This window comes from Streptomyces stoeckheimensis (genome assembly GCF_045822005.1).
In the GTDB taxonomy this organism is placed as follows: domain Bacteria; phylum Actinomycetota; class Actinomycetes; order Streptomycetales; family Streptomycetaceae; genus Streptomyces; species Streptomyces stoeckheimensis.
In genome coordinates, this window is sequence record NZ_CP169550.1 from 6,395,222 (window position 1) to 6,847,554 (window position 452,333).

414 protein-coding genes, 2 tRNA genes, 3 pseudogenes and 3 riboswitches (2 of these 422 running past the window's edge) are annotated in these 452,333 nt (G+C 72.2%); of the genes and pseudogenes, 255 read left to right on the forward strand and 164 right to left on the reverse strand.

What is annotated here, in order from left to right; translation table 11 throughout:
* Nucleotides 1–415: the 5' portion of a hypothetical protein gene (locus tag ACE1OC_RS28940; RefSeq protein ID WP_407839480.1), read on the reverse strand. 194 nt of this gene lie to the left of the window's left edge; only the first 415 of its 609 coding nucleotides appear in the window; the start codon lies at nt 413–415; its stop codon lies beyond the left edge, outside the window.
* Nucleotides 416–577: 162 nt separating this feature from the next.
* On the opposite strand from ACE1OC_RS28940, the gene ACE1OC_RS28945 reads away from it, so the two are divergent.
* From ACE1OC_RS28945 to ACE1OC_RS28955, 3 genes are all read left to right on the forward strand, one after another.
* On the forward strand, nt 578–1,285 hold the full coding sequence (locus ACE1OC_RS28945; RefSeq protein ID WP_407839481.1) for an NADPH-dependent F420 reductase: 708 nt from the start codon (nt 578–580) through the stop codon (nt 1,283–1,285).
* The gene (locus ACE1OC_RS28950) at nt 1,282–2,208 is read left to right on the forward strand and encodes a 2-dehydropantoate 2-reductase (RefSeq protein ID WP_407839482.1); all 927 of its coding nucleotides are present in this window, start codon (nt 1,282–1,284) and stop codon (nt 2,206–2,208) included. Before ACE1OC_RS28945 ends, ACE1OC_RS28950 begins: the two co-directional genes overlap by 4 nt.
* 184 nt (nt 2,209–2,392) lie before the next feature.
* Nucleotides 2,393–3,505, forward strand: coding sequence for a serine hydrolase domain-containing protein (locus ACE1OC_RS28955; RefSeq protein WP_407839483.1), 1,113 nt, complete (start codon nt 2,393–2,395; stop codon nt 3,503–3,505).
* Here the strand turns inward: ACE1OC_RS28955 and ACE1OC_RS28960 are convergent.
* Nucleotides 3,502–3,873, reverse strand: a complete 372-nt coding sequence (locus ACE1OC_RS28960; protein ID WP_407839484.1) for an ArsC/Spx/MgsR family protein — start codon at nt 3,871–3,873, stop codon at nt 3,502–3,504. The genes ACE1OC_RS28955 and ACE1OC_RS28960 overlap by 4 nt on opposite strands.
* A 106-nt stretch (nt 3,874–3,979) precedes the next feature.
* Between ACE1OC_RS28960 and ACE1OC_RS28965 the strand changes: the two genes are divergently transcribed.
* Nucleotides 3,980–4,243: a hypothetical protein gene (locus ACE1OC_RS28965; protein WP_250743574.1), complete on the forward strand. Its 264-nt coding sequence runs from the start codon at nt 3,980–3,982 to the stop codon at nt 4,241–4,243.
* 32 nt (nt 4,244–4,275) lie between these two features.
* Here ACE1OC_RS28965 and ACE1OC_RS28970 read toward each other — a convergent pair whose 3' ends face one another.
* Together ACE1OC_RS28970 and ACE1OC_RS28975 are read right to left on the reverse strand one after the other, a co-directional pair.
* Nucleotides 4,276–4,584, reverse strand: a complete 309-nt coding sequence (locus tag ACE1OC_RS28970) for a hypothetical protein (protein WP_407839485.1) — start codon at nt 4,582–4,584, stop codon at nt 4,276–4,278.
* 121 nt (nt 4,585–4,705) lie between these two features.
* Entirely contained in the window at nt 4,706–5,869 is a 1,164-nt protein-coding gene (locus ACE1OC_RS28975) for a PP2C family protein-serine/threonine phosphatase (protein WP_407839486.1), read from the reverse strand.
* Between the two features lie 76 nt (nt 5,870–5,945).
* Between ACE1OC_RS28975 and ACE1OC_RS28980 the strand changes: the two genes are divergently transcribed.
* From ACE1OC_RS28980 to ACE1OC_RS28990, 3 genes are all read left to right on the forward strand, one after another.
* Complete coding sequence (locus ACE1OC_RS28980) at nt 5,946–6,653, forward strand: VIT1/CCC1 transporter family protein (RefSeq protein WP_407839487.1); 708 nt, start codon at nt 5,946–5,948, stop codon at nt 6,651–6,653.
* Nucleotides 6,654–6,770: 117 nt separating this feature from the next.
* Nucleotides 6,771–7,664, forward strand: a complete 894-nt coding sequence (locus tag ACE1OC_RS28985; RefSeq protein ID WP_407839488.1) for a TIGR01777 family oxidoreductase — start codon at nt 6,771–6,773, stop codon at nt 7,662–7,664.
* A gap of 186 nt (nt 7,665–7,850) precedes the next feature.
* Nucleotides 7,851–9,101 carry an FAD-dependent oxidoreductase gene (locus tag ACE1OC_RS28990; protein WP_407839489.1) on the forward strand — a complete coding sequence of 417 codons (1,251 nt, stop codon included), beginning with the start codon at nt 7,851–7,853 and terminating at the stop codon, nt 9,099–9,101.
* Between the two features lie 130 nt (nt 9,102–9,231).
* Here the strand turns inward: ACE1OC_RS28990 and ACE1OC_RS28995 are convergent, their stop codons facing one another.
* On the reverse strand, nt 9,232–10,716 hold the full coding sequence (locus tag ACE1OC_RS28995; protein ID WP_407839490.1) for a regulator: 1,485 nt from the start codon (nt 10,714–10,716) through the stop codon (nt 9,232–9,234).
* Between the two features lie 173 nt (nt 10,717–10,889).
* On the opposite strand from ACE1OC_RS28995, the gene ACE1OC_RS29000 reads away from it, so the two are divergent.
* From ACE1OC_RS29000 to ACE1OC_RS29020, 5 genes are all read left to right on the forward strand, one after another.
* The gene (locus tag ACE1OC_RS29000) at nt 10,890–11,231 is read left to right on the forward strand and encodes a hypothetical protein (protein WP_407839491.1); all 342 of its coding nucleotides are present in this window, start codon (nt 10,890–10,892) and stop codon (nt 11,229–11,231) included.
* Nucleotides 11,232–11,319: 88 nt separating this feature from the next.
* Complete coding sequence (lipB, locus tag ACE1OC_RS29005) at nt 11,320–12,117, forward strand: lipoyl(octanoyl) transferase LipB (protein ID WP_351440767.1); 798 nt, start codon at nt 11,320–11,322, stop codon at nt 12,115–12,117.
* Nucleotides 12,118–12,236: 119 nt separating this feature from the next.
* Nucleotides 12,237–13,184 (forward strand): lipoyl synthase, encoded by a 948-nt coding sequence (gene lipA / locus ACE1OC_RS29010; protein WP_250743564.1) that lies wholly within the window; start codon nt 12,237–12,239, stop codon nt 13,182–13,184.
* Nucleotides 13,185–13,451: 267 nt separating this feature from the next.
* A complete protein-coding gene (locus ACE1OC_RS29015; RefSeq protein ID WP_250743563.1) occupies nt 13,452–13,649 on the forward strand; it encodes a hypothetical protein in 198 nt (65 codons plus the stop codon).
* A gap of 10 nt (nt 13,650–13,659) precedes the next feature.
* Nucleotides 13,660–14,358: a DUF4191 domain-containing protein gene (locus ACE1OC_RS29020; protein WP_407839492.1), complete on the forward strand. Its 699-nt coding sequence runs from the start codon at nt 13,660–13,662 to the stop codon at nt 14,356–14,358.
* A gap of 91 nt (nt 14,359–14,449) precedes the next feature.
* On the opposite strand, the gene ACE1OC_RS29025 is transcribed toward ACE1OC_RS29020, so the two are convergent.
* Nucleotides 14,450–14,917: an RDD family protein gene (locus ACE1OC_RS29025; protein WP_407839493.1), complete on the reverse strand. Its 468-nt coding sequence runs from the start codon at nt 14,915–14,917 to the stop codon at nt 14,450–14,452.
* 185 nt (nt 14,918–15,102) lie between these two features.
* Between ACE1OC_RS29025 and glnA the strand changes: the two genes are divergently transcribed.
* Both glnA and ACE1OC_RS29035 read left to right on the forward strand, forming a co-directional pair.
* The gene (gene glnA, locus ACE1OC_RS29030; protein WP_274552255.1) at nt 15,103–16,512 is read left to right on the forward strand and encodes a type I glutamate--ammonia ligase; all 1,410 of its coding nucleotides are present in this window, start codon (nt 15,103–15,105) and stop codon (nt 16,510–16,512) included.
* Nucleotides 16,513–16,628: 116 nt separating this feature from the next.
* A complete protein-coding gene (locus tag ACE1OC_RS29035; protein ID WP_407839494.1) occupies nt 16,629–16,946 on the forward strand; it encodes a MazG-like family protein in 318 nt (105 codons plus the stop codon).
* Nucleotides 16,947–16,957: 11 nt separating this feature from the next.
* On the opposite strand, the gene ACE1OC_RS29040 is transcribed toward ACE1OC_RS29035, so the two are convergent.
* Nucleotides 16,958–17,611: a TetR/AcrR family transcriptional regulator gene (locus ACE1OC_RS29040; protein WP_407839495.1), complete on the reverse strand. Its 654-nt coding sequence runs from the start codon at nt 17,609–17,611 to the stop codon at nt 16,958–16,960.
* 86 nt (nt 17,612–17,697) lie between these two features.
* On the opposite strand from ACE1OC_RS29040, the gene ACE1OC_RS29045 reads away from it, so the two are divergent.
* Nucleotides 17,698–18,468: an SDR family NAD(P)-dependent oxidoreductase gene (locus tag ACE1OC_RS29045; protein ID WP_407839496.1), complete on the forward strand. Its 771-nt coding sequence runs from the start codon at nt 17,698–17,700 to the stop codon at nt 18,466–18,468.
* Between the two features lie 16 nt (nt 18,469–18,484).
* On the opposite strand, the gene ACE1OC_RS29050 is transcribed toward ACE1OC_RS29045, so the two are convergent.
* Nucleotides 18,485–19,003 carry a DUF4240 domain-containing protein gene (locus ACE1OC_RS29050; RefSeq protein ID WP_254383940.1) on the reverse strand — a complete coding sequence of 173 codons (519 nt, stop codon included), beginning with the start codon at nt 19,001–19,003 and terminating at the stop codon, nt 18,485–18,487.
* Between the two features lie 126 nt (nt 19,004–19,129).
* On the opposite strand from ACE1OC_RS29050, the gene ACE1OC_RS29055 reads away from it, so the two are divergent.
* The gene (locus ACE1OC_RS29055) at nt 19,130–20,380 is read left to right on the forward strand and encodes a serine/threonine-protein kinase (RefSeq protein ID WP_407839497.1); all 1,251 of its coding nucleotides are present in this window, start codon (nt 19,130–19,132) and stop codon (nt 20,378–20,380) included.
* A gap of 4 nt (nt 20,381–20,384) precedes the next feature.
* Here ACE1OC_RS29055 and aceE read toward each other — a convergent pair whose 3' ends face one another.
* From aceE to ACE1OC_RS29080, 5 genes are all read right to left on the reverse strand, one after another.
* Entirely contained in the window at nt 20,385–23,069 is a 2,685-nt protein-coding gene (gene aceE, locus ACE1OC_RS29060) for a pyruvate dehydrogenase (acetyl-transferring), homodimeric type (RefSeq protein ID WP_250742549.1), read from the reverse strand.
* A gap of 244 nt (nt 23,070–23,313) precedes the next feature.
* On the reverse strand, nt 23,314–23,937 hold the full coding sequence (locus ACE1OC_RS29065) for a GntR family transcriptional regulator (protein WP_250742568.1): 624 nt from the start codon (nt 23,935–23,937) through the stop codon (nt 23,314–23,316).
* A 232-nt stretch (nt 23,938–24,169) separates the two neighbouring features.
* Complete coding sequence (gene sucB, locus ACE1OC_RS29070; protein ID WP_407839498.1) at nt 24,170–25,915, reverse strand: 2-oxoglutarate dehydrogenase, E2 component, dihydrolipoamide succinyltransferase; 1,746 nt, start codon at nt 25,913–25,915, stop codon at nt 24,170–24,172.
* 54 nt (nt 25,916–25,969) lie between these two features.
* Entirely contained in the window at nt 25,970–27,358 is a 1,389-nt protein-coding gene (lpdA, locus tag ACE1OC_RS29075; RefSeq protein WP_407839499.1) for a dihydrolipoyl dehydrogenase, read from the reverse strand.
* Between the two features lie 296 nt (nt 27,359–27,654).
* Nucleotides 27,655–29,190, reverse strand: coding sequence for a leucyl aminopeptidase (locus tag ACE1OC_RS29080; RefSeq protein WP_407839500.1), 1,536 nt, complete (start codon nt 29,188–29,190; stop codon nt 27,655–27,657).
* 345 nt (nt 29,191–29,535) lie between these two features.
* On the opposite strand from ACE1OC_RS29080, the gene ACE1OC_RS29085 reads away from it, so the two are divergent.
* From ACE1OC_RS29085 to ACE1OC_RS29105, 5 genes are all read left to right on the forward strand, one after another.
* Nucleotides 29,536–31,560 (forward strand): hypothetical protein, encoded by a 2,025-nt coding sequence (locus ACE1OC_RS29085; protein ID WP_407839501.1) that lies wholly within the window; start codon nt 29,536–29,538, stop codon nt 31,558–31,560.
* Between the two features lie 122 nt (nt 31,561–31,682).
* Nucleotides 31,683–33,197, forward strand: a complete 1,515-nt coding sequence (gene pelF / locus ACE1OC_RS29090; protein ID WP_407839502.1) for a GT4 family glycosyltransferase PelF — start codon at nt 31,683–31,685, stop codon at nt 33,195–33,197.
* The gene (locus ACE1OC_RS29095; RefSeq protein ID WP_407839503.1) at nt 33,194–34,819 is read left to right on the forward strand and encodes a hypothetical protein; all 1,626 of its coding nucleotides are present in this window, start codon (nt 33,194–33,196) and stop codon (nt 34,817–34,819) included. Before pelF ends, ACE1OC_RS29095 begins: the two co-directional genes overlap by 4 nt.
* 49 nt (nt 34,820–34,868) lie before the next feature.
* Nucleotides 34,869–35,564, forward strand: a complete 696-nt coding sequence (locus tag ACE1OC_RS29100) for a spherulation-specific family 4 protein (RefSeq protein WP_407839504.1) — start codon at nt 34,869–34,871, stop codon at nt 35,562–35,564.
* The gene (locus tag ACE1OC_RS29105; RefSeq protein ID WP_407839505.1) at nt 35,561–36,439 is read left to right on the forward strand and encodes an endo alpha-1,4 polygalactosaminidase; all 879 of its coding nucleotides are present in this window, start codon (nt 35,561–35,563) and stop codon (nt 36,437–36,439) included. Before ACE1OC_RS29100 ends, ACE1OC_RS29105 begins: the two co-directional genes overlap by 4 nt.
* Before the next feature lie 48 nt (nt 36,440–36,487).
* Here ACE1OC_RS29105 and ACE1OC_RS29110 read toward each other — a convergent pair whose 3' ends face one another.
* From ACE1OC_RS29110 to ACE1OC_RS29130, 5 genes are all read right to left on the reverse strand, one after another.
* Nucleotides 36,488–37,669, reverse strand: a complete 1,182-nt coding sequence (locus tag ACE1OC_RS29110) for a sensor histidine kinase (RefSeq protein ID WP_407841710.1) — start codon at nt 37,667–37,669, stop codon at nt 36,488–36,490.
* 71 nt (nt 37,670–37,740) lie between these two features.
* On the reverse strand, nt 37,741–38,484 hold the full coding sequence (locus ACE1OC_RS29115; protein WP_407839506.1) for a hypothetical protein: 744 nt from the start codon (nt 38,482–38,484) through the stop codon (nt 37,741–37,743).
* Nucleotides 38,481–40,214 (reverse strand): phosphatidylglycerol lysyltransferase domain-containing protein, encoded by a 1,734-nt coding sequence (locus ACE1OC_RS29120; protein ID WP_407841711.1) that lies wholly within the window; start codon nt 40,212–40,214, stop codon nt 38,481–38,483. The genes ACE1OC_RS29115 and ACE1OC_RS29120 overlap by 4 nt, the downstream gene beginning before the upstream one ends.
* A 310-nt stretch (nt 40,215–40,524) precedes the next feature.
* Entirely contained in the window at nt 40,525–41,586 is a 1,062-nt protein-coding gene (gene cobT, locus ACE1OC_RS29125) for a nicotinate-nucleotide--dimethylbenzimidazole phosphoribosyltransferase (RefSeq protein WP_407839507.1), read from the reverse strand.
* A gap of 94 nt (nt 41,587–41,680) precedes the next feature.
* Entirely contained in the window at nt 41,681–42,886 is a 1,206-nt protein-coding gene (locus ACE1OC_RS29130; protein WP_407839508.1) for a bifunctional adenosylcobinamide kinase/adenosylcobinamide-phosphate guanylyltransferase, read from the reverse strand.
* A 104-nt stretch (nt 42,887–42,990) separates the two neighbouring features.
* Here ACE1OC_RS29130 and ACE1OC_RS29135 point away from each other — a divergent pair, with 104 nt between their 5' ends.
* Nucleotides 42,991–43,203: a hypothetical protein gene (locus ACE1OC_RS29135; protein ID WP_250742535.1), complete on the forward strand. Its 213-nt coding sequence runs from the start codon at nt 42,991–42,993 to the stop codon at nt 43,201–43,203.
* Between the two features lie 93 nt (nt 43,204–43,296).
* Here the strand turns inward: ACE1OC_RS29135 and ACE1OC_RS29140 are convergent, their stop codons facing one another.
* Together ACE1OC_RS29140 and ACE1OC_RS29145 are read right to left on the reverse strand one after the other, a co-directional pair.
* The gene (locus ACE1OC_RS29140; protein ID WP_407839509.1) at nt 43,297–44,019 is read right to left on the reverse strand and encodes a class I SAM-dependent methyltransferase; all 723 of its coding nucleotides are present in this window, start codon (nt 44,017–44,019) and stop codon (nt 43,297–43,299) included.
* Nucleotides 44,020–44,108: 89 nt separating this feature from the next.
* A complete protein-coding gene (locus ACE1OC_RS29145; protein ID WP_382971828.1) occupies nt 44,109–44,708 on the reverse strand; it encodes a DUF3043 domain-containing protein in 600 nt (199 codons plus the stop codon).
* Between the two features lie 241 nt (nt 44,709–44,949).
* Here ACE1OC_RS29145 and ACE1OC_RS29150 point away from each other — a divergent pair, with 241 nt between their 5' ends.
* Complete coding sequence (locus ACE1OC_RS29150; protein WP_250742532.1) at nt 44,950–45,744, forward strand: PspA/IM30 family protein; 795 nt, start codon at nt 44,950–44,952, stop codon at nt 45,742–45,744.
* 13 nt (nt 45,745–45,757) lie between these two features.
* Nucleotides 45,758–46,036 (forward strand): PspA-associated protein PspAA, encoded by a 279-nt coding sequence (gene pspAA, locus ACE1OC_RS29155; RefSeq protein ID WP_407839510.1) that lies wholly within the window; start codon nt 45,758–45,760, stop codon nt 46,034–46,036.
* A gap of 31 nt (nt 46,037–46,067) precedes the next feature.
* On the opposite strand, the gene ACE1OC_RS29160 is transcribed toward pspAA, so the two are convergent.
* A complete protein-coding gene (locus ACE1OC_RS29160; RefSeq protein ID WP_407839511.1) occupies nt 46,068–46,835 on the reverse strand; it encodes a hypothetical protein in 768 nt (255 codons plus the stop codon).
* 70 nt (nt 46,836–46,905) lie between these two features.
* On the opposite strand from ACE1OC_RS29160, the gene ACE1OC_RS29165 reads away from it, so the two are divergent.
* The 3 genes from ACE1OC_RS29165 (at nt 46,906) to ACE1OC_RS29175 (ending at nt 51,823) form a co-directional block, all read left to right on the forward strand.
* Entirely contained in the window at nt 46,906–47,727 is an 822-nt protein-coding gene (locus ACE1OC_RS29165) for an adenosylcobinamide-GDP ribazoletransferase (RefSeq protein ID WP_407839512.1), read from the forward strand.
* 37 nt (nt 47,728–47,764) lie between these two features.
* The gene (locus ACE1OC_RS29170; RefSeq protein WP_407839513.1) at nt 47,765–48,481 is read left to right on the forward strand and encodes a response regulator; all 717 of its coding nucleotides are present in this window, start codon (nt 47,765–47,767) and stop codon (nt 48,479–48,481) included.
* Between the two features lie 210 nt (nt 48,482–48,691).
* The gene (locus tag ACE1OC_RS29175; protein WP_407839514.1) at nt 48,692–51,823 is read left to right on the forward strand and encodes an efflux RND transporter permease subunit; all 3,132 of its coding nucleotides are present in this window, start codon (nt 48,692–48,694) and stop codon (nt 51,821–51,823) included.
* Between the two features lie 102 nt (nt 51,824–51,925).
* Here ACE1OC_RS29175 and nadA read toward each other — a convergent pair whose 3' ends face one another.
* Nucleotides 51,926–53,128, reverse strand: a complete 1,203-nt coding sequence (gene nadA / locus ACE1OC_RS29180; protein ID WP_250742525.1) for a quinolinate synthase NadA — start codon at nt 53,126–53,128, stop codon at nt 51,926–51,928.
* Nucleotides 53,129–53,446: 318 nt separating this feature from the next.
* On the opposite strand from nadA, the gene erpA reads away from it, so the two are divergent.
* Nucleotides 53,447–53,803, forward strand: coding sequence for an iron-sulfur cluster insertion protein ErpA (gene erpA / locus ACE1OC_RS29185; RefSeq protein ID WP_136217385.1), 357 nt, complete (start codon nt 53,447–53,449; stop codon nt 53,801–53,803).
* 118 nt (nt 53,804–53,921) lie between these two features.
* On the opposite strand, the gene ACE1OC_RS29190 is transcribed toward erpA, so the two are convergent.
* Complete coding sequence (locus ACE1OC_RS29190; protein WP_407839515.1) at nt 53,922–55,406, reverse strand: hypothetical protein; 1,485 nt, start codon at nt 55,404–55,406, stop codon at nt 53,922–53,924.
* 82 nt (nt 55,407–55,488) lie between these two features.
* On the reverse strand, nt 55,489–55,707 hold the full coding sequence (locus tag ACE1OC_RS29195) for a hypothetical protein (protein ID WP_407839516.1): 219 nt from the start codon (nt 55,705–55,707) through the stop codon (nt 55,489–55,491).
* A 132-nt stretch (nt 55,708–55,839) separates the two neighbouring features.
* Here ACE1OC_RS29195 and ACE1OC_RS29200 point away from each other — a divergent pair, with 132 nt between their 5' ends.
* The gene (locus ACE1OC_RS29200; RefSeq protein WP_407839517.1) at nt 55,840–56,817 is read left to right on the forward strand and encodes a carbohydrate kinase family protein; all 978 of its coding nucleotides are present in this window, start codon (nt 55,840–55,842) and stop codon (nt 56,815–56,817) included.
* A gap of 178 nt (nt 56,818–56,995) precedes the next feature.
* Here ACE1OC_RS29200 and ACE1OC_RS29205 read toward each other — a convergent pair whose 3' ends face one another.
* A complete protein-coding gene (locus ACE1OC_RS29205; protein ID WP_407839518.1) occupies nt 56,996–58,378 on the reverse strand; it encodes a cysteine desulfurase/sulfurtransferase TusA family protein in 1,383 nt (460 codons plus the stop codon).
* 303 nt (nt 58,379–58,681) lie between these two features.
* On the opposite strand from ACE1OC_RS29205, the gene coxB reads away from it, so the two are divergent.
* The 4 genes from coxB (at nt 58,682) to ACE1OC_RS29225 (ending at nt 63,164) form a co-directional block, all read left to right on the forward strand.
* Nucleotides 58,682–59,656, forward strand: a complete 975-nt coding sequence (gene coxB / locus ACE1OC_RS29210; RefSeq protein WP_407839519.1) for a cytochrome c oxidase subunit II — start codon at nt 58,682–58,684, stop codon at nt 59,654–59,656.
* On the forward strand, nt 59,653–61,383 hold the full coding sequence (gene ctaD / locus ACE1OC_RS29215; protein ID WP_407839520.1) for a cytochrome c oxidase subunit I: 1,731 nt from the start codon (nt 59,653–59,655) through the stop codon (nt 61,381–61,383). The genes coxB and ctaD overlap by 4 nt, the downstream gene beginning before the upstream one ends.
* Nucleotides 61,380–61,778 (forward strand): cytochrome c oxidase subunit 4, encoded by a 399-nt coding sequence (locus ACE1OC_RS29220; RefSeq protein WP_407839521.1) that lies wholly within the window; start codon nt 61,380–61,382, stop codon nt 61,776–61,778. The genes ctaD and ACE1OC_RS29220 overlap by 4 nt, the downstream gene beginning before the upstream one ends.
* Before the next feature lie 138 nt (nt 61,779–61,916).
* The gene (locus ACE1OC_RS29225) at nt 61,917–63,164 is read left to right on the forward strand and encodes a L,D-transpeptidase (protein ID WP_407839522.1); all 1,248 of its coding nucleotides are present in this window, start codon (nt 61,917–61,919) and stop codon (nt 63,162–63,164) included.
* 156 nt (nt 63,165–63,320) lie between these two features.
* Here the strand turns inward: ACE1OC_RS29225 and ACE1OC_RS29230 are convergent, their stop codons facing one another.
* Entirely contained in the window at nt 63,321–63,722 is a 402-nt protein-coding gene (locus ACE1OC_RS29230; RefSeq protein ID WP_250742508.1) for a hypothetical protein, read from the reverse strand.
* 212 nt (nt 63,723–63,934) lie between these two features.
* Between ACE1OC_RS29230 and ACE1OC_RS29235 the strand changes: the two genes are divergently transcribed.
* The 8 genes from ACE1OC_RS29235 (at nt 63,935) to ACE1OC_RS29270 (ending at nt 71,884) form a co-directional block, all read left to right on the forward strand.
* Nucleotides 63,935–64,555: a cytochrome c oxidase subunit 3 gene (locus ACE1OC_RS29235; protein WP_008738823.1), complete on the forward strand. Its 621-nt coding sequence runs from the start codon at nt 63,935–63,937 to the stop codon at nt 64,553–64,555.
* Nucleotides 64,556–64,632: 77 nt separating this feature from the next.
* A complete protein-coding gene (locus ACE1OC_RS29240) occupies nt 64,633–65,442 on the forward strand; it encodes a c-type cytochrome (protein ID WP_254383464.1) in 810 nt (269 codons plus the stop codon).
* Nucleotides 65,439–66,497 (forward strand): Rieske 2Fe-2S domain-containing protein, encoded by a 1,059-nt coding sequence (locus ACE1OC_RS29245; protein ID WP_407839523.1) that lies wholly within the window; start codon nt 65,439–65,441, stop codon nt 66,495–66,497. Before ACE1OC_RS29240 ends, ACE1OC_RS29245 begins: the two co-directional genes overlap by 4 nt.
* Nucleotides 66,494–68,122, forward strand: a complete 1,629-nt coding sequence (locus tag ACE1OC_RS29250) for a cytochrome b (RefSeq protein ID WP_407839524.1) — start codon at nt 66,494–66,496, stop codon at nt 68,120–68,122. Before ACE1OC_RS29245 ends, ACE1OC_RS29250 begins: the two co-directional genes overlap by 4 nt.
* Before the next feature lie 212 nt (nt 68,123–68,334).
* Nucleotides 68,335–69,399 carry an anthranilate phosphoribosyltransferase gene (gene trpD, locus ACE1OC_RS29255; RefSeq protein WP_407839525.1) on the forward strand — a complete coding sequence of 355 codons (1,065 nt, stop codon included), beginning with the start codon at nt 68,335–68,337 and terminating at the stop codon, nt 69,397–69,399.
* A gap of 115 nt (nt 69,400–69,514) precedes the next feature.
* Nucleotides 69,515–69,631: riboswitch (SAM riboswitch) on the forward strand.
* Nucleotides 69,632–69,880: 249 nt separating this feature from the next.
* Nucleotides 69,881–71,278: an aminotransferase class V-fold PLP-dependent enzyme gene (locus tag ACE1OC_RS29260; protein ID WP_407839526.1), complete on the forward strand. Its 1,398-nt coding sequence runs from the start codon at nt 69,881–69,883 to the stop codon at nt 71,276–71,278.
* Between the two features lie 13 nt (nt 71,279–71,291).
* Nucleotides 71,292–71,660, forward strand: a complete 369-nt coding sequence (locus ACE1OC_RS29265; protein ID WP_407839527.1) for a ferredoxin — start codon at nt 71,292–71,294, stop codon at nt 71,658–71,660.
* Complete coding sequence (locus ACE1OC_RS29270; RefSeq protein ID WP_407839528.1) at nt 71,612–71,884, forward strand: hypothetical protein; 273 nt, start codon at nt 71,612–71,614, stop codon at nt 71,882–71,884. Before ACE1OC_RS29265 ends, ACE1OC_RS29270 begins: the two co-directional genes overlap by 49 nt.
* Nucleotides 71,885–71,888: 4 nt before the next feature.
* Here the strand turns inward: ACE1OC_RS29270 and ACE1OC_RS29275 are convergent, their stop codons facing one another.
* Both ACE1OC_RS29275 and ACE1OC_RS29280 read right to left on the reverse strand, forming a co-directional pair.
* Nucleotides 71,889–72,170, reverse strand: coding sequence for an Lrp/AsnC family transcriptional regulator (locus ACE1OC_RS29275; RefSeq protein WP_250742500.1), 282 nt, complete (start codon nt 72,168–72,170; stop codon nt 71,889–71,891).
* Entirely contained in the window at nt 72,167–72,889 is a 723-nt protein-coding gene (locus ACE1OC_RS29280) for a rhomboid family intramembrane serine protease (RefSeq protein WP_407839529.1), read from the reverse strand. The genes ACE1OC_RS29275 and ACE1OC_RS29280 overlap by 4 nt, the downstream gene beginning before the upstream one ends.
* Before the next feature lie 147 nt (nt 72,890–73,036).
* Between ACE1OC_RS29280 and ACE1OC_RS29285 the strand changes: the two genes are divergently transcribed.
* From ACE1OC_RS29285 to ACE1OC_RS29315, 7 genes are all read left to right on the forward strand, one after another.
* Nucleotides 73,037–73,276, forward strand: coding sequence for a hypothetical protein (locus ACE1OC_RS29285; protein ID WP_008738811.1), 240 nt, complete (start codon nt 73,037–73,039; stop codon nt 73,274–73,276).
* Between the two features lie 39 nt (nt 73,277–73,315).
* A complete protein-coding gene (locus ACE1OC_RS29290) occupies nt 73,316–74,680 on the forward strand; it encodes an NYN domain-containing protein (RefSeq protein WP_407841712.1) in 1,365 nt (454 codons plus the stop codon).
* A gap of 259 nt (nt 74,681–74,939) precedes the next feature.
* Nucleotides 74,940–75,971 (forward strand): C40 family peptidase, encoded by a 1,032-nt coding sequence (locus ACE1OC_RS29295; protein ID WP_407839530.1) that lies wholly within the window; start codon nt 74,940–74,942, stop codon nt 75,969–75,971.
* Nucleotides 75,972–76,225: 254 nt separating this feature from the next.
* Nucleotides 76,226–77,278, forward strand: a complete 1,053-nt coding sequence (locus ACE1OC_RS29300; protein WP_407839531.1) for a C40 family peptidase — start codon at nt 76,226–76,228, stop codon at nt 77,276–77,278.
* Nucleotides 77,279–77,303: 25 nt separating this feature from the next.
* Entirely contained in the window at nt 77,304–78,467 is a 1,164-nt protein-coding gene (locus tag ACE1OC_RS29305; protein ID WP_407839532.1) for a hypothetical protein, read from the forward strand.
* A gap of 431 nt (nt 78,468–78,898) precedes the next feature.
* Nucleotides 78,899–80,041: a glycosyltransferase family 4 protein gene (locus ACE1OC_RS29310; RefSeq protein ID WP_407839533.1), complete on the forward strand. Its 1,143-nt coding sequence runs from the start codon at nt 78,899–78,901 to the stop codon at nt 80,039–80,041.
* Between the two features lie 193 nt (nt 80,042–80,234).
* Nucleotides 80,235–81,851 carry a GMC oxidoreductase gene (locus ACE1OC_RS29315; protein WP_407839534.1) on the forward strand — a complete coding sequence of 539 codons (1,617 nt, stop codon included), beginning with the start codon at nt 80,235–80,237 and terminating at the stop codon, nt 81,849–81,851.
* A 16-nt stretch (nt 81,852–81,867) separates the two neighbouring features.
* Here the strand turns inward: ACE1OC_RS29315 and ACE1OC_RS29320 are convergent, their stop codons facing one another.
* Nucleotides 81,868–83,664, reverse strand: coding sequence for an AMP-dependent synthetase/ligase (locus ACE1OC_RS29320; protein ID WP_407839535.1), 1,797 nt, complete (start codon nt 83,662–83,664; stop codon nt 81,868–81,870).
* Nucleotides 83,665–83,892: 228 nt separating this feature from the next.
* Here ACE1OC_RS29320 and ACE1OC_RS29325 point away from each other — a divergent pair, with 228 nt between their 5' ends.
* The 6 genes from ACE1OC_RS29325 to ACE1OC_RS29350 all read left to right on the forward strand — a co-directional run bounded on the left by ACE1OC_RS29325 (nt 83,893) and on the right by ACE1OC_RS29350 (nt 89,428).
* Nucleotides 83,893–84,687, forward strand: coding sequence for a metallophosphoesterase family protein (locus ACE1OC_RS29325; protein ID WP_407839536.1), 795 nt, complete (start codon nt 83,893–83,895; stop codon nt 84,685–84,687).
* A gap of 84 nt (nt 84,688–84,771) precedes the next feature.
* Entirely contained in the window at nt 84,772–85,230 is a 459-nt protein-coding gene (locus ACE1OC_RS29330) for an SRPBCC family protein (RefSeq protein WP_407839537.1), read from the forward strand.
* Between the two features lie 564 nt (nt 85,231–85,794).
* Nucleotides 85,795–86,943: an ArsA family ATPase gene (locus tag ACE1OC_RS29335; RefSeq protein ID WP_407839538.1), complete on the forward strand. Its 1,149-nt coding sequence runs from the start codon at nt 85,795–85,797 to the stop codon at nt 86,941–86,943.
* Nucleotides 86,944–87,046: 103 nt separating this feature from the next.
* Nucleotides 87,047–87,583, forward strand: a complete 537-nt coding sequence (locus ACE1OC_RS29340; protein WP_407839539.1) for a DUF5304 domain-containing protein — start codon at nt 87,047–87,049, stop codon at nt 87,581–87,583.
* 61 nt (nt 87,584–87,644) lie between these two features.
* Nucleotides 87,645–88,586 (forward strand): ROK family glucokinase, encoded by a 942-nt coding sequence (locus ACE1OC_RS29345; RefSeq protein WP_382981363.1) that lies wholly within the window; start codon nt 87,645–87,647, stop codon nt 88,584–88,586.
* Between the two features lie 86 nt (nt 88,587–88,672).
* Nucleotides 88,673–89,428 (forward strand): endonuclease/exonuclease/phosphatase family protein, encoded by a 756-nt coding sequence (locus ACE1OC_RS29350; protein ID WP_407839540.1) that lies wholly within the window; start codon nt 88,673–88,675, stop codon nt 89,426–89,428.
* 474 nt (nt 89,429–89,902) lie between these two features.
* Here ACE1OC_RS29350 and ACE1OC_RS29355 read toward each other — a convergent pair whose 3' ends face one another.
* Together ACE1OC_RS29355 and ACE1OC_RS29360 are read right to left on the reverse strand one after the other, a co-directional pair.
* On the reverse strand, nt 89,903–90,499 hold the full coding sequence (locus ACE1OC_RS29355) for a hypothetical protein (protein WP_407839541.1): 597 nt from the start codon (nt 90,497–90,499) through the stop codon (nt 89,903–89,905).
* Nucleotides 90,492–91,271, reverse strand: coding sequence for an alpha/beta hydrolase (locus ACE1OC_RS29360; protein ID WP_274552301.1), 780 nt, complete (start codon nt 91,269–91,271; stop codon nt 90,492–90,494). Before ACE1OC_RS29360 ends, ACE1OC_RS29355 begins: the two co-directional genes overlap by 8 nt.
* Before the next feature lie 163 nt (nt 91,272–91,434).
* Between ACE1OC_RS29360 and ACE1OC_RS29365 the strand changes: the two genes are divergently transcribed.
* The 5 genes from ACE1OC_RS29365 (at nt 91,435) to ACE1OC_RS29385 (ending at nt 96,503) form a co-directional block, all read left to right on the forward strand.
* Complete coding sequence (locus ACE1OC_RS29365) at nt 91,435–92,226, forward strand: lysophospholipid acyltransferase family protein (RefSeq protein ID WP_407841713.1); 792 nt, start codon at nt 91,435–91,437, stop codon at nt 92,224–92,226.
* Nucleotides 92,227–92,264: 38 nt separating this feature from the next.
* On the forward strand, nt 92,265–93,473 hold the full coding sequence (gene macS / locus ACE1OC_RS29370; protein WP_407839542.1) for a MacS family sensor histidine kinase: 1,209 nt from the start codon (nt 92,265–92,267) through the stop codon (nt 93,471–93,473).
* A gap of 68 nt (nt 93,474–93,541) precedes the next feature.
* Nucleotides 93,542–94,186 (forward strand): response regulator, encoded by a 645-nt coding sequence (locus tag ACE1OC_RS29375; RefSeq protein WP_250743819.1) that lies wholly within the window; start codon nt 93,542–93,544, stop codon nt 94,184–94,186.
* Nucleotides 94,187–94,367: 181 nt separating this feature from the next.
* Entirely contained in the window at nt 94,368–95,396 is a 1,029-nt protein-coding gene (locus tag ACE1OC_RS29380; protein WP_254383951.1) for a 6-phosphofructokinase, read from the forward strand.
* 105 nt (nt 95,397–95,501) lie between these two features.
* Nucleotides 95,502–96,503: a 2-hydroxyacid dehydrogenase gene (locus tag ACE1OC_RS29385; RefSeq protein ID WP_407839543.1), complete on the forward strand. Its 1,002-nt coding sequence runs from the start codon at nt 95,502–95,504 to the stop codon at nt 96,501–96,503.
* A gap of 212 nt (nt 96,504–96,715) precedes the next feature.
* Here ACE1OC_RS29385 and ACE1OC_RS29390 read toward each other — a convergent pair whose 3' ends face one another.
* Nucleotides 96,716–98,629: an anthranilate synthase family protein gene (locus ACE1OC_RS29390; protein ID WP_407839544.1), complete on the reverse strand. Its 1,914-nt coding sequence runs from the start codon at nt 98,627–98,629 to the stop codon at nt 96,716–96,718.
* 303 nt (nt 98,630–98,932) lie between these two features.
* Between ACE1OC_RS29390 and ACE1OC_RS29395 the strand changes: the two genes are divergently transcribed.
* Both ACE1OC_RS29395 and ACE1OC_RS29400 read left to right on the forward strand, forming a co-directional pair.
* The gene (locus ACE1OC_RS29395) at nt 98,933–100,297 is read left to right on the forward strand and encodes a class II 3-deoxy-7-phosphoheptulonate synthase (RefSeq protein WP_407839545.1); all 1,365 of its coding nucleotides are present in this window, start codon (nt 98,933–98,935) and stop codon (nt 100,295–100,297) included.
* Between the two features lie 163 nt (nt 100,298–100,460).
* Nucleotides 100,461–100,739 carry a (2Fe-2S)-binding protein gene (locus ACE1OC_RS29400; protein WP_407841714.1) on the forward strand — a complete coding sequence of 93 codons (279 nt, stop codon included), beginning with the start codon at nt 100,461–100,463 and terminating at the stop codon, nt 100,737–100,739.
* Between the two features lie 2 nt (nt 100,740–100,741).
* Here the strand turns inward: ACE1OC_RS29400 and bfr are convergent, their stop codons facing one another.
* A complete protein-coding gene (bfr, locus tag ACE1OC_RS29405; protein ID WP_112446344.1) occupies nt 100,742–101,218 on the reverse strand; it encodes a bacterioferritin in 477 nt (158 codons plus the stop codon).
* 173 nt (nt 101,219–101,391) lie between these two features.
* Between bfr and ACE1OC_RS29410 the strand changes: the two genes are divergently transcribed.
* The gene (locus tag ACE1OC_RS29410) at nt 101,392–102,024 is read left to right on the forward strand and encodes a sulfite oxidase-like oxidoreductase (protein ID WP_407839546.1); all 633 of its coding nucleotides are present in this window, start codon (nt 101,392–101,394) and stop codon (nt 102,022–102,024) included.
* 17 nt (nt 102,025–102,041) lie between these two features.
* Here ACE1OC_RS29410 and ACE1OC_RS29415 read toward each other — a convergent pair whose 3' ends face one another.
* From ACE1OC_RS29415 to thiO, 6 genes are all read right to left on the reverse strand, one after another.
* On the reverse strand, nt 102,042–102,575 hold the full coding sequence (locus ACE1OC_RS29415) for a DUF4396 domain-containing protein (protein WP_407839547.1): 534 nt from the start codon (nt 102,573–102,575) through the stop codon (nt 102,042–102,044).
* 105 nt (nt 102,576–102,680) lie between these two features.
* The gene (locus tag ACE1OC_RS29420) at nt 102,681–103,556 is read right to left on the reverse strand and encodes a deoxyribonuclease IV (protein ID WP_407839548.1); all 876 of its coding nucleotides are present in this window, start codon (nt 103,554–103,556) and stop codon (nt 102,681–102,683) included.
* Nucleotides 103,557–103,565: 9 nt separating this feature from the next.
* The gene (gene pknB, locus ACE1OC_RS29425; RefSeq protein WP_407839549.1) at nt 103,566–105,518 is read right to left on the reverse strand and encodes a Stk1 family PASTA domain-containing Ser/Thr kinase; all 1,953 of its coding nucleotides are present in this window, start codon (nt 105,516–105,518) and stop codon (nt 103,566–103,568) included.
* Nucleotides 105,519–105,669: 151 nt separating this feature from the next.
* Nucleotides 105,670–106,464: a thiazole synthase gene (locus ACE1OC_RS29430; protein ID WP_407839550.1), complete on the reverse strand. Its 795-nt coding sequence runs from the start codon at nt 106,462–106,464 to the stop codon at nt 105,670–105,672.
* A gap of 4 nt (nt 106,465–106,468) precedes the next feature.
* Entirely contained in the window at nt 106,469–106,669 is a 201-nt protein-coding gene (thiS, locus tag ACE1OC_RS29435; RefSeq protein ID WP_243330100.1) for a sulfur carrier protein ThiS, read from the reverse strand.
* Nucleotides 106,666–107,895: a glycine oxidase ThiO gene (thiO, locus tag ACE1OC_RS29440; RefSeq protein ID WP_407839551.1), complete on the reverse strand. Its 1,230-nt coding sequence runs from the start codon at nt 107,893–107,895 to the stop codon at nt 106,666–106,668. Before thiO ends, thiS begins: the two co-directional genes overlap by 4 nt.
* Nucleotides 107,893–108,005: riboswitch (TPP riboswitch) on the reverse strand. (Overlaps the previous gene by 3 nt.)
* A 149-nt stretch (nt 108,006–108,154) precedes the next feature.
* On the opposite strand from thiO, the gene ACE1OC_RS29445 reads away from it, so the two are divergent.
* The 5 genes from ACE1OC_RS29445 to ACE1OC_RS29465 all read left to right on the forward strand — a co-directional run bounded on the left by ACE1OC_RS29445 (nt 108,155) and on the right by ACE1OC_RS29465 (nt 113,049).
* The gene (locus tag ACE1OC_RS29445; RefSeq protein ID WP_407839552.1) at nt 108,155–109,399 is read left to right on the forward strand and encodes an NAD(P)/FAD-dependent oxidoreductase; all 1,245 of its coding nucleotides are present in this window, start codon (nt 108,155–108,157) and stop codon (nt 109,397–109,399) included.
* Nucleotides 109,400–109,923: 524 nt separating this feature from the next.
* The gene (locus ACE1OC_RS29450) at nt 109,924–110,289 is read left to right on the forward strand and encodes an Rv2175c family DNA-binding protein (protein ID WP_243330105.1); all 366 of its coding nucleotides are present in this window, start codon (nt 109,924–109,926) and stop codon (nt 110,287–110,289) included.
* A gap of 121 nt (nt 110,290–110,410) precedes the next feature.
* A complete protein-coding gene (gene thiE / locus ACE1OC_RS29455) occupies nt 110,411–111,061 on the forward strand; it encodes a thiamine phosphate synthase (RefSeq protein ID WP_407839553.1) in 651 nt (216 codons plus the stop codon).
* A gap of 123 nt (nt 111,062–111,184) precedes the next feature.
* Nucleotides 111,185–112,099 (forward strand): methylenetetrahydrofolate reductase [NAD(P)H], encoded by a 915-nt coding sequence (gene metF / locus ACE1OC_RS29460; protein ID WP_250743730.1) that lies wholly within the window; start codon nt 111,185–111,187, stop codon nt 112,097–112,099.
* Between the two features lie 53 nt (nt 112,100–112,152).
* Nucleotides 112,153–113,049 (forward strand): hypothetical protein, encoded by an 897-nt coding sequence (locus ACE1OC_RS29465; protein WP_407839555.1) that lies wholly within the window; start codon nt 112,153–112,155, stop codon nt 113,047–113,049.
* Nucleotides 113,050–113,094: 45 nt separating this feature from the next.
* Here the strand turns inward: ACE1OC_RS29465 and ACE1OC_RS29470 are convergent, their stop codons facing one another.
* From ACE1OC_RS29470 to ACE1OC_RS29490, 5 genes are all read right to left on the reverse strand, one after another.
* Entirely contained in the window at nt 113,095–114,495 is a 1,401-nt protein-coding gene (locus ACE1OC_RS29470) for a phytoene desaturase family protein (protein WP_407839556.1), read from the reverse strand.
* Between the two features lie 9 nt (nt 114,496–114,504).
* Nucleotides 114,505–115,119 (reverse strand): DUF4126 domain-containing protein, encoded by a 615-nt coding sequence (locus ACE1OC_RS29475; RefSeq protein ID WP_407839557.1) that lies wholly within the window; start codon nt 115,117–115,119, stop codon nt 114,505–114,507.
* A 140-nt stretch (nt 115,120–115,259) separates the two neighbouring features.
* Nucleotides 115,260–115,661: a DUF3040 domain-containing protein gene (locus ACE1OC_RS29480; RefSeq protein ID WP_407839558.1), complete on the reverse strand. Its 402-nt coding sequence runs from the start codon at nt 115,659–115,661 to the stop codon at nt 115,260–115,262.
* Between the two features lie 285 nt (nt 115,662–115,946).
* Nucleotides 115,947–116,705 carry a class I SAM-dependent methyltransferase gene (locus tag ACE1OC_RS29485; protein WP_407839559.1) on the reverse strand — a complete coding sequence of 253 codons (759 nt, stop codon included), beginning with the start codon at nt 116,703–116,705 and terminating at the stop codon, nt 115,947–115,949.
* A gap of 70 nt (nt 116,706–116,775) precedes the next feature.
* Complete coding sequence (locus ACE1OC_RS29490) at nt 116,776–117,273, reverse strand: SAV_6107 family HEPN domain-containing protein (protein ID WP_407839560.1); 498 nt, start codon at nt 117,271–117,273, stop codon at nt 116,776–116,778.
* 240 nt (nt 117,274–117,513) lie between these two features.
* Between ACE1OC_RS29490 and ACE1OC_RS29495 the strand changes: the two genes are divergently transcribed.
* Genes ACE1OC_RS29495 through ACE1OC_RS29505 form a run of 3 tightly spaced genes read left to right on the forward strand, consistent with a single transcriptional unit; the run spans nt 117,514 to nt 121,180 of the window.
* Complete coding sequence (locus ACE1OC_RS29495; protein ID WP_407839561.1) at nt 117,514–118,455, forward strand: ATP-binding cassette domain-containing protein; 942 nt, start codon at nt 117,514–117,516, stop codon at nt 118,453–118,455.
* Nucleotides 118,427–120,511, forward strand: coding sequence for a YhgE/Pip family protein (locus tag ACE1OC_RS29500; RefSeq protein ID WP_407839562.1), 2,085 nt, complete (start codon nt 118,427–118,429; stop codon nt 120,509–120,511). Before ACE1OC_RS29495 ends, ACE1OC_RS29500 begins: the two co-directional genes overlap by 29 nt.
* Nucleotides 120,512–120,532: 21 nt before the next feature.
* Nucleotides 120,533–121,180 carry a TetR/AcrR family transcriptional regulator gene (locus tag ACE1OC_RS29505; RefSeq protein WP_323182688.1) on the forward strand — a complete coding sequence of 216 codons (648 nt, stop codon included), beginning with the start codon at nt 120,533–120,535 and terminating at the stop codon, nt 121,178–121,180.
* Between the two features lie 653 nt (nt 121,181–121,833).
* Here ACE1OC_RS29505 and ACE1OC_RS29510 read toward each other — a convergent pair.
* The 4 genes from ACE1OC_RS29510 to ACE1OC_RS29525 all read right to left on the reverse strand — a co-directional run bounded on the left by ACE1OC_RS29510 (nt 121,834) and on the right by ACE1OC_RS29525 (nt 127,414).
* Entirely contained in the window at nt 121,834–124,260 is a 2,427-nt protein-coding gene (locus ACE1OC_RS29510; RefSeq protein ID WP_407839563.1) for a transglutaminaseTgpA domain-containing protein, read from the reverse strand.
* Nucleotides 124,257–125,675 (reverse strand): DUF58 domain-containing protein, encoded by a 1,419-nt coding sequence (locus tag ACE1OC_RS29515; protein ID WP_407839564.1) that lies wholly within the window; start codon nt 125,673–125,675, stop codon nt 124,257–124,259. Before ACE1OC_RS29515 ends, ACE1OC_RS29510 begins: the two co-directional genes overlap by 4 nt.
* Nucleotides 125,675–126,685, reverse strand: coding sequence for an AAA family ATPase (locus ACE1OC_RS29520; RefSeq protein WP_407839565.1), 1,011 nt, complete (start codon nt 126,683–126,685; stop codon nt 125,675–125,677). Before ACE1OC_RS29520 ends, ACE1OC_RS29515 begins: the two co-directional genes overlap by 1 nt.
* A gap of 177 nt (nt 126,686–126,862) precedes the next feature.
* Complete coding sequence (locus ACE1OC_RS29525) at nt 126,863–127,414, reverse strand: beta-class carbonic anhydrase (RefSeq protein WP_407839566.1); 552 nt, start codon at nt 127,412–127,414, stop codon at nt 126,863–126,865.
* A 341-nt stretch (nt 127,415–127,755) separates the two neighbouring features.
* Between ACE1OC_RS29525 and rsmH the strand changes: the two genes are divergently transcribed.
* From rsmH to ACE1OC_RS29605, 16 genes are all read left to right on the forward strand, one after another.
* On the forward strand, nt 127,756–128,685 hold the full coding sequence (gene rsmH, locus ACE1OC_RS29530; protein WP_407841715.1) for a 16S rRNA (cytosine(1402)-N(4))-methyltransferase RsmH: 930 nt from the start codon (nt 127,756–127,758) through the stop codon (nt 128,683–128,685).
* A complete protein-coding gene (locus tag ACE1OC_RS29535) occupies nt 128,682–129,203 on the forward strand; it encodes a hypothetical protein (RefSeq protein WP_407839567.1) in 522 nt (173 codons plus the stop codon). Before rsmH ends, ACE1OC_RS29535 begins: the two co-directional genes overlap by 4 nt.
* 312 nt (nt 129,204–129,515) lie before the next feature.
* The gene (locus ACE1OC_RS29540; protein WP_407839568.1) at nt 129,516–131,525 is read left to right on the forward strand and encodes a peptidoglycan D,D-transpeptidase FtsI family protein; all 2,010 of its coding nucleotides are present in this window, start codon (nt 129,516–129,518) and stop codon (nt 131,523–131,525) included.
* A gap of 46 nt (nt 131,526–131,571) precedes the next feature.
* On the forward strand, nt 131,572–133,281 hold the full coding sequence (locus ACE1OC_RS29545; RefSeq protein ID WP_407839569.1) for a UDP-N-acetylmuramoyl-L-alanyl-D-glutamate--2,6-diaminopimelate ligase: 1,710 nt from the start codon (nt 131,572–131,574) through the stop codon (nt 133,279–133,281).
* The gene (locus ACE1OC_RS29550) at nt 133,278–134,696 is read left to right on the forward strand and encodes a UDP-N-acetylmuramoyl-tripeptide--D-alanyl-D-alanine ligase (protein ID WP_407839570.1); all 1,419 of its coding nucleotides are present in this window, start codon (nt 133,278–133,280) and stop codon (nt 134,694–134,696) included. The genes ACE1OC_RS29545 and ACE1OC_RS29550 overlap by 4 nt, the downstream gene beginning before the upstream one ends.
* The gene (gene mraY, locus ACE1OC_RS29555) at nt 134,693–135,763 is read left to right on the forward strand and encodes a phospho-N-acetylmuramoyl-pentapeptide-transferase (RefSeq protein WP_250743750.1); all 1,071 of its coding nucleotides are present in this window, start codon (nt 134,693–134,695) and stop codon (nt 135,761–135,763) included. Before ACE1OC_RS29550 ends, mraY begins: the two co-directional genes overlap by 4 nt.
* Nucleotides 135,745–137,172, forward strand: coding sequence for a UDP-N-acetylmuramoyl-L-alanine--D-glutamate ligase (gene murD, locus ACE1OC_RS29560; RefSeq protein WP_407839571.1), 1,428 nt, complete (start codon nt 135,745–135,747; stop codon nt 137,170–137,172). Before mraY ends, murD begins: the two co-directional genes overlap by 19 nt.
* 77 nt (nt 137,173–137,249) lie before the next feature.
* On the forward strand, nt 137,250–138,656 hold the full coding sequence (ftsW, locus tag ACE1OC_RS29565) for a putative lipid II flippase FtsW (protein ID WP_407839572.1): 1,407 nt from the start codon (nt 137,250–137,252) through the stop codon (nt 138,654–138,656).
* A 6-nt stretch (nt 138,657–138,662) separates the two neighbouring features.
* The gene (murG, locus tag ACE1OC_RS29570; protein ID WP_250743753.1) at nt 138,663–139,757 is read left to right on the forward strand and encodes an undecaprenyldiphospho-muramoylpentapeptide beta-N-acetylglucosaminyltransferase; all 1,095 of its coding nucleotides are present in this window, start codon (nt 138,663–138,665) and stop codon (nt 139,755–139,757) included.
* A 31-nt stretch (nt 139,758–139,788) separates the two neighbouring features.
* Entirely contained in the window at nt 139,789–140,664 is an 876-nt protein-coding gene (locus ACE1OC_RS29575; RefSeq protein WP_407839573.1) for a cell division protein FtsQ/DivIB, read from the forward strand.
* Nucleotides 140,665–140,944: 280 nt separating this feature from the next.
* A complete protein-coding gene (gene ftsZ, locus ACE1OC_RS29580) occupies nt 140,945–142,144 on the forward strand; it encodes a cell division protein FtsZ (RefSeq protein ID WP_243330151.1) in 1,200 nt (399 codons plus the stop codon).
* Nucleotides 142,141–142,875 (forward strand): peptidoglycan editing factor PgeF, encoded by a 735-nt coding sequence (pgeF, locus tag ACE1OC_RS29585; protein WP_407839574.1) that lies wholly within the window; start codon nt 142,141–142,143, stop codon nt 142,873–142,875. The genes ftsZ and pgeF overlap by 4 nt, the downstream gene beginning before the upstream one ends.
* 3 nt (nt 142,876–142,878) lie before the next feature.
* The gene (locus ACE1OC_RS29590) at nt 142,879–143,598 is read left to right on the forward strand and encodes a YggS family pyridoxal phosphate-dependent enzyme (RefSeq protein WP_407839575.1); all 720 of its coding nucleotides are present in this window, start codon (nt 142,879–142,881) and stop codon (nt 143,596–143,598) included.
* A 151-nt stretch (nt 143,599–143,749) separates the two neighbouring features.
* Entirely contained in the window at nt 143,750–144,370 is a 621-nt protein-coding gene (locus tag ACE1OC_RS29595; RefSeq protein ID WP_407839576.1) for a cell division protein SepF, read from the forward strand.
* A gap of 60 nt (nt 144,371–144,430) precedes the next feature.
* A complete protein-coding gene (locus tag ACE1OC_RS29600) occupies nt 144,431–144,727 on the forward strand; it encodes a YggT family protein (RefSeq protein WP_030707331.1) in 297 nt (98 codons plus the stop codon).
* Between the two features lie 82 nt (nt 144,728–144,809).
* Nucleotides 144,810–146,057 carry a DivIVA domain-containing protein gene (locus ACE1OC_RS29605; protein WP_407839577.1) on the forward strand — a complete coding sequence of 416 codons (1,248 nt, stop codon included), beginning with the start codon at nt 144,810–144,812 and terminating at the stop codon, nt 146,055–146,057.
* Between the two features lie 404 nt (nt 146,058–146,461).
* On the opposite strand, the gene ileS is transcribed toward ACE1OC_RS29605, so the two are convergent.
* Nucleotides 146,462–149,620 (reverse strand): isoleucine--tRNA ligase, encoded by a 3,159-nt coding sequence (gene ileS, locus ACE1OC_RS29610; protein WP_407839578.1) that lies wholly within the window; start codon nt 149,618–149,620, stop codon nt 146,462–146,464.
* 572 nt (nt 149,621–150,192) lie between these two features.
* Here ileS and ACE1OC_RS29615 point away from each other — a divergent pair.
* The 6 genes from ACE1OC_RS29615 (at nt 150,193) to ACE1OC_RS29640 (ending at nt 155,999) form a co-directional block, all read left to right on the forward strand.
* Complete coding sequence (locus ACE1OC_RS29615) at nt 150,193–151,011, forward strand: TraR/DksA family transcriptional regulator (RefSeq protein WP_407839579.1); 819 nt, start codon at nt 150,193–150,195, stop codon at nt 151,009–151,011.
* A gap of 289 nt (nt 151,012–151,300) precedes the next feature.
* Nucleotides 151,301–151,864: a signal peptidase II gene (lspA, locus tag ACE1OC_RS29620; RefSeq protein ID WP_243330189.1), complete on the forward strand. Its 564-nt coding sequence runs from the start codon at nt 151,301–151,303 to the stop codon at nt 151,862–151,864.
* Nucleotides 151,865–151,940: 76 nt separating this feature from the next.
* The gene (locus ACE1OC_RS29625; RefSeq protein WP_250743762.1) at nt 151,941–152,882 is read left to right on the forward strand and encodes an RluA family pseudouridine synthase; all 942 of its coding nucleotides are present in this window, start codon (nt 151,941–151,943) and stop codon (nt 152,880–152,882) included.
* Nucleotides 152,879–153,364 (forward strand): GNAT family N-acetyltransferase, encoded by a 486-nt coding sequence (locus tag ACE1OC_RS29630; protein ID WP_407839580.1) that lies wholly within the window; start codon nt 152,879–152,881, stop codon nt 153,362–153,364. Before ACE1OC_RS29625 ends, ACE1OC_RS29630 begins: the two co-directional genes overlap by 4 nt.
* A gap of 219 nt (nt 153,365–153,583) precedes the next feature.
* On the forward strand, nt 153,584–155,176 hold the full coding sequence (locus ACE1OC_RS29635) for a Na+/H+ antiporter (RefSeq protein WP_407839581.1): 1,593 nt from the start codon (nt 153,584–153,586) through the stop codon (nt 155,174–155,176).
* A 124-nt stretch (nt 155,177–155,300) separates the two neighbouring features.
* Nucleotides 155,301–155,999, forward strand: a complete 699-nt coding sequence (locus tag ACE1OC_RS29640; protein ID WP_407839582.1) for a DUF4328 domain-containing protein — start codon at nt 155,301–155,303, stop codon at nt 155,997–155,999.
* A gap of 27 nt (nt 156,000–156,026) precedes the next feature.
* On the opposite strand, the gene ACE1OC_RS29645 is transcribed toward ACE1OC_RS29640, so the two are convergent.
* Entirely contained in the window at nt 156,027–157,085 is a 1,059-nt protein-coding gene (locus ACE1OC_RS29645) for an SDR family NAD(P)-dependent oxidoreductase (RefSeq protein WP_407839583.1), read from the reverse strand.
* Nucleotides 157,082–158,296 carry a UDP-N-acetylglucosamine--N-acetylmuramyl-(pentapeptide) pyrophosphoryl-undecaprenol N-acetylglucosamine transferase gene (locus ACE1OC_RS29650; RefSeq protein WP_407839584.1) on the reverse strand — a complete coding sequence of 405 codons (1,215 nt, stop codon included), beginning with the start codon at nt 158,294–158,296 and terminating at the stop codon, nt 157,082–157,084. The genes ACE1OC_RS29645 and ACE1OC_RS29650 overlap by 4 nt, the downstream gene beginning before the upstream one ends.
* A 72-nt stretch (nt 158,297–158,368) precedes the next feature.
* On the opposite strand from ACE1OC_RS29650, the gene ACE1OC_RS29655 reads away from it, so the two are divergent.
* Both ACE1OC_RS29655 and ACE1OC_RS29660 read left to right on the forward strand, forming a co-directional pair.
* Nucleotides 158,369–159,055 (forward strand): response regulator transcription factor, encoded by a 687-nt coding sequence (locus tag ACE1OC_RS29655; protein WP_274552347.1) that lies wholly within the window; start codon nt 158,369–158,371, stop codon nt 159,053–159,055.
* On the forward strand, nt 159,052–160,488 hold the full coding sequence (locus ACE1OC_RS29660; protein ID WP_407839585.1) for a sensor histidine kinase: 1,437 nt from the start codon (nt 159,052–159,054) through the stop codon (nt 160,486–160,488). The genes ACE1OC_RS29655 and ACE1OC_RS29660 overlap by 4 nt, the downstream gene beginning before the upstream one ends.
* A 108-nt stretch (nt 160,489–160,596) precedes the next feature.
* On the opposite strand, the gene ACE1OC_RS29665 is transcribed toward ACE1OC_RS29660, so the two are convergent.
* Entirely contained in the window at nt 160,597–161,646 is a 1,050-nt protein-coding gene (locus ACE1OC_RS29665; protein ID WP_407839586.1) for a mechanosensitive ion channel family protein, read from the reverse strand.
* 50 nt (nt 161,647–161,696) lie between these two features.
* On the opposite strand from ACE1OC_RS29665, the gene ACE1OC_RS29670 reads away from it, so the two are divergent.
* The gene (locus ACE1OC_RS29670) at nt 161,697–162,266 is read left to right on the forward strand and encodes a dienelactone hydrolase family protein (RefSeq protein WP_407839587.1); all 570 of its coding nucleotides are present in this window, start codon (nt 161,697–161,699) and stop codon (nt 162,264–162,266) included.
* A gap of 93 nt (nt 162,267–162,359) precedes the next feature.
* Here ACE1OC_RS29670 and ACE1OC_RS29675 read toward each other — a convergent pair whose 3' ends face one another.
* The 5 genes from ACE1OC_RS29675 to ACE1OC_RS29695 all read right to left on the reverse strand — a co-directional run bounded on the left by ACE1OC_RS29675 (nt 162,360) and on the right by ACE1OC_RS29695 (nt 168,243).
* Entirely contained in the window at nt 162,360–163,301 is a 942-nt protein-coding gene (locus ACE1OC_RS29675; RefSeq protein WP_407841716.1) for a zinc metalloprotease, read from the reverse strand.
* Between the two features lie 222 nt (nt 163,302–163,523).
* Nucleotides 163,524–165,203, reverse strand: coding sequence for an alkaline phosphatase D family protein (locus ACE1OC_RS29680; RefSeq protein ID WP_407839588.1), 1,680 nt, complete (start codon nt 165,201–165,203; stop codon nt 163,524–163,526).
* Between the two features lie 112 nt (nt 165,204–165,315).
* Nucleotides 165,316–166,113 (reverse strand): DsbA family protein, encoded by a 798-nt coding sequence (locus ACE1OC_RS29685; RefSeq protein WP_407839589.1) that lies wholly within the window; start codon nt 166,111–166,113, stop codon nt 165,316–165,318.
* A gap of 64 nt (nt 166,114–166,177) precedes the next feature.
* Nucleotides 166,178–166,867, reverse strand: coding sequence for a hypothetical protein (locus ACE1OC_RS29690; RefSeq protein WP_407839590.1), 690 nt, complete (start codon nt 166,865–166,867; stop codon nt 166,178–166,180).
* A 50-nt stretch (nt 166,868–166,917) separates the two neighbouring features.
* Complete coding sequence (locus tag ACE1OC_RS29695; RefSeq protein ID WP_407839591.1) at nt 166,918–168,243, reverse strand: DUF2252 domain-containing protein; 1,326 nt, start codon at nt 168,241–168,243, stop codon at nt 166,918–166,920.
* 158 nt (nt 168,244–168,401) lie between these two features.
* On the opposite strand from ACE1OC_RS29695, the gene dnaE reads away from it, so the two are divergent.
* Nucleotides 168,402–171,947: a DNA polymerase III subunit alpha gene (gene dnaE / locus ACE1OC_RS29700; protein ID WP_407839592.1), complete on the forward strand. Its 3,546-nt coding sequence runs from the start codon at nt 168,402–168,404 to the stop codon at nt 171,945–171,947.
* An 82-nt stretch (nt 171,948–172,029) separates the two neighbouring features.
* Here the strand turns inward: dnaE and ACE1OC_RS29705 are convergent, their stop codons facing one another.
* Nucleotides 172,030–172,200 (reverse strand): hypothetical protein, encoded by a 171-nt coding sequence (locus ACE1OC_RS29705; protein WP_250743777.1) that lies wholly within the window; start codon nt 172,198–172,200, stop codon nt 172,030–172,032.
* A gap of 229 nt (nt 172,201–172,429) precedes the next feature.
* Here ACE1OC_RS29705 and ACE1OC_RS29710 point away from each other — a divergent pair, with 229 nt between their 5' ends.
* Genes ACE1OC_RS29710 through ACE1OC_RS29725 form a run of 4 tightly spaced genes read left to right on the forward strand, consistent with a single transcriptional unit; the run spans nt 172,430 to nt 176,392 of the window.
* The gene (locus ACE1OC_RS29710; protein WP_407839593.1) at nt 172,430–173,776 is read left to right on the forward strand and encodes an NYN domain-containing protein; all 1,347 of its coding nucleotides are present in this window, start codon (nt 172,430–172,432) and stop codon (nt 173,774–173,776) included.
* A 28-nt stretch (nt 173,777–173,804) separates the two neighbouring features.
* Entirely contained in the window at nt 173,805–174,845 is a 1,041-nt protein-coding gene (locus ACE1OC_RS29715) for an ABC transporter ATP-binding protein (protein WP_407839594.1), read from the forward strand.
* Entirely contained in the window at nt 174,842–175,648 is an 807-nt protein-coding gene (locus ACE1OC_RS29720) for an ABC transporter permease (protein ID WP_407839595.1), read from the forward strand. The genes ACE1OC_RS29715 and ACE1OC_RS29720 overlap by 4 nt, the downstream gene beginning before the upstream one ends.
* Before the next feature lie 51 nt (nt 175,649–175,699).
* Nucleotides 175,700–176,392 (forward strand): hypothetical protein, encoded by a 693-nt coding sequence (locus ACE1OC_RS29725; protein WP_407839596.1) that lies wholly within the window; start codon nt 175,700–175,702, stop codon nt 176,390–176,392.
* Between the two features lie 115 nt (nt 176,393–176,507).
* On the opposite strand, the gene ybaK is transcribed toward ACE1OC_RS29725, so the two are convergent.
* From ybaK to ACE1OC_RS29740, 3 genes are read right to left on the reverse strand one after another with little or no spacing between them, the layout of a single operon-like run.
* The gene (ybaK, locus tag ACE1OC_RS29730) at nt 176,508–176,996 is read right to left on the reverse strand and encodes a Cys-tRNA(Pro) deacylase (RefSeq protein WP_407839597.1); all 489 of its coding nucleotides are present in this window, start codon (nt 176,994–176,996) and stop codon (nt 176,508–176,510) included.
* Between the two features lie 10 nt (nt 176,997–177,006).
* The gene (locus tag ACE1OC_RS29735) at nt 177,007–177,744 is read right to left on the reverse strand and encodes an LON peptidase substrate-binding domain-containing protein (protein WP_250743782.1); all 738 of its coding nucleotides are present in this window, start codon (nt 177,742–177,744) and stop codon (nt 177,007–177,009) included.
* A 34-nt stretch (nt 177,745–177,778) separates the two neighbouring features.
* Nucleotides 177,779–179,383 (reverse strand): oxidoreductase, encoded by a 1,605-nt coding sequence (locus ACE1OC_RS29740; RefSeq protein WP_407839598.1) that lies wholly within the window; start codon nt 179,381–179,383, stop codon nt 177,779–177,781.
* Nucleotides 179,384–179,530: 147 nt separating this feature from the next.
* Between ACE1OC_RS29740 and hisD the strand changes: the two genes are divergently transcribed.
* The 9 genes from hisD to ACE1OC_RS29785 are packed head-to-tail and all read left to right on the forward strand — an operon-like array spanning nt 179,531 to nt 186,552.
* On the forward strand, nt 179,531–180,853 hold the full coding sequence (gene hisD, locus ACE1OC_RS29745; protein WP_407839599.1) for a histidinol dehydrogenase: 1,323 nt from the start codon (nt 179,531–179,533) through the stop codon (nt 180,851–180,853).
* Nucleotides 180,850–182,001 carry a histidinol-phosphate transaminase gene (locus ACE1OC_RS29750; RefSeq protein WP_407839600.1) on the forward strand — a complete coding sequence of 384 codons (1,152 nt, stop codon included), beginning with the start codon at nt 180,850–180,852 and terminating at the stop codon, nt 181,999–182,001. Before hisD ends, ACE1OC_RS29750 begins: the two co-directional genes overlap by 4 nt.
* Nucleotides 181,998–182,591: an imidazoleglycerol-phosphate dehydratase HisB gene (hisB, locus tag ACE1OC_RS29755; protein WP_215035049.1), complete on the forward strand. Its 594-nt coding sequence runs from the start codon at nt 181,998–182,000 to the stop codon at nt 182,589–182,591. The genes ACE1OC_RS29750 and hisB overlap by 4 nt, the downstream gene beginning before the upstream one ends.
* 1 nt (nt 182,592) lies before the next feature.
* Complete coding sequence (locus ACE1OC_RS29760; protein WP_266909496.1) at nt 182,593–182,760, forward strand: hypothetical protein; 168 nt, start codon at nt 182,593–182,595, stop codon at nt 182,758–182,760.
* Between the two features lie 5 nt (nt 182,761–182,765).
* Nucleotides 182,766–183,407 carry an imidazole glycerol phosphate synthase subunit HisH gene (hisH, locus tag ACE1OC_RS29765; protein WP_407841717.1) on the forward strand — a complete coding sequence of 214 codons (642 nt, stop codon included), beginning with the start codon at nt 182,766–182,768 and terminating at the stop codon, nt 183,405–183,407.
* On the forward strand, nt 183,407–184,141 hold the full coding sequence (priA, locus tag ACE1OC_RS29770; RefSeq protein ID WP_407839601.1) for a bifunctional 1-(5-phosphoribosyl)-5-((5-phosphoribosylamino)methylideneamino)imidazole-4-carboxamide isomerase/phosphoribosylanthranilate isomerase PriA: 735 nt from the start codon (nt 183,407–183,409) through the stop codon (nt 184,139–184,141). Before hisH ends, priA begins: the two co-directional genes overlap by 1 nt.
* On the forward strand, nt 184,138–184,542 hold the full coding sequence (locus ACE1OC_RS29775; RefSeq protein ID WP_407839602.1) for a RidA family protein: 405 nt from the start codon (nt 184,138–184,140) through the stop codon (nt 184,540–184,542). The genes priA and ACE1OC_RS29775 overlap by 4 nt, the downstream gene beginning before the upstream one ends.
* Nucleotides 184,539–185,294 carry an imidazole glycerol phosphate synthase subunit HisF gene (gene hisF, locus ACE1OC_RS29780; RefSeq protein WP_250743792.1) on the forward strand — a complete coding sequence of 252 codons (756 nt, stop codon included), beginning with the start codon at nt 184,539–184,541 and terminating at the stop codon, nt 185,292–185,294. Before ACE1OC_RS29775 ends, hisF begins: the two co-directional genes overlap by 4 nt.
* 28 nt (nt 185,295–185,322) lie before the next feature.
* Complete coding sequence (locus ACE1OC_RS29785; RefSeq protein WP_407839603.1) at nt 185,323–186,552, forward strand: MFS transporter; 1,230 nt, start codon at nt 185,323–185,325, stop codon at nt 186,550–186,552.
* A gap of 212 nt (nt 186,553–186,764) precedes the next feature.
* Here ACE1OC_RS29785 and ACE1OC_RS29790 read toward each other — a convergent pair whose 3' ends face one another.
* Nucleotides 186,765–187,397 (reverse strand): TIGR03085 family metal-binding protein, encoded by a 633-nt coding sequence (locus tag ACE1OC_RS29790; RefSeq protein WP_407839604.1) that lies wholly within the window; start codon nt 187,395–187,397, stop codon nt 186,765–186,767.
* An 84-nt stretch (nt 187,398–187,481) separates the two neighbouring features.
* Here ACE1OC_RS29790 and hisI point away from each other — a divergent pair, with 84 nt between their 5' ends.
* From hisI to lgt, 11 genes and pseudogenes are all read left to right on the forward strand, one after another.
* Nucleotides 187,482–187,871: a phosphoribosyl-AMP cyclohydrolase gene (hisI, locus tag ACE1OC_RS29795; RefSeq protein ID WP_250743796.1), complete on the forward strand. Its 390-nt coding sequence runs from the start codon at nt 187,482–187,484 to the stop codon at nt 187,869–187,871.
* A 31-nt stretch (nt 187,872–187,902) separates the two neighbouring features.
* On the forward strand, nt 187,903–189,393 hold the full coding sequence (locus ACE1OC_RS29800; protein WP_407839605.1) for an anthranilate synthase component I: 1,491 nt from the start codon (nt 187,903–187,905) through the stop codon (nt 189,391–189,393).
* 14 nt (nt 189,394–189,407) lie between these two features.
* Complete coding sequence (locus tag ACE1OC_RS29805; protein ID WP_407839606.1) at nt 189,408–190,082, forward strand: TIGR02234 family membrane protein; 675 nt, start codon at nt 189,408–189,410, stop codon at nt 190,080–190,082.
* Nucleotides 190,083–190,221: 139 nt separating this feature from the next.
* Nucleotides 190,222–190,473: an HGxxPAAW family protein gene (locus ACE1OC_RS29810; protein ID WP_407839607.1), complete on the forward strand. Its 252-nt coding sequence runs from the start codon at nt 190,222–190,224 to the stop codon at nt 190,471–190,473.
* A 72-nt stretch (nt 190,474–190,545) separates the two neighbouring features.
* Entirely contained in the window at nt 190,546–191,016 is a 471-nt protein-coding gene (locus tag ACE1OC_RS29815) for a DUF2752 domain-containing protein (RefSeq protein WP_407839608.1), read from the forward strand.
* Nucleotides 191,017–191,178: 162 nt separating this feature from the next.
* Nucleotides 191,179–191,988, forward strand: coding sequence for an indole-3-glycerol phosphate synthase TrpC (gene trpC / locus ACE1OC_RS29820; protein WP_250743801.1), 810 nt, complete (start codon nt 191,179–191,181; stop codon nt 191,986–191,988).
* Nucleotides 191,989–191,997: 9 nt separating this feature from the next.
* Nucleotides 191,998–192,207, forward strand: a complete 210-nt coding sequence (trpM, locus tag ACE1OC_RS29825) for a tryptophan biosynthesis modulator TrpM (protein ID WP_250743802.1) — start codon at nt 191,998–192,000, stop codon at nt 192,205–192,207.
* A gap of 196 nt (nt 192,208–192,403) precedes the next feature.
* The gene (gene trpB, locus ACE1OC_RS29830) at nt 192,404–193,669 is read left to right on the forward strand and encodes a tryptophan synthase subunit beta (RefSeq protein WP_407839609.1); all 1,266 of its coding nucleotides are present in this window, start codon (nt 192,404–192,406) and stop codon (nt 193,667–193,669) included.
* On the forward strand, nt 193,666–194,478 hold the full coding sequence (gene trpA, locus ACE1OC_RS29835) for a tryptophan synthase subunit alpha (RefSeq protein ID WP_250743804.1): 813 nt from the start codon (nt 193,666–193,668) through the stop codon (nt 194,476–194,478). Before trpB ends, trpA begins: the two co-directional genes overlap by 4 nt.
* A gap of 140 nt (nt 194,479–194,618) precedes the next feature.
* Nucleotides 194,619–195,404: pseudogene (locus ACE1OC_RS29840) on the forward strand (DsbA family protein); the annotation flags it as partial.
* A 333-nt stretch (nt 195,405–195,737) separates the two neighbouring features.
* The gene (gene lgt, locus ACE1OC_RS29845) at nt 195,738–196,703 is read left to right on the forward strand and encodes a prolipoprotein diacylglyceryl transferase (RefSeq protein ID WP_407839610.1); all 966 of its coding nucleotides are present in this window, start codon (nt 195,738–195,740) and stop codon (nt 196,701–196,703) included.
* A 66-nt stretch (nt 196,704–196,769) separates the two neighbouring features.
* Here the strand turns inward: lgt and ACE1OC_RS29850 are convergent, their stop codons facing one another.
* From ACE1OC_RS29850 to ACE1OC_RS29885, 8 genes are all read right to left on the reverse strand, one after another.
* Entirely contained in the window at nt 196,770–197,273 is a 504-nt protein-coding gene (locus ACE1OC_RS29850) for an SRPBCC family protein (protein ID WP_407839611.1), read from the reverse strand.
* 38 nt (nt 197,274–197,311) lie between these two features.
* A complete protein-coding gene (locus ACE1OC_RS29855; RefSeq protein WP_407839612.1) occupies nt 197,312–198,133 on the reverse strand; it encodes an HpcH/HpaI aldolase/citrate lyase family protein in 822 nt (273 codons plus the stop codon).
* The gene (locus tag ACE1OC_RS29860) at nt 198,130–199,428 is read right to left on the reverse strand and encodes a CaiB/BaiF CoA transferase family protein (RefSeq protein WP_407839613.1); all 1,299 of its coding nucleotides are present in this window, start codon (nt 199,426–199,428) and stop codon (nt 198,130–198,132) included. Before ACE1OC_RS29860 ends, ACE1OC_RS29855 begins: the two co-directional genes overlap by 4 nt.
* Nucleotides 199,425–200,426: a ribokinase gene (gene rbsK / locus ACE1OC_RS29865; protein ID WP_407839615.1), complete on the reverse strand. Its 1,002-nt coding sequence runs from the start codon at nt 200,424–200,426 to the stop codon at nt 199,425–199,427. The genes ACE1OC_RS29860 and rbsK overlap by 4 nt, the downstream gene beginning before the upstream one ends.
* Entirely contained in the window at nt 200,423–202,075 is a 1,653-nt protein-coding gene (locus ACE1OC_RS29870; protein WP_407839616.1) for an ADP-ribosylglycohydrolase family protein, read from the reverse strand. The genes rbsK and ACE1OC_RS29870 overlap by 4 nt, the downstream gene beginning before the upstream one ends.
* Entirely contained in the window at nt 202,072–203,283 is a 1,212-nt protein-coding gene (locus tag ACE1OC_RS29875) for an ADP-ribosylglycohydrolase family protein (RefSeq protein ID WP_407839617.1), read from the reverse strand. The genes ACE1OC_RS29870 and ACE1OC_RS29875 overlap by 4 nt, the downstream gene beginning before the upstream one ends.
* Entirely contained in the window at nt 203,280–204,593 is a 1,314-nt protein-coding gene (locus tag ACE1OC_RS29880; RefSeq protein WP_407841718.1) for an ADP-ribosylglycohydrolase family protein, read from the reverse strand. The genes ACE1OC_RS29875 and ACE1OC_RS29880 overlap by 4 nt, the downstream gene beginning before the upstream one ends.
* Nucleotides 204,594–205,471: 878 nt before the next feature.
* Entirely contained in the window at nt 205,472–206,458 is a 987-nt protein-coding gene (locus ACE1OC_RS29885; RefSeq protein WP_250743815.1) for an ADP-ribosylglycohydrolase family protein, read from the reverse strand.
* Nucleotides 206,459–206,726: 268 nt separating this feature from the next.
* Between ACE1OC_RS29885 and ACE1OC_RS29890 the strand changes: the two genes are divergently transcribed.
* From ACE1OC_RS29890 to ACE1OC_RS29900, 3 genes are all read left to right on the forward strand, one after another.
* Entirely contained in the window at nt 206,727–207,458 is a 732-nt protein-coding gene (locus ACE1OC_RS29890; protein WP_250743816.1) for a VIT1/CCC1 transporter family protein, read from the forward strand.
* Nucleotides 207,459–207,835: 377 nt separating this feature from the next.
* Nucleotides 207,836–212,386 carry a glutamate synthase large subunit gene (gene gltB / locus ACE1OC_RS29895; protein ID WP_407841719.1) on the forward strand — a complete coding sequence of 1,517 codons (4,551 nt, stop codon included), beginning with the start codon at nt 207,836–207,838 and terminating at the stop codon, nt 212,384–212,386.
* The gene (locus ACE1OC_RS29900) at nt 212,379–213,839 is read left to right on the forward strand and encodes a glutamate synthase subunit beta (protein ID WP_250744911.1); all 1,461 of its coding nucleotides are present in this window, start codon (nt 212,379–212,381) and stop codon (nt 213,837–213,839) included. Before gltB ends, ACE1OC_RS29900 begins: the two co-directional genes overlap by 8 nt.
* Nucleotides 213,840–214,056: 217 nt before the next feature.
* On the opposite strand, the gene ACE1OC_RS29905 is transcribed toward ACE1OC_RS29900, so the two are convergent.
* Complete coding sequence (locus ACE1OC_RS29905; protein ID WP_407839618.1) at nt 214,057–214,839, reverse strand: GntR family transcriptional regulator; 783 nt, start codon at nt 214,837–214,839, stop codon at nt 214,057–214,059.
* On the reverse strand, nt 214,836–215,384 hold the full coding sequence (locus ACE1OC_RS29910; protein WP_407839619.1) for a GntR family transcriptional regulator: 549 nt from the start codon (nt 215,382–215,384) through the stop codon (nt 214,836–214,838). The genes ACE1OC_RS29905 and ACE1OC_RS29910 overlap by 4 nt, the downstream gene beginning before the upstream one ends.
* Before the next feature lie 149 nt (nt 215,385–215,533).
* Here ACE1OC_RS29910 and ACE1OC_RS29915 point away from each other — a divergent pair, with 149 nt between their 5' ends.
* The 3 genes from ACE1OC_RS29915 (at nt 215,534) to ACE1OC_RS29925 (ending at nt 219,619) form a co-directional block, all read left to right on the forward strand.
* Entirely contained in the window at nt 215,534–215,923 is a 390-nt protein-coding gene (locus ACE1OC_RS29915; protein ID WP_407839620.1) for an ATP-binding protein, read from the forward strand.
* Between the two features lie 175 nt (nt 215,924–216,098).
* Nucleotides 216,099–218,660 carry a molybdopterin-dependent oxidoreductase gene (locus ACE1OC_RS29920; RefSeq protein ID WP_407839621.1) on the forward strand — a complete coding sequence of 854 codons (2,562 nt, stop codon included), beginning with the start codon at nt 216,099–216,101 and terminating at the stop codon, nt 218,658–218,660.
* Nucleotides 218,657–219,619 carry an FAD binding domain-containing protein gene (locus ACE1OC_RS29925; protein ID WP_407839622.1) on the forward strand — a complete coding sequence of 321 codons (963 nt, stop codon included), beginning with the start codon at nt 218,657–218,659 and terminating at the stop codon, nt 219,617–219,619. Before ACE1OC_RS29920 ends, ACE1OC_RS29925 begins: the two co-directional genes overlap by 4 nt.
* 43 nt (nt 219,620–219,662) lie before the next feature.
* On the opposite strand, the gene ACE1OC_RS29930 is transcribed toward ACE1OC_RS29925, so the two are convergent.
* Nucleotides 219,663–220,577, reverse strand: a complete 915-nt coding sequence (locus ACE1OC_RS29930; RefSeq protein WP_407839623.1) for a GlxA family transcriptional regulator — start codon at nt 220,575–220,577, stop codon at nt 219,663–219,665.
* Between the two features lie 228 nt (nt 220,578–220,805).
* On the opposite strand from ACE1OC_RS29930, the gene ACE1OC_RS29935 reads away from it, so the two are divergent.
* The 4 genes from ACE1OC_RS29935 (at nt 220,806) to ACE1OC_RS29950 (ending at nt 224,797) form a co-directional block, all read left to right on the forward strand.
* A complete protein-coding gene (locus tag ACE1OC_RS29935; RefSeq protein ID WP_407839624.1) occupies nt 220,806–221,723 on the forward strand; it encodes an NAD-dependent epimerase/dehydratase family protein in 918 nt (305 codons plus the stop codon).
* 100 nt (nt 221,724–221,823) lie between these two features.
* Nucleotides 221,824–222,048: a hypothetical protein gene (locus ACE1OC_RS29940; RefSeq protein ID WP_407839625.1), complete on the forward strand. Its 225-nt coding sequence runs from the start codon at nt 221,824–221,826 to the stop codon at nt 222,046–222,048.
* Complete coding sequence (locus ACE1OC_RS29945; protein WP_407839626.1) at nt 222,045–223,133, forward strand: hypothetical protein; 1,089 nt, start codon at nt 222,045–222,047, stop codon at nt 223,131–223,133. The genes ACE1OC_RS29940 and ACE1OC_RS29945 overlap by 4 nt, the downstream gene beginning before the upstream one ends.
* 176 nt (nt 223,134–223,309) lie before the next feature.
* Nucleotides 223,310–224,797, forward strand: a complete 1,488-nt coding sequence (locus tag ACE1OC_RS29950; RefSeq protein WP_407839627.1) for a DUF1906 domain-containing protein — start codon at nt 223,310–223,312, stop codon at nt 224,795–224,797.
* Between the two features lie 32 nt (nt 224,798–224,829).
* On the opposite strand, the gene ACE1OC_RS29955 is transcribed toward ACE1OC_RS29950, so the two are convergent.
* From ACE1OC_RS29955 to ACE1OC_RS29970, 4 genes are read right to left on the reverse strand one after another with little or no spacing between them, the layout of a single operon-like run.
* A complete protein-coding gene (locus ACE1OC_RS29955; RefSeq protein WP_274552389.1) occupies nt 224,830–225,351 on the reverse strand; it encodes a pyridoxamine 5'-phosphate oxidase family protein in 522 nt (173 codons plus the stop codon).
* Between the two features lie 36 nt (nt 225,352–225,387).
* Complete coding sequence (locus tag ACE1OC_RS29960; RefSeq protein ID WP_407839628.1) at nt 225,388–226,116, reverse strand: vWA domain-containing protein; 729 nt, start codon at nt 226,114–226,116, stop codon at nt 225,388–225,390.
* Between the two features lie 51 nt (nt 226,117–226,167).
* The gene (locus ACE1OC_RS29965) at nt 226,168–227,313 is read right to left on the reverse strand and encodes an acyl-CoA dehydrogenase family protein (protein WP_407839629.1); all 1,146 of its coding nucleotides are present in this window, start codon (nt 227,311–227,313) and stop codon (nt 226,168–226,170) included.
* Nucleotides 227,310–228,971, reverse strand: a complete 1,662-nt coding sequence (locus tag ACE1OC_RS29970; RefSeq protein WP_407839630.1) for an AMP-binding protein — start codon at nt 228,969–228,971, stop codon at nt 227,310–227,312. The genes ACE1OC_RS29965 and ACE1OC_RS29970 overlap by 4 nt, the downstream gene beginning before the upstream one ends.
* A 120-nt stretch (nt 228,972–229,091) precedes the next feature.
* On the opposite strand from ACE1OC_RS29970, the pseudogene ACE1OC_RS29975 reads away from it, so the two are divergent.
* Nucleotides 229,092–229,481, forward strand: a pseudogene (locus tag ACE1OC_RS29975) (flavin reductase family protein); the annotation flags it as partial.
* Between the two features lie 47 nt (nt 229,482–229,528).
* Here the strand turns inward: ACE1OC_RS29975 and ACE1OC_RS29980 are convergent.
* On the reverse strand, nt 229,529–230,188 hold the full coding sequence (locus ACE1OC_RS29980; protein WP_407841720.1) for a PadR family transcriptional regulator: 660 nt from the start codon (nt 230,186–230,188) through the stop codon (nt 229,529–229,531).
* Between the two features lie 114 nt (nt 230,189–230,302).
* Between ACE1OC_RS29980 and ACE1OC_RS29985 the strand changes: the two genes are divergently transcribed.
* Genes ACE1OC_RS29985 through ACE1OC_RS29995 form a run of 3 tightly spaced genes read left to right on the forward strand, consistent with a single transcriptional unit; the run spans nt 230,303 to nt 233,055 of the window.
* Nucleotides 230,303–231,433 carry an LLM class flavin-dependent oxidoreductase gene (locus ACE1OC_RS29985; protein ID WP_351375522.1) on the forward strand — a complete coding sequence of 377 codons (1,131 nt, stop codon included), beginning with the start codon at nt 230,303–230,305 and terminating at the stop codon, nt 231,431–231,433.
* Between the two features lie 3 nt (nt 231,434–231,436).
* On the forward strand, nt 231,437–232,168 hold the full coding sequence (locus ACE1OC_RS29990; RefSeq protein ID WP_407839631.1) for an SDR family NAD(P)-dependent oxidoreductase: 732 nt from the start codon (nt 231,437–231,439) through the stop codon (nt 232,166–232,168).
* Nucleotides 232,165–233,055 (forward strand): alpha/beta hydrolase, encoded by an 891-nt coding sequence (locus ACE1OC_RS29995; RefSeq protein ID WP_407839632.1) that lies wholly within the window; start codon nt 232,165–232,167, stop codon nt 233,053–233,055. Before ACE1OC_RS29990 ends, ACE1OC_RS29995 begins: the two co-directional genes overlap by 4 nt.
* Before the next feature lie 4 nt (nt 233,056–233,059).
* On the opposite strand, the gene ACE1OC_RS30000 is transcribed toward ACE1OC_RS29995, so the two are convergent.
* A tRNA-Ala gene (locus ACE1OC_RS30000) sits at nt 233,060–233,141 on the reverse strand.
* A 134-nt stretch (nt 233,142–233,275) separates the two neighbouring features.
* Here ACE1OC_RS30000 and ACE1OC_RS30005 point away from each other — a divergent pair.
* Nucleotides 233,276–233,530 carry a hypothetical protein gene (locus ACE1OC_RS30005; protein WP_407839633.1) on the forward strand — a complete coding sequence of 85 codons (255 nt, stop codon included), beginning with the start codon at nt 233,276–233,278 and terminating at the stop codon, nt 233,528–233,530.
* Here the strand turns inward: ACE1OC_RS30005 and ACE1OC_RS30010 are convergent.
* From ACE1OC_RS30010 to ACE1OC_RS30030, 5 genes are all read right to left on the reverse strand, one after another.
* On the reverse strand, nt 233,460–234,752 hold the full coding sequence (locus tag ACE1OC_RS30010) for an MFS transporter (RefSeq protein WP_407839634.1): 1,293 nt from the start codon (nt 234,750–234,752) through the stop codon (nt 233,460–233,462). The two genes, ACE1OC_RS30005 and ACE1OC_RS30010, sit on opposite strands and share 71 nt — an antisense overlap.
* A 244-nt stretch (nt 234,753–234,996) precedes the next feature.
* The gene (locus ACE1OC_RS30015) at nt 234,997–236,154 is read right to left on the reverse strand and encodes an acetyl-CoA C-acetyltransferase (protein WP_407839635.1); all 1,158 of its coding nucleotides are present in this window, start codon (nt 236,152–236,154) and stop codon (nt 234,997–234,999) included.
* Nucleotides 236,155–236,209: 55 nt separating this feature from the next.
* Nucleotides 236,210–236,821 carry a TetR/AcrR family transcriptional regulator gene (locus ACE1OC_RS30020; protein ID WP_407839636.1) on the reverse strand — a complete coding sequence of 204 codons (612 nt, stop codon included), beginning with the start codon at nt 236,819–236,821 and terminating at the stop codon, nt 236,210–236,212.
* Nucleotides 236,822–236,836: 15 nt separating this feature from the next.
* The gene (locus tag ACE1OC_RS30025) at nt 236,837–237,631 is read right to left on the reverse strand and encodes an SDR family oxidoreductase (RefSeq protein WP_407839637.1); all 795 of its coding nucleotides are present in this window, start codon (nt 237,629–237,631) and stop codon (nt 236,837–236,839) included.
* The gene (locus tag ACE1OC_RS30030; RefSeq protein ID WP_407839638.1) at nt 237,628–238,776 is read right to left on the reverse strand and encodes an acyl-CoA dehydrogenase family protein; all 1,149 of its coding nucleotides are present in this window, start codon (nt 238,774–238,776) and stop codon (nt 237,628–237,630) included. Before ACE1OC_RS30030 ends, ACE1OC_RS30025 begins: the two co-directional genes overlap by 4 nt.
* Nucleotides 238,777–238,822: 46 nt before the next feature.
* Between ACE1OC_RS30030 and ACE1OC_RS30035 the strand changes: the two genes are divergently transcribed.
* From ACE1OC_RS30035 to ACE1OC_RS30045, 3 genes are read left to right on the forward strand one after another with little or no spacing between them, the layout of a single operon-like run.
* Nucleotides 238,823–239,677 carry an enoyl-CoA hydratase gene (locus ACE1OC_RS30035; RefSeq protein WP_407839639.1) on the forward strand — a complete coding sequence of 285 codons (855 nt, stop codon included), beginning with the start codon at nt 238,823–238,825 and terminating at the stop codon, nt 239,675–239,677.
* Nucleotides 239,677–240,822 (forward strand): acyl-CoA dehydrogenase family protein, encoded by a 1,146-nt coding sequence (locus ACE1OC_RS30040; RefSeq protein ID WP_407839640.1) that lies wholly within the window; start codon nt 239,677–239,679, stop codon nt 240,820–240,822. The genes ACE1OC_RS30035 and ACE1OC_RS30040 overlap by 1 nt, the downstream gene beginning before the upstream one ends.
* On the forward strand, nt 240,822–241,805 hold the full coding sequence (locus tag ACE1OC_RS30045; protein ID WP_407839641.1) for an acyl-CoA dehydrogenase family protein: 984 nt from the start codon (nt 240,822–240,824) through the stop codon (nt 241,803–241,805). The genes ACE1OC_RS30040 and ACE1OC_RS30045 overlap by 1 nt, the downstream gene beginning before the upstream one ends.
* Here ACE1OC_RS30045 and ACE1OC_RS30050 read toward each other — a convergent pair.
* The 3 genes from ACE1OC_RS30050 to ACE1OC_RS30060 are packed head-to-tail and all read right to left on the reverse strand — an operon-like array spanning nt 241,787 to nt 243,737.
* The gene (locus ACE1OC_RS30050) at nt 241,787–242,161 is read right to left on the reverse strand and encodes a YrdB family protein (RefSeq protein ID WP_407839642.1); all 375 of its coding nucleotides are present in this window, start codon (nt 242,159–242,161) and stop codon (nt 241,787–241,789) included. The two genes, ACE1OC_RS30045 and ACE1OC_RS30050, sit on opposite strands and share 19 nt — an antisense overlap.
* Before the next feature lie 54 nt (nt 242,162–242,215).
* A complete protein-coding gene (locus ACE1OC_RS30055; protein ID WP_407839643.1) occupies nt 242,216–243,028 on the reverse strand; it encodes a class I SAM-dependent methyltransferase in 813 nt (270 codons plus the stop codon).
* 55 nt (nt 243,029–243,083) lie between these two features.
* Complete coding sequence (locus ACE1OC_RS30060; RefSeq protein WP_407839644.1) at nt 243,084–243,737, reverse strand: response regulator transcription factor; 654 nt, start codon at nt 243,735–243,737, stop codon at nt 243,084–243,086.
* Nucleotides 243,738–243,965: 228 nt separating this feature from the next.
* Between ACE1OC_RS30060 and ACE1OC_RS30065 the strand changes: the two genes are divergently transcribed.
* From ACE1OC_RS30065 to ACE1OC_RS30080, 4 genes are all read left to right on the forward strand, one after another.
* Nucleotides 243,966–245,108 carry a peptidoglycan DD-metalloendopeptidase family protein gene (locus ACE1OC_RS30065; RefSeq protein WP_407839645.1) on the forward strand — a complete coding sequence of 381 codons (1,143 nt, stop codon included), beginning with the start codon at nt 243,966–243,968 and terminating at the stop codon, nt 245,106–245,108.
* Nucleotides 245,109–245,233: 125 nt separating this feature from the next.
* On the forward strand, nt 245,234–246,439 hold the full coding sequence (locus tag ACE1OC_RS30070) for a sensor histidine kinase (protein WP_407839646.1): 1,206 nt from the start codon (nt 245,234–245,236) through the stop codon (nt 246,437–246,439).
* 127 nt (nt 246,440–246,566) lie between these two features.
* Entirely contained in the window at nt 246,567–246,770 is a 204-nt protein-coding gene (locus tag ACE1OC_RS30075; RefSeq protein WP_112447913.1) for a cold-shock protein, read from the forward strand.
* Nucleotides 246,771–246,890: 120 nt separating this feature from the next.
* Complete coding sequence (locus tag ACE1OC_RS30080; protein ID WP_407839647.1) at nt 246,891–248,585, forward strand: DEAD/DEAH box helicase; 1,695 nt, start codon at nt 246,891–246,893, stop codon at nt 248,583–248,585.
* Nucleotides 248,586–248,671: 86 nt separating this feature from the next.
* On the opposite strand, the gene ACE1OC_RS30085 is transcribed toward ACE1OC_RS30080, so the two are convergent.
* From ACE1OC_RS30085 to ACE1OC_RS30095, 3 genes are read right to left on the reverse strand one after another with little or no spacing between them, the layout of a single operon-like run.
* Entirely contained in the window at nt 248,672–249,604 is a 933-nt protein-coding gene (locus ACE1OC_RS30085) for a tyrosine-protein phosphatase (protein ID WP_407839648.1), read from the reverse strand.
* 31 nt (nt 249,605–249,635) lie between these two features.
* The gene (locus ACE1OC_RS30090) at nt 249,636–250,742 is read right to left on the reverse strand and encodes an NAD(P)H-dependent flavin oxidoreductase (protein WP_407839649.1); all 1,107 of its coding nucleotides are present in this window, start codon (nt 250,740–250,742) and stop codon (nt 249,636–249,638) included.
* 3 nt (nt 250,743–250,745) lie between these two features.
* Nucleotides 250,746–251,486 (reverse strand): CoA-transferase subunit beta, encoded by a 741-nt coding sequence (locus ACE1OC_RS30095; protein ID WP_407839650.1) that lies wholly within the window; start codon nt 251,484–251,486, stop codon nt 250,746–250,748.
* A 143-nt stretch (nt 251,487–251,629) separates the two neighbouring features.
* Here ACE1OC_RS30095 and ACE1OC_RS30100 point away from each other — a divergent pair, with 143 nt between their 5' ends.
* Nucleotides 251,630–252,853: an RNA-guided endonuclease InsQ/TnpB family protein gene (locus ACE1OC_RS30100; protein WP_407839651.1), complete on the forward strand. Its 1,224-nt coding sequence runs from the start codon at nt 251,630–251,632 to the stop codon at nt 252,851–252,853.
* Nucleotides 252,854–252,864: 11 nt separating this feature from the next.
* Here ACE1OC_RS30100 and ACE1OC_RS30105 read toward each other — a convergent pair whose 3' ends face one another.
* Both ACE1OC_RS30105 and ACE1OC_RS30110 read right to left on the reverse strand, forming a co-directional pair.
* Nucleotides 252,865–253,716, reverse strand: a complete 852-nt coding sequence (locus tag ACE1OC_RS30105; protein WP_407839652.1) for a CoA transferase subunit A — start codon at nt 253,714–253,716, stop codon at nt 252,865–252,867.
* The gene (locus tag ACE1OC_RS30110; RefSeq protein ID WP_407839653.1) at nt 253,713–254,492 is read right to left on the reverse strand and encodes an enoyl-CoA hydratase family protein; all 780 of its coding nucleotides are present in this window, start codon (nt 254,490–254,492) and stop codon (nt 253,713–253,715) included. The genes ACE1OC_RS30105 and ACE1OC_RS30110 overlap by 4 nt, the downstream gene beginning before the upstream one ends.
* A gap of 56 nt (nt 254,493–254,548) precedes the next feature.
* On the opposite strand from ACE1OC_RS30110, the gene ACE1OC_RS30115 reads away from it, so the two are divergent.
* The 9 genes from ACE1OC_RS30115 to ACE1OC_RS30155 all read left to right on the forward strand — a co-directional run bounded on the left by ACE1OC_RS30115 (nt 254,549) and on the right by ACE1OC_RS30155 (nt 262,603).
* Entirely contained in the window at nt 254,549–255,313 is a 765-nt protein-coding gene (locus tag ACE1OC_RS30115; protein ID WP_351437070.1) for an SDR family oxidoreductase, read from the forward strand.
* 1 nt (nt 255,314) lies between these two features.
* A complete protein-coding gene (locus tag ACE1OC_RS30120; RefSeq protein ID WP_407839654.1) occupies nt 255,315–256,223 on the forward strand; it encodes an SDR family oxidoreductase in 909 nt (302 codons plus the stop codon).
* 81 nt (nt 256,224–256,304) lie between these two features.
* A complete protein-coding gene (locus tag ACE1OC_RS30125; protein WP_407839655.1) occupies nt 256,305–257,123 on the forward strand; it encodes a hypothetical protein in 819 nt (272 codons plus the stop codon).
* Nucleotides 257,124–257,344: 221 nt separating this feature from the next.
* Nucleotides 257,345–258,127, forward strand: coding sequence for a 2-keto-4-pentenoate hydratase (locus ACE1OC_RS30130; protein WP_407839656.1), 783 nt, complete (start codon nt 257,345–257,347; stop codon nt 258,125–258,127).
* Nucleotide 258,128: 1 nt separating this feature from the next.
* Nucleotides 258,129–259,046 carry an acetaldehyde dehydrogenase (acetylating) gene (locus ACE1OC_RS30135; RefSeq protein WP_407839657.1) on the forward strand — a complete coding sequence of 306 codons (918 nt, stop codon included), beginning with the start codon at nt 258,129–258,131 and terminating at the stop codon, nt 259,044–259,046.
* Nucleotides 259,043–260,089, forward strand: coding sequence for a 4-hydroxy-2-oxovalerate aldolase (dmpG, locus tag ACE1OC_RS30140; protein WP_407839658.1), 1,047 nt, complete (start codon nt 259,043–259,045; stop codon nt 260,087–260,089). The genes ACE1OC_RS30135 and dmpG overlap by 4 nt, the downstream gene beginning before the upstream one ends.
* 51 nt (nt 260,090–260,140) lie before the next feature.
* Complete coding sequence (locus ACE1OC_RS30145; RefSeq protein WP_407839660.1) at nt 260,141–261,280, forward strand: Rieske 2Fe-2S domain-containing protein; 1,140 nt, start codon at nt 260,141–260,143, stop codon at nt 261,278–261,280.
* Nucleotides 261,280–261,510, forward strand: a complete 231-nt coding sequence (locus ACE1OC_RS30150; protein ID WP_407839661.1) for a hypothetical protein — start codon at nt 261,280–261,282, stop codon at nt 261,508–261,510. The genes ACE1OC_RS30145 and ACE1OC_RS30150 overlap by 1 nt, the downstream gene beginning before the upstream one ends.
* Nucleotides 261,503–262,603: a 2Fe-2S iron-sulfur cluster-binding protein gene (locus ACE1OC_RS30155; RefSeq protein ID WP_407839662.1), complete on the forward strand. Its 1,101-nt coding sequence runs from the start codon at nt 261,503–261,505 to the stop codon at nt 262,601–262,603. Before ACE1OC_RS30150 ends, ACE1OC_RS30155 begins: the two co-directional genes overlap by 8 nt.
* An 85-nt stretch (nt 262,604–262,688) precedes the next feature.
* Here ACE1OC_RS30155 and ACE1OC_RS30160 read toward each other — a convergent pair whose 3' ends face one another.
* Complete coding sequence (locus tag ACE1OC_RS30160) at nt 262,689–263,570, reverse strand: IclR family transcriptional regulator (protein WP_351375604.1); 882 nt, start codon at nt 263,568–263,570, stop codon at nt 262,689–262,691.
* Nucleotides 263,571–263,835: 265 nt separating this feature from the next.
* Between ACE1OC_RS30160 and hsaA the strand changes: the two genes are divergently transcribed.
* The 5 genes from hsaA to ACE1OC_RS30185 all read left to right on the forward strand — a co-directional run bounded on the left by hsaA (nt 263,836) and on the right by ACE1OC_RS30185 (nt 269,095).
* Nucleotides 263,836–265,032, forward strand: coding sequence for a 3-hydroxy-9,10-secoandrosta-1,3,5(10)-triene-9,17-dione monooxygenase oxygenase subunit (hsaA, locus tag ACE1OC_RS30165; RefSeq protein WP_407839663.1), 1,197 nt, complete (start codon nt 263,836–263,838; stop codon nt 265,030–265,032).
* Nucleotides 265,029–265,907, forward strand: coding sequence for a 4,5:9,10-diseco-3-hydroxy-5,9,17-trioxoandrosta-1(10),2-diene-4-oate hydrolase (gene hsaD, locus ACE1OC_RS30170; protein ID WP_407839664.1), 879 nt, complete (start codon nt 265,029–265,031; stop codon nt 265,905–265,907). The genes hsaA and hsaD overlap by 4 nt, the downstream gene beginning before the upstream one ends.
* Nucleotides 265,908–266,010: 103 nt before the next feature.
* Nucleotides 266,011–266,916 (forward strand): VOC family protein, encoded by a 906-nt coding sequence (locus ACE1OC_RS30175; protein ID WP_407839665.1) that lies wholly within the window; start codon nt 266,011–266,013, stop codon nt 266,914–266,916.
* Complete coding sequence (locus ACE1OC_RS30180; protein ID WP_407839666.1) at nt 266,904–267,431, forward strand: flavin reductase family protein; 528 nt, start codon at nt 266,904–266,906, stop codon at nt 267,429–267,431. The genes ACE1OC_RS30175 and ACE1OC_RS30180 overlap by 13 nt, the downstream gene beginning before the upstream one ends.
* On the forward strand, nt 267,428–269,095 hold the full coding sequence (locus ACE1OC_RS30185; protein WP_407839667.1) for an FAD-dependent oxidoreductase: 1,668 nt from the start codon (nt 267,428–267,430) through the stop codon (nt 269,093–269,095). The genes ACE1OC_RS30180 and ACE1OC_RS30185 overlap by 4 nt, the downstream gene beginning before the upstream one ends.
* Here the strand turns inward: ACE1OC_RS30185 and ACE1OC_RS30190 are convergent.
* Nucleotides 269,092–269,742 carry an HAD family acid phosphatase gene (locus tag ACE1OC_RS30190; protein ID WP_407839668.1) on the reverse strand — a complete coding sequence of 217 codons (651 nt, stop codon included), beginning with the start codon at nt 269,740–269,742 and terminating at the stop codon, nt 269,092–269,094. The two genes, ACE1OC_RS30185 and ACE1OC_RS30190, sit on opposite strands and share 4 nt — an antisense overlap.
* A gap of 138 nt (nt 269,743–269,880) precedes the next feature.
* Nucleotides 269,881–270,774, reverse strand: coding sequence for a hypothetical protein (locus ACE1OC_RS30195; RefSeq protein ID WP_407839669.1), 894 nt, complete (start codon nt 270,772–270,774; stop codon nt 269,881–269,883).
* A gap of 143 nt (nt 270,775–270,917) precedes the next feature.
* Here ACE1OC_RS30195 and ACE1OC_RS30200 point away from each other — a divergent pair, with 143 nt between their 5' ends.
* The 9 genes from ACE1OC_RS30200 to ACE1OC_RS30240 all read left to right on the forward strand — a co-directional run bounded on the left by ACE1OC_RS30200 (nt 270,918) and on the right by ACE1OC_RS30240 (nt 281,281).
* Nucleotides 270,918–271,700: a serine protease gene (locus ACE1OC_RS30200; RefSeq protein ID WP_407839670.1), complete on the forward strand. Its 783-nt coding sequence runs from the start codon at nt 270,918–270,920 to the stop codon at nt 271,698–271,700.
* Nucleotides 271,701–271,974: 274 nt separating this feature from the next.
* Entirely contained in the window at nt 271,975–272,661 is a 687-nt protein-coding gene (locus tag ACE1OC_RS30205) for a response regulator (RefSeq protein WP_407839671.1), read from the forward strand.
* A gap of 399 nt (nt 272,662–273,060) precedes the next feature.
* Complete coding sequence (locus tag ACE1OC_RS30210) at nt 273,061–274,248, forward strand: sensor histidine kinase (protein ID WP_407839672.1); 1,188 nt, start codon at nt 273,061–273,063, stop codon at nt 274,246–274,248.
* A 74-nt stretch (nt 274,249–274,322) separates the two neighbouring features.
* Complete coding sequence (locus tag ACE1OC_RS30215; protein WP_407839673.1) at nt 274,323–274,907, forward strand: DUF2975 domain-containing protein; 585 nt, start codon at nt 274,323–274,325, stop codon at nt 274,905–274,907.
* Nucleotides 274,907–275,143 (forward strand): helix-turn-helix domain-containing protein, encoded by a 237-nt coding sequence (locus ACE1OC_RS30220; RefSeq protein WP_407839674.1) that lies wholly within the window; start codon nt 274,907–274,909, stop codon nt 275,141–275,143. Before ACE1OC_RS30215 ends, ACE1OC_RS30220 begins: the two co-directional genes overlap by 1 nt.
* A gap of 70 nt (nt 275,144–275,213) precedes the next feature.
* Complete coding sequence (locus ACE1OC_RS30225; RefSeq protein WP_407839675.1) at nt 275,214–275,555, forward strand: chorismate mutase; 342 nt, start codon at nt 275,214–275,216, stop codon at nt 275,553–275,555.
* A gap of 40 nt (nt 275,556–275,595) precedes the next feature.
* Nucleotides 275,596–278,127 carry an aminopeptidase N gene (gene pepN, locus ACE1OC_RS30230; RefSeq protein ID WP_407839676.1) on the forward strand — a complete coding sequence of 844 codons (2,532 nt, stop codon included), beginning with the start codon at nt 275,596–275,598 and terminating at the stop codon, nt 278,125–278,127.
* Nucleotides 278,128–278,474: 347 nt separating this feature from the next.
* Nucleotides 278,475–279,875 carry a pyridoxal phosphate-dependent decarboxylase family protein gene (locus ACE1OC_RS30235; protein WP_407839677.1) on the forward strand — a complete coding sequence of 467 codons (1,401 nt, stop codon included), beginning with the start codon at nt 278,475–278,477 and terminating at the stop codon, nt 279,873–279,875.
* On the forward strand, nt 279,872–281,281 hold the full coding sequence (locus ACE1OC_RS30240) for a lysine N(6)-hydroxylase/L-ornithine N(5)-oxygenase family protein (protein WP_407839678.1): 1,410 nt from the start codon (nt 279,872–279,874) through the stop codon (nt 281,279–281,281). The genes ACE1OC_RS30235 and ACE1OC_RS30240 overlap by 4 nt, the downstream gene beginning before the upstream one ends.
* Nucleotides 281,282–281,339: 58 nt before the next feature.
* Here ACE1OC_RS30240 and ACE1OC_RS30245 read toward each other — a convergent pair whose 3' ends face one another.
* Complete coding sequence (locus ACE1OC_RS30245) at nt 281,340–283,151, reverse strand: bifunctional metallophosphatase/5'-nucleotidase (RefSeq protein ID WP_407841721.1); 1,812 nt, start codon at nt 283,149–283,151, stop codon at nt 281,340–281,342.
* Between the two features lie 140 nt (nt 283,152–283,291).
* On the opposite strand from ACE1OC_RS30245, the gene ACE1OC_RS30250 reads away from it, so the two are divergent.
* Nucleotides 283,292–283,990, forward strand: a complete 699-nt coding sequence (locus ACE1OC_RS30250; protein ID WP_407839679.1) for an SIMPL domain-containing protein — start codon at nt 283,292–283,294, stop codon at nt 283,988–283,990.
* A 145-nt stretch (nt 283,991–284,135) separates the two neighbouring features.
* Nucleotides 284,136–285,563 carry a pyruvate kinase gene (gene pyk, locus ACE1OC_RS30255; RefSeq protein ID WP_407839680.1) on the forward strand — a complete coding sequence of 476 codons (1,428 nt, stop codon included), beginning with the start codon at nt 284,136–284,138 and terminating at the stop codon, nt 285,561–285,563.
* Nucleotides 285,564–285,580: 17 nt separating this feature from the next.
* On the opposite strand, the gene ACE1OC_RS30260 is transcribed toward pyk, so the two are convergent.
* Nucleotides 285,581–286,153 carry an RBBP9/YdeN family alpha/beta hydrolase gene (locus ACE1OC_RS30260; protein ID WP_407839681.1) on the reverse strand — a complete coding sequence of 191 codons (573 nt, stop codon included), beginning with the start codon at nt 286,151–286,153 and terminating at the stop codon, nt 285,581–285,583.
* An 86-nt stretch (nt 286,154–286,239) separates the two neighbouring features.
* On the opposite strand from ACE1OC_RS30260, the gene ACE1OC_RS30265 reads away from it, so the two are divergent.
* Together ACE1OC_RS30265 and ACE1OC_RS30270 are read left to right on the forward strand one after the other, a co-directional pair.
* Nucleotides 286,240–286,857 carry a TetR/AcrR family transcriptional regulator gene (locus tag ACE1OC_RS30265; protein ID WP_407839682.1) on the forward strand — a complete coding sequence of 206 codons (618 nt, stop codon included), beginning with the start codon at nt 286,240–286,242 and terminating at the stop codon, nt 286,855–286,857.
* Between the two features lie 57 nt (nt 286,858–286,914).
* Nucleotides 286,915–287,373, forward strand: coding sequence for a MarR family transcriptional regulator (locus tag ACE1OC_RS30270; protein WP_407839683.1), 459 nt, complete (start codon nt 286,915–286,917; stop codon nt 287,371–287,373).
* Here ACE1OC_RS30270 and ACE1OC_RS30275 read toward each other — a convergent pair.
* Both ACE1OC_RS30275 and ACE1OC_RS30280 read right to left on the reverse strand, forming a co-directional pair.
* Nucleotides 287,370–288,092 (reverse strand): helix-turn-helix domain-containing protein, encoded by a 723-nt coding sequence (locus ACE1OC_RS30275; protein WP_407839684.1) that lies wholly within the window; start codon nt 288,090–288,092, stop codon nt 287,370–287,372. The two genes, ACE1OC_RS30270 and ACE1OC_RS30275, sit on opposite strands and share 4 nt — an antisense overlap.
* 152 nt (nt 288,093–288,244) lie before the next feature.
* Nucleotides 288,245–288,317 (reverse strand) — tRNA-Leu (locus ACE1OC_RS30280).
* Nucleotides 288,318–288,416: 99 nt separating this feature from the next.
* Between ACE1OC_RS30280 and ACE1OC_RS30285 the strand changes: the two genes are divergently transcribed.
* Nucleotides 288,417–289,076, forward strand: coding sequence for an ANTAR domain-containing response regulator (locus ACE1OC_RS30285; RefSeq protein WP_250744985.1), 660 nt, complete (start codon nt 288,417–288,419; stop codon nt 289,074–289,076).
* Between the two features lie 85 nt (nt 289,077–289,161).
* On the opposite strand, the gene ACE1OC_RS30290 is transcribed toward ACE1OC_RS30285, so the two are convergent.
* The 9 genes from ACE1OC_RS30290 to ACE1OC_RS30330 form a co-directional block, all read right to left on the reverse strand.
* Nucleotides 289,162–289,878, reverse strand: coding sequence for an ABC transporter ATP-binding protein (locus tag ACE1OC_RS30290; RefSeq protein WP_250744986.1), 717 nt, complete (start codon nt 289,876–289,878; stop codon nt 289,162–289,164).
* Nucleotides 289,875–290,810 (reverse strand): ABC transporter ATP-binding protein, encoded by a 936-nt coding sequence (locus ACE1OC_RS30295; RefSeq protein WP_407839685.1) that lies wholly within the window; start codon nt 290,808–290,810, stop codon nt 289,875–289,877. The genes ACE1OC_RS30290 and ACE1OC_RS30295 overlap by 4 nt, the downstream gene beginning before the upstream one ends.
* Nucleotides 290,811–290,814: 4 nt before the next feature.
* Nucleotides 290,815–292,647 carry a branched-chain amino acid ABC transporter permease gene (locus tag ACE1OC_RS30300; protein ID WP_407839686.1) on the reverse strand — a complete coding sequence of 611 codons (1,833 nt, stop codon included), beginning with the start codon at nt 292,645–292,647 and terminating at the stop codon, nt 290,815–290,817.
* 5 nt (nt 292,648–292,652) lie between these two features.
* Nucleotides 292,653–293,582 (reverse strand): branched-chain amino acid ABC transporter permease, encoded by a 930-nt coding sequence (locus ACE1OC_RS30305; protein ID WP_250744988.1) that lies wholly within the window; start codon nt 293,580–293,582, stop codon nt 292,653–292,655.
* A 140-nt stretch (nt 293,583–293,722) separates the two neighbouring features.
* Complete coding sequence (locus ACE1OC_RS30310) at nt 293,723–294,952, reverse strand: branched-chain amino acid ABC transporter substrate-binding protein (RefSeq protein WP_274552447.1); 1,230 nt, start codon at nt 294,950–294,952, stop codon at nt 293,723–293,725.
* 301 nt (nt 294,953–295,253) lie between these two features.
* Entirely contained in the window at nt 295,254–295,922 is a 669-nt protein-coding gene (locus ACE1OC_RS30315) for a Tat pathway signal sequence domain protein (protein WP_407839687.1), read from the reverse strand.
* Complete coding sequence (locus ACE1OC_RS30320) at nt 295,919–296,320, reverse strand: hypothetical protein (protein WP_407839688.1); 402 nt, start codon at nt 296,318–296,320, stop codon at nt 295,919–295,921. Before ACE1OC_RS30320 ends, ACE1OC_RS30315 begins: the two co-directional genes overlap by 4 nt.
* A 38-nt stretch (nt 296,321–296,358) precedes the next feature.
* Nucleotides 296,359–296,838, reverse strand: coding sequence for a PaaI family thioesterase (locus ACE1OC_RS30325; protein ID WP_274552450.1), 480 nt, complete (start codon nt 296,836–296,838; stop codon nt 296,359–296,361).
* A 54-nt stretch (nt 296,839–296,892) separates the two neighbouring features.
* The gene (locus ACE1OC_RS30330; RefSeq protein WP_407839689.1) at nt 296,893–299,163 is read right to left on the reverse strand and encodes an FdhF/YdeP family oxidoreductase; all 2,271 of its coding nucleotides are present in this window, start codon (nt 299,161–299,163) and stop codon (nt 296,893–296,895) included.
* Nucleotides 299,164–299,345: 182 nt separating this feature from the next.
* Between ACE1OC_RS30330 and polA the strand changes: the two genes are divergently transcribed.
* The gene (polA, locus tag ACE1OC_RS30335) at nt 299,346–302,069 is read left to right on the forward strand and encodes a DNA polymerase I (protein WP_407839690.1); all 2,724 of its coding nucleotides are present in this window, start codon (nt 299,346–299,348) and stop codon (nt 302,067–302,069) included.
* Nucleotides 302,070–302,106: 37 nt separating this feature from the next.
* Here the strand turns inward: polA and ACE1OC_RS30340 are convergent, their stop codons facing one another.
* Nucleotides 302,107–303,006, reverse strand: a complete 900-nt coding sequence (locus tag ACE1OC_RS30340) for a DUF4184 family protein (RefSeq protein WP_407839691.1) — start codon at nt 303,004–303,006, stop codon at nt 302,107–302,109.
* A gap of 260 nt (nt 303,007–303,266) precedes the next feature.
* Here ACE1OC_RS30340 and ACE1OC_RS30345 point away from each other — a divergent pair, with 260 nt between their 5' ends.
* The 3 genes from ACE1OC_RS30345 (at nt 303,267) to ACE1OC_RS30355 (ending at nt 305,887) form a co-directional block, all read left to right on the forward strand.
* Nucleotides 303,267–304,577 carry a lytic transglycosylase domain-containing protein gene (locus ACE1OC_RS30345; protein ID WP_407839692.1) on the forward strand — a complete coding sequence of 437 codons (1,311 nt, stop codon included), beginning with the start codon at nt 303,267–303,269 and terminating at the stop codon, nt 304,575–304,577.
* Between the two features lie 177 nt (nt 304,578–304,754).
* On the forward strand, nt 304,755–304,895 hold the full coding sequence (locus ACE1OC_RS30350) for an SPW_0924 family protein (protein WP_243338278.1): 141 nt from the start codon (nt 304,755–304,757) through the stop codon (nt 304,893–304,895).
* A gap of 14 nt (nt 304,896–304,909) precedes the next feature.
* The gene (locus tag ACE1OC_RS30355; protein ID WP_407839693.1) at nt 304,910–305,887 is read left to right on the forward strand and encodes a DUF3068 domain-containing protein; all 978 of its coding nucleotides are present in this window, start codon (nt 304,910–304,912) and stop codon (nt 305,885–305,887) included.
* Here ACE1OC_RS30355 and ACE1OC_RS30360 read toward each other — a convergent pair.
* Nucleotides 305,877–308,501: an ATP-dependent RNA helicase gene (locus tag ACE1OC_RS30360; protein WP_407839694.1), complete on the reverse strand. Its 2,625-nt coding sequence runs from the start codon at nt 308,499–308,501 to the stop codon at nt 305,877–305,879. The genes ACE1OC_RS30355 and ACE1OC_RS30360 overlap by 11 nt on opposite strands.
* Nucleotides 308,502–308,505: 4 nt before the next feature.
* Nucleotides 308,506–309,354, reverse strand: a complete 849-nt coding sequence (locus ACE1OC_RS30365; protein ID WP_274552457.1) for a class I SAM-dependent methyltransferase — start codon at nt 309,352–309,354, stop codon at nt 308,506–308,508.
* A 358-nt stretch (nt 309,355–309,712) separates the two neighbouring features.
* Between ACE1OC_RS30365 and rpsA the strand changes: the two genes are divergently transcribed.
* The 4 genes from rpsA to ACE1OC_RS30385 all read left to right on the forward strand — a co-directional run bounded on the left by rpsA (nt 309,713) and on the right by ACE1OC_RS30385 (nt 313,655).
* Nucleotides 309,713–311,230: a 30S ribosomal protein S1 gene (rpsA, locus tag ACE1OC_RS30370; protein WP_266876946.1), complete on the forward strand. Its 1,518-nt coding sequence runs from the start codon at nt 309,713–309,715 to the stop codon at nt 311,228–311,230.
* Nucleotides 311,231–311,446: 216 nt separating this feature from the next.
* Nucleotides 311,447–312,385: a PAC2 family protein gene (locus ACE1OC_RS30375; protein ID WP_382979678.1), complete on the forward strand. Its 939-nt coding sequence runs from the start codon at nt 311,447–311,449 to the stop codon at nt 312,383–312,385.
* A gap of 109 nt (nt 312,386–312,494) precedes the next feature.
* Nucleotides 312,495–313,103, forward strand: a complete 609-nt coding sequence (coaE, locus tag ACE1OC_RS30380) for a dephospho-CoA kinase (RefSeq protein ID WP_407839695.1) — start codon at nt 312,495–312,497, stop codon at nt 313,101–313,103.
* A 156-nt stretch (nt 313,104–313,259) separates the two neighbouring features.
* Nucleotides 313,260–313,655, forward strand: coding sequence for a tetratricopeptide repeat protein (locus ACE1OC_RS30385; protein WP_266958771.1), 396 nt, complete (start codon nt 313,260–313,262; stop codon nt 313,653–313,655).
* Between the two features lie 48 nt (nt 313,656–313,703).
* Here the strand turns inward: ACE1OC_RS30385 and ACE1OC_RS30390 are convergent, their stop codons facing one another.
* Nucleotides 313,704–313,967: a DUF6343 family protein gene (locus tag ACE1OC_RS30390; protein ID WP_407839696.1), complete on the reverse strand. Its 264-nt coding sequence runs from the start codon at nt 313,965–313,967 to the stop codon at nt 313,704–313,706.
* A gap of 70 nt (nt 313,968–314,037) precedes the next feature.
* Nucleotides 314,038–314,667: a hypothetical protein gene (locus tag ACE1OC_RS30395; RefSeq protein WP_407839697.1), complete on the reverse strand. Its 630-nt coding sequence runs from the start codon at nt 314,665–314,667 to the stop codon at nt 314,038–314,040.
* Nucleotides 314,668–314,822: 155 nt separating this feature from the next.
* Between ACE1OC_RS30395 and ACE1OC_RS30400 the strand changes: the two genes are divergently transcribed.
* From ACE1OC_RS30400 to ACE1OC_RS30410, 3 genes are all read left to right on the forward strand, one after another.
* Nucleotides 314,823–316,121, forward strand: coding sequence for a helix-turn-helix domain-containing protein (locus ACE1OC_RS30400; RefSeq protein ID WP_407839698.1), 1,299 nt, complete (start codon nt 314,823–314,825; stop codon nt 316,119–316,121).
* Between the two features lie 269 nt (nt 316,122–316,390).
* Complete coding sequence (locus tag ACE1OC_RS30405; protein WP_407841722.1) at nt 316,391–319,294, forward strand: DEAD/DEAH box helicase; 2,904 nt, start codon at nt 316,391–316,393, stop codon at nt 319,292–319,294.
* Nucleotides 319,291–320,499 (forward strand): SWIM zinc finger family protein, encoded by a 1,209-nt coding sequence (locus tag ACE1OC_RS30410; protein ID WP_407839699.1) that lies wholly within the window; start codon nt 319,291–319,293, stop codon nt 320,497–320,499. Before ACE1OC_RS30405 ends, ACE1OC_RS30410 begins: the two co-directional genes overlap by 4 nt.
* On the opposite strand, the gene ACE1OC_RS30415 is transcribed toward ACE1OC_RS30410, so the two are convergent.
* Nucleotides 320,480–321,025, reverse strand: a complete 546-nt coding sequence (locus ACE1OC_RS30415) for a hypothetical protein (RefSeq protein WP_407839700.1) — start codon at nt 321,023–321,025, stop codon at nt 320,480–320,482. The genes ACE1OC_RS30410 and ACE1OC_RS30415 overlap by 20 nt on opposite strands.
* Nucleotides 321,026–321,152: 127 nt before the next feature.
* Between ACE1OC_RS30415 and ACE1OC_RS30420 the strand changes: the two genes are divergently transcribed.
* The gene (locus ACE1OC_RS30420) at nt 321,153–321,893 is read left to right on the forward strand and encodes a chaplin (RefSeq protein WP_407839701.1); all 741 of its coding nucleotides are present in this window, start codon (nt 321,153–321,155) and stop codon (nt 321,891–321,893) included.
* On the opposite strand, the gene ACE1OC_RS30425 is transcribed toward ACE1OC_RS30420, so the two are convergent.
* Nucleotides 321,886–322,569, reverse strand: a complete 684-nt coding sequence (locus ACE1OC_RS30425; protein ID WP_407839702.1) for a DUF2293 domain-containing protein — start codon at nt 322,567–322,569, stop codon at nt 321,886–321,888. The two genes, ACE1OC_RS30420 and ACE1OC_RS30425, sit on opposite strands and share 8 nt — an antisense overlap.
* 140 nt (nt 322,570–322,709) lie before the next feature.
* Here ACE1OC_RS30425 and ACE1OC_RS30430 point away from each other — a divergent pair, with 140 nt between their 5' ends.
* Nucleotides 322,710–323,099, forward strand: coding sequence for a cupin domain-containing protein (locus ACE1OC_RS30430; protein ID WP_407839703.1), 390 nt, complete (start codon nt 322,710–322,712; stop codon nt 323,097–323,099).
* A 105-nt stretch (nt 323,100–323,204) separates the two neighbouring features.
* Here ACE1OC_RS30430 and ACE1OC_RS30435 read toward each other — a convergent pair whose 3' ends face one another.
* Nucleotides 323,205–324,650, reverse strand: coding sequence for a WGR domain-containing protein (locus ACE1OC_RS30435; protein ID WP_375956144.1), 1,446 nt, complete (start codon nt 324,648–324,650; stop codon nt 323,205–323,207).
* 92 nt (nt 324,651–324,742) lie between these two features.
* Here ACE1OC_RS30435 and ACE1OC_RS30440 point away from each other — a divergent pair, with 92 nt between their 5' ends.
* The gene (locus tag ACE1OC_RS30440) at nt 324,743–325,423 is read left to right on the forward strand and encodes a uridine kinase (RefSeq protein ID WP_407839704.1); all 681 of its coding nucleotides are present in this window, start codon (nt 324,743–324,745) and stop codon (nt 325,421–325,423) included.
* 223 nt (nt 325,424–325,646) lie between these two features.
* Entirely contained in the window at nt 325,647–326,288 is a 642-nt protein-coding gene (locus ACE1OC_RS30445; RefSeq protein WP_407839705.1) for a hypothetical protein, read from the forward strand.
* Nucleotides 326,289–326,311: 23 nt separating this feature from the next.
* On the opposite strand, the gene ACE1OC_RS30450 is transcribed toward ACE1OC_RS30445, so the two are convergent.
* Nucleotides 326,312–327,280: a carbohydrate kinase family protein gene (locus tag ACE1OC_RS30450; RefSeq protein WP_407839706.1), complete on the reverse strand. Its 969-nt coding sequence runs from the start codon at nt 327,278–327,280 to the stop codon at nt 326,312–326,314.
* Complete coding sequence (locus ACE1OC_RS30455; RefSeq protein ID WP_407839707.1) at nt 327,277–328,221, reverse strand: pseudouridine-5'-phosphate glycosidase; 945 nt, start codon at nt 328,219–328,221, stop codon at nt 327,277–327,279. The genes ACE1OC_RS30450 and ACE1OC_RS30455 overlap by 4 nt, the downstream gene beginning before the upstream one ends.
* 353 nt (nt 328,222–328,574) lie before the next feature.
* On the opposite strand from ACE1OC_RS30455, the gene ACE1OC_RS30460 reads away from it, so the two are divergent.
* Complete coding sequence (locus tag ACE1OC_RS30460) at nt 328,575–328,946, forward strand: cupin domain-containing protein (RefSeq protein WP_407839708.1); 372 nt, start codon at nt 328,575–328,577, stop codon at nt 328,944–328,946.
* Here the strand turns inward: ACE1OC_RS30460 and ACE1OC_RS30465 are convergent.
* The 3 genes from ACE1OC_RS30465 to ACE1OC_RS30475 form a co-directional block, all read right to left on the reverse strand.
* Complete coding sequence (locus ACE1OC_RS30465; protein WP_407839709.1) at nt 328,940–330,247, reverse strand: MFS transporter; 1,308 nt, start codon at nt 330,245–330,247, stop codon at nt 328,940–328,942. The genes ACE1OC_RS30460 and ACE1OC_RS30465 overlap by 7 nt on opposite strands.
* Nucleotides 330,248–330,383: 136 nt before the next feature.
* Complete coding sequence (locus ACE1OC_RS30470) at nt 330,384–330,944, reverse strand: methylated-DNA--[protein]-cysteine S-methyltransferase (RefSeq protein WP_407839710.1); 561 nt, start codon at nt 330,942–330,944, stop codon at nt 330,384–330,386.
* A 40-nt stretch (nt 330,945–330,984) separates the two neighbouring features.
* Nucleotides 330,985–331,869, reverse strand: coding sequence for a glycerophosphodiester phosphodiesterase (locus tag ACE1OC_RS30475; RefSeq protein ID WP_407839711.1), 885 nt, complete (start codon nt 331,867–331,869; stop codon nt 330,985–330,987).
* 243 nt (nt 331,870–332,112) lie between these two features.
* Between ACE1OC_RS30475 and uvrB the strand changes: the two genes are divergently transcribed.
* The 5 genes from uvrB (at nt 332,113) to ACE1OC_RS30500 (ending at nt 339,590) form a co-directional block, all read left to right on the forward strand.
* Complete coding sequence (uvrB, locus tag ACE1OC_RS30480) at nt 332,113–334,272, forward strand: excinuclease ABC subunit UvrB (RefSeq protein WP_407839712.1); 2,160 nt, start codon at nt 332,113–332,115, stop codon at nt 334,270–334,272.
* A gap of 86 nt (nt 334,273–334,358) precedes the next feature.
* Nucleotides 334,359–334,937: a TerD family protein gene (locus tag ACE1OC_RS30485; RefSeq protein WP_250753038.1), complete on the forward strand. Its 579-nt coding sequence runs from the start codon at nt 334,359–334,361 to the stop codon at nt 334,935–334,937.
* Nucleotides 334,938–335,064: 127 nt separating this feature from the next.
* Nucleotides 335,065–337,032, forward strand: a complete 1,968-nt coding sequence (locus tag ACE1OC_RS30490; RefSeq protein ID WP_407839713.1) for a TerD family protein — start codon at nt 335,065–335,067, stop codon at nt 337,030–337,032.
* 266 nt (nt 337,033–337,298) lie between these two features.
* Nucleotides 337,299–338,285, forward strand: coding sequence for a TerC family protein (locus tag ACE1OC_RS30495; protein ID WP_407839714.1), 987 nt, complete (start codon nt 337,299–337,301; stop codon nt 338,283–338,285).
* Between the two features lie 75 nt (nt 338,286–338,360).
* On the forward strand, nt 338,361–339,590 hold the full coding sequence (locus ACE1OC_RS30500) for a serine hydrolase domain-containing protein (RefSeq protein WP_407839715.1): 1,230 nt from the start codon (nt 338,361–338,363) through the stop codon (nt 339,588–339,590).
* 12 nt (nt 339,591–339,602) lie between these two features.
* Here ACE1OC_RS30500 and ACE1OC_RS30505 read toward each other — a convergent pair whose 3' ends face one another.
* From ACE1OC_RS30505 to ACE1OC_RS30515, 3 genes are all read right to left on the reverse strand, one after another.
* A complete protein-coding gene (locus ACE1OC_RS30505; RefSeq protein WP_407841723.1) occupies nt 339,603–340,919 on the reverse strand; it encodes an MFS transporter in 1,317 nt (438 codons plus the stop codon).
* A 218-nt stretch (nt 340,920–341,137) separates the two neighbouring features.
* Nucleotides 341,138–341,794, reverse strand: coding sequence for an MBL fold metallo-hydrolase (locus tag ACE1OC_RS30510; protein ID WP_407839716.1), 657 nt, complete (start codon nt 341,792–341,794; stop codon nt 341,138–341,140).
* 9 nt (nt 341,795–341,803) lie between these two features.
* The gene (locus ACE1OC_RS30515) at nt 341,804–342,499 is read right to left on the reverse strand and encodes a maleylpyruvate isomerase family mycothiol-dependent enzyme (RefSeq protein ID WP_407839717.1); all 696 of its coding nucleotides are present in this window, start codon (nt 342,497–342,499) and stop codon (nt 341,804–341,806) included.
* A 187-nt stretch (nt 342,500–342,686) separates the two neighbouring features.
* Between ACE1OC_RS30515 and uvrA the strand changes: the two genes are divergently transcribed.
* Nucleotides 342,687–345,665: an excinuclease ABC subunit UvrA gene (uvrA, locus tag ACE1OC_RS30520; RefSeq protein ID WP_407839718.1), complete on the forward strand. Its 2,979-nt coding sequence runs from the start codon at nt 342,687–342,689 to the stop codon at nt 345,663–345,665.
* Between the two features lie 55 nt (nt 345,666–345,720).
* Here uvrA and ACE1OC_RS30525 read toward each other — a convergent pair whose 3' ends face one another.
* Nucleotides 345,721–346,371: an NAD(P)-dependent oxidoreductase gene (locus tag ACE1OC_RS30525; RefSeq protein WP_407839719.1), complete on the reverse strand. Its 651-nt coding sequence runs from the start codon at nt 346,369–346,371 to the stop codon at nt 345,721–345,723.
* Nucleotides 346,372–346,468: 97 nt separating this feature from the next.
* On the opposite strand from ACE1OC_RS30525, the gene ACE1OC_RS30530 reads away from it, so the two are divergent.
* Nucleotides 346,469–347,074, forward strand: a complete 606-nt coding sequence (locus tag ACE1OC_RS30530) for a TetR/AcrR family transcriptional regulator (RefSeq protein WP_407839720.1) — start codon at nt 346,469–346,471, stop codon at nt 347,072–347,074.
* Here ACE1OC_RS30530 and ACE1OC_RS30535 read toward each other — a convergent pair.
* Entirely contained in the window at nt 347,049–347,948 is a 900-nt protein-coding gene (locus tag ACE1OC_RS30535; RefSeq protein WP_407839721.1) for a carbohydrate kinase family protein, read from the reverse strand. The genes ACE1OC_RS30530 and ACE1OC_RS30535 overlap by 26 nt on opposite strands.
* Nucleotides 347,949–348,033: 85 nt before the next feature.
* Between ACE1OC_RS30535 and ACE1OC_RS30540 the strand changes: the two genes are divergently transcribed.
* Nucleotides 348,034–348,465, forward strand: coding sequence for a Rieske (2Fe-2S) protein (locus ACE1OC_RS30540; protein ID WP_407839722.1), 432 nt, complete (start codon nt 348,034–348,036; stop codon nt 348,463–348,465).
* A gap of 12 nt (nt 348,466–348,477) precedes the next feature.
* On the opposite strand, the gene ACE1OC_RS30545 is transcribed toward ACE1OC_RS30540, so the two are convergent.
* Complete coding sequence (locus tag ACE1OC_RS30545) at nt 348,478–349,476, reverse strand: hypothetical protein (RefSeq protein WP_407839723.1); 999 nt, start codon at nt 349,474–349,476, stop codon at nt 348,478–348,480.
* Nucleotides 349,477–349,725: 249 nt separating this feature from the next.
* On the opposite strand from ACE1OC_RS30545, the gene ACE1OC_RS30550 reads away from it, so the two are divergent.
* From ACE1OC_RS30550 to pgi, 13 genes are all read left to right on the forward strand, one after another.
* Nucleotides 349,726–350,367 carry a papain-like cysteine protease family protein gene (locus tag ACE1OC_RS30550; protein ID WP_407839724.1) on the forward strand — a complete coding sequence of 214 codons (642 nt, stop codon included), beginning with the start codon at nt 349,726–349,728 and terminating at the stop codon, nt 350,365–350,367.
* Nucleotides 350,368–350,371: 4 nt separating this feature from the next.
* A complete protein-coding gene (locus ACE1OC_RS30555; protein ID WP_407839725.1) occupies nt 350,372–351,223 on the forward strand; it encodes a hypothetical protein in 852 nt (283 codons plus the stop codon).
* A 141-nt stretch (nt 351,224–351,364) separates the two neighbouring features.
* On the forward strand, nt 351,365–353,416 hold the full coding sequence (gene uvrC, locus ACE1OC_RS30560) for an excinuclease ABC subunit UvrC (RefSeq protein WP_407839726.1): 2,052 nt from the start codon (nt 351,365–351,367) through the stop codon (nt 353,414–353,416).
* Entirely contained in the window at nt 353,413–354,408 is a 996-nt protein-coding gene (gene rapZ, locus ACE1OC_RS30565; RefSeq protein WP_250742326.1) for an RNase adapter RapZ, read from the forward strand. The genes uvrC and rapZ overlap by 4 nt, the downstream gene beginning before the upstream one ends.
* Nucleotides 354,405–355,469, forward strand: a complete 1,065-nt coding sequence (locus ACE1OC_RS30570) for a gluconeogenesis factor YvcK family protein (protein WP_407839727.1) — start codon at nt 354,405–354,407, stop codon at nt 355,467–355,469. The genes rapZ and ACE1OC_RS30570 overlap by 4 nt, the downstream gene beginning before the upstream one ends.
* Nucleotides 355,460–356,461, forward strand: a complete 1,002-nt coding sequence (gene whiA / locus ACE1OC_RS30575) for a DNA-binding protein WhiA (RefSeq protein WP_112449750.1) — start codon at nt 355,460–355,462, stop codon at nt 356,459–356,461. Before ACE1OC_RS30570 ends, whiA begins: the two co-directional genes overlap by 10 nt.
* Before the next feature lie 159 nt (nt 356,462–356,620).
* On the forward strand, nt 356,621–359,578 hold the full coding sequence (locus ACE1OC_RS30580; protein WP_407839728.1) for a M14 family metallopeptidase: 2,958 nt from the start codon (nt 356,621–356,623) through the stop codon (nt 359,576–359,578).
* 208 nt (nt 359,579–359,786) lie between these two features.
* Complete coding sequence (gene gap / locus ACE1OC_RS30585; RefSeq protein ID WP_243338363.1) at nt 359,787–360,791, forward strand: type I glyceraldehyde-3-phosphate dehydrogenase; 1,005 nt, start codon at nt 359,787–359,789, stop codon at nt 360,789–360,791.
* Nucleotides 360,792–360,931: 140 nt separating this feature from the next.
* Nucleotides 360,932–362,143: a phosphoglycerate kinase gene (locus tag ACE1OC_RS30590; protein ID WP_266958817.1), complete on the forward strand. Its 1,212-nt coding sequence runs from the start codon at nt 360,932–360,934 to the stop codon at nt 362,141–362,143.
* A gap of 6 nt (nt 362,144–362,149) precedes the next feature.
* Nucleotides 362,150–362,938: a triose-phosphate isomerase gene (gene tpiA / locus ACE1OC_RS30595; protein ID WP_274552492.1), complete on the forward strand. Its 789-nt coding sequence runs from the start codon at nt 362,150–362,152 to the stop codon at nt 362,936–362,938.
* A gap of 149 nt (nt 362,939–363,087) precedes the next feature.
* The gene (secG, locus tag ACE1OC_RS30600) at nt 363,088–363,318 is read left to right on the forward strand and encodes a preprotein translocase subunit SecG (protein ID WP_243338594.1); all 231 of its coding nucleotides are present in this window, start codon (nt 363,088–363,090) and stop codon (nt 363,316–363,318) included.
* Between the two features lie 178 nt (nt 363,319–363,496).
* Nucleotides 363,497–363,832 carry an RNA polymerase-binding protein RbpA gene (locus ACE1OC_RS30605; protein ID WP_078904317.1) on the forward strand — a complete coding sequence of 112 codons (336 nt, stop codon included), beginning with the start codon at nt 363,497–363,499 and terminating at the stop codon, nt 363,830–363,832.
* Between the two features lie 156 nt (nt 363,833–363,988).
* Nucleotides 363,989–365,641: a glucose-6-phosphate isomerase gene (pgi, locus tag ACE1OC_RS30610; RefSeq protein ID WP_407841724.1), complete on the forward strand. Its 1,653-nt coding sequence runs from the start codon at nt 363,989–363,991 to the stop codon at nt 365,639–365,641.
* An 81-nt stretch (nt 365,642–365,722) separates the two neighbouring features.
* Here pgi and pgl read toward each other — a convergent pair whose 3' ends face one another.
* From pgl to tkt, 5 genes are all read right to left on the reverse strand, one after another.
* A complete protein-coding gene (gene pgl / locus ACE1OC_RS30615) occupies nt 365,723–366,505 on the reverse strand; it encodes a 6-phosphogluconolactonase (RefSeq protein WP_250742322.1) in 783 nt (260 codons plus the stop codon).
* 250 nt (nt 366,506–366,755) lie between these two features.
* On the reverse strand, nt 366,756–367,799 hold the full coding sequence (opcA, locus tag ACE1OC_RS30620) for a glucose-6-phosphate dehydrogenase assembly protein OpcA (RefSeq protein ID WP_407839729.1): 1,044 nt from the start codon (nt 367,797–367,799) through the stop codon (nt 366,756–366,758).
* Nucleotides 367,796–369,325, reverse strand: coding sequence for a glucose-6-phosphate dehydrogenase (zwf, locus tag ACE1OC_RS30625; RefSeq protein WP_250742320.1), 1,530 nt, complete (start codon nt 369,323–369,325; stop codon nt 367,796–367,798). The genes opcA and zwf overlap by 4 nt, the downstream gene beginning before the upstream one ends.
* Nucleotides 369,326–369,330: 5 nt before the next feature.
* Complete coding sequence (tal, locus tag ACE1OC_RS30630; protein WP_407839730.1) at nt 369,331–370,449, reverse strand: transaldolase; 1,119 nt, start codon at nt 370,447–370,449, stop codon at nt 369,331–369,333.
* A 35-nt stretch (nt 370,450–370,484) separates the two neighbouring features.
* On the reverse strand, nt 370,485–372,572 hold the full coding sequence (gene tkt, locus ACE1OC_RS30635) for a transketolase (protein WP_407839731.1): 2,088 nt from the start codon (nt 372,570–372,572) through the stop codon (nt 370,485–370,487).
* Nucleotides 372,573–372,840: 268 nt separating this feature from the next.
* On the opposite strand from tkt, the gene ACE1OC_RS30640 reads away from it, so the two are divergent.
* The 3 genes from ACE1OC_RS30640 to ACE1OC_RS30650 all read left to right on the forward strand — a co-directional run bounded on the left by ACE1OC_RS30640 (nt 372,841) and on the right by ACE1OC_RS30650 (nt 375,470).
* Nucleotides 372,841–373,788 (forward strand): heme o synthase, encoded by a 948-nt coding sequence (locus ACE1OC_RS30640; RefSeq protein WP_407841725.1) that lies wholly within the window; start codon nt 372,841–372,843, stop codon nt 373,786–373,788.
* An 80-nt stretch (nt 373,789–373,868) separates the two neighbouring features.
* Nucleotides 373,869–374,219, forward strand: coding sequence for a hypothetical protein (locus ACE1OC_RS30645; RefSeq protein WP_250742317.1), 351 nt, complete (start codon nt 373,869–373,871; stop codon nt 374,217–374,219).
* Nucleotides 374,220–374,360: 141 nt separating this feature from the next.
* Nucleotides 374,361–375,470, forward strand: coding sequence for an amidohydrolase (locus tag ACE1OC_RS30650; RefSeq protein WP_407839732.1), 1,110 nt, complete (start codon nt 374,361–374,363; stop codon nt 375,468–375,470).
* A 44-nt stretch (nt 375,471–375,514) separates the two neighbouring features.
* On the opposite strand, the gene ACE1OC_RS30655 is transcribed toward ACE1OC_RS30650, so the two are convergent.
* From ACE1OC_RS30655 to ACE1OC_RS30670, 4 genes are all read right to left on the reverse strand, one after another.
* Nucleotides 375,515–376,504, reverse strand: a complete 990-nt coding sequence (locus tag ACE1OC_RS30655; RefSeq protein ID WP_407839733.1) for a COX15/CtaA family protein — start codon at nt 376,502–376,504, stop codon at nt 375,515–375,517.
* 4 nt (nt 376,505–376,508) lie between these two features.
* Nucleotides 376,509–377,645 (reverse strand): hypothetical protein, encoded by a 1,137-nt coding sequence (locus ACE1OC_RS30660; protein WP_407839734.1) that lies wholly within the window; start codon nt 377,643–377,645, stop codon nt 376,509–376,511.
* A gap of 225 nt (nt 377,646–377,870) precedes the next feature.
* Entirely contained in the window at nt 377,871–378,638 is a 768-nt protein-coding gene (locus tag ACE1OC_RS30665; protein ID WP_407839735.1) for an ABC transporter permease, read from the reverse strand.
* Entirely contained in the window at nt 378,635–379,561 is a 927-nt protein-coding gene (locus ACE1OC_RS30670) for an ABC transporter ATP-binding protein (protein ID WP_407839736.1), read from the reverse strand. Before ACE1OC_RS30670 ends, ACE1OC_RS30665 begins: the two co-directional genes overlap by 4 nt.
* Before the next feature lie 133 nt (nt 379,562–379,694).
* Here ACE1OC_RS30670 and ACE1OC_RS30675 point away from each other — a divergent pair, with 133 nt between their 5' ends.
* From ACE1OC_RS30675 to ACE1OC_RS30725, 11 genes are all read left to right on the forward strand, one after another.
* Nucleotides 379,695–380,486 carry a formate/nitrite transporter family protein gene (locus ACE1OC_RS30675; RefSeq protein ID WP_407839737.1) on the forward strand — a complete coding sequence of 264 codons (792 nt, stop codon included), beginning with the start codon at nt 379,695–379,697 and terminating at the stop codon, nt 380,484–380,486.
* 101 nt (nt 380,487–380,587) lie between these two features.
* Entirely contained in the window at nt 380,588–381,367 is a 780-nt protein-coding gene (locus tag ACE1OC_RS30680; protein ID WP_375953899.1) for a helix-turn-helix transcriptional regulator, read from the forward strand.
* Nucleotides 381,364–382,779 carry a Fe-S cluster assembly protein SufB gene (gene sufB, locus ACE1OC_RS30685; RefSeq protein ID WP_250742310.1) on the forward strand — a complete coding sequence of 472 codons (1,416 nt, stop codon included), beginning with the start codon at nt 381,364–381,366 and terminating at the stop codon, nt 382,777–382,779. The genes ACE1OC_RS30680 and sufB overlap by 4 nt, the downstream gene beginning before the upstream one ends.
* Before the next feature lie 59 nt (nt 382,780–382,838).
* Complete coding sequence (gene sufD / locus ACE1OC_RS30690; RefSeq protein ID WP_250742309.1) at nt 382,839–384,017, forward strand: Fe-S cluster assembly protein SufD; 1,179 nt, start codon at nt 382,839–382,841, stop codon at nt 384,015–384,017.
* Nucleotides 384,017–384,334 carry a bifunctional 3-phenylpropionate/cinnamic acid dioxygenase ferredoxin subunit gene (locus ACE1OC_RS30695; protein ID WP_250742308.1) on the forward strand — a complete coding sequence of 106 codons (318 nt, stop codon included), beginning with the start codon at nt 384,017–384,019 and terminating at the stop codon, nt 384,332–384,334. The genes sufD and ACE1OC_RS30695 overlap by 1 nt, the downstream gene beginning before the upstream one ends.
* 7 nt (nt 384,335–384,341) lie before the next feature.
* Nucleotides 384,342–385,109, forward strand: a complete 768-nt coding sequence (sufC, locus tag ACE1OC_RS30700; RefSeq protein WP_250742307.1) for a Fe-S cluster assembly ATPase SufC — start codon at nt 384,342–384,344, stop codon at nt 385,107–385,109.
* The gene (locus ACE1OC_RS30705) at nt 385,106–386,362 is read left to right on the forward strand and encodes a cysteine desulfurase (protein ID WP_250742306.1); all 1,257 of its coding nucleotides are present in this window, start codon (nt 385,106–385,108) and stop codon (nt 386,360–386,362) included. Before sufC ends, ACE1OC_RS30705 begins: the two co-directional genes overlap by 4 nt.
* Nucleotides 386,363–386,391: 29 nt before the next feature.
* Complete coding sequence (gene sufU, locus ACE1OC_RS30710) at nt 386,392–386,853, forward strand: Fe-S cluster assembly sulfur transfer protein SufU (protein WP_250742305.1); 462 nt, start codon at nt 386,392–386,394, stop codon at nt 386,851–386,853.
* Nucleotides 386,850–387,194 carry a metal-sulfur cluster assembly factor gene (locus tag ACE1OC_RS30715; RefSeq protein ID WP_030009139.1) on the forward strand — a complete coding sequence of 115 codons (345 nt, stop codon included), beginning with the start codon at nt 386,850–386,852 and terminating at the stop codon, nt 387,192–387,194. The genes sufU and ACE1OC_RS30715 overlap by 4 nt, the downstream gene beginning before the upstream one ends.
* A gap of 201 nt (nt 387,195–387,395) precedes the next feature.
* On the forward strand, nt 387,396–388,781 hold the full coding sequence (locus ACE1OC_RS30720) for a DUF3616 domain-containing protein (RefSeq protein ID WP_407839738.1): 1,386 nt from the start codon (nt 387,396–387,398) through the stop codon (nt 388,779–388,781).
* On the forward strand, nt 388,778–390,169 hold the full coding sequence (locus tag ACE1OC_RS30725) for a DUF3616 domain-containing protein (RefSeq protein WP_407839739.1): 1,392 nt from the start codon (nt 388,778–388,780) through the stop codon (nt 390,167–390,169). The genes ACE1OC_RS30720 and ACE1OC_RS30725 overlap by 4 nt, the downstream gene beginning before the upstream one ends.
* On the opposite strand, the gene ACE1OC_RS30730 is transcribed toward ACE1OC_RS30725, so the two are convergent.
* Nucleotides 390,156–391,049 (reverse strand): hypothetical protein, encoded by an 894-nt coding sequence (locus tag ACE1OC_RS30730; protein WP_407839740.1) that lies wholly within the window; start codon nt 391,047–391,049, stop codon nt 390,156–390,158. The two genes, ACE1OC_RS30725 and ACE1OC_RS30730, sit on opposite strands and share 14 nt — an antisense overlap.
* Before the next feature lie 227 nt (nt 391,050–391,276).
* On the opposite strand from ACE1OC_RS30730, the gene ACE1OC_RS30735 reads away from it, so the two are divergent.
* A complete protein-coding gene (locus tag ACE1OC_RS30735) occupies nt 391,277–391,600 on the forward strand; it encodes a DMT family transporter (protein ID WP_266876882.1) in 324 nt (107 codons plus the stop codon).
* A 49-nt stretch (nt 391,601–391,649) separates the two neighbouring features.
* Here ACE1OC_RS30735 and ACE1OC_RS30740 read toward each other — a convergent pair whose 3' ends face one another.
* Nucleotides 391,650–393,308 (reverse strand): hypothetical protein, encoded by a 1,659-nt coding sequence (locus ACE1OC_RS30740; protein ID WP_407839741.1) that lies wholly within the window; start codon nt 393,306–393,308, stop codon nt 391,650–391,652.
* 197 nt (nt 393,309–393,505) lie between these two features.
* Here ACE1OC_RS30740 and ACE1OC_RS30745 point away from each other — a divergent pair, with 197 nt between their 5' ends.
* The gene (locus tag ACE1OC_RS30745; protein ID WP_407839742.1) at nt 393,506–394,054 is read left to right on the forward strand and encodes a TetR/AcrR family transcriptional regulator; all 549 of its coding nucleotides are present in this window, start codon (nt 393,506–393,508) and stop codon (nt 394,052–394,054) included.
* Nucleotides 394,055–394,084: 30 nt separating this feature from the next.
* Here the strand turns inward: ACE1OC_RS30745 and ACE1OC_RS30750 are convergent, their stop codons facing one another.
* Nucleotides 394,085–394,957, reverse strand: a complete 873-nt coding sequence (locus ACE1OC_RS30750; RefSeq protein ID WP_407839743.1) for a winged helix-turn-helix transcriptional regulator — start codon at nt 394,955–394,957, stop codon at nt 394,085–394,087.
* Between the two features lie 76 nt (nt 394,958–395,033).
* Here ACE1OC_RS30750 and ACE1OC_RS30755 point away from each other — a divergent pair, with 76 nt between their 5' ends.
* On the forward strand, nt 395,034–395,309 hold the full coding sequence (locus tag ACE1OC_RS30755) for a hypothetical protein (RefSeq protein WP_407839744.1): 276 nt from the start codon (nt 395,034–395,036) through the stop codon (nt 395,307–395,309).
* A 216-nt stretch (nt 395,310–395,525) separates the two neighbouring features.
* A complete protein-coding gene (gene dapD, locus ACE1OC_RS30760; protein ID WP_407839745.1) occupies nt 395,526–396,506 on the forward strand; it encodes a 2,3,4,5-tetrahydropyridine-2,6-dicarboxylate N-succinyltransferase in 981 nt (326 codons plus the stop codon).
* Between the two features lie 110 nt (nt 396,507–396,616).
* On the opposite strand, the gene ACE1OC_RS30765 is transcribed toward dapD, so the two are convergent.
* From ACE1OC_RS30765 to ACE1OC_RS30775, 3 genes are all read right to left on the reverse strand, one after another.
* Nucleotides 396,617–396,871 (reverse strand): hypothetical protein, encoded by a 255-nt coding sequence (locus tag ACE1OC_RS30765; protein ID WP_250742297.1) that lies wholly within the window; start codon nt 396,869–396,871, stop codon nt 396,617–396,619.
* 120 nt (nt 396,872–396,991) lie between these two features.
* Nucleotides 396,992–397,471: a GNAT family N-acetyltransferase gene (locus ACE1OC_RS30770; protein ID WP_407839746.1), complete on the reverse strand. Its 480-nt coding sequence runs from the start codon at nt 397,469–397,471 to the stop codon at nt 396,992–396,994.
* A 59-nt stretch (nt 397,472–397,530) separates the two neighbouring features.
* Nucleotides 397,531–399,372, reverse strand: a complete 1,842-nt coding sequence (locus tag ACE1OC_RS30775; protein WP_407839747.1) for an endonuclease/exonuclease/phosphatase family protein — start codon at nt 399,370–399,372, stop codon at nt 397,531–397,533.
* Nucleotides 399,373–399,612: 240 nt separating this feature from the next.
* Here ACE1OC_RS30775 and ACE1OC_RS30780 point away from each other — a divergent pair, with 240 nt between their 5' ends.
* Both ACE1OC_RS30780 and ACE1OC_RS30785 read left to right on the forward strand, forming a co-directional pair.
* Nucleotides 399,613–401,157: a hypothetical protein gene (locus tag ACE1OC_RS30780; RefSeq protein ID WP_407839748.1), complete on the forward strand. Its 1,545-nt coding sequence runs from the start codon at nt 399,613–399,615 to the stop codon at nt 401,155–401,157.
* 166 nt (nt 401,158–401,323) lie between these two features.
* Nucleotides 401,324–402,784: an alkaline phosphatase PhoX gene (locus ACE1OC_RS30785; RefSeq protein ID WP_407839749.1), complete on the forward strand. Its 1,461-nt coding sequence runs from the start codon at nt 401,324–401,326 to the stop codon at nt 402,782–402,784.
* A 108-nt stretch (nt 402,785–402,892) separates the two neighbouring features.
* On the opposite strand, the gene ACE1OC_RS30790 is transcribed toward ACE1OC_RS30785, so the two are convergent.
* The 3 genes from ACE1OC_RS30790 to ACE1OC_RS30800 form a co-directional block, all read right to left on the reverse strand.
* Nucleotides 402,893–403,060, reverse strand: coding sequence for a hypothetical protein (locus ACE1OC_RS30790; protein WP_243338429.1), 168 nt, complete (start codon nt 403,058–403,060; stop codon nt 402,893–402,895).
* Nucleotides 403,061–403,162: 102 nt separating this feature from the next.
* Nucleotides 403,163–404,428 (reverse strand): TerD family protein, encoded by a 1,266-nt coding sequence (locus ACE1OC_RS30795; protein WP_407839750.1) that lies wholly within the window; start codon nt 404,426–404,428, stop codon nt 403,163–403,165.
* Nucleotides 404,429–404,509: 81 nt separating this feature from the next.
* Nucleotides 404,510–404,737: a hypothetical protein gene (locus tag ACE1OC_RS30800; RefSeq protein ID WP_407839751.1), complete on the reverse strand. Its 228-nt coding sequence runs from the start codon at nt 404,735–404,737 to the stop codon at nt 404,510–404,512.
* 42 nt (nt 404,738–404,779) lie between these two features.
* Here ACE1OC_RS30800 and ACE1OC_RS30805 point away from each other — a divergent pair, with 42 nt between their 5' ends.
* Together ACE1OC_RS30805 and ACE1OC_RS30810 are read left to right on the forward strand one after the other, a co-directional pair.
* Complete coding sequence (locus ACE1OC_RS30805) at nt 404,780–404,983, forward strand: hypothetical protein (RefSeq protein WP_407839752.1); 204 nt, start codon at nt 404,780–404,782, stop codon at nt 404,981–404,983.
* Between the two features lie 11 nt (nt 404,984–404,994).
* Nucleotides 404,995–405,363, forward strand: coding sequence for an SHOCT domain-containing protein (locus tag ACE1OC_RS30810; RefSeq protein WP_407839753.1), 369 nt, complete (start codon nt 404,995–404,997; stop codon nt 405,361–405,363).
* Between the two features lie 6 nt (nt 405,364–405,369).
* Here ACE1OC_RS30810 and ACE1OC_RS30815 read toward each other — a convergent pair whose 3' ends face one another.
* Nucleotides 405,370–406,893 carry an aldehyde dehydrogenase (NADP(+)) gene (locus tag ACE1OC_RS30815; RefSeq protein ID WP_407839754.1) on the reverse strand — a complete coding sequence of 508 codons (1,524 nt, stop codon included), beginning with the start codon at nt 406,891–406,893 and terminating at the stop codon, nt 405,370–405,372.
* 157 nt (nt 406,894–407,050) lie between these two features.
* Here ACE1OC_RS30815 and ACE1OC_RS30820 point away from each other — a divergent pair, with 157 nt between their 5' ends.
* From ACE1OC_RS30820 to ACE1OC_RS30855, 8 genes are all read left to right on the forward strand, one after another.
* Nucleotides 407,051–407,836: an IclR family transcriptional regulator gene (locus tag ACE1OC_RS30820; RefSeq protein WP_274552515.1), complete on the forward strand. Its 786-nt coding sequence runs from the start codon at nt 407,051–407,053 to the stop codon at nt 407,834–407,836.
* 116 nt (nt 407,837–407,952) lie between these two features.
* Nucleotides 407,953–408,948 (forward strand): hypothetical protein, encoded by a 996-nt coding sequence (locus ACE1OC_RS30825; protein WP_407839755.1) that lies wholly within the window; start codon nt 407,953–407,955, stop codon nt 408,946–408,948.
* An 11-nt stretch (nt 408,949–408,959) separates the two neighbouring features.
* A complete protein-coding gene (locus ACE1OC_RS30830; RefSeq protein ID WP_407839756.1) occupies nt 408,960–410,348 on the forward strand; it encodes a sensor histidine kinase in 1,389 nt (462 codons plus the stop codon).
* A 95-nt stretch (nt 410,349–410,443) separates the two neighbouring features.
* On the forward strand, nt 410,444–411,067 hold the full coding sequence (locus ACE1OC_RS30835; RefSeq protein WP_407841726.1) for a response regulator: 624 nt from the start codon (nt 410,444–410,446) through the stop codon (nt 411,065–411,067).
* A gap of 62 nt (nt 411,068–411,129) precedes the next feature.
* Nucleotides 411,130–412,584: a peptidoglycan D,D-transpeptidase FtsI family protein gene (locus ACE1OC_RS30840; RefSeq protein ID WP_407839757.1), complete on the forward strand. Its 1,455-nt coding sequence runs from the start codon at nt 411,130–411,132 to the stop codon at nt 412,582–412,584.
* A 44-nt stretch (nt 412,585–412,628) separates the two neighbouring features.
* Entirely contained in the window at nt 412,629–413,123 is a 495-nt protein-coding gene (locus ACE1OC_RS30845; protein WP_407839758.1) for a GNAT family N-acetyltransferase, read from the forward strand.
* Nucleotides 413,124–413,213: 90 nt separating this feature from the next.
* A complete protein-coding gene (locus ACE1OC_RS30850; RefSeq protein WP_407839759.1) occupies nt 413,214–413,924 on the forward strand; it encodes a DsbA family oxidoreductase in 711 nt (236 codons plus the stop codon).
* 83 nt (nt 413,925–414,007) lie between these two features.
* On the forward strand, nt 414,008–415,072 hold the full coding sequence (locus ACE1OC_RS30855) for an aminotransferase class V-fold PLP-dependent enzyme (RefSeq protein ID WP_407839760.1): 1,065 nt from the start codon (nt 414,008–414,010) through the stop codon (nt 415,070–415,072).
* Nucleotides 415,073–415,170: 98 nt separating this feature from the next.
* Here ACE1OC_RS30855 and ACE1OC_RS30860 read toward each other — a convergent pair whose 3' ends face one another.
* Nucleotides 415,171–416,259, reverse strand: coding sequence for a pyridoxal-phosphate-dependent aminotransferase family protein (locus tag ACE1OC_RS30860; RefSeq protein WP_407839761.1), 1,089 nt, complete (start codon nt 416,257–416,259; stop codon nt 415,171–415,173).
* Between the two features lie 97 nt (nt 416,260–416,356).
* On the opposite strand from ACE1OC_RS30860, the gene ACE1OC_RS30865 reads away from it, so the two are divergent.
* Nucleotides 416,357–417,472, forward strand: coding sequence for an amidohydrolase family protein (locus ACE1OC_RS30865; protein ID WP_407839762.1), 1,116 nt, complete (start codon nt 416,357–416,359; stop codon nt 417,470–417,472).
* Between the two features lie 305 nt (nt 417,473–417,777).
* Nucleotides 417,778–418,701 (forward strand): SCO1860 family LAETG-anchored protein, encoded by a 924-nt coding sequence (locus tag ACE1OC_RS30870; protein WP_407839763.1) that lies wholly within the window; start codon nt 417,778–417,780, stop codon nt 418,699–418,701.
* A gap of 21 nt (nt 418,702–418,722) precedes the next feature.
* Here ACE1OC_RS30870 and ACE1OC_RS30875 read toward each other — a convergent pair whose 3' ends face one another.
* Nucleotides 418,723–419,961, reverse strand: coding sequence for a CapA family protein (locus ACE1OC_RS30875; protein ID WP_407839764.1), 1,239 nt, complete (start codon nt 419,959–419,961; stop codon nt 418,723–418,725).
* Between the two features lie 114 nt (nt 419,962–420,075).
* A complete protein-coding gene (gene cobC / locus ACE1OC_RS30880; RefSeq protein WP_407841727.1) occupies nt 420,076–421,491 on the reverse strand; it encodes an Rv2231c family pyridoxal phosphate-dependent protein CobC in 1,416 nt (471 codons plus the stop codon).
* A gap of 161 nt (nt 421,492–421,652) precedes the next feature.
* Between cobC and ACE1OC_RS30885 the strand changes: the two genes are divergently transcribed.
* Nucleotides 421,653–422,399, forward strand: coding sequence for a ZIP family metal transporter (locus tag ACE1OC_RS30885; protein WP_407841728.1), 747 nt, complete (start codon nt 421,653–421,655; stop codon nt 422,397–422,399).
* A 26-nt stretch (nt 422,400–422,425) separates the two neighbouring features.
* Here the strand turns inward: ACE1OC_RS30885 and ACE1OC_RS30890 are convergent, their stop codons facing one another.
* The 7 genes from ACE1OC_RS30890 to ACE1OC_RS30920 form a co-directional block, all read right to left on the reverse strand.
* Entirely contained in the window at nt 422,426–423,853 is a 1,428-nt protein-coding gene (locus ACE1OC_RS30890; RefSeq protein ID WP_407839765.1) for a cobyrinate a,c-diamide synthase, read from the reverse strand.
* Nucleotides 423,847–424,446 (reverse strand): cob(I)yrinic acid a,c-diamide adenosyltransferase, encoded by a 600-nt coding sequence (cobO, locus tag ACE1OC_RS30895; protein ID WP_250742265.1) that lies wholly within the window; start codon nt 424,444–424,446, stop codon nt 423,847–423,849. The genes ACE1OC_RS30890 and cobO overlap by 7 nt, the downstream gene beginning before the upstream one ends.
* The gene (locus ACE1OC_RS30900) at nt 424,446–426,545 is read right to left on the reverse strand and encodes a putative cobaltochelatase (protein WP_407839766.1); all 2,100 of its coding nucleotides are present in this window, start codon (nt 426,543–426,545) and stop codon (nt 424,446–424,448) included. Before ACE1OC_RS30900 ends, cobO begins: the two co-directional genes overlap by 1 nt.
* Nucleotides 426,546–426,894: 349 nt before the next feature.
* Entirely contained in the window at nt 426,895–428,418 is a 1,524-nt protein-coding gene (locus tag ACE1OC_RS30905) for a cobyric acid synthase (RefSeq protein WP_407839767.1), read from the reverse strand.
* Complete coding sequence (locus ACE1OC_RS30910) at nt 428,415–429,392, reverse strand: cobalamin biosynthesis protein (protein WP_407839768.1); 978 nt, start codon at nt 429,390–429,392, stop codon at nt 428,415–428,417. Before ACE1OC_RS30910 ends, ACE1OC_RS30905 begins: the two co-directional genes overlap by 4 nt.
* A gap of 58 nt (nt 429,393–429,450) precedes the next feature.
* Nucleotides 429,451–429,542, reverse strand: a riboswitch (cobalamin riboswitch).
* Nucleotides 429,543–429,706: 164 nt separating this feature from the next.
* Complete coding sequence (locus ACE1OC_RS30915; RefSeq protein WP_243338472.1) at nt 429,707–429,928, reverse strand: hypothetical protein; 222 nt, start codon at nt 429,926–429,928, stop codon at nt 429,707–429,709.
* 28 nt (nt 429,929–429,956) lie between these two features.
* Nucleotides 429,957–431,225, reverse strand: coding sequence for an inorganic phosphate transporter (locus tag ACE1OC_RS30920; RefSeq protein WP_407839769.1), 1,269 nt, complete (start codon nt 431,223–431,225; stop codon nt 429,957–429,959).
* Between the two features lie 322 nt (nt 431,226–431,547).
* On the opposite strand from ACE1OC_RS30920, the pseudogene ACE1OC_RS30925 reads away from it, so the two are divergent.
* A pseudogene (locus ACE1OC_RS30925) lies at nt 431,548–432,698 on the forward strand (alpha/beta hydrolase family protein).
* Between the two features lie 153 nt (nt 432,699–432,851).
* On the forward strand, nt 432,852–434,375 hold the full coding sequence (locus ACE1OC_RS30930; protein WP_407839770.1) for a hypothetical protein: 1,524 nt from the start codon (nt 432,852–432,854) through the stop codon (nt 434,373–434,375).
* A gap of 48 nt (nt 434,376–434,423) precedes the next feature.
* Here ACE1OC_RS30930 and ACE1OC_RS30935 read toward each other — a convergent pair whose 3' ends face one another.
* Both ACE1OC_RS30935 and ACE1OC_RS30940 read right to left on the reverse strand, forming a co-directional pair.
* Complete coding sequence (locus ACE1OC_RS30935; RefSeq protein ID WP_250742259.1) at nt 434,424–434,819, reverse strand: VOC family protein; 396 nt, start codon at nt 434,817–434,819, stop codon at nt 434,424–434,426.
* A gap of 70 nt (nt 434,820–434,889) precedes the next feature.
* The gene (locus tag ACE1OC_RS30940) at nt 434,890–435,780 is read right to left on the reverse strand and encodes a neutral zinc metallopeptidase (protein WP_407839771.1); all 891 of its coding nucleotides are present in this window, start codon (nt 435,778–435,780) and stop codon (nt 434,890–434,892) included.
* Between the two features lie 298 nt (nt 435,781–436,078).
* On the opposite strand from ACE1OC_RS30940, the gene ACE1OC_RS30945 reads away from it, so the two are divergent.
* The 8 genes from ACE1OC_RS30945 (at nt 436,079) to ACE1OC_RS30980 (ending at nt 441,607) form a co-directional block, all read left to right on the forward strand.
* Nucleotides 436,079–437,677, forward strand: coding sequence for an ABC-F family ATP-binding cassette domain-containing protein (locus ACE1OC_RS30945; RefSeq protein ID WP_250742257.1), 1,599 nt, complete (start codon nt 436,079–436,081; stop codon nt 437,675–437,677).
* Between the two features lie 353 nt (nt 437,678–438,030).
* Entirely contained in the window at nt 438,031–438,252 is a 222-nt protein-coding gene (locus ACE1OC_RS30950) for a helix-turn-helix domain-containing protein (protein WP_204357858.1), read from the forward strand.
* A gap of 169 nt (nt 438,253–438,421) precedes the next feature.
* Nucleotides 438,422–439,201 carry an enoyl-CoA hydratase/isomerase family protein gene (locus ACE1OC_RS30955; RefSeq protein WP_407839772.1) on the forward strand — a complete coding sequence of 260 codons (780 nt, stop codon included), beginning with the start codon at nt 438,422–438,424 and terminating at the stop codon, nt 439,199–439,201.
* A gap of 287 nt (nt 439,202–439,488) precedes the next feature.
* A complete protein-coding gene (locus ACE1OC_RS30960) occupies nt 439,489–439,923 on the forward strand; it encodes an Asp23/Gls24 family envelope stress response protein (protein ID WP_274552534.1) in 435 nt (144 codons plus the stop codon).
* Nucleotides 439,924–439,933: 10 nt separating this feature from the next.
* Nucleotides 439,934–440,176: a hypothetical protein gene (locus tag ACE1OC_RS30965; RefSeq protein ID WP_407839773.1), complete on the forward strand. Its 243-nt coding sequence runs from the start codon at nt 439,934–439,936 to the stop codon at nt 440,174–440,176.
* Nucleotides 440,173–440,535 carry a hypothetical protein gene (locus ACE1OC_RS30970; RefSeq protein WP_407839774.1) on the forward strand — a complete coding sequence of 121 codons (363 nt, stop codon included), beginning with the start codon at nt 440,173–440,175 and terminating at the stop codon, nt 440,533–440,535. Before ACE1OC_RS30965 ends, ACE1OC_RS30970 begins: the two co-directional genes overlap by 4 nt.
* Complete coding sequence (locus ACE1OC_RS30975; protein ID WP_407839775.1) at nt 440,532–441,062, forward strand: DUF6286 domain-containing protein; 531 nt, start codon at nt 440,532–440,534, stop codon at nt 441,060–441,062. Before ACE1OC_RS30970 ends, ACE1OC_RS30975 begins: the two co-directional genes overlap by 4 nt.
* A complete protein-coding gene (locus ACE1OC_RS30980) occupies nt 441,059–441,607 on the forward strand; it encodes an alkaline shock response membrane anchor protein AmaP (RefSeq protein WP_407839776.1) in 549 nt (182 codons plus the stop codon). The genes ACE1OC_RS30975 and ACE1OC_RS30980 overlap by 4 nt, the downstream gene beginning before the upstream one ends.
* A gap of 21 nt (nt 441,608–441,628) precedes the next feature.
* Here ACE1OC_RS30980 and ACE1OC_RS30985 read toward each other — a convergent pair whose 3' ends face one another.
* The 6 genes from ACE1OC_RS30985 to ACE1OC_RS31010 all read right to left on the reverse strand — a co-directional run bounded on the left by ACE1OC_RS30985 (nt 441,629) and on the right by ACE1OC_RS31010 (nt 448,142).
* Nucleotides 441,629–442,384 (reverse strand): SDR family oxidoreductase, encoded by a 756-nt coding sequence (locus tag ACE1OC_RS30985; RefSeq protein WP_407839777.1) that lies wholly within the window; start codon nt 442,382–442,384, stop codon nt 441,629–441,631.
* A 10-nt stretch (nt 442,385–442,394) separates the two neighbouring features.
* A complete protein-coding gene (locus ACE1OC_RS30990; protein WP_407839778.1) occupies nt 442,395–443,192 on the reverse strand; it encodes an SURF1 family protein in 798 nt (265 codons plus the stop codon).
* A 112-nt stretch (nt 443,193–443,304) separates the two neighbouring features.
* A complete protein-coding gene (locus ACE1OC_RS30995; RefSeq protein ID WP_112453882.1) occupies nt 443,305–443,538 on the reverse strand; it encodes a hypothetical protein in 234 nt (77 codons plus the stop codon).
* 166 nt (nt 443,539–443,704) lie between these two features.
* On the reverse strand, nt 443,705–444,685 hold the full coding sequence (locus tag ACE1OC_RS31000; protein ID WP_407839779.1) for a DEDDh family exonuclease: 981 nt from the start codon (nt 444,683–444,685) through the stop codon (nt 443,705–443,707).
* A 43-nt stretch (nt 444,686–444,728) separates the two neighbouring features.
* A complete protein-coding gene (locus ACE1OC_RS31005) occupies nt 444,729–447,374 on the reverse strand; it encodes an MXAN_6230/SCO0854 family RING domain-containing protein (protein WP_407839780.1) in 2,646 nt (881 codons plus the stop codon).
* Nucleotides 447,375–447,515: 141 nt separating this feature from the next.
* Nucleotides 447,516–448,142, reverse strand: a complete 627-nt coding sequence (locus ACE1OC_RS31010) for a TetR/AcrR family transcriptional regulator (protein WP_407839781.1) — start codon at nt 448,140–448,142, stop codon at nt 447,516–447,518.
* A 141-nt stretch (nt 448,143–448,283) separates the two neighbouring features.
* Here ACE1OC_RS31010 and ACE1OC_RS31015 point away from each other — a divergent pair, with 141 nt between their 5' ends.
* The 4 genes in view from ACE1OC_RS31015 to ACE1OC_RS31030 are tightly spaced (at most 23 nt apart) and all read left to right on the forward strand, a layout consistent with a single transcriptional unit that may run on beyond the window.
* A complete protein-coding gene (locus ACE1OC_RS31015; RefSeq protein WP_250742246.1) occupies nt 448,284–449,081 on the forward strand; it encodes an acetoacetate decarboxylase family protein in 798 nt (265 codons plus the stop codon).
* A complete protein-coding gene (locus ACE1OC_RS31020) occupies nt 449,081–449,965 on the forward strand; it encodes an SDR family NAD(P)-dependent oxidoreductase (protein ID WP_407839782.1) in 885 nt (294 codons plus the stop codon). The genes ACE1OC_RS31015 and ACE1OC_RS31020 overlap by 1 nt, the downstream gene beginning before the upstream one ends.
* A 12-nt stretch (nt 449,966–449,977) precedes the next feature.
* Nucleotides 449,978–451,264 carry an amidohydrolase family protein gene (locus ACE1OC_RS31025; protein WP_407839783.1) on the forward strand — a complete coding sequence of 429 codons (1,287 nt, stop codon included), beginning with the start codon at nt 449,978–449,980 and terminating at the stop codon, nt 451,262–451,264.
* Between the two features lie 23 nt (nt 451,265–451,287).
* Nucleotides 451,288–452,333, forward strand: partial view of an amidohydrolase family protein gene (locus ACE1OC_RS31030; RefSeq protein ID WP_407841729.1) — the 5' portion only. Its footprint extends 178 nt past the window's final position; 1,046 of the gene's 1,224 nt are visible here — the first part of the coding sequence; the start codon lies at nt 451,288–451,290; its stop codon lies beyond the right edge, outside the window.

Here is a 452,333-nt window from a genome sequence, read left to right on the forward strand (position 1 = left end):
CGAGCAGGAGCAGGACCGTGGGCAGGGTGGCCGCGATCATGGGCCACTCGTTCCACAGCGCCCGCCCGAGGATCCGCCACCGGTGCCCGGCGGAGCCGGCCTGATGGGTGCTCATGTGGTGCGAGTACCCGTGCGCGAGCCCGGCGGTGGCGGCGGTGACGAGCACCCAGCTGGCGTCGTAGAAGGGGGTGTACTCCCCGCCCTTCTGGTCGAGCGCGGCCAGCAGCCCGGACGCGAGGACGGTCCCGTACACCCCGCCGAACATCCAGTCGGCGCCGCGCCGGGGCGGCGGGAGCGGGGGGATCGGGGACGCGGGGAGGCCGGGTGGTGCGGGCGGCGCGGGCGGTACCGGCGGCGACGGCGGCACCGGAGGCTCGCCGGGCGTGGTGGGCCGCGGGTGCTGCTGCTCGTTCACGATGGATCCTTTGATGCGGTACGTCCCCTTTGTGCTGGCCCCACCCTACGAGGCGCGGGGTGGGGTCGAGGTGAAGGGCCCTGGCGGGAGCGGGGAGGGCGGGGCCTCACTCCGGTGCCGCAGCGGTGGAATACCGTGGATCGCGGGCGACTTGAACCCCGCATGGCAACTCTTGGACTCATCGGAAGCGGCAACATCGGAAGCACCCTCGCGCGGCTCGCCGTGGACGCGGGGCTGGACGTGGTCCTCAGCAATTCCAGGGGACCGGAGACACTGGACGCTCTGGTCGCCGAGCTCGGCCCGCGGGCCCGGGCCGCCACTGCGGCCGAGGCGGCGGCCGCCGGCGACTGGGTCGTGGCCACCATCCCGCTCGGGCACTACCGCGAGCTCCCCGCCGAGGTGCTGGCGGGCAAGGTCGTGCTCGACACGCTCAATTACTACCCCCAGCGAGACGGGGTGTTCCCCGCCCTGGAGGCGGAGGAGGCCACCACCAGCGGGCTCGTCCAGGAACACCTGGCCGGGGCGCAGGTCGTCAAGGCGTTCAACAACATCTACTTCAAGCACCTGCTCGCCCTCGCCCGCCCGGCCGGCTCCCCGGACCGCTCGGCCCTGCCGATCGCCGGCGAGGATCCGGCCGCCCGCGCGTCCGCCACCCGCCTCCTCGACCTGCTCGGCTACGACGCGGTCGACGCGGGGGAGCTCGCCGAGAGCTGGCGCTTCCAGCGGGACACGCCCGTGTACGTCCTCCCGTACGCCGAGGACCTTGCCCGTCCGGGGGGTCTCGCCGAGGACCCCGGGACCGTGGCCGACGCCGCGGCCGTCCGCACCGCCCTGGCCAAGGCGGTCCGGCCCACGGGCTCCGCCGGATGAGGGTCCTGACGGTCGGAGCCGGCGCCGCGGGCGGCTACTTCGGTGCGCGCCTCGCCCTGGCGGGCCGGGACGTCACCTTCCTGGTGCGCCCCCGGCGGGCCGAGGCCCTGCGGGCGCGCGGGCTGCGGGTGAGCGGGCCGGGGGAGGAGATCGTGCTCGACCCGAGGCTCGTCACCGCCGACGCGCTCGAGGGGACGTACGACCTCGTCCTGCTGTCCGTGAAGTCCACCTCCCTCGAAGCGGCGGTCCGGGACCTCGCGCCGGCGGTCGGACCCGGGACGGCGATCCTGCCCCTGCTCAACGGAATGGCCCACCTCGACCACCTCGCGGACCGGTTCGGGGACGGGGCGGTGCTCGGCGGCGTGGCCAAGGTGGTCACCACCCTGAACGAGCGCGGCGACATCCTCCGCATGGCTCCGCCCACCGTGGTGCTCACCGGCGAACGCGACGGCCGCCCCTCGGCGCGGGTGGACGCCGTGCGCGAGGTGCTGGCCGGTGCGGGGATCGACACCCCCGAAGTGCCCGACATCATCGGCGCCATGTGGCACAAGTGGGTGTTCATCACCACGCTGGTGGCGGTGACCTGCCTGGCGCGGGGAGCCGTCGGCGAGGTCAACGCCGTGCCCGGCGGGACCGAGTTCGGCCTCGCGGTCCTCGCGGAGGCGGCCGCCGTGTCGGCCGCCGCCGGGTACCCGGTGCCGGAGTCGGAACTCGGCTTCACCGCCCGGACGCTGGCCACCCCGGACTCGCCGCTGACCCCGTCGCTGTACCGGGACCTGCTCGCCGGTCACCCGACCGAGGTCGAGCACGTGCTCGGCGACCTGTCCGCCCGGGCCCGCGCTCTCGCCGTCCCCACCCCGCTCCTCGACCTCGCGGCCGTCCAACTGCGGGTCCACGAGCGGCGGGTGGCGGCGGTCGGGTAGGTCGATCGGGGAGGGCGGCGGGCAGGGCGGCCGGGGTCTGCGCGACCGGTCTCCGGGTTGGTCGAACGGTCCCCTTCGGGGTGGCCTCGGGGTCTGGTCAGGGTGATCACCGATGGGCAACGAGCTGTGGGTGGCGGAGTGTTGGTGTCAGAGCCCACCGAGTCGCCTTCTCCAGGAGCCACCGATGAACGCACGCCCCCGCACCCTCCGCCGGATCGCCGTCACCGGCATCGCCCTGGCGGCCCTCACGGTGGGCGTGGGCGCCCCGGCCGCACTGGCCGCGCCCGTAGGGTCCGCGGGCTCCGCCGCGACCGCGGCCCACGCCGAGCGGGCGGCCGCCCAGGACCCCGCCGCGCTGCGGGCCCTGTTGGCCTCCCTGCCCGACGAGGTCTCCACGGGGGCCCTGGTGCGGCTGTCCGGTGCGGGGCTGCGCACGCCGTGGACCGGGACCGGCGGGCCGGTCGCCGCGGACGCGGACGTCCCCGTCGGCAGCGTCACCAAACTGTTCACGAACGCCCTGGTGCTGCGGCTCGTCGCGGAGCACCGGATCGAGATCGACGCGCCGGTGCGCCGCTACCTGCCCGACCTGATACCCGATGCCTACGCCGGAGTGACCGTACGGCAGCTCATGGACCACACCGCCGACCTGCCGATGCTCACCAGCGAGTCCGCGGATCCGCGCACCATGGTGCTCGACACGTTCGCGGCGGACGCGGCCGCCCGTCCGGGCCGCACGCCCGCGCCGGGCACGGTCCAGCAGTACAACGGGACGAACAGCTTCGTCGCGGGCCTGCTCGTGGAGCGGATATCCGGCCGGAGCTACGGGGAGGAGCTGCAGCGCCGCATCGTGCACCCCCTGGGGCTGCGTCAGACCCGGATGTCGACGGATCCGCGGATGGCCAGGTTCTGGGCGGAGGGCGGCCTGGTCTCCAGCGCGGCCGACCTGGACCGCTTCATGGCGGCCCTGCTGGGCGGCCGGCTGCTGCCGCCCGCCCAGCAGCGGCACCTCTACGAGGTTCCGGACGTTCCCAACGCCAAGGGGAACACCTGCCTGTCACCGAGGGCCTGCTTCAGCGCGGCCGGCCTGATGCGCCACGAGACGGCCGGCACCGTGGTCTGGGGCAAGACGGGCTCCGGCCCCGGCTGGTCGACCGGGGTGTTCGCCACCGAGCAGGCCGGCCGCCGCCTCGTCTACGCCCACAACCCGAGGCCCGGCACGTCCAAGGACCAGCAGATCGGACGGGTCGTGGAGTTCGCGAACGCGGGCTTCACGGGCTCTGCGGCCTCCGCGGGCTAGGCGGTGCGGGAGAGGGCGTCGCGGACGGCCTCCTCCGAGCGGGCCACCACCGCCGTGCCGTCCTCCGCCGTGATGATCGGGCGCTGGATCAGCTTCGGGTGGGCCGCCAGGTGGCTGATCCAGGCCCCGCGGGCCTCCTCGGTCTCCTCGCGCGGCAGGTCCCGTACGCCGGTCTCCTTGGCCAGCGGGTCCGAGGTGCGGGTGATGTCCCAGGGCTCCAGGCCCAGCCGGCCCAGGACCTCGCGGATCTCGGCCTCGGAGGGCACGTCCTCCAGGTAGCGGCGGACGGTGTACTCGGCGCCCTCCGCGTCCAGCAGGGTCAGTGCGCTACGGCACTTCGAGCAGGCGGGATTGATCCAGATCTCCATGCCCGAAAGCTTAGCGAGGCGCCGCCTGGCCAGGTCCTTTGTCAGTGGTCGCCGGTAAAATTCAAGGAGAAGGACAGGACGCCAACTTGCCTTTGGGAGGCTGTAGATGGCCACTGCCATGACCCTGCACACCATCGAGCCCGTCAAGAAGAAGCCGCTGCCGGCGGGGTTGCCCCGCGAGTGGTACGAGAGCCACAACCGGCGGCTGAAGGCCATGCGGCTGGCGATATCGCTGCTCGACTCGGGCACGTATGACGCTCAGCGCGCCACCAACCGCAAGATCCGCACGATGGCCGTCCGGACGGGCATCCGCCGGCCGTCGAACGTCACCTGCAAGATGGTCCGCTCCTTCATCCGCGACGCCGGGTAGGCGGGGTGGCGGGGGAGGGGGGCCGGTAAGTCTCAGCCCGCCTCGGGGGCCTTCGGGAAGCTGAGGCCGTAGCTCTGTTCGTTGAGCCGCGGCAGCAGCTTTTCGAGGGCCTCGACCGACTGGGAGCGGTCGCCGCCCCCGTCCTCGGCCGTGCGCGTCAGGGCCGAGCAGACCATGAGCGGGGCCGGGGCCTCGATCTGCTGGTTCTGCGTCGCATCCGGTTCCGCCGCCGCGTCTTCCCCGGCAAGGCCGAGCACGATCGAGCCGGTGATCAGGGCGACGGCTCCGGCCGCCGCGATGACCGCCGTGATCCGCTGGTTGTGCTTGTACGGTGCGCGCATCGAATGGGCCTCGGTTTCCTTGCTCGAAGGGCTGGAAGACCCGAGCGAAACATGGAAATTGACCCAAATGGGCGATTGCCGTCGTTTGTTGTCGTTTCGTCACGTGATCAGTACGGTGTGGTCACCGCACGCCGGGGCCGCGCTTCTTCCCGCTCTGCGCCCCGTTCCGTGCCGCGTCCCCTGCCCCGTCCCGCGTTCCGTCCCGCTCCGCGGTGAGGGACAGCACCAGCAGGGCCACGTCGTCGCGCGGGCCGCCCCCGGTGAAGGACCGCAAGTCCCGCCACACCGCCGGGGCCAGCCCCGCGGGATCGGTCGCGAGGACGGGCACGCGCGCGGCCAGCGGATAGAAGTTCCCCGCCGCGTCCCGGGCCTCGGTCACCCCGTCCGTGTACATCACGAGCCGGTCCCCGGGGGCGACCCGGAGCTCGGCCGGTTCCGTCGGGGTGGGACCGGCCAGGCCCAGGCCCAGCGGAGGCCCCGGGTCCACGTCGACTTCCGAGACCGTGAAACCCCGTAGCAGCAGGGGCGGGGGATGCCCGCACGACACGATCCGTACGAGGTCCAGCCCGGGCGGGAACTCCACCAGCACCGCCGTCGCGAAGAGCTCCGCGTGCGCCACCGACTCGGCCGCCGCGTCCGCCAGCAGCCGCCGGTCCAGCCGGGCCGCCACCGTCGCGAGCTCCGCGTCGTCCAGCACCCCCTCCCGGAAGGCGCCGAGCAGCGAGGCCACGGTGCCGACGGCGGCCAGGCCGTGGCCCTGGACGTCGCCGATCAGCGCGCGCACGCCGTAGGGCCCGACCCGTACGTCGTACAGGTCCCCGCCGACCAGGGTGCCGTGCTGGGCGGCCCGGTAGAGGCCCGCGCAGCCGACCGCGCCGACCTGTTCGGGGACCGGCGGCAGGACCGCGAGCTGCGCCGCCTCCGCGACGGTGCGCACGCTCACCAGCTGGGCGTCGCGGCGTTTTCGGACCCAGGCGACCACCACGCTGAGCAGCCCGATCACCGCGACGGTCGCGAGGTCGGAGCCCCGGGCGTGGGCGATCCCGAGCGAGGGCAGGCCGACGAGGACCAGCACCACCGCGGCGAAGACGGCCGTCCCGGCGGCTCCGTAGGCGAAGGCGGCGACGGGGGGGAGCCCGGCCAGGAAGTAGCCCAGTTCGACGTCGCCCGGGGTGATGCGCTGGACGAGCACCAGCACCACGAGGGCCACCGCGGGCGCGAGGCGGGCCCAGCGCGGCGGCGGCGCCCCGCGCAGCCAGCCCGGCTCCTCGCGTCGGCGTCTCACCCCTCCACCCTGATCCCGGCATCGGGGGCGCGCACGCCGGGTGGCTCCTTCCGGCGGCGCCCGCGACAGTGGTGGCGTGACAGAAGCGGATGGTGCGGTGGCGCAGAGCGCGGCGATCAGTACCCGGTTGAACTGGCTGCGCGCGGGGGTGCTCGGCGCGAACGACGGGATCATCTCCACCGCGGGCCTGGTGGTCGGCGTGGCCGGGGCCACGACCTCGCGGACGGCGATCCTGGCGGCGGGCGTCGCCGGGCTGCTGGCGGGCGCGCTGTCGATGGCGGCGGGGGAGTACGTGTCGGTCAGCTCCCAGCGGGACTCGGAGAAGGCGGCGCTGGACCTGGAGCGGCGGGAGCTGGAGGAGTCGCCGGAGGAGGAGCTGGAGGAACTGACGGGGCTGCTGGTGGGCAGGGGGCTGAGCGAGCCGGTGGCGCGGGAGGCCGCGGAGCAGCTGACGGAGCGGGACGCGCTGCGGGCGCACGCACGGGTGGAGCTGGGGATCAACCCCGACGAGCTGGCCAATCCCTGGCACGCGGCGGCGGCGAGCCTGGTGGCGTTCACGGTCGGGGCGCTGCTGCCGCTGCTGGCGATCGTCCTGCCGGGGGCCTCGCAGCGGGTCCCGGTGACCGTGGCCGCGGTCCTGCTCTCCCTGACCCTGTGCGGGGTGCTCAGCGCACGGCTGGGCGGCGCGCCCGCGGCCCGGGCGATCCTGCGCAACGTCGCCGGCGGAGCCCTGGCCATGGCGGTGACCTACGCGGTCGGCACCTGGCTGGGCGCGGCCACCTGACCCGGTGGGGCCGGAGGGGTGCCGAGGGCTGCGCCGAGCTTCCGGGGCTCCGCTCCGGACCCCGCTCCTCACACGCCGGAGGGGCTGGATTTCGGTCGGCGCTGCCAAGATGGGCCCATGCGTATCGCAGTCACCGGTGCCACCGGGCTCATCGGCAGCGCCCTCGGGCGGTCACTGAAGGCCGACGGACACGAGGTCGTCCGCTTCGTGCGGCGCGAGCCCGCCGGACCCGGTGAGGCGCGGTGGGACCCCGCGCGGGGGTACGTGGACCCGGCCGGACTCGCCGGCTGCGAAGCCGTCGTGCACCTCGCCGGCGCCGGGGTCGGGGACCACCGCTGGACGGCCGCCTACAAGCGGGAGATCCGCGACAGCAGGGTCAAGGGCACGGCCGCCATCGCCGCGGCGGTCGCCGCCATGGACGAGCCGCCCGCGACGCTCGTCTGCGGCACCGCCATCGGGTACTACGGAGACACGGGCGACCGGATGGTCGACGAGGACGCCCCGGCGGGGGAGGGGTTCCTCTCCGAGGTCTGCATCGCGTGGGAGGCCGCCGCCGCGCCCGCCCGGGAGGCCGGGGTCCGGACCGTCTGCGCCCGTACCGGACTGGTCGTCTCCGCCGAGGGCGGGGCCTGGGGGAAGCTGTTCCCGATCTTCAAGGCCGGGATCGGTGGCCGCCTCGGCAACGGCCGCCAGTACTGGTCGCACATCTCGATGCACGACGAGATCGCCGCCCTGCGCCACATCCTCGACACGCCCGCCCTGACGGGGCCGGTGAACCTGACCGCCCCCGAACCCCTGACCAACCGCGAGGTCACCGCCGCGATGGGCCGGGTCCTGCACCGCCCGGCGGTGTTCGCCGTGCCCGCGCCGGTCATGCGCGTGGTGCTCGGGGAGTTCTCCCAGGACGTGCTGGGCAGTCAGCGGGTGCGCCCCGCCCGGCTGCTGGACTCCGGGTTCGTCTTCCGGTACCCGGGGATCGAGGAGTCGATCAGGGCCGCGCTGGAGGCCTGAAACGCCCCGGAGCTCCGGGGGGAGCGCCCCGGCGCACACATCGAGGCGCATGTGAGCCGAATGCGACCGTCGTGCGACCGGAGTTGACCGCATCACCCGTAATGGTCCGCCCAACTCGGGTTCCGCTGGACCCCGTTGGGGGAAGGAGGTTCCCCACACAGCCGGGCCGACCTCGGGGAGGGGCACGTGCTCAACAGCGCACACGCACACCATGCGGACGTGGTCATCGTAGGAGCCGGGGTCTCCGGACTCGCGGCAGCGCACCACCTGGTCGCGGCCGGGGTCACGGTCATCGTCCTGGAGGGCGCGGCCGACGCCGGCGGCCGGATGGCCACCGAGACCGTGGACGGCTTCCGGCTCGACCGGATCGGCCAGTTCCTCAACACCGCCTACACCGAACCGGCCCGCACCCCGGGCCTGGAAGGCCTGGTCCTCAAGACCTTCGCGCCCGGCGCCCTCGTCCACAGCGACGGCAGGACGCTGCGCGCCGGCGCCCTCACCCCCGCCCGCGCCCTGACCAGCGGCTCCCTCGACCAGGCCCGGATCGGCGCGGCTCTCGCCCGCCTCGCCGCCCTGCCCGAGGAACGCCTCCTGGCCCGCCCCGAGCGCACCGCGCACGCCGCCCTGAGCTCCAGTCGCCTCGGTACGACGCTGCGCCCGCTCCTCGCCGCGCTCCTGCGCGACCCCGCACTCACCACCTCCAGCCGCGTTGCGGACCTGGCCCTGCGCACCTTCGCGCGCGGCCGCCTCGCCGTACCCGAGGGCGGCGCCGCCACCCTGCCCGGACTGCTCGCCGCCGCGCTGCCGCCCGGCACCGTGCGCACCGGGGTCCGGGTCCGCTCCGTCGCCACCAACCTGGTCACCACCGAGGAACACGGCGACTTCAGCTGCCGCTCCGCGGTCTTGGCCACCGGTGCCCGGGCCGCCGCCGAACTGCTCCCGGGCCTGCGCGTGCCCGCCTTCCACCCGGTGACCGTGATCCACCACGCCACCACCACCCCGCTCCCCTGGGACGGCTCGCTGCTCCTGGACGGGGACCCGGACTGGCCCGTCGCCCACACCGCGGTGATGAGCGCGGTCGACCCGACGCGCGCTCCCGCCGGCCGCAGCCTGGTCACCACCACCGTGCTCGGCCCGCCGCCGCCCACCCGGACGGTCGCCTCGCGCCTCGCCCGGCTCTACGAGACCGCGACCCGGGACTGGGAGCTGCTCGCCGTCCACCACACCCGCGAGGCCGTACCCGCCATGCCACCGGGACAGGACACCCGGCGCACCGTCAGGGTCCTGGCCGGGCTGTACGTGTGCGGCGACCACCGGGACACCAACACCGTCGAGGGGGCCCTGCGCTCCGCCCGCCGCGCCGCCGCCGCCGTCCTGCGCGACTTCGGCATCCCCGTCCCGACCGCCCCGGAAGCCACCCTCCCGGTGGCAGCCTGAGCCGGCCGGCGGGGCTGGCAAAACCAGCCCCGCCGGCGTTTGAGGCGCGGGGTCCGGGGCGGAGCCCCGGGAGCGGACCCGCAGGGGCACCACGGCGCAGCCCCTGAGCCCCCGCAGCCGACCCGCAGGGTCAGGACAGCGCGGCCACCCGGTCCCGGTACCCCCGCACCGCCGCCGCGTCCCGGTACGGCTCCAGCCGCCGCTCGAAGTCCCGTACGTACTCCACCGCCCGCACCGACCGCATCTCCATCGCCTGCTGCGCCGCCTCCGCGCCCAGCGCGCACGCCTGGTCCAGCTCGCCCAGCCCCAGTCGCGCCGTGGCCAGCACCACTCGGCAGAACAGCCGCGACCGCGCGTACGAGGGCGCCCGCGACTGCAGGGACCGCTCCGCGTGCTGCGCCGAGGCCCGGTACTGCTGCAGGTCCCGGTGGCAGTGTCCGAACTCGTCCGCGAGCTGCGCCTCGTCGTAGTCGCGCGCCCAGTGCGGTACGTCGTCCCCCGGCCGGGCCGCGCCCAGCGCCCGCTCGGCCCGCACCAGCGAGGCCGTCGACGCCCTGACCTCCCCGAGCACCGCGTGCCCGCGCGCCTCCGCCGAGTGCAGCAGCGCCTGCACCACCGGCGGCGGCCCGGAGCCCACGCCCTGCTGCGCCACCCGGGCCAGCTGCACCGCCTCCCGGCCGTGGCCGAGGTAGACCGCCTGCCGGCTCATCGTGATCAGCACGTACGCCCCGTACGGCCGGTCCCCGGCGGCCTGGGCCAGGCGCAGCGCCTGGACGAAGTACCGCTGGGCGAGCCCGTGCGCGGCGATGTCGTACGAGGTCCATCCCGCGAGCCGGGTGAGGTCGGCGGCGGCGGAGAACAGCCGGCGCCCGGTGGTCTCCCCGTAGGTGCCGCGCAGCATCGGCTCGGCCTCGTGCTCCAGGTACCGCACCAGGGCCTGGCGGGCATGGCCGCCCCCGTAGGCGTGGTCGAGGGTGCGGAACAGCTCGCCCACCGATCTGAGCGCCGCGATGTCACCGCCCGTGACCCGCTGCCCGGGACCGCGGTCGATCTGCCGCTGCCGGGGCACCGAGGTCCGGCCGGACACGGGACGACCCGGATCGAGGCGGCCCTGTTCGGGACGGCCCTGCTCGGGAACGCGCAGGGCGGCCTGCTCCGCGCCCCGGCCGACCCGCTCGTCGGCCCGCCCGATCAGCCAGTCCCGGCTGGGCACCACCAGCCCGGCCGGAGTGAAGGCGATCTTGCGCAGTTCGGCGTGCGAGCCGGAGTCCTTGCGCCACAGGCCGCTCGCGATGTCGACGGCCTCCTCGGGTGTGGCCGCGAACTCCAGCCCCGCGTACACCGGGGCGCACGCGTCCAGGCCCAGGTCCTGGGCCGACAGCCGCCGTCCCAGGCGCCGGGTGAACACCTCCGCGATCAGCGCCGGGGTGGTGCCGCGCGGCTGCTGCCCGCGCAGCCAGCGGGTCACGGAGGTCTTGTCGTACCGCAGATCGAGACCGTGCTCCAGACCGAGCTGGTCGACACGGCGGGCGAGCCCGGCGTTGGAGAACCCGGCCTCGGCGATCAGTGCCGAGAGCTGCCGGTTGGGGACACGCTGGGCAGGTCGTTCCGTCATCGGCTCCACGGTCTCCTGACGTGACGGACCGGAGACCCGGCCCTGTGAACGGCGTGAATGTAGCGGCGAACCCCGCCCGTACCGCCCTCTCTGTCCCACATTCATCCGATCGTGTGCAGAACCGGTGGGTCTCTTTACGGACCGACCCCCTCCACCCGCGTACGCTGCGCCCCATGACCCGCCGGCCCACCGGGGAGCCTCACCCCGGCAGCTGCGAGCGCCCCGACGGCGACGGCAGCCACGCAGAGTCCACGGCTCTGCCGCACGTGCCCGAGCTGGCCGCGCCCGAGCTGACCGAGGCGGAGTGCCGGCGCTGCGGGACCTACATCGCGGGTCTCGACGGGCGCTACGCGTGCGGGGTCTGCGGCTGGGTGAACGACCATTCCGAGGGGCACCGCCGGCTGCCCCGGGCGGACGAGGACCCGGACCGGCCGCCGAAGGGCCGCAGACGGCCGAAACAGCTCCCCGGACCCCCGGATCCCGGGCTTTGGGCCGGGTCCGGGACGGGCGGCTGACGGGGCCCGCGGGGGCCGCCGTACCCTTGCCTGGTGCGATAGGTGCACACAGCAAGTTCGTCGGCAGGTTCAACGAGGAGGCGCCGCGGTGGCTGAGCTTGGGTTTGTCCGCATGGGCTTCGGTCCGGAGGCCGTCGAGTACACGGTGGCCTGGGAAGAGCAGCGCCGGGTGCACGCGGCCCGTTTCGCGGACGAGATCGAGGACACCTGCCTGCTGCTGGAGCACCTGCCGGTCTACACGGCCGGCCGGCGCACCGCCGAGAACGAGCGCCCGCTCGACGGCACGCCCGTCGTGGACGTGGACCGCGGCGGCAAGATCACCTGGCACGGCCCGGGCCAGCTGGTCGGCTACCCGATCATGAAGCTGCCCCGCCCGGTCGACGTGGTCGCCCACGTCCGCCGCCTGGAGGACGCGCTGATCCGCACGGCCGCCGAATTCGGCCTGGAGACCACCCGCGTCGAGGGGCGCAGCGGGGTCTGGGTGCTCGGCGACCCGGTGGAGGAGCGCCCGAAGATCGGCGGTCTCTCGCTGGACTTCGACCCGAGGCTGCACGACGAGGAGTTCGACCCCCGGCTGAACGGCCCCGAGTACGCCCCGTCCAACGCAGGCCAGCGCCGCGAGGACCGCAAGCTCGCCGCCATCGGCATCCGGGTCGCCAAGGGCGTCACGATGCACGGCTTCGCGATCAACGTGAACCCCGACAACACCTGGTTCGACCGGATCGTCCCCTGCGGCATCCGCGACGCCGGTGTGACCTCGCTCTCGTACGAGCTGGGCCGCGAGATCACCATCGCCGAGGTGCTGCCGGTGATCGAACGGCACCTGAAGGACGTACTGGAGCAGGCGGAGCTGCGGCCGCGGGAGATAGAGCCCGCCGCGGGCTGATCCCGGGGGGACGCCGGGGAATGGGTCGGGCCGCCCGCAGGTTGGCCGACGTAAGAGCGTATGAAATTACGGGCGTACCCTGGTGGGCGCCGAAGAATCGAAGTCACAGGGAGCCGGTCGTGTCCGCAGTCGCACCCGACGGACGCAAGATGCTGCGCCTAGAGGTCCGTAACGCCCAGACGCCCATCGAGCGCAAGCCCGAGTGGATCAAGACGCGGGCCAAGATGGGTCCCGAGTACACCAAGATGCAGGCCCTGGTGAAGGGCGAAGGACTGCACACGGTGTGCCAGGAAGCCGGCTGTCCGAACATCTACGAATGCTGGGAGGACCGCGAGGCCACCTTCCTCATCGGTGGCGACCAGTGCACCCGGCGCTGCGACTTCTGCCAGATCGACACGGGCAAGCCCGAGGCGCTGGACCGCGACGAGCCCCGCCGCGTCGGCGAGTCCGTCGTCACGATGGACCTGAACTACGCCACCATCACGGGCGTCGCGCGCGACGACCTGGCGGACGGCGGCGCCTGGCTGTACGCGGAGACCGTGCGCCAGATCCACCAGCAGACGGCGGAGCGCGCGGCCGGCCAGACCAAGGTCGAGCTGCTGGCCCCGGACTTCAACGCGGTCCCGGAGCTGCTGGAGGAGGTCTTCGCCTCCCGCCCCGAGGTCTTCGCCCACAACATCGAGACGGTGCCGCGCATCTTCAAGCGGATCCGCCCCGGTTTCCGCTACGAGCGCTCGCTGGACGTCATCACGCAGGCGCGTGCGTACGGCCTGGTCACCAAGTCCAACCTGATCCTGGGCATGGGCGAGGAGCGCGAGGAGGTCAGCCAGGCGCTGAAGGACCTCCACGAGGCGGGCTGCGAGCTCATCACCATCACCCAGTACCTGCGGCCCTCGCCGCGTCACCACCCCGTCGAGCGCTGGGTGAAGCCGGCCGAGTTCGTGGAGCTGGCGCAGGAGGCCGAGGAGATCGGTTTCTCCGGAGTCATGTCCGGTCCGCTGGTGCGCTCCTCGTACCGCGCCGGCCGCCTCTACCAGCAGGCGATGGAGAAGCGCGCGACCGTCTGAGGAGCGGGCGCGTGAGGCGTGCGAGGCACGCGTGACGCGTGGTGCGGGTGGTATGTGAACTCGCGCACAAAGTCTTACTTACGGGTAACACCGCATCGATGCGGCCCCTAGGCTCTTGCTAGCGAGAGTCCGGTGGGCCGCATCAAGGTTTCATCACTGTTTGACCAGTCGGTCACGCCCTGGTAACACCAGTCGGTGACGATTGTTCGACGCACCGCACACACGCTTGGCCACCCCCGACGTGAGCACCGTGAAAGGGTCGACACCATGCAGGCCGCGCCCGTACGCGCCATCGCCATTCCTTCCTTCACCGACGCCGTCCGCGGCCTGGAGTCGCTGCTCATGAGCGGCGCCCGCCGGAACGCCTGGACGGCCGTCCTCGAAGACCGCCGCAGGGCCAAGGACCGGGTCGAAACCGAGCACGTACTCGAGGCCGCGGCGACCCGGACCGAGAAGGCCACGTAAACTTCGCTGCATGGCGAGGAAGTCAAACGCAGAGACTGCTGCGAACCCCGGGCGACTGAAGCAGATCGCCCTGACGTACAAGATGACGCGCAAGGCCGACCCGAAGGTCGGTCTGATCGTCGCGGGCGTGGGAATCGTCACCTTTGGTGTCTTTCTTGCGATCGGCTTCCTGATCGACCACCCGGTCTACCTGGGCATCCTGGGCTTCCTGGTGGCGTTCCTGGCGATGGCGATCATCTTCGGACGGCGAGCCGAGACGGCCGCCTTCGGACAGATGGAGGGACAGCCGGGCGCGGCCGCGGCCGTACTGGACAACGTGGGCCGGGGCTGGACCACCACCCCCGCCGTCGCGATGAGCAAGCAGCAGGACATCGTCCACCGTGCCGTGGGCAAGGCCGGCGTGGTCCTGATCGCCGAGGGCAACCCGAACCGGGTGAAGCCGATGCTCGCGAACGAGAAGAAGAAGCTGGCCCGGATCATGCCCGACATCCCGGTCCACGACTTCATCGTGGGCAAGGGCGAGGGCGAGGTGCCGCTCAAGAAGGTCCGCACGACCCTGATGAAGCTGCCCCGTGTGCTCTCCGGGCCCCAGATCACCCAGGTCAACGACAGGCTGCGGGCCATGGGCGACTTGCTGAGCAACATGCCGATCCCGAAGGGCCCGATGCCCAAGGGGATGCGCATGCCGCGCGGCGGAAAGATGCGCTGATCCGCTTTTCGTATACGACACGGAGGGGCGCCCCGGGCCGATGGCCCGGGGCGCCCCTCCGTTTTCGTCCTGCTGTTGTCGTTCCTGCGTCTCAGATCCTGACCTGGACGGCGCGGCTGAGGCGGTCGTGCAGGCCGCGGCCGTCGCGGTCCCAGACGAGGGCGGGGATCAGCAGGGCGAGCAGTGCGGTGCGGAGCACCACCCGGCCGAATCCGAGCGGGCCGCCATCCTGCGAGACGACCCGGAGGCCCAGAATCCGCTTCCCGGGGGTAAAGCCCACGGTGCCGACCGTCAGGATCACCAGGGCGACGAAGACCGCCAGCGTCCAGTTCCCCGAGCCGTTCCAGTCACGGCCCGTGATCAGGCCGTACGCGATGAGCTGGCAGGCGATCCAGTCGATCGCCACGGCGCCGAGCCGGCGGCCGAAACGGGCCACCGAGCCGGGCCCCTGCTGCGGCAGGCCGAGCTGTTTGCCGGGGTACCCGAAGTCGGCACCCATCTCCTCGGCGGCCTCGCGGGGGCCGGAGAGCCAGGATCCGATTGCTTGCCTCTTGTCCACGCGAACACGGTACCTGTGCCGCTCGACGCCGTTCCGGCGGGACCCTGGTTAACTTGTGCGAAACAAATGGGTCATGCTTGAGAAACCCCGTCTGCTTATGGTCGGGTCAGCGTGCGGCACCGCACTGACGCACCACTAGCTATAAAACCCGCCCCTGCCCCGGGGCCGGGAGTAGGAGGAGTTGGATGTTCAAGAACGCCGACGAAGTGACGCAGTACATCCAGGAGAACGACGTCAAGTTCGTTGACGTCCGCTTCTGCGACCTGCCTGGTGTGATGCAGCACTTCACCATCCCGGGGCGGGCGTTCGACCCGAACGAGGAGCTGGCCTTCGACGGCTCCTCGATCCGCGGCTTCCAGGCGATCCACGAGTCCGACATGGCGCTGCGTGCCGACATCACCACCGCGCGCCTGGACCCGTTCCGCAAGGACAAGACGCTCAACATCAACTTCTTCATCCACGACCCGATCACGGGCGAGGCCTACAGCCGCGACCCGCGCAACGTCGCGAAGAAGGCCGAGGCGTACCTCGCCTCCACCGGCATCGCCGACACCGCGTACTTCGGCCCCGAGGCCGAGTTCTACGTGTTCGACAGCGTGCGCTTCGCGACCTCCGCGAACGAGAGCTTTTACCACATCGACTCCGAGGCCGGTGCCTGGAACACGGGCTCCGAGGAGAACAACCGTGGTTACAAGGTCCGCTACAAGGGTGGTTACTTCCCCGTAGCCCCGGTCGACCACTTCGCCGACCTGCGCGCCGAGATCTCCCTCGAGCTGGATGCCCAGGGCCTCCAGGTCGAGCGTCAGCACCACGAGGTCGGCACCGGTGGCCAGGCCGAGATCAACTACAAGTTCAACACGCTGCTCGCCGCGGCCGACGACCTGATGCTCTTCAAGTACATCGTGAAGAACGTCGCCTGGCGCAACGGCAAGACCGCGACCTTCATGCCGAAGCCGATCTTCGGTGACAACGGCTCGGGCATGCACGTGCACCAGTCGCTGTGGGCGAACGGCGACCCGCTGTTCTACGACGAGGCCGGCTACGCGGGCCTGTCGGACACCGCGCGCTACTACATCGGCGGCATCCTCAAGCACGCCCCGTCGCTGCTCGCCTTCACCAACCCGACGGTGAACTCGTACCACCGCCTGGTCCCGGGCTTCGAGGCGCCGGTCAACATGGTGTACTCGCAGCGCAACCGCTCCGCCGCGATGCGCATCCCGATCACCGGCTCGAACCCGAAGGCCAAGCGCGTCGAGTTCCGCGCCCCGGACCCGTCCTCGAACCCGTACCTGGCGTTCGCGGCGCTGCTCCTCGCGGGCCTCGACGGTGTGAAGAACAAGATCGAGCCGATGGAGCCGATCGACAAGGACCTCTACGAGCTCTCCCCGGACGAGCACGCGAGCGTCCCGCAGGTCCCGACCAGCCTCGAGGACGTCCTCAAGGCCCTCGAGGAGGACCACGAGTACCTCCTGGCCGGCGGTGTCTTCACCCCCGACCTGATCGAGACCTGGATCGACTACAAGCGCACCCACGAGATCGCCCCGATCGCGCAGCGCCCGCACCCGCACGAGTTCGAGCTCTACTTCGACCTCTAAGCCGTGCCGTGCTGACGCACTGATCACCTGAAGCCCCGCCCCTTCCTTCCGGAGGGGGCGGGGCTTCGGTCTTGTGCCGCGCATGCCTCACCGGCGCGTCGTCCTAGGCTCGGGGGATGGACGAATCCTGGAAGACCATCGGGGCCCTCGCGGCACGGTTCGACGAGCACGACCGGGAGCGCGGGGTGGAGCACGAGGAGAGCCTGACGCTGCAGATCCTGAAGATCGGGGAGGAGTTCGGGGAGGCCGCGCAGGCCGTGATCGGGGCCAAGGGGACCAATCCGCGGAAGGGGAACTCGCACACCTGGGGGGATGTGGAGGCGGAGGTCGCGGACGTCATCGTCACGGCGATGGTCGCGCTGGCCCGGATGCGGCCCGACGCCCCCGCCTTCTTCGCGGAGCACCTGCGGGAGAAGTCCGCCCGGTTCCTCTGACCACCACGGGCTCAGCGCGTCAGCGGCATCGCGCCCGTGAGGTCGCGCAGGCAGCGGATCGCGAGTTCCGCGGGGGAGCCGGGGCCCGCCGGCGAGGCGTCCGTGGTGGACCAGAGTTCCAGGGCGATGCGGATCGCGTCCGTGGCCGCCGCGGCGAGGAGGCGTACGGCGAGGGGTTCGGCGTCCGGGCCGGCGAGCCGGGCCACGACCGGGACCAGGCGCTCCTCGGACTCCTGGTTGACCCGGTACCAGACGGCGCGCAGCGCCTCGTCGTTCGCGGCGGCGCGCAGCAGGCCGCGGGTGACCTCCAAGCCCTCCTCGAGGGCCTGCGGGCCCGTGAGGGAACGGGTGACGGCGCGCTCCAGGGCCTCGGTGAGCGGGGTGCCGGGGTCCTCCTCGGCGAGCAGCGCGCGCCAGGCGTCGCCGCCGCCCGCGAGCAGGGGGGCGACGGCTTCCTGCTTGTTGCGGAAGTAGCGGTAGAAGGTGCGCAGCGCGACGCCCGCGCGGTGGGCGATGTCCTCGGCGGTGGTGCCGTCGGGGCCGTGCTCGGCGAAGAGTTCGCAGGCGGCGCGGGCGATGTCGAGCTGGGTGGCCGCCTTGCGGCGCTCGTTCAGCGACTGGGCTCCGGGGCCGGCCTGGGGAGAGTACGGACGAGGGGATCTCACCGGGGAAGGATACCTCGGGCCCGAGAGGCAAATGCATGTTTTGACAGGGTGGCAAAACGTGTCATCGCGGGAGTACGCTCCTCCCCATGAACCGTTACGAAGGACGTCGCGTCCTCATCACCGGCGGCGGCTCCGGCATCGGCCAGGCCACCGTCCACCGCATCCTGTCCGAGGGCGGCCGCGTCCACACCGTGGACGTCAACGAGGCCGGCCTCAAGGCCACCGCCGACCAGGCCGCCGCCGACGGGCACGCGGACCGCCTGACCACCGCGGTCCTGGACATATCCGACGAGGCCGCGGTCAAGGCGGGCATCGCCGCCGCCGTCGACTCCCTCACCGGGATCGACGTACTGGTCAACGCCGCGGGCATCCTGCGTTCCTCGCACACCCATGCGACCACGCTCGAGTTCTGGAACAAGATCATCGCGGTGAACCTGACCGGTACGTTCCTGGTCATCCGGGAGTCGCTCCCCGCGCTGCTGGCGGGCGACCAGCCGGTCGTCGTCAACTTCAGCTCCACCTCGGCGTCCTTCGCCCACCCCTACATGTCCGCCTACGCGGCCAGCAAGGGCGGCATCCAGTCCATGACCCACGCCCTCGCCGCCGAGTACAGCAAGCAGGGCCTGCGCTTCGTCGCCGTCGCGCCCGGGTCCATCGAGAGCGGCATGACCACCGGCACCGGCCCCGGCCTGCCCGAGGACACCGACTGGAGCCTGTTCGCCAAGCTCGCCCCGGCCCTCGGCCAGGGCTTCGCCGGCCCGCAGACGGTCGCCGGCGTCGTCGCCATGCTGGGCTCCGAGGACGGCGCCTTCATCACCGGCACGGAGATCCGCATCGACGGCGGCACGCACTACTGACCGAGACGAAGGGGCGTCAGCCCCTGAAGCGGTCCCACAGCCGGGGGAAGCGCTCCGCGAGCACGGCTTCGTTCTCGAAGTCCAGCGCGGCGCCCTCCGGCTCGGCCGCCTGCAGCGGGATCCCCAGATCCGGCGCGACCGCCCCGGTCAGCTGCTCGTACGCCTCGTCCGCCGCGTACCCCAGCTCCTCGCCGTCCCCGTCGATCTCCTCGTCGAACTCGTCGAGGAGCTCCGCCAGCTGGTCGGGATCGTGCACCCCGCCCTCGAAGACCTCCCGGCCCTGGCCGATCAGCCAGCACCGGAAGTAGTCGAACGCGTCGTCGCTCGCCCCGTCGAGCAGCACCCACGCCGCGCCCCACAGGTCCCAGGTGTACGCCCGGTTGTACCGCGACTCGAAGTGCCGGGCGAAGTCCAGGACGGAGTCCGGGTCGAGCTGTGCCAGCCGCTCCACGAGCAGCTCGGCGTGTTCCTCGGGGTCGCCCTCGGCGGCCTCGCGGGTACGGTCGACCATCTCCCAGAACTCCGTCTCGTCCATCACCGCTCAAGCATCACGGGTACGCCCCCTCGCCGCCACCGCGCATACGGCCAAAGGCCGGTGGTTGCCCCCCAACCGGCCCCATACTCGGATCCGGACCGCGGGTGTCGAGTCGGGGAGGACCGGATGAGGGGGGAAGTACTGGAAGGCCGGTACCGACTCGAGGACCGCCTCGGCGGCGGGGGCATGGGCGAGGTGTGGAGCGCCTGGGACGAGCGGATGCAGCGCCGGGTCGCCGCCAAACTGGTCTCCGCCACTCCGATGCTGTCCGGCATGGACGCCGAGGAGATCGAGAGTCGCTTCCTCGCCGAGGTCCGCTCGGCCGGCAACCTCCCCCACCGGCACACCGTGACCGTCCACGACTGCGGGGAGGCGGAGATCGGCGGTCGCCGCATCCTCTACATGGTCATGGAACGCCTGGACGGCCGTACCCTCCACGAGGCCTTCCGGGAATCGGGCCGCGTCCCCTGGTACGTGCTCGTCGACTGGGCCGGGCAGGTGGCCGCCGCACTGGCCGCCGCACACGAGCGGGGCGTGATCCACCGGGACATCAAACCGTCCAACGTGATCCTCACCGCCGACGGCGTCATCAAGGTCCTCGACTTCGGCATCGCCAAGTTCCTGGGCGAGACCCTCTACCGCGCGGGACGCACGGTCACCGGTGCCACCCTGGGCACCCCCGAGTACATGTCCCCCGAGCAGGCCCGCGGCGAGCCCGACATCGACCAGCGCAGCGACCTCTACTCCCTGGGCTGCCTCATGTACCACGGCTTGGCGGGGGAGCCCCCGTTCCGGGCCGACAGCCAGCTGGCCGTCCTGCACCGGCAGATCTCCGACGCCCCCGCCGCCCTCGCCCCGCGGGTGCGCGGTCTGCCCGAGGAGCTGGACGTCCTGATCGCCGGGCTCCTGAGCAAGTCCCCCGCGGACCGGCCCGAGAACGCCGCGAAGGTGCTCCGCGCACTCCGGCTCATCCCGGGCATCGCGGGCAAGCAGCACTTCAGCTGGTCCGACGAGGGCCGGCAGGCGGTGGCACTGATGGACGAGGCCCGCGTCGTGGCCGCGGCGGTGCGCCGGGAGGCGGTCGGCAAGGCGGAGGGGCTGCTCAAGGAGGCGGAGGCCAAGTCCGCCGAACTGGAACGCCGGGCGGCGGCACTGCTCGACGAGGCCCGGGCCGAGGCGGCCGAGATCCGCGCGGGGCTCGCCGCGGTGGAGGACCGCCGCCGCAGGGCGGCGGACCACCTCGCGCGCCTCGGGGAGCTGCTCGCCGACGACCGGGCGGTCTCCCTCCGGGAGCACGGCTCGGGGACGCGGCCCGCAACGCCGCGAGGCGGCCCGCCCCCTCAGGGGCGGACCGCCTCACGGTCGGATCGCTCGTGACGCCTTACAGGCCGTAGCGCTCCCGGGCCTCCTTGATGGAGGACGCCGGGACCTCGCCGCGGCGGGCGAGCTGGGCCAGCGCGGCCACCACGATCGACTGGGCGTCGACACCGAAATGGCGGCGGGCGCCCTCGCGGGTGTCGGAGAGGCCGAAGCCGTCCGTGCCCAGCGAGGTGTAGTCCTGCTCGACCCACTGGCTGATCTGGTCCGGGACCTGACGCATCCAGTCGGAGACGGCGAGCACCGGGCTGGTGACGCCCTCCAGGGCACGGGTGACGAACGGGGTGCGCATCTCCCCGCGCAGCAGCGCCTCGTCGCACTCCAGCGCGTCGCGGCGCAGCTCGCCCCAGGAGGTGGCGGACCAGACGTCGGCGGCCACGTTCCAGTCGGCGGCGAGCAGCTTCTGCGCGTCGAGGGCCCAGTGGATGGCCGTACCGGAGGCCATCAGCTGGATCTTCGGGGCGTCGGCGGCCGGGGCCGCCTCCGCCAGGTCCGCCGCCGTGTTGAAGCGGTAGAGACCGCGCAGGATGCCCTCTTCCACGCCCTCGGGCATGGCCGGCTGCGGCTTCGGCTCGTTGTAGACCGTCAGGTAGTAGAAGACGTCTTCCGGCTTCTCGCCGTACATCCGGCGCAGACCGTCCTTGACGATCACCGCGATCTCGTACGCGAAGGCCGGGTCGTAGTTGAGCGACGCCGGGTTCGTGGACGCGATCAGGTGCGAGTGGCCGTCCGCGTGCTGCAGACCCTCACCCGTCAGGGTGGTGCGGCCGGCGGTGGCGCCGACGATGAAGCCCTTGCCGAGCTGGTCGGCGAGCTGCCACATCTGGTCGGCCGTGCGCTGCCAGCCGAACATCGAGTAGAAGATGTAGAACGGGATCATCGGCTCGCCGTGCGTCGCGTACGACGTACAGGCGGCGATGAAGTCGGCCATGGCGCCGGCCTCGGTGATCCCCTCGTTGAGGATCTGGCCGTCCTTGGCTTCCTTGTAGTACATCAGCTGGTCGCGGTCGACCGGCTCGTACGTCTGGCCCAGCGGCGAGTAGATGCCGGCCGACGGGAAGAGGGACTCCATACCGAAGGTACGGGCCTCGTCCGGGACGATCGGAACCCAGCGCTTGCCGGTCTCCTTGTCCCGCATCAGGTCCTTGACGAGCCGGACGAAGGCCATGGTGGTGGCCATCTCCTGCTTGCCGGAGCCCTTGAGCAGCGGGGCGAAGGAACGGTCCGCCGGAGCCGGCAGGGCCACGTGCTTGACCTTGCGGGCCGGGGCCGGGCCGCCGAGCGCCGCGCGGCGCTCGTTCAGGTACTGGACCTCGGGGCTGTTCGCGCCCGGGTGGCCGTACGGGACCTGGCCGTCGGCGAAGGCGCTGTCCGGGATCGGGAGCCCAAGGAGGTCACGCATGTCCTTGAACTCGTCGATCGTCAGCTTCTTCATCTGGTGGTTCGCGTTCTTCGACTCGAACCCGGCGCCCAGCGTGTAGCCCTTGACGGTCTGCGCGAGGATGACCGTCGGAGCACCCTTGTGCTCCAGGGCGGCCTTGTACGCGGCGTAGACCTTGCGGGGCTCGTGGCCGCCGCGGGAGGTGTGGAAGCACTCGGCGATCTTCGCGTCGGAGAGCACACCGGCCAGCTGCACGAGCTCGGCGTTGGCGCCGAAGAAGTGCTGGCGGATGTAGGCCACGTCGCGGGTCGCGTACGTCTGGAACTGCGCGTCGGGTACCTCGCGCAGGCGGCGTACCAGGGCGCCCGTGGTGTCGAGCTGGAACAGCTCGTCCCAGGCGGAGCCCCACAGCGACTTGATGACGTTCCAGCCGGCGCCGCGGAACTGGGCTTCCAGCTCCTGCACCACGCGGAAGTTGGCGCGGACCGGACCGTCGAGGCGCTGCAGGTTGCAGTTGATGACGAAGGTCAGGTTGTCGAGCTGCTCGCGGGAGGCCAGGGCCAGGGCGGCGGTCGACTCGGGCTCGTCCATCTCGCCGTCGCCCAGGAAGGCCCAGACGTGCGAGTTGGCGGTGTCCTTGATGCTCCGGTTCTGCAGGTAGCGGTTGAAGCGCGCCTGGTAGATCGCGGAGAGCGGGCCGAGGCCCATGGAGACCGTCGGGAACTCCCACAGCCACGGCAGGCGCCGCGGGTGGGGGTAGGACGGGAGGCCGTTGCCGCCGGCCTCCTGGCGGAAGTTGTCGAGCTGCTGCTCGGAGACCCGGCCGTCGAGGAAGGCGCGGGCGTAGATGCCGGGGGAGGCGTGGCCCTGGATGTAGAGCTGGTCACCCGATCCGTCGGCCTCCTTCCCGCGGAAGAAGTGCTGGAAGCCGGTCTCGTACAGCCACGCGGCGGAGGCGAAGGTGGCGATGTGGCCGCCGACGCCGTACTTGGAGCCGCGGGTCACCATGGCGGCCGCGTTCCAGCGGTTCCAGGCGGTGATCTTGGCTTCCATCGCCTCGTCGCCGGGGAACTCGGGCTCCGCGGCGGTGGGGATGGTGTTGACGTAGTCCGTCTCAAGGAGCTTCGGCAGCGCGAGACCGGCGGCCTCGGCGTGCTGAAGGGTGCGACGGAGCAGGTATTCGGCGCGGCGCGTACCGGCGGCCTTGGCGACTGCGTCGAGCGAGGCCGCCCATTCGGCGGTCTCCTCGGTGTCGCGGTCCGGGAGCTGGTCGAGCTCGCTCGGAAGCTTTCCTACGGGGTCGGACATCGGTGTGCGCCGCCTTCCGGACAAAGGAGAGGTGGTGAAGAAATCCCTGACGGGCAGGACAGGGTCGTTGGACCCGGGTGGGGTCCGCGGATGACTGTAAGGCGCTGATCGATGATCGATCAAATGAAAGTGACGAAGAAACGTCAATCTGACAAAAGTCGGCACCGGGTGCCATGAAAATGGGCACCCAGTGCCGGTCAAAACGGGACGAGACGGGCGCTCGAGCGCGTCTCGAAGGGCGAGATCAAGCCCGCGGCGCGCACCCCAGAACGTGCCGCTTCACGAGCAGGCCGATCTCCGGATCCTGATTGCGGAAGGCGTCCACAAGGGCTTCGTGCTCTTCGGCGTAGGACTTCTGGACGGTTCCCAGCCACCGGATGGACAGGGCCGTGAAGACCTCGATGCCCAGGGACTCCCAGGTGTGCAGCAGCACGCTGTTCCCGGCGGCCCGCACCATCTCCCGGTGGAAGCCCACGGTGTGCCGCACCTGGGCCGTGCCGTCCGCGCTGCGGTCGGCCTCCCACAGGGCCGCCACGTGCGGTTCCAGGGCCGAGCAGTCGGCCGCCAGCCGGGGCGCGGCCAGCTCGGCCGCGATCTGCTCCAGGCCCGCCCGGACCGGATAGATCTCCTCCAGGTCCGCCGCCGACAGGTTCCGTACGCGCACGCCCTTGTTCGGCGCCGACTCGATCAGCCGCAGCGTCTCCAGCTCGCGCAGGGCCTCGCGCACGGGCGTCTGGCTGACCTCGAGCTCCACGGCGATCCGGCGCTCCACGATCCGCTCACCGGGCTTCCAGCGCCCGCTGACGATCCCCTCCACGATGTGCTCGCGGATCTGCTCGCGCAGCGAGTGCACGACGGGTGGGGTGATCATCGGGGCTTCATCTCCTGAGGGGTGTGCAGGGGCATGCGGGGCCTTGATGCGTAGACAATACGGCGGAGCCGCTCGTCGCGATGCGTTCCTGGTCAGGGGCGCAGCGTGAGGCTGGTTACAGCGGCCGGCCGGAGGGGCTCAGGGTACGACGACGGCGCCCCCGCCCGGGACGTACATCCCGGGCGGGGGCGCCGTGCGCGACAGACGTGGAGCGCTGCCGCAGAGAGCCTTACAGGCCGAGCTCGACCTCGAACTCGCCGGCCTCGAGGATCGCCTTGACGGCCGAGAGGTACCGGGCCGCGTCCGCGCCGTCCACCAGGCGGTGGTCGTAGGACAGGGTCAGGTACGTCATGTCGCGGATGCCGATGTTCGTGCCCTCGGCGGTCTCGATGACCACCGGGCGCTTGACCGTCGCGCCGATGCCCAGGATGGCGACCTGGTTCGGGGGCACGATGACCGTGTCGAACAGCGCACCGCGCGAGCCGGTGTTGCTGATGGTGAAGGTCGCGCCCGACAGCTCGTCCGGCGTGATCTTGTTGCCGCGGACCTTGGAGGCCAGGTCGGCGGTCGCCTTGGAGATGCCCGCCAGGTTGAGGTCACCGGCACCCTTGATGACCGGGGTCATCAGGCCCTTCTCGGAGTCCACGGCGATGCCGATGTTCTCCGAGTCGAAGTAGGTGATGGTGCCCTCGTCCTCGTTGATCCGGGCGTTGACGACCGCGTGGGCCTTCAGCGCCTGGGCCGCGGCCTTGACGAAGAACGGCATCGGGGACAGCTTGACGCCCTCGCGGGCGAGGAAGCCGGCCTTGGCCTTCTCGCGCAGCTTCATGATCTTGGTGATGTCCACCTCGACCACGGAGCTGAGCTGCGCCTGCGAGTGCAGGGCCTTCATCATGTTGTCGCCGATGACCTTGCGCATGCGGGTCATCTTGACGGTCTGACCGCGGAGCTCCGAGACGGCAGCGACCGCGGCCTTGGCGGCCGGAGCGGCAGCGGCCGGGGCGGCAGCGGCGGCCTTGGCGGCCTCGGCGGCGGCCAGGACGTCCTGCTTGCGGATGCGGCCACCGACACCGGTGCCCGAGACCGCGGACAGGTCGACGCCGGACTCCGTGGCGAGCTTGCGCACCAGCGGGGTCACGTAGGCGCCCTCGTCACCGGCGGAAACCGGGGCGGCGGGAGCGACCGGAGCCGGGGCGGCGACCGGAGCCGGAGCGGCCACGGGAGCCGGAGCGGCAACCGGGGCGGCGACGGGCGCCGGAGCGGCCGCGACCGGAGCCGGGGCGGCCACGGGGGCCGGAGCGGCAACCGGGGCAGCCGCGACCGGAGCCGGGGCGGCGGCGGCCGGAGCGGCCGCGGGAGCCGCGCCCGCCGCGCCGATGACGGCCAGACGCGCGCCGACCTCGGCGTTCTCGTCCTCGGCGACCAGGATCTCCAGCAGGACGCCGGCGACCGGGGCGGGGATCTCGGTGTCGACCTTGTCGGTCGAGACCTCCAGCAGCGGCTCGTCGGCCTCGACCGACTCGCCGACCTGCTTCAGCCAGCGGGTGACGGTGCCCTCGGTGACGGACTCGCCCAGGGCGGGGAGCACGACATCGGTACCGGCGGCGGCCGGAGCGGCGGCGGCCGGAGCGGCCGGGGCCTCGGCGACCGGGGCGGGGGCCGCGGGGGCCTCCACGACCGGAGCCGGAGCGGCCGGGGCCTCGGCGGCCGGAGCGGCGACCGGGGCCGGCGCGCCCGAACCGTCGTCGATGACGGCCAGCTCGGCGCCGACCTCGACGGTCTCGTCCTCGGCGACCTTGATGGAGGCCAGGATGCCCGACACGGGGGACGGGATCTCGGTGTCGACCTTGTCGGTCGAGACCTCGAGCAGCGGCTCGTCGGCCTCGACGCGCTCGCCCTCGGCCTTCAGCCAACGGGTGACAGTGCCCTCAGTGACGCTCTCACCGAGCGCCGGAAGGGTTACGGAAACCGACATGGTTTCAGTTGCTCCTAACGAATGTGCGGAAGTGGTCGTCGCGCCCAGTGACGATTAGTCGTGTGCGTGCAGCGGCTTGCCGGCGAGTGCCAGGTGAGCCTCGCCCATCGCCTCGTTCTGCGTCGGGTGCGCGTGGATGAGCTGCGCGACCTCGGCCGGCAGGGCTTCCCAGTTGTAGATCAGCTGGGCCTCGCCGACCTGCTCGCCCATCCGGTCACCGACCATGTGGACGCCGACCACGGCACCGTCCTTGACCTGGACGAGCTTGATCTCGCCCGCGGTCTTCAGGATCTTGCTCTTGCCGTTGCCCGCCAGGTTGTACTTGAGGGCCACGACCTTGTCCGCGCCGTAGATCTCCTTGGCCTTGGCCTCGGTGATGCCGACGGAGGCGACCTCGGGGTGGCAGTACGTGACGCGCGGGACGCCGTCGTAGTCGATCGGGACGGCCTTGAGGCCGGCCAGACGCTCCGCGACCAGGATGCCCTCGGCGAAGCCGACGTGCGCGAGCTGCAGGGTCGGGGCGAGGTCACCGACGGCCGAGATGGTCGGCACGTTGGTCTGCATGTACTCGTCGACCACGACGTAGCCGCGGTCCATCGCGACGCCCTGCTCCTCGTAGCCCAGGCCCTGGGAGACGGGGCCGCGGCCGATCGCGACCAGCAGCACCTCCGCCTCGAAGGTCTTGCCGTCGGCCAGGGTGACCCGCACACCGTTCTCGGTGTACTCGGCCTTGTCGAAGAAGGTGCCGAGGTTGAACTTGATGCCCCGCTTGCGGAACGCGCGCTCCAGCAGCTTGGAGCTGTTCTCGTCCTCGACCGGCACGAGGTGCTTGAGGCCCTCGACGATGGTGACGTCGGTGCCGAAGGACTTCCACGCCGAGGCGAACTCGACGCCGATGACGCCGCCGCCCAGGACGATGGCGGACTCGGGCACGCGGTCCAGGACCAGCGCGTGGTCCGAGGAGATGATGCGGTTGCCGTCGATGGTCAGGCCCGGCAGCGAGCGCGGTACGGAGCCGGTCGCCAGGAGCACGTGGCGGCCCTGGATGCGCTGGCCGTTCACGTCGACGGACGTCGGCGAGGAGAGGCGGCCCTCACCCTCGATGTAGGTCAGCTTGCGGGAGGCGACCAGACCCTGCAGACCCTTGTACAGGCCCGCGATGATGTCGTCCTTGTACTTGTGCACACCCGCGATGTCGATGCCCTCGAAGGTGGCCTTGACACCGAACTGGGCGGCCTCGCGAGCCTGGTCCGCGATCTCGCCCGCGTGCAGCAGAGCCTTCGTGGGGATGCAGCCGTTGTGCAGGCAGGTGCCGCCGAGCTTGTTCTTCTCGATCAGGGCAACGTCCAGACCCAGCTGGGATGCGCGCAGTGCCGCGGCGTAGCCGCCACTGCCGCCACCGAGGATCACTAGGTCGAAAACGGTGCTGGCGTCGTTCGCCACGTCACGTCCTCCATGCATGTGCGCCGAGCACCGGTCCTCTGTGACCGGGCGGCGGCTGGTATACGGCCGCTTTTTCTTCGGCCCTGTGGTGGGGGCCCTGTCCTGCCGAGAACCCATCTTCGCATTTGTCGGCGGAACGCGGGACGCCGGGCCTGCCCTCAGTCAGGTCGTTCTGCCCGAACCGGGGGTTACCGCAGCGTAGAAACCTACGGATTTCGTTGGCAGCGAACGGGCCCCGGCCGCGATCAGAAAATCTGATCATGGCCGGGGCCCGTGTGGAGCCGGGACTCCGGGTGTCAGCCCAGGTCGCCCGTGGCGGTGCGCTCGGCCAGCCGGACCAGGGTCCGGACGGCGGAGCCGGTGCCGCCCTTGGGGGTGTAGCCGAACGGGGCGCCCTCGTGGAAGGCGGGGCCCGCGATGTCGAGGTGGGCCCAGGTGATGCCCTCGCCGACGAACTCCTGCAGGAAGAGGCCGGCCACCAGGCCGCCGCCCATCCGGACACCCATGTTGGCGATGTCGGCGGTGGGGGAGTCCATGGACTTGCGCAGGTCCTCGGGGAGCGGCATCGGCCAGGAGGCCTCGCCGACCTCCTCGGCGATCTCGTGGATGGAGGTGCGGAAGGCGTCGTCGTTGGCCATGATGCCGAAGGTGCGGTCGCCCAGGGCCATCACCATGGCGCCGGTCAGGGTCGCCACGTCGACGATCGCGTCCGGGTTCTCCTCGGAGGCCTTGGTCAGCGCGTCGCCCAGGACCAGACGGCCCTCGGCGTCCGTGTTGAGCACCTCGACCGTCTTGCCGCTGTACATGCGCAGCACGTCGCCGGGCTTGGTGGCCGAGCCGGAGGGCATGTTCTCGGCGAGCGCGAGCCAGCCGGTGACGTTGACCTGGAGGCCGAGCTTGGCGGCCGCGACGACGGAGGCGAAGACGGCGGCGGCGCCGGCCATGTCGCACTTCATCGTCTCGTTGTGGCCGGCCGGCTTCAGGGAGATGCCGCCCGAGTCGTAGGTGATGCCCTTGCCGACGAAGGCGAGGGTCTTCTCCGCCTTGGCGTGGGTGTAGGAGAGCTTCACCAGGCGCGGCGGGTTCTCGGAGCCCTTGCCGACGCCCATGATGCCGCCGTAGCCACCCTTGATCAGGGCCTTCTCGTCCAGGACCTGGACCTTGATGCCGTTCTCCTTCGCGGTCGCACCGGCGACTGCTGCGAAGGCCTCGGGGGTGAGGTCGTTCGGCGGGGTGTTGACGAGGTCACGGGCGATGTTGATCTCGGTCGCGACGATCGTGGCGCGCTCGGCCGCGGCCTTGTGCTCCTTGTCGCGCGGCTTGGCGCCGAGCAGGGCGATCTCGGCGAGCGGCTGCTTCGGGCCGCCGTTCTTGGAGCCGGCGGCCTTCTTCTCGCCGCCCTGGTAGGCGGTGAAGGCGTACGCGCCCAGCAGCGCGCCCTCGGCCACGGCCGTCACGGCGGAGGCGTCGTCCAGGGGGAGCGCGAAGGCGGCCTTCTTGGTGCCGTGCAGGGCACGGGCGGCGGCGCCGGCGGCGCGGCGCAGCGCCTCCTCGTCGTAGGACTCGTCCACGTCGGGAAGGGAGCCCAGCCCGACCGCCAGCACGACCGGGACCTTGAGGCCGTCCGGGGCCGGCAGCTTGGTGGTCTCGCCTTCGGCGCCCGAGGCACCGAGCGCGTCGAGCACGGCGGCGAGCTTGCCGTCGTACGCCTTGTCCACGGCCTCGGCGCCCGCGGCGACGACGGGGCCCTTGGGGCCCTTCGCCACGCCGACGACGAGGACGTCGGCGCGCAGCGTCGCCGGTCCGGCAGTGCTGAGAGTCAGAGCAGTCACGGTGGTGAATTCTCGCTTCCGTTTTGGTGGTGTGGGCCGAGTGGGTGGACGGCCGTCCGTAGCGATCGTATTCGGGCCCGATGGCCGCCGGAAACGAGCCTACGCGTACGTACTGGTCCGCACGTCACTCGAAGGTTTGGCAAGTTGTTCGATCTAGAGGTCGCCGGGTTCACCCATCTGTGGACTCTGTTCCACGTTTGCCTCTTAGACCTGACGAGGTCCGAAACACTCGGACCACTCTCGCAAGGGGACGCGGGGTCCCTTTGCATCATTTCCACAGAAGCCTCCCCGGTCTGGCCCCATGCCACAGGCCGAAGTCGAGGATCTGCGGGGGGAAAGGCCGAAATGGTCCACAAGAACCGGATGAACAGGCTCGCCGCCGTCTGCCTCGCGGCCGCCATAGCATCCGTCGCGGTACCGGGAGCAGCCGCGCAGGCCGCGGTGACTCCGAGGATCGACCTGCGGGTGCTCGTCGTCGACGACGGCGGGAGCTCGGTCGAGGCGATCACGGCGGAGCTCCGCGACACGGGGGTTCCGTACACCCGCATCGACCTGGGCAGCGGGAGCCGCCCGGTCGTCAACGCGGCGTTCCTCGCCGACACGGTCGACGGCCGGCCGCGCGCCAAGTTCCAGAGCGTGGTGCTGCCGAACGAGGATCCGTTCGGAGCGGGTTCGGCCGAGATGGCCGCCCTCGCCGCGTACGAGACGACGTACGGGATCCGCCAGGTCGACGCGTACACCTGGGCGCACCCGGGCGTCGGCCTGGAGTACACCGACAACGGCGGCTACAGCGGGACCCTCGACGGCACCCGGGCCGCCGTCACCGCCGCCGGCAAGGCGGGCCCCTTCGCCTACCTCGGGGGGCAGGTGGACTTCGAGGACAACTCGCCGCTGATCCCCGAGAGCTACGGGTTCATGGCCAAGCCGCGGACCGGCTACACCAGCTACCTCGACGCCCCGGTCGGCTCCGGACGGGCCTCGCTCGTCGGCGAGTACACCCACGACGGACGCAGCGAACTGGTCGTCACCTTCGGCTACAACCAGTACCAGCAGCAGTTCCGGCTGCTGGCCCGGGGCATCGTCGAGTGGATGACCCAGGGCGTCCACCTCGGCCAGGAGCGCAACTACTTCGCGGTCCACGTCGACGACGTCTTCGCGCCGGACGCCCGCTGGAACAAAGACCTGAACTGCACCCCCGGCGACTACGCCTGTGCCGGCGGCGAGGGCCAGGAGTCCACGATCCGGATGACGGCCGCCGACGCCGTGTACGCGGCGCAGTGGCAGACGTCCAAGAACTTCAAGCTCGACATGCTCTTCAACGGCGGCGCCGGTGAGGAGTGGAAGGCGGAGAACGGCGGAGTCGACGCCCTGACCGCCCAGCTGGTCGCCGACCGGGCGAAGTACCGGTGGATGAACCACACCTACACCCACCCGTTCCTCGGCTGCGTCCAGGACACCACCACCATCCCGTGGACCTGCACGAAGAACAGCGCCGGCGCGATCAACTACATGAGCCGCGCCGAGATCTCGGCCCAGATCCGGGACAACAACAACTGGGCCGCCGCCAAGGGCATCACCACCGACCGCACCGAACTGGTCACCGGTGAGCACTCCGGCCTCAAGACCCTCCCGCAGCAGCCCCAGGACAACCCCAACCTGGCCGGTGCGCTCGCCGACAACGGCGTGAAGTGGGCGGGCAGCGACAACTCCCGCGAGCCCGTGCAGCGGCCCGTGGGCTCCTCACTGACCGTCCCCCGGTACCCGATGAACGTGTACTACAACACGGGCACCAACGCCGAGATGGCCGACGAGTACAACTGGATCTACACCAGCCGGGCCCACGGCGGCAGCGGCATCTGCGAGGACAACCCCGGCACCTCCACCTGCCTGCCGGCCCCGCTCGACGCGGCCACGGGCTACCTGGACTACATCGTCCCGGCCGAGGCCAGGACCGCCATGCGGCACGTCCTCAACAACGACCCGCGCCCGCACTACGTCCACCAGTCCAACCTCGCCGAGGACCGCACCCTCTACCCGGTGCTCAACCAGGTCCTCGACACCTACCGCACCCTCTACGCGCCCTCCGCGCCGATCGTGAACCAGAGCATGAAGGACACCGGCATCGAGCTCCAGCGCCGCGCGGCCTGGAACGCCGCGGTCGCCGCCAACCAGGTCACCGCCTACCGCATCGGCAAGGTCGTCACCGTCAAGGCGCCCTCCGGAGTCGTGGCCCCGGTCACGGCGCCCACCGGCACCAAGAAGCAGCTCCTGCTGGGCACCGCGGACTTCGGCACCGCCTACGCCGGCTCCCGCTCAGCCTGGACGGCTCCCGAGCTGCTCCAGAGCGCCGTCACGCTGAACACGCCCTGACGCTCCGCCTGCCCTGACCAGCCGGGCACGCACGTACAAGACAGCCACGCGTACCACCTAGCGCCGGCGCTCCGCGAACCACGGGCGCCGGCCCCTTTTCCGTCCTTGGGGGGACACACCGCATGAGCCATGGGCGCCATGTCACCATGCTCACCGAAGGCACCTACCCGCACGTCCACGGGGGCGTCAGCACATGGTGCGACCAACTGGTCCGCGGCATGCCGGAGGTCGACTTCAACGTCATAGCCCTGACCGGCTCCGGACGCGAGCCGGTCACCTGGGAACTGCCGCGCAACGTCTACCGCCACACCAGCGTTCCCCTCTGGGGCGCCCCGCCGGCCCGCAGACTGCGTTCCGGCCTGCGGGGCAAGACCAAACGCGGTTTCGCCGAGACCTACGAGACCTTCCTGCTCTCCCTGCTCGACCCCGCGCGCGGCGGATTCTCCGAATCCCTGCGCGAACTGGCCCTGCTGGCCCGCTCCGGGCGCCTCGCCGCGGCCCTGCGCTCCGAATCGGTCCTGCGCCTGCTGATGACCGTCTGGACCCGCCCCGGCCTGGTCACCGCCGCCGCCGAGCCCACCATCCACGACGCGCTCACCGCCACCGACCTGCTGGAACACGCACTGCGCCCGCTGTCCGTACGGATCCCGCCCGACAGCGTCGCGCACGCCGTCAGCAGCGGACTGGCCACCCTCCCCGCGCTCGCCGCCAAGTACCTCGACCAGGTGCCCTTCCTCCTCACCGAGCACGGCATCTACCTCCGCGAGCGCTACCTCGGCTACCGCAGCGCCGAACAGCGCTGGCCCGTCAAGGCGCTCATGCTCGGCTTCTACCGCGAGCTCAACACCGAGGGCTACCGGCAGGCCGACCTGATCACCCCGTGCAACCAGTACAACCGCCGCTGGGAGGAGCGCGGGGGCGCCGACTCCGAGCGGATCCGCACCGTCTACAACGGCGTCGACCCGCACGCCTTCCCCGAGGCCGGCCCCGAACCCGAGGTACCCACCCTCAGCTGGTGCGGCCGCATCGACCCCATCAAGGACCTCGAAACCCTCGTCCGCGCCTACGCGTTCATGCGCGAGGAGCTCCCCGCCCTGCGACTGCGCCTCTTCGGCCCGGTCCCGGCGGGCTGCGAGGACTACAAGCTCAAGCTGGAGAAGCTCGCCGCCGAACTGGGCGTGAGCGACGGGATCACCTACGAGGGCCGCATCGACGACGTGGCCCGGGCCTACGGAGCCGGCTCCGTCGTGATGCTCTCCTCCATCAGCGAGGGCTTCCCCTTCTCCATCATCGAGGCCATGTCCTGCGGCCGCACCACCGTCTCCACCGACGTGGGCGGGGTCCGCGAAGCCGTCGGTGACACCGGGCTCGTCGTCCCGCCGCGCGAGCCCGAGACCATGGCCCGCGCCACCCTCGCCCTGCTCCGCGACGACGAACGCCGCGCGGAACTGGGCCGGATGTCCCGCAAGCGGGTGGTGGAGAAGTTCACGCTCCACCAGTCCGTGGACGGCTTCCGCCACATCTACCGCGAGCTCGCCGGCCAGCCCGTCCTGCCCGTCCACGTGGGCGACGAATGGACCCAGCGGCTCGCCGACCCCTGGTACAAGGAACTCGCCGCCGACGGGAGCCTGTGGTGAGCGGATCCCTCTGGCTCAAGCCGCCCGGCCCGGACGGGAGCTGGGTGGCCGTCGGCCACGCCGCGGCCGCCGGGCGCGGTACGGCGCCCGCCGCCGACGCGGCCGACGCCCTGCCCGGCATCCCCCGGCCGCGCCGCGAAGGAGGCGAAGGACGCGACGGACGCGACGGGCCGGCCGCCGACCCGATGGACGAACTCGCCGAGCGCCTAGCGGTGTTCATCGCCGCCGCCGTCCACCCCGACGAGATCGCCGCCGTCCTGGAATCCGACGGCATGACCGACGAACACATCCGCCTCGCCTACGGGCGCCAGGACTCCTTCGGCCTCGCCGAGGAGCTCTACGCGCGGGTGCCGCGCTCCTTCCCGGAGCCCGACCGGGTCCCCGACCCCTGGAAGGTGCCCCTCACCGCCTGCCTCCTGCGCGGGGTGATCTTCGCCCTGCCCGGGCTCGCCTACCTGCTGGGCGCGCCCCTGCTGGAGGGCCCCAAGGACCGGCTGGGCCTGCCCGCCGGGACGCTCACCCTGCTCGCCGGGGCGCTCATCGGCTGGGTCTGGGACCAGACCCTGTCCCACCGGGCGTACTCCTGGCTCGGCCTCGGCGACCGGGCCGCCGCCGGGCGGACCCTGCTCGCCGGAGCCCCCGCGGGGGCCCTCCTCGGTACCGCCGCCGCGCTGGCGGTACCCGGCGGGCCCCCCTTCTCCTACGCCTTCGCCGCCGGTCAGGCCCTGTACGTCGGGGCCGCCACCGTGCTGCTCGTCCTCGGGCGGGAGCGGCTGCTGCTGGCCGCGCTCGCACCGATGGCCGCCGGGGCCCTGCTCACGCTCCTCGTGGAACTGCCCGTCCCGGTCCGGGTGCTCCTGCTGACGGCCTCCCTCCTGGCCGCCTGCGCCCTGGCCGTACGGGAACTGCCGCTGGCCGACGGCGTACGGGCCCTCGTGCTCCGCGTCCGCGGCTGGACGGAGCGCCGGCCGGGCGAACGGGGTCCCGTGCGCTGGCAGATGCTGCGCGGCGCCGAGGAGGAGTACGGGCCGCGCGGGCCCCGGCTCGGGGACTCCGTCCCGTACGGGGTGTTCGGCCTGGGCACCGGTCTGCTCGTGCTGTACGCGGCCCTGGGCGAGGTGCTCGCCGGGGGCCCCGCCGAGGCGGTCGCGGCCCCCTCGGCCGTGGCGCTCACCCTCAGCATGGGCCCCGCCGAATGGCTGCTCCACCGGTTCCGCAGCGGCAGCCTCGCCGGGCTGCGCGCGGCGCGCTCGCCCCGCCAGTTCCGGCTGCGGATGCTCTCCACCCTGACCCGGTGCCTCGCCACCTACCTGGCGGTGCTGCTGGCCCTCGGCCTCACCGGAACCCTGCTCTGGCCCGGCGCGCCCGGCCTGACCGGGGTCCGCGTCGCCACCCTGCTGCTGCTCGGCGCCGTGATGTGGACCGGGCTGCTCCTGCAGTCCTTCGGAGCGGTCCGGCCCGCCGCGGTGGTCTGCGCCTCGGCCGCCTTCGCGCAGAGCCTGGCCCTGCTCCTGGGCCTCGGGCAGCCGCGCGCCGTGCAACTGGCCGTCGCCGGAGCCGCGGCGCTCGCGCTGGGCACCCTGGTCTGCCTGCTCCTCGGCCGGGCCACGGCCCACCGCTGACGGGGACCGCGCAGCCCGAGCAGCGAACACCGCACACCGCACACCCCCGATGCACGTGAACCCGTACGAGAAGAAGGACCTCATGCTCCTGGTGCCCCTCTACGAGCACCCCGCCGACCGCCCCGAGTACTGGGAGCGGCTCATCCGCTCCGCGGGCCGGCTGCACTCCGTGGTGCTCAACCCCGCCAGCGGGCCCGGCGAGGCCCCCGACGAGCGGTTCGCCGCCGTCGCGGAAAGGCTGCGCGGGGCCGGGGTGCCCGTCCTGGGGTACGCCGACACCGACTACGGGCGGCGCCCGCACGCCGCCGTGGTCCAGGACCTGCTGCGCCACCGCGACTGGTACGGCACCGACGGGACCTTCCTGGACCAGGCCGCGGCCGGCCCGGAGTTCCTGCCGCACTACCGGCGGCTCGTCGTCTCGGCGCGGGCCGCCGGGGCCCGTACCGTCGTCCTCAACCACGGAGTGCACCCGCACCCGGGCTACGCCGAACTCGCCGACCTGCTCGTCACCTTCGAGGGGCCCTGGGACGCCTACCGGGACGCGACCGCCGTGCCCCCGTGGACCGCCGACCACCCCGCCCACCGGTTCTGCCACCTCGTCTACGCCGTCCCGCCGGGCGGCCAGGCCGCCGAACTCGCCGAGCGGCTGGCGGCCCAGCGGGGGGCGGGGGTGCACTGCGCGGTCCCGGGGACCGGCGCGCACCCGTGGGGAACCCTGCCGTACGCCCTGGAGGCCGCCGGATGAGACCTGTGCCGACCCGTCAGCCCGCCCGTCAGCCCGCCGGCCGGTCGCCCCGCCGGTCCGCCCGCCGCCTGCTGGCCCTCGGGGCCGTCGCCGTCCTGCTCCTGGCGGCCTGCACCTCGGCCCCGGACGACGACGAGGAGCAGCCGGAGGACTTCTCGCCCGCCCCGGCGCCCGGGGAGCGCTGGCAGCCGGCCCCCGGGGTCAGCTGGCAGTGGCAGATCACCGGGAAGCTCGACACCTCGGTGAAGGCGGCGGTCTACGACATCGACGGGTTCACCACCACCAAGGAGCAGGTCGCCGAACTGAAGGCGGCCGGCCGGCGGACCATCTGCTACCTCTCCACCGGCGCCTGGGAGGACTTCCGGCCGGACGCCGGGGCCTTCCCGCCGTCGATGCGGGGCGAGGGCAACGGCTGGGAGGGCGAGCGCTGGCTGGACATCCGGCGGCTCGCGGAACTGGAACCGCTGATCGCCAAGCGGTTCGACATGTGCCGGGACAAGGGCTTCGACGCGGTGGAGCCGGACAACATGGACGCCTACCGCAACAAGTCCGGCTTCCCCCTCACCGCCGGCGATCAGCTGAACTACAACCGGCTGATCGTGCGGCTCGCCCATGACCGGGGGCTGTCGGTCGGCCTGAAGAACGACCTGGACCAGATCCCGGAACTGGTGGGGGACTTCGACTTCGCGGTCAACGAGCAGTGCGCCCAGTACGACGAGTGCGCACGGCTGACCCCGTTCGTCGTGGCCGGCAAGGCCGTCTTCCACGTGGAGTACGAGCTCCCGGCGAGCCGGTTCTGCGCCGCCTCGCGCGCCCTGAAGCTCAGCTCGCTGGAGAAGAAGTACGACCTCGGCGCCTGGCGGAAGGCCTGCTGAGCGGTGCGGTGCGGTGGCGCAGGGCCGCTCAGCCCACCGGGAGGCCCCTCAGCCCACCGGAAGGATGGCGTGCACCCGGTAGCCGCCCCCGAAGCGGGGCCCGGCGAAGCAGGAGCCGCCCAGGGCCACGGCCCGCTCGCGCATGCCGAGCAGGCCGTGCCCGCCGCCGGGGTCGCGGGGCTCCGGCGCGGGGTCCGGCGCGGAGCCGCCGTCGTCCAGCACGGTCACCTCCACCGAGCCGCCCACCCGCACCACGCTGACCTCGGCACCGGCCCCCGGACCCGCGTGCTTGCGGACGTTGGTCAACGCCTCCTGGATCACCCGGTAGGCCGCCAGGTCCACGGCGGCGGGCAGCGGAACGGCCGCGGCAGGGCCCAGCTGGACCATCACCTTCACCGGGAGCCCGGCGTGCCGGAAGGTGTCCACCAGGTCGTCGAGGACGGCCAGGCCGGGCGCCGGTTCGGTCGGCGCCTCCGGGTCGCCGGACTGCCGCAGCAGCCCGACGGTCGCCCGCAGCTCGTTCAGGGCCGACCGGCTGGCGTCCCGTACGTGGGCCAGGGCCTCCTTGGCCTGGTCCGGACGCTTGTCCATGACGTGCGCGGCCACCCCCGCCTGCACGTTGACCAGGGCGATGTGATGGGCCACCACGTCGTGGAGGTCCCGGGCGATCCTCAGCCGCTCCTCGGCGACCCGGCGCCGGGCCTCCTCCTCGCGGGTCCGCTCGGCGCGCTCGGCCCGCTCCTGGATGGCGTCGATGAACGCCCGCCGGCTGCGCACCGCGTCCCCGGCGGCCGCGGCCATGCCGGTCCAGGCGAAGATGCCGAGGTTCTCCTGCGCGTACCAGGGCAGGGGTCCGGCGAGCATGGCCACGCCCGTCAGCCCGGCCATGGTGAGCAGGCCGAGCTTCCAGGTGGTGGGCCGGTCGGTGCGGGAGGCCACCGTGTACAGGGCGATCACCGTGCACATGGCGACGGGCGCCCGCGGCTCCCCGGTGGTCAGTTCCAGCAGCGAGAGGCCGATGGTCAGCGCGAGCACCATGCGCGGCCGCCGGCGCCGCAGCACCAGGGCGCCCGCGCCGAGCACCATGAGGACGAGCGAGAACGGCTCGGGGGTGCGGGTCCCGAAGGTCGGCCCGTGCTCCCCGTGCGGGTCGGCGAAGGATCCGACGACCATCGCGACGAGCGCCCCGAGCGCCAGTACGGCGTCGGTGGCCAGCGGATGGTCCCGCATCCACTGCCGTGTGGGGGCGAGCGGCCCGAGGTGTGTCGTCACCCCGATACGGTACGGCCCCGCGCGCGTTCTCAGACCCGGGGCGGCGGGACGGGAGGCGTCCCGGGCGGGGCCGGGGGAGGGGCAGCGGCCGGGGGACGCCCCAGCGGGGCGCGGGAGCGCTCGGGTCCCCACTTGGCGCGGACCAGGCAGATCAGCATCACCGAGGCGATGGCGGCCAGGTGTTCCTTGCCCGCCAGGTTGTCCTTGAAGAGCAGCTCGCCGATCATCACCAGGATCACGAGCGAGCCGGTCAGGTAGGCCCGGTAGCGCCAGCAGACGTAGACGGCGAGTCCGACCACCGCGGCCGAGGGCCCCGTGTCGTTGACGATCCTGTCCGACACGGGCAGGCCGAAGGGGTGGTCCGGACCGAGCGAGAGCCCGATCCGCGCGTACGTGGTCCCGGCCAGGGTGGCCACGTAGCCGATGACCAACGTGCGCCACCAGCCGATGCAGATCTCCGCGATCCCGAAGACGAGGAGGATCTGCGCGAGCGCACCCCACACGGGCAGGTCCAGCGCCGGGACGAACAGCGACAGCGGGGTCCGCAGCAGGGCCAGCCAGAGCGGGTCGACGGCCTTGACCGACCCGAGGTCCTGCACCGGCTGGAAGCCCCATGACGTCTGCTGCACGATCTGGAAGACGGCGGTCAGGCAGACCGCGCCGAGGGTCATCGGGATCGCCCGCCACGTGTCGCGGACGAGCGCGTCCCGGACCGTCCGGTACAGGGGCCCCCACTCGCGGCGGGCGAACCGCCGCAGTGAGGCAGTGGTCAACGCTTGCTCTCCAGATGTCTGCGGTGCATCCACTTCGGCAGCCCGGGTGCTTCCAGGAAGCCCTCGGCCCGGCCCGCGGCGATCCCGATCCGCAGCAGGTCCGAACTCTTCTCGAAGAGCATGAACCGCGGTTCCCAGATCGGCCGGTATTTGGCGTTGGCCCGGTAGAGGGACTCGATCTGCCACCAGCGCGAGAAGAAGCTCAGCAGCGAGCGCCACAGACGCAGCACCGGACCGGCGCCGAGCTTCGACCCGCGCTCGAAGACGGAACGGAACATCGCGAAGTTCAGCGAGACCTGTGTGACCCCGATCTCCTTTGACCGCTCCAGGAGTTCGATGACCATGAACTCCATCAGACCGTTCTCGGAATCCCGGTCACGGCGCATCAGGTCCAGCGACAGGCCCTTGGGTCCCCAGGGGACGAAGGACAGCACGGCGCGCAGCTCGCCCTCGCCGTCGAAGCACTCCAGCATCACGCACTGGCCGTCGTCGGGATCGCCCAGCCGGCCCAGTGCCATGGAGAAACCGCGCTCGGTCGCGCCGTCGCGCCAGTCGTCGGCGCGCAGCAGGAGCACGTCCATCTCCTCGGCGGGGATGTCGGCGTGCCGGCGGATGCGGACGGTGTACCCGGCACGCTTGACGCGGTTGTACGCCTGGCGGACGGTGCGCATGGCGCGGCCCTCCAGGGTGAACTCGTCGGTCTCGACGATGGCCTCGTCGCCCAGCTCCAGCGCGTCCAGGCCGTGCCGGGCGTAGATCTGCCCGGCTTCCTCGCTCGCGCCCATCACGGCGGGCACCCAGCCGTGCTCGCGGGCCTCGGCCAGCCAGGGGTCGATGGCGCCGGGCCAGGCCTCGGGGTCGCCGATCGGGTCGCCGGAGGCCAGCGAGACCCCGCCGACGACGCGGTAGGTGACCGCGGCCTTGCCGGTGGGGGACCAGATGACGGACTTCTCGCGGCGCAGCGCGAAGTAGCCCAGCGAGTCGCGGTCGCCGTGCCGGGCGAGCAGCAGGCGCAGCTTCTCCTCGTCCTCCTCGGTGATCGGGTCCACGGCGCGGCGCGAACGGAAGGCCGCGAACAGGACGGCGAGCAGCAGCAGCGTGGACATGACGTTGATGGCCACGTCCACCCAGCCCGGGGTGGTGATCGCGTTGTACGCCTTGTCGTCCGGTGCCAGGGTGACCAGCCGCATCACGCCGTACCGCCAGCGGGCCAGGAAGGTGGCGTCCGCGGCGTCCGGGTCGGTGTTGGTCGCGCCGACGAGCAGGGCGGCGACCAGCGAGGTCACCAGCAGGCCGACGGAGGCGACCAGGCTGGCCAGCAGCGGGTTGGAGCGGTCGCCCTTGGCGTAGAACTCCCGGCGGCCCAGCAGCAGGGCGCCGACGAAGAGCGCGGTCAGCCCGAAGGCCACCCAGTTCTGCGGGTGGACGCGGAACTCCGGGTAGCAGAACTCGTACGAGCCCCCCGAGCACGGGGTGAAGGAGGCGACGGCGGCCATCGCGAAGGCCGCCAGCAGCAGCCCGCTGAGCACCAGGTTCAGGATCCAGGCCGCGCGCTTGCGGCGGCCCATGGTGACGGTGAGCAGCAGCGAGAACGCCGCGGAGGCGAAGCCCGCCGTGAGCAGGTACGGAGTGTAGAAATCGGCGGTGCTGTGCCGGCGCAGGTCCTGGCCGAGCGAGAACCACACCGCGCTGAGCAGGTTGACGAAGGTGACGGCGCGCAAGTACCACACCGCGAAGGTGGCGCTGCGCCGCGAGCGTACGCTTCCGCGGCCGGTGCTCCGGGTGGCCCCCTGGCCGGCCGGTGCGGCTCCCTGGGCGTTCCCCTGGGCGTTCGCCGGGGTGTTGGCCTGGGCGTTCCCCCGCCCGCCCCCCGGATTGTTTCTGCCGTTCGGATCCCCACCGGTTCCTCGGTCGGTCTTCCGATCGGTCTCTGCGCTGGTCAAACGGACCTCTCCCATAAAAAGCGATGATATGGGGCATCGCGGTCCGTGCTGGGGTCCCGAGGGCCGCGGCCTGGTCAGGACCGCGGGCCCCGGTGACTCATTCGGTCGGCTCGGCCGCTCGTTCGGGGAGTTCCGCCGCGAGTGCGGCGGCCGCCTGGACGAGGGGAAGAGCCAGCAGCGCCCCGGTTCCTTCTCCCACAGTGACGCCGTGGTCGAGCACGGGGTTGAGTGCCATCCGGTCCAGCGCCTTCGCCTGGCCGGGCTCCCCGCTGGCCTGTCCGGCCAGCCACCAGTCCGGGGCCCGGAAAGCGGCCCGCTGGGCCACCAGCCCGCAGGCCGCCGAGACCACCCCGTCGAGGATCACGGGGGTGCGGCGCACCGCGCACTGGAGCAGGAAGCCGGTGATCGCCGCGACGTCGGCGCCGCCGACGGTGGCGAGCAGCGCGACCTGATCCCCGAGGACGGGCCGGGCGCGTCGCAGCGCGTCGCGGATCGCCGCGCACTTGCGCATCCAGGTCAGGTCGTCGATCGGCATGCCGCCGCGGCCGGTGACCACGGAGGCGTCGGTGCCGCACAGGGCGGCGACGAGGGTCGCGGCGACGGTGGTCCCGCCGACGCTCAGGTCGCCGAGGACGACCAGGTCGGTCCCGGAGTCGGCTTCCTCGTCGGCGATCTGGATGCCGAGGAGCAGCGCGGCCTCGGCCTCCTCGGTCGTCAGCGCGTCCTCGACGTCGATGCGCCCGCTGCCGCGCCGGACGCGGTGCTTGGTGATCTCCTGGGGCAGCAGGTCGAGATGGCAGTCCAGGCCGGCATCGACGATCCGTACGGAGGCGCCGAGCCGCTCGGCCAGGATCGCCACCGGGCTCCGGCCGTCCAGGACGGCCCGTACCAGCTCGTGGGCGCCGCCGGCGGGACGTGCGGAGACCCCCTCGGAGGCCACCCCGTGGTCGGCGGCGAACAGCACGACGCGCGGCCGCTCGATCGGCTTGACCGGCACCCGTCCCTGGGCGGCGGCGAGCCACTCGGCCAGTTCGTCGAGCCGCCCCAGCGCCCCGACCGGTACGGCCAGCCGTTCACGGCGTTCCTCGGCGTCACGCCGGACGCCCCCGTCGGGGCGCTCGATCAGATCGGAGAAGTCGTCGAGATTCAGCGTGGTCATTTGCCAGAGGGTACAGCGGAGCCCTGCGGGGCTTGAACGGTCCTCGCACCCCGGGGCGTTGCCGTCGCCGGGCGGAGCCGCGTGCGGCGCGCGGCTATTGCTTCAGGGTCAGTGCCTGCCCCGCCACCACCAGGAGGACGTGCTCGCACTCCCCGGCGACCCCGGCGTTCAGCCGCCCCAGCTCGTCGCGGAACCGGCGCCCCGAGGCGGTCGGCGGGACCACGCCCGAGCCGACCTCGTTGCTGACCAGCACCACCGGCCTGCGGGTCGTGCGGACGGCCGCCACCAACTCCGCGGTGCGCTCCCGCAGCTCCGCGGCGCCCTTGTCCGCCCACACCGCGTCGTCCCACGCACCGACCCGGTCCATGGCGTCCGTGAGCCACAGCGCCAGGCAGTCGATGAGCAGCGCCGGCCCCTCCTGCGCCAGCAGCGGCACCAGATCGCAGGTCTCCACCGTCCGCCAGGACGCGGCCCTGCGCTCGCGGTGGAGCCCGATCCGCGCGGCCCATTCCGGGTCGCCCTCGCGGGTACCGCCCGTGGCCACGTACACGACCTCCGGGTAGCCGGTCAGCCGGCGCTCGGCCTCGTACGACTTGCCCGACCGGGCGCCGCCCAGGACCAGGGTCCGCCGCGGCACCTCGGGCGCCGGCCGGTACTCCCCGGCCGCCACCGTGGTCCCGTCCGGCACCGTCCGCGCGCCCGCGGCGGCGCACCGGCGCTCCAGTTCCGCGCCCGGCGGGGTGTCGTGGTCCAGGTGGACGGCGACCACGTCCGTCGCCGGGCCCACCGCCCCGCTGGCCCGCAGGCGCGCCAGCGCCTCCGGCCGGCCGAGCACGTCCGCGAGGACCACGTCGTACGGGCGCCGCCCGCTGGTGCCAGAGGTCCCGGCCGGGGCGCCGCCCGGCGGCAGGTACAGCATCCGGGCACCGTCCGGCCCGGTCACCTCGTACCCGGTGCCCGGCGCGTCCATCGGCACGGCCCGCACCCGGTGCCCGGAGATCACCGCGAGCTCCCGTCCGTCCGGCACCCGCCCGGCCGCCGGCAGCCCCGGCGGCAGCTCGACGGCGGGGCCGTCGTGCGGGTGGGTCAGCAGGACCTGCCGTACGGCGGCCAGCGAATGCCCCGCCCGGGCGCCGGCGAGCACCGCCCCGGGGGTCAGGTCCAGCAGCAGCGCCCCGTCCACGAGCACGGAGGTGGCGGCGCGCGCGCGGGGCCCCACGGAGAGCGCGCACGCGGCGCAGGGACAGCCGGGGCGGGGCAGTCCTTCGGGTGTGCCGGTGCCGAGCAGAGTGAGTTCCACAGGATGATCCTCCCGCGTCGCCGGGACTGCTGCGCGCCCGGTTAGTCTGCGGGCACACTCAAGGCGAGAAGCGTGTGAGAAGCGGACGAGCAACGGAGGCGGACATGGCGTGGACGTGGCGGTTCGAGACGGCCGACGGCAGTGAGACGAGCCCGTCGGTGGTGCCGGAGGAGTTCACCACGCAGGGGGACGCCGAATCCTGGATCGGCGAGTACTGGAAGGACCTGCTGGAGGGCGGTACCGAACAGGTGAAGCTGTCCGACGACAACGGGGTCCAGCTCTACACGATGAGCCTGCGCGAGGCCGCGGAACTCTGACCGGCGCTGCCCGGATCGGATCGGGTACGCGAGAGCCCGGACCCTCGAGGGTCCGGGCTCGGCGGTGTCCGCGGCGGCCCTGCGGCCCGGGGCTCAACCCCGTACGCCGCACAGGTGCAGCAGCGCGGCGACCCCGCGGTAGGGGTCGGTCCGCCCGGCGCGGTCCTCGGCGGCGAGCAGCCGCTCCAGTTCCGCGTCGGCGGGGAGCTTGTCGGCCGCCTCGGTGCCGTCGGTGAAGACGCGCACCCCGTACCAGGTCTGCAGCGGGGCGCCGATCCCCGACAGGGTCGCGGTCAGCGTGGACAGCCGGTCGGCCCGCACGTCCAGGCCCAGCCGGTTCGTGTAGTCGACGCCCTCGAAGGCCGCCAGCGCGCCCGTCCAGTCACCGTGCAGGCCCGGCCGCATGGCGAGGGCGTCGCCGTTGCGCACCAGCAGGGACAGCAGCCCGCCGGGGGCCAGCATCCGGGCGAGCCCGGCGAGCATGGCGTCCGGCTCGGGCACGTACATGAGGACGCCGTGGCAGAGCACGACGTCGAAGCTGCCCGGCAGGAAGTGCGCACCGGTCTCCCGGCCGTCGCCCTCCATGAGGCGGACGCGGTCCCGGATCCCGGGGGGCTCGCCGGCCAGTACCTCACGGGCGACGGCCAGCATGGCCGGATCCTGCTCCAGCCCGGTCACCATGTGCCCGGCGCGGGCCAGGCGCAGCGCCTGGGTGCCCTGGCCCATGCCGACGTCGAGGACGCGCAGCCGCTGCCCCACGGGGAAGCGGTGCGCGATCTGCTCGTCGACCTGACGGCCGACGAGCTCCTGGCGCACCGCGTTGCGGAGCCCGCCCAGGCCTTCCAGCCACAGCCGGGCCCCGTCCGCGAAGCCACCCCCGCCGAACGCTCCGGGCGTTCCTGGGCTCAGGGCCGTTCCCCGCGCTTGACCTGCGGCTTCGGCAGACGCAGCCGGCGCATCTGGAGGGTGCGCATCAGGCCGTACGCGACGGCGCCGCGCTTGGGCTCGTCCGGGAAGCGCTGGTTCAGGGCCTTGCGCAGGCGGATGAACATGCCGATGGAGTCGACGATGATCAGCGCGATGACGCCGAGCCACAGCAGGAGCGCGATGTTCTGGATGGACGGCACCCGCACCATGCTCAGCACCAGGATGATCACGGCCAGCGGCAGGAACATCTCGGCGACGGAGAAGCGGGAGTCCACGAAGTCGCGCACGTAGCGGCGCACGGGACCCTTGTCGCGGTTGGGCAGATAACGCTCGTCGCCATTGGCGAGGGCCTCGCGCTGCTTGGTCATCTCGACCCGGCGGCGCTCACGAGCTCGCTTGGCATCCTCCTTGCGGTTGCCGGTCGAAGCCACCACGGCCTTGCGCTGCGACTGGGCCACAGCACGCTTCGGCGTCGGGCGGCCCTTCGGGGCCTGAGGGTCACGGGACTGCGAGAGGTCGGCGCTCACCTTGTCGGTGGCGGCGTCCTTCTCTTCCTTGGAGGATCGGCTACCAAACACAAACCCAAGGGTACGTGGTTGTGGCCACGGGCCCCATCCCCGCCGGGAACGATCCGGCAACGGCGGGCGTCCTTCCTGAGGGAAGCACCTACTCCTTACGCCTGACACGGCGGACGAGCAGTCGTCCTGGAGGAGGAGCGCATCCCCGCTCGAACAGTGCGGTAATAGAGACAGGGCCCGTACTGTGGGTCTTGTTGGTGACCTGGAGCACAGTCCGTCTAGAAGGGGGCGCGCGAAGCCCATGAGCGGTGTCATGAAGCGTATGGGGATGATCTTCCGCGCGAAGGCGAACAAGGCCCTGGACCGGGCCGAGGACCCGCGCGAGACCCTCGACTACTCGTACCAGAAGCAGCTCGAGCTGCTTCAGAAGGTGCGCCGCGGCGTCGCCGACGTGGCGACCTCCCGCAAGCGGCTGGAGCTGCAGCTCAACCAGCTCCAGGGCCAGTCCAGCAAGCTGGAGGACCAGGGCCGCAAGGCGCTGGCCCTGGGCCGCGAGGACCTGGCCCGCGAGGCCCTGTCCCGCCGCGCCTCGCTGCAGCAGCAGGTCAGCGACCTGGAGGTGCAGCACCAGACCCTCCAGGGCGAGGAGGAGAAGCTGACCCTCGCCGCGCAGCGGCTGCAGGCCAAGGTGGACGCCTTCCGCACGAAGAAGGAGACCATCAAGGCCACGTACACGGCCGCCCAGGCGCAGACGCGGATCGCCGAGTCCTTCTCCGGCATCTCCGAGGAGATGAGCGACGTCGGCCTCGCCATCCAGCGTGCCGAGGACAAGACGGCGCAGCTCCAGGCCCGCGCCGGCGCGATCGACGAGCTGCTCGCCTCCGGCGCGCTCGACGACCAGAGCGGCCTCGGCTCCAAGGACGACATCCAGGCCGAGCTGGACCGCCTCTCCGGCGGGACGGACGTGGAGCTGGAGCTCCAGCGCATGAAGGCCGAGCTGGCGGGCGGCCCCTCCGCCCAGCAGTCGGCCATCGAGGGCGGCGCCCCGGGCGCCGGCCAGCAGTCGCAGACCCAGCACCGGTTCGACAAGCAGTAGGACGGGGCCCGTCATGATTGTCCGCATCATGGGGGAAGGTCAGGTGGAGCTGGCGGACAGCCACTTCGCCGAGCTCAACAAGCTGGACGACGAACTGCTCGCGGAGATGGAGAGCGGCGACGAGGAGGGCTTCCGGCGCACGCTGGGCGAGCTGCTCGCCGCCGTACGGCGGCTCGGCGAGCCGCTGCCCGACGAGGCGCTGGAACCGTCCGAGCTGATCCTGCCCGCGCCCGATGCCTCGCTGGACGAGGTGCGGGAGATGCTCAGCGACGACGGGCTGATCCCGGGCTGATCCCGCACTGACCCCGGGTCCCGGCCCGGGGTCAGTGCGGCTCCTCCTTGGCCGCCTTGCGCTCCGGGTCGGGGGTGCCGCCGATGAAGTTCTCGAACTTGCGCCGCGGCGAGGCCCACCGCCGGTCGTGGTGGAAGGCGCGCAGCTGCGCCTTGGCGCGGGCCTTCGGCCGGTTCGCGTAGAACTTCGTCGCGTACGGGGAACCGGGCCGGGCGAGGCGGATCGCCCCGATGAGCGCCACGAAGGGGATGACCACGCCGAAGAACGCGGTGCGGGCCTTGCCCTTCCACAGGGCGATCAGCGCGAGGAAGAAGTTGGTCGCCGTGTTCATGGCGACCAGCCCGCGGTTGTGCCGTTCGTCCTCGGTGAGGTCGTTGACCCCGAAGGGCAGGAAGCCGCCCAGCACCAGCGCCACGATCGCCGCCGTCAGGACCACGATCTCCACGCTCTTGCGGCCCTGCTCGCTCCAGTAGACGTCGTCCAGGTGCAGGATCAGCGCGAACTCGTCCAGCACCAGCCCCGCGCCCAGCCCGAAGATCACGGCCGACAGGCCCGCCCCGAAGCTGTGCCGGGCGCTCCCGATCGCACCGAAGCCGCCGATGATCACGAGGATCACGCCGGGGACCACGTGGTGGATGTGCAGGCCGCCCGGGGTGACGTTCTTGAAGGGCCCCCGGCCCGCCCGGATCATGCGGGTGATCATGCGGGTGACCAGGAAGGACAGGACGAAGGAGACCAGCGCGAGGAGCAGCGGGAGCTTCCCGGGCTCCACGATGTTGCGATACCACCAGTGACCCATGCCACCACCTCCCGATTTGGGGCGTTATGGGTAACTTACCGGTCTCGTCGAGCAGGTAGCGTTCGCGCCGATGACAGATTCGTACGACGGCCCGTCCCCGACGCCGCCCCCGGAGCGCGCCTCGCTGCTCGACGGGGTCCGCTTCGCCTTCGGCACGCTCACCGTGCTGCCCACCCGCATCACCCGCTGGGACCGTCCCGCCGCCCGCACCGGCATGGCCTGCGCCCCGCTCGCCGGGCTCGTCGTGGGGCTCCTCGCGGCCGTGCCCGGCGTGCTCCTCCTGGTCTGCGGCGGAGGGCCGCTGCTCGCCGCGGCCGTCACCGTCGCCGTACCGGCGGCCCTGACCCGCGCCCTGCACCTGGACGGCCTCGCCGACACGGTGGACGGACTGGGCAGCGCCAAGCCGGCCGACGCCGCGCTGCGCATCATGAAGCAGTCCGACATCGGCCCGTTCGGGGTGGTGGCGCTGGTGTTCGTGCTGCTGGCCCAGGTCGCGGCCCTGGCGAACGTGTACGCCGACAGCTGGATCCGGGGCGCCCTGGCCGCCGTGCTCGCCGCCGTCACCGCCCGGCTCGCCATGACCCTGGCCTCCCGCGACGGCGTCCCCCCGGCCCGCCCCGAGGGGCTGGGTGCGGCCGTGGCCGGAGTCGTCCCGCGCGGGGCGGCCGCCGCCGTCGCCGCGATCGTGCTGGTCCTGTCCGCCGCCGTCGCGCTGCCGCTGGGCCTGCCGGCCGCCGCGCAGCACGCGGTGGCGGTCCTGGCGGCCCTGCTGGCGGCCGAGGCCCTGCTCCGCCGGTGCGTGCGCCGCTTCGACGGGGTCACCGGTGACGTGTTCGGAGCCCTGGCCGAGGTCTCGGCGACGACGGCCCTGGTCGTACTGGCCCTGGGCTAGGGGGTGTCCGCCGCGCGGGGCGACGTAGGGTCAGGGCGTGGAAACGACCCCGAACCAGGACCCGACGCCCATCCGGGTGCTCCTCGCCGACGACCAGGCCCTGCTGCGCAGCGCGTTCAAGGTGCTCGTCGACTCCGAGGCCGACATGTGCGTCGTCGGGGAGGCCTCCGACGGGGCGCAGGCCTTCGAGCTGGCACGCACGGTCCGGCCCGACGTCGTGCTCATGGACATCCGGATGCCCGGCACCGACGGCCTCGCCGCCACCCGGCTGATCAGCGCCGACCCCGAACTGACCGGCGTGCGCGTGGTGATGCTGACGACCTTCGAGGTGGACGAGTACGTGGCGGCGGCCCTGCGGGCGGGCGCCTCCGGCTTCCTCGGCAAGGGCGCCGAACCCGAGGAGCTGCTCAACGCCATCCGCGTCGCGGCCGCCGGCGACGCACTGCTCTCCCCGGCCGCCACCAAGGGGCTCATCGCCACCTTCCTCGCGCAGGGCGGCGGCGCCGGGGACGCTCCCGCCGGAGGCGCCGCCCACGTGCAGCGCCTGGCCGCGCTGACCGGACGCGAACGCGAGGTCCTCGTCCTCGTGGCCGCGGGCCTGTCCAACGACGAGATCGCCCGCCGGCTGGAAGTCAGCCCGCTCACCGTCAAGACCCACGTGAACCGGGCCATGTCCAAGCTCGGCGCCCGCGACAGGGCGCAATTGGTGGTCATCGCGTACGAATCGGGACTGGTCCGGCCCAGGGCCGAGTAGACCGGAGGACGTCCGGAGCCGTCCCGAGCGCTTCGGAGTAGTCCCGCCTACTGCGGACGCGGTATGCCCCGGATAAGGACGAGACCTGGGGGCGACGTCGGCGCACCCGTGCGCACGAGAGGCTGAGGGGCCCCGCGCGTGCCCGAAGGCACGGCTGCCCGTCATGCCTCGTCGACGTCACCGCGTCCCTGCAGAGAGATCCCCATAGCCATGTTCCGGCTGTCCCGCTTCAGCCTCGCCCAAAGGGCGCTGATCGGCCTCGTGTCGCTCGTCGCGCTCCTCTTCGGCGCCATAGCCATCCCGCAGCTCAAGCAGCAGCTGCTGCCCTCCATCGACCTGCCGATGGTGACCGTGCTCGCGCCGTACCAGGGCGCCTCGCCCGACGTGGTGGAGAAGCAGGTCGTCGAACCGATCGAAGCCATGCTCAAGGGCGTCGACGGCATCACCGGCATCACGTCCACCGCCAGCGAGGGCAACGCCCTGATCATGGCGACCTTCGACTACGGCGACGACGGCACCAAGCAGCTCGTCGCCGACGTCCAGCAGGCCGTCAACCGGGCCCGCGTACGGCTGCCCGCCGAGGTGGACCCGCAGGTGATCGCCGGTTCCACCGACGACATTCCGACCGTGGTCCTCGCCGTCACCTCCGACAAGGACCAGCAGGCGCTGGCCGACCAGCTGAACAAGTCCGTGGTCCCCGTTCTGGAGGACATCGCGGGCGTCGGCCAGGTCACCGTCGACGGGGTCCGGGACCTCCAGGTCACCGTCACCCCCGACGACGCCAAGCTCGCCGCCGCCGGCCTCGACGGCGCGGCCCTGGCCCAGGGCCTCCAGGCGGGCGGCGCCACGATCCCCGCCGGCTCCTTCGACGAGGCGGGCAAGAACCGCACCGTGCGCGTCGGTTCGGGCTTCACCTCGCTCGCCCAGCTGGAGGACCTGCGCCTCACCGCCGGACCGGGCAAGCCCGCCGTCCGCCTCGGCGACGTGGCGGGCGTGAAGCAGGAGCCGGCCAAGGCCGACTCCCTCACCCGCACCAACGGCAAGCCCAGCCTCGCCCTCGTCCTGACCATGGACAAGGACGGCAGCGCCGTCGCCATCTCGGACGCGGTCAAGGACAAGCTGCCCGAGCTCCGCACCACCCTCGGCTCCGGCGCCGACCTGACCGTGGTCAGCGACCAGGGCCCGGCCGTCGCCAAGTCCATCTCGGGCCTGACCACCGAGGGCATGCTCGGCCTGGCCTTCGCGGTCATCGTGATCCTGGTCTTCCTCGGCTCGCTGCGCTCGACGCTGGTCACCGCGGTGTCCATCCCGCTGTCCGTCGTCCTCGCGCTGATCGTGCTGTGGACCCGCGACCTGTCCCTCAACATGCTGACGCTGGGCGCGCTCACCATCGCCATCGGCCGGGTCGTCGACGACTCGATCGTGGTCCTGGAGAACATCAAGCGCCACCTCGGCTACGGCGAGGAGCGCAGCAGCGCGATCATCACCGCGGTCAAGGAGGTGGCCGGCGCGGTCACCTCCTCCACGCTCACCACCGTCGCCGTCTTCCTGCCGATCGCTTTCGTCGGCGGCATGGTCGGCCAGTTCTTCGGCCCGTTCTCCATCACCGTCACCGCGGCCCTGCTGGCCTCGCTGCTCGTCTCCCTGACGGTCGTGCCGGTGCTCTCGTACTGGTTCCTGCGCGCGCCGAAGGGCGTCAGCGAAGGGGACGCCGAGAGCATCGAGAAGGCCCGCCGCGAAGCCGAGGAGAAGGAGTCCCGCAGCAAGCTCCAGCGGTTCTACGTACGGGCGCTGGACCTGGTCACCCGCCGCCGGATCGCCACCCTGGTCGTGGCCGTCGTGGTGTTCGTCGCGACGCTGGGCATGACCCCGCTGCTCAAGACGAACTTCTTCGACCAGGGCGAGCAGGAAGTCCTCAGCATCAAGCAGCAGTTGCCGCCCGGCACCTCGCTGGCGGCCGCCGACGAGGCGAGCCGCAAGGTCGAGAAGGTCCTGGAGGGGACCGACGGGGTCAAGGACTACCAGGTCACGGTCGGTTCCTCCGGCTTCTTGGCGGCCTTCGGCGGCGGTACGGGCTCCAACCAGGCCTCGTACCAGGTCACGTTGGAGGACTCGGGGAAGACCGAGTCCGCCAAGAAGCACATCGAGACCGCCCTCAAGGGGCTCGACGGCATCGGCGAGACCACCATCGCCGCCGGCGACGGCTTCGGCAGCCAGAACCTCAGCGTCGTCGTCAAGGCCGGTGACGGGGCCGTCCTGGCCCGGGCCGCCGAGCAGGTCCGCGCCGAGGTGGCGAAGATCGAGGACGTCACCGACGTCCAGAGCGACCTGTCCCAGTCCGTACCCCGGATCTCGGTCACCGCCACCCCCAAGGCGGCGGAGTTCGGCCTGAACCAGGCGGCGCTCGGCGCCATCGTCGGCCAGGCCGTACGCGGCAACCCGGCGGGCAAGGCCGTACTGGACGACACCGAGCGGGACATCGTCATCAAGTCCGCGCAGCCGGCCACCACCCTGGCCCAGCTGCAGGCGCTGCCCGTCGGCCCCGTGAAGCTCGGCGACATCGCCGAGGTCAAGGAGGTCCCCGGCCCCGTCGCGATGACCCGGATCGACGGCGCCCGCGCCGCGACCATCAGCGCGAAGCCGATCGGCGACAACACCGGCGCCGTCAGCTCCACCCTGCAGTCGAAGATCAAGGCCCTGGACCTGCCCGCGGGCGCCACCGCCACCATCGGCGGCGTCGGACAGGACCAGAGCGAGGCCTTCGGCCAGCTGGGCCTGGCCATGCTCGCGGCCATCGCGATCGTGTTCATGCTGCTCGTCGCGACGTTCCGCTCGCTCGTCCAGCCGCTGATCCTGCTGGTCTCGATCCCGTTCGCCGCGACCGGCGCGCTCGGCCTGCTCCTGGTCACCGGCACCCCGCTCGGCGTCCCGGCGCTGATCGGCATGCTGATGCTCATCGGCATCGTCGTGACCAACGCGATCGTCCTGATCGACCTGGTCAACCAGTACCGGGCCCAGGGGTACGGCGTGATCGAGGCGGTCGTCGAGGGCGGCCGCCACCGTCTGCGCCCGATCCTGATGACGGCACTGGCGACGATCTTCGCGCTGCTCCCGATGGCGCTGGGCGTCACCGGCGAGGGCGGCTTCATCTCGCAGCCGCTCGCGGTGGTCGTCATCGGCGGCCTCATCAGCTCCACCCTGCTGACCCTGCTCCTGGTGCCGACCCTCTACACGATGCTGGAGCTCCGCAAGGAGCGCCGCAGCGCGAAGAAGAGGGCCCGCCTGACCGTGGTCCCGGCCCCGGCCGCCCCGGCGGAGGACGAGAGCCCGGTCAAGGTCTGAGCACCGTCCGAGCGCGGGCGTCCGTACGCACGCACACGCCGAAGGGCCGCCCCTCGCAGGAGGGGCGGCCCTTCGGTCGTGTCGTCGTACGGCCGGACCGGGCTACGGAAGCGCGAGCATCCGCTCCAGGGCGAGCTTGGCGAAGCTCTCGGTCTCCTTGTCGACCTGGATCTGGTTGACGAGGTTGCCCTCGGCCAGGGACTCCAGGGTCCACACCAGGTGGGGGAGGTCGATGCGGTTCATCGTCGAGCAGAAGCAGACCGTCTTGTCGAGGAAGACGACCTCCTTGTCCTCCGCGGCGAATCGGTTCGCCAGCCGCTGGACGAGGTTCAGCTCGGTGCCGATGGCCCACTTGGAGCCGGCCGGGGCCGCCTCCAGCGCCTTGATGATGTATTCGGTGGAGCCGACGTAGTCCGCGGCCGCCACGACCTCGTGCTTGCACTCCGGGTGGACCAGGACGTTCACGCCGGGGATGCGGGCGCGCACGTCGTTGACCGAGTCGACCGAGAAGCGGCCGTGCACCGAGCAGTGACCGCGCCACAGGATCATCTTGGCGTTCCGCAGCTGCTCGACGGTCAGGCCGCCGTTCGGCTTGTGCGGGTTGTACAGCACGCAGTCGTCGAGGGACATGCCCATGTCGCGGACGGCGGTGTTGCGGCCCAGGTGCTGGTCCGGGAGGAAGAGGATCTTCTCGCCCTGCTCGAACGCCCACTCCAGGGCCTTCTTGGCGTTGGACGAGGTGCAGATCGTGCCGCCGTGCTTGCCGGTGAAGGCCTTGATGTCGGCCGAGGAGTTCATGTACGAGACGGGGACCGTGACTCCGGCGACACCGGCGTCGGTCAGCACGTCCCAGCACTCCGCGACCTGCTCGGCGGTGGCCATGTCGGCCATCGAGCAGCCCGCGGCCAGGTCCGGCAGGACCACCTTCTGGTCGTCCGAGGTGAGGATGTCCGCGGACTCGGCCATGAAGTGGACGCCGCAGAAGACGATGTACTCGGCCTCCGGCTTGGCGGCCGCGTCCTTGGCGAGCTTGAAGGAGTCACCGGTGACGTCGGCGAACTCGATGACCTCGTCACGCTGGTAGTGGTGGCCGAGGATGAAGACCTTGTCCCCGAGCTTCTCCTTGGCGGCGCGGGCGCGCGCCACGAGGTCCGGGTCCGACGGCGAGGGCAGGTCGCCGGGGCACTCCACCCCGCGCTCGCTCTTGGGGTCGGCTTCGCGGCCGAGCAGCAGCAAGGCAAGGGGCGTCGGCTGGACGTCCAAGGGCTGGTTGTCCAAAGGCTGGGCGGTGGTCACGACACGCACCCTTTCTGTTCTTCGACAAGGGACTTCTGAAGCCACTCTGAAGCCGCAGCTTCGACTTCTCGTCTATTTGACGCTATCTATCATAACTGCTTCACGTCACTTTGACGATGCCGATAGTGTCGATGTGACGAATTCGCCCGCCCGTCGCCGCCGCCTCGCGGGGACACACCACCGCGCGGTGGTGTGCGAGCATGGAATTTCTGAAACACGCGTCGGGTCCCGGAATGAATCCGCGGTCCCGCTCGTTGCCACCGACGGCAAGAGTCCGACGTTTCCCCGCTCCCGGCGGGGAGCCGCCCACTTCGGGAGTGAATGCAGATGTCCGTACAGGACGAAAAGACCACCGTGAGCGACGGCATCCTCCTGTCCGACGCCGCCGCCGAGAAGGTCAGGACCCTCCTGGAGCAGGAAGGCCGCGATGACCTGGCGCTGCGCGTCGCCGTCCAGCCCGGCGGCTGCTCCGGCCTGCGCTACCAGCTCTTCTTCGACGAGCGCTCCCTCGACGGCGACGTCGTGAAGGACTTCGACGGTGTGAAGGTCGTCACCGACCGGATGAGCTCCCCGTACCTGCACGGCGCGTCGATCGACTTCGTCGACACCATCGAGAAGCAGGGCTTCACGATCGACAACCCGAACGCCACGGGCTCCTGCGCCTGCGGCGACTCCTTCAGCTAAGCCAGGCACAGCTCTGAGGGCGCTGACGGCCCGGCCGGCCATGACGGGCCCTTAGAGCAGACGAGAGGGGCCCGACCGCGGACATCCGCGGTCGGGCCCCTCTCGTGCGTCCCGGCGCCTACTGGCGGGGGACGGCCTTGCCCGTGGTCGCGTCGATCACCTTGCGGTCGCCCAGCGGCTGCTGGAGCGTGCCCGTCACCGTCATCTCCTGCGCCAGCATGATGCAGGCCTGCCCCGGCTTGTTCGGCGTGTCCGTGATCTTCACCATCACCGATTCGGGCTGCTCCCGGACCTCCAGGGCGTACGTGCTGCACACCCCGCCCCAGAAGTTCACGGTCAGCGTCCGGTCGGCCGAGGCGTACGAGAAACCGGGCACGGTCTGTCCCTTCGCGGGCGGGTCGACCGGGGTGGGCAGGTCGACCGGGGGAGTCTCCTCATTCAGGGCCGCCGACTGGGCCACCGTGTGGCCCGGGCCGCCGCCCTTGCCGGCCACCTCGAACAGCCAGCCCGGCACCAGGCCGCGGGCCCCGTCGACCGTGCCCGGAACCAGCCCGAGCTTGGCGCCCCGCACCGATTCCGTCCGCGTCGGCTTCATCGGCCGGGGGTCCGGGTTGCACGGCAGCGTGTCCGTGGCGCCGTCCGGGGAGTCCGGAGTCAGCGGGACGCTCGTGGCGCAGCCGCTCGGGCCGGGGTCCGTGGCACCGGAACCCCGTGCCTTGTCGTTCAGCCGGGCCAGCGCGTCGACGGCGCCGATCACCGGCTGCTCGGCGGCCCGTGCCGGAACCTTCAGCTCGCCACTGCCCGACACCACCCGGGAGTCCACCCCGACACCGATCCGGGTGGACCAGCCCTGCGTGGGCAGGCCGCCGATCACCGGGTCGGCCGTCACCACGCGAACGGAGCCCTGCGCGAGCCGCGCGTCGAGCGCGGCCGAGCCCTGCCCGACGGCCGCCAGCACGGGCGCGGCGGCGGCCTTGGCGGCCTCCTCGGAGACGGGCGTCCCGGTGGTGCCGCCGTGCTCCTGACCCAGATCCTGGGGGAGGGTGGCGGGGCCGCAGGTGTCCTTGCCGCGCACGCAGTCGTCGCCGGTGCCGCCGACCTGGAAGCGGGAGAAGTTCCAGGTCCCGGGAGCCTTCAGGTTCACCGTGAGCCGGGGCCCGGAGCCGTCCGCGCCCTCCCCGGCCTGCCAGGTCTCCCCGGCGAGCCGGGGCGCGCCGGAGATCCCCAGCGCCGTCGCGAGCCGGGCCACCTCCGCGGAGGTCACCTCACCGCCCGCCGCGAAGGCCGGGGCGGTGGCCGGGCCCTCCGGGAGCGGGACGTCGGCCGTGTACGTGACCCCGCCGCCGGACGGGTCGGGCTCGCCGGGGGCGATGCCGGGCCCCGGCGGAGTGACCGCCGCGCGGGGCGCGGAGGCCGCGCTGTCGCCCGTACGCTCCTCGCCGCGGGCCGTGGAGGCCACGTACGCGGTGCCGCCGGCGGTGAGCAGGACGGCGGCCGCGATCGAACCGACGACCCAGGCCGGCCGCCGTCGTGCGGCACGTGACGCACCGGGAGTGCCGGATGCATCGGGTGCTTCCAATGGATCGGGATGTTCGCTGGTCACCGCATCGCTCCTTTGCCCGTCCCGCAGGGGGTGATGCGGGTGTGACGGAACAGACGCGGATCCGGTTCCGCCCGGGCCCGGCCTAGTACCCGTAGACCGCCGTGGAGGCGATGAGACGGGCCGAGGCGGCCGGGACGCGGATCCCGATGATCTGCGAGGGAGCGACCCGATCCGGCCGCGGATCCGTGGGAACCGGCCAATGCGGGGCCATCCGTGCGCAGTCGCCCAGCAGCTGTTCGAACTCGGTGCCCGCCGCGTTCCCGGAGGTCTGGACGTGCCCGAAGCCATCGGTGTAGGTCATGGGGCACGGTAGGCACGGCATCGCGAGGGAAGAAAGAGCTACTACGGGGTAGTTTCTGCCGGTCGGCCTCCGGGCTGCCGAGCGGGTAGTTTTGACTGTCCCCTTGCCTTCCCTCGCAGGAGCGTCCACGCCGTGCGTATCGCAGTCACCGGCTCCATCGCCACCGACCACCTCATGACCTTCCCCGGCCGCTTCGCCGACCAGTTGGTCGCGGACCAGCTGCACACGGTCTCCCTCTCCTTCCTCGTCGACAACCTCGACGTGCGGCGCGGCGGCGTCGGCCCGAACATCTGCTTCGGCATGGGGCAGCTCGGTGCCCGGCCGATCCTCGTCGGAGCCGCCGGCTCCGACTTCGACGAGTACCGCGCCTGGCTCGACCGGAACGGCGTCGACACCCAGTCCGTGCGGATCTCCGAGGTCCTGCACACCGCGCGCTTCGTCTGCACGACGGACTCGGACCACAACCAGATCGGCTCCTTCTACACGGGCGCGATGAGCGAGGCCCGCCTGATCGAGCTGAAGGCGGTCGCGGACCGGGTCGGCGGCCTGGACCTCGTCCTGATCGGCGCGGACGACCCCGAGGCGATGCTGCGCCACACGGAGGAGTGCCGCACGCGGGAGATCCCCTTCGCGGCGGACTTCTCGCAGCAGATCGCCCGGATGGACGGCGACAACATCCGCACCCTGATGGAGGGGGCGACGTACCTCTTCTCGAACGAGTACGAGAAGGGCCTCATCGAGGCGAAGTCCGGCTGGACCGACGCGGAGATCCTGGCGAAGGTCGGCACCCGGGTCACCACGCTCGGCTCGAACGGCGTCCGCATCGAGCGGGTCGGCCACGACCCGATCGTGGTCGGCTGCCCGGAGGAGACCGCGAAGGTCGACCCGACGGGCGTCGGCGACGCGTTCCGCGCGGGGTTCCTGACGGGCCTGGGCTGGGGCGTCGGCCTGGAGCGGGCCGCGCAGGTCGGCTGCATGCTGGCCACGCTCGTCATCGAGACCCTCGGCACCCAGGAGTACACCCTGGCCCGCGCCCACTTCATGGAGCGCTTCACGAAGGCCTACGGCGACGAGGCGGCGGCGGAAGTCCAGTCCCACCTCCCGGCGTAGCCCCTCGCGGCCCGGTGGACGCCTACCCGGCCCTCAAACGCCGGCGGGGCTGAAATGGCGCTTCGCGCCATCCAGCCCCGCCGGCGTTTGAGGCGCGGGGTCTGGGGCGGAGCCCCAGGGAACGGGCGAAGGGCGGGTGGGGGTCAGCCCCGCAGGGTCGCCCCCGACGCAGCCCGGGTCAGACCGCCCGGCGGACCGTGTACGCAGTACCGGCGGGACGCGGGGCTTCGCCCACGTACACCTGCCCCCGCATCGCGCACCACGCCGGAATGTCCAGCCGCGCGACCTCGTCGTCCGACAGGACGGTCACCGTGCCCCCCACCGGAACCCGGCCGATGGCGCGGGCCAGCTCGATCACCGGCTGCGGACACCGCAGGCCGAGGGTGTCCAGCTCCAGGGACTCCGCCTCCGGATCGACGGCCATCACCGCTTCCACCGCGCCGAGTTGCTCGCGCACCCCCGCCACCAGCCCCGGCAGGACCTCCAGGAAGCCGTTGACCTCCGCCGCCGTCGTCCCGGCGGGCAGGGACACCCGTACGTTTCCCTCCGACAGCACCCCCATGGCCCGCAGGACATGGGACGGCGTCAGCGTCGAGCTGGTGCACGAGGAGCCGGAGGAGACGGAGTAGCCGGCCCGGTCCAGCCCGTGGAGCAGGGTCTCCCCGTCCACGTACAGGCAGGAGAAGGTGACCAGGTGCGGGAGCCGGAGGTCGGGATGGCCCACCACCTCCACGTCCGGCACCAGGCGGGCCACCCGCCGCCGCAGCCGGTCCACCAGGATCCGCAGGCGGGCCGACTCCGCCTCCGCCTCGGCGCGCACCGCCCGCAGGGAAGCCGCCGCGGCGACGACCGCGGGGAGGTTGACGAAGCCGGGGGAGCGCCCCGACTCCCTTTCGTCGGCGGGGCCTTGGGGGGCGAAGCGCACGCCCTTGCGGACCGCCAGCAGCCCGACCCCGGCCGGGCCGCCCCATTTGTGGGCGCTGGCGCACAGCACGGACCAGTTCCCGGAGACGGGCCCCCAGCCCAGCGACTGCGCGGCGTCCACCAGCAACGGCACCCCGGCGGCGGCGCACACGTCGGCGACCTCCGCCACGGGCTGGACGGTGCCCACCTCGTGGTTGGCCGACTGGAGACAGGCCAGCGCGGTGGAGTGCCCCAGGAGTTCCCCGTAGGAGGAGGGGGAGACGCGGCCGAACCGGTCCACCGGGACCTCCTCCACCCGCCCGCCGCCCGCCGCGTGGACCTCCGCCGCATGCAATACGGAACTGTGTTCCACCGCCGATACGACCAGATGCCCGCCGACGCGCCGACGCCCCGCCAGCACCCCGGCCATGCCCGAGTGAACCGCGTGCGTCCCCGAAGGAGTGAACACGAGCTCGTCGGGGCGGCAGCCCACCGCCTCCGCCGCAGCCTCCCGCGCCGCGTCCAGCAGCAACCGGGCCCGGCGCCCTTCGCGGTACAGCCGGGCCGGGTCGGCCCAGCCTTCGTCAAGGGAGGCCTGGAGCGCCTGCCGGGCCACGGGGTGCAGCGGGGCGGCGGACGCGGTGTCGAAGTACGGCATCCGGTCACGCTAACCGGCCGCCACGCCGACGCCGCGACCGGCTTCGGGCCTGTCGTCGAACTGCCGTCAGATGCCGCCGGGACCCCGCCATTCGGGGTCCGTTGGGCCGTCCCCCGTACGGCGGATCCATCCCTTCGGGGTCAGTAACGGCGCGTTGGGCACCCTCCCCGCGCGACCCCAAATAGCGTCCAGTAGGGTTTGGTCCGCATAAACATCCAAACCCCTGCCTGCGTCAGGGCCGGCGACCGACCCGAATGCGGCCGCGGCCGGCCGCGCGGGCCGAGACTCTCGGGAAGGCGCTACGTGAGTCCCTACGGCTCCGACCGCTCGCCGCGGCGCCCGATGCGGCGGAAGCTGCTGCAGGCGCTGACTGCGGGCGTGGTCCTGGCGACCGCCACTGGTTGCTCGTATACATGGAAAGACTTCCCCCGCCTCGGATTGCCCACCCCGGTCACTGAAGAGGCGCCTCGCATCCTCTCCCTGTGGCAGGGGTCCTGGGCGGCCGCTCTGATCACCGGCATCCTCGTGTGGGGCCTGATCATGTGGAGCGTCATCTTCCACCGGCGTAGCCGGACCAAGGTCGAGGTTCCCCCGCAGACCCGGTACAACATGCCCATCGAGGCGCTGTACACCGTGGTCCCGCTCATCATCGTCTCGGTGCTCTTCTACTTCACCGCGCGCGACGAGTCGAAGCTGCTCTCCCTCTCCGCCAAGCCGGCGCACACGATCAACGTGATCGGCTACCAGTGGAGCTGGGGCTTCAACTACGTCGAGAACGTCGACGGCGATGCGGCGACTCCGAAGGCGGGCGAGGTTCCCAAGGAACTCGCCACGATCCCGGACCGCTACACCAAGGACTTCCCGGCGGGCGCCGAAGGCGTCTACACCAAGGGCGTCCCGAGCGACCGGAACGCGGAGACCGGCAACCCGGGCCCGACGCTCTGGCTGCCGAAGGGTGAGAAGGTCCGCTTCATCCTGTCGTCGAACGACGTCATCCACTCCTTCTGGGTGGTCCCCTTCCTGTTCAAGCAGGACGTCATTCCGGGGCACACCAACGTCTTCGAGGTCACCCCGACCGAAGAGGGCGTCTTCATGGGCAAGTGCGCCGAGCTCTGCGGTGTCGACCACTCCCGAATGCTCTTCAACGTCAAGGTCGTCTCCCCGGAGGCGTACAAGGCGCACCTGAAGGAGCTCGCGGAGAAGGGTCAGACCGGCTTCCTTCCGGCCGGTATCAAGCAGACCGACCCGGCCCGCAATGCTGAGGTGAACAAACTGTGAGCATCCTCAACCAGCCTCAGGGTGCCGAGGCCGACTCGTACGAGAACGAGTTGCCGGTACGGAGCAAGCAGCCGGGCAATGTCGTCGTGAAGTGGTTGACCACTACCGACCACAAGACCATCGGCACGATGTACCTGCTCACGTCGTTCGTGTTCTTCCTGATCGGCGGCCTCCTCGCGCTCTTCATGCGCGCCGAGCTGGCCCGTCCGGGTACGCAGATCATGTCGAACGAGCAGTTCAACCAGGCGTTCACCATGCATGGCACGATCATGCTGCTGATGTTCGCCACCCCGCTCTTCGCGGGCTTCGCGAACTGGATCATGCCGCTGCAGATCGGCGCGCCCGACGTGGCGTTCCCGCGGCTGAACATGTTCGCGTACTGGCTGTACCTCTTCGGTTCGACCATCGCGGTGGCCGGCTTCGTCACCCCCTCGGGTGCCGCCGACTTCGGCTGGTTCGCCTACTCCCCGCTGTCGGACGCCGTCCGTTCGCCGGGCATCGGCGCCGACATGTGGATCATGGGTCTGGCCTTCTCGGGCTTCGGCACGATCCTCGGTTCGGTCAACTTCATCACCACGATCATCTGCATGCGCGCCCCTGGCATGACGATGTTCCGCATGCCGATCTTCACCTGGAACGTGCTGCTGACCGGTGTTCTGGTCCTGCTCGCCTTCCCGGTCCTGGCCGCCGCGCTCTTCGCGCTGGAGGCCGACCGCAAGTTCGGTTCGCACATCTTCGACGCCGCTAACGGCGGCGCCCTGCTATGGCAGCACCTCTTCTGGTTCTTCGGACACCCAGAGGTGTACATCATCGCGCTGCCGTTCTTCGGAATCGTTTCCGAGATCATTCCGGTCTTCTCGCGCAAGCCGATGTTCGGTTACATCGGCCTGATCGCCGCGACGATCTCGATCGCCGGCCTTTCGGTGACCGTGTGGGCCCACCACATGTACGTCACCGGCGGTGTACTGCTGCCGTTCTTCTCCTTCATGACGTTCCTCATCGCGGTTCCGACCGGTGTGAAGTTCTTCAACTGGATCGGCACCATGTGGAAGGGCTCCCTGTCCTTTGAGACCCCGATGCTCTGGACGATCGGCTTCCTGGTCACCTTCACCTTCGGTGGCCTGACCGGCGTCATCCTGGCTTCGCCCCCGATGGACTTCCACGTCTCCGACTCGTACTTCGTCGTCGCGCACTTCCACTACGTCGTCTTCGGCACCGTGGTCTTCGCGATGTTCGCGGGCTTCCACTTCTGGTGGCCCAAGTTCACGGGCAAGATGCTGGACGAGCGCCTCGGCAAGATCACCTTCTGGACGCTGTTCATCGGCTTCCACGGCACCTTCCTGGTGCAGCACTGGCTGGGCGCCGAGGGCATGCCGCGTCGTTACGCGGACTACCTCGCGGCGGACGGCTTCACGCTGCTGAACACGATCTCGACGATCAGCTCGTTCCTGCTGGGCCTGTCGATGCTGCCCTTCATGTACAACGTCTGGAAGACGGCGAAGTACGGCAAGAAGATCGACGTCGACGACCCGTGGGGCTACGGCCGTTCGCTCGAATGGGCGACGTCTTGCCCGCCGCCGCGGCACAACTTCCTCACCCTGCCGAGGATCCGGTCCGAATCCCCGGCATTCGATCTGCACCACCCCGAGATCGCGGCCCTCGACCACCTTGAGGACCACTCCGTGGCCGCCAAGGCCGTCGCTGGTGGCAAGGAGGCCGGCAAGTGAAGATCCAGGGCAGGATGTTCCTGTGGCTCGCCGTCTTCATCCTGATCATGACCGTCGTGTACGGCGTGTGGTCGAAGGAGCCGGTCGGCACCACCGCGCTCGCACTGGCCTTCGGCCTGAGCGCCATGATCGGCTACTACCTGGCCTTCACGGCCGCGCGCGTCGACGAGATGGCCCAGGACAACCTGGAGGCCGACGTCGCCGACGAGGCGGGCGAGCTGGGGTTCTTCTCCCCGCACAGCTGGCAGCCGCTCTCGCTGGCCATCGGTGGCGCCTTCGCCTTCATGGGCGTCGTCTTCGGCTGGTGGCTGATGTACTTCTCGGCGCCGCTGATCCTGATCGGTCTGTGGGGCTGGGTGTACGAGTACTACCGCGGCGAGAACCAGAACCAGTAGCCGCACCCGCGCTGCCACCCACGGTGGCGGCCACCGCGTGAGACCAGGGGCCCGGACACCTCCAATGGAGGAGTCCGGGCCCCTCGTTTGCAGTCACCCCGCGCGCCGTAATTGTCATATCTTCATAGCGTTGGCTCCATGAACCAGTCACCGCGTCTTTGGACGGTTATCGGCTGCTCCCTGCTGGTCGCGTCCCTCGGGGCCGGCGCCACCGCATGCGGGTCGGGCGACGACAACCCGCTGTCCGCCCGCCCCTACGACGCGGGCGACCAAGTCGCCCTCAATCACCCCACGGGCAGCCGCCCGGTCGACCCGGACCGGCCCCTGGAGGTCACCGCCAAGAGCGGCGACGGCCGGATCACCGACGTGAGCGCCGTGGACACCCACGGACGCCGCCTGGCGGGCGAGTTGTCCGCCACCGGCGACCGCTGGCACAGCACCGTCCCGATGGCCGCCGGCGTCCGCTACACCGTCCTCGTGAGCACCGAGGACGAGCGGGGCGCCCCCGGGCAGCGCACGCTCACCTTCGACACCACCCCGGCCCAGAAGGTCCTCAAGGTCGAATTCGGCCCGGACGAGGGCAAGTACGGCGTCGGACAGCCCCTCACGGCCGAACTCAACGAACCCGTGAAGGACAAGGCCGCCCGCGCCGTCATCGAGCGGGGCCTGGTCGTCGACGCCCCGCCGGAGGCCGTGGGTGCCTGGCACTGGGTGGACGACAAGAAGCTCCACTACCGGCCCAAGGACTACTGGCCCGCCAACACCACCGTGTCCGTCCGGAGCAACCTGGAGGGCATCAAGATCTCCGACGACCTGCACGGCGCCGCCTCCAAGCCGTTGAAGCTGGAGATCGGCGACCGCGTCGAGGTCACCACGGACGCCTCCTCGCACTGGATGACGTTCAAGCGCAACGGAGAAGTGATCAATTCCATCCCGGTGACCACCGGCAAGCCCGGGTTCTCCACCCGCAACGGCATCAAAGTGGTCCTAGGCAAGCAGTACTACGTCCAGATGCGCGGCGACACGGTGGGCATCGGCGGCAGCGAGTACTACAACCTGCCCGTCTACTGGGCGACCCGCGTCACCTGGAGCGGTGAATACGTCCACGCCGCGCCGTGGTCCATCGGCTCCCACGGCTACGCCAACGTCAGCCACGGCTGCACCGGCATGAGCACGGGCAACGCCGCCTGGTTCTACGAGAACATCACCGAAGGCGACATCGTCCGCGTCATCAACAGCATCGGCGACGACATGGACACCTTCGGCAACGGCTACGGCGACTGGAACATGGACTGGAAGGACTGGCGCGAGGGCAGCGCCCTCCTCAAGGGCACCCAGGAGGGCCGCAGCCCGGTCGACCAGGCGCGCCTGCGCCCGCAGGTGTAACCACCGGGCCAGGAGCGCAGGGAGAGCCGGAAGCGCCGAGAGAGGCGCGAGAGCCGGAAGAGGCCACAACCGGGGCACGGGTGCCCGTACGGACCGTACGGGCACCCGTGCCCCGGTATGCGCCGGTAAGGCGCTGTGCGGGGCGCACAGCCCCCGTTACGCCGCCGGGGAGAGCCGTGCGCGCAGCAGACCCGCCAGGGCCTGCGCGAAGTCCACCGGATCAACCGGAAGGGTGACGGCGGCGTCCGCGCGGCTCCAGGTGGCCAGCCAGGCGTCCTGCGGACGGCCCATCAGGAGCAGTACGGGCGGGCACTGGAAGATCTCGTCCTTGATCTGCCGGCACACCCCCATGCCCCCGGCCGGAACCGCCTCGCCGTCCAACACGCACACGTCGATGCCGCCCGCGTCCAGTTCCTTCAGGACGGCCGGCAGCGTGGCGCACTCCAGGAACTCCACCGGCGGCAGGTCGGCGGCCGGCCTGCGCCCGGCCGCCAGCCGCACCTGCTCCCGGGTGCCCGCGTCGTCGCTGTAGACCAGAACCCGCGCAGTCGCCCGCATTTCGTTCCTCCACGTGTCCCGTGAATCACGTTGATGTTGCGCGGGATGCTACTCCGTCCGACCCGGTGTCAACATCGGTTCGCACAGCCTCGCCCGAGGGAAGGCCGGCGGGCGTCCGAAGGGCGATCTGATGGGCCGTTCGGGCCTTGCACACGCCCCTGACACTCCGAACGGCACCCCCCGGGGTGAGGGCGGGATAAGGGACCGACATAATGTCGGTCGTGGCGACAGCAACGACAGTAGATACCGGGCACGCGCACCCGACGGTCAACAGGCCGAACCTCGTCAGCGTGGGAACCATCATCTGGTTGAGTTCCGAGCTGATGTTCTTCGCGGCCCTCTTCGCGATGTACTTCACCCTGCGATCAGTGACAGGCGCCGAGTACTGGACAGAACAGGCTTCGGCCTTGAATCTGCCCTTCTCGGCGACGAACACGACGATCCTGGTGCTTTCCTCGCTCACCTGCCAGCTCGGCGTATTCGCCGCCGAGCGCGGTGACGTGAAGAAGCTCAGGACGTGGTTCATCATCACGTTCGTCATGGGTGCGATCTTCATTGGCGGCCAGGTGTTCGAGTACACCGAGCTGGTCAAGCACGAGGGCATGAGCCTCTCGTCCGGTCCGTACGGCTCGGTCTTCTACTTGACCACCGGCTTCCACGGTCTGCACGTGACGGGCGGTCTCATCGCCTTCCTGCTGGTCCTCGGCCGGACGTACGCGGCCAAGAGGTTCACCCACGAACAGGCCACGTCGGCCATCGTCGTGTCCTACTACTGGCACTTCGTCGATGTCGTCTGGATCGGCCTCTTCGCAACGATCTACCTGATCAAGTAGCGAACACGTCGCCGGGCCCGTGCCCGGCACTCCATCCAGACACACCGACGCAGAAGATCCTGACACCGGGGTAATCCGTGAAAAAGCTCTCCGCACGACGACGCCATCCGCTGGCGGCGGTCGTCGTTCTACTCTTCGCGCTGGCGGTTACCGGGGGGCTGTACAGCGCCTTCGCGCCCGCGGGCAATGCGAAGGCCGACGAAACCGTCCAGTCCCTCGCCATCGAGGAGGGCCAGAAGCTCTACGCCGTCGGCTGCGCAAGCTGCCACGGAACCGGCGGTCAGGGTTCCTCTGACGGCCCCAGCCTGGTAGGCGTCGGCTCCGCTGCCGTCGACTTCCAGGTGATGACGGGCCGTATGCCCGCCCAGCAGCCCGGCGCCCAGGTGCCGAAGAAGCCCGTCATCTACACCCAGGCGCAGGCCGACCAGCTCGCCGCGTACATCGCCTCCCTCGGAGCCGGCCCGATCACGCCGACCGAGAAGCAGTACGACCCGGCGGGTGCCGACATCGCGAAGGGTGGCGAGCTGTTCCGCAACAACTGCGCGCAGTGCCACAACTTCACCGGTGAGGGCGGCGCACTGACGAACGGCAAGTACGCCCCCAACCTCGAGGGCGTCGAGCCGAAGCACGTCTACGAGGCCATGCTCACCGGCCCGCAGAACATGCCCTCCTTCCCCGACAGCACCATGCCGGAGAAGCAGAAGAAGGACATCATCGCGTACCTCCAGCACGTCAACGGCGAGAAGTCGACCAACCCCGGTGGCCTCAAGCTCGGTGGCCTCGGCCCCGTCTCCGAGGGTCTCTTCGGCTGGATCTTCGGACTGGGTGCGCTGATCGCTGTCGCCGTCTGGGTCGCGGCCCACACCGCTAAGGCCAAGAAGTCATGAGTAGCCAAGAGATTCCCGAAGAGAAGCACCTGCCGAGCGAGCAGGGCGACGCGCACCACGGTGCCGTGGCAGTGGCGGACGACCCGTTCGCCGACCCCGGTCTGCCGGTTCACCGGCCGCGGATCCAGGACATCGACGAGCGGGCCGCGAAGCGCTCCGAGCGCACGGTGGCCCTGCTGTTCACCCTGTCGATGCTGGCCACGGTCGCCTTCATCGCCTCGTTCGTGATCCTGCCGGTCGACAAGATCGTCTACATCTTCCCCATCGGGAAGGTGAGCGCGCTCAACTTCGCCCTCGGCGTGAGCCTCGGCGCGGCCCTCTTCTGCATCGGCGCGGGCGCGGTCCACTGGGCCCGCACCCTGATGTCCGACGTGGAGGTCGCCGCCGAGCGCCACGAGATCGCGGCCCCGGCCGAGGTCAAGGCGCAGGTCCTGCAGGACTTCGCGGACGGCGCGCGCGAGTCGGCCATCGGCCGCCGCCCGCTGATCCGCAACACGATGTTCGGTGCGCTGGCCCTGCTGCCGCTCTCCGCCGTCGTGATCCTGCGCGACCTGGGCCCGCTGCCCGAGGACAAGCTGCGCAAGACCATCTGGGCGAAGGGCAAGATGCTCATCAACCAGAACACGATGGAGCCGCTCCGCCCGGAGGACATCGTCGTCGGGTCGCTGACCTTCGCCATGCCGGAAGGCCTGGAGGAGGACGCGCACGACTTCCAGACGCAGATCGCCAAGGCCGCCCTGATGATCGTCCGCATCCAGCCGGAGAACATCAAGGACAAGAAGGAACTGGAGTGGTCCCACGACGGGATCGTGGCCTACTCCAAGATCTGCACCCACGTCGGCTGCCCGATCAGCCTGTACGAGCAGCAGTCGCACCACGTGCTCTGCCCGTGCCACCAGTCCACCTTCGACCTCTCCGACGGCGCCCGAGTCATCTTCGGCCCGGCTGGTCACGCGCTCCCGCAGCTGCGGATCGGCGTCAATGACGAAGGTTTCCTCGAGGCGCTCGGCGACTTCGAAGAGCCCGTCGGTCCCTCTTTCTGGGAGCGCGGATGAGCACTGCCACCGAAACCAAAGAGCGCAAGGCTCCGGCCGGCGAGCGCGTAGCCGACTGGGCCGACGGCCGGCTGGGCATCTACAGCCTCGCCAAGGCCAACATGCGCAAGATCTTCCCGGACCACTGGTCCTTCATGCTGGGCGAGATCTGCCTCTACAGCTTCATCATCCTCATCCTCACGGGTGTGTACCTGACGCTGTTCTTCCACCCGAGCATGAACGAAGTGCACTACGACGGTTCGTACATCCCCATGCAGGGTGTCGCGATGTCGGAGGCCTTCAAGTCGACCCTGGAAATCAGCTTCGACGTCCGCGGCGGTCTGCTCATCCGGCAGATCCACCACTGGTCGGCGCTGATCTTCATCGCGGCGATGCTCGTGCACATGATGCGCGTGTTCTTCACCGGCGCGTTCCGCAAGCCCCGTGAGGTCAACTGGGTCTTCGGCTTCCTGCTGCTGGTCCTCGGCATGTTCACCGGTTTCACCGGTTACTCCCTGCCGGACGACCTGCTCTCGGGCACCGGTGTCCGCTTCATGGAAGGCGCGATGCTGTCCGTGCCGATCGTCGGCACGTACCTGTCGTTCTTCTTCTTCGGCGGGGAGTTCCCCGGCGGCGACTTCGTGGGCCGGCTCTACTCGGTGCACATCCTGCTGCTGCCCGGCATCATGATGGGCCTGCTGGTGGCCCACCTGATCCTGGTCTTCTACCACAAGCACACCCAGTTCGCGGGCCCCGGCAAGACCGAGAAGAACGTCGTCGGCATGCCGCTGCTCCCGGTCTACATGGCCAAGGCCGGAGGCTTCTTCTTCCTGGTCTTCGGCGTCATCGCGCTGATCGCGGGCATCGCCTCGATCAACCCGATCTGGGCGCTCGGCCCGTACCGTCCGGACCACGTGTCCACCGGTGCGCAGCCCGACTGGTACATGGGCTTCTCCGAGGGCCTGATCCGTGCCATGCCCGGCTGGGAGATCAACCTGTGGGGCCACACCCTCGCCCTGGGCGTGTTCATCCCCTTCACGATCTTCCCGCTGGTCCTGGCCACCATCGCGGTCTACCCGTTCATCGAGTCCTGGGTCACCGGGGACAAGCGCGAGCACCACATCCTGGACCGCCCGCGCAACGCCCCGACCCGTACGGGCTTCGGTGTGGCATGGCTGACGTGGTACGTCATCCTGCTGATCGCCGGTGGAAACGACATGTTCGCGCAGTACTTCCACCTGTCGATCAACTCGATCACCTGGTTCGCGCGCATCGGGTTCTTCGTCGGCCCGGTCATCGCCTTCATCATCACCAAGCGGATCTGCCTCGGCCTCCAGCGCCGGGACCGGGACAAGGTGCTGCACGGTCGCGAGACCGGCATCATCAAGCGCCTGCCGCACGGTGAGTTCGTCGAGGTGCACGAGCCGCTCTCGCAGGGCAAGCTGCACACGCTCACCTCGTACGAGCAGTACGAGCCCGCCGAGATCGGCCCCACGGTCGACGAGAACGGTGTCGAGCGCAAGGTGAAGCCGCTGGAGAAGCTCCGCGCCAAGCTCAGCAAGGGCTACTACGGGGAGAACAACCAGATCCCGAAGCCCACGGTCGAGGAGTACAAGGAGATCCAGAGCGGCCACGGCCACCACTGATCTCCCGCATCACGGCTTCACACGCATCACACGCTTCACGCAGTACGCACCACGCATGACTGCTTGAGGGACTGATTTAGGTCAGTCCTGGTGTCGCCACGGCGAGAGCCCCGTCCAGTGTCTGGACGGGGCTCTTTGCCGTCCCCGGGGCTGGATAGGCTGAAGCCCTTCGCATTCGACGTGGAATCCTCGATGAGCAGCAGGAGCGGACCATGAACCTGGTGACCCCGGCAGGCGGCGACAGCGCGGCGGCCCGCGGCTGGCCGGGCGTTCTGGAGGCCCTGCTGACCGGCCGTGACCTCGGCGCCGACGACACGGCCTGGGCCATGGACCGGATCATGCGCGGGGAGGCCACCGACGCCCAGATCGCCGGCTTCGCGGTCGCGCTGCGGGCCAAGGGCGAGACCGTCTCAGAGATCAACGGCCTGGTCCGCGCCATGTACGAACACGCCAACCTCATCGAGGTGCCGGGCCGGACGGTGGACATCGTCGGCACCGGGGGCGACGGGGCCAAGACGGTCAACATCTCCACGATGTCGGCGATCGTGGTGGCCGGTACGGGCGCCAAGGTCGTCAAGCACGGCAACCGGGCCTCGTCCTCCGCGAGCGGCTCCTCGGACGTCCTGGAGAAGCTGGGCGTCAACCTCGACCTCACCCCCGCACGGGTCGTGGAGGTGGCCGAGGAAGCCGGGATCACCTTCTGCTTCGCGGTCAAGTTCCACCCCGCGCTCCGGCACGTGGCGGCGGCCCGCCGGGAGCTCGGCATCCGGACCACCTTCAACTTCCTCGGCCCGCTGACCAACCCGGCACGGGTCCGGGCGCAGGCCACCGGCGTGGCCGACGCGCGGGTGGCCCCGATCGTCGCGGGCGTCCTGGCGGAGCGGGGCTCCTCGGCCCTGGTCTTCCGCGGTGACGACGGGCTCGACGAGCTCACCACCACGGCGACCTCCCGGGTCTGGTGGGTCCGCGACGGCGAGGTCAGGGAGCAGGGCTTCGACCCGCGCGACATCGGCATCCCGCTGGTCCCGGTCTCGGCCCTGGCCGGCGCGGACGCCTCGTTCAACGCGGACGTTGCCCGCCGCCTGCTGGCCGGCGAGACCGGCCCGGTCCGAGACGCCGTACTCCTGAACTCGGCGGCGGCCCTGGTCGCGCTGGACCCGGGTACGGGCACCCTGGAGGAGCAGCTCGCCGCCGGCGTCCTCCGTGCGGCGGAGTCGGTGGACTCCGGCGCGGCCCGGGCCGCGCTGGCCCGCTGGGCGGCGGCGAGCAACGCGTAGGCGCTGCGACGCGCCGCCGTTCCGACGGGATCCGGCCAAGATCAGCCAACGACCCCGGTCCGCCATGTGGACCGGGGTCTTGCGTTCGGAAGATCATGTGGCAGGATGCTCCTCAGGTCACGAGTGACAGCGTTTAGGCCCCGGCTTGCTGTCCGGCAACCCTCCTTCCGTGGCGGGGTGCCCCGGGTGATGACCAGGTCGTAGGCAGTGAGGTCTACGGCAAGCGCGGATCCCTCGAACACCAGGGGTCCTGGTCTTCTGAGGAGCGTTTTCCGTGAGCAAGCGAATGCGATAGGGCGACTCCGCCCCTTCTTCACCCCTCGGAACAGGGTCACTTCCGCGTACCCGCAGCACATCTGCGTACGCCGGACCGATCCGCATTCCGGGGCACTCCCGTACCCCGAACGGCCGCAGCGCCGTAGCCGTGTCGGCGGACGGGCACACCGAAGCCATTCAGACCTGCCTGCCGGGAGATACCGCCATGTCCGCAACCCTGAACACCACCGCTGTCACCGCCGCCACCGCCTTCGACCCTGCCTGTGTCGAGCCGCTGCCGGTCCTCGGCCGTGACGTCACCGTCCCGCTCGTCACCGGTGGCGAGGTCACCTACGCCGCCCTCGACTACGCGGCCAGCGCCCCCGCGCTGCAGCGGGTCTGGGACGACGTGGCCGCGTACGCCCCGTACTACGGCAGCGTCCACCGCGGCGCCGGCTACCTCTCGCAGCTCTCCACCGACCTGTTCGAGCAGAGCCGGGTCACGGTCGCCGAGTTCCTCGACTGCCGCCCCTCCGACCAGGTGATCTTCACCCGGTCCACCACCGACTCCCTCAACCTGCTCGCCGCCGTGATCCCGGCCGACTGCCAGGTCTTCGTCTTCGAGACCGAGCACCACGCCTCGCTGCTCCCGTGGACGAACGCGCAGGTCACCTACCTCAACGCCCCCCGCACCCCGGACGAGGCCGTCGCCACCCTGGAGCGCGCCCTGGCCGACCGCGACCCCTACGGCCCCGCGCTGGTCTGCGTGACCGGAGCCTCCAACGTCACCGGCGAGCTGTGGCCCGTCAAGGAGCTCGCCGCCGCCGCGCACGCCCACGGCGCCCGCATCGTCCTGGACGCCGCCCAGCTGGCCCCGCACCACCCCGTCTCGGTCCAGGACCTCGACGTGGACTGGGTCGCCTTCTCGGGACACAAGCTCTACGCGCCTTTCGGCTCGGGCGTGCTCGCCGGCCGCGCGGACTGGCTGCAGGAGGCGGACCCGTACCTCGCGGGCGGCGGCGCCTCCCGCAAGGTGACGCGACGCGTCAGCGGGGAGGATGCCGGCGGCGTGGACGTCGAGTGGCACACCACCGCCGCCCGCCACGAGGCCGGCTCCCCGAACGTCATCGGCGTCTACTCCATCGCCTCCGCCTGCAAGGCCCTGAACGAGGCCGGCTTCGAGAACCTCGTCGCCCGCGAGCAGCACCTCATCGCCAAGGTCCGGGAGGGTCTCGCCGAGGTCCCGGCGGTCCGCGTCCTGTCCCTCTTCGGCGACGACGCCCCGCGCGTGGGCGTCATCTCCTTCGTCGTCGACGGCTGGAACAGCTCGCACTTCGCCGCCGCGCTCTCCGCCGAGTACGGCATCGGCGTCCGCGACGGCCTGTTCTGCGCCCACCCGCTGGTCCGCACGCTCCTCGGCAGCGAGCCGCAGGCCCAGGGCGAATGCGGAGCCCCCGAAGCGGCCCCGGGCGAGCGGTCCCTGAACGCGATCCGCGTCAGCTTCGGCGCCGGCACCCCCGACGAGCACGTCGAGCGCTTCGTCCGCGCCGTCAAGGAGCTCGTCACGGACGGCGCCAAGTGGCAGTACCGCACCGAAGAGGGCCGCTGCGTCCCGGCCGTCTGAGAGGCTGCGGGGCATGACGTATTGGGATCCGATACCGGCCGCGCGGGCCGCGGAGGCCGGGCCGCTGCCCGATCCGGACGGTGGCACCTGGGTGCCCGACCCGGAGCACGTCGTGCTCTGGAACCCCCGGCCCGACCGGTGGTCGGAGCGCGACTGGCGCAACGTGCCGGGGCCGTTCTACGGGGCGGGCACCGACACGTGCTGGATGGGCCGGCTGATCGCGCCCGACAACGTGCTCTACGACGACGACTGGGGCGCGGAGTTCGTCTACCGCCAGCCCCGGAGCCCCGCGGAAACCCTCGCCGTCCTGGGCGCGCCGCCGCTCAGGATCCGATGGTGGGCCATGCCCGGGACGGTGACGACCACTGGACCCCGGAGCTGATCCGCGGGTGGTGGAGCGACCGGGCCCGCGTGCGGGAGTGGGCCGTGGCCCTGGACCGGAAGTGGTCGGTTTCGCGCCGGGAGGACGAGCGGGAAGCCGCCGGCGGGGCCCGCGCGTACGTCGCCCACATCGACGGGGACCTCGCCGGCCACCTGCGCGGCTATCTCTTCCGGCAGGAAGAGGGCCGCCCCGCCCGGCCGGGCGAGGCGTTGCCCGCGCTCTGAACCGCTACGCGTCGAGGCCGATCGCGAACGCCGCTTCCAGGTCGTGCTGGGAGTAGGTGCGGAACGCCACGTGGGTGTCCGTCGCCTCCACGCCCGGGATCTTGCTGATGCGGCCGGGGATGATGTCGGCCAGGTCCTCGTGCCGGGACACCCGGACCATCGCGATGAGGTCGTACGTACCCGTGACCGAGTAGACCTCGCTGACGCTGTCCAGCGCGGCGATGGCCTCGGCGATCTCGGGGATCCGGTCCACGCTGGTCTTGATGAGCACGAGTGCGGTGATCACGGTTGGCTGTCTCCCTCGCCTACTGTCACTGGTCGACCCACTCTAGTCCCACCCCGGTAGCGGGCCCATGCATAGAGGAAGCCCACCGAGAAGCCCACCACGTGGGCCAGATAGGCGACTCCGGGGCCGCTCGCCGCGCGGTGCGCCGCCAGCCACTGGAGCCCGAACCAGAACATCAGCACGAGCCACGCCGGGAAGCGCAGCGGCAGGAAGAACAGGAACGGGAACAGGCTCGTCACCCGGGCCCTGGGGAACAGGTACAGGAAGGCTCCCAGGACCGCGGAGATCGCCCCGGAGGCCCCGACCAGGGTCTGGTCCGAGGAGGCGTAGGCCGCCGCGTACGCGGCCAGGGCCAGGTAGCCCGTACAGACGTAGAAGCAGAGGAACCACGCCCGGCCCATGCGCCGCTCCGTCATCGCCCCGAAGACGTAGAGGAAGAGCATGTTGCCCAGCAGGTGCAGCCAGCTCCCGTGCACGAACAGGGCCGTGAGGGGGGTGAGCGCCGCTCGCCCCGAGCCGGTGAACAGCTCGTCCGGGACCACGCCCCAGCGCCGGAAGTACGCCGTGCCCGTGGCCAGGAGCTGATCGCCCGTCCCGTAGACCGGGTTCAGCCCCGACGCCGGGCTCAGCACGAACACCACGCAGCAGCCGGCGATCAGCGCGTGCGTGACCACCGGGCCCCGGGCGGCCTCGCGTACGGCCTGCCACCTTACGATCATGCGAACGAGCATGACCCAGCCGGGCCCACCAGCGGGTGCGGCAGGCCGTAGGGTTACGAGCTACGCACGCACGCGCGCGCCACCCGTGACGACACGGGAGGGTGCGGCGCTTGCGCCATGTGAGCGATAGAAGGAGAGAGCGGCCTGATGACGGTTCCCCTGCCGACCGACACCACCCGGTGGCGCTGCACCCTGTGCGGCAACCTCACGCGCTTCGACGTCACCCGTTCGTCGAAGGTCGTGGAGTACGTCCACCTGGACCTCGCCGGGGAGCCCAAGGTCGAGGAGCGCGAGGTGGTCAATGAGACCATCGAGTCGGTGCGCTGCCGCTGGTGCAACGCGGTGGACCAGATCGAGCTGGTCGACAGGCCGGGCGCGGACTCCTAAGGAGCCCCGCCCACAGGTGAATGACGGTAGGGGTGACGGATTGTGGAGCCAGCAAGCGGCGCTGAGCCGGCCGATGCGGCCGGCGACGCCGCGGAGGTCCTCGACCGCCCGCTGCCGGAAGGCGTGCGGCGCCGGGTCGTCGCGCTCGTCTCGGACGCCTTCGGCGGGCTGACGGTCGCGGACCTCCCGGCGCAGCTGCGCCAGTACGCCCGTTTCACCCCGACGCGGCGCGCCAAGTTCGCGGGCAACGCCATGGCCACGGCCGTGGAGAGCGACCCCGTCTTCCGGGGCCGGGTCGCCGAGAAGTTCCGCGAGGCGCAGGCCGACCTGGCCTCCGCGCTGGAGTCGGGCGCCCCGCCCGCCGCCGCCGATCCGCTGGACGTGGCGGCCGCCGCGTACGTGCTGCGGCCGGCCGGCTGGGTCAAGCTCGTCGCCGCCGCCGGCGAGGAGGCGCAGCGCGCCGACGCCGAGCGGGTCGACGAGGAGGCCCGCCGCGAGATGGAGCGGCTCCGCGAGGAGCTGGCCCACGTACGGGAACTGCAGCGCACGGGTGCCGACCAGGTACGGGCCGAGCTGGACGCGGCGCGCAAGGAAGCGGAATCGCTTCAGCGCAAGCTGCGCAGTGCCCTCAGCGACGTCAAGCGGGGCGACGCCGCCCTGCGCAAGATCAACTCGGAGGTCGACGGCATCCGCGCCGAGGCGGCCGCCCAGGTGACCACCGCGGAGAGTGAGACCCGGCGGCTCAAGTCCCGCCTCGCGGAGGTGGAATCGGCGCTGGAGACCTCGCGCCGGGCCACCCGCGAGGGGCGCAGCATCGAGGACATGCGGCTGCGGCTGCTGCTGGACACCGTGCTGGACGCGGCCGCGGGACTGCGCCGGGAGCTCGCGCTGCCGCCGGTCTCCACGCGGCCCGCCGACACGGTGGAGGCGGTGGAGCCGGGCCGGATGACCCCGAAGGACATCGCGGCGCGCGCCCTCTCGGAGACCGACCCGGCGCTGCTGGACCAGTTGCTGGCGCTGCCCCAGGCCCATCTGGTGGTCGACGGCTACAACGTCACCAAGACCGGCTATCCGACGATGCCGCTGGAGAAGCAGCGGCTGCGGCTGCTGGGCGGGCTGTCGATGCTCGCCGCGCAGACGGGCGCCGAGATGACCTGTGTCTTCGACGGGGCGGAGCTGGCGGCCCCCGTGCTGCTCGCGCCGCCGCGCGGGGTGCGGGTGCTGTTCTCCAAGGCCGGGGTGACGGCGGACGAGCTGATCCGCCAGCTGGTGCGCGCCGAACCGGCGGGCCGTCCGGTGGTCGTGGTCTCCACGGACCGGGAGGTCGCCGACGGGGTGGCCAAGGCCGGTGCGCGGCCGGTGGCGTCCGCCTTGTTGCTGAAGCGGCTTTCGCGCGTTTCGTAACTGCTGGGCCCAATGCCGGAATTGATAGGCCCTCGCGGGAACGTACCGTCAAGTCGCCGACACGGAGCGTGCGCTGTAGGTAAAGAACCTGGTCGGACGGCGAGTTTTTTGCCGACAGGATTTGAACTGATCACAGAAGGGTCACTAGGGTCAGCTCAAACCTTCGTGCGGTAGTTCACTCATTCGGGGTGGCAGCGAAGGTGTCGCCGAGCTGTTTCTCGCGTTCTTCGGCGGCTCTAGGAAGAAGGAGCTCGCCTTCGTGGCGTCCCACCGTCGACCCAAGCAGCCGACCCGCATGCGCACGACCGTGCTCGGCGTCACCGCGGCAGCCGCCGTGGTCCTCTCGGGGCAGGCCGCCAACGCCGCCCCCGCCAAGCCGAGCAAGGACGAGGTCAAGGCCAAGGTCGACGCCCTCTACGAAGAGGCGGAGCAGGCCACCGAGAAGTTCAACGGGGCCAAGGAGCGCCAGGACAAGCTCGAGACCGAGATCGGGCAGCTCCAGGACCAGGTCGCCCGCGGCCAGGAGGACCTCAACGCGCTGCGCGGCACGCTCGGTTCGATGGCCAGCGCCCAGTACCGCAGCGGCGGCATCGACCAGTCCCTCGCGCTCTTCCTCTCGGCGGACCCGGACAACTACCTCGACAAGGCCTCCACCCTGGAGCAGCTGAGCGGTCAGCAGGTCGAAGCGGTCCAGAAGATCCAGGCCAAGCAGCGCACACTCGCGCAGCAGCGCCAGGAGGCCGCGGGCAAGCTCACCGACCTCGACGCCACCCGCAAGGAACTCGGCGAGAAGAAGAAGGCCTCCGCGGACAAGCTCGCCGAGGCCCAGGCGCTCCTGAACACCCTGACGGCCCAGGAGCGGCAGGCGATCAAGGACGAGGACTCCCGCGCCAGCCGCGGCGCCGGCGAGCGCGTCCCCGACCTCGGCAACGTGAAGCCCTCCGGCCGGGCCGGCGCCGCCCTCGCGGCCGCCAAGACCAAGATCGGCAGCGCGTACATATCCGGGCACGAAGGCCCCAACACGTTCGACTGCTCGGGCCTGACCCAGTGGGCGTACAAGCAGGCCAACGTGTCGATATCGCGCACCACCTTCACGCAGATCAACGACGGCACCCGGATCGGCAGGAGCCAGCTCCAGCCCGGCGACCTGGTGTTCTTCTACGGCGACCTGCACCACGTCGGCCTGTACGCGGGCGGCAACACGGTGCTGCACGCCTCGAACCCGCGCAGCGGCGTCAAGTACGAATCCATGGACAACATGCCGTTCCAGTTCGGCGTGCGCGTCGGCTGACGCCCCCCTCCTCCCCACAGGGTCCGTCCGGACGCGCCGCACACCGCCCATCCGGGCGAATTACGAGGCCCCGCTCTGACCACACGCCCCGCCGGTGACCTGCGTCTCCGACGGGGCGTCACTGTGCGTGCCCACCTGAGGTCGTTGGCCGGTGCCCTCCCGCGCGGCTACTGTCTGCCAGCGCGGAACCCCGGCACACGGCCGTCCACGGAGGGCGGACCCGGGTCCCGCCCAGCAGGAGGGAGCGGTTTCACGTGGCGTCCCATCGCCGGTCCGGGCCCAGCGCCCTCGACCGGAACACCAAGGTCACCGTCCTCACCGCCGCCGCGGCGGGAGCAGCGGTCGCCATGTCGGGCGCACCCGCCGGTGCGGCCCCCGGCCTCCCGCAGGAGCCCTCCACGGGCACCCGCGCCCAGGTCGACCGGCTCTTCGAAGAGGCCGAACAGGCCACCGAACGCTTCAACCAGGCGGGCGAGCGCGCCGGCCGGCTCCGCACCGAAGTCGCCCGGGTCCAGGACGCGGTGGCCCGCGGGCAGGACCGCATCAACACCATGCGCGGGGTGCTCGGCGCCTACGCCGGAGCCCAGTACCGGGCCGGCGGCATCGACCCCGCCGTCGAGCTGATGCTCTCCGACGACCCGGACGACTACCTCGCCAAGGCCGCCGCCCTCGACCGGCTGTCCGGCCGGCAGGCCCGCCAGCTCGACGAACTGCGCTCCGAGCAGCGCCGCCTCGGCCAGGAACGCCAGGAGGCCTCCCGCAAGCTCGCCGAACTCGACGCCCTGCGCGCCGACGTGGCGAAGGAGAAGCGCGCCGTCACCGCCAAGCTGGCCGCCGCCCGCCGGCTGCTCAACGCGATGCCCTCGCAGGAGCGCGCCGACTTCGACCGGGCCTCGCGCTCGGGCGGCCGCCCCGACGCCCTGCCCGAACTCCCCGACCCCGCGGCCTCCGGACCCTCCTCCGGGCGCGCCATGACCGCCGTGATGGCGGCCCGGTCGGCCGTGGGACGGCCCTACGTGTGGGGATCCACCGGCCCCTCCGGCTTCGACTGCTCCGGGCTGATGGTGTGGTCGTACCGGCAGGCGGGCGTCGCCCTGCCGCGCACCTCGCAGGCGCAGCGGCACGCCGGGCGGCGGGTCTCGCTGTCGGAGGCGCGCCCGGGGGACCTGGTGACGTACCGCTCGGACGCCAGCCACGTCGGCATGTACGTCGGCAACGGCCAGGTGGTGCACGCCCCGTACCCGGGGGCGCGGGTGCGGTACGACCCCGTCGGGATGATGCCGGTCTCCTCGGTGACCCGGCCCTGAGGGCTGCGCTGCGTACGATCGGGTGATGCTCCCGGTCCTGGGCCGTACCCCTCTCCGGCGCCCGCGCGCACTGCCGCCGGTGCTGCTCTGCCTGCTGCTGCTCTGCGTGCCGCTCGCCGGATGCGGCTCCGGTTCCGGGGCTCCTTCGGTTTCGGCGGACCCCGCCGAACGGGAGGTCCGGCGGGCCGTCGCCGCCTGGTCGGCGGCCCCGCCCGCGGCCCTCGCGGCGATCCCGCTCGAGGGATGGTCGTACGAGGTCTCCACGGTCCGGGTGGAAGGCGTACGGGCCTTCGCGCGCGCCGAGCTGCGCTACCGGCTCACCGGCTACGACGCCGCCCCGGCCGGCTCCGCCCGCGAGGTGGAGCTCACCCGCGACGGCGGCGCCTGGGCGGTGACCGCCGACCGGCCGGCCCCCGGAGCCCTGCCCCAGCTGTGGGACCAGGGCCCGGTGTCCGTGGAGCGCGGGGCACACGCCCTGGTGCTCGGCGGCGCCGGCCAGAGCTCCGGCTCCCTCTCCGCGATCGCCGCCGAGGCCGACAGGGCGGTGCCCGCGGCGAGCGCGGCCTGGCCGCGGCCCTGGGCGGGCCGGGTGGTGGTGCTGGTGCCCGGCTCGCTGGACGCGATGGCGGCGCTGCTGGGGCGGCCCGCGGACGAGTACCGGGGCCTGGGCGCCGTCACCACCGGGCGGACCGGGGCGGGACCGGCCCCCGCCGACCGGGTCGTGGTGAACCCGGGGGGGTACGGGCAGCTCTCGGCGGAGGGCCGCCAGGTGATCCTGACCCACGAGACCACCCACGTGGCGACCCGGGCGGCGACCACGTCCCGGACCCCCCTCTGGCTCTCCGAGGGCTTCGCGGACTGGGCCGCGTACCGCGACAGCGACCGCGGCCCGGCCGAAGTCGCGCCGGCCCTCGCCCGCGCGGTGCGGCAGGGCGATCTGCCGGGGGCGCTACCCGACGCCGGTGCCTTCGCCTTCGGCGGCGACGCGGACGCACTGGCGCGGGCCTACGAGGGCTCCTGGCTGGCCTGCAGGCTCATCGCCCGCCGGTGGGGGGACGCGGCACTGGTCTCCCTGTACGAGAAGTCCGGCCGGGAGTCCCTGCCCGCGGCGCTGGAGGAGGCCCTCGGGACGGATCCCGCCGCCCTGACACGGGCCTGGCAACAGGACCTGACCCGGGAGTTCCGCTAGCCCGCGCGAGGGCCGGGTGCGGCACCGTCGCCGGGGGCCGGCCCCCGGACCCCCGCTCCTCAAACGCCGGAGGGCCTGGATTTTGGCCGGCCCGGGCCTGGAAGAGCCTGCGCCGCGTGGTCGCGGGGTGCGGCACCGTCGCCGGGGGCCGGCCCCCGGACCCCCGCTCCTCAACCGGAGGGGCTGGAGTTGGTCGACGTAGGCCTGCACCTTGCGCACGGGTCCGCGGGCCGGATTGCCCGCAGGGCAATTCCAGCCCCGCCGGCGTTTGAGGCGCGGGGTCCGGGGCGGAGCCCCAGGGGCCTCGGGCGCCGCCCCGGCTCCGGCGGTCCGGCCCGCGCCGCCCGTACCGCAGGCCGCGCACCCACACGCCCCGCCGGGGCATCGGGGCCGCGGGGACCCGCCGTGGCCTCCGGTAGGGTCGGCAGGCGATGGACAAGACGCTGATCGTGACCAACGACTTCCCGCCGCGGCCGGGGGGCATCCAGGCCTTCCTGCACAACATGGCGCTGCGACTCGACCCCGACCGGGTCGTGGTCTACGCCTCCACCTGGAAGCACTCCGCCGAGGGCCGGGAGGCCACCGCCGCCTTCGACGCGGAGCAGCCCTTCCAGGTGGTCCGCGACCGTACGACGATGCTGCTGCCGACCCCCCGGGTCACCCGCCGGGCCGTGGGCCTGCTGCGCGAACACGGCTGCTCGTCGGTGTGGTTCGGCGCGGCGGCCCCGCTGGGCCTGATGGGCCCCGCCCTGCGCCGGGCGGGCGCACGCCGGATCGTGGCGACCACGCACGGGCACGAGGCGGGCTGGGCGCAGCTGCCGGTCGCGCGCCAACTGCTGCGGCGCATCGGCGAGGGCACGGACACCCTGACCTACCTGGGGGAGTACACCCGTTCGCGGATCGCCCCGGCCCTGACGGACCGCGCGGCGGTGCGCATGACGCAGCTTCCGCCGGGGGTGGACGAGAAGACCTTCCACCCGGGGTCGGGCGGCGCGGAGGTCCGGGCGAAGCTGGGTCTGACGGACCGGCCGGTGGTCGTCTGCGTCTCCCGGCTCGTTCCCCGCAAGGGGCAGGACACGCTGATCGAGGCGATGCCGCGGATCCTGGCGGCCCTGCCGGACGCCGTCCTGCTGATCGTGGGCGGCGGCCCCTACGAGGCCGACCTGCGGGCCCTGGCCGTCTCGACCGGGGTCGCGGACTCCGTCGTGTTCACGGGAGCGGTCCCGTGGTCCGAACTGCCCGCGCACTACGGGGCGGGGGACGTCTTCGCGATGCCCTGCCGGACCCGGCGCGGAGGGCTCGACGTGGAGGGCCTCGGCATCGTCTACCTGGAGGCCTCCGCCACCGGCCTGCCGGTGATCGCCGGCGACTCCGGAGGCGCTCCGGACGCCGTGCTGGACGGGGAGACGGGCTGGGTGGTCCGCGGCGGGGCCCCGGCCGAGACCGCGGACCGCGTCGTCACCCTGCTCCGGGACCCGGCCCTGCGCGCGCGCATGGGCGAGCGCGGCCGTGCCTGGGTCGAGGAGAAATGGCGCTGGGACCTGCTGGCGGAGCGCCTGCGCGAGCTGCTGTAGCCCCCCGGCGGCGGGGTCCCCTTTCCGTACGGAGGGGGATTATCGCTCTTGAGGGGCCGATCGCGGGCAGAGTCGATCAAACCGCGCGGGCCGGGGCGGGGCCCGCCTACGGTCGAGCCATGTCTGACTGTTACTCAGAAGCGTGTCAGTGCGGGTTATGGCTGGTTGAGCGGAATCCGCTCATGATGCGGCCATGACACCAAACCTGACACGTCGTCATGTTCTCGGTCTCGGGGCCCTGCAGACCGCGGCGGCCCTCGGCTTCACCCGGATCGGCCTGCAGTCCGCTGCGGCCGCCGAGCCCGCGGCCGCAGCGTACGCCCCGGCCATCGTCGTCGGCTCCGGCTACGGTTCCGCCGTCGCCGCGCTCCGCCTCGGGCAGGCCGGCGTGCGGACCGTCGTCCTGGAGATGGGCCGGCTCTGGGACACCCCGGGCGCCGACGGGAAGGTCTTCCCCGCCACCTCCGCCCCCGACCAGCGCTCGATGTGGTTCCGCAACCGCACCGAGGCCCCGCTCGCCCAGTTCCTCTGGCTGGACGTGGTCAACCGCAACATCAGCCCGTACCCCGGAGTCCTGGACCGGGTGAACTACGGGGGCATGTCGGTGTACGTGGGCCGCGGCGTCGGCGGCGGCTCCCTAGTCAACGGCGGTATGGCGCCCACGCCGAAGCGCTCGTACTTCACCGAGGTCATGCCCCGGGTGAACGCCGACGAGATGTACGGCACCTACTACCCCCGGGCCCGCGCCATGCTCGGGGTCAACGACATCGACCCGGCCTGGTTCGAGTCCACCGAGTGGTACCGCTTCGCCCGGATCTCCCGCAAGCACGCCCAGAAGACCGGGTTGAAGACCACCTTCGTCCCCAACGTCTACGACTTCGAGTACATGAAGCGCGAGGCCGCCGGCACCGCCGCCAGATCCGCCCTCGCGGGCGAGGTCATCTACGGCAACAACCACGGCAAGAAGAGCGTGGACAAGACCTACCTCGCCGCCGCCCTGGGCACGGGGAACGTCACCATCGAGACCATGCAGCGCGTGGTCGGCGTACGGCAGGACCCGGCCGGCGGCTACGTCCTGACCGTCCAGACCAGCGACCTCACCGGCCGCGTCACCCAGGTCCGCGAACTGGGCTGCAAGCAGCTCTTCCTCGGCGCCGGCAGCCTCGGCACCACCGAGATCCTGCTGCGCGCCCGCGAGACCGGCACCCTGCCCGCCCTGAACGACAAGGTGGGCCTCGGCTGGGGCCACAACGGCAACGTCATGACCGCCCGCGCCAACCACCTGTGGGACACGGTCGGCGCCAATCAGGCCACCATGCCCGCCCTCGGCATCGACGACTGGGACAACGCCTCGAACCCGGTCTTCGCCGAGATCGCCCCGCTCCCGATGGGGTTCGAACACTGGATCTCGATGTACCTGGCCATCACCAAGAACCCGGAGCGCGGGCACTTCACCTACGACGCCGCCAGCGACTCGGCGAAGCTCCAGTGGACCCGGGACCAGAACACCCCGTCCGTCGAGGCCGCCAAGCGCCTCTTCGACCGGATCAACCGGGCCAACTTCACGATCTACCGCTACGACCTCTTCGGCGACAACAAGAACTTCGCCGACAACTTCACCTACCACCCGCTGGGCGGCTGCGTCCTCGGGGACGCGACCGACGACTTCGGCCGCGTCAAGGGCTACCAGGGCCTCTACGTCACCGACAGCTCGCTGATCCCCGGATCGCTCGGCGTGAACCCCTTCGTGACCGTCACCGCGCTCGCGGAGCGGAACATGGCGCGGGTCCTCGCCGAGGACCCGCGCTAGCCCGGGAAGACCCGCACTAGCCCCGGTAGAGGGCTTCGATCTCGTCCGCGAAGTCCTTCGCCACCACATTCCGCTTCAGCTTCAGCGAAGGCGTGATGTGCCCGGACTCCTCCGTGAACTGGGACGGCAGAATGCGGAACTTCCGCACCGATTCCGCCTTGGAAACCGCCGCGTTGCCGTCGTCCACGGCCTTCTGGACGGCGGCGATGAGGTCCTCGTCCTCGCGCAGCTGGGCCGCCGTCACACCGGCCGGCTTGCCGTGCTCCGCGGCCCACCGGCCCAGGAACTCCTCGTCGATGGTGACCAGCGCGGCGACGAACGGCCGCGCGTCGCCGACCACCATGCACTCCGCGACCAGCGCGTGCGCCCGGATCCGGTCCTCGATCACCGCGGGGGCGACGTTCTTGCCGCCCGCCGTGACGATGAGCTCCTTCTTGCGCCCGGTGATCGCCAGGTAGCCGTCCTCGTCGAGCGTGCCGACGTCGCCGGTGTGGAACCAGCCGTCGGTCAGCGCGTCGGCGGTGGCCGTCGGGTTGTTCCAGTACTCCTTGAAGATGTGCTCGCCGTGCAGGAGCACCTCGCCGTCGTCGGCGATGCGCACCACGGAGCCCGGGAGCGGCTGGCCGACCGTACCGATCTTCGTCTTGTCCCACGGGTTGAAGGCCGTGGCCGCACAGGACTCGGTCAGGCCGTAGCCCTCCAGCACCGTGAAGCCGATGCCGCGGAAGAAGTGGCCGAGCCGCTCGCCCAGCGGGGCCCCGCCGGAGATCGCGTACTCGCCGCGCCCGCCGAGGACCGTGTGGAGCTTGCTGTAGACCAGCTTCGAGAAGAGCTTGTGCTTCAGCTTGAGCTTGAGGGACGGCCCGCCCGGCAGGTCCAGCGCGCGGCTGTACGCGATCGCCGTCTCGGCCGCCGCGTCGAAGATCTTGCCCTTGCCGTCGGCCTGGGCCTTGGCGCGGGCCGAGTTGTAGACCTTCTCGAAGACGCGCGGGACGCCGAGGATCAGCGTGGGCCGGAAGGACTGCAGCTCGTCGGTGAGGTTCTTGATGTCCGGTACGCAGCCCAGCCGGATCGGCGCCAGCACGGCCGCCACCTCCACCAGGCGGCCGAACACGTGCGCGGCCGGCAGGAAGAGCAGCACGGAGCACTCGCCGGTCCGGAACAGCGGACGCAGCCGGGCCACGATGTTCCCGCACTCGGCGAAGAAGCTGCGGTGGGTCAGCACGCAGCCCTTGGGGCGGCCGGTGGTGCCGGAGGTGTAGACGATGGTGGCCGGGTCGTCGGCGCCCGCGAGCGCGCTGCGCTCGTCGAGCACGGCGTCGGAGATCTCGGCGCCGGCCGCGTTCAGCGTCTCCAGGGCGCCCTGCTCGATCTCCCAGACCTCGCGCAGCTCCGGCAGCCGGTCGCGCAGGGCGGCCACGGCCGCGGCGTGCCCGGGGGACTCCACGATGACCGCGACGGCGCCGGAGTCGCCGAGGATCCACTGGATCTGCTCGGGGGAGCTGGTCTCGTACACGGGGACCGTGACGGCGCCCGCGCTCCAGATCGCGAAGTCGATCAGCACCCACTCGTAGCGGGTGCGGGAGATCAGGGCGACCCGGTCGCCGGGCTTGATGCCGGCCGCGATCAGGCCCTTCGCCGCGGCGCGGACCTCGGCGAGGAACTGGGTCGCGGTGACGTCCTGCCACGCGCCGGCGACCTTGCGGGCCATGACGGCGGTGTCGGGATGCTGAGCTGCGTTGCGGCGGATGAGATCCGTCAGGTTCCCGTCCGAAGGGACCTCGTACAGGGCCGGAAGGCTGAACTCGCGCAAGACTGCTGCTCCTCTGGGCGCCATCGCCACCATGTGGACCGACGCGACGTTACCCACCGGTAGGCGGTTCCGGATAGAGGGAACCGGCCAGATGTTCCCTGCGTCACATGTCGCGGCCGTGTCCTGCCGACATTAGTCGACCCGCTTTGCGACTCGGAAGTAACCGCAGGTCCGGCCGCCTGAGCCGATTCCCTCCCCGCGGTGGCCCGGCCCGCCTAGGGTGGCCGCATGGGTGGCTCTATGGGTGGCACTAAGAACCGGACACGGATCCATGTGGTCAGCGACGTCCACGGCAACACCGAGGCCCTGGCACGGGCCGGGGAAGGCGCCGACGCGCTGATCTGCCTGGGCGACCTCGTCCTCTTCCTCGACTACGCCGACCACTCGCGCGGCATCTTCCCCGACCTCTTCGGCGTCGAGAACGCCGATCACATCGTCGAACTGCGCACCGCCCGCCGTTTCGAGGAGGCCCGGGAGTTCGCCCGCGGACTGTGGGCCGGGCTGGACCGGGAGCGGCTCGTCGAGGGCGCCGTCCGGCGCCAGTACGCCGAGATGTTCGCCGCCTTCCCCCGGCCCACGTACGCCACGTACGGCAACGTCGACATCCCCGGGCTCTGGCCCGAGTACGCCGGCCCCGGCCTCACCGTGCTCGACGGGCAGCGGGTCGAGATCGGGGGCCGGGTCTTCGGTTTCGTCGGCGGCGGCCTGCCCTCGCCGATGCGCACGCCCTACGAGGTGCCCGAGGAGGAGTACGCGGCCAAGGTGGAGGCGCTGGGCGAGGTCGACGTGCTGTGCTCGCACATCCCGCCGGAAGTGCCCGAGCTCTGCTACGACACGGTGGCCCGGCGCTTCGAGCGGGGGAGCGGAGCACTGCTCGCCGCGATCCGCCGGGTGCGGCCCCGATACGCGCTCTTCGGCCACGTCCACCAGCCGCTCGCCCGCCGGATGCGGATCGGCGCCACCGAGTGCGTGAACGTCGGGCACTTCGCCGCCACCGGAAGGCCGTGGGCCCTGGAGTGGTGAGGTCATGACGCGCGATAGCCTTCACGCGGCGGCCCCCGGGCCGTCCGCACACTTCCTCGAACTCCCCCCGGAGGAGCGACCGCGATGGCGGAACACACCAGCTCGAGCATCACGATCGAGGCGGCCCCGGCCGACGTCATGGCCGTGATCGCCGACTTCGCCCGCTACCCGGAATGGACCGGCGAGGTGAAGGAGGCCGAGGTGCTGGCGAAGGACGACGCCGGCCGGGCCTCTCTCGTCCGGCTGCTGCTGGACGCGGGCGCGATCAAGGACGACCACACGCTGGCCTACACCTGGCCGGCCGAGAACACGGTCAGCTGGACGCTGGACAAGTCCCAGATGCTGCGGCAGCTCGACGGGTCCTACCAGCTGGCGCCGGTCGCGGGCGGTGCGCGCACCGAGGTGACCTACTCGCTGACGGTGGACGTCAAGATCCCGATGCTCGGCATGATCAAGCGCAAGGCGGAGAAGGTCATCATCGACCGCGCGCTGGCGGGCCTGAAGAAGCGCGTGGAAAGCCGCCCCGGCGCCGGCCCTTCTTAACGCGGAGCACACTCCTTCTTGACGCGCCGCTCGCGCGGTGCGGCCCTGGCGGGCCTTACCGGCTTCGCGTCGCTGCGCCGGACTCCGTCCGGCGGTGGCCGGTCGGGGCTGTCGCCCCTGCCGTCCCGGCGCGGGGCCCGGTGGCGGGTGCGGGTGGGTCGGCCCTGCGGGGCTGGGTCCCCTACCCGCCCTTCGCCCGTTCCCCGGGGCTCCGCCCCGGACCCCGCTCCTCAAACGCCGGAGGGGCTGATAGATCCAGCCTCGCCGGCGTTTGAGGCGCGGGGTCTGGGGCGGAGCCCCAGGGGGTCCGGGCGCAGCCCGGGGCCCCGCTTTCAGCCCGTCCGGCGTTTGAGGACCGGGTCCGGGCAGCGCCCGGGGAACGGTGGAAGGGCGGGGCGGGGACTTTGCCCCGCGCAGCGGCGCATGTGCGGCAGGGCTGCGCTCGTGCCGGGTCGCAGGCCCCCTGGCGGACGGTGCGGGTCCGGGGGCGTGGCAGGGTGGCGGGGGTCGCCGTCAGCCCCGCCGGGGATGCGGGGGCCAGGCACACGCGGAGCTAGGAGCAGCATGCACACCCTTCTCGTCACCGGCCCCGGCGGCGCCGGCAGAAGCACCGTCGCGGCGTCCACCGCACTCGCCGCCGCCCGGCAAGGGCACCGCGTGCTCCTGCTCTCCGCCGGCCCCACCGACCCGCCCGTCGCCCCCGAGGGCACGCTCCGCGTGACCCGCGTCGACTCCGGCGAGGAGTTCCGCCACGAGCTCGTCGCGCTCCAGGAGCGCGGCTCCGCGGTCCTCGGGATGCTCGGCGCACGCCCCCTGCACACCGACGAGATCACCGAGCTGCCCGGCGCCGAGCAGTTCGCCCTGCTCCGCGCCCTGCGCCGGGCCGCGGACGAGCCCGGCACCGACCTCGTGGTGGTCGACATGCCTCCGCTGCACCAGGCGATCACCACCCTCGCCCTCCCCGCCCAGCTCCGCCGCTACCTCGCCCGGCTGCTCCCCGCGGAGCGCCAGGCGGCCCGAGCCCTGCGCCCCGTACTGGCCCAGCTCGCCGGCGTCCCCATGCCCGCGCAGTGGCTGTACGAGGCCGCCGCCCGCTGGGACGAGGACCTGGCGGCCGTACAGGACGTCCTGGAGGCCCCCACCACCTCCGTACGGCTCGTCGCCGAGCCGGGACCCGCCTCCGACGCCGCGCTGCGCCTGGGCAGGCTCGGGCTCGCCCTGTACCGGCTGCCCGTCTCCGCGCTCGTCGCCAACCGGATGCTGCCCGCCGGATCCACCGACCCGTGGCTGGCGGGACTCGCCGCCCAGCAGGAGAAGTACGCCGCCCAGTGGGCCGGGGACGAGAGCCTTCCGGTGCTCCCCGTACCCCACCTGGGCCGGGACCCGCACGGTCCCGAGGACCTGGCGGAGCTGGCCCCGGCCCCCGCCCCGGCGATCGCGCCCCGCCCCGCCTGGACGGTGGAGGACCGGATCGCCGAGGACGGGGTGCTGCTCTGGCGGGTCCCGCTGCCCCGCGCGGAGAAGCCCGAGCTCGGGCTGGTGCGGCGCGGAGACGAGCTGCTGATCACGGTGGGCCCGTACCGCAGGATCGTTCCGCTGCCGGCGGCGCTGCGCCGCTGCACCGTCTCCGGCGCCGCCCTCGCCGACGAGGAGCTCCGCATCCGCTTCACCCCGGACCCGGGCCTGTGGCCCCGGAGCGGCGAGAAGGCGTAGCGGGCGGCCCCGGCGGCCTGGGGGGCGTACCGCCGTTCGGGTAACGTCGGAGGGAGCAGGAGTCCGTACCGCACGCCCAGCCGCCGCCGCAGGAGAGTCCGCCATGAGCGAGGCCACCGACCGTCCCACCGATCCCTCCTCCGGGGACGACGCCTGGGCCGAGGCCTGTGCCGAGGACCTCGCCGCCGAGCGGGAGCGCCGCAGGTCCGAGCAGGGCGCCTCCGCGGGCGCCGGCACCGGGACCGCCGCCGAGGAGCTGTTCAAGCTCTTCGAGGCCGTCGCCGACAAGGTGTCCGACAAGGTCTCCGCGCTGAACAACCCGCTGTTCGGCGTCGCCGCGCAGGGCGCCGTACGCCAGTTCGTCAACCAGGCGAAGACCGCCGCCAAACCCGTGGTCGAGCGCAATCCCGAGGTCTTCGACCACCTCGCGGCCGCGGGCTCGGAGCTGCTCGCCGCCTACCGCTCCGCGGTCGAGGGCCACGAGCGCCGCTGGACGCGCGACGAGCCGTCCTCGGGGTGGGGGAGCGGGACCCCCGGGAACACGGGGACCGCCGGGACCCCCGAAAGCCCTGCCGGGAACGCGAAGGACCCCCGTGACGAGGGCGACGACGGCCCGACCGAGCGGATCGATCTCGACTGAACCCCCGCCTCCCTCGGGTACGGTTGACAGCGGCGGGGTTTGACCGGAAACCGAGGGACTAATGGGACTCACCATCGGCGTCGACATCGGCGGCACGAAGATCGCGGCCGGCGTGGTCGACGAAGACGGCACCATCCTTGAGACGTACAAGGTGCCCACGCCGCCGACCCCGGACGGAGTGACGGACGCGATCTGCGCCGCCGTCTCCGAGGTCAGCGCCAGCCACACCATCGACGCGGTCGGCATCGGCGCCGCCGGATACGTCGACGACAAGCGTGCGACCGTACTCTTCGCGCCGAACATCAACTGGCGGCACGAGCCGCTCAAGGACAAGGTCGAGCAGCGCATCGGCCTGCCCGTGGTCGTCGAGAACGACGCCAACTGCGCCGCCTGGGGCGAGTACCGCTTCGGCGCCGGCCAGGGCCACGAGGACGTCATCTGCATCACGCTCGGCACCGGCCTGGGCGGCGGCATCATCATCGGCAACAAGCTCCGGCGCGGACGCTTCGGCGTGGCCGCCGAGTTCGGCCACATCCGCGTCGTCCCCGACGGCCTGCTGTGCGGCTGCGGCAGCCAGGGCTGCTGGGAGCAGTACGCCTCCGGGCGCGCGCTCGTCCGGTACGCCAAGCAGCGCGCCAACGCCACCCCCGAGAACGCGGTGGCCCTCCTCGCGCTCGGCGACGGCACCCCCGACGGCATCGAGGGCAAGCACATCAGCGAGGCGGCCCGCGCCGGCGACCTGGTGGCCATCGACTCCTTCCGCGAGCTGGCCCGTTGGGCGGGCGCCGGCCTCGCGGACCTGGCCTCGCTCTTCGACCCCTCGGCGTTCATCGTCGGCGGCGGCGTCTCGGACGAGGGCGACCTGGTCCTCGACCCGATCCGCAAGTCCTTCAAGCGCTGGCTGATCGGCGGCGCGTGGCGCCCGCACGCGCAGGTGCTCGCCGCCCAGCTGGGCGGCAAGGCCGGTCTGGTCGGCGCGGCGGACCTGGCCCGCCAGGGCTGAGCCCCCCGCCCTGCGGCGACCCGTAGCGACGGACTGCCCGCCGCGCCCCCTGGGGTGCGGCGGGCAGTCTCGTTATGTTGCGGGGTATGGACCTCACCGAGCTGCCGAACTCCCGCACCGAAGCCGATGGTTCCGCCGTGATCCGGGTGCTCTCCTACAACGTCCGCTCGCTGCGCGACGACGAGGACGCACTGGCCCGGGTGATCCGCGCGTGCGCGCCCGACCTGGTGTGCGTCCAGGAGGCGCCGAGGTTCTTCCGGTGGCGCAAGCACGCGGCGCGGCTCGCCTCGAAGTGCGACCTGGTGGTCCTGTCGGGCGGCGCCACGGCGGCGGGGCCGCTGCTCCTGTGTTCCCTACGGGCCTTCGTGGAGCGGACCGAGGACATACTGCTGCCGTTGACGCCGGGCCGCCACCGGCGGGGCTTCGCCACGGCCGTCGTGCGGCTGGGTGGGGTCCGGGTCGGGGTGCTGAGCGCACACCTGTCGCTGGACGGGCCCGAACGGCTGGCCCAGTCGGAGCTGCTGCTGGAGCGCCTCGCGGGGATGGACGTGCCGTACGCGATCGCGGCGGGGGACATCAACGAGGGCCCGTCCGGGCCCGCCTTCCGCCGGCTGGCGGGGGGCCTGCAGGACTGTTGGGCGGCGGCGCCGTGGGGTGGGGAGCACACGTGGGTGCGGTCGTCGCCGCCGCGGCGGATCGACGCCGTCTTCGCCGGCGCGGGCGTGGAGGTCCTCGCCTGCGGTGTCCCCTCGCCCCTGCCCGGAGTCACCCCGGAGGACCTCACCCGAGCAACGGACCACCTCCCGGTCCTGGCCACCCTCCGGCTGCCCGCACCTTCTTGAGGCGCCGGTGGGTGGGTGCGGGTGGCTCGGCCCTGCGGGGCAAGCTCCCCGACCCACCCTTCGCCCGTTCCCCGGGCTGCGCCCGGACCCGTTGCCGCGTGCGGCGCCGTTGCCGGGGGCCAGCCCCCGGACCCCCGCGCCTCAAACGCCGGAGGGGCTGGATTTTCGCCTGGCGGGGCTGGATTGCCCGCAGGGCAATTCCAGCCCCGCCGGCGTTTGAGGCGCGGGTCCGGGCAGCGCCCGGGGAACGGTGGAAGGGCGGGTAGGGGACTTTGCCCCGCAGGGCCGAACCACCCGCACCCGCCCACCGGGCCCCGCGCCGGGCCGGCGGTGGCGAGCACCCCGACCGGCCGCCGCCGGACGGAGTCCGGCGCAGCGGTGCGAGCGGCGCGTCGAAAAGGTGCCCGGCGCAGCGGGGCGAAGCCCGGGAGGCCCGCAAGGGCCGGGTGGTGCGAGCTCCGCGTCAAAAAGAGGTCAGACCACCGCGCCGCGGCCCGGGTCGTCGTCCTCGTCCTCGTCCGTGGACATGCGGGCGACCAGCGTCGCGAAGCCGCCCAGGAAGCCGCCGACGCCCAGCGTCGTCAGCCACCAGGTCATCTCCCACTGGAGCAGCACCGCCAGGAGCAGCAGGACTGGTCCGCCCACCACCGCCAGCCAGGCGAACTTGGACGTCGCGTCCGCCTCCGGCAGCTCCGGCTCCGGGGGGACGAAGTGCCCCTCGTCCTTCGCGGCCTCCGGGGAGTCGTCCGGCTCGGCCAGGGAGTGGTCCCGGGGACCCGCCCCGATCCCGCCGCCCACGCCCGGGGCGAACACCACCGAGCTGCCCAGAGCCGCCGACGGCGGTTCCGGGGAGGCCGGGTTCGCCGGGGAAGCCGGGTCGGCCGGGGGCACCGGGCCGGCGGCCGCCGGTTTCACGTCCTCCTCCGGCAGGAGGAGGTTCTCGATCGGACGGAACGGTCTCGCGCCGGGCGGATCCGCCGGCTCCTGGCCGTAGCCGGCGACGATCGCCGCCCACGCCGCTTCCTCGTCCAGCGGGGGGACACCCCCGGAGGACTCCTCGTGCTCAGCCACCGCTGGCCGCCCCCTCCCTGCCCAAGCTCTCCGACAGCCGTCCGACGAACGCGTAGCTGTCCGCGAAGATCTTCTCCGCGTCATGGTCCAACGTCGCGACGTGGTAACTCTGTTCCAGCAGCGTTTCGGTGACGTCCGTGGAGGACACCCGCGCCAGGATCCGCGTTGAGTCCGTCGGCCGCACCACGTGGTCCTGCGGGCTGTGCAGCAGCAGCAGCGGCTGCGTCACCTGAGGCAGTTCGGTGTCCAGCATCTGCAGGAACTTCCGCAGCGAGTGCGCGGCCCGGGTCGGGACCCGGTCGTAGCCGACCTCGTCCGCGCCCGGCTTGGCGATGTCGCTCGCGATGCCCGGGGTCGACCGGATGAAGTGCTTGACCACCGGCAGGGCCACGGCCAGCGGGTCGTGGATCTTGTTGACCGGGTTGACGAGGACGATCCCGCTGATGCTGTCCCCGTGCTTCGCCGCCAGTCGCAGCGTCAGCGCGCCGCCCATCGACAGCCCGAAGACGAACACCTGATCGCAGCTGTCGAGGAGCTCCCGCAGCGCGCGGTCCACCTCGGCGTACCAGTCCTGCCAGCCGGTGAGCTGCATGTCCTGCCAGCGCGTCCCGTGCCCGGGGAGCAGGGGCAGCGACACCGTCAGTCCCTGCGCGGCCAGATGGTCGGCCCAGGGCCGCATCGACTGGGGGGAACCGGTGAAGCCGTGGCAGAGGAGGACGCCGACCTTTCCGCCCTCGTGGCGGAACGGCTCGGCTCCAGGGAGGACGGGCACCAGGGTCTCCTTAAAGGGGGGCGTGGGGTGCGTAGCGCTGTGTGACTTCACCGTACGCGACGGGGGTGGCACCGACCAGGGTCGTCGGACGGCTCCGGGTGCGACCACGGGATATGGTCTGTTCGACAGACACAGGAAGGCTTTCGAGTTGATCTACGGCGCAATGAAGTTCTCGATCGGCGGTTCCCTGAAGCTCGCCTTCAGGCCGTGGGTGGAGGGCCTCGAGAACATTCCCGCAGAGGGGCCGGCGATCCTCGCGAGCAACCACCTGTCCTTCTCCGACTCCTTCTTCCTCCCGGCCGTGCTGGACCGGAAGGTGACCTTCATCGCGAAGGCGGAGTACTTCACCTCCCCGGGCGTCAAGGGCAAGCTGACGGCCGCCTTCTTCAAGGGCGTCGGCCAGCTCCCGGTGGACCGTTCCGGTGCGCGCGGGGCCGGCGAGGCCGCCATCAAGAGCGGCATCGACGTCATCGAGCGCGGAGAGCTGTTCGGTATTTACCCCGAGGGGACGCGTTCACCCGACGGCCGGCTGTACCGCGGAAAGCCCGGCGGTCTGGCCCGGGTGGCGCTGGCCACCGGCGCGCCCGTGATCCCCGTCGCGATGATCGACACGGAGAAGATCCAGCCGCCCGGCAAGGTGGTTCCGAAGCTCATGCGACCGGGTATCCGGATCGGGAAGCCGCTGGACTTCAGCCGCTACCACGGCATGGACGGGGACCGCTTCATCCTCCGCTCGGTGACCGACGAGGTCATGTACGAGATCATGAAGCTCTCCGGCCAGGAGTACGTCGACATCTACGCGACGGCCGCCAAGCGGCAGATCGCCGACGCGGAGAAGGCCGCCGCGAAGAGCGAGAAGGCCGAGAAGGCGGAGCAGGCCGGGAAGGCCGCACCCGTCGAAAGCACCGAAAGCACCGAGAAGGCCGGACCGGCCGCCGCGGACACCGACAAGTAGCAGCACACGGGCGGGACCGCCCGTACGGGGTGGGGGAGATGGCGAAGCGCGAGCGCGTCGTACGCATGTCGGTCGAGCAGCCGCTGTGGCGTGCCCTGACGGCCTACCGGCTGCTCACCATGGTTTACGCGGCCCTGCTGTTCGCCTCCGCCTACAAGGAGTTCGACCGCCCCTGGATCGCGGCCTCCTACCTCGCCTTCCTGGCGGGCTGGACCCTGGTCACGCTCCCCAAGGTGGCCAACGCCGCCAGCTGCACCAAGCGGTTCCTGTGCGCCGACCTCACCGTCGCCTGCGTCGGGATCCTGCTCACCCCGCTCGCCGACAGCCACGAACGCGTCACGGGCGGCGGCCCCACGCTGCCCTCCATATGGACCGCGGGCGCGGTCCTCGCCTTCGCCCTCAAGGGCGGCTGGCGCTGGGCCTGTTTCGCCTCCAGCTTCGTCGCCGCCGCGAACCTCGTGCAGCGCGGCGAACCCACCCGGGACACCCTGCACAACGTGCTCCTGGTCTGGGTGGCCTCCGTCGCCATCGGCTACGTCGTCGAGGTGGCCCGGGCCAGTGAGGCCACCCTCGCCCGCGCCCTGGAGATAGAGGCCGCCACCCGGGAGCGCGAACGCCTCGCCCGCGACATCCACGACGGGGTCCTCCAGGTCCTCGCCATGGTCCAGCGGCGCGGCACCGAACTGGGTGGGGAGGCCGCCGAGCTGGGCCGGATGGCGGGGGAGCAGGAGGTCGCGCTGCGCACCCTGGTCTCCAGCGGACTGGCGCGCCCCTCGCGGATCTCCCGCGACGAGGCGCACGGCGCGATCGTGGCCTCCGTCGAGGTAGAGGAACCAGGCGAGGACGAGGGCGAGCTCGATCTGCGGGCCCTCCTCGCCCCGCACGCGGGCTCGCGGGTGAGCTTCGCGGAACCGGGCACCCCGGTGCCGTTGCCGGTGCCCGCCGCCAGGGAGCTGGCCGCGGCGGTCGGGGCCGCCCTCGACAACGTGCGCAAGCACGCGGGCGAGGGGGCCAGTGCCTGGATCCTGGTCGAGGACTGGGGCGACGAGGTGATCGTGACCGTCCGGGACGACGGTCCGGGCATCCCGGCCGGCCGGCTCGACCAGGCCGAGGGCGAGGGCCGGATGGGAGTGGCCCTGTCGATCCGGGGCCGGCTCCGCGACCTCGGCGGCAGCGCCGAGCTGGTGTCCGTCCCGGGGCAGGGCACCGAAGTGGAACTGAAAGTACCGAGGGGGAGCACCACATGAACGAGTCGAGCGAGCAGAGCGGGCACGGCGAGCAGGCCGGGCAGAACGGCCTGGGCGGCATCAAGGTCATGGTCGTGGACGACCATCCGATGTGGCGGGACGCGGTCGCCCGCGACCTGGCCGCCGCCGGTTTCGACCTGGTGGCCACCGCGGGCGACGGACCCGAGGCCGTCCGCCGGGCCCGCGCGGCGGCCCCGCACGTCCTGGTCCTCGACCTCAACCTGCCCGGCATGCCCGGGGTCCAGGTCTGCAAGGAACTGGTCGGCGCCAACCCGGCGCTGCGGGTCCTCGTGCTCTCCGCGAGCGGCGAGCACGCCGACGTCCTGGAAGCGGTGAAGTCCGGCGCGACCGGCTACCTGCTGAAGTCCGCGGGCGCCCAGGAGCTCATCGACGCCGTGCGCCGCACGGCGGCCGGCGACCCCGTCTTCACCCCGGGCCTGGCCGGCCTGGTCCTCGGCGAGTACCGGCGCCTCGCCACCGACCCGGCGCCGGCCGCCTCGGACGAGCCGAAGGCACCGCAGCTCACCGACCGGGAGACCGAGGTGCTGCGGCTGGTGGCCAAGGGGCTCTCGTACAAGCAGATCGCGGAACGGCTGGTCATCTCCCACCGCACCGTGCAGAACCACGTGCAGAACACCCTGGGCAAGCTCCAGTTGCACAACCGGGTGGAGCTCGTCCGGTACGCGATCGAGCGCGGCCTCGACGACGCCTGAGGCGCGCACGGGGCGAGGCCGCCCCTCGTACGAGTGAACGGGCGTACGCAACGCCCCGCAATTCCCCCGGAATTGACCCTTCCTCAGGCCTTGCTGTGACCTGAGTCACCACTAGCGTGACCGTCATGCGGGCCCCGCGGCCTCAGCGGGCCCTGTGGCGAAGGGAAATTCCATGAAGGCCATGAAGGTCGGAGTGCTGACGGGCGGCGGCGACTGCCCCGGGCTCAACGCGGTGATCCGCAGCGTCGTGCGCAAGGGCGTCCAGGAGTACGCGTACGAGTTCATCGGGTTCAAGGACGGCTGGCGGGGTGCGGTCGAAGGCCGCACCGTCCCGCTCGACATCCCCGCCGTCCGCGGGATCCTGCCGCGCGGCGGGACCATCCTCGGCTCCTCGCGCACCAACCCGTTCAAGCTGGACGACGGCGTCCGCCAGATCAAGGAGAACCTCGCCAAGTACGAGGTCGACGCCCTCGTCGCGATCGGCGGCGAGGACACCTTGGGCGTGGCCGCGAAGCTCTACGAGGAGTACGGCATCCCCTGCGTCGGGGTCCCGAAGACCATCGACAACGATCTGTCGGCCACCGACTACACCTTCGGCTTCGACACCGCCGTCGGCATCGCGACCGAGGCCATCGACCGGCTGCACACCACCGCCGAATCGCACATGCGGGTGCTGGTCGTGGAGGTGATGGGCCGGCACGCCGGCTGGATCGCCCTGCACTCGGGGCTCGCGGGCGGCGCCAACGTCATCCTCATCCCGGAGCAGCGCTTCGACGTGGACCAGGTCTGCGAGTGGGTGACCTCCCGCTTCAAGGCGAGCTACGCGCCGATCGTGTGCGTCGCCGAGGGCGCGATGCCCAAGGACGGCGACATGGTGCTGAAGGACGCGACGAAGGACTCCTTCGGGCACGTCCGGCTGTCCGGCGTGGGCGAATGGCTGGCCAAGGAGATCGAGGCGCGGACCGGCAAGGAGGCCCGTACGACCGTACTCGGACACATCCAGCGGGGCGGCACCCCGAGCGCGTTCGACCGGTGGCTGGCCACCCGCTTCGGGCTGCACGCGATCGACGCGGTGCGCGACGGGGACTTCGGGAAGATGGTCGCGCTGAAGGGCACGGACATCGTGCGGGTGCCGATCGCCGAGGCGACGGCGAAGCTGAAGACGGTGGACCCGGCGCTGTACAAGGAGGCCGGAGTGTTCTTCGGCTGAGTTCTCGGTCGAGCCCCGGGCTGGGCGCAGGGCGGGTCGGGACCATGGGTCGTAAGGTGACAAACGACCCATGGTCCGATTCTTTGGCGCAGTACGGGAGCGAACGTGGAAATCCTGGCATTCGGGGTGACGGCGGACGAGAAGCCGCTCATCGAGAAGGCATTCGCGGGGCAGCACGAGGTGCGCTGCCTGGACGTCTTCCTCAGCGAGGACACCGCCCCCATCGCGGCCGGGTACGAGATCGTGTCGTCGAGCGTCAACGCGGACCTGAGCGGGCGGGTGCTGCGCACCCTGGCCGCGGGCGGGACGAAGATGATCGCCCAGCGGTCCACCGGCTTCAACAACATCGACCTGGACGTCGCGCGGCAGCTCGGCCTGACCGTCGGCCGGGTCTCGTACTACTCCCCGTACTCGGTGGCCGAGTTCGCGTGGACCCTGGCCATGGCGGTGAACCGGCGGATCGTCCGGGCCTCGAACCGCACGCGGGACTTCGACTTCCGGCTCAACGGCCTGATGGGCCGCGACATGCGCGGCCGCACGGTGGGGGTGCTCGGCACCGGCAAGATCGGGGAGGCGTTCACCCGGATCGCCCACGGCTTCGGCATGAACCTGCTGGGCTGGGACGTGGCGCAGAACCCGGCGTGCGTGGAGCTGGGCATGAAGTACGTGGACAAGGACGAGCTGTTCGCGTCCTCGGACCTGATCAGCCTGCACGTTCCGCTGCTGGAGTCCACCCACCACATCATCGGCGCCCAGGCGCTCAAGCTGATGAAGGACGACGCGATCCTGGTGAACTCCAGCCGCGGCGGGCTCGTCGACACGGACGCGCTGGTCACGGAGCTGCGGTCGGGGCGTTTCACCGGGGTCGGCCTGGACGTGTACGAGGCGGAGGCCGGACTCTTCTTCCTGGACAAGTCCCTGGTGGTCGTCGAGGACGACACCCTGGCGCGGCTGATCACCTTCCCGAACGTGGTCGTCACCTCCCACCAGGCGTACTACACCCTCGACGCGGTGAGCCAGATCATCGACACCACGGTCGCCAACGTCGCGGACTACCTGGCGGGCCGCCGCTCGGAAAACACCCTGAGCCCCGCCGGCGCCTCCTGACGCGCTGCTCCCCTTCTTGAGGCACCCCTCGCACCGGTGCGCCGGACTCCGTCCCCGGGCTGCGCCCGGACCCCCTGGGGCTCCACCCCCGGGGCCGTGCCTCAAACGCCGGCGAGGCTGGATTTGCCAGCCCGTCCGGCGTTTGAGGACCGGGTCCGGGCGGAGCCCGGGGAACGGTGGAAGGGCGGGTAGGGGACTGCTCCGCGCAGCGGCTAGGCCCGGGCGGGCGCCCGGACTCCGGCGATCACGTCGCGGACCAGCTCCGCGCCGCGCAGGGTGAGGACCGACTCCGGGTGGAACTGGACGCCCGCGAAGCCGCCCGTGAGGGACCGCAGTGCATGGACCTCGCCGGTGTCGGGGTCGCGGGAGACCTCGATTCCGCGCAGGGCCAGGGACCGCTCCCGCTCCGCGGAGCAGTGCGCCGCGTACGTGTTGTAGAAGCCGACGACCTCCTGCGCCCCGAACAGCGGGATCCGCGTCTGCGCCCCCTGCGCCGGCTCCGCCTTGCGGACCAGCGGGAGCCCCAGCTCGGCGGCGAGCAGCTGGTGGCTGAGGCAGACCCCGAGCAGGCCGCCCCGGTGCGAGGCCAGGAGCTCCGCCGTCAGCTCGCGCATCGTGCGGATCTTCGGGTCGCCGAAGTCCGCCGGGTCGCCCGGGCCGGGGCCGAGCACGATCGGCCCGTCCCAGGTCAGGGCGGCCGCACGCAGCCCCGGGTCGTCGTAGCGGCGTACGGTCACCTCCAGCCCGGCCACCCGCAGCACGTGCCGCAGCATCGAGGTGAAGGTGTCCTCCCCGTCCACCACCAGCGCGTGGCCCGTCACCTGCGAGGGCCGCTCCTGCATCCGCAGCCAGAACGGCGCCAGGTCCTCGCGGCGAGCCGCCAGGGCCGCCTGCACCCGGGGGTCGTCGGCCAGCCGCGGCCCGGCCCCGCCGTCGGCCGTGGGCCGTACCGCCGCCGGGCGGACGCCCAGCGCAGCCAGCACCCCGGCCGCCTTCGCGTGCGTCTCCGCCACCTCGCCCGCCGGGTCGGAGTGCCGTACGAGGGTGGCCCCGACGGGCACCCGCAGCGCGCCGTCCGGCGCGATGTCCGCCGTCCGGATGAGGATGGGGGAGTCGAGGGTCTGGGCGCCCGAGGCGTCGAGGCCCAGCAGGGCCAGCGCGCCCGCGTAGTAGCCGCGCCCGCCCGTCTCGTACCGCTCGATGACCCGGCAGGCGTTCTGCACCGGCGATCCGGTCACCGTCGCCGCGAACATCGTCTCCTTCAGCACCTCGCGCACGTCCAGCGAGGACCGGCCGCGCAGCTCGTACTCGGTGTGCGCGAGGTGCGCCATCTCCTTGAGCCGGGGGCCGACGACCACCCCGCCCATGTCCCCGACGGTGCACATCATCTTGAGCTCCTCGTCCACCACCATGGACAGCTCCTCGGTCTCCTTGCGGTCCCCGAGGAAGGCGAGGAGGGAGTCGGCCGTCGGCCCCCCGGCCGGATAGCGGTACGTACCGCTGATCGGGTTCATCACGACCGTGCCCCCGGACATCCGCACGTGCACCTCGGGGCTGGCCCCGACGAGGGTGCGGTCCCCGGTGTGGACCACGTACGTCCAGTACGCGCCCCGCTCGCCCTCCAGCAGCCGCCGGAACAGTGCGAGGGCGTCGGCGCGGCCGAAGCCCTCGATCCGGCCCCCGTAGGTGCGCCGGATGACGAAGTTCGCGCCCTCGCCCCGGCCGATCTCGTCCTCGATGACCCGCCGGACGGTGTCCGCGTACTCCTCGTCGGGGACGTCGAAGCCGCCGCCGTCGACGCGCACCTCGTGGGCCGGGAGCGCGGCCAGCGCCTCGGCGAGCGGGATCTCGTAGGCCTCCTCGGCGACCAGGACGCTCAGCGGCGTGCCGTCGTCTCGCACGTCGAAGCCGCGCTCCCGCATCTGGCGGAAGGGAACGAGGGCCAGGGCGGGCCGCTCGCCGACGGGCAGGTTGGCCAGGTGCTCGGCCTCGTGGACCGGGCCGATCAGCACCTCGACGGTGTCGTGGTCGCGGCCGGGCGTGCGGCGGCGCAGCAGCGCGAACGGCGGGCAGGTGTCGTCGAGCAGCCGGCTCAGGTGAGGGTGCGGGTGAGGGTTCGGGTGCATGGAGTGGGCGTCCTATCCGGTTTCGGAGGGTGGGACGGCCCGGTGTTCCAAAGACTGTGTCGACTCACAGAATGCGGAAGGCCGCCCCTCGGGGCGGCCTTCGTTTCGCTCGTGTCTTCAGGTACGCGCGAGAAGTGGGCCGCCGGGAGCGGGCCACCACCAGTTCTGGTTCGAGTGCGCGTACATGCTCCGCACCCTAGCCCACTCGTCCGGCCGGGGCGGGTAAACGGGTGAGTAACAGAGCGAGAGACATCCGTCTCACGTAGTGGTCCTCGACCGGGAGGTGCGGTGTGACGCCGTAATGTGTGTGGGGTGACCGTGAACGCTGAAACCCAAGCCCCCGCCTCCAAGGCGACCTGGCGGGACCTTCCCGCGGCGCAGCAGCCTTCGTACCCCGATGCCGAGGCCCTGCGCGCTGTCGTCGCGGACCTCGAGTCGTATCCTCCCCTCGTTTTCGCGGGCGAATGCGACCAGCTGCGCGCCCGCCTGGGAGCCGTCGCCAAGGGCGAGGCGTTCCTGCTGCAGGGTGGCGACTGCGCCGAGGCCTTCGATGCCGTCTCCGCCGACCACATCCGCGCCAAGCTGAAGACGCTGCTCCAGATGAGCGCCGTCCTGACGTACGCGGCCTCCGTGCCCGTCGTCAAGGTCGGCCGCATCGCGGGCCAGTACTCCAAGCCGCGCTCCAAGGACACCGAGACCCGCGACGGCATCACCCTGCCGACCTACCGCGGCGACTCCGTGAACGGCTTCGCCTTCAACGAGGCGTCCCGCGTCCCGGACCCCGAGCGCCTCAAGCGCATGTACCACGCGTCGGCCTCCACGCTGAACCTGGTGCGCGCCTTCACCACCGGCGGTTACGCCGACCTGCGCCAGGTGCACGCCTGGAACCAGGACTTCGTGAAGAACTCCCCCTCCGGGCAGCGCTACGAGCAGCTCGCGCGGGAGATCGACAACGCGCTGAACTTCATGAAGGCCTGTGGCACCGACCCGGCCGAGTTCAAGGCCGTCGAGTTCTACTCCTCCCACGAGGCGCTGCTCCTCGACTACGAGGGCGCCCTCACCCGTACGGACTCCCGCACCGGCCGGCTGTACGACACCTCCGGCCACATGGTCTGGATCGGTGAGCGCACCCGCCAGCTGGACCACGCGCACATCGAGTTCTGCTCGCAGATCGCCAACCCGATCGGCATCAAGCTCGGCCCCACCACCACGGTGGACGAGGCGCTCACCTACATCGACCGCCTCGACCCCGAGCGCGAGCCGGGCCGCCTGACCTTCGTCGTCCGCATGGGCGCCGACAAGGTCCGCGACAAGCTCCCCGAGCTCGTCGAGAAGGTCACCGCCTCCGGCGCGACCGTCGCCTGGGTCACCGACCCGATGCACGGCAACACCTTCGAGGCGGCCTCCGGCCACAAGACGCGCCGTTTCGACGACGTGCTCGACGAGGTCAAGGGCTTCTTCGAGGTCCACAAGGGCCTCGGCACCCACCCGGGCGGCATCCACGTCGAGCTCACCGGTGACGACGTCACCGAGTGCGTGGGCGGCGGCGACGAGATCTTCGTCGACGACCTGCACCAGCGCTACGAGACGGCCTGCGACCCGCGCCTCAACCGCAGCCAGTCCCTGGACCTGGCCTTCCTCGTCGCCGAGATGTACCGCGACCAGTAGGACGGCAGCTCGCTGTGAGCACCTCATGACGATGGGGCGCGGATCGAATGTGATCCGCGCCCCATCGTCGTTCCCGGCTCTTTTAGGGAACCCTAAGTTTGGGTATGGTTAGGTAAGCCTCACCGAATAGGGGATGGCTGGCCGAACCATTCCTTCCTGGGAGGTGAACCGCGTGTACGTCTGCTCTTGTTTCGGGATCACCGACAAGCAGGTCAAGGACCACGCGGAGGCCGGAGCCTGCACGCCCCGCCAGATCGCCTCGGCCACGAAGGCCGGCACCGACTGCGGTTCCTGCGTGCGGACCATCCAGGGTCTCCTCGGCCGCGGGGCCTGCCCGCGCCGTGAACTGCTGGAGAAGGGCGACGCCGCCGCCGTGCTCACGGCCGACCCGCTGGTGGCGGCACTGGTACCGGCTGGTACAGAGCTCGCCGAAGCCGCGTAGGGCTAGCTCGGCTGCTCGATGAGCTGCGCGATGTAGAGCGCCTCGCCGATGGACTCGATGAGCTCCAGCTGGGTGTCGAGGTAGTCGATGTGGTGCTCCTCGTCCTCCAGGATCTCCTCGAAGAGCCGCGCCGAGGTGACGTCACCCTTGCCGCGCATGACCTCGATGCCGCGCTTCAGGCGGTCGATCGCCTCGACCTCGACCTGCCGGTCGGCCTGGAACATCTCCGTCAGCGTCTGGCCCACGCGGACGTGGAAGAGGCGCTGGTAGTTCGGCAGACCATCGAGCATCAGGATGCGCTCGGTGATCTTGTCCGCGTGCTTCATCTCATCGATGGACTCTTCGCGCGTGTACTTGGCGAGCTTCGTCCAACCCTTGTTGTCCTGGATCCGGTAGTGGAGCCAGTACTGGTTGATGGCCGTAAGTTCGCCGGTCAGCTGCTCGTTGAGAAACTCGAGGACCTCGGGGTCGCCCTGCATCGCAGAGGCTCCTTCCAAGCAATGTCAGCAATGTGACGGGGCAGGTGCGCGCATCCTTGCACCGCCACAGGAGGCCGTCCAGTAAGTGCCTCCTTAGTGGGAGTTGCCGTGACTTGCCCGAATCCGGGCGAAGCTGGTCATGACCACCCCGCCAAGTCTGTCACCATGGAGACATGGGTCAGCCGGAAAGCCGGGAATCTCCGGGATCAGAACAACTGGAGCTTCCCCCGGGGCAGAGGTTGCAGCGAGGCTGGCCGGTCACCCACTACGGACCGGTACCCAAGTTCAAGCCCGAGCGCTGGGAGTTCCGCGTCTTCGGCGCGACGGCCGACGGTGAGAAGCACTGCTGGAACCACGAGGAGTTCGCGGCCCTGCCGTTCGACTCCGTCGAGGCGGACCTGCACTGCGTGACGAAGTTCAGCATGACCGGTGCCGAATGGGGCGGCGTGCTCGCCCGCAGGATCCTCGGCCTCGCTCCGCCGTCCCCGCAGGTCACGCACGTGATGGTGTGGGCCGAGTACGGCTTCAGCTCCAACATGCGCCTCGCGGACTTCGCCTCCGAGCGGACCGTCTTCGCCACCCACCAGGGCGGCGAACTGCTCACAGCCGAGCACGGTTTCCCGCTCCGGCTGGTCGTGCCCCACCTCTACGCGTGGAAGGGCCCCAAGTGGGTCCGCGGCATCGAGTACATGACCGCCGACCGCCGCGGCTTCTGGGAGGAGCGCGGCTATCACAACATCGGCGACCCCTGGCGCGAGCAGCGCTACTCGTACCAGGAGGAGCCGGGGGACGGCCCCGAGCTGTAGCTCGTCGGTTCGGTGGCTCAATGGTGGTACTGGTGGACCACCGCGTGACCCTTTCCGCGGCCGATCATCCACTTGTTGACCGGCGTCGTGACGACGAAGGCCACCGCGAACGCGATCGCGAGCGCGGTCCAGAACAGTGCGTCCGACAGCATCGCGTCCATGGCTCCGGGCCAGAGCAGGATCACCCCGTTGTCGATCACTTCCATGACGGCGATGGAAAGGGTGTCCGCCGCCAACGCCACCCGAATGGCCGTACGGAAATCCAGGCCGGCGGCGCGGACCCCGCGCAGGGTGAGCGCGTAGCCGAAGAAGAACGCGAGGACGATCGCGAGGGCCATCGTCGGGGCGTTCCCCCAGCCCAGCGCCGTTCCGATGACCATGCCGAGCACCTCGCCGATGGCGCACCCGGTGAGGCAGTGGAGCGTGGCCTGCGCGGCGGCGGCCCAGGTGACCTTGCCGCCGGAGGTGGTGTGGTGGTGGCCGTGGTGCTCAGGCCCCGAGTGGCCTTGGTGCTGGTGTTGTCCGTGGTGCTGCTCGTGCGCGTGTTCCATGACAACCCCCTGGCGAGGAACGCCGGATAGCGGCTCTGTCGGTCGATATGACAGAACCGTATACCCCCCTGGGGTATTCCTCAACGGGGTCGAGGGATCAAAGGATCAGCCGAGCTCGCGCAGCTCCTTCAGCAGCGCCACGTCCGCCGCGTGCCCTTCCTTGCCGCCGGGCGTCTCGATGATCAGCGGTACGCCCTCCATCGCCGGGTGCGTGAACAGCTCGGCGAAGGCGTCGCGCCCGATGTGCCCCTGACCGATCTGCGCGTGCCGGTCCTTGTGGGCGCCCACACCCTCCTTGGAGTCGTTGGCGTGCACCAGCTTCAGCCGGTCCTCGCCCACCGTGTCCACCAGCAGGTCCAGCGTCTGCTTCGTCCCGCCCGGCTCCGCCAGATCGTGCCCGGCCGCGAAGATGTGGCAGGTGTCGAGGCAGATCCCCAGCATCGGATGCCGGTCGAGGGCGTCGAAGTACGGGCCGAACTCCTCGGCGGTCGAGCACAGCGAGGAACCCTGACCGGCCGTGGACTCCAGCAGCAGGAAGGGGTCGTCGTCATGCGTCAGCTCGTCCAGCAGCGGCAGCATGTGCTCCCTGACCTGCGCGTACGCCGCCTCGCGCGGCCGGCCCCCGGTCGCCGAGCCGGTGTGCACGACCACCCCGAGCGCACCGATCGCGCGGGCCCGGCGCAGCGAGTGCCGCAGCGATTCCACGGACTTCTCGACGGTGGCCTCGGTGTGCGAGCCGAAGTTGATCAGGTACGGCGCGTGGACGTAGGCCGGGATCCCCTCGGTCGCGCAGGCCTCGCGGAACAGCTCGTCCTGGGCGGGATTGCCGACCGGGGTGGCCCAGCCGCGCGGATTGGCGACGAAGACCTGGACGGCCTCGGCACCCATCTCGCGGGCGTACGACAGCCCGACCGAGGCCAGCCCGCCCGCGACGGGCACGTGCCCGCCGACTGGATTGCGGCCCGTTGAATTGTTGTTCATGGCGTGCTGTTACAGCCCCTTGGTCCTGATGGTGATGGTGCTGCCCTCGGCGGCGTTCTGGCCCGCGGGGACCGACTGGGAATCGACGGTGTTGCTGAAGGAGAGGAAGGGCTTGTCGACCTTGACCTTGAAGCCCAGCCCCTCCAGGGTCTTGCGGGCCGCGTCGGCCTCCTGGCCGGTGACGTCCGGGACCGGGATCTGGCGGGGCCCCTTGGACACGGTGAGGGTGACGGTGTCACCCGCGGCGGCCTGGCTGCCGGCGCCGATCGACTGGTTGGCGACCGTACCGGCGGGGGAGGGGGAGTTGACCTCCTCCGGGGCCGTCTCCACCTTCAGGCCGAGGCCCTCCAAGGTGGAACGGGCCTGGTCGAGGGAGGTCCCCGTGACGCGCGGGACCGGCACCGGGCGGCCCTTGCTGACCACCATCGTGACCAGGGTGTCGAGGGACCGCTTCTGGCCGCCCGTCGGGTCCGTGCTGATGACCGAGCCCTGCGCGACGTCCTGGCTGAAGGCTTGCGTGACGGCCCCCGGCGTCAGGCCGACCGAGGTCAGCTCGGCCTTCGCGGCCTCCAGGGGCTTGCCCTTGAGGTCGGGTACGACGACGACCTCGGGTCCGCGCGAGATGGTGAGCGTCACCGCGCCGTTGCCGCGGATGCGCTTGCCGCCGGCGGGGTCGGTGTTCATCACGGTCCCCTTGTCGAAGGCGGCGCTGAACTTCCGGTCGACCCGCTTCACTCCGAGTCCGGCCGCCGACAGCTGGGACTTGGCCTCCGCCTCGGTCTTGCCGAGCAGGTTGGGGACCTTCGTGAACTGGCCGGAGCTGATGTACCAGACCCCCGTGCCGAGGCCGAGGAAGAGCAGGACGCCGAGTACGACGAGCAGTACGCCGGGCCGCCGGATCCGGGAGGCGGCCGGCGCGGGCGCCGGGGGCAGGGGCGGAGCCGCGAGCCGGGAGGTGTGGGACACCGGCTCGGCGTGCGAAGCGTGTGTGGTGTGCGCGGCATGCGAGGCGTGCGAGGCCTGCGTGGTCACCGGGCGGGGGATCACGCTGGTGCGGTCCTCGGCGGCGGTCCGCTCCGAGGCCCGGGCCTGCGGAGGTACGGCGTCCAGCTCGGAGTCGGAGAGCTGGGCACGGGCCCCTATGGCCAGCCCGAGGAGAGCGGCCGCGTCGTAGGGACGCAGATCGGGGTGGCGCGCGGTGGCCTGGGCGACGAGCTCGTCGAGCGCGACGGGCAGCCCGGGGACGGCGGCCGACGGCGGCGGGACGTCCTCGTTGAGGTGCTGGTAGAGCACCTGGGCCGGGTTGGTGCCGGTGTGCGGCTTGGAGCCGGTGAGCATCTCGTAGAACACGACGCCGCAGGCGTAGACGTCCACGCGGGTGTCCGTGACGCCGTTCTCGATCTGCTCGGGGGCGAGGTAGGAGACGGTGCCGAGGACGGACCCGGTGGTGTTCGTGACGGAGTCCACGGACCGGACCAGCCCGAAGTCGGCCACCTTGACCCGGCCGTCGTCGCCGATCAGCACGTTTTCGGGCTTCATGTCCCGGTGTACGAAGCCGGCGCGGTGCGCGGCGCCGAGGGCGGCGAGCACCGGTTCGAGGATGTCGAGGGCCGCACGGGGCTGGAGCGCGCCGCGCTCGCGGAGCACGTCGCGCAGGGTGCAGCCGGACACGTACTCCATGGCGAGGTACGTGTACGGGCCGTGCGTCCCCTGGTCGAAGACGGCCACGACGTTGGGGTGCGCCAGGCGGGCCACGGACTTCGCCTCCCGGATGAACCGGTCGACGAAGCCGGGGTCGGCGGCGAGGGCCGGGTGCATCACCTTCAGCGCGAGGACCCGGTCCAGCCGGGTGTCGACGGCCCGGTAGACCGTGGCCATGCCGCCGGCCGCGATACGGGCGTCCACGCGGTAGCGGCCGTCGAGCGTCTGCCCGACGAGGGGGTCATCCAGGGTCGTGTCCACCCGGAGATTCTACGAGGGCCGGTCGAGCTCCCGTCCCGGGCGGCGGGGGGTTGCAGCCCAGCTGTGACGTGGGCGGTACGAGGGCCCCGCACGGGCGCGGCCCCGTACGCCGCCAAGCCCCGCACGCGCGGGAACCCGTATCGCCGCCCGCTCAGAACGCCGGGCGTTCCGGGTCCAGGGTGGCTCGGCCTTCTGCGGGGGAGGAGGCTTCTGCGAAGCGGCGTTGGGGGATGCGGCCCGCTCGGTGGGCCAGGCGGCCCGCCGTGACCGCGTCGCGCATGGCCGCGGCCATCAGGACGGGGAGCTGCGCCCGGGTCACCGCCGAGGCCAGCATGACCGCCGCGCAGCCCAGTTCCATGGCCAGGGCCACGTCCGAGGCCGTTCCGGCGCCCGCGTCGAGGATGACCGGGACCCCGGCCCGCTCGGTGATCAGCTCGAAGTTGTGCGGGTTGCGGATGCCCATGCCGGAGCCGATGGGGGAGCCGAGCGGCATGATCGCCGCGCAGCCCACGTCCTCCAGTTTGCGGGCGAGGACGGGGTCGTCGTTCGTGTACGGGAGGACCGTGAAGCCCTCGTCGACCAGGGTTTCGGCCGCGTCGAGCAGTTCGACGCCGTCCGGGAGGAGGGTGCGTTCGTCCGCGACGACCTCCAGTTTGATCCAGTCCGTGCCGAGGGCCTCCCGGGCGAGGCGCGCCGTCAGGACGGCTTCGCCCGCCGTGAAGCAGCCCGCGGTGTTGGGGAGGACCGCGATGCCGAGGCGGTTCAGGACGGACAGGACCGAGCCCTGCACCGTCGGGTCGAGGCGCCGCATCGCGACCGTGGTGAGTTCCGTGCCGGACGCGACCAGCGCCCGTTCCAGGATGTCCAGGCTCGGCGCCCCGCCGGTGCCCATGATCAGGCGGGAGGAGAAGGTCCGGCCGGCGAGGGTGAAGAGGTCGTCCGCCATGTGCTCAGCCTCCCTGGACTGCGGTGAGGACTTCGACGCGGTCGCCGTCGGTCACGGAGGTGTACGGCCACTGGCCGCGCGGCACCACGGTCTCGTTGAGGGCGGCCGCGACCCCCTTGGTGGCTTCGGTGAGGGTGGCGACCACCGTGGCGAGCATGGTCCCGTCCGCGATCTCGCGCGGCTCGCCGTTGACGGAAATGGTCATGCGAACGACTCCTGTCGCGTGAGGGTGGACGTGGGGGTGGGGGTGGGGGTGGGGGTGGCCGCGAGGGCGAAGCGGCGTGGGGTGAAGGGGCGGGCGATTTCCGGCAGTTCGCCGGTGGTCAGCAGGTCCGCCATCACGTCCCCCGTGAGAGGGGTGAGCAGGACGCCGTTGCGGTAGTGGCCGGTGGCCAGGTGCAGGCCGGGGAGTTCGGTCGGGCCGAGGAGGGGGGCGTTGTCCGGCGATCCGGGCCGCAGCCCGGCCCGGGTCTCCACCAGGGGGAGTTCGGTGATCCCGGGCACCAGTTCGTGGGCGTCGCGCAGGAGTTCGTAGACCCCGCCCGCGGTGACGGTGGTGTCCCAGCCGAGTTCCTCGCTGGTGGCGCCGACGACGAGTTCGCCGTTCTCGCGGGGGACCAGGTAGACGTGGCTGCCGCGCACGACGGCCCGTACGGTGCGGGACAGGAACGGGGCGTACGAGGGGGGCACCGCGAGGCGCAGCACCTGACCCTTCACCGGCCGTACGGGTGCCACGGCCTCGGGCGGTACGCCGTCCAGCCGGCCGCTGAGCGAGCCCGCCGCCAGCACCACCTGGTCGGCGCGCAGCTCCGTGGCGTCGGCGTCGTCGAGGACGGCGCCGCAGGCACGGTCGGCGGCGGTCAGCAGGCGCGCCGCCCCGGCGCGGTGCAGGGCGACCCCGGCCCGTTCGCAGGCGGCCAGCAGGGCGGCCGCGAGGCGGCGGGGATCGACCTGGTGGTCGCCGTCCACGCGCAGGCCGCCGCGTACGCCCGGAGCCAGCATCGGTTCCAGGCGGCGGCACTCGCGGCCGGTCAGCCAGTCGGACTCCAGGCCGCAGCGGCGCTGGAGGGCGTGCAGTTCGCGCAGGTGCAGCCGGTCGTCGGCGTCGAGGGCGACGGCGAGGGTGCCGCAGGCGCGGTAGCCGATGTCCATGCCGCCGCTGGCTTCGGCGAGCTCGGCGGCGAACTCGGGGTAGCGGGCCGCGGAGGCGAGGTTGAGCCCGAGCAGGGTCTCCTCGCCGTAGTGCAGCTCGGTGACGGCGGCCAGCATGCCGGCCGCGACCTGGGCGGCGCCGCCGCCGGGGGCCGGATCGGCCAGCGCGGTGCGCAGCCCGCGCCGGGCCGCCCGCCAGGCGGTGACCAGGCCGATGATGCCGCCCCCGATGACGAGGACGTCGTAGCCGGGACTCCGGCCGTTCCTGAATGAATGCATGGGCGTCCAGCCCCTCCCTTCGCCGGCATGACCCGGATCAGGTTCGTACGGTCGGAGGCCGGCCAGCCTCCCTCTCAGCCCGGTGCGCCCGGACTCCCGCGATAGGTTCGGTGCCAGAGTAACGCCGAGGCCGACGGCCGGTAAGGCTGCCTCCCCGGCGGCGGTGTCGGCCCGGCCGGCAGCCCGGCTTCCGCCCGGATCCCGGGAGGGTCGCCATCCGCTATTCCTGACGGACCGTCAGTTGATTAGGCTGGGCCGCGTGAGCGAGCAGACGCAACAGCAGACGCAGCAGGCGGAAGACACTCGGCGCGGCGTGGTGATCGTCGGCGCCGGGATGGCCGGGGTCCAGACCGCGGTCGCCCTCCGGGAACAGGGCTGGACCGGCCCCGTCATCCTGCTGGGGGCCGAACCCCACCAGCCCTACGACCGGCCCCCGCTGTCCAAGGCGGTGCTCCTCGGCAAGGCGGAGGACTCGGCCTTCGACGTCGACTTCGAGGAGCTCGGCATCGAGCTCCGGCTGGGGGTCGAGGTCACCGGGCTGCGGCCCGCCGACCGCGAGGTGGACACCGAGGCCGGACCGGTCCCGTACGAGGTCCTCGTGCTGGCGACCGGCGCCCTCCCGCTGACCCTGCCCGGCGCGGACGGCGTCCCCGGGGTGCACCTGCTGCGCACCCTGGACGACGCGGCCCGGCTGCGGCCCGTCCTGGCAGCCGGCTCGGCGGTGGTCGTGGTCGGGGCCGGCTGGATCGGCGCGGAATTCGCCACGGCCGCCCGCGAGGCGGGCTGCGCCGTGACGGTGGTCGAGGCGGCCGACCGGGTGCTGGCGGGCGCGCTGCCCGCGGAGGTGGCCGAGCCGATGGGGCGGTGGTATGCCGAGGCGGGCGCCGAGCTGCTGACCGGCGCGCGGGTGGCTTCCGTGGAGCCGGGCCGGGTCCTGCTCGCCGACGGGCGGGCGCTGCCGGCCGGGGCGGTGGTGGTGGGCATCGGCGCCCGGCCGGCCACCGGATGGCTGGCCGGGTCCGGCGTGGAGCTCGGCCCGGACGGAGCGGTCACCGCCGACGAGCGGCTGCGGACCTCGGTGCCCGAGGTGTACGCCGTGGGGGACTGCGCCTCGTTCCCGTCGGGCCGCTACGGGTCCCGGCTGCTGGTGCACCACTGGGACAACGCGCTCCAGGGGCCGCGGGTGGTGGCGGCGGACATCGTGGCCGGGGGCTCCGGGGAGCAGGTCTACGACCCGGTCCCGTACTTCTGGTCGGAGCAGTTCGGCCGCTTCGTGCAGTACGCGGGCCATCACGGGGACGCGGACGCGATGCTGTGGCGCGGTGACCCGGGGGCGGACACCTGGTCGGTGTGCTGGCTGCGGGAGGGGCGGCTGGTCGCGGTCCTCGCGGTGGGTCGCCCGCGGGACCTGGCCCAGGGGCGCCGGCTCATCGAGTCGGGGACCCCCGTGGACCCGGCGAAGGTCGCGGACCCGGGGACCGCGCTGAAGTCGACGGCCGCCTGACCCGGCGGGGGCGCGGGCCGGGGACGGGGCCGGCCTGCCCCGGGCGCCGTCCGGCTCGGGCCCGCGCCCGGGCCGGTTCCGGGCCGCCTGAGCCGGGCCCCCGCGGGTGGAAGTCCCCTACCCGCCCTTCGCCCGTTCCCCGGGCTGCGCCCGGACCCGTTCCGGGCTGAGCCCCGTTCCCCGGGCTGCGCCCGGACCCGTTCCGGGCTGAGCCCCGTTCCCCGGGCTGCGCCCGGACCCGTTCCGGGCTGAGCCCCGTTCCCCGGGCTGCGCCCGGACCCGTTCCGGGCTGCGCCCTGGCCCCCGGGCTGCGCCCGGACCCCTTCCGGGGTTGTGTCCGGGCCCCCGGGCCCAGGACTCCGGACGGGGGTCTCGGGTCGGGGGCGGCCCGGGCCGCGGGGGGCTGGTTCCGGGGGCTCGGGGCCCGCTCGGACCCGTCTTCGGCCCCGTTCGGCGGGGCCCGCGCGCCCCGGACGGGGTCGCTCGGGTACCGGCGGGCAGTCCGAGATGGCAGGCTTGTGCTCGTGACCGAGATTGACGCAAAGATCGATGCCCTTGTTCCCGCCTGGCTGTACCTCCCCGACATCGCGGAGATGCTCGACATCGAAGTGACCAAGGTTCGCCAGCTGGTCAAGGAGGGTCAGCTGCTCGCGGTGCGCCGCGGCGAGAACCGCTCCCTCCAGGTCCCCGCCGCCTTCATCGACGGAGACAAGATCGTCAAGGGCCTGGTCGGTCTGCTGACCGTGCTCCGTGACGACCGCTTCACCGACGCGGAGATCCTGGAGTGGCTCTTCACCGCCGACGAGACCCTGCCCGGCACCCCCGTGCAGGCGCTGAGCGAGAATCGCGGCACGGAGGTGAAGCGCCGCGCTCAGGCGCTCGCCATCTGAGCCTGACTCCGCACCAAGAAGCAAGAGCAAGAAGCAAGAGCAAGCACAAGCGCGGTGTGCGGACCCCGGCCTGGGCCCGCACACCGCGTACGTACGTACGACATACGACCCGGGGGTACCCATGTCCGCCATCGCCGCCCAGCTGTCCGATGCCCGGCTCTACCTGTGCACGGACGCCCGCAAGCGGCAGGGCGACCTCCCCGAGTTCCTGGACGCCGTCCTCGCCGGCGGGGTGGACATCGTCCAGCTCCGCGACAAGGGCATGGAGGCGGGCGAGGAGCTGGAGCACCTCCAGGTCTTCGCCGAAGCGGCCCGCCGCCACGGCAAGCTGCTCGCCGTCAACGACCGGGCCGACGTCGCGCACGCCATCGGCTCGGACGTGCTGCACCTCGGTCAGGGCGACATCCCGGTGCCCGCCGCCCGCGCCATCCTGGGCCAAGGGGTCCTGATCGGCCGCTCCTGCCACTCCGAGGCGGAGGTCGACGCGGCCGTCGCCGAGGCCGGCGTGGACTACTTCTGCACCGGCCCCTGCTGGCCCACCCCCACCAAGCCCGGCCGGTTCGCCCCCGGCCTCGGCCTCGTCCGGCACGCGGCCTCCCTCGCCCAGGACCGGCCGTGGTTCGCCATCGGCGGCATCGACGCGGGGAATCTGGACGAAGTACTGGACGCCGGCGCCTCCCGCGTCGTGGTCGTACGGGCCCTCACCGAGGCCTCCGACCCCGGCGCCGCCGCCGCTGACCTCGCCAAGCGGGTCCGCGCCCGGCTCGGCTAGCGGACCCCGGGCAGACGCGAGCGGCCCCGGCCGCTCGCACCGCGCCCACCCCGGCGTCTCATTTTCGCGTCCAGTCCGTGGACAACGCTTCGATGGACACCGGACCGCGTCTAACCTCCCCGTATGGCCCTTGGTACCTCTTCCACCTGGTCGGACCGTGCACACACGGTCCGCGACCTCATCGCGTCCGGGCGCTCGTACTCCTTCGAGTTCTGGGCCCCCAAGACGGAGAAGGGCGAGCGCAACCTCTGGAACGCGCTGCGCCGGGTCGAGGCAGTGGCCCCGAGCTTCGTCTCCGTCACCTACGGTGCCGGCGGATCGACCCGAGGCGGCACCGTCCGGGCCACCGAGCAGATCGCCGCGGACACCACCCTGACCCCGGTCGCGCACCTCACCGCCGTCGACCACTCGATCGCCGAGCTGCGCAACGTCATCGGGCAGTTCGCCGACGCCGGCATCCGCAACATGCTCGTCGTGCGCGGAGACCCGCCGGGCAACCCCATGGGCGAGTGGGTGCCGCACCCCGAGGGCGTGCACTACGCGGCCGACCTGGTCCGGCTGGTCAAGGAGTCCGGCGACTTCTGCGTCGGCGTCGCGGCCTTCCCCGAGATGCACCCGCGCTCCACGGACTGGGACACGGACATCCGGCACTTCGTGGACAAGTGCCGCGCGGGCGCCGACTATGCGATCACACAGATGTTCTTCGATCCGGAGCACTATCTCCGGATGCGCGACAGCGTCGAGAAGGCGGGCTGCGAGACCCCGATCATCCCCGAGGTCATGCCTGTTGTGAACATCAAGCAGCTCGACCGGCTCCCGCAACTCAGCAACGCAATCTTCCCTGCGGCTGTGAAAGAGCGCATGCTCGCGGTCAAGGACGACGCGGCCGCTGTACGCTCCATTGGCATCGAGTTCGCCACGGAGTTCTGCGCGCGGCTGCTGTCCGAGGGTGTCCCGGGGCTGCACTTCATCACGCTGAACAATTCCACGGCGACTCTCGAGATCTACGAGAACTTGGGCCTGCACCAGCGGGCCTGATCGGCCGGCCCCGTTCCCCCACGGGCGGGCGGCCGTACCGAGAGGGGCCCCGCATGGGAATGACGGTCCTCTACATCGCGTTCGGTTTCGTCGCGCTGTGGCTGCTTGCCGAGGTCCTGATGCAGTACAAGGCCCGGCTGCGCTGGCGCCTGCTCGCCTTCGCCGGGTTCGTCGGCGTGGTCGCCGGCGTCGTGCTGCCGTCGGTGCTCGTCATCGGGGCCGGCGCCGTCGCGTTCGCGATCGGCCAGACGCTGGTGACCCTCTCCTTCCGCAAGGGCTTCGTGTCCGGCTGGTCGCTGCGCCGGGGCAAGGCCCCCGAGCCCGAGCTCCCGCAGAGCCGGCGCCGCCGGGCCGGAGCGCGCCCGGAGCCGTCCCTGGAGGTGACGGCCCTGGAGTACGGGCCCGACCCGGCCGAGGACGGGGACTCCGACGAGGATGCCGGTGCGTTCACCGCGGGGGCCGTGCGCCAGCAGGTCCAGGGCTTCTACCCCCCGCAGCCGGCCTCCGGCACGTCCGGTCCGTACGGCGCCCCCGGCGAGACCAGCACCTTCGCCTCCCCGTTCACCCCCTTCGCCCCGGCCGAGCAGGACGCCCACCAGTACGCGGCGTACTACGACCCGCAGGGCCAGGGCGGCTACGACTACACCACCGGCTATCCGGCCCCCGGCGAGCAGCAGGTCTACGCCGCCTACTCGGATCCGTACATCGGCACCGGCGGAGCCGTCGCCCCGCAGCCGGCGTACGGCTACGAGGCCCCGTACGGCGGCTACGCCCCGGACCCGTACGCGACCGGGCAGCAGGAGCAGTACTCCATGGACACCCCGCCCGGCGGGGTCTGGGTCCCGCAGCAGCGCGACGTGAACCAGCCCTACCCGGCGGAGGAGCCGCAGCAGCAGCCGTACCCGTATCCGTACCAGGGCACGGGCGAGTACGAGCAGTACCGCTACTAGCCGCCCCGGTGGACCGGTGGACCGGTGGGCCAGAGCGCCGGCGGGCTAGCGGGAGCCGCGGAAGTCCGCGCCCTCCACGATCAGCCCGGCCACCAGGGCCCCCGTCATGCCCGCGTGCGCCAGACCGCCGCCCGGGTGTGCCCAGCCGCCGGCCAGGTACAGCCCGGGTACGCCGGTGGTGTTCGCGGGGTGCAGCAGCCGTCCCCCGGCGCCGGCCAGCGAGGGCGCGGGCACCCGGCCGTCCACCGAGCCCGTGGCCGAGCGGACGTCGGCCGGGGTGCGCAGCTCGTGCCACAGCAGCCGCTCCCGCAGCCCGGGTACGGCCCGCGCGGCCGCCGTCAGCAGGTCCTCGGCGGTCGGAGCGGGCGCCGACCCCTCGGTCACCACGGCGTGCACGGTGACCGCCTCGTGCTCTGCGTCCGGGCGGGTGGCCGGGTCGTCGGGACGCAGCACGGTCACCGGGCCCAGCAGCGTCCGGTGCACGGCGTCGGCGTCCCGGGCTCCGCGCAGGGCGGCGAAGAGGGTGTACCAGCGGGCGGGTTCCGTGCGGGCCGGTGCGGAGTCCTGGGTGAGCGGAACCTTCACCAGCTGCGGGTCGACGGCGCAGACCACGTGGTCGGCCGTCACCTCGGTGCCGTCGGCCAGGCGCAGCCCGGCCGCCCGGCCGCCCTGCACGAGCACCTCCCGTACGGCCGCGCCGAACTCGAAGGCGACCTTCCGCTCCAGGCACCGCTCGTACACGGCGGTGGCCAGCTCCCGGACCCCGCCGCGCACGTACCAGCTGCCGAAGGTCTGCTCCATGTAGGGGAGCACCGTCGCCGAGGCGGGTGCGGTCGCCGGATCGACCCCGTACGCCCGTACGCGCGAGGTCAGCAGCTCGTCGAAGCCGCCGCCGCCGAGCTCGCGGGCGGCGACCTCGGCCAGGGTCGGAGGCCGGCGGCGCAGCAGCCCGCTCCCGCGCAGGGCGGGGTACGGATCGCGGCCCAGGGCCGACCGGTCCTGCTTCAGCGGCTCCTCCAGGAGCGGCCGACGGGTGGCGTCCCAGGCGTCACGGGCGCGGCCCAGGACCGCGCTCCAGCGGTCCCCGGAGCCGGGTCCGAAGGCCGCGTCGACGGCGGCGGCCGCGCCGCCGTGCGAGCCGCCCGGGAAGGTGAGCGTGCGGCCGTCCGGGAGGACGTAGCGGACGGCGGGGTCGATCTGGACCAGCTCCGCGCACTCCTCCAGGGGGCGCTTGCCGGTCTTGACGAACAGATCGCGGTAGACGGCGGGCAGGTGCACCAGGCCGGGGCCGGTGTCGAAGGCGAAGCCGTCGCGGGCGTACCGGCCGACGGCTCCGCCGTAGGTCGCCCCGCGCTCGTACACCGTCACCTGATGCCCGGCGACGGCCAGCCGTGCCGCCGTAGCCATCGCGCCCATCCCGGCGCCGATCACCGCAATTCGTGCCATGCGCTGAGCCTATCGAGCGACGCGTGCGACCTCGGAAGCGAGTCTCTTCTCCTCGCGGCGCTGGGCGCGGCGGCGCAGGAAGCGGCGGATCCTGGCCCAGAGGTAGATCAGCAGGGCGAGGCCGATGATCAGCAGGACGGCGCAGATGATCGCGGCGGCCTCGGGGTTGAACATCGCGAAGGTGACGATCCCGCCCACGCCGAGGTCCTCGGCGGTGCTCATGGCGACGTTGCTGAACGGTTCGGGCGAGGTGTTGATCGCCATGCGCGTGCCGGCCTTGACGAAGTGGCTCGCCAGGGCGGTGGTGCCGCCGACCGCGCCGGCGGCGATGTCGGAGAGCGAGCCGCTCTGCCCGGCCAGCAGTGCGCCGACCACCGCTCCGGATACCGGGCGGATCACGGTGTGGACGGTGTCCCAGAGGGAGTCCACGTACGGGATCTTGTCGGCGACCGCCTCGCACAGGAAGAGGACGGCGGCCACGATCAGCACGTCGGTGCGCTGCAGGGAGGCGGGGACCTCGTCGGTCAGGCCGGTCCTGCCGAAGATGCCGAGCAGGAGGACCACGGCGTAAGCGTTGATCCCACTGGCCCAGCCGCTGGTGAAGACCAGGGGGAGCACACTCATCTGATCATCATGTCCCAGAAGCCGTGATCCGGCGCGGATTCAGTGAGTACAGAGCGGGATCGGCGAGTACGGAGAGGACAGCAGTGAGGGGACGGCCGCCTTCCGGCGGCCGTCCCCTCACCCGAGTCTGTCGGTGGGGCCTACTGCCCCTGTTCGTCACGGCGGCGCTGCCACCGTTCCTCGATACGGCTCATCATCGACCGACGCTGCCGGTTCTGCCCTTGGGGCGAACCGCCTGCACTACCGGAGGCGGGCTGCTCACCAGGCTTGGGTGCCTTGCGCCAACCGGTGACCACGAGCACCGTACAGCCCAGCATGACGAGGAATCCCACCACGCTGATCCACAGTACGTTCGGCACGATCACACCGGTCATGAGGAGCGCGATACCCACCACAATGCCTGCGACTGCCTGGTAGACCCGTCGCCGGGTGTACGTGCGCAGTCCGCTTCCCTCAAGCGCTGTAGCGAATTTGGGATCTTCGGCGTACAGCGCTCGCTCCATCTGCTCGAGCATTCGCTGCTCGTGCTCCGAGAGCGGCACGGGAGTCCTCCTCATCCGTCGGTCGCGGGGGGTAGCGACCAGGGGTCCCCTTCAGGATAGGCGGGGAATCGCCCCCGTGATACCCGCCCTCTACGCCACGTTCTAAAAAAACACTGCCCGTAAAAAGTACCGCTTGGGGAATGCTCAGCGCCGTCTTGAACGGCCCACTGAGGGCGTTATTCCCCAGAGGTCCGCTCGGCATGCCGGTCGCTGACCCCGATCATACGGGTCACGACGCCGGTTCGGAGGGTGAGTGGCGCACCGCGTTCCCGGAAGCTCCGCAGATCAGGCGGGCTTCTCGCCGAGGACGTGCAGCTGCGTGGCGACCGCGTGGAACGCCGGGAGCTCTGCGGCGGCCTCTTCCAGGCGCATCAGGGCCTCGACGGCGCCCGGCTCGGTGTCGACCAGCACGCCGGGGACGAGGTCGGCGAAGATCCGCACCCCGTGCACCGCGCCCACGGCCAGACCCGCCTCGGATACCAGCGCGGAGAGCTGCTCGGCGGTGAAGCGGCGCGGTACGGGATCGCCCGCGCCCCAGCGCCCGGCCGGGTCGGTCAGGGCCGTACGGGCCTCCGTGAAGTGCCCAGCCAGGGCGCGGGCCAGGACGGCCCCGCCGAGTCCGGCGCCGAGCAGGCTGAGGATGCCGCCGGGGCGCAGGGCGGCCACCGCGTTGGCCACGCCCTCGGCCGGGTCGTCCACGTACTCCAGCACGCCGTGGCAGATCACCACGTCGTAGGAATCGCGCTCGACGACATCGAGCAGACCCTGGGCGTCGCCCTGCACCCCGCGGACCAGATCGGCCACGCCGGCCTCGGCGACCCGGCGCTCCAGTCCGAACAGCGCGTTGGGGCTCGGGTCGACCACGGTGACCCGGTGGCCGAGGTGGGCCACCGGCACGGCGAACTTGCCCGTACCGCCACCCGTGTCCAGCACGTCCAGCACGTCCCGCCCGGTCGCCTTCACCCGGCGGTCGAGCGCCTCCTTGAGTACCTCCCACACCACGGCGGTGCGGAGGGAGGCGCGGGGGCGGGAAGTGTCCGACACGGCTGATGGCTCCTCGGCACGTTGGGTGAGCGGTCGCTGCCCACCCTATTGCCTCTGGCTGCCGGGCAGGTCATCCCGCGTCCGGACGCTCCGTCCGCGGCAGCGGCAGGCCTTGTGCGGGACCGGCCGGCGCCGGCGGGTGGAGCGAGAGCATCCGCTCCACCAGGCGCACGAACATCGCGACGGCACGCACCAGATCGTCCGCGTCCCGGCCGGTGGCCGCTCCCGCTATGCCGGCCTCCGCCCGTGCCCGGCGGGCCGCGCCGGAGGCGAAGAGCGCGCTCCACTCGGTCAGTTCCGGCGCTATCTCCGGGAGCACCTCCCACGCGCTGCGGATCCGCGGCCTGCGCCGGGGGTGCACCGGTTCGGGCCGACCGCGCACGGCGAGCACGGCCGCGGCGGCGCGCAGCGCGGCGAGATGGGCGGTGGCGTACCGCTCGTTGGGCCGGGTCAGCCGGGCGGCTTCGGCCAGGCCCGCGTGGGCCTTGGCGAGCAGATCGAGGGCGGCGGGCGGTGCCGCCGACTTCCGGGGGACGGGGTGGACAGGGGACGGGGACGGTGTGGCCATGACGAACCTCCTGTCGTTGCGTGCGCGTGGCGCTGCCTGGTGTAGCTCCTACACATCGAGCAAATCGAGCCGTTCTTACGTGTCCCCATCGTGGCGGCCCCCACTGACAATCGCGCTGACCTGCGGGTTTGCCCCGTACCCGGGGGTGGTGGCCGGGCAACTCCCGCCCGGTGCGCAGCGGATGCCGCCGAGGATGCTAGTTTTTGAACTGACCGGTCAGTTCAAAAGAAGGGGGAGGGTGTGGACAGCCCGCACGGCGCGGCCGTCAAGGCCGAGGACTTCGGAGTCAAGGGCCCGCGCGGCTGGGTGTTCCGGGGGATCGGCATCGACGCGGAGCCCGGCTCGCTCATCGCGGTCGAAGGCCCCTCCGGCAGCGGGCGGACCTGCCTGCTCCTCGCCCTCACCGGCCGGATGAAGCCCACCGAGGGCCACGCCGAGATCGGCCGCCACCGGCTGCCGAAGAAGATGGCCGCGGTCCGCCGCATCGCCGCCCTCGGCCCGGTGTCCGGGGTCAACGACCTCGACCAGGCCCTCACCGTCGCCGAGCAACTGCGCGAGGGAGCCCTGCTCCAGCGCCGCTACGACGGCCCCGTGCGCGCCCTGCTCCGCCCGCGCGGCGAGCGGCGCGCCTCCACCGCGGCCCGGATCGACGACGCCCTGGCCGCCGCCGGACTGGACGTGGCAACCCTGCCGAAGGGACCGCGCACCTCCGTGCGGGACCTGGAACGGCTGGAATCCGTACGGCTGTCGGTGGCCATCGCGCTGCTCGGCGCACCGCGCCTGCTGGCCCTGGACGACCTGGACCTCAAGCTCTCGGACGCCGAGCGCGCCGAAGCCTGGGACCTGTTGCGCTCCCTCGCCGCCCGCGGGACCACCGTCCTCGCGGCGTGCAGCGAGGCCCCGTCCGACGCGACGGTCCTGCGCACCGGCCCGGCGGCGGAACCCGCCGCGGCACCGGCCGCCGACCCGGCCGCGGGATCCCCCGTGGTGCCCCGGCCCACGGACTCCAAGGTCACCTGGGGCGTCCAGGACGCCGCCCCGCACGACTCCGACGGCAGCGCCGATGCCGATGCGGACGCCGGCGCTGACACCGGCGCTGATACGGCAACCACGGCCGCCGCCCACGACCCGCACGACACGAAGGGGGACGACGATGCGCTCGCCGAAGCTCGCCGCGCTTGAGCTGAAGCGGTTCGGCCGGGGGAAGCTGCCGCGCGCCGCCCTCGTCGCGCTGCTCCTGCTGCCGCTGCTCTACGGAGCCCTGTACCTGTGGTCCTTCTGGGACCCCTACAGCCGCCTCGACAAGGTGCCCGTCGCCCTCGTCAACTCCGACCGGGGCGCCACCGTCGACGGGAAGCAGATCGACGCCGGCGGCGAGATCACCCGCAAGCTCCACGACAGCAAGACCTTCGACTGGCACGAGGTGAGCGCCGAAGAAGCGGCGAAGGGGCTGGAGAACGGCACCTACTACCTCTCCCTCACCATGCCCGCCGACTTCAGCTCGAAGATCGCCTCCAGCTCCGGCGAGGACCCCGCCACCGGAGCCCTCCAGGTCCGCACCAACGACGCGAACAACTACATCGTCGGCTCGATCTCCCGCACCGTCTTCTCCGAGGTCCGCTCGGCGGCGTCGACCAACGCCTCCCGCGGTTTCCTCGACAAGATCTTCGTCAACTTCTCCGACCTCCACGGCAAGACCGCCGAGGCCGCCGACGGAGCCGACAAGCTCACGGACGGGGCGGGCCGGGCCCAGAAGGGCGCCAAGGACCTCGCCGACGGCCTGGACACGGCGAAGGAGAAGAACGGCGAGCTCACCGGAGGGCTCAAGAAGCTGAACGGAGCCGCCGCGCAGCTGGAAACGGGCACGAAGGACATCGCCGCCGGCACCCAGAAGCTCGCCGACAAGGTCGGCGGCGTCGCCGACAGGGCCCGCCCCTTCCTGAAGGACCCCAAGAGCCTCGCGGACAGCGCCGAACTCGTCGCCGACACCGCGCAGGTCGTCGACAAGCACCTCGAAGCCTTCGCCAAGGCGGCCCCGGCCGCCGCCACCGTCACCCAGCGCGTCTCCACCGGCGCCGCCGACGTCTACGCGAAGACCTGCACCAAGGGCGCGAAGCCGCTCCCGGAGACCTGCCCGCAGCTGAAGCGGCTCAAGGACGACGCGGCCGAAGCCGCCGAACTCGCCGGTGACGTGGACACCCTGCTGGGGAACTCGAAGGGGGACCTCGCCACCCTCCACAAGCAGCTCGACGACCTGGAGCGCGAAGCCCGCCTCCTCGTCAAGAAGGCCCCCGGCCTCTCCGCGGACCTCGAAGCGGCGGTCACCCAGGTGAACGCCCTCAACGACGGCGCCCACAAGGTCGCCGACGGCATGGTCCGGCTGCACACCGGCATCGGCTCCGCCACCGAGGGCTCCGGCGACCTCGGCGTGGGCGTCGGCAAGCTCGGCGTCGGCGCGCACGACCTCGACGGCGGCCTCGTCAAGCTCGTCGACGGCAACGGCGAACTCGCCGGCGGCCTGCACGACGGCGCGGCCAAGATCCCGGCCTACGACCAGCAGCAGCGCGACGCCCGCACCGAGGTCATGGCCGACCCGGTCCGGCTCGCCAACCAGTCCCTGCACAAGGCGCCCAACTACGGCACCGGGTTCGCCCCGTACTTCATCCCGCTCTCCCTCTGGGTCGGCGCGATGGTCGCCTACATGCTGATCGCACCGCTGAACCGGCGCGCGCTCGCCACCGGGGCCTCGCCCTGGCGGATCGCCCTCGCAGGCTGGCTGCCCGTGGCAGGGATCGGCGCCGCGCAGGTGGGCGCACTGATGTCCGTACTGCACTGGGGACTCGGCCTGCAGATGGCCCGGCCGGCGCTCACCGTCGGCTTCCTGATGCTGGTCACCGGCTGCTTCGCCGCGATCGTCCAGTGGCTCAACGCCAAGTTCGGCGCCGCCGGGCGGATCCTGGTCCTGGCCGTCCTGATGCTCCAGCTCACCTCGGCGGGCGGCACCTATCCCGTCCAGACCAGCCCCGGCTTCTTCAACGCCATCCACCCCTACCTGCCGATGTCGTACGTGGTCGAGAGCCTGCGCCGGCTCATCACCGGCGGCGACCTGGCCCCGGTCTGGCAGGGCTGCGCGGTCCTCACCGCCTTCACGGTGGGCGCCCTCGCACTGACCGCCCTCGCCGCCCGCGGCAAGCAGGTGTGGACGATGGACCGGCTGCGCCCGGAACTGAGCCTGTAGCCCGGAGAGACAGGTCGACCTGTGAGAATCAGCGCCATGGAAAGCAGCAGCACCGGTACGGTCGCGGGCGGCGGCCGCCGCCAGGCCACACGGCAGAAGCTCTACGAAGCAGCCGTCACCCTCATAGCGGAGCAGGGCTTCTCCGCGACCACGGTCGAGGAGATCGCCGAGCGGGCGGGCGTGGCGAAGGGCACCGTCTACTACAACTTCGCCAGCAAGAACGACCTCTTCGAGGAGCTGCTGCGGCACGGGGTCGGCCTCCTGACCGAGTCCCTGCGGACGGCGGCGGAATCGACCGAGGCCAGGGGCGGGACCCGGGTCGAGGCGCTCGACGAGATGATCCGGGCCGGACTGGTCTTCATCGACCGGTACCCCGCCTTCACCCAGCTCTACGTCGCCGAGCTGTGGCGCACCAACAGGACCTGGCAGTCCACCCTGATGGTCGTCCGACGGGAGGCCGTCGCCGTCGTGGAGACGGTGCTCCGGGAAGGCGTGGAACGGGGCGAGCTCAGCGCGGAGATCGACGTGCCGCTGACGGCCGCGGCGCTGGTGGGGATGGTGCTGGTGGCGGCGCTCGACTGGCAGTCGTTCCAGAGCGAGCGGTCGCTGGACGACGTGCACTCGGCGCTGTCGCTGCTGCTGCGGGGGCGGGTGAGCGGGAACCGCTGACGGTGACCCCCGATCGGCGGTGCCGCGGGGGCGGCGGGGCCGCGTAGAACTGGTGGGGCGGGTGAGTATCCGTACCTAGGCGCGGAAATGAGTACCTGCGCGGATGGGGTGCGGGTTGTCGGCACGCCAGACTGGGGGCAACGGACAGGGACCCGGCTCGCACCGCCGACACGGGGCGGCAGGTGCGGATCGGGTCTCTCTGGCCGACGGGGTGGGAACGCGGCGGAGGCCGGGGCTCGGGGGGATCGAGCCCCGGCCTCCGCCCTTTCCCCGTTCCGGGCCCGAATCCCGTCCCCCCGGCTGCGGGTGTGCCGCTGCGCGGGGCGAAGTCCCCTACCCGCCCTTCCACCGTTCCCAGGGCTCTGCCCTGACCCGCCGGCCCCGGGCTGCGCCCGAGGCCCCTGGGGCTCCGCCCCAGACCCCGCGCCTCAAACGCCGGCGGGGCTGGATGCGGCCGATGCCTGCCTGGATGCTCGCCCCGGCGGCTGGATTGCCCGGAGGGTCCCAGCCCCGCCGGCGTTTGAGGCGCGGGGCCGGGCGGCGCCCGGGGACACATTCAGCCTCGCCGGCGTTTGAGGGGCGGGGCCGGGCGGCGCCCGGGGAACGGGGGAAGGGTGGGTAGGGGACGGCCCCGCAGGGCATGGTCCCCGCCGTCAGCCGCGGCCGCGCAGCGGGATCCGGGTGCGGAGGCGGGCCGTGGCGGCAGCCGCGCGGTCGGTCAGGGCCGACCACCGGGCCGAGGCGGCCCAGCCGACCCGCGCCGCCGAGCGGGGGAAGAGCAGCGCGCGCAGCCGCGCCCGGCGGGACACGCCGGCGAGGAGCCCGGCGCGGGCCAGCAGGACGTCCTGCGCCAGCTCCCCGTAAGGGGGCTCCGCACCAGGCGGTGCGTACAGCTCCCGCTCCACCGCGCCCGCGACCCGCCGTACGGCATCGGCCGCCGCCGGATCCAGCCGGCCCAGGGCCACCACCCGGTCAGCAGCCCCCCGCGGGGACAGCGCCTCGTCCGGGACGATCCCGACGTCCCACGCCGCGTCGCCCAGCTCCCGCCAGGCGGCCAGGACCTGCCGCGATCCGAGCCGCCGCGCCCGGAGCCGCCCGCGCCACAGGAACGGGAGGAGCGGCAGGGCCAGCAGCAGGATGCCCGCGGCCGTCCAGGCCAGGACCGTGGCCGCCGAGGTGCCGTCGCCGCCCGCGCCCGTGTTCCGCTGCGCCGCGGCCGGACCGCACTCGCCCAGCTTCTTCTGGTCCGCGGGGCAGTCGTCGGCCGTCGAGGGCCCGGTCGAAGGCTGCGCCGCGCTCGCGGACGGGGCCGCCGTCGGTGCGCTCGGCTGCGTCTGCGGGGTGGCGGGCCGGCTGTAGTCCGGCACCGTGATGCCCGACCGGGGCGTCGGCTCGAAGCGGGTCCAGCCCACGCCCTCGAAGTACAGCTCGGGCCAGGCGTGGGCGTCCTTCATCGAGACGTTGACGACGCCGTCGGACTGCTTCACCCCGGGCGTGAACCCGACCGCGACCCGCGCCGGGATCCCGAGCGTGCGCGCCATCGACGCCATCGAGAAGGCGAAGTGGACGCAGAAGCCCTCCTTGTCGGCGAGGAACTTGGCGATGGCCTGCGAGCCCGTACCCGAGGAGACCTTCGTGTCGTAGCGGAACCCGCCGCTCACCGCGAAGTAGTCCTGGAGCTTGACCGCCGCCGAGTAGTCGTCCTTCGTGCCGCGGGTCACCTCGCGGGCCGTCTGCACGACGACCGCCGGCAGGTTGTCCGGCACCTTCGTGTACTCGGCCGCGATCTCCGGATTCGCCGCCGGTGCGTTGCGCAGCTGCTCCGCCGTCGGGTTCAGCAGCAGGCTGCGCACCGTGTACTGCACGCCCTGGGCGTTCTGGAACTTGTCCTTGCCCAGCTGGTCCCCGACGAGGGTGCGCCCGGCAGGCTCGAACCGCCACTTCCCGGTGATGTCCACGCCCATCGCCGGATACGGCATCGGCAGGTAGCGCTGCGCGTACGTCTGCGCCGAGGAGATGAAGGTCTGCACCTCGGTCGCGCCGTTCAGCACGCCGTCGCTCACCCCGGGCGGGTTCGGCATCCGCTTCGGGACGTCCGTCAGGGCGCGCCCCGAGGCCTCCCACTTGATGCCGTTGAACTCGTCCAGCGCCAGGATCCGCAGGTACTGCTCGCTGAGCTGCGGGCTGTCCGTGCGGTACCGCAGCACCACCCGGTTGTCCTGGGTGTTGAGGCTGCTCTGCAGGGAGACCAGCGGGTTGACCGCCTGGATCGACGGGCCGAGGCCGTTGCCCTCGCCCTCGCCGGCGCCGCCGCCCGGGCCCAGCAGTCCGCTGCCCAGCGAGGGCAGCACCGCCGGCACCGCCAGCGCCAGACCCAGCGCGACCGCGCCGATCCGCCGCCCGGTGCGCACCGGGGCGAGCGCCTGTCCGCCGCCCGAGTATCCGGCCGCCACCTTCCCGCGCGGGGCCGCGCCGAAGACCCGGCCCCACTGTGCGAGCCGGTCGCGGCCTTCGGCGAGCAGGAGCAGGAGGTAGCCGCAGCCCGCGAGGAGGAAGGAGATCCAGGAGGCGCCGCCGGAGCCGGCGGCCGCGCCCGACAGGCCCGCCGCCACCGAGTACAGCGCGAGCAGGGGGAGCCCGGCCGCGGCGGCCGTCCGTACGGTCACCGCCAGCAGGTCCACCAGCAGCCCGATCAGCAGCACCCCGGACACCAGCAGCAGCCGGATCCCGTCCGTCAGCGGGGCCGGCATCGCGAACTCGTTCACGTCCTGCACGCCCTGGCGGAACAGCGCGCCGAAGTCCGTCACGAGGTAGTCGAACAGCCCGTCGCCGGTGGCGGACTGCATCTTCCCGCCGAACAGCAGCATCAGGGCCACCAGCGACACGAGGACCTGCGCCGCCACGGTCAGCGTCCGGGCCAGCGGTACCCGCCGCGCCCCCGCGCCGACCGCGCTCTGCAGCGCCAGCAGCAGTGCCGCCTGCGGCATCCAGCCGCCCGATTCCACCAGCGGGTTCAGCGACCAGGCGGTGAACAGCGTCGCCAGAGCCGCGAAGACCGTCAGTCTCGCCCGCCCGCTCATCCCCAGCCCCCCGCCGAACCCGAACCGCCTGCCGCGCCGATCGGCGCGTTGCCCGCCTGACGCCACAGCTCCCCGAAGGGCACCCCGGCCGGGGCGGCCAGCGCCGTCCAGCCGGCGTCGCGCAGCCCGGCCAGGCGCTCCTCCAGCGGAGGCAGGCCCTGTGCCATGACCGAAGCCAGGCCCTGCGGCCGCCCGGACCAGTCCGCGGAGTCCAGTACGAACGCCACGGCGCCGCCGCCGCGCCGGCACATCTTGGCCGCCAGTCCCGTCTGTACGGAGTCCAGGTCTCCGAAGAAGGCGATGAGGAGCCCGTCCCCGCCCGCTCCGCCGAAGCCGCTGCCGACGCCGTTGCTCCGTACCGCGTCGCAGGCCCGCGAGAGGCCCGCGCCGTCGGAGTGGCCGACCACCGCGAGGGTGTCCATCATCAGCCCCGCCGCCTCGGCGGACTCCTGGCCGCCGGAGGTGAAGCCGCCGCCCTCGCGGGGCACGCAGTCCCCGGTGTCGGTCAGCAGCCGCACCGAGAAGCCCTGCTCCAGCAGGTGCACCAGGGTCGACGCGGCGGCGGAGACGGCCCATTCGAAGGCCGAGTCGGGGCCGGCGCCCTCGTAGGCGAGGCGCCGGGTGTCCAGCAGCACGGTGGCCCGGCTGCGCTGCGGCTGCTCCTCGCGGCGCACCATCAGCTCGCCGTAGCGGGCGGTGGAGCGCCAGTGCACGCGGCGCAGGTCGTCGCCGCGCCGGTAGCCGCGCGGGATCACGTCGTCCTCGCCCGCCAGGGCCAGCGAGCGGCGGCTGCCGTCGCCGTAGCCGGAGGACTCGCCGGTGAAGCGCACCAGGGGCAGGGCCTCGGTGCGCGGGATGACGGTGAGGGTGTCGTAGGCGGAGAAGGAGCGGGTCAGCTCGACCAGCCCGAAGGGGTCGGTGAGCCGCAGCTGGAGCGGGCCCAGCGGGTAGCGGCCGCGCAGGTCGGAGCGGACCCGGTAGGACACCTCGCGGCGGCCGCCCGGCTCCACCCGGTCCAGGACGAAGCGCGGCCGGGGCCCCAGGACGTACGGCACCCGGTCCTGGAGCATCAGCAGCCCGGTCGGCATCCGGGAGGTGTTGTCGAGCCGCAGCTGCACCCGGGCCTCGGAGCCGGCGGGCACCCGCATCGGGGTCAGCCGGCGGGTGCCGGAGACCCGGTGGCGGGTGCGGTGCAGGGCCAGGACGCAGAGCAGCGGCAGCACGGCGAGCAGCAGTCCGACCCGGAGCAGCTCGGACTGGCCCAGGACGTACGCGCACAGCCCGGCGGCGATCCCGGCGGCCAGGAAGGACCGGCCGCGGGTGGTCAGCCCGGACAGCGACGAGCGCAGTCCGGCGCCTGTCCCGGTGGAGTCCGGGCCCCGGCCGCCCGCGTCGTGCGGGGCGCCGGCGCTCATCAGAAGCCCCGGATGCCCGCGCCGGGCGGGATCTCGCCGCGGGACTGCGCGGCCGGTACGGGGGTGCGCTGGAGGATGTCGGCGACGACCTGCTCGGCGGTGCGCCGGCTCAGCTGGGCCTGCGCGGTGGGCAGCAGCCGGTGGGCGAGCACCGGTCCGGCCAGGGCCTGCACGTCGTCGGGCAGTACGTAGTCCCGGCCGGCCAGTGCGGCGGAGGCCTTCACGGCCCGCAGCAGGTGCAGGGTGGCGCGGGGCGAGGCGCCCAGGCGCAGGTCCGGGTGGCTGCGGGTGGCGGAGACCAGGTCGACGACGTAGCGGCGTACGGGCGCGGCCACGTACACGTCGCGGACGGCTTCGATGAGCTTGCCGATGTCGTGGGCGTGCGCGACGGCCGTCAGGTCGTCGAGCGGGGAGAGCCCGCCGTGCACGTCGAGCATCCGGAGCTCGGCCTCGGGGCTGGGGTAGCCCACCGAGACCCGGGCCATGAAGCGGTCGCGCTGGGCCTCGGGGAGGGGATAGGTGCCCTCCATCTCCACCGGGTTCTGGGTGGCGACCACCATGAAGGGGCTCGGCAGCGTGTAGGTGGTGCCGTCGATGGTGACCTGGCGCTCCTCCATCGACTCCAGCAGCGCGGACTGGGTCTTGGGGGAGGCCCGGTTGATCTCGTCGCCGATGACGATCTGCGCGAAGATCGCGCCCGGCTTGAACTCGAACTCCCGGCGCTGCTGGTCGTAGATGCTCACGCCGGTGATGTCCGAGGGCAGCAGATCCGGGGTGAACTGGATGCGCTGCACCGAACAGTCGATGGACTTGGCGAGGGCCTTGGCCAGCATCGTCTTGCCGACGCCGGGAACGTCCTCGATCAGCAGGTGGCCCTCGGCGAGCAGGACGGTCAGCGCGAGGCGGACCACTTCCGGCTTGCCCTCGATCACGCCTTCGATCGATTCCCGCACCTGCTGCGCCGTGCTGGTCAGATCCGCGAGGCTCGCTCGGTCGTCATACGTGGTCACCTGGTTCTCCTCGACCCTTTCCCAGGGCCGGCGCCCCATGGCGCATGACCGGCCCACCCCGAAACACCTCAGAAACGCGCGCAATCAAGAACGTCGTAACGCGATCCGATCACCGGCCCGGAGTTCTTCCGGGTGACGTCTCCCCGCATTCTTGACGGCCCGTGGCCCTGGTGTCACTCAAGAGGTGGGATCGATCTCCCGCAGGAGGCCGGTGTGCACGTCGAAGACGAAGCCTCGCACATCGTCCTTGTGGGGCAGGAAGGGGTTCGTACGGACCCGCTGCATGGACTGGCGGACGTCCTGGTCCACGTCACGGAAGGCCTCGACGGCCCAGGCGGGGCGCTGGCCGACCTCGTCCTCCAGCTCGTGCCGGAAGTCCTCGGTCAGGCTTTCGAGACCGCAGCCGGTGTGGTGGATGAGTATCACCGTGCGGGTGCCGAGCGCCCGCTGGCTGATGGTGAGGGAGCGGATGGTGTCGTCGGTGACGACGCCGCCGGCGTTGCGGATCGTGTGACAGTCGCCCAGCTCCAGGCCGAGGGCGGCGTGCAGGTCCAGGCGGGCGTCCATACAGGCCACGACGGCCACCTGGAGGACGGGGCGGGCGTCCATGCCGGGGTCGGTGAACTTCGCGGCGTACGCGCGGTTCAGTTCCACGAGCCGGTCGGTGGTGGCGGAACCCTCGTGGGGCAGGTGGGCGGACTCGGCGGGCAGGGATGCGGAAGTCGTCATGGTTACGACGTTAGTGGTCACAGGGCGTATGAGCATCGAGTGAGGGTGGACAAAGAAGGTCACCTGATCCTGTTGTGAGCTAACCCACAGGGGTGAGGCGCACGGGGCCGTCCGGGTGATTCACGGCTTTTGCCGCTTCGGTCACAGCGGGGCGCACGGCGCGCGGGGCGGTTCGTTGACCGCGGCGACCGTTGCACTAAAGTGACGCGAACCGGCCGGAGCCCGGCCCTGACCGGCCGCCCGGCCCTTTGGTAAGACTCCGCGTGCGCGGCGCGGCGTATGCCTGCCGCGCCGTTATCTGAGAGGGCGCTTTGACTAGCGAGTCCCGACACGTCCCGGTGATGCTCCAGCGGTGCCTGGACCTGTTGGCCCCGGCACTGGAGAGGCCCGGGGCCGTCGTCGTCGACTGCACCCTCGGGCTCGGCGGGCACAGCGAGGCCCTGCTCACCCGGTTCCCCGAGGCCCACCTGATCGGCCTGGACCGCGACAAGGAAGCCCTGCGCCTCTCCGGGGAGCGCCTTGCGCCCTTCGGTGACCGGGTCACCCTCGTCCACGCCATCTACGCCGACCTGGCCGACGTGCTCGACGGCCTGCGCATCCCCACCGTGCAGGGCATCCTCTTCGACCTCGGCGTCTCCTCCATGCAGCTGGACGAGGCCGACCGTGGCTTCGCCTACGCGCAGGACGCCCCGCTCGACATGCGGATGGACCAGACGACGGGCATCAGCGCGGCCGAGGTCCTCAACACCTACGCGCCCGGCGAGCTGGTCCGCATCCTGCGCCAGTACGGCGAGGAGAAGCAGGCCAAGCGGATCGTGTCCGCGGTCGTGCGCGAGCGGGACAAGGACCCCTTCACCAACAGTGCGCGCCTCGTCGAACTGATCCGCGACTCCCTGCCGCAGGCGGCGAAGCGGACCGGCGGCAACCCGGCCAAGCGGACCTTCCAGGCCCTGCGCATCGAGGTCAACGGCGAGCTGTCCGGACTGGAGCGGGCGATCCCCGCGGCCGTGGACCGGATCGCGGTCGGCGGCCGGATCGTCGTGCTCTCGTACCAGTCGCTGGAGGACCGCCTCGTCAAGCAGGTCTTCGCGGCCGGCGCGGCCTCGACGGCCCCGCCCGGGCTGCCGGTCGTACCGGAGAAGTACCAGCCGAAGCTGAAGCTGCTGACGCGCGGTGCGGAGCTGCCGACCGAGGAGGAGATCGCGCAGAACCGGCGTGCGGCGCCGGCCCGCTGCCGCGGGGTCGAACGCATTCGGGAGGCGCGGCTGTGAAACGCCTGGGGCGGGTGCTGGGGGGACCGGTCGCCGGACAGGCGGCGCGGACCCCGTTCGTCCTGCTGGTCGTGGCGCTGCTCGGCGGCGGGCTGATCAGCCTGCTGCTGCTGAACTCGGCGCTGAACCAGGGCTCCTTCCAGCTGAGCAAGCTGAAGCGGGAGACCACCACGCTCACCGACGAGGAGCAGGCGCTGCAGCGGGACGTGGACGGCTACTCGGCGCCCGACGCGTTGCAGCGGCGGGCGCACGAGCTGGGTCTCGTCCCCGGCGGCAGCCCGGTGTTCATCGGGCCCGACGGCAAGGTCGCCGGGACCGCTTCGCCGGCCGCCGAGCCGCCGCCCCCGTCACCTCCGGCGCCGCCGGTTTCCGTCGCGCCGGTCTCGCCCTCCCCGGGCGGGGCCGTCCCCAGCCCGGCCGGTTCCCCGGACCCGGTTCCCCCGGGCGCCGCCGCTCCGGCCCCCTCCTCCGCGCCGTCGGGCGGCGCCCCCCAGCCCTCCCAGACCCCTGGACGGTGACGTCGTGACGCGTACCCCTGCGGGGCGAGGAGTCCCCTACCCGCCCTTCGCCCGTTCCCCGGAGCTGCGCCCCGGACCCGATGCCGCGTGCGGCGCCGTTGCCGGGGGCCAGCCCCCGGACCCCCGCGCCTCAAACGCCGGCGAGGCTGAATCTGCCCAGCCCGGCGCCGGCCACCTCCAGCCCCGCGACGCGCGCATGCGGGCCGGTGCCGGCCAAATCCAGCCCCTCCGGCGTTCGAGGAGCGGGGTCTGGGGCGGAGCCCCAGGAGCCCCGGCGCAGGCCGGGTCCGCACGCGCACGGGGGGTCTCCGCATGAGCCCCCAGGAGCCGCCGCGTCGGCGGGTGCCCGGGCCCGGGCGGCCGCGGCCCGGCGGGGACCGGGCGCGGGCTTCCGCGCGGCCGGCCGCCAGGCCCGCCACCCGCCGCCCCGCCCCCGCGAGGAAACCGCACACGATCCGGCTCGGCGCCCCCAAGCCCCGGCTGCGGCTGGTCAGCGTCGGGCTGACGATGGTGATGCTGGTGTTCGTCGTACGGCTGCTCCAGGTGCAGGCCGTCGACGCGTCCGCGTACTCCGCCAAGGCCTCCGAGAACCGCTTCGCGAGCTACACCCTGGCCGCCGAGCGCGGAGAGATCACCGACCGCAAGGGCGTCGCGCTCGCCACCAGCGTGGACGCGTACGACATCACCGCGGACCCGCACATGTTCACCGTGCAGGAGAGCAAGGCCCCCGACGCCCCCGAGCAGGCGGCAGCGCTCCTCGCGCCGATCCTCGGCAAGGACGCCAAGGAGCTCACCGCGCGGCTGAAGACGAAGAACACCCGCTACGTCGTCCTCGCCCGCCGCCAGACCCCCCAGGTCTGGAACCAGATCAAGGACCTCAAGAAGGTCTTCGCGGAGAAGGCGACCGCCGACAAGAGGAACAACGGCCCCGGCGCCAACGTCCTGGCCGGCGTGTTCAACGAGAACAGCAGCAAGCGCGTGTACCCGAACGGCGACCTCGCCGCCGGGATACTGGGTTACGTCAACGCCGAGGGCAAGGGCGGCGGCGGCCTGGAGTCCTCCCTCGACAAGAAGCTGTCCGGCAAGGACGGCGAGCTCACGTACGCCCAGTCGGGCGGCCGCCGCGTGCCGACCGCCGGGTCCAGCGAGAAGCCCGCCGTGCCCGGCGAGGACATCGAGCTGACCATCGACCGCGACATCCAGTGGGCCGCGCAGAGCGCCATCACCGAGCAGGTCGCCAAGTCGGAGGCCGACCGCGGGTACGTCATCGTCCAGGACACGACCACCGGCGAGGTCCTCGCCATGGCCAACGCCCCGGGCTTCGACCCCAACGACCTCTCCAAGGCCAGCTCCGCCGCCATGGGCAACGCCGCACTGCAGGACGTGTACGAGCCCGGCTCCACCGCCAAGGTGATGTCGATGGCGGCCGTCCTGGAGGAGAAGAAGGCCGGCCCCGACACCCACGTCGAGGTCCCCAACCGGCTGCACCGCGGCGACCGGCTCTTCAAGGACGACATCGACCACCCGACCTGGTACCTGACCCTCAACGGGGTCCTGGCCAAGTCCTCCAACATCGGCACCATCCTGGCCACCGGCCAGCTCGGCCCGACGCAGCCCGAGTCCAACAAGGTCCTGCACTCGTACCTGGACAAGTTCGGCATCGGCCGGCCCACCGGCCTGAACTACCCCGGCGAGTCCCGGGGCATCCTTGCCAAGCCCGAGAACTGGTCCACTTCACAGCAGTACACGATCCCCTTCGGCCAGGGCCTGTCCCTCAACGCCATGCAGGCGGCCTCCGTGTACTCGACCATCGCCAACGGCGGGGTCCGCATCGCCCCGACCCTGGTCCGCGGCACCAAGGGCCCCGACGGCCGCTTCACCCCGGCCCCGGCGCCCGCGAAGAACCAGGTGGTCAGCAAGGAGACCGCCAAGACCCTCGCGGCCATGCTGGAGTCGGTGGTCGACGACCAGGAGGGCACCGGCACCAAGGCGCGGATCCCCGGCTACCGGGTCGGCGGCAAGACGGGCACCTCCAACCGGGTGGATCCGGCCACCGGCCGCTACAAGGGCTACACCGCTTCCTTCGCGGGCTTCGCACCCGCGGACAACCCCCGCATCACCGTCTACTGCGCCATCCAGAACCCCACCAAGGGCAGTTACTTCGGTGGCCAGATCTGCGGGCCCATCTACAAGAAGGTCATGGAGTTCGCCCTCAAAACCCTCCAGATCGCTCCCACCGGAACCGCCCCCGCCGGACTCCCGGTCACCTACGAACCCGGCGCGCAGCCCGGCCCCCAGCCGAGCCCGCAGCCCGGTCAGTGACCGCCGCCCCGGCCGGCCCGCCCCAGAAAAGCGTGAGGCACCATCAGTGACAACGATCACCCCCGAATCCGGGAACCACGCGTCCGCCGCCCCCGAGGCCGGGCCCTCGCTTCGCGAGCGGCCCGCCGGGCCCGGTACGCTCACCGCCGTGCCCCACGCTGATCAGCCCAGAACCACCCAGAATGACGCACCGGCAGCGCCGCCGGGAGCGCCACGCCCCCTGTCCGTCCGCCCGACCCCCCTAGGCGAGCTGGCGGAGCTGCTGGGAGTCGAAGCCCCCGGCGCCCCCGGCGCGCTGACGCGGATCACCGGCATCACGCACGATTCGCGTGCCGTGCGCCCCGGAGACCTGTACGCGGCCCTGCCGGGCGCCAAGCTGCACGGCGCGGACTTCGCCGCCCAGGCGGCCGCCCTCGGCGCCGCCGCCGTGCTGACCGACCCGGCCGGCGCGGAGCGCGCCGCGGCCACCGGCCTCCCGGTCCTCGCCGTCGCCGACCCGCGCGGCCGGATGGGAGAACTGGCCGCCGCGGTCTACGGACGGCCGGGCGAGGCCCTGCTCCAGATCGGCATCACCGGCACCTCCGGCAAGACCACCACGGCGTACCTCGTCGAGGGCGGCCTGCGCGGCGGCGGACGCACGACGGGGCTCATCGGCACCGTCGAGATGCGCGTCGGCGACGAGCGCATCAAGTCCGAGCGCACCACCCCCGAGGCCACCGACCTGCAGGCGCTGTTCGCGGTCATGCGCGAACGCGGCGTCGAGGCCGTCGCCATGGAGGTCTCCAGCCACGCCCTGGTGCTCGGCCGCGTCGACGGCTGCGTCTTCGACGTGGCCGTCTTCAACAACCTGAGCCCGGAGCACATGGAGTTCCACTCCGACATGGAGGACTACTTCCAGGCCAAGGCGCAGCTCTTCACCGAGCGCCGCGCCCGCCTCGGCGTGGTCAACATCGACGACGAGTACGGCCGCCGCCTGGCCAAGGAGTCGCCGATCCCGGTCGTCACGTTCTCCGCCGCGGGCGACCCGGCGGCCGACTGGCGCGCCGAGGACGTGGTCTCGCGCCACATGGACTCGACGCTGACCCTGGTGGGTCCCGCGGGCGAGCGGGTCACGGCCACCGCCCCGCTGCCCGGCCCGTTCAACGTGGCCAACACCGTCGCCGCCATCGTCACGCTCGCCGCCGCCGGCCTCGACCCGCAGACCGCCGCCGACGGCGTCGCCGCGGTCCCCGGGGTCCCCGGCCGGCTGGAGCGGGTCGACGCGGGACAGCCGTACCTGGCCGTCGTGGACTACGCGCACAAGACGGACGCCGTCGAATCGGTCCTGCGGGCCCTGCGCGAGGTCACCACCGGCAAGCTGCACGTGGTCATCGGCTGCGGAGGCGACCGCGACACCACCAAGCGGGCCCCGATGGGCGCCGCGGCCGCCCGGTTCGCCGACACCGCCGTACTGACCTCCGACAACCCGCGCTCCGAGGACCCCCTCGCGATCCTCGCCGCGATGTTCCGGGGCGCCGTGTCCGTGCCGCCCGCCGAGCGGGGCACCGTCCTCGTCGACGCCGACCGGGCGGCGGCCATCGCCACCGCCGTCGCGCGCGCCGAGGCGGGAGACACCGTGCTGGTGGCCGGCAAGGGCCACGAGCAGGGCCAGGACACCGCGGGCGTCGTACGCCCCTTCGACGACCGGGCGGTCCTGCGCGCGGCCATCGAGACCCAAGCACGCCAGCGTCCCCGACAGGCCGAGGTGAACCAGTGATCGCCCTTTCCCTCGCCGAGATCGCCGACATCACCGGCGGGCAGCCCCACGACATACCGGATCCGTCCGTCACGGTCACCGGTCCCGTGGTCTACGACTCCCGCGAGGTCCAGGCCGGCAGCCTGTTCGCCGCCTTCGTCGGGGAGCGGGTGGACGGCCACGACTACGCCGAACGCGCCCTGGCCTCGGGTGCGGTGGCCGTCCTCGCGACCCGGCCCGTCGGCGTCCCGGCCATCGTCGTCCCCGACGTGGTGGCCGCCCTCGGCGCGCTCGCCCGTTCCGTCGTCGAACGGCTGGGCACCGACGTCGTGGCCCTCACCGGCTCCGCCGGCAAGACCTCCACCAAGGACCTGATCGCCCAGGTCCTGCAGCACCACGCGCCGACCGTGTGGACCCCGGGGAACCTCAACAACGAGATCGGCCTGCCGATCACGACGCTGCGGGTCACCGAGGACACGCAGCACCTGGTCCTGGAGATGGGCGCCCGCGGCATCGGCCACATCGCCTACCTCACCGGACTGACGCCCCCGCGCATCGGCCTGGTCCTCAACGTCGGCACCGCGCACATCGGGGAGTTCGGCGGCCGGGAGCAGATCGCGCAGGCCAAGGGCGAGCTCGTCGAGGCCCTGCCGTCCGAGGCAGAAGGCGGCATCGCCGTCCTCAACGCCGATGACCTGCTGGTACGTGCCATGGCCGGGCGCACGAAGGCCCGTACGGTGCTCTTCGGTGAGGCCGAGGGCGCCGACATCCGGGCCACCGAAGTCCGGATGACGGACAGAGGACAGCCTTCCTTCACATTGCGAACACCGACCGGGTGCAGCGACGTGACCTTGCGGCTGTACGGTGAGCACCACGTGTCGAACGCGCTCGCCGCGGCCGCCGTCGCCCACGTGCTGGGCATGTCCGTCGAGGAGATCGCCACCGCGCTCTCCGGGGCGGGCAGCCTGTCCCGGTGGCGGATGGAGGTCACCGAGCGGGCGGACGGCGTGACGATCGTCAACGACGCCTACAACGCAAACCCCGAGTCCATGCGGGCCGCACTGCGCGCACTCGCCGCGATGGGCGGTGCCGGCAAGGCGAACGGGGGCCGCACGTGGGCGGTGCTCGGCCCGATGGCCGAGCTCGGAGACGACGCGCTCGCCGAGCACGACGCGGTCGGACGGCTTGTCGTCCGGCTCAACGTGAGCAAGCTGGTCGCGGTCGGGGGCAGGGAAGCCTCCTGGCTGCAACTGGGCGCATATAACGAGGGTTCGTGGGGTGAGGAGTCGGTGCTCGTGTCCGACGCGCAGGCGGCGGTCGACCTGTTGCGCAGTGAACTGCGCCCGGGAGACGTCGTGCTGGTGAAGGCTTCCAGGTCAGCCGGCCTGGAGCGGGTGGCCCAGGCCCTGCTCGACGGCGAGGTCGCCGGCCGATGAGGCAGATCCTGTTCTCCGGAGTCATCGGACTCTTCCTCACGCTCATCGGCACCCCGCTGCTGATCAAGGGTCTGGCCCGCAAGGGCTACGGCCAGTTCATCCGGGACGACGGGCCGCGCGGTCACGCCGGGAAGAAGGGCACGCCCACCATGGGTGGCATCTCCTTCATCCTGGCCACGCTGATCGCGTACGCCCTCACCAAGGTGATCACCGGAAGCCAGCCCACCTTCTCGGGCCTCCTCGTCCTCCTGCTGATGGCGGGCATGGGCGTGGTCGGCTTCCTCGACGACTACATCAAGATCGTCAAGCAGCGTTCGCTCGGTCTGCGGGCCAAGGCCAAGATGGCCGGCCAGCTGATCGTCGGCATCGCCTTCGCGGTGCTCGCGCTGCAGTTCAAGGACGCGCGCGGACTCGCCCCCGCCTCCACCAAGCTGTCGTTCGTCACGGACTTCGGCTGGTCGATCGGCCCGGTGCTGTTCGTGGTCTGGGCGCTGTTCATGATCCTGGCGATGTCCAACGGCGTGAACCTGACCGACGGTCTCGACGGCCTGGCCACCGGCGCCGCCGTGATGGTCTTCGGCGCCTACACCTTCATCGGCGTCTGGCAGTACCAGGAGTCCTGCGCCAACGCGCAGACCCTGACCAACCCGGCCGCCTGTTTCGAGGTGCGCGACCCACTGGACCTCGCGGTCGTCGCCGCCGCCCTGATGGGCGCCTGCTTCGGCTTCCTGTGGTGGAACACCTCGCCCGCCAAGATCTTCATGGGCGACACCGGATCGCTGGCCCTCGGCGGCGCGCTCGCCGGCCTGGCGATCTGCTCCCGCACGGAGTTCCTGATGGCGCTCCTCGGCGGCCTCTTCGTCCTGATCACCATGTCGGTCGTCATCCAGGTCGGCTCCTTCAAGCTGACCGGCAAGCGCGTCTTCCGGATGGCACCGCTGCAGCACCACTTCGAACTCAAGGGATGGTCCGAAGTCCTGGTCGTCGTCCGGTTCTGGATCATCCAGGGCATGTGCGTGATCGTGGGCCTCGGCGTCTTCTACGCGGGATGGGCAGCCGACAAGTGACCGCCTGGCACGGCAAGAACATCACCGTCGCCGGCCTCGGCGTGAGCGGCATCAGCGCCGCGCGTGCCCTGGCCGGCCTCGGCGCGGTCGTCACCGTCGTGGACGGCGGCGACAGCGAGGGCCACCGCGCACGGGCCGCGGAGCTGGAGGCGGCGGGCATCTCCGTACGCCTGGGCGACGCGCAGACCCTGCCCGAGGGCACGGACCTCGTGGTCACCTCGCCGGGCTGGAAGCCCGACAGCCCCCTGTTCGCGGCCGCGGCCGCGGCGGGCGTGGACGTCGTGGGCGACGTCGAGATCGCCTGGCTGCTGCGCGGTCCGGACGCCGCCCCCTGGCTGGCGATCACCGGAACCAACGGCAAGACCACCACCACCCAGATGCTCGCCTCGATCCTCCGGGCGGCCGGGCTCCGGACGGCGGCCGTCGGCAACATCGGCACCCCGATCATCGACGTGGTGCTCGGCGAGGAGCAGTACGACGTACTCGCCGTCGAGCTCTCCAGCTACCAGCTGCACTGGGCGCCCTCGGTGCGCCCCCACTCCGCGGCCGTCCTGAACCTGGCCCCGGACCACCTCGACTGGCACGGCTCGATGGAGGCGTACGCCGCCGACAAGGGCCGGATCTACGAGGGCAACACCGTGGCCTGCGTCTACAACTCCGCGGACAAGGCCACCGAGGACCTGGTCGTCGAGGCGGACGTGGAAGAGGGCTGCCGGGCCATCGGCTTCACCCTCGGTGCCCCCGGCCCCTCCATGTTCGGCGTCGTCGACGGCATCCTCGTCGACCGGGCCTTCGTGGAGAACCGGCAGAAGAACGCCCAGGAACTCGCCGAGGTCGCGGACGTCAACCCGCCGGCCCCGCACAACATCGCCAACGCCCTCGCCGCCGCGGCCCTGGCCCGCGCCTTCGGCGTGGAGCCGCGCGCCGTCCGCGACGGACTGCGCGACTTCCGTCCGGACGCCCACCGGGTCAGCCACGTGGACGAGGTGGGCGGGGTCACGTACGTCGACGACTCCAAGGCCACCAACACCCACGCCGCGGAAGCCTCCCTGGCGGCCTTCGAGCCGGTGGTCTGGATCGCCGGCGGCCTCGCCAAGGGCGCGACCTTCGACGAGCTCGTCCAGAAGGCCGCGAAGCGGCTGCGGGGCGTCGTGCTCATGGGCGCCGACCGGGCCCTGATCGCCGAGGCACTGGCGCGACACGCCCCGGAGGTCCCGGTCGTGGACCTCGCACGGACCGACACTGGGGCGATGCTCGCGGCGGTCCGGGAAGCGGCCGGGCTCGCGGAGCCCGGGGACACGGTTCTGCTGGCACCTGCCTGTGCCTCGATGGACATGTTCGCGAACTACAGCAAGCGTGGGGACGCGTTCGCCGACGCGGTGCGCGAACTGGCCGCCGAGCAGGCCTAGGTCCGGCTCGATCCAGGGCAGGTTCCCTCCGGCCGACCGGCTGCTCGCCTCGTACGAGTTGGAGGGGAAGATCACAGATGCCGGCCAAGCAAGTGCTGCCGGGGCGGCGGCCGTCCGCCGACAAGACCGCCAAACCCGGCGCGCCCAGGGCGCCCAGGGCCGGCAGGGGAGTGCTGGGCCGCGGACGCCCCGCGGCGCGTCCCGGGCGGCCCGCCGGGGGCGGCCCGCTGACCCGGCTGCGGCGCACGCAACGGCGGCTGCGCCGGGCCTGGGACCGGCCCCTCACGGCGTATTACCTGATCTTCGGCAGCTCGCTGCTCATCACCGTGCTCGGCCTGGTGATGGTCTACTCGGCCTCCATGATCAAGGCGCTCCAGCTCGGCCTGGGCGACGCGTACTTCTTCAAGAAGCAGTTCCTGGCGGCCGCGATCGGCACCGGACTGCTGCTGATCGCCTCCCGGATGCCCGTCAAACTCCACCGGGCCCTGTCCTATCCGGTGCTCACCGGCACGCTCTTCCTGATGGTCCTGGTCCAGGTGCCCGGGATAGGGGTGTCGATCAACGGCAACCAGAATTGGATCTCCCTTGGTGGTCCGTTCATGCTCCAGCCCAGTGAGTTCGGCAAACTGGCCCTCATCCTCTGGGGCGCCGACCTGCTGGCGCGCAAGGGCGACAAGGACCTGCTGAGCCAGTGGAAACACCTGCTGGTGCCGCTGGTCCCGGTCACCTTCCTGCTGCTCGGGCTCATCATGCTGGGCGGGGACATGGGCACCGCGATGATCCTCGGCGCCATCCTGTTCGGCCTGTTGTGGCTGGCCGGAGCCCCGACGCGGATGTTCGCGGCGGTCCTGGCCTTCGTGGGCGTGCTCGTCGCGCTGCTCATCAAGACCAGCCCGCACCGCATGGACCGGCTCCAGTGCATCGGAGTGACCGAACTGCCCGAGAACGGGCTGTGCTGGCAGGCCGTCCACGGAATCTACGCCCTCGCATCGGGCGGATGGTTCGGTTCCGGACTGGGTGCCAGTGTGGAAAAATGGGGGCAACTGCCAGAGGCCCACACCGACTTCATCTTCGCCATCACCGGTGAGGAACTGGGTCTGGCGGGGACGCTGTCGGTGCTCGCCCTGTTCGCGGCCCTAGGCTATGCGGGTATCCGCGTGGCCGGACGCACGGAGGACCCCTTCGTACGGTTTGCCGCGGGAGGCGTGACCACCTGGATCACGGCGCAAGCCGTGATCAACATCGGTGCGGTACTCGGTCTGCTGCCGATCGCCGGGGTCCCGCTCCCGCTGTTCTCCTACGGCGGGTCGGCCCTGCTGCCGACCATGTTCGCGGTCGGACTTCTCATCGCCTTCGCGCGGGAGGAGCCGGCGGCACGGGCGGCGCTCGCGATGCGGAGGCCCAAGAACGGCCGGCCGCGGACCGGGCAGAGATGGAAGTCGATGAGACGGCGCGTCAAGAAGCGTCCGTCCGGAGAGCGGTGAATTTCGGTGCATGTCGTACTCGCCGGTGGGGGGACCGCCGGCCACATCGAGCCGGCGCTGGCCCTCGCGGACGCCCTGCGCAGGCAGGACCCTTCCGTGGGCATCACCGCCCTCGGCACCGAACGCGGACTCGAAACCCGCCTGGTGCCCGAGCGCGGCTACGAGCTGGGACTGATCCCGGCCGTCCCGTTGCCCCGTAGGCCCACGCCCGAGCTGATCACCGTCCCAGGACGGCTGCGCGGCACCATCAAGGCCGCGGAGGAGATCCTGATCCGCACCAAGGCCGACTGCGTCGTCGGATTCGGCGGCTACGTGGCCCTGCCCGGCTACCTCGCGGCCAAGCGCCTCGGAGTGCCGATCATCGTCCACGAGGCCAATGCCCGGCCCGGACTGGCCAACAAGATCGGCTCCCGGTACGCGTTCGCCGTCGCGGTCTCCACCCCCGACAGCAAACTGCGCGGCGCCCGCTACGTGGGCATCCCGCTGCGCCGCTCCATCTCCACCCTCGACCGGGCACTGGTCCGCCCGGAGGCGCGCGCCGCCTTCGGCCTGGACCCCAACCTGCCGACGCTGCTGGTCTCCGGCGGCTCGCAGGGCGCCCGGCGCCTCAACGAGGTGATCGAGCAGGTCGCGCCGACCCTCCAGCGCTCCGGGGTCCAGATCCTGCACGCGGTCGGCCCGAAGAACGAACTGCCGCGTGTCGACAACATGCCCGGGATGCCGCCGTATGTGCCGGTACCGTACGTGGACCGGATGGATCTCGCGTACGCCGCCGCCGACATGATGCTCTGCCGCGCGGGCGCGATGACCGTCGCCGAACTGTCCGCCGTCGGGCTGCCCGCCGCCTACGTCCCGCTGCCCATCGGCAACGGCGAACAGCGGCTCAACGCCCAGCCGGTGGTCAAGGCCGGCGGCGGCCTGCTCGTGGACGACGCGGAACTGACGCCCCAGTGGGTGCTCAGCCAGGTCCTCCCGGTGCTCGCCGACCCGCACCGGCTGTACGAGATGTCCCGCGCCGCCGCAGAGTTCGGCCGCCGGGACGCGGACGAGCTGCTCGTCGGCATGGTGTACGAGGCGATCGCAGCCAACAGAGCCCGCTGACGCGGGAAGCACCGACGCAGGAGGCACAGGAGTGGCCGGAGCGAGCACCGCGCAGCGTGGCGGTCCGGGAGGCGCCGGGAAGGGCTCCGGCCCCCTCAAGCGGCTGGGGACCCCGAAGGCCCCCAAGTCGCCGAAGCCGCCCAAGGGATCCGGCCCCGGGGGGCCCCGCGGGCCGCGCCCCGGCGGGCGGCTCCCTGGAGGGCCGCGGCGGGGGCCCCTCGTGGTCGTCGGCGTGGTCCTCGCGCTGCTCCTGGCAGCCGGCTGCACCTGGGTGCTCTACGGGTCCTCCTGGCTCCGGGTGGAGAAGGTCACGGCCACCGGCACCGAGGTCCTGACCCGGGACCAGGTGCTGGCGGCGGCGGGCGTTCCGGTCGGGGCGCCCCTGGTGTCCGTGGACACCGACGAGATCGAAGCCCGGCTCCGCGGCCGGCTGCCCCGTATCGATTCGGTCGATGTGGTGCGGGCCTGGCCGCACGGAATCGGGTTGAAGGTGACGGAACGCAAGCCCGTTCTGCTCATCAAGAAGGACGCGCAGTTCGTGGAAGTGGACGCTTCCGGTGTGCGATTCGACACGGTCGGACAAGCGCCGGCGGGCGTTCCGCTCCTCGAACTGAGCTCCCAGCAGTCTCCGAGCGGCCGCCGTTTCGACGAGGAAAGGCTGCTGCGCGAGGCCGTCCAGATCGCCGGCGTCCTCCCGGAATCCGTCCGCAAGGAGACCGTGCAGGTCAAGGTCCGGTCCTACGACTCGGTGGTACTGGAGTTGACCGGCGGCCGGTCGGTGGTCTGGGGGAGCGGCGAACAGGGCGAGGCGAAGGGTCGCGCACTGACAGCGCTCCTGAAGGCCTCGCCCAAGGCTGACCGATTCGACGTGAGCGTCCCCACCGCCCCGGCGGTGTCCGGTAGTTGACGTCCGGTCGAACAGCGTCGCACCCTGGTTGGCCACCGATACGGGTGATCACATAGGGTGAAAAGAAAAACGGGAGGTTCGGCGTGTTCGTTGAACACGCGCTACTTGTCGACTTAGTGTCCTGTTCGGAAGAGTCCAAGGAACAGACACACTCATAACCCTAAACTTCAGGGTTAGGGTTCGGGTCGGCGTGTACGGACCGTCCCAATTTCGGCATCAGTCGTCGCACCGCAGGCCCGCGAGGCGAACGACACGTAACTCGAGGCGAGAGGCCTTCGACGTGGCAGCACCGCAGAACTACCTCGCAGTCATCAAGGTCATCGGTGTCGGCGGCGGTGGTGTCAATGCCATCAACCGAATGATCGAGGTCGGTCTCAAGGGCGTCGAGTTCATCGCCATCAACACAGACGCCCAGGCGCTGTTGATGAGCGACGCCGACGTCAAGCTCGACGTCGGCCGGGAACTCACCCGGGGTCTCGGCGCCGGCGCCAACCCCGATGTCGGCCGCAAGGCGGCAGAGGACCACCGCGAGGAGATCGAGGAGGTCCTCAAGGGGGCCGACATGGTCTTCGTCACCGCCGGCGAAGGCGGCGGCACCGGAACGGGCGGCGCACCCGTCGTCGCCAACATCGCGCGCTCGCTGGGCGCCCTGACGATCGGTGTGGTCACCCGGCCGTTCACCTTCGAGGGCCGGCGCCGCGCGAACCAGGCCGAGGACGGCATCGCCCAGCTCCGCGAGCAGGTCGACACCCTCATCGTCATCCCCAACGACCGCCTGCTGTCCATCTCGGACCGCCAGGTCAGCGTCCTCGACGCCTTCAAGTCGGCGGACCAGGTCCTGCTGTCCGGTGTCCAGGGCATCACCGACCTCATCACCACCCCGGGTCTGATCAACCTCGACTTCGCGGACGTCAAGTCCGTGATGTCCGAGGCGGGCTCGGCGCTGATGGGCATCGGCTCGGCCCGCGGCGACGACCGCGCGGTGGCCGCGGCCGAGATGGCGATCTCCTCGCCGCTGCTGGAAGCGTCCATCGACGGTGCCCGCGGCGTGCTGCTCTCCATCTCCGGTGGCTCGGACCTCGGTCTCTTCGAGATCAACGAGGCCGCGCAGCTGGTGAGCGAGGCCGCGCACCCCGAGGCGAACATCATCTTCGGAGCCGTCATCGACGACGCGCTCGGCGACGAGGTACGGGTCACCGTCATCGCGGCCGGGTTCGACGGCGGACAGCCCCCGGCCCGCCGCGACAACGTCATCGGCGCGGCCTCCACCAAGCGCGAGGAGCCGGCCCCGGCTCCGGTCCGTGCCGCCGAGCCGGCCCGCCCGGCCTTCGGCGGACTCGGCTCGGTCACCCCGCGCGAGGAGCCGGTCCGCAGCGAGCCGGTCCCGGTCGCCGAGGCTCCGGCCCCGCAGGTCCCGACGGCCCGGCCGTACCAGGACAGCCCGGCCGAGGAACTGGACGTTCCGGACTTCTTGAAGTGACCCTGGAGCAGTACAGCGAGAGCGGCGCCCACTTCGCCTTCACCGACCGGTGGGGCGGGGTGAGCGCCGTTCCGTACGAGGAGCTCAATCTCGGCGGCGCGGTCGGAGACGACCCGGCCGCCGTTCGTGCGAACCGGGCCGCCGCGGCGAAGGCGTTGGGCATCGCGCCGGACCGGGTGGTCTGGATGAACCAGGTGCACGGCCGGGACGTGGCGGTGGTCGACGGCCCGTGGGGCCCCGACCGGGAGGAGATCCCGGCGGTGGACGCGGTGGTGACCGCCCGTCGGGGGCTAGCCCTCGCGGTCCTCACCGCCGACTGCACGCCCGTCCTGCTCGCCGACCCCGTCGCCGGCATCGCCGGAGCCGCCCACGCCGGGCGGCCCGGGCTGGTCGCCGGAGTCGTGGGCGCCGCCGTCGAGGCGATGGTCTCGCTCGGAGCGGACCCCGCGCGCATGGTGGCCCGTACCGGACCGGCGGTGTGCGGACGGTGTTACGAGGTTCCCGCCGAGATGCGGGCGGCGGTCGCCGAGGTGGTGCCGGCCGCGTACGCCGAGACGAGCTGGGGAACACCGGCGGTCGACGTGGTGGCCGGAGTGCACGCCCAGCTCGCGGAGGCGGGGGTGGCCGACATCGGCCGGTCCCCGGTCTGCACACTGGAGTCGCGGGACCACTTCTCGTACCGCCGCGACCGGATGACCGGGCGGCTTGCCGGATATGTCTGGTTGGACTGAAGAATGACGGATCGTAAGTCCGAGCTCGCCGCGAACCTCGCGCAGGTGGAGGAGCGGATCGGGGCCGCCTGCGCGGCCGCCGGGCGCAAGCGGGAAGAGGTGACCCTCATCGTGGTCACCAAGACCTACCCGGCGAGCGACGTACGACTGCTGGCGGACCTGGGGGTCCGTCACGTGGCGGAAAACCGGGACCAGGACGCGGCCCCCAAGGCCGAGGCCTGCTCGGATCTGCCCCTCACCTGGCACTTCGTCGGCCAGTTGCAGACGAACAAAGTCCGTTCGGTGGCGGGATACGCGCACCTCGTGCAGTCCGTCGACCGCCCCAAGCTCGTCACGGCCCTCTCGGCGGCCGCGGAAGGCGCCGGACGGGAACTGGGCTGCCTGGTGCAGATCGCCCTCGACGCCGAGTCGGGCGAACGGGGGGCCCGCGGCGGCGCGGCGCCCGAGCAGCTCGCCGAGTTGGCGGACCTCGTGGCCGCGGCTCCCGGACTGCGCATCGACGGGCTCATGACGGTCGCTCCGCTGGCCGGGCTCTACGCGGGACGCGAACAGGCGGCCTTCGAGCGGTTGGTGGAATTGTCATCCCGCCTGCGCGCGGACCATCCGGCTGCCACGATGGTGTCGGCCGGGATGAGCGCAGACCTGGAACAGGCCGTTGCGGCCGGTGCGACACATGTACGCGTCGGCACTGCGGTACTCGGCGCGAGACCCCGGCTCGGGTAACGTCGCGAAGAAAGTCGGACCACAGCAGAAAATATGGTCATTTCCGCTGATGAGCGGACAGGCCACGTGGATCGCGGGCAGTTGGTGACATTCGTGACACGGCGAGACACCTGCGACAGGGCGATCCACCACAGAGCGGAGGACTCAGAGAATGGCCGGCGCGATGCGCAAGATGGCGGTCTACCTCGGCCTCGTGGAGGACGACCGGTACGACAACCCGGGGTACGACCCCGACGACGAGTTCGAACCCGAGCCGGAGCCGGAGAGGTCGCGCGACCGGGACCGGCGACAGCAACCCGTTTCGCACCAAACGCCCGTATCGGACGAACCGGTACGAGTTGCCCAGCCCCCGGCACCAAGAGAACCCCTCCCAATGCCGGTTGAAAACGGACGTCCTGCGCGAATCGCCCCCGTGGCGTCCATCACACCCGAACGCTCGAATCTGGAGAAGAACGCCCCCGTGATCATGCCCAAGGTCGTCTCCGAGCGGGAGCCGTACCGCATCACGACGCTGCACCCCCGGACCTACAACGAGGCCCGTACCATCGGGGAACACTTCCGTGAGGGCACTCCGGTGATCATGAATCTCACGGAGATGGACGACACGGACGCGAAGCGTCTTGTCGACTTCGCCGCCGGTCTTGTCTTCGGTCTGCACGGCAGCATTGAACGCGTGACACAGAAGGTGTTCCTGCTGTCTCCTGCTAACGTCGATGTCACGGCGGAGGACAAGGCCCGCATCGCGGAGGGCGGGTTCTTCAACCAAAGCTAGACCGATCCGTCAGATACGGGACCGGGTACAGGGCGGAAGCAGGGGAGAGGGAAGCGCGGGATGGGCGTAGCACTGCAAGTGGTTTACATCGCGCTGATGTGCTTCCTCATCGTGCTGATCTTCCGACTGGTCATGGACTACGTGTTCCAGTTCGCACGTTCATGGGCACCCGGCAAGGCGATGGTGGTCGTTCTGGAGGCCACCTACACTGTCACCGATCCACCGCTCAAGCTCCTTCGGCGGCTCATCCCGCCGTTGCGTCTCGGGGGCGTGGCACTCGACCTGTCCTTCTTCGTTCTGATGATCATCGTTTACATCCTCATCAGTTTCGTGAGCACCGCTGCGAGAAGCGTGTGAACGATGAGCTTCCCCGCAGGCGCGGGGACAGTCCCGATACGGTCCTGCCGACTGCCGACGACTACGTAGAGGTGAAGAAGACATGCCGCTGACTCCCGAGGACGTGCGGAACAAGCAGTTCACGACCGTCCGCCTGCGAGAAGGCTATGACGAGGACGAGGTCGACGCCTTCCTCGACGAGGTCGAGTCCGAACTGACGCGCCTGCTGCGCGAGAACGAGGACCTGCGCGCCAAGCTGGCGGCCGCCACGCGTGCCGCCGCGCAGAACCAGCAGCAGGGCATGCGCAAGCCCGAGCCCCAGGACCAGCGTGGCCCCGGCGCCCCCGTGCCCGCCGCCATATCCGGCCCCCCGCAGCAGCAGCCCCCGATGGGTCCGCCGCAGCTCCAGGGCGGCCCGCCCCAGCTTCCCGCCGGCCCCGGTGGGCACGGTCCGCAGGGCCCCGGCCCGATGGGCAACCCCATGCAGCAGCACACCATGGGTGGGCAGCAGCAGATGGGTCAGCAGGGCATGCAGCAGGGCATGGGCCAGCAGGGTCCCGGCCCGATGGGCGGCCCGATGCAGGCACAGCAGCAGCATTCCATGGGTGGCCAGAACCCGCTCGGCCAGCAGATGGGCCAGCCGATGGGTCAGCAGATGCAGCCGATGGGCCAGCAGATGCAGCCCATGGGTCAGCAGATGCACCAGCAGCAGCCTCAGCAGCTTCCGCAGCAGGGTCCCGGTGGCGACAGCGCCGCCCGCGTCCTGTCGCTCGCGCAGCAGACCGCCGACCAGGCGATCGCGGAGGCCCGCTCCGAGGCCAACAAGATCGTCGGCGAGGCCCGGTCGCGCGCCGAGGGCCTGGAGCGGGACGCCCGCGCCAAGGCCGACGCGCTGGAGCGGGACGCGCAGGAGAAGCACCGCGTCGCGATGGGCTCCCTGGAGTCCGCCCGCGCCACGCTGGAGCGCAAGGTCGAGGACCTGCGGGGCTTCGAGCGCGAGTACCGCACCCGTCTGAAGTCCTACCTGGAATCGCAGCTGCGCCAGCTGGAGACGCAGGCCGACGACTCGCTGGCTCCGCCGCGGAACCCCGCCGGTCCCGCGCTGCCGCCGTCGCCGACCCCGTCGATGGCTCCGGCCGGTGCGATGCACTCCATGGGTGGTCCGTCGATGGGTGGCCCGTCGCCGATGGGCGGTCCGTCGCCGATGTCCCCCTCCTACGGTGGTGGCCAGCAGCAGATGTCCCCGGCGATGACGCAGCCGATGGCTCCGGTGCGGCCGGCTGGTCCGCAGCCGATGCAGCAGGCGCCGTCTCCCATGCGGGGCTTCCTGATCGACGAGGACGACAACTAAGCGGTAGCCGTCGGCAGACGGTTCGGGCCGGGCCCGGTTCCCCTTCGGGGGCACCGGGCCCGGCCCGTTTCCGTACCCGGGTACGTACGGGCCCACTGCGGGCCGGAGGCGTGCCGCTGCGCGGGGCGGAGTCCCCTACCCGCCCTTCCACCGTTCCCCGGGGCTGCGCCCCGGACCCCCCCTGGGGCTCCGCCCCAGACCCCGCGCCTCAAACGCCGGCGAGGCTGGATGTGGCCGGCGTCAGCCTGCACGTGGTCGCCGGGGGCTGGGAAATCCAGCCTCGCCGGCGTTTGAGGCGCGGGTCCGGGCGGAGCCCGGGGAACGGTGGAAGGGCGGGTAGGGGACAGAAACAGCTGTGGCCCGGCACCCCCCCAGGAGGAGGTGCCGGGCCACAGGCCGTAGGGCTACGCCTTGCGGAGGCGGAAGGTGAGGCCCAGAGGCTCGTCCTCGAACGGGTCGCCGTACGCGGCGTCCGCCTCGCCGGAGGCGTAGTCCGTGGCCAGGACCTCGTCCGCGATCAGGGTCGCGTGGTCCGTCAGGGCCGTCGCCAGCTCCGGGTCCGCCGTGGACCAGCGCAGGGCGATCCGGTCCGCGACGTCCAGGCCGGAGTTCTTCCGGGCCTCCTGGATCAGGCGGATCGCATCACGCGCCAGGCCCGCGAGCCGCAGCTCCGGAGTGATCTCCAGGTCCAGGGCCACCGTCGCGCCGGAGTCGGACGCCACCGACCAGCCCTCGCGCGGGGTCTCCGTGATGATGACCTCCTCGGGGGTGAGGGCGACCGTCTCGCCGTTCACCTCCACCGAGGCCTCGCCGGAGCGCAGGGCCAGGGACAGCGCCGCCGCGTCGGCCGCGGCCACCGCCTTCGCCACGTCCTGCACGCCCTTGCCGAAGCGCTTGCCCAGCGCGCGGAAGTTCGCCTTGGCCGTGGTGTCGACCAGGGACCCGCCGACCTCCGAGAGGGAGGCCAGCGAGGAGACGTTCAGCTCCTCCGTGATCTGCGAGTGCAGCTCGGGGGAGAGGGTCTCGAAGCCCGATACGGCGACCAGCGCGCGGGAGAGCGGCTGGCGGGTCTTCACGCCCGACTCGGCCCGCGTGGCGCGGCCCAGCTCCACGAGGCGGCGTACCAGCAGCATCTGCCGGGACAGCTCCGGGTCGATCGCCGCGGCGTCCGGGACCGGCCAGGTGGTCAGGTGCACCGACTCCGGGGCGTCCGGGGTGACCGGGACGACCATGTCCTGCCAGACCCGCTCCGTGATGAAGGGGGTGAGGGGGGCCAGGAGGCGGGTGACCGTCTCCACGACCTCGTGCAGGGTGCGCAGCGCGGCCGCGTCGCCCTGCCAGAAGCGACGGCGGGAGCGGCGGACGTACCAGTTCGAGAGGTCGTCCACGAAGGAGGAGAGGAGCTTGCCGGCGCGCTGGGTGTCGTACGACTCCATCGCCTCGGTGACCTCGGTCGTGAGGGTGTGGAGCTCCGAGAGCAGCCAGCGGTCCAGGACCGTGCGGTCCGCGGGCGCCGGGTCGGAGGCCGACGGGGCCCAGTTCGACGTGCGGGCGTACAGGGCCTGGAAGGCGACCGTGTTCCAGTACGTGAGGAGCGTCTTGCGGACGACCTCCTGGATCGTGCCGTGGCCGACGCGGCGCGCCGCCCACGGGGAGCCGCCGGCCGCCATGAACCAGCGGACGGCGTCCGCGCCGTGCGTGTCCATCAGCTGGATCGGTTCGAGGGTGTTGCCCAGGTGCTTGGACATCTTGCGGCCGTCCTCGGCGAGGATGTGGCCCAGGCAGACCACGTTCTCGTAGGAGGACTTGTCGAAGACGAGGGTGCCGACCGCCATCAGCGTGTAGAACCACCCGCGCGTCTGGTCGATGGCCTCCGAGATGAACTGCGCCGGGTAGCGCTTCTCGAAGATCTCCTTGTTCTTGTGCGGGTAGCCCCACTGCGCGAACGGCATCGAACCCGAGTCGTACCAGGCGTCGATGACCTCCGGCACGCGGACCGAGGTGAGGGTGCAGCCCTCCGCCGTGCAGGGGAAGGTGACCTCGTCGATGTACGGGCGGTGCGGGTCCAGGTTCGACTGGTCCGTGCCCGTCAGGTCGCTCAGCTCGGCCAGGGAGCCGACGCAGGTGAGGTGGTTCTCCTCGCAGCGCCAGATGGGCAGCGGGGTGCCCCAGTAGCGGTTGCGGGACAGCGCCCAGTCGATGTTGTTGTTCAGCCAGTCGCCGAAGCGGCCCTGCTTGACGGAGTCCGGGAACCAGTTGGTCTTCTCGTTCTCCCGCAGCATCGCGTCCTTGACGGCGGTGGTGCGGACGTACCAGGACGGCTGCGCGTAGTAGAGCAGGGCGGTGTGGCAGCGCCAGCAGTGCGGGTAGCTGTGCTCGTAGGCGATGTGCTTGAAGAGCAGGCCGCGCGCTTCGAGGTCGGCGGTCAGCTTCTCGTCGGCCTTCTTGAAGAAGACCCCGCCGACGAGCGGGACCTCCTCCTCGAAGGTGCCGTCGGGGCGGACCGGGTTCACGACGGGCAGGCCGTACGCGCGGCAGACCGCGAGGTCGTCGGCGCCGAAGGCGGGGGACTGGTGGACCAGACCGGTGCCGTCCTCGGTCGTGACGTACTCGGCGTTCACGACGTAGTGGGCGGGTTCCGGGAACTCGACCAGGTCGAAGGGGCGCTGGTACGTCCAGCGCTCCATCTCCTTGCCCGTGAAGGACTCGCCGGTGGCCTCCCAGCCCTCGCCGAGGGACTTCTCCAGCAGGGGCTGCGCGACGACCAGCTTCTCTGAACCCTCGACGCCGGTACGGCGCACGACGACGTACGTGACATCGGGGTGCGCGGCCACCGCGGTGTTGGACACCAGGGTCCAGGGGGTGGTCGTCCAGACGAGGAGCGCCGCCTGGCCCGCGAGGGGGCCGGAGGTCAGCGGGAAGCGGACGTAGACCGAGGGGTCGACCACCGTCTCGTAGCCCTGGGCCAGCTCGTGGTCCGAGAGGCCGGTGCCGCAGCGGGGGCACCAGGGGGCGACGCGGTGGTCCTGGGTGAGCAGGCCCTTGTTGAAGATCTCCTTGAGCGACCACCACACGGACTCGACGTACTCGGGGTCCATGGTGCGGTAGGCGTCGTCCAGGTCGACCCAGTAGCCCATCCGGTTCGTGAGCTCGGTGAACGCGTCGGTGTGGCGGGTCACCGACTCGCGGCACTTGGCGTTGAACTCGGCGATGCCGTACGCCTCGATGTCCTTCTTGCCGTTGAAGCCCAGTTCCTTCTCGACGGCGAGCTCGACGGGCAGGCCGTGGCAGTCCCAGCCGGCCTTGCGGGCCACGTGGTAGCCGCGCATCGTGCGGAAGCGGGGGAAGACGTCCTTGAAGACGCGGGCCTCGATGTGGTGCGCGCCGGGCATGCCGTTCGCGGTGGGCGGGCCCTCGTAGAAGACCCACTCGGGGCGTCCCTCGGACTGCTCCAGGGTCTTGGCGAAGGTCTTGCTCTCGCGCCAGAAATCGAGGACCGCGTGCTCGAGGGCAGGCAGGTCGACCTGGGCGGGTACCGGGCGGTACTGCGGCGGTGTGGTCATGAGGCTGAACTCTTCCTCCGGCGGGGTGTCACTTCCGTCCGGAGGGACGAGAGCCGAAATGAAGCTGCTCCCGCGGTACCACCCTCCTTGGCCTGCGGACCTGTGGTCCGTCGGCCCCCTCATTGGGGTGCGAAGCCGGTTCTACTCGCCCTACGGGAATCCCGGTGGGCTTTCTTCCGGCGGCTCCGGGGTGATCCTTCGCATCGCGCTCGCCCCCGGGCTCTCACCGTCCCCGGGTCGCTCCTGGCTGCGTCCGACGCTACTCGTCCCCATCCATGCCTCTCGCTGGGCCCAGTGTACGGGCCGGGGGGCCGCTCGGCAGACCGGTTTACGGGGCGTGGCGCGGGGCCCTCGGCGAAGCGTGGACGGGGGCCGGGATGACCCGAATGGGCCGACGGGCCGCTCCGGGGTGCGGTGGGGCGGGTGGGGCGGATTACCGGGCTCCCTGCTGGGCACAACGGATGCAGGTTGACCTCGATGGACGCGTGCCCCGTTGCCGCGGGGCCGGAGTCGATTTATCGTTCCGGCACGATTCGCGAGCAATGATCACAGTATGTGAAGGGGCCGCGGCCATGGTGGCGAAGAAGACCGCCGGGAGTACTGCCAAGAAGGCTGTCGGGAAGGCTGCGGAGAAGCCGGCGAAGGAGCCGGTGACGGAGGTGGCGGCCCTCGATCCGGAGGCCGGACCGGCGGAAGGCACGGCCGCCGGGAAGAAGGCGGCGGCCACGAAGACGGCGGCGGCCGGGACGAAGGCCGCCGGCGCGAAGAAGGCGGCCGCCGGGAAGGCACCTGCCGGGAAAGCGGCCGCCGCCAAGAAGACGGCCGCGAAGAAGGCCACGGCCAAGACGGCCGGGGCCGAGGGGGCGGCGCAGGCCGCGCACGAGACGGGAGCCCGGAAAGTGGTTGCCAAGAAGAGCACCGGCACGGCCAGGAAGACGGCCACGGCCGCGACCAGCGGGCTGCCCAAGGCGCGGGGCGCGGCGGGCCTGGCGCCCGGCGAGCTCGCCGTACGGCCCGGCGAGGACCCCTGGACCCCGGAGGAGGTCGCCGAGGCGCGGGCCGAGCTGGAGAGCGAGGTGCTGCGGCTGCGCGCCGAGCTCCAGGCCTCCGACGCGGCCATTTCCGGGCTGATGCGGGACTCCGGCGACGGCGCGGGCGACGACCAGGCAGACACCGGCACCAAGAACATCACCCGGGAGTCCGAGCTCGCCCTCGCCGCGAACGCCAATTCGATGCTGGAGCAGACCGAGCGCGCGCTGGAACGGCTGGAGTCGGGCACGTACGGCCTCTGCGAGAACTGCGGCCAGCCCATCGGCAAGGCGCGCATGCAGGCCTTCCCGCGGGCCACGCTGTGCGTGGACTGCAAGCAGAAGCAGGAGCGGCGGCACTGAGCGGAGGCTGAGCGCGGGCCGAGCGGGCCCGGACGGACCCCGGACGGGCCCCGTGCAGGCCCCGGACGGCCCCTGGCGGGCCCGGAGGGCCCGTCGCAGGCCCCAGAGGGTCCCGGGCGGGCGTCGCCCGGCTCCGGCAGCGGTCTGGCCGGGGCGGCCGGGGCGGCCGGGGCGGCGGCCGAAGGGTGCCCTGACGTACCCTCGTGTCTCGTCAGGGTCCGGGAACCTGGCGGGTCGGTCGGCGCAGTACCGTTCGACAACCTGGTTCGAGCTAGTTCGAGGGACTCACGTGGCAGAGGCGGAGCGCATCATCGGTACGCCGGAGGTCGGGGAAGACGGCACCCAGCCCGAATCCGCGGCGCCCAAGGGGCGGCGGCGGATCGTCGCGCTGCTCGTCGTGGCGCTTCTCGCCTACCTCGTCGACCTCGGCAGCAAGATGCTGGTGGTCGCGAAGCTGGAGCACCAGCCGTCGATCCAGGTCATCGGCGACCTGCTGAAGTTCGACGCGATCCGCAACCCCGGCGCCGCCTTCGGCTTCGGCGAGGCCTTCACGATCATCTTCACCTGCATCGCCGCCACCGTCATCGTGGTGATCGTGCGGCTGGCGCGCAAGCTCTACAGCCTGCCCTGGGCCATCGCGCTGGGCCTGCTGCTCGGCGGGGCGCTGGGCAACCTGACCGACCGGATCTTCCGCTCGCCGGGCGTCTTCCGCGGAGCGGTCGTCGACTTCATCGCGCCCGCCCACTTCGCGGTCTTCAACCTCGCGGACTCGGCGATCGTGTGCGGCGGGATCCTGATCGTCCTGCTGTCGTTCAAGGGTCTGGATCCGGACGGCACCGTCCACAAGGACTGACCCGGCAAGCGATCCGCAGGCTGGTCCCGGGCTGATCGCGGGAATGGTCTTCTGTCGAGTCCTGCATACTCGACAGGTGAGTACGATTCCCGAGATCCGCACCCTGCCCGTTCCCGATGGCCTCGAGGGCGAGCGCGTCGATGCCGCCATCGCCCGTATGTTCGGTTTTTCCCGGACGAAGGCGGCCGAACTCGCGGCCGCGGGAAAGGTGCTGGTCGACGGCAGTGTCGTCGGGAAGTCCGAGCGTGTGCACGGTGGCGCCTGGCTCGAAGTCGAGATGCCCGAACCGCCGCGGAAGGTCGAGCTCGTCGCCGAGCCCGTCCCCGGCATGGAGATCGTCCATGACGACGACGACATCGTCGTCATCATGAAGCCGGTCGGCGTCGCCGCCCACCCCAGCCCCGGCTGGACCGGCACCACCGTCATCGGCGGCCTCGCCGCCGCCGGCTACCGCATCTCCACCTCCGGTGCCTCCGAGCGCCAGGGCATCGTGCACCGGCTCGACGTCGGCACCTCCGGCCTGATGGCCGTCGCGAAGTCGGAGCGGGCGTACACCTCGCTGAAGAACCAGTTCCGCGAGCGGATCGTCGACAAGCGCTACCACGCGCTGGTGCAGGGCCACCCCGACCCGATGAGCGGCACGATCGACGCGCCGATCGGGCGGCACCCCAGCGCCGACTACAAGTGGGCCGTGACCCAGGAGGGCAAGCCCTCCGTCACGCACTACGACCTGATCGAGGCCTTCCGCGCCGCCTCGCTGCTGGACATCAAGCTGGAGACCGGGCGCACGCACCAGATCCGCGTGCACATGGCCGCGCACAAGCACCCCTGCGTCGGCGACCTGACCTACGGCGCCGACCCGACCGTCGCGAAGCGCCTCGGGCTCACCCGGCAGTGGCTGCACGCGGTGCGGCTCGGGTTCGAGCACCCGTCCGACGGGCAGTGGGTCGAGTTCGCGAGCACCTACCCGGCGGACCTGCAGAACGCGCTGGACGTGATCCGCAAGGAGAGCGAGTGACCGCGGGCGGCGCCGGCGCCGGCTCCGTCGCCGTACGGGTCGTCGTCACGGACGAGGACCTGAAGGCCTGCTTCGCCGTGCGGACCGAGGTCTTCGTCGTCGAGCAGTCGGTGCCCGAGTCGATCGAGTACGACGCGTACGACGAGATCGCGGTGCACGTGCTGGCCGAGGGGCCGGACGGGGTGCCGCTGGGCACCGGCCGGCTGCTGTACGGGCCGCGGGCCCTGGGCAAGACGGGCTCCGCGGAGGTCGGCTCGCTGGGACGGCTGGCCGTCACCAAGTCCGCGCGGGGGCTCGGGGTCGGGGTGGCGCTGGTGCGGGCGATCGAGGCGGAGGCGGTTCGGCTCGGCCTTTCGGCCGTCGACCTCGGTGCGCAGACGCATGCGATGGGGTTCTACGAGCGGCTCGGGTACGAGGCCTACGGGCCGGAGTTCGAGGACGCCGGCATTCCCCACCGGTCGATGCGGCGCGCCCTGCCGTAGCCCGGCCCGGGGGTGGGCGCTGCCCTGCGGGGCCGTCCCCTACCCGCCTTTCCACCGTTCCCCGGGGCCGCGCCCCGGACCCCCTGGGGCTCCGCCCCGGACCCCGGTCCTCAAACGCCGGACGGCTGAGAAGACAAGCGGCGGTGGGGCTGGATTGGCTGAGCCCGACACGCACCCCGGTCCGCCTCGCCCAGCGCAGTGGGCTGGCAGGGTGTGGGAGTGGATCAGCTCCTGCTGTTGTTCGTGCTGTTGCTCGGGGCCGTGGTGACGGTGCCGCTCGGGGACCGGTTGGGGTTGCCCTCGCCGGTGCTGATGACGCTCGGCGGGGTGGTGCTCGCGCTGGTGCCCGTGGTGCCCAACGTCGACGTCCCGCCCGAGTACATCCTGCCGCTCGTGCTGCCCCCGCTGCTGTACGCCTCCGTGCAGCGGACCTCCTGGCGGCAGTTCGCCGCCAACGTACGGCCCATCCTGCTGCTGGCCGTCGCCCTCGTCTTCGTGACCACCGTGGCCGTCGCCTGGACCGCGCACGCCCTCGTGCCGGGGCTCTCGATCGCCGCGGCCGTCGCGCTCGGCGCGCTCGTCGCCCCGCCCGACCCGGTCGCCGCCACCGCCGTGGCGGGGTCGCTCGGGCTGCCCCGGCGCATGGTGTCGATCCTGGAGGGCGAGGGGCTCTTCAACGACGTCACCGCCATCGTGCTCTACCACGTGGCCATCGCCGCAGCCGTCAGCGGCACCTTCTCGTGGCCCGGGGCGCTCGGGGAGTTCGTGCTGTCGGCCGTCGTGGCCGTCGCGGTGGGGCTCGGGCTCGGCTGGGCCGCGAACCGGCTCATGGGGCGGCTCGGCGATGCCACGCTCCAGATCGGGCTGACCCTGCTCGTGCCGTTCGTGGCGTACGTGCTGGCCGAGGAGTTCTACGGCTCCGGCGTGCTGGCCGTGCTGACCACGGCACTGTTCCTCGCCGAGTACGCGACCGACGCCGACGACGTGCTGGGGCGGCTCGCCGGCCACACGTTCTGGGAGGTCGTCGACATGCTGGTCACCGGTGTCGCCTTCGGGCTCATCGGGCTGGAGCTGCACAACGTGTTCGGGGCGGCCAGCGGCCGGGTCGGGGAGATGGCCGGGTGGGCGGCGGCCGTGGTCGCGGTGGTGGTCGGCGTACGGCTGGTGTGGCTGCTGCCGGCCGGCTGGCTCGCGAAACGGCTCCACTCGCGGCGCGACTACGAGGAGGAGATCCCGCTGAGCTGGCGGGAGTCCGTGGTGATGTGGTGGGCGGGCATGCGGGGCGTGGCCTCGGTGGCGCTCGCGCTCGCCATTCCCTTCGAGACGGAGGGCGGGGAGCCCTTCCCGGCCCGGCAGGAGATCGTCTTCATCGCCTTCGCCGTGATCATGACCACCCTGGTGGTGCAGGGGCTGACCCTGCCCTGGCTGGTCCGCCGGCTCGGCGTGGAGGCCGACTCGGACGCGGAGGCGGAGTTCGCCCGCGCGCTGGCGATCCGCGCCGCCAAGGCCGCGAAGCGGCGGCTGAAGGAGATCGAGGAGGTGGAGGACCTGCCCGAGGACCTGGTGGAGGTGCTCTACCGCCGGGCGTACGACGTGGGCGCCAGGATCAGCCCGGACATGGTCGACGAGGAGCGGCGGGAGGCGTACGCGAAGCGGGTGGAGCGGATCCGCGACGTGCAGCGCATCCAGCGGGAGATGATGTCCGCCGCCCGGCACGAGGTGCTGGCCGCGCGCAGCGAACCCGGCGCCGATCCGGAGATCGTCGACCGGGTGCTGCGGCACCTGGACGTGCGCAGCCTGCGTAGCCCGTAGCCCGTAGCCCGGGGAGGGCGGTGGGCATGGGCATGGGCATGGGCATGGCATATCGTCGGGCGGCTCGGGTGCCCGTCCGATGGCCTGGGTCCGCACCGTACGTTCCCGTGGGGGGTACTTCGTCATGTCCCAGTCGTCCGCGACACCGTTGCAACGGCCTGTCGGGGAGCTCCGTTCCCCGCAGGTCCTGGCGACGGCCCTGACCGTGCTGCTGTCCCTCGTGCCCGTGCTCGGTCTCTTCTCCGTGACGGTCGACCACCACGCCCGGCAGCTGATGACGCAGGTGGTCGCCGACCCCGCGACCCTGGAGCGGGGTGACCTCGACCTGGTCGACGCCCTCCAGTCCCTGCTCCTCGTCGGGCAGACGTTCCTCGGCTGGGTCCTGGTCGTGGTCTTCATCCTGTGGTTCCACCGGGTCCGCCTCAACGGGCAGGTGTTCCGCCCCGACGGCTTCAGCCAGTCCGCCGGCTGGGCCATCGGTGCGTGGTTCGTCCCGTTCGTCAACTTGGTGCTCCCGTACCGGGTGGCGCGGGAGACCTGGGAGGCCAGCGCCCAGAATGCGCCCGACGGCTCCTTCCGCCCGCGCTCGGGTGCCCCGGTGACGGCCTGGTGGGCGGTGTTCGTCTTGAGCTGGGTGCTCAGGCTCTTCGTCGGCTTGCGGCATCCGGCCGGGACGGACGCGGAGTTGCGCGACGCCTTCGCCCTGCGCGCGGTCTCGGATCTGACCACGGGCGCGGCCGCCGTCCTGGCCATCGTCTTCGTGCGCAAGCTGACCGAGCTGCAGCGGGTCAAGGCCTTCGAGGGGCCGAACGCCGCTGTCTGAACCGGTGGTCGGACGGCGGGCCCGGGCTCAGACCTGGTAGCGGTCCGGGGCGAAGAGGTGGAGGTGGGCGGCGATCCACTCCGAGGTGCGGGTCAGGCCCTCCTGGAGGGAGACCTCGGGCTTCCAGCCGGCCCAGTCGCGGGCCCGGGTGTTGTCCGACAGCAGGCGCTGGACCTCGCTGCCCGCGGGACGCAGCCGGGCCGGGTCGACGACCACCTCCGCGTCCCGGCCCGAGGCCGTGATCAGCGCCCGGGCCAGGTCGCCGATGGAGATCTCCTCTCCGCTGCCGAGGTTGACCACCTCGCCCAGCGCCCGGTCGCATTCCGCGACGGCGAGGAAGCCGGCCGCGGTGTCGGTCACGTAGGTGAAGTCCCGGGTGGGGGTCAGGGACCCCAGGCGGACCTCCCGGGCGCCCGCGTGGAGCTGGGCGAGGATGGTGGGGATGACCGCGCGGGCCGACTGGCGGGGGCCGTAGGTGTTGAACGGCCGGACCACCGTCACCGGCAGCTCGAACGCGTGGTGGAAGGAGAGCGCCATCATGTCGGCGCCGATCTTCGAAGCGGAGTACGGGGACTGCGGCTGGAGCGGGTGGCCCTCGGAGATCGGGGCCGTCAGGGCCGTCCCGTAGACCTCGCTGGTGGAGGTGTGGACGAGGCGGCGCACGCCGTGGCGGCGGCAGGCCTCGGCCATGTTCTCCGTACCGGTGACGTTGGTCTGGACGTACGCGCCGGGCGAGGCGTAGCTGTACGGGATCCCGATCAGCGCCGCCAGGTGGAAGACCGTGTCGCAGCCGGCCACCGCGTCGCTGACCCGGCCCGCGTCGCGGACGTCCCCGGCCCACATATCCACCGGGCCGCCCGGGTCGGCCAGGTACCGGGCCAGGTGGCCCTTCTCCGCGTACGGCTTGTAGTGCACGAAGGCGCGCACCTTCGCGCCCCGCGCGACCAGCAGGTCGACGAGCGTGGAGCCGATGAACCCCTCGGCGCCCGTGACCAGGACCGTACGGCCGCTCCAGTCGGCCGGGGTGCGCGCCGGGGTGAGGGCGAGCGTGGGCGTGGAGGTGTGCGTGGGGGCGTGCGTGGTCATACGAGCTCCAGGAGAGTGGGGGAGAAGGAGGGGAAGCCGGCGACCCGCAGGACCTGCGAGGCCAGCAGTTCGGCGGCCCGCGCGTGCGGGCCCGGGTCGGCCGCGCCGGCCATCGCCGCCAGCCGCGCCGGGTCGGCCAGCAGCGGGGCGAGCAGTTCGGCGAGGCGGTCGGCCGTGGCCTCGGCGTCCGCCAGCAGCAGGCCGGCGCCCGCGTCGGACAGCACCCGGGCGTTGTGGGTCTGGTGGTCGCCCGGGGCGTGCGGGTAGGGGACCAGCACCGCGGGGACCCCGGTCGCGGCGAGCTCCGCCACCGTCGCCGAGCCCGCCCGGCACACCACCAGGTCGGCGGCCGCGTAGACCAGGTCCATCCGGTCCAGGTACGGCACGGCCCGTGCGATCCGCTGCCCACCCGAGGCGGACAGCCCGGCCACCGTGTCCGCGAGCGCCGCCGGCCCCGTCTTGATCAGCAGCTGTACGTCCTCCCGCGCCTGCCACGCGGCCGCCAGCCCGGCCGCGGCCGAGGTCAGGCGTACGGCGCCCAGACTGCCGCCGTTGAACACCACCAGCCGCCGCCCGTCCGGCACCCCGAGCTCCCGCCGGGCCCGCGCGCGCAGGGCCGCCCGCTCGGGGCGGGACAGTTCGGCGAGGCCCGACAGCGCGGCGGAGATCGGCATCCCGGTGGTCAGCGCCCCCGCCCCGCCCGCCAGGTGCTCCCGGCTGCGGTCGAAGGCCACCGCCATGTGCGGGGTGAGGCGGGCCGCGAACTGGTTGGCCCGGCCCGGTACCGCGTTGGACTCGTGGATGACCGCCGGCAGCCCCGCCAGCCGGGCCCCGAGCACGGCGGGCGCGCTCGGATAGCCGCCCATGCCGACCGCCACGTGTGCGCCCTGCGCCCGGATCACGGCCCGCGCCTGCCCGGCCGAGCGCAGCAGCGCCGCGGGCAGGAGGTAGCGCTTGGCACCCAGCGCCGGGTCGAAGGGGATCATGTCCACGGTGTGCAGGCGGTAGCCGGCGGCCGGGATCAGCTCGGTCTCCAGTCCGCGTTCGGTGCCGATGAACGAGACCACGGCGTCCGGAACGGCGGCGCGCAGCGCTTCCGCCAGGGCGAGGCCGGGATAGATGTGGCCGCCGGTGCCGCCCGCGCCGATGACGACGGAGAGCGGCGGGGGCGGGGGCCGGCGTGAGGAGGAGTGAGGGGGCGAGGAGGTCATGGACGCAGACTTCCGGTGCGTCCTAAGAAGGTTCTAAGAGGTACTCCCGGAGCATTTGGGAGGCTTTGTCGTATGCAGCGGATTCTGGTGGTGGACGACGAGCCCGAGGTGCGGGCCGCCGTCGAGGACGGGCTCGCCGTCGAGGGGTACGAGGTGCGCGGTGCGGCCGACGGGCTGGCCGCGCTGTCCGAGGTGGCCCTCTGGCAGCCGGACGCGGTGGTCCTCGACGTGATGATGCCGGTGCTGGACGGGCTCGCCGTGTGCCGGCAACTGCGCGCGGTGGGCGACCGTACGCCCGTGCTCGTCCTCACGGCCCTGGACGCGGTGAGCGACCGCGTCGACGGGCTGGAGGCGGGCGCCGACGACTACCTGGTCAAACCGTTCGCGCTCGACGAGCTCGTGGCCCGGGTACGGGCCCTCCTGCGGCGGGCCGCCCCCGACGATCCGGCCGGGGGACGGGCGCTCCTCGGGTACGGGGACCTCGTGCTCGACCCCGCCACCCGCACCGGGCGGCGCGGGGAGCGGCCGCTGGAGTTCAGCCGCACCGAGTCGGCGCTGCTCGAACTGCTCCTGCGCCACCCCGGACAGGTGCTGCCGCGCGAACTCGTCCTGGAACTGGTGTGGGGCCGGGACTTCGGGCCGGACTCCAACTCCCTGGCCGTCTACGTCGGATACCTGCGCCGCAAGCTGGAGGCCGGCGGCGAGCCCCGGCTCGTGCACACCGTGCACGGGGTCGGCTACCGGCTGGACGCCGCGTGAGCGGGCGGGGCCGCGTGGGCCGGCGGGGCCGCGGGGACGAGTCCGGGCACGGAGCGCGGTGGCGGCGCAGGCGGCCGCTGCGGACCCGGCTGGCGCTGGCCGCAACGGCCGCGGTGGCCTGCGTCGCGCTCGGCGTGTGCGCGGCGGCCTTCCTCGTCGTGCGCGGGGCGCTGTACCGGCAGCTCGAACTCAGCCTGACCCAGTCCGCCCGCCTCGCCGCCCAGCGCAACCCGGACTCCGGACCCGGGACCCTGGCCGGGGAGTGCCGGTTCCGGGCGGCGCCCGCCTGCGCCGAGGTGGTGCCGGCGGATCCGGGGCGCGACCCCAAGGCGCCCTACCTGCTGCCGGTGGACCCGGCCGCGCGGGAGGTGGCCGCCGGCACGCGGGCCCCGTACTACACCGCCATCGTGCACGCCGGGCATCCGGCGCGGATGCTGACCACCGACTACGGCAAGGGGCGGGCGCTCCAGGTGGCGTTGCGGGCGGACACCGTGGAGGACGGCATCGAGCAGGCCGCCTGGTGGCTGGCGCTCACGGCGGCGGCCGGGGTGCTGCTGGCCACGCTGCTCGGCTACTGGGTCGCGCGGACCGGGCTGGCGCCCGTCACCCGGCTCACCGCCACCGCCGAGCGGATCGCCGCCACCAGGGACCCGAGGCACCGGATCGAACTGCCGCCCCCGGGGCGCGGCCGCGAGGACGAGGTCACCCGGCTGGCGGGGAGCTTCAACACCATGCTGGGGGAGCTGGAACAGTCCGTCACCGCCCAGCGCAGGCTCGTCGCGGACGCCTCGCACGAGCTGCGGACCCCGCTGACGGCGCTGCGGACGAACGCGGAACTGCTCGCGCGCGGGGACCGGCTGACGGCGGAGCAGCGGGAACGGGCCTCGCTGGCGCTCGGGCGGCAGCTGCGGGAGGTGACGGGGCTGGTCAACGACCTGATCGAGCTGGCCCGCGACGAGGAACCGCAGCTGCTGGTGGAACAGGTGCGGCTGGCTCCGCTGGTGGAGTACTGCGTCGGGGCCGCGCGGGCGCACTGGCCCGGGGTGGCGTTCCGGGTGCGGGGGCCGTCGCCGGAGGAGGCCGTGGTGGTGGCGGGGGTGCCGGCGCGGCTCAGCCGGCTGCTGGGGAACCTGCTGGACAACGCGGCGAAGTTCAGCCCGGCGGGGGCGGAGGTGGAGGTCGGCCTGATGGTGCGGGGGGACGGCGGGGCGGAGGTGACCGTACGGGATCACGGGCCGGGGATCGCGGAGGGGGATCTGCCGTACGTCTTCGACCGGTTCTACCGGGCGGGGGCGGCGCGGGCCCTGCCGGGGTCGGGGCTGGGGCTGGCGATGGCTCGGCAGATTGCGCGGGCGCACGAGGCGGAGTTGACGGCCGAGGCCGCTCCGGGTGGGGGCGCGCTGTTCCGGCTGACCTTTGCGGTGCGGGGCTGAGTGGGTGGGGGCGTGCCCTGCGGGGCGGAGTCCCCTACCCGCCCTTGGCCCGTTCCCCGGGCGCTGCCCGGACCCCGGTCCTCAAGCGCCGGACGGCTGAAATGGGGCTTAGGCGCCCGACGGGCTGGATTGTGGTGGCGGTGGGAGGGGTGCCTCCGTTGTGGCGATGTGGGGGAGGGCGTACGGGTGGTGGGTGCGTAGCCAGGTGATCATGCGTTCGCGGACCGCGCAGCGGACGGTCCAGACGGCGTCGCCGTCCTTCGCCGTGACCACCGCGCGGACCAGGATGGTGTGCGGGGTGGTGTCCGTGACGGCCAGGGAGCCGGTGCGGCCGTCCCATTCCGGGATGTCCTTCAGGATCCGCTGGAGCTGCTCGCGCATCAGCTCCACCGGGGCGCTGTGGTCCAGGTGCCAGAACACGGTGCCCGTCATCTGCGCGCCACCGCGCGACCAGTTCTCGTAGGGCTTGCTCGTGAAGTACGAGACCGGCATCGTGATCCGGCGCTCGTCCCAGGTACGGACGGTGAGGAAGGTGAGGGTGATCTCCTCCACGGTGCCCCACTCCTTGTCCACCACCACGGTGTCGCCGATCCGGACGGTGTCGCCGAAGGCGATCTGGAGTCCGGCGAAGAGGTTGCCGAGGGCGGCTTGTGCCGCGATGCCCGCAACGATGCCGAGCACGCCCGCCGAGGCCAGCATCGAGGTGCCGACCGTCCGCATCTCGGGGAACGTCAGGAGCATCGCGCCGAGGGCCACCACGATCACCACCGCCGTGACCACCCGCTGGATCAGCGTGACCTGGGTGCGGACCCGGCGGACCCTGGCCTGGTCGGAGGCGTCGGCCGCGTAGCGGGCGTACGTGGAGTCCACGACCGCCGTCGTGATGCGGATCAGCAGCCACGCGGCCGCGGCGATCAGGATCAGGGTCAGCACGTGCCCGGGGCCGTCCGCGCGCCGGCGCACCGCCTGCAGCAGGGAGGCGGCCAGGACCACCAGGAACGGCGGACGGCAGCGGCGCAGCAGCCCCCACAGCGGGGTCTCGCTGTGCCGGGCGTCGGCACGGCGCAGCAGCAGGTCCAGCAGCCAGCCCGCGAGCAGGGTGACGGCCAGGGTGCCGGCGACGGCCGCGATCGGGCGCAGGAAGGAGTCCGTGTCCATGCAGGCCAACGTAACCGGAGGGGGTCCGCCGAAACTGGCACGATGGGGGCATGAACATCGTGCTTTTCCATTCGACCTACGGGCTGCGGCCCGCCGTGCGGGAGGCGGCCGACCGGCTGCGCGCGGCCGGGCACCAGGTCCAGGTGCCGGACCTCTTCGAGGGACGCACCTTCGAGACCGTCGAGGAGGGCATGGCCCACCGGGACGAGATCGGCCGTGACGAGCTGCTCAAGCGGGCGGTACTGGCCTCGGCCCCCTACTCCGACCAGGGCCTGGTCTACGCCGGCTTCTCCTTCGGCGGCTCGATCGCCCAGCACCTGGCGCTCGCCGACGAGAAGGCGCGCGGGCTGCTGCTCCTGCACGGGACGGCAGACCTGGAGGAGGGCGTCTACGTCGACGAGCTGCCGGTGCAGCTGCACATCGCCGATCCGGACCCCTTCGAGCCGCACGACTGGCTGACGGCCTGGTACCTGCGGATGCGCAAGGCCGGGGCGGACGTGGAGGTCCACGGCTATCCGGGGGCCGGGCACCTGTTCACCGACCCGGGGCTGGACGACTACGACGCCGAGGCCGCGGAGCAGGCCTGGGCGGTCGCCCTCGCCTTCCTCGACGGTCTGTAGAGCGCGAAGAGCGCGAAGAGCGCGAAGAACACGAAGAAGGGGCCCCGCTCGCGGGGCCCCTTCCTCATGCGTGCGTCAGGACGCCGGCACGCGTCAGGCGCGGTACGCCGTCCACATGCTCTTCATGCGGGTCACCTGGCCCGCGGTGAACTGGTACATGCAGGAGTCGTACGTGTAGTCCATGAAGTTGTGGATCGGGTCGACGCCCGCCTTGCTGGCGCAGGTGTCGCGACCGGTCGGGCACTCGAAGGCCGCGCTCTTCTCGGCCGGGGTGTCCGAAACGGAGTCGCCCGAGCCGTTACAGCCGCCCTGGAAGGTGTGGTAGAGGCCCATCCAGTGGCCGACCTCGTGGGTCGCGGTGTCGCCCTCGTTGTAGTTGGCGGCGGAGCCGCCCGGCAGCGAGGTGTCGAGGACGACCACGCCGTCCATCTTCGGCTGGGAGGCGTAGGAGCTGGGGAAGGTGGCCCAGCCCAGCAGCCCGCCGGAGAGGTTGGCGGTGTAGAAGTTGAGGGCGTTCGCACCACCCTTGCGCAGGGTGTTCTTCATGGTCTTCTCGGCGGTGGAGCCGGAAGCCAGGTTGTACCAGCTGGCGTTGTCCGTGTAGTCGGTGCCCGCCAGGGTGAACTGGTAGCTGCTGTCGACGTTTCCGGTGCCCTGGCCGGCGTAGGCCGCGTTGAGGACCGCCAGCTGCTTGCTGATGTCGGTGGACGTCAGCTTTCCGGTGGTGCCGGAGTGGATGACGTGGAAGTACACGGGGATGCTCGTGACTGCCTCGGCGACGCGCAGGCTGCGCGGTTCCTTCGAGATCTTGTCCAGCTTCGCCTTGAGGTCGGAGTCCATGGCCTTGGACTGCGCCTCGGTGACCTCGTTCGGCTCGGCCGCGTGCTGGTCCTTCGGGCGCGCCACACGGGCGTTGGCCGCGGCGCCGGACGCGTCCTCGGCGCACACCTCGGCACCGGTCTTGGCGGCCGCGACCGTGGTGGGGGCGGCGAGCGGGGTGAAGGCCAGGGTGCCCGTGAGTACGGCGGCGCCCATCAGGCGACGGCGAAGAAGGGGGGATATGCGGGCAAGAGCGCGCACGTGTGCTCCTCGCGAGTGGGGGGTTGAGCGGGAGGGATCTCCTCAGCTGGCGGGAATCTTACGTGCGCATGTCATAAACAGGTCAAGTGGTCTACGTAAAAGATTTGTTGCTTCTGATGACGAAGGGGCGCCTGGTCTACGCCAAGCGCCCCCTCGGACGGGAAATCTGGCTGAGCGTCAGCGCACCGGCCGGTCCGCCCGCTCGACCTTCTGGGTCCCGTTCAGCGTGCGGTACGAGCGCGCCCAGGCGGCCGTGGCGTCTTGGCGCCGCTTGTCCGAAACCACGTAGTAGTCCATCTGGGAACGCTCGGCCGTCACGTCCAGCACGCCGTAGCCGTGGGCGTCCATGTCCAGCCACTTCACGTGCCGGTTGGCGGCCTTGATGGCCGTTTCCGCCACCAGCGAGGCCGTGTCCGCCGGCACGTGCAGCAGGTCGTCGATGTTGTCGGAGGTCACCGACGTCACCACGAACTCCACGCCCGCCGACCGCGACCACGGGTAGGTGGCCGCCGTCACCGGGACGTCGTTCGCCCAGGCCATGTGGATGTCACCGGTCAGGAAGACGGTGTTGCGGACGGAACGGTCCGTCAGGTGCCCCAGCAGCTCCCGGCGGTCGTCCGTGTACCCGTCCCACTGGTCCACGTTGACCGCGAGGCCGCCCGCGGGCAGGCCGAGCAGCTCGGCGAGGGGCCCCAGCAGGTGCGCCGGCAGGGAGCCGAAGGCCACCGGCGAGATCATCACCGAGGTGCCCACCAGCTTCCAGGTGGCCTGCGAGCCGGCCAGCCCGGCCTTCAGCCAGTCCAGCTGGGCGCGCCCGGTGATGGTGCGCGCCGGATCGTCCACCGCGCCGCTGCCGATGCCCGCCTGCTGCGAACGGAAGGTCCGCAGGTCCAGCAGGTGCAGGTCGGCGAGGGTGCCGAAGCGCAGTCGACGGTAGACGGTGCCCTCGGTGGAGGTGCGCACCGGCATCCACTCGAAGTACGCCTGCCGGGCGGCGGCCGCGCGGGCAGCGAAGGAGCCCTCGGTGGCGGGATCGTGGTTCTCGGCGCCGCCGGACCAGGTGTCGTTGGCGATCTCGTGGTCGTCCCAGATCGCGATGACCGGGTGGGCCTGGTGCAGGGCCTGCAGGTCGGGGTCGGTCTTGTACTTCCCGTGCCGGGTGCGGTAGTCGGCCAGGGTGAGGATCTCGTGCAGCGGCTCGTGCTGCCGTACGACGTACTTCGCCTCGGGGTAGCCGCCGCTCTGGTACTCGTAGATGTAGTCGCCCAGGTGCAGTACGGCGTCCAGATCGGCCCGCGCGGCCAGGTGGCGGTACGCGGAGAAGTAGCCGGACTCCCAGTTGGCGCAGGAGACCACGCCGAAGCGGACCCCGGCGGGCGCGGTGGTGGCGGCCGGGGTGGTGCGGGTGTGCCCGGCCGGGGAGACGGTGGCGCCGGCGGTGAACCGGTACCAGTAGGCCGTCTGCGGCCGCAGGCCCCGTACGTCGGCCTTGACGGTGTGGTCGGAGGCGGCGCTCGCGGTGACGGTGCCGCTCGCGACGATCCGGGAGAAGGCCTTGTCCTCGGCGACCTCCCAGCCCACCGCGAGGGCGGGGCCCGCGCCGGAGCCCGGTACGGCATCGGCGGTCGGGGTGACGCGGGTCCACAGCAGGACCCCGTCGGGGAGCGGGTCGCCCGAGGCGACGCCGTGCAGGAAGGAGGGGGCGTCTTCGCCGGTGGCGGCGTGGGCGGCTTCGGCGCCCAGCGCGGCGATCGGGACGAGTGCCGCCGTGGCCGCCGCGGCCAGGACGACCGTACGGCGGCGGGGAGTCGGCACGGTCGCCGATTCCGGGGCGGAAGAGGAGAGTTGACTGGTCACGGATGATCATATTACCGACGGGTATTCGCTCCGGACCAGACCCGTGAAAGCAACGGACGGGCGAACTCTGGGAGTTCGCCCGTCCGTCGGGGTGCTGCGAGAGAGGGAGGGGTCAGCCGGCGATGGCCTTGTCGATCGCCGCGGTGAACGCCTCGGGCGTCTGCGGCAGCGGGTCGATCGTCTTGCCGTCCATCTTCAGCGTCGGAGTGCCCTTCACGCCGCTCTTGTCGAAGGTCTTGGACATCTCCAGCGCCCACCGGTCGTAGGTGCCGTCCTCGACCGCCTTCTTGAACTCGGCGTTGCCCTTGAGCGCCGGAACCTGGTCCGCGACCGTCAGCAGGTAGGCGTCCTTGGCGAACTTGTCGTCCTTCTCCTCCGGGTGGTTCGCCGCGGAGTAGAGGGCCGTCTTGTACTCCAGGAACGCCTCGGGGCTGACGTTGAGGGCCGCGCCCAGCGCGCTCAGGGCGTTCTTCGAACCGCTGCCGGGGAAGCCGTTGTCCAGGAAGGTGGCGCCGACGTACTGGATCTTGTACTTGCCGGCGTCGAGGTCCGTCTTGAGCTGCGGGCCGACCGCCTGCTCGAAGCTCGCGCAGACCGGGCAGCGCGCGTCCTCGTACAGTTCCAGGGTCTTCTTGGCGTCGGCCTTTCCGACGACCACCGTCGTGCCGTTCTCGCCCGAGGTGTTCTTCGGCGCGACCAGGGGCGCGTCGGCGGCCTTCTCCCAGGCGCTCGGCTGGTTGGACTGGACGACGGCGTAGCCGACGCCCCCGGCCAGGGCGAGGGCGGCCACGACGCCGCCCGCCACGAACACCTGCCGGCGGACCTTGGCCTTCTTGGCCTGCTGCTCGCGCTCGATGCGCAGCCTCTCGCGGGCGGCCGCCTTGTTCGCCTGGCTGTTGCGTGCGCTCATCGTTCTCTCCGTGGGGTGTGGCTCCGCGGCGGAGCCGGCTGGAAGGGGGGACTGTCCTCGTACGTCAGGCGCGAGCGAACGCGCCGCGTACGCGAGGAGGTCCCCGCCGTCCCACGGAGTGCACGGGGAAGCGGGTGCGGGCCACCGTGCTCCGCAGCGCCGTGAAAGGCGAGCGGCATACCGGACCGAGGGCCCGCGCCGTGCGGGCCGAGGCCATCCGCAGCGGCCGGAAGGCGAACGCGGACGCCGCGCCCAGCAGCCGGCCGAGCGCCCGCTCCCCGCGGTGCAGCCACAGGGAGGCGAGCAGTCCGACCGATACGTGCGCGCCCAGCAGCAGCCAGGGGGCCCACGGTCCGGGTGCGGCCAGCAGCGCGGCCGGGTCGGCGGGCCCGCCCACCTCGGCCAGTGCCCCGCCCACCGGGCTGCCGCCGCAGAAGTCGGCGAGCCCGATGGCGCGCAGCGGCCCCGAGACGGGACCGCCCGCGGGGCCGTAGCAGAGGTGCTGGCCGGAGGTCAGCACGGTGTCGGCGGCCAGTTCCAGCGGGACGAGCAGCCCGGCGATGTGACCGAGGCCCCGCTCGCGTCCGGCCAGCGCGAAGGCGATCGCGAACACGGCGGCGAAGGCCCCTCCCACCAGGGCGGGAGGCAGCGGCACCCGGGACAGCAGGACGTGCGAGCCGGTCGAGAGCAGCACGACGACCGCGCTGAACAGCGCGGCCCGCAGCCCTCGGAGACCCACCCCGGATATGTCCATCTTCGCGAGTGTGCCATGCGTCCCTGTGAGGACGGGCCCTAGGTCCCGGTCTAGGACAGGATCCGGCCGTTGCGGAAGAGGTCCACGAAGATCTGGTGGTCGGTGCGGGCCCGGGCGCCGTAGGCGTGCGCGAAGTCCACCAGCAGGTCCGCGAAGCCCTCCTCGTCGGCGGCGATGGCCGCGTCGATGGCCCGCTCGGTGGAGAACGGGACCAGCGTCTGGCCGCTCTCCTGCGCGTCCGCGGCGCCGTGCATGGTCGCCGTGGCCCGGCCCAGGTCGGCGACCACGGCCGCGATCTCCTCCGGGTCGTCCAGGTCCGACCAGTCCAGGTCCACCGCGTACGGGGAGACCTCCGCGACGAGCTGCCCGGCCCCGTCCAGCTCGGTCCAGCCGAGCCACGGGTCGGCGTGCGCCTGCAGGGCCCGCTGGGAGATCACGGTGCGGTGCCCCTCGTGCAGGAAGTACTCGCGCACCGACCGGTCGGTGACGTGCCGGGACACGGCCGGGGTCTGCGCCTGCTTGAGGTAGATCACGACGTCGTTCTCCAGGGCGTCGCTGTGCCCCTCCAGCAGGATGTTGTACGAGGGAAGGCCCGCCGAGCCGATCCCGACGCCCCGGCGGCCCACCACGTCCTTGACCCGGTAGGAGTCCGGGCGGACGAGCGACTCGTCGGGAAGGGTCTCCAGGTACCCGTCGAAGGCGGCGAGGACCTTGTACCGGGTGGCCGCGTCCAGCTCGATGGTCCCCGGGCCGGGGGAGAAGCGGCGTTCGAACTCGCGGATCTCGGTCATCGAGTCGAGGAGCGAGAAACGGGTGCGGCTGCGGGCGGCGCGCAGGGCCTCCAGCAGCGGGCCGTCGGCGGTGTCCAGGGTGAAGGCGGGCACCTCGTCGTTCTTCGCCCCGGTGGCCAGCGCGTGGATGCGCTCCCGGTAGGCGGCCGCGTAGATCCGTACCAGCTCGCTGATCTGGTCGTCGCTGAGCGCCTTGGTGTAGCCGAGCAGGGCGACGGACGCGGAGAACCGCTTAAGGTCCCAGGTGAAGGGGCCGACGTAGGCCTCGTCGAAGTCGTTGACGTTGAAGACCAGCCGGCCCTGGGCGTTCATGTAGGTGCCGAAGTTCTCGGCGTGCAGATCGCCGTGGATCCACACCCGGCCGGTGCGCTCGTCCAGGTACGGGCCGCCGTGCCGCTCGCGCTCCAGGTCGGCGTAGAAGAGGCAGGCGGTGCCCCGGTAGAAGGCGAAGGCCGAGGCCGCCATCTTGCGGAACTTGACCCGGAAGGCCGCGGGGTCGGCGGTGATCAGCTCGCCGAAGGCGATGTCGAACACGTCGAGTATCTGCTCGGCGCGCTGCTCGTCGGTCGTCTCGGGAACCGCCATGGCGGGTGCCTCCTGGTGGTGCGGGGTGGATCGCATTTCGGACACTGCCGTTGGTTCGTGCAACGCATGACCGTACCCGCCAGTGCCCGTGATCTGTCACCGGGGGCACGTAGGATTCAGAGCTGCCGCCCCTCTCTCCCCGCCCGGAGGCCCCCACCGTGACCAAGACGCCGTTCACGCACCTGCACGTCCACACCCAGTACTCCCTGCTGGACGGTGCCGCGCGGCTGAAGGACATGTTCAACGCGTGCAACGAGATGGGCATGACGCACATCGCCATGTCCGACCACGGCAACCTGCACGGGGCGTATGACTTCTTCCACACGGCGAAGAAGGCCGGGGTCACGCCGATCATCGGCATCGAGGCGTACGTCGCCCCGGAGTCCCGGCGCAACAAGCGGCGCATCCAGTGGGGCCAGCCGCACCAGAAGCGCGACGACGTGTCCGGTTCCGGCGGTTACACCCACAAGACGATCTGGGCGGCGAACTCCACCGGGCTGCACAACCTCTTCCGGCTGTCCTCCGACGCGTACGCCGAGGGCTGGCTGACGAAGTGGCCGCGCATGGACAAGGAGACCATCTCCCAGTGGTCGGAGGGGCTGATCGCCTCCACCGGCTGCCCCTCCGGCGAGGTGCAGACCAGGCTGCGCCTCGGCCAGTTCGACGAGGCCGTGCAGGCCGCCTCCGACTACAAGGACATCTTCGGCGAGGGGCGCTACTTCCTGGAGCTGATGGACCACGGCATCGAGATCGAGCGCCGGGTCCGCGACGGGCTGCTGGAGATCGGCAAGAAGCTCGGCATCCCGCCGCTGGTGACGAACGACTCGCACTACACGTACGCGCACGAGGCCGGCGCCCACGACGCCCTGCTCTGCATCCAGACCGGCAAGAACCTCTCGGACCCGGACCGCTTCCGCTTCGACGGAACCGGCTACTACCTGAAGTCCACGGACGAGATGTACGCGGTCGACTCCTCGGACGCCTGGCAGGAGGGCTGCGCCAACACCCTCCTGGTGGCCGAGCAGATCGACACCACCGGCATGTTCGAGGCCAAGAACCTCATGCCGAAGTTCGAGATCCCCGAAGAGGGCTACACCGAGATCACCTGGTTCCGCGAGGAAGTGCGGCGCGGCATGGCCCGCCGCTACCCCGGGGGCGTCCCGGAGGACCGCCAGCGGCAGGCCGAGTACGAGCTGGACGTCATCATCCAGATGGGGTTCCCCGGCTACTTCCTCGTCGTCGCCGACTTCATCATGTGGGCCAAGAACCAGGGCATCGCGGTGGGCCCCGGCCGAGGCTCCGCCGCCGGTTCGATCGTCGCCTACGCCATGGGCATCACCGACCTCGACCCGATCACCCACGGCCTGATCTTCGAGCGGTTCCTCAACCCCGAGCGCGTCTCCATGCCCGATGTCGACATCGACTTCGACGAGCGCAGGCGCGTCGAAGTGATCCGGTACGTGACCGACAAGTACGGCGACGACAAGGTCGCCATGATCGGCACCTACGGAAAGATCAAGGCGAAGAACGCCATCAAGGACTCGGCCCGGGTCCTCGGCTACCCGTACGCCATGGGCGACCGGCTCACCAAGGCCATGCCCGCCGACGTCCTCGGCAAGGGCATCGACCTCAACGGCATCACCGACCCCTCGCACCCGCGCTACGGCGAGGCCGGCGAGATCCGCTCGATGTACGAGAACGAGCCGGACGTCAAGAAGGTCATCGACACCGCCCGCGGCGTCGAGGGCCTGGTCCGCCAGATGGGCGTGCACGCCGCCGGCGTGATCATGTCCAGCGAGCCGATCGTCGACCACGCCCCGATCTGGGTGCGGCACACGGACGGCGTCACCATCACGCAGTGGGACTACCCCCAGTGCGAGTCGCTCGGCCTGATCAAGATGGACTTCCTGGGCCTGCGCAACCTCACGATCATGGACGACGCCGTCAAGATGGTGAAGGCCAACAAGGGGATCGACCTCGATCTCCTCGGCCTGCCGCTCGACGACCCCAAGACCTTCGAACTGCTCGGCCGCGGCGACACCCTCGGCGTGTTCCAGTTCGACGGCGGGCCCATGCGCTCCCTGCTGCGCCTGATGAAGCCCGACAACTTCGAGGACATCTCCGCCGTCTCGGCCCTGTACCGGCCGGGCCCGATGGGCATGAACTCGCACACGAACTACGCCCTGCGCAAGAACAAGCAGCAGGAGATCACCCCGATCCACCCGGAGCTGGAGGAGCCGCTCAGGGAGATCCTCGGCGTCACCTACGGCCTGATCGTGTACCAGGAGCAGGTCCAGAAGGCCGCCCAGATCATCGCCGGGTACTCGCTCGGCGAGGCCGACATCCTGCGCCGCGTGATGGGCAAGAAGAAGCCCGAGGAACTGGCGAAGAACTTCGTCATCTTCGAGGCCGGCGCCAAGGAGAAGGGCTTCAGCGACCAGGCGATCAAGGCGCTGTGGGACGTGCTGGTCCCCTTCGCCGGCTACGCCTTCAACAAGGCCCACTCGGCCGCGTACGGCCTGGTCTCCTACTGGACCGCCTACCTCAAGGCCAATTTCCCGGCCGAGTACATGGCGGGCCTGCTCACCTCGGTCAAGGACGACAAGGACAAGTCCGCGATCTACCTGAACGAGTGCCGCCGGATGGGCATCAAGGTGCTCCCGCCGAACGTGAACGAGTCGGAGGCGAACTTCGCCGCCCAGGGCGACGACGTGATCCTCTTCGGCCTCACCGCCGTGCGCAACGTCGGCCAGAACGTCGTCGAGTCGATCATCAAGAGCAGGAAGGCCAAGGGGAAGTACTCCACCTTCCCCGACTTCCTGGACAAGGTCGAAGCCGTCGTCTGCAACAAGCGCACGGTCGAGTCCCTGATCAAGGCCGGCGCCTTCGACGAGATGGGCCACACCCGCAAGGGCCTGGTCGCCCACCACGAGCCGATGATCGACAACGTGGTCGCCGTCAAGCGCAAGGAGGCCGAGGGGCAGTTCGACCTCTTCGGCGGAATGGGTGACGAGAGCGCGAGCGACGAGCCCGGCTTCGGCCTCGACGTGGAGTTCTCCGACGTCGAGTGGGAGAAGTCCTACCTGCTCGCCCAGGAGCGCGAGATGCTCGGCCTCTACGTCTCCGACCACCCGCTCTTCGGCCTGGAGCACGTCCTCTCCGACAAGACCGACGCCGGCATCTCCCAGCTCACCGGCGGCGAGCACTCCGACGGCGCCGTCGTCACCATCGGCGGCATCATCTCGGGCCTCCAGCGCAAGATGACCAAGCAGGGCAACGCCTGGGCCATCGCCACCGTCGAGGACCTGGCCGGCTCCATCGAGTGCATGTTCTTCCCCGCGACCTACCAGCTCGTCTCCACCCAGCTGGTCGAGGACACCGTCGTCTTCGTCAAGGGCCGCCTGGACAAGCGCGAGGACGTCCCCCGGCTGGTCGCCATGGAGATGATGGTCCCCGACCTGTCCAACGCCGGCACCAACGCCCCCGTCGTCCTCACCATCCCGACCGTCAAGGTCACCCCGCCGATGGTGACCCGGCTCGGCGAGATCCTGCGCCACCACCAGGGCAACAGCGAGGTGCGGATCAAGCTCCAGGGGCCGCGCACCACCACCGTGCTCCGGCTCGACAAGCACCGGGTCAAGCCCGACCCGGCGCTCTTCGGCGACCTCAAGGTGCTCCTCGGCCCGTCCTGCCTGGCCGGCTAGGCACCCCGCCACCGCCCCACCCGTACGCGGGAAGGCCCGCCCCTGTCGACAGGGGCGGGCCTTCCCGCATGCGGGGGAGGCGTCAGTTGTGGCCGAACTTCTTTTCCCTCTTCTTGCCGGCCATCTGCAGCGGGCTCGGCGCCGCCGAGGTCGAGGGCGCGGGCGACGATTCCATCGAGGTCTTCGCCGGATCCTGCGAAGCCGAGCGGTCCTGTGACTTGGCGGGCTGCTGGCGGTTCTTGTTCTTGGCCATGGGATGCCTCCGTGGGGGGTTTAGGGGCCAGGGCCGCCTTCACACTCACACAGGGCCGTAAACGGCGCATTTTGGATCATTACCGCGCGTAGTCGGGGCTCCTGCCGGGGGACTCCGAGAGATACGCCACGCCGATGATCGAGTTCCGGCCGTCAAGGCCGTTGCCGTCGGGCAGACTCGGGGAAACCGCGAAAGACACAGAGGACCCCCAGGGAAGAGGGTGGTACGCGTGGACCGCTGCGTCGTCCTGGTGGACGCCGGCTATCTGCTGGGCGCCGCCGCGAGCCTCCTCGCAGGAGAGCCGTCCCGCTCCCGGATCACCGTCGACCATGCGGCCCTCATCCAGGGCCTGCGCGAGCGCGCCGAGGCCGACACCGAGCAGCCCCTCCTGCGGATCTACTGGTTCGACGGCGCACCCGACCGGGTGCCCCAGCCCGAGCACCGGCGGCTGCGCGTCATGCCCCGGGTCACCGTCCGCCTCGGCGCCCTGACCCGCAGCGACGGCCGCTGGGCCCAGAAGGGCGTCGACGCGGCCATGCACGCCGAGCTCACCGAGCTCGCCCGCAACCGCGCCTGCTCCGACGTCGTGCTCGTCACCGGCGACGGCGACCTGCTGCCCGGCCTGATGTCCGCCAAGGAACACGGGGTCGCCGTCCACCTGTGGGCCGTCCAGGCCGCGGACGGGGACTACAACCAGTCCGAGGACCTCGTCGCCGAAGCCGACGAACGCCGCGTCCTGGACCGCACCTGGATCACCCGCGCCGTCCGCGCCCGCGACCTCACCGGACTCTGCGCCCCGGCGCCGGCCCCGCGCCCCGAGATCGCCGCCATCCTCTCCGCGCCGCTGCCCGAGGCCGCCCTCGCCGAAGCCGCCCGCGGCAACGGAACCCGGCCCGCGGCCCCCGTGGAGCCAGAGGAGGGCGGCGTGGCCGCCACCGCCGCGGCCGGCACCGCCAACGGCAGGACCGTCCCGACCCCGAAGGACCTCGCGGGCGCCCTGCGCGCCCCCGGGGCCCCCGCACCCGCCGCCGGGCCCGGCCAGGCCCTCGGCGCGGCCCCGGCGGGCAGCGCCCTGCGCTGGTCCTCCGACAAGGGATGGGTCGACCGCGCCGGGCCGCTCGGCGAGCCCGCCGAAACCGCCTCGCTGCCCACCCTCGCCCAGCTCACCTCCGCCGAGCAGCGCTGGGCGGACCGCGAGGAGGACATCACCACCGTCGGCGGCGACCCCTTCGAGGTCGGTCAGGTGTTCGCCCGGCGCTGGATGGAACGGCTCCCGGAGACCGTGCACCTGCAGAAGCTCGCCACCATGTACCCGCGGATCCCGCACCGGATCGACGGGGAGCTGCTGCGCTACGCCGCCCGCTTCGGACTCCTCGCGCACAAGGACGACCAGATCGACGAGCACGACCGGTACGCCATCCGGGCCGGCTTCTGGCGCGAGATCGACGTACGGGCGGCCGCCGAACACGTGGCCGGTACCGGATCGCCGGCCGCGCCGGCCACCGCCCCGGGGGCTCCCGGGACCCTTGGTGCGGCCCCCGTCACGGTGGCCCAGGCGGCCCCGGCAGCCGAGTAGGGGCCGCAACCCCGTAGGCTGCTCCCTCGTGAGTACGGGGACAGCACAGGCGGATACGGACACGGCAGGGGCCGCGGGACCGGCCTCCGACGTGGTCTGCGCGGTACGTGACCTGGTCAAGACCTATCCCGCGGTACGAGGACGGCGCGGGGCCCCGGCCCTGCCCGAGACCCGTGCCACCGACGGCATCTCCCTGGACGTGCGGCGCGGCGAGATCTTCGGACTGCTCGGCCCCAACGGCGCCGGCAAATCGACCCTGGTCCGCCAGCTCACCGGCCTGCTGCGGCCCGACTCCGGCTCGGTGACCCTGCTCGGCCACGACCTCGTGCGCCACCCCGACCGGTCGGCCCGGCTGCTGTCCTACCTGGGGCAGGAATCCACCGCCCTCGACGAGCTCACGGTTTCCCTGGCCGCCGAGACGACCGGCCGGCTGCGGGGCCTCGGCCTGCGCGAGGCACGGGCCGCGAGGGACTCCGTACTGGAGGAGCTCGGCCTGACCGGGATCGCCGGACGCCCCCTGAAGAAGCTGTCCGGCGGCCAGCGGCGCCTCGCCTGCTTCGCCGCCGCGCTGGTGGGGGAGCGGCCCGTCCTGGTGCTCGACGAGCCCACGACCGGCATGGACCCGGTGGCCCGGCGGGCCGTCTGGGCCGCCGTCGACCGCCGCCGCGCCCAGACCGGGGCCACCGTGCTGCTGGTCACCCACAACGTCATCGAGGCCGAGACCGTCCTCGACCGGGTCGCCGTCATCGACCAGGGCCGGGTCATCGCCTGCGACACCCCGGCCGGACTCAAGGCCCGGGTGTCCGGAGAGGTCCGCCTCGAACTGGTCTGGCGCACCGCGCCGCCGCTGGAGCTCCCGGAGGTCGCCGCGCTCGCCGCGGCGGCCACCGAATCCGGGCGGCGCTGGGTGCTGCGGCTCGGACCCGACGAGGCGCGGGCGGCGGTGGCCGCCGTGACCGGCGGCCCGGCCTTCGCCGCCCTCGACGATTTCACGCTGGCCACGCCGAGCCTGGAGGACGTGTACCTCGCCCTGGGCGGACGCACCTCGAAGGGACTGGTGAAGGCGTGAGCGCCACCACCACCGCCACCACGGACACGGCCGCACCCGTCACCGCCTCGGGCGTACTGGCTCCGCGCGCCCGGTTCCTTCCGGCGCTGGCCGCCGTGTACCGGGCCCAGCTGTCCCGCGCGCGGGTCTCGCGGATCCCGCTGCTGTTCGTGGCCACCTTCCAGTCCGTCGGGATCATGATCCTGATGCGCGGCGTGGTCGACGGGGGCTCCGAGGCGCGGGCCGTCGTCGCCGGTTCCTCCGTGCTGGTCGTCGCCTTCGTCGCGCTGAACCTGCTCGCGCAGTACTTCGGCCAGCTCCGGGCCAGCGGCGGGCTCGACCACTACGCCACCCTGCCGGTGCCGCCCGCGTCGGTGGTGCTGGGCGCCGCAGCCGCGTACGCCTCCTTCACGCTGCCCGGCACCCTGGTGACGGCGGTATTCGGCAGCGTGCTCTTCGGGCTGCCGATGGGCGGACTGTGGATCCTGGCCGCCGTGGTGCCGCTGGCCGGCGCCGCCCTCGCCGGACTCGGCGCGGCGCTGGGCCTGCTCGCCCCGCGCCAGGAGCTGGCCACCCTCGCCGGGCAGCTCGGCATGTCCGCGGCCCTGCTGCTGGGCGTACTGCCGCCCGAGCGGATGCCGGACGTCATCGTCTGGGCGCGGGACCTGCTGCCGTCCACGTACGGCGTGGAGGCGTTCGCCCGGACCTTCGAGCCGCATCCCGACTGGGCGGCGGTCCTCCTCGACCTCGGCGTGTGCGCGGGGGTGGGCGTGCTGTCCCTCGCCGTCGCGACCTGGGCCTACCGGCGGGCCGCGGTCCGCTGACGCCCGCCGGGGCCGATCGTTAAATCAAACACTTCCTGGCACGATGTGGGGGTGAGCGAAGCCGTGACCCCCTATGACAAGCCCGACCAGCCGCCGTCGGAGTCGCCTTCGGCCGCGACAGCGGCTGAGGCCGCGCCAGCGTCGGAGCCCGCCTTCTCCCCGTCCGACATCCGCGACGGGGCCGCCATCGCCCTCGTGATCGGCGTGGCCGGCGTGCTCCTCGGGCTGCTGTGGGTCTGGCTCGCGCCGCGCGTGCAGTACGTGTCCAACGGCGAGGCCGTGTTCCTGCGGGACACGGAGAGCGAAGCGCGCATCGGGGCGGACGGGACCTTCCTGCTGCTGTCCGTCGGATTCGGCGTGCTGAGCGCGGTGGCGGTCTTCCTGTGGCGCCGCGGCGGGGGTGCGGCGCAGGTGGTCGGGCTCGCGGTCGGATCGGTCTTCGCGGCGCTGGTCGGCTGGCGAGTGGGTCTGTGGCTGGGCCCGTCCTCGGACCTCGTGGCGGTCGCCCGGAAGGCGGGGAAGGGAGTTCCCTTCGACGCCCCGCTGGAACTGCTCGCGCACGGGGCGCTGCTCGGCTGGCCGATGGCCGCGGTCATCGTGCACCTGGCGCTGACGGCGCTGTGGGGTACGCGGGATCCGGCGCCGGACCTCGCGGTGTGGCCGTCCGGGTACTACCAGGCCCCGGTGGACGCCCCCGTCGCCCCGGCTGCGGACCCGTCCGGTACGGAACCTCCGCGCCCGTAGCCCCGGCCGTGCGGGTCTGGCCCTGCGGGGCTGTCCCCTACCCGCCCTTCGCCCGTTCCCCGGGGCTGCGCCCCGGACCCCCTGGGGGTCCGGGGGCTGGCCAGCGGGTCGGGTGCTACGCCCGGGCGATCGGGGCCAGGGTGGCTGCGGTCAGGGTGGTGAGGGTGGACGCCGGGAGTTCGACCTCCAGGCCGCGGCGGCCCGCCGAGACGCAGATGGTGGGGAAGCCGGAGGCCGAGGCGTCCAGGACCGTGGGGAGCCGCTTGCGCTGGCCCAGCGGAGAGATGCCGCCCAGGACGTAGCCCGTGGTGCGCTCGGCCAGGGCCGGATCGGCCATCGCCGCACGCTTGCCGCCCACCGCGGAGGCCAGGGCCTTCAGGTCGAGGCTGCCCGAGACCGGGACCACCGCGACCACCAGCGAGCCGTCCACGTCGGCCAGCAGCGTCTTGAAGACCTGCGCGGGGGAGACCCCGAGGGCCTGCGCGGCCTCCTCGCCGTAGGAGGGGTGGGCCGGGTCGTGCTCGTAGGCGTGCACGGTGAAATCGGCGCCGGCCGCCGTCAGGGCCACGATCGCCGGAGTGCCCGCCGGCTTCTTCTTCGCCATGGGTCCTTCGTCAGTTGGGGCTCGTCGGGGCGCGGGTGAGGTCCACGGCCGGGAGCGAGGGGAGGTGGCGGATGACGGCCGTCTCGGTGCGCAGCAGCTTCAGCTCCTCCGCGAGGCGGGTCGCCGTGTCCGGGGCCTGGAGCAGCCGCTGCTTCGCCGGGATGTCCAGCACCGCGGCCGCGGCGACCAGGTACGAGACCACCGACGGCTCGTCGGGGAGGTCCATGCCGGTCAGGGACCGTTCGCGGGCCCCCGCGAGCCGCTTCTGATACGTGCGGAACGCCCGCAGCACGCCCTCCGCCAGCGCGCCCGCGCCGTCGCCCGCGTCCTCGGGGAGCTCCTCCAGCTCCGCCACCAGGAACGGGCCGGACGCGTCGACCGACAGCAGCCGGACCCGGACCGTGCCGGTGGCCATGACCTCGAAGCTGCCGTCCTCCCGCTCCCGGATCGAGGCCGCGTCCGCGATGCAGCCCACCCGGTGGAAGGCCTGGACCGGGTCCGCGCCGAAACCGGCGGCCGGGCCGCGCTCGGGCAGGGCCGTCTGGTCCGGCAGGCCGGGCGCGGTCGGGGCGACCTCCCGGCCGTCGCGGATCGCGACGACCGCGAAACGGCGGGGCTCTTCCTCTCCCGCCTTCAGCAGCTCGCGCATCATGGCGCGATAACGCTCCTCGAAGATGTTCAGCGGGAGCACGAGTCCCGGGAACAGCACCGAGTTCAGCGGGAAGAGGGGCAGGCGAACGGTGGTCACGAGGCACAGGGTAGTGGCCCTGGCCGGAGGACCGTCACCCCCGCCTCAGGACGCGGGAGGCTCCCGCCGCGACCGTCGTGGCCAGGATCCAGCCCAGGATGATCAGCGCGGCCCCGCCCCACTGCCAGCCGTCCTTCAGGATCCACTGGTCCTGAAGGCCGAGGTCGATCACCGGCAGGAGCAGGTCCAGGGCGAACAGCGATGCGTCCCAGTCGGGGTGCTCGTCCGCTTTGATCGGCGGCGGCTCGCCGTGCACCGCGAAGAGCACCGCCCCGGCCGCCCACAGCACGGCCATCCACAGCGCCGCCCGCCCCGGCCGGTAGCCGTAGACCACCGTCCAGTCCTGGAGGTACCCCCACGCGCGCAGCGCCGGCGGCAGCGTCGACCGCCGGCGCCGCTGTTTGGCGAGCAGCACCTCGCGGGCGTCCGCGTCCTCCCCGGAGGCCCGCAGGACCGCGGCGAGCCGCTCGTACGGTTCCGGGGAGTACTCGGGGGTGGCCGCCTCGACCCACTCCAGCCGCAGGGCCGTCGGGAAGTGGCCCCGGGGCGCGAGGTTCTCGTAGCCGAAGCCCTCGATGGACAAGCGGCCCGGGCGGGCCGGCCAGCTCGCGGCGGTGTCCACGAGCTTGACCACCTGCGAGCCCGACAGCACCACCCGGCCCCGCTCCGTGCGCTCGCCCACGAACCGCAGCTCCGGGGTGTGGATGCGGCGCAGCGAGACCTCCTGGTCCTCCGTGAGGGTGAACCGGGCCCCGTAGAAGTCCACGGCGTCCCCGAAGCGGCCGTCGTCCAGCCGCAGGCCGCCCCGGCACTCGAAGTGGTGCGCGGGCTCGCCCCGCAGCGGGGTGTAGCCCTGCCCGTAGGGGGGCGTGGAGGAGCCGGAGTCGCCCGCGGTGTAGTCCAGGGCGATGGAGGTCAGGTAGAGGGTGCGCTCGACGGTGAGCTGCGGGGCGTTCAGCGCCCGCTTTCCGGCCGGATTGTTCAGCCGGGCCCCGCGCAGGCTCATCGACACGCCGACCTTGGCGCCGCGCAGGCTCACCTCCCCGTAGGCCCGCAGCAGCTCGCCCTGGAAGTCCTGCGCCACCGACATCCCGTCGGCGGCCAGCGCCCGCCCCTTGTTGTCGCGCTGCACCACCGCCTCGCTGATCAGCAGGTCGGTGCCGATCTGCGCGTCGGTCAGCCGGATCCCGCGCGCCACCCGGCAGCGCGGCAGGTGCAGGTCGCCCTCCGTCTGCAGACGGGCCGCGTCCAGCCGGGGCATCGCGCAGTTGACCAGGCGCAGCGTGCCGAAGCGGGTCTCCGAGAGCTGCACCTCGCCGTCGAAGCGGCAGGACTGGAGCTCCACGTACGGGGTGACCGTGCCCCCGGACAGGTCGAGGCGGCCGGTGATCCGCACGCCGCGCAGCTTCAGGGAGGCCACCCGGCCCCGCACCGGGTCCGGCCCGTGGAGCAGCAGCAGGGCCACCACCGCCGCGCGCACGCTGCGCTCGGGGCCCCAGACCCGGTCGGCGTGCGGATCGTCCCGCTCGGCCGTACGGGTGCTGAGATCGCAGACGCTGCCGGTCCGGAACGCGTCCCACATGAGCCGTTCGGGGCCGGTGAGATCCTCCGGTTCCCCGTCCGGGCGTAGTTCTGCCATGGCGGCCCCCCTCCGCTCGTCGGCGCGGACCGCACCGCGCCTCCCCGCACGCTAGGGGGCCGCTGTGACATCGGGAAACGCCCGTGGCCTGTATCAGCCAGTGATACGGACGAACGGTGCTGCGAGGCGGTCTGAGAGAATTGGCAGGTGATCTCTCGTATCGACCTGCGCGGCGACACCCTCCCCGAGGGTGGCGCCCTGCGCGATCTGCTGCCCCGTGCCGAGTTCGACGTAGAAGCCGCCCTGGAGAAGGTGCGGCCCATCTGCGAGGACGTCCACCATCGTGGGACGGCGGCGCTGATCGAGTACGCGCAGAAGTTCGACGGGGTCGAGCTCGAGCAGGTCAGGGTGCCCGCAGAGGCGCTCAAGACCGCTCTGGACCAGCTCGACCCGGCCGTCCGCGCCGCCTTGGAGGAGTCGATCCGGCGTGCCCGGATCGTGCACCGCAACCAGCGCCGCACCGAGCACACCACGCAGGTGGTCCCCGGCGGAACGGTGACCGAGAAGTGGGTTCCGGTCGAGCGCGTGGGGCTGTACGCCCCGGGCGGCCGTTCGGTGTACCCGTCCTCCGTCGTCATGAACGTCGTCCCGGCCCAGGAGGCGGGCGTCGAGTCCATCGCGCTCGCTTCCCCGCCGCAGAAGGAATTCGGCGGCTTGCCGCACCCGACGATCCTGGCCGCCTGCGCGCTGCTCGGCGTGGACGAGGTGTACGCGGCGGGTGGCGCGCAGGCCGTCGCGATGTTCGCGTACGGGACGGAAGACTGCCCTCCCGCCAACATGGTGACCGGCCCCGGCAACATCTGGGTCGCCGCCGCCAAGCGCTACTTCACCGGCAAGATCGGCATCGACACCGAGGCCGGCCCGACCGAGATCGCGGTCCTCGCGGACTCCACGGCCGACCCGGTGCACGTCGCCGCCGACCTGATCAGCCAGGCCGAGCACGACCCGCTGGCCGCCGCCGTCCTCGTCACGGACTCCGCGGAGCTCGCGGCCGCCGTCGAGAAGGAGCTGGAGCCGCAGGTCGCGGCCACCAAGCACATCGAGGACCGGATCAAGCCCGCGCTGGCCGGCCGCCAGTCCGCGATCGTGCTGGTCGACAGCCTGGAGGACGGCCTCAAGGTCGTCGACGCGTACGGCGCCGAGCACCTGGAGATCCAGACCGCCGACGCGGCCGCCTGGGCCGCCCGCGTGCGCAACGCCGGCGCGATCTTCGTCGGCCCGTGGTCCCCGGTCTCCCTCGGCGACTACTGCGCCGGATCCAACCACGTGCTGCCCACCGGCGGCTGCGCCTGCCACTCCTCGGGCCTGTCCGTGCAGTCCTTCCTGCGCGGCATCCACATCGTCGACTACACGCGCGACGCCCTCGCCGAGGTCACCCACCACGTGGTGACCCTCGCCGAGGCCGAGGACCTGCCCGCGCACGGCGCGGCTCTGAAGGCACGATTCGGGTGGAAGGTTCCGCAGGCATGACCGGCACCACTGACAGCACCGACGGCACCGGCGCCGAGGCCGTCATCGGCATCGACGACCTCCCCATCCGGGACGAGCTCCGCGGCAAGACCCCGTACGGCGCCCCGCAGCTGGACGTGCCCGTCCAGCTCAACACCAACGAGAACCCGTACGGGCTGCCCGAGCCGCTCGTCGCGCGGATCGCCGAGCGGGTCGCCGAGGCCGCCCGCACCCTGAACCGGTACCCCGACCGGGACGCCGTCGAGCTGCGCACCGAACTGGCCGCCTACCTCACCCGTACCGGCAAGCACCCGGTCGCGCGGGAGAACGTATGGGCCGCCAACGGCTCCAACGAGGTCCTCCAGCAGCTGCTGCAGACCTTCGGCGGGCCCGGCCGCACCGCGATCGGCTTCGAGCCCTCGTACTCGATGCACGCGCTGATCGCGCGCGGCACCGGGACCGACTGGATCTCCGGCCCGCGCAACGAGGACTTCACGATCGACGTGGAGGCGGCCGAGCAGGCGATCGCCGAGCACGCCCCCGACGTCGTCTTCATCACCTCGCCCAACAACCCCACGGGCACCGCGGTCGGGGCCGAGACCGTCCTGGCCCTCTACGAGGCCGCGCAGGCGGCCAAGCCGTCCCTCGTCATCGTGGACGAGGCCTACGTGGAGTTCAGCCACCGGGACTCGCTCCTGCCGCTGATCGAGGGCCGCCCCCACATGGTGGTCTCCCGGACCATGTCCAAGGCCTTCGGCGCCGCCGGGCTGCGCCTCGGCTACCTGGCCGCGCACCCGGCCGTGGTCGACGCCGTACAGCTCGTACGCCTGCCGTACCACCTGTCGGCCGTCACCCAGGCGACCGCACTGGCCGCCCTGGAGTTCACCGACACCCTGCTCGGCTACGTCGAGCAGCTCAAGGCCGAGCGGGACCGCCTGGTCACCGAGCTGCGGGGGATCGGCTTCGAGGTCACCGACTCCGACTCGAACTTCGTACAGTTCGGCCGGTTCGAAAACTCCCACACCGCCTGGCAGAAGATCCTCGACCAGGGCGTCCTGGTCCGGGACAACGGCGTACCGGGATGGCTGCGGGTCACCGCGGGCACCCCGGCCGAGAACGACGCGTTCCTGGAAGCGGTTCGCGCACTGAAGAAGGAGCAGCACGCATGAGCCGCATCGGACGGGTCGAACGGACCACGAAGGAGACCTCGGTCCTCGTCGAGATAAACCTCGACGGCACCGGCAAGGTCGACGTCTCGACGGGCGTGGGCTTCTACGACCACATGCTCGACCAGCTCGGCCGCCACGGCCTCTTCGACCTCACGGTCAAGACCGAGGGCGACCTGCACATCGACAGCCACCACACCATCGAGGACAGCGCGCTCGCGCTCGGCGCCGCCTTCAAGCAGGCCCTCGGCGACAAGGTCGGCATCTACCGCTTCGGCAACTGCACCGTGCCGCTCGACGAGTCCCTCGCCCAGGTGACCGTCGACCTGTCCGGCCGCCCCTACCTCGTGCACACCGAGCCCGAGAACATGGCGCCGATGATCGGCTCGTACGACACGACGATGACCCGGCACATCTTCGAGTCCTTCGTCGCGCAGGCCCAGATCGCCCTGCACATCCACGTGCCGTACGGCCGCAACGCCCACCACATCGTGGAGTGCCAGTTCAAGGCGCTGGCCCGGGCCCTGCGCTACGCCGCCGAGTTCGACCCGCGCGCCGCCGGGATCCTGCCCTCCACGAAGGGCGCCCTCTAGCGTGAACGGGCTCAACACGATCCTGATCGTCCTCGGCCTGTTCCTGGCCGGAGGCGTCTACTCCTTCAAGAAGCAGGAGATGCCGGCCTCGGTCATCGCCCTGCTCGCCATCGGCTCCGTGATGTGCCTGGTCGCCGGAGTGCTGCGGATCCAGGGAATTTGGGAGTGAGCACCTTGACCCCCACGAAGAAGGTCGTGGTCTTCGACTACGGCTTCGGCAACGTCCGCTCCGCCGAGCGCGCCCTCGCGCGCGCCGGCGCGGACGTGGAAATCACCCGCGACTACGACAAGGCCATGGACGCCGACGGACTCCTCGTCCCCGGTGTCGGTGCCTACTCCGCCTGCATGCAGGGGCTCAAGGAGGCGCGCGGCGACTGGATCATCGGCCGCCGGCTCTCCGGCGGCCGCCCGGTCATGGGCATCTGCGTCGGCATGCAGATCCTCTTCGAGCGCGGCATCGAGCACGGCGTGGAGACCGCGGGACTGGACGAGTGGCCCGGCACGGTCGGCCCGCTCCAGGCCCCGATCGTCCCCCACATGGGCTGGAACACCGTGGACGCGCCGGCCGACAGCCAGGCCTTCGCCGGCCTGGACGAGGACGCCCGCTTCTACTTCGTGCACTCCTACGCGGCCCACGACTGGTCGCTGGAAGTCACCAACCCGCTGATCAAGGCCCCCAAGGTCACCTGGGCCACGCACGGCGAGCGGTTCGTCGCGGCGGTGGAGAACGGGGCCCTGTGGGCCACCCAGTTCCACCCCGAGAAGTCCGGGGACGCCGGCGCCCAGCTCCTCACCAACTGGATCGAGACCCTGTGATGACGACGTCGAAGAAGCTCGAACTGCTCCCCGCCGTCGACGTCCGCGACGGCCAGGCCGTCCGCCTCGTGCACGGCGTGTCCGGCAGCGAGACCTCCTACGGCTCCCCGCTCCAGGCCGCCCTGGCCTGGCAGTCCGCCGGCGCCGAATGGCTGCACCTGGTCGACCTGGACGCCGCGTTCGGCACCGGTGACAACCGCGCGCTCGTCGCCGAGATCACCGGCGCCATGGACATCAAGGTCGAACTGTCCGGCGGCATCCGCGACGACGCCTCGCTCGCCGCGGCCCTCGCCACCGGCTGCACCCGCGTCAACCTCGGCACCGCCGCCCTGGAGACCCCCGAGTGGGCCGCCAAGGCCATCGCCGAGCACGGCGACAAGATCGCCGTCGGCCTCGACGTTCGCGGCACCACCCTCAAGGGCCGCGGCTGGACCAGCGAGGGCGGGGACCTCTACGAGACCCTCGCGCGCCTGGACTCCGAGGGCTGCGCCCGGTACGTCGTCACCGACATCGGCAAGGACGGCACCCTCACCGGCCCCAACCTGGAGCTGCTGACCAACGTCTGCGCCGCCACCGACCGGCCCGTCGTCGCCTCCGGCGGCATCTCCTCCCTCGACGACCTGCGCGCGCTCGCCGGGCTCGTCGAGGCCGGCGTCGAGGGCGCCATCGTAGGCAAGGCCCTGTACGCCAAGGCGTTCACGCTCGAAGAAGCCCTGAAGGTGGTCTCCGCATGAGTTCCGAGAACAGCTCCGCCGTCCGCCGCATCTCCTCCGGCGGCCCCTACGAGGACGTCCTCGGCTACTCCCGCGCCGTCCAGCTCCCCAACGGCCTCGTCCTGGTCTCCGGCTGCACCGGGGCCGACGCGGGCGGCCCGTACGACCAGACGATGAAGGCCTTCTCCGTGGCCTTCGCCGCCCTGGAGCAGGCCGGACTCGGCCCCGAGCACGTGGTCCGCACCCGCATGTACCTCACGCACGCCCGCGACGTGGACGAGGTCGGCCGCGCCCACAGCGAGCTCTTCGACAAGGTCCGCCCCGCCTCGACGCTGCTCATCGTCAACGGGTTCGTGGACCCGAGCATGGTCGTCGAGGTGGAGGTCGAGGCCTTCGGCCCCGTCGGGGGAGGCTCGGCATGACCCTCGCCGTACGGGTGATCCCCTGCCTGGACGTGGACAACGGCCGCGTGGTCAAGGGCGTCAACTTCCAGAACCTGCGCGACGCCGGCGACCCGGTCGAGATGGCCAAGCTCTACGACGCCGAAGGTGCCGACGAGCTGACCTTCCTCGACATCACCGCGTCCTCCGGGAACCGGGAGACCACCTACGACGTGGTGCGCCGCACCGCCGAGCAGGTCTTCATCCCGCTGACCGTGGGCGGCGGCGTCCGCACCGCCGACGATGTGGACAAGCTGCTGCGGGCCGGCGCCGACAAGGTCGGCGTGAACACCGCCGCCATCGCCCGGCCCGAGCTCATCCAGGAGATCGCGGAGCGCTTCGGCCGGCAGGTGCTCGTCCTGTCCGTCGACGCGCGCCGCACGGCCTCCGGCTCCTTCGAGGTGACCACCCACGGCGGCCGCCAGAGCGCCGGCATCGACGCCGTCGAGTGGGCGCACCGGGCGGCCGAGCTGGGCGCCGGGGAAATCCTGTTGAACTCGATGGACGCGGACGGTACCAAGGACGGCTACGACACCGAGATGATCGCGGCCGTGCGCAAGCACGTCACGGTCCCGGTGATCGCCTCGGGCGGCGCGGGCAAGCTCGCGCACTTCCCGCCGGCGATCGCGGCGGGCGCCGACGCGGTGCTGGCGGCGTCGGTGTTCCACTTCGGCGACCTGCGCATCGGGCAGGTCAAGGAAGCGCTGAGGGAAGCGGGCCACCCGGTCCGCTGAGGCCTGCTTCGCCCGTGGGGGGCTCGCAGTGAACGCGAACGTGTGGCGCGACGGCAACGTCCTGCGCTGGCTGGCCGCCTACGGGGCTTCGCTCGTCGGGGACGGGGTCTACTTCCTCGCCCTCGGCTGGGCGGCCGCGCAGACGGCCGGCCCGGCCGAGGTCGGCCTGGTCATGGCGGTCGGCGCGATACCGAGGGCGCTGCTCATGCTGGGCGGCGGGGTGGTCGCCGACCGCTTCGGGCCCCGGCTGGTGGTCATCTCCTCCGACGCGGTGCGGTGCGGGGTCGTCCTGGCACTGGCGCTCGTCCTGGCCCTCGGCTCCCCGGGCCTGTGGGTCCTGGTGCTCGTCGCGCTGGTCTTCGGCATCGTGGACGCGCTGTTCATGCCGGCCGTCGGGGCGCTGCCGCCGCGGATCGCGGGGCCCGGGCAGCTGGTACGGGTCCAGGGGCTGCGCAGCCTCGCGGAACGCGTCGGGCACACCGCCGGGCCGCCGGTGGCGGGGCTGGCGATGGGGCTGGGCGGGCCGGCGTCCGCCTTCGCGGTGGCTTCGGTGCTGTTCGGGGTCTCGCTGGTGCTGCTGATGGCGGTACGGATCGCTCCCCTGCCGGCGGCGGCTCCGGCTTCGGCCGCCCCTTCCGCTGCCGAGAGTCCGTGGAGGCAGCTCCGCTCCGGGCTCGGCTACATCCGGCGGCACGGGCTGATCGGGCCCCTGATGCTGTCGGGGGCACTGAGCCAGCTGGGCACGTCCGCGCCGATGACGCTGGGGCTGATCCTGGTCTCCGAGGAGCGCGGCTGGGGGCCGGGCGGGGTCGGCTGGATCATCGGCGGGATGGGCGTGGGTGCGGCGTCGAGCGCGCTCGTGCTCACCCTGATCCCGAGGTTCCCCCGGGCCGGGGCCATCCAGAACCTCACCCTGATCGTCGGCTCGGCCGGCATCGGCGGCCTGGTTCTGGCCCCGACCCTGCCGGTCGCCGTGGCACTGGCCGTGCTGACGGGGTTGGTCTGCGGGATCTGCGGCGGCCTGGCCATCGCCCTCATCCAGACGGCCACGGATCCCTCGTACCTGGGGCGGGTCAGCTCCGTGATGGCCTTCACGGCGGTCGGCCTGGCCCCGCTGGCCTATCCCGCCTTCGGCTTCGCCGCCGATCTGTGGGGTGTCACCCCGGTGTTCCTGGCGGGGGCGGCGGTCTCCATGGCCGGAGCCATAGTCGGCACCTCGGCCCCCGCGGTCCGCCGCGCGGAGCTCGCCCTGGCGTAACCGTGCGGGGCCGTCCCCTACCCGCCCTTCCACCGTTCCCCGGGCTGCGCCCGGACCCCCTGGGGCTCCGCCCCAGACCCCGCGCCTCAAACGCCGGCGAGGCTGGATCTATCAGCCCCTCCGGCGTTTGAGCCCAGGGGAACGGGCGAAGGGCGGGTAGGGGACCTCGCCCCGCAGGGCCGAACGCGCGAGCGGCGCGTCAGGGAGGTGGGTCAGATGCCCAGCTCTGCCCTGGTGAGCTTCGCGACGGCCTCCTTCGGGCCGTCCAGTTCCACCGCGGCAGCGTCCTGGCGGCCGAAGCAGAACAGGGTCAGTTCCCCGGGCTCGCCCGTCACCGTCACCACCGGCGCACCCTTGTGCGCCACCGCCGTCTGGCCGTTCGGGCGGCGCAGGACCAGGCCCACCGGGGAACGGCGGCCCGTCAGGCGGGCCAGCTTTTCCAGGCGGGACCAGAGGGAGTCGGAGAAGACCGGGTCCAGGGGGCGCGGTGACCAGTCCGGCTGGGCGCGGCGGACGTCCTCGGCGTGGACGTAGAACTCCACCGCGTTCGCCAGCTCGTCGATCTGCTTCAGCGAGTAGAGGGACATCTTCGGCGGGCCGGTCCGGATCAACTGGATGAGCTCCTCGTACGGCTTGGCCCCGTACTCCTCCATCGCCTTGTCCAGGCGGGTCTTCAGCACGTTCAGGAGGAGTCCGCCCGCCGCGTCCGGGCGACGCTCCCGGACCACCACGTGCGCGGCGAGCTCCCGTGTCCGCCAGCCGTCGCACAGCGTCGGCGCCTCCGGGCCCGCCGACTCCAACAGGTCGGCCAGCAGCAGTCGTTCACGCTTCGCATGGGTAGACATGCGGGCCAGCCTACGGCTGGAACCCGCCCCGTGCCTGCCCATCAGGCGGACAGGGATCCTTGATCGTCCCCCGGGCCCGGCACAATGGCTCCCATGAGTACGTCCTCCCTCGATCCCGCCATCGCCGCCCGCCTCAAGCGCTCCGCGGACGGTCTGGTCCCGGCCATCGCCCAGCAGTACGACACCGGTGAGGTGCTCATGCTCGGCTGGATGGACGACGAGGCCCTGCACCGCACCCTGACCACCGGCCGCTGCACGTACTGGTCGCGCAGCCGTCAGGAGTACTGGGTGAAGGGGGACACTTCCGGCCACTTCCAGCACGTGAAGTCCGTCGCGCTCGACTGCGACGCCGACACCGTGCTCGTCAAGGTGGACCAGGTCGGGGCGGCCTGCCACACCGGTGCCCGGACGTGTTTCGATGCCGACGTCCTGCCCCTGGCCGGTCCCTCCGGCCCCACTGCCGAAGCCGAATAGCCGAAGCCGATCACAAGTAAGGTCCCACGCCATGGATCTTGAGACGTTCCGCAAGCTCGCGGCCGACCGCCGCGTCATCCCCGTCAGCCGCAAGCTGCTGGCGGACGGTGACACACCCGTCGGGCTCTACCGCAAGCTGGCCGCCGAACGCCCCGGGACGTTCCTCCTGGAGTCCGCCGAGAACGGCCGCTCCTGGTCGCGCTACTCCTTCGTCGGCGTCCGCAGCGCCTCCACCCTCACGGTCCAGGACGGCCAGGCCCACTGGATCGGCACCCCGCCCGTGGGCGTCCCGACCTCCGGCGACCCCCTGGAGGCCCTGCGGCAGACGGTGGAGGCCCTGCACACCCCCCGGGACCTCGCCTCCGGGATGCCGCCCTTCACCGGCGGCATGGTCGGCTACCTCGGCTACGACATCGTGCGCCGGCTGGAGCGCATCGGCGAGCACACCGAGGACGACCTGAAGCTGCCCGAGCTGACGATGCTGCTCACCTCCGACCTGGCGGTCCTGGACCACTGGGACGGAACGGTCCAGCTCATCGCCAACGCCATCAACCACAACGACCTCGCCGCGGGCGTGGACGAGGCGTACGCCGACGCCGTCGCGCGCCTCGACGCGATGGAAGCCGATCTCGCGCGGCCCGCTCCGTACGCGCCGATGCCGCTGCCCGCCTCCGAACTGCCGGAGTACTCGGCCCTGTGGGGCGGCGCGAAGTACCAGGACGCCGTGGAGGACGTGAAGGAGCGGATCCGGGCCGGCGAGGCCTTCCAGGTGGTGCCCTCGCAGCGGTTCGAGACCCCGTGCAGCGCCTCCGCGCTCGACGTCTACCGGGTGCTGCGGGCCACGAACCCCTCCCCGTACATGTACCTCTTCCGCTTCGAGAACGGCTTCGACGTCGTCGGGTCCAGCCCCGAGGCGCTGGTCAAGGTCGAGGACGGGCGGGCCATGGTCCACCCCATCGCCGGCACCCGGCACCGCGGCGCCACCCCGCAGCAGGACAACGAGCTCGCCGACGAGCTGCTGGCCGACCCCAAGGAGCGCGCCGAGCACCTCATGCTCGTCGACCTCGGCCGCAACGACCTCGGCCGGGTCTGCGAGCCGGGATCGGTGGAGGTCGTCGACTTCATGAGCATCGAGCGGTACTCGCACGTCATGCACATCGTCTCCACCGTCACCGGCCGCGTCGCCGAGGGCAAGACCGCCTTCGACGTGCTCACCGCCTGCTTCCCGGCCGGCACCCTGTCCGGCGCGCCCAAGCCGCGCGCCATGCAGATCATCGAGGAGCTGGAGCCCACCCGCCGCGGGCTCTACGGCGGCTGCGTCGGCTATCTCGACTTCGCCGGGGACTCGGACACCGCCATCGCCATCCGCACCGCGCTGCTGCGCGACGGGAAGGCGTACGTGCAGGCCGGCGCCGGGGTCGTCGCCGACTCGGTGCCCGAGCTGGAGGACGCCGAGTGCCGCAACAAGGCCGCCGCGGTGCTCCGCGCCGTGGCAGCGGCGAACCGCCTCCACGGCGCCTGAGCGCGTAGGGGATAGTGGGGTACGTGAGTGCCGTACCCCCGCCCCGAACCGAACACGCCGATGCCGCCGCCGAGCCCGAGGCCCCCTCGGGCCGCGGCGGCCGCCGCAGCGTGGCCGTCGCGCTGCTGCTCGGCGCGCTCGGTGCCACGGTCGTCCTGCTCGCCTCCGGCCGCGTCTGGGCCCGGGGCGTCGCCGCCATCGGCGGCGGCTCGCTGCCGGTGACCGCCGACGGGCGGGCCGTCACCGGCCTGCCCGCCGCCCTGGCCATCGTCGGGCTCGCCGCCCTGGTCGCGGTCTTCGCCGTACGCGGCCGGAGCCGGCTGCTGGTCTCGGCGCTGCTCGCGCTGAGCGGCCTCGGCGCGGGGGCGGCCGCCCTGGTCAACGCGGACGGCCGCCGCGCCCTGGACGCGGAGGCGGCCCGTACTACGGCCGACACCGCGGCCCACGTGGCCGGCCTGACCCATACGGCCTGGCCCTACGTGACGGCCGCCGGCGGGGCGCTGATCCTGCTGGCCGGACTGCTCGCGCTGCGTTTCGGGAGCGCCTGGCCCACGATGGGCGGCCGCTACGAGCGCGACGGCAGCCCCCGACCCCGCAAGGCGGCCGTGGTGGACCCGGACCGGCCGGAGGACCTGTGGAAGGCTCTGGACCGGGGCGAGGATCCCACCGGCCCGGAGCCGACCCCCTGAACCCCTGAACCCGGAGCCGACCCCGTGAACGAGGTCGCCTCCTGGTACGGGACAATGACCATCGAGCGTTCGACACAGCACCGTTCGACACAGCACGTGCGGCGTGCCACAGAGCACACCCGAGTACGAGGAGCAACTCATGGCGGGCACTAGCCACGGACACACCCCGGCCGCCTGGACCGGTGTCATCATCGCCTTCATCGGTTTCAGCATCTCCGGCGCCTTCATGGTGCTGGCGAACCCGCTGGGCTTCTGGGCGGGCCTCGTCGTCGTCGCCATCGGCGGTGTCGTGGGCATGGCCATGAAGGCCGCGGGCATGGGCGCGCCGAAGGCCGCGCACCAGGACCTCGCCGAGGTCATCGCCGCGAACCGCGTCGCCGCCAAGGTCTGACGGGCTCGACCGGGCGGTAGCCGGTACGCGGGTTTTCGAAAGGCGCGGCCCTGTCGGGCTGCGCCTTTTGTCATGAGCGGAGAGAATCAGCGGGTGGACGCCTCCTCTGGAACGACCGACCTCGCGCCGCCTCCCGCGCCCGTGTCCCGGGCCGGCCGGCTGGCGCGTCCGGCGCTCACGCTGGCCGCGGCCGCCGCGGCCCTCGCGTACGTGGGGACCGTGGACCCGAACGAGCCCGGCCACTATCCGGTCTGCCCGCTGTTCCGCCTGACCGGGGTCCTGTGCCCCGGCTGCGGCGGGCTGCGCAGCGCACACGCGTTCGCCCATGGCGATCTCGCGACAGCAATCGGGGCAAATGCGCTGGCGGTCGCCGGCTACTTCTTCTTCGCCGGAGTCATGCTCCTGTGGCTGGTTCGCGCCTATCGGGGGGTGCCGGGCCCGAGGCTCGTCGTACGGCCGCTGTACTGGTGGGGGATCGGTGTGGTGGCCCTGGTCTTCTCCGTTGTCCGGAACCTGCCCATGGGCTCTTTCCTGGCGCCCTGAGGTATCGCTGAAGTAAATATTCCGGATGTCCATTTAATGGGACGCCGTCAACCGCGTGCGGAGGGCAAGGCGTCCTGCGGATACCATTTGAACTGCTGACCTTGCAGTTGTACGTGTCTGCAAGGCGGCCGACCGTCATCGACCCGGAAGGGGGCCGCTCGCGTGAGTGTGCTCGACGAGATCATCGAAGGGGTCCGCGAAGACCTTGCCGAACGGCAGGCGCGCGTCAGCCTCGACGAGCTCAAGGAGCGTGCCGCCAAGGCGCCCCAGGCCAAGGACGGCGTCGCTGCCCTGCGCGGCGACAGCGTCAAGGTGATCTGCGAGGTCAAGCGTTCCAGCCCCTCCAAGGGTGCGCTCGCCGCCATCGCCGATCCGGCCGGGCTGGCCGCCGACTACGAAGCGGGCGGTGCGGCGGTCATTTCCGTCCTCACCGAGCAGCGTCGTTTCGGTGGCTCGCTGGCCGACCTGGAGGCCGTCCGCGCCCGCGTGGACATCCCGATCCTGCGCAAGGACTTCATCGTCACGGCGTACCAGCTGTGGGAGGCCCGCGCCTACGGCGCCGACCTCGTGCTGCTGATCGTCGCGGCCCTGGAGCAGGAGGCCCTCGTCTCCCTCATCGAGCGGGCCGAGTCCATCGGCCTCACCCCGCTCGTCGAGGTCCACGACGAGGAGGAGATCGAGCGTGCGGTCGCGGCGGGCGCCAAGATCATCGGCGTCAACGCCCGCAACCTGAAGGACCTCAAGGTCGACCGCTCCACCTTCGAGCGGATCGTCGGAGAGATCCCGGCCCACATCGTCAAGGTTGCCGAATCCGGCATCCGCGGGCCGCACGACCTGATCGCCTATGCGAACGAGGGCGCGGACGCCGTCCTCGTCGGGGAGTCCCTGGTGACCGGCCGCGACCCGAAGGCGGCCGTGGCCGACCTCGTCGCCGCCGGCGCCCACCCCGCCCTGCGCCACGGGCGGAGCTGACCCGCACCCATGGCCCGAAATCGCCCCTCCGTCCGCACCCGACCGGGCTCCGGCCTGGCCGGCGTGCCGACGGCGCACGCGCCCCTGGCGCGCGGCTGTCGCCCTCGCGGCTGCCGCGCCCCGGCCCGGCGCGTGCGCGGGCGGCGGGTCCGGTACGTGATCGGCTCCGAGCCCGGTCAGGTCAACGGCATGCGATGGCGACCCGGAGTCGCGTCGTAACGAGGCCCGCCGGACGGTGTACGTCGTACACCCACGTCCGTCGGCATCCCGTCACGGTCCGTCCCCCGAGCCGCCGGCTCCGGGGCGGGCCGCTCCGCACCCTCGTACGCCCATGCCCCAGCGGGGTGTGCGCGCCCGGGGCGGACGGCGCAATACGGTGAAGACATCCGCGTCGCATCCGTAGGAGTACCTGGGCATGTCCAGCGCCAGCAGTTTCTTCATCCCGGACCCCGAGGGTCACATCCCGAACGCCGAGGGCTACTTCGGCGACTTCGGCGGCAAGTTCATCCCGGAGGCGCTCGTCGCCGCCGTGGACGAGGTCGCCGTCGAGTACGAGAAGGCCAAGGGCGACCCGGCCTTCGCGGCCGAGCTCAACGACCTGATGGTCAACTACACCGGTCGCCCCAGCTCCCTGACCGAGGTGCCGCGGTTCGCCGAGCACGCGGGCGGGGCGCGGATCTTCCTCAAGCGCGAGGACCTGAACCACACCGGCTCGCACAAGATCAACAACGTGCTGGGCCAGGCGCTGCTCACCAAGCGCATGGGCAAGACCCGCGTCATCGCCGAGACCGGCGCCGGTCAGCACGGCGTGGCCACCGCCACCGCCTGCGCCCTGTTCGGTCTCGAGTGCACGATCTACATGGGTGAGATCGACACCCAGCGCCAGGCCCTGAACGTGGCCCGGATGCGGATCCTGGGCGCCGAGGTCATCGCGGTGAAGTCCGGCTCCCGGACCCTGAAGGACGCCATCAACGAGGCGTTCCGCGACTGGGTCGCCAACGTGGACCGCACCCACTACCTCTTCGGCACGGTCGCCGGCCCGCACCCCTTCCCCGCCATGGTCCGCGACTTCCACCGGGTCATCGGCGTCGAGGCCCGCCGCCAGATCCTGGAGCGCGCCGGACGCCTGCCCGACGCCGTCGCGGCGTGCGTCGGCGGAGGATCGAACGCCATCGGCCTGTTCCACGCCTTCATCCCGGACGCCGACGTCCGCCTGGTCGGCTTCGAGCCCGCCGGACACGGCGTGGAAACCGGCGAGCACGCGGCGACCCTGACCGCGGGCGAGCCGGGCATCCTGCACGGATCCCGCTCCTACGTCCTGCAGGACGAGGAGGGCCAGATCACCGAGCCGTACTCCATCTCGGCCGGTCTGGACTACCCGGGCATCGGCCCCGAGCACTCCTACCTCAAGGACGCCGGCCGCGCCGAGTACCGCGCGGTCACCGACGACCAGGCGATGCAGGCCCTGCGCCTCCTCTCCCGCACCGAGGGCATCATCCCGGCCATCGAGTCCGCGCACGCCCTCGCCGGCGCCCTGGACCTCGGCAAGGAGCTCGGCAAGGACGGGCTGCTCGTCGTCAACCTGTCCGGCCGCGGAGACAAGGACATGGACACCGCCGCCCGGTACTTCGACCTGTACGACGCCGAGACCACCAGCAGCACCGAGGGGGAGACCAAGTGAGCGGCACCATCGAACTCCTGTCGGCGACCCTCGCGAAGGCGAAGTCCGAGGACCGCGCGGCCCTGGTCGCCTACCTCCCGGCCGGCTTCCCGACCGTGGACGGCGCCATCGAGGCCGTCAAGGCCGTCATCGCCGGCGGCGCGGACGTGGTCGAGATCGGCCTCCCGCACAGCGACCCGGTCCTGGACGGCGCCATCATCCAGACCGCCGACGACATCGCCCTGCGCGGCGGAGTCAAGATCGCCGACACGCTGCGTACGGTCCGCGAGGCGTACGAGGCGACCGGCGCCCCGATCCTGGTCATGACGTACTGGAACCCCATCGACCGCTACGGCGTCGAGCGGTTCACCGCCGAGCTCGCCGAGGCCGGCGGCGCGGGCTGCATCCTGCCCGACCTGCCGGTCCAGGAGTCCGCTCTGTGGCGCGAGCACGCGGCCAAGCACGGTCTGGCGACCGTCTTCGTCGTGGCTCCCAGCAGCAAGGACGAGCGCCTCGCCACCATCACGGCGGCCGGTTCCGGCTTCGTCTACGCCGCTTCGCTGATGGGCGTCACCGGCACCCGCGAGTCGGTCGGCAACCAGGCGGCCGACCTGGTCCGCCGTACCCGCGCCACCAGCGACCTGCCGGTCTGCGTGGGCCTGGGCGTCTCCAACGCCGCCCAGGCCAAGGAGGTCGCGGGCTTCGCCGACGGTGTGATCGTCGGCTCCGCCTTCGTGAAGCTGCTGCTGGACGCGCCGGACCTGCCCGCCGGGCTGGCCGCGGTGCAGGCGCTCGCGGGCGAGCTCGCCGAAGGCGTGCGCCGCGGCTGAGGCGCACGCCGGAGCCCACGGGCGGCGCGTTCGATCGCGCAGACGGACCCCTGAGCGGGTTCTGTAGCCCGATCGGGTGGAAGTAGGGGCAGGGAGGCACGAGAGTGCCTCCCTGCTTCGTTTGGCCGAACGTGAGCGACATGAACGACGGTGCGAACCGCGATGCGACGAAACGATCGGCCCGCGAGCGACTCCAGGCGGAGCGCGAGAAGCAGAAGGCGAGGGACAAGCGCCGGCGGACCCTCGTCGTGTCGGCGGCGGTGGTCGGCGTCCTCGGGCTGGCGGCCGTCGTCGGCCTGATCGCGGCGAACACCGGCAAGGGCGGATCCTCCGCCAAGGGCGGCCCGCTGGTCGCCCCGTCAGGGGCCACGGGCAAGGACGCCCTCGCCATCCAGACCGGCAAGGACGGGGCCCCCTCCACGCTGACCGTGTGGGAGGACTTCCGCTGCCCGGCCTGCAAGGCCTTCGAGACCAACTACCGGGAGACCGTCCACGAGCTGGAGGCCAAGGGCCTCCTCAAGGTCGAGTACCACATCGTCACCCTCATCGACGGGAACATGGGCGGCACCGGCTCGCTCAAGAGCGCCAACGCCGCCGCCTGCGCACAGGACGCCGGGAAGTTCGCCCCGTACCACGACGTGCTCTTCGACAACCAGCCCGAGGAGACCAACGACGCCTTCGGCAAGAACGCCAAGCTGCTGGAACTGGCCGGGAAGGTCGACGGCCTGGACACCCCCGCGTTCCGCACCTGCGTCGAGGACGGTACGCACGACAGCTGGGTGAACAAGTCGCAGGAGGCCTTCCGCGCGGGCGAGTTCCGCGGGACCCCGACCGTGCTGCTCGACGGCAAGGACATCTTCGGGGACCAGGCCAACCCGCTGACCCCGCAGAAGCTGAAGGAGAAGGTGGAGGCGGCAGGCAAGGGCGGCCCCGGCGCCGCGAAGGCCTCCCCGTCGGCTTCGGCTTCGGCGTCGTCCGGGTCCGGGGCCAAGTCCGCGTCCGGATCGCCGTCCGCCTCGGCCTCGGCGGCGGGCTCGGGGAAGGCCTCCTCCGGCCGCTCGGCCACGCCCTCGGCCTCCTCCTCGTCGCCGTCGGCACGCTCGGCGGGCCGGTCGGCCACGAGCGGATCGGGCTCCGAGGACGCCTCCCCGGAGCACGCCGGGATGCCCATGAACCACTGAGGGCAGTCTCGATTCGGGAGCAGCTTGCCGGGCGGGTTGCGGTCACCACCGTCCGGCAAGGTAGCGTCGGGTCTTGCCATGAACCTTGCCTTCATTCCCAGTCCGTCGACGGGCGTGCTCCATCTCGGACCGATCCCGCTGCGCGGCTACGCGTTCTGCATCATCATCGGCGTCTTCGTCGCCGTCTGGCTCGGCAACAAGCGCTGGGTCGCGCGCGGCGGTAAGCCGGGCACGGTCGCGGACATCGCCGTGTGGGCCGTGCCGTTCGGCCTGGTCGGCGGTCGCCTCTACCACGTGATCACCGACTACCAGCTCTACTTCGGCGAGGGCCGCGACTGGGTCGACGCCTTCAAGATCTGGGAAGGCGGCCTCGGCATCTGGGGCGCCATCGCGCTCGGCGCGGTCGGTGCCTGGATCGGCTGTCGCCGGCGCGGCATCCCGCTGCCGGCCTGGGCCGACGCCCTGGCCCCCGGCATCGCGCTGGCCCAGGCCTGCGGACGCTGGGGCAACTGGTTCAACCAGGAGCTGTACGGCCGCGCCACCGATCTGCCGTGGGCGGTGGAGATCACCGACGGCCCGAACCGGGTCGCCGGGACCTACCACCCGACCTTCCTCTACGAGTCCCTCTGGTGCGTCGGTGTCGCCCTGCTGGTGATCTGGGCCGACCGCCGCTTCACCCTCGGACACGGGCGGGCGTTCGCGCTGTACGTCGCCGCGTACTGCGTGGGGCGCGGCTGGATCGAGTACATGCGGGTCGACGAGGCCCACCACATCCTCGGCCTGCGGCTCAACGTCTGGACCTCGATCGTCGTCTTCGTGCTCGCAGTGGTGTACCTGGTGCTGTCTGCGAAGCTGCGGCCGGGCCGCGAGGAGATCGTCGAACCCGACGCCGGTGCCGGCGCCAAGGACGGGGAGACCCCGGCCGAGGACGGCAAGGCCAAGGACGCCGAAGCCGAGGGCGCTGTCGAGGCCGACGCCGAGCCGGAGAAGGACGCCGAGCCGAAGGACGCCAAGGCGGAGGCCCCCGGGGCCAAGAAGCTCTGACCCGGGATTCCGGTCGAAACGGGAGGGGCGCCGCGCACACCGCGCGGCGCCCCTCCCGTTTCCCGTTCAGCGGCGCGGCAGCCGCGTGATCACCCCGCGCAGGAGACGGACGTACGGACTCCAGCGCGCGGGCCGCGCGACCGTACCGGAGCAGGCCAGTTCGGCGCGGTCGAGGGCGTCCTCGGCGAGCGCGTCGTGCAGCCACCGGAACACCAGCGGCCAGCTGACCCGCGCCGGACCGTGCGTGGTCATCGCGAGGGTGTGGCGCAGCAGCGTGCGCTCCCCGTCCTCCAGCGGCCGGACGGTGAACTCGTGGTAGCCGACGAAACCGCGCGGTCCGGTGAACTCGAAGCGGGCCCGCACCCCCGGCTCGTAGGCCGACACGGTGTACCGGATCGGTCCGTGACCGCCCCTCGCCCCGACCGAAAGGGACGGGTCGAGCCGCATCGCCGGCCAGCTCCCGTGCGGCCAGAGCCGGTCGTCGGCCCCGGAGGCCAGCGAGTCGACCAGTTCGCCGACCCGCTCCCCGTCCGCCCGCAGGATCCTCTCGTGCACGTTCAGTACCGCCATCGGAACACCCCCGACTCAGCGCGCCAGCGCTTCGTTGATCAGGAGAGTACCGGGGCGTCCCGGCGGGACAGGGCCACGATCCGCTCCGCGCCCGCCAGCATCGCCGGGTCGACGAAGCGGCCGTCGGGCAGGGCCACCGCGCCCGGGGTGCGGCGGGCCGCGGCCACGATCTCCTCGGCTGCGCTGACCTCCGCCGGGTCGGGCAGGTAGGCTCGCTCGATCACCGGGAGCTGGCGCGGATGGATCGCCGCACGGCCCAGGAAGCCGAGGGCGCGGCCCCGGGCGCAGGAGGCCGCCAGTGCCTCCAGGTTCCGGATGTCGGGGAACACCGACTGGGCCGGAGGCGCGAGCCCGGCCGCGCGGGCCGCGACCACCACCCGGGAGCGCGGCCAGTCCAGGCCCGACTCCGCGGTGACGCCCAGGTCGGCCCGCAGGTCGGCCTCGCCCAGGGACAGGCCGCGCAGGGCGGGGTGCGCGCGGGCGATCTCGTAGGCCCGTTCCACGCCGATCGCCGACTCCAGCAGGGCGTACAGGGCCACCCCGGGGGTGCGGTCGGCGGTGGAGACGATCTGCTCCGGGGAGGAGATCTTGGGCAGGCGCAGCCCGGCGAGGCCGTGGAGCCCGCCGAGGGCGCTGAGGTCGGCGACGCCCCACGGGGAGTCAAGGGCGTTGACGCGGACGTGGACCGGCACCGGGTGCCGGTCGCCGAGCAGCTCGGCGGTGGCGGCGCGGGCGTACTCCTTGCGGGAGGCAGACACCGCGTCCTCCAGGTCCACGATGACGGCGTCGGCCCCGGCGTGCAGGGCCTTGAGCACCACCTCGGGGCGGTCACCGGGTACGTAGAGCCAGGTCAGGATCACAGGGCCCCCTCCGTGCGGAGAGCAGTGATCTCGGCCGGGGAGAGGCCGAGTTCGGTGAGGACGGCATCGGTGTCCGCGCCGTGCGGGCGGCCCGCCCAGCGGATGGAGCCAGGGGTCTGCGAGAGCCGGAAGAGGACGTTCTGCATGCGGATCGGGCCCAGTTCCGGGTCCGCGACCTCGGTGATCGTGTCCAGGGCCGCGTACTGCGGATCGGCCATGACGTCCCGTACGTCGTAGACCAGCGCGACCGCGGCCTCGGCCTCCTCGAAGGCGGCCGTCACCTCGTCCGCCTTGTGGCGGGCGATCCAGCCGCCGACCGCCTCGTCGAGCACGTCCGCGTGACCGGCCCGGCCGGAACCCGACGCGAACCAGGGCTCGGAGATCAGCTCCGGCCGCCCCACGAGCCGCATCACGCGCTCGGCGATGGACTGGGCGGAGGTGGAGACCGCCAGCCAGCGGCCGTCCAGACTGCGGTACGTGTTGCGCGGCGCGTTGTTCGTGGAACGGTTGCCCGTGCGCGGCTGGACGTAGCCGAGCTGGTCGTACCAGAGCGGGTGCGGTCCGAGGACGGTCAGGATCGGCTCGATGATCGCCAGGTCCACCACCTGCCCGTGCCCGGTGCGGTCGCGCCCGGCGAGCGCCGCCATCACGGCGTACGCGGTGGTCAGCGCGGCGATCGAGTCCGCGAGCCCGAAGGGCGGCAGGGTCGGCGACCCCTCCGGCTCCCCGGTGATCGCCGCGAAGCCGCTCATCGCCTCCGCGAGGGTGCCGAAGCCGGGGCGGTGGGCGTACGGGCCCTCCTGGCCGAAGGCCGTCACGCGGGTCAGGATCAGCCGCGGGTTCGCGGCGGACAGCTCGGGCCAGCCCAGGCCCCAGCGCTCCAGGGTTCCCGGGCGGAAGTTCTCGATCACCACGTCGGCGGTGGCGACCAGGCGCAGCAGGGTGTCCCGGCCGCCGGGAGCGGACAGATCGAGGGTCATCGTCCGCTTGTTGCGGCCGAGCAGCTTCCACCAGAGGCCGATGCCGTCCTTGGCGGGGCCGTGGCCGCGGGAGGGGTCGGGGCGGGTCGGGTGCTCGACCTTGACGACCTCGGCGCCGAAGTCGCCGAGGAGGGTGGCGGCGAGGGGACCGGCGAAGAGGGTGGCGAGGTCGAGGACGCGGAGTCCTCGCAGGGGCCCTTGCCCTGGCCGGGCGTTGGCCGGGGTGGGACCGGGCCAGGGCTCGGGACCGGGCCCGCCAGCGATGGGGCCGGTGCCCGCGCCTGCCCGGGCAGGGCCCGCGCCGGTGGCGCTCATGAGGCGCCTCCCGCCGGGGGCCGGGATCCGTCGCCCGGGGCTTCGGCCCGATCCGGGCCGGTTCGGGCGCCGGGTGCGGGTGGCGGCCCGGGCTCCGGTTTCCGCCCGGACAGGGCGAAGGCGTCGGTCTGGGCGCGGGTCGGCATCGAGTCCTGGGCGCCGGGGCGCTGTACGGACAGGGCGGCGGCCGCCGAGGCCCACCGCAGGGCCGCGGGCATCGGCCGGCCCTCGCCCAGGGCCACGGCGAGCGCACCGACGAAGGTGTCTCCGGCGGCGGTGGTGTCCACGGCCCGTACCCGCGGCGCGGGCACGGCCAGCGGCTCGCGTCCGCGGGCGGCGTACAGGACCCCGGCGGCGCCGAGGGTGACGACCACCTCCGGCACGTCCTGGAGCAGGGCCGCCGCGGCCAGGTGGACGTCGGTGAGCCCGGTGAGCGCGGCGGCCTCGTGCTCGTTGGGCACCAACAGATCGGTGGCGGCGAGGAGTTCGGCCGGCAGCGGTTGGGCGGGGGCCGGGGTGAGGACGGTCCGTACGCCGTGGGCGCGGGCGGCGAGGGCGCCGGCGAGCACGGCCTCCAGGGGCAGTTCGAGCTGGAGGAGCAGGGAGTCCGCGGCGCCGATGCGGGCGGCGTCGCCCGGTTCCAGGGAGGTGACGAGGGCGTTGGCGCCGGGGATGACGACGATGCTGTTGCCCCCCTCGTCGTCCACGGTGATGTGCGCGGTGCCGCTGGCGCCCTCGACGGTGCGCAGGGCCGCCGTCCCGACCCCGGCACCGGCGAGTGCGGAGCGCAGCCGTACGCCGAACTCGTCGGCCCCGACCGCCCCGATCATCACCACCTCCGCGCCCGAACGGGCGGCGGCGACGGCCTGGTTGGCGCCCTTTCCGCCGGGGACGGTGCGGAAGTCGCGGCCGGTGACGGTCTCCCCGAGGCGGGGGGCCTTGGCCACGTAGGCGACGAGGTCCATATTGGTACTGCCGAGCACGGCGATGGCCGTCATGAGCGGGCTGCCTCCTGTGCGGTGAGGTGGGCGAGGGTGTCGAAGCCGATGCCGTCGAAGCCGGGGACGGTGGTGGCGAGGCGGTTCTTCAGCGGGGCCGTCCAGCGGTCCGGGATCCCGTCGGGGGAGCCGGCGACCAGCCCGGCGAGGGCGCCGGCGGTGGCGCCGTTGGAGTCGGTGTCCCAGCCGCCGGACACGGCGCGGCAGACGGAGCGGGTGAAGTCCCCGTCGGCGTGCGTGAGGGCGGCGGCGATCACGGCGGTGTTGGGCACGGCGTGGACCCAGTGGTAGTGGCCGTAGCGGGCGTGGAGCAGGTCCACGACGGTATCGAAGCCGGTGTCGGTGGCGCGTGCGTCCACGGCCGTACGGATGCCGAAGCGGACGGCCTCGGCGAGGCGGGAACGCGGCGGTACGACGGCCAGCCCGGCCCGCAGCGCGGTGTGCACGTCGGCCCGGCCGGTGGCCGCGGCGGCGGTGGCGGCGGCCACGAACGCGGCGGCGTGGGCGCCGTTGCCGGTGTGGGTGAGGGCGGCGTCCCGGTGCGCCTGGGCCGCGGCGGCGGCCGGGTCGCCCGGGTTGGTCCAGCCGTGGACGTCGGCGCGGATGAGGGCGCCGATCCACTCGCGGAAGGGGTTGTGGTGGGTGGCGGTGAGCGGGGGCTCCAGCCCGAGGAGCAGGTTGCGGTACGCGACCCGCTCGGCCGTGAACGTACGGCCGGCCGGGAGCTCGTCGAGCCAGAGCCGGCCGACGTCGGCGGTGGTGAAGCCCTTGCCGTGGCGCTGGAGGAGGAGCAGACCGAGGAGGGGGTAGTTGAGGTCGTCGTCCTCGGGGGTGCCGTCGATGTTCTCGGCGAGGGAGGTGGGTGCGGAGCGGCGGTTCCAGGGGTGGGCGGCCAGGACCTCCGGTGGTACGCCGCGTTCGGTGAACCAGTCGGTCAGGGGCCAGTTCCCGGCGGCCCGGGCCAGGGCCCGGATCCCGTGCAGCGGCAACTTCTCCACGGGCTTCCCGAGCACGCACCCCACGGCACGCCCGAGCCATGCGGCCTCCAGCCTGCGGCGCAGGGCGGGGTCGCCTCCGGCGTCGGCGTCCGTGGGGGCCGGGCTTGCGGAGCCGAGCCCACACCTCGGCCGGGAGCCGGGCCCGGGGGAGGGTTCCACCACCCCGCCCCTTCCCGAAACCAGGGGCAGCGGCAGGCCCCTGGACCCCGGGGTGTCGGAGCCGGTCGTGTCGGGGCTTGCCCAGGGGGCCCGTTCCGTGTCGGGGGCGGGGTGCGGGAGGGCCGCCAGGGCCGTCAGGAGGTCGGTCGCCAGGGCGCGGAGCTCCGGCGGGGCCGGGGTCGGGGAGGCGCCCGCCCGGGCGGGGGCGAGGTGGCCGCCCGCGGCGAGCCAGACGCGCAGCAGCGGCTCCGCGGCCTCCCCGCGGCCGTCCTCGGCGGCCTGCCGGAACTCGTGCCCGACCAGATCCTCGGGCTGGACCCAGGTGAGCCGGACGGCCCCGGTCCGGACACCGGCGTCGGCCCCGGCCCCTGCCCCGGCTCCGGCCGCAGGCCGGACGTCGGGCTCGGTCCCGGTGCCCGGGGCCGGGTGCGTGGCCCGGGAAGGGGGCGCCGGTGGGGGTGCCGGTGGGGGTGCCGGGCGGGGCGGGGTCATCGGGGGGCCGTCAGGGTGGCGAAGGCGGCTTCGTGGGTGTGGCGGCGGGCTCGGTCGCGGGCGAAGACCTCGCGGGTGACCGAGGCCAGGGCCGCTGCCGGTGCGTGCAGGTCCAGGCGGCTGGCCTCCGCGACCCGGTCCGCCCAGGCGGGCGGGACCGCCGCCCCGCCCGACAGGGCGCCCGCGATCGCACCGGCCATGGTCGCGATGGAGTCGCAGTCGCGGCCGTAGTTGACCGCGCCGAGCACGGAGGTCTCGTAGCAGCCGTCGGCGACGAGCAACATGCCCAGCGCCACCGGGAGTTCCTCGATGGAGTGCAGGCGCGAGGGGCGCCGTGCGCCCAGGGACGGCGCGCGGTAGTCCGGGCCGACCGAGTCGTACGGGGCGACCGCAGCCCGCAGGGGGGCCAGCGCCGACTCGAAGTCCCGGTGGCGGGCGGCCACTTCGCAGACCGCCGCGATGGCCGCGCGGGTGCCGTCCTTGGCCAGGGAGAGGGCCGTCTCGACGACCGAGGCCGCCGTCGCACCCGGCACGCACGCCGCCGCCACCGCCGCCGCGAACACGCCCGCCGCCTCCCGCCCGTACGAGGACTGGTGCGCGCCGGTGACGTCCAGCGCCTCCGCGTACGCCCCGGCCGGATTGCCGGCGTTGACGAGGCCGACCGGCGCCATGTACATCGCCGCGCCGCAGTTGACGATGTTGCCGTTGCCCGCCTCCCGCGGGTCCGCGTGCGCGTAGTGCAGCCGGGTCACGATCCACTTCTCGGCGAGGAAGATCCGCTGGAGGGGGAGGGCGTCCGCCTCCAGTTCCGGGATCCAGCGGGGGATCGTCATCAGGTCCGGGACCAGGTGCTCGGCGATCGCGTACGCGTCCAGGTGGTCCCGTACGGCCTCGTAGACCCGGACCAGCGCGTGCGTCATCAGGGTGTCGTCGGTGACGTGGCCGTCGCCCTTGTGGTACGGGGCGATCGGGCGGGCCGTACGCCAGTCCTCGTGCCACGGGCCGACGATGCCGCGCACCCGGCCGCCGTGCCGCTCCACGATCTGTTCCGGGGTCCAGCCCTCCACCGGGCCGCCGAGCGCGTCGCCGACGGCCGCGCCGACGAGGGTGCCGGTGATCCGGTCGTCGAGGGTGGGGGAGGGGGCGTTGCCGTCGGGGGTGGGCGAGGTGGTGTGGGGGGTGGGGTCCACTGGGGTCGTGGTCGTCATGTCCGGGGCTTTCCTTGGGGCTTGGGTGAGGTGAGTTCCGTACGGGTGAGCAGCGCGGCCAGTTCGACGAGGTCGGTGCCCGCCAGGCGGGGGAGGGCGCAGCCGGAGAGGGTGCGGCACGCTTCGCGCCAGGCGGCGGGGAGCGAGTCGCCGCCGCCGAGGGCGCCGGTCAGCGCACCGGCGAGGGCGGGGGCGGAGTCCGCGACGCGCGACAGGCAGGCGGCGGCCGGGACCGCCTCGCAGACCCGGCCGCGGGCGGCGGTGGCGAGGGCGAGGGCCACGGGGACGGTTTCCGCGGCGGCGATCCCGTAGCTGTAGACGTGGTCGACGATCTGGTGCTCCAGGAGCGGGACGATGGCGAAGGCTCCGCCGGTCGTCTCGGCGCGGGCGAGCTTCACCGCGTGCCGGGCGTTGCGGCCGATCTCGGTGGACTCCGGGAGCTGTGCGAGGGCGGCGTCGACGGCGGCGTCGGTGTCGGAGGCGGTGCAGGTGCCGGTGCCCGCGAGGGCGGTGGCGATGGCGGCGGCCATGGCGCGGGCGCCGTGGACCCCGTCCCCGTCCTGGGTGTAGCGGGCGTCGAACTCGGCGAGGTCCGCGGCGGCGTCGGGATCCCCGGGATGCACGACGGCGAGGACGCAGGCCCGGATGCAGGCGGCGTCGTCGAAGTAGTGCGGGTTGTCGTGGCCGGTGGCGGGCGGACGCAGGCCGGCGGCGAGGTTGCCGAGGCCGGCGCGGACGGAGATCCGGGCGCGGAGCGGGAGGACGGCGGACTCCACCTCGGGCGCGCGTTCCGCGGCCGCGGCGACCTCGCTGGCCAGGGCGTTCCAGGCGAGGTCGATGGCGGCGCGCATGCGGCGGGACCGGGAGAGGTCGCTGAGCAGCACGCCGGCGGCGGTGAGCACGGACTCGGCGGCGAAGGCCGCCCACTCGGCGTCGTCGGAGGGGCCGAGGCGGAGCGGTTCCGGGGGCTGGTTGAGGGCGATGGGGACGGGGAGGGTGGTGGTCGCGTTCTGCTCCGCGAAGGTGTCGAGCTCGCGGGTGAGGCGGCGGGTCCACTCGGGCATGCGGCTGGCCCGGTGGCGGGCCGCGGGCCACCCGGCGGCGTCGCCCGCGGCGAGCCCGAGGAGCAGCCCCTCGATCCGGCGGGGGCCCGTGGGGGCGGCCTCGGGGGCCGCCTGGGGGGCGGGCGCGGCCGGAGCCGTACGGGGCTGCGCGTCCCGAGGGGCGGCGAGTCCGGCCGGGGCCGGGGCCGGGCGCGGCGGGGCGGCGAGCGGGCCGGGGGCGGCTTCCCCGGGGGCGGCCTGGGTGATGGCCGCTACCAGAGCCGTCCGGGGCTGCGCGTCCCGGGGAGTGGTGAGCGGGCCGGGGGCGGTCCAGGTTCCCGGCGGGATGGTGAGCGTGCCGGGGGTGGTCTCTGCCGGGGTGTCGGTTCCGGGGGTGGTCCGGGCTTCTGCCGGGGCGGTGCGGGGCCGCGCGGTGTCGGGCGCGGGGGTGCTGCGGGCGGAGGTGCTCCCGTTGAGGGGCGGGGTGTGGCCTGGAGTTCCCCGGCCCGGGGCGTCCACCGCATCGGCGGTACGGGACTGCGTGCGCAGCGGGGCGTCGTGCCCGGCGGGGGGCGGCTCCGGGGCGGGGGGACTCTCCCCGCACCCGCCCCTTCCCGAAACCGGGGGCAGGCCCCCGGGCCCCCGGACCGGCACGGCCGGGGCGTGGCCCCGTACCCGGGTCGCGGTGCTCGGGGGCAGGCCCCCTGGCCCCCGGGCCGGCGCGGTCGGGGCCGACGCCTCCGCGGGCGCGGCGTGGCCCCGTACTCCGGTCGCGGTGCGAAGGAACTCGGGCACCGGTGTGCCGGTGGCCCCGAACGCGGGCTCGGGCCGCCCGGCCGCGGTGGTGGGACCGCCGGGCTCCCCGGGCTCCCCGGGCGCCTCCCGGCCGTCGGCCGCCCCCGGCGCGGCTGCACCGCGTGCGGCGGCGGACTTCGTCCCGGCGCCCGGGGTCGGCTCGGTCCGGGTGTCGTGCCCCGGGTCCCGCCCGGCCGGGGTGTCGTCCCGCGGGGTGGGCCCGGTCCCGTTCGGGTGGACGGCTTCCAGGGTGTCCTGCGGGGCCAGGTCCGTCAGGGGGGTGGGTTCCTGTGGTGGGGTGTCCGGGTGTCGGGGGCGGTCCGTCGGGGAGGGGGTGGTGGGGGTCAGGGTCATCGGGGGGTCTCGGTTTCCGGGGTGAGGAGGTCCGCGATGTCCAGGACGTGGTAGCCGCGCATCGAGGGGAGGCAGCTACCGCGGACCGGGCCGATCACCGAGGACCAGGCGGCCGGGATGGCGGGGGCGCCGGACAGCGCTCCGGCGAGCGCGCCCGCCACGGCCGCCGTGGTGTCCGCGTCGCGGCCCATGTTGACCGCCATGAGGACGGAGGAGGGGAAGTCGCCGCGGCACGCGGCGAACGCCCCGAAGGCCAGGCCGACCGCTTCCGGGGCCAGGTCCGTCCAGGGGTAGCCGCCGATGACCACCGCCGAGCGGACCGCCCGCTCGCCGCGCGGGGCGGCCGTCACGGCCCGGCGCAGGGAGCGGGCCGTCCAGGAGTCCGACGGGATGACGGAGAGGGCCGCCGAGATGACGGAGGCGGCCGAGCCTCCGGCCATCGCCGCCGCGACCCCGGCGGCGACGGCCTGGCCGCCGTAGATGCCCTCGCCGTCGTGGCTGACGCAGCCGTCGATGGCGACCAGCCGGGCGGCTTCGGCGGGCCGGCCCGCCGCGAAGACCCCGAAGGGGGCCGCCCGCATGGCCAGACCGTCCGACCAGGCGTGCCGGTGCTGGGCGGAGATCGGGGCCGCCAGGCCCCGCCGGAGGTTCTCCAGGGTGCCGCGTTCCGAGAAGCCCGCACCGCGGAACGGGCCTTCGTCCAGGTCCGCGATCCAGTGGTGCCACGCCCGTTCGACGTGGGCGACCGTCAGTGCCGATCCGTGGCGGGCCAGCAGCAGGCCCGAGAAGATCGCGTACTCCGTATCGTCCGTGCCCGCCGGGTCGTCCGAGACGAAGCCCTCGATCCGGCCCCACTTGGCCCGGATCTCCGACGGCTTCATGTTCTCCGCGGGGGCGCCCAGCGCGTCACCCACCGCGAGTCCGAGAAGAGCGCCCCGGGCCCGTTCGAGGAGGACCTGCGGATTGCATGCAATCAGCTCCATGGCGCGCCTCTCCACTTGATGGGACTCATATTGAGCCCTTGGGGGATTTGTGCCATGGCATGTGGTTTGTCGCTCGTCGCGAAACACCCGCCGCGGGTCGTCGTCACCCGGTCGCCGAGGCCCAAAACCCCAGGTAAGTACGGCCTTCCTTGCTGGCGGAGGGCAAAAATCGTGCGTAGTTTCGAGGTGTTCAGGGGGAGTGGGTGTCCGCGCGTCGTCCATGGCACAGCTCTGTGCACCCACTCGTACAAAAGGGGAGATAGTCGGCATGTCCATCATTGATATCGAAGCGCCGCTCCACACCGCCCACCGCGACAACCACACCCACCGTGACGTCAACGGCGGATGGCTGCGCCCGGCGGTCTTCGGCGCGATGGACGGGCTCGTCTCCAACCTCGCCCTGATGACCGGCGTGGCCGGCGGCGCCGTCGCCCCGCACGTCGTCGTGGTCACCGGCCTGGCCGGCCTCGCCGCCGGCGCCTTCTCCATGGCGGCGGGGGAGTACACCTCGGTCGCCTCGCAGCGCGAGCTCGTGCTCGCCGAACTTGACATAGAGCGCCAGCAGTTGCGCAAGCACCCCATCGACGAGATGGAAGAGCTGGCCGAGCTGTACGTCTCGCGCGGCGTCGAGCCGGCGCTGGCCCGCGAGGTGGCCATGCAGCTCTCCCGCGACCCGGAGCAGGCGCTCGAGATCCACGCCCGCGAGGAGCTCGGGATCGACCCGGACGACCTGCCGTCGCCGATGGTCGCGGCCGTCTCCTCCTTCGGGTCCTTCGCGCTCGGCGCGGTGATCCCGCTGCTGCCCTACCTGCTCGGTGCGACGCTCCTGTGGCCCGCGGTGCTGGCGGCGCTGGTGGGTCTCTTCGCCTGCGGCGCGGTGGTTTCCCGGGTCACGGCCCGGTCCTGGTGGTACAGCGGACTGCGTCAGCTCGTCCTGGGTGGCGCGGCCGCGGGTGTGACGTACATCCTGGGAACCTGGATCGGCGGAGCCGTAGGCTGACCGCGCAGGGAGTGAGACACTATGCAGTAGGCAACATAAGTAGTTGGTTACCCGGCGGTTTCGATTCCGTGTCCGCCGGGCACAGACCCCCTGGGCGCCGGGCAATGAGGCCCGCCCCGTACCGGGACCTTCGTCCCGTGTCCCGATGGCAGGACACCTGCGAAAGTCCCCTCTTATCTGCTCCGTGCAGTGTCCGCATGCTGGAATGGCATATCCGCTTCGCGGGATTGTCGTCATCATGTAATCTGCACGAAATTTCGCAGAGGGCCAACGTCGTCCCTCGGCTATGCACATATGCCACGACGACGACGGGAGAGCCGATGCGTTCCGCATCCACGCACTCCGCGACCGGCCTCAGCAACACCGCCTGGTCGCCCATGGACGGTCGCCCCGCCCAGCAGGGCATGTACGACCCGCGCAACGAGCACGACGCCTGTGGCGTCGGCTTTGTGGCCAACCTCACCGGCGAGGCCAGCCACACGCTGGTCGAGCAGGCGCTGACCGTATTGCGGAACCTCGAGCACCGAGGCGCCACCGGATCCGAGCCCGACTCGGGCGACGGCGCCGGCATCCTCTCCCAGGTCCCGGACGCGTTCCTGCGCGAGGTGGCCGGGTTCGACCTTCCCGAGGCCGGCGCGTACGCCGTCGGCATCGCCTTCCTCCCCGCCGACGGCACCGCACAGGCCGTCGCCGTGGAGCAGATCGAGGCCATCGCCGCCGAGGAGAACCTGACGGTTCTCGGCTGGCGCGAGGTTCCGGTCACCCCCGACCTGCTCGGCAACGGCGCCCGCGCCACCATGCCGGCCTTCTCGCAGCTGTTCGTCAGCAACGGGACCACGGGCATCGAGCTGGACCGCAAGGCCTTCGTGCTGCGCAAGCGCGCCGAGCGCGAGGCCGGGGTCTACTTCCCGTCGCTCTCCGCCCGCACGATCGTCTACAAGGGCATGCTGACCACCGGCCAGCTCGAGCCCTTCTTCCCGGACCTCTCCGACCGCCGCTTCGCCTCCGCGATCGCGCTGGTCCACTCCCGGTTCTCGACGAACACCTTCCCGTCGTGGCCGCTGGCCCACCCGTACCGCTTCGTCGCGCACAACGGCGAGATCAACACGGTCAAGGGCAACCGGAACTGGATGCGGGCCCGCGAGTCCCAGCTGGCCTCCGGCCTCTTCGGCGAGGGCGCCCTCGAGCGCATCTTCCCGATCTGCACCCCGGACGCCTCCGACTCGGCCTCCTTCGACGAGGTCCTGGAGCTGCTCCACCTCGGCGGCCGGTCCCTCCCGCACAGCGTGCTGATGATGATCCCGGAGGCGTGGGAGAACCACACCTCCATGTCGCCGGCCCGCCGCGCGTTCTACAAGTACCACTCCACGCAGATGGAGCCGTGGGACGGCCCCGCCTGCGTCACCTTCACCGACGGCACCCAGGTCGGCGCGGTCCTCGACCGCAACGGTCTGCGCCCCGGCCGCTACTGGGTCACCGACGACGACTTCGTCGTGCTCTCCTCCGAGGTCGGCGTCCTGGACATCGACCCGGCCAAGGTCGTCCGCAAGGGCCGCCTGCAGCCCGGCAAGATGTTCCTCGTCGACACCGCCCAGAAGCGGATCATCGAAGACGACGAGATCAAGGACGCGCTGGCCGCCGAGCACCCGTACGCCGAATGGCTGGAGACGGGCGAGATCGAGCTGACGGACCTGCCCGAGCGTGAGCACATCGTGCACACCCACGCCTCGGTCACCCGCCGCCAGCAGACCTTCGGCTACACCGAGGAAGAGCTCCGCGTCATCCTCGCGCCGATGGCCCGTACCGCCGGCGAGCCGCTCGGCTCCATGGGTACGGACTCCCCGATCGCGGCCCTGTCCGAGCGCCCCCGGCTGCTCTTCGACTACTTCACCCAGCTCTTCGCGCAGGTCACCAACCCGCCGCTGGACGCCATCCGCGAGGAGCTCGTCACCTCGCTGCTGTCCTCGCTCGGCCCGCAGGGCAACCTGCTGGAGCCGACCGCCGCGTCCTGCCGCAGCGTCACGCTGCCGTTCCCGGTGATCGACAACGACGAGCTGGCCAAGCTCATCCACGTCAACGCCGACGGCGACATGCCGGGCATGAAGGCCGCCACCCTCTCGGGCCTGTACCGGGTCTCGGGCGGCGGCGCGGCACTGGCCGCCCGCCTCGAGGAGATCCGCGGCGAGGTCGACGCGGCCATCGAGAACGGCGCGCACCTGATCGTCCTCTCGGACCGTCACTCCGACGCCGAGCACGCGCCGATCCCGTCGCTGCTGCTCACCTCCGCGGTGCACCACCACCTCATCGCCACCAAGCAGCGCACCCAGGTGGGTCTGCTGGTCGAGGCCGGCGACGTCCGCGAGGTCCACCACGTCGCGCTGCTCATCGGCTACGGCGCCGCCGCGGTCAACCCGTACCTCGCCATGGAGTCCGTCGAGGACCTCCTGCGCGCCGGTACCTTCCTGTCCGGCCTGGAGCCGGAGCAGGCCATCAAGAACCTGATCTACGCGCTCGGCAAGGGCGTCCTGAAGGTCATGTCCAAGATGGGCATCTCCACCGTCGCCTCCTACCGCGGTGCGCAGGTCTTCGAGGCCGTCGGCCTGAACGAGGAGTTCGTCGCCGCGTACTTCGCGGGCACCGCCACCAAGATCGGCGGCGCCGGCCTGGACGTCATCGCCAAGGAGGTGGCCGCGCGCCACGCCAAGGCGTACCCGACCTCCGGCATCGCGGCCACGCACCGCGCGCTGGAGATCGGCGGCGAGTACCAGTGGCGCCGCGAGGGCGAGCCGCACCTGTTCGACCCGGACACGGTCTTCCGCCTGCAGCACGCCACGCGCAACCGCCGGTACGACATCTTCAAGCAGTACACGGACCGGGTGAACGAGCAGTCCGAGCGCCTCATGACGCTCCGCGGACTCTTCGGCTTCAAGACGGACGGTCCGGCGGCACGCCCGTCGATCTCCATCGACGAGGTCGAGTCGGTCGCCGACATCGTCAAGCGCTTCTCCACCGGCGCCATGTCGTACGGCTCCATCTCCAAGGAGGCGCACGAGACCCTCGCCATCGCCATGAACCAGTTGGGCGCCAAGTCCAACACCGGTGAGGGCGGCGAGGATCCGGACCGCCTGTACGACCCGGCGCGCCGCTCCTCCATCAAGCAGGTCGCCTCCGGCCGCTTCGGTGTCACGAGCGAGTACCTGGTCAACGCGGACGACATCCAGATCAAGATGGCGCAGGGTGCCAAGCCCGGCGAGGGCGGCCAGCTGCCCGGCCACAAGGTCTACCCGTGGGTCGCCAAGACCCGGCACTCCACCCCGGGCGTCGGCCTGATCTCCCCGCCGCCGCACCACGACATCTACTCCATCGAGGACCTGGCTCAGCTGATCCACGACCTCAAGAACGCCAACCCGGTCGCCCGCATCCACGTGAAGCTGGTCTCCGAGGTCGGCGTGGGTACGGTCGCCGCGGGTGTCTCCAAGGCCCACGCGGACGTCGTCCTCATCTCCGGCCACGACGGCGGTACGGGTGCCTCCCCGCTCACCTCGCTGAAGCACGCGGGCGGTCCCTGGGAGCTCGGCCTCGCCGAGACCCAGCAGACCCTGCTGCTCAACGGGCTGCGCGACCGCATCGTGGTCCAGACGGACGGCCAGCTCAAGACCGGCCGCGACGTCATCATCGCCGCGCTGCTCGGCGCCGAGGAGTTCGGTTTCGCGACCGCGCCGCTCGTCGTCTCCGGCTGCGTCATGATGCGCGTCTGCCACCTGGACACCTGCCCGGTCGGCATCGCCACCCAGAACCCGGTCCTGCGCGACCGCTTCTCCGGCAAGCCCGAGTTCGTCGTCAACTTCTTCGAGTTCATCGCGGAGGAGGTGCGCGAGCTCCTCGCCGAGCTGGGCTTCCGCACGATCGAGGAGGCCGTCGGCCACGCCGAGCTCCTCGACACCAGCAAGGCCGTCACGCACTGGAAGGCGCAGGGTCTCGACCTGGAGCCGCTCTTCTACGTGCCGGAGCTGCCCGAGGGCGCGGTCCGCCACGCCGTGATCGAGCAGGACCACGGTCTGGAGAAGGCGCTCGACAACGAGCTCATCCGCCTCGCCGCGGACGCGCTGAACGCCGACTCGGCCGAGACCGCACAGCCGGTCCGCGCCCAGGTCGCGATCCGCAACATCAACCGCACGGTCGGCACCATGCTCGGCCACGAGGTCACGAAGAAGTTCGGTGGCGCGGGCCTGCCCGACAACACCATCGACCTGACCTTCACCGGCAGCGCCGGCCAGTCCTTCGGCGCCTTCCTGCCGAAGGGCGTGACCCTCCGCCTGGAGGGCGACGCCAACGACTACGTCGGCAAGGGCCTCTCCGGCGGCCGCGTCGTGGTCCGTCCCGACCGCGGCGCCGACCACCTGGCCGAGTACTCGACCATCGCGGGCAACACGATCGGCTACGGCGCCACCGGCGGCGAGCTGTTCCTGCGCGGCCGCACCGGCGAGCGCTTCTGCGTCCGCAACTCCGGCGCCCTGGTCGTCTCGGAAGGCGTGGGCGACCACGGCTGCGAGTACATGACCGGTGGCACGGCGGTCGTCCTCGGCGAGACGGGCCGCAACTTCGCGGCGGGCATGTCGGGCGGCGTCGCGTACGTCATCGACCTCGACCCGAACAACGTCAACGTCGGCAACACGGGCGCGGTCGAGGCCCTCTCCGACACGGATGCCCAGTGGCTGCACGATGTGGTGCGCCGCCACGAGGAGGAGACCGGCTCGACCGTGGCCGCGAAGCTCCTGGCTGACTGGACCGCCTCGGCGGCCCGCTTCAGCAAGATCATCCCGACCACGTACAAGGCAGTGCTCGCCGCCAAGGACGCCGCTGAGCTCGCCGGACTCTCCGAGTCCGAGACCACGGAGAAGATGATGGAGGCGGCGACCAATGGCTGACCCGAAGGGCTTCCTCACCACCCCGCGCGAGACCGCCTGCACCCGTCCTGTGGCCGAGCGCCTCAAGGACTGGAACGAGGTCTACGTTCCGGGCTCGCTGCTGCCGATCATCAGCAAGCAGGCCGGCCGCTGCATGGACTGCGGCATCCCGTTCTGCCACAACGGCTGCCCGCTCGGGAACCTGATCCCCGAGTGGAACGACTTCGCGTACCGCGAGGACTGGACCGCCGCCTCCGAGCGGCTGCACGCGACGAACAACTTCCCGGAGTTCACCGGGCGGCTGTGCCCGGCGCCGTGCGAGTCCGCCTGCGTGCTCGGCATCAACCAGCCGGCCGTCACCATCAAGAACGTCGAAGTCTCGATCATCGACAAGGCGTGGGACAACGGCGACGTCACCCCGCAGGCGCCCGAGCGCCTGTCGGGCAAGACGGCCGCGGTCATCGGCTCCGGCCCGGCGGGTCTCGCCGCGGCCCAGCAGCTGACCCGGGCCGGCCACACCGTGGTGGTGTACGAGCGCGCCGACCGCATCGGCGGGCTGCTGCGCTACGGCATCCCCGAGTTCAAGATGGAGAAGGTGCACATCAACCGCCGCATCGAGCAGATGCGCGCGGAGGGCACCAAGTTCCGTACCGGCGTCGAGGTCGGCCGCGACATCACCGCCACCGACCTGCGCAAGCGGTTCGACGCGGTGGTCATCGCGGCGGGCGCCACCGTCTCCCGCGACCTGCCGGTCCCGGGCCGCGACCTCAAGGGCATCCACTTCGCGATGGAGTACCTGCCCCTCGCGAACAAGGTCCAGGAGGGCGACTTCATGGCGCCCCCCATCACGGCCGAGGGCAAGCACGTGGTCGTCATCGGCGGCGGCGACACCGGCGCGGACTGCGTGGGCACCGCCCACCGCCAGGGCGCGGCCTCGGTCACGCAGCTGGAGATCATGCCGCGTCCGTCCGAGGACCGGCCCGCGGGCCAGCCCTGGCCGACGTTCCCCATGCTGTACAAGGTCACCTCTGCTCACGAGGAGGGCGGCGAGCGGATCTACTCCGTCTCCACCACCCACTTCGAGGGCGACGAGGACGGCAACGTCCAGGCCCTCCACCTGGTCGAGGTCGCCTTCGAGGACGGCAAGCTCGTCCAGAAGCCCGGCACCGAGCGCGTCCTCCCCGCGCAGCTGGTCACCCTGGCGATGGGCTTCACCGGCACCGACCAGGAGAACGGCCTCACGGCCCAGTTCGGCTTGGCGATGGACGCCCGCGGCAACATCGAGCGCGACGCCTCCTACGCGACCAACGTCGACGGCGTCTTCGTCGCCGGCGACGCCGGCCGCGGCCAGTCGCTGATCGTCTGGGCCATCGCGGAAGGCCGCTCGGCCGCCCGCGGCGTGGACCGCTTCCTGACCGGCACCAGCGCCCTCCCGTACCCGGTCAAGCCGACGGACCGCTCGATCACCGTCTGATTCTCGACGCCGTGCTCGCACCGCTCGGCCGCAGGCGGCCTCCCGGGCTTCGCCCGGCTGCGCCGGCCTGCGGCCGTCGGGTGGTGACTGAGGTCGTGTAGTGCCCCCGGCTCGCCGGGACCCCTCATACGGTCCGTACAACGAAGTACGGCACTCGACACAACGCCCGCCACGTCCCCGACCAGGGGTGGCGGGCGTTGTGGCGTTCCGGGGGTGGTCAGGCTTCGGGCGCGAACTCGTACTGGAGCTCGTACAGGTGGCCTGCCTTCACCATGACGGTGACCTCGATCGGCTGTCCCTCCGCGCTGTAAAACGTACGGAGGGTCCGCAGGACGGGGAGGTCGCCGGGCAGCCGCAGTGCTGTGTACTGCTCCTGCGTCGCGACGCGGGCGGAGAGCCGGTCCACGCTGCGGTGGGGCGGGAAGCCGAGCTCGGTCAGCAGGGTCGGAGTGCCGCCCCGGATCCGGCGGGGATCCGCGAGCGCGGTGCCGCGAGCGAGGTCCGACGGGTAGTACGAGCTCACCAGCTCGGCGGGCTCGTCTTCGATGGTGATCAGCTGGCGCCTGCACACGGCCGGACTGCCCTCCGGGAGTCCGAGCGCGGCAGCGACATCACCGACGACGGGCACCTCTTCCACCGCCAGCAGGGTGCTGTGCGCCGCGCGGGCCGGTTCCGATGCTTCGGCGAGCCAGGGGTAGGCCGCCCCGGCCACGGCCGGTCTCAGGGATCCGGCCGGGCGAACGGTCCGCTGGCGGGTGTCCCGTACTGTCACCGCCGAACCCGCACGACCCAGGGCCAGCCCTTCGTCCTTGAGGAGCTGGACGGCCTTCTGGATCGTGGCGTTGGAGGCATCGAAGCGGGCCTTCAGCTGCGCGGTGGAAGGCAGCTTCGATCCAGGCGGGAGGCCGCCGCTCATGATCTCGTCACGGAGATCGGCGGCGATGCGGGCGTGGAGCGGCCGGGGATCGGGTCCCGAGGCGTCGGCGCTGGACAGGGTCATGCGACCTCGATGTCGATCTCGTACCGCAACTGCTGGCGTCCGGCCGGCATGACCATCACGTCGGCCTGGATCGGCCGGCCCGCCGAGTCGTAGGTCGTACGGGCTAGTTGGAGGACCGGCTCGACCGGCCCGAGGCGCAGGTGCTCCCGCTCATCGGGGTCGGGCATCCTGGCCGTCACGTTCTCGACGGCTCGTACGCCGACGTGTCCCAGCCTTGCCAGCAGGGTCACCGCGCCGCCCCGGATCTTTGCCGTGCCGGCCAGAGGGGTGCCTGTGGCGATGTCGGCAGGGTAATAGGTGTCGGTCAATTCGGTCGGCTCGCCGTCGAGTTCGATGATCCGGCGGCGGACGACGGCGGTCTCCCCGGTCGCAAGGTCGAGCATCCGGGCGACCTCGGCCGGGGCGTCGGCTTCACCGGCGTGCAGGATGCGCTGCGCGCCGCGACGGCCCGCCGCCTCGGCCTCGGCGGTCCAGGCGTCGGATTCCCCGTCGGCGCGAGGGGTCAGGTACGGCATCGACGTGCTGGTCCAACCGCTGCCGCTCACGCTGCCTCCTGAGTGTCCGTCGTGCTCTGCCGGTGCCCACGTTAAGCGACACCTCTGCGCTATCCCAGCCTGCGAACCTTGCCGCTTTTCGCGAATAGCAATACGTTCTGTGGGGCCTTGGAAGCTCAGCGTTAAGGCGGTGGGGTGCTATGTCCTTGTCTCGGCAGCAGCGGTTCCCTCGGGCCCGTGCCTCGGTGCGCGCGGCCCGTCAGTTCGTAGGCGACACGCTTGGTGACTGGGGTGTGTGCGAGCGGCGGGACGACATGCGGCTCTGCGTGTCCGAGCTCGCCACGAATGCAGTTCTGCACGGGGTCCCGCTGGGGCGGGAGTTCTCCGTGCGTCTGGAGCGGGAGGGAGGGATCGTGGCGATTGGGGTGCGCGACAGCGGCCCGGGTTGCCCCGTCGTGCAGCGGCCCGACCTTGGTGCTCCGAGCGGCCGGGGGCTGTGGCTGGTGGTCGAGCTCGCCGACGAGTTCCGGATCTGCGACGAACGGGTAGGCAAGACGATTTGGGCCGGGTTCAAGGTGGGCTCGGCGTGAGGTGAGCGACTGAGACACAACGCCCGCCACGTCCCCGACCAGGGGTGGCGGGCGTTGTGGCGTTCTGGGGAGGGTGTGCCGACCTGCGGGGTGGGCCGTGGCGGGTTATCAAGGGGGGTGAAGGCGAGCCCGGTAGGTGTGGGGGTCGTCGCCCCCACGTTGAGGAGTACGGCTCGTGGAGTTCGAGGTCAATGGCGTTCCGTGTGTGGTGGACGTGGACGGTGATCCGACCGCCGTGGAGGTGGTGCGGGAGCGGTTGGGGCTGACCGGGACCAAGCTGGTGTGCGCCGGCGGGGTGTGCGGGGCCTGCACGATCCAGGTCGACGGTGAGCCGCGGGTGGCGTGTCTGACGCCGGCGGCCCGGCTCGGCGGGCGGCGGGTGACGACGGCGGAAGGGCTGGCCGGTCACCCGGTCGGGCGTGCCTTCGCCGGTGAGGACGCCCTGCAGTGCGGTTACTGCACGCCCGGGTTCGTGGTCGAGGCGGCCGCGTTCTTCGAGCGGTGGCGGGCCGCGCACGGGCGGAGCAGGCCGGGGCGGGAGGAGATCGCGGAGGCGCTGGCGGGTCACCTGTGCCGGTGCGGCGCCTACGAGGGGATCTTCAGCGCCGTGGCGGCCGCCTGCGCGGGCGACTACGAGGGGGAGGCGCCGGCACCGCCGCGTGCCGAGGCCCCCGAGAAGGTCGACGGGTCGGCCCGGTACACCACCGATCAGCGGCCCGAGGGGCTGCTGGAGGGGGTGATCATCCGCTCGCCGCACGCGCATGCGTACGTACGGTCCCTGGAGGCCGGGGATCTGCCGCTGGTGCCGCTGCTGCCCCCCGACGGGGTGGTGCGGTACGTCGGGCAGCCGGTGGCGGCGGTCGCGGCGCCGGACCGGGCCTCCGCGCGGGCGGCCGCCGAGCGGGTCGCCGTGGAGTACGAGGTGCTGCCGGCCGCCCTCGACGTGAGCCGGTCGCGGGCCGGCGAGGGGCCGCTGGTCTACGAGGACAAGGCGGCGCGGAAGCGGGCGCCCGGGTCGGGCGAGGCACCTCAGCTGACGCCCGCCCGATGGCGCGGCAACCGGCGCGGCCCGTCCGCCATGAGCAAGCGGCCCGCCACGGCCGTGCGCCGGATCACGGAGGCCCGCAAGAGCAGCCCCGAGCGGGTGGTCGAGGGGCTGTTCACGACCGCCGCCCAGACCCACACCCCGCTCGAACCGCACGCCTGCCTGGCGGAGTGGGTCGACGGCGCCCTCCACCTGGAGGTGTCCACGCAGTCGGTGAAGCAGGTGGCGGTACTCGCCGCCGAGCGCTTCGGCGTGCCCCTCGACCGGGTGGTGGCACGGGCCGTCCACGTGGGCGGCGGCTTCGGCTGCAAGATGGGGCTGACCTCCGACGTGGTCGCCGCGGTGGAGCTGGCCCGGCTGCACGGCGCCCCGGTGCGGGTGGTGCTGGACCGGGACGAGGAGCTCACCGACGGCGGGTACCGGCCCGGCACCCGGATCCGGCTGGCGATGGCCGCGGACGCCTCCGGGGAGCTGAGCGCGCTGGCCATGGACGCGGACACCGACGGCGGGGTCTCGGTGGGCGGCACCGTCGCGGCGCTGGCCCGGTTCATGTACGGCAAGGCACCGCGCCGGCTACGGGACTTCGACATCGTCACCCACCGGCCGCCGGGCGCGCCCTTCCGCGGCCCGGGCGGACCCACGATGTGCTGGGCCCTGGAACAGGCCGTCGACGAGATGGCCCACCGGCTGGGAGAGGATCCGATCGCCCTGCGGCGCCGCTGGGACGGCAACCCGAAGCGCCATGCGCTGTACGACCTGGCCGCGGCCCTTCCGGCCTGGGCGGGCACCCGCGGCGGTACCGGACGCTTCCGGCGGGGCGTCGGCGTCGCGGCGGCCAACTGGCTGTACTTCCTCGACCCCGCCACCGAGGTCGAGCTCACCGTCGAGGACGGGATCGTCGTCGCCCGCTGCGCCGTGCAGGACATGGGCACGGGCTCGCGCACCGTCCTGCGCCGGGCCGTCGCCGAAGGACTCGGCGTGCCGGAGGACAGGGTGCGTGCCGAGGTCGGGCACAGCGACGCCGCCCACGGCCCCACCTCCGGCGGCAGCCGCACCACACCGTCGATCGTGCCCGCCGCCGTGGACGCCGCCGAACGGCTGCGCGACGCGCTCGGCGCCGGTGACGGCGACGTGGCCTCCCGGTTGGGCCTTGCGCAGGGCGTACGGGTCACCGGCCGGCGCACCCGGGACCACCGGGGCTTCGTGACCCCGCTCAACCTGACCATGGGGGGCGTGGCGATCGGCCGCGGCTTCACCGGATCGGTGCAGGTCGCCGAGGTGGAGGTGGACACCCGGCTCGGCCGGATCCGGCCGCTGCGGGTGTGGAGCGGCATCGCCGCGGGCCGCATCCACGAGGAGCGGCTCGCCCGCAGCCAGTGCGAGGGCGCCGTCGTCCAGGGCGTCGGCTACGCCCTGTTCGAGGAGCGGCGCACCGACCCGGCCACGGGCCGGGTGCTGACCGACAACCTGGAGGACTACCGCATCCCCGGCATCGGAGACACCCCCGAGATCACCGTCCACTTCCATCAGGAGGGCTTCGCACACGTCCCCGGCGGCGGAGTGGGCCTCGGGGAGATTTCCACCCTGCCGACCGCGGCCGCCCTGGCCAACGCGGTCCGCGATGCGACCGGCTGGCGCCCGTACGACATGCCCATCCGACCCGACCGGCTCCTGGAAGGACTGGCCACGTGAGCACCGAGCCCACCCTCACCGACCTCTCGGCCGCCGTCCTGGCGCGCGGCGGGGAACTGCGCGCCGGCGGCACCGACACCACCGCCCGGCAGCGCTCCGGCATCGCCCCGGGCCCGTTCACCGACCTCGACGCCGCGGGCAGCCTGCGCGGCTGTACGCCGCTGCCCGGCGGCGGGCTGCGGATCGGCGCCCTGACCACGCTCGCCGCGCTGGCCGGCGATCCGCGGGTGCGCTCCGGCTGGCCCGCCCTGGCGGTGTCCGCCGGGACCGCGGCGACCCCGCAGATCCGCGCCGCCGGCACCCTGGGCGGCAATCTGCTCCAGCGCAACCGCTGCTGGTACTACCGCAATCCGCACTTCAGCTGCCTCCAGAAGGGCGGCTCCGGCTGCCCCGCGCGCGAGGGCGACCACCACTTCGGAGTGGTCAGCGGCGACGGCCCGTGCGTCGCCCCGCACCCGTCGACCCTCGCGATGGCCCTGCTCACCTACGACGCCGGGGCCGAGGTCCACGGCGAATCGCCCCGCCCCGTGGCCGAGTTGTACGGGGACGGCGACCGGCTCCACCGGGCCGACCACCTGCTGGCACCGGACCGCATCCTCACCGCGGTGCTGCTGCCGCCGCCCCTGCCCGGCGAACGGGCAGCCTGCCACCGGGCCACCAGCCGCGCCCACGGCGAATGGCCCCTGGTCGAGGCCACCGCCCGGCTCGCGCTCGACGGCGCGACCGTCACGCACGCCGCCGTCGCGGCGGGCGGCGTCGCGCGGGTTCCGCTGCGGCTTCCGGAGGTGGAGGCCGCCCTGATCGGCCGGGAGGCCACCCCCGAGGTCCTTGCGGACGCGGCCGCGACGGTGCTCGCCCGCTGCCGGCCCCTGCCGCAGACCGGCTACAAGCGCACGCTGTTCCGCGACACCGTGCTGGAGGTACTGGAACGGGCCGCGGCCCCGGCCCCGACCGGCTAGCGCCCGGTCCGGGCGAAGACGCGCAGGCGGCCGGGACACGCCCCTACGGCTGCCGCGCCCGTGCCGTGGCCCGGTAGACGGTCGGCGTGGAACCCGTGCGGCGGACCAGGTGGGCGCGGAGGGAGTCGGCCGTGCCGAGGCCGCTGCGCGCGGCGACCTGGTCCATCGGGAGGTTGGTCGTCTCCAGGATCTCGCGGGCCCGGTGCAGGCGCTGGTGCAGGAGCCACTGCAGGGGGCTGAGACCCGTTTCCGAGCGGAAGCGGCGGGTCAGGGTGCGCACGCTCAGGCCCGCGTGCCGGGCCAGGTCGGCCAGGGCGGTCGGCTCGTGCAGGCGGGCCAGGGCCCAGGCGCGGGTCGCGGCGAGGGAGGTTCCGCGGTCGGCCGGGAGCGGGGTCTCGATGAACTGGGCCTGGCCGCCCGGCCGCACCGGGGCCGCGACCACCAGCCGGGCGGTGCCGTTCGCGACGGCGGCCCCGTAGTCGCAGCGCACCATGTGCAGGCACAGGTCGATCCCCGCGGAGAGCCCCGCCGAGGTCAGCACCCCGTCGTCCTCGACGAACAGCACGCCCGGCACGAGGTCGACCCCGGGGAAGCGCTCCCTGAACTCCTCCGACATGCTCCAGAAGGTGGTGGCGCGGCGGGAGTCGAGGAGACCGGCCTGGGCGAGGACGAACGCGCCCGTGCAGATGGACGCGATGCGCCGGCCCCGCGCGGCGGCGGCCCGCAAGGCGTCCAGTACGCGCGGGTCGGCGCTGACCCGGGCGCCCGTCCCCGTCACGATCACCGTGTCGGCCCGCTCGATCGCCTCCAGGCCGTGGCGTACGACGATGTCGATGCCGATCGCCGCGGGGACGACGCCCGGGGCGGGCGTGCAGATCGTCACCTCGTAGGCCGGGTCCTCCCCGATCCGCGTCGCGCCGAAGACCACCTCCGGGATCGACAGGTCGAAGGTGGTCACCGGGGGGACCGCGACGACCGTCACACGGTGCGGGCGGTGCGGGCGGTGCGCGGGAGGAGGGGGCGGAGGAGTGGGTGCGGAAGCTGGTGCGGAAGCGGGTGCAGGAGGAGTCGCCATGGCTCGAATCTCCGGATGGCTGGCATTCAGGCCACTACTGTACGGCGCCGCACCGAGCGAGGGTTGATCCATCGCGTGAACAACTCACGTTCTCGGCAAGGGAGTACAGCCATGTCCGTGCACGTCGTCACCGGCGCCGGTCCGATCGGCACCGCCACCGCCCGCTTGCTCGCCGCGTCCGGCGAGCGGGTCCGCGTCATCACCCGCAGGGGCGGCGGGCCCGAGCATCCGCTCGTCGAGCGGGTCGCCGCCGACATCACCGACGTCGACCGCCTCACCGAGCTGCTCCGGGATGCGCGCACCCTCTACAACGCGGCCGCTCCCGCCTATCAGGACTGGCGCACCGCCTTCCCGCCGCTGGCGGCCTCCCTGCTCACCGCCGCCGAGCGGACCGGCGCGGACTACGTGATGCTGGGGAACCTCTACGGGTACGGACCGGTGGAGGGGCCCCTGACCCCCGGTCTGCCCCTGCGGCCGGCCTCCGACAAGGGGCGGGTGCGCGCCGCGATGTGGGAGGAGGCCCTCGCCGCCCACGAGGCCGGGCGCGTGCGCGTCGCCGAGGTCCGGGGCAGCGACTACCTCGGGGCCGGGGCGCTCTCGCTGTTCACCTGGACGGCCGTCCCTGCCGTGCTCGCGGGCACGGAGGCGGTGCTCCCGGTCGGCCTGGACGAGGCCCACGCCTGGTCCTACGTGGGCGACGTGGCCCGCACCCTCATCGCCGTCGGCGCCCGGGAGGACGGCTGGGGCCGCGCCTGGCACGTGCCGTCCACCTCGGAGCTGTCCATCCGGGCCCTGGCCGGCCGGCTCGCCCAAGCCGCCGGTGCGCCGGAGCCGCGGCTGCGGCGGATGACGCCGGGGGAGCTGGCCGAGCAGGTCGCCGGCGACGCGGTGACGGCCGAGATCCCGGAGATGGCGTACCTGTACGACAGGGCGCTGCGCGTCGACGCCTCCGAGACCGAGACCATCCTCGGCGTACGGGCCACCGCGCTGGACCTCGTCCTCAAGGAGCTGGCGGAGAGCGGGAGTTGACGTCCGCCGCCGACCTTACCCGCGAGTATTGACTATTAGTCAATTCGGGCCCACGCTCGACGCGAGCCGTCGTGTCGTCTTTGGTGTGGGAGGTCGTCCCGTGCGTACAGATGAGGAACTGGGCCGTTTGAGTGTGGAGTTGGGAGGCGTCAGGCCTCCCGCGTCGTTCGCGGAGCTGGACGCCGGGGAGCTCGTGCGGCTCGCCGAGGCGCTCAAGGCGGAGCGGGCGCGCCAGGCCGAAGGCCTGAACCAGGCCGCCGAGGAGGCGCTGGGACTGGTCCCCGCCCTCGCGCGCGGGGCCGTGCGCAAGGTGCTGTTCCGGTGAGCCGCGCCGAAGTGGAGAAGATCGCCCGACTGGTGGGCGCGGACGCCGGGGAGCTCGGCTTCCTGCGCGGGCTGCCGGACGAGGACGTACGGGCGTTCCGCGAGCAGGTCAGCGCCGTACTGAACGACGGCGCACCCGAGATGCTCGACCGGATCGCCGCCGCGACCAAGCTGGTGCCGGCCGGGGTGGCGGCCGCCATCTCGCAGAAGGCGCTCGGACCCCGGCTGGCCGCCGGGGTGGCCGGCCGGCTGGAGTCGGGCCGGGCCGCAGCCATCATCGAGAAGCTGCCCGTCTCCTTCACCGCCGAGGCCTGCGGACACCTGGACCCCCGGAAGATCTCCGGGATCGTCGACCGGCTCGACGAGGGGCTCGTCGTACGCATCGCCACCACCCTCGCAGAGAACCGCGACCACCTCACCATGGGCCGGTTCGTCGGCCACATGCGGGACCAGGTGCTCCGCCGGATCCTGGACCAGGTGGACGACGCGGCGGTGCTGCGCGCCGGCTTCTACGTCGACCAGCCCGAGCGGCTGCCCCGGATCCTGGAGCTCATGGGCGACGACCGCCTCGGCGCGATCGTACGGGCCGCTGCCGCCGAGGGGCTCTGGGAGGAGGCCCTCGCCGTCGCCGCGATGGTCGGCGGCGACCAGCGGCTGCGGATCGCCGAACTCACGGCCCGCCTCGACCCGGCCGATCTCGACTCGCTCGTACGGGTCACGCACGCCGAGGGACTGTGGGAGTCCCTGCTCCCGCTCGTGGCGCTGCTCGGCGAGGAGGACCGGCTCGCGGTGGCCCGGCTGGACTCCCTGCGGGACCCGCTCGTGCTGGCCGGAGTGGTACGGGCCGTCGTGGCGACCGCACTGTGGGGCGCGTTCCTGCCGCTGGTCGGCGTACTGCCCGAGGAGGCGCGCAAGGTGGTGGCCGATGCCGCCGCCGGGCTGGGCGACGCGGAGCTCGACGGACTCGTGCGCGAGGTCGACAAGCAGGACCTGTGGGAACTGGTGCTGCCGCTCGTCGAGCTGATGGAGGAGTCGGGGAAGGAGCGGATCTTCGCCCTGCCCGCCTTCCAGGAACAGCAGGAGTAGCGGCACCGGCGCGCTACCGGCTGAGCGGCGCCGGCAGCGCGCGGAGCGGGAGCGGGCGCGCGGCGGGCCCGGGCCGGGGATCGGCCGCACTGCCGTGCGGCCGTCCCGTCAACAGGTGACCGCGGGCTCTCGTGCCTCTGCGTCAACCCCCGGGCCTTCTGGTAACAGTGGGTCACATGCTCCCCTCCCACATGATGTTGAGCTGCCTGCTGGGCGCCGCGCTGCTCGCCCCCGTCCCCCTCGGGGCCGCCGACGGCCGCACCGGCACCGCCGAGGGCCGTACCACCGACGGCCGCACCGTCGATTACCGCGGGCTGCGGCTCACCGTCCCCGCCGACTGGCGGGTCGTCGACCTCGACCGCAACCCCGACGCCTGCCTGCGCCTCGACCTGCCCACCCTCTACCTCGGACACGCCGGCGCCCAGGGCGAATGCGGAGCCGCCCGTGCCGCCGCCCCCCGCTCCGACACTCTGCACCTGGAGCCGCTCGACGGCGCCCCGCCGCGCGCCGACATCCCCACCGTCGGAGGCGACGAGGGCGACCCCCTGCCCAAGGTCCGGGGCGACAGCAACGAGATCCGCTACGCCCTGCGCCGCGCCGGGGTGATGGCCACCGTCTCCTACGCGTCCACCCCCGAGGCCGTCCGCGGGGTCCTCACCCGGGCCCGCGCCCTCGCACCCCCGGCCGCCCCCGGCCCGGTGCCCGTCGATCCGGTCGGCGTGGTCGGCGGGGGTTCCCGTACCACCGTCCAGACGCCCTTCACGGGCGAGGGCTTCGACGCCTGCACGGCCCCGACCCAGCGCACCATGAACGCCTGGCGGGCCGACTCGCCCTTCGGCGCCGTCGGCGTCTACATCGGCGGCCGCGCCCGTGCCTGCGCCCAGCCGCAGCTCACCGCGGGCTGGGTGAGCCGGCAGGCCGAGGCGGGCTGGCACCTCATGCCGATCTGGGTGGGCCCCCAGCCCTGGAACAGCTCCTCCACGGGGCTCTCCACCGACCCCTCCGAGGCCAACGAACAGGGCAGGGCCGAGGCCGAGGGCGCGGCCCACGCGGCCGCGGCGCTGGGCATGGCCGAGGGCACGGTCCTCTACAACGACCTGGAGAACTACACGGACCGCGCCACCTGGGACGCCCCGGTCGTCGCCTACCTCACGGCCTGGACGACCCGGCTGCACGAACTGGGCTACGGGGCCGCCGCCTACGTCGCGGCGAGCTCCGGGGCCAAGGCGCTGAGCGCCCACTACGACCAGGCCCCGGAGGCGATGCCCGACGTGCTGTGGGTGGCCCGCTGGAACGGTGCGGCCTCGGTCACCGACGCCGACCTGGGCCTGCCCGCCGGGACCAGCCGGTGGACGGGGGGCCGCCGCGCCCACCAGTTCCGGGGAGACCACGACGCCACGTACGGCGACGTGACGCTCAACATCGACCGGAGCTGGCTGGACGTCGGCGCCCAGACCCCGGCCCCGGCCAAGACCCCGAAAACCCCGGGCAAGACCAAGAAGGCTCCCGCCAAGTCCCCGGCCAAGTCCCCCGCCAAGGCTTCGGCCAAGTCCCCTTCCCAGGCCTCGCCCAAGTCCCCCTCCCAGGCCCCGCCCAAGCTCCCGGCCCAGGCCCCCGCCAAGATGCCGGCGGTCGTCCCGGCGAAGACCCCGGCCAGGGTCTAGGGGGCGGCCGGGCCGCAAGGCACCCCCCCGGCTCAGCCCGCCGCAGGCTCCTCGCGGGCCGGCTCGTCGTCGTTGCCCCGGCGCAGGGTGCGCAATCCGTGCTCCGGGGTCCACGAGCGGACCACCAGGTCGTCGCCCTCGACCCCGACGTGGACCACCTCCGTCAGGTCGGCACGGAACAGGTCGAAGGGGTGCGGGGTGTCGTTCTCCTCGGCCTCCTCCGCGTACCGGTGGAGCTCGGGCTGTTCCACGATCTCCACCGCGCGCCCGGCGATCCGCACGTCCCCGTCGGGCATGGTCTCGCCCGGACCCGGGTTGGTGTGCAGGGCGAAGCGCCCGTCGCGCCGCAGGTCCTTCCCCTTCATCGACCCCGGCATCATGCCGAGCCACAGCTCACCGCCGCGGATCTCGACGTTCAGTCCGGTCGCGCGCGGCGAGCCGTCCTTGCGCAGGGTCGCCAGGACGTGGTGCGGGAACTGAGCGAAGCGGGCCTGGACGGCCGCCGCGAATTCCGGTTCCGCCTTTTCGAATACGGCCCAATTGTTCGTCGTCATACGTCCATCAAAGCGCGAGGTGCTCGTACCCGCCGGTCAGGCGCGCACGATTCCCGCCGCCCGGGCCGCCGTCAGCCATGCCGGGAACTCGCCGACCAGGCGGTCGTAGAGTTCCGGGTCCGCGACGGCCCGCGGGTCGGGGCCGGCGTGGAAGTAGCCCGCGTTGTCCACCATCCGCTTCTGCGGGACGGGCAGTTCGTCCAGCCGCCGCAGGAAGTCGAACTGCGAGCTGCGGGTGTTCCCGAAGCCGACGAACTGCCAGAAGAGCGGCAGCCGGGCCGCCTTGCACAGGTACTTCTCGGCGGCGAGCTTGTTGATCGGGCCGCCGTCCGTCTGGAAGACCACGAGCGCGGGGAGGGCGGATCCCGAGTCCAGGTAGTGGTCGATCACCGCGTCCATCGCCGCGTGGTAGGCCGTCTTGCCCATGTGGCCGAGGCCGGCGGCGATCGCGGTGACCCGCCCCTCGTGGCCGGCCAGGGAGATCTCCTCGACCGCGTCGACCTCGGTGGAGAAGAACACGACCGGCACGCGGGCGTCGTCGTCCAGGTGCGCGGAGAGCCCCAGCACCCGGTCGGCGAGGGCCTGCACGCTGCCGTCGTCGTAGTACGGGCGCATCGAGCCGGAGTAGTCGAGGACCAGGTAGACGGCGGCCCGGCCGCCCTCCAGACCGTGTTTGCGGAGCGAGGACCCGGCGCTCTTGTACAGGCTCACCAGCGCCGGGGCGGTCTCTTCGATCTTCCGGAGGTCTATCGCACTGCCCGTCATGGGCCGAGCGTACGACAGCCTCCGCCGCCCGCGCGCCCGGTCGCCGGCGCGTCACCCGGCCGGGAGGAACCCCAGCCGGGCCGCCAGTCGTTCGCGGTGTGCGGCGGGGGAGCCGAAGAGCAGGGCCGATCCGTGGGCCCGCTTGAAGTACTCGTGTGCCTCGTGCTCCCAGGTGATGCCGATGCCGCCGTGCAGCTGGATCATCTCGCCCGCCACGTACGCGTACGCCTCCGAGCAGGCCGACTTGGCGGCGGCCGCCCCTTCCGGAGCCGCGTCGGCGGCGGCCGCCGCGAGGGCGAGGGAGCGGGCTCCCTCCACCGCGGTGTGCAGGTCGGCGAGCCGGTGCTTGACCGCCTGGAAGGAGCCGATGGGCCGCCCGAACTGCACCCGTTCCTTCGCGTACCGGACCGTCACCTCCAGTGCCCGCGCCGCCGCCCCCGCCTGTTCGGCGGCGAGCGCCGTGCAGGCCAGGTCCCGGACCCGGGCGAGGACCCCGGCGCCGTCGGCCGAGAGCAGCCGGGCCGGGGTCCGGTCCAGGGTCAGCTCCGCGAGGGGGCGGGTGCGGTCCATCGTGGACCGTACGGTGAAGGCCGCCGGGGCGGCGAGGAGCTCGAACAGCCCGAGCCGTCCGGGGTCCGGGCCGGCGGCAGCGCCGTCCATCCGGGCGAAGGCCAGCAGCAGGGACGGCTCGGCGGGGCCGGCCAGGACGTACCGCTTGGAGCCGGTGAGGAGCCAGTCCGTCCCGGCCGGCTCGGCCCGGGCCGACAGGTCGCCCGCCTCCCAGCCACCACCGGGGGCGGGCGGGCCGTACGCGCCCGGGCCGTGGCCCGCGGGGCCCGGCTGCCCGGGCAGGGCCTCCGCCCAGGCCAGGGCGCCCACGACCGTGCCCTCCGCCAGCTGCGGCAGGTGCTTCGCGCAGGCCTCCCGGTCCCCGGACGCGAGCAGGGCCTCCACCGTCAGCACCGCCGATCCCAGGTACGGTACGGGGCTCAGCACGCGCCCCAGTTCCGCCATGACCACCCCGACTTCGGCCGGCCCGCAGCCCAGCCCGCCGTACTCCTCGGGGACCGCCAGCGCGGCCGCGCCGATCTGTGCCGTCAGCGGAGCCCAGGCCGTGTGGCCGGGGTGGCGGGCCAGGACCGCCCGTACCGCGTCCCGGAGTTCCTCCTGCTCCCTCGTCAGCTCCAGCGGCCTCACGCCGACTCCCCTCGCGCCGTGCGGCGCAGCTCCGTCTTCAGCAGCTTGCCGCCCGCGTTGCGCGGGAGCTCATCCATCCGGGTGAACCGCCGCGGCACCTTGAAGTTGGCCAGTCGTTCCCGGGTCCAGGCGGTCAGCTCCTCGGAGGTGACCGGCCCGGTGGTGACGACGTAGGCCACCCCGACCTCGCCGAGCCGCTCGTCGGGGGCGCCGACGACCGCCGCGTCGGTGATGGCGGGGTGGGTCAGGAGCACGTTCTCCACCTCCGCCGGATAGGCGTTGAACCCGCCGACCACGTACATGTCCTTCAGCCGGTCGGTGATGGCGAGGTAGCCGCGCCCGTCGAGCACGCCGATGTCCCCGGTGCGCAGCCAGCCGCCGGGCAGGACGGCTTCGGCGGTGCTCGCCGGGTCGTCCAGGTAGCCGGGGGTGACGTGGTAGCCGCGGACCTGCACCTCGCCCGGCTCCCCGGCGGGCAGCACCGCGCCGAGCGGGTCGGTGATCCGTACCTCGGTGTCCGGCAGCGGCAGGCCGACGGTGTGGGCGAGGGTCCGGGCGTCGGCGTCGGTGGGGCAGACGGACACGACGCCGCCGGACTCGGTGAGCCCGTACGCGGTGAACACGTCGGGCGCCCCCAGTTCGGTGCGGATCTCCTCGACGAGGGAGGCGGGCACCGAGGCGGCTCCGGTGCCGGCCAGGCGCAGCGCGGACAGGTCGTGCGCGGCCCGCGCCGGGTGGCGGATCAGGCCGTGGAAGACGGTCGGCGGGCCCATCAGGCAGGTGACGCGCTCGGCGGCCATGCGGTGCAGGATGCGGTCGGTGTCGTAGACCGCCTCGGGGAGCATGGTGACCCCGCGCAGCAGGCAGGCGAGCACCCCGGCCTTGTAGCCGAAGGTGTGGAAGAAGGGGTTGACCAGCAGGTACCGGTCGCCGGGGCGCAGGGTGACGAGGCCGGACCAGGAGGCGTAGAGCCGGACGGTCTGGCCGTGGGTGGTCATGACGCCCTTGGAGCGGCCGGTGGTGCCGGAGGTGTAGAGGATGTCGCTGAGGTCCTCGGGACGGACGGCGGCCGCGCGCGCGGCGCGCTCCGCGTCGGGGACGGCCTCGCCGGCGCGCAGGTACGCCTCCCAGGAGACGGACCCGGGCGGCCCGTCGGGGCCCGTGGTCTCGCCGCCGTCGTTCCCCTCCCGTCCCTCTCGTCCCTCTCTTCCCTCCCGTCCCTCGCGCCGGTCGCGCCCGTCGCGCAGGACCACCGTCGAGGCGAGCGCCCCGAGGTCCTCGCCGGAGGCGTGCAGGTCACGGGCGTAGTCGGTACCGAGGAACCCGCGCTCGGTGAACAGGACGCGGGAGCCGCTGCGCCGGATGATGTCGGCGGCCTCCGCGGGCTTGTAGCGGGTGTTGACCGGTACGAGGACGGCTCCGGCGCCGACCGCACCGAGGGCGGCGGTGATCCACCGGCGGCTGTTGGGGGCCCAGATCGCGACCCGGTCGCCGGGGCGGATGCCGTGGGCGATGGCGGCGCGGGCTGCCGCGGAGATCTCGGCGGCGAGGCGGGCGAAGGTCCAGCGGACCTCTCCGTCGGCGAGCGCCTCGCGCTCCCCGTACGCGGCGGCGGCGTACTCGGGGAGCCGGGCGAGCGTGGTGGGTGGTGGTGGCATCGAACCCTCCCTACTTGACGAGCGAGCGTGGGCGGTATCCAATCACAGGTGTTTCGGTTAGGCATATACCTAGTAGAAATAATCAGGGAGGTTCTCATGAGGGAGGCAGTCATGTCCGACATGAAGTCGGTCCTGTCCAGCTTCTGCACCGGCGTCGCCGTCATCACGGCATGCGGAGCCGACGGCCGTCCCGTCGGGATGGCCGTCCAGTCCTTCTCGTCCGTGTCCCTGGACCCGCCGCTGGTCTGCTTCTGCCCGGCGCGCACGTCCACCACCTGGCCCCGGATCCAGGCGGCGGGGGCCTTCGCCGTCAACATCCTCGCCGCCGACCAGCAGGAGCTGTGCCGCCGGTTCGCCGTCACCGGGGGCGACAAGTTCGCCGGGGTCCCCTGGCGGGCCGGCGGCAACGGCGCGCCCCTGCTGGACGGGGTCCTCGCCACTGTCGAATGCGACCTGGAGGCCGCCTTGGACGGCGGCGACCACGCCATCGCGCTGGGCCGGGTCACCGCCCTGACGGCGCACCGCGAAGGTGCGCCGCTGCTCTACTTCCGGCGCACCTACGGGCGCTTGCCGGGCTTGCCCGGGGCCGGGGCCGGGGCCGGCTCCGCGGCGGGGGCCGCGCCGCGCGCGCTCTCCAGTTCCGCAATGTCGTCGAGCATGGCCGCCGCCAGGTCGCGCTCGGAGGCGTAGTACCGCTCCGCCCACTTGAGGGTGAGCGTCGGGTACGCCCACGAGGCCTCTTCCCGGGCCCCGTCCGCGTCGGCCACCGCACGCCGCCGCATCTTCTCCGCGAACTCCTGGTGCTGTACGAGGACTTCGCGCATCTGCTCCGGCTCCAGCAGGTGGCCGAGCCACAGCCGCAGCATCGGCCCGTGCTTGAGCACCGGCGGGTCGACGGGCGCCTCGCGCGCCCAGCGCCGTACGGCCGTCATGCCCTCGTCCGTGATCCGGTACACCCGCTTGTCGCGGGTGCCGGTCTCCTGGGCGACCATCCGCGAAGAGGCGTAGCCGGCCTTCTCCAGCCGCTTGAGCTCGCTGTAGATCTGGCTGAAGGACGGGCTCCAGTAGAAGAAGCGCAGCGACCAGTCCGACCACTTCTTCAGGTCGTAACCGGAGAGCTCCTCCCCGAAGGAGAGCAGCCCGAGCACCGCCCAGCTGGTCGCGGGGAGCGTGCGCCCGTTCGTCTCTTCTGCCGCCTCGTTGGTCACGCAGCGCAGTCTACGACCGGTCTTCGCGGCGGCCCTTCCCCCGGTCTGATATGACTGCTAGAAGTGTTCCTATTCGAAATACATCCGACGTGCCGTGCGCAGCGCACGGCTGGGAGGCACCCCGTGAAGTTCTCGATGATCTTCGAGGCGCAGCTCGTCGACCCGACGCCCGAACGCGAGCGTCAGGTCATCCACGACTGCGTCGAACAGGCCGTGTTCGCCGAGGAGATGGGCTTCGACCGGATCTGGGCCGTGGAACACCACGCCCTCACCCAGTACGCCCACATGAGCGCCTCCGAGATCTTCCTGACCTGGGTCGCCGCCCGGACCGAGAAGATCCGCATCGGCCACGGCGTCGTCACCATGCCCTTCGGCTACCAGCACCCCGTGCGCGTGGCCGAACGCGCCGCCATGCTCGACGTGCTCTCCGGCGGCCGCGTGGACATCGGCGCCGGACGCGGGGCCACCCGCCAGGAGATGTCCATGTACGGGGTCCGCCCCGAGGACACCTATCCGCAGATGGAGGAAGCGCTGCGGATCTTCTCCTCCGCCTGGCGCGAGGAGAAGTTCGAGTGGCACGGCTCCATCGACATCGGCCCCGGCGCGATCCTGCCCCGGCCGGTCCAAGACCCGCACCCGCCGCTCTTCATGGCCTGCTCCAAGCACGACACCCTCAAGCTCGCCGCCGAACTGGGCATCGGAGCCCTCGTGATGGGCTTCGCCGGCGCCGACGACGTCCGTACGATGCGCAAGGTCTACGACGAGGCCATCGCCACCCGCAGCGGCGACCGCTTCGTCTCCACCGAGGTCAACGACCACCTCTCCGCGCTCTGCCCCACCATCGTCCTCGACGACGCCGAGCGCGCGCTGCGCCTGGGCACCCGCGGCCAGCGCTTCTTCGCCGAGTCCATCGCCCACTGGTACGGCAACGCCCCCGAGCCCACCGGCTACTCCGAGGACGAGACCGCCGAGGAGCACGTGGCCGCGCTGGAGAAGGGCCGCGAGGAGCTGGTCGCCAAGCTCCACGAGGCGAACATCCCGGCCCGCCCCATAGACACCGGCACCTACAACGCCGAGCATGCCTACGGCAACGCCCAGACGGCCATCGCCTACGTCGAGCAGCTGCGCGAGATCGGCGTCGATGAGGTCATGTGCCTGATCCAGATGGGCACCGTCCCCCAGGAGGCCTGCATGGAGACCATCCGCCAGTGGGGCGAGACGGTCATCCCGCACTTCCGCGCCCTGGAGGGCTGACCCATGAGCCCCTCCCTCGACGGCAAGGTCGTCGTCATCACCGGCGCCGGACGCGGCCAGGGCGCGGCCGAGGCCCGGCTGTGCGCCGAGGCCGGCGCGCGGGTCGTGGTCACCGACATCCGGGAGGACGAGGGCCGCGCGGTCGCCGCCTCGCTCGGCGACCAGGGGCTCTACGTCCACCACGACGTGGCCGACGCCGACAGCTGGGCGGAGGTGGTCCGCGAGGCCGTACGCGCCTTCGGCACGGTCTCCGCCCTGGTCAACAATGCCGCGCTGTGGCGCACGGCCCACGTGGAGCGCCAGGGCCTGGAGGACTTCGAAGCCCTCCTGCGGGTCAACCTGCTCGGGCCGTTCCTCGGCATCCAGGCGGTGGCCCCGGTGCTGCGCGCCGCCGGAGGCGGCTCCATCGTCAACGTCTCCTCCACCGCCGGGCTGGTCGGCATCCCGGGCCACGCGGCGTACGGATCGACGAAGTTCGCCCTGCGCGGGCTCACGAAGTCGGCCGCGCTGGACCTGGCGGGGGACCGGATCAGGATCAACTCCGTGCATCCGGGGGCGATCGACACCCCGATGGTCAGCGAGGCCGTGGCGGGGCGGGACTGGTCGCACCTGCCGCTGGGGCGGATCGGGCGGCCCGAGGAGGTCGGGGAACTGGTCCTCTTCCTCTGCTCGGACGGCTCCTCGTACATCACGGGCGCGGAGTTCACGGTCGACGGGGGGATGACGGCGCGATGAGCGGCACCGATCGGCTGTCCCCGGCGGCCCGCGAGCTGTGCGACGCGATGACGGCCTTCTTCCCCGGACCGGGGGACCCGGCCGCCCTGCGCGCGGCCGCGGCCGCCTCCCCGCGCGGCGGCGCGGAGGTGGCCTCCGTGCGGGACGCGGACGCGGACGGGGTCCCCGTCCGGATCTACGACCCGGCGCCGGGGGCCGCGGGCCGCCCCCTCGCCGTGTTCCTCCACGGCGGCGGCTGGGTGATGTGCGGCCTGGACACCCACGACGCGCTGTGCCGGGCGCTGGCCGTGGCCTCGGGCGCGGTGGTGATCTCCGCGGACTACCGCCTCGCGCCCGAACACCCCTGGCCGGCCGCGCCCGACGACGCCCTGACGGTGCTGCTGTGGGCCCGGGCGCGGGCGGCAGCACTGGGCTGCGACCCCGCGCGGCTGGTCGTCGCCGGGGACTCCAGCGGTGGCAACCTCGCGGCGGTGACGGCCCTGCGGGCCCCCGAACTGGTCGCCGGCCAGCTGCTGTTCTACCCGGCGCTGGACGCCTCGATGGAGCAGCCCTCGGTGGCGGAGTTCGGGGAGGGGTACTTCCACACGGCCGCGCACATGGCCTGGTACTGGGACCAGTACGGCGGCGACCCGGACCACCCCCACGTCTCCCCGCTGCGGGCGCCCGACCTCTCGGGGCTGCCGCGCACGCTGCTGGTCCTGGCCGACTGCGACGTCCTGCGGGACGAGGGCCTGGCCTACGGGCGCCGGCTGGGCGGGGCGGGCGTGGACTGCGGGGTCCACCTGGTCCCCGGGGTCTTCCACGGCTTCCTCGGCCTGCCGCTCCCCGCCGCGGCCACGGTGATCGGGGCGGCGGGCGCGTGGGTGGCGGCGACACCCGCGAAGTAGGGGGTGGGGGGCTGGGCGGCCGGATTCGAACCGGCGTCCTCCTCCATGCTGTGTAGGCGCACTACCTCTGTGCTACGACCCAGCCCTTGCTCCGGATCCTAGGGCCCGCCGGATGGGCACGCGGATATCCCCGGCATGATGTGCGCATGTCGATATCGGTCCCGGGGGCGCTGGCGCGCAACTCCCTCGCCTCGCAGCGGAGTTCGCCGCCGCCCTGCTGATGCGCGGCTCCCAGCCGCACTGGCTGCCGATCCTGCTCGGCCTGGTCGCCCTCGTGTCCGGACTGCCGCACGGCACCGACGCCGGCTTCGTCCACCGGATCGCACTCGCGCTCGGCGCGGTGGCGATCGCCCTGTCCGCGGCCCGCGCCCTGGACTCCCCCGACCCGCTCCTCTGGCAGATCCTCACCGGAGCCCTGGCCCTGGCCCAGACGGTTTCCCTGACCCGCCTCTCCCGCCGCGACCAGGCCCGCTGAACCGGCCGGCCGGGGCGGCGGTCGGCTGCCGCGGCGCGGCCGCCGCGGCCCAGGGTGTGGTCCTGTCGGCGCGCGGCAGCAAGGCGATGGCCGGCACGGTGAAGGCCACCGCCACGGCGAAGAGCGGCGGGTATCCGTGGCCCGCGATCAGCGCGCCCGCCAGCGGCGGGACGAGGACCACCGCGGCGTGCTGCCCCATCTGGTGCACCCCCAGGGCGCGGCCCGCCCAGTCGGGGCCGGCGTACTCGGCGACCGCCGTGCTGTGCAGGCCGGTGGTGCTGACCGTGAGGCCCGAGGCCAGCAGCAGGGCCACGGTGGCGACCGGCGAGTGCCAGGCGGCGCCGGCGGTGAGCAGCACCAGGTCCGCCGCGGTGGCCACGGCCAGCAGCCGCATCGGCCGGACCCGGCTGGCCACGGCGTCGGACCACCAGCCGGCGAGCAGCCGCACGCCCGCGCCGGCCAGGTTGGCCACGGCCAGCACGGTGCCGGCGGTGCCGGCGGACCATCCGCGCACCTCGGTCAGGAAGAGCAGGGAGAACCCGGTCACCACGAACTGCGGCACGCACAGAGCCGCGGCGACTCCGTTCAGCCTCCACAGGTAGCCGCCCCGGAACGGGGTGGGCGTCAGCTCACCGGCCGCCCGCACGGGACGCGGCGGGTCGGCGGCGAAGAGGACCATCGCCACCCCCGCACCCCCGCACAGCGCGGCGCAGAGACCGAAGGCCGCGGACAGGCCGGCATGGTGGGCGACCGGGGTCAGGACGGCGGCGGCCAGTGCGATGCCGAGCGGCTGCGAGGCCTGGCGCACCCCCATCGCGATGCCCCGCCGGGCGGGCGGGAACCAGCCGATGACCAGGCGTCCCGAGGCCGAGCTGACGGAGGAGCCCGCGGCCCCGGCCAGTACGAGCAGCGCGCCCAGCGACCGGACCCCGGGCGCGGCGGCCGCCAGGGCCATCGCCCCGGCAGCGCCCAGCAGTCCGGCCGACAGCGCCACCCGCTCTCCGTACCGGTCGGCGACCACGCCCCAGCCGATCAGGCCGAGCAGTACCCCGGCGATCGGGCAGGAGACGAGGACCCCGGCGCCCACCAGCGACAGCCCGAGCTCGCGCTGGAGCGCGGGGAGCAGGTAGGGCAGCCCGTAGAGCACCGTCGTGCTGGCGGTCTGGCCACCGGTACCCAAGGCGAGCATCAGCCAACTGCGGGGTATCCGCTCCTCTTTCATGCCGGCACTCTAGTGAGCGTCCCGCCATGCGAGACGAATATTTCGCATGGCGGGAAACGCCGCCTCGCCTAGCGCGTGCCCTGGTCGCCGATCCCCGGCTGTCCGAAGGTGTCCGGGACCGGCTGGGTCGCCCATCGAGGCCTCCGATCGTGTGTCGACCAGGGCCACGAAACACCATGGGGCGGTGTGCCGGCGGTAAAGGCGGCCCCCGGGAGCAGTGCCCCGGGGGCCGTTCCGGCGGGGGCTAGAGCCGCTCGATGATGGTGACGTTGGCCTGGCCGCCACCCTCGCACATGGTCTGGAGGCCGAACCGGCCGCCCGTGCGCTCCAGTTCGTGGAGCAGGGTCGTCATCAGCTTGACGCCCGTCGCGCCCAGGGGGTGTCCCAGGGCGATCGCGCCGCCGTTGACGTTGACCCGCTCCGGGTCCGCGCCCGTCTCCTTCAGCCAGGCCAGGGCCACCGGGGCGAAGGCCTCGTTGATCTCGACCAGGTCGATGTCGGCGAGGGACATGCCCGTCTTCTTCAGGGCGTACGCCGTCGCCGGGATCGGAGCCGACAGCATGCGGATCGGGTCCTCGCCGCGCACGGACAGGTGGTGGATGCGCGCCCGCGGGCGCAGCCCGTGTTCCCGTACCGCCCGCTCCGAGGCCAGCAGCATCGCCGCCGCACCGTCCGAGACCTGGGAGGAGACCGCCGCCGTGATCGTGCCGCCCTCCATGACCGGCTTGAGCCCCGCCATCTTCTCCAGGGTGGTGTCGCGGCGCGGACCCTCGTCCACCGACACCGACCCGTACGGCACGATCTCCCGCTCGAAGCGGCCCTCGTCGATCGCGCGCAGCGCCCGCTGGTGGGAGCGCAGGGCGAACTCCTCCATGTCGAGGCGGGAGATGCCCCACTTCTCGGCGATCAGCTGGGCCCCGTAGAACTGGTTGACGGGGGAGTCCCCGTACCGGGCCCGCCATCCCTCCGAGCCCAGGTACGGGCCCTCGGTGAAGCCGAGCGGCTCCGCTGCCTGCCGCGAGGCGAAGGCGATCGGGATCATCGACATGTTCTGGGTGCCGCCGGCGACCACCAGGTCCTGGGTGCCGGACATGACGCCCTGCGCCGCGAAGTGCACGGCCTGCTGCGAGGATCCGCACTGGCGGTCGATGGTGACGCCGGGGACCTCCTCGGGGAGACCCGCCGCCAGCCAGGCCGTCCGGGCGATGTCGCCGGCCTGCGGCCCCACCGTGTCGAGGCAGCCGAAGACCACGTCCTCGACGGCCGACGGGTCGACCCCGGACCGTTCGACGAGGGCCTTGAGGACGTGTGCCCCCAGATCGGCCGGGTGGACCTCGGACAGGCCCCCCTTGCGCCGCCCCACGGGGGTGCGTACCGCTTCGACTATGTAGGCCTCGGGCATCGGAACTCCTCAGGGATATCCAGGCATCGGGCAGGTGCCGGGGACGTGTGCGGGATTACGTGCGTGTGGCGATGCCGTCCAGGACCATGGACAGGTACTGGCGGGCGATCTCCTCGGGGCTGTGCTGGCCGCCCGGCCGGTACCAGGACGCCGCCACCCACACCGTGTCGCGCACGAAGCGGTAGGTGAGGCGGATGTCCAGGTCGGCGCGGAAGACCCCGTCCTCGACCCCGCGCTCCAGCGTCCCCAGCCACGCCTTCTCGAACTTGACCTGCGAGTCGGAGAGGTAGTGGAAGCGGGGCTGGACCGACAGGGTCCGGGACTCCTTCTGGTAGATGGCGACGGCGGCGCGGTGCCGGTCGATCTCCCGGAACGATTCGGTGACGAGGGCCTCGATGGTCTCCCTGGGTCCGAGACCGGCGGCGAGGACGGTGTCGTACCCCTCCCACAGCTCGGTCAGGAAGGCGGAGAGGATCTCGTCGAGCATCGATTCCTTGGAATCGAAGTGGTAGTAGAGGCTGCCGGCGAGCATGCCGGCGGCGTCGGCGATCTTGCGGACGGTGGTGGCGTTGTAGCCCTGCGCGGCGAAGACCTCGGCGGCGGTGTCGAGGAGTTCGCGGCGGCGCTCGGGCGACGCGGTCACCTGCTTCTTCTTGTTCGTTGGCACGGGGCCATTCTGGGCCTACGCGTGCTGACTGCTGACCGACACGGTCTCGCCCGTCATGTACGACGAGTAGCCGCTGGCCAGGAACACGATGACGTTGGCGACCTCCCAGGGCTCGGCGTACCGGCCGAAGGCCTCGCGGGCGGTGAGTTCCGTGAGCAGCTCCTCGCTGGTGACCTTCACCAGGTGCGGGTGCATGGCCAGGCTCGGCGCGACCGCGTTGATCCGTACGCCGAACTCCGCCGCCTCCAGCGCCGCGCAGCGGGTCAGCGCCATCACCCCGGCCTTGGCGGCGGCGTAGTGGGCCTGCCCGGTCTGGGCGCGCCAGCCGATGACGGAGGCGTTGTTGACGACCACCCCGCCCGTTCCGGAGGCCCGCATGGAGCGCATCGCGGCGCGGGTGCAGCGGAAGGTGCCGTTCAGCGTCACGTCGAGGACGCGGGACCACTGGTCGTCGGTCATGTCGACGAGGCTCGCGGTGCCGCCGAGCCCGGCGTTGTTGACGACGAGGTCGAGACGGCCGTGGAGCCGTTCGGCGAGCGCGAAGAAGGCGCCCACCTGCTCCTCGTCGGTGACGTCGCAGGGCAGGGAGGCGACCCGGTCCGCACCGAACTCCGCGGCCAGCGCCTCCTCGCTCTCCTTCAGGCGGCGGGCGTGCGCGTCGCCGATGAGGACGCGGGCCCCCTCCTCCAGGAAGCGGCGCGCGGTGGCCCCGCCGATGCCGGCCCCGGCGGCCGCGGTGATCACGGCGCTCCGGCCGGCCAGCAGTCCGTGCCCGGCCACGTACTCGGGTGCGTTGCCGATCGGGTTCATGCCCGTACCTCCTTGGGAAGGCCGAGGATGCGCTCGGCGACGATGGTGCGCTGGATCTCGTCGGAGCCCGCGTAGATGGTGTCGGAGCGGGAGAAGAGGAAGAGCCGCTGCCAGTCGTCGAGGTCGTACGGGTCCCCGTGCGCCCCGGCCGCGAGCAGCGAGGCGGCTCCGCAGACGTCCACGGCGAGTTCGCCGAGGTCCCGGTGCCAGCGGGCCCAGTACAGCTTGGCCGTGGACGGGGCGACCCCGGGCCGCAGCGCGGAGGCGCGCATGGTCTCCAGGCCGATCCAGGCCCGCACGAGCCGGTCGCGGATCAGCGGATCGGCCATCGCGCCGTTGCGCTTCGCCAGCGCGGCCAGGTCCTCGAGCTCGCGGCGGAAGCCGACCTGCTGGCCGAGGGTGGAGACGCCGCGCTCGAAGCCGAGGGTGGCCATGGCGACGGCCCAGCCCTCGCCGGGCGCGCCGACCACGTGGGCGGCTTCGGTGCGGGCCCCGTCGAAGAAGACCTCGTTGAACTCGGAGGTCCCGGTCAGCTGCACGATGGGCCGGACCTCCACCCCGGGCTGGTCCATCGGGACCAGGAGGTAGGACAGTCCCGCGTGCCGGCGGGAGCCGGGCTCGGTGCGGGCGACGACGAAGCACCACTGCGCCTCGTGGGCCAGGGAGGTCCAGATCTTCTGGCCGTCCACCACCCACGCGCCGTCCACGAGGGCGGCCCGGGTACGGATGTTAGCCAGGTCCGAGCCGGCGTCGGGCTCGCTGTACCCCTGGCACCACAGCTCCTCCACGGCCCGGATGGGCGGCAGGAAGCGCCGCCGCTGCTCCTCGGTGCCGTGCGCGATGAGGGTGGGGCCGAGGAGCTGCTCGCCTATGTGGTTCACGCGCGCGGGCGCGTCGGCCAGCGCGTACTCCTCGTGGAAGGCGATCTGCTGCGCCGTGCTCGCGCCGCGGCCCCCGTACTCGACGGGCCAGCCCACGCAGGTCCAGCCGTGCGCCGCCATGTGCCGTTCCCAGGCGAGGCGTTCGGCGTAGGCCTCGTGCTCCCGGCCGGGTCCGCCGCGGCCCTTGAGGGCGGCGAACTCGCCGGTGAGGTGGGCCCGTAGCCAACTCCGAACCTCGGTGCGGAACTCCTCGACGCTGCTCATGGCCGTACGTTAACCTACCAAACACTTGTTAGGGAAGGATGCAGCGATGCCCGGAGAGATGTCCGACGAAACCCCCGTGCTCTACGAGCGCCGCGGCCCGGTCGCGTACGTGACCATGAACCGCCCCCGGTACCGCAACGCCCAGAACAGCGCGATGACCTACGCCCTCGACGACGCCTTCTACCGGGCCGCCGACGATCCCGCGGTCAAGGTCGTCGTCCTGGCCGGGGCCGGCGAGCACTTCTCGGCGGGCCACGACATCGGCACCCCCGAGCGCGACGCCCACCTGCCCTTCGAACGCCGGGCCGGCCTCTGGTGGGACCACTCCCAGCGCTCCGGCGCCGAATCCCGCTTCGCCCGCGAATCCGAGGTCTACCTCGGCATGTGCCGGCGCTGGCGCGAACTGCCCAAACCCGTCATCGCCTCCGTCCACGGCGCGTGCGTGGCCGGCGGGCTGATGCTCGCCTGGGTCTGCGACCTGATCGTGGCCAGCGAGGACGCCTTCTTCGCCGACCCGGTCGTCCGCATGGGCATCCCGGGCGTCGAGTACTTCGCCCACCCCTGGGCCATGCCTCCGCGCATCGCCAAGGAATTCCTCTACACCGGCGACCGGATGCCCGCCCGCCGCGCCCACGAGATCGGCATGGTCAACCGGGTCGTCGAGCGGGCCGAACTGGCCGAAGCCACCGACCGGCTCGCCCTGCGGATCGCCGAGATGCCCTCCTTCGGACTCGCCCTCACCAAGCGGGCCGTCAACCAGGCCGAAGACCTCCAGGGACTGCACACCGGCATGGACTCCGTCTTCGGCCTGCACCACCTCGCGCACGCCCACAACGCCGAAACGGCGGCGGACTCGCTCGGCGGAATCAACATCTCCGCGATGAAGGAGGCGAACAGCTGATGGACCTGAACCATGCGGCGGACGTGGAGGCCTTCCGGGCCGAGGCGCGCGACTGGCTCGCCGCCCACGTGCCCGCCACCCCCCTGCCCTCCCTGGAGACCCGCGAGGGCTTCGCCGCCCACCGGGAATGGGAGGCGCTCCTGCACTCCGCCCGTTGGTCAGTGGTGTCCTGGCCCGAGGAGTACGGCGGCCGCGGCGTCGACATCGAACACTGGCTGGTCTTCGAGGAGGAGTACTGGTCCGCCGGCGCGCCCGGCCGGGTCTCGCAGAACGGCATCAACCTGCTCGCCCCCACCCTCTTCGACCACGCCACGGACGAACAGCGCGCCGGCGTCCTGCCCTCCATGGCGAGCGGCGAGGTGATCTGGGCGCAGGCCTGGTCCGAGCCCGAATCCGGCTCCGACCTCGCCTCCCTCACCTCCCGCGCCGTGCGCACCGAAGGCGGCTGGCTGCTGTCCGGACAGAAGACCTGGTCCTCGCGGGCCGCCTTCGCCGACCGGGCCTTCGGCATCTTCCGCACCGACCCCGACGCCCCCAAACCCCACCAGGGCCTCACCTACCTGATGTTCGACCTGCACGCCCCCGGGGTCACCGTGCGGCCCATCGGCCGCCTCGACGGCAAGCCCGCCTTCGCGGAACTCTTCCTCGACGAGGTCTTCGTCCCCGACGCGGACGTCATCGGGGAGCCCGGACAGGGCTGGCGGATCGCCATGTCCACCACCGGCAACGAGCGCGGGCTCACCCTGCGCGCCCCGGGCCGCTTCCTCGCCGCCGCCGACCGCCTCGTGGGGCTCTGGCAGAGCCACGGGGACCCGGCCGACACCGCCCTGCGCGACCGGGTCGCCGACGCGGTCGTCGGAGCGCGCGCCTACCAGCTGTTCACCTGGGCCAACGCCTCCCGCTTCGCCGCCGGAGAGACGATCGGCGCCGAGTCCAGCCTGAACAAGGTGTTCTGGTCCCAGTACGACATCGCCCTGCACGAGAGCGCCCTCGACCTGCTGGGCCCCGACGCGGAACTCGCCGACGGGGAATGGGCCGAGCCGTGGATCTTCTCCCTCGCCGGTCCCATCTACGCGGGGACCAACGAGATCCAGCGCGACATCATCGCCGAGCGGCTGCTCGGCCTCCCGAAGGGCCGCCGCTGATGCGCTTCCTGCCGTCCGAAGAACAGTCGGACTTCGCCCGCACCCTGCGCGGCCTGCTCGGCACCTGCGACGTCCCGGCGGCGGTACGGGCCTGGGGCGCGGGCGACCACGCACCGGGCCGGGCCGTGTGGGCGCGGCTCGCCGATACCGGACTGTTCGCCCTCGCGGCCGACGAGGCCCACGAGGGCATGGGCCTCATGCCGCTGGAGCTGGCCACCGGCTTCGTGGAGCTGGGCCGGGCCGGGGTCCCCGGCCCGGTGGTGGAGACGGCCGCCGCCGCCGTACTCCTGACCCGGCTCGGCGACGAAGCACTGGCCAAGCGGTTCCTCCCCGGGCTGGTCGCGGGGGAGACCTCGGCCACCCTCACCCTGCCCGGCGGCGGCCCGTACGCCCTGGACGCCGACGCGGCCACCCACCTCTTCACGGTGTCCCCGGCCGGGGAGCTCCGCCTGGCCCCCGGCGCCGGACCGCTGCGCACCTCCACCGACCCCGCCCGCCGCCTGGCCCTCCCGGACGGCGGCGGCGAACTCCTCGCCGCCGGCCCGGCGGTCACCGCGGCGGCCCGGGACGCCGCGGACTGGGCCCGGCTGCTCACCGCCGCCCAGTGCCTCGGCACCGGCGAGGCCCTCCTCGCGCGCACGGTGGAGTACGCGAAGCAGCGCACGCAGTTCGGCACGGCGATCGGCGGCTTCCAGGCGGTGAAGCACCGGCTCGCCGACACCCTGCTCGGCCTGGAGTTCGCCCGGCCCCTGCTGTGGGCGGCCGCGCTCTCCTTGGCCCCCGGGGAGATCGCCGCGGCGAAGCTGACCGCGGGCGAAGCGGCGTACGCGGCCGCCATGACCGCGCTCCAGCTCCACGGCGCCGTCGGCTACACCGAGGAACTCGACCTCTCCCTGTGGCTGCGCAAGGCCCGCCCGCTGCGCGACGCCTGGGGAAGCCCCTCGCGGTGCCGGGAGGCGGTGCTTCAGGAGCGGCCGCGGTAGTAGGTCGCCAGGGCGGTGTTCAGCACGACGACCACCGTGAACCAGAGGGACGGCAGCCGCTGCCCGAGCGCGAGCAGCGCCAGGGCGGCGGCGCCGAACACCACCGCCTTCACCCCGAGCTGAGCGGCGAGCGGGACGGCGTACCGGGCCTTCGGCGCGGCGAACATCCCCCAGAGCACGGCGGCGGCGAGCGGCGCGGCCACCGCCAGGGCGAGGGAGCCCGCCCGCCCGATGTCACGGGTGTAGCCCCACCAGGCGAGCAGGCCCAGGGCCAGCAGCTCCAGCAGGAAGGCGAGGCCCTCGTTGGCGAGGAAGAACACCTTGAGGGCGGGGGGCAAGGGAGAAGGGGAAGCCATGCCCGCCAGCCTCGTACCGCCGGGGCGGAAGGCGCTACTCCGAACCGGGCCGTCTCAGAGGACGGCCACGCTGACGCTCACCACGTAGGGCTCTTCCACCGTCCCGTCCGGAAAGAGCGGGTTCAGCCGCTCCCGCTCGGCGTCCAGGAACTCCCGCGTCCCCGCCTCACCCAGCAGCAGGAACGCGGAGTGGCTGGCCAGGTTCGCCAGGTGGGCCTCCAGCGGGATCCGCCGGGACCACGGGACGCTCCGCGTGGCGAAACCGGAGTCGAGGCCGCGCGGAAGCGTGCGGTAGCCCAGTGCCTGGGCGCTCCCGCCGACCGCGCCGGCCCCGCCCACGACCGCGCCGCCCGGGCCGTCGGCCCCGAAGAAGGCACGGATCCGCTCGCCCTGCCCCGCGACCCAGTCGGCGGACTCGTCCAGGTCGTTCCACCAGATCGCGAGCGCCCCGCCGGGCTTCAGCACCCGGTGGGCCTCGGGCACGGACCGCGCCGGGTCCGTCCAGTGCCAGGCCTGGGCGTACGTCAGGAAGTCGAAGGCGGCCCCGGCCAGCGGCAGCCGGTCCCCGTCCCCGCGCACGATCGGGATCCCCGGCCGGGTGCGCCGGAACTCCGCCGCCATCCCGTCCCCGGGCTCCACCGCCACCACCTCGGCGCCCCGGGCGCGCATCGGCGCCGTCCCGATCCCCGTTCCCGCCCCCACGTCGGCGACCCGGGCCCCGGCGAACCGGCGCCCGGCCAGCTCCTCGACGGCGTCGTACAGCGCCTCGGGATAGCCGGGCCGGTGCTGCCCGTAGAGAGCGGCGGCGCTGTCGAAGGACCGGGCCCGGGAGCGGGCAGTCGTCCGAGGTGTCCGCGTCGTCGTCATGGTTGCCATTGTTTGCGATCACGCACGTCCCGGCCAGACCGCTTCGGGACAGTGGTCAGGCGGCGCGGACCAGCCCCGCCTCGTAGGCGAGGATCGCGGCCTGGGTCCGGTTCGAGAGGTCGAGCTGTGTCAGGATCCGCGAGACGTACGTCTTCACGCTCGCCGGGGACAGGTGCAGCGCCTCCGCTATCTGCAGGTTCGTCCGGCCCTCGCCGACCAGCGCGAGGACGTCCCGCTCGCCGGGGGACAGGGTGGAGAGCTGCTCCGCGTGGTCGGGCGCCCCGGTGCGGGTGTCCGCCCGTTCCAGCAGCACCCGCATCACCCCGGGCGCCAGCGCGCTGCCGCCCGCCGCCACCGTGCGGATGCCGGCGAAGAGCTCCTCGGGGCGCAGGTCCTTCAGCAGGAATCCGGCCGCTCCGGCCCGCAGCGCGTCCAGGACCAGGTCGTCCGCCGTGTAGCCGGTGAGGACGAGCACGCGCGGCGGCTCCGGCAGCCGCAGCAGCTGCAAGGTGGCCTCCATGCCGTCGACCTTCGGCATGACCAGGTCCATCAGCACCACGTCCGGCCGGTACGTGCGCGCCAGCGGCACCGCCTCGGCCCCGTCGGCGGCTTCCGCGACCACCTCGATGTCGGGCGCGCTCGCGAGCAGGGTCACCAGTCCCGACCGTATGAGGCTCTGGTCGTCGACCACCATCACGCGGATCGTCATGTGACCCACCTCCCCTGAATCCCCGTCTTATTGCGGACATTACCGCCATATCGGGACTTAAGTCCGTCCAACCCTCCCTCCCCAGTCCCCTTTTGCTGCCCGTCCTGTCCTCTTTCGGCGACTTCGGCGACCCCCCGTCCTCCCGGACGGTGGTTACCGAGGCAGAACGCACCACCGCTTCACCCGGTGCACCGGCCTCCGCAATGTCCCCGAAGTCAGGAACTCCGCATGTCTTTCCCGTCTGCTCGTACCCTCGCCGGTCTCGTTGTCGCCGGTATCGCCGCACCCGCCGCCGTGGGTCTCGTGGCACAGCCCGCGTCCGCCGCGTCGGTCGGCACGTGGGACAAGGTCGCCCAGTGCGAGTCCACCAACGACTGGAGCATCAACACCGGCAACGGCTACTACGGCGGCCTGCAGTTCTCCTCCAGCACGTGGGCGGAGTTCGGCGGCCGGCAGTACGCCCCCCAGGCCAACCAGGCCACCAAGGCGCAGCAGATCGCCATCGCCGAGAAGGTCCTGGCGACCCAGGGCCCCGGCGCCTGGCCCTCCTGCGGCAAGCTCGCCGGCCTCCAGCGCGGCGGCCCGGCCCCGGAGGCCCCCGCGGCCCCCGCCAAGGGCACCGGCACCTCGACCGCCGACAAGAACACCGAGACCCCGGCCGCTCCGAAGCGTGCCCAGGGCGCCAACAGCTACACCGTCGTCAGCGGGGACACCCTCGGCACCATCGGTTCCGAACTGGGCGTCAGCTGGCAGAGCCTCTACTCCGAGAACCGCTCGGTGATCGGGTCCAACCCGGACATGATCCTCCCGGGCCAGCGCCTCGCGTACGGCTCCGGCTCCGGCGGCTCCTCCGACTCCGGCGGCAGCACCCCGGCCGCGCCGAAGTCCTCCAGCCCGTCCGGCTCCTCGAAGTCCTCCGACTCCTCCGACTCCTCCGAGTCCTCGGGGAAGCGCTCCAGCAGCAGCGCCAAGGGCGTCCTGCCCGTCTCGGGCGGCAGCATCTCCGCCCGCTACCACCAGGCGGGCGGCTGGGCGGCCGGATACCACACCGGCATCGACTTCGCCGTGTCCACCGGCACCCCGGTCCGGGCCGCGGCCGCGGGCACCGTCGTCTCCTCCGGCTGGCAGGGTGCGTACGGCAACGCCGTGGTCATCAAGCACGACGACGGCCGCTACACCCTCTCCGCCCACCTGTCCTCGGCGACCGCCTCCGAAGGCGAGCGCGTCTCCGCCGGCGAGCAGATCGGCCGCTCCGGCAACACCGGCAACTCCACCGGCCCGCACCTCCACTTCGAGGTGCGCTCCAGCAACAGCTACGGCGCCGACGTCAACCCGGTCACCTGGCTGAACGGCCTCGGCGTCTCCCTGTAGCGGACCGGCCGGGCCACCGAGAACACGTCCCCCCGGGATGCCCCTTCGGCGGAAGGAGGGCAACCTGGGGGGACGTTTTGGCATGCTCTGCGCAGCTTTGTGCGCGGACGGGGAGGGGTGGAGTCATGCAGGCCGTGCCCGGTCGCACCGGACAGCTGCTGGAACGGGGTCTGCGGACCCTGACGGGGGAGGGCAGCGGGGCTCCGGACCCGGTGCGGGCCCGCCGCACCGACGGCTGGCTCGCCCTGCTCTGCGGACTGCTCACCACCCTCAACCTCCACGACGTCCACCGCTTCGGCCTCGTCACCGACTACCCCACCAGCCTGGCCGCCGGCTGGCTCGCGGCCGTCTCGCTGCTCTGGCGCCGCTCCCACCCCTGGCTCCCGGCCCTCGCGGCCACCGCCGCCACCGTCGTCTCCGACGACCGCGGCCCCCTCGTCTTCGCCGCCTACGCCCTGGCCGCGTACGGCCGGTCCCACCGCTGGGTCGGGGTCCTGCTGATGGGCGTCGTCTACGCCGCCACCCGCGACCTGTTCCTGCCGCTCGGGTACGCGGGGCGCGACCCCGCCTCCTTCGTCCTCGGCTCCATCCTCGTGCCCGCCCTGTACGGGGAGACCGTGCGGCGCAACCGGCACGTCATGACCGCGCTGCGCGAGCGGGCCCGCCAGGCCCACGCCGCCGTGGACCAGGCGGCCGACCTCGCCGTCGTCCAGGAACGCACCCGTTTGGCCCAGCGCACCCACGACGGGCTCGGCCACCGGCTCACCGCCCTCACGATGCAGGCCGCCGCCCTGCGCCTGGACGCCGAGGCCGACCCCCGGGTCCGGGAGGCCGCCGGCGCCGTGGAGGAATCGGCGCGGGCCGCGATGGCCGAGGTCAGGGAGGTGCTGGACATGCTGACCGACCCCGCGGGCAGCCGCGCCCACACCTCCCCCGTGGACGTGGGCCGCTTCCTCGGCTCCCTGGCCCGGAACATGCGGGCCACCGGCATGGAGATCACCCACCACACCCAGCCCGGCCTGGGGTCCTTCCCGGCCGCCGACGGGCGGCTGCTGCTGCGGATAGCCCGCGAGGGGCTCACCAACGCGGCGAAGTACGCCCCCGGCTCCGCCGTTCGGATGAATCTTTACGCAGAGGACGGGGAGGTCCGCCTCGACGTGGTCAACACCGCCCCGGAGGGGGAGAGGATCGTCCTCGACTCCGGTGGGATGGGCATTCCGGGGCTCCGGCGGGCCCTCACGGAGGTGGGCGGGAAGCTGCGTGCCGGATCCACTCAGGACGGAGGTCACATGCTCGCGGCGACACTCCCCGACCGACGTGTGCTAGCTTAGAGCTCGTTGCAGTTGTGGTACCCATGAACTTTATGTGCGCCTGACGGGAATGCTCCGACAGGCGCTTTTATTGTTTTGCCGGAATCTCCGGATGGGGCCCTTTGCCGCCTATTCAGGAGATTCAAAAATGGCACTTGGCACCGTGAAGTGGTTCAACTCGGAAAAGGGCTTCGGCTTCATCGAGCAGGACGGTGGCGGCCCGGACGTCTTCGCCCACTACTCGAACATCGCCACCCAGGGCTTCCGTGAGCTCAACGAGGGCCAGCGCGTGTCCTTCGACGTCACCCAGGGCCAGAAGGGCCCCCAGGCGGAGAACATCCTCCCCGCCTAAGGCAGTCTGCACGCCGGGGTCCGCACCGAGTAGGTGCGGGCCCCGGCTTGTCTGCTGTTTCGAACCATTTGATTGCAGCGTTTTCTGTAGTACCTGCCGGTTTCAGGAGGGCTTTCTCGCATGACCAGCTCCAGCTCCGCACGACCCAGCCGCCGCCCCACCCGGGGTCGAGGTGCGGCCCAGGGACGTCCGAAGGCTGGCGCGGGACGGCAGAAGTCCGCCCCCGTAGCCAGGCCCCAAGAATTCACCATGCCCGAACCGCTGACCCCGGCCCTGCCGCCGGTGGACTCGTTCGGGGACATGGACATGCCCGAGGCGCTGCTGAAGACCCTCGCCGCCCAGGGCGTCACCGAGCCGTTCCCGATCCAGGCCGCGACCCTGCCGAACTCCCTCGTCGGCCGTGACCTGCTCGGCCGCGGCCGTACCGGCTCCGGCAAGACGCTGGCCTTCGGCCTGGCCCTGCTGGCCCGCACCGCCGGCCGCCGCGCCCAGCCGAAGCAGCCGCTCGCCCTGGTCCTCGTACCGACCCGTGAGCTCGCGCAGCAGGTCACCGACGCCATGGCCCCGTACGCCACGGCCGTCAACCTGCGCATCACGACCGTCGTCGGCGGCATGTCGATCAACCGGCAGTCCGGCGCCCTGCGCCGCGGCGCCGAGGTGCTCGTCGCCACCCCCGGCCGCCTCAAGGACCTCATCGACCGCGGTGACGCAGACCTCTCCCAGGTCTCCATCACCGTCCTCGACGAGGCCGACCAGATGACCGACATGGGCTTCATGCCGCAGGTCACCGCCCTGCTCAAGCAGGTCCAGCCCGAGGGCCAGACCATGCTGTTCTCGGCGACCCTCGACAAGAACATCGACAAGCTCGTCAAGATGTTCCTCACCGACCCGGTCGCCTTCTCCGTCGACCCGTCCGCCGGCGCGGTCAGCACGATGGAGCACCACGTCCTGTACGTCATGGACGAGACCGACAAGAAGGCCGTGGCCACGCGCATAGCCGCTCGCGACGGCCGGGTGATCATGTTCGTCGACACCAAGCGCGGGGTCGACCGCATGGTCAAGAAGCTCCTCGCCGACGGCGTCCGCGCCTCCGGCCTGCACGGCGGCCGCTCGCAGCCGCAGCGCAACCGGACCCTCGACTGGTTCAAGACGGGCGAGGTCACCGCGCTGGTCGCCACCAACGTGGCCGCGCGAGGCATCCACATCGACGACCTCGACCTCGTCGTCAATGTGGACCCGCCGACCGACCACAAGGACTACCTGCACCGCGGCGGCCGTACCGCCCGCGCCGGCGAGTCCGGCAGCGTCGTCACCCTGGTCCTGCCCGACCAGAAGCGCGACATGACCCGCCTGATGTCGGACGCCGGGATCTCCCCGCGCACCGCGCAGATCAAGTCCTCCGACGAGGAGCTCGCGCGCATCACCGGCGCCAAGGAGCCCTCGGGCATCCCGGTCGTCATGGACGTCCCGCAGGCCACCCCGCCGCGCCAGCGCTCCGCCGGCCAGGCCGGCGGCGGCTCCGGCGGTGGCGCGCGCCGCCGCTCGGGCGGTCCGCGCACCGGCTCCGGCACGGGTGCGGCTCCGGCCGCCGGGGGCGGCCGCGGCCGCCGTACCGGCGGTGGCGGCGCCGCCGGGCAGGCTCCGGCCTCCGCTTCCGGCCAGGCCCGCCGTGGCCAGGGCGGTCAGGGCGGCTCCACGGGCGGTTCCGGCGAGCGCGGCCGACGCACCGGAGGCGCCCCCTCCGGTGGTGCGGCCGCAGCTTCGGCCCGCAGCCGCGTGGGCGGCGCCGGCCAGGGACGTCGCCGCTCCGCCTGATCGGCTCGGACACGTACGAACCACTGCGCCGGGCGGCACGCGCCGCCCGGCGCAGTGGTGTTTTCCGGGTCCGGCCGGTCCGGTGCCTAGCGGACCATCTTCACCTGGAGCTTCGCCAGGGTCCGCAGGTCCAGGCCGAGGCCGTCGGTGAGGTAGCCGTAGAGGCTGCCGTAGTCGGCCTCCATCTGCGTAGTCGCCGCGTCCAGGTAGTCCTGGCGGACCTCCTGGAGCGGGATCAGCAGATCGGGGTTCTGCATCCGGCCGGATGCCTTGATGCCCGCCCGCACCTGGGCGTCGTACGCCGCGCGGAAGGTGTTCGAGGCCAGGTAGTCGCGCTCGGCCGTGGCCTTCGGGACGGCCAGGGCGTTCAGCAGGACGTAGCTCATCCAGCCCGTCCGGTCCTTGCCCGACGTGCAGTGGTACAGCAGCGGGCCCTGGTTCCCGTCGGCGATCTCGCGGAGGGTGGCCGCGAACTGCGCCCGGTTCTCGGGATTGGTCACGAACGCGCGGTAGACGTCGCGCATGTACGCCTCACCGCGGCCGCCGCCGAGCATCTGCTCCTGCTTCACGGGATCACCGCTGCCTATCGCGGACATCAGCAGCCCGTACAGGCCGTTGTCGTTGACCGGGCGGGCGGTGGAGGCCAGACCGGCGGGCAGCTTGTCGGCGCCGTCGTACTGGACCTCCATGGGGATGCGGAAATCAAGGACCTTCGTGAGGCCCAGACCGCCCACGGTGGTGATGTCCGAGGGGGTCAGCTTGCCCAGCGCATCGGAGCGGTAGACCAGTCCCTGACGAACGCGGCCTCCCGTCCAGGTGCGGTAGCCGCCGAGGTCCCGGACGTTGACCGCGCCCTGGAGGGGGATCTGGCGGATCGTTTCCGGCGACTGCGTGTGCCAGGGGTGACGCGAGGCGGCGGCACTGTCGGCCGGCGCGGCGTACGCGGCGGCGGGCAGGGTCCCGATGGCGAGGGCGGAGGCGAGCACCGCGGTCGCCAGGCGGATTCGGGCACGGCTCATCTGGGGCAACTCCTGTAACGGAGAAGGGGAATCACCCTGGTGGTGGCAGGGTGCCGAGCGGGTGAGGGGGGAGGGGGAGATGCTGTGGGGGAGTGAGGCCGTGCAGCCGTTCCAGGACGGCGTGGGCCTCGGCCATGACGCGGGTGACGAGCTCCGCACAGGACGGCAGATCCTCGATCACGCCCGCGACCTGGCCCGATGCCATGACACCGAGGTCCGTACGGCCCTCGACCATGGACGCCTTGAGGAGCATGGGGGTGTTCGCGGCGAGCAGCACCTGGCTCCAGGACAGGTCCTTTCCGTGTTTCATCGCGAGGCCGTCCCGGACCATCTCCGCCCAGGACAGGCCCGAAAGCTTCTTGAAGCCGGCCGCGTGCCGCACCGCCTTGGCCAGCGCCTTCGCCCGCCCGGCCCGCTCCAGGGAAGCGACCAGCTCGCTGCGCAGCATCCGGTGCGGGAGCCCGTCCACGGCCGTGGTGACGGTGACGTCCTTCACGGTCGCCTTCAGGTACTCGGCCTTCACCGCGTCCGGGACCGTCGAGTCGGAGGTCAGCAGGAACCGGGTGCCCATCGCGATGCCCGCTGCCCCGTAGGCCAGCGCCGCCACCAGACCGCGGCCGTCGCTGAAACCGCCCGCCGCGATCACCGGGATGTCCACCGCGTCGACCACCTGCGGCAGCAGCACGGTCGTGGCCACGTCACCGGTGTGGCCGCCGCCCTCGCCGCCCTGCACGATCACCGCGTCCGCGCCCCACGCCGCGACCTTCTCGGCGTGCCGGCGGGCTCCGATCGAGGGGATCACGACCACGCCCGCGTCCTTGAGCCGCGCGATCAGCTCCTTGGACGGGGCGAGCGCGAAGGAGGCCACCCGGACGCCCTCGTCGATGATCAGCTGCGCCCGCTCGGCCGCGTCCCCGGCGTCCGCGCGCAGATTGACCCCGAACGGGGCGTCGGTACGGGACTTGACCTCGTGGACCGCCGCCCGCAGCTGCTCCATCGTCATCGTCGCCGAGGCCAGGATGCCGAGCGCGCCCGCATTCGCCGCCCCCGACACCAGGCGCGGACCGGCCACCCAGCCCATGCCCGTCTGCACGATCGGATGCTCGACCCCGACCAGCTTGGTGAATGCCGTTTCCATCGGTCAGACCCGCACTTCCCGGTCGCGCAGGCCCTTGGGGTCGATGACCTCGCGGATCAGCCGCAGCTCCTCCGGCGTCGGCTCCCGCGTGTACGGGACGTCGTCGGCGATCGCCAGCTCGAAACCGGTGGCCGCCCGGACCTGCTCCACGGTGACGCCCGGGTGCACGGAGGCCAGGCGCATGGCGTGGTCGGGGCCGGTGAAGTCGAAGACGCCGAGATCGCTGACCACGCGGGGGAGCCGGTGGAACCGGGTCACCCCGGCCGCCTCCGCGCGGTCGTAGCCCACGCCGCTCACCATGTCGACGCGCTCGACGAACACCCGGGTGGAGTGCTTGGGGATCCAGTAGCTCACCGGATTGTTCAGGGTGTTCACCGGGGCGCCGCGCACTCCGAGGAGCTGGCGGGCCGGCTGTTCCCAGTCGCCGATGCAGGAGATGTTCTGGTTGCCGAACCGGTCGATCTGGCTGGCGCCCATCATCACGTGCCGGCGGCCTCCGGTGACCATCGTCAGGTGACGGCGGTACGGGAGCCAGCCCTCGGCCGAGCCGTCGAGCCCGACCAGCATGGCTTCGCCGTCGGTCAGCAGCAGGTCGGGGGAGAACGTCCGCTTCGCCAGCCGGGCCCCGAAGGAGGGCACCAGGCCCATCGGGCTGGCCAGCACCTCGCCGTTGTCCCGCCAGGCTTCGGCGCAGGCGATCACGCAGTACTCGGCGCGGCTGACGGCAGTTGTCGTGCTGCTCACTGGATCTCTCCCTGGATGTCTCGGGCTTCAGCCCGAGGAGGAATGGGTCCCGCCGTCGTAGGCGCGGAGCGCCGGAGTTCTCTTCGCATCTGTGGTGACCTGCGCTTTCTGGCGTTGTCAGTGGCCTGGTCTAGGTTGATCGTGTGACTGCATCTCAGGAGACGGAAGCAACCGGGCATGCCCGGTTCACCTACCGGCTTCGCGTGTCGTCGACCGCGCTCGCCAAGCTGCTGGCTGAGTGGGACCGGTGCCGGTGGATCTGGAACGAGTGCACCGCCCGGTCGAAGAAGGCCCGCGCCGAGGAGGAGAAGTGCGGTCCGGCCCGGCTGGACAAGATGCTGACCGAAGCCCGCAACCACAACACCTGGTTGGGCGACGGCAGCAGCGTTCCGCAACAGCAGCTGGTTCGCGACTTCGGGAAGTCCCGAGCCAAAGCCTTGAAGGACATCAAGGCCCGGCTGCCGATGCGACAGCGGGCGAGAATGCCCAAGTACAAGAAGAAGGCCGAGGCCGACCCGAGCCTGAACTACACGCGGCGCGGTTTCCGTATCAAGGACGGTCGTCTGTATCTCGCGGGCGGCATCGTCCTGACTGTGGTCTGGTCCCGCGACTTCCCAGCGGATCCGTCGTCTGTGCGGGTCTACCGTGACCGCCTCGGCCACTGGTACGCGTCCTTCGTCGTCCCCACCGAAGCCCAGCCGCTCCCGGAGACGGGTGCGGTGATCGGGATCGACTGGGGCGTGAGGGAGACCGCGACCACCACCAGCGACGCCCACGACCTCCCGCACCCCGAGCACGGGCTGAAGGCCGCCGCGAGGCTGGCCCGCTATCAGCGGATGATGGCCCGCCGGAAACCGGCGAAGGGCAAGCCCGGGTCGAGGGGCTACCAGGCCGCGAAGAAGCTGACGGCGAAGCTCCACAAGAAGATCGCCCGGCAACGTCAGGACACCGGCCGCAAGTGGGCCAAGACCATCGTCCGAGACCACGACGCCCTGGCGGTGGAGGACTTCCGGCCGCGCTTCCTCGCCAAGTCGACCATGGCAAGGAAGGCCGCCGACGCCGCGATCTCGGCCACCAAGCGTGAGCTGATCGCCATGGCCCGCAAACACGGACGCATCGTGCACCTTGTACACCCCGCGCACACCACCATGGACTGCGCGCAGTGCGGAGCGAGAACCAAGCACGCACTACCTCTCTCAGAACGTACCTACACCTGCACCGTGTGCGGAGCTGTGTCCTCCAGGGACAAGAACTCCGCGCGCGTGATGCTGGTCCGGGCTGGTCTCAACCCGGCTGGTGACGATCGTGTAAGAGCTGACGGACCGCAGGTCCCCAGCCAACGTGAGCCAGGAATCCCCGTCCCTTAGGGCGGGAGGATTCAATTCTGCTCCTCGTGCCAGGCCTGGACGGCCGACTGGTAGGCGTGCTCGCTGCCGCCGGAGAGGAAGCGCTCGGCGAACTCGGGCCAGGGGGTGGTCGCGTACAGCTTCTGGAAGGCCTCGTCGCGGCCGTAGTCGGGGGCGCAGGAGGTGAAGTGCGCGCCGTTCGGGGTCTCCACGACCCCGGTCACCGAGTGCCGGCTGACGAGAAGGGACTGCGGCGGCCCGGACTTGGAGAGCTCCGCGGTCTCCACGATCTGCTCGCAGGAGACGTAGGCGGCGTCGGCGGCCTCGCAGAAGAGGTCGTCGAAGTACGGGTCCGGCCCCAGGTACTGGGCGTTGCCGAGCCGGTCCGCGCGGTTGAGGTGGACCAGCGCGGCGTCCATGCGCAGGGCGGGGACCGCCACGAACTCCTCCCCGTCGGCGTACGGGGAGGTGACGGTGCGCAGCTCCGGATTGACGCGCATGACGTCGGAGCCGAGGCCGGAGCGGACCGGGAGGAAGGGCAACCGGTTGGCGGCCGCGTGCAGGCCCCACATGAACATGGCCTCGTCGAGCTCGGTGAGGGCGAAGGCACCGCTCTCGCGGGCGGCCCGGTAGTGTGGCTCCAGCGGGATGGAGTCGAGGGTGACGAAGGGGGTGACCAGCTTGCGGATCCGGCCCGCGGCGGCGAGGAGGCCGACGTCGGGGCCGCCGTACGAGATCACGGTGAGATCGGTGATCTCGGAGCGGAGCAGTGCCCGCACCAGGGCCATGGGCTTGCGCCGCGAGCCCCAGCCGCCGATGCCGACGGTCATCCCGCTGCGCAGCCGGCCGACCACCTCGTCGGGGGTCATGGTCTTGTCGGTCATACCGATTCCGCCTTAGTTCCGCTGGTTCCGGTGGGTCCGCCGCTGCCGAAGGTGTCGCGGACCCGGTCGGCCACGCCGCTGAGGTTGGCCTCGAAGGTGAAGCCCTGCTCGAAGCGGTAGCTGCGGCGCACGTCCACGGGGTCGATGCCGTTGATGGCCGCCTTGGCGAGACGGATGAGGTACCCGTCCTTCTTCGCGATCTCGGCGGCCAGCTCCAGGGCGGCCGCCCGCAGTTCGCCCGGCGGGACCACCTTCCACACCGAGCCGTGCGCGTGCAGTTCGGCCGCGGTGGCGGTGCGCGAGGTGTAGTACAGGGTCCGCATCATGTGCTGCGGGACGAGCCGGGCCAGGTGGGTGGCGGCCCCGAGGGCGCCGCGGTCCAGTTCCGGCAGTCCGAAGGTCGCGTCCTCGGAGGCGACGATGGCGTCGGCGTTGCCGACCAGGCCGATCCCGCCGCCGAGGCAGAAGCCGTTCACGGCCGCCACGACGGGGACCTCGCACTCGTAGACGGCGGCGAAGGCCTCGTAGCAGCCCCGGTTGGCGCCGATGAGCGAGGCGTGGCCGGTGTCGCGCTGCATTTCCTTGATGTCGACGCCGGCGTTGAACCCGCGGCCCTCGGCGGCGAGAACCACACAACGAACCTCGTGGTCGCGGCCGGCCGCGCGCAGGGCGTCGGCCAGGTCGTACCAGCCCTGCACGGGCAGTGCGTTGACGGGTGGGAAGTCGACTGTGACGAGTGCGATGCCCTTGTCGGGGCTTGAGGTGGAGACACCCATGAGCGGATCAGCTACCTTTCCACCAAACATTTGTTAGGTGAGGAAGGTAGCAGCCGATGGAGCTCAACGGGAGGGTTGTCGTCGTCACCGGCGGAACCCGGGGCGTCGGCGCCGGGATCGCGCGGTCGTTCCTCGCGGCGGGGGCCGAGGTCGTCGTCTGCGCGCGCCGGCCGCCGGAGGAACCGGTGGCGGTGGAGGGCCGCTCGGCGTCCTTCACCGCCGTCGACCTGCGCAATCCGGCCGCCGTGCAGGACTTCTTCGGCGCCGTCGCCCGGCGCCACGGGCGGCTCGACTGCCTGGTCAACAACGCCGGCGGAACCCCGTACCGACTGCTGGGGGAGGGCGAGGCCGAGCGCCACGCGCGCGTCGTCGAGCTCAACCTGATCGCCCCGATGACCGCCTCGGTCGCCGCGTACCCCTGGCTCCGGGAGAGCCGGGGCTCGATCGTCATGATCGGCAGCGTCAGCGGGACCCGGCCCTCGCCGGGCACCGCGGCCTACGGGGCGGCGAAGGCGGGCCTGGAGAACCTGGCCCGCTCCATGGCCGTGGAATGGGCCCCCGAGGTACGGGTCAACTCGCTGGTCCTGGGCATGGTGCGGACCGAGCTGTCGCACCTGCACTACGGCGACGAGAGCGGGATCGCGGCCGTCGGCGCGACCGTACCGCTGGGACGGCTGGCGGAACCCTCGGACGTGGGCGAAGCGGCCGTCTTCCTGGCCTCCGGCCGGGCGGGCTACGTGAGCGGGGCGAGCCTGCTCGTGCACGGGGGCGGCGAACGGCCGGCGTTTTTGGATGCGGCAACTGCGAACAAGGAGAGCTGACATGGGACTTGCCGAAGGCCGTGTGGTCATCGTGACGGGCGCCGGACGGGGGCTGGGCCGCGCCCACGCGCTGGCCTTCGCCGAGGAGGGGGCGCGGGTCGTGGTCAACGACCTCGGCGTCGGCCTGGACGGGCTCCCCGGGCCGGAGAGCCCGGCGGCGCTCGTCGTCGCCGAGATCCGGGCGAAGGGCGGGGAAGCGGTGGCGCACGGCGGCGACATCGCCACGACGGAAGGCGCGGCGTCACTGGTCGAGACGGCCGTCTCGACCTTCGGGCGACTGGACACCCTGGTCAACAACGCCGGGTTCCTGCGCGACCGGATGCTCGTGAACCTGGACGAGGACGACTGGGACGCCGTGATGCGGGTCCACCTGAAGGGGCACTTCCTGCCGCTGAAGCACGCGGCGGCCTACTGGCGGGCCGAGGCGAAGGAAGGCCGCCAGGTGGCCGCGCGGGTCGTGAACACCTCCTCGGGGGCGGGGCTCCTCGGGTCCGTGGGCCAGGGCAACTACAGCGCGGCCAAGGCCGGAATCCTCGGGCTGACCCTGGTGTCGGCCGCGGAGATGGGCCGCTACGGGGTCCAGGTCAACGCGATCGCCCCCGCGGCGCGGACCCGGATGACGGAGCAGACCTTCGCGGACACCATGGCCGCCCCGGAAGCCGGGGCCTTCGACGCGATGGCCCCCGAGAACGTGTCCCCGCTGGTGGTCTGGCTCGGCTCCGACGCCTCGGCCGGGGTCACGGGCCGCGTCTTCGAGGCGGAGGGCGGCCGCATCACGGTGATGGAGGGCTGGCGACCGGGTCCTACGGCGGACTGCGGAACGCGGTGGACTCCGTCGGAGGCGGGCGAGGCGACGACGAAGCTCCTGGCGGAGTCGGAGCCGCCCCAGCCGGTGTACGGGGCGCGGTAGCGACGGACCGGCCGTCCGCGGCCGCGGGGTCAGAAGCGGAACCAGCGCCGCCGGGGAGCCGAGAGCGCGGGATTCCACGTGATGTCCCCGGCCGCGGGCACCTCCCGGCCGTGGACACGAAGCCCACCCGGAAGGCCGGGGCTGCAGACGGCCGATCTCCTCGAAAGCGTCGTACAGCTCGGGCAGGAGCGACACGGGCAGGTCCCTCGCCGCGAGCGCGAGCAGGTGGTCGGCCTGCTCGTCCGCACCCTCGTCCCGGAGCGCGGCAACGGCGCGCGCCACCGCCGGCGGGTCGCCCGTCCAGGGGGTCGGTGCGCTGCCCCGCCACACCTCGATCTCCGAGCTGGTCTCCCGCTGGGCCTGCGCACCACGCTCGGCATCCCCTTGGAGGAGGCGCAGCTCGGATTCGTGCTGGCGCACCAGGTCCTCCAGCTCGTCGAGGCGGTGCCCGACCCGGCCCAGCTGCTCCTCCAGCTCCTGCACCTGCTGATGGGTGCCGTCCGCCCGGGCGAACGCGTCGGCGAGGCTCCCTTCGAGCCGGTCGCGGTGCTCACGCCCCCGTTCGAGCTGCTCGCGCAGGGCGGCCGGATCGCGTGCGGTCTGCACGCGGTGCTCCTCCAGCGCGATCCGGGAGGCCTCCTCCTTGTACTCGCGCGCCACCAGCGGACCCTTGGTCCGGGCGGCGGTGTAGAGCAGGTTCCACCCCTGCGCCATCCTGTCCGGATCCACGGCCTGCCGGGTGGCCAGGAGCCGGTACAGGGCCGGGAGCAGCGAGGGCCTCGGCAGGTCGGCGCCGCTCAGGAAGCGGGAGAGCCTGCTGGCGTCCACCGCGGCCCCGGGCTCGGCCTCCTTGAGCCACTTCACGATGTCCGAGGAGGACATCCCCAAGTCCTCCCCTGACCGTCGAACGGATCCCGTACCGCCTCCTCACCGTGCTCGCCACGCTCGGGGGAACCTTCGCGGGGGTGGCCTGGTACCCCCGGTAGTCCCTCCCCTCGGCCGGGACCCGAGAGGGTCCCGGCCCGAACCCCTTCCCGCTCAGCGGGAACGGGACCTCCCGTCCACCCCCGGCCCCGCCCTACCGTCTGCCGCACCACACACCACCTCAGCCGGGAGGCCCCATGCTGAACGACCCCCTCCGGCGCGAGGCCGCCGCACGGCTGCGCGGGGCGGAGCTGCGCCGGGCGCCCGTACCGCCGCTGACCGAGCTGTACGAGGGCATCGGCACCGAGGACGCCTACGAGATCCAGCTCCTCAACATCCGCCACCGCCTCGCGGCCGGCGACCGCGTCACCGGGCACAAGGTCGGGCTGTCGTCCCCCGTCATGCAGGCCATGATGGGCGTCGATGAACCCGACTACGGGCACCTGCTGCACTCCATGGAGCTGTACGAGGACACCCCGGTGCCCGCGGCCGCGTACTGCGCGCCGCGCGTCGAGGTCGAGGTCGGCTTCGTGCTCGGCGCCGACCTCCCCGGCGAGGGCTGCACCGTCGCCGACGTCCTGGCCGCCACCGAGCGGGTCGTCCCGGCCCTGGAGCTCATCGACAGCCGGATCGCCGACTGGCGGATCGCCATCGCCGACACCATCGCCGACAACGCCTCCTCCGCCGGATACGTCATCGGCGAGGGCCGCGACCCGCGCGAGCTGGACCTGAAGGCCGTCGACGCCACCCTGACCAGCGGATCCGACACCCTGGCGAGCGGCCGCAGCGACGCCGTGCTCGGCGATCCGGCAGCCTCCGTCGCCTGGCTGGCCCGTACCGTCGCCCGCTTCGGGGTCCGGCTCCGCATGGGCCACCTCATCCTGCCCGGGTCCTGCACCCGCGCCGTGGACGTGGCCGCCGGGCGGACGTACACCGCCGATTTCACCGGGCTCGGCCCGGTGTCCCTCTCCTTCTCCTGAGGTGATCACCATCAGCACGAAGACGACCGCGAAAGCGACCGCCGCCATCGTCGGCTCCGGGAACATCGGGACCGACCTGCTCTACAAGCTCCTGCGCTCCCCGCACATAGAACCCCGCTGGATGATCGGCGTGGACCCCGCCAGCGAGGGCCTGGCCCGCGCCCGCCGCGCCGGACTCGAAGCCTCCCACGCGGGCGTGGACTGGCTGCTGGCCCAGGACGAGCTGCCGGACCTGGTCTTCGAGGCCACCTCCGCCTACGTGCACCGCTCCAACGCCCCGCGCTACGCCGAACTCGGCATCAAGGCCGTCGACCTGACCCCCGCCGCCGTCGGTCCCGCGGTCGTCCCGCCCGCGAACCTGACCGCCCACCTCGACCGGGCCAACGTCAACATGATCACCTGCGGCGGCCAGGCCACCATCCCCATGGTGTACGCCGTCTCCCGCGTGGTCCCCGTCGCCTACGCGGAGATCGTCGCCTCGGTGGCCTCCGTCTCGGCCGGCCCGGGCACCCGCGCCAACATCGACGAGTTCACCCGTACCACCTCCCGGGGCATCGAGGAGATCGGCGGCGCCGCCCGCGGCAAGGCCATCATCATCCTCAACCCCGCCGATCCACCGGTCATCATGCGCGACACCGTCTTCTGCGCGATCCCCGCCGACGCCGACCGCGAGGCCATCGCGGCCTCCGTCAAACAGGTCGCCGAGGACGTGGCCTCGTACGTACCCGGCTACCGGCTGCGCACCGAGCCGCAGTTCGACGACCCCTCCCCGCTGGGCGGCGGCATGGCCCGGGTCGCGATCTTCCTGGAGGTGGAGGGCGCAGGCGACTACCTGCCGCCCTACGCCGGAAACCTCGACATCATGACCGCCGCCGCCACCAAGGTCGGCGAGGAGTTCGCGAAGGGACTGCAGACATGACGGACCGCCCGAGCCGCTCGCGCTACTCCGACACCCTCGACATCCGGATCACCGACTCCTCCCTGCGCGACGGCTCGCACGCCAAGCGCCACCAGTTCACGGGCGAGGACGTACGGTCGATCGTCTCCGCCCTCGACGGTGCGGGGGTCCCCGTCATCGAGGTCACGCACGGCGACGGACTCGGCGGGTCCTCCTTCAACTACGGCTTCTCGAAGACCCCCGAGCAGGAGCTCATCAAGATCGCCGCCGAGACGGCGCGCCACGCGAAGATCGCCTTCCTGATGCTTCCGGGCCTCGGCGTGAAGGACGACATCCGCGCCGCCCACGGCAACGGCGGCCGGATCTGCCGGATCGCCACCCACTGCACCGAGGCCGACATCTCGGTCCAGCACTTCGGGCTCGCCCGCGAGATGGGCCTGGAGACCGTCGGCTTCCTGATGATGGCCCACTCCACCACCCCCGAGAACCTGGCCCGGCAGGCACGGATCATGGCCGACGCCGGCTGCCAGTGCGTGTACGTGGTCGACTCGGCCGGCGCCATGGTCATGGACGAGGTCACCGACCGGGTCGCGGCGCTCGTCGCCGAGCTCGGCGACGACGCCCAGGTCGGCTTCCACGGCCACGAGAACCTCGGCCTGGGCGTGGGCAATTCGGTCGCCGCCGTCCGCGCCGGCGCGCTCCAGATCGACGGCTCCACCCGGCGCCTCGGCGCGGGAGCCGGGAACACGCCGGTCGAGGCCTTCGCCGCCGTCTGCCGGAAGATGGGCATCCGCACCGGCATCGACGTCCTGAAGATCATCGACGCGGCCGAGGACGTGGTCCGCCCCGTCATGGACGACGAGTGCACCCTCGACCGCATGGCCCTGCTCATGGGCCACGCCGGCGTCTACTCCAGCTTCCTCAAGCACGCCTACCGCCAGGCCGAACGCTACGGGGTCTCCGGCGCGCAGATCCTCCTGCGCGCGGGCGAACGCCGCCTCGTCGGCGGCCAGGAAGACCAGCTCATCGACATCGCCGTCGAACTCGCCGCCGAAGCCCGCTAGTCACCCACCATCCCCGCGCAGCACACCCACAACGAAGTGGAGGGCCACCCCGTGACCGCAATCGAAGAAGAGCCCCGCGTCATCGAAGCCGCCGCCGTGCCCGTGAGGTTCGCCCGCGGCTGGCACTGCCTGGGACTCGCCGCCTCCTTCAAGGACGGAACCCCGCACGAGATCCAGGCCTTCGGGACCAAGCTCGTCGTCTTCCAGGGGGCCGACTCCGGCGAGCTGAGCGTCCTGAACGCCTACTGCCCCCACATGGGCGGCAACCTCGCCCACGGCACCGTCAAGGGCGACGCCGTCGCCTGCCCCTTCCACGACTGGCGCTGGTCCGGAGACGGCCGCTGCGCCGCCATCCCCTACGCCCGGCGGGTCCCGCCGCGCGCCAGGACCCGAGCCTGGCCCTCCCTGGAACAGAGCGGCCAGCTCTACGTCTGGCACGACCCGGAGGGCAACCCGCCGCCGCCCGAGGTCACGATCCCCGTCATCGAGGGCGTCGGCGACCCCGAGTGGAGCGACTGGAGCTGGAACTTCCTGCGCGTCGAGAACTCCAACTGCCGCGAGATCGTCGACAACGTCGTCGACATGGCGCACTTCTACTACGTGCACTACGCCTTCCCGCACTACTTCAAGAACGTCTTCGACGGTCACGTCGCCACCCAGTACATGGAGTCCACCCCGCGCGGCGACGTGGACCTCGGCACCCTCTCCACCGGCGGCGGCCTGCGCTCGGACGCTTCGTACTACGGCCCCTCGTACATGATCGACAAGCTGTGGAGCGACATCGGCGGCGGCGTCGAACTCGAATCGGTCCTCATCAACTGCCATTACCCGATCGACGGGAACAGCTTCATGCTCATGTACGGGACCATCGTCAAGAAGCTCCCCGGAATGAGCGACGAACAGGCCGCCGATGCCGCCCGCCTCACCTCCGAGGGCCTCGCCGTCGGCTTCGAGCAGGACGTCGAGATCTGGAAGAACAAGACGCGCATCGACAACCCCCTCCTCACCGAGGAGGACGGCCCCGTCTACCAGCTCCGCCGCTGGTACGAGCAGTTCTACGTGGACGCCGCCGACGTCAAGGACGAGATGGTCCGCCGCTTCGAGTTCGAGATCGACACCGCCCGCGCCACCGCCGCCTGGAAGGCCGAGGTCGCCGAGAACCTCGCCCGCCGCGCGGCCGGGACCCCGTGATGACCCCCGTCGCGTGCGGGGAGTGCGGCACCCAGGTGCTGTGCGAGAAGTTCAGCTCCGCCCACACCCAGGTCCAGTGGACCGAGGAGGCCGGAGCGGTCTGCCCGCGCATCGCGGCCGAGGTCGCGGCGGGCCGGCCCAGCGCCCGCGTCCGCTCCTGCGAGGCCCTGCGCGCGGGCATCGAGGCCGCCGTCCTGGCGGGCCGCCTGGAGGTGCCGGCCGATGTCTGACACCGATGGTCGTACGAAGTCCCGCGCCGCGGAGGTACGGAGCCCGGCCCCGGCTGCCGCCCCGGGCGGAGCCGGCGGCAGGCTGCCGGTCCGCGTCACGGACCGGATCCAGGAGACCCCCGAGGCGGTCTCCCTCGTGCTCGACGCGGAACTCCCGTACCGCCCCGGACAGTTCCTCACGCTCCGGGTGCCGGGCGGCGAGGCCCGCTGCTACTCCCTGGCCGGCTCACCGCACGCGGGGGACCCGCTGCGCATCACCGTCAAACGGGTCCCCGGAGGCGTCGGCTCCGGCTGGCTGTGCCAGGACGTGCGCATCGGCGACGAGCTGGAGACCCTGCCCCCCGCCGGTACCTTCACCCCGCCCGACCTGGACCGGGACCTGCTGCTGGTGGCGGGGGGCAGTGGGATCACCCCGGTGCTGTCGATCGCGAAGTCGGCGCTCGTGGCCGGCCGGGGCCACGTCGCGCTGGTGTACGCCAACCGCGACCCCGGCTCGGTGATCTTCCGCGACGAACTGTGGGGGCTCGCCGAGGAACACCCCGGGCGGCTCACCGTCGTGCACTGGCTGGAAACCCTCCAGGGACTGCCGACCGCCCCGCAGCTGGGCCCGCTCGTGGCTCCGTACGCGCACCGCGAGACCTACCTGTGCGGACCCGCTCCGCTGATGGACGCGGCGGAGACGGCGGTGCGGGCCTCGGGCGGCCAGGGCCGGTCCATCCACCGGGAGCGGTACTTCTCCCTCAGCGGGGACGTCTTCGCCCCGGCGGTGGCGGACCCGGCGGAGGCGAACCCGGCGGAGGCGGCCCCGGACCCGGGCGGCGCGACCGCCGAGGTGGAGTTCGAGGGGGTCTGGCACACCGTCGGCTGGGGACGGCAGACCCCCCTGCTGACCGCGCTGCTCGCCGCGGGCGTCCCCGCCCCGTACTCCTGCCGGGAAGGTGCATGCAGCGCCTGCTGCTGCCGGGTGCTGGAGGGCGAGGTCAAGATGGTCCGCAACGAGGTCCTGGCCCCCGAGGACCTGGCCGAGGGCTACGTCCTGGCCTGCCAGGCCCTGCCGCTCGGCGACCGCATCCGCGTCAGCTACGACGGCTGAACGGCGCCGACGGCCGCGGGCCCGGCCCCCTGGCGAGGGGTCGGGCCCGTAGTCGTTCACTCGTGCGTTGGGATACCACTACCCACTACATCCACTCGCTGAACCGCAGCCACCCCATCATGTTGTCCATCGCCTGCGCCGAGACCGCCGGTTCCAGGTCCCGCGCCGGCGCGGCAGCCGCCCGCCCCGGCCGGCCCGGCCCGTACAGCTCCCGCCACACCGACCGCGCGCAGGCCAGTACCGCCGGCGCGAGGCGGGCCGTCTCCCGGTCGCCCCGGCAGGAGGACACCGACACGGCCGCCACGGCCCGCCCGGCGCCCCGCAGCGGAGCGGCCACGCAGGAGATGCCCCGGAAGCTCTCCTCCCGGTCGTACGCCACCCCGCGCTCGCGGACCGCCGCAAGCTCCGAACGCAGCGCCAGCGGCCGGATCAGGGTGCGTGCGGTGCGCGGGCGCAGCCCCTGCGCGAGGACGTGCTCCACCGCGGCGGGATCGCTGAACGCGAGGATCGCCTTCCCGGCGGCCGTGCAGTACGCCGGCATCCTGCCGCCGACCCGCGAGGGCACCGTGGTGGCCTCCGAGCCGCCGATCCGCTCCAGGCACACCACTTCGGCCCCGTCGAGCACCGACAGGTGCACGACCCGGCCCGTCTGCTCGTGCAGCGCGTGCAGCAGCGGCAGCGCGGCCCGGCGCAGCCGGTTGTGGTGGGAGGCGAGCGCGCCCAGCTCCAGCATCCGCATGCCCATGCGGTAGTCCCGGCCCTCGCGGTCCAGCCAGCGCAACTGCACCAGCTGGTCGAGGATCCGGTGGGCGGAGGAACGTGGGATTCCGGAGCGGCGCACGACCTCGGTGAGCGACAGCCGCGGCTGTGGACCTTCGAAGGCGCCCAGCACTTTCGCGGCCTTCTCCAGCAGCGAAAGCGGTGCGAGCTCGGTCTCCGCGACCTGCTCCATGAACTGGTCAAGCACGACAAAACCCCCTGCGTGAGGCGTTGGGGCGACCCTGCCACGCGCCCCCGGCCGGAGGGAAGCACCCGGAGGTGTCTATTTCATTCAGTAATACTTCTAGTAGTCGTTCCGAGGAGTTCCGGGGGAGTTCCGGGGGAGTTCCGAAGAGCTCGGACGAGCTTCCCGCTCAGCGGGAACAGCTCGTTCCGCGCCCGGAGCACCCGGCGTACGTTCCTCGCCATCGATCCCGAACACCCGAAGATCCTTGATCTGAGAAGGGGACACCATGAGTGACGAAGAGGTCCTCGCAGCGGTCCGCGCCCTCGCCCCCGCCCTCCGCGAGCGCAGCGCAGAGGCCGAAAGCCTGCGCAAAGTCCCCGAGGCGAGCATCAAGGAACTCGCCGACACCGGCTTCTTCCGGCTGCTCCAGCCCAAGGCCCACGGCGGGTACGCCGCCGACCCCGCCCTCTTCTACGCCGCCGTCAAGGAGATAGCCAAGGCCTGCGGCTCCACCGGCTGGGTCGCCTCCGTCGTCGGCGTCCACCCCTGGCACGTCGCCCTCTACGACCCCCGCGCCCAGGAAGAGGTCTGGGGCCAGGACCGCGACACGCGGATCTGCTCCTCCTACGCCCCCACCGGCAAGGTCACCCCGGTCGACCGGGGGCACCCCCGGACGGAGTCTGGGGGAGGCTTCACCCTCAGCGGCCGCTGGCACTTCTCCTCCGGCTGCGACCACACCGACTGGGCCCTGCTCGGCGGACTGGTCACCGACGCCGAAGGCCGCCCCGTCGACATGCGGACCTTCCTGATCCCGCGGTCCCAGTACCGCGTCGACGAGGTCTGGGACACCGTCGGCCTGCGCGGCTCCGGCTCCAACGACATCGTCGTCGAGGAGGTGTTCGTCCCAGAACACCGCGCCCTCAGCTTCGGCCCCGTCACCGCCCTCCAGGTCCCCGGCCACCGCCTCAACCCCGAGCCGCTCTACCGGCTCCCCTACGCCTCCGTCTTCACCACCACCATCTCCACCCCCATCGTCGGCATCGCCGAAGGCGCCTACGAGGACTACGTCGCCGCGACCCGCGAACGCTTCCGCATCTCCTACGGCCAGCAGGTCGCCGAGGACCCCTTCGCCCAGGTCCGCATCGCCCGCGCCGCCAGCGACATCGACGCCTCCTGGCTCCAGCTCCAGCGCAACGTCTCGGAGCTCTACGCCCTCGCCCAACGCGGCGAGGAACTCCCCACACCGCTGCGCACCCGGGCCCGCCGCGACCAGGTCCTCGCCACCGAGCGCTGCGTCGCCGCCGTCGACCTCCTCATGGAGAACGCGGGCGGCAGCGCCATGCGCACCGGCCCCAACCCCGTCCAGCGCGCCTGGCGCGACGTCCACACCGGCCGCGGCCACGCCGCCAACGACCCGGAGCGGGCCCTGGTCCTGTTCGGGCAGGGCGCCCTCGGCCTCGACATCCAGGACACGATGCTGTGAGCGCGCAGGTCCTCACGTACGAGAACACCTCCCGCACCGCCAAGGCCGGCGGGATGACCCTGCATTACCACGAGGCCGGCCCGGTCGACGGGCCCGACGGATCCGGCACCCCCGTCGTGATCATGCTGCACGGCGGCGGGCCCGGCGCCTCCGGCTGGTCCAACTTCGGCGGCAACCTGCCCCACTTCGCCGCACGGTTCCGCACCCTGCTCGTCGACCAGCCCTGCTACGGCCGCTCCGACAAGCCGGAACCCGACCGCGACTACTTCGGCTTCAGCGCGAACGCCGTCATCGCCCTCATGGACGAACTCGGCATCGAGCGGGCGAACTTCATCGGCAATTCCCTCGGCGGAGGCACCGCCACCCGGCTCGTCCTGGACCACCCCGGACGCGTCGACAAGCTCCTGCTCATGGGCCCCGGCGGAATCTCGCTCAACCTCTTCTCCGCCGACCCCACCGAAGGCATCAAGCGGCTCTTCGAGTTCAGCCTCGACCCCGAGCCCACCCGCGAGCAGATGCGGACCTTCCTCACCACCCTCGCCCACGACCCGGCGATCGTCACCGACGCCCTCGTCGAGGAGCGCTACGCCCAGGCCACCGACCCCGAAGCCAGGCTCGGGAACGCCCGCATGGGCGCCTCCTTCGCCAAGTGGCCCGAGGCCGCCATGCTCTGGCGCGAAGCGCACCGCATCAGCCGGCCCGTCCTGCTGACCTGGGGCCGCGAGGACCGCGTCAACCCGGTCGACGGCGCCTTCCTCGCGCTGAAGACCATCCCCGACGCCCGTCTGCACGTCTTCCCGCACTGCGGGCACTGGGCGCAGACCGAGGCCGCCGACGAGTTCAACCGCCTCGCCACCGACTTCTTCCTCCACTGAAACCGCATCGATCCCGACATCGATCCCGGTATCGATCCCGGCACTGATCCGCGCATCGATCCCCGTTCTGATCCCCGCACCGATTCCACCGAGGAGTTTCCGCATGGACATCCGCGCACTCGGCTACCTCCGCATCGAGACCGCCGACCTCGCCGCCTGGCGCACCTACGTCCTCGACATCCTCGGCATGGCCGAAGCCGCAGGCACCACGGACACGCGGCTGGGCGTCCGCATCGACGACCGAACGCACCGCTTCCAGTTCGTCGCCGGGGCCCAGGACCGGCTGCTCGCCGCCGGTTTCGAGGTCGCGGGCGCCCGCGCCCTCGAAGACGCCGCCGCCGAGCTGGAGAGCGCCGGCCACCCCGTCAAGCAGGCCGACGCCGAGACCCTCGCCGACCGCCGCGTCCAGGGCCTCATCCACTGCGAGGACCCCAGCGGCAACCCCCTGGAGATCTACTGGGGCCAGGCCCAGGACCACACCCCGCTCGCAGCCCGGTACGGCAACCGGTTCGTCACCGGCGGCCGCGAAGGCAGCCTCGGCCTCGGCCACGTCGTCCTGCCCGCCGCCGACACCGAGGCCACCCTCGACTTCTACGAGAACCTCCTCGGCTTCCAGCTCCGCGACTCGATGCGGCTGCCCCCGGTCGCCGTCCCCACCGGCAAGCCCGGCCAGGACTTCTACTGGATGCACTTCCTCAGCCCCAACCGCCGCCACCACAGCCTCGGCCTCTACCCCGGCGCGCTGCCGCCCGGCATCGTGCACTTCATGGTCGAGCTGGAGACCCTCGACGACGTCGGCTACTGCCTCGACCGCATGAACGCGGCGGGCATCCCCATCGCCTCCACCCTCGGCCGGCACTCCAACGACCACATGGTCTCCTTCTACGCCCAGGCCCCCGGCGGCTTCCAGGTCGAGTGCGGCTGGGACGGCCTGCTCGTCGACCCCGCCACCTGGACCGCGAAGGAGATCACCGCGGACAGCTTCTGGGGCCACCAGTGGAACGGCTGACCGGCCCCGCCGCCGACGCGGTCGACCCGGCGGCCCCGGTCGATCCCGCCGCCTTCCGCGAGGTCCTCGGCGCCTTCGCCTCCGGCATCACCGTGGTCGCGGCCGTCGCGGACGACGGCCGCCCGGCCGGGCTGGCCTGCCAGTCCTTCGCCTCCCTCTCCCTCGATCCGCCGCTGGTCCTGCTCTGCGTGGGCAAGGGCTCCTCCAGCTGGCCCAAGGTCCGGGCCGCCGGCCGCTTCGGCGTCAGCATCCTCGCCGAGGAGCAGCGCGCCGTGTGCGAGGCCCTCGGCCGCCGCGGTGAGGACAAGTTCGCCGACGTCGACTGGGAACTCTCCGCCCACGGAGCCGTCCGCGTCAGCGGGGCCCTCGCCACCGTCGACTGCGCCCTCGAAGAGGTCCACGAGGCGGGCGACCACTACCTCGTCACCGCCCGGGTCCTCGAACTGAGCGCCCGCGACGGCGGATCACCCCTCCTCTACTACCGCAGCGACTACGCCACGGGAGCCTTCGGATGACCGCCGAGCACGCCACCGAGCACGCCTACGACGTGGTGGTCGTCGGCTCCGGCGCCGCCGGGTTCGCCGCCGCCGTCACCGCCCGACTGCGGGGCCTGAGCGTCCTCGTCGTGGAGAAGACCGACATGTACGGGGGCTCCACCGCCCTGTCCGGCGGCGCGATCTGGGTCCCCGGCAACTTCCACCTCGACCGCGCCGGCCTCGCCGACACCCGCGAGAAGGCCCGCGCCTACCTCGACGCCACCGTCGGCGACCGGGTCCCGGCCGCGCGCAAGGACGCGTACCTCACCCACGGGCCGCGCATGGTCCAGGAGTTCCACGACCGCACCGAGATCCGCTTCATGTACACCCCCGGCTACTCGGACTACTTCCCCGAGGCCCAGGGCGGCATGGCGCAGGGCCGCTCCATCGAACCCTGCATCGTCGACTTCAAACGGCTCGGCGGGCTCGGCGCCTCCATGCGCCGGGCCGGACTGCCCACGTACGGGCTGACCATGACCTCGTACGACTTCCGCTTCCTGAACATGGTCAGCCGGACCTGGGCGGGCAAGAAGACCTCCCTCAAGGTCGGCCTGCGCGCGGTCAAGGCGCTGGCCACGGGCCGCAAGCTGCTCTCCCTCGGCGAGGCGCTCGTCGCCCGCATGCGGCTCTCCCTGGAGGCCCTCGGCGGCGAACTGTGGCTGTCGGCGCCCCTGACCGGCCTGGTCACGGACCCGGCCGGCCGGGTGACGGGCGTACGGGTCCTGCGCGCCGGGCGCGAAGTGACCGTAGCGGCGCGGGGCGGGGTGGTGCTGGCCTCGGGCGGGTTCTCGCACGACCAGGCACTGCGGGAGAAGCACCTGCCCGCGCCCACGTCCACGGCCTGGACGCACGCCGCGGAGGGCCAGACCGGCGACGCCCTGAAGCTCGGTGAGGAACTGGGGGCCGCCACCGACCTGCTGGACAAGGTCTGGGGCGCGCCGTCGGTGTGCCCGCCGGGGGAGAAGCCCTTCTTCCTCGTCGCCGACCGGGGCATCCCCGGCATGGTCATCGTCAACGAGGCGGGGGAGCGCTACGCCAACGAGGCCCTGCCGTACCACGCGTTCGTGGACCGGATGTACGCCGCCGACCGGCCCGAGGCGTCGACCGTGCCGTCCTGGCTGATCCTGGACGCCCGCTCCAAGGCCCGGTACATCTTCGCCGGCCTCTTCCCCGGGCAGCCCTTCCCCAAGAAGTGGCTCGAGAGCGGCTTCCTGAAGAAGGCCGACACCGTGGAGGAGCTGGCCCGGCAGATCTCGGCCCCCGGCCTGCCCGCCGCGATCGCCCGCTTCAACTCCTTCGCGGAGGTGGGCACCGACAAGGACTTCGGGCGGGGGGAGAGCGTCTACGACCGCTACTACGGCGACCCGACGCTGCCCAACCCGAACCTGGCGCCGATCGAGAAGGGCCCCTTCTACGCGGTCCCCGTGCACCCGGGGGACATCGGCACCAAGGGCGGCCTCGTCACCGACACCGACGGCCGGGTGCTCCGCGAGGACTCCACCCCGATCCCGGGCCTCTACGCCTCCGGCAACTGCTCGGCGGCGGTGATGGGGGAGACCTACCCCGGGCCGGGCGCGACGATCGGCCCCGCCATGGCCTTCGGCTGGGCCGCCGTCAACGCGATCGCCGCCCGGCTCGCCTAGGAGAGCTTGCCGCCGTAGTCGGGCAGCTTGACGGTGCGCTCGGCGTGGCCGCCCACCAGGTCGCTCTGGTTGTTGCCGATGTTGGCGATGATCGTGTAGCCGCGGGCCTCGATCTCCGCGCGCTTGGCCGTCTTGTAGGCGCTGACCTCACCGAACAGTGCGGGCAGATCGCGCACGTAGAGGCCCGAGACGGGGTAGCCGACCGCCTTGAGGTTGCGCTCGGTGAGGGAGTACACGATCCCCGGGCGGGCGGTGACGAAGAAGATCGCGACCCCGCGGTCGTTCGCGTACCGGGTCAGCTCGCGGACCTGGGCGATCGCGGGGGTCGGGAAGGTCCAGAACCAGTGGAAGTCCGTCTCCAGCGACGAGTTGTCGATGTCGAGGACGATCGCCGGCTTCTCACCGGCCGGCGATGCGGCGATGCGCTGCTCGATCCCGGGGCGGGCCGCGTCGATGACGGCGGAGACGTCGCGCTGCCAGGTGGCGTAGTCGATGCCCAGGATCGCCGCGTTGCCGCCGGGCGCGGAGGCGGTGACGGCGCTGACGGCGGCGACCGGCTTGGCGGGGGCAGCCTGGGAGGCGGTGGCGGGAACCAGGGCCAGTACGGCTGCGGCCACTGCGGCGGCCGTGGTACGGGTGCTGCGCATGGGGGACGCTCCTCGATCACATGTTGGCATGTACGTGACCAGGCTGGAGATCGTCCGCCCTCGTGTCTACTGGCTGGTAAGTAACTTTTCATGGCGGGGCGGTGAACCTCCGTCACATGTGATGCGTGACGCGCCGCGCTAGGTGTCGCAGTCCAGCACCGTGTGGCACAGCCCGCAGCGGGCCCGGACCGGCCCGCGGTGGGTCGGCAATCGCAGTCGCTGCCCGCACACCGGGCACGGGAAGCCCACCCGCAGTCCGCCCGCGTGCACCTCGAAGCCGTACGCCGCCCCGGGCGCGGCGGCCCCGGCCCGACGGGCCGCCGCGTACCGCAGCCGCTCCGTCCGGCCCGCGGCCGCCAGGGGGGCCCGGCGCAGGTCCCGGTCGGCTCGGGCGCGGCCGCGCACGTACGCCTCGTAGGCCTGCGGGCCGGTGAACCACGCGGAGAGGTCCTCGCCGCCGAGGAACCGGCCGCGCTTCGCGAGGACGTAGCCGAACTCCTCCGGGGTGAGGTAGCCGAGCTTCTGGTGGGTGAGCTCGTCCTCCCGGTAGGCGTCGAGCAGCAGCCAGCCGGCGCCGAGGAGGGCGGCGGCGGTGTCGGTGAGGATCTCGTTGTCGGGGGTGGTGGGGAAGCGCAGGTCCAGCCGGTGCAGCAGTACGTGCGTGACCTCGTGGGCGAGGGCGGCCGCCAGATCGCGGCGGTGGACGCGGAAGCGGTCGTTGACCTCGACGAAGTACTCGGGCCCGGCGGCCAGTTCCACGGTCGCCGCCTCCTCCATCGCGCGGAATCCCACGATCAGGCGCGCGTCGGGCAGGCGCAGGGCGCGGACCATCGCGGAAGCCACCCGGTGGGCGCCCGGGTACAGGTCCTCGGAGGCGGGGAAGGCGGCGTCGGCGGGGGCGAAGGGGGTGTCGTAGGCGCGGATCCCGTCGGCGGACAGTCGTCGGAACAGTGCGGTGACGGCGGCGCGGACCGTCTCCAGATGAGGAAATCCGTGCTCGATCGGGCTGCTGCGCCGCTTGTTGTGCGTCATGGAGTCCCTCCGGCCGGAAGTTGTCCGAAAACGCGTTCTTGATGGCCTCCGCGAGAAGGGTGTGTCATGTCCCCGTCACCCGGGCGGTCCATCCCACCCGCCCCGGGGTGACGCGCACGGCCCAACCCCCCACGAAAGGCAGTGTGTCGACTGTGTCCAGCCTCGTCACCACCCTCAAGCGCGCCCTCGCCGTCGGAGCCGTGGCCCTCGCGGCCGTCAGCCTCCAGCCCGGCACCGCGAGCGCCGGCACGGCGCCCGTGGTCGGCGGAACCCGCGCCGCCCAGGGAGAGTTCCCCTTCATGGTCCGGCTCTCCATGGGCTGCGGCGGCGCCCTCTACACCCAGCAGATCGTGCTCACCGCCGCCCACTGCGTCGGCAGCTCCGGCAACAACACCTCCATCACCGCCACCGCCGGAGTCGTCGACCTCAACAGCTCCAGCGCCATCAAGGTCAAGTCCACCAAGGTGCTCCGGGCCCCCGGCTACAACGGCACGGGCAAGGACTGGGCCCTGATCAAGCTCGCCAAACCCATCAACCTGCCCACCCTCAAGATCGCCGACACCAAGGCCTACGACAACGGCACCTTCACCGTCGCCGGCTGGGGCGCCACCCGGGAAGGCGGAGGCCAGCAGCGCTACCTGCAGAAGGCCACCGTCCCCTTCGTCTCCGACGCCTCCTGCCAGGAGTCCTACGGCAGCTCCCTCGTGCCCGCCGAGGAGATCTGCGCCGGATTCGACGCGGGCGGCGTCGACACCTGCCAGGGCGACTCGGGCGGCCCCATGTTCCGCCGGGACAACGCCAACGCCTGGATCCAGGTCGGCATAGTCAGCTGGGGCGAGGGCTGCGCCCGCCCCGACTACCCCGGCGTCTACACGGAGGTCTCCACCTTCGCGGCGGCGATCAAGAGCGCGGCCGCCACCCTCTGACCGCCCCCGGGTCCCATTGCTCCCCTCCTCGTCCTCCCGGCCCATGCGACAGTGGCCGGAAGGACGAGGCGCAATGCCCCACATGTCCGTAACGTCGACGGAAGTCCCGTGAGGCCGGAACGACACCGTTCCGGCCTTGCGGCATGCTCCCGGCGGTCTGCTGTGCGGTTGCGGGCCGAGGCGCCCGCAGGTCCCATGGAGAGATCCCACCCGGTGGGACTGCCGGGGAAACAGGGACTGCACAGGCAACGGGCGACAGTGGGGCAGGCGGCGCATGGCGATCAGAGTGATCATCGCGGACGACCAGGAGATGGTCAGGACCGGCTTCCGGATGATCCTCGAAAGCCAGCCGGACATCGAGGTGGTCGCCGACGTCGAAGACGGCGAAGCGGCCCTCGCGGCCGTCGCCGCACACCGCCCCGACGTCCTCCTCCTCGACATCCGCATGCCCAAGCTCGACGGGCTCGAAGTCACCCGCCGGCTCTCCGGCCGCGACACCCCCCGCATCGTCATCGTCACCACCTTCGACCTCGACGAGTACGTCCACGCGGCGCTCCAGGGCGGAGCGTCCGGCTTCCTCCTCAAAGACGCGAGCCCGGCCATGCTGGTTGAAGCGGTACGGGCGGCAGCCGTCGGAGACTCCCTCGTCTCACCCGCCATCACCGTCCGGTTGCTCCGCGAAATGGCCCACCGCACCCCGGCCGCCGCCGCGGCCGCCCGCCGCCCGGCGGAGCCCCTCACGGACCGGGAACGCGAGGTCGTGCGCTGCCTCGCGCGCGGGCTGACCAACGCCGAGATCGCCGGGGAGCTCTTCGTCTCCCTCTCCACGGTCAAGACCCACCTGGCCAACGTCCAGGCCAAACTGGACGCCCGCAACCGCGTGGAAATCGCCGCCTGGGCCTGGGAAGCGGCCTGGCAGGCACCCCGGCGTGACCCACCCCCACCCCCCGACCACCCCTGACCGCCACACGGGCGGCCCGGGACGAAACCGGCCCGGCGGCTGTTGGGGCGCCGGGGGACGACGCTCCCGCCGCTGTCCGAGCGCCGCCGGGCAATATCAGCCCCGCCTTTCGCGTGCCACGGGCCAGAGCCGGTCCCGCCGCTGTCCGGGCGTCGCCGGGCGAAATCAGCCTCGCCGGCGTTTGAGGCGCGGGGTCTGGGGCGGCGCCCCGGGAAGCCGGCGCACGCCGTTCCCGACGACCCCGGCCACCACGGGTACGGGCAGCGCCCGGGCGAACCGCGGTCTCCGCATGCGCCGAAGCCCCCACACCTCCGGCGGAGCCATCCGCACCCCGGTCGGAGCCACCGGGACGCGGCCCCGTACCACCGGCGGAGCCGACACGACGCTCCGGGACTCGGTATGAGCCCCCTGGGGCCATGGGCCCGCCGCCACCCCTACGCCGCGGACTGGATCCGCATCATCCTCTCGCTCACCCTCCTCTCCCTCGTCACCTTCGAGGGCGTCGTCCTCGCCCGCCAGCCCAGCACCCCGCACGCCGCCGTCTGGGTGTCCGGCATCCTCGTCTGCCTCAGCGCCGTGCCCTGGCCGCACATCCCGCTGCTCGCCCGCGCCTGGTTCGCCGCCGCCGTCACCTGGGCCGTCACCCTCTCCCTCCTCTTCAGCAACCTCCCCCTCGTCGTCTGGGGCGGCGGCGAGGCCGTCGCCCTGCTCGTCCTCCTCACCCAGGTACTGCTCCGCGCCCCCGCCCGCACCGCCGCCGTCCTCGGCCCCCTTCTCGCCCTCGGCTCCATGGCTGCGCCCGTCCGCGACGCGGACCCGGGCCGCTTCACGCTGCTCTTCTCCGTACTCGCCGTCGTCGTCACCGCGTACTCCCTGCTCCTGCGCCTGCAGTCCGTCCAGCGGGTCCGCGAGCTGCGCGCCGTACGCAGCGCCGAGCGCCTGGAACTGGCCCGTGAGCTCCACGACCTCGTCGCCCACCACGTGACGGGGATCGTCGTCGAGGCGCGCGCCGCCCGCTACACCAAGGTCTCCGCGGAACGCGCCGGCGAGATCTTCGGCCGCATCGAGACGGCCGGGGACGAGGCGCTCGGCTCCATGCGCCGCCTGGTCAAGATCCTCCGCGAGGGCGCCGAGGACGCCGATCCGGAGAAGGGCAGGGGCGCCGCCAAGCCCGGCTCCGCCGGCACGGCCCCCGTCGCCGGCCTCCGGGAGATCCGCGGGCTGACGGAACGGTTCGCCGCCACCGGCCCGCCCGTAGTCCTCTACGTGGAGCAGGGCCTGGAGGCCCGGCTCCCCGCCGACGTCGCCGCCACCGCCCACCGCATCGTGCTCGAAGCCCTCACCAACATCGGCAAGCACGCCGCGACCGCCACCGCCGTCCGGGTCGGCCTGCGCACCGTCCCGGCCGGCCTGGAAGTCCGGATCGCCGACGACGGCGGCCGCCCCGCGAAGCTCTCCGAGAACGCCCGCGGCGGCGGCTACGGCCTCGTCGGCATGGCCGAACGCGCCGAGGCCCTCGGCGGCTCCCTCACCGCCGGCCCCGCCCCGGAGGGCGGCTGGCTCGTCACGGCACTCCTGCCTCTCTGACACGCACCCACTTGTCGATTATCGATATGGTCCGCTAGGGTCGGGCATATCGAAAAACGATAGGGGGGAACGCGGTGAACACGCGATTCACGAAGATCCTGGCCTCACTGACCCTTGGGCTGGCGATCCTCTGGGGGCTCACCTTCCTCGGCACGGCCGTCTCACACCTGGGCGACGACGGAGCCGTCTGCGTAAAAACCGGCTTCTGGGCCAACGCCACCCTGGAGGGCGGCCTCCCGGTCGGCCAGGGCGTGGAGGCATCCAGCAGCACCGCACGGCTCTGCCAGAACAACCCCTCCACGGCGCAGCGCGCCGCCGACCTCGGCGGCCAACTGCCCTGGACGCTGTTCGCCTCCGTGGCCCTGCTGCTCTTCTCCCGATTGCTCGACGCCGTCGTGTCCGAAGGGCCGTTCACCGACAAGGTGGCCCGACGGCTCACCGTCCTCGGCTGGTTCGTCACTCTGGGCACACCGCTCGCGGGCCTCGTCGTAGGCTGGTCGCAATCCTGGCTCGCCGCGAGCATGGTGCCCATGCTCGACTCCGGACCGACGGTCTCCGACCCGCAGGTGCTCATCCTCGCCGGCCTCGCCGCCGTCATCATGGGGAAGATCATGCGCGAGGGCGTGCGCATGCGAGAGGACCTCGAAGGGACCATCTGATGCCCGAAGAGGAACTCCACGCGATCCGGATCCACCTCGACCGGATCCTGGCCGAGCGCGGCATGACGCTCACCGAACTGGCCGCACAGGTCGGCATCACCGTCGTCAACCTGTCCGTGCTCAAGAACGGACGGGCCAAGGCCATCCGCTTCTCCACACTGTCCAGGATCTGCGACGTCCTCCAGTGCCAGCCGGGAGACCTCATCACCCACGACCCCACCGAGCCGTCGGCCTAAGCCGCCTGGTCCGTCTCAGTGGCCGACCGGCCGAAGAACCGTCGCCGCGCGCCACGTATTCTCGGTGACCATGAACACCAGGGACATCGACGACAACGTCACCGCCGAGCTGGCCCGGCTCAGGGACAGCATCGACAACATCGACGCCGCCGTGGTGCACATGCTCGCCGAGCGGTTCAAGTGCACCCAGCAGGTCGGCCACCTCAAGGCCCGCCACCAGCTGCCCCCGGCCGACCCGGGCCGCGAGGCCAGCCAGATCGCCCGGCTGCGCCAGCTCGCCGAGAACGCCAAGCTCGACCCCGCCTTCGCCGAGAAGCTCCTCAACTTCATCATCGCCGAGGTCATCCGCCACCACGAGACGATCGCCGCAGGCGAGGGCGAGGGTGAGAGCGCAGGCGCAGGCGCAGAATAGGCGCTGGGGCCCGGCGCCGGCATCCGGCAGCATGGGCCCCATGTCCGCACTGACGCGCAACGAAGCGCAGCTCCGAGCCCGACTCCTCGACGTCCGGCACTACGAGGTCGCCCTCGACCTCACCACCGGCGACGAGACCTTCGAGTCCCGCACCGTCATCCGGTTCACCGCACGCACCGCCGGCGACACCTTCGTCGAGCTGAAACCGGACGAACTGCGCTCCGCCGCCCTCGACGGACACCCCCTGGACCCGGCCGCCCTCACCGACGGCCGCCTCCCCCTCACCGGCCTCACCGAAGGCCCCCACGAACTCCGCATCGCCGCCCGCATGCGCTACTCCCGCACCGGCGAAGGCCTGCACCGCTTCACCGACCCCGCGGACGGCGAGACGTACGTCTACACCCAGATGTTCCTCGACGACGTCCAGCGCGTCTTCCCGGCCTTCGACCAGCCCGACCTCAAGGCCGTGTTCGAGTTCACCGTCACCGCCCCCGCGCACTGGACCGTCCTCGCCAACGGCATCACCACCCGCATCGGCGAACGCCTCGGCGACGGCGGCGACGGCTCGGGCGACGGCTCCGCCCCCGAAGCCGGCATCTGGGCCTCCGCCCCCACCCCCGTCATCTCCACCTACCTCGCCGCCGTCGCCGCCGGCCCCTGGCACAGCATCCGCACCGAACACGCCGGGCTCCCCTTCGGCATCCACTGCCGCCGCTCCCTCGCCCCCCACCTCGACGCCGACGCGCAGGAGATCCTCGACCTCACCACCGCCTGCTACGACCGCTTCCACGACAAGTTCACCGAGCCCTACCCCTTCGACTCCTACGACCAGGCCTTCGTACCCGAGTTCAACGCCGGCGCCATGGAGAACCCCGGACTGGTCACCTTCCGCGACGACTACGTCTTCCGCTCCGCCGTCACCGACGCCGAACGCCAGCGCCGCGCCGTGACCATCGCGCACGAGATGGCCCACATGTGGTTCGGCGACCTCGTCACCCTCAGCTGGTGGGACGACATCTGGCTGAACGAGTCCTTCGCCGAGTTCATGGGCTACCAGACCCTCATCGAAGCCACCCGCTTCACCGAGACCTGGACCGGATTCGGCATGGAACGCAAACCCTGGGGCTACGACGCCGACCAGCGCCCCTCCACCCACGCCGTCGCCCCGGACGCCGACGCCGTCCCCGACACCGCCTCCGCCCTCCTCAACTTCGACGGCATCTCCTACGCCAAGGGCGCCTCCGCCCTGCGCCAACTCGTCGCCTGGCTCGGCGAGAAGGACTTCCTGGCCGGCATCAACACCCACTTCGCCCGCCACAAGTTCGCCAACGCCTCCCTCGCCGACTTCGTCGACTCCCTCGCCGCCCACACCGACCGCGACGTCCACACCTGGGCCGAGACCTGGCTGCGCACCACCGGCGTCGACACCCTCACCCCCCGCCTCCAGGAGAGCCACGGAGGCTGGACCCTCACCGTCGACCGCACCGGAAACCGCCCCCACCACATCGCCGCCGGCCTCTACGACCGCGCCCCCGACGGAGCCATCGAACCGCGCGAGGTCCTCGCCCTCGACGTCCCCTCCGACGAGGTCCTCTCCGTGAGCGGCCCGCGCCCCGCCCTCCTCGTCCTCAACGACGGCGACCTCACCTACGCCAAGGTCCGCCTCGACGAGACCTCCCTGGAAACCGCCCTGCGCGGCATCTCCCGCATCCCCGACCCGCTCACCCGCGCCGTCGTCTGGAACTCCCTGCGCGACATGGTCCGCGACGGCGAACTCGCCGCCGCCGACTACCTGGCCACCGCCGAAGCCCACGTGCCGGACGAAACCGACCTCGCGATCGTCCAAGGCGTCCTCGGCTTCACCCGCGCCCAGATCGCCGACCGCTACACCATCCCGCTCCACCGCGGCGACGCCCTCACCACCCTCACCACCATCGGCCGCGACCTGCTGCGACGCACCGAGGACGGCACCGACCCCGGCCTGCGGCTCCTCGCCGTCCGCACCCTCGCCGACAGCGCCACCCAGCCCGACACCATCGCCGGCTGGCTCGCCGAAGGCACCGTCCCCGGCGGCCCCGAACTCGACCCCGAACTGCGCTGGCGCATCCTCGCCCGCCTCTGCGTCCTCGGCGCGGCCGGGGAAGCCGAGATCGACGAAGCCCTCGCCGCCGACCCCAGCGCCACCGGCCGGGAAGGCGCCGCCCGCTGCCGCGCCGCCCTCCCCACGGCCGAGGCCAAGGCCGCCGCCTGGGAGCGCCTCTTCCGCGACGACTCCCTGTCCAACTACCTCTTCACCGCCACCGCCCAAGGCTTCTGGCAGCCCGAACAGGCCGACCTGGTACGGGAGTACGTACCGCGGGCCTACGCCGAGGCCGTCACCCTCGCCGCCCGCCGCGGCCCCGCCATCGCCGACGCCGCGGGCCGCTGGGCCCTCCCCGGCCACGAGATCACCGAAGCCAACCTCGAGGCCGGCTACGCCGCCCTGACCTCCCCCGACATCACCCCGCTCCTCCACCGCAAACTCGCAGACCACCTCGACGACCTCACCCGAGCCCTACGAGCCCGCCGCTGACCCCAGCCCCCCCGCCTCAAACGCCGGCGAAAATCCAGCCCCTCCGGCGTTTGAGGAGCAGGGGTCCGGGGGCTGGTCCCCGGCAACGGCGCCGCACGCGGCAAAGGGTCCGGGCGGAGCCCGGGGAGCGGGCGAAGGGTGGGTAGGGGACCCAGCCCCGCAGGGCCGGACCAGCCACCCCCGCCCACCGGCGCGAGGCTGCCCCCCGGACACCCCGGCGGCTTGAAATCAACCACGCATAAACCCGGGCGGTTACCCCATTCGGGTCGGATCGTTGTACCCCCGGGTGCCCCACCCCAGCCGAGCGGCACCACCCGCCGCCGATCCGTTCCCGTGAGGACAACCGCATGACAGCGCCCCCCGGCACAGGCAGACGCGGCACCTCCCCGCTCGCCGGCGGACCCCACGGCCCCGACGCCCTGCAACCACTCCTCGCCACCGTCCTCGACGCCCTGCGCACCGGCGCCCGCGCCCGCGGCGGACCGCTCCCGGCCGGCGGACCCGAGGCCGTCACCGCCCGCGTCACCGCCGCACTGGGCGAGGTGTTCCCCGACCACGGACACGGCGACCACGAAGCACTACGGACCCTCGTCCACACCCTCACCGCCGGCGCGGCCGACCCCGCCGAACCCCTGTGCGCAGCCCACCTGCACTGCCCGCCCCTCGCCGTCGCGGCCGCCGCCGACCTCGCCGCCAGCGCCCTCAACGCCTCCCTCGACTCCTGGGACCAGGCCCCCGCCGCCTCCGCCCTCGAAACCCTCCTCACCCGCACGCTCGCCGCGGAGTTCCACGACACCCCCCACCCCGACGCCGTCCTCACCACCGGCGGCACCGAAGCCAACCACCTCGCCCTCCTCCTCGCCCGCGAACGCCACGGCCCCCACCTCACCGTCCTGCACGGCGCCAACGCCCACCACTCCATCCCGCGCGCCGCCTGGCTCCTCGGCCTGCCACCCGCCCGCAGCCTCCCCACCCCCACCGGCACCCTCACCCCCGCCACCCTCGCCGAGGCCCTCGCCGCCACCACCGGCCCCGTCCTCGTCACCGCCACCGCCGGCACCACCGACGCCGGCCTCATCGACCCCCTCGACGCCCTCGCCGACCTCTGCGACCACCACGGCGCCGACCTCCACATCGACGCCGCCTACGGCGGCCTCCTCCACCTCAGCCCCCGCCACCGCCCCAAACTCGCCGGCCTGCACCGCGCCCGGTCGATCACCCTCGACCTGCACAAACTCGGCTGGCAACCCATCGCCGCCGGACTCCTCACCGTCCCCGACACCACCCTCCTCGCCCCCCTCGCGCACCGGGCCGACTACCTCAACGCCTCCGACGACACCCGAGCCGGCCTGCCCGACCTCCTCGGCCGCTCCCTGCGCACCACCCGCCGCGCAGACGCCCTCAAGATCGCCGCCACCCTGCGCTCCCTCGGCCGAGACGGCCTCACCCACCTCATCGACCGCACCTGCGCACGCGCCGACCAGCTCGCCCGACTCCTCGAAGCACACCCCGCCTTCGAACTCCACGCGGCGCCCACCATCAGCACCGTCCTGTTCCGGCCCACCCACGCCGACGACACCGCACTCGCCACCCTCCGCCGCACCCTCCTCCAGGGCGGCACCGCCGTACTGGGCAGGGCCACCGCCGACGGCCGCCTCTGGCTCAAGGCCACCCTGCTCAACCCCCACACCACGGCGGGGGACCTGGACGCCCTCGTGAACCTCCTGGAAGGCAGCACCCACCGATGACCGCCCAGCTCGATGCACCCCACGACCTCGTCGGAATCGGCATCGGCCCCTTCAATCTCTCCCTCGCCGCACTCGCCCACGGCCTGCCCCAGCAAGGCGCCGCAGAACTCGCCACCGCCTTCTACGACCAGCGCCGCGACTTCCGCTGGCACCCCGGACTCCTCATCGACGGAGCCACCCTCCAAGTCCCCTTCCTCGCCGACCTCGTCACCCTCGCCGACCCCACCAGCCCCTGGTCGTTCCTCAGCTACCTCAAGCACAAGGAACGCCTCTTCCCCTTCTACTTCGCCGAGAACTTCCACATCCAGCGCGCCGAATACGACGCCTACTGCCGCTGGGTCGCCGGCCGCCTGCCCGGACTCCACTTCGGCCACCAGGTAGACGCCGTCCGCTGGAACCCCGAACGCGACCTCTTCGAAGTCGACTTCACCCAACTCGACACCGACGGAGAAGCCGAAGCCCTCGGCCGCACCTACACCCGCAACCTCGCCCTCGGCATCGGCACCGCCCCCTACGTCCCCGAGCCGCTGCGCCCCCTCGCCGAAGCCCCCACCGTCCCGGTGATCCACTCCTCCGAGTACCTCGACAACCGACAGCGCATCCTCGGCGCCGACCACGTCACCGTCATCGGATCGGGCCAGTCCGGCGCCGAGGTCTTCCTCGACCTGCTCCGCTCCCGCCCCGCCGGCCGCGAACGCCTCACCTGGCTCGCCCGCACCCCCTCCTTCGCCCCCATGGAGTACTCCAAGCTCGGCCTGGAACACTTCACCCCCGACTACACCCGCTACTTCCACTCCCTCCCCGAACCGGTCCGCGACCGCCTCGTCCCCGCCCAGTGGCAACTCCACAAGGGCATCGACGCCGCCACCATCGCCGCCATCCACGAGGAGCTCTACCGCCGCACCCTCGACGGAGGCTGGCCCGACGCCGTCCTCACCCCCGGAGTCAGCGTCCGCACCGCCGGCCGCGTCGCCACCACCAAGGTCGAACTCCACCTCGAACACGTGGAGCAGGGCGCCCGCTCACGCCTCACCACCGACGCCGTCGTCCTCGCCACCGGCTACCGCGAACGCCCTCTCGGCCGCCTCCTCGCAGGACTCGACCCCTACCTGCGCAAGGACTCCTCCGGCCGCCCCCGCATCGACGACCGCTACCGGATGATCACCGACCCGGCCGTCACCGGCAGCGTCTTCGTCCAGAACGGCGAACGCCACACCCACGGCGTAGGAGCCCCCGACCTCGGCCTCGCCGCCTGGCGCAGCGCCGCCATCCTGAACACCCTGACGGGCAAGGAGCCCTACCCCCAGCCCACCCGCACGGCCTTCACCACCTTCGGCCTCGAACAGCGGGAGCACGCCCGGCCCCAACCCGCCGGCGAACTGCTCCCACTGGTCGAGCACCCGTAAGGAGAAACGTTCAGAAGACCGCCGTCTTCAAAGACCGACGCCTTAGAAGACCGACGCTTTAGAAGACCGGTGTCCCGGCTCGGGTCAGCCGCCAGTCCACGGACGCGAACTGCGCCGGGTCCACCGTCCCCTTCGCCTTCACCCACTGGATGATCGTGTTGCGTATTTCATCCGAGTTCGCCCACAGCTGCTTGGACTGCGGCACGTGCGGGAAATTGCCGCCGCCCGAAGCCCGGTAGTTGTTCACCGCCAGTACGAACTGCGCCGCCGGATCCACGGGCTTCCCCTGGAACGACAGCCCCGAGATCCGCGAACCCACCGGCTCGGAGACGTCGATGTCGTACGTCAACCCGTACACGGCGTCGTAGTTGTAGTCCGGCGTACCCTCCGCGTTCGTCAGCTTCGCCGGATCCACCACGTCACCGGGAGCCGTCCGCACGTAGTACTTCGCCGAATACTCCAGATAGTCCTTGATCTGCGCGCCCGTCAGCAGCCGCGCTTCCAGCGTGTTCTCGAACGGATACAGACCCGCCGCATCCCTGATCGTCACCTGCCCGGCCGGAATCGCCGCCGTCCGCGAGAAACACGAAGCCTGCGACAGCACCGGCAGCGCACCCCACTCCGTACCCGCCAGCGCACCCTTCACCGTCTCCGCCTGCACGTGGTTGATCAGATCGATGATCGCCACGTCCTTGACCGGCCCGTCCCCCGAGGACATCGCCTGCGTCGACGTACCGATCACCTGGTTCACATACGCCACGACCTTGCGGTGCTCGTCCGACAGCAGCCCCACGATCTCCGGGTCCTCCACCGCCGCATTCGAATTCAGCACCCGGGCCGACACCTTCGACACCGACCAGCAGCCCTTCGCCCACGTCAGCTCGAAGTCGAACAGCGTCAGCCGCTGCCCCCACTTCAGCGGCTCGGACAACACCACGTCCTTGCCCGTCGCCTTGTTCCGCACCCGGTACTCCGGGATCTCCGTATGCGCGTGCCCCACCAGGATCGCGTCGATCCCCGGCACCTGCTCCGCCACCAGACCCGCCGCGTTCTCGATGTACGGCAACTGATCCCCGTAGCTCGACGTACCGCTCGAACCCGAATGCGCCGACACGATCACCACGTCCGCACCCAGCGACCGCAGCCGCGGCACGTACTTCGCGGCCTGCTCCTCAAGACCCGGGAACGTCATCTTCCCCTGCACGTTCGCCTTGTCCCAGATCGCGATCCCCGGATTCGTCAGACCCAGCACCGCCACCTTCACGTCCCGCCCGTGCGGAGTCCGCAGCCGGTGCATGCTGTACGGCGGGAACGCCGGCCGCAGCGTCTTCGCATCCAGCGCGTTCGCACCCAGCAACGGGAAGTCGCACTGCTCCTCGAACTTCCGCAGCACCGGAATCCCGTAATTGAACTCGTGGTTCCCCAGCGCCGCCGCGTCATAACCGATCGCGTTCATCGCCTGCGCCATCGGATGCACCGGACCGCGCCGCGCGGTGATCGGATCCACCTTCGCGTAGTAGTACGAAAGCTGCGTCCCCTGAATGGTGTCCCCGGCATCGATCAGCAGCGTGTTGCGCCGACCCTTCTCCGCCCGCACCTGGTTCACCAGCGTGGAGATCTTCGCCAGACCGACGTCGTTGTGCGCCTTGTCGTCGAACTCCTTGTCCGTGAAGTAGTCCCAGTTGAAGACGTTCCCGTGCAGGTCGGTCGTCCCCATCACCGTGAACGCGTACGTCTTCGCCCCCGCGGCCGAAGCGCCGCCGGCCACCGCCTCGGCCGCGGCGGCCGGGGTGCTCGTGGCCCCCGCCAACGCCACAGCCGCACCCGTCGCAGCCGAGGTGCCCAGAAATGTCCTACGGTCCAAAGCCATGCCGTCTCCCCTTGTGAGGTGCGTGTGCACAGATAGGCAACGCGCGTAGATTCTGACCCAGCAGTAACAAGCCGCAACACCCCCACCAGGTTTCGATCCGATGACCACCCCCGTACGAGCAGCAGTGCGAGAGTGAATCCATGACCCAGGACGCATCGCACCAGCCCTACGGAACCCCCGAAGTCCCCCGCGTCGCAGTCCGCGGCGAAGCCACCCTCGAAGTCGACCCCGAGATCGCCCGCATCGGCATCACCGTCAGCGCCCGCGGCACCGACCGGCGCACCGCCCTCGAAGACCTCACCCGCCGCAACAACGCCGTCCTCGATCTCGTCAAAAGCTACGGCGACCCCGTCGAAAAGCTCGAAACCGGCGCCTTCTCCATCACCCCCGAACTCACCCGCCACGGCCGCGGCGAACGCATCCGCGCCTACCACGGACGCGTCCACCTCACCGCCGAACTCAACGACTTCACCACCCTCGGCGAACTCACCACCCGCCTCGCCGACCTCGAACTCACCCAGGTCGACGGACCCTGGTGGGCCCTGCGCCCCACCTCACCCGCCCACGGCGAAGCCCGCCGCCAAGCCGTACTCGAAGCCGTCCAGCGCGCCCGCGAATACGCCGCCGCCCTCGGAGCCGACCTCGCCGCCCTCGTCGAACTCGCCGACCTCGGAGCCGAGAACGCCCCCTTCCAGTCAGGCGGCGTCCGCATGCGCACCGTGGCCTTCAGTGCCGCCGAAGAGGCAGGCGCCGCCCCCGCCCTCGACCTCGAACCCCAGCGCCAGACCGTCTACGCGCAGGTGAACGCACGCTTCACGATGACCCCTCCCCAGCTCTGAAAACCTGAAAATCGGCGCCCCGGGGGTGCTCATCAGAGCACCCCCATGCACATTCAACAATTGTCAACAAGCTTTTGCTCAAAGGTTGTTGAGTGGACACCCGGAACCAATTTCCTACTCCCTGGTAGGGGCATACGCTCGCCTCATGCGCCGAGCGAAAATCGTATGTACCCTGGGCCCCGCCACCGACTCATACGACCAGATCAAAGCCCTGGTCGAAGCCGGAATGGACATCGCCCGCTTCAACCTCAGCCACGGCACCTACGCCGAACACGAGGACCGCTACCAGCGCGTCCGCAAGGCTGCCGACGAAACCGGCCGCAGCGTCGGCATCCTCGCGGACCTTCAAGGCCCGAAGATCCGCCTGGGCCGCTTCCGCGAAGGCCCCGTACTCCTTGAACGCGGCGACGAATTCACCATCACCGTCGAAGAGCACGAAGGCGACCGCCACACCTGCGGCACCACCTACAAGGGCCTCGCCGCCGACGTCACCACCGGCGAACGCATCCTCGTGGACGACGGCCGCGTCACCCTCGAAGTCACCGCCGTCGACGGACCCCGCGTCCACACCCGCGTCATCGAAGGCGGCATGGTCTCCGACAACAAGGGACTCAACCTCCCCGGCGTCGCAGTCTCCGTACCCGCCCTCTCCGAAAAGGACATCGAAGACCTCCGCTGGGCCCTGCGCATCGGCGCCGACATCATCGCCCTCTCCTTCGTCCGCAGCGGCAGCGACATCGAAGACGTCCACCGCATCATGGACGAGGAAGGCCGACGCCTCCCCGTCATCGCCAAGGTCGAAAAGCCCCAGGCAGTCGAAAACATCGACGGCATTGTCGCCGCCTTCGACGGCATCATGGTCGCCCGCGGAGACCTCGGCGTCGAAATGCCCCTGGAGCAGGTCCCCATCGTCCAGAAGCGAGCCGTCAAGCTCGCCAAGCGCAACGCCAAGCCCGTCATCGTCGCCACCCAAATGCTCGACTCGATGATCGACAACTCCCGGCCCACCCGCGCCGAAGCCTCCGACGTCGCCAACGCCGTCATCGACGGCACCGACGCCGTCATGCTCTCGGGTGAAACCAGCGTCGGTAAGTACGCCATCGAAACCGTCCGCACCATGTCCCGCATCGTCGAAGCCGCCGAGGAAGACATCCTCGCCAAGGGCCTGCCCCCGCTCACCGACCGCAACAAGCCCCGCACCCAAGGCGGAGCAGTCGCCCGCGCCGCCGCCGAAATGGGCGACTTCCTCGGCGCAAAGTTCCTCGTCGCCTTCACCCAGAGCGGAGACACCGTCCGCCGGCTCTCCCGCTACCGCTCACCCATCCCCCTCCTCGCCTTCACTCCCGACCCCGCCACCCGCTCCCAGCTCAACCTCACCTGGGGCGTGGAAACCTTCCTCGGCCCCCACGTCGACTCCACCGACGCCATGGTCGCCCAGGTCGAAGAAGAGCTCCTGCGCATCGGCCGCTGCGTCCCCGGCGACGTCGTCGTCATCACCGCCGGCTCGCCCCCCGGCGTCAGCGGATCCACCAACCTCGTCCGCATCCACCACATCGGCGACGCGGTCCGCTGACACCGCCCACAGGCGACCTACAGCACCTCACGTATAAGACGCACCGCGTCGGGCAACACCAAACGGCTCTCACCCGTACTCGGGAAGTGCCCGCCCGACGCGGTCACCCGCGCCTCGGCGCCCAGCTCCCGCACGAACCGCAACACGTGCTCACCCGTCGCCTCCCCGGTCACCGGGTCATCCGCCGCGTGCAGCACCCGAAACTCCCGCGCAGCCCTGCGGATCCGCTGCCAGTCGAACTCCGGCGAGAAGAACGGCGCCAACGCGTCGTACCCCACCTCGCCGGACATCGACGCCACGAACACCACCCCCGCGAACGCCCCCTCGGCCTCCGTGTCGTGCTCCTGCAGCAGCCGCAGCACATTCACCCCACCCAGACTGTGACCCACCAGTACGGTCTCGCCGGCCGGCGCACCCTCCGTCGCCGCCTCCAGCTCCTTCAGCCACACGCCGGCCTCCGGAGCGAACGGCTCGGGGAAGTTCGGAATCCGCACCTCGTGCCCCTCGGCCGCGAACTCCTCGCCCGTCGCCGAGTACCAGTGCTCCCCGGCGCTCATCCCGTACCCGTGCGCGATCACGATCCTGCTCATGGTCATCCCCCTCGTATCCCTCGGTCGGTCCTTCAATCAAAACGCTACGCCGCGTTTTGATAAAACGCTAGGGCTATCGTGAAGCCGTGTCAATCACTCCTTCGAGCAACTCTGCGAGCAACCCGCCCCGCACCGGCGGCCGCCTCCGCAACGAAGACGCCCACCACTCCGTCCTCGAAGCCACGGCCGCACTCCTCGTCGAGAACGGCTACGGCGCCCTCACCATCGAAGGCGTCGCCAAGCGCGCCAACGTCGCCAAAAGCACCGTCTACCGCTGGTGGAAGTCCAAGCCCGCCCTCGTCATGGACGCCTACGCCCACGAAACCGCCGCCCGCGTCCCCGAACCCGACACCGGCACCCTCACCGGCGACCTCACCGCCTTCGTCACCGACCTCTACCGCATCGGCGGCGACCCCGTCCGCGCCAAAGCCCTCACCGGCCTCATGGCCGAAGCCCAGCTCGACCCCGCCTTCGCCGAACCCTTCCGCGCCTGGGTCGCCACCCGCCGCGATGTCGTTGCCACTCTCTTGACCCGGGCGGTAACGCGCGAGGAACTCCCCGCCGGTACGGACCTCGACCACGCCGTCGACCTGGTCTTCGGCCCGTTCTGGTACCGACTCCTCGTCGCCCACGCCCCCCTCGACCCGGCCGACGCGGAAGCCCACGTGGCGACGGTCCTGCACGGCCTGGCGGGCCGCGGCTGAGGAATCGGGGTCAAGTCGCCTTGACCTCAAGCTCACTTGAGGTCATACGCTCCAGACGTGACGATCAAGGAGTACCCACAGGACCAGCTCGCGGCCCAGCCCATCGGCTACTGGGCCCGCGAGGCCGGCAACCTCGTGATCGGCGGCCTCAGGGCCGCGCTGGCCGAGGAGAACCTCACCCAGCCCCACTGGTGGACCCTCAACCACGTGGCCGCCTCCCCGACCCACTGGAAGCGCGCGGCCCTCACGGAGAAGCTCACCCCGTACGACGACCAGGACACCGACTTCGAGGCCCTCTACGACGACCTGGCGGCCCGGGGCTGGCTCACGGAGGCGGACGGGACGCTGACTCTGACGGAAGCGGGCGAAGCCGGCCGGGTCCGTGCGCACGACCGCAACGCGAAGGTGCACGCGAGGATGCGGGAGGGTGTGGACGATGCCGCGTACGCGGCGACGGTCGACGGCCTGCGCCGCATGGTCGCCAATCTAGGCGGCAGCGGCGACCTGCCGGGCTAGTATTTCGGCCCGATGTGGGCGTCCATGAGTGCGACGGACGCCTTCCTCGCGATGGACACGTTGAAGGGGTCGCTGCCGCGGGCCAGGATCGTCCACTGGACGCCGACCTTGGCGAGGGTGTCCGTACAGAGCTTCCGGATGTCGTCGGACTTGTTCGTGAAGAAGTACCGGGGGTACTCGTAGCGCTTGCCGTTGCGGACGGTCCAGTTGGTGACCCGGCACCCGTCGGAATGGATCAGCCCCCGGAGGAACTCCCACGGGTGGGCGTCGACGATGGCCTGCTGCCAGTCTTCGAGGGCGATGCGCCGATCATGTTTCTTGCCGGGCCCGTGCTGCGGAAACAGACAGGTCCAGTGCTGTGTGTAGGACTTGACCTCTACGCAACCCTGGCGCTGGACTCGTCCCACCTTGGGCAAGGGCATGACGCGGCGCATCGCCGCCTCAGCCGCATCGATGAGGCCGGTCCAGGAGGCGTCGCAGAAGACGGACAAGTGGTGCTGTTTGCGCTTGGAGATGATGTGGCCATCGCCAAGGTAGAGGCCCAGGAGATAGGCGTACGCGGGCTGGTCGACTTCGCGGCCGGTACATCTCGGGCAGTCGGTCGGGCGGACGTACGCCTCACCGCAGTGTTTTCGGTCCTCGGATCGCCACCACCCGATGGTGCCGCGCGGTATGCCCAGGTGTTCCGCGACCACTCGATTGGTCACGCCCCGGCGCATCAGTAGGACTGCTTCTTCGCGTATCGAAGGATTGTGCTCCACATCTGGGAGCCTCGCCGCTGCTCGTCCAGTTGGTCGCAATTCGAAGCTGCGTTCACTGTGACGAGTGAAGATCCTAAAATCGCTTGGCGACCTTGGAAGTGAAGGAGAAGTACCCCGAGTCGGATTCGAACCGACGCTGAATGGGTTTTGAATCCATTGCCTCTACCGCTGGGCTACCGGGGCCCCTTCGAAACGAAGGATACCTAAGACCCTCCGTGTCACAAACATACAGGAGCTAGGTAGGCTCGGGGGAGCTGAATCGCCTTGCACCAAGGAGCCCCCGTGACCGCCGAGCACGAGTCGACGCCCACGCCCGACGCCGACCAGTCGCACGTTCCGCCGCTGACGACGCGCGTCGTCATCGCCGAGGACGAGGCGCTCATCCGTCTCGACCTCAAGGAGATGCTTGAGGAAGAGGGCTACGCCGTCGTCGGTGAGGCCGGAGACGGGCAGACCGCCGTCGAGCTGGCCCGTGAGCACCGCCCCGACCTGGTCATTCTTGACGTGAAGATGCCCGTCCTCGATGGGATCTCCGCCGCCGAGAAGATCGCGGAGGAGTCCATCGCCCCCGTGCTGATGCTGACCGCGTTCTCGCAGCGCGATCTCGTCGAGCGCGCCCGCGACGCCGGCGCCATGGCGTACCTCGTGAAGCCCTTCAGCAAGAGCGACGTCGTCCCCGCCATCGAGATGGCCGTGTCGCGCTTCGCCGAGCTCCGCGCGCTGGAGAAGGAGGTCGCCGACCTCTCCCTCCGCCTGGAGACGCGCAAGCTCGTGGATCGCGCCAAGAGCATCCTGCAGACGCAGTACGGGCTCTCCGAGCCGGCCGCCTTCCGGTGGATCCAGAAGACCTCCATGGACCGCCGGATGTCCATGCAGCAGGTCGCCGAGGCCGTCATCGAGGACGCCGAGGAGAAGAAGGCCGCCGCGGGCAAGGGCGAGTAGCAGCCCCCAGTACGGCACAACAGTGAGGCCCGCCTCCGGATCCAGGATCCGGAGGCGGGCCTCACTCGTACGGCAGGGGTGGGGCTCAGTCCTCGCCGAGGTACGCCTTGCGGACGTCCTCGTTGACCAGGAGCTCGCGGCCCGGGCCCGACAGGACGACCTTGCCGATCTCCATCACGTGGCCCTGGTCGGCCAGGGAGAGCGCCGCCTGGGCGTTCTGCTCGACCAGCAGGATGGTGGTGCCCTGTGACTTGAGCTCGGCGATGGTCGCCATGATCTTCTGCATCATGATCGGCGAGAGGCCCATGGAGGGCTCGTCGAGCATCAGCAGCTTCGGGCGGGACATGAGCGCGCGGCCCATGGCGAGCATCTGCTGCTCGCCGCCCGAGAGGGTGCCGGCGGCCTGCTTGCGGCGCTCTCCCAGGATCGGGAAGAGGTCGTAGGCGCGCTGGACGTCCTTCTGGATGCCGTCCTTGTCCTTGCGGAGGAAGGCGCCCAGGAGGAGGTTGTCCTCGATGGTCATGCGCGGGAAGATGTGCCGCCCCTCGGGGGAGTGGGCGAGTCCGAGCGCGACGATGTCGTGCGCGGGGATCTTCTTGAGGGACTTGCCCTGGAACTTGATCTGGCCGCCGCGCGGCTTGATCAGGCCCGAGAGGGTGCGCAGGGTCGTCGTCTTGCCGGCGCCGTTGGTGCCGATGAGGGTGACGATCTGGCCGGCGTCGACGCTGAACGAGATGCCCTTGACGGCTTCGATCTTGCCGTAGGCGACGCGGAGGTCCTCGACCTCGAGGAGTGCGGTCACCGGTCTTCTCCGTCCGTGCTGCTGGTCGTGCTGTCCGTCGCCTCGGCGTCCGCGGCCGCCTCGTCGTGTGCGGCCTCGCTGTGTGCTTCGGCTGCTTCGACTTCGGCGACTTCTTCGGCGCCGGGGGCGCCTTCGAAGGGTTCGCCGAGGTAGGCGGCGATGACGCGCTCGTCGCCCTGGACCTCGGCGGCGGTGCCCTCGATGAGCTTTTCGCCCTGGACGAGGCAGGCGACGCGGTCGCAGAGGTTGAAGATGAAGCGCATGTCGTGCTCGATGACGAGGACGGCGATGCCCTGGTCCCGGATGGCGAAGATGAGCTCTTCGGTTGCCCGGGTCTCCTGCGGGTTCATGCCGGCGGTGGGCTCGTCCAGGAGGATGAGGCCGGGGTCGCTGGCCAGCGCGCGGGCGATTTCGAGCTTGCGCTGTTCACCGTAGGGGAGGTTGCGGGCGAGGTGTTCGGCCTTGTGGGCGAGGCCGATGAACTCGAGGAGTTCCATGGCCTTCTCGCGGCTCGCCGCTTCTTCCCGGCCGAAGCTGGGGAGGCGCAGGAGGGCGGCCCAGAGGCCGACCTTGGTGCGGGTGTGGCGTCCGACGAGGACGTTTTCCAGGACCGTCATGTTGTTGAAGAGACGGATGTTCTGGAAGGTGCGGGCGACGCCGGCGTCGGTGACCTTGTACGACTTGGGCGGCAGGACCTTGTCCTTGTACCGGACTTCACCCTCGGTGGGGATGTAGAGGCCGGTCAGGCAGTTGAAGAAGGTGGTCTTGCCGGCGCCGTTGGGGCCGATGAGGCCGACGATCTCGCCGCTGCGCACGGTGAGGTCGACGTTCTTGACGGCGGTGAGGCCGCCGAAGCGCATCGTGACGCCGCGTGCGTCGAGGACGGTCTCCGCCGTGGTGGCGGCGGGCGTGTCGGTGGTGGTGGTCGTCATGGGTTCAGACCCCTGCCTTGCCGAGAACCGTGGGCGCTTCCATGTCCTCGTGGAGTTCGAGCTGGTTGCGCCGGTTGGGGATGATGCCTTCGGGGCGCAGGCGCATCAGGACGATGAGGGCGAAGCCGAAGACGAGGAGCTGGTATTCGCCGAGGAACTGGAGCTTGTTGGGGATCAGGAAGAGCAGTGATCCGCCGACGAGGGGTCCGGAGATGGTGCCCATGCCGCCGAGGACGACCGCGGCGAGCAGGAACGCGGAGTTCGGGGGCACGGCGTTGGCGAAGGTGTACTGGTCGGGGGTGACCGTGTAGCTGACGTGTGCCTGGACGGCTCCGGCGAGGCCGGCGAGGGTGGCGCCGAGGGCGAAGGCGATGAGCTTGACGCGGAAGCCGTTGATGCCCATGGCTTCGGCGGCGGTCTCGTCCTCGCGGATGGCGACCCAGGCGCGGCCGATGCGGGATTCCGCGCTGCGGCGGAAGACGAGGATCACGATGAGGGTGATCAGCAGCATCAGCAGGAAGTAGTTGGCGAAGCGGCCGATGGTGAATCCGGCGATGGTGTGTGTGGCGCCGAAGTCGAATCCGAAGAGGTTGACGTTCGGGATGCCGGCGATGCCGTTGGGCCCGTTGGTGATGTCGGGTCCGGAGGTGCCGTCGAGGTTGTTCATGGAGATGCGGAAGATCTCACCGAAGCCGAGCGTCACGATGGCGAGGTAGTCGCCGCGCAGGCGCAGGGTGGGTGCTCCGATGAGGACACCGAAGACCATGGAGGCGGCGGCGCCCAGCAGGAGTGCGGCCCAGAAGGGGAAGTGCACGCCGAAGGGGGAGTTGGGGGAGCCGGAGACCAGGGCCGCGGTGTAGGCGCCGACGCCGAGGAAGGCGACGTAGCCGAGGTCGAGGAGGCCGGTGAGGCCGACGACGATGTTCAGGCCGAGTGCGACGGTGGCGAAGATCAGGATGTTGACGCCGAGGTTCGCGTACTGGTCGTCGGTCTGGGTGAGGGGGAAGGCGGCCGCCGCTGCGAAGGCGCCGACGAGGGCGACGTTGCGGTGGCGGGTGGTGAGGGCGGTGACGCGGGCGAAGAGGCCCGCCTTGTTGAGCGCTGCGGCACCGAATCCGGCGGTGATCAGGAAGCCGACGAAGAGTTCCTGGTACGGGGTGGTGATGCCGTAGGTGAAGACGGTGAGCGCGAGGCCGAGGACGGCGGCGATCAGGAGGATCTCGGCCCAGGCCGGGAGGGCGCGGGCGGGCTTGATCGGGCCGGAGGCGAAGGCGGACTTGAAGGTCGTCCAGCGGTTGCCGGCTTCGTGCTTGAACTTCTCGAAGTCGGTGTCGTCGGGGTCGGGGCCTTCGAGCGCGGGGCGTTCGAAGGGGAGTCCGAAGGCGCCGATGACGGCGAGGAGGCTGACCAGGGCGGCGACGCCGGCTCCGGGTTCGAGGTCTACGAGGAGTCCGAGTTCGAGGACGATCGAGACGACGGTGTACCAGGTGGTGGCGAACGCGGCGAGGGCGGAGAGCTTGATCGCTGCGTCGGCGCCGGCGGGGGTGAGCCAGCCGAGCCCCTTGACTCCGTAGGAGGCGAGTCCGAAGAGGGCGGTGAGGGCGCCGCCGATGAGGACCAGCCACTGGAGGCCCGCGGGGGAGCCGTAGTAGGTGAGGTCTCCGGGGAAGTCGTCGTTCCATGTCCAGGCGAGGAACGCGGAGACGACGGTGAGTGCGCCGCCGGCCGTGGCGAGGGCGCGGGCCGTCTTCTCGGGGAGGGGGATGAGCCCCTTGGCCGGTGCGGTGCTCTTCACGGTGTTCTCGCTGTTCGCGGTGTCCGCGGTGATGTTCGTCATGGAGGTCACACCCTGTCCGCCACGCGCTGGCCCAGCAGGCCCTGTGGCCGGAAGAGGAGCACGAGGATGAGAAGTACGAACGCCCAGGTGTTACCCCAGGACTGGCCGCCGAGCTGTTCGAAGCCGGGGATGTCGGCCACGTAGACGGTGGTCAGGGTTTCGGCGAGGCCGAGGACGAGGCCGCCGACCATGGCGCCGTAGATGTTGCCGATGCCTCCGAGGACGGCGGCGGTGAAGGCCTTGAGTCCGAGGAGGAAGCCCATCTTGAACTGGACTTCGCCGTACTTGAGGCCGTAGGCGACGGCTCCGATGGCGGCGAAGACGGCTCCGAGCGCGAACGCGGTGGTGATGATGCGGTCGGTGTTGATGCCCATGAGCTTGGCCGTGTCCGGGTCCTGGGCGGTTGCCTGCATGCCGCGGCCGGTGCGGGTCTTCTTGACGAAGAAGCCGAGGAAGGCCATGGATATGGGGGCTGCGATCAGGAGGAAGACGTCACCGGTCTGGATGGTGACGCTGCCGAGGTGGAAGGGTCCGCCGGGGATCTCGGGGAAGATCAGGGAGGATTCCGCTCCGGGGTACCAGGCCCATACCGCCTGCTGGAGGGCGATGGAGAGGCCGATGGCGGTGATGAGCGGGGCGAGCCTGGGAGCGTTGCGCAGGGGTCGGTAGGCGAAGCGTTCGGCACCGACGGCGATGAGGGTGGCGACGATGACCGCGCCGATGATCATGAGCGGAAGGGCGATCCACATGGTGGTGCCCCCGGGGAGCATCAGCCAGACGGTGAGCGCTCCGAATCCGCCGGTCATGAAGATCTCGCCATGCGCGAAGTTGATGAGCTGGACGATGCCATAGACCATCGTGTAGCCGATGGCGACGAGCCCGTACATGGATCCCAGTAGCAGGCCGTTGACCAGCTGTTGCGGCAGTTCGTGCACCGCAGGTCCTCCGAGTCTTTCGACGGATGTGACTCCGCGCGGGGCGCTTTTTGTGCGCGCCCCGCGCGGCAGGTGGGTGGTGCTCCCGTGGCCGGCCGTTCGAGCGGACTACCGGCTACGGGGTGGGGTGGTCAGTGGTGTCAGCCGCCGAGGGTGCCGGACTCGACGGACTTCCACTCGGTGCCCTCGACCTTGTAGACGGTGAGCTGCTTGTTGGTGGCGTCACCGAACTCGTCGAAGGAGACCTTGCCGGTCACACCGTCGAAGGAGACGCCCTGGACGGCGGCGAGGACCTTGGCGCGGGCGTCGGCGGGGAGCTTGCCGTTGTTGGCGTCGACGGTGGCCTTGACGGCCTCGATGATCGCCCAGGCGGAGTCGTAGGAGTAACCGCCGTAGGCGGCGAAGGGCTCCTTGTATCCGGCCTTGGTGTAGTTGGCGACGAAGTCCTTGGCGGACGGCAGGCTCTCGACCGGGGCGCCGACCGAGGTGGCGAGGTCGCCCGCGGACTCGGCGCCGGCGAGCTCGACGTACTTCTTGTCGTAGATGCCGTCACCGCCGACGAGCGGGATCTTGGTGCCGGAGGCCTTGATCTGCTTGCTGAGCGGGCCGGCCGCCGGGTACTCGCCGCCGTAGTAGACCACGTCGGCGCCGGAGCTCTTGACCTCGGTCACGATCGCGGAGAAGTCCTTGCTCTCCGGGTCGATGTGGCCTTCGCCGACGACCTGGCCGCCGAGCTTGGTGAACTCGCCCTTGAAGGTGCCGGCGAGGCCCGCGCCGTAGGTCTTCTTGTCGTCGATCAGGAAGACCTTCTTCTTGCCCGCCTTGTTGAAGAGGTACTGCGCCGCGAACGGGCCCTGGATGGCGTCCGTGGTGGCGGTGCGGAAGTAGCTCTTGTAGGTGCGGACCTTCTCGCCGGTGGCCCACTTCGGTCCCTGGGAGAGGGACGGGCTGGTGTTGGCCGGGGAGATCTGGGCGAGCTTGGCGTCGTCGAAGACCTTCTGCATGGACTCCGAGACGGAGGAGTTCAGCGGGCCGACGACACCGAGGACGTCCTTGTCGGCGACGAGCTTGGTGGCGTTCTGCTGGCCGGAGGAGGCCTGGGCCTGGTCGTCGAGGGCCTGGATCTTGAAGGTGACGCCCTTGACGTACTTCTTCTCGTTGGCCTGCTTGGCGGCGAGGTCGGCGGAGTTCTTGATGCCGAGGCCGAGGGCGGAGAGGTCGCCGGTCAGCGGGGCGTCGACGCCGATGACGACCGTCGTGTCGCCGCTGCCGGCGTCGTTGGCCTTGTCTCCGCGCGATCCGCAGGCGGTGAGGGTGAGGGCGCCCGCGGCGAGCGCGGCGGTCACGGCAATGAGAGAACGCTGACGCACGATCAGTCCTTTCCTGGCACTGCGTCCCCCGTGGGACGCACCGTGTCGAACGCGGGGAACCGAACTGAAAGGAATCCGGCTGGTCGCGGTGACTGGCCGTGACTCTAAGCGGGTCTTAGGGCGTTATGGAGGGCTGAGGCCAATGATGTGACTCTCTTGTTATGCCACGGCGTAATACATAGCGGATCTCTGCGGGTGGAAAGGGGGAAATCCGGCCGGTTCGTCTTGTCCGCATGCTGAGATGCGGCAGGACCGTTGGCTGGTTTGAGTACTGTCGCGCCAGGACTCTGGGCCCTTTTGGTCATGACGGTGACGGGGTGCTCGCGTCTCGATCTTCGGGACACGCCCTGGTCAGAGCGGTGGAGAGATCGCGCGCATAACGGTCGCCGGGGATGTAGCTGTGATCCTCTTTCTCAAACTCATTACTTAGGGTTACTTCCAGAAAAGGGAGCCCGGAATTCCGTGCCACATGCACGCAGTCTGTGACGCGAATCCGTACCGCGAGGTCACGGGCCTCCCCCGGGGCGAGCGTGGCCGGAAGTGGTGGCTCGACCTCCACCGTCAGTGCCCGCGAGGGCTGCTCCAGCCGCTCCAGGGTGACGGCCTGACCGGCCGCGGCGCGCACACGCACGGTGAACGCGAACGCCGCGCCGGAGGGGGTCCGGCCGGAGTCCTGTCCCGGGTCCTGCCCGACCGGAGCGACGTAGGCGAGGGAGAACGCCTGCGAGGGTGCGGGCGGCCTGTACGGGGCGGGGCGCGGCCGGGCCGCGTACAGCGCGGCCCCGGCGGCGACGACGGCGGACACGCAGGTCAGCGCCCCGAGGGCCAGGGCGGCCCGCCGGTGGCCCTCGTAGGCCTCGCGGAGCCGTCGGACGGCCGGGGGCGTGCGCGGCGCACGGGGAGCGGGGCGCGGGCCCTCGTGGGCCTCCGTGCCTTCTCCGGGCTCGATCGGGCCGATGCCGCCGCTCACTGCCAGGGGCCGTCCGTCGGGGCGCCCGACCGGTAGCGGTCCGCGCAGCGGCGCTCCGCCTCCCGGGCGGTGAGCTCGCGCGCGGCCGCCGGGCCCTTGGCGTCCCGCTCGGCGCGGGCGTCGGCGAGGACGGCGCGCAGGATGTCGTTCTGGCCGCCGGACAGGCCCATGGACTGGTAGTCGAGGCGGACGGCGTCCTCGCCCTCTCCCGCGTCGAGGATGACGCCCGCCCAGTGGGTGATCAGGCGGGTGCAGACGTCCTGGGGCGCCGGTGGGGCGGAGGTGGAGGGGGGAGGGGGCTCGGGATCGCCGCCGGCGCAGCCGAGCGGTGCGGCTGCCAGCAGCGCCGTCGTCGCCGCTGCGGCCAAGGCGCGCCGCGGCGCCGGTCCGGATCCCATGCGGGAACGCTAGACCGGCGCCGCTGCGAGGGCAACGGCTAGTTGTTGCCGTCCTGTTGCGGGTTCGCGTCGCGCAGCAGGCAGGTCAGGCGGGCGGTGCAGACGCGGCGGTCCTGTTCGTCCGTGATGACCACTTCGTAGGTGGCGGTGGAGCGGCCCCGGTGCACGGGGGTCGCGACGCCGGTGACCAGGCCGGACCGGGCGCCGCGGTGGTGGGTGCAGTTCAGGTCGACGCCGACGGCGACCTTGGTGATGCCGCCGTGCATCATCGCGCCGACCGAGCCGAGGGTCTCGGCGAGCACGGCGGAGGCCCCGCCGTGGAGGAGGCCGTAGGGCTGGGTGTTGCCCTCGACGGGCATGGTGGCGACGACGCGCTCGGCGGAGGCTTCGAGGATGCGGATGTCCATCCGCTTGCCGAGGTCGCCCGCCGAGAACAGCGCGGGCAGGTCGATGCCCAGGGCCGTGTACTCGTCGAGGACCTCCTGCGGGAACTTCACCGCGTGCTGCTGCTCGCCCATGGGCCGACTCCGTTCGTCAACGCTCGTTAACCATATTGTTCTCGGGTCGTTCTATCAGGCCTGCTCGAAGCGCACGACGACGGACTTGCTCGCCGGGGTATTGCTGACGTCCGCCGTGGAGTCGAGGGGCACCAGCACGTTGGTCTCGGGGTAGTAGGCGGCGGCGCAGCCGCGGGCGGTCGGGTAGTGCACGACGCGGAAGCCGGGGGCGCGCCGCTCCACGCCGTCGCGCCATTCGCCGACGAGGTCGGTGTACGAGCCGTCGGCGAGCCCGAGTTCGGCGGCGTCCTCGGGGTTGACCATGACCACGCGGCGGCCGCCGGTGATCCCGCGGTAGCGGTCGTCGAGGCCGTAGATGGTGGTGTTGTACTGGTCGTGGCTGCGCAGGGTCTGCAGGAGCAGGCGCCCCGCCGGGAGGTGCGGGTACTCCACGGGTGCGGCGGTGAAGTTCGCCTTGCCGGTCTTCGTGGGGAAGCGGCGCTCGTCGCGCGGGGCGTGCGGGAGCTGGAAGCCGCCGGGGCGGGCCACGCGGGCGTTGAAGTCCTCGAAGCCGGGGACGACGCGGGAGATCCGGTCGCGGATGGCGGCGTAGTCCTTCTCGAACTCCTCCCAGGGTGTCCGGGAGGCATCGCCGAGGACGGCGCGGGCCGTGCGGGCCACGATGGCCGGCTCGGAGAGCAGGTGCGGGGAGGCGGGGGCGAGGTTGCCGCGGGAGGAGTGGACCATGCCCATGGAGTCCTCGACGGTCACGAACTGCTTGCCCGCGGCCTGGACGTCCTTGTCGGTGCGGCCCAGGGTGGGCAGGATCAGGGCGCGCTTGCCGGTGACCGCGTGGGAGCGGTTGAGCTTGGTGGAGACGTGCACGGTCAGGGAGGCGTTGCGGATCGCGGCCTCGGTGACCTCGGTGTCGGGGGTGGCGCCGACGAAGTTGCCGCCCATGGCGAAGAGCACCTTGGCCTCGCCGTCGCGCAGGGCCTGGATGGAGCGGACCACGTCGAAGCCGTGCTCGCGGGGCGAGGTGATCTGAAATTCGCGGTCGAGGGCGTCGAGGAAGGCGGGCGCGGGGCGCTCGAAGATGCCCATGGTGCGGTCGCCCTGGACGTTGGAGTGGCCGCGGACGGGGCAGACGCCGGCGCCGGGGCGGCCGATGTTGCCGCGCAGGAGCAGCAGGTTGACGACCTCGCGGATGGTGGCGACGGAGTGCTTGTGCTGGGTCAGGCCCATGGCCCAGCAGACGATGGTGCGCTTGGAGGCCAGGATCATGGCCAGGGCGCCCTCGATGTCGGGGCGGGTCAGGCCGGTGGCGGTGAGCGTCTCGTCCCAGTCGGTGTCCTTGGCGGCGGCCGCGAACTCCTCGTAGCCGTGGGTGTGTTCGCGGATGAACTGCTCGTCGGTGGCGCCGCCCGCCTCGATGACCAGCTTGTTCAGGAGGCGGAAGAGGGCCTGGTCGCCGCCGATGCGGATCTGGAGGAACAGGTCGTTGAGGGCGGTGCCCTTGAGCATGCCGAGGGGCGTCTGCGGGTTCTTGAACCGCTCCATGCCGGCCTCGGGCAGCGGGTTCACCGAGATGATCTTCGCGCCGGCGGACTTGGCCTTCTCCAGGGCGGAGAGCATGCGCGGGTGGTTGGTGCCCGGGTTCTGCCCGGCGACGATGATCAGGTCGGCCTGGTGGAGGTCTTCGAGGGAGACGCTGCCCTTGCCGATGCCGATGGTCTCGTTCAGTGCGGAGCCCGAGGACTCGTGGCACATGTTCGAGCAGTCGGGGAGGTTGTTGGTGCCGAACTCGCGGACGAACAGCTGGAAGAGGAAGGCCGCTTCGTTGCTGGTGCGGCCCGAGGTGTAGAAGAGGGCCTCGTGGGGGGAGTCCAGGGCGCGCAGCTCCTCCGCGATCACCGCGAAGGCCCGTTCCCAGCTGACCGGCTCGTAGCGGTCGCCGCCGGCCTCCATGAGCATCGGCTGGGTGATCCGGCCCTGCTGGCCCAGCCAGTAGCCGGAGCGGCCGGCGAGGTCGGAGAGGGGGTGTTCGGCGAAGAACGCGGGGGTGACCCGGCGCAGGGTGGCTTCCTCCGCGACGGCCTTGGCGCCGTTCTCGCAGAACTCGGCGACGTGCCGCTTGTCGCCTTCGGGCCAGGCGCAGCCGGGGCAGTCGAAGCCGTTCTTCTGGTTGACCTTGAGGAGGGTGCGGGTGGTACGGGCCAGGCCCATCTGCTCCTGCGCGATCCGCAGGGTGTGCCCGATCGCGGGCAGGCCGGCGGCCGCATGCTGAGGGGGCGCTACCTGCGGTGCGTCCTGTACGGGATCACCTGTGGGCGGCTTGGTGGCCATGTCGCTCCCCTTTGAGCAGTCTTCCTCTTACACGTCCGATCCTGTCACGCCCGGCCCGTGGTGCCGACGCCGGATTTTCCCCACCTCTCGCCCTACCTCTCGCCCCGCCTCTTCGCCCTGCCTCTTTGCCCCGCCGCGCAGCCCGTCCGGATTTGTCGGTGGGGGCGCCTAGGATCGGGGGCGTGGCAGATTCAGCATCGAAGAAGACCGACCAGCCGACCGCAGCGGCCCGCCCCCGCCTGATGCTCATGGACGGGCACTCCTTGGCGTACCGGGCGTTCTTCGCGCTGCCCGCGGAGAACTTCACCACCGCGACGGGGCAGCCGACCAACGCCATCTACGGGTTCGCGTCGATGCTGGCGAACACGCTGCGCGACGAGGCGCCCACGCACTTCGCGGTGGCGTTCGACGTGTCCCGCAAGACGTGGCGCTCGGCGGAGTTCCCCGAGTACAAGGCGAACCGCTCCAAGACCCCCGACGAGTTCAAGGGGCAGGTCGAGCTGATCGGCGAGCTCCTCGACGCGATGAAGGTGCCGCGGTTCGCGGTCGACGGCTTCGAGGCCGACGACGTGATCGCCACGCTCGCCACGCAGGCCGAGGCCCTCGGCTTCGACGTGCTGATCGTCACCGGCGACCGGGACTCCTTCCAGCTCGTCTCCGAGCACACCACGGTGCTCTACCCGACCAAGGGCGTCTCCGAGCTCACCCGCTTCACCCCCGAGAAGGTCGAGGAGAAGTACGGGCTCACCCCCCAGCAGTACCCGGACTTCGCGGCCCTGCGCGGCGACCCGTCCGACAACCTCCCCGGCATCCCGGGCGTCGGCGAGAAGACCGCCGCCAAGTGGATCACCCAGTTCGGGTCCTTCGCGGAGCTCGTCGAGCGCGCCGAGGAGGTCAAGGGCAAGGCCGGGCAGAACTTCCGCGACCACCTGGACGCCGTGAAGCTCAACCGGGTCCTGACCGAGATGGTCAAGGACGTCGCTCTGCCCAAGACCCCCGCCGACCTGGCCCGCGCCCCCTACGACCGGACCGCCGTCACTGGAGTCCTGGACGTACTGGAGATCCGCAACGCCTCCCTGCGCGAGCGGCTGCTCGCCGTGGACCCGGGCGCCGCCGAGGAGGAGGCCCCCGCCCCGGCGGCCGCCGCCGTATCGCTTGACGGCTCCGTGCTGGGCGTCGGCGAGCTCGCGCCGTGGCTGGAGAGCCACGCGGGAGCCCCGCTGGGCATCTCCACCGTCGACACCTGGGCGCTCGGCACCGGCAACGTCTCCGAGATCGCGCTGGCCTCGGCCGGCGGTGCCGCCGCCTGGTTCGAGCCGTCCGCGCTGGACGAGGCCGACGAGCGGGCCTTCGCCGCCTGGGCCGCCGACGCCGCCAAGCCGAAGGTCGTGCACAACGCCAAGGCCCTGATGCGGGTCTTCCCGGAGCACGGCTGGACCCTGGCCGGCGTCGCCATGGACACCGCGCTCGCCGCCTACCTGGTCAAGCCCGGCCGCCGCTCCTTCGCACTGGACGTGCTCTCGCAGGAGTACCTGCACCGGGAGCTGGCGCCCGCCGCCGCCGACGGACAGCTCGCCTTCGGCGCCGACGACACCGCCGAGGCCGAAGCCCTGATGGCACAGGCCCGCGCCGTCCTGGACCTCGGCGACGCCTTCGCGGTCAAGCTGCCCGAGGTGGGCGCCGCCGAGCTGCTCCACGACATGGAGCTGCCCACCTCCGAGCTGCTCGCCCGCCTGGAGCGGGCCGGCATCGCCGTCGACCAGAGCCACCTCGAAGCGATGGAGCAGCAGTTCGCCGCGGCCGTGCAGCAGGCGGTGAAGGAGGCGCACGCGGCGGTGGGCCACGAGTTCAACCTGGGCTCGCCCAAGCAGCTCCAGGAGGTCTTCTTCGGCGAGCTGGACCTGCCGAAGACGAAGAAGACCAAGACCGGCTACACCACGGACGCCGACGCGCTCGCCTGGCTGGCCACCCAGACCGACCACGAACTGCCCGTGCTCATGCTCCGCCACCGGGAGCAGGCCAAGCTGCGCGTCACCGTCGAGGGCCTGGTCAAGATGATCGCCGCCGACGGCCGGGTGCACACCAGCTTCAGCCAGACCGTCGCCGCGACCGGCCGGCTGTCCTCCACCGACCCCAACCTGCAGAACGTGCCGGTGCGCACCGACGAGGGCCGGGCCATCCGCCGCGGCTTCGTCGTCGGCGAGGGCTACGAATCCCTCATGACCGCCGACTACAGCCAGATCGAGCTGCGCGTCATGGCCCACCTCTCCGAGGACGAGGGCCTGCTCGAAGCCTTCCAGTCGGGCGAGGACCTGCACACCACCGTCGCCTCCCAGGTGTTCGGCGTCGAGCGCTCCGAGGTCGACGCCGAGATGCGGCGCAAGATCAAGGCCATGTCCTACGGTCTGGCCTACGGACTCTCCGCTTTCGGCCTCGCCCAGCAGCTGAACATCGAGCCCGGCGAGGCCCGCGGCCTGATGGAGACCTTCTTCGAGCGCTTCGGCGGGGTCCGGGACTACCTCGGCCGCGTCGTCGAAGAGGCCCGCGCCACCGGCTACACGGCCACCGTCTTCGGCCGCCGCCGCTACCTCCCGGACCTCAACAGCGACAACCGCCAGCGCCGCGAGGCCGCCGAGCGGATGGCGCTGAACGCCCCGATCCAGGGCACCGCCGCCGACATCGTCAAGGTCGCGATGCTGCGCGTGGACAAGGCGATCACCGGAGCGGGGCTGAAGTCGCGCATGCTGCTCCAGGTCCACGACGAAATCGTGCTGGAGATCGCGCCCGGGGAGCGCGAGCAGGTGGAGGAGCTGGTGCGCCGGGAGATGGCCGCCGCCGTCGATCTGCGGGCCCCACTGGACGTGTCCGTGGGCGTCGGCCCCGACTGGGAGTCCGCCGCCCACTGATCACCCGCACCTGTGGTCCGGCAGCGCCCGTCCCCGCCTACGCGGTGGGGACGGGCGTTTTCGCGTCTGCGTCCGTGCCCGTGCCCCGGCCCGTGTCCGGGGCCGCGTCCGGGTCCGCGTACGAGCGGTCGCGGACCCGCCGGTGGCGCAGGCGCACGAGGATCCCGTACAGCAGCAGCCCCACGACGAGTCCGCCGCCCGCGCCGAAGCAGACGGTCGGGATGATGTCGAGCGGGGTGCGGATCCGGTCGAAGAAGGTGAAGAAGCGCAGCACGCGCAGGGTGACCCCGACCGCCACGCAGACGAGGACCAGCGCGAGCGCGCCCCACACCTCGGCCCGGCTGAGCACCGGGACGGACGCGGGGGCCGGCGCGTCCGGCAGCCGGCGCAGCGCGGTCACCGTGAACCAGACCAGGAAGCAGGCCGCGAGCGCCGAAGTCCCGTACTGCAGGTACGAGTAGAGGGGCAGCCCGAGGGCGAGCGGCTCGCCCAGCTCCGGCAGGGTGCGCGTCCCGAAGCGGTCGACGTGCGTGAAGGCGTCCCACACCACGTGCGTGAGGGAGCCGGCGACCGCCGAAAGGTAGAACCAGAGGGCCAGCGCGGGCAGTCGGCGCCCTCGCCACTCCTCGCCCCGGACGAGGGCGTGCACCTTGCCCTGCCGGCCTCGGGGCAGGAGCGCGATCAGCGGCTCGCGCAGCAGCAGCCAGCACGCCGCGAGGGCGGCGGTCAGCACCGCGTCGGCGGTCAGGACCCCGGGCAGGGAGTGCGTGAAGGTGCCGTACGGCTTCAGGCCCGACACGATCGTGTCGGCGAAGTAGAAGCTGTCCGGAGCGAACGACCCGAGGACCAGAGCCGATCCGACGAGGGGGCCGCGCGCACGACCGGACCGGCGGACGGCCGGAAGCACGGCGGCCGCGTGGCTGAGGGTGAACGGCATGGGGCCTTGCCTCCGGGGCTCGACTCGTCGACCGGTGCGGACCGGTGCGATGGGCGCGATCGGTGCGATCGGTGCGATCGGTGTGTCCAGTATGGGCGGCCTGCGGAACACATGAGGAAATCGTGAATTCCGGCTCGCGATGCGTGCCCTGTCCAGCGAGTTGACGTAGGGTCACGCGGACGTCGAGGGGGAGGGGGGTCCGGCTCATGACGGCTCGGATTCGGATACCGGTTCGGATACCGGCACGCGCGACCGCGGGGATGTCCACGCGGTTCGGCCGGGTGGTGCGCAAGGGCGGGGCCGCCGTGCTCGTCTCCGCCCTCGTGGCCGCCGTGCTGACCGCCTCGCAGGGGCCGGTCGCGGCAGGCGTCGACGCGGCACCGGTCGCGGAGCCCACGCCCGAACCCCTGCCCGACGGCTCCGCGGGGGACGGCTCCTACTTCACCGCACTGCCGCCGCTGGTGAGCCCCGAGCCGCCGGCCGTGCTGCTGCCCGAGGACGGGACGGCCCCGACGCCGCCGCCCGTGGTGCCGGCCGCCGCGGATCCGGGACCGCGCACCGAGCCCGCGGCCACGGGCGGGGCCGAGGGTGCGCAGGGGATACCGGCGAGCGTGCTCGCCGCGTACCGGGGCGCCGAGCAGGCGGTCGGCAGGAACGACCCCGGATGCGGACTGCGCTGGCAGCTCCTCGCGGCGATCGGCAAGGTCGAGTCCGGGCAGGCGCGCGGCGGGCAGGTCGACGCCGCCGGTACGACGCTGCGGCCGATCCTGGGCCCCGTGCTCGACGGCAACGGCTTCGCGAACATCTCGGACACCGACGGCGGGGCCTACGACGGGGACTCCCGCTACGACCGTGCGATCGGGCCGATGCAGTTCATCCCGTCCACGTGGGCCTCGTGGGGCCAGGACGCCAACGGCGACGGCCGGCGAGACCCCAACAACGTGCACGACGCCGCGCTCGCGGCGGGCCGCTACTTGTGCGCCGGTACGCGTGACCTGCGGGTGGACGCGGATCTGGACCGGGCCGTGCTGTCGTACAACCAGTCCTCCGCGTACCTGCGGACGGTGCGGTCGTGGTTCACGTACTACCTGAAGGGCGCGCACGAGGTCCCGGACGGCCGCGGTAGTGGCGGTAGCGGCAGTGGCAGCGGCGGAACTCCGGGGGTCACGCCGCCGAAGCCGAGCCCGACACCGAAGCCCACGCCCACGCCCACGCCTTCACCCACGCCTTCGCCGAAGCCGACGCCCACTCCGACGCCGAGCCCGACGCCGAGTCCCAAGCCGACGCCCACGCCGAGCCCCACGCCCACGCCGAAGCCGACGCCGACGCCCACGCCGAGCCCCACCCCGAGTCCGAAGCCGACGCCGACCCCCACGCCCAGCCCGAAGCCCACCCCGAGCCCCACCCCGAGTCCGAAGCCCACGCCGACCCCGACCCCGTCGCCGACGCGCGAGCCCTCCCCGAAGCCCACGGCTTCGGTCTCCCCGTCGCCGAAGCCCAAGCCGTCGGCCAAGCCCTCGCCGTCACCGTCCGCGTCGGCCGCCGGTCCGGCGCCCACGGCGACCCCCTGACGCGCACCGCCGCCCGCCCCCGCCCTGAGCGGGGGCGGGCTTCGGCGTGGCCGCGCGTACGGGTCGGGGGTCCGGCCGAGGTCATCGCGCGAGCAGTGGCGCAAAGGTTCTCATCTGTCACCCGCATTGCTACGGTGCCACCGCCCTGACACCCCATCAGATTCCGGAGGCCCCGGCATGCGCGCATTCGTCGCCGCCGCCAGCGGTCTCGTCCTCGCGGTGCTCCTCGTCTTCGCCATCACGGCGACGGGGGCGCCGGAAGGCAAGACCTCACCGAAGCCCCTGCTCACCACCGCGCCCGCCGCGCCCGGAAAGTAGAGGAGGGCCCGGCCATGCGACGCAGAGCAAGCCTCGTCCTGCTAGCCGTAGCCGTGTTCTGTGCAGCCCTCGCGCCACTGCTGCGCTGGTACGCGTACCCCAGGCTCGCCAAGATCCCGCCGAGCCAGTACCAGGAGATGGTGCTGGAGGCGAAGGACGCGACCCTCGTCGACTACGCCACCATGCAGCCGAAGAAGGTCGACAAGGTCACCATCGTCCAGACCCTCAAGGGCAACGTCGAGGCGTCGAAGGAGATCGAGGCCAGCGCGGGCAAGGACGTCGTGGTCTGGGACACCTTGACCCACATCATGGGCCCGGACGGGAAGATGGTCTCCCAGATCCCCGAGCGCTACATCTTCGACGCCCACAGCCAGGACCCGGTGCACGCCACCGGCGAGGCCGTGGACGGGGATCCGGTCAAGCGCGAGGGCATCGAGTTCAAGTGGCCGTTCTTCACCGAGCCGCGCGACTACCTCTACTTCGACGCGCAGACCCGCACCTCCTCGCCCATCCACTACGTGGGGCCGCGCACGTTCAAGGGCATGGACGTCTACTACTACGAGCAGACCGTGCCGTGGACGAAGGTCGGGCTGCCGAAGAAGATGCCGTTCGACGGCATCGACCCGGCGACGTTCGAGCAGACCACCGGAACCAGCCTCTGGTACACGACCAAGGCGATGTTCTGGATCGACCCGGTGACCGGGGCGCCCGTCAACGCCGAGCAGGAGATCCAGCAGGAGATGCGCGGCGGGACCCTCGCGGGCGGCGCGCCCGACGGGAAGCTCACCGTCTTCGCCGGGCACGTGAAGATCCGCGAGGACTACAGCGACTACACCGTCGACCTGGTCAAGTCGAACCGGATCATGGTCCTCGGGCTGCACACGTACGCCCCGATCGGGCTGGCGGCCGGCGGGCTCGCGCTCTTCGGGCTCGCGCTCTGGCTGGAGGCGCGCGGCCGGCGCCCCCGCCAGGAGGAGCCGTTCAGCGCTTGAGCCGGGCGTTGGTGTGCCGGGTGGGCTCGGCGGTCGCCGGGTCCTCGGGCCACGGGTGCTTGGGGTAGCGGCCGCGGAGCTCGGCGCGGACGGCGCGGTAGCCGCCCTGCCAGAAGGACGCCAGATCGGCGGTGACCGCGGCGGGCCGGCCGGCGGGCGACAGGAGATGGACGAGTACGGGGACCCCTGCGACCCGGGGGGTCTCGGCCAGCCCGAACAGCTCCTGGAGCTTGACCGCGAGGACGGGCTGCCCGTGCTCGGCGGCGTAGTCGACGCGGATCCGCGAGCCGCTCGGCACCTCGATCCGCTCCGGAGCCAGCTCGTCGAGCCGGGCGGCCTCGCCCGTGGCCCAGGGCAGTAGCCGGTTCAGCGCCTGCCCCGCCTCGATCCGCGCGAGGTCGCCGCGGCGGCGGGCCCGTGACAGCTCGGGCTCCAGCCAGTCGTCGGCACGCTCCAGCAGCTCGCCGTCGTCCGCGACGTCGGGCCAGGGCGCGCCGAGCGTGCGGTGCAGGAATCCGAGCCGGGCCCGGAGCGCCTGCGAGTCCGGGGTCCAGCGCAGCAGGCCGAGCCCCTCGGTACGGAGTCCGTCGAGCAGTGCGGCCCTGACGAGGGCGCGGTCGGGGTCGCGGAGCGGGCGTGCGGCGAGCTCGATGGCACCGAGCCGGGTGACCCTGCGGGCCACGAGGTCGCCGTCCTCCCAGTGCACCTCTTCGCCCGCGCGGAACAGGTGGTCGGCGGCCGTGCGGGCGGTGTCCTCGTCCAGGAGGGCGGCGAGCCGGACGCGGGCGGACGCCGAGTGCGGGGGCCTGTCGGCCACGGCGACCGCCAGCCAGGGCGCGCTGCGCAGCCCCGACCCATCGCCGAGTTCGGCCCCGGTCCCGGAGGCCATGAGGAAGGCCCCCTGGCCCTTGGCCTTGGCGACCCGCTCCGGGAACGCCAGGGCCGCTACGAGTCCGGCGGCGGCGTCGTCGGGGAGGGACCTTTCCCCCACCCCGCCCCTTCCCGAAACCGGGGCTCCGCCCCGGACCCCATACGTGCGCTGCGCGCCCGTGCCCTCAAACGCCGGTCGGGCCGGATGCTCCAGCCCCGCAGAGTTGCCCCCGGTCGCCGCGCGCTCCAGGCGGCGGGCTTCCGCGCGCCAGCGCGAGCCGTACGGGTCGCCGCCCGCGCGGGCCCGGCGCCAGGCCGCGGCCAGGTCGTCTCCGTACTCCCGCGGCGGCTCCTCGCTCAGCAGGGCCACCAGCTCCGCCGCCCGCCGGGGCCCCAGCGCGGCGGAGCCGTCGAGCAGGGCCCGGGCGAGCCGCGGGTGCAGGCCGAGCCGGGCCATCCGCAGCCCGCGCGGGGTCGGCCGACCCTCCGGGGACACCGCGCCCACCGCGAGCAGCACCTCCCGCGCCGCGGCCATCGCTCCGGCCGGCGGCGGATCGAGCAGGGCCAGGCCGGTCGCGTCCGGGTCGCCCCAGCAGGCGGCCTGGAGGGCGAACTGCGCGAGGTCCGCGATCCGGATCTCGGAGGCGGGGTACGCGGGCAGCCGCCCGTCCTCCGCTTCGGCCCAGCAGCGGTACACCGTGCCCGGGGCCTCGCGCCCGGCCCGGCCCGCGCGCTGGCGGCCGGCCGCGCGGGACGCCCGTACGGTGGCCAGCGCGCCCAGGCCCCGGGCGTGGTCGACCCGGGGTTCGCGGGCCAGCCCCGAGTCCACGACGATCCGTACGCCGGGCACGGTCAGGCTGGACTCCGCGACGGCGGTGGACAGGATGACCCGGCGGTGCGCCGCGGGGGACAGCGCCGCGTCCTGGACGGAGGCCGGAGCGCGGCCGTGTATCTGGAGCACCTCCGCGTCGACGGCGCCGAGCTGCCCGGCGACCCGGGCGATCTCACCGACGCCGGGCAGGAAGCACAGGACGTCGCCGGAACGTTCCGCCAGGGCCCGCCGCACCACCGAGGCCACGTGCGTCAGCTGCGCCGGATCCACCCGCATCCCGTGCGGCGGCCGTACCGGGCGGGCCGGCGGGGCCCACACGGTCTCCACCGGGTGGGAGATGCCGGCCGCCTCGACGACGGGGGCGTCCCCCAGGAGCCGGGCCCAGCCGGCCGCGTCCGTGGTCGCCGAGGCCGCGAGGAGCCGCAGCTCCGGGCGCAGGGTCTCCCGTACGTCCAGGAGGAAGGCGGCGACCGTGTCGGCGTCCAGGTGCCGCTCGTGGCACTCGTCCAGGATGACGAGGTCGGTTCCGGACAGCTCCTGGTCCCGCTGGAGCCGCTGGAGCAGCACCCCGGTGGTGACCACCTCGATCACGGTGGACGGCCCGACCACCCGCTCGCCGCGCACCGTGAAGCCCACCGAGGCGCCGACCTGCTCGCCGAGCAGCCAGGCCATCCGGCGGGCCGCGGCGCGGGCGGCGATCCGGCGGGGTTCGGCGACCACGACCCGGCGGCGCGGCCCGCCCCCCACCAGCCCCGCCAGCACCAGCGGCACCAGCGTGGTCTTGCCGGTCCCGGGCGGGGCGCAGAGCACGGCGGCGCCGTGCGCGTCGAGCGCCGAGACGAGCGCGGGCAGGGCTTCCCGTACGGGAAGGGAGTCGAGGTCGGCCGTACGGACCGCGCGCTGTCCCGTCACCGGATCAGTCCCGCTCGCACACGAAGATCGCGGTACCGGGGATGAGGTTGCCGCGCAGCGGGGACCAGCCGCCCCACTCCTGGCTGTTCCACGCGGGCCATTCCGGCTCGACCAGGTCGACGAGGCGGAAGCCGCCCGCGACCACGTCCCGTACCCGGTCGCCGAGGGTGCGGTGGTGCTCCACATATACGGCGCGGCCCTGCTCGTCCTGCTCGACGTAGGGGGTGCGGTCGAAGTAGGAGGCGGCGACGGACAGGCCCTCGGGGCCCGGCTCGTCGGGGAAGGCCCAGCGGATGGGATGGGTGACGGAGAAGACCCAGCGGCCGCCGGGGCGCAGGACGCGGCGCACCTCGCGCATGACGTTCACGGGATCGGCGACGAAGGGGACGGCGCCGTAGGCGGAGCAGGCGAGGTCGAAGGAGCCGTCGCGGAAGGGGAGCCGTCCGGCGTCGGCCTCGACCAGCGGAACGTCATCGCCGATCCGCAGGGCGTGCTGGAGCTGGCGGTGGGAGAGGTCCAGGGCGACGGGGCGGGCTCCCTGGGCGGCCAGCCAGCGCGAGCACTGGGCGGCGCCGGCGCCGATCTCCAGGACGTCCTTGCCCTTGAGGGAGGCGACGGGGCCCAGCAGGGCGGCCTCCGCCTCGTCCAGGCCCTCGGGTCCCCAGACGAAGCGGTCGTCGCCGAGGAAGGCTCCGTGCTCGCTCTGGTAGTCGTCGGCGTTGCGGTCCCACCAGCCCCGGCTCGCCCGGCTGCTCTCCGCTTCCCCCGCGTCACGCCGCGTGGCCTCGGAATCGTCCTCGGCGGCCGATCCGGCTTCGTACGCCTCTTCGGGGGCGCAGTCCTCTTGGTTCATGGGGCCCGTCGTCGTAGTCTGCGAATGTCTGCGGAAAGCGGGCTGGAAGGGCCATCGGCGCCTGCCCGCCCGCTAATTGTGCCGGTTGTGCGGTGATCCGCCCGAGGTGTGCGCCTTCGCGCATTGACCCTGTCCGGCTGCCCCCGTATGCTACAAGTTGCGCTGCGAGCCTGTGCTCCTCAGACCTAGCAGGCTGCGCTTGTATCTGTTGATGTCCCCTCGGTTTTCGAGGCCCCCACCCCGCATTTCGCGGAACTGGGGCTTCCTTGGCTGTCCGGCTTCTTCGGCAGATGCCGATAAGGGCTCCCGGCGTAGCAGTACCTACGACTTTCTGTCCGTAACCGGAGCCCTTACCCACATGACGAGCAGCACCGAGACCACCGCCACCACTCCGCAGGTTGCGGTCAACGACATCGGTGACGAGGCAGCGTTCCTCGCCGCGATCGACGAGACGATCAAGTACTTCAACGACGGCGACATCGTCGACGGCGTCATCGTGAAGGTGGACCGGGACGAGGTTCTCCTCGACATCGGTTACAAGACCGAGGGCGTCATCCCGAGCCGCGAGCTCTCGATCAAGCACGATGTCGACCCGAACGAGGTCGTCAAGGTCGGCGACGAGATCGAGGCCCTGGTTCTCCAGAAGGAGGACAAGGAAGGCCGTCTGATCCTGTCCAAGAAGCGTGCGCAGTACGAGCGCGCCTGGGGCACGATCGAGAAGATCAAGGAAGAAGACGGCATCGTCACCGGTACCGTCATCGAGGTCGTCAAGGGTGGTCTCATCCTCGACATCGGCCTCCGTGGCTTCCTTCCGGCTTCCCTCGTCGAGATGCGTCGCGTCCGCGACCTCCAGCCCTACGTGGGCAAGGAGCTCGAGGCCAAGATCATCGAGCTGGACAAGAACCGCAACAACGTGGTCCTGTCCCGCCGCGCCTGGCTCGAGCAGACCCAGTCCGAGGTTCGCCAGACGTTCCTCACCACCCTGCAGAAGGGTCAGGTCCGCTCCGGCGTCGTTTCCTCGATCGTCAACTTCGGTGCCTTCGTGGACCTGGGTGGCGTCGACGGTCTCGTCCACGTCTCCGAGCTGTCCTGGAAGCACATCGACCACCCGTCCGAGGTTGTCGAGGTCGGCCAGGAAGTCACCGTCGAGGTCCTCGACGTCGACATGGACCGCGAGCGCGTCTCCCTGTCGCTGAAGGCGACGCAGGAAGACCCGTGGCAGCAGTTCGCCCGGACGCACCAGATCGGTCAGGTCGTCCCGGGTAAGGTCACCAAGCTGGTTCCGTTCGGTGCGTTCGTCCGCGTGGACGAGGGCATCGAGGGTCTGGTCCACATCTCCGAGCTGGCCGAGCGCCACGTGGAGATCCCGGAGCAGGTCGTCCAGGTCAACGACGAGATCTTCGTCAAGGTCATCGACATCGACCTCGAGCGTCGCCGGATCTCGCTGTCGCTGAAGCAGGCCAACGAGTCCTTCGGTGCCGACCCGGCGTCGGTCGAGTTCGACCCGACCCTGTACGGCATGGCCGCGTCTTACGACGACCAGGGCAACTACATCTACCCCGAGGGCTTCGACCCCGAGACCAACGACTGGCTCGAGGGCTTCGACAAGCAGCGCGAAGCCTGGGAGGGCCAGTACGCCGAGGCGCAGCAGCGCTTCGAGCAGCACCAGGCTCAGGTCATCAAGAGCCGCGAGGCCGACGAGGCCGCCGCTGCCGAGGGTGCGGCCGCTCCGGCCGCGGGCAGCAGCAGCAGCGCCGGTGCGGGCATCTCGGGTGGTTCGTACTCCTCCGAGGGTGCGGACGAGACCTCTGGCGCCCTGGCGTCCGACGAGGCCCTCGCCGCGCTCCGCGAGAAGCTGGCCGGCGGCCAGAGCTGATCGCAGCAGCACGGCGTGAGCCGAGCTGATCTTCACCGGTAAGGCCCGTCCCCTCTGGGGGGCGGGCCTTACCGCGTTGTGCGGCCGTGCCGCGGGTTCCGCGCTCCCGTGAACCCCGCCCCGTGAACACTCCCTCGTGAATACCGTCAACTGGGGAATGGTCACGGGACCTTGAACGTTCTTGCCAGAGAACGCGGCGGAGGAGGAGTGGTGGCGGTGCTTGATCCACAGGGTTTGTACGAATGGGACGCCAAGGGCCTGGCGGTGGCCGACCTGGCGCTCGCCCAGGACTCGGCCGGGCTGGTCATGCTCTACCACTTCGAGGGGTACATAGACGCGGGCGAGACCGGCGAGCAGATCGTCGAGCGGCTGCTCGACACGCTGCCCCACCAGGTCGTGGCCCGGTTCGACGCGGACCGCCTGGTGGACTACCGGGCACGGCGTCCGCTGCTGACCTTCCAGCGCGACCACTGGACCGAGTTCGAGGAGCCCCTGCTCGAGGTGCGCCTCGTCCAGGACGCCACGGGCGCGCCCTTCCTGCTGCTCTCCGGCCCCGAGCCGGACGTGGAGTGGGAGCGCTTCTCCGTCGCCGTCCGGCAGATCGTCGAGCGCCTGGGCGTGCGGCTCTCCGTCAACTTCCACGGCATCCCCATGGGCGTCCCGCACACCCGTCCCGTCGGGATCACCCCGCACGGCAACCGGACCGACCTCATGCCGGGGCACCGCAGCCCCTTCGACGAGGCCCAGGTCCCCGGCAGCGCGGAGTCGCTCGTCGAGTTCCGCCTCGGTCAGGCCGGGCACGACGTGCTGGGCGTCGCGGCCCACGTACCGCACTACGTGGCGCGCTCCCCGTATCCCGACGCCGCGCTGACCGTCCTGGAGGCGATCACCGCCGCGACGGGGCTGGTCCTGCCGTCGGTCGCGCACGCGCTGCGCACCGAGGCGCACCGCACGCAGACGGAGATCGACCGGCAGATCCGGGAGGGCGACGAGGAGCTGGTCAGCCTCGTGCAGGGGCTGGAACACCAGTACGACGCGGCGGCCGGCGCCGAGACCCGGGGCAACATGATCGCGGAGCCCGCGGAGATTCCGTCGGCGGACGAGATCGGCCTCGAATTCGAGCGGTTCCTGGCGGAGCGCGAGGGCGAGGGCTGAGGCACGGGCCTCGGGCCCACGGGCCCTTCGGGGCCTCCGGCGGGGGTTCCGGTCGGGTCCGGTCGGGGGTCTGTACGGAGCCCGGGGCGCGGGGGCTAGTCTGCCGGGCATGTTGAAAGTAGGCCTGACAGGCGGAATCGGCGCCGGCAAGAGCGAGGTCTCGCGGCTGCTGGCGGGGTACGGGGCGGTCGTCGTGGACGCCGACCGGATCGCGCGGGAGGTCGTGGAGCCGGGTACGCCCGGGCTCGCGGCGGTGGTGGCCGCCTTCGGGGAGTCCGTACTGACTCCGGAGGGCGGGCTGGACCGGCCCAAGCTGGGGTCGATCGTGTTCGCCGACCCCGAGAAGCTGCGGATCCTCAACGGGATCGTGCACCCGCTGGTCGGGGCCCGGTCCGCCGAGCTGGAAGCCGCCGCGGGGGCCGATGCCATCGTGGTGCACGACGTACCGCTGCTCGCGGAGAACGGGCTCGCGCCGCTGTACGACCTGGTCGTCGTGGTGGACGCGGCGCCCGCCACCCAGCTGACCCGGCTCACGGCCCTGCGGGGCATGGAGGAGTCGGAAGCCCGGGCCCGGATGGCCGCGCAGGCCACGCGGGAACAGCGGCTGGCCGTGGCCACGCTCGTGATCGACAACGACGGGCCGCTGGAGGCGCTGGAGCCGCAGGTGCGCAAGGTGTGGGAGGAGCTCACGGCGCGGGCGGCGGGCGGCGGGGCCTGACGCGGGGAGTGCGGCGTTTGCCGTGCGGCCTGCCGTGTGTGCCTGCCGGGTGCCGGGTGTCGCGGGTGTCGTTTGACGTGTGACGTGTGACGTGTGCACGGAATAGCGGGCGGTGCGGGGGGCGTTGAACGCGTCTGTAGAGGGAAGGAACAGACCGTGTCCGACACCACGCCGCAGCTCCCGCCGCCGTCGCGGTCCTCGTCGCCCGAGACGCACGTCATCGACTACCGGGCCGCGGAGCAGCTCCTCGCCGCGCGCGACCCGCGAGGCGCGGTGAAGTTGCTCGACTCGGTCATAGCCGCCCACCCGGAGAACACGGCGGCCCGGCTGCTGCGCGCCCGGGCCTTCTTCGCCGCCGCCCAATTGCGTCCGGCGGAGCTGGAGTTCGAGATCGTGTTGGAGCGGGAGCCGGACAACGCGTTCGCCCACTTCGCGCTGGCCCGCACCCACGAGCGCGCCGGCCGGCCGGACCAGGCCCGCAAGCACTTCCGCCTCGCGGCCGCCCTGGACCCCCAGCCGGACTACCTGGCGGCGGCCCGCTTCGAGAAGTAGCCGGACCCTGCCCCACCCGGGCGACGGGGACGACAGGGCGGACACCCCCTAGGGGTCGGGGGGCTCGTACGGGGGGATGTCGCGCCCCGGCTGGTAGTGCGGGCCCTGGCGGATGTGGTGGAGCACCACGGCCAGGTCCACGGCCGCGAGCACGGCGACGGCGGCGCAGGCCGCGGCCCACCCGGGCCGGGCGGCGAGCGAGAACGCCGCCGCCCCGGCGCCGGACCAGACCATCCCCCACAGGCTCAGCCAGAAGCGCAGCCGCAGCGCGCTGCGGGCGGTCACCGGCTCGTTTCCGGTGCGCACGGCCATCACCGCCTCGACGTGTCGCCCACCCGGGCTCCCCCCGTCCCTTCCATCGTCCCACCGCGGGCCCGGCGCGTCAGGGGTTGAGCTTGTTCACGGCCTTGACGGTCGTCTTCTTGAAGGCCGGGACGGGCGCCTCGTTCAGGTAACCCATCTGCCCCCACTTCACGACCGTCACGGTGGTGCCGTCGCGGCCGATGCCGTACAGGTGGACGCCGGGCTCGGATTCCGGCATGGAGGTGTGCACCCCGTAGACGTGTGCGCCTTCCTCGACGCTGAGCTTCCCGTAGTCCTGCCAGGAGGCCGTACCGCCCGGGGTCTTGCGCAGCCAGTCGGCGGCGCAGGCCGCGACCTTGCGCTCCAGGGCCGCCGCGAGCTTGACGGCCGCGGCGCTGGAGGAGGTGCGTACGGACACCTGGACCGCGCCCGTGTCGAACTCGGTGGAGAAGTCGCGGTACCAGCTCCCGGTGGCCGGGAGGACGCCCTCCACGCAGAACGGCGCGAACTCGGGCAGCCCCTTGGTGACCTTCCCGGCGTACCAGGCGGAGCCGGGGTGCGGGGGCAGGTCGGTGCCGGCCAGGAACCCGGGCGCGGTGACGGCGGCCGTCGAGGTGGTGGAGGCGGCGAGGACGAGGGCGGTGGCGGCGGCCGCGGTGGCCGCGAGGGCGGCGGCGGTGCGGGCGGTGCGGGCGGTGCGTCGGAACATGGTCGGTTCTCCCCGTGTCATCCGTGTAGTCCGTGGCGGTGTGGCGGTGCTTCTGGAAAGGCTGTACCCCGGCCGGGGCCCGGGCCGACGGTTCGGGACCAACTCGGGACAATGGAACGGCCGTACGCACCCTCAGCTGCGGGAACATCGTTGGCATGGAACGGAACTCCGGGACGGGGAGATCGGCCGAAGCGCAGGCGTTCGCGCGGTCGATGAGGGAACTGAAGGAGCGGAGCGGGCAGAGCTATGGGGCCCTCGCCCGCGTCCTCCACACGAGTACGTCGACCCTGCACCGGTACTGCAGCGGTGAGGCGCTGCCCGCGGAGTTCGTGGTGGTCGACCGCTTCGCCCGGGCCTGCGGTGCGCGGCCGGCGGAGGCGGTGGAACTGCACCGGGCCTGGCTGCTGGCGGATGCGCGGCGGCGGGCGGTGGCGGTGGACGCGGCGCCGCCCGTGGAGGAGGAGGACCGGGAGGCGGAGGCTGCGGACATCGGTGTTCCGGGGGCGCCCGCGCCCGCGCCGGCGCCGCGCCGGACCGGGCGCCGCCTGCTGCTGGCCGGGGTGGCGGCGGCCGCCGTCGTGGCCCTCGCGGTGGGCGTCGGGTGGCTCCCGCAGACGGGCCGGGCCGGCCCGACGGTGGCGGCTCCCGGTACGGCCACGGGCGGAGTCACGGCCACGGGCGGGGCCACGGGGACGGGACCGGCGGCCGGGCCGACGGCGTCGGAGGCCTCGCCGGAAACGCCGACCGGCCCCGCGGCGACGCCGGCGCAGGGCGGCACCTCGGCGGGAGCGACGGGAACCCCGACGGCTCCCGCAGCCACGGGCGGCCCCTCACCGGCCTCCCCGCCCCTGCGCGCGGCCGTGCGGTCGCACGTGTGGGCGGCGGGCTGCGACCACGCGTACCTCGCCGAGCCGGCTCCCTCGGCGGTGCCCCCGCCGCCCGTGGAGGCGGACGCGCCCGCGTGGGCGGCGGGGCGGAAGGCCGTCCACGCGGGGACGCAGATCGTGGAGGTCACCCTGCTGGGCACGGGGCCGGACCCGGTGGTCCTGGAGGACCTGGAGGTACGGGTGGCCGGGCGGCGGGCCCCGCTGCGGTGGAACGTGTACGAGATGTCGCAGGGCTGCGGCGGAGGGATCACCCCGGCCGCGTTCACGGTCAACCTGGACGCGCCGCGCCCGGTGGCGCGGCCGGTGGCCGGCAACGACCAGGGGGAGAAGATCGAGGCCCCCGCCTTCCCGATCAAGATCTCTGCCACCGAACCGGCCGTCCTGCGGGTGGTGGCGAGCAGTACCGGATGCGACTGCGACTGGTACCTGGACCTCCGCTGGAGCGCCCCCACCGGCTCCGGCACCCTCCGCCTCGACGAGTCCGGCCGCCCCTGGCGCATCTCCGCCGCATCCCCGGACCGCCCGGTCTACGGCTACGCCCACGAACGCGGCCGCTGGAGCCGCTGAACCGCTGAAGCCGCCGAGTCCCCGGGCACCCCGCCGCGGCTACCGCCGGACCTCGGGGCCCCAGGGCCCCCGGGCTGCGGGGCCGCCAGGCTGCCGGACCGTCGGGTCACGGGGTGTCGCCGGGTTCCCGGATCCTCCGGAAACGCCCAGCTCAGCGGCATTGTCAGTGGCCCCGCCTAGACTCGACGGCACAGGGATACTTCTGGACGTGAAGGTGTCCGGGGAGACCCCGGAGGCTGTGGAGACCGGGAGAGGGGGACGCGATGGCCATGCCCGGGACGCGGCACGCGCCGGCACAGCCGTTCGTGTCCGGTCTGCCGCGGCACGCCGCCGTGTTCCTGCCCGCCGCCGTGCCCCGCGAGAGCCGCATCGCGTTCTGGGCCCCCGACGGGGACGCCCTGCCCGCCGAAGGCGTCCCGGCCACGCTTCAGGTGGTCCGTCCCCATGGCGAGGGCGTCCGTACCCGAACGGTGCCCGCCGTCACGCTGACGGTCACCGCCGCCCTGCCCGTGCTCGTCCGCGCGGCCCGCGCACTCCGCGGGCCCGCCACGCATCCCGCGACCCGCGCCTGGGGGACCGCCGCCGTCCAGGCGCTGTCCCTCGTCGCGCGGGGCCGTCTGCTGCCCGGGCTGACCCCCGACGGGGTCGACGCCTGGCGGGCCGGGCCCCTGGACGCCGAGGACATCGCGCACCTGCGCGCGGTCGCCGCCGCCCTGCCCCACGAGGGGTACGCCACCCCGCTCGCCGGACGCCGCCCGCTCCACCTGCCCGAACCGGAGGCGCTGGTCAGGGCGTTCCTCGACGCCGTCGCCGACAGCCTGCCCCGGACCCCCGCGGCGCCCTTCGCCGCGGGCCGACCGTTCGCCGCCCGCGAGCCGCAGCAGGTCCCGGGGATACGGGACTGGGCCGCGCAGGTCGCCTCGGGCGCGGACACCGGAGTCGGGATCTCGCTCCGCCTCGACCTGTCCTCCTTCCGACTCTTCGACGAGGCCGAGAGCGGCACGGAGCCGGAGGAGGACGTGCGCCGTGCCGGGGCCGCCGTCGTCCAGGTCCACAGCCTCGCCGACCCGACCTTGGTCACGGACGCCGCCATGCTCTGGGCGGGCGCCGCCGCGGCCGGGTTCGGACCCCGCGCCCGGATCGACGCCGTCCTCGCGCTGCGCCGGGCGGCCCGGGTCTGGCCGCCGCTGCTGCGGCTGCTGGACCAGCAGGTCCCCGATGTACTGGCCCTCTCGGACCCCGAGCTCGAAGACCTGCTGGGCCGGGCCGCGACCCGGCTCGCGGAGGCCGGAGTCCTGGTCCACTGGCCGCGCGAGCTGGCTCGTACGCTCATCGCGACCGCCGTCGTACGGTCCACCGCGCCCGGTTCCGCCACCGACGGCACCGCGTTCTTCGACGCCGAGCACCTCTTCGCCTTCTCCTGGGAGCTGGCGCTCGGCGGCGACCGGCTCACCCCGGGGGAGATGGACGCGCTCGCGCAGGCCCACCGGCCCGTGGTGCGGCTGCGCGACCAGTGGGTGCGGGTCGATCCGGAGCTGGTGCGCAAGGCGCGCAAGCGGGAGCTGGGTCTGCTGGACCCGGTGGACGCGCTGGCGGCCGTGCTGACGGGGACGGCCGAGGTCGAGGGAGAGCCGGTGGCCGCGGTCCCCGTGGGGGCGCTGGCCGCCCTGCGGGACCGGCTGACCGGGGAGCTGGCCCCGCTGCCCCAGCCGGCCGGACTCAAGGCCACCCTGCGCGACTACCAGGCCCGCGGCCTGGCCTGGCTCGACCTGATGACCTCGCTCGGACTCGGCGGCTGCCTCGCCGACGACATGGGCCTGGGCAAGACGGTCACCCTGATCGCGCTCCACCTGCACCGCGACCGTCCCGAGCCGACGCTGGTGGTCTGCCCGGCCTCGCTGCTGGGCAACTGGCAGCGGGAGATCGAGCGGTTCGCCCCCGGCACGCCCGTGCGCCGCTTCCACGGCGCCGGCCGCAGCCTCGACGGGCTGGCCGATCAGCCCGCCGGGGGATTCGTCCTCACCACCTACGGAACCATGCGCGCGGGAGCGGCCCGGCTGGCCGAACAGCCCTGGGGCATGGTCGTCGCGGACGAGGCCCAGCACGTCAAGAACCCGCACTCGGCGACCGCGAAGGCGCTGCGCACGATCCCGGCGCCCGCCCGGGTGGCACTGACCGGCACCCCGGTGGAGAACAACCTCTCCGAGCTGTGGGCGCTCCTCGACTGGACCACGCCCGGACTGCTCGGCCCGCTCACCGCGTTCCGGGCCCGGCACGCCCGGCCCGTGGAGCACCAGACGGAGGAGGACGGGGGCAACGAGGCGGCGGTCGCCCGACTGGCCGCGCTGGTCCGGCCGTTCCTGCTGCGGCGCAAGAAGTCCGATCCCGGGATCGCGCCGGAGCTGCCGCCGAAGACGGAGACCGACCACCCCGTGTCCCTCACCCGCGAGCAGGCCTCCCTCTACCAGGCGGCGGTAGACGAGGCGATGGCCGTGATCGGCGCGAGCGAGGGCATCGAGCGGCGCGGCATGATCATGAAGCTGCTGGCCTCGCTCAAGCAGATCTGCAACCACCCCGCCCAGTATTTGAAAGAGCACAGCTTGAAAGAGCACAGCTTGAAAGAGGCGGAGCCGCGGATCGCGCACCGCTCCGGGAAGCTGGCCCTCCTCGACGAGCTGCTCGACACGATCCTGGCCGAGGGCGGCTCGGTGCTGGTCTTCACCCAGTACGTGACGATGGCCCGCATCATCGAGCGCCATCTCACCACGCGCGGGATCTCGCACCAACTGCTGCACGGGGGCACGCCCGTTCCGCGCCGCGAGGAGCTCGTGGACCGCTTCCAGGCGGGCGAGGTCCCCGTGTTCCTGCTCTCCCTCAAGGCCGCGGGCACCGGCCTCAACCTCACCCGCGCCGGGCACGTCATCCACTACGACCGCTGGTGGAACCCCGCCGTCGAGGAACAGGCCACCGACCGCGCCTACCGCATCGGCCAGACCCAGCCCGTCCAGGTCCACCGCATCATCGCCGAGGGCACCGTCGAAGACCGGATCGCCGAAATGCTGGAGGCGAAGCGGGCGCTGGCCGACGCCGTCCTCGGCTCCGGCGAGACGGCGCTGACCGAGCTCACGGACCGCGAGCTGGCGGACCTCGTCTCCCTGCGCAGGCCCGTATGATCACCGCGCGCGACGACCGCCGCCGCACCTTCGAGACCGTGCCGCCGGGGCTGGAGGCCGTCAGCTGGTGGGGCCGGGCCTGGGTGTCCGCCCTGGAGTCGGTGGCCCACGACGGAGCCCGCCTGACCCGGGGGCGGACCTACGCCGCCGAGGGCCACGTCGACGCCGTCACCATCACCCCGGGCCGGATCGTGGCCTACGTACGGGGCAGCCGGCCGCGGCCGTACCGCACCGAGCTGTCCCTGCCCGCGCTCTCGGACGCTGAGTGGAGCGAGCTGCTGGAATCGGTGGTGGCCGATCCGACGGCGCTAGCCGCACTGCTGGAGCGGGAGGTCCCGGAGTCCCTCTCCGAGTCGGTCCTGCCCGGTGCGGGAGAGCTCGTGCCGCGCTGCTCCTGCCCGGACGTCGGGCGTCCGCCCTGCAAGCACGCCGCCGCGCTGTGCTACCGCGCGGCCCGCCTCCTGGACGCCGATCCCTTCCTCCTGCTCCTGCTGCGCGGCCGCGGTGAGCGGGAGCTGCTGGAGGAGCTCACCCGGCGCAATGCCGCCCGTGCCGCGCGCGAACAGCCCGATGGGACACCGGACTTCCCCGGTGTTCCGGCCCGGGCCGCGCTCGTCCGCACCGTCCTGCCGCCGCTGCCCGCTCCACTGGCGGCGCCCTCCGCCGTCGGGATGCCGCCCGCGTACCCGGCCGATCCGGCGGCCCCGGACCCGCTCGCCCTGGACCAGCTCGCCGCGGACGCGGCCGCCCGCGCCCTGGCGCTGCTGCGCACCGCCGAGGATCCGATGGCCGGGCTGAGCCGCTGGCAGGACGCCGTCCGGCTGGCCTCGGCGCACCCCACGGCCGGGCTCACAGGCGCCGCCCGCGCCCTCTACCGCGAGCTGGCCCGCGCCACGGGCCGCAGCACCACCGACCTGGCCCGGGGAGCGGCAGCCTGGCGGCAGGGAGGCCTGCCCGCCCTGCTCGCCCTCGAAGAGCCCTGGGACCCGCCCGCCGGCCCCTTCGACCGGGCCCGCCCGGCGCTCCTCGCCGCCGCCCAGGGCTCGTTCCGGCCCGACCGCAACCGGCTCACGGGCTCCTCCCGGCAGCTCCGGCTCGGCCGGGACGCCCTCTGGTACTCCTACGAGAACCGTCTGGGCGACGACGACTGGTGGCCCACGGGCCGCCCCCCCTCCCCGGACCCGATCACGGCCCTGCTGGGCTGAGTCCGGCCGCCCAGCGCTCGAGGGTGGCGAAGTCCTGCGGGCGCAGGCCGTGGCGGGGGTGGATGCGCAGGAGCAGGGCCGGGGCCGGGTGGTGGGCGGCGACCCAGGCGCGGTCGCGGGGCGTGATCAGGTCGTCGACCCAGGCGAAGGGCCGGCCGGCCGCCCATTCCAGGAGGGGGCGGGTCTTCCAGAAGAGGCCGTCGGGGTCGCGGGTGAAGGGTTCCGGCCATTCGATGACAGGAAGATCAACGGGTAGTCCGATGCGCGGGGAGATCAGCGTGTTGGCCTCGTGCGTCCAGGCGGTGGCCCAGGCGAGTTCGTAGGGCAGGGCCAGCAGCCGGGCGCCGTGGTCCGGGTGCAGGCGCACGCGCAGGCCGCGCTTGGTGCTGCGGGATTCCGGTGCGCGGTAGGACAGCCAGATGCTCGGACGCATCCGGTGGCTGGTGTATCCGCGGAGACCTGCGAGGCGGGACCGGAACGGATTGAGGGGGCCGTCCACGTCGAGGAGGAGCAGCGGGCGAGTCATGAAGTAGGGATTACCCAGTACACGATGGAGTGAAATGCCTACCGGCGCTATAACCCGAATGGGGTTACGGCGTTGTTTCCGGTACGGGTGCAAAGCCCGTGGACCCTTCCGGAAGGCAGGAAATCTGATGCGTCACAGTCGTCGGAATGGCTTGATCGCGGCGGTGGTTGCGGGGGGTGGACTCGCGGTCGCGGGTGCGGGCGGCTTCGCCTACGCCGACGCGGAGGCGGGCGGACAGGCCGTGCGCTCGCCGGGGGTGCTGTCGGGGAATCTGCTGCAACTTCCGGTGCACACACCGGTGAACGTGTGCGGGAACACCGTGAGCGTGGTCGGCGTGCTCAACTCGGCCGCCGGGAACCGCTGCGTCAACGCGGACCGGGGCGCCGGGAAGCAGGGCGAGCCCGGTCATCCCGGGTCGCGGCCGTCCGACCCCTCGCACCCCTCGAAACCCGGTGCCGGAAACGGTGCGGGGAACGGCGGCCAGAGCGGGCACGGCGGGCCCGGGCGGGGTGCGGTGGCCGATGGGCGCGGAAAGGATTCTCCGGGGCTGCTCTCCGGCAACGGGCTCCAGCTCCCCGTCGAGGTACCGGTCAACATCAGCGGCAACTCGGTGAGCGTCGTCGGCGTCGGCAACTCCTCCGTGGGCAACACCTCCGTCAACGGCTCCACCCCGGTCGTCGGCCAGCCCGTCCAGCCGCCGGTCCGGCCGCCCGTCGCCGTTCGGCCGGTCACCCCGCCCGCCCCGCCCCGCAGCCACCCCTCGGCGCTCGCCCACACCGGGGCCGAGGGCGCCGGCTACTTGCTGTCCGGCGGCGGCGCCATGCTGCTCGGCGGAGTGCTGCTCTACCGCCGGTTCCGGCTCAACTAGCCTGCGCGGGCGTGTCGGAGGCATCGGAGGCCGCCCGCCAGCCGTCCAGGATCGCGTCGATCCGCGGCGCCAGCCGGGCCCGGGCCGCGAACCGGGGCACGCCCCCCATCAGCAGGGAGTCGTACTCGGTGTCGAGGTGCCGCACGGCCGCCCGTACCGCTGCGTACACGGCCGGCGGGTCGAGGGCCCGGCCCGCCGCGCTGCGGCCCACCCGGCCGCTGCCGCGCACCGAGGCGTGCGCGGCGATGGCCCGGGCCCGGTCGGCGGGGCACCCGGGGAACAGGCGCAGGATCTCGGCGGCGAAGGCCGCCGTGAACCGGGTGTCCTCGGCCGCCCGGCGCAGCCGGTCGCGCTCCCGGCGGCGGGCCCGCGCCTCGGCGTCCGCGAGGCAGGCGCGCTCGGCCCGGGCCAGGGCGTCGTCCTCGACGAGGATTCCCATGCGCTCGTAGCGGCGGCGGCGCCGGTGGAAGCGGACCACGACTGCGGACAGCGAACTGGCTTCGTGGGCCCGGCGGGTGAGAGCGGTGTCGCCGCGCGGCAGGTAGACGAGGTGTCCGAGGTCGGCGCAGTCCAGGCAGCGGGGCACGCCGGTTTCGCGGACGAGGCGGCGCAGCGGTCCCTGCCTGCACTCCGCGCAGTGGATCTGCTTCGTCGACTCGAAAACGACCAGGCTCATGTCGAAGTGATACCGCCGTTCAGGCCTTATATCACCTTGTACGTATGGATACTTGTGCTTTCACAGAGCCTTCCCCGACCTCATGGTGTCCTCCTACCGTGGGTCGAGTGGGCCGCGTCCGGTCCATGGAGGAGGGAAACATGGCTGGACGGCAGGCGACGGCCGGGCGCCCGAGGACTGCGGTCCGGCGCCCGAAAGCGGAGGTGGCCTCCGACCTCGTGGTGAGAGAGGTCGAGATAGAGCCCGGCGGCTGCACCGGCTGGCACTACCACCGCGTGCCGCTGATGGCGGTGGTCAAGTCCGGCACCCTGACCCGGATCCTGAGCGACGGCACGGTCGAGGTGCATCACACCGGCACCAGCTTCGTCGAACCCGCCGGGCGGCGCCACGTCCACCTCGGCCGCAACTTCGGCACCGAGCGGGTCGTGCTCTGCGTGACCGCCGCCCTCGGCGAGGGCGACTCCTTCGCGCTTCCCGCGGAGGCCCCGCCCGGCGCCACGCCCTGCGCGTGCCCCGCGCGGACGCGGTGAGGGCCGATGCGGTGACCCCACCCCGCGAGTGGTGACCCCAACCCCGTGAGTGGTGACCCCGCCCCCCGTGAGCGGTCGCCCCGACCCCGTGAACCGGGTCACCGCTCAGACGAGTCGGCGGATCTCCCCGCGCACGCGGTAGAAGCCTCCGGCCGCCGGGTGCAGGCCGTCCACCACGTACCGGGCGCCGGGCTCCCGTATCCCGCGCGGGAACTGCACGTTCCAGGAGGGCTCGAACCCGCCCGACACCACCTGCACGCGCATCCGCTGGCCCTGCTGCACGCACTCCACGACCACGCCGCCCGCGGGCACCGAGGCCACCGACACCGTCGCCACCGCGGCGGGCGTGGCCGCCGGGGTGAAGACGGGCAGGGCGGCCGCCGACTTCACGTCCACGGCCGTCGGCACCGACCCCTCCCGGGCGGCCGCGATCGCGGCCTCGCTCGCGTCCACGCAGACCAGCGAACCGTCCGTGGTCACCAAGTACAGCCGCTCGTCCAGGTACTGCATGGACAGCGCGGCTCCGCTGCCGGTGCCCAGCTTCCACAGCCGCCGCCCGTCGGCGTCGAAGCAGTACACGGACGACGCGAGGTCGCCGGCGAAGACGTGTCGGCCGTCCGGCGAGGTCGCGCACGAGTAGACCGCGGCGTCGCACCGGTACGTGGCCTCCAGGGCGCCCGTCGCCTTCGACAGCCGCTGCACGGTGTTGCGGCCGGTTCCCGCGTACACCGCGTGGTCCTCCTGCCAGCCGAACAGCACCGACCCGTCGGTCTGGGTGTGCCACAACTCCCGCCCGCCGTCGGGGGCGTAGGCCGTGACCCCCTTGCCGTGGCCGTGGTAGACCGCCCGCTCGTCCGCGCGCACCATCCACGCGTTCGGCCCGGCCGAGCGCCGCGACCACTGGAACTCGTCCTCGTGGTCGATGACCGTCAGCCCGCCGTTGCGGTCGGACACGTTGAGCACGCCCTCGCGGATGTCCAGCCAGAAGATGTCCACGTCGGCCGCGATGTCGTACGCCCCGAACGGCACCTTCGAGGACAGGTCGTACACCGTGCCGTCGTCACAGCCCGCGTAGATCCAGAACTCGTCCGCCACCAGGCACTTCACCCCGTCCGGCAACGAGTAGCGGGCGAGCACCTCTCCCTCGTGGCTCACCGTGTAGACGTCTCCGGCCTGGTTGCCGACCCAGCAGCGGTCCTCGTCCACGTGGATCCCGAAGGCGGAGGACCCCGTACGGAACCGCCACAGCACCGGGGCCACCGCGCGTGCGGTGGACGGGGTCGAGGTCACCTGGCGGCGCGTCACCGACCGGGCCGCGCGGACTCCCCGCACCGCGGGGGCGTAGCCCTTGCGGACCTTCTCCCCGACCTTCTTGGCGGCGGCCGCCCGCGCCTTCTCGATGGTGGGGAAGGAGGAGCTCTGCAGCTGGCCGTCCGCGCCGATGCGGCCGTACCGCACCGAGACGGAGGTCCCGTCGACGGTGACCTCGTAGAACTTGTGGGCACCGCCGTCCTCCTGGGACAGCTCCAGATACGTCGTCTCCCGAGCCATGACAGACCCCTCCCCAAGGCCGGGCCGCCGGCCCCCTGTGCGCCGGTGATCCCTCCTGAAAAACGTTAGGTGTCACCACTGACAATGGGCTGGTGCAGCTGGAAGCGATCACATGGCAGCGGATGGCCGAGCGGCTCGCCGGTCACCTCGACGACGACGAGCGGGGCAGCGGCGAGGGCGGGGGCGGGGGCGGCCCGGAGGGCCGATGGCGGCGGGTGGGCATCGACGGGGCGCCCGCCGCCCGCACCGGTGTGCTCGCCGCGGAGCTCGCCGACGCGCTGCGCCTGCGCGGGCGTTCGGTCCTGGTGGTGGCGGCCGAGGGCTTCCTGCGCCCGGCCTCCCTCCGCTTCGAGTTCGGCCGCGAGGACGTGGACTCCTACCTCGACGGCTGGTACGACACGGCCGCGCTCTGGCGGGAGGTCTTCGGCCCGACCGACCCCGGCGGCACCGGCCGGGTGCTGCCCGACCTCTGGGACCCGGTCACCGACCGGGCGACCCGCAGCCCCTACGCCGAACTCCCGCCCGGCGGCGTGCTGATCGTGCACGGCCCGCTGCTGCTGGGCCACTGGTTCCCCTTCGACCTCAGCGTCCACATCGGGCTCTCCCCGGGCGCACTCGCCCGCCGCACCGAGGAGTCCGCCCGCTGGACCCTCCCCGCCTTCGCGCGCTACGAGGCCGAGACCGGCCCGGCGGACCGGGCCGACGCCCTGGTCCGGGCCGACGATCCGCGCCATCCGGCCTGGACGGGCCTGCGCGGAGGGCACGCCGGCTGACCCCGCGAGGCCGCCGCGCGGGCCTCGGCGCGCACCTCTGCGCCACCCCCGGGCGCACCTCCGCGAACCCCCGTCCCGTCACGGAGGTCCGGGAACCGCAACAGAGGGATTCCGGCACGGTGACGATCGGTTCCGGCCATCGCTCCGGCCGGAACCGCGCGCTACGTTGACGGCACGCTCGACGGCGGCCACCCCGGTGGCGCCTTGGCAGAGGGAGAAGGCGATGCGGTCAATGCACGGACGCGGCAAGGCGGTTCGGGGCGCGAGACGGGTGCGCACGCAGGCGGCGCTCGCCGCGCTGGCCCTGTGCGGAACCCTGGTCCTCACGGCCTGCAACGGTGACGAGGAGACCGGCGCGCCGGGAACCCCCGCGAGCCCCGCCACCAGTGCGGCGGCCACGGGCGCCGCCTCGCCGTCGGCCTCGCCCACCTCGGCCCCGTCGAAGAAGCCGACTCCCACCGCCCCTTCGACCGTGACCCCGACGGGTACGAAGAAGGCGCCGATGCCGGGCTCCACCTGCGACCACAAGATGCCGATCTCGCCCGACGAGATCGCCGTCAACCGCTACACCCCCGAAGGCGGGGTCCACAGCCTGATCATCAAGCACGGCAACTGGGGCTGCGCCGCCCCCGGCGCGGACGCCGCCCCCTTCGAGACCACCGGCAAGGAAACCTTCCTCAACATCGCCGAGGACGCCAAGATCACGGCCGTCACCCCCATCGTCGCGAGCACCGTGAGCCAGCCGATCACGCTCCAGCAGCTCATCGACTGGCTGATCGCCCACCCGAACCAGGGCCGCGTCTTCCGGTACCACCTGGACAGCGCGGGCGTCATCGACTCCCTCGACCAGCAGTACACCTCCTGACCCCGCTCCGGGCGGCCCGCTTGCTACGGCCGCCCGCCCAGCCGGGCCACCGCCAGCGCGGCCGCCCGGCAGCCGGCCCCCGCGGCCCACGCCGAGCCCGCTCCCGCCAGCCGGGCCGCCAGGAAGGCGCCGGTGAAGGCGTCACCGGCCCCCGTGGAATCCACCGCCTCGGCGCTCTCCGCCGCGACCTCGGCCGTCACCCGGCCGTCCTCGGCGACGAGCGCTCCGGCCCCGCCCCGGGTGACCACCACCAACGGCACCCGCCGGCTCAGCTCCGCCGCCGCCCGCGCGACCGCCGCCGCCCGATCCGTCCGCTCCGGCGGCCCGGCCGCCCCTGTCGCCCCGGCCGGTCCCGGCGACCCCGCGAGCAGCAGCGCCTCGTCCTCGTTCGGCAGCAGTACGCCGGCCCCCGCCGCGGCGGCAAGGAAGCGCTGCGGACCCAGCGCGGCCAGGAACCCCGCCGACGCCGGATCCACGCTCACCGTCACGTTCCGGGCGCGGGCGGCCCGTAGCGCGACCAGGGCCAGTTCCCGGCTCGCGTCCGCGAAGAACAGGTAGCCCGACAGATGGAGATGGGCGACCCCGTCCAGGAGTCCGGGCTCCCAGTCGGCGGGGGAGAGCCGCAGCGAGGCACCGCTGTCGGTCAGGAAGGTCCGCTCCGCGTCCGCTCCGACCAGCGCGACCACCGTCCCGGTCGGCTCGGCGGGATCGACCACCAGCCTCGGCCGCACCCCCGCGTCGAGCAGGGCCCGCTCGTGCCACCCGGCCGAGTCGGCGCCGACCCGCGCGAGGAGGCGTACCTCCGGGGCCCCCGCGTGGGCGGCCCAGCAGGCGGCGTTGGCCCCCGCGCCGCCCGGCAGGGTCCGGATCCGGGCCGGGGTGTCGGTGCCCGGAGCCAGTGGTTCCGCATGGACCGCCACGACGTCCGTCACCACGTCCCCGACGACCAGCAGCGCCCCCGGCCCGGCGGGAGCGGCCGGTGCGGCGGTCACGGCCGCGCCGCCCAGGCCCGCGCGATGCGGGCCCCGAGCCGCACGTTGCCCCGTACCGCCGCGAGGTTGGCCTCCAGGGATGCGCCGCCCGTCGCGCGCACCAGGAACCCGAGCAGGAACGGTGTCACCGCCTGTCCCGTGATGCCCCGCTCCCGGCACTCCGCCAGGGCCTCGGCCAGGACCCGGTCGTGCAGTTCCGGATCGAGCTGCCGCTCCGCCGCCACCGGGTTGGCCACGAGCAGCGCCGACTCCGCGCCGCCGAGGAGGTCCTGAGCCGCCATCACGGCCGCCACCTCCTCCGGGCGGTGGACCGTCCAGTCCACCGGCTCGCCGGAATCGGCCAGGTAGAACCCGGGGAAACGATCCGTCCCGTACCCGAGGACGGTCACCCCCAGCGTCTCCAGCCGCTGGAGCGTCGCGGGCACGTCCAGGATCGACTTCACCCCCGCGCACACCACGGTGATCCGGGTCCGCGCCAGCAGCGCGAGGTCGGCCGACTCGTCCTGCGACCGGGTCCAGTCCCGGTGTACGCCGCCCAGCCCGCCGGTGGCGAAGACCCGCAGCCCCGCCCGCGCGGCGAGGAAGGCCGTGGCCGAGACGGTCGTCGCGCCGGTCGCACCCGTGGCGAGGGCCGGGGCCAGATCCCGGTGGCCGAGCTTGCGCACGCCCTCGCCGCCCGCGATCCGCTCCAGCCGGGCCTTGTCCAGCCCGGCGTACGCCACCCCGTCGACGACCGCGATGGTCGCCGGGACGGCTCCCTCCGCGCGGACCAGCTCCTCCAGTTCCAGACCCACCGCCAGATTGCGGGGGCGGGGCAGTCCGTGGGCGAGGATCGTGGACTCCAGCGCCACGACGGGCTGCCGGCGGTCGAGCGCCTCGCGCACCTCCTCCGACAGGACCGGGACCGGGGCTGTGTGTTCAGATGCAGTGTGCTGTGACATGTCCCCATCCCTGGCACGCGATCCGGGACCCCAAACGCGCGGACGCCGCACCGGCGCGAACCCGCCGGGGGAGCGTGCCCGCGTCGGTCTGGACGTCCGGGGGCGTGCGGCCCTGCGGGGCGAGGTCCCCTACCCGCCCTTCGCCCGTTCCCCGGGCTGCGCCCGGACCCGCCCCGGGGCTCCGCCCCGGACCCCGCGCCGCAAACGCCGGCGAGGCTGGATTTCGCCCGGCGGAGCCCGGGAACGGTGGAATCCGGCGCGTCAAGGGGCGACAGGGTGACGGGTGGGGCGGACGCGCGCTGGACGTTCTGGTCACCCCGGCGCGCCGGGCGCCCCGGTTAGGCTCCCGAACCATGAGCACAACTGATCACGGCCCCGCTTCCTTCGCCGTCTCCGTCCCGGACTTTCCCGATTCCGAGCTGGAGCCGGACGAGCTCGACCCCGCGCAGATCGTCTCCGGGAACCCCGTGGTGACGGGCAAGGTGCTGTGGGAGGCGCCGGACGGCTCGCAGGTGCGCGGGATCTGGCAGATCACCCCGGGCGTGGTCACCGACACCGAGGCGAACGAGCTGTTCGTGGTGGTGAGCGGCCGCGCCACCGTCGAGGTGGAGGGCGGCGAGACCCTGGAGGTCGGCCCGGGCTCCGCCTGTGTCCTTCGGGAGGGTGACAAGACCACCTGGACCGTCCACGAGACGCTCCGCAAGGCCTACCACATCAGCTACTGAGCGGTGCCCGTCCCGGCGTCCGCGGCCTTCACCGGACGGCGGCGCGAGGTGAACAGCGCGAGCGCCGCCATCGGCAGCAGCAGGGCGGCGGCGGCCGCGTTGAGCCAGCCGTAGCCCGCCTGGGACATGACCAGCCCGGCGGCGGCGCCGCCGACCCCGGCGGCCGTGTTCATGGTGAGGTCGCCCAGCCCCTGTACGGCGGCCCGCGCGGGCTGCGGCACCGAGTCGGTCAGCAGCGCGGAGCCGGACACCATGCCGGCGGACCAGCCCAGCCCGAGCAGGAAGAGGCCGATGCCGCTCTGGGTGTGGTTCCCGTCGGCCGTGCCGGCGAGCAGCGCGGCGACGGACAGCAGCCCGGCGGCGAGCCCGATCACGGACAGCCGGCCGATCCGGTCCGCGAGCCAGCCCATCACCGGCGAGAAGCCGAACATGCCGGCGATGTGCCCGCTGATGACCAGCCCGATGAGCTGGAGCCCGGCTCCGTGGTGCCCGAGGTCGACCGGTGTCATCACCATGATCGAGACCATGGCGGTGTGCGACACCGCGATGGTGAGGAGCGCGAGCCGGGCCCGGGGGGAGGCCTTGACGGCCGCGAAGCCGGCACGCAGCGAGCGCCCGGCGCGGGTCTGGTCCTCGGCCGGGGCGAGCGCGCGGGCCGTCAGCAGCGGGTCCGGGCGCAGGAGTACGCCGATCAGCACGGCGGTGAGCAGGAAGATGGCGCCGGCCCATATGAAGGGCCCCGCCATCGGGGGTATGGAGGTGCCCTCGAAGCTGCGGCTGGCCGGGGCGGAGAGGTTGGGGCCGAGCACGGCGCCGATGGTGGAGGCCCAGACGACCACGGAGATCGCCCGTGCCCGGTGGTCGGGTTCGGCGAGGTCGGCGGCGGCGAAGCGGGCCTGGAGGTTGGCGGAGGAGGCGGCTCCGAAGGCGGCCATGCCGAGCATCAGCAGCGGGAAGCTCTTGATCGAGGCGGCGAGGACGACGAGGGCGGCCCCGGCCGCGCCGATCACGTAGGCGAGGACCAGTCCGGGCCGGCGGCCGCGCGCGGTCATCAGCGCGGCGAGCGGCAGGGAGACGGCCGCGGTGCCGATCACGGAGGCGGTCGAGGCGAAACCGGAGAGCGACTCCGTGCCGCTGACCTCGGTGGCCAGGACCGGGGCCAGGGCGATGCTGATGGGCACACCGATCCCGCCCAGCACCTGGCCGGCGATCAGCACCCCGGAGGTGCGGCGCCGCAGTCGGGGCAGGTCGGCGGCGGTGACCGTGACGGCGGGCCGGTCGGTGCCGGGCGCGGTGCTCACGCGGTACACCTCCGACACGGATGCGGAGGGACTGCGGGCGCGGCGCAAGGTGTGGTCACCGCCGCAGTTTCGCACCCCTCGCAGGGCGGGCGGAACAGGGTTTCCGGGGGCACCGGGAGCATCAGGAGCACGCCCCCTAGAAGAGAGGCTGGGGGAGTACCCCTTCCAGGGCGAGGAGGCGGCGCTTGGTCTCCACGCCGCCGCCGAAGCCGCCGATGCCCCCGTCGTTCTCCACGACCCGGTGGCAGGCCACCACCAGCGGCAGCGGGTTCGAGCCCATGGCGTTGCCGACGGCCTGGGCCGCGCCCGGGGCTCCGGCCCGGGCGGCCAGCTCGCCGTACCCCACGACCGCCCCGTAGGGCACGGTGCGGTCCAGCTCCAGCAGGACCTGCCGGTTGAAGCCGGAGCTGAGCCGCCAGTCCAGCGGCAGATCGAAGCGGCGCAGCGTACCGGCGAAGTAGGCCTTCAGCTGGCGTATCGGCTCGGCCAGCAGGACCTCCTCGCCCGGCGGCGGGCGCCGGGCGTCGGCGCCGAGCCGGGAGACCAGCGCGCCGATCATCCTCTCGGCCCGGTCCGGTCCGGCATGGAACTCGACCTTGACCAGGCCCTCGGGGGTGGCGGCGAGGAGCAGCGGACCGATATCGCTGTCGACGACGGTCCATTCGAGGTGCGGCCCGCGGGGCCCAGGAGTGTCCACCCCTTCACGGTACGACCCGCCACCGACAGCGCCGCACGCGTCAGTAGCCGCCGACCGCTTCCCGTACGACGTCGGGCTTGTCGGTGATGATCCCGTCCACGCCCATGTCCTGGACCTTCAGGGCGGTCGCGGCGTCGTCCACGATCCAGGTGTCCACTTCCAGCGCCCTGCCGTGGGCGCCGAGCAGCTTGTGCACCGCGGCGACCCAGTCCGCGTCGATGGTGGTGTACCAGGGGTTGATCCGGTCGGTGAACTCGGCGTACCGCGGCAGGTCGGCGACGGCCGGGGTGCCGAGGAAGGCCGTGAACAGGTCGGGGCGCAGTTCGTGCACGGTGCGGACCGAGGCGGCGCTGAAGCTCTGGACCACCAGCCGGCGGACCACACGGTCCTCGTTGAGCCAGCCGGTCGCGCCCAGCACGTCCAGGGTCTGCTGTTCGATTCCCGGGTAGAGCTCCGGCTTCTTGATCTCCAGGAGCAGGCGCTGCTGGTTGCGCTGGACCCGGTTCATGTACTGCCGCAGGGTCGGTACGCGGGCGCCCGCGAACTCCGGGCCGAACCAGCTGCCCGCGTCCAGCCGGGCGATCTCCGCCGCGGTGAAGTCCTTCACCCGCCAGGGCTTGCGGTCGGGGAACACCTGCTCGACGTCGGTCGTCCGGGCCAGGGTGTCGTCGTGGATGACCACGAGCTCCCCGTCCTTGGTGCGCTGGACGTCGTTCTCCACCCAGTCGAAGCCCATCTCCATGGCGAGGTCGATCGCCTCCAGCGTGTTCTCCGGGGCGTACGCCGAAGCCCCTCGGTGGGCGTACACGATCGGGTTGGACAGCCAGTCCGGACCGGGTGCGGCCGAGGCGGAGCCCGCACCGCACACGCTCAGGGCGAGTCCCAGGAAGGCGGCGGTGGCCGCGGCGGCGGATCGGACGTACATGCGCGTTCTCCTCGGGTCATGGGCCCTGCTCCTGCCGTCAAACGGGCGCGGAGCGGCATTCGTTGCGGCGATGCACCGGCGGCGATGCGTTTCCGACGCACTTTCAGGGAGAGCCGCGTACGGCGATCATGGGGTTGGCGATCACCGGGCCGCCACCGAACTACGACAAACGGACCAGGCCCGCACGGCTCCGCACGGGGCGGGCGGGCCCCGAGTGTCAGTGGGGGGTCGTACGGTTGACCCATGCGGCCCGTATCGAAGATCGAACGCACGGTGGCGCCTTTCGAGGTCGTCAGCTCCTACCAGCCCAGCGGTGACCAGCCCGCGGCCATCGCCGAGCTGGAGAAGCGCATCCGTGCAGGTGAAAAGGATGTCGTGCTGCTCGGCGCGACCGGAACCGGCAAGTCGGCGACGACTGCCTGGATGATCGAGAAGCTCCAGCGGCCCACCCTGGTGATGGCGCCGAACAAGACGCTCGCCGCCCAGCTGGCGAACGAGTTCCGCGAGCTCCTGCCGAACAATGCGGTCGAGTACTTCGTCTCGTACTACGACTACTACCAGCCCGAGGCCTACGTACCGCAGTCGGACACCTACATCGAGAAGGACTCCTCCATCAACGAGGAGGTGGAGCGGCTGCGTCACTCCGCGACCAATTCCCTCCTCACCCGGCGCGACGTCATCGTCGTCGCCTCCGTGTCCTGCATCTACGGTCTCGGCACCCCGCAGGAGTACGTCGACCGGATGGTCTCCCTCAAGGTCGGCGAGGAGACCGACCGGGACCAGCTGCTGCGCCGCTTCGTCGACATCCAGTACACCCGCAACGACGTGGCCTTCACCCGGGGCACCTTCCGCGTGCGCGGCGACACCATCGAGATCTTCCCGGTCTACGAGGAACTGGCCGTCCGCATCGAGATGTTCGGCGACGAGATCGAGGCCCTGTCCACCCTGCACCCGCTGACCGGCGAGGTGATCAGCGAGGACCGCGAGCTCTACGTCTTCCCCGCCAGCCACTACGTCGCCGGCCCCGAGCGCATGGAGAAGGCGGTCCGCGGCATCGAGGCCGAGCTCGCCGAGCGCCTCGCCGAGCTGGAGAAGCAGGGCAAGATGCTGGAGGCGCAGCGCCTGCGCATGCGCACCACCTACGACCTGGAGATGATGCGCCAGATCGGCTCCTGCTCCGGCATCGAGAACTACTCGCTGCACATGGACGACCGCGAGCGCGGCTCCGCTCCGAACACCCTCATCGACTACTTCCCCGAGGACTTCCTCCTCGTCATCGACGAATCGCACGTCACCGTGCCCCAGATCGGCGCGATGTACGAGGGCGACGCCTCGCGCAAGCGGACCCTGGTCGACCACGGCTTCCGGCTCCCGTCGGCCCTCGACAACCGGCCGCTGAAGTGGGAGGAGTTCCAGGAGCGGATCGGCCAGACCGTCTACCTGTCGGCCACTCCTGGGAAGTACGAGCTCTCGCGCGGCGACGGCTTCGTCGAGCAGATCATCCGCCCGACCGGGCTCATCGACCCGGAGGTCGTGGTCAAGCCCACCGAGGGCCAGATCGACGACCTGGTGCACGAGATCCGGCAGCGGGTGGAGAAGGACGAGCGGGTCCTGGTCACCACCCTCACCAAGAAGATGGCCGAGGACCTCACCGACTACTTCCTGGAGCTCGGCATCCAGGTCCGCTACCTGCACAGCGACGTGGACACCCTGCGCCGCATCGAACTGCTGCGCGAGCTGCGGGCCGGCGAGTACGACGTCCTGGTCGGCATCAACCTGCTCCGCGAGGGCCTCGACCTGCCCGAGGTGTCGCTGGTGGCCATCCTCGACGCCGACAAGCAGGGCTTCCTGCGGTCGGGGACCTCGCTGATCCAGACCATCGGACGCGCGGCGCGCAACGTCTCCGGCCAGGTCCACATGTACGCCGACAGCATCACCCCGGCGATGGCCCAGGCGATCGACGAGACGAACCGGCGCCGCGAAAAGCAGGTCGCCTACAACACCGCCCACGGCATCGACCCGCAGCCGCTGCGCAAGAAGATCAACGACATCGTGGCCACCATCGCCCGCGAGGAGCTCGACACCGAGGAGCTCCTCGGCACCGGCTACCGGCAGACGAAGGACGGCAAGGCCCTCAAGGCGCCCGTCCCGGCGCTGGGCGGCAAGGCGGCGCTGGCCGCGTCGGGCGGCAAGGCCGGGGCGAAGGGTGCCAAGGCCGCCAAGGGTCCCGTGGTGGCGACCGACCGTCCCGCCGCCGAACTGGCCGCGCTCATCGAGCAGATGACCGAGCGGATGCGGGGTGCGGCGGCCGAGCTGCAGTTCGAGGTCGCGGCCCGGATCCGGGACGAGGTCGGCGAGCTGAAGAAGGAGCTGCGACAGATGAAGGAAGCGGGCCTCGCCTGACCCGGAGGCGGTCAGTAGGGTTGGCACAGCCGCAGGTACATGCTGCGCACCCCCATCGGGGGAGGGCTATGGAGAGGGGACAGCGCGTGACGGTCAACATGACCAAGGGTCAGGCCATCAGTCTGCAGAAGGCGGACGGAGGCACGCTGACCGCGGTCCGGATGGGCCTCGGCTGGCAGGCGGCCAAGCGCCGTGGGCTGTTCGGCTCGCGGACCCGGGAGATCGACCTCGACGCGTCGGCGGTGCTCTTCGCCGACAAGCAGCCCGTGGACGTCGTCTTCTTCCGGCACCTGCAGAGCGACGACGGCTCGGTGAAGCACACGGGTGACAACCTCGTGGGCGGCGTCGGCCAGGGCGGGGACGACGAGTCGATCCTCGTCGACCTGCAGCGCGTGCCGGTGCACATCGACCAGATCGTCTTCACGGTGAACTCCTTCACCGGCCAGACGTTCCAGGAGGTGGAGAACGCCTTCTGCCGCATCGTCGACGAGACCAACGGTCAGGAGCTGGCCCGCTACACGCTGGACGGTGGCGGTCAGTACACCGCTCAGATCATGGCGAAGGTGTCGCGCGTCGGCAGCGGCTGGCAGATGACGGCCCTCGGAAACCCGGCCAACGGCCGTACCTTCCAGGACCTGATGCCGGCGATCCTGCCGCACCTGTAAGCAGGACCGGCAGCACGGCACAACAGCACACCAGCACGACGGTACGGCGCAACAGAAGTACGGCACGGCAGGACCGGGCGCGATCGAGGGCCCGGCGGAAGAACGGGTACGGGGGAGGGGCTGCACGATGACGGCCGAACTGGTCCGGGGGCAGAACCACCCCCTGTCCCGGAGCCGGGTGGAGATCAGGGTCTCGGCGGGCACACCCGTGCTCGCCCTGGCCCAGCTCGGCGACGACACGGGCCGGCTCGCCGGCCCCGGGGCGGTCGCCCACCCGGGCGCCCGCGCCCTCCCCGGGCTGGAAGTGCCCGGGGCGGCCTCCGGGCAGCACCGCATAGCGGTCGACCTCGACGCGGTCGCACCGGCCGTCCACCGGGTCGGCCTCGTCCTGGTCCTGCCGCCCGGCGGGCCGGGGCACTTCGGCGCGGTCCCCGCCTCCTACGTCTCCGTGGCCGACCCGGAGGGCGCGGAGCTCGCCGGGTACACGCTGACCGGACTGGAGTCGGAGACCGCCGTCGTGGCCCTGGAGCTGTACCGGCGCCAGGGTGCCTGGAAGGTGCGCGCCGTCGGCCAGGGGTACGCCGCCGGCCTCGGAGCGCTCCTGACCGACGCCGGTCTCCCGGCCCCGGCCGCGGCCGAACTGGCCGCCGCAGCCCTGGGCACGGCGCCGGCCGGGGACATCACCCTGGCCGTCATGCCCGGCGGCCCGGCCCCGACCGTTCCGCGCGGGCTCCGGGCCCCGGCCACGGCCCAGACGCCGACACCGGCGCCGGCGCCGGCGCCGCAGGACGTTCCGGCCGCGCCCACGCCCACACCCCCGCCGATGCCCCCGCAACCGCAAGCGGGACCGGACACCGCCGGCGGTCCGCCCACCATCAGCTACGCCCACCCGCGCCGCCGCACCAGCACCGAGCCGCCCGAGCCCGCGCCGCGCCCCGCCGCGCCGCCGCGGCCCGGGGAGCAGCCCCGCCCCGTCGCCGGGGACGCGAGCGGCTGGTCCATGGAGGAGCGGCTCTACAACCAGGTCTGGGGCATGTTCGAGGACCTGGCCCGCTCCGTCGCCGCCTACCGCGGCGCCGTCGAGTTCGCCGACTCCCGGATGGACCGTGAGCTCGACGAGGCGCTGTCCGACCCCCGCCACCGCCTCGGCGGCTCCGGAAACGCCGCCCGCGACGCCGCCCGGGGCCGCCGCGAGGAGCTGGTCGCGCGGGCGCAGGAGGTCCTCGACCGGGACCTGGTCCAGCTCACCTCCGAGTCCGAGGTGGTCGAGCCCGCGCTGCCCGCCGCGTACGCGCGCTGGGACAACCCGGTCTGGCAGGCGCACTCCGTGCCCGCCGAGGCCCCGCTCGCCCTGCGCCTGGGCGACCTCCACCTGCCCGAGCGGCCCGATCTGCGCATCCCCATGCTGGTCCGGGTCCCGCTGGAACGCGGCCTGTGGATCGACAACGGACGCACCGGCTCCGAGGCGGCCATGGCGATGGACACCGACCGGCTGCGCCGGGCCGCCATGGACATGGCCGTCGCGCACGCGGCGCGGATGCTGGCCGCCCACCCCGCCGACCGGTTCGCCGTCCACGTCATCGACGCGGCCGGAGCCGGAGCCGCCTCGCTGGCCCCGCTGGTGCGGGCCGGAGTGCTGGCCGGGGCGCCCGCCGCCGGGGCCGCGGCGGTCACCGAGACCCTGGAGCGGTTGACCCGCCGGGTGGACCTCGTACAGATGGCCGTGCGGGCCGGGGCTCCGGAGGACCTTCCGCCCGATGTGGACACCTCCGACCAGCTGCTGATCGTGCACGACTTCCCGCACGGCTTCGACGACCGCGCCGTCACTCGTCTGCGCTATCTCGCCGACGAGGGTCCGGCCGTCGGCGTGCACCTCCTGATGGTCGCGGACCGTGACGAGGCCTCGGCCTACGGGCCGCTGCTGGACCCGCTGTGGCGCTCGCTGATGCGGCTGTCGCCCGTACCGGACAACCACCTCGCCGACCCCTGGGTCCACCACGCCTGGATCTTCGAGCCGGACCTGCCCCCGCAGGGCAGCCGGGTCCTGAACCAGGCGCTGGAGCGGGTCGCGGCGGCCCGCGGCCGCGCGCGGTAGCGGCGGCAGGGCGGTCCGCCGCCCGGCCCCGATGACCGGCCGCTGACCAGTTCTTGGGTTCCCCTTTACCTTGCGCGCCCACGACGGGTACCCTGGTGAGTGCGGAGGGGAGTATTCCTGCTTTCCTGCTACGGCGTGCCCGTCAATACGGACTGCAATCGGTCCCGGGGCGCCGGCCCGTGGCCTCCTGGCCGTCCGGGTGGAAGAGACCTCCGGCAGCGATGACGCTGACAAGTTCTGAGCCATCTGCCGGAGGCGTGTTAATAGTGGACGTTTCGTTGCTCCTCTGGGTGCTGACCATTCTCGGTCTGGGCATCCTCATCGGCGCCGATTTCTTCATCGGCCGCAAGCCGCACGACGTATCCATGAAGGAAGCGGGCATCTGGACGGTCGTCTGGATCGTCCTCGCGGTGCTCTTCGGACTCGGCCTGATGGTGTTCGGCCACGGCCAGGCCTCGCAGGAGTTCTTCGCAGGCTTCATCACCGAGAAGTCCCTGAGCGTGGACAACCTCTTCGTCTTCGTCCTGATCATGGCGAAGTTCGCGGTCCCCTCACAGCTCCAGCAGCGCGTGCTGCTGATCGGCGTGCTGATCGCCCTCGTCCTGCGCGCCATCTTCATCGCCGCCGGCGCCGCGATCATCGCCAACTTCTCGTGGGTCTTCTACATCTTCGGCGCGTTCCTCATCTACACCGCGTGGAAGCTGATCCAGGAAGCCCGCAAGGACGAGGAGGACGAGGAGTTCGAGGAGAACCGTCTCCTCAAGTCCATCGAGAAGAAGTTCGGCGTCGCCGACCAGTACCACGGCACCAAGCTCTTCATCCAGAAGAACGGCAAGCGCGTCCTGACCCCGCTGATGGTCGTCATGCTCGCCATCGGCACCACCGACGTGCTGTTCGCCCTGGACTCGATCCCCGCGATCTTCGGCCTCACCCAGGACCCGTACATCGTCTTCACCGCCAACGCCTTCGCCCTCATGGGTCTGCGCCAGCTGTACTTCCTCATCGGCGGCCTGCTCAAGAAGCTGGTCCACCTCAGCTACGGGCTCTCCGTCATCCTCGGCTTCATCGGCATCAAGCTCGTGCTGCACGCCCTCCACGAGTCGGGCCTGCACGTCCCGCAGATCTCCATCCCGGTCTCCCTCGGCGTCATCTGCGGTGTCCTGGTGATCACCACGATCACCAGCCTGGTCGCCTCGAAGAAGCAGGCGCAGGCCGAGGCCGCCGCGGCCGGCCCGGAGCGCATCGACGCCTGATCCACCGCGCGACCGGGGATGACCGGGCCTACGCTGGTGCTGTTGCCCTGGTCGTCTGCGACAGGAGGCAGTGCCATGAGGTCGACCCGTACGCGTATGCGCAGGGCCTGCGTGGCCGCCACGGCCGCAGGAGTCCTCCTCGCCCCGGTCGCCGCGGGCTCGGCGTACGGGGCGCCCGCCCCGGCGCCTTCCGTGTCCGCCGCTCCGTCACCGGACGGCGACACGGAATTCCCGCAGCTCACGCCGGCCGTCGCGGCCCGACTGGACGCGGCCGTGCGTGAGGTGATGGACCGGGCGAAGGTGCCGGGCGTGACCGTGGGCCTGTGGGCCCCCGGCAAGGGCAGCTACGTGAAGTCCTTCGGGGTGGCCGACAAGTCCACCGGCGCGCCGATGACACCCGATCTCGGGGTCCGCATCGGCAGCGAGACCAAGACGTTCACGGTCACCGCCCTCCTGCAACTCGTCGACCAGGGAAAGATCGGCCTGGACGACCCGATCGGCAAGTACATCAGCGGAGTCCCGAACGGGGACCGCATCACCTTGCGCGAACTGGCGGGCATGCGCAGCGGGCTCTTCAACTACAGCGAGGACGCGGGCTTCTCCAACGAGCTCAGCGGCACCTCCACCTTCACGCCGCAGCAGTTGCTCGACATCTCCTTCAAGCACCCGGTGAACTTCGCGCCGGGCGCGAAGTTCGAGTACTCCAACACCAACCTGATCCTGCTCGGCCTGCTGGTGGAGAAGATCACCGGCCGGCCGATCCAGGAGGTCATCGGGCAGGACGTGGTGAAGCCCGCCGGGCTGAGCAGCCGCACGCTCTTCCCCGTCGGCAGGGAGTTCCCCGAGCCGCACGCGCACGGCTACACCAACGACCTGGTCGGCGGGAAGATCGTGGACGCGACCGACTTCGACCCGTCCTGGGCCTGGGCCGCCGGAGCGATGGTCTCGACACTGGAGGACCTGCGCAGCTGGGCGAAGACCCTCGCCACCGGCACCCTGCTGACCCCCGCGACCCAGGCCGAGCGGCTGAAGACCCAGCCGATCGGCATCATCCCCGGCGCCGGCTACGGGCTCGGCATCTTCAACGTCCAGGGCTGGATCGGCCACAACGGCTCGCTGCCCGGGTACGAGACGCTGACCGTCTACCTGCCGGAGGAGCAGGCCACCATGGTCATCGTGCTGAACACCGACGACCTGTACGAGGGCCAGGAGCCCAGCACCCTCTTCGGCGAGGCCGTCACCAGCATCGTGACCCCCGGCCACGTGTACCCGGGACACAAGCCGACCGTGGACAAGAGCGGCTGAGCGGCTGGGTGGCTAGGCGGGGGCGGCCGTCTCGGCCGCCCCCTTCTCCGCGTCGGCGTACGCGGACGTGCGCTGCCGGACGACCACCGGGTTGGTCTCCGGAAGCAGCGCGAAGCAGGCCAGCGAGACCAGGGCGATCGCCGTCAGGTACACGGCGACGGCCCACGGCGGGCCGGAGCCGTCCGCCAGCGCCGTCGCCACGATCGGGGTCAGCGCACCGCCCAGTACCCCGCCGAGGTTGTAGCCGACGGCCGCGCCCGTGCAGCGGATCCGCGGGGCGTACAGCTCGGGCAGGTACGCGCCCACCACCGCGAACATCGTCACCATGCCGAGCAGGGCGCCGAACAGGCCCAGGGTCATCAGCAGCGGGTCCGCGGTGCGCAGCAGGGCCACGAACGGGAACATCCACAGCGCGGACGCCGTGCAGCCGGCCAGGCACAGCGGGCGCCGGCCGTAGCGGTCGCCGAGCACCGCGATGACCGGGGTCGCCACCCCCTTGAGGGCGACGGCGACCATGATGCAGGCCAGCATCACGGAGCGGTGCACGCCGAGGTGCTCGGTGGCGTACGCGAGGGACCAGGTGGTGACCGCGTAGAAGACGGCGTAGCCCACGGCCAGCGCCCCGCCGGTCAGCAGGAGCAGGCGCCAGTGGCCCCGTAGGACCTCGGACAGCGGGGCGTCGGCCCGGTGGCCGGTCTCGGCCAGCGCACGGAACTGCGGGGTCTCCTCCACCGAGCGACGCAGCCACAGCCCGGTCAGGGCGAGCAGTCCCGCCACCCAGAACGGCACCCGCCAGCCCCAGGCGGCGAACTGTCCGTCGGACAGGGTGCTCGACAGGGTCAGCATCAGGCCGTTGGCCAGCAGGAACCCCACGGCCGGACCCATCTGCGGGAAGCTCGACCACAGTCCGCGCCGCCCTTCGGGGGCGTGCTCCGAGGTCAGCAGCACCGCGCCGCCCCACTCCCCGCCGAGGCCGAGGCCCTGGAGGAAGCGCAGCAGGACCAGCAGGACCGGCGCGGCCATCCCGATGGAGGCGTACGAGGGCACGCAGCCCACCGCCACCGTGGCCAGGCCGGTGAGCAGCAGGGAGGCGAGCAGTACCGGTCGGCGGCCGTACCGGTCGCCGATGTGACCGAAGACGGCGGAGCCGAGGGGCCGGGCGAGGAAGCCGACGCCGAAGGTGCCGAAGGCGGCGAGGGTTCCGGCGAGCGGGGAGAAGGAGGGGAAGAAGAGCGGGCCGAGCACCAGGGCGGCGGCGGTGCCGTAGACGAAGAAGTCGTAGAACTCGATGGCGGTGCCGACGAGGGAGGCCGCGGCGATCCGGAACATCGAGGGGGACGGGGCGGAGGGGGAGGCGGGCGAGGAGGGGGAGGTGGGCGGTGCGTCGGCCGGGACGACCCGGGGGAGGGGAGCGGGGGAGGGGTCCTGTTGCATGGTGCAGCAATTACCCCGCCCCGCCCCCTCAGGACGTGCGTTCGGCCGTCAATGACCGGAAGGGAGTGCGGTCCGGCGCGAGGTTGACGTGCCGGCGCCCCCTCCGCCGCCCGCTACCAGCCGCGCTCGCGCCATTCGGCCAGGTGGGGGCGCTCGGCGCCGAGCGTGGTGTCGTTGCCGTGGCCCGGGTAGACCCAGGTCTCGTCCGACAGCTCGCCGAACAGCTTGTTCTCCACGTCGTCGAGCAGGCTCGTGAAGGCCTTCTGGTCGCCCGAGGTGTTGCCGACGCCGCCCGGGAAGAGGCAGTCGCCGGTGAACACGTGCGCGTGGCCGTGCGGGTCGTCGTAGACCAGCGCGATCGAGCCGGGGGTGTGGCCGACCAGGTGGCGGGCCGTCAGTGTGACCCGGCCGACCGTGACCGTGTCCCCGTCCTCGACGAGCACGTCGGTGGCGACCGGGATGCCCTCCGCGTCGTGGGCGCCCGCGTACGTCCGTGCGCCGGTCGCCGCGACGACCTCGGCGAGCGCGCCCCAGTGGTCGCCGTGCCGGTGGGTGGTGACGACGGACGCGATGCCGTCGTCCCCGATCAGGCTCAGCAGGGTGCCCGCCTCGGCGGCCGCGTCGATGAGCAGCTGCTCATCGGTGGCCCGGCAGCGCAGCAGGTAGGCGTTGTTGTTCATCGAGCCCACCGCGACCTTGGAAATCATCAGGTCCGCGAGCTCGTGCACGTCGGCCGGACCGCCGACTTTGACCTCTCCGGTGTACGTCATGCCTTGATCCTAGAGCGGGGGGAGCTCGGGGAGGCCGTCGCCCGCCTCGACGGTCAGGTGGGCGCCCCGGAGGCCGCGCCCGGCCAGCCAGCCGAGGAGTTCGTCGGGCGTGCCGACGAGGGTGACCGGGGTGCCCTCGGAGCCGCCCGTGTGCCAGACGCGGTCGGCGCGGTACGTCTTCAGGGTCACCGGCGGAACCTCCGGACGCCCGGACCAGCGGTCGGCGAGGAAGTCGATCTCGCGCGCGGTGAACTCCTCCGGGAGGTCCGCGAGCTCGTAGCCGATGTTCAGGTCGACGTGGTGCAGCTCGACCTCGATCAGGCGGCGGAAGGGGACGCGGGCTGCGACGTCGGTGACCCCGTTGCGCAGTTCCACGGTGCGGGTCCAGTCCTGCGGGCGCTCGGCGACGGAGAACCAGCGGTCCGCGGAATTCCGGACGTCTTCGAGCTGTTCCAGCAGAGGACGTCCCGCGTCGCGCTCGATGTCGGACTCCCGGGAGGTGGCGCTCTCGTACATCGGGCGGCCCTCGAAGACCTCGACGAGGGCGTCCGCGTTCCGGGCCAGGTGTGCCAGGACGTGGCCGCGGGTCCAGCCGGGGAGATGTGACTCTTCGGCCAGCTTCGCGTTGTCCAGCTTCGCGACCGCGGTCAGCAGCCGATCGGTGGCCTCATGAACGGATCGCAGGTCGTGCGCATGATCAGTCATGCGGCCGAGCCTAGTGGTCGAGGGGCCCTCGATACACGATCGGGTGAAGAGGGCTGGACAGTGCCGGAAATCGAATGCACGTGCTATACGCTCGGAGTCCAGTCTCCCACTCCACCGCAGAGGCGCCCCCCAATACCCTGGGACGGGGGCCAGTGCCCCCGCTCTCTCAAGAAAGGTGCGGACCGGCGTGACCGACCGTCTCATCGTTCGTGGCGCTCGCGAGCACAACCTCAAGAACGTTTCTCTTGACCTGCCGCGCGACTCGCTCATCGTCTTCACCGGACTCTCCGGGTCGGGCAAGTCCTCCCTGGCCTTCGACACGATCTTCGCCGAGGGCCAGCGCCGCTACGTCGAGTCGCTCTCCTCGTACGCCCGCCAGTTCCTCGGGCAGATGGACAAGCCCGACGTCGACTTCATCGAGGGCCTCTCCCCGGCCGTCTCCATCGACCAGAAGTCCACCTCGCGCAACCCGCGCTCCACCGTCGGCACCATCACCGAGGTCTACGACTACCTCCGCCTGCTCTTCGCGCGCATCGGCAAGCCCCACTGCCCCGAGTGCCGCCGTCCGATCTCGCGGCAGTCGCCGCAGGCGATCGTCGACAAGGTGCTCGCACTGCCCGAGGGCAGCCGCTTCCAGGTGCTCTCGCCGCTGGTGCGCGAGCGCAAGGGCGAGTTCGTCGACCTCTTCGCCGACCTCCAGACCAAGGGCTACAGCCGGGCCCGGGTCGACGGGGAGACGATCCAGCTCTCCGAGCCGCCCACGCTGAAGAAGCAGGAGAAGCACACCATCGAGGTGGTCATCGACCGCCTCACCGTCAAGGACAGCGCCAAGCGCCGGCTGACGGACTCCGTGGAGACCGCCCTCGGGCTGTCGGGCGGCATGGTGATCCTGGACTTCGTCGACCTCGCGGAGGACGACCCCGAGCGTGAGCGGATGTACTCCGAGCACCTCTACTGCCCGTACGACGACCTCTCCTTCGAGGAGCTGGAGCCGCGCTCCTTCTCCTTCAACTCGCCCTTCGGCGCCTGCCCCGAGTGCACCGGCATCGGTACGCGCATGGAGGTGGACCCGGAGCTGATCGTCCCGGACGAGGACAAGTCCCTGGACGAGGGCGCGGTTTCGCCGTGGGCGCTCGGCCACACCAAGGACTACTTCCAGCGGCTGATCGGCGCGCTCGCCGGGGAGCTCGGCTTCCGGACCGACATCGCGTGGGCCGGACTGCCGCTGCGGGCGAAGAAGGCCCTGCTCTACGGCCACAAGACCCAGATCGAGGTCCGCTACCGCAACCGGTACGGGCGCGAGCGGGCCTACACCACGGCGTTCGAGGGCGCGGTGCCGTTCGTGAAGCGACGCCACTCGGAGTCCGAGAGCGACGCCAGCCGCGAGCGCTTCGAGGGCTACATGCGCGAAGTGCCCTGTCCCACCTGCCAGGGCACCCGGCTCAAGCCGATCGTGCTCGCGGTGACGGTGATGGACCGCTCGATCGCCGATGTCGCCGCGATGTCGATCAGCGAGTGCGCGGACTTCCTCGGGCGCCTCAAGCTCGACGCCCGCGACAAGAAGATCGCCGAGCGGGTCCTCAAGGAGGTCAACGAGCGGCTGCGCTTCCTCGTCGACGTCGGCCTGGACTACCTCTCCCTCAACCGCGCCGCAGGCACCCTCTCGGGCGGCGAGGCCCAGCGCATCCGCCTCGCCACCCAGATCGGCTCCGGCCTGGTGGGCGTGCTGTACGTGCTGGACGAGCCCTCCATCGGCCTCCACCAGCGGGACAACCACCGCCTGATCGAGACCCTCGTCCGGCTGCGGGACATGGGCAACACCCTCATCGTCGTCGAGCACGACGAGGACACCATCAAGGTGGCCGACTGGGTCGTGGACATCGGCCCGGGCGCCGGCGAGCACGGCGGCAAGGTCGTGCACAGCGGTTCGCTGAAGGAGCTGCTGAAGAACCCCGAGTCGATCACCGGCCAGTACCTGTCCGGCAAGCGGTCCATCCCGCTCCCGGACGTACGCCGCCCCGTGGACCCGTCGCGCAAGCTCACGGTCCACGGTGCCAAGGAGAACAACCTGCGGGACATCGACGTGTCCTTCCCGCTGGGCGTCCTCACGGCGGTGACGGGCGTATCGGGCTCGGGCAAGTCGACGCTGGTCAACGACATCCTGTACACGCACCTCGCCCGCGAGCTCAACGGCGCGCGTTCGGTGCCGGGACGGCACACGCGGGTGGACGGCGACGAGCTCGTCGACAAGGTCGTGCACGTGGATCAGTCGCCGATCGGCCGGACCCCCCGGTCCAACCCGGCCACGTACACCGGTGTCTTCGACCACGTCCGCAAGCTCTTCGCGGAGACGATGGAGGCGAAGGTGCGCGGCTACCTGCCGGGCCGCTTCTCCTTCAACGTGAAGGGCGGCCGGTGCGAGAACTGCTCCGGCGACGGCACGATCAAGATCGAGATGAACTTCCTGCCGGACGTGTACGTCCCGTGCGAGGTCTGCCACGGCGACCGGTACAACCGGGAGACGCTGGAGGTCCACTACAAGGGCAAGTCCATCGCCGAGGTCCTGAACATGCCGATCGAGGAGGCCGCGGGCTTCTTCGAGGCGGTCCCCACGATCTCGCGGCACCTGAAGACGCTGAACGAGGTGGGGCTCGGGTACGTCCGCCTCGGCCAGTCGGCGCCGACCCTGTCGGGCGGCGAGGCGCAGCGCGTGAAGCTGGCCTCGGAGCTCCAGAAGCGGTCGACGGGGCGGACGGTGTACGTCCTGGACGAGCCGACGACGGGTCTGCACTTCGAGGACATCTCGAAGCTGATCAAGGTGCTGTCGGGGCTGGTCGACAAGGGCAACACGGTGATCGTCATCGAGCACAACCTCGATGTCGTCAAGACCGCGGACTGGGTCGTGGACATGGGCCCCGAGGGCGGGTACGGAGGCGGCCTCGTCGTCGCCGAGGGCACGCCGGAACAGGTCGCTTCGGTGGGCGCGAGCCACACGGGCAAGTTCCTGCGCGACATCCTGGGCGCGGACCGGATCTCCGACGCCGCAGCCTCGGAGTCGGCCCGGCCGGTGAAGAAGGCGGCCGCGCGGAAGAAGGCGGCGGCTCCCGCCAAGAAGGCGGCGGCCCCGGCTGCCGCGAAGAAGGCCACGCGGGCCCGCAAGGCGTGAACCGCCGCACAGGCGGGAGGGGTTGAATTCCGGCCCCTTCCGCCCGTGCGGACGGCTACGCGGCGACGCCGATGGCGTGGCCCGAGGTCGACGGGTCGGACAGGGTGGTCAGGAGGGCGTCGGCGACGTCCGCCCGGGCGATCACCTTGCCGCCCGGAACGTTGGCGTCGAGCGCCCGCCGGTACGTCCCCGTGAACGGCCGGTCCAGCAGCCGCGGCGGCCGGATCACCGTCCACTGCGTTCGGCTCGCTGCGATCGCCGCCTCCATGACCGCGAGGTCCGCGTACAGGTCCCGCAGGGCCCTGCGCAGGATCGGGTAGACCACTACCCGGACGAGCGCGCCGTCCTCCGGCCCGTCCGGGGCCACCGGCGCCGCACTGACCGCCGACAGGCGGCTCACCCCCGCCCGGTCCATCGCGGAGACGATCGCCCGCAGGGCCGGCCCCGCGACCGGGCTGAGCTTGGCCTGCTTGTTGCTCGCCGGGCCGAGCGCGGAGACCACCGCCTCCTGGCCCTCCAGTACCGGCATGAGCGCGTCCTCGTCGGACAGGTCCCGCACCACGGCCACCCGCAGCCGTTCGTGCGCCGGTACCTCCAGCCGCGCCGGATCGCGGACGACCGCCGTCACCTCGTGGCCCGCTTCGAGTGCCTGTCGGACCACTTCGTGGCCGACCCCGCCCGTGGCTCCGAACACCGTGAGTTTCATTCTGGCTCCCACATTCATGTGACGCATGACGTGTGATGCATGACCGTGAAGGGGTGGGTGAGTGCTCACTCACCCTCGTTTCCGTTATGGTGAGTGAATGCTCACCCCAAAGTCAAGCCGGTCCACCCCGGAGCGCCTGCTCGATGCGGCCGAGACCCTGATGCGCACCACCGGTCTGGCCAGCGCCACCACGAAGGCCATCGCCCGTGAGGCGGGCTGCTCGGAGGCCGCGCTCTACAAGTACTTCGCGAACAAGGAAGAGCTGTTCGTCCGCGTGCTGATGGAGCGCCGCCCCAACGCCGGGGCGATGATGGCGGCGCTGACCAGCGACCCGGGGGAACAGCCGGTCGAGGAGCGGCTGACCGAGATCGCCCGGTACGCCTCGCTCTTCTACGCCGAAGCCATGCCCATGTCCGGCTCGCTCTTCGCCGATCCCGTCCTGCTCACCCGCCACCGCGAGGGCGTACGGAGCATCGGCGCGGGTCCCCACATGGTGCTGGAGGCCCTCACCGGCCACCTGTTCCGCGAGCTCGAACGCGGCCGGCTGCGCCCCGACGCCGACCCGGCGGCCGCCGCCGCACTGCTGCTCGGCGCCTGCTTCCAGCGGGCCTTCTTCCTGCACTTCTCCGGGCCCGACACGGTCGGGCCGGTCGAGGAGTTCGCCCCCGCGGTGGCCGCTACGGTGTGGGCCGCGCTGCGCTGAGCTCGCAGGCGTACGGAGGTTCCGCGCCGGCCCGGGTGCAGGTCAGCGCGGCCGCCGCGGCGGCATAGGACAGCACCTCGGGCCAGTCCACCGGGCCCGGGCCGCCCGCGCCGGCCGTGAGCCGGTGCAGCAGGGCCGCGTTCACGGTGTCGCCCGCGCCGATGGTGTCCACCACCGCGACCCGGCGCGCGGGCACAGAGTGCTCCGCGCCCTCCCGCGTCCACACGGTCAGGCCACCGGCCCCCCGGGTGAGCACCACCGCCGAGGGCCCCGCTGCCAGCCAGTCGGCCGGGCGGCCGCCCAGCCACGCCGCGTCCTCCTCCGACAGCTTCAGCACGCCCACGTGCGGCAGCCAGGACAGGAAGCGGGCCCGGTAGGCCGCCGGGTCGGCGATCAGCGCCGGGCGGATGTTGGGGTCGAGCAGGGTCAGCAGCCCGCGCCCGGCCTCGCGGCGCAGCAGGGTCTCGTAGGCGCTCGCCCCCGGCTCCAGTACCAGCGAACAGGTGCCGAGCGCGAGGGCCCGTACGCCCTCGGGGAGCGCGGGCGGCAGCCGGAACAGCCGGTCGGCCGTGCCCTCGACGTAGAACCCGTACGCCGCCGAGCCGTCCGGGGCCAGCGAGGGCACCGCCAGCGTGGTCGGCTCCGGTCCGCGCTGGACCAGGGAGAGGTCCACCCCGGCCGCGCGCAGCCCGTCGAGCAGCGAGGCGCCGAAGCCGTCCGTCGAGATCCGGGAGCAGAAGGCGACCGGTGCACCGAGCCGGGCCAGCGCGAGCGCGGTGTTGTACGGTCCGCCGCCCGGCCGCGGCAGCAGGGCGCCCGGCGGCCGTTCGACGGGCACCAGGTCGATCAGGGCTTCTCCACCGACGACGATCACGCGGGGGAAGGTACCCCATCGGGCTTCGGTATCGTCGGGTGGACCCGGCCACGTCGGCAGACCTCAGCAACCTTGGGAGAATCGCATGTCCGCGTCGCAGTCCGCCGCCCGCCGTACCGTGCTCAAGGGCGCGGCCGCGCTCGCCGGGGCCGTGGGTGCCGGAGCGGCGCTCACGGCCTGCTCCACCGAGAGCAGCAGCGGCAACGGCAGCCCCGCGGTGCCCGCCGAGCCCGTGGAGCTGGGCGCGGCGGCCGAGGTCCCGGTGGGGGGCGCGAAGCTGTACCGGGAGAAGAAGCTGATCGTCAGCTGCCAGGAGGCGGGACAGTACAAGGCCTTCAGCGCCCAGTGCACCCACGCCGGCTGCGTCCTGGACAAGATCGTCAAGGGTGAGGGGAACTGCCCCTGCCACGGCAGCCGCTTCGACGTGACCACGGGCAAGGTCCTGCAGGGCCCGGCGACCGACCCGCTGCCGGAGGTCCCGGTCAGGGCCGAGGGCGGCAAGCTCATCGCGGGCTGACCGGCGCCCGGGTCACTCCCAGTCCCACCCGATCCCCAGGATCCCCCGCCGCACCCCCTGCTCCACCAGGTGCACGGCCCGGTGCGGGCCGCTCGGGTTCAGGTCCGCGAGCCGCCCGCGCGGCGCGTCCGGCCCGCTGCGCGTGAAGCGGCGGCAGCGCACCGGCAGCGCCGCCTCGTCGAAGCGGACCTGCAGTACGTACTGCCCGCCCGTATAGCTGAAGCCCCGCACGTACTCGGTGCTGCGTCCGGCGGTGCCGTCCTCGAAGCCGTAGCCGAAGACGTAGGTGTCCCCGGCGCGCAGCCGGGCGTCGAAGAGCAGCTCGGCGACGACCAGTTCCGCTTCGGGGTGGCGGCGGATCCGCCCGGTCCGGCAGTTCTCGACGGCCCGTACCCGGATCCGCTCCGGATCGCAGCCCGGGTCGCCCTGGTGGACCGCGACGTACCGGTCGACCCCGTCCCGGTGGGCCCGTACGACGTGCTGCGATTCGCGGCCGAGCAGCTCGCCGGCGGGCCCGATCCGCACTCGCTCGTGATGGCCGACGGTGTGCAGACCGCCGTCGGTGGGCAGCTCCATGCCGGCGAGCAGCGCCTCCACGGCCGCGCCGGCGCTGAACAGCGCCCGGTACGAGCGCGCGGGCGGCCGGGCCGTCCCGGGGGCGGCGGGATCCGGCGCGGCCAGCAGCCGCAGCAGCGCGCCCTCGGGCAGTTCCAGGATCTGCTCCAGGGCCCGTACGGCCTTCAGGGACTCGGGGCGGCCCGGCCTCCGGGCGCCCTGCTGCCAGTAACTGAGGCTGGTCACCCCGAGCTTGATGCCGCGGGCGGCGAGCCGGTGCTGCACCCGGTGCAGGGGCAGGCCGCGGGCGGCGAGTGCGGCGCGGAGCGCGAGGTGGAAGGGGCCCGCGCGCAGCAGGTGCGGCAGGTCCCGGGCGCCGTCCGCGCGGGCGCTGTCCGAGGGGGTGCCGTCCGCAGGGGCGCTGTCCGGGAAGGTGCCGTTCGCGCTCGACCGCATGGCGGCTCCTCCTGTGAACGTTCACGCGACGGGGTGCGGGCGGTCCGGCGGGTGACGCCCGCGGTCCCGGTGGGTCCAGGTGGGTCCAGGTGGGGTGACAGCGGACGTTCACACTCTGGCCCCACCGTTCACACCGCGATGTCACGCCGTATTGAAGCGTGTTGACCTGTTCCCGACAACACCCCGATGCTCCTCCACAGCGTCCGGACGCGCTCCTCCACCCCCACTCCCCACCTCGGGAGGAACGCGATGCGCAACAGAAACCGGCGGCTCACCCTCGCCGCCTTCGTCACCGCCCTGCTCCTCACCCTGCCGACCGCTGCCGCCACCGCCGCCGATGCCGCCGCCGGTACGGGCACCACGACCGCCACCTCCTCCGCTGCCGCCGCACCCGCCGAGAGCTCGGCCCTGGCGTCCAAGCGGCTGAACATCACCATGCAGGCCCAGCAGAAGACCAACTGGTGCTGGGCCGCCGGAGGCAACACCATCGCCACCTGGTTCGGCCGCAGCTACAGCCAGAACCAGTTCTGCAACGCGGCCTTCAACCGCCAGCAGGGCTACGACTGCCCCAACAACCAGGCCACCCTCGGCAATGTGCAGACCGGCCTGCGCTGGGCCGGCATCAGCTCCGGCTCCTACGTGAACGGCTGGCTCCAGTACTCCACCGTCCAGACCGAGATCAACGCCAACCGCCCGATCGAGACCCGCATCCAGTGGTCCAACGGCGGTGGCCACATGCACGTGATCTACGGCTACGACACCGCGAACAGCTGGGTGTACTGGGGAGACCCGTGGCCCTCCAGCGACCGATACAACTGGGCCTCCCACGCCTGGTACGTGGACAACGGCACCTTCTCCTGGACCCACTCGCTCTACCGGATCGGGGCGTGACCTCATGGCTCCTCGCCTCACGCACGGCCGCCTCGTGAACGGCCGGCTCGCCGCCGCGGCCGTCGCCGCGACCGCCGTACTGGCCCTGGCCCCCACCCAGGCGTCCGCGGCGCCCGTTCCGCAGCCCCAGGCCGCCACCGCCGAGAACCTGGCCGCCGCAGGGCGGACGGCGGCGGCCCCCGACACCCTCGCCACCCTGTCCCGCTTCTTCGCCCGCGAGGGCAAGGTCTCGCTCGCCGCCGCGCAGCCCCGCATCGAGGGCGAGACGGTCCCCGTGCACTACCTCTCGCCGGAGTTCGTCGCGGGGAAGGCGGGCGCCGGCGTGGCCCGGCTGGAGTTCCTCGCCAGCAAGGCCGTCTCCTCGGACGGACAGCAGGCCGCCCTGTGGACCGCGCAGACCGCGGCGGGCTGGCAGGTGGTGAACATCGCCACCGGCGACGACGAGTTCCGCTACGCACAGCTCGGCGCGGCGAAACTCCCCGGCGGGACCGTGTTCCGCGAACCACAGATCGACGCCTGGTACGTGGCCGGCGGCGACCGGGTCCTGCCCCTCGACGAGGACGCGGCGACGGCCGTGGGCGCGCAGGGCACGAGCCTGGCCGCCTACCGGGCGCGAGTCGTGAAGGCTTACGGGGACAAGCTGCCGGGATCCGCCTACGGCAAGTCCGGCAAGGCCGGTGGTTTCGCCCCCACGGAAACCACGGCCGAGGAAGTCTCCGCCTCCGCCTCCGCCGCCCGGCCCGGGTCCGCTCCCGCCGGACTCCCGATGACCGCCGGAGCCGTGGCTCTGGCGCTGGGTGCGGCCGGCGCGGTGGCCGCCCGGCGCGCCCGGCGGCAGCGGGTGGTGCGGGCGTAGCCACCCGAGGGGTCCGGCCGCCTGCCCGGCGGCCGGCCCCTGCGGGGCCGAGGCCGTCTCCTCCGGATCTTGCGGGCCAGGCAAGATCCGAAAGAGACGGCCTCGGCCCGGTTGTCGGCGGGCGACAGTAGGGTGGTTGGCATGGCCGACCCTTCCAGTTACCGCCCCGAGCCGGGACAGATCCCCGACTCCCCGGGGGTCTACAAGTTCCGCGACGAGCACCGCCGGGTGATCTACGTCGGGAAGGCCAAGAGCCTGCGCCAACGGCTGGCCAGTTACTTCCAGGACCTCGCCGGGCTGCACCCCCGTACCGCCACCATGGTGACCACGGCCGCCTCCGTCGAGTGGACCGTGGTCTCCACCGAGGTCGAGGCGCTCCAGCTCGAATACTCCTGGATCAAGGAGTTCGACCCCCGGTTCAACGTCAAGTACCGGGACGACAAGAGCTACCCCTCCCTCGCCGTCACCATGAACGAGGACTACCCGCGGGTCCAGGTCATGCGCGGACCCAAGAAGAAGGGCGTGCGCTACTTCGGCCCGTACGGGCACGCCTGGGCCATCCGCGAGACCGTCGACCTGATGCTCCGGGTCTTCCCCGTCCGCACCTGCTCCGCCGGGGTGTTCAAGCGGTCCGCCCAGATCGGCCGCCCCTGCCTGCTCGGTTACATCGGCAAGTGCTCCGCGCCCTGCGTCGGCCGGGTCACCCCGGAGGAGCACCGCGAACTCGCCGAGGACTTCTGCGACTTCATGGCCGGCCGCACCGGCACCTACCTCACCCGCCTCGAACAGCAGATGCACGAGGCCGCGGAGGAGATGGAGTACGAGAAGGCCGCCAGGCTGCGCGACGACATAGGGGCCCTGCGCCGGGCGATGGAGAAGAACGCGGTCGTGCTCGCCGACGCCACCGACGCCGACCTGTTCGCGGTCGCCGAGGACGAGCTCGAAGCGGCCGTGCAGATCTTCCACGTCCGCGGCGGCCGGGTCAGGGGCCAGCGCGGCTGGGTCACCGACAAGGTGGAGGCCGTCGACACCGCCGGGCTCGTCGAGCACGCCCTCCAGCAGCTGTACGGGGAGGAGAAGGGTGAGTCCGTCCCCAAGGAGGTGCTGGTACCGGCGCTCCCCGAGGACACCCCGGCCCTGAGCCAGTGGCTCGCCGAGCGGCGCGGTTCGCAGGTGAGCCTGCGCATCCCGCAGCGCGGGGACAAGAAGGCGCTGATGGAGACCGTCCACCGCAACGCGCAGCAGTCCCTCGCCCTGCACAAGACCAAGCGCGCCGCCGACCTCACCACCCGCTCGCGGGCCCTGGAGGAGATCGCCGAGGCGCTGGACCTGGACGGCGCGCCGCTGCGCATCGAGTGCTTCGACATCTCCCACCTCCAGGGCGACGACGTCGTGGCCTCGATGGTCGTCTTCGAGGACGGGCTGGCCCGCAAGGGCGAGTACCGGCGCTTCCAGATCAAGTCCTTCGAGGGGCAGGACGACGTCCGCTCCATGCACGAGGTGGTCTCGCGGCGCTTCCGCCGCTACCTCCAGGAGAAGCTGAAGACGGGGGAGTGGTCCCCCGAGGACGCCGCGGGCGCCGTGGGCGCTCCGGGCGTCGTGGGCGGCGAAGTCGAACAGGACGCGGCCGAGGACGACGGGCGCCCCAAGCGCTTCGCCTACCCGCCGCAGCTCGTCGTGGTCGACGGCGGGCAGCCCCAGGTGGCCGCTGCCAAGCGGGCCCTGGAAGAGCTCGGGATCGACGACGTCGCCGTGTGCGGCCTCGCCAAGCGCCTCGAAGAGGTCTGGCTGCCCGGGGAGGACGACCCGGTGGTGCTGCCCCGCAGCAGCGAGGGCCTGTACCTGCTCCAGCGGGTCCGTGACGAAGCCCACCGGTTCGCCATCCAGTACCAGCGCAACAAGCGGGGCAAGCGCCTGAAGGCCGGGCCCCTCGACGAGGTCCCCGGACTCGGCGAGAGCCGCAGGCTGGCCTTGATCAAACACTTCGGTTCGGTGAAAAAGCTGAGACAGGCGACAATCGATCAGATCTGCGAGGTCCCGGGCATAGGCCGCAAGACGGCCGAGACCGTGGTCGTGGCCCTCGCCCAGGCGGTTCCCGCCGGTCCCGCCGTCAATACGGCGACGGGGGAGATCATTGAGGATGAGACCCCCGCGTCCGCGGGAGCAGCATCCGATCGGGGGACCGAGCAATGACCGAGCGCGAAACCCGGCACGACCGAGGATCCGAGCAGGATTCCGGGCACGACATCGCATCCGAGTACGACCGAGACGGAGCACAGGTGAGTACGGGCACGACAGTGGAGCCCGGAGATACCGCCGAGGCGGCCATCCCCGAGCTGGTGATCATCTCCGGAATGTCCGGGGCCGGCCGCAGTACGGCGGCCAAGTGCCTGGAGGACCTCGGCTGGTTCGTCGTCGACAACCTCCCGCCCGCGCTGATCACCACCATGGTGGAACTCGGCGCCCGCTCGCAGGGCAACGTGGCGCGCATCGCCGTCGTCGTCGACGTCAGGGGCCGCCAGTTCTTCGACGCGCTGCGCGAATCCCTCGCCGACCTGGAGACCCGCGGGGTCACCCGGCGGATCGTCTTCCTGGAGTCCTCGGACGAGGCCCTCGTCCGCCGCTTCGAGGGGGTCCGCCGCCCCCACCCGCTCCAGGGCGACGGCCGCATCGTCGACGGCATCGCCGCCGAGCGCGACCTGCTGCGCGAGCTGCGCGGCGACGCCGACCTGGTCATCGACACCTCCAGCCTGAACGTGCACGAGCTGCGCGCCAAGATGGACGCCCGGTTCGCCGGCGACGAGGAGCCCGAGCTGCGGGCCACCGTCATGTCCTTCGGTTTCAAGTACGGCCTCCCCGTCGACGCCGACCTCGTCGTCGACTGCCGCTTCATCCCCAACCCGCACTGGGTCCCGGAGCTGCGCCCCTTCACCGGCCTGAACGAGGAGGTGTCGGGCTACGTCTTCAGCCAGCCCGGCGCCAAGGAGTTCCTGGACCGCTACACCGAGCTGCTCCAGCTGATCGCCACCGGCTACCGCCGCGAGGGCAAGCGGTACGTGACCATCGCGGTCGGCTGCACCGGCGGCAAGCACCGCAGTGTCGCCATGTCGGAAAAGCTCGCCGCACGCCTCGCCTCCGAAGGGGTCGAGACCGTCGTCGTCCACAGGGACATGGGGCGCGAGTGACCGGACGTACCATGCGGCTTCGCCGCCTTCGCCGGCTCACCACCGGCAAGGACGAGGGCGGCACGGGCCGTACGGGCCTGCGCCGTGGCGAGGCCCATGCCGCACCCAAGGTCGTGGCGCTCGGCGGCGGCATGGGCCTCTCGGCCTCGCTGACCGCCCTGCGCCGGATCACGGGCGAGCTGACCGCCGTCGTCACCGTCGCCGACGACGGCGGCTCCAGCGGCAGGCTGCGCGAGGAGCTCGGCGTCCTGCCGCCCGGGGACCTGCGCAAGGCGCTGGCCGCGCTGTGCGGTGACGACGACTGGGGTCAGACCTGGTCGCGGGTCATCCAGCACCGCTTCCAGTCCCAGGGCGACCTGCACGAGCACGCCGTCGGCAATCTGCTGATCGTGGCCCTGTGGGAACAGCTCGGCGACCCCGTCCAGGCCCTGGACCTCGTCGGCAAGCTGCTCGGCGCCCAGGGCCGGGTGCTGCCGATGTCGGCGGTCCCGCTGGAGCTCCAGGCCCTGGTCAAGGGGCACGATCCGGCCCGCCCCGAGGACGTGGACACCGTACGGGGACAGGCCACCGTGGCGCTGACCCCCGGCGAGGTGCTCTCCGTGCAGGTGGTGCCGAGCGACCCGCCGGCGGTGCCGGAAGCGGTCGCGGCGGTGCTCGACGCGGACTGGGTCGTGCTCGGTCCGGGGTCCTGGTTCTCCTCGGTGATTCCGCACCTGCTGGTGCCCGAACTGCTCGACGCGCTGATCGAGACGAAGGCCCGGAGGGTGCTCTCGCTGAACCTCGCGCCACAACCCGGCGAAACAGAGGGCTTCTCTCCGCAGCGTCATTTGGAGGTTTTGGCCCGACACGCCCCTAAACTCGCCCTGGACGTGGTGCTGGCCGATCAGGCTGCCGTGCCCGATCGCGAGTCCCTCGCCGATGCCGCAAAACGGTTCGGCGCCGCGGTCGAGCTGGCGCCGGTTGCCAGGCAGGACGGCTCTCCGAAGCATGATCCGGAGCTGCTCGCCGCCGCGTACGACCGTATTTTTCGGATGCATGGAAGGATCGGCCCATGGCGATGACGCCCGCGGTGAAGGATGAGATCGCCCGCCTGCCTGTCACCCGCACCTGCTGCAGGAAGGCGGAGGTCTCGGCGATCCTTCGGTTCGCGGGCGGGTTGCACCTGGTGAGCGGCCGGATCGTCATCGAGGCGGAACTGGACGCGGGGATCGCGGCCCGCCGCCTGCGCAAGGACATCCTGGAGATCTTCGGGCACTCCTCGGATCTGGTGATCATGGCTCCGGGCGGTCTGCGCCGGGGCAACCGGTACGTGGTCCGCGTGGTCGCCGGCGGCGACCAGCTGGCCCGCCAGACCGGCCTCGTGGACGGCCGCGGCCGTCCGATCCGGGGTCTCCCCCCGCAGGTGGTCTCCGGGGCCACCTGTGACGCCGAGGCGGCCTGGCGCGGGGCCTTCCTGGCCCACGGCTCCCTGACCGAGCCGGGGCGCTCCTCCTCCCTGGAGGTCACCTGCCCCGGTCCGGAGGCCGCCCTGGCCCTGGTCGGCGCCGCCCGCCGGCTCTCCATCGCCGCGAAGGCCCGCGAGGTCCGCGGCGTGGACCGGGTCGTCGTACGGGACGGGGACGCCATCGGCGCCCTGCTGACCCGGCTCGGCGCCCACGACTCGGTGCTGGCCTGGGAGGAGCGGCGGATGCGGCGCGAGGTGCGCGCCACCGCCAACCGCCTGGCCAACTTCGACGACGCCAACCTGCGCCGCTCCGCGCGGGCCGCGGTGGCCGCCGGAGCGCGGGTCCAGCGCGCCCTGGAGATCCTCGCCGAGGAGGTCCCCGAGCACCTCGCCGCCGCCGGCCGGCTGCGCATGGAGCACAAGCAGGCCTCCCTGGAGGAGCTGGGCGCGCTCGCCGACCCGCCGCTCACCAAGGACGCGGTCGCGGGCCGGATCCGCCGCCTGCTGGCGATGGCCGACAAGCGGGCCCAGGACCTCGGAATCCCGGGCACCGAGTCGAACCTCGACCTCAGCGACAGCGAGGAGCTGGCCGACAACATGGCTGGCTGAGACCGCGCCACCAGTGCCGAATGGGGCCCGCACGATCACTCGTGCGGGCCCCTTTTCGGTAGGCCCCATTGACATGAGCATGGGCTGATCGTGAGCCTGTCGTCCGAAGCTTTCGTGGCAGACGGGAGCTTTCGTGGCAGACGACGCCCAGGGGGGCACATGAGGCACCGCGCGAGATCGATCCTCGCCGCAAGCGCATTCGTCTTCGGCACCACACTGGCCGCACTACCCGCAGCGGCCCAGGCCCAGCCCGGTGCGGCGGACCGGTCCGCCGCCGACGAGGTACGGGTCTACGACGCCGACATCACCAAGGAGCAGGTCCCGCTGGTCCTGGCGGCCGGCCAGGACGCGCACGAGCTCTCCGAACGCGCCCCGGAGACCGGGACCGCCAAGGTCGAGCTCTTCCTCACCGGCGGTCAGGCCAAGGAACTGGCGGCTCAGGGGATCACGCTCGCCGAACGCAAGGTCCCGGCCAAGGCCGCGGCGCGCTCGCTGGCGGCCGGCGACGGGGTCTTCCGCCCGTACAGCGGCAAGGGCGGGCTCCAGGAGGAGATCCTGCGCACCGCGCAGGAGAACCCGGGCCTCACCAAGGTCGTCTCCATCGGCAAGACCGTCCAGGGCAAGGACATCCTCGCCGTGAAGGTCACCAAGAACGCCAAGAAGTCCAGGGACGGCGACAAGCCCTCCACGCTGTTCATGTCGAACCAGCACGCCCGTGAGTGGATCACCCCCGAGATGACCCGGCGGCTGATGCACCACACCCTCGACAACTACGGCAAGGACCCGCGGATCACCAAGCTGGTGGACTCCACCGAGCTGTGGTTCCTGCTCTCCGCCAACCCCGACGGCTACGACTACACCTTCGCCCCCGACGGTCAGCGGCTGTGGCGCAAGAACCTGCGCGACAACAACGCCGACGGCAAGATCACCGCGGGCGACGGCGTCGACCTCAACCGCAACTTCACCTACAAGTGGGGCTACGACAACGAGGGCTCCTCGCCCAACGAGTCGAGCGAGACCTACCGCGGCGCCAAGGCCTCCTCCGAGCCCGAGACCGTCGCCCTCGACAGGTTCCAGAAGCGCATCGGCTTCGAATACGGCATCAACTACCACTCCGCGGCCGAGCTGATCCTCTACGGCGTGGGCTGGCAGGTGGCCACCCCCACCCCCGACGACGTCGCCTACAAGGCGCTCGCCGGCACGCCGGAGAACCCGGCCGTCCCCGGCTACTACCCACAGGTCTCCTCCGAGCTCTACACCACCAACGGCGAGGCCGACGGGCACGCCGCCAACGCCAACGGCATCATGATGTTCACGCCGGAGATGACCACCTGCCAGACGGCCTCCGCGATCGACCCGGACGACCAGTGGAAGCCCGAGGACTGCGCCTCCGGATTCAACTTCCCGGACGACGAGAAGCTCATCCAGGCCGAGTTCGCCAAGAACATCAACTTCGCGCTCTCCGTGGCCGAGAGCGCCGAGCGTCCGGACCAGCCGAAGTCCTCGCTGGGCCTGACCGCCGCGGACTTCACCCTCGACCCCTTCACCACCTCCTACGCGGCCCGCGGCGAGGACCAGAAGGTCGCCGTCACGGCACGCAAGGCACTGAAGGACAAGGAGCTCAACTACCGGATCAACGGGGGCCGCACCCACGACGAGGACCTGAAGGCCTGGAAGGGCGGCGAGGTCTACGGCGGGGAGGACAACAGCTGGTTCGACGAGTACCGGGCCGAGGTCGAGGGCGCCAAGCCCGGTGACAAGGTCGAGGTCTGGTTCACCGGCCGCGACCGCGGCAAGCAGGTCTCCAGCGAGCACTTCACGTACACGGTGGCCGAGCGGCCGCGCGCCGACGTGCTGGTGATCGCCGAGGAGGGCGCCCCGGCGCAGCACGCCCAGGCCTACGTCGACGCCCTGCGCGCCAACGGCAAGAGCGCGGCGGTCTGGGACGTGGCCGTCCAGGGCGCCCCGCACCACCTCGGAGCCCTCTCCCACTTCCGTACGGCCGTCCACTACACCGGGGCCAAGTCCCCGGGCGGTGACACCCAGCTGGCGGTGCGCGACTACCTCAATGAGGGCGGCAAGCTGATCGAGGCCGGCGAGCTGGCGGGCGGCAACGCCCAGGTCGGCCGCGCCGTGACCAACGACTTCAGCCAGTACTTCCTCGGCGCCTACGGCCGCGCGGGGGTCACCGGCCCCACCGGCTTCACCGGCGCCGGCTCCCTCGCCGGGGCCAACGGCGCCCTCGGCAACGCCACGGGCAACCCGCTCGACCGCCCGGGCTCCTACACGGTCACCTCCGACACCCTGCCCGCGGCGCAGTTCCCGCAGTTCAAGAGCGCGCAGTCGGGTCAGTACGCCGGAGTCGTGAACCCGTACGCCCCGTACGCCGGCGCGTCGATGGCCTCGGCCACGCACGCGGACGACGACTGGAAGCGCCTCACCCGCACCATCGACCTCACCGGGGTCACCGCGGCCGACCAGCCGAAGCTCAAGATGGCGCTGAACTGGAACACCGAGGAGGGCTACGACCACGCGGTCCTGGAGTCCCGTACCGCGGGCGGCGACGACTGGACCACGCTGCCCGAGGCGAGCGGCCTGACCACCACCACCGTGCCCGAGGAGTGCGGGGCCGGGTTCTTCATCAACGGCCACCCGTTCCTGCGCCGCTACCTCACCCTCGACGCCGGCGGCTGCACCCCGCAGGGCACCAGCGGCACCTGGAACTCCTTCACCGGCTCCTCCGGCGGCTGGAAGCAGGTCTCCTTCGACCTGAGCATGTACGCGGGCAAGACCGTCGAGGTCTCCCTCGCCTACATCACCGACCCGGGCTCGGGCGGCCGCGGAGTCTTCGCGGACGAAACCCGCGTGTCGACCGGCGGCACCGACCAGGCGGTCGAGGGCTTCGAGTCCTCGCTCGGCGTCTGGACCGCCCAGGGCGCACCTGCCGGAAGCCCTGATGTTCCGGGCGATTGGTCCCGGTCGGGCGAGCTGTTCAAGTCCTACGCCTCGGTCACTACGCGTGACACCGTGCTCCTGGGCTTCGGTCTGGAGCACGTGCCGGCCGCGGCCGATCGCGCCGTACTCGTCGGTAAGGCGCTCCGCTCGCTGAACCACTGATCAGAGGCCCCGACCGCCCTCACCGTGAGTGACCGGGTCCAAGGTCCCCGAGGTCCCGTACTCGTCCGAGAGTGCGGGGCTTCGGGGCGTGTCAGGGGACCGTCGATGTCACTCAAAAGCTCACGGAGAGGTAGTGTCGTAAGCGGTCGGGGACATCCCATACAGCTCGCTGGCGGACAGGCCGGCGCACCAACGAGGAGATCGGTTCGTGACGATCCGCGTAGGCATCAATGGTTTTGGCCGAATTGGCCGCAACTACTTCCGGGCGCTCCTGGAGCAGGGAGCGGACATCGAGATCGTCGGTGTCAACGACCTGACTGACAACGCAACCCTGGTTCACCTCCTCAAGTACGACACGATCCTGGGCCGCCTCAAGGCCGAGGTCAGCCACACCGACGACACCATCACCGTCGGTGGCAACACCTTCAAGACCTTCGCCGAGCGCGACCCCGCGAACCTCCCCTGGGGCGAGCTGGGCGCCGACATCGTCATCGAGTCGACCGGCATCTTCACGAAGAAGGCCGACGCCGCCAAGCACATCGCGGCCGGCGCGAAGAAGGTCCTCATCTCGGCTCCGGCCAAGGACGAGGACATCACGATCGTGATGGGCGTCAACCAGGAGAAGTACGACGCGGCCAACCACCACGTCATCTCCAACGCCTCCTGCACCACCAACTGCGTGGCGCCGATGGCCAAGGTCCTCCTCGAGAACTTCGGCATCGTCAAGGGCATGATGACGACGGTCCACGCGTACACGAACGACCAGCGCATCCTGGACTTCCCGCACTCGGACCTGCGCCGGGCGCGCGCGGCCGCCGAGAACATCATCCCGACCACCACCGGTGCCGCCAAGGCCACCGCGCTGGTCATCCCGGAGCTGGCGGGCAAGCTCGACGGCATCGCGATGCGCGTGCCGGTCCCCACGGGTTCCGTGACCGACCTGGTCATCGAGCTCGAGCGCGAGGTCACCAAGGACGAGGTCAACTCGGCCTTCCAGAAGGCCTCTCAGGGTCAGCTCAAGGGCATCCTGGACTACACCGAGGACGCGATCGTCTCTTCCGACATCGTGAACTGGCCGTACTCCTGCACCTTCGACTCCTCCCTGACCATGGTCCAGGGCAAGAGCGTCAAGGTCATCGGCTGGTACGACAACGAGTGGGGCTACTCCAACCGCCTCGTCGACCTGACCGTGTTCGTCGGCGGTCAGCTCTAAGCACCAAGACAGGCACCACGATGTGAGCACCGGGGCTCGGGCAGCGCGATGAAGCGCTGTACGGGCCCTGTTGCTTGCCTCGTACCCCTCTCGCCCCGCACGGGTAAAGTCCTGGGCTGGGAAAAGGAGTAGAAAACAGCATGAAGACGATCGACGAACTTCTCACCGAGGGCGTGTCCGGCAAGCGGGTCTTCGTCCGCGCCGACCTCAACGTGCCGCTCTCGAACGGCGAGATCACCGACGACGGCCGCATCCGCGCCGTGCAGCCGACCATCGCGAAGCTCGCCGAGGCCGGCGCCCGCGTGATCGTGGCCTCGCACCTGGGCCGTCCCAAGGGCGCCCCGGACCCGGCCTTCTCGCTGGCGCCCGCCGCCGCCCGCCTCGGCGAGCTGCTCGGCGCGGACGTCGCGTTCGCCACCGACACCGTCGGCGCCTCCGCCAAGGAGACCGTCGCCGCCCTCGCCGACGGCCAGGTCGCCGTCATCGAGAACCTGCGCTTCAACGCCGGTGAGACCGCGAAGGACGACGCCGAGCGCGGCGCCTTCGCGGACCAGCTCGCCGAGCTGGCCGACGTCTACGTCGGCGACGGCTTCGGCGCTGTCCACCGCAAGCACGCCTCGGTCTTCGACCTCCCCGCGCGCCTCCCGCACGCGGCCGGCTACCTCATCGCCACCGAGGTCGGCGTCCTGAAGAAGCTGACCGCCGAGGTCAAGCGCCCGTACGTGGTCATCCTCGGCGGCGCCAAGGTCTCCGACAAGCTCGCCGTCATCGACGAGCTGCTCGGCAAGGCCGACCGCCTCCTCATCGGCGGCGGCATGGCGTACACCTTCCTCTACGCCAAGGGCTACGAGGTCGGCATCTCCCTGCTCCAGAAGGACCAGGTGGACGTCGTCAAGGAGTACATGGCGCGCGCCGAGAAGAACGGTGTCGAGCTGGTCCTCCCGGTCGACATCCTCGCCTCCAAGGACTTCCCGGACCTGAAGACCAAGGCTCCGGCCGACTTCATCACCGTCGACGCGGACAAGATCCCCGCCGACCAGGAGGGTCTGGACATCGGTCCCAAGACCCGCGAGCTGTACGCCTCGAAGATCGCCGACGCGGAGACCGTGTTCTGGAACGGTCCCGTGGGCGTCTTCGAGCACCCCGACTACGCCGGCGGCACCCGCGCCATCGCGCAGGCCCTCGTCGACAGCAGCGCCTTCACCGTCGTCGGCGGTGGCGACTCGGCCGCCGCCGTGCGCACGCTCGGCTTCGACGAGAACGCTTTCGGCCACATTTCGACCGGTGGCGGCGCCTCCCTCGAGTACCTCGAGGGCAAGACGCTCCCCGGCCTCGCCGCACTGGAGGTCTGAACCCTGATGACTGAGAACACCGCCGGCCGTACCCCGCTGATGGCGGGCAACTGGAAGATGAACCTCAACCACCTCGAGGCCATCGCCCACGTCCAGAAGCTCGCCTTCGCCCTGGCCGACAAGGACTACGACTTCGTCGAGGTCGCGGTCCTGCCGCCCTTCGTCGACCTCCGTTCGGTCCAGACCCTGGTCGACGGCGACAAGCTGAAGATCAAGTACGGCGCCCAGGACATCTCGGCCCACGACTCGGGCGCCTACACCGGCGAGATCTCCGGCCCGATGCTCTCGAAGCTGAAGTGCACGTTCGTGGCCGTCGGCCACAGCGAGCGCCGCCAGTACCACGGCGAGAGCGACGAGATCTGCAACGCCAAGGTCAAGGCCGCCTACAAGCACGGGATCACGCCGATCCTGTGCGTCGGCGAGGGCCTGGACATCCGCAAGGCCGGCGAGCAGGTGCAGTACACGCTGAACCAGCTCGACGGAGGCCTCAAGGACATCCCGGCCGAGCAGGTCGAGTCCATCGTGATCGCGTACGAGCCCGTCTGGGCCATCGGGACCGGCGAAGTCGCCACCCCCGAGGACGCGCAGGAGGTCTGCGGTGCCATCCGCGGCCGTCTCGCGGAGCTGTACTCGCAGGAGCTGGCCGACAAGGTCCGCATCCAGTACGGCGGCTCGGTCAAGTCCGGCAACATCGCCGCGATCATGGCCCAGCCCGACGTCGACGGCGCCCTGATCGGCGGCGCGGCGCTGGACGCGGACGAGTTCGTCAAGATCGTCCGTTTCCGCGACCAGTGACGCTCATCGTGAGTATGCGGTAGGGCGGATCCGTCGTACCCTTGCGGGGGCCAGCAGGCTGAACCAGCTGCTGGCCCCCGTGCTCGTAAGCGGCACTGCGGGAACGCCTGAAAGCCAGTAAGCCAGGAAAGTAGGAATCAGCCGTGATTATGGGGTTCGAGATCGCCTTGGTCGTCTTCAGCGCCCTGCTGATGCTGCTCGTGCTGATGCACAAGGGCAAGGGCGGCGGTCTTTCCGACATGTTCGGCGGCGGTATGCAGTCGTCGGTCGGCGGCTCCTCGGTCGCGGAGCGCAACCTCGACCGCATCACCGTGGTGGTCGGTCTGCTCTGGTTCGCGTGCATCGTCGCACTCGGTCTGCTCATGAAGACGAGCAGCTGAACCGTTCTGGCCATTCCGCCGGTCCGGTCGGCTCCCCCCGGCCTATCATGAGGTCCGGCGTTCTTGTCTGGAATGGGTAACTCCACTCCTGGACGGGCGTTGGGCCTTACGTAGACTTGGGCGCCCGCGACGGAATCCACTCACGTTTCGCGGCACCATCACGCAGGGAGTTACGACCGTGGCAAGTGGCAACGCGATCCGTGGTAGTCGGGTCGGAGCGGGGCCGATGGGTGAGGCCGAGCGCGGCGAGTCCGCGCCCCGCCTCCGCATCTCCTTCTGGTGCTCGAACGGGCACGAGACGCAGCCGAGCTTCGCCAGCGACGCGCAGGTGCCGGACAACTGGGACTGCCCGCGCTGCGGGTTCCCGGCCGGCCAGGACCGGGACAACCCTCCCGCACCGCCGCGCACCGAGCCGTACAAGACGCACCTGGCGTACGTACGGGAGCGGCGGACCGACGCGGACGGCGAGGCGATCCTCGCCGAGGCGCTCGCCAAACTGCGCGGCGAGATCTGACGCGTTCCCACCGAACGACCGACGTGGCATCCGGCCCGGCCCGCAGGAGTCTTCTCTCCTGCGGGCCGGGCCGCTTTGTGTCGGTTGTGCCCCTTCCCATCCCTTAGGTTGGAACCGGCGGGGCACGACAGGACAGGAAGTGGGTTGATGTCCGAGATGAACGCAGACAGCCGTACGAGGCTCAACCGGATGCCCGAGTGGGCCGCACTCGGCAAGCACCGGGACGAGCTGGGGCAGACGCATCTGCGGGAGCTGTTCGAGGCGGATCCGGGCCGGGGCACCGGCTACACCCTGCGGGTCGGAGACCTGCACATCGACTACTCGAAGCACCTCGTGAACGACGAGACGCTGACACTGCTGCGCGAACTGGCCGCGGCGACCGGCGTGGCCGAGCTGCGCGAGGCCATGTTCCGCGGCGAGAAGATCAACACGACCGAGGACCGGGCGGTCCTGCACACCGCGCTGCGCGCACCGGCCGACGCGGTCGTCGAGGTGGACGGGGAGAACGTGGTTCCCGGCGTCCACGCGGTCCTCGACAAGATGGCGGCCTTCGCCGACCGGGTCCGGTCGGGGGAGTGGACCGGCTCCACCGGCAAGCGCATCAAGAACGTCGTCAACGTGGGCATCGGCGGCTCCGACCTCGGTCCGGCGATGGCGTACGAGGCCCTGCGCGCCTTCTCGGACCGCGGCCTGACGGTCCGCTTCGTCTCCAACGTGGACGGCGCCGACCTGCACGAGGCCGTACGGGACCTGGATCCGGCCGAGACGCTGTTCATCATCGCGTCGAAGACCTTCACGACGATCGAGACCATCACCAACGCCACCTCGGCGCGGGAATGGCTGCTCGCGGGTGTCGGCGGCGACGAGGGGGCCGTGGCACGGCACTTCGTGGCGCTCTCCACCAACGAGGAGAAGGTCGCCGGGTTCGGCATCGACACGGCCAACATGTTCGAGTTCTGGGACTGGGTCGGCGGGCGCTACTCCTTCGACTCCGCGATCGGGCTGTCCCTGATGATCGCGATCGGTCCGGACGCGTTCCGGGAACTGCTCGGCGGATTCCACGCCATGGACGAGCACTTCCGCACGGCGCCCGCCGAGGAGAACGCCCCGCTGCTGCTGGGCCTGTTGGGGATCTGGTACGGGGCCTTCTTCGACGCGCAGTCGCACGCGGTGCTCCCGTACAGCCACTACCTCTCCCGGTTCACCGCGTACTTGCAGCAGCTGGACATGGAGTCCAACGGCAAGTCGGTGGACCGCGAGGGCAATCCGGTGGACTGGCAGACCGGGCCGGTGGTGTGGGGCACGCCCGGCACCAACGGCCAGCACGCCTACTACCAGTTGATCCACCAGGGCACCAAGGTGATCCCGGCGGACTTCATCGGCTTCGCGCGGCCCGTGGGCGAACTGTCGTCGGCGCTGGCGGCCCAGCACGACCTGCTGATGGCGAACTTCTTCGCGCAGACGCAGGCGCTGGCCTTCGGCAAGACGGCGGACGAGGTCCGGGCGGAGGGCGTCGCCGAACCGCTGGTCCCGCACAAGACCTTCGCGGGCAACCACCCGACGACGACGATCCTGGCGACCGAGCTCACTCCGGCGGTCCTGGGCCAGCTGATCGCGCTCTACGAGCACAAGGTGTTCGTCCAGGGCGCGGTGTGGAACATCGACTCCTTCGACCAGTGGGGCGTGGAGCTCGGGAAGGTCCTGGCCAAGCGGATCGAGCCGGCGCTCACCGACGGCACGGAGGTACCGGGCCTGGACGCGTCGACGCGCGCGCTGGTGTCCGCGTACCGCTCGCTGCGGGGCCGCTGACGGTAACCGCCGACAAGCGCAGACAGGGCCCGCTCTCCCCGGGGAGAGCGGGCCCTGTCGGGTTCTACGGGTTCTACGGGATCAGGCAGAGGCCGGGGGGTACATCGCCGGCGGGAGCTTCGCGGCCGCCGCGCGGTCGAGGAGCCACAGGGTGCGGGAGCGGCCGTACGCGGCGGCTGCCGGAGCCTGGACCTCGCCCGCTCCGCCCAGCGCGATCGCCACCGCTCCGGCCTTGTCCTCGCCGGCCGCCAGCAGCCAGACCTCGCGGGCCGCCCGGATCGCCGGGAGGGTGAGCGAGATGCGGGTCGGCGGCGGCTTGGGCGCGCCGTGGACGCCGACGACGGTGCGCTCGCTCTCGCGGGACGCCGGGTGCTCGGGGAAGAGCGAGGCCACGTGCGTGTCCGGGCCCACGCCCAGCATCAGGACGTCGAAGCGGGGGACCGGGCCGTGGTCCTCGGGGCGGGAGGCCTTGCGGAGCTCCTCCGCGTAGGAGGCGGCCGCCGCGTCCACGTCGTCCCCGTAGGGGCCGTCGGAGGCGGGCATGGCATGAACCCGGGCGGGGTCCACCGGGACGGCGTCCAGCAGGGCCTCACGGGCCTGTACGTGGTTGCGTTCGGGGTCGGCGGCGGGCACGTAGCGCTCGTCCCCCCACCACAGGTCGATCCGCGACCAGTCGACGGCGTCGCGGGCCGGGGCCGTGGCGAGCGCGGCGAGGAGGCCGTTGCCGTTGCGGCCGCCGGTGAGGACCACGGACGCGGTGCCGCGGGCCGCCTGTGCGTCCACGATCTTCGTGATCAGCCGGGCGGCCGCGGCCTGGGCCATCAGCTCCTTGTCCCGGTGGACGACGACCTGGGGAGTCGTCATACCCATGTGCTGCCGCCTTGTCGGTAGTTCTGCGTTCGGGTGCGGGTCCGGATGCCGCTGCGCGGGGCCTTCCCCCACCCCGCCCCTTCCCGAAACCGGGGCTCCGCCCCGGACCCCGTACGTGCGCTCCGCGCACGTGTCCTCAAACGCCGGACGGGCTGGCCGCCGGCGTTTGAGGCGCGGGTCCGGGCAGAGCCCGGGGAACGGGCGAAGGGCGGGTAGGGGACGGCCCCGCGCAGCGGCCCGTGTGCTACTTGGCCGCGGCCTTCTTGGCCGGCTTCGCCGGAGTCGGCTTCGCGGCCGGGGCCTCCGCCTTGGCCGGGGCCTCCGCCTTGGCGGGTGCCGGCTTCGGCGACGACGGCTCGGACGTCGGGGCCAGGCGGGCCACGCCGAACTTCAGCGAGGCCTCGTAGGTGTTGTCCGGGTCCAGGCGGCGGAGTTCCTCCGCCAGCAGCTCGGACGTGTCGCGGCGCTTCAGCGCCACCGCACGGTCGGGCTGCCCCGGCATGCACAGCGTGGCCAGTGCCCCGTCCGCCCGGTCCAGGACGATCTCGCCGTCCTTGGTCTCCAGACGCACCGCGGTGAGCCCGGGGCCCGCCGAGGAGGTGCGCTTGACGGGGACCTGGAGCCGGTCCGCGAGCCACATCGCCAGCAGCTCGCAGCTCGGGTTGTCGTCCTCGCCCTCGACCGTCGCCGAGGACACCGAGTGGACCTGCTGGTCGAGCGCCGCCGCCAGCATGGAGCGCCACGGGGTGATCCGGGTCCAGGACAGGTCCGTGTCCCCGGGTGCGTACGCCGTCGCCCGGCTGCCGAGCGCCTCGATCGGATCCTCGGCGGAGTAGGTGTCCGTGATCCGGCGCTGGCCGAGCGACCCCAGGGGGTCGCCCGCCAGGTCCTGCGGAGCACCCTCCGGCCACCAGACGACGACGGGCGCGTCCGGGAGGAGGAGCGGGAGAACCACCGACTGGGCGTGGTCGACCAGTTCGCCGTGCAGGCGCAGGACAACCGTTTCGCCGGTGCCGGAGTCCGTCCCCACGCGGACTTCCGCGTCGAGACGGGCGTCGCGGCGGCTGCGCGGCGAGCGGCTGACCCGCTTGATGACGACGACGATCCGCGAAGGGTGTTCGCGGGACGCGTCGTTCGCCGACTTGAGCGCGTCGTACGCGTTCTCCTCGTCGGTCACGATCACCAGCGTGAGCACCATCCCGATGGCAGGCGTGCCGATGTCCCGGCGCGCCTGCACCAACGAGGCGTTGATCTTGCTGGAGTTGGTCTCCGTGAGATCGATCTTCATGGCCGGCGCCAGCTCCGTCCGTCTCGTGCGAGCATCTCGTCCGCCTCGACCGGCCCCCAGGTGCCCGACGGGTACTGCGCGGGCTTGCCGTGCGTGTCCCAGTACCGCTCGATCGGGTCGAGGATGTTCCAGGACAGCTCGACCTCCTGGTGGCGCGGGAACAGGTTCGCGTCACCCAGCAGCACGTCGAGGATCAGCCGCTCGTAGGCCTCGGGGCTCGACTCCGTGAAGGACTCGCCGTAGGCGAAGTCCATCGTCACGTCCCGGACCTCCATGGAGGTGCCCGGAACCTTGGAACCGAAGCGCACCGTGACGCCCTCGTCCGGCTGGACCCGGATGACCAGGGCGTTCTGCCCCAGCTCCTCGGTCGCGCCCGACTCGAACGGAAGGTACGGGGCCCGCTTGAAGACGACCGCGATCTCGGTCACCCGGCGGCCCAGGCGCTTGCCGGTCCGCAGGTAGAACGGGACGCCCGCCCAGCGGCGGTTGTTGATCTCCAGGCGGATGGCCGCGTAGGTGTCGGTCTTCGACTTGGGGTCGATGCCGTCCTCTTCGAGGTACCCGACGACCTTCTCGCCGCCCTGCCACGCCGCCGAGTACTGGCCGCGCACGGTGTGCTTGCCCAGGTCCTCGGGCAGCTCCACGGCGGTCAGCACCTTGAGCTTCTCGGCCACCAGCGCCTTGGGGTGGAAGGAGCCGGGCTCCTCCATCGCCGTGAGCGCCAGGAGCTGGAGCAGGTGGTTCTGGATGACGTCGCGGGCCGCGCCGATGCCGTCGTAGTAGCCGGCCCGGCCGCCGATGCCGATGTCCTCGGCCATGGTGATCTGCACGTGGTCCACGTACGACCGGTTCCAGATCGGCTCGAACATCGTGTTGGCGAAGCGGAGCGCCAGGATGTTCTGGACGGTCTCCTTGCCCAGGTAGTGGTCGATCCGGAAGACCTCGTTGGGCGGGAAGACGTCGTGCACGAGCTGGTTGAGCTCCTGTGCACTGGTCAGGTCGTGCCCGAACGGCTTCTCGATGACCGCGCGCCGCCAGGAGCCCTCCTTCTGGTCCGCCAGCCCGTGCTTCTTGAGCTGGGCGACGACCTTGGGGAAGAACTTCGGCGGGACGGACAGGTAGAAGGCGAAGTTGCCGCCTGTGCCCTGCGCCTTGTCCAGCTCCTCGATCGTCGACTTCAGCGTCTCGAACGCCTGGTCGTCGTCGAAGTCGCCCTGGACGAAGCGGCAGCCCTGCACCAGCTGCTGCCAGACCTCTTCGCGGAAGGGGGTGCGCGCGTGCTGCTTGACCGCGTCGTGAACCTCCTGCGCGAAGTCCTCGTCCTGCCACTCCCGTCGGGCGAAGCCGATCAGGGAGAAGCCCGGCGGGAGCAGCCCGCGGTTGGCGAGGTCGTAGACGGCAGGCATCAGCTTCTTGCGCGACAGGTCACCCGTAACGCCGAAAATGACCAGGCCGGACGGCCCCGCGATGCGCGGGAGCCGCCGGTCCTGTGCGTCACGAAGCGGGTTCGCTCCGTTTACAGACAAAGTGTTCAGGCCTCCGTGGGGGCGAGGCGCTCAAGCTCCGCCTCGGTCGACTTCAGCAGGTCGTTCCAGGACACCGCGAACTTCTCGACGCCCTCTTCTTCGAGCAGCTGCACCGCATCGTCGTACGAAATGCCCAGCTTCGCGACCGCGGCGAGCTCGGCGCGCGACTGCTCGTACGTGCCGGAGATGGTGTCGCCCTCGACCACGCCGTGGTCGGCGGTGGCCTCGAGGGTGCCCTCGGGCATGGTGTTCACGGTGCCGGGGGCGACCAGGTCCACCACGTACAGGGTGTCCTTGTACGCCGGGTCCTTGACGCCGGTCGAGGCCCAGAGCGGACGCTGCTTGTTGGCGTGCGCCTTGTCCAGGGCGGCCCAGCGCTCGGTGGAGAAGACCTCTTCGTAGGCCTCGTAGGCCAGACGGGCGTTCGCGAGCGCCGCCTTGCCCTTGAGGGCCTTGGCCTCGTCGGTGCCGAGGGCGTCGAGGCGCTTGTCGATCTCGGAGTCCACGCGGGACACGAAGAAGGAGGCGACCGAGTGGATCTTGGAGAGGTCCAGGCCCGCGGCCTTCGCCTTCTCCAGGCCCGCCAGGTACGCGTCCATGACCTCGCGGTAGCGCTCCAGCGAGAAGATCAGCGTGACGTTGACGCTGATGCCCTTGCCGATGACCTCGGTGATCGCCGGCAGGCCGGCCTTGGTCGCCGGGATCTTGATGAGCGTGTTCGGACGGTCCACCAGCCACGCGAGCTGCTTGGCCTCGGCGATGGTCGCCGGGGTGTTGTGGGCCAGGCGGGGGTCGACCTCGATCGAGACCCGGCCGTCCTGGCCCTCGGTGGCGTCGTAGACCGGGCGCAGGATGTCGGCGGCGTCGCGGACGTCCGCCGTGGTGATCATGCGGATCGCCTCTTCGACGGTGACCTTGCGGGCGGCCAGGTCGGCGAGCTGCTGCCCGTACCCCTCGCCGCCGCTGATCGCCTTCTGGAAGATCGCCGGGTTGGTGGTGACACCGACCACGTGCTGCTGGTCGATGAGCTCGGCCAGGTTGCCGGACGTGATCCGCTTGCGGGACAGGTCGTCCAGCCAGATCGCCACGCCCTCGTCGGAAAGGCGCTTCAGTGCGTCTGTCATGGGAATTGCATCTCCTACTGGTCTGGGTGCGGGAGTCAGCGCGCGGCGGCGGCGAGCGACTCGCGTGCGGCGGCGGTCACGGCTTCGGCGGTGAGACCGAACTCGCGGTACAGGACGGCGCCGTCGGCCGAGGCACCGAAGTGCTCCAGCGAGACGATCCGGCCCGCGTCGCCGACGTAGCGGTGCCAGGTCAGACCGATGCCGGCCTCGACCGCGACACGCGCCTTGACCGAAGGCGGCAGGACGCTGTCCTTGTATTCCTGGGACTGCTCCTCGAACCACTCGACGGAGGGCATCGAGACGACACGGGCCGGGACGCCCTCGGCCTGCAGCGCCTCGCGCGCGGCGACGGCGAGCTGGACCTCGGAGCCGGTGCCGATGAGGACGACCTGGGCTTCGCCGCCGTCGGCCTCGAACAGCACGTACCCGCCCTTGGCGGCGTCCTCGTTGCGCTCGTACGTCGGCACGCCCTGGCGGGTCAGCGCCAGACCGTGCGGGGCGCCCTTGCCGAAGACCTTGGTGTGGCGCTTGAGGATCTCGCGCCAGGCGACGGCGGTCTCGTTCGCGTCGGCCGGGCGGACCACGTTCAGGCCCGGGATGGCGCGCAGCGAGGCGACGTGCTCGACCGGCTGGTGGGTCGGGCCGTCCTCGCCGAGGCCGATGGAGTCGTGCGTCCACACGTAGGTGACCGGCACGTGCATCAGCGCGGAGAGGCGGACGGCGTTGCGCATGTAGTCGGAGAACACCAGGAAGGTGCCGCCGTAGATGCGGGTGTGGCCGTGCAGCGCGATGCCGTTCATGGCCGCGGCCATGGCGTGCTCGCGGATGCCGTAGTGGATGGTGCGGCCGTACGGGTCGGCCTCCGGCAGCGGGTTGCCGATCGGCAGGAACGAGGAGTTCTTGTCGATGGTGGTGTTGTTGGAGCCGGCGAGGTCGGCCGAGCCGCCCCACAGCTCCGGGATGATCGCGCCGAGCGCCTCGAGCACCTTGCCGGAGGCGGCGCGGGTGGCGATGCCCTTGCCGGCCTCGAAGACGGGGAGCTTGTCCTCCCAGCCCGCGGGCAGCTCGTTGGCGTTGATGCGGTCGAACTCGGCGGCGCGCTCCGGGTTGGCGGTGCGCCAGGCGGAGAACTCCTTCTCCCACGCGGCGCGGGCCTCGCGGCCGCGGTCGCCGAGGGCGCGGGTGTGCGCGATGACCTCGTCGGAGACCTCGAAGGTCTGCTCCGGGTCGAAGCCGAGCACGCGCTTGGTGGCGGCGACCTCGTCGTTGCCGAGGGCCGAGCCGTGGGAGGCCTCGGTGCCCTGGGCGTGCGGGGCCGGCCAGGCGATGATCGAGCGGGCCGCGATGAAGGAGGGGCGCTCCGTCTCGGCCTTGGCGGCCTGCAGGGCGGCGAACAGCGCCTTCGGGTCGAGGTCGCCGTTCTCCTGCTGCGCGACGCGCTGGACGTGCCAGCCGTACGCCTCGTAACGCTTCAGGGTGTCCTCGGAGACGGCCGTCTCGGTGTCGCCCTCGATGGAGATGTGGTTGTCGTCCCACAGCAGCACCAGGTTGCCGAGCTTCTGGTGGCCGGCCAGCGCGGACGCCTCGTGGGAGATGCCCTCCTGGAGGCAGCCGTCGCCCGCGATCGCGTAGACCATGTGGTCGAAGGGGGAGGCGCCGGTGGGGGCCTCGGGGTCGAACAGGCCGCGCTCGTAGCGGGCGGCCATGGCCATGCCCACCGCGTTGGCGATGCCCTGGCCCAGCGGGCCGGTGGTGGTCTCGACGCCCGCGGTGTGGCCGTACTCCGGGTGGCCCGGGGTCTTCGAACCCCAGGTGCGGAAGGCCTTCAGGTCGTCCAGCTCGAGCCCGAACCCGCCGAGGTACAGCTGGGTGTAGAGGGTCAGCGAGGAGTGACCCGCGGAGAGCACGAAACGGTCGCGGCCGACCCACTCCGGGTCCGCCGGGTCGTGCCGCATCACCTTCTGGAAGAGGGTGTACGCGGCGGGGGCCAGGCTCATCGCCGTGCCGGGGTGGCCGTTACCGACCTTCTGTACCGCGTCGGCGGCCAGGATCCGGGCGGTGTCGACAGCACGCTGGTCCAGTTCGGTCCAGTCGAGCTCTGTGGTCGTCGGCTTGGTGCTCACCGTGGGTCAGGGCTCCTCTCCACATGTCTAGTCCCGGTGACGAACGGTGCACCGGCGCGATTCCGAGCCTACCCCCGCCACAGCGTGCAGCTATTCGAGTACCCGCGGTCCACGCGTGACGTCTCAGCGCCGATCGGACCAACACGGGGCGACCCCCGCGCGGGACGAGCCAATGGCTACGTCTAGAGTGGCGTGGTACGCGCAAGCCTTTACGGGACCTTCATGTTTAAAAGGTTCACGTCGGAGCTTGCTGGATTCTCTGTCAGGGGTGTGCGTGACGGCCGTCGAATCCCGTCCAGCGGGGGTGCTCGGGACGAGCCCCAACCACCGGCCGTTCGGGGCCCGGGCCATGGCTTTCGTGGCGCTGACCAAGCCGCGGATCATCGAGCTTCTGCTCATCACGACCGTGCCGGTGATGTTCCTCGCCGAGCAGGGCGTGCCTTCGCTGTGGCTGGTCCTCGCCACCTGCTTCGGCGGTTACCTGTCCGCGGGCGGCGCCAACGCGCTGAACATGTACATCGACCGCGACATCGACGCGCTGATGGACCGGACCTCGGGACGCCCGCTGGTGACCGGCATGGTCAGCCCGCGGGAGTGCCTGGTCTTCGGCATCACCCTCGGGATCGCGTCCACCCTGTTCTTCGGGCTGCTGATCAACTGGCTGTCGGCCGCGCTCGCGCTCGGCGCGCTCCTCTTCTATGTCGTCGTCTACACGATGCTGTTGAAGCGGCGCACCTCGCAGAACATCGTCTGGGGCGGCATCGCCGGCTGCATGCCGGTGCTCATCGGCTGGTCGGCCGTGAAGGACGAGGTCTCCTGGGCCGCGGTCATCCTCTTCCTCGTCATCTTCTTCTGGACGCCGCCGCACTACTGGCCGCTGTCGATGAAGGTGAAGGACGACTACGCGCGGGTCGGCGTGCCGATGCTGCCGGTCGTGGCGGGCAACAAGGCCGTGGCCAAGCAGATCGTCCTCTACAGCTGGGTGATGGTGGCGGTCTCGCTGCTGCTGACCCCGCTGGGGTACACCGGCTGGTTCTACACCTCGGTCGCCCTGGTGGCCGGCGGCTGGTGGCTGTGGGAGGCGCACGGGCTCAACGCGCGCGCCAAGTCGGGCGTGACGGGCGCGAAGCTCAAGGAGATGCGACTGTTCCACTGGTCGATCACCTACGTGTCGCTGCTGTTCGTCGCGGTCGCCGTGGATCCCTTCCTCCGCTGATCCCTGGGCGGCGATCCTCACCGGTGATCCTTCAGCGGTGAACCTTCCTCCGCTCGTTACCGGCCGGTAGCATGCCCTTCATGGCAGACACCGAGGAGACCGCCGCCACGGCGGACAAGAAGCAGGACCGTACGGCCGCGAAGCTGGCCAAGCAGATCGGCGCGTTCGCCAAGCAGCACGGCGGCGCCGAGGGCCACCTCGCGCACATCGGCCAGGCGGGCACCCGGATCGTCCTCGTCGGCACCGACGGCGAGTGGGGCGACCTGGTGGCCCCGGCGTACGACACCGCGCGGCTCGCGGCCGAGAAGGCCGGGCTGACCCTCCACGAGGAGTTCGACGGCGAGTTCGCCGCGCGGGTGCGGACGGGGCCGTACGAGTGGTCCCGGATGGCCGGCATGCAGCTCGGCGGAACCGCGAATCCCGCGGCCTGACCCGGTCGATCTTGGCTTGATCATTGGCCTGATCGTTTCCGCGTCACCCGCTCGGTCAACAGCGCGAGCAACACCTCACACCCCGCTCACCCGTTAGGACGTGTGGAAGCCCCTTCCTCACGTCCGCAACGGGATGCCCGGATGATCGAAACGCCGCCCCTGGTGGACCAGTACTGCCAGGGAGTGCTCCGCACGGAGCTGGGCCTCGCCACCTTCGAGGCCCAGCTGATCCCCTCGGCCGGCCCGCCCGCCGCCGGCACCACCTTCTTCGACACCCAGACCGGCTTCGCCGTGCGCCGCTGGTGCCCGCCGCTGCTCGGGCTCGAACCGCACTGCGCCCCCGTCCGCTACCTCGCGCGGCGGCGCGAGCTGGGCGCCGCCGAGTCGGCCCGCCGGCTGCTGCGCGGCTGCGGGGTCGGCGCCCGGCTCGTCGACACCGGGCTGCCCGGGGACCTCACCGGGCCCAAGGAACTGGCCCTGGCGGGCGGTGCGGAGGCCTTCGAGCTGGTGCGGCCGGAACTGCTCGCCGAGCAGGCGGCGGACACCTCGGGGACCGTGGCCGCCTTCCTGGCCAACCTCGCGGGGGCGGTCCATCACGCCGCCGCCGGGGCCGTGGCCTTCACCTGCGGAGCCGGGGAGGGGGGCCGCGCCTGGGCGGCGGCACTCGAAGCCGCGCCCGAGCCGCCCGGTCCGGGCGAAGTGCGGGGCGCGGCCGGGCGCTGGCTGGCCGGGCGCGCCAAGGGCGGGGCCGTACGGGACCCCGTACTCCTGCGGCACCTGGCGTGGAGCGCGGTCTCCTCGGGGCTGCCGCTCCAGCTGCACACGGGCGGGGAGCCGGCGGCGACGGAGCGGCTGACCGGGTTCGTACGGGCGACCGGGGGTCTGGGGGCGCGGCTGGTCCTGATCGGCGGGTACCCCCACCACCGGCAGGCCGCCCGGCTGGCCGCGGCCTTCCCGCACGTCCACGCCGACCTCGGCGCGGCGCTGGGGCCCACGGGGGCGCGGGCGGCCGCCGTGCTGGCGGAATGCCTGGAGACCGCGCCCTTCGGAAAGCTGATGTTCTCCGGCGGCGGACGGCAACTGCCCGAACTGCACGCGGTGGGCGCGCTGGTCTTCCGCGAGGCGCTCGGCCGGGTGCTCGGCGGCTGGGTCGCCGACGGCTCCTGGTCCTGGCGGGACGCGGAGCGGGTGGCGGCGATGGTCGCGGCGGGCAACGCCCGCCGCGTCTACCGGCTGGACGAACGGGGCTGACGTTCGGAGGGCGCCCAGAGGACGCTCGGAGGGCGCCCGGTGGGTCAGACCGCGGCGAGCCGGGTGTCCTGCTGCGCCGGGATCCCGGCCTGCTCGGACGGACGCTCGCGCAGGCTCAGCGCCACCCGGACCACCGAGATCCACACCAGGCAGGAGCCGAGCATGTGGGCCGCCACGAGGGCCTCGGGCACGTCGGTGAAGTACTGGACGTAGCCGATGGCGCCCTGGGCGAGCAGCACGATCAGCAGGTCGCGGGCGCGCGCCCGGGTGTCCACGGGGGCGTCGACCACGCGCAGCACCAGCCACAGCGCCACGGCGAGCGCGCACACCACCCAGGCGGAGACCGCGTGGACGTGCGCGGTGGCCGACCAGTCGAACGGCATCCGCCTGATCTCGCTGCTGTCGCCGGCGTGCGGGCCGGAACCGGTGACCACCGTGCCCGCCGCGATCAGCACGACGGTGGCGGCGAGCAGCGCCCAGGAGAGCTTGCGCACCGGAGCGGGCACGCGCGGCCGGGCCGGGCCGTCACCCTCGCGGGTGCGCTGCCAGGTGATCGTCGTCACGGTGATCAGCGAGGTGGCGAGCATGAAGTGCCCGGCCACGCTGTAGGGGTTGAGGCCGGTCAGGACGGTGATGCCGCCGAGGACCGCGTTGCCCATCACGATGGCGAACTGGAGCCAGCCGAGCCGGGTCAGCGAGCGGCGCCACGGCGTGGCGCAGCGGGCGGCGGTGATCGCCCAGCCAACGGCCGCGCAGAGCACGTACGTCAGCATGCGGTTGCCGAACTCGATGGCGCCGTGGAAGCCCTGCTCCTGGGTCACGATCAGGCTGTCGTCGGTGCACTTGGGCCAGGTGTCGCAGCCGAGACCGGATCCGGTCAGCCGCACCGCGCCGCCGGTGACGACGATGACGACGCTCATGAGCACCGCTGCGAGCGCGGCCCGCTGGACGGTCCGGGGTGACGGCGTCCAGCGGCGGGCGAGATATGCGAGGGGGGTCAACACGGCGTTTATCGTACGCGGACACTTGTGCAAAGTTTCACGAGGGGGTGGCGGCCACCCCGTCGGGGCCGAAGGCCAGGCGGAACCGGGCCCCGGCCGGGTCGCCTTCCGCGTGCCACCACACGCGGACCCGCCAATGCGCGCCCTCGCCCGGGTAGTCGGCCGAGGCCGCGAAGCCGCGTACCAATTCGGCCCCTACCTCCTCTGCTGTCCTGTTCCTCACTTCCGCCCCGCTGTGCCAGGGATGCGGCCGTACGTTCCACAGCCCGTCGGAACCGCGGACCTCGACGCGCCACACCGCGACCCAGGGGGTCACCTCCAGCATCGTGTGGACCTGGTCGGCCTCCAGGCCCAGCCGGGCGGCGATCTCCGCCTCGGGCACGCCCTGGATGCGGGCGGCCACCACGGCCTGGGGCAGCAGCCGTTCGGGCAGCAGCCCGCGCGTGCGCAGGCCGGACAGGGAAGCGAAGGACAGGAAGCGCAGCCGCAGTTCGAGCTGGCGGCCGATGTGGTCCAGGGCCTCCTCGGCCTCCTGCGACTCGTCGGAGCCGGGATCGGCGAGCAGCAGCCGCCGGAAGGAGCCCTCCGCGTCGACCGCCCAGGCCACGGACTCCTCTGCCAGGCCGAGCTCCGCGAGCCGGTCTCCGAGGAACACCTTCGCCTGCGCCAGGCCCCGCTGGTTGACCGGATCCTCCTGGTCCAGGGTCGCCCAGACCTCCACCGCACCGAGCGTCAGGTCCCGGGCCCGCTCGCCGGCGGCCCGCTCCATGGCGCTCGGGCCGCTCTCGGAGCCGGGGCCCAGCGGGTGCTTCGGCAGCCGCTCCGCGTCGCTGAGCGGCCAGGACAGCCAGACCCCCTGGTTGATCAGGCCCCGGGCGTACCAGCGGGCGTACTCGGCTGCGTGCCCGGCCGCCCGCTGCGAGAACCGCAGCCCCTCCTCGATGGCGGCCAGGGCCCCGGCCCGGTCCCCGTCGGCGAACCGGCGGGCCGCCAGGTCACCGAGGCGCAGACCCAGCCGGGCCGCGCACTCGGCGTCGGTGCGGGCCGGTTCGCGCAGGGCTCCGATCAGCTCGGCCAGCAGGGCGTCGGCCTCCGCGGGCTCCGCGTGCGCCGCGCCCGACCGGATCCGTGCCCACTGTTCGTCCAGCCGCAGAACGGCCTCCCGCTGCGCCATGTCTGCCCCCCGGCTCCATGCGTGAAGGTGCCCATCCTCCCAGGCAACGCCCGGCCGAGGGGAAGCGTTCCGATCAATCCCCACCGTCATTTGAGTGATGCAACTGTGGCGCTGCGTAACCGGGCGGGTCTCAACCCGGGTGGCATTGATCGCGTAAGACTTGCCCGTCCGCTGGGCGGCGAGCAGCGTGAGCCAGGAAGTTCCCCCACCTGCGGGGGAGCGGGGTCAATCCCAGCGGAACCAGCGCGCAGCAGCGCCGAGTCCGAGTACGGCCCAGCAGGTAAGCACGGCCGCGTCGCCCCAGGGCAGCGCGGCCCCGTGCTGGAGCACCTCGCGCAGCCCGTCGGAGAGGGCGGAGATCGGGAGCAGGCCGAGGACGGACTGGACCGCTCCGGGGAACTTGTCCATCGGCACGATCACCCCGCCGCCGACCAGGAGCAGCAGGAAGACGAGGTTGGCGGCGGCCAGGGTGGCCTCCGCCCTGAGGGTGCCGGCCATCAGCAGGCCGAGCCCGGAGAAGGCTGCGGTGCCGAGCAGGATCAGCGCGGCGACGGACAGCGGGTTGCCGTGCGGGGACCAGCCCAGGGCGAAGGCGATCACCGTCAGCAGCGCGATCTGCAGCACCTCGGTGACCAGCACGGACAGCGTCTTGGCGGCCATCAGCGCCCAGCGCGGCAGCGGGGAGGCCCCGAGCCGCTTGAGGATCCCGTAGCGCCGGTCGAAGCCGGTGGCGATGGCCTGGCCGGTGAAGGCGGTGGACATCACGGCCAGCGCCAGGACCCCGGGGGCGAGGAAGTCCACCGACTTCCCTGCGCCGACATCGATGATGTCGACCGCCGAGAACAGCACGAGCAGCAGTGCCGGGATGATCACGGTCAGCAGGAGCTGCTCCCCGTTGCGCAGCAGCATCCGGGTCTCCAGCGCGGTCTGCGCCAGGATCATGCGGGACACGGGCGCGGCCCCCGGGCGGGGGGTGAACGTACCGGCGCTCATACGCGCAGCTCCTTGCCCGTGAGTTCGAGGAAGACGTCTTCGAGGGTGTGCCGCTCCACCGAGAGGCTGTCGGGCATCACCCCGTGCTGGGCGCACCAGGAGGCGACGGTGGCCAGCAGCTGGGGGTCGACGTCGCCGGTGACCCGGTAGACGCCGGGGAGGAGCTCGGCGGCCTGGGTGCCGTCGGGCAGGGCCTTCAGCAGGGAGGCGAGGTCGAGGGAGGGGCGGCCGGTGAAGCGCAGGGTGTTCTCGGCGCCGCCGCGGCACAGTGCCTCGGGGGTGCCGTGGGCGATGACCTTGCCGGCGTCGACGATGGCGACCTCGTCCGCGAGCTGCTCGGCCTCGTCCATGTGGTGGGTGGTGAGCACGACCGAGACCCCGTCGGCGCGCAGTTCCCGTACGAGGTCCCAGGTCGCGCGGCGGGCCTGCGGGTCGAGGCCGGCGGTCGGCTCGTCCAGGAAGACCAGCTCGGGGCGGCCGACGACGGCCATGGCGAGGGCCAGGCGCTGCTGCTGGCCGCCGGAGAGCCGGCGGTAGGCGGTGCGGCCGCAGCCGCCGAGGCCGAGGCGTTCCACCAGGGTGGGGACGTCCAGGGGGTCGGCGTAGAGCTTGGCCATGTGGCGCAGCATCTCGACGGCCCGGGCGCCGGAGTAGACGCCGCCGGACTGCAGCATCACGCCGATGCGCGGGCGCAGGGACCCGGCCTGCGCGACGGGGTCGAGGCCGAGGACGCGGACGGATCCGGCGTCGGGGCGGCGGTAGCCCTCGCAGGTTTCCACAGTGGTCGTTTTGCCCGCGCCGTTGGGACCAAGGACTGCGGTGACCGAGGCCCTCCGGACGGTGAGGTCCAGGCCGTCCACCGCGGTTTTGGGGCCGTACCGCTTCACCAGTCCGCGGATTTCCACGGCGGGGTCGTTGCTCATGGGGAATGAGTCTACGGAGCCGTGGGAGGTGACCGGGGCGGGGTCGTAGGTCCCGCCCCCGAGGGGTCACGGACCTGCGCATTCGTGACTTTTTCGTCCGTTCGGGAGCGGGGCCGGGGCCTAACGTCGAATGGTGAACAGCATCGCTCAGAACGTCGAAGCCACCTCGGGGCAGGCCGAGCACAAGGCCCATGACCTCGGGCATCCGCCGCGCTACTTCGTCTCGGCGATGCTCGCGGGCGCCTACATCGCCGTGGGCGAGGTGCTGCTCCTCGTCGCGATCTCGCCGTTCGTGGCCAAGGGTTCGCCGGCCGTGAAACTGCTGGAGGGTGCGGTCTTCCCGATCGCCCTGACCATCGTGATGTTCGCCGGTGCCCAGCTCTTCACCAGCAATGTGATGGTCATGCTGGTCGGCGCGCTGTCCGGGCGGACCGGTCCCAGGGACCTGATCCTGTCCTGGACGCTCTCCCTGGCCGGGAACCTGGTCGGAGCCTTCACCTTCGGGGCGATGGTGCACGCCTCGGGGGTGGCTTCCTCGCCCTCGGCGCGGTCCATGCTCACCGAGATGGTGCACGGGAAGATGGCGCTGAGCGGCGGACAGCTGTTCTGGCGCGCGGTGCTCTGCAACATGCTGGTCTGCCTGGCCATCTGGATGTTCACCCGGGCCCGCGGCGATGCCGCCAAGATTTTCGTCCTGTGGCTGCCGGTGGCCGTTTTCGTTGCCGTCGGATTCGAACACTGTGTAGCGAACATGGCTGTTTTCAGCCTCGCGATCCTGGATGGCTCAGCCGGATTCGGTGATCTTTTCCGGAATCTGATGTTCACCGTGCCGGGGAACGTGGTGGGCGGGGGATTGCTGGTCGGAGCCGTTTATTGGTTCACCGGCGGGGCCCTGCGTGAGAGCGGAGCGTCGGCTTCCGTATAACGCTCCGTGGATAAATAAGGTAACCCTTAGTGATGGAGGCCACCAGAGGTGGCCTCCATCACGGCTTGTCGGGGCGCGACTAATTACGCAACAATGGCGTTGTGAAATACGGCGAACGGATGAGCGAGGCCCCCCAGGGCGAACTCGCGACCGGGGAGCGGTCAACCCGCAACCGGGTCGCGCGGTCGATCCTGGACCACGGTCCCTCCACCGTCGCCGACCTCGCCCAGCGCCTCGGCCTCACCCAGGCCGCCGTTCGCCGCCACCTGGACACGCTCGTCGCCGACGACGTGGTCGAACCCCGTGAGCAGCGCGTGTACGGTGCGCGGACCCGAGGCCGGCCCGCCAAGGTCTTCGCGCTGACCGACTGCGGTCGTGACGCCTTCGACCAGTCCTACGACTCGCTCGCCGCCGACGCCATGCGCTGGATCGCGCAGGTCGCCGGGGGCGGGGAGCAGGGCGAGGCGGCCGTGGCCGCCTTCGCGAAGGCCAGGCTCACGGCGCAGGCCGAGACCTACCGCGAAGCCGTGGAAGCGGCCGACCCGGCGGAGCGCACCGAGGCCCTTGCCAGGGCGTTGACCGGAGACGGGTACGCTGCTACGGCGAAGAGCGCTCCCGGTCCGCACAGCGGTGAACAGCTCTGCCAGCACCACTGCCCGGTCGCACACGTCGCCGAGCAGTTCCCGCAGCTTTGCGAGGCGGAGACCGAGGTCTTCTCCCGATTGCTCGGGACGCACGTGCAGCGTCTCGCCACGATCGCCCACGGCGACGGGGTGTGCACGACGTTCATTCCACGCAGTGGGAACGGCGTCGGTGCCACAGACGCCACACAGACCGACACATCAGTATCTGCAAGTACGGCCGGGAGGAACCCCGCATGACCACGGAGACTGCTCACCCTGAGCTCGATGGCCTGGGCACCTACGAATACGGATGGGCCGACTCCGACGCGGCCGGTGCGGTCGCAAAGCGGGGCCTGTCCGAAGAGGTCGTCCGCGACATCTCGGCGAAGAAGTCCGAGCCGGAGTGGATGCTGAACCTCCGTCTCAAGGGCCTCAAGCTGTTCGGCAAGAAGCCCATGCCCAACTGGGGTTCCGACCTCTCGGGCATCGACTTCGACAACATCAAGTACTTCGTGCGTTCCACCGAGAAGCAGGCCGCTTCGTGGGAGGAACTGCCGGAGGACATCAAGAACACGTACGACAAGCTCGGCATCCCGGAGGCGGAGAAGCAGCGCCTCGTCGCCGGTGTCGCGGCCCAGTACGAGTCCGAGGTCGTCTACCACCAGATCCGTGAGGACCTGGAGGAGCAGGGCGTCATCTTCCTCGACACGGACACCGCGCTCAAGGAGCACCCGGAGCTGTTCCAGGAGTACTTCGGCACGGTCATCCCGGTCGGCGACAACAAGTTCGCCTCGCTGAACACCGCCGTGTGGTCGGGCGGCTCGTTCATCTACGTCCCCAAGGGCGTCAAGGTGGACATCCCGCTCCAGGCCTACTTCCGTATCAACACGGAGAACATGGGCCAGTTCGAGCGGACGCTGATCATCGTCGACGAGGACGCCTACGTCCACTACGTCGAGGGCTGCACCGCCCCGATCTACTCCTCGGACTCGCTGCACAGCGCCGTGGTCGAGATCATCGTGAAGAAGGGCGGCCGCTGCCGCTACACGACGATCCAGAACTGGTCGAACAACGTCTACAACCTGGTCACCAAGCGCGCCGTGGCGTACGAGGGCGCGACCATGGAGTGGATCGACGGCAACATCGGTTCCAAGGTCACCATGAAGTACCCGGCCGTCTACCTGATGGGCGAGCACGCCAAGGGCGAGACCCTCTCCATCGCCTTCGCGGGCGAGGGCCAGCACCAGGACGCCGGCTCCAAGATGGTCCACATGGCGCCGAACACCTCCTCCAACATCGTCTCGAAGTCGGTGGCCCGTGGTGGCGGCCGCACCTCGTACCGCGGTCTGGTCGAGATCGGCGAAGGCGCCCACGGCTCCAAGTCCAACGTGCTGTGCGACGCGCTCCTGGTCGACACCATCTCCCGCTCGGACACCTACCCCTACGTGGACGTCCGCGAGGACGACGTGTCGATGGGCCACGAGGCGACCGTCTCCAAGGTCTCCGACGACCAGCTCTTCTACCTGATGAGCCGCGGTCTGACGGAGTTCGAGGCCATGGCGATGATCGTGCGCGGCTTCGTCGAGCCGATCGCCCGTGAGCTGCCGATGGAGTACGCGCTGGAGCTGAACCGGCTGATCGAGCTGCAGATGGAAGGCTCGGTCGGTTAGTCCCGGCCCGCCCGACGTCCCGCAGCAGATTCTTTAAGGAAGAGAGCAACACGACAGCCATGGCTGAGGCTCAGAACATTCCGGCGGGTTCCACCACCGCCGGCGCGATCGCGGTGGCCGCCGAGTCCACCGTCGCCACCCGGATGAGTGCCCCCCCGTCCTTCGACGTGGCGGACTTCCCCGTGCCCAACGGCCGCGAGGAGGAGTGGCGCTTCACGCCGCTCGCCCGCCTCAAGGGCCTGCACGACGGCACCGCGGTCGCCAACGGCACCATGAAGGCCCAGATCGACGCGCCCGACGTGGTCACGATCGAATCCGTGGAGCGCGGCGACGCGCGCATCGGCAAGGCCGGCACCCCGGTGGACCGGATCGCCGCCCAGGCGTTCTCGTCCTTCGCCAAGGCCACGGTCGTGACCGTGCCCAAGGAAGCGGTCCTCACCGAGCCCGTGCGCGTCACGCTGCACGGCGAGGGCGGCACCACCTTCGGTCACACCGTCTTCGACGTGCAGGCCTTCGCCGAGGCCGTCATCGTCATCGACCACACCGGTGACGGCGTGCGCGCCGCCAACGTCGACTTCCTCGTCGGCGACGGCGCCAAGCTCACCGTCGTCTCCGTGCAGGACTGGGACGACACCGCCGTCCACTGCTCCCAGCACAACGCCCTGGTCGGCCGCGACGCGACCTTCAAGTCGATCGTGGTCACCTTCGGCGGCGACGTCGTACGCCTGCACCCGCGCGTGAACTACGCCGGTCCCGGCGGCGAGGCCGAGCTCTTCGGCCTGTACTTCACGGACGCCGGCCAGCACCAGGAGCACCGCCTCCTGGTCGACCACAAGGCCCCGCACTGCAAGTCGAACGTGGTCTACAAGGGCGCGCTCCAGGGCCAGGACGCCCACGCCGTCTGGATCGGTGACGTGCTCATCGAGAAGACCGCCGAGGGCACCGACACCTACGAGATGAACCGCAACCTCGTCCTCACGGACGGCGCGCGGGTCGACTCGGTGCCGAACCTGGAGATCGAGACCGGCGAGATCGTCGGCGCCGGCCACGCCTCCGCCACCGGTCGTTTCGACGACGAGCAGCTCTTCTACCTGCAGGCCCGCGGCATCCCGGCCGACGAGGCCCGCCGCCTGGTCGTGCGCGGCTTCTTCGGCGAGCTCGTCCAGCAGATCGGTGTCCCCGACATCGAGGAGCGCCTGCTCGCGAAGATCGAAACCGAGCTTCAGGGTTCCGTCTGATGACCTACGTCAAGGCCTGTGCACTGAGCGAGCTGGAGGAGAACGCCCCCAAGCGGGTCGAGCTCGACGGCACGCCGGTGTCGATCGTCCGCGCCGAGGGGGAGGTGTTCGCGATCAACGACATCTGCTCGCACGCGAACGTCTCCCTCTCGGAGGGCGAGGTCGAAGACTGCATGATCGAGTGCTGGCTGCACGGGTCGGCCTTCGACCTGCGCACCGGCAAGCCGTCCGGTCTGCCCGCGACGCGCCCCGTCCCCGTATACCCCGTAAAGATCGAAGGGGACGACGTGCTCGTCTCCCTCACCCAGGAGTCCTGAGGTATCCATGGCAACGCTTGAAATCCACGACCTGCACGTCTCCGTCGAGGCCGAGCAGGGCGCCCGCGAGATCCTCAAGGGCGTCAACCTCACCATCAAGCAGGGTGAGACGCACGCCATCATGGGTCCGAACGGCTCCGGCAAGTCCACCCTCGCGTACGCGCTCGCCGGTCACCCGAAGTACACCATCACCAGCGGCACCGTGACCCTCGACGGCGAAGACGTCCTGGAGATGTCCGTCGACGAGCGCGCCCGCGCCGGCGTCTTCCTCGCCATGCAGTACCCGGTCGAGATCCCCGGCGTCTCGGTCTCCAACTTCCTGCGCACCTCGGCCACCGCCATCCGCGGCGAGGCGCCGAAGCTGCGTACCTGGGTGAAGGAGGTCAAGTCCGCGATGGAGCAGCTCCAGATGGACCCGGCCTTCGCCGAGCGCAACGTCAACGAGGGCTTCTCCGGCGGTGAGAAGAAGCGCCACGAGATCCTCCAGCTGGAGCTCCTCAAGCCGAAGATCGCGATCCTCGACGAGACCGACTCCGGCCTCGACGTGGACGCCCTGCGCCAGGTCTCCGAGGGCGTCAACCGCGTCCGCGACACGGGCGAGGTCGGCACGCTGCTGATCACGCACTACACGCGGATCCTCCGCTACATCAAGCCCGACTTCGTCCACGTCTTCTCCGAGGGCCGCATCGTCGAGTCCGGTGGCGCCGAGCTCGCCGACAAGCTGGAGGCCGAAGGCTACGAGTCGTACAGCACGAAGGGTGGCGCGACCGCGTGACACAGTTGCCTGGCCTCCTCGACATCGAGGCGATCCGCAAGGACTTCCCCCTTCTGGATCGTGTGGTCCACGACGGGAAGAAGATCGTTTATCTGGACAACGCGGCGACTTCGCAGAAGCCGCGCCAGGTGCTCGACGCGCTGAACGAGTACTACGAGCAGCACAACGCCAACGTCCACCGCGGCGTGCACGTGCTCGCCGAGGAGGCCACGGCGCTGTACGAGGGCGCCCGCGACAAGGTCGCCGCCTTCATCAACGCTCCGAGCCGCAACGAGGTGATCTTCACCAAGAACGCCTCGGAGTCGCTCAACCTGGTCGCGAACATGCTCGGCTGGGCGGACGAGCCCTACCGGGTCGACCGCGAGACCGAGATCGCCATCACGGAGATGGAGCACCACTCCAACATCGTTCCGTGGCAGCTGCTCTCGCAGCGCACCGGCGCGAAGCTGAAGTGGTTCGGCCTCACCGACGACGGCCGGCTCGACCTGTCCAACATCGAAGAGGTCATCACGGAGAAGACGAAGATCGTCTCCTTCACGCTGGTCTCCAACATCATGGGCACGGTCAACCCGACCGAGGCGATCGTCCGGCGTGCGCAGGAGGTCGGCGCGCTGGTGCTGATCGACGCCTCGCAGGCCGCACCGCACATGCCGCTCGACGTACAGGCGCTCGGCGCCGACTTCGTGGCCTTCACCGGTCACAAGATGTGCGGCCCGACCGGCATCGGCGTCCTCTGGGGCCGCCAGGAGCTGCTCGAGGACCTGCCGCCCTTCCTGGGCGGCGGCGAGATGATCGAAACCGTCTCGATGCACTCCTCGACCTACGCCCCGGCGCCCCACAAGTTCGAGGCCGGTACGCCCCCGATCGCCCAGGCCGTCGGCCTCGGCGCGGCCGTGGACTACCTGACCGCGATCGGCATGGACAAGATCGCCGCGCACGAGCACGCGATCACCGAGTACGCGATCAAGCGGCTCTCGGAGGTCCCCGACCTGCGCATCATCGGCCCGACCACGGCCGAGGACCGCGGCGCCGCGATCTCCTTCGTGCTCGGTGACATCCACCCGCACGACGTCGGCCAGGTACTGGACGAGCAGGGCATCGCGGTCCGCGTGGGACACCACTGCGCCCGCCCGGTCTGCCTCCGGTACGGAATTCCGGCGACGACGCGAGCGTCTTTCTATCTGTACTCCTCTCCCGCCGAGGTCGATGCACTGATCGACGGGCTGGAGCACGTACGGAACTTCTTCGGATAAGACGAAGCGACGAGGGCGACGAGGGCGCAGTGAAGCTGGAATCGATGTACCAGGAACTGATCCTGGACCACTACAAGCACCCGCGCGGGCGAGGCCTGCGCGACGGCGACGCCGAGGTGCACCACGTCAACCCGACGTGCGGTGACGAGATCACCCTGCGCGTGAAGTACGACGGCGAGACCCTCACGGACATCTCGTACGAGGGCCAGGGCTGCTCCATCAGCCAGGCCGGCGCGTCGATACTGAACGAGCTGCTCGTCGGCAAGGAGCTGGGCGAGGCGCGGAAGATCCAGGAAGTCTTCCTGGAGCTGATGCAGTCCAAGGGCAAGCTGGAGCCCGACGAGGCCATGGAGGAGGTGCTGGAGGACGCGGTCGCGTTCGCCGGCGTCTCCAAGTACCCGGCCCGGGTGAAGTGTGCTCTGCTGAGCTGGATGGCGTGGAAGGACGCGACCGCCCAGGCACTGGGCGACGCCGAGAGGAAGACGGCATGACCGAGAACGCGACGCCCGAGGCGTCCATCAAGCCGGCCACCGAGGAAGAGGTCCGCGAGGCCCTCTACGACGTGGTCGACCCCGAGCTGGGCATCGACGTCGTCAACCTGGGCCTGATCTACGGCATCCACATCGACGACGCGAACATCGCCACCCTCGACATGACCCTCACCTCGGCGGCCTGCCCGCTGACGGACGTCATCGAGGACCAGGCGAAGTCCGCCACGGACGGCATCGTCAGCGAACTGCGCATCAACTGGGTCTGGATGCCGCCGTGGGGCCCGGACAAGATCACGGACGACGGCCGCGAGCAGCTGCGCGCGCTCGGGTTCAACGTCTGACCGACGTCCGACCGCAGAGTGAACGAACGACCCCCGGCACACCCGTGCCGGGGGTCGTCTGTTTTCCCGGAGGACGGTCGGCGTGCACCGGGAGTTGGCCACGGTGGCCGAATCTTCTCGACGGCCCGTCACAACGTGACGGCGCAGACGAGAGGACCTCCGTTGACCGTTCGCCCTTCACCGGCACGCCGCCTCGGTGCCGTGGGAGCTGCCGGGGCCGCCGCCCTGCTCGCCGCAGGACTGGCCGCGCCCGCCCACGCCGCGCAGGAAGCCGCCGCCGAACCGACCATCGCGCTCTCCGCCGGTCACCTCTCCGGTGCCGTCGGCGCGATCGGCGACCCGGGCGTCACCGTGGACATCGCGCAGGAGGGGATGCCCGCCGCCTTCCTCAAGGTCGACGTCCTCTCCTCCAGCAACCCGGCCGTCGCCGGCCCCGGCGACGTGCGCATCGACCGGACCCGGCATGGCGACCGCGAGCTGACCGTCCGCCCGCGGGCCCAGGGCTACACCGACCTGACGCTCCGGGTGACCGGCCGCGGCGGCAAGACGGCCACGGCCACCCTCTCCTACGCCGCTTCGGCGCGGGTGGGCGGCAACGCCTTCTCCACCCGCTACCTCACGGGCTCCGCCGACTCCTCGGCCGCCGTGGACGTCGGCGGCGGCTACGCGCTGGTCGCCGACGACGAGACCAACGTGCTGCGCCTGTACGACCGTTCCCGCTCGGGCGCCCCCGTGAAGACCTGGGACCTCGGCCCCGCGCTCGGCATCAAGAAGGAAGCCGACATCGAGGCCGCCGCACGCGTCGGCGACACCGTCTACTGGACGGGCTCGCTCGGCAACAACAAGGACGGCAAGTACAAGGCCGAGCGCAACACCGTCTTCACCACCCGGCTCACCGGCACGGGCGCCGCCACCGAGGTCGTCTTCGGCTCCGCCTACAAGGGCCTGCGCGAGGACCTGATCGCCTGGGACACGGCCAACGGGAACCGCTACGGCTTCGCCGCGGGCACGGCGGCCGGCAAGATCCCGAAGAGCATCGACGGGTTCAACGTGGAGGGCCTGGAGTTCGCCCCGGGTTCCACCACCACCGCCTACCTGGGCTTCCGCGCCCCGCTCGCCCCCGCGGTGCCCGGCGGCAAGGCACTGGTCGTGCCCGTCACCAACATCGACCAGGTCGTGGCCGGCGCGGCCAAGCCGGTCTTCGGCGAGCCGGTCGAGATGGACCTCGGCGGGCTCGCGATCCGCGACATCCGCAAGAACGCCGCCGACCAGTACCTGATCCTGGCCGGCTCCTGGGCGGCGGACGACAACTCCGACCCGTACGCCCTCTACCAGTGGGACGGCGTCCCGGCCCACGCCCCGGTCAAGCGGGCCGACCTGCCGACCACCGACCCGGGCGGCTGGGAAGCCGTGGTCTCCGTGCCCGACCTGCGGGTGCCCGGCGCCCGCGTCCAGCTGATCACCGACAGCGGCTCCGCCGACCTGTACGGGGACGGCACCGAGGCCAAGGACCTCGACCACCCGGAGTGGAAGAAGTCCCGGTCCGGATGGTTCATGCTCGGCCCGATGCGTGGGGGATCCCGATGACTCGGCAGCAGACGAAGACGACGAAGAAGACGTACCTCGGCGCCGCCGGCATCGCCGCGCTGCTCCTCGCCGCCACGACGATGCCCGCGCAGGCGGTCACGTACGGCACGCCCACCATCTCGCTGTCCGCCTCCTACCTGTCCGGCGCCGTCGGCGCGACGGGTGACCCGACGGTGGACGTGACCGTGGCGCAGAGCGGCGCGGACGTCTCCGCGCTCACCGTCAGCGCCTCGGCCTCCAGCAAGGCCACGGTCGCCGGGACCGGCGACGTGAGCGTCACCGGGGCGGGTGCGGTCCGCAAGCTGGCGGTCGCCGCCCGCGGCCGTGGCTACACCAACCTCACCGTCAAGGTGACCGGGCTGGGCGGCAAGACCGCCACCAAGACGCTGTACTACGCCGCCTCCTCCGCGGTGCAGAACCCGGCCGACGCGCGCTACTTCACCGGTGCCTCCGACTCCTCGGCCGCCGTGGACGTCGGCGGCGGCTACACGGTCGTGGCCGACGACGAGAGCAACGTGCTGCGCCTGTACGACCGCGCCAACTCGGCGGCCCCGGTCCGGACCTGGGACTTCAGCTCGCAGCTCGGCGTCACCAAGGAGGTGGACATCGAGGGCGCGACCCTGATCGGCAACACCGTCTACTGGACGGGCTCGCTCGGCAACAACAAGGACGGCGAGTACAAGGCGCCCCGCAACACGGTGTTCACCACCACGCTGACCGGCTCCGGATCCACCGCGCAGCTCGCGTACGGGCGTTCGTACAAGAAGCTCCGCGACGACCTGGTGGCCTGGGACACGGCGAACGGGAACCGCTACGGCTTCGCCGCCGGTACGGCCGCCGGTGAGGCGCCGAAGCAGATCGACGGGTTCAACGTGGAGGGGCTGGAGTTCGCTCCGGGTTCCACCACCACCGCCTACCTGGGCTTCCGCGCCCCGCTGGCCCCGGCGGTGATCGGCGGCAAGGCACTGGTCGTGCCGGTGACCAACTTCGACAAGGTGATCTCCAGCGGGACCAAGGCCACCTTCGGCGCGGGCATGGAGCTCGACCTCGGCGGGCTCGCGATCCGCGACATCCGCAAGAACGCCGCCGACCAGTACCTGATCCTGGCCGGCTCCTGGGCGGCGGACGACAACTCCGACCCGTACGCCCTCTACCAGTGGGACGGGATCGCGGGCCACGCCCCGGTCAAGCGGGCCGACCTGCCGACCACCGACCCGGGCGGCTGGGAGGCCATCGTGGCGGTCCCCGACCTGTCGGTCGCGGGCGCGCGCGTGCAGCTGATCACCGACAGCGGCTCCGCCGACCTGTACGGGGACGGCACCGAGGCCAAGGACCTCACCCACCCGGAGTGGAAGAAGTCCCGCGCGGCCTGGTTCACGCTGAACTGAATTCCCCGGATGGCGCGGACTGCCTGGTGAGCTCCGCCGCGAGGTCCTCGCGGCGGATCCGCCGGTCCGTGTAGAGCAGGCCGGCGGTGAGCTGCGGGAAGCAGAGCAGCAGCGTCTGGGCGACCATCGCGCCGAGTGCCGTGAGGACCGCGTGCACGAAGCCGCCGTCGAGGGCCGGGATCAGGCTGAGCGCCCCGGCGAAGGCGAAGGGCAGTTGGACGGCGTACGCCGCTGCGAGCGCGAGCGCGGCGGCGAGGCCGGTGAGGCCGAGCGTGCGCCACCAGGCCCCGCGCACCAGGCGGGCCGAGCGGCGCAGGGCGCCGAGCGGGCCGCGGCCCTCGCAGGCGGCGACCGTGGGCGCGAGCGCGCACAGCACCCCGAGTCCGAGTGCGGCCGGCAGGGTGGCGGCCGCCACCAGCGGGGGCAGCCCGGCGGCCAGGACGGCGGCGCCCGGTCCGGCCACGGCGCCGAGGACCAGGAGCTGGGTGCCGAGGACGGCCCCGAAGCGGGGGCGGGCGGCGCGCAGCAGCGTACGGGCGGTGGCGGGGCGGCCGAGGACCGCCGGGCGGAGCACGGCGCCCGCCAGGGCTGAGGCCAGGGCGCAGGTCAGCAGGGTCGCCAGGGCCGCGGCGGGAACCAGGGCGTCGACGGGCCGGACGTGCAGCACGAGGGCGGCCAGGGCGGTCGCGGCGAGCAGCAGCAGCGCGGCGAGCTGGCCGAGGAGCATGGCGCCGACCAGCGGGACCCAGTACCGGGCGAGGGCGGCGCAGGCGCCGCCGAGTATGTCGCCGGGAGTGAGCGGCCGCAGGGATATCACCCCGGGCCGGGGTGGCCGCGGCGCAAGCCAGCCGCCGCCCCAGTGGGTCCACTGCCCGTCCATGTGGATCTCCTCCCGTCCCGGTCGAGGGCGCACACCGTAACCGCGGGAGCGCGGGAAGTCCCGTAGCCGCGCGGAAATGACGCCGGCACTGGTCGTGGGGTCGCACACCACATACTTCGAGGCAGGGGTCATCCACGCCGAGCCCAGGATGGTGATCAGCTGGGTTGTGCGAGTATCCGCGGCTTCCGTGTGTACGGGCGTACGCATCGTTGTGTACGGTCGTACGCATGCCCTATCTCCTGCTTGCCGCCGCCATAGCCGCCGAGGTCGCCGGCACCACCGCCATGAAGTTCAGCGAGGGCTTCACCAAGCTGTGGCCCTCGCTGATCACGCTCGTGGGCTACGTCATCGCCTTCACCCTGCTCGCGCAGACGCTGAAGTCGATGTCGGTCGGCACGGCGTACGCGATCTGGGCCGGCGTCGGCACGGCCGCGATCGCCGCGATCGGCATGGTCTTCATGGGGGAGGCCGCGACGGCCGCGAAGATCGGCGGCATCGCGCTGGTGATCGCCGGGGTCGTGCTGCTGAATCTCGGGGGGACCACGCACTGATGCCCCGCCGGAATCCCGGAGGGGCATCAGCGCGTGCCGTTCCTCGCTGCTACTGCACGTCGACGAGGTCCTCACGGCTGGTGGCGGCGAAGTGGTCGTACGTGGCCTGGTCGTAGCGGGCCTGCCAGCTCCCGTCCTTGGTGGCCGTGAAGAACGTCTTGAACGTGCCGTCGGCCGCCGTCGTGGTGGTGCCCGCCAGCGTCCACGCGGTCGTGCCGGTCGCGCGGAAGTAGATGCGGACGGGCTGGCCGCCGTATCCGGTCCAGGTGGATTCGTTGTAGTACCGGGTGTGGGTGAGCTTGCCGCCGATGGCGATCGGCCGGCCGGCCTTGACCGGCTCCGGGGCGGCGTTGAACTCCGGGATCGCCGTGTTCACCCGGGCCACGATGCCGCTCGCCCCCGCGGGCCCGGCGGGAATCCCGGGGGCGCCGACGTACCGCATCCGCCAGTAGCCGGGGCCCGGGTAGGGCAGCGCCGCCGTGACGGCGCGAGTGCTGTCGCCGGCCGGGGCGGCGCTCTCCCGGGTCGCCTTGGTGATCCACTCCGAAGAGTCGTGGGGCTGGAACTCGACCAGGACCTTCAGTTTGGCGGGTGCCGGGAGGTCGTACGCGGACAGCTTGCCGGTGAGGGAGACCTTCCGGTCCTGGGTGAGGGTGGTGCTCATGCCGTGGAAACCGGCGCTGGTGGAGGGGTCCACGGCCACGGTCGCGTAACTGGTCCACAGCCAGGCCGAGCCGGTGAGGGTGATCAGTCCGGAGATCCTGCCGCTCACCGGGATCTGTGCGGTGAACCGGCCGTCCTCGCCGGTCTGCGCCCAGCCCCCGTCCCTGGACTGGACCCAGGTGCCCGCGGGCGCCGGCTTCATGGTGCCGTCGGCGCCCTTGAAGGTGAGCCGGCCGCCCACCGGAGCCTTGGAGCCGTCCGGCGCGCTCACCTTGGCGGCGTCGAGGGTGATCTTGGAGGCCGGTCGGGGGCCGGTAGGGACCGTGCGCGACTGGCCGAGCGGGCTGTTCTCCCACTCCTTCTCCGGCCGGAGGGTCAGCCTGACCCCCGTCGTGGACCCCGCATCGAACCTTTCGGTACCGGTGAAGGTGAACGGCGTCTCGATGTGTCCCGCGGCGTCGGTGTACACGGGGGTGGAGGTCCCCGCCGATTCCAGCATCAGCTTGCCGTTGGGCAGCGGCCGCTCGGTGTCGTTGCGGGGGTCGAGGCCCACGGCGTCGGCCTTGACGGTGACCGTCCGGTTCTCGAGGTGCGGCGTCCCGACCACCTGGAGGGCGGTGACCCGGGGGATCAGGCCGTACGTGAGGGTGGCCTTGTCCTTGTGAACGATCGGCTCGCTCAGGGTGCCGTCGTACACGACGTCCACGCTGTACGTGCCCAGGTCCGCCAGTCGCAGGGGCGCGGAGCGGATGCCGGTCTCGGGGTCGGTGTCGTCCTGGCAGGACGGGCTGCACGGGTCCTCGTCCGGCGTGGACTCGAACGAGGTGATCGTCGCGACCGGGGCGGCGGTGCCGGGCTTGCGCAGGTGCACCTTGAGGCGTTTCGGCCGTGGGGAGCTGCCGAAGTCCAGGTGGATCCGCGTGTTGTCGGTCCAGGCCCTGAAACCGGACGGATGGGGGTCGGCCGCCAGGGCGGCCGTGGGAATGGCGAGGATGACTCCGAGCGCCGTGGCCGTGCACAGGGCAGCCAGGCTGCGCTTCCTCATGTGACTCCTTCCGGAAGTTGACGGGTGATCAAGATTCGGAGAGGAGACGTGCCGGGCGGGCGAAAGGTTGTACGGGGAGTGCGGGGTGTACGGGGTGCCCGACCACGCCGCGTACGGCCGGTCCCGCCGGCCGTGTGTACTGTCGTACGCATGCCTCGTCAGTCACCCGCCGCCGCCGTGACGGAAGTCGTCCGCTGATGGCCGGTTCGGTGCGCCGCTACGACCCGGACCGGCGGGATCGGATCATCGCCGCGGCGATCCGAGTGGTGGGCGCCCGCGGCATCGCGGGGCTCAGCCACCGCAGCGTGGCCGCGGAGGCCGACGTACCGCTCGGGTCCACGACGTACCACTTCAAGACCCTGGACGACCTGCTGGTCGCGGCGCTGCGCCGGGCCAACGAGGGTTTCGCCTCTGCGGTTGCGGACTCCGCGGCGCTGGCCGATCCGGGCGCGGACCTGGCGGGCGCCCTGGCCGTCCTGCTGGGCGAGTTCCTCGGGGCGGACCGGGCGCGGGCGGAGCTGGAGTACGAGCTCTACCTGGCCGCCCTGCGCCGCCCCGCGCTGCGTCCTGTGGCGGCCGAATGGTGCGAGGCCGTCTCCGCGGCGCTGTCGGAGCGGGTGGACCCGGCGACGGCGCGGGCGCTGGTGGCGGTGATGGACGGGATCAGCCTGCAGGTCCTGCTGACGGGGGTGGAGTACGACGAGGCGTACGCCTGCGGGATCCTGCGGCGGATGCTGCGGGCCTGACGGCGGGCGGGCCGGGTGGCGGCCCCGGGGCTACGCGCCGCGGACCGCCGCCAGGGCGGCGGCCACGCTCGCCTCGATGTCCTGGACCGGATAGAAGACCTCGCGGACGGTCCGGTCGCGGTCCACGACGAGCGTCAGGCGCTTCAGCCGGCTGATGCCCCCCGCCCGGAACGTCGGCAGCCGCAGCGCCGTCACGAGTCCGAGCTCCGCGTCGGAGAGGAGCGGGAAGCGGAGCCCCTCGGCCTCCGCGAACTCCTGCTGCTCGTCCGGCCGCTGGGTCGACACCCCGTGCACCGTCGCACCCGCCGCCGTGAACTCCGCGAGCTGGTCCCGGTAGGTGCACGATTCGAGGGTGCAGCCCCGCGCCCCGGGGATCCCGCCCCAGCCCGGCGGGTAGGACTCGGACCGGGCGAACGCGCCCGGGAAGCAGTACAGGACGGTGAACGGGGTGTCCGCCACCGGGTCGCGGAGCTCGCCGAAACGGTCCGGCAGTGTCAGCTCCGGCAGCCGGGTGCCGCGCAGGGCGTGGACCCGTACCGCCTCGCGCGAGGCCTCCTGCGTCGTCGCCGTCATTTCTCCCTCTCCCAGGATCCAGGTGTCCCCCCAGTCCTGGAGGGCGACCAGCACCGGCAGCAGCCCGCGCCCGCGCGGGGTCAGCCGGTATGCGTAGCGCACCGGGCGGTCCTGGTACGGCTCGCGGGTGAGCACGTCGGCCTCGACGAGCAGCTTCAGCCGTTCCGTCAGGACCTTGCGGGACATGCCCAGTTCGCGCTGGAAATCGTCGAACCGGTGCACGCCGCGTGCCGCGTCGCGCACGATCAGCAGCGTCCACCAGTCGCCCACGACGTCGAGGGCCTGGGCGATGGAGCAGTCCGCGTCGTCGAGGTGCGTGCGCTGGGCCATGGGCACTCCTTATGTCCGTTGACCCGAGGTTGTCATGCTGACATAGTCCGTTCCCAAAGGGAACTTACTCGGGAACGTGGGGGGACACGGGTGTGCTGCAGGGGTTCAAGGGCGTACCGAGGGTCGTGCGGCTGCTGGCCTGGGCACTCTCTTCTTCGCGCTCTGGACCGCCCGGGTCGTCCCGTCCCGGGCCGCCACCGGCTCCGCCGCGGCCCCGGACGGGGGTCTGGGCCGCGGCGGCCTGTGGCGGGAGCTGCTCACGCTCGGAGAGATCCTCTACAAGACCACCGCCACGGCCTACGTCGCGGACGAGTCGCCCGAGCATGCCATCGGACGGTTCCAGAGCCTGTAGGCAGGAGTCTCCGTCAGCGGTGCCGTCCTCGCCGGGCCCCTCGGCGGGGCCCTTTACGACGCTGCGCCCGGCCTCCTGTGGCCGCTGTGCGCGGGCCTCGGCGCGGCCGCCGGGGGGACGGTTCTGGCCGTGGGTGCGCACCGGGCCCGGCGACGCGCGCGCCCGGCACATGAGACCGGTTCGCGACCGCAGGCCGTCGCCGGTTAGGTTTCGGGCATGACTGCTACGCGTACCACCGGCGCCGTCGCCGCCGGACTTGCCACCATCACCGCCGACGGCACCGTCCTCGACACCTGGTTCCCCGCCCCCCAGCTGGTCGCCGAGCCCGGCCCGGCCGGCACCGAGCGCCTCACCGCCGAGCAGGCCGTCGAGCTGCTGGGGGCCACCGCGCCCAAGGCGATCCGCCAGGACGCGGTCCGCGGCGTCGAGGTCGTAGCGGTCCGCACCGTGATCACCTCCCTGGAGGACAAGCCGCTGGACGCGCACGACGCGTACCTGCGCCTGCACCTGCTCAGCCACCGCCTGGTCAAGCCGCACGGCCAGAACCTGGACGGCGTCTTCGGCCTGCTGGCCAACGTCGCCTGGACCTCGCTCGGCCCGGTCGCGATCGACCAGGTCGAGACGGTCCGCCTGAACGCCCGCGCCGAGGGCCTGCACCTCCAGGTCACCTCGATCGACAAGTTCCCGCGGATGACGGACTACGTCGCCCCCAAGGGCGTGCGCATCGCCGACGCGGACCGGGTCCGCCTGGGCGCGCACCTCGCCGAGGGCACCACCGTCATGCACGAGGGCTTCGTCAACTTCAACGCCGGCACCCTGGGCACCTCCATGGTCGAGGGCCGGATCTCCGCGGGCGTCGTGGTCGGCGACGGCTCCGACATCGGCGGCGGCGCGTCCACCATGGGCACCCTGTCGGGCGGCGGCAAGCAGATCATCTCGATCGGCGAGCGCACCCTGATCGGCGCCGAGGCGGGCGTCGGCATCGCGCTGGGCGACGAGTGCGTCGTCGAGGCCGGCCTGTACGTGACCGCGGGCACCCGCGTCACCCTGCCGGACGGCCAGATCGTCAAGGCCCTGGAGCTCTCGGGCGCCAACAACATCCTCTTCCGCCGCAACTCGGTCACCGGCGCCGTCGAGGCCCGCCCGTACAAGGCGGCCTGGGGCGGCCTGAACGAGGTCCTGCACAGCCACAACTGACCGACACCGGTCCGGTCATGCCGGCGCCCTCCCACCCGTCGGGGTGGGAGGGCGCCGTGCGTGGTGCGCCCCTCCCGCCCCGAGCGGGGGAGGGGCTGCGCGCACGCGGGTCAGTGCAGGGGGATCGTGCGGACCAGGCCGGCGAAGGCCTGCTGTTCCGCCTCGGTCAGTTCCACCGACTCCATCGGGTGGACGGAGGTGCCGCGCTGGGCGGGGATGACCGAGAGACCTTCGAAGGCGCCTGGCTCCGGGTGGTGGAAGCGGCTGTCCCACAGCATGTGGCCGAGGCCGATCAGCCAGACGACGGCGGCCACGAGCAGGACGGCGATGCCGATTTCCTGAGCGAGGGAAATGGAGGGGAACACGCGGTCCTCCAAAGGAGTGCTGGAGTGCGGTACAAGATCGGGCGTGGGGACACTCAACACCAGAACCGCCCGAATGGGTAGGGATGTGCTGAGCGTCACGCCAGGGCCAAAGGTCCCTTCCTAGGCCAGCGGGAGCTTGAAGCCCTCGTGGCTCCGGGCGTAGCCCAGCCGCTCGTAGAAGCGGTGCGCGGCGGTGCGCCGCTTGTTGCTGGTGAGCTGCATCAGGCCGCAGCCGCGCTCGCGGGCCCGGTCCGCCGCCAGCTCCATCAGGCGGGCCCCGAGCCCCCCGCCCCGCCGGTCCGCGCGGATCCGTACGGCCTCCACGAGGGCCCGCTCCCGTCCGCCCTGGCCGAGCCCCGGGACGTACGTCAGCTGCAGGCAGCCGACGAGGTCCCCGTCCACCTCCAGGACCAGCATCTCGTTGCGCGGGTCCTCCGCGATCGCGGCGAAGGCCCGCTCGTGCGCCTCGGAGACCGGCGGGGCGGGCGGGGGCACCGCCCCGGCTCCGGCGTCGGCCGCGGCTCCGGCCGGGTCTTCGTCCTGCGCCAGCAGGGCGAGTACGGCGGGCAGGTCCTGACGCGTTGCGGTACGGAAGATCATGCCGGGATCATGCCAAAGGGGCCGGGCGGCGGTGCGGCCCGGCCCCTTCGGCGCCGCCGTTACGGGCGGAAGCGCACGACCTGCGGGTCGTGGTCGCTGTTCTGGTTCGCGAACTCCGCGTTGATGTGCACGCTGTCGTAGCTGAACTGCTTGATGCCGGGGCTCGTCAGGATCTGGTCGAGGACCTGCGAGTTGCCCTGGTAGACGTACGAGTACCGCTCCGACCGCGGCAGGGACTTGATCGCCGAGTACAGCGCCCCGCCGTCCTCCAGCGCCTGGGTCGTGCCGGAGAACTCGAAGTCGTTGATGTCGCCGACCACCAGGACCGCGGCCTTCTTCTCCACCGCCAGGATGTCCTTCACGAAGCCGTTCACGGCCTGCGCCTGCAGCAGCCGCTTGGCCTCGGAGGAGCGCACCGGAGGCTGGGTCGCGGAGGTCAGGCCCTGGTCGCCGCCCTTCGAACCGAAGTGGTTGGCGATCACGAAGACCGTCTTGCCGCGGAAGACGAACTCGCCGGCCAGCGGCTTGCGGCTGTCCACCCACGCCGGGTTCGCCGGGTCGATCCGGCCGGGGGAGTGGGTCAGGGCGGCCTTGCCGTTCTCCTTCACCACGCCGGTCGCCGTCACCGCGTCGCCCGGGGCGCGCTCGGTGAAGGAGACCCGCGCCGGGTTGAAGAGGAACACCTGACGGATGTTGCCGCCGGGCTCGCCGCCGTCCTTCTTGTCCTCCGGGTTGACGGTCCGCCACTGGTAGGCCGGGCCGCCCGCGGCCGCGATGGCCTCGGTGAACTTCGTCAGGGTGGCCTCGGCCGAGACCGTGCCGTCGTTCTTGGCGCCGTTGTCGTCCTGGATCTCCTCCAGGGCGAGGATGTCGGGGGAGGCGAGGTTCTCGACGACGGCCTTCGCCAGGTTGTCGAACTTCTCCTGCGGGTCGGTCGGGTCGAGGTTCTCCACGTTGTACGTGGCCACCGCGAGTTCCTTCTCGGCCTGCGGCTTGGTCTTCTCCGGGGCCAGGGTGCCCGGCTTGACCGTGCCGAGGGTGCGGGCCACCAGGGTGTAGCCGCCGAACTGGTTGAAGTCCAGGGGGCCTTCGGTGGGGCCGGTCAGCTTGTCGCCGACGTTGGCCACCGGGAAGGGCTGCTGCGCGAGGGGCGCGAGCTGCTGGATCTGGAGGCGGCCGGTGTTCTGGGAGTCGTACGAACCGTAGAGCGTGCCACCGCGCTTGGTGTTGTTCTCCCAGCCCTTCACCGTGACCCACAGCTCGGCGTACGGGTCGGTGGCGCCGACCACGCGCGAGGTGCCGATCGCGATGTTCATGCCCTCGAGGGACTCGTAGTAGTCCAGGGCGTAGCGCGAGGGCTCCAGGGTCAGGCCGTTGATGCTGCCGGCGGCGGCCGCGTCGCCCTCCGGGGCGTACGCGCAGGGCACCGAGTACTCGTTGACGGCGGTGGCCGCGGGCAGCGCGTTGCCCGAGGAGACCACGGTTACGACGGGCTTGGAGATCTGGGTGACCGACTGGTTCCCGGAGGAGACGCCGCCGGGGATGTACTCGCCGACCAGGCCGGAGACCTTGACGGCGTCGCCGACCGCGACGGTCGGGACGGAGTTGGTGAAGACGAACACGCCCTCGCTGGTGGCGTCGTCGTCGTCCGCGTCCGGATCCTGGATCCAGAAGCCGCGCGAACCGTACGTACGAACGCCCGTGACGACGCCCGCCACGTCGGCGACCTGCTTGCCGACCAGCGGGGATATCCGGGTGGTGCCCTGGATGTCGTGGATGCGTATCGGATCGGCGGACACGGCGCCTTCGGCCGCGTCGGCGGTGCCCGCGAGCAGGCCGGTGGCCAGCGCGGTGGCGACGAGGGCCGCGACGGCGGCGGAACGGGGATGCGAGGAGCGCATGGGCGGGAACTCCGGTGTGTGGAGGAGGAAGCAAATATCTACGCGCGTCAATTTCCTTCGTGGCCGGCAAAGTTGTCAAGCCCTACAGGGAATACGGAGGTTGACTGTGGGATGAACCAAAGGGGAGGGGCCGCCGGACGCGCCCGAAATGCGTCTACTCTGGGGCGCCGTACGACCCGTACCCGAACCGCCCGAATCACCCGTACCCGAACAACCCGTGCCCGCGAGGAGAACCGCCCCATGTCCGCAGACTCGCACCCCACGCTGCCGCCGGTACGGCTGCTCCCCGACGCGGAACTGGCCCGCGAAGCCCTGGCCGCCCCGCTGTTCGCCCGCGCCGTGCGCCTCGCCCGCTGGGCCGGACCGGACACCCGCGTGGACACCGGTGGCGAGCTCGTCGCCGGGCAACTGCCCGAGGCCGTGGCCCTGCTGGGCCTCGACCCCGCCGACGAGGACTCCGCGGCCCACGCGAGCCAGGCCTGGCGGGTGGCCGTCGACACCGGCCTCGTCGACGTCACCGAACCGGAGGAGGACTACTCCGTCTCCGGGGAAGCGTCCGGGGAAGACCGGGAGTTCGGCACCGCCGAACCCGGAGAGGACCTGTCGCTGGTGACCGGCGGAACCCCCGGCGACGTGCTCGACCTGTGGCTGGCGGCCCTGGACACCGTCCTCGCGGACGCGGCGGTACCGGCCCTGGACGACCTCGTCGACGCCCTCGACGCGGGCGGCGAGATCGACTTCGACCAGCTCGACTGGAACCCGCGCCGCGAGGCCGACTTCCTCGACGGGGTCCTCGCCAACCTCTACCTGCTCGCCGTGGCCGAAGGCGGCACGGCCGACGGCCCGGTGCCGCTCCCGGTGCTCGCCGCCTCGATGGTGGTCCCGGACGACATGGGCGATCCCACCGACGCCGTACTGGAGCAGGTCTCGGACGCGATGATGCGCCTCGACGACCAGTTCCGGCAGCTGGAGCCGATCGGGCTGGTCGAGTTCCGTCCCGTCGACGAGGCGCTGATGGCGGAGGCGGAGGACGAGGAGTTCCTGGCCGCCGCGGGCCCCGGCGCCGCGGCCGACGAGGAGGACGTCTCCCGGTACGGGCTGGTGCGCCTGACCCCCCTCGGGCTGTACGGGATCCGGGCGCGCATGCTGGAGGCGGGCGTCGAGGCCCCGGCCGTCGGTGAACTGGCGGGCAAGGGCGCGGACGTCCTGCTCGACGTGGTCTCCCACTACTCCGAGGCCGCCGCCCAGGCCGAGATCGAACAGTGGCTGGCCGGCCGCCCCGTCCCCGAAGCCGTCACGGAGCTGCTCGCCGCCGCCCGCGGCGCCGACCCGGGCGCCCCGCTGCGCCGGCTGCGCTGTCAGCAGGCCCTCGCTCCGACCGGAGCGGAGGCCGAGCAGGCCGTCCGCGCGGTACTGGACGACGCGGAGCTCGGCGGGCTCGCCCGGGTCTGGCTGGCCGAGCGCGGGGTGACCGACGTACCGGCGCCGGACGAGGAGATGGTGTTCTGGCTGACGGTCGACACGATCGCGGCGCAGCTCGCGACGGGCGGCGCGGGCGGTGGCGGAGCCGGGGGAGCCGACGGCGGGGAGGGCGCGGAGGCGGAGCTGCCGCTCCTGATCGAGTCGCTGACCGCCCATCACGCCGGGTTCTTCGAGCAGGCCTGGCGGGTGGAGCACCCGGCGACGGCCTACGTGCTGGAGGCGATGGGGCGGCTGCACCCCGACAAGAAGGCCGCCAAGGAGGCGCGGAAGGCCGCGTTCAAGGCGCGTTCCCGGGGCGTGTGAGGCGTTGGTAACCAGCCGTTCCCGCAAGGGACTCGGCCAACGGGGACGCCGGTGAAGGGGTCGATTCGTTTTCCCGGGTAGTTCAGTCGGCGTTCACGTGCGGGCGGGAGCGTGTGCGCCGACGACCGCACGACAGGCGCACCACCTCCCCACCCCTGGAGACCCGATGCCGCTCAGCCGCAGAGATTTCACCGCACGCACCGCACTGGCGGGTGCGGGAGTCGCCCTCACCGGAACGGTCGGCGCACTCGCCACCGCCCCCGGGGCCCTCGCCGCGGACGGCGGCGCGCGGCAGGACGTCGGCCTGGACCGGGGCCAGGACCACGGTCCCGGCCGCCGCCCGGGCTACGGCCCGCTCGTCCCCGACCCGGCCGGCATCCTGGCCCTCCCCGCCGGGTTCACGTACCGCGTGATCACCCACAGCGGTGTCACCAAGCTCGACTCGGGCGAGATCACCCCGTCCAACCACGACGGCACGGCCGCCTTCGAGGGCCACCGGGGCGTCACCCTCCTCGTCAACAACCACGAGCTGAAGGGCCCCCGCGCGAACTGGAAGCACCCCGTCCCGCTCACCGAGGGCCTCGTCTACGACCCGGCCGCGGCCGGTGGCTGCACGGTCGTCGAGGTCCGGCGCGGCGGCGAGGTCGCCGAGTGGGTGGGCATCTCCGGTACGTCGACCAACTGCGCGGGCGGCTCCACCCCCTGGGGCACCTGGCTGACCTGCGAGGAGAACTCGGACCTCGCCGGCAAGAACGGGATGACCAAGGACCACGGCTACGTCTTCGAGGTCGACCCGCACGACCGCCGCGCCAACCTCGGCCCGAAGCCGGTCAAGGCATTCGGGCGCTACGACCACGAGGCCGTGGTCATCGACCCGCGGACGGGCCACGCCTACCTCACCGAGGACGCCTCCAACCCCAACGGGCTGCTCTTCCGCTGGACCCCGCCGAGCGGCTTCCGCCACGGGCGCGGCAAGCTCCGTACGCTCGCCGACGACGCCGGTGTACTGGCGGCCGCCAAGTGCTTCGACAGCGCCGGGCTGTTCGTCGACGACCTCACGCGCGCGACGAAGATCGGCACCACCTACGGGGTGGACTGGGTGCCGGTCCCGGACCGCGACGCGCGCACCGTGGCGGTGCGCAAGCAGTTCGGGGAGTCGGCCGTGACCCGTGCGCGCAAGCTGGAGGGCATGTGGTGGGCCGACGGCGGGGCGTACTTCGTCTCCTCCTACGCCCGCGAGGAGAGCCCGGGCCCGGCCCACGACGGCCAGGTGTGGTTCTACGACCCCAAGCGGCGCACGGTGCGGCTGCAGGTCCTGCTCGGGGTGAACGCCGACCCGTCGGTGGACGGCGGGTACGACGGCCCGGACAACATCACGGTCTCCCCGTACGGCGGCCTGATCATCGCCGAGGACGGCTCGGGACTGCAGCACCTCTTCGGCGCGACCGAGTCGGGGCGCACGTACCCGCTGGCCCGCAACGAGATGAACTTGGGGACGGACGAGGAGCCGGAGTACTCGGAGTTCACGGGGGTCTGCTTCTCGCCGGACGGGCGGACGCTGTTCGCCAGCATCCAGGACCCGGGCATCATGCTGGCCGTCACGGGACCGTGGCGGCGCGGCTGCTGATCCGGGAGCGGCGGACATGAGAAGAGCCGCCGGGCCTTCGGGCCCGGCGGCTCTTCTCGTGTTCTCGTCGTCTTGCTCTGTTCTTCTGTGCGTCTGTGCGTCTGGTCGTTACTGAGCTTCGGCGCGGCTGGCCGCGGCCCACTCTTCGAGGAGGAACTCGTACGCCTCGGAGGGCCACTCGCCGTCCACCCGGCTCTCGACGAGCTGCCGGATCGCCTCGTTCGCCTCGGCGGCGGACGGGCGCGCGGGGCCCGCGGGCTGGAGTGTCTGGTGCATGCTTCCAAGGCTACGGGCGGGCACTGACAGCGACCTCCGTATTAAGGGTGGAACAGATCACCCGGAGCGGGCGTCCGTCGCTCCATGTGCCCGCTCACCTGCTCAGAGTGCCTGTGCGGCCGGCTTGACCATGCCCCGCACTGTGCGCGACTTCACAAACTCGCCCATGGCCGTCATCTCCCATTCGCCCGAGAACTGCTTGATCAGTTTGGCCATCATCACGCCGGTCTGCGGTTCGGCGCTGGTGAGGTCGAAGCGGACCAGCTCTTCGTTGGTCGCGGCGTCGATGAGGCGGCAGTAGGCCTTGGCCACCTCGGTGAACTTCTGGCCGGAGAAGGAGTTGACCGTGAAGACGAGGCCCGTCGCGTCCGCGGGCAGCCGGCCGAGGTCGACGACGATCACCTCGTCGTCGCCCGCGCCCTCGCCGGTGAGGTTGTCGCCGGAGTGCTTGACGGAGCCGCCGAGGATGGAGAGCTTGCCGAAGTAGCAGCTGTCGATGTGGTTGCGCTGCGGGCCGTACGCGATGACCGAGGCGTCCAGGTCGATGTCCCGGCCGCGGAACGCGGGCTCCCAGCCGAGGCCCATCTTGACCTGGGAGAGCAGCGGCCGGCCGCCCTTGACGAGGGACACGGTCTGGTTCTTCTGGAGGCTGACCCGGCCCTTGTCGAGGTTGATCTTCCCGGTACCGGGGGCGGCAGCGGCGGCGGGAGCCGCGACCGGTGCGGGTGCGACCGGTGCGGGCGCCGGGGTCGCCCCGGGGGCGCCGCTGGTGAGCCAGGGGGAGGCCGCGTACGTGGGAGGCGCCGGGGGAGCCGGGGGCACGGGCGGTGCGGGCGGGGCGACCGGGGCCGGGGCGGCGGCGGCCGGAGCCGGCTCGTCCTCCACCGAGACCCCGAAGTCGGTCGCGATGCCGGCGAGGCCGTTCGCGTACCCCTGGCCGACCGCGCGCACCTTCCACACGCCGCCGCGCTGGTAGACCTCGACGACCACCAGGGCGGTCTCCGTGCCGAGCTGCGGCGGGGTGAAGGTGGAGATCACCGCTCCGCCTCCGGCGTCCCGCACGGTGGCGGTGGGCTCGATGCCCTGGAAGGTCTGGCCCGCGGCGTCGGGGCTGGCGGTGATGACGATCCGCTCGATGCCGGGCGGGACCGCACCGGTGTCCACGGTGATCGAGTCCGGTGCCGTGCCGCCGCCCGAGCGGTAGGTGACGCCGGGGCCGGAGGGCTGGTTGAAGAAGATGAAATCGGCGTCGGAACGCACCTTGCCGTCGGCGGCGAGGAGCAGCGCGGACACGTCGAGCCGCACCGGGGCAGCCACGTCCACCGTCACGCGGACGGCATTGAGCGGCAGGTTGGAACCAGGGGTCATAGCGGTCATGCCGGGAGAACGACCGAGGTGGCTTTGCCGTTCCCTTACTTTCACCCGGTTTCCCGGTTCTTCACTCCCGCATCAGGCGCGGCCCCGGTTGCGGGGGTGGTTCCTGGCCGTCCGCTCGTTGCCGAACTTGTACGAGCCGGTCCAGCGCGCCATCACGAGCTGGGCGTCACCGGCTTCGACCTCGGCCAGGAAGGCGGCGGCCCGCCCGCCCCGGAGGGTGGCCGCGGACCGGCCCTGGTGGGTGATGACGACGCTCTGGTCGCCCCGCTGTTCGTACGAGAATCCGTGAGGTCTGGGCATGGGTCGAGGGTGCCGTTCCCGGGCGGTGGCCTGCAACGCAATATGCGCCTCGCGAGCGACGAGGACCTGGAGACCGTCGCGCAGGGCCTCGCTCCGGAGTCCTCGGCCCTCGTTGTGGTCTGGGAGAACGCCTGGGCCACCCGCCTGGCCTCGGCGCTGCGGGAGTCCGACGGACAGGTGCTCTTCATGGAACGCATTCCACGGGACGGCGTCGAACGGGCCGTCGCCGCGCTGGCCGAGAAGTAGGGAGGAGCACCATGCGACGACGCTTCGGACGCCCCGGTCTGCTGGGCGCGATGGCCCGCACCGCGGTCGTGGCGGGTACGGCCACCGCGGTCTCCGGCCGGATGCAGCGCAACGCCGCCGAGCGCAGCAACCAGGAGCAGCTGGCGGCGGACGCCGAGCAGCAGGCCCTGGTCGACCAGGCGGCGGCCCAGGCTGCCGCGCAGCAGCAGGCCTGGCAGCAGTCGCAGCGGCAGGTCCAGCAGGTCCAGCAGCCGGCCGCCGCGCCGGCTCCCGCGGTCGACAGGGTCGGCCAGCTCACCGCGCTGGCCGAGCTCAAGGCCCAGGGCCTGCTCACCGACGAGGAGTTCGCGACGGAGAAGGCCCGGGTCCTGAGCGGCTGACAGGCCCTAGCCTCCCGTGACCCGTCGCGGGAGGTTCAGGGGGTTGGCCTCGCGGAGTTCCGCCGGGAGCAGGGCGTCCGGCACCGACTGGTAGGCCACCGGGCGCAGCCAGCGCTCGATCGCCGTGCCGCCGACCGAGGTGGAGTGGGAGGTCGCCGCGGGGTAGGGGCCTCCGTGGTGCTGGGCCGGGGCCACCGCCACGCCGGTCGGCCAGCCGTTGACCACGACCCGGCCCGCCAGCGTCGTGACCTGGGAGATCAGCTCCGCCGCCGGACCCGGGCCGCCGTCCGCCTCGGCGGCCGACAGCTGCAGGGTCGCGGTGAGGTTGCCGGGGAGCCGCCCGAGCAGGGCGGCGGCCTCGTCCTGGCCGGCGTACCGGGCCAGCACGGTGACCGGGCCGAAGCACTCCTCGAGGAGCACCTCGTAGGGCCCGCCCTCCAGCAGGGTCCGCACCGGCACGCTCAGGTAGCCCGCGCCGACGGTGTGCTCGCCGCCCGAGCCGGGCGTGACGGGTGCGTCGACCCCGGGCAGCGCGGCGCGTTCGCGGACTCCGGCGACGAAGTTCTCCCGCATCCGGTGGTCGAGGAGCACCCCGGGCTCGGTCTCGCCGAGCGCCTTGGTCAGGGCACCCGCGAGCCGGTCCCCGTCCGCGCCCTCGGGTACGAGGACCAGGCCCGGCTTGACGCAGAACTGGCCGACGCCGAGCGTGACCGAGCCGGCCAGCCCGCCGCCGATCTCCTCGGCGCGCTCGGCGGCGGCCGCCGCGGTGACCACGACCGGGTTCAGGGAGCCCAGTTCCCCGTGGAAAGGGATCGGTACGGGCCGCGCGGCGGCGGCGTCGAACAGGGCCCGCCCGCCCCGGATGGACCCGGTGAACCCTGCGGCGCTGACCAGCGGGTGCCGGATCAGCTCCAGGCCGGCGTCGAACCCGTGGACCACGGCCACGACCTCGGCCGGCAGTCCGGCGACGACCGCGGCCCGGCGCAGGAGCGAGGCGCACAGCTCGGAGGTGGCCGGGTGGTCGGGGTGCGCTTTGACCACGACCGGGCAGCCCGCGGCCAGCGCGCTGGCGGTGTCGCCGCCGGGCACGGAGAAGGCGAGGGGGAAGTTGGAGGCGGCGTAGACCGCGACCACGCCCAGCGGCACCTTGTAACGGCGCAGCTCGGGGCGGGGAGGGGCGGTGGTGGGATCGGCGCGGTCGATGCGGATGTCGAGGTAGGACCCCTCGTCCACGGCGTCGGCGAAGGCGCGGAACTGGCCCGTGGTGCGGGCCAGCTCGCCGGTGAGCCGGCCGGGTCCGAGCGCGGTCTCGGCGTCGGCGGCCTCGATGACGTGGGAGGCCGCCTCGTCGAGCAGATCGGCGGCGGTACGCAGGAAGGCGGCGCGCCTCCCGGCGTCGGCCAGCGAGCCGCGGGCGGCGTGGGCCGCGCGCACGGCTTCGTCCACCTCCCGGTGTGTGGCCTCCACCGCAACCTGCTCGCGGTGCTTCCCGGTGCGGGGGTCCACACTCCAGACTGGTGTTGCTGCCATGGCGAACTGCCTCCTGGATCTACGCTGACCCGCGTGGATGCGTTCAGTATTGTGAACGCTGTTCCGTTGGATGAATGATCACATCCACCGTGGACTCTATTTCCGTGTCTTGCGGGTTGACAAGAGACAGCAAGAGAACAGAGGGGCGCGAAGGCGGATGACCACCACAGCTGAGTCGGGGGGCTCGGGCGCACCGGCGGCCGTCAAGTCGGCGGTACGCACGGTCCAGTTGCTGGAACACTTCGCTTCCCGGCCGGGGCTGCACAGCCTGGCCGACATCCAGAGCGACCTCTCCCTGCCCAAGTCCAGCCTCTACATGCTGCTGCGCACCCTGGTGAACCTGGGCTGGGTGGAGACGGACGCGACGGGCACGCGGTACGGCATCGGCGTACGGGCCCTGCTCGTCGGGAGCTCCTACATCGACGGCGACGAGGTGGTGGCGGCGGCGCGGCCCACGCTGGACCGGCTCTCCGACGACACGACGGAGACGATCCACCTGGCCCGCATGGACGGGACGAGCGTGGTCTACCTGGCCACCCGGCAGTCCCAGCACTACCTGCGGCCCTTCACCCGCGTCGGGCGGCGGCTGCCGGTGCACTCGACGGCCCTGGGCAAGGCACTGCTGGCCACGCACACGGACGAAGAAGTACGCGCACTGCTGCCGCGGCGCCTCGAAGCCGTCACCGAGCACACCATCACCGACCGGGACCGGCTCATCGAGGAGCTGGCCCTGGTACGGGAACAGGGGTACGCGGTGGACCGGGAGGAGAACACGCTCGGACTGCGCTGCTTCGGCGTGGCGGTGCCGTACCGGACGCCGGCGCGGGACGCGGTGAGCTGCTCGGTACCGGTGGCGCGGCTGACGCCGGGGCACGAACGGGGCATCAAGGCGGCACTGTTCGCGGCGCGCGACCGGCTGTCGGTGGTGACGCGGCGCATGTGAGGCGGAGCCTCGGGCGCAGGCGGTGCGGTGGACGGCCCGGTTCCTCCCCCGGGCGGGGGAGGTGGTTCCCCTTCAAGGGGGAGGTGGCGAAGGCGTCGAACCGGGACCGTTGAGGCATGACCACACGAGCGGTTCACCCGAGCGACGCGACGTACGCCGCGAGGCCGTCCGCGGCCCCCGTCATGGGGACCGGGCGGCGGATCCTGAGAGTGGTGGCCCTGGCCGCCACCCTCCCGTACCTGGCCCTGAAGGCCGCCTGGCTGGGCGGGAGCCACATCGGGATACCCGACGGCAGCGTGCTCCTGGATCCCGGGCTGTTCTTCACCGTGGCCAATGCCGTCACGCTGGTCATGGACGCCACCGTGATCCTGATCGTGCTGGCGCTCACCCGCCCCTGGGGCATGCGGGTGCCGTCGTGGCTGCTGGTCGTCCCCGTCTTCGTCGCCACCGGACTGCTCACCCCGATCCTGACCGGGTTCCCGGCCCAGATGCTCGTCAAGGCGCTGGGCATGGGGGCGGACGGGGCGGCGGGCGCGGCCCGGGAGCCCTTCCTCGACCCGTGGGTGTTCAACGTCGTCTACGGCGGCTTCACGCTTCAAGGACTCGCCCTGGCCGGGCTGTTCGTGCCCTATGCGCGGGAGCGCTGGGGTCGGTGCTGGCAGGGCGTGCTGGGGAAGAGGCTCCCGTCATCCACGGGGGTGGTGGCGGGAGCCTCGGCGGTGACGGGCACGGCGGTGGCCTCGGTGTACCTGTACTGGGCGTTCGGAGGCACGGCAGGGCTGACCGCGAAGCAGGTCGCGGCGTACTCCGCGGAGACGGGAGTGGTCGGCGCGGTCCACGCGATGTGCGCCCTCATCGCCGCCGCCGGGGCGCTGCTGCTGGCCCGGGGCGGAGAGCGTCCGGTGCGAGGACCGCTGGCGCTCGCGTGGATCGGGTCGGCGGCGGCGCTGAGCTGGGGCGCGTGGATGCTGATCGCCGTGCTGGGGCCGGACCCCGAGAGCGGCGAACAGCCTTCCGCGATGCTCCACCTGACCTACGCTGGCCAGATGATCACCGGAATACTCGGCGCCCTCATCCTCACCCGGTTCCTCGCCTCCCGCCGCACGGTGTGACGCGGGCGGTGGTGGCGAGGGGGAGGGCCGGTCTGAGCCCGCTGCTGGGGGCGCGGGCCCGGCTGCGCTGGGTGCACCTGACACTCGGCGGGGCCCTGCTGATGCCGTACTTCCTGCTCACGGAGGTGGCGGTCGGCGTCCTCGCCGGCGGGAGCAACGCACGCGACTCCCTCCCGCTCAGCCTCGCCGCCTACGCCGCAGCCCTGCCGCTCGTCGCCGTCACCGGGCTGTTCCGGCTGGTCCGGCCGATGTCCGTGGCCGCCGCCCGGGCCCTGTGCGGGGTGCCGGGGGAGCGGTTCGCCGAGGGGCCGGCCCGGAGCTGGGCGGCCCGGGGGCGGGCCTCGGCCTGGTGGACCCTGCACCTGGGGGTGGGCGCCCTGGTCAGCGGGATGAGCCTGGCGGTGCCGCCGATGGCGGGGGTGCTGCTCGCCCTGCCGTTCGTGAGCGCGCTGCGGGAGCTGCCGGTCGGGCTCGGCCCGTTCGATGTACAGGCCCATCCGTACGTGGCACCCCTGCTCGGGACCGCGCTGCTGGCCGGGCTCGTGCTGTGCGCCGCCGGGGCGGGGACGCTGCTGGCGCGGCTGGCGCCCGTACTGCTCGGGCCGACGGCGGCGGACCGGCTGGCCGCCGCCGAGGAGCGCGCCGCGGACCTGGCGGTCCGCAACCGGCTGGCGCGGGAGCTGCACGACGCTGTCGGGCACGCCCTGAGCGCGGTCACCCTCCAGGCGAGCGCCGCCCGGCGGGTGCTCGACAGCGACCCCGACTTCGTCCGGGAGGCGCTGGCCGCGATCGAGGACACCACCCGGCGCACGGTGGGAGAGCTGGACGCCGTCCTCGGCCTGCTGCGCGAGGGCGACGGAGCGGGCGCCGGGGGTGGCGGGCTGCCCGCCGCTCCGACGCTCGCCGCCGACCTCGACGGGCTGCTGGCCCGCAGCCGGGCCTCCGGGATCCCGATCACCGCCCGCCAGGACCCGGGACCGGCCGGCGACTGGGGGCGGCTTCCGGCGATCGCCTCCCGTGAGGCGTACCGGATCGTCCAGGAGGGGCTGAGCAACGCGCTGCGGCACGGGACGGGCCCGGTCGATCTGCGGATCCTCGTACGGGTGCGCGGCGGGCAGGGGGAACCCGGTGGACAGGGTGGCCAGGGAGAGCGCGGTGGACAGGGGGAGAGCGGTGGGCAGGGGGAGAGCGGTGGATACGAGGAACTGGAGATCACCATGACGAACGATCCGGCGGCGGCCGCAGCGGCCGCCGCTCCGGGGGCCCGCACCACCGGGGGCCGGGGTCTGCAAGGGGCCGCCGAGCGGGCCGCGCTGCTCGGCGGGCAGGTCGAGGCCGGGCCGCACGAGGGCCGGTGGCGGCTGCGGGCCGTCCTCCCGCTCGGCGAGGGGGTCCGATGACGACGCCGGCGCCACCGCCGACGCCACTGCCGGCCCCTGAGACGGCCCCGCCGGCCCGCCCGCCGCTGCGGCTGGTCGTGGCCGACGACGAGCGGATGGTCCGTACCGCCTTGCGGGTCATCCTCGATGCCGAGCCCGACCTGGAGGTCGTAGGGGAGGCGGCCACCGGAGCCGAGGCCGTGGCGGTGGTCCGGGCGCTCGCCCCGGACGTGGTGCTGATGGACGTGCGGATGCCGGAGATCGACGGCATCCGGGCCACCGAGCGGATCCTCGCCACCATGGCCGAGCCGCCCCGGATCGTGGTGGTGACCACCTTCGAGAACGACGCCTACGTGTACGACGCGCTGCGCGCGGGAGCCGCCGGGTTCCTCCTCAAGCGGGCCGACCCCGACGAGCTGACCGCCGCGGTCCGGCTCGTGGCGCGCGGGGACTCGCTGCTCTTCCCGGCGGCCGTCCGCTCCCTGGCCGCCGCCCACACCCCGCCCGGGGCAGGCCCGGCCGCCGCGCCCTGGGTCGCCCGGCTCACGGACCGGGAGGCCGACGTCCTGCGGCTGATGGCCGCCGGGCTCTCCAACCACGAGGTGAGCGAGCGGCTCGGAGTCGGCCCGCAGACGGTCAAGACGCACGTGGCCGCGGTGCTGGCCAAGACCGGCTCCCGGGACCGGACCCAGGCGGTCATCGCGGCGTACGAGGGAGGCTTCCTCATGAAGAAAGGCTGAGAACTCCGCCACAATCGGGGCAGAGCGGAACGGCAGGGGCGGCTGGGACGTCCTTCTGGGGGATGAACAAGACGATCAGGCGTGCGTCGGTCTTCTGTCTGCTTCTGGTGCTGGCCCTGTTGGTGCGGGTCACCTGGGTGCAGGCGTACCAAGGCCAGGCCCTCGCAGACAACGACAACAACCGGCGCAACCTCATCGGGAAGTACGAGAACCCGTTGGGGAACATCATCGTGGGCGGGGAGGCGATCACCGGCTCCACGGACACGGGCGGCAAGGACTTCCGGTACAAGCGGACCTATGTCGACGGCCCGCTGTACGCGCCGGTCACCGGCTACAGCTCCCAGGCCTTCGGGTCGACCATGTTGGAGGGCGTCTACAAGAACATCCTCAACGGCACCGACAACCGGCTCAAGACGATCATGGACACGCTCACCAACAAGCGGGCTGCCCCGGGCAACGTGCTGACCACGATCGACAAGGACGTCCAGAAGGCCGGCTACGACGCGCTGCAGGGCAAGCAGGGCTCGGCCGTGGCGATCGACCCGGCGACGGGCGAGATCCTGGCCGTCGTGAACAACCCCAGCTTCGACCCGGGCAGCATCTCGGGCGCCGGGGACGCGGAGCAGAAGGCGTGGGACGCGCTCAACGCCGACAAGGGCAAGGCGATGGAGAACACCGCCCTGCGCAAGCCGCAGGCGCCGGGCTCCACCTTCAAGCTGGTCACCCTGGCCGCGGCCATCGAGAACGGCCTGGTCACGAACATCGACACGCCGACCGGGATCCCCGGCGACTACACGATCCCCGGCACGCGGACCAATCTGCCCAGCGAGGCGGGCAACGAGGCCTGCAACAACGTCTCCCCCCGGACCGCGCTGAAGCTGTCCTGCAACAACGTCTTCGCGGAGTTCGCCCACAAGCTCGGCCAGGACAAGATGCGGGCCATGGCGGAGAAGCTCGGCTTCAACGTGGTCCAGAAGATCCCCGTCTGGGCCAGTCCGGCCAGCAAGTACCCGAAGGACAAGATGTCGGTCGACCAGGTCGCGCAGACCGGTATCGGCCAGTTCGACGTCCAGGCCACCCCGCTCCAGATGGCGATGGTGACGGCCGCGATCGAGAACGGCGGCAAGCTCGTCTCCCCGCACGAGGTCTCCGAGGTCACCGACTCCAACGGCAACGTGCTGGAGAGCTTCAAGGACGCCAAGTCCCAGCAGGTGATGAGCGAGAAGACGGCCTCGATGATCCGGGACGCCATGAAGACGGTCGCGACCGAGGGCGGCGGCAAGAACGCCCTGGTCGACGGCGCCGAAGTCGGCGCCAAGACCGGTACCGCCCAGCGCGGTGTGAAGAACAGTCTCGCGCCGCTGGCCTGGTTCACCTCGTACGGGAAGATGAACGGCAAGCAGATCGTGGTGGCCGTCGTGATCGAGCGCTCGGACACCGACCGCTCCGAGATCGGCGGCGGCAAGCTGGCCGCCCCGGTGGCGCAGAAGATGATGCAGGCCTGGCTGAAGAAGTAGCCCGTGCCGGGAACCGGCAGGGTTCCCGGCACGTTGTCCTTCCCATGATCAGGACCGCGCAGCCCGAAGACCTCGACGCCATCGCAGCCCTCCACACCCGGGCCCGGTCCACCTATTACCGGGGCCGGATACCCGAGGAGGCCTACGGCGGCGCCGCCGAACTGGCGCGCACCCGCGAGGGCTGGTCCCGGGCGGTGGCCCGTGCCGCGACGGACGGCGGGGTGCTCTGCGCCGAGAGCGGCGGCGAGCTCACCGGGGTGGCGGCGTTCCGCACCGCCGACGGCGAGACCACCCTCACCCAGCTGCACGTGGACCCCGTCCACTGGCGCCGCGGCACCGGGGCGGCCCTGCACGCCGCCTGCCTCGACACCTGGCGCCGCGCGGGCGTCCGCCGGGTCCGCCTGGAGGTCTACGAGCACAACCTCCGCGCCCAGGCCTTCTACGCCACCCACGGCTGGCTCCCGGATCCCACCGGAGCCCGGGTCGCGGGCTCCCACCGCATCCTGTGGCTCGCGGTGGGGGACGCGGCCGGGGAGTGACCCGCCCGGGGAATCACCCGTCCGGGGAATGAGACGCGGTGGCAGATGGTTGAACGCGGAACAGTTGATTCCGTGGAGGGAAGAAGGAACATGCGCGTCGAGATCTGGAGCGACATCGCCTGCCCGTGGTGCTACATCGGCAAGGCCCGGTTCGCCAAGGGGCTGGCCGGCTTCGCACACCGCGAGGAGGTCGAGGTGGTCTACCGCTCCTTCGAGCTCGACCCGAACGGCCCCAAGGGCCAGGTGGCACCCGTCCTGGAGATGCTGGCCAAGAAGTACGGCCGCACCCTCGACGAGGCCCGCGGCATGGAGGAGCACGTCGCCGCGAGCGCCCGCGCCGAGGGGCTGACGTACCGCACGGAGGGCCGTGACCACGGCAACACCTTCGACATCCACCGCCTGCTGCACCTCGCCGCCGACCGCGGCCGCCAGGAAGAGCTGCTCGACCTCGCCTACCGCGCCAACTTCGGCGAGGAGCGCTCCGTGTTCGATCCCGAGGTGCTGGTCGCGCTCGCGGTCGAGGCCGGACTCGACGAGGGGGAGGTCCGGGCGGTGCTGGGCGACGAGTCCGCGTACGCCGCCGAGGTGCGGGCCGACGAGCGCGAAGCGGCCGAGCTGGGCGCGAACGCCGTGCCGTTCTTCGTGCTCGACCGCCGCTTCGGCATCTCCGGAGGGCAGCCCGCGGAGGTGTTCACGCAGGCGCTGGAGCAGGCCTGGGCGGGCCGCGAGGTCCTCGCCCCCGGCGCCCCCGAGGGCGAGGCCTGCGAGCCCGACGGGGCGTGCGCGGTGCCGAGCCCCTAAGGCTCGGCCATAAGTACTCCTTTGGCGTGGTGCGGGAAACCAGGCAATGGACTTTGGGTTGGTCCTGGCGCAGAGTGAAGGGCATGGACCTGCTTGCGCCCGAGACCGTCCGCGACGAGTTCGCGCACTCCCTCACCTATCTCAACACCGCCAACTACGGGACCCTCCCGCGAGCCGCCGTCGCCGAGGTGCGGCGGCTCGCGGAGGCGGCGGGGTCCGGACTCCCTCAAGGCTTCGGTGACTTCGGCCGCGTCGAACAGGTCCGCGCGTCGTTCGCCCGCCTCGTCGGGGTCCCCGCGGACCGCGTGGCCGTCGGCTCGGCCGTCTCCACCCACGTCGGCCTGATCTCCGCCTCCCTCCCGGCCGGATCCGAAGTCCTGTGCCCGGAGGGAGAGTTCGCCTCGGTGATCAACCCCTTCGTGGTCCGCGACGACCTCAAGGTCCGGTTCGCCCCGCTGGAGTCCCTCGCCGAAGCCGTCGGCCCGGACACCGCACTGGTCGCGCTGAGCGCCGTACAGTCCGCGGACGGGCGTACGGCGGACCTGGCGGCCGTCCGCGCCGCGACGACCGCGCACGGGGCGCGGATGCTGGTCGACGCCTCGCAGGCGGCCGGCTGGCTGCCCTTCGATGCGAGCCCCTACGACTACACGGTCACCGCCGGGTACAAGTGGCTGCTCGCCTCGCGCGGGGTCTCCTACCTCACGGTCTCGGAGGAGGCCCAGGACGCCGTGACCCCGGTGCACGCCGGCTGGGTGGCGCTCGCCGACATGTGGGACGCCATCTACGGCCCGCTGCGGGAACTGGCCCCTGGGGCCCGGCGCTTCGACGAGTCCCCGGCCTTCCTGGCCTACCACGCCGCCGAACCCTCGCTGGCCCTGCTGGAGCGGATCGGCATCGACGCCGTCCACGCCCACGACACCGCCCTGGCCGCCCACTACCGCGCCGGCCTCGCCCGCCTGGGCCACGAGCCCGTCCCGGGCCGGTCCCCGATCGTCTCGGTGCCGGGGCTGGCCGGCCGTCAGGGCGCCCTGCTCGCCGCGGGCATCTCCACGTCCGCCCGCGCGGGAACCTTGCGGGCCTCGTTCCACCTCTACAACACCGAGGCGGACGTGGACCGGCTGCTGAACCTCCTGGAGGGCCGATCCTGACGGGCTGATCCCGGACGGCCGGCCAGGCAATCGGCCGGGCAGCCGGCCGGGCAACCGGCCGGGCAACGCCCTGCCGGGCAGCCGCCCAGCCGTCCCGCTCAGGCCGAGGGCAGGGCCGCCGACCAGGCCGAGCCCGCCGCAGCGAGAGCCGCGGCCGGGTCCACCGACAGCGCCCCGGCCAGGGCCGTCAGGCCGGCGCCGACGGCGTCCGGGGAGGCTGCCGTGCCGTAGTGGTTGACCCGGACCATCTCCCGGGCCAGCGCCCCGCCGCCCGCGGCGAGGGGGGCCGCCGGATCCGCCGCGAGGGCCTTCGCCACCACCAGGGAGGCCTCCGGGACCCGCAGGGTGGTGGCCACCGGGGCCGCCGCCGCGTCGCGGCCGACGTACGGGGCGATGCCCAGCGCCGCCGCGCCCGCACGGGTCGCCGCCGCGGCGGCCGCATGGCGGGCCTCCACCGCGGTCAGGCCCTCGGCCGCGATGCGGTCCAGGCAGGCCTCCAGCGCGAGCATCTCCAGCTGCGCGGGTGCGTGCGGCAGCGCCGTGCGCCCGCCGTCGATCCAGCGCTCCTTCCAGTCCAGCAGGGAGAGGTACGAGCGGCGCGGCGCCGAGGCGTTCTCCGCGAAGCGGGCCCACGCACGGTCCGAGACGGACACCGCCGAGACCCCCGCCGGTCCGCCCATCGCCTTCTGCGCGCCGATCACGCACAGGTCCACGCCCCACGCGTCCGGCAGCAGCGGCTCCGCGCCCACCGAGGCCACCGCGTCCAGCATGAACAGCGCCCCGTGGGCCCGTACGGCCTCGCCGATCTCCGCAACCGGGTTGGTGTTCCCGGTGGCCGCCTCCGCGTGGACCAGGGAGACGAAGTCGATCTCCGGGTGCTCCGACAGGGCCCGGTCCACCTGCTCGGCGGACACGGCGGTGTCGAAGGGGACCTCCAGGTCCACGACGCGCGCCCCGCAGTCGCGCAGCCAGTTGCCGAAGGTGGTCCCGTAGGGGCCGGTCACCACGTTCAGCGCGGTCGAACCGGGCCGTGCGCCCGACCGGATGCATCCCTCCAGCGGCAGCAGCGCCTCGCCCTGGGTGATCACCACGTCGGCCCGGGTGCCGAGCAGCTCCGCGACCCCCCGCTCGATCGACGCGAAGCGCGCGGCGGTCAGGGGCGGAAGGTCCAGGAGGGGGTGGTTCACGGCGCGGCTCTCTTCGTTCTCTCGGTCTGGGCTCGTTCGTCCGGATACGTCCGGACCGGCCTGGAGAGCCTACCGAGCCCGCACATAGAGTGCCGCCATGAGCGACGAGGTCAACGGCGGCGGTACGAGGTCGGGTCTGCTGCACGTGAAGGGGCGGGTGCTGGTCGGGCCCGAGGAGGTCCGCGACGAGCTCTGGGTGGTCGGCGGCCGGATCTCCTACGAGCGCCCGCGCGGCGCCGGGGAGGTCACCGAGGTCACTGGGTGGGTCCTGCCCGGGCTGGTCGACGCGCACTGCCACGTGGGGCTCGACGCCCACGGGCCGGTGGACGCGGACACCGCCGAACGGCAGGCCCTGACCGACCGGGACGCCGGCACCCTCCTCATCCGCGATGCCGGATCCCCCTCCGACACCCGTTGGATCGACGACCGCGAGGACCTGCCGAAGATCATCCGGGCGGGCCGGCACATCGCCCGCACCCGCCGCTACATCCGCAACTTCGCCCACGAGATCGAGCCCGAGGACCTCGTCGCCTACGTGGCCCGCGAGGCGCGGCGGGGCGACGGCTGGGTCAAGCTGGTCGGGGACTGGATCGACCGCGAGGTCGGGGACCTGACCGCCTGCTGGCCGCGCGCCGAGGTCGAGGCCGCCATCGCCGAGGCCCACCGCCTCGGGGCGCGCGTCACCGCGCACTGCTTCGCCGAGGACTCCCTGCGGGATCTGGTCGAGGCGGGCATCGATTGCATCGAGCACGCCACGGGGCTCACCGAGGACACCATCCCGCTGTTCGCGGAGCGCGGGGTGGCCATCGTCCCGACCCTCGTGAACATCGCGACCTTCCCGAAGATGGCCGCGGGCGGCGAGGCCAAGTTCCCGCGGTGGTCGTCGCACATGCGCAGGCTGCACGAGCGGCGCTACGACACCGTCCGCGCCGCTTACGACGCGGGCATCGGGGTCTACGTCGGCACGGACGCGGGAGGTTCCCTCCCGCACGGCCTGGTCGCGGCCGAGGTCGGCGAGCTCGTCAAGGCGGGGATCCCGCCTCTGCAGGCCCTCTCGGCGACGGCCTGGGGCGCGCGCGAGTGGCTCGGCAGGCCCGGCCTGACCGAGGGCGCCCCGGCCGACCTCGTGGTCTACGAGGCCGATCCGCGGGCCGACGTACGGGCGCTGGCGGATCCGCTGCGGGTGGTGGTGAACGGAGCGGTGGTGGCCTGAGGTTCGCAGAGCCCATCAGGAGTGCCGGAGTTGACGGGGCGTGACGTTGGCGGCCGCGCGGTCGTTGTGTACGTCCGGCGCGGGCTCCGGTGGCCGAGATTCCCGGGATGGGAGGGAACTCCCGTTCCGGGTGAGGCGCATGTATTCGAACTTATGCCTGGAAACCACCCTTTGGGGTGAACTCACGTCGGGTTCACCCCCGTTCACTCTCAGTGCGTAAAGATTCCGGGGTCGAGGCCGTCGGCGCGCGCAATGTCCCCCATTGGCGGCGCGACGGCTCCCATCTCCCTGGGGGTTCCACCACCTTGAACAGCAACACCTTCCGCATGCCCGTGGCCGCGCTCGTCGCCACGGGAGCGGTTGCCCTGCTCGCCGCCCCGCCCGCCTTCGCCACCGGCTCCGCCGGTTCCACCGGATCCCACCCGGGGGCGGGCAAGGCCAGCGCCGTCGTCCTGCGCACCACCCTGGACGTGGGCCTGCTCAACAAGACCGTGCACGTCCCGCTGAACGCGACCCTCAACGAGGTCAGCGCCCCCGCGGACGCCTCGAAGACGGCGCTGACCGTCACCGTCGACGGCGTCGAGGGCGGGCAGCCGGTGAGCGTCCTGCGCGCCGACGTCGCCACCTCCAAGGCCACCGCCGACGCCGACCGCGCCGCGGCGGAGGCGAACCTCGCCAAGGCCAGGATCCACGTACCGGGCCTGCCCCTGCTGTCCCTGATCGAGGTGGAGAAGGTCACCTCCAAGGCCGTCTGCGAGGCGGGCGAGAAGCCGGTCGCGAGCTCCAACGTCCTGGGCACCGTGACCGTCCTGGGCAAGAAGGTCACCCTCTCGGCGGGCGGCCCCACCAAGGTGGAGGTGCCCAAGGTCGGCCTGGTGGCCCTGGAACTCTCCACCACCCAGACCACCTCCACCACGGCCGCCGCGACCGCGCTGCGCCTCAAGGTGTCGGTGAACCCGCTCGACCTGAACGTCGCCGAGGTCGACGGGGAGATCGTGCTCGCCGAGGCCCGCTGCGAGTCCCCGGCCGCCCCCGCCCCCTCCGCCAGTGCGTCGAAGCTGCCCGACGTCAAGCCCCAGACGGCCACCACGGGCGGCTCCGGGTCCCAGGCCGGCCTCGCCGAAACCGGAGGCGGCTCGCTCACCCCGTACGTGACCGGCGGTGCGCTGATCCTGCTCGGCTTCGGCGCCGCCGCGCTGGTCGTCACCCGGCGCGGCAGGGCCTCGTAGGGCCGGGGCCGTCCCTCTGACCTACCGCGTCGCGCGCGTCAGCCCCTGCTCCCCGGCGCCGCGTGACATCACGGCCTTCGTCACCTCGCGGTCGGCGGCGGCGTACGTGCCGTCGGCGGAGGAGGCGGCGGCCTCGCAGGAGGTGCAGACGACGCGGAACGGCGGCCGCATGTCCGAGAACTGCGTGAGGTACTCGGCCTTCACCACCTCCCAGCGGCCCGGGTGGGCCGCCGCCGGGGCGAAGGTGAAGCGGGGGATCGAGGACATGTTGCCGCGGGCCTTCTCGGCCTCGTAGAAGCTGGCGACCTGGTCGCCCATGCCGTAGACCACCCAGGTGCCGTTGACCTTCTCGTACGGCTGCGGCACGTGGTTGTGGGTGCCGAGGATCAGGTCGATGTCGGGGAGGCCGTCGGCCCCGCGCGAGGCGGTCAGCGCCTGGGCCAGCTCCAACTGCTGCTTGTCCGGGGCCGTCTGCCACTCGGAGCCCCAGTGGAGGCTGAGGACGACGACGTTCGCGCCGGCCGCGCGCGCGGCGCGGGCGTCGGCGACGATCCGCGCCGGGTCGATCAGGTTCACGGCCCAGGGCTTGCCGTCGGGGAGCGGGACGCCGTTCGTCCCGTACGTGTAGTCCAGTTGCGCGACCTTGGCCCCACCGGCCTCGACCACGGCCGGGGCCTTGGCCTCCTCGGCGCCGCGGGCCGATCCGACGTGCCGGATGCCGACGCGGTCGAGGTGGTCGAGGACGCGGACGAGGCCGTCGTACCCGTCGTCCAGGGTGTGGTTCGAGGCGGTCGAGCAGCTGTCGTAGCCGGTGTCCGCGAGGGCGTCGGCCAGTTGGTGCGGGGCCTTGAAGAGGGGATATCCGGTGTAGGGGCCGCCGGGCCGGCCGTACGGTATCTCGTGGTGGCATATCGCCAGGTCGGCGGCGGAGACGACGGGCTTGACCCCGGCGAGTATCTTCCGGAAGTCGTAGCCGCCCTTCTCCGCGGAGTCGTCGGCGGCACGCTGGATGATCGACGGGTACGGGATGATGTCGCCGGTGCCGACGAGCGTGAACGGCTTCCCGCCCGCCACGGCCGAGGCCGTGGCTCCGGATGCGGCGTCGCGGCTCGGACTCGCGGCCGCCCCCGGCTTCGCCCCCAGCCGCTGCTTCGCCGCCGCCCCGCCGTCCTCGCCGGCCAGCTGCGTCACCCCGTAGACGGCGCCTCCCACCGCGGCCAGTCCGGCCACGGCCGCACCTATCTTGCCGACCCTCTTCATCCCCGTACCCCCGGTGTCGCATGGTCACTACCTGCGGAAATAGTCGCGCACCGGTACGGGCACCGCCATGCGCGACCCGCGCAAACGCGCCATTGGAGTGCCTTCGGCTCGGGGTCAGCGCGCGGCGAGGGCCTGGTCGAGCGCCTGGAGGAGGCGGCCCGTCGTCGCGCGGTCGCGGACCGCCAGCCGGAGCCAGGAGCGGTCCAGCCCCGGGAAGGTGTCGCCGCGGCGCACGGCGAAGCCCAGCGCGCGCAGCCGGGTGCGGATCTCCGCCGCGCCCTCGACCCGGATCAGCACGAACGGCCCCTCCGCCGTACCCGCCACCGAGATCTCCTCGAACTCCGCGAGCCCCGCCAGGAGGTGCTCCCGGTCCACCGCGATCTGCCGGGCCGCGGCCTCCGCCTCGGCCAGCGCCGCGGGAGCCACACACGCCTCGGCCGCCACCAGCGCGGGCGTGGACACCGGCCACAGCGGCTGCGCCGCCGCCAGCTTCGCGATCACCCCGGGCTCGGCCAGCACGTAACCGATGCGCAGCCCGGCCAGGCCCCAGGTCTTGGTCAGGCTGCGCAGCACGACCAGGCCCGGCACGTCCGTCCGCCCGGCCAGCGCCTCGCGTTCGCCGGGGACCGCGTCCATGAAGGCCTCGTCGACCACCAGGATCCGGCCGGGCCGGGCCAGCGCGGCCAGGGTCGCCGCCGGGTGCAGCACCGAGGTCGGGTTGGTCGGGTTCCCGACCACCACGAGGTCGGCCTCCTCCGGTACCGCCGCCGGGTCCAGCCGGAAACCGTCCTCGGCCCGCAGCACCACCCGCTCCACCCGGTGGCCCGCGTCCCGCAGGGCCGCCTCCGGCTCGGTGAACTGCGGATGCACCACCACGGGCCGTTCGGCGCCCAGCGCCCGCGCGATCAGTACGAACGCCTCCGCGGCCCCCGCGGTCAGCAGGACCCGCTCGACCGGCAGCCCGTGGCGAAGGGCCACGGCCGCGCGGGCGGGGCGGCCGTCGGGGTACGCGGACAGGACGTCGAGCGAAGCCGCGATCCGGTCCTTCAGCCACTGCGGCGGCGTGTGGGACCGTACGTTCACCGCGAGATCGACCAGCCCCGCGCCCGCGTCCGCGACCTCGGCGTCCCCGTGGTGGCGCAGATCGTGCGTGTGGGCCGTGGCGACGGCGCAGGTCGCCGCCACCGACCGCCGCTTGGGCACGAGGAGTTCCCCGCCCCCGGCGAGCGCGGCGGCCTCCGCCACCGACGCGGTGCCGGCGGCCTCCCGGGCGGCGTCCGAGGGGTGCGGTACCGGGATCGCGGCCAGGCGCTCGGCGGGGTAGCTGAGCAGGGGGACGCCGAAACGTTCCGCCGCACCGGCGATCCCCGCCTCCAGGGCCTTCCCCTCCACGGTGGCCAGGGCCGTCACCGAACCGGACTCCAGTCCGGCACCGCGCAGGGTCTCCTCCACCAGGGCGCAGACCTCCGCCACGGACACGCCCGCGCGGCCACCGACCCCGACGACCAGTTGCGTCGCGTACTCGCCCAACAGGTTCACCCGTTCTCCGTCGTCGTGTTCGTGGTGCTGCTCGTGCTCGTGGACCGCGTGCGCGGGGACCGCGCGCACGGCGGCCGGGCCGTCAACCGGCCGTGGTCCGCCACCCGGACCCGGACGTGCGCGGGCGGCGCGGAGTCGGTATGCAGGGGCACATGGCCGTGATCGTGGCGTTGGGTGCGTTCCTGATGACCCTGGCAGGCGGATGGACGGCGCAGCGCGTCACCGACCGCCGCCACCTCGTGCTGGGCCTGGCCGGCGGGCTGATGCTCGGCGTCGTGGGCCTCGACCTGCTCCCGGAGGCCATGCACGCCGCCGGCGACGAGGTGTTCGGCGTCCCGCTGGCCCTGCTGCTCTTCGTCGGAGGGTTCCTCGCCGCGCACTGCGTGGAACGCCTCCTGGCGGTCCGCCAGGCCTCCCACGGGGCCACGAACGGCGAGGGGCACCCGGACCACGGGAAGAGGGTCCCCCAGGTCGGCCTGACGGCGGCCGCCGCCATGGTCGGCCACAGCCTCGCCGACGGGGTGGCCCTCGGCGCCGCGTTCCAGGTCGGCGGGGGGATGGGCGTGGCCGTGGCACTGGCCGTCATCACCCACGACTTCGCCGACGGGTTCAACACCTACACCCTCACCCGGCTGTACGGGAACGACCGCCGCAAGGCCCTGCTCATGCTCTTCGCGGACGCGGCCGCCCCCGTCGTGGGCGCCGCGTCCACCATGCTGTTCACCCTTCCGGAGGAACCGCTCGGGGCCTACCTCGGCTTCTTCGGAGGCGTCCTGCTGTACCTGGCCGCCGCCGAGATCCTGCCCGAGGCCCACCACAAGCACCCCGCGCTGTCCACCCTGATGTGCACCGTCGGCGGGGTGGCGGGGATCTGGCTGGTCGTGGGCCTGGCGGAGTGACGCGGCCGGCCCCGGGCGTCTCCGGTTCACCGATGCGCTGCCGCGGCCTCGGCGAACCGCAGGGCCACGGAAGGCTCCGCCGCCCAGTGCGTGTGCAGGTAGCTGGCGTGCACACCGCCGGCGACGAACCCCTCGACCCGGCGTTCCGGATGCGTGAAGCCCCAGGCCGGCGCGGCACCGGCACCCGGCTCGATCACCGTCCGGTGGAACTCGTGCCCGCGCAGCCGGGTCCCGGCCGGTGCCAGGACGCTGTCGGAGACGGCGACCGCCTCGCGGTAGCCGAGCGTGAGCCGCTCCGACATCCGCGCGTCGGCGTCGAGCACCCCGCACATGGGCTTGCCGTCCAGCGAACGGGCGAGGTAGAGCAGCCCGGCGCACTCGGCCGCCACCGGGCCGCCGGCGGCGGCGAAGGCAGCGACGGCCTTGCGCAGCGGCTCGTTCGCGGATAGCTCGGGCGCGTACACCTCGGGGAACCCGCCGCCGATCACCAGGCCGGTGGTGTGATCGGGGAGCGCCTCGTCCCGGAGGGGATCGAAGGTGACCACCTCCGCTCCGGCGGCGGTGAGCAGCTCCGCGTGCTCGGCGTACGAGAACGTGAAGGCGGCCCCTCCTGCGACGGCGATGACGGGTGCGGCGCCGCCGCTGGGGCTCCGCCCCGGACCCCGCGCCTCAAACGCCGGCGAAGCTGGATTTCGCCGCTGCGCGGCATTCTCCAGCCCGTCCGGCGTCCATGCTTCGCACGTCAGCGGCGGGGCCGTGCGGGCCAAGGCCATCAGGGCCTCCAGGTCGCAGCCCGCGCGGACCTGGTCCGCCAGGGCGGCCACCGACGACACCGCGTCGGCCCGCCGCTCGGCGACCGGCACCAGCCCCAGGTGCCGCGAGGGCGCGGCCACCTGCGGAGCACGCCGCAGGACGCCGAGGACCGGCATCCCCGCTTCCTCCAGCGCCTCCCGCAGCATCACCTCGTGCCGGTCGGAGCCCACCTTGTTCAGGATCACGCCGCCGAGGCGCACCTGCGGGTCGAAGGAGGCGAAACCGTGCACCAGCGCCGCCACCGACCGCGACTGCGAGGACGCGTCGACGACCAGCACCACCGGCGCCCGGAGCAGCTTCGCGACCTGCGCCGTCGACGCCAGTTCGCCCCGCCCCGCGGCCCCGTCGTAGAGCCCCATCACGCCTTCGATGACGGCCAGATCGCATCCGGCCGCCCCGTGCGCGAACAGCGGAGCCACCAGCTCGGGCCCGCACATGAAGGCGTCCAGGTTGCGCCCGGGCCGGCCCGTGGCCAGCGCGTGGTAGCCCGGGTCGATGTAGTCGGGCCCGGCCTTGTGCGGGGACACGGCGAGGCCGCGCTCCGAGAAGGCCGCCATCAGGCCCGTCGCCACGGTGGTCTTGCCGCTGCCGGAGGAGGGCGCGGCGATGACCAGTCTCGGTACGTTGAACGAGGTCACCACTCGATGCCCTTCTGGCCCTTCTGGCCGGTGTCCATCGGGTGCTTGACCTTGGTCATCTCGGTGACGAGGTCCGCGAACTCCACCAGCTTCTCCGGTGCGTTGCGCCCGGTGATCACCACGTGCTGCGTCCCGGGACGGTTGCGCAGCACCTCGACGACCTCGTCGACGTCGATCCAGCCCCAGTGCATCGGGTACGCGAACTCGTCCAGCACGTACAGCTTGTGCGTCTCGGCGGCCAGGTCGCGCTTGACCTGCTCCCAGCCCTCCTTGGCCGCCTGCTCGTTGTCGAGCTGGGCGTCGCGCTGGACCCAGGACCAGCCCTCGCCCATCTTGTGCCAGACGACGGAGCCGCCCTCGCCGGAGGCGCCGAGCACCTTCAGCGCGTTCTCCTCGCCGACCTTCCACTTCGCCGACTTGACGAACTGGAACACCCCGATCGGCCAGCCCTGGTTCCAGGCGCGCAGCGCCAGACCGAAGGCCGCCGTCGACTTGCCCTTACCCGGCCCCGTGTGGACGAAGACGAGCGGGCGGTTGCGGCGCTGACGCGTCGTGAGTCCGTCGTCCGGAACGACGGACGGCTGTCCCTGCGGCATTACGCGGCCCTCCTGAGGGTCGGGGATGGGGTACGTACGTTCTTCACGAGCCCGGCCAGCGAATCGGCCCGCAGCCCGTCGAGGGTGACGGCCGGGCCGCCCAGATCGGCGGCCAGGGCTCCGGCCAGCCCGAGCCGGACCGGCCCCGACTCGCAGTCCACGACCACGGAGGCGACCCCGCCGGCCGCCAGCAGCCGGGCACTGCGCGCCGAGAGCTCGCGCGGGTCACCGCCCACGGACCCGGCCGAGGTGGCCCGTCCGTCGGTGACGACCACGAGCAGCGGGCGCCGGCTCGGGTCCCGCAGCCGTTCGATCCGCAGCACCTCGTGGGCCTTGAGCAGGCCGGCGGCGAGCGGGGTGCGGCCGCCGGTCGGCAGGTTCTCCAGCCGGGTCGCGGCGGCGTCGACGGAGGAGGTGGGCGGCAGGGCGAGCTCGGCCGAGGAGCCCCGGAAGGTGATCAGGCCGACCTTGTCCCGGCGCTGGTAGGCGTCGAGCAGCAGGGACAGCACCGCCCCTTTGACCGCGCTCATCCGCTGCCGGGCCGCCATGGAACCGGAGGCGTCGACGAGGAACAGGACGAGGTTGCCCTCGCGGCCCTCGCGGGTCGCCTGCCTCAGGTCGTCCTTGCGGACGACCAGCCCGCGTCCGGTGCGCCCGCGCGCCTTCTGGTGCGGGGCGGCGGCGTGGACGGTCGCCGCCAGGTGCAGTTTGGTCAGCTGGCCCCGGGGGCGCTGGGCGCCGGTGGTGCGGCCGTGCGCGGTGCGGGCGCGCGACCGCCGGCCCGACGCGCCCTCGCCGAGGCCCGGGACGCTGAGCATCTTGGTGCGGAACGGCTCGGCGGCCCGTACGGGTGCCTGCTCGGCCGGACCGGCCGCCGCCTCGCTCTCCTGGGCGGAGGGCTGGGTCTCGGGCCGCTGCTCGGGCTCGGCCGGGGCCTCCGGCTCGGCCTCGGGCGCGTCCGGTGCGGAGCCCTGCGGGGGTACGCCGCCCCCGCCGTCGGGGCCGCCGCCGTCCGGGCCGTCGTCCTGCGGTCCCTCGCCCGGACCCTCCGGTTCCGGCTCCGGCTCCGGCTCGGGCTCCGGCTCGTCGTCGGGGAACCCGTCCAGGATCCGGTCCAGCTTCTCCTCGTCGAGGCCGGGGGCGTCGAAGGGGTTGCGGCGGCGCCGGTGGGGGAGCGCCAGCAGGGCGGCCTGCCGCACGTCCTCCTTGCGCACCTCGGTCCGCCCGGCCCAGGCGGCGAGCGCGGTCGCGGTACGGGCCATCACGATGTCGGCGCGCATGCCGTCGACCTCGAAACCGGCGCAGGTCGCCGCGATCTGCAGCAGCGAGGTGTCGCCGAGGCGCACCTGCGGGAGCAGCTCCCGCGCGGCCACCACCCGGGCGCGCACCTCCTCCTCGTCCGCGGACCAGCGGCCCGCGAACCCCGCGGGATCGTCCTCGTAGGCGAGCCGGCGACGCACCACCTCGACCCGCTGCAGGGGCTCGCGGGAGGCGGCGACCTCGACGGTGAGCCCGAACCGGTCGAGCAGCTGCGGGCGGAGCTCGCCCTCCTCGGGGTTCATCGTGCCGACGAGGAGGAAACGGGCGGCGTGCCGTACGGAGACGCCCTCGCGCTCGACGTAGGAGGCGCCCATCGCGGCGGCGTCGAGGAGCAGGTCGATGAGGTGGTCGTGGAGCAGGTTGACCTCGTCGACGTACAGGATCCCGCGGTGCGCGTCGGCCAGCAGGCCGGGCTCGAAGGCCTTCACGCCTTCGGCGAGGGCGCGTTCGATGTCGAGGGCGCCGACGAGCCGGTCCTCGGAGGCGCCGACGGGCAGCTCCACCATCCGGGCGGGCCGCGCGGTGGCCGGTCCCGGCTCGTGGGGGCCGTCGGGGCAGGCGGGGTCCGGGGCGGTGGGCGCGCAGCTGAACCGGCAGCCGGGGACCACGTCCACCTGCGGCAGCAGGGTGGACAGGGCGCGGACGGCGGTGGACTTGGCGGTCCCCTTCTCACCGCGCACGAGCACACCGCCGACCGCGGGGCTCACGGCGTTGAGCAGCAGCGCGAGGCGCAGGTCGGTCTGGCCGACCAGTGCGGTGAACGGGTAGGGCGTGCTCATGCGGTGGCCCCTTCTTGGGCGTGTGTACGGATACGCGTGCGCGGGCGGGCATGGACGGCGCGGCCGGGCTGCGGGGTGCCGCTGCGCGGGGCTGGTCCCCTACCCGCCCTTCCACCGTTCCCCGGGCTCCGCCCGGACCCGGTCCTCAAACGCCGGACGGGCTGGATTTCCCAACCCCCGGCGGTCACGGGCCGGCCGACGCCGGCCAAATCCAGCCCCTCCGGCGTTTGAGGAGCGGGGGTCCGGGGGCTGGCCCCCGGGTACGGCGCCGCACATCGGAGGGGTCCGGGCGCAGCCCGGGGAACGGTGGAAGGGTGGGTCGGGGACGGCCCCCGCAGGGACGGGGACGTCACGGCGCACCGGGCGGGAGGAAGGGGAGGCCCGACGGGGCTCCGGTCTCGATCAGGCGGAGCAGGGCGTCCGTGTCCGCGTGTTCCTCGATCAGGTCGCCGAGCAGGTCGAGCTGCTCCTCCCGCAGGGAGGAGAACGACGTGTCCGGGGCCGGGACGAAGCGGCGGCTCGCGGCCGAGGCGACCTCGCGGAGGAAGGCCCGCCGGAAGCCGTCCGACTCCAGCGAGCCGTGCCAGTGGGTGCCCCACACCGCTCCGACCCGGCACCCGTCCAGGAAGGGGGTCCCGCCCAGGACTTCGGCCACGCCGTGATGGATCTCGTAGCCGGAGACCTCCTCGCCCAGCGCCGAACCCACCGGCCGCGCCAGGGTCTTCTCCCGCTCGAAGCGGACCCGGACGGGAAGGAGCCCGAGCCCCGGCACGGAGCCGGCCTTCGACTCGACCTCGTCCTCGATGTGTTCGCCGAGGAGCTGGAACCCGCCGCAGATGCCCAGGACCGGCCGGCCCTCGGCGGCCCGCCGGGCCAGCGCGTCCGCGAGCCCGCGCTCGCGCAGCCAGGCCAGGGCCTTGACCGTGCCGCGGGTGCCGGGGACGACGACCAGGTCCGCGTCGGCCAGTTCCTCGGCCCGGTCCACGAACCGCACGACCACGCCCGGCTCCGCCGCGAGCGCGTCGACGTCCGTGAAGTTGGACATCAGCGGCACCGCGCAGACCGCGACCCGCAGCACGTCCTCGCCCACGGGCGGGGCGACCACGGATTCCCGTACGGCACCCCGCAAGGAGACCCGCAGGCCGTCCTCCTCGTCGATGCCCAGCCCGTGCTGGAAGGGGAGCACCCCGTACGTCGCCCGCCCGGTCAGGCCGCGCAGCATCTCCATGCCCGGTTCCAGCAGGGTGACGTCGCCGCGGAACTTGTTGACCAGGTAGCCCGCGATCAGCGACTGGTCCTCGGGCGAGAGCAGCGCCGTCGTCCCGAAGAAGGACGCGAAGACCCCGCCCCGGTCGATGTCGCCGACGACGACCACCGGGAAGCGCGCGGCCCGCGCGATGCCCATGTTCACGATGTCGGTCCGGCGCAGGTTGATCTCGGCCGGGCTGCCCGCCCCCTCGCAGATCACGGCGTCATACGTGCCCCGCAACTGCTCCAGGCAGTCCGTGACGATGCCGAGCAACTGCTCCTGCCTGCCCCCGTGGTAGCCGCGCGCGCTCATCTCGCCCACCGGCTTGCCCAGCAGCACCACCTGGCTGCTCCGGTCACTGCCGGGCTTGAGCAGCACCGGGTTCATCAGCGCGGTGGGCTCCACGCGGGCCGCCTGGGCCTGCATGGCCTGCGCGCGGCCGATCTCGGCGCCCTCCCTCGTCACGAAGGAGTTCAGGGACATGTTCTGGGCCTTGAACGGGGCCACCTTCACGCCCTGCCGGGCCAGCCACCGGCAGATGCCCGCCGTGACCACGCTCTTGCCCGCGTCCGAGGTCGTACCGGCGACGAGGAGGCCCCCGCCGCGCTTCGCGCCGCCGCTCATGCGCGCCGCCCCTTCTCCGTAGTGCGGGCGACCAGCGCCCGGGAGACCAGCGTCCGGGCGGCCACACAGGCCCCCAGCGCCACCCACGTCACCCGGCGCGACAGCCGCACCGCTCGTTCGATGTCCGCGACCTCCACGGGCCGCCCGGCCGCGCCGTTGAGCACGGCCCGGTGTTCGACCCGGCCCGCGTACGCCAGGGTTCCGCCCAGCCGTACGCCGAGCGCCCCGGCGAAGGAGGACTCCACGGGGCCCGCGTTGGGGCTCGGGTGCTTGGCGGCGTCCGCGCGCCAGGCCCGTACGGCTCCCCGCCGGTCGGGCCCGGCCAGTACGGCGGCCAGCGCCGTCAGCCGGGCGCCCGGCCAGCCGGCCACGTCGTCGAGCCGGGCCGAGGCCCAGCCGTAGCGCAGGTGGCGGGGGGACTTGTGGCCGACCATCGCGTCCAGGGTGTTCACGGCGCGGAAGGCCAGCAGCCCGGGGACGCCGGCGACGGCGCCCCACACCAGGGCCCCGACCACGGCGTCGGAGGTGTTCTCGGCGACCGATTCGACGACCGCGCGGGCCATCTGCTGCTCGTCCAGCGCCTGCGGGTCGCGCCCGCACAGGTGGGGCAGCCGCTCGCGGGCCACCTCGGCGTCCCCGGCGGCGAGCGCGCCGCCGATGGCGCGGGCCTCGCGGCCCAGCGAGGTGCCGCCCACGACGGCCCAGGTGGCGGCGGCGGTGAGGGCGATGCGGGCGGCCGCGGGCCGGGAGCGCACGGCGCGGGCGCCCAGCGCGCCGACGGCGGCCGCGCCTCCGGCGCAGAGCAGGGTGTGCAGGGCGCCCCGCGCGCGGTCGTCGCGCCACAGGGCACGTTCGACGGCGGCGGCGGCTCGTCCGAAGGCGGCCACGGGGTGCCCTCGGCGCGGATCCCCGAGGATCCGGTCGCCGATCAGGCCCGCCGTGACGCCGTACGCGAAGACGCGATCGGCACGCATGGTGGCAGGTATGTCCTCACTCAGGGTCCGCGCCCTGGTTCGACGTGTCCGGCGGCGAGAGTTCCTGGCTCCCGGCCGCACCCCGGCCGGAGGGCCGAGCGCGCCGGTGACAGTGGCGGGACCGCGCCGGATTCGCACCGGACTTCCTCTCCATGCCGCCGTAATGGCTCGGGCAGTCCACCACGCAGCGCGAAGGCCCGTCAACTCGCCGTTGACCTGCGGCGGGGTGGCGGGGGAGGCGGCTCCGGGCATGCGAAAGCTCCCTGCGGGACGAACCCGGAGGGAGCCTTCGTACGGGGCGTGGTGTCCGTCGCCTAGGCGACGATCAGGTAGATCCCGTAGGCCACGGCCGCCGCGCAGAGCGCGAAGCAGGCGTACGCACCGCTGCGGGCCAGGGTGGCGGCGCCGCCCTGTTCGGTGGCGGCCTCGTGCTTGGAGAGTCCCATCAGGCCCAGGGTGAACAGGGTCACCAGGACGACGGTGGCGGAGAGGCTGACCCCGAAGACGGAGCCGAGTGCTTCCCAGTCGATCTTCATACCGCTGAATCCTCTGTCGTTCTCGGGGTCAGACGGCCGCGGCCGGAGCCGCGGGAGTCGTCGTCGCGGCCGGGATGGTGGCCTTCAGTTCCTCGTCCGTCACCGCGGCGGTGCTGCCGGCGGCAGCGGCGGTCGGCGGGACGCTGACGGCAGCGATGGCCGTGGTGACCACGCCCGGCTCCTCGGCGTCGGCCGTGGCGACCTCGTTGACGTTGGTGTGGTCGACGACCTGGCGGCGCGAGATCAGCCAGATGGCGACGCAGGAGCCGACCAGGAAGACCGTGACGGCGCCGACGCCGATGTCCCCGGTGCGCATGACCAGCTCGGCACCGGCGGCCACCAGGGCCGCGGCCGGGAGGGTCAGGCCCCAGGCGATGAACATGCGGGTGGCGGTGGACCAGCGGACCACGCCGCCCTTGCGTCCCAGACCCGAACCCATGACGGCGCCGGAGCACGCGTGGGTGGTGGAGAGGGAGAAGCCGAGGGAGGAGGAGGCCAGGATGACGCTGGCGGCCGAGGTCTGGGCGGCGAAGCCCTGCTGCGGCTGCAGGTCGGTCAGGCCGCTGCCCATGGTGCGGATGATGCGCCAGCCGCCCAGGTAGGTGCCCATCGCGATGGCCAGACCGGCGGAGACGATGACCCAGACCGGCGGGTTGGAGCCGGGAGCGATGGCACCGCCGGCGACGAGCGCCAGGGTGATGATGCCCATCGTCTTCTGCGCGTCGTTGGTGCCGTGAGCCAGCGAGACCAGACCGGCGGAAGCGATCTGGCCGGCGCGGTAGCCCTTGGCCGAGGTCTTCTCGCCCATGCCCTTGCCGACCTTGTACGTGACCTTCGTGGCCAGGTACGCGGCGAAACCGGCGACCAGCGGCGCGGCGATCGCGGGGATCAGCACCTTGGTGACGACGACGCTGCCGTTGACGGCGCCCATGCCGGCGGAGGCCACGGCCGCACCGATCAGGCCGCCCATCAGGGCGTGCGAGGAGCTGGAGGGCAGTCCGACCAGCCAGGTGACGAGGTTCCAGAGGATCGCGCCGACCAAGGCGGCGAAGATGACCTCCGGCTGGATGCCTTCCTCGTTGACCAGTCCCTTGGAGATCGTCTTGGCGACCTCCACGGACATGAAAGCGCCGACGAGGTTGAGCACGGCGGACATCGCCACCGCGGTCTTGGGCTTGAGGGCGCCGGTCGAGATGGTGGTGGCCATCGCGTTGGCCGTGTCGTGAAAACCGTTCGTGAAATCGAACACGAGAGCGGTGATGATCACGATCCCGAGGAGAAGCGTTATGTGCTCCATTTACCCAGGCTTCTGTTTGACGTCAGTGGTTCGTGGACCGTAGGCAACCTGGATGAACGGAAGGTGAACTGCCAGGGTTCATGTGGTGTATCGGCACGGCACCCGATCGGGACCTTCGTCCCGGGAGGGGCGTTGATATGTCGATTAATGCATGTCACGGCGGGGTGTCCGCACGTTTCGGGGAGGGACTTCCGGTAGGTGCTCCCGTTCACCCGGGACCCCCGAAGAGACCTAGATCACCTCCCGTTCCACCCCTCCCGGCCTCCGGGCGGAACGATTCCCTCCGGTGGCCCGCCGCCCCGTCCGCCTCGACACTGGAGCGGTGCGTACCGCTACCGCGACGGCAGCCGCCGTCACCACGACCCTGCTCGGCGCCGGCGCGGCCGCCGTCACCGCCGTCACGGCCGCCGCGCTCGCCGGCCGGTACGCCGCCGACGCGGCCCTGCGGACCGAGCCCGGCCGCCCGCTCCCCGGCAGCCCCCGCCTCACCGTCCACTCCACCGCGGCCGGCCGGTCGAGCTGACCCGCTCGCTCGCCTCCCTGCGCCCCGGCACCTACGGGCTCACCGCCCCCGGCGTGCACGCCGTGATCGGGTCCGTCCTTCCCGACGCCCCGCACGGCCCCGACACGGTGGTGCGCAGGCTCGTCGCCGTCACCCACGGCAGCCTCGACCCCGGAACCCGCGTCACCCTCACCCCCCAGGTCCACCTGGGCAACCCCGGTACCGCCCTCGGGCTGGACCACGCCGACGTGGACGTCCCCGGCGAGCTCGGCGCGCTGCCCGCCTGGTTCCTGCCCGGGGCCCGCGACACCTGGGTGATCACCGTCCACGGGCTCGGGGCCACCCGCGAGCACCCGATGGTGGTCATGCCCTTCCTCCACCGCAACAAGCTCCCCGTCCTGGACCTCGGCTACCGCGGCGACCTCGGCGCCCCCGAGTCGCCGGACGGCCTCGGCCACCTCGGCGAGTCCGAATGGCGCGATCTCGACGCCGCCATCCGCTACGCCCTGCGCTACGGCGCCCGCCGCGTGGTCCTGCACGGCTGGTCGACCGGCGCCACCATGGCCCTGCACGCCGTGGAGCGCTCGGCGCTGGCCGACCGGATCTCCGGGCTGGTCCTCGACTCGCCCGTCCTGGACTGGCACGCCACCCTGCGCGCCCTCGCCGCCGCGCGCCGCACCCCGGCCCCCCTGCTCCCGTTCGCCGTCAAGGCGGCCGAGGGCCGTGCGGGCCTGCGCGCCGACCGGCGGGCTCCGGGGGCGGATCCGGCCGCACTGAAGGTCCCCGTCCTGATCTTCCACGGCCCCGACGATGCGCTCGCCCCCTGGGAGCCCTCGCGCCGGCTCGCCGCGGCCCGACCCGACCTCGTCACCCTGCACTCCGTTTCCGACGCGGCCCACGGAGCCATGTGGAACGCCGACCCGGCCGCCTACGAAGAGGCGCTGCGCCGCTTCCTGACCCCTTTCATGTGAAGCGCCGGGTGACGGACCGTCGGACGAGCTGTCCGAAGAGTGTGGGGTGGACGGGGTAGAGAGGGTAGTTTGTCGCGTTCTGTCCCCGAGGTGTCTTGTGGCAATGGCCGGTTCCGTTTGGGCTTTCGGCCAGTGACGGGCGAGACTGCTCACGTGACGTCCCGAAAGCCTGATGAGCAGTTGGCTCGCGACTCCAGACTCCGACTCGTCGCCCCGCGGTCCGTGGCCACGGCCCGCAAGGCGGTGACCGACCGGCGCACCCGGACCGCCCCGCGGCCTCCGGCGGGTACTCCCGCCACGGCCGACCTCGCGAACAGGGCCCGCGCCTCCCTCGCCGACGCGGTACGGCTCGCCCGCTGGGCCGAGCTCCACCTCGGCGGCGCGGACGGTGCCGGGCCCGCCCCGGCGGGCGCCCTGCCCGCCGCCGACGCCGAACGCGCCGCCGCTCAGCTGAGCCTGACACCGGGCCAGATCCGCGTCGGCTGGGACCGCGCCCGGCTCGCCGGCCTCATCGAGATGCACGGCGGGCACGCCCGTCCGGGCTGGCGCCTGCGCGCCTGGGACCGGGACGACACCGCCGTCCTGCGCGGCTGGGTCGCGCTCTTCGACGCGTGGTCACTGGTGCACCCGGCCCCCGCCGACATCGCCCCCGCGGTCGTCGCCGAGGTGGTCGAGGCCATGCCCCAACTCCTCTCCCTGCTCCAGCTCTCCGCCGGGCCCGTGACCGTCCCCGATCTGCTGGACCTGCTCCGGCAGCGCGTCGAGGAACTGCGCGACGAGCGGTGCGAGGTCCCCTACGAGTCCACGGCGCAGGCGGAGTCCCCCTCCGCGGGCCCGACGGGCTCCGCGCCGACGGACTCCGCACCGTCCGGTCCCGCGCCGACGGACTCCGCACCGTCCGGTCCCACGCCGACGGACTCCGCGCCGGCCGGCCCCGCACCCGCCGCGCCGCCCGTCCCGCTCGCCCGGCTGCTGCGCTGGGCGCTCGGCGGGCTCGCCGCCGTGGACGCCGTCACCCTCGGCCCCGCCCGGGCCACCCTCACCCCGCTCGGGAGCTGGGCCGTCTGGGTCAAGCTGGAGCAGATCTGCGTCGCCGCGCAGAGCCCGGCCGGGAACATCGAGCAGTCCGCCGCCGCCATGCTCCACGGCTGCGCACGGCTCACCCCCGGCCCGGCCCGCGCCGAGTACCAGGCCTGGCTGGCCGCCCGGCCCGTCGGCCACGCGGTCTCCGAGCTGCTGCTCGCGGCCCGCGGCGAGGACGCCCTGCTGCGCGGGCTCGCCTTCGAGGCCCTGCGCGTGGTCGGAGCCCCCGCCGAGCCGGAGGTGCGCAAGGCCACCCGCGAGGCCGCGCTGCGCCCCTACGCCCTGCTCTGGCTCGCCGAGCACGACGGGGTCGACCCCGACGAGGCGCAGGACGTGCTCACCGCCGAGGAGCAGACCTGGCTCTGGGTGGACACCGCGGCCGCCATCGCCGACCACGGCGAGGCCGAGCTGCTCGCACGCCACCTGGACTCGGCGGTGCGGACCACGGTTCCGCGGCTGCTGGACGAGGTCCGCGCGGTCGGGCACCCCCGCACCGTGCAGGTGCTGGTCGCGCTCGCCGCCGCCCATCCCGATCCCGCCCTGGCCAAGGCGGTGCGCCGGGCCGCCTTCCAGGTGCACACCGGCGGCGCGTAGACGCCCTAGCGCCCCGTACGGGCGCCGTACGCGCCGCCGGGACTTCGGTCAGACCTGCGGCGCGTACGTCCCGAAGCTCCACACGTTGCCCTCGGCGTCGCGGGCCATGTAGTCCCGCGAGCCGTAGTCCTGGTCGGTCGGCTCCATCAGGATCTCCACGCCGTGCTCGGCGGCCCGGCGGTGGTGCGCGTCCACGTCGTCGACCAGTACGTAGACCCCGGTCGGGCCGGCCGACTCCATCGCCTTGTCGAAGGCGCTGCCGGTGCCCTTGCTGCCGAGCATCACCATGCCGTTCCCGTAGGACAGCTCGGCGTGCGCCACCGCGCCGTCCTCACCCTCGTACGCCGCGACCTGGGTGAAACCGAAGGCTTCCGTGAGCAGTTGGATGGCGGCCTTGGCATCGGTGTACAGCAGGGTCGGACAGATGGACGGAACGCCTGCCATGACGATCACTCCCTCTCGCGCCGTGGATGGATGGTGATCCACGTCACAGCATGACAGGCGCCGCCGACACTCAGCGGAAGGTGTTGCACTGGGCCATGTCGCCCGTGCGGTAGCCCTGGTAGAACCACTGCTGGCGCTGCTCGGCCGAGCCGTGCGTCCAGGACTCCGGGGACACCCGGCCCTGGAACTTCTCCTGGATCCGGTCGTCGCCGACCGCGGCCGCCGCGTCCAGGCCGTCCCGGATGTCCTGGTCGGTGAGGCTCGTGATGAGGGGCTTGCCCGTGGACTCGTCCGGGGTCTTCGTCGCGTTGTGGGCCCAGACGCCGGCGTAGCAGTCGGCCTGCAGCTCGACCCGTACCGCGTTGCTGTTCGCGCCCTGCCGGCCGTCCTGGGCCTTCTGCAGGGTGCCGGTCAGGTTCTGGATGTGGTGGCCGTACTCGTGGGCCACCACGTACGCCTGGGCGAAGGGGCCGCCGCTCGCGCCGAACTTGGTGCGGAGCTCGTTGAAGAAGCCCAGGTCCAGATAGACCTGCCGGTCACCGGGGCAGTAGAACGGGCCGACCGCCGAGGTGGCCGCCCCGCAGGCGGTGCCCACCTTGCCGGTGAAGAACACGGTCTGCGCCGGGGTGTACTGGGCGCCGCGCCTGGCGAACTCCTGCTTCCAGAAGTCCTGGGTGCTGTTGATCACCGCCACCAGCCGGCAGTCCTCCTTGGTGTTCGCGTCCTGCCCCGTCTTGCAGCTCTGCTGCACCTGGGCGGCGGAGGAGGAGGTCGCCGCGGGCTCGGGACTTCCGTCGGACAGTCCCAGCTGCTCCGGGCCCACCCCGAACAGCAGACCCATGATCAGCGCGATGAGCCCGATGATGCCGCCGCCGACCGTGGCCTTCCCGCCCGGGATGCGGCTGCCGCGTACGTCCTTGACCTCGGAAGTGTCCAGATTGGCGTTGTCGTCGAACTGCATCCCGCACCGCCCTCCATTCCTACCTGCCAGACGGAGGGGCGTGTACGTGTCGGCCCCTGCGGCGAGTATCAGCCCGTTCATCCTCATACGCCCCGCTGCCCGGAGGCGTGTTCCCTGGGCCGAACGGGGGACGCGGCGGTGCGGACGTCGCGGGTCCCGGGAGGGGCGGGCGGGCCCGAAAGTAGTTGCGCACCCCCGGTAGAATGACTCCCATGGCAAATCTCCTCGCGGATTAGCGGCGTCGAAGCATCGCGTCCTGCCCCCCTTCCGCCGTCCCGACCCGCCCTGGAGTATTTCCGTGATCACCGCCACCGGCATCGAGCTGCGCGCCGGCGCCCGCATCCTCATCGAGAACGCCTCCTTCCGCGTCGCCAAGGGCGACCGCATCGGCCTCGTCGGCCGCAACGGAGCCGGAAAGACCACGCTCACCAAGTGCCTCGCGGGCGAGGGCACGCCGGCCGGCGGCAGCATCGCCCGCTCGGGCGAGGTCGGCTACCTCCCGCAGGACCCGCGCACCGGCGACCTCGACGTGCTGGCCAGCGACCGTATCCTGTCCGCGCGCGGCCTGGACGTGCTCCTCAAGAAGATGCGGATGAACGAGGAGCGCATCTCCTCCGGCTCGGGCGCCACCCGCGAGAAGGCGCTGCGCCAGTACGAGCGCCAGGAGACCGAGTTCCTCACCAAGGGCGGGTACGCCGCCGAGTCCGAGGCCGCGACCATCTCCGCCGCCCTCGGCCTGCCCGACCGGGTCCTCGGCCAGCCGCTGCACACCCTCTCCGGTGGTCAGCGCCGCCGCGTGGAGCTCGCCCGCATCCTCTTCTCGGACGCCGACACGCTCCTCCTCGACGAGCCGACCAACCACCTCGACGCCGACTCGATCGTGTGGCTGCGCGACTACCTGAAGACCTACCGCGGCGGCTTCATCGTGATCTCCCACGACGTGGACCTGGTCGAGACGGTCGTCAACAAGGTGTTCTACCTGGACGCCAACCGCGCCCAGATCGACGTCTACAACATGGGCTGGAAGCTCTACCAGCAGCAGCGCGAGGCCGACGAGAAGCGCCGCAAGCGCGAGCGCCAGAACGCCGAGAAGAAGGCCGCGGCGCTGAACTCGCAGGCCGACAAGATGCGCGCCAAGGCCACCAAGACGGTCGCCGCCCAGAACATGGCCAAGCGCGCCGACCGCCTGCTGGCCGGCCTCGACGCCGTCCGCGTCTCCGACAAGGTCGCCAAGCTGCGCTTCCCGGACCCGGCGCCCTGCGGCAAGACCCCGCTGACCGCCGAGGGCCTGTCGAAGTCCTACGGCTCGCTGGAGATCTTCACCGACGTCGACCTGGCCATCGACAAGGGCTCCCGCGTGGTCATCCTCGGCCTCAACGGCGCGGGCAAGACCACGCTGCTGCGCCTGCTGTCGGGCACCGAGAAGCCCGACACCGGCACGGTCGTCCCCGGCCACGGCCTCAAGCTCGGCTACTACGCCCAGGAGCACGAGACCCTGGACCCGGAGCGCTCGGTCCTGGAGAACATGCGCTCCTCGGCGCCCGACCTGGACCTGGTCTCCGTACGCAAGACGCTGGGCTCGTTCCTCTTCTCCGGCGACGACGTGGACAAGCCCGCGGGCGTCCTGTCCGGTGGCGAGAAGACCCGCCTCGCCCTGGCGACGCTGGTCGTCTCCTCGGCCAACGTGCTGCTGCTCGACGAGCCCACCAACAACCTCGACCCGGCCAGCCGCGAGGAGATCCTGGGCGCCCTGCGCACGTACAAGGGCGCCGTCATCCTCGTCACCCACGACGAGGGCGCGGTGGAGGCGCTGGAGCCGGAGCGGATCATCCTGCTCCCCGACGGCGTCGAGGACCTCTGGGGTCCGGACTACCGGGACCTGGTGGCGCTCGCCTGAGGCGCCTTCCGCTTCCGTGATCCTTTGCTTATGGATCATTCGGCTCAGGCGTGATCCATCATCTGAGTGAGTCGGTCTCATACCGCTCCGTGCTCGACGAAGGCCCCGGCCGCATCTCCCAGGATGTGCGGCCGGGGCCTTCCGTTTGTGCGCTCCGGCCCCTGACCTGGTGATTCACACCGGGGGAGCGGAAATGTGACGGAGGTCATGCGGCGGAAGAGAAGATTCCGTTCTGCTCGTGTGTCGACGGCTGAAGAAATGCCGCCGTACCGACCTTGCTGAATGGGTGGCCAGGAAGGCGGGGAGGGGTGATCATGAGAAGTCCAGAGCGCACTTCCCATGAGGAGGCACGGGTGGCCGAAACTCTGAAGAAGGGCAGCCGGGTAACCGGCGCCGCGCGCGACAAGCTCGCGGCAGACCTGAAGAAGCAGTACGACTCCGGTGCGAGTATCCGGGCACTGGCCGAATCGACTGGCCGGTCCTACGGATTCGTCCATCGGATGCTCAGCGAGTCCGGAGTCACGCTGCGTGGTCGCGGAGGCGCGACGCGCGGCAAGAAGGCGGCTACGGCCTGACCATTTGGTTCCCCTTGGTTCCAACGGTTTTCCGTATTCAGCTTCACGGTTCCAGTTCCACCGTCCTTCGGTGACCCCCGGTCGGCTCCATGGCCGGCTGGGTGGTTACTGTGCAGTCACTTAGGCCGAGATCGCGGCCGAACGACGGCACAACACCGGAGGCACACAGATGGCTCTGCTCGACAAGGACGGCGTACGGCTCACCGTCGACGACACGGTCGCCACGGTGACATTGACCAATCCGGCCAAACGAAACGCTCAATCCCCCGCGCTCTGGCGGGCGTTGACGGAGGCTGGAAGGTCGTTGCCGGGCACCGTCCGGGTCGTCGTGCTGCGCGGCGAAGGGCAGTCCTTCTCCGCAGGGCTCGACCGGCAGGCGTTCACCCCCGAAGGCTTCGAGGGCGAGCCGTCCTTCCTTGACCTGGCGCGCGGTTCGGAGGAACTGCTCGACTCCACCATCGCCGAGTACCAGGAGGCGTTCACCTGGTGGCGGCGCAACGACATCATCTCCGTCGCCGCCGTTCAGGGGCACGCGATCGGTGCCGGTTTCCAGCTTGCCCTCGCGTGCGATCTGCGCGTCGTCGCGGACGACGTGCAGTTCGCCATGCGCGAGACCGGGCTGGGTCTGGTGCCCGACCTCGGCGGCACCCAGCCGCTGACCTCGACGGTCGGCTATGCCCGCGCGCTCGAAATCTGCGCGACGGGCCGCTTCGTCCACGCCGAGGAGGCCGAACGGATCGGCCTCGCGAACCTGGTCGTCCCCGCGGGTGAGCTCGACGCGGCCGTCCAGGACCTCACCACCGCGCTGCTGGCTCCGCCGCGGGATGCGGTCACCGAGACGAAGGCACTGCTGCGCGGTGCGGTGTCGCGCCCTTACGAGGACCAGCGTGTGGCTGAGCGCGCCGCCCAGGCCCGCCGGCTGCGGGACCTTGCAGGGCTGTCGGACTAGCCGCGCCGCCGTTGCCGGGGGACCAGCCCCCGGACCCCCGTTCCTCAAACGCCGGAGGGGCTGGTTTGCCGCGCAGCGGCAATTCCAGCCCCTCCGGCGTTTGAGGAGCGGGGTCTGTGGCGGAGCCCCAGGGGGTCCGGGCGCAGCCCGGGGAACGGTGGAAGGGCGGGTAGGGGACCTTGCCCCGCGCAGCGGCACGCGCAGCCCCGGCCGCGTCGGGACAGGCGCCGACGGGGGTGCCGCCTTACCGTGGGTCGGGAGCCCGTACGCGCGCGAAGGGATACGAGATGACCGAATCCGCCGCCACAGGGAGCACCGCCAAACCCCCCGCCGACCGCGGCCGCACGAGCATCGCCGACGGCGTGGTCGAGAAGATCGCCGGTCTGGCCGCCCGCGAGGTGGCCGGCGTCCACGCCATGGGCAGCGGCAGCGGCCTCTCCCGTACCTTCGGCGCCGTCCGCGACCGCGTCCCCGGCGGGGCCAAGTCCACCGTCAGCCGGGGCGTGAAGGCCGAGGTCGGCGAGGTGCAGACCGCCCTCGACCTGGAGATCGTCGTGGATTACGGCGTGTCGATCAGGGACGTGGCCCGGGCCGTCCGTGAGAACGTCGTCTCGGCGGTGGAGCGGATGACCGGCCTCGAGGTCGTCGAGGTCAACATCGCGGTCAGCGACGTCAAGCTGCCGGACGAGGACGACGAGGAGCCGGAGTCCCGACTGCAGTAGAGGAGCCCGCATGAGCATGGCGGTCGTCGGCCTGGTGGCCGGCATGGCACTGGGGTTCGCCGGGTACTTCGGCGGGTTCGGGGCCTTCCTGCTGGTGGCCGCCCTCGGCGCCATCGGCTTCGTCGTGGGCCGGTTCCTCGACGGGGACCTGGAACCGGGGGACTTCTTCCGCCCCCGGGGCCGCCCCGGCGACCGGGACCGGGATCGTGACCGGAGCCGCGACCGCGACCGGGACAGGGGCCGGGACCGATGAGCACCCCCCGGCCCATCCCGCCCCGGGTGCCCGCCGCCGAGCGGGGCGCCACCCGGATCGCCGACCGGGTCGTCGCGAAGATCGCCGCCCGGGCCGCCCGGGAGGCTCTGACCCGGCCCGCTCCGGACGCGGCCCCGCCGCACGCCACCGTCACCGTGCACCACGACATCGCCCGCGTACGGGTGGTCCTGGAGCTCCCCTACCCCTCCGACCTCGCCGCCCAGTGCGCGGCCGTGCGCCGCAGCGTCGCCCGGCGCGTCGAGGAGTACGCGGAGATGGCCGTACCCGAGGTGGACGTCGACATCGAGCACCTGCGCCCCGCACGGCCCGCCGCCGGGCGGGACCGGCGGGTCCGGTGAGCGCCCGCTTCCGGTCGCCCCGGCGGCTCCCGGCCGCCGTGGGGGCGTTCGCCGTCCTCGGGGTGGCGGGGCTGTTCCTGTACGACCTGGCCGCCGTACGGGCGCACCACCCGGGCATGCGCTGGCGCGCCGAGCTCTCCCGCGCACTGGAACGGCACACCCCGGCCGACCCCGGCGTGCTGCTCGGAGGCGGGATCCTGGCCGCGGCCGGGGCCGCGCTGCTGCTGTACGCCCTCACCCCGGGCCTGCGCGGAATCCTCCCGATGGCCTCCGGGCACCCGGAGGTCCGGGGCGGACTGGAACGCAAGGCCGCCGCGCAGGTGCTGCGCGACCGGGTCATGGAGGTGTCCGGGGTGCGCTCGGTACGGGTCAGGGTGGGCCGGGCCCGCATCGGGGTCCGGGCCGTGTCCCACTTCCGCGAACTGGACGACGTACGGGCCGATCTGGACGCGGTGCTGGCCGTCGGCGTCGACGAGCTGGGCCTGGCCCACGAGGTACGGCCGAGGGTACGGGTGAACCGAAGGTGAGCCTCGGGACGGTGAACCGGGTCCTGCTCGCGCTGCTCGGCCTGGTCCTGCTGGCGGCGGGGGTATCGGTGCTGACCGCGTCCGGGCCGTTCGAAGGCCGCGACGAACCCCTGCTGGCCCCGCACGGGCCGGTCTGGCCGGCGCCCTGGTGGGCGGTGCTCGCCGCGCTCGGGGTCTGCGTCCTGCTGGCGCTGTGGTGGCTGCTGTCCCAACTGCGGCGGCCCCGGCTCGCGGCCGTGCTCGTGGACACCGGGGACGGGGCGTTCGCCGTGCTGCGCGGGCGGGCGCTGGAGGAGGCCGTCGAGGCCGATGTCCAGGAGGCCGTGGAGGGCGTGGCGCGGTGCCGGGTCACCTTGTGCGGGCGGCGCGGGGCCCCGACCCTGCGGGTCGCCCTGGAACTGGAGCCGCACGCGGTGCCGGCCGACGCGCTGGCGGCCCTCGCCGGACCGGTGCTGGGCCGGGCCCGCACCTCGGCGGCGCTCCCGGCCCTCCCGGCGGAGGCCCGCCTCCACGTCACCCCGCGCCGGGCGCGGCGGGTGACGTGAGGCGGAGCCGGGGCGGACGGCTCAGAAGCCGTGCCGGGAGCCGCCGTCGACCGGGAGCATGACGCCGGTCAGGTACGAAGCCGCGGGGGACAGCAGGAACGCCGCCGAGCGGCCGAACTCCTCCGGGGTGCCGTAACGCCGCAGCGGGATCCCCGCCTCGTTGCGGGTGCGCGCGAGGTCGGCGTCCCCGGACAGGGCGTCGAGCTCGCGGACCCGGTCGGTGTCGATGCGGGCGGGCAGCAGGCCGACCACCCGGATGCCGCGCGGGCCCAGCTCCACGGAGAGGGACTTCGCGAAGCCGGCCAGGCCGGGGCGCAGTCCGTTGGAGATGGTGAGGCCCGGGATCGGTTCGTGTACGGAGCCCGACAGGACGAAGCCGATGACCCCGCCGTCGGAGAGCTCGGCGGCCGCCGCCCGCGCGAGGCGGACCGCGCCGAGGAAGACCGACTCGAAGGCCGCGGCCCACTGCTCGTCGGTGTTGTCGGCAGCGGAACCGGGCGCCGGGCCGCCGACGCTGATGAGGATGCCGTCGAGGCGGCCGAAGTGTTCCCGGGCCGCGGCGACGAGCCGCGAGGCGGCCCCGGGGTCGGAGTTGTCGGCTGCCACGCCGACCGCGTTCGGGCCCAGCGCCTTGGCAGCGGCCTCGGCACGGGCGGCGTCCCGGCCGGTGAGCACCACCTTCGCGCCGTCGGCGGTGAGTTCGCGGGCGGATGCGTAGCCGAGGCCCCTGGTGGCGCCGGTGACTACGTAGACACGGTCCTTCAGTCCAAGATCCATGCCCGACACGCTACGCGGTCGCCACCGGCTCCCGCTCGGAAGAGGCGGTCCCGGCGGCGGCCGCCGCCTCGCGGTCGCGCTTCTCGCGCCGTACGAGCACGATCCAGCCCACCGGCACCGCGAAGGTGAACAGCCACCACTGGATGGCGTACGCCATGTGCGGCCCGATCGAGTCGTGGTCGGGCTCGGCGACCACCTCGGGCTTGCCGTCGGCCGGGACCGGGGAGGTGAGTTCCAGGTAGCCGCCGAGGACGGGCTTTCCCAGGTACTGCGCCTGCTGTGCGCTGTTGATCAGCATCACCTGGCGGTCCGGCAGGCCCTTGCGTTCCTTGATCCCGCTGCCGCCGCTGGTCTCGTCGGCCTTCAGCCGCCCGGTGACCGTGACCTCGCCGGTGGGCGCGGCCGGCACCGGCGGGTAGGCGCGCGGGTCGTCGCCGCCCTGCACCCAGCCCCGGTTGACCAGGACCACCCGGCCGTCGGCGAGGACCAGCGGGGTCAGGACGTGGAAGCCGACCTTGTCGTCGTTGTCGGTGCGCATCCGTACGACGACCTCGTGCGCGGAGTCGTACGTACCGGTGGCGGTCACGGCACGCCAGTAGTCGGCGCGCGGGACCACGTGGCCGGGGGAGGTGACCTCGGTCATGGGGACCGGCTTCGCCCGCAGGTTCGCGTCGATCAGCTGGTTCTGCGCGACACGGTGCTCGTGACGGTGGAACTGCCAGAACCCCAGCTTGATCATCGCGGGGATCAGGGCGAGGCCGATGAGGGTGAGGCACACCCACTGCCGGGTCAGTACAAAGCGGTACACGCCCACGACGGTACCCCCAGCGGCGAGGACCCCGGCGGCCGGGTGGCCGTCCGGGGTCGTGGCGGAGGTGGGCGGAGGGGAGGAGGGGAACTCGGGGAGGACGGGACGGGAATCAGACGCGGTCGGTGATGCCCACCTTCCCCTCCGCGCGGGCGCAGTGCCCTCCGCAGAACCACTGTCCTTCGACCTCGACGCCCTGCCCGATGATCTGGACCCGGCAGTGCTCGCAGATGGGCGCCATGCGGTGAATGGCGCAGGAGAAGCAGTCGAAGACGTGCACAGCACCCTGTGCGTGTACTTCGAAGGACATGCCGTAATCGTTCCCGCAGACTTCGCAACGTGCCATGCGCGGCATGCTGCGCAGGGCGGACCGCCGGAACAAGATCCACCGGGGTGAGTCGCCGAGCGTGCACCCGGCCGGCCCAACGTCCGGCCCGACGGGCGGCCCGACGTCCGGCCCGACGGGCGGCCCGACGTCCGGCCCGACCTCCGTCCCCCGGACCTCCCCGGGGTCAGTCCCCCGCCGGAGCCACGTCCCGCAGCAGCTGGGTGAAGGCCGCCTCGTCGACGACGGGCGTTCCGAAGGACTTCGCCTTCACCGTCTTGGAGGTCGAGGAGTCCGGGTCGTTCGTCACGAGCAGGCTCGTGAGCCGGGACAGGCTCGTCGCGACGTGCAGGCCGGCCTCCACGGCGCGGTCCTCCAGCAGCTCCCGGTCCACCGAGGTGTCGCCGGAGAACGCGATCCGCATGCCCTGCTTGAGCGGGGTTCCGTCCGCCCACCGCCCCGGGTTCGGGTACGGGCACGGCGGCCGCTTGCGCGAGGGCCGCCAGCTCGAGCTCGCCCCGTACGAGGCCTGGTACCCGACGCGCGGGGCGGCGGGGGCGTCCGACCACTCCGTCAGCGGCCGGCATTCCAGCAGGGGCAGCCGTACGTTGTCCCGCGCGGCCGCGTGCAGGGACGGACGGAACGCCTCCGCGAGGACCCGGGCGTCGTCGAGCGCGTGGTGGGCGCGCTGCTGGACCACGCCGAAGTGCGCGGCGAGCGACTCCAGCTTGTGGTTGGGCAGCGGGAGGTTCAGTTCCTTCGACAGGGCGATGGTGCACAGCCGCTGACGCACCGGCGCCGTGGCCTCGGCCCGCGCGTACTCGCGGGCGATCATCTGCCAGTCGAAGATCGCGTTGTGTGCGACCAGGACCCGGTCGGCGAGCCGGTCCGCGAACTCATCGGCGATGTCCTTGAAGAGCGGCGCGTCCTGGAGCATGTCGCTGGTCAGACCGTGGATCCACACGGGCCCGGGGTCCCGGAGCGGGTTGACCAGCGTGTACCAGTGGTCCTCGACGTTGCCCTGAGCGTCGAGCCGGTAGACGGCGGCGGAGATTATCCGGTCGTCGCGAGCGAGCCCGGTGGTCTCCACGTCGACGACCGCGTACCCCTGTGGGTACGCGGTCGGCCACATCGTCTCTGCGGTCGTACGGTCGGCGAGCATGGTCACAGAGGATATCGGCCCGCGCCGACACCCGAAGCCCTACGGCCTTTCAGCCCAGCTCCGCCACGAGGTCCCCGGCCGTCACCCGGGCGAAAGACCCGGGTACTTCGGCGGGCCCGGGGAAAAGCCGGTAGGCCGTCCCCGAACCCCCTTCGGGGGCCACGCTCGCGTGGGTCAGCGCCAGGAACGCGCGCTTCCCGGCGGCCAGTTCGGCGGCCTCGGCGTCCGCGTCCGCGGGGACCCGGCGCTCCTCGGGCGGCTCCAGGGCGCGGATCCGGGCGGCGAAGGCGGCCGGTCCCTCACCGTCCGCGGCCCGGTAGAGCCACACCTCGTCGGACATGGAACTCTCGGTGGCCCGCCGGATCACCGCCACCTCCCGGGTGCGGGCCGCGGCCCGCCACACGGTGAGGTCCCACAGCGTGGTGCGGGTACCGGAGGTGAAGTGGGTCCACACGTCCGAGGCCACGGCCGCGACCCGGTCTCCGCGCGGGGGGACGCTCTCGAAGTCGCCCGAGGGCGGCAGGCGCAGGTCTGCCCACAGCGCCCGCCGTGCTGCCAGGTCGACGACCAACGGCACCCGGGCCCGCGTCGCGGGGCCGCTCAGGGCGAAGCGCCGGCCGGCCGTGCGCGGCCCGTCCGCAGACGCGCGCGGGCCGCCCGCCGAGGGGGCCGCGAACCCGGTGACGGCCCGGGCCAGCTCCTCGAACGGCACCTCGCTGTAGCCGGACACGAGCGGCACCGCGTACGCGTCCCCGCTCCCGGCGAGCCCAGCCAGGTCCAGGTCGACGTACTCCGTCTGCCCGTCCCGTCCCGGGCCCGGGTTCCAGCCGTCGCCTGCGGCGTGCACGGCCCCGGCCCCGGACGTCCCGTACGCGGGGCGGTCGCGGTCGCACAGGCCGGTGAACCGCCAGTCGGCGTCGAAGAAGGCCACCGTCAGGTACAGGAGCGCCACCTGGTCCCGGGGCTCGCTCCAGTGCAGGAACAGTCGCAGCGTCCCGCCCTCGGGCAGCGCCAGGACGCTGCCCCGGGGCACCGCCACCGCGGACCCGCCGGAGGGCACGGGCAGTTCCGTGAGGCCGGAGTCCAGGACGGCCAGTGCGTACGGTTCTCCTTCGGCGAGGGCGAACCGGCGCAGCACCTCCGCCTCCAGCAGGGCCGTTGCCGCCGTGGCGAGCAGGACCGGAAGCGGCGGGCGGTCCTGCGGCACGGAACGGACGTGGCCGTCCGGTCCCTTGGGGAAGAACACGCGCCGCGAACCGGTCCGGTCCGAGGTGCGCCCGCGCAGGGCCCCGAGCGCGGCCATCAGCGGGCCCGCGCCGACGGCGGGGAGGGCGCGGTCCAGCTCCCGGACCAGTTCCGGGGCCAGGTGGTCGCCGGTGTGCAGGCGCAGCAGGTGGTCGAGGCGCAGGACGAGCTCCTCCGGGCGCTCCCCGGCCACCGCGGCGGCGGCGCCGGGGTCCGCCGCGGCCAGGGCCTGCTCCAGCCGCCCGGCCCAGGTCGCGGGCCGGAGCCGGTCGCCCTCGACGCGTACGGCGTCCGGATGGGCGGCGGCGCTTTCCCGCAGGGCCGCGCCCATGGCTCCGGACAGGGTGGTGCCCCGCAGCACGGCGAAGGCCAGGGCGGCCCGGGGACGGCGGGCGTACCGCTCGAAGGGGTGCAGGGTTTCGGCGGCCCGCTTCCAGGCCGTCGGATGCCGCAGCAGCTCCTCGACGAGGCCGGGGGCGGGCAGCGCGTCGAGTACGCCGAGCAGCGCGCGGCGCACGGGCCGGGTGGGGGAGCGGAACCCGCAGGGCGCGGGCGCGAGCAGGGCCGGGTCCCCTCCGGACAGGGCCGTGAGGAACCGCAGCACGTCGGTGGCGCTCGTCAACCGGTCGGCGAGCAGCGGCAGTACGGCGCCCTGTGGGGCGGGGCCTGTCAGCAGGCCGGCCAGGACCAGCGCGAGGGTCTGCGGTACAGGGATCCGCGCGGGCAGCCAGTCGAGCCCGGCCGGGGCCAGCCGGAGCAGCTGCGGCAGGTCGGCGTGGTCCTCGGGGGACAGCGGGGCCGGCCGGGCGAGCAGCGGGGCCAGCACCCGGGCGGCGTCGGCGGAGGGGTCGGTGCCGAGCCGCAGCAGCCGGAGCGGGCCGGGCGGGATCCCGCTCCCGTCGCCGTCGGGCCCGCGGTGCTCCGTAGCGGGGCGGACCTCGGCGGCAGCGGCGAGGCAGGGCCGGGCCGGGTCGACGGGGCTCAGGCAGACGGGGCAGCGGGTGTCGTCGGCGCCCTCCCGGCAGGAGCCGCAGACGAGATGGGCGCACGGGGCGAGGGGACGCACCGGCCGGCTCTCGGTGCAGAGGGCGCACGGCCGGACGGGGTCCCGGCGCAGCAGGGCCAGGACGCGGTCGGTGTACCAGCGCTCGGTGTCGCGCGGGATGGAGAAGGGGAAGCGGCGGAAGGCCGGCCGGTGTCCCCGGCCGTCGTCCGCGAGCCCGTCGGCCAGCGCCAGCAGGCGCGAGCGCTCCTCGGCGAGATCGGTCGGCGCGAGGACGGCCAGGGCGGCGTACAGCTCCCGGCTCAGGGTGTGGCCGCGTTCCAGGAGCTCGCCCTCCAGCGGGCGGACCCCCTCGACACCCGGCGAGGCGGCGGCCGGCGGCCGGTCGACGTAGACGGTGTGGAGCCGGCGCAGCATGAGCTCTTCGACGGATCGACTGACGGGCACGATCGTGGTTTCCCTCCGCGAACGGAAAACGGGGGCGGAGAGTGGGCGCGCGGACTTTCCGTGAAAGGGAGAGGATGCACGCCGGGGAGCCGCCCCCGTGGAGCAGATCCCACCACGGGCGGCCGCGCGACGGCAAGCCGGTTACCCGGCCGGTGGCGCCAGCAGGGCCTTCACCAGGGCCCTCAGCGTGAGCAGGAACAGCCGCTCCGGATCGACCGGCCGGGCCAGCGCGCGGGCCAGCGACGGGTCGTGCGGGGCGTCGGCCGGGTCCCAGAGCTCGCTCTCGGCGGGGGACTGGGCGGGGGAACGTTCGCGATTGCGCTCGACCAGGACGAAGCCGATGATCTGGAACTGGATCGCGCGCACCGCGTCCGCGGCCCGGGTCCCGCGCAAGCCGGCCGCGTGCACCTCGTGGACCAGGGCCTGCTGGGCGGGCAGGAACATCCGGTCGGTGAGGCCGCGCTCGTGGACCATCGCGATCAGGTGCGGGCGCTCGCGCAGCTCGCGGCGCAGGATCCGGGCGACCGAGAGGATGCGGTCGCCCGGGGTGCGGCCGGCCGGCCGGATGGCGCCCACCTCCTCCACGGTCCGCTCCACGAGCGCGTCGAGCAGTGACTCGCGGTTGCCGACGTGCCAGTAGATGGAGGTCACCGCGGTGCCCAGCTCGGCGGCGAGCTTGCGCATGGTGAGGGCGGCCGGGCCGTGCTGCTTGACCAGGGAGGCGGCGGCGTCCAGCACCTCGTCGCGCGTCAGCGTGGTTCTGGCCATCGTGACCGTCCCAACTTTCTGTCGATCCGTCAGATCAGGTGCGTGCAGGGGTCTTTACCCTTCATCGGTCCCGGTGTAACTGTGTTACAGAACCGACTGCGTCAGAACCGACTGCGTCCTAGACGAAGGATGGTGCGAGAGATGGCACGCGTACGGTACGGAGCGCGCACCGAGGCCGAGATCGCCGCTTCGCGCGAGAAGAGTTCCAAACTCCCCGACATCTGGTCCACCGGCGTGGTGGCCGTCTGGGAGACCGACCCGGACGTGGTGGCGGCGGTCCTGCCGCCGCCGCTGAAGCCCACCGAGCGGCCCCTGGTGCGGGCCAACATCAGCAAGGTGGACCTGCCGGGCTACCCGCTCGGTGCCGGTTCGGTGGCCGTCGCCGCCCAGCACGACGGGGTCGAGGGCTGGTACCCGCTGGTCATGCCGATGAGCATGGAGCGCGCCCTGATCGGAGGCCGCGAGGTCTTCGGCGAGCCGAAGAAGCTCGGCGAGATCACCGTCGAGCGCGAGGGCCTGGTCGTCCGGGCCTCGCTCGCCCGGCACGGGATCGCCTTCGTGGAGGTGCGCGGCGCGGTGGACCGCGAGCTGCCGCTGCCCGAGCCCACCGTGAAGACCGACTTCTACTTCAAGTTCCTCCCCGCGGTGGACGGTTCGGGCTTCGACGCCGATCCGGTGCTGGTGCACTGCACCCGCAACGAGAAGGTCCGCAAGCTGGAGCACATCACCGGCGACGTGGTGCTCCGGGAGTCGATGTTCGATCCGATCGCCGACCTCCCCGTACGCCGCCTCGTCGAGCTCACCATCGGCGAGAAGACCACCGACCAGCGGGGCAAGGTCGTCGAGCGGGTCAGCGCCCAGGCCCTGCTCCCGTACATCCACCAGCGCTACGACGACCCGATGCAGATCCTCGACGGACCGCCCGAGGGGAGCGTCTGATGCGACTCGAACCCGGACAGGTGGCCGTGGTCACCGGAGCCGCCAGCGGCATCGGCCTCGCCATGGCCCGCCGCTTCGCCGCCGAGGGGCTGAAGGTGGTCCTCGCCGACGTGGAGGAGGGCGCCCTGCGCAAGGCCGCCGACGAACTCGCCGCCGACGGCGCCGAGGTGCTCGCCAAACTCGTCGACGTCAGCGACCGCGACTCCGTGGTCTCCCTCGCCGACGCCGCCTACGAGACCTTCGGCGCCGTGCACGTCCTCTGCAACAACGCCGGCGTCGGCTCCGGAGCCGAGGGCCGCATGTGGGAGCACGAGCCCAACGACTGGAAATGGGCCTTCTCCGTCAACGTCTGGGGCGTCTTCCACGGCATCCAGGCCTTCGTCCCCCGCATGATCGCGGCCGGCGGCCCCGGCCACATCGTCAACACCTCCTCCGGCGACGGCGGCATCGCCCCGCTGCCCACCGCCTCGGTCTACGCGGTCACCAAGGCGGCCGTGGTCACCATGACCGAGTCGCTCTACGCCCACCTCAAGGCCGAGGGCGCGGCCATCGGCGCCTCCGTGCTCTTCCCCGGACCGCACATGCTGCGCACCGGCCTGTGGGAGTCGCACCGCAACCGGCCCGACCGGTACGCCAAGGAACGCCCGCGCAAGTCCCCGTACCGCAGCCTCGACCAGTACGAGGCCGCCATGAAGCAGGCCGGCCACGAGGTGAACTTCACCCCGGTCGAGGAGGTCGCCGACCACGTCGTCGACGGCATCCGCGCCGACCGCTTCTGGATGCTGCCCGACAGCGAGCACAGCGACCGGCAGATCCGCGCCCGGTCGCAGTCGATGCTCGACCGCGCCAACCCCGCCTACCTGGAAAGCTTCATCCTCGACTGAGGAGCCTCAATCGTGAGTGCGTACGAAGACCCGTACCTGATCATCTCCTCCGACTGCCACGCCGGGCTGCCCACCGAGCAGTACCGCCCCTATCTGGACAGCGCCTTCCACCCGCAGTTCGACGAGTTCCTCGGCGAGCGCGACGCCCGGCGCGCCGAGGCCACCAAGCTCGGCGTGCGCAACGAGGCCTTCGCCGAGAAGTGGTTCCACGACCACGAGGAAGGCCTCAAGGGCGGCTGGGACGTCACGCAGCGACTGAAGGAACTCGACGGCGACGGCGTGGCCGCCGAAGTCGTCTTCCCCGACGCCGACGCGGTCGACAGCCAGACCGCCGCCCCCTTCGGAGTGGGCCTCGGCCTCTCCGGGGACCAGGACCCCGAGCTCGGCATGGCCGGCGCCCAGGCGCACAACCGGTGGCTCGCCGAGTTCGTGTCGGAGAACCCCGAACGGCACTGCGGGGTCGCCCTGCTGCCCATCACCGGCGATCCGGACAAGGTCGTCGCCGAGATACACCGCGCCAAGGCATCCGGGCTCGGCGCCCTGATGATCCCGGCCATGTGGGTGGACAAGGCCCCCTACCACGACCGCCGTTACGACCCGGTGTGGGCAGCGGCGGCCGAGACGCAGATGCCGATCGTCACCCACTCGGGCTCCTCGCCGCGCCACGAGTACGGGGACCACCTGGGCATCTTCGTCTCCGAGGTCACCTGGTGGCCGGCCCGCCCGCTCTGGTTCCTGCTCTGGTCCGGGGTCTTCGAGCGCCACCCGGGACTGAAGTTCGGCGTCGCCGAGTCGGGCTGCTGGTGGCTGCCGAACCAGCTCTGGTTCATGGACCGGCTCTACCTCGGCGCGCACGGCGGCAAGAAGCTCTCGCCGTTCGAGGAGCTGAAGCGGCCGCCGAGCGAATACCTGGACCGGCAGGTGTTCGTCTGTGCCACCAACACCAAGCGGCGCGAGCTGGCCCAGCGCTACGAGATCGGCGTGGACAACATCCTGTGGGGCTCGGACTTCCCGCACCCCGAGGGGACCTGGCCGAACACCCGCAACTGGCTGAAGAACACCTTCCACGACATCCCCGTCGAGGAGACCCGCCGGATGCTGGGCCTGGCCGCGGCCGAGGTCTTCGGCTTCGACACCGAGAAGCTGGCGCCGATCGCCCGCCGCATCGGCCCCACCCCGGCCGAGCTCGGCCAGAGCGAGGACCAGGCGGCCGTCGAAGCCTCCTGGGCGCGCTCGCGCGACGTGGGGCGGCACTGGCTGACCGACAACGACTTCCCGGTCCTGGGGGTGAACCAGTGAGCCCCGACAGCTCCGGCACTCCGGTGACCGGCGAGGACCGCTACACGGTCATCTCCGCCGACTGCCACGCGGGCGCCGACCTGCTGGACTACAAGCCGTACCTGGAGAAGCGCCACCACGCGGAGTTCGACGCCTGGGCCGCGACCTACGTCAACCCGTACGAGGACCTCCTCGCGGACACGGCCGACCGCAACTGGAACTCGCAGCGGCGCCTCGCCGAGCTCGAAGCCGACGGGATCGTCGCGGAGGTGCTCTTCCCGAACACCATCCCGCCGTTCTTCCCCAAGGCCTCGCTGATGGCCCAGCCGCCGACGGCGGCCGAGTACGAGATGCGCTGGGCCGGGCTCCAGGCCCACAACCGGTGGCTGGCGGACTTCTGCGCGGACGCGCCGGGCCGCCGCGCGGGCGTGGTCCAGATCCTGCTGAACGACGTGGACGCGGCGGTCAAGGAGATCCGCCGCACCCGCAACGCGGGGCTGACCGGCGGCATCCTGCTGCCCGGCGTCCCGCCCGGCTCCACCGTTCCCGAGCTGTACTCGGAGGTCTACGACCCGATCTGGGCCGTCTGTGACGAGCTGGACGTCCCGGTCAACCACCACGGCGGCTCCGCCTCGCCGCCGCTGGGCGACGAGCCGGCGGCGCGGGCCGTCTTCATGGTGGAGACCACCTGGTTCTCCCACCGGGCCCTGTGGCACCTCATCTTCGGCGGAGCCTTCCGCCGCAACCCCGGGCTGAAACTGGTCCTGACGGAGCAGGGCTCCGGCTGGATCCCGGGCGTGATCGAGATGCTGGACTACTACCACGGCCGCCTGGTCGCGGCCTCGGCCACCGCCGAGGCCAAGTTCGGGGCCGGGCTGGCGGAGTCCATGGGCAAGGGGCCGAGCGAGGTCTGGCGGGAGAACTGCTTCGTGGGAGCGAGCTTCATGCGCCCCCACGAGGTCCCGCTGCGGGACCGGATCGGCCTCGACAAGATCATGTGGGGCAGCGACTACCCCCACGACGAGGGCACCACGCCCTACTCCCGCGAGGGCCTGCGCATCGCCTACGCGGGCCTGCCCCGCGAGGAGGT

Bases quoted from the DNA above. Each gene is read 5' to 3' on its own strand.
- ACE1OC_RS28945 (WP_407839481.1), top strand. From the start codon at position 578: ATGGCAACTCTTGGACTCATCGGAAGCGGCAACATCGGAAGCACCCTC.
- ACE1OC_RS28950 (WP_407839482.1), top strand. From the start codon at position 1,282: ATGAGGGTCCTGACGGTCGGAGCCGGCGCCGCGGGCGGCTACTTCGGT.
- ACE1OC_RS28955 (WP_407839483.1), top strand. From the start codon at position 2,393: ATGAACGCACGCCCCCGCACCCTCCGCCGGATCGCCGTCACCGGCATC.
- ACE1OC_RS28960 (WP_407839484.1), bottom strand. From the start codon at position 3,873: ATGGAGATCTGGATCAATCCCGCCTGCTCGAAGTGCCGTAGCGCACTG.
- ACE1OC_RS28965 (WP_250743574.1), top strand. From the start codon at position 3,980: ATGGCCACTGCCATGACCCTGCACACCATCGAGCCCGTCAAGAAGAAG.
- ACE1OC_RS28970 (WP_407839485.1), bottom strand. From the start codon at position 4,584: ATGCGCGCACCGTACAAGCACAACCAGCGGATCACGGCGGTCATCGCG.
- ACE1OC_RS28985 (WP_407839488.1), top strand. From the start codon at position 6,771: ATGCGTATCGCAGTCACCGGTGCCACCGGGCTCATCGGCAGCGCCCTC.
- ACE1OC_RS28995 (WP_407839490.1), bottom strand. From the start codon at position 10,716: ATGACGGAACGACCTGCCCAGCGTGTCCCCAACCGGCAGCTCTCGGCA.
- ACE1OC_RS29000 (WP_407839491.1), top strand. From the start codon at position 10,890: ATGACCCGCCGGCCCACCGGGGAGCCTCACCCCGGCAGCTGCGAGCGC.
- ACE1OC_RS29015 (WP_250743563.1), top strand. From the start codon at position 13,452: ATGCAGGCCGCGCCCGTACGCGCCATCGCCATTCCTTCCTTCACCGAC.
- ACE1OC_RS29020 (WP_407839492.1), top strand. From the start codon at position 13,660: ATGGCGAGGAAGTCAAACGCAGAGACTGCTGCGAACCCCGGGCGACTG.
- glnA (WP_274552255.1), top strand. From the start codon at position 15,103: ATGTTCAAGAACGCCGACGAAGTGACGCAGTACATCCAGGAGAACGAC.
- ACE1OC_RS29035 (WP_407839494.1), top strand. From the start codon at position 16,629: ATGGACGAATCCTGGAAGACCATCGGGGCCCTCGCGGCACGGTTCGAC.
- ACE1OC_RS29045 (WP_407839496.1), top strand. From the start codon at position 17,698: ATGAACCGTTACGAAGGACGTCGCGTCCTCATCACCGGCGGCGGCTCC.
- ACE1OC_RS29050 (WP_254383940.1), bottom strand. From the start codon at position 19,003: ATGGACGAGACGGAGTTCTGGGAGATGGTCGACCGTACCCGCGAGGCC.
- ACE1OC_RS29055 (WP_407839497.1), top strand. From the start codon at position 19,130: ATGAGGGGGGAAGTACTGGAAGGCCGGTACCGACTCGAGGACCGCCTC.
- aceE (WP_250742549.1), bottom strand. From the start codon at position 23,069: ATGTCCGACCCCGTAGGAAAGCTTCCGAGCGAGCTCGACCAGCTCCCG.
- sucB (WP_407839498.1), bottom strand. From the start codon at position 25,915: ATGTCGGTTTCCGTAACCCTTCCGGCGCTCGGTGAGAGCGTCACTGAG.
- ACE1OC_RS29085 (WP_407839501.1), top strand. From the start codon at position 29,536: ATGGTCCACAAGAACCGGATGAACAGGCTCGCCGCCGTCTGCCTCGCG.
- pelF (WP_407839502.1), top strand. From the start codon at position 31,683: ATGAGCCATGGGCGCCATGTCACCATGCTCACCGAAGGCACCTACCCG.
- ACE1OC_RS29100 (WP_407839504.1), top strand. From the start codon at position 34,869: ATGCACGTGAACCCGTACGAGAAGAAGGACCTCATGCTCCTGGTGCCC.
- ACE1OC_RS29105 (WP_407839505.1), top strand. From the start codon at position 35,561: ATGAGACCTGTGCCGACCCGTCAGCCCGCCCGTCAGCCCGCCGGCCGG.
- ACE1OC_RS29110 (WP_407841710.1), bottom strand. From the start codon at position 37,669: ATGCGGGACCATCCGCTGGCCACCGACGCCGTACTGGCGCTCGGGGCG.
- cobT (WP_407839507.1), bottom strand. From the start codon at position 41,586: ATGACCACGCTGAATCTCGACGACTTCTCCGATCTGATCGAGCGCCCC.
- ACE1OC_RS29135 (WP_250742535.1), top strand. From the start codon at position 42,991: ATGGCGTGGACGTGGCGGTTCGAGACGGCCGACGGCAGTGAGACGAGC.
- ACE1OC_RS29150 (WP_250742532.1), top strand. From the start codon at position 44,950: ATGAGCGGTGTCATGAAGCGTATGGGGATGATCTTCCGCGCGAAGGCG.
- pspAA (WP_407839510.1), top strand. From the start codon at position 45,758: ATGATTGTCCGCATCATGGGGGAAGGTCAGGTGGAGCTGGCGGACAGC.
- ACE1OC_RS29160 (WP_407839511.1), bottom strand. From the start codon at position 46,835: ATGGGTCACTGGTGGTATCGCAACATCGTGGAGCCCGGGAAGCTCCCG.
- ACE1OC_RS29165 (WP_407839512.1), top strand. From the start codon at position 46,906: ATGACAGATTCGTACGACGGCCCGTCCCCGACGCCGCCCCCGGAGCGC.
- ACE1OC_RS29175 (WP_407839514.1), top strand. From the start codon at position 48,692: ATGTTCCGGCTGTCCCGCTTCAGCCTCGCCCAAAGGGCGCTGATCGGC.
- erpA (WP_136217385.1), top strand. From the start codon at position 53,447: ATGTCCGTACAGGACGAAAAGACCACCGTGAGCGACGGCATCCTCCTG.
- ACE1OC_RS29195 (WP_407839516.1), bottom strand. From the start codon at position 55,707: ATGACCTACACCGATGGCTTCGGGCACGTCCAGACCTCCGGGAACGCG.
- ACE1OC_RS29205 (WP_407839518.1), bottom strand. From the start codon at position 58,378: ATGCCGTACTTCGACACCGCGTCCGCCGCCCCGCTGCACCCCGTGGCC.
- ACE1OC_RS29225 (WP_407839522.1), top strand. From the start codon at position 61,917: ATGAACCAGTCACCGCGTCTTTGGACGGTTATCGGCTGCTCCCTGCTG.
- ACE1OC_RS29230 (WP_250742508.1), bottom strand. From the start codon at position 63,722: ATGCGGGCGACTGCGCGGGTTCTGGTCTACAGCGACGACGCGGGCACC.
- ACE1OC_RS29235 (WP_008738823.1), top strand. From the start codon at position 63,935: ATGTCGGTCGTGGCGACAGCAACGACAGTAGATACCGGGCACGCGCAC.
- ACE1OC_RS29245 (WP_407839523.1), top strand. From the start codon at position 65,439: ATGAGTAGCCAAGAGATTCCCGAAGAGAAGCACCTGCCGAGCGAGCAG.
- ACE1OC_RS29250 (WP_407839524.1), top strand. From the start codon at position 66,494: ATGAGCACTGCCACCGAAACCAAAGAGCGCAAGGCTCCGGCCGGCGAG.
- trpD (WP_407839525.1), top strand. From the start codon at position 68,335: ATGAACCTGGTGACCCCGGCAGGCGGCGACAGCGCGGCGGCCCGCGGC.
- ACE1OC_RS29260 (WP_407839526.1), top strand. From the start codon at position 69,881: ATGTCCGCAACCCTGAACACCACCGCTGTCACCGCCGCCACCGCCTTC.
- ACE1OC_RS29265 (WP_407839527.1), top strand. From the start codon at position 71,292: ATGACGTATTGGGATCCGATACCGGCCGCGCGGGCCGCGGAGGCCGGG.
- ACE1OC_RS29270 (WP_407839528.1), top strand. From the start codon at position 71,612: ATGGTGGGCCATGCCCGGGACGGTGACGACCACTGGACCCCGGAGCTG.
- ACE1OC_RS29280 (WP_407839529.1), bottom strand. From the start codon at position 72,889: ATGATCGTAAGGTGGCAGGCCGTACGCGAGGCCGCCCGGGGCCCGGTG.
- ACE1OC_RS29285 (WP_008738811.1), top strand. From the start codon at position 73,037: ATGACGGTTCCCCTGCCGACCGACACCACCCGGTGGCGCTGCACCCTG.
- ACE1OC_RS29305 (WP_407839532.1), top strand. From the start codon at position 77,304: ATGCTCCCGGTCCTGGGCCGTACCCCTCTCCGGCGCCCGCGCGCACTG.
- ACE1OC_RS29310 (WP_407839533.1), top strand. From the start codon at position 78,899: ATGGACAAGACGCTGATCGTGACCAACGACTTCCCGCCGCGGCCGGGG.
- ACE1OC_RS29315 (WP_407839534.1), top strand. From the start codon at position 80,235: ATGACACCAAACCTGACACGTCGTCATGTTCTCGGTCTCGGGGCCCTG.
- ACE1OC_RS29325 (WP_407839536.1), top strand. From the start codon at position 83,893: ATGGGTGGCTCTATGGGTGGCACTAAGAACCGGACACGGATCCATGTG.
- ACE1OC_RS29330 (WP_407839537.1), top strand. From the start codon at position 84,772: ATGGCGGAACACACCAGCTCGAGCATCACGATCGAGGCGGCCCCGGCC.
- ACE1OC_RS29335 (WP_407839538.1), top strand. From the start codon at position 85,795: ATGCACACCCTTCTCGTCACCGGCCCCGGCGGCGCCGGCAGAAGCACC.
- ACE1OC_RS29340 (WP_407839539.1), top strand. From the start codon at position 87,047: ATGAGCGAGGCCACCGACCGTCCCACCGATCCCTCCTCCGGGGACGAC.
- ACE1OC_RS29345 (WP_382981363.1), top strand. From the start codon at position 87,645: ATGGGACTCACCATCGGCGTCGACATCGGCGGCACGAAGATCGCGGCC.
- ACE1OC_RS29350 (WP_407839540.1), top strand. From the start codon at position 88,673: ATGGACCTCACCGAGCTGCCGAACTCCCGCACCGAAGCCGATGGTTCC.
- ACE1OC_RS29365 (WP_407841713.1), top strand. From the start codon at position 91,435: ATGAAGTTCTCGATCGGCGGTTCCCTGAAGCTCGCCTTCAGGCCGTGG.
- macS (WP_407839542.1), top strand. From the start codon at position 92,265: ATGGCGAAGCGCGAGCGCGTCGTACGCATGTCGGTCGAGCAGCCGCTG.
- ACE1OC_RS29375 (WP_250743819.1), top strand. From the start codon at position 93,542: ATGGTCGTGGACGACCATCCGATGTGGCGGGACGCGGTCGCCCGCGAC.
- ACE1OC_RS29380 (WP_254383951.1), top strand. From the start codon at position 94,368: ATGAAGGTCGGAGTGCTGACGGGCGGCGGCGACTGCCCCGGGCTCAAC.
- ACE1OC_RS29390 (WP_407839544.1), bottom strand. From the start codon at position 98,629: ATGCACCCGAACCCTCACCCGCACCCTCACCTGAGCCGGCTGCTCGAC.
- bfr (WP_112446344.1), bottom strand. From the start codon at position 101,218: ATGCAGGGCGACCCCGAGGTCCTCGAGTTTCTCAACGAGCAGCTGACC.
- ACE1OC_RS29410 (WP_407839546.1), top strand. From the start codon at position 101,392: ATGGGTCAGCCGGAAAGCCGGGAATCTCCGGGATCAGAACAACTGGAG.
- ACE1OC_RS29415 (WP_407839547.1), bottom strand. From the start codon at position 102,575: ATGGAACACGCGCACGAGCAGCACCACGGACAACACCAGCACCAAGGC.
- ACE1OC_RS29420 (WP_407839548.1), bottom strand. From the start codon at position 103,556: ATGAACAACAATTCAACGGGCCGCAATCCAGTCGGCGGGCACGTGCCC.
- ACE1OC_RS29430 (WP_407839550.1), bottom strand. From the start codon at position 106,464: ATGGCGGACGACCTCTTCACCCTCGCCGGCCGGACCTTCTCCTCCCGC.
- thiS (WP_243330100.1), bottom strand. From the start codon at position 106,669: ATGACCATTTCCGTCAACGGCGAGCCGCGCGAGATCGCGGACGGGACC.
- thiO (WP_407839551.1), bottom strand. From the start codon at position 107,895: ATGCATTCATTCAGGAACGGCCGGAGTCCCGGCTACGACGTCCTCGTC.
- thiE (WP_407839553.1), top strand. From the start codon at position 110,411: ATGTCCGCCATCGCCGCCCAGCTGTCCGATGCCCGGCTCTACCTGTGC.
- metF (WP_250743730.1), top strand. From the start codon at position 111,185: ATGGCCCTTGGTACCTCTTCCACCTGGTCGGACCGTGCACACACGGTC.
- ACE1OC_RS29465 (WP_407839555.1), top strand. From the start codon at position 112,153: ATGGGAATGACGGTCCTCTACATCGCGTTCGGTTTCGTCGCGCTGTGG.
- ACE1OC_RS29470 (WP_407839556.1), bottom strand. From the start codon at position 114,495: ATGGCACGAATTGCGGTGATCGGCGCCGGGATGGGCGCGATGGCTACG.
- ACE1OC_RS29475 (WP_407839557.1), bottom strand. From the start codon at position 115,119: ATGAGTGTGCTCCCCCTGGTCTTCACCAGCGGCTGGGCCAGTGGGATC.
- ACE1OC_RS29490 (WP_407839560.1), bottom strand. From the start codon at position 117,273: ATGGCCACACCGTCCCCGTCCCCTGTCCACCCCGTCCCCCGGAAGTCG.
- ACE1OC_RS29500 (WP_407839562.1), top strand. From the start codon at position 118,427: ATGCGCTCGCCGAAGCTCGCCGCGCTTGAGCTGAAGCGGTTCGGCCGG.
- ACE1OC_RS29510 (WP_407839563.1), bottom strand. From the start codon at position 124,260: ATGAGCGGGCGGGCGAGACTGACGGTCTTCGCGGCTCTGGCGACGCTG.
- ACE1OC_RS29515 (WP_407839564.1), bottom strand. From the start codon at position 125,675: ATGAGCGCCGGCGCCCCGCACGACGCGGGCGGCCGGGGCCCGGACTCC.
- ACE1OC_RS29525 (WP_407839566.1), bottom strand. From the start codon at position 127,414: ATGACGACTTCCGCATCCCTGCCCGCCGAGTCCGCCCACCTGCCCCAC.
- rsmH (WP_407841715.1), top strand. From the start codon at position 127,756: ATGCTCCAGCGGTGCCTGGACCTGTTGGCCCCGGCACTGGAGAGGCCC.
- ACE1OC_RS29540 (WP_407839568.1), top strand. From the start codon at position 129,516: ATGAGCCCCCAGGAGCCGCCGCGTCGGCGGGTGCCCGGGCCCGGGCGG.
- mraY (WP_250743750.1), top strand. From the start codon at position 134,693: ATGAGGCAGATCCTGTTCTCCGGAGTCATCGGACTCTTCCTCACGCTC.
- murD (WP_407839571.1), top strand. From the start codon at position 135,745: ATGGGCAGCCGACAAGTGACCGCCTGGCACGGCAAGAACATCACCGTC.
- ftsW (WP_407839572.1), top strand. From the start codon at position 137,250: ATGCCGGCCAAGCAAGTGCTGCCGGGGCGGCGGCCGTCCGCCGACAAG.
- ACE1OC_RS29590 (WP_407839575.1), top strand. From the start codon at position 142,879: ATGACGGATCGTAAGTCCGAGCTCGCCGCGAACCTCGCGCAGGTGGAG.
- ACE1OC_RS29595 (WP_407839576.1), top strand. From the start codon at position 143,750: ATGGCCGGCGCGATGCGCAAGATGGCGGTCTACCTCGGCCTCGTGGAG.
- ACE1OC_RS29600 (WP_030707331.1), top strand. From the start codon at position 144,431: ATGGGCGTAGCACTGCAAGTGGTTTACATCGCGCTGATGTGCTTCCTC.
- ACE1OC_RS29605 (WP_407839577.1), top strand. From the start codon at position 144,810: ATGCCGCTGACTCCCGAGGACGTGCGGAACAAGCAGTTCACGACCGTC.
- ileS (WP_407839578.1), bottom strand. From the start codon at position 149,620: ATGACCACACCGCCGCAGTACCGCCCGGTACCCGCCCAGGTCGACCTG.
- ACE1OC_RS29615 (WP_407839579.1), top strand. From the start codon at position 150,193: ATGGTGGCGAAGAAGACCGCCGGGAGTACTGCCAAGAAGGCTGTCGGG.
- ACE1OC_RS29640 (WP_407839582.1), top strand. From the start codon at position 155,301: ATGTCCCAGTCGTCCGCGACACCGTTGCAACGGCCTGTCGGGGAGCTC.
- ACE1OC_RS29645 (WP_407839583.1), bottom strand. From the start codon at position 157,085: ATGACCACGCACGCCCCCACGCACACCTCCACGCCCACGCTCGCCCTC.
- ACE1OC_RS29650 (WP_407839584.1), bottom strand. From the start codon at position 158,296: ATGACCTCCTCGCCCCCTCACTCCTCCTCACGCCGGCCCCCGCCCCCG.
- ACE1OC_RS29655 (WP_274552347.1), top strand. From the start codon at position 158,369: ATGCAGCGGATTCTGGTGGTGGACGACGAGCCCGAGGTGCGGGCCGCC.
- ACE1OC_RS29665 (WP_407839586.1), bottom strand. From the start codon at position 161,646: ATGGACACGGACTCCTTCCTGCGCCCGATCGCGGCCGTCGCCGGCACC.
- ACE1OC_RS29670 (WP_407839587.1), top strand. From the start codon at position 161,697: ATGAACATCGTGCTTTTCCATTCGACCTACGGGCTGCGGCCCGCCGTG.
- ACE1OC_RS29675 (WP_407841716.1), bottom strand. From the start codon at position 163,301: ATGGGCGCCGCCGTACTCACGGGCACCCTGGCCTTCACCCCGCTCGCC.
- ACE1OC_RS29685 (WP_407839589.1), bottom strand. From the start codon at position 166,113: ATGAGCGCACGCAACAGCCAGGCGAACAAGGCGGCCGCCCGCGAGAGG.
- ACE1OC_RS29690 (WP_407839590.1), bottom strand. From the start codon at position 166,867: ATGGACATATCCGGGGTGGGTCTCCGAGGGCTGCGGGCCGCGCTGTTC.
- ACE1OC_RS29695 (WP_407839591.1), bottom strand. From the start codon at position 168,243: ATGGCGGTTCCCGAGACGACCGACGAGCAGCGCGCCGAGCAGATACTC.
- ACE1OC_RS29705 (WP_250743777.1), bottom strand. From the start codon at position 172,200: ATGGCCAAGAACAAGAACCGCCAGCAGCCCGCCAAGTCACAGGACCGC.
- ybaK (WP_407839597.1), bottom strand. From the start codon at position 176,996: ATGGCGAAGAAGAAGCCGGCGGGCACTCCGGCGATCGTGGCCCTGACG.
- ACE1OC_RS29740 (WP_407839598.1), bottom strand. From the start codon at position 179,383: ATGGCAGAACTACGCCCGGACGGGGAACCGGAGGATCTCACCGGCCCC.
- ACE1OC_RS29750 (WP_407839600.1), top strand. From the start codon at position 180,850: ATGACCGGCACCACTGACAGCACCGACGGCACCGGCGCCGAGGCCGTC.
- hisB (WP_215035049.1), top strand. From the start codon at position 181,998: ATGAGCCGCATCGGACGGGTCGAACGGACCACGAAGGAGACCTCGGTC.
- priA (WP_407839601.1), top strand. From the start codon at position 183,407: ATGACGACGTCGAAGAAGCTCGAACTGCTCCCCGCCGTCGACGTCCGC.
- ACE1OC_RS29775 (WP_407839602.1), top strand. From the start codon at position 184,138: ATGAGTTCCGAGAACAGCTCCGCCGTCCGCCGCATCTCCTCCGGCGGC.
- hisF (WP_250743792.1), top strand. From the start codon at position 184,539: ATGACCCTCGCCGTACGGGTGATCCCCTGCCTGGACGTGGACAACGGC.
- ACE1OC_RS29790 (WP_407839604.1), bottom strand. From the start codon at position 187,397: ATGTCTACCCATGCGAAGCGTGAACGACTGCTGCTGGCCGACCTGTTG.
- hisI (WP_250743796.1), top strand. From the start codon at position 187,482: ATGGCTCCCATGAGTACGTCCTCCCTCGATCCCGCCATCGCCGCCCGC.
- ACE1OC_RS29800 (WP_407839605.1), top strand. From the start codon at position 187,903: ATGGATCTTGAGACGTTCCGCAAGCTCGCGGCCGACCGCCGCGTCATC.
- ACE1OC_RS29810 (WP_407839607.1), top strand. From the start codon at position 190,222: ATGGCGGGCACTAGCCACGGACACACCCCGGCCGCCTGGACCGGTGTC.
- ACE1OC_RS29815 (WP_407839608.1), top strand. From the start codon at position 190,546: ATGAGCGGAGAGAATCAGCGGGTGGACGCCTCCTCTGGAACGACCGAC.
- trpM (WP_250743802.1), top strand. From the start codon at position 191,998: ATGGCCCGAAATCGCCCCTCCGTCCGCACCCGACCGGGCTCCGGCCTG.
- trpB (WP_407839609.1), top strand. From the start codon at position 192,404: ATGTCCAGCGCCAGCAGTTTCTTCATCCCGGACCCCGAGGGTCACATC.
- lgt (WP_407839610.1), top strand. From the start codon at position 195,738: ATGAACCTTGCCTTCATTCCCAGTCCGTCGACGGGCGTGCTCCATCTC.
- ACE1OC_RS29850 (WP_407839611.1), bottom strand. From the start codon at position 197,273: ATGGCGGTACTGAACGTGCACGAGAGGATCCTGCGGGCGGACGGGGAG.
- ACE1OC_RS29860 (WP_407839613.1), bottom strand. From the start codon at position 199,428: ATGAGCGCCACCGGCGCGGGCCCTGCCCGGGCAGGCGCGGGCACCGGC.
- rbsK (WP_407839615.1), bottom strand. From the start codon at position 200,426: ATGACGGCCATCGCCGTGCTCGGCAGTACCAATATGGACCTCGTCGCC.
- ACE1OC_RS29870 (WP_407839616.1), bottom strand. From the start codon at position 202,075: ATGACCCCGCCCCGCCCGGCACCCCCACCGGCACCCCCACCGGCGCCC.
- ACE1OC_RS29875 (WP_407839617.1), bottom strand. From the start codon at position 203,283: ATGACGACCACGACCCCAGTGGACCCCACCCCCCACACCACCTCGCCC.
- ACE1OC_RS29885 (WP_250743815.1), bottom strand. From the start codon at position 206,458: ATGGAGCTGATTGCATGCAATCCGCAGGTCCTCCTCGAACGGGCCCGG.
- ACE1OC_RS29890 (WP_250743816.1), top strand. From the start codon at position 206,727: ATGTCCATCATTGATATCGAAGCGCCGCTCCACACCGCCCACCGCGAC.
- gltB (WP_407841719.1), top strand. From the start codon at position 207,836: ATGGACGGTCGCCCCGCCCAGCAGGGCATGTACGACCCGCGCAACGAG.
- ACE1OC_RS29900 (WP_250744911.1), top strand. From the start codon at position 212,379: ATGGCTGACCCGAAGGGCTTCCTCACCACCCCGCGCGAGACCGCCTGC.
- ACE1OC_RS29905 (WP_407839618.1), bottom strand. From the start codon at position 214,839: ATGACCCTGTCCAGCGCCGACGCCTCGGGACCCGATCCCCGGCCGCTC.
- ACE1OC_RS29915 (WP_407839620.1), top strand. From the start codon at position 215,534: ATGTCCTTGTCTCGGCAGCAGCGGTTCCCTCGGGCCCGTGCCTCGGTG.
- ACE1OC_RS29935 (WP_407839624.1), top strand. From the start codon at position 220,806: ATGTCCGTGCACGTCGTCACCGGCGCCGGTCCGATCGGCACCGCCACC.
- ACE1OC_RS29950 (WP_407839627.1), top strand. From the start codon at position 223,310: ATGCTCCCCTCCCACATGATGTTGAGCTGCCTGCTGGGCGCCGCGCTG.
- ACE1OC_RS29955 (WP_274552389.1), bottom strand. From the start codon at position 225,351: ATGACGACGAACAATTGGGCCGTATTCGAAAAGGCGGAACCGGAATTC.
- ACE1OC_RS29960 (WP_407839628.1), bottom strand. From the start codon at position 226,116: ATGACGGGCAGTGCGATAGACCTCCGGAAGATCGAAGAGACCGCCCCG.
- ACE1OC_RS29970 (WP_407839630.1), bottom strand. From the start codon at position 228,971: ATGCCACCACCACCCACCACGCTCGCCCGGCTCCCCGAGTACGCCGCC.
- ACE1OC_RS29990 (WP_407839631.1), top strand. From the start codon at position 231,437: ATGAGCCCCTCCCTCGACGGCAAGGTCGTCGTCATCACCGGCGCCGGA.
- ACE1OC_RS29995 (WP_407839632.1), top strand. From the start codon at position 232,165: ATGAGCGGCACCGATCGGCTGTCCCCGGCGGCCCGCGAGCTGTGCGAC.
- ACE1OC_RS30005 (WP_407839633.1), top strand. From the start codon at position 233,276: ATGCGCGGCTCCCAGCCGCACTGGCTGCCGATCCTGCTCGGCCTGGTC.
- ACE1OC_RS30010 (WP_407839634.1), bottom strand. From the start codon at position 234,752: ATGAAAGAGGAGCGGATACCCCGCAGTTGGCTGATGCTCGCCTTGGGT.
- ACE1OC_RS30015 (WP_407839635.1), bottom strand. From the start codon at position 236,154: ATGCCCGAGGCCTACATAGTCGAAGCGGTACGCACCCCCGTGGGGCGG.
- ACE1OC_RS30025 (WP_407839637.1), bottom strand. From the start codon at position 237,631: ATGAACCCGATCGGCAACGCACCCGAGTACGTGGCCGGGCACGGACTG.
- ACE1OC_RS30030 (WP_407839638.1), bottom strand. From the start codon at position 238,776: ATGAGCAGCGTCGAGGAGTTCCGCACCGAGGTTCGGAGTTGGCTACGG.
- ACE1OC_RS30035 (WP_407839639.1), top strand. From the start codon at position 238,823: ATGCCCGGAGAGATGTCCGACGAAACCCCCGTGCTCTACGAGCGCCGC.
- ACE1OC_RS30040 (WP_407839640.1), top strand. From the start codon at position 239,677: ATGGACCTGAACCATGCGGCGGACGTGGAGGCCTTCCGGGCCGAGGCG.
- ACE1OC_RS30045 (WP_407839641.1), top strand. From the start codon at position 240,822: ATGCGCTTCCTGCCGTCCGAAGAACAGTCGGACTTCGCCCGCACCCTG.
- ACE1OC_RS30050 (WP_407839642.1), bottom strand. From the start codon at position 242,161: ATGGCTTCCCCTTCTCCCTTGCCCCCCGCCCTCAAGGTGTTCTTCCTC.
- ACE1OC_RS30055 (WP_407839643.1), bottom strand. From the start codon at position 243,028: ATGACGACGACGCGGACACCTCGGACGACTGCCCGCTCCCGGGCCCGG.
- ACE1OC_RS30060 (WP_407839644.1), bottom strand. From the start codon at position 243,737: ATGACGATCCGCGTGATGGTGGTCGACGACCAGAGCCTCATACGGTCG.
- ACE1OC_RS30065 (WP_407839645.1), top strand. From the start codon at position 243,966: ATGTCTTTCCCGTCTGCTCGTACCCTCGCCGGTCTCGTTGTCGCCGGT.
- ACE1OC_RS30070 (WP_407839646.1), top strand. From the start codon at position 245,234: ATGCAGGCCGTGCCCGGTCGCACCGGACAGCTGCTGGAACGGGGTCTG.
- ACE1OC_RS30075 (WP_112447913.1), top strand. From the start codon at position 246,567: ATGGCACTTGGCACCGTGAAGTGGTTCAACTCGGAAAAGGGCTTCGGC.
- ACE1OC_RS30080 (WP_407839647.1), top strand. From the start codon at position 246,891: ATGACCAGCTCCAGCTCCGCACGACCCAGCCGCCGCCCCACCCGGGGT.
- ACE1OC_RS30085 (WP_407839648.1), bottom strand. From the start codon at position 249,604: ATGAGCCGTGCCCGAATCCGCCTGGCGACCGCGGTGCTCGCCTCCGCC.
- ACE1OC_RS30090 (WP_407839649.1), bottom strand. From the start codon at position 250,742: ATGGAAACGGCATTCACCAAGCTGGTCGGGGTCGAGCATCCGATCGTG.
- ACE1OC_RS30105 (WP_407839652.1), bottom strand. From the start codon at position 253,716: ATGACCGACAAGACCATGACCCCCGACGAGGTGGTCGGCCGGCTGCGC.
- ACE1OC_RS30110 (WP_407839653.1), bottom strand. From the start codon at position 254,492: ATGGGTGTCTCCACCTCAAGCCCCGACAAGGGCATCGCACTCGTCACA.
- ACE1OC_RS30115 (WP_351437070.1), top strand. From the start codon at position 254,549: ATGGAGCTCAACGGGAGGGTTGTCGTCGTCACCGGCGGAACCCGGGGC.
- ACE1OC_RS30120 (WP_407839654.1), top strand. From the start codon at position 255,315: ATGGGACTTGCCGAAGGCCGTGTGGTCATCGTGACGGGCGCCGGACGG.
- ACE1OC_RS30125 (WP_407839655.1), top strand. From the start codon at position 256,305: ATGTCCCCGGCCGCGGGCACCTCCCGGCCGTGGACACGAAGCCCACCC.
- ACE1OC_RS30130 (WP_407839656.1), top strand. From the start codon at position 257,345: ATGCTGAACGACCCCCTCCGGCGCGAGGCCGCCGCACGGCTGCGCGGG.
- dmpG (WP_407839658.1), top strand. From the start codon at position 259,043: ATGACGGACCGCCCGAGCCGCTCGCGCTACTCCGACACCCTCGACATC.
- ACE1OC_RS30150 (WP_407839661.1), top strand. From the start codon at position 261,280: ATGACCCCCGTCGCGTGCGGGGAGTGCGGCACCCAGGTGCTGTGCGAG.
- ACE1OC_RS30155 (WP_407839662.1), top strand. From the start codon at position 261,503: ATGTCTGACACCGATGGTCGTACGAAGTCCCGCGCCGCGGAGGTACGG.
- hsaA (WP_407839663.1), top strand. From the start codon at position 263,836: ATGAGTGACGAAGAGGTCCTCGCAGCGGTCCGCGCCCTCGCCCCCGCC.
- ACE1OC_RS30175 (WP_407839665.1), top strand. From the start codon at position 266,011: ATGGACATCCGCGCACTCGGCTACCTCCGCATCGAGACCGCCGACCTC.
- ACE1OC_RS30185 (WP_407839667.1), top strand. From the start codon at position 267,428: ATGACCGCCGAGCACGCCACCGAGCACGCCTACGACGTGGTGGTCGTC.
- ACE1OC_RS30190 (WP_407839668.1), bottom strand. From the start codon at position 269,742: ATGCGCAGCACCCGTACCACGGCCGCCGCAGTGGCCGCAGCCGTACTG.
- ACE1OC_RS30195 (WP_407839669.1), bottom strand. From the start codon at position 270,774: ATGACGCACAACAAGCGGCGCAGCAGCCCGATCGAGCACGGATTTCCT.
- ACE1OC_RS30205 (WP_407839671.1), top strand. From the start codon at position 271,975: ATGGCGATCAGAGTGATCATCGCGGACGACCAGGAGATGGTCAGGACC.
- ACE1OC_RS30210 (WP_407839672.1), top strand. From the start codon at position 273,061: ATGAGCCCCCTGGGGCCATGGGCCCGCCGCCACCCCTACGCCGCGGAC.
- ACE1OC_RS30220 (WP_407839674.1), top strand. From the start codon at position 274,907: ATGCCCGAAGAGGAACTCCACGCGATCCGGATCCACCTCGACCGGATC.
- ACE1OC_RS30225 (WP_407839675.1), top strand. From the start codon at position 275,214: ATGAACACCAGGGACATCGACGACAACGTCACCGCCGAGCTGGCCCGG.
- pepN (WP_407839676.1), top strand. From the start codon at position 275,596: ATGTCCGCACTGACGCGCAACGAAGCGCAGCTCCGAGCCCGACTCCTC.
- ACE1OC_RS30235 (WP_407839677.1), top strand. From the start codon at position 278,475: ATGACAGCGCCCCCCGGCACAGGCAGACGCGGCACCTCCCCGCTCGCC.
- ACE1OC_RS30240 (WP_407839678.1), top strand. From the start codon at position 279,872: ATGACCGCCCAGCTCGATGCACCCCACGACCTCGTCGGAATCGGCATC.
- ACE1OC_RS30245 (WP_407841721.1), bottom strand. From the start codon at position 283,151: ATGGCTTTGGACCGTAGGACATTTCTGGGCACCTCGGCTGCGACGGGT.
- ACE1OC_RS30250 (WP_407839679.1), top strand. From the start codon at position 283,292: ATGACCCAGGACGCATCGCACCAGCCCTACGGAACCCCCGAAGTCCCC.
- pyk (WP_407839680.1), top strand. From the start codon at position 284,136: ATGCGCCGAGCGAAAATCGTATGTACCCTGGGCCCCGCCACCGACTCA.
- ACE1OC_RS30260 (WP_407839681.1), bottom strand. From the start codon at position 286,153: ATGAGCAGGATCGTGATCGCGCACGGGTACGGGATGAGCGCCGGGGAG.
- ACE1OC_RS30275 (WP_407839684.1), bottom strand. From the start codon at position 288,092: ATGCGCCGGGGCGTGACCAATCGAGTGGTCGCGGAACACCTGGGCATA.
- ACE1OC_RS30295 (WP_407839685.1), bottom strand. From the start codon at position 290,810: ATGACGACCACCACCACCGACACGCCCGCCGCCACCACGGCGGAGACC.
- ACE1OC_RS30300 (WP_407839686.1), bottom strand. From the start codon at position 292,647: ATGACGAACATCACCGCGGACACCGCGAACAGCGAGAACACCGTGAAG.
- ACE1OC_RS30320 (WP_407839688.1), bottom strand. From the start codon at position 296,320: ATGGGATCCGGACCGGCGCCGCGGCGCGCCTTGGCCGCAGCGGCGACG.
- ACE1OC_RS30325 (WP_274552450.1), bottom strand. From the start codon at position 296,838: ATGGGCGAGCAGCAGCACGCGGTGAAGTTCCCGCAGGAGGTCCTCGAC.
- ACE1OC_RS30330 (WP_407839689.1), bottom strand. From the start codon at position 299,163: ATGGCCACCAAGCCGCCCACAGGTGATCCCGTACAGGACGCACCGCAG.
- ACE1OC_RS30340 (WP_407839691.1), bottom strand. From the start codon at position 303,006: ATGCCGTTCACCCTCAGCCACGCGGCCGCCGTGCTTCCGGCCGTCCGC.
- ACE1OC_RS30345 (WP_407839692.1), top strand. From the start codon at position 303,267: ATGTCCACGCGGTTCGGCCGGGTGGTGCGCAAGGGCGGGGCCGCCGTG.
- ACE1OC_RS30350 (WP_243338278.1), top strand. From the start codon at position 304,755: ATGCGCGCATTCGTCGCCGCCGCCAGCGGTCTCGTCCTCGCGGTGCTC.
- ACE1OC_RS30355 (WP_407839693.1), top strand. From the start codon at position 304,910: ATGCGACGCAGAGCAAGCCTCGTCCTGCTAGCCGTAGCCGTGTTCTGT.
- ACE1OC_RS30365 (WP_274552457.1), bottom strand. From the start codon at position 309,354: ATGAACCAAGAGGACTGCGCCCCCGAAGAGGCGTACGAAGCCGGATCG.
- rpsA (WP_266876946.1), top strand. From the start codon at position 309,713: ATGACGAGCAGCACCGAGACCACCGCCACCACTCCGCAGGTTGCGGTC.
- coaE (WP_407839695.1), top strand. From the start codon at position 312,495: ATGTTGAAAGTAGGCCTGACAGGCGGAATCGGCGCCGGCAAGAGCGAG.
- ACE1OC_RS30390 (WP_407839696.1), bottom strand. From the start codon at position 313,967: ATGGCCGTGCGCACCGGAAACGAGCCGGTGACCGCCCGCAGCGCGCTG.
- ACE1OC_RS30395 (WP_407839697.1), bottom strand. From the start codon at position 314,667: ATGTTCCGACGCACCGCCCGCACCGCCCGCACCGCCGCCGCCCTCGCG.
- ACE1OC_RS30400 (WP_407839698.1), top strand. From the start codon at position 314,823: ATGGAACGGAACTCCGGGACGGGGAGATCGGCCGAAGCGCAGGCGTTC.
- ACE1OC_RS30405 (WP_407841722.1), top strand. From the start codon at position 316,391: ATGCCCGGGACGCGGCACGCGCCGGCACAGCCGTTCGTGTCCGGTCTG.
- ACE1OC_RS30410 (WP_407839699.1), top strand. From the start codon at position 319,291: ATGATCACCGCGCGCGACGACCGCCGCCGCACCTTCGAGACCGTGCCG.
- ACE1OC_RS30415 (WP_407839700.1), bottom strand. From the start codon at position 321,025: ATGACTCGCCCGCTGCTCCTCCTCGACGTGGACGGCCCCCTCAATCCG.
- ACE1OC_RS30420 (WP_407839701.1), top strand. From the start codon at position 321,153: ATGCGTCACAGTCGTCGGAATGGCTTGATCGCGGCGGTGGTTGCGGGG.
- ACE1OC_RS30425 (WP_407839702.1), bottom strand. From the start codon at position 322,569: ATGAGCCTGGTCGTTTTCGAGTCGACGAAGCAGATCCACTGCGCGGAG.
- ACE1OC_RS30430 (WP_407839703.1), top strand. From the start codon at position 322,710: ATGGCTGGACGGCAGGCGACGGCCGGGCGCCCGAGGACTGCGGTCCGG.
- ACE1OC_RS30435 (WP_375956144.1), bottom strand. From the start codon at position 324,650: ATGGCTCGGGAGACGACGTATCTGGAGCTGTCCCAGGAGGACGGCGGT.
- ACE1OC_RS30445 (WP_407839705.1), top strand. From the start codon at position 325,647: ATGCGGTCAATGCACGGACGCGGCAAGGCGGTTCGGGGCGCGAGACGG.
- ACE1OC_RS30455 (WP_407839707.1), bottom strand. From the start codon at position 328,221: ATGTCACAGCACACTGCATCTGAACACACAGCCCCGGTCCCGGTCCTG.
- ACE1OC_RS30460 (WP_407839708.1), top strand. From the start codon at position 328,575: ATGAGCACAACTGATCACGGCCCCGCTTCCTTCGCCGTCTCCGTCCCG.
- ACE1OC_RS30475 (WP_407839711.1), bottom strand. From the start codon at position 331,869: ATGTACGTCCGATCCGCCGCCGCGGCCACCGCCGCCTTCCTGGGACTC.
- uvrB (WP_407839712.1), top strand. From the start codon at position 332,113: ATGCGGCCCGTATCGAAGATCGAACGCACGGTGGCGCCTTTCGAGGTC.
- ACE1OC_RS30490 (WP_407839713.1), top strand. From the start codon at position 335,065: ATGACGGCCGAACTGGTCCGGGGGCAGAACCACCCCCTGTCCCGGAGC.
- ACE1OC_RS30500 (WP_407839715.1), top strand. From the start codon at position 338,361: ATGAGGTCGACCCGTACGCGTATGCGCAGGGCCTGCGTGGCCGCCACG.
- ACE1OC_RS30505 (WP_407841723.1), bottom strand. From the start codon at position 340,919: ATGTTCCGGATCGCCGCGGCCTCCCTCGTCGGCACCGCCATCGAGTTC.
- ACE1OC_RS30510 (WP_407839716.1), bottom strand. From the start codon at position 341,794: ATGACGTACACCGGAGAGGTCAAAGTCGGCGGTCCGGCCGACGTGCAC.
- ACE1OC_RS30515 (WP_407839717.1), bottom strand. From the start codon at position 342,499: ATGACTGATCATGCGCACGACCTGCGATCCGTTCATGAGGCCACCGAT.
- ACE1OC_RS30525 (WP_407839719.1), bottom strand. From the start codon at position 346,371: ATGAAACTCACGGTGTTCGGAGCCACGGGCGGGGTCGGCCACGAAGTG.
- ACE1OC_RS30530 (WP_407839720.1), top strand. From the start codon at position 346,469: ATGCTCACCCCAAAGTCAAGCCGGTCCACCCCGGAGCGCCTGCTCGAT.
- ACE1OC_RS30540 (WP_407839722.1), top strand. From the start codon at position 348,034: ATGTCCGCGTCGCAGTCCGCCGCCCGCCGTACCGTGCTCAAGGGCGCG.
- ACE1OC_RS30545 (WP_407839723.1), bottom strand. From the start codon at position 349,476: ATGCGGTCGAGCGCGAACGGCACCTTCCCGGACAGCGCCCCTGCGGAC.
- ACE1OC_RS30550 (WP_407839724.1), top strand. From the start codon at position 349,726: ATGCGCAACAGAAACCGGCGGCTCACCCTCGCCGCCTTCGTCACCGCC.
- ACE1OC_RS30555 (WP_407839725.1), top strand. From the start codon at position 350,372: ATGGCTCCTCGCCTCACGCACGGCCGCCTCGTGAACGGCCGGCTCGCC.
- uvrC (WP_407839726.1), top strand. From the start codon at position 351,365: ATGGCCGACCCTTCCAGTTACCGCCCCGAGCCGGGACAGATCCCCGAC.
- rapZ (WP_250742326.1), top strand. From the start codon at position 353,413: ATGACCGAGCGCGAAACCCGGCACGACCGAGGATCCGAGCAGGATTCC.
- whiA (WP_112449750.1), top strand. From the start codon at position 355,460: ATGGCGATGACGCCCGCGGTGAAGGATGAGATCGCCCGCCTGCCTGTC.
- ACE1OC_RS30580 (WP_407839728.1), top strand. From the start codon at position 356,621: ATGAGGCACCGCGCGAGATCGATCCTCGCCGCAAGCGCATTCGTCTTC.
- ACE1OC_RS30590 (WP_266958817.1), top strand. From the start codon at position 360,932: ATGAAGACGATCGACGAACTTCTCACCGAGGGCGTGTCCGGCAAGCGG.
- tpiA (WP_274552492.1), top strand. From the start codon at position 362,150: ATGACTGAGAACACCGCCGGCCGTACCCCGCTGATGGCGGGCAACTGG.
- secG (WP_243338594.1), top strand. From the start codon at position 363,088: ATGGGGTTCGAGATCGCCTTGGTCGTCTTCAGCGCCCTGCTGATGCTG.
- pgi (WP_407841724.1), top strand. From the start codon at position 363,989: ATGAACGCAGACAGCCGTACGAGGCTCAACCGGATGCCCGAGTGGGCC.
- pgl (WP_250742322.1), bottom strand. From the start codon at position 366,505: ATGACGACTCCCCAGGTCGTCGTCCACCGGGACAAGGAGCTGATGGCC.
- opcA (WP_407839729.1), bottom strand. From the start codon at position 367,799: ATGAAGATCGATCTCACGGAGACCAACTCCAGCAAGATCAACGCCTCG.
- tal (WP_407839730.1), bottom strand. From the start codon at position 370,449: ATGACAGACGCACTGAAGCGCCTTTCCGACGAGGGCGTGGCGATCTGG.
- ACE1OC_RS30645 (WP_250742317.1), top strand. From the start codon at position 373,869: ATGGCAGACACCGAGGAGACCGCCGCCACGGCGGACAAGAAGCAGGAC.
- ACE1OC_RS30650 (WP_407839732.1), top strand. From the start codon at position 374,361: ATGATCGAAACGCCGCCCCTGGTGGACCAGTACTGCCAGGGAGTGCTC.
- ACE1OC_RS30660 (WP_407839734.1), bottom strand. From the start codon at position 377,645: ATGGCGCAGCGGGAGGCCGTTCTGCGGCTGGACGAACAGTGGGCACGG.
- ACE1OC_RS30665 (WP_407839735.1), bottom strand. From the start codon at position 378,638: ATGAGCGCCGGTACGTTCACCCCCCGCCCGGGGGCCGCGCCCGTGTCC.
- ACE1OC_RS30670 (WP_407839736.1), bottom strand. From the start codon at position 379,561: ATGAGCAACGACCCCGCCGTGGAAATCCGCGGACTGGTGAAGCGGTAC.
- sufB (WP_250742310.1), top strand. From the start codon at position 381,364: ATGACCACGGAGACTGCTCACCCTGAGCTCGATGGCCTGGGCACCTAC.
- sufD (WP_250742309.1), top strand. From the start codon at position 382,839: ATGGCTGAGGCTCAGAACATTCCGGCGGGTTCCACCACCGCCGGCGCG.
- ACE1OC_RS30695 (WP_250742308.1), top strand. From the start codon at position 384,017: ATGACCTACGTCAAGGCCTGTGCACTGAGCGAGCTGGAGGAGAACGCC.
- sufC (WP_250742307.1), top strand. From the start codon at position 384,342: ATGGCAACGCTTGAAATCCACGACCTGCACGTCTCCGTCGAGGCCGAG.
- ACE1OC_RS30715 (WP_030009139.1), top strand. From the start codon at position 386,850: ATGACCGAGAACGCGACGCCCGAGGCGTCCATCAAGCCGGCCACCGAG.
- ACE1OC_RS30725 (WP_407839739.1), top strand. From the start codon at position 388,778: ATGACTCGGCAGCAGACGAAGACGACGAAGAAGACGTACCTCGGCGCC.
- ACE1OC_RS30730 (WP_407839740.1), bottom strand. From the start codon at position 391,049: ATGGACGGGCAGTGGACCCACTGGGGCGGCGGCTGGCTTGCGCCGCGG.
- ACE1OC_RS30735 (WP_266876882.1), top strand. From the start codon at position 391,277: ATGCCCTATCTCCTGCTTGCCGCCGCCATAGCCGCCGAGGTCGCCGGC.
- ACE1OC_RS30740 (WP_407839741.1), bottom strand. From the start codon at position 393,308: ATGAGGAAGCGCAGCCTGGCTGCCCTGTGCACGGCCACGGCGCTCGGA.
- ACE1OC_RS30745 (WP_407839742.1), top strand. From the start codon at position 393,506: ATGGCCGGTTCGGTGCGCCGCTACGACCCGGACCGGCGGGATCGGATC.
- ACE1OC_RS30750 (WP_407839743.1), bottom strand. From the start codon at position 394,957: ATGGCCCAGCGCACGCACCTCGACGACGCGGACTGCTCCATCGCCCAG.
- dapD (WP_407839745.1), top strand. From the start codon at position 395,526: ATGACTGCTACGCGTACCACCGGCGCCGTCGCCGCCGGACTTGCCACC.
- ACE1OC_RS30770 (WP_407839746.1), bottom strand. From the start codon at position 397,471: ATGATCTTCCGTACCGCAACGCGTCAGGACCTGCCCGCCGTACTCGCC.
- ACE1OC_RS30775 (WP_407839747.1), bottom strand. From the start codon at position 399,372: ATGCGCTCCTCGCATCCCCGTTCCGCCGCCGTCGCGGCCCTCGTCGCC.
- ACE1OC_RS30780 (WP_407839748.1), top strand. From the start codon at position 399,613: ATGTCCGCAGACTCGCACCCCACGCTGCCGCCGGTACGGCTGCTCCCC.
- ACE1OC_RS30785 (WP_407839749.1), top strand. From the start codon at position 401,324: ATGCCGCTCAGCCGCAGAGATTTCACCGCACGCACCGCACTGGCGGGT.
- ACE1OC_RS30790 (WP_243338429.1), bottom strand. From the start codon at position 403,060: ATGCACCAGACACTCCAGCCCGCGGGCCCCGCGCGCCCGTCCGCCGCC.
- ACE1OC_RS30795 (WP_407839750.1), bottom strand. From the start codon at position 404,428: ATGACCCCTGGTTCCAACCTGCCGCTCAATGCCGTCCGCGTGACGGTG.
- ACE1OC_RS30800 (WP_407839751.1), bottom strand. From the start codon at position 404,737: ATGCCCAGACCTCACGGATTCTCGTACGAACAGCGGGGCGACCAGAGC.
- ACE1OC_RS30805 (WP_407839752.1), top strand. From the start codon at position 404,780: ATGCGCCTCGCGAGCGACGAGGACCTGGAGACCGTCGCGCAGGGCCTC.
- ACE1OC_RS30810 (WP_407839753.1), top strand. From the start codon at position 404,995: ATGCGACGACGCTTCGGACGCCCCGGTCTGCTGGGCGCGATGGCCCGC.
- ACE1OC_RS30815 (WP_407839754.1), bottom strand. From the start codon at position 406,893: ATGGCAGCAACACCAGTCTGGAGTGTGGACCCCCGCACCGGGAAGCAC.
- ACE1OC_RS30820 (WP_274552515.1), top strand. From the start codon at position 407,051: ATGACCACCACAGCTGAGTCGGGGGGCTCGGGCGCACCGGCGGCCGTC.
- ACE1OC_RS30825 (WP_407839755.1), top strand. From the start codon at position 407,953: ATGACCACACGAGCGGTTCACCCGAGCGACGCGACGTACGCCGCGAGG.
- ACE1OC_RS30835 (WP_407841726.1), top strand. From the start codon at position 410,444: ATGGTCCGTACCGCCTTGCGGGTCATCCTCGATGCCGAGCCCGACCTG.
- ACE1OC_RS30840 (WP_407839757.1), top strand. From the start codon at position 411,130: ATGAACAAGACGATCAGGCGTGCGTCGGTCTTCTGTCTGCTTCTGGTG.
- ACE1OC_RS30845 (WP_407839758.1), top strand. From the start codon at position 412,629: ATGATCAGGACCGCGCAGCCCGAAGACCTCGACGCCATCGCAGCCCTC.
- ACE1OC_RS30850 (WP_407839759.1), top strand. From the start codon at position 413,214: ATGCGCGTCGAGATCTGGAGCGACATCGCCTGCCCGTGGTGCTACATC.
- ACE1OC_RS30855 (WP_407839760.1), top strand. From the start codon at position 414,008: ATGGACCTGCTTGCGCCCGAGACCGTCCGCGACGAGTTCGCGCACTCC.
- ACE1OC_RS30865 (WP_407839762.1), top strand. From the start codon at position 416,357: ATGAGCGACGAGGTCAACGGCGGCGGTACGAGGTCGGGTCTGCTGCAC.
- ACE1OC_RS30875 (WP_407839764.1), bottom strand. From the start codon at position 419,961: ATGAAGAGGGTCGGCAAGATAGGTGCGGCCGTGGCCGGACTGGCCGCG.
- ACE1OC_RS30885 (WP_407841728.1), top strand. From the start codon at position 421,653: ATGGCCGTGATCGTGGCGTTGGGTGCGTTCCTGATGACCCTGGCAGGC.
- cobO (WP_250742265.1), bottom strand. From the start codon at position 424,446: ATGCCGCAGGGACAGCCGTCCGTCGTTCCGGACGACGGACTCACGACG.
- ACE1OC_RS30900 (WP_407839766.1), bottom strand. From the start codon at position 426,545: ATGAGCACGCCCTACCCGTTCACCGCACTGGTCGGCCAGACCGACCTG.
- ACE1OC_RS30905 (WP_407839767.1), bottom strand. From the start codon at position 428,418: ATGAGCGGCGGCGCGAAGCGCGGCGGGGGCCTCCTCGTCGCCGGTACG.
- ACE1OC_RS30910 (WP_407839768.1), bottom strand. From the start codon at position 429,392: ATGCGTGCCGATCGCGTCTTCGCGTACGGCGTCACGGCGGGCCTGATC.
- ACE1OC_RS30915 (WP_243338472.1), bottom strand. From the start codon at position 429,928: ATGAAGATCGACTGGGAAGCACTCGGCTCCGTCTTCGGGGTCAGCCTC.
- ACE1OC_RS30920 (WP_407839769.1), bottom strand. From the start codon at position 431,225: ATGGAGCACATAACGCTTCTCCTCGGGATCGTGATCATCACCGCTCTC.
- ACE1OC_RS30935 (WP_250742259.1), bottom strand. From the start codon at position 434,819: ATGGCAGGCGTTCCGTCCATCTGTCCGACCCTGCTGTACACCGATGCC.
- ACE1OC_RS30940 (WP_407839771.1), bottom strand. From the start codon at position 435,780: ATGCAGTTCGACGACAACGCCAATCTGGACACTTCCGAGGTCAAGGAC.
- ACE1OC_RS30955 (WP_407839772.1), top strand. From the start codon at position 438,422: ATGGCTCTGCTCGACAAGGACGGCGTACGGCTCACCGTCGACGACACG.
- ACE1OC_RS30960 (WP_274552534.1), top strand. From the start codon at position 439,489: ATGACCGAATCCGCCGCCACAGGGAGCACCGCCAAACCCCCCGCCGAC.
- ACE1OC_RS30965 (WP_407839773.1), top strand. From the start codon at position 439,934: ATGAGCATGGCGGTCGTCGGCCTGGTGGCCGGCATGGCACTGGGGTTC.
- ACE1OC_RS30970 (WP_407839774.1), top strand. From the start codon at position 440,173: ATGAGCACCCCCCGGCCCATCCCGCCCCGGGTGCCCGCCGCCGAGCGG.
- ACE1OC_RS30985 (WP_407839777.1), bottom strand. From the start codon at position 442,384: ATGGATCTTGGACTGAAGGACCGTGTCTACGTAGTCACCGGCGCCACC.
- ACE1OC_RS30995 (WP_112453882.1), bottom strand. From the start codon at position 443,538: ATGGCACGTTGCGAAGTCTGCGGGAACGATTACGGCATGTCCTTCGAA.
- ACE1OC_RS31010 (WP_407839781.1), bottom strand. From the start codon at position 448,142: ATGGCCAGAACCACGCTGACGCGCGACGAGGTGCTGGACGCCGCCGCC.
- ACE1OC_RS31015 (WP_250742246.1), top strand. From the start codon at position 448,284: ATGGCACGCGTACGGTACGGAGCGCGCACCGAGGCCGAGATCGCCGCT.
- ACE1OC_RS31020 (WP_407839782.1), top strand. From the start codon at position 449,081: ATGCGACTCGAACCCGGACAGGTGGCCGTGGTCACCGGAGCCGCCAGC.